Annotated in this window: 480 protein-coding genes, 9 tRNA genes, 3 pseudogenes and 3 riboswitches (2 of these 495 running past the window's edge); of the genes and pseudogenes, 215 read left to right on the forward strand and 277 right to left on the reverse strand. The window is 68.3% G+C overall.

The features are described 5' to 3' along the window. The 3 genes from C7H75_RS04005 to C7H75_RS04015 all read left to right on the forward strand — a co-directional run. On the forward strand, positions 1–13,354 hold the 3' portion of the coding sequence (locus C7H75_RS04005) for a non-ribosomal peptide synthetase (RefSeq protein ID WP_106850961.1). 3,380 nt of this gene lie to the left of the window's left edge; only the last 13,354 of its 16,734 coding nucleotides appear in the window; its start codon lies off the left edge, out of view; its stop codon occupies positions 13,352–13,354. 120 nt (positions 13,355–13,474) lie between these two features. Beyond that, the gene (locus C7H75_RS04010; protein ID WP_106850962.1) at positions 13,475–14,830 is read left to right on the forward strand and encodes a lysine N(6)-hydroxylase/L-ornithine N(5)-oxygenase family protein; all 1,356 of its coding nucleotides are present in this window, start codon (positions 13,475–13,477) and stop codon (positions 14,828–14,830) included. After that, positions 14,827–15,060 (forward strand): MbtH family protein, encoded by a 234-nt coding sequence (locus C7H75_RS04015; RefSeq protein ID WP_005515491.1) that lies wholly within the window; start codon positions 14,827–14,829, stop codon positions 15,058–15,060. Before C7H75_RS04010 ends, C7H75_RS04015 begins: the two co-directional genes overlap by 4 nt. Positions 15,061–15,074: 14 nt before the next feature. Here C7H75_RS04015 and C7H75_RS04020 read toward each other — a convergent pair whose 3' ends face one another. Further along, a complete protein-coding gene (locus C7H75_RS04020) occupies positions 15,075–16,529 on the reverse strand; it encodes a threonine/serine exporter family protein (protein ID WP_081183476.1) in 1,455 nt (484 codons plus the stop codon). Between the two features lies 1 nt (position 16,530). Then, on the reverse strand, positions 16,531–16,911 hold the full coding sequence (locus C7H75_RS04025) for a hypothetical protein (protein ID WP_005515489.1): 381 nt from the start codon (positions 16,909–16,911) through the stop codon (positions 16,531–16,533). Between the two features lie 83 nt (positions 16,912–16,994). On the opposite strand from C7H75_RS04025, the gene C7H75_RS04030 reads away from it, so the two are divergent. Beyond that, a tRNA-Thr gene (locus C7H75_RS04030) sits at positions 16,995–17,066 on the forward strand. Positions 17,067–17,136: 70 nt separating this feature from the next. Here C7H75_RS04030 and C7H75_RS04035 read toward each other — a convergent pair. The 4 genes from C7H75_RS04035 to C7H75_RS04050 all read right to left on the reverse strand — a co-directional run bounded on the left by C7H75_RS04035 (position 17,137) and on the right by C7H75_RS04050 (position 19,514). Next, positions 17,137–17,322, reverse strand: coding sequence for a hypothetical protein (locus C7H75_RS04035; protein ID WP_013414902.1), 186 nt, complete (start codon positions 17,320–17,322; stop codon positions 17,137–17,139). A 232-nt stretch (positions 17,323–17,554) separates the two neighbouring features. After that, the gene (locus C7H75_RS04040; protein ID WP_005515486.1) at positions 17,555–17,740 is read right to left on the reverse strand and encodes a hypothetical protein; all 186 of its coding nucleotides are present in this window, start codon (positions 17,738–17,740) and stop codon (positions 17,555–17,557) included. Between the two features lie 125 nt (positions 17,741–17,865). After that, the gene (locus C7H75_RS04045; RefSeq protein WP_081121564.1) at positions 17,866–18,504 is read right to left on the reverse strand and encodes a class I SAM-dependent methyltransferase; all 639 of its coding nucleotides are present in this window, start codon (positions 18,502–18,504) and stop codon (positions 17,866–17,868) included. Next, a complete protein-coding gene (locus C7H75_RS04050; protein ID WP_106850963.1) occupies positions 18,501–19,514 on the reverse strand; it encodes an NAD(P)/FAD-dependent oxidoreductase in 1,014 nt (337 codons plus the stop codon). Before C7H75_RS04050 ends, C7H75_RS04045 begins: the two co-directional genes overlap by 4 nt. A 55-nt stretch (positions 19,515–19,569) precedes the next feature. Between C7H75_RS04050 and C7H75_RS04055 the strand changes: the two genes are divergently transcribed. Next, entirely contained in the window at positions 19,570–20,160 is a 591-nt protein-coding gene (locus C7H75_RS04055; RefSeq protein WP_005515483.1) for a helix-turn-helix domain-containing protein, read from the forward strand. Between the two features lie 14 nt (positions 20,161–20,174). Here the strand turns inward: C7H75_RS04055 and C7H75_RS26285 are convergent, their stop codons facing one another. After that, positions 20,175–20,306 carry a hypothetical protein gene (locus C7H75_RS26285; protein ID WP_005515482.1) on the reverse strand — a complete coding sequence of 44 codons (132 nt, stop codon included), beginning with the start codon at positions 20,304–20,306 and terminating at the stop codon, positions 20,175–20,177. Between the two features lie 236 nt (positions 20,307–20,542). On the opposite strand from C7H75_RS26285, the gene C7H75_RS04060 reads away from it, so the two are divergent. Next, complete coding sequence (locus C7H75_RS04060; RefSeq protein ID WP_084865803.1) at positions 20,543–21,259, forward strand: dienelactone hydrolase family protein; 717 nt, start codon at positions 20,543–20,545, stop codon at positions 21,257–21,259. Here the strand turns inward: C7H75_RS04060 and C7H75_RS04065 are convergent. Beyond that, entirely contained in the window at positions 21,230–22,075 is an 846-nt protein-coding gene (locus C7H75_RS04065; RefSeq protein ID WP_106850964.1) for an ABC transporter, read from the reverse strand. The two genes, C7H75_RS04060 and C7H75_RS04065, sit on opposite strands and share 30 nt — an antisense overlap. Positions 22,076–22,178: 103 nt before the next feature. Then, positions 22,179–22,493 (reverse strand): DMT family transporter, encoded by a 315-nt coding sequence (locus C7H75_RS04070; RefSeq protein WP_005515478.1) that lies wholly within the window; start codon positions 22,491–22,493, stop codon positions 22,179–22,181. 15 nt (positions 22,494–22,508) lie between these two features. Further along, a riboswitch (guanidine-III (ykkC-III) riboswitch) is annotated at positions 22,509–22,570 on the reverse strand. A gap of 127 nt (positions 22,571–22,697) precedes the next feature. On the opposite strand from C7H75_RS04070, the gene C7H75_RS04075 reads away from it, so the two are divergent. Continuing rightward, positions 22,698–23,396: a response regulator transcription factor gene (locus C7H75_RS04075; RefSeq protein WP_022594159.1), complete on the forward strand. Its 699-nt coding sequence runs from the start codon at positions 22,698–22,700 to the stop codon at positions 23,394–23,396. Positions 23,397–23,404: 8 nt separating this feature from the next. Then, entirely contained in the window at positions 23,405–24,799 is a 1,395-nt protein-coding gene (locus tag C7H75_RS04080) for a sensor histidine kinase (RefSeq protein WP_106850965.1), read from the forward strand. A gap of 4 nt (positions 24,800–24,803) precedes the next feature. Here C7H75_RS04080 and C7H75_RS04085 read toward each other — a convergent pair whose 3' ends face one another. Next, complete coding sequence (locus C7H75_RS04085; protein WP_106851979.1) at positions 24,804–25,229, reverse strand: HIT family protein; 426 nt, start codon at positions 25,227–25,229, stop codon at positions 24,804–24,806. Between the two features lie 180 nt (positions 25,230–25,409). Here C7H75_RS04085 and C7H75_RS04090 point away from each other — a divergent pair, with 180 nt between their 5' ends. The 10 genes from C7H75_RS04090 (at position 25,410) to C7H75_RS04135 (ending at position 36,147) form a co-directional block, all read left to right on the forward strand. Further along, positions 25,410–26,072, forward strand: coding sequence for a YdcF family protein (locus C7H75_RS04090; RefSeq protein WP_005515473.1), 663 nt, complete (start codon positions 25,410–25,412; stop codon positions 26,070–26,072). A gap of 131 nt (positions 26,073–26,203) precedes the next feature. Beyond that, positions 26,204–27,442 (forward strand): bifunctional glycosyltransferase family 2/GtrA family protein, encoded by a 1,239-nt coding sequence (locus C7H75_RS04095; protein ID WP_106850966.1) that lies wholly within the window; start codon positions 26,204–26,206, stop codon positions 27,440–27,442. Next, on the forward strand, positions 27,439–29,439 hold the full coding sequence (locus C7H75_RS04100; protein WP_106850967.1) for a glycosyltransferase family 39 protein: 2,001 nt from the start codon (positions 27,439–27,441) through the stop codon (positions 29,437–29,439). Before C7H75_RS04095 ends, C7H75_RS04100 begins: the two co-directional genes overlap by 4 nt. Before the next feature lie 47 nt (positions 29,440–29,486). After that, the gene (locus C7H75_RS04105; protein ID WP_005515470.1) at positions 29,487–29,729 is read left to right on the forward strand and encodes a DUF2630 family protein; all 243 of its coding nucleotides are present in this window, start codon (positions 29,487–29,489) and stop codon (positions 29,727–29,729) included. A gap of 115 nt (positions 29,730–29,844) precedes the next feature. Then, positions 29,845–30,711: an ectoine hydroxylase gene (gene thpD / locus C7H75_RS04110; RefSeq protein WP_084956442.1), complete on the forward strand. Its 867-nt coding sequence runs from the start codon at positions 29,845–29,847 to the stop codon at positions 30,709–30,711. Positions 30,712–30,761: 50 nt separating this feature from the next. Further along, positions 30,762–32,015, forward strand: a complete 1,254-nt coding sequence (purD, locus tag C7H75_RS04115; RefSeq protein WP_005515468.1) for a phosphoribosylamine--glycine ligase — start codon at positions 30,762–30,764, stop codon at positions 32,013–32,015. Between the two features lie 123 nt (positions 32,016–32,138). Beyond that, complete coding sequence (locus C7H75_RS04120) at positions 32,139–33,317, forward strand: pyridoxal phosphate-dependent aminotransferase (RefSeq protein WP_084870339.1); 1,179 nt, start codon at positions 32,139–32,141, stop codon at positions 33,315–33,317. Between the two features lie 59 nt (positions 33,318–33,376). Continuing rightward, complete coding sequence (locus C7H75_RS04125) at positions 33,377–33,988, forward strand: TetR/AcrR family transcriptional regulator (protein ID WP_005515466.1); 612 nt, start codon at positions 33,377–33,379, stop codon at positions 33,986–33,988. A gap of 36 nt (positions 33,989–34,024) precedes the next feature. Continuing rightward, complete coding sequence (purB, locus tag C7H75_RS04130) at positions 34,025–35,446, forward strand: adenylosuccinate lyase (RefSeq protein ID WP_064077785.1); 1,422 nt, start codon at positions 34,025–34,027, stop codon at positions 35,444–35,446. Beyond that, positions 35,443–36,147 carry a dienelactone hydrolase family protein gene (locus C7H75_RS04135; protein ID WP_106850968.1) on the forward strand — a complete coding sequence of 235 codons (705 nt, stop codon included), beginning with the start codon at positions 35,443–35,445 and terminating at the stop codon, positions 36,145–36,147. Before purB ends, C7H75_RS04135 begins: the two co-directional genes overlap by 4 nt. 76 nt (positions 36,148–36,223) lie before the next feature. Here the strand turns inward: C7H75_RS04135 and C7H75_RS04140 are convergent, their stop codons facing one another. Continuing rightward, positions 36,224–36,658, reverse strand: a complete 435-nt coding sequence (locus C7H75_RS04140; RefSeq protein ID WP_005515463.1) for a MarR family winged helix-turn-helix transcriptional regulator — start codon at positions 36,656–36,658, stop codon at positions 36,224–36,226. Between the two features lie 88 nt (positions 36,659–36,746). On the opposite strand from C7H75_RS04140, the gene C7H75_RS04145 reads away from it, so the two are divergent. Continuing rightward, positions 36,747–38,696: an ABC transporter ATP-binding protein gene (locus C7H75_RS04145; protein WP_317047804.1), complete on the forward strand. Its 1,950-nt coding sequence runs from the start codon at positions 36,747–36,749 to the stop codon at positions 38,694–38,696. Here the strand turns inward: C7H75_RS04145 and C7H75_RS04150 are convergent. Both C7H75_RS04150 and C7H75_RS04155 read right to left on the reverse strand, forming a co-directional pair. Next, positions 38,616–40,214, reverse strand: a pseudogene (locus C7H75_RS04150) (FAD-dependent oxidoreductase); the annotation flags it as partial. The gene C7H75_RS04145 and the pseudogene C7H75_RS04150 sit on opposite strands and share 81 nt — an antisense overlap. Continuing rightward, positions 40,151–41,362 (reverse strand): cytochrome P450, encoded by a 1,212-nt coding sequence (locus tag C7H75_RS04155; protein WP_106850970.1) that lies wholly within the window; start codon positions 41,360–41,362, stop codon positions 40,151–40,153. The gene C7H75_RS04155 and the pseudogene C7H75_RS04150, both read right to left, overlap by 64 nt. A gap of 256 nt (positions 41,363–41,618) precedes the next feature. Between C7H75_RS04155 and C7H75_RS04160 the strand changes: the two genes are divergently transcribed. The 3 genes from C7H75_RS04160 to C7H75_RS04170 are packed head-to-tail and all read left to right on the forward strand — an operon-like array spanning position 41,619 to position 43,619. Further along, positions 41,619–42,170, forward strand: coding sequence for a TetR/AcrR family transcriptional regulator (locus C7H75_RS04160; RefSeq protein WP_022594172.1), 552 nt, complete (start codon positions 41,619–41,621; stop codon positions 42,168–42,170). Positions 42,171–42,181: 11 nt separating this feature from the next. Beyond that, positions 42,182–42,610, forward strand: a complete 429-nt coding sequence (locus tag C7H75_RS04165; RefSeq protein WP_005515459.1) for an HIT family protein — start codon at positions 42,182–42,184, stop codon at positions 42,608–42,610. Then, positions 42,603–43,619, forward strand: a complete 1,017-nt coding sequence (locus tag C7H75_RS04170; RefSeq protein WP_005515458.1) for a 1-aminocyclopropane-1-carboxylate deaminase/D-cysteine desulfhydrase — start codon at positions 42,603–42,605, stop codon at positions 43,617–43,619. The genes C7H75_RS04165 and C7H75_RS04170 overlap by 8 nt, the downstream gene beginning before the upstream one ends. A 5-nt stretch (positions 43,620–43,624) precedes the next feature. On the opposite strand, the gene C7H75_RS04175 is transcribed toward C7H75_RS04170, so the two are convergent. The 10 genes from C7H75_RS04175 to C7H75_RS04220 all read right to left on the reverse strand — a co-directional run bounded on the left by C7H75_RS04175 (position 43,625) and on the right by C7H75_RS04220 (position 51,380). Next, positions 43,625–43,816 carry a hypothetical protein gene (locus tag C7H75_RS04175; protein ID WP_005515457.1) on the reverse strand — a complete coding sequence of 64 codons (192 nt, stop codon included), beginning with the start codon at positions 43,814–43,816 and terminating at the stop codon, positions 43,625–43,627. Between the two features lie 39 nt (positions 43,817–43,855). Further along, positions 43,856–44,260, reverse strand: a complete 405-nt coding sequence (locus tag C7H75_RS04180) for a WhiB family transcriptional regulator (protein WP_307803154.1) — start codon at positions 44,258–44,260, stop codon at positions 43,856–43,858. Between the two features lie 7 nt (positions 44,261–44,267). Further along, positions 44,268–45,110, reverse strand: coding sequence for a mycofactocin-coupled SDR family oxidoreductase (locus C7H75_RS04185; RefSeq protein WP_022594177.1), 843 nt, complete (start codon positions 45,108–45,110; stop codon positions 44,268–44,270). Between the two features lie 29 nt (positions 45,111–45,139). Beyond that, the gene (locus tag C7H75_RS04190) at positions 45,140–45,466 is read right to left on the reverse strand and encodes a putative quinol monooxygenase (protein WP_005515454.1); all 327 of its coding nucleotides are present in this window, start codon (positions 45,464–45,466) and stop codon (positions 45,140–45,142) included. Between the two features lie 151 nt (positions 45,467–45,617). After that, complete coding sequence (locus C7H75_RS04195; protein ID WP_005515453.1) at positions 45,618–46,118, reverse strand: Lrp/AsnC family transcriptional regulator; 501 nt, start codon at positions 46,116–46,118, stop codon at positions 45,618–45,620. 74 nt (positions 46,119–46,192) lie between these two features. Further along, positions 46,193–47,242 (reverse strand): NAD(P)-dependent alcohol dehydrogenase, encoded by a 1,050-nt coding sequence (locus tag C7H75_RS04200; RefSeq protein ID WP_005515450.1) that lies wholly within the window; start codon positions 47,240–47,242, stop codon positions 46,193–46,195. A gap of 1 nt (position 47,243) precedes the next feature. Continuing rightward, positions 47,244–48,731, reverse strand: a complete 1,488-nt coding sequence (locus tag C7H75_RS04205; protein WP_106850972.1) for an APC family permease — start codon at positions 48,729–48,731, stop codon at positions 47,244–47,246. A gap of 141 nt (positions 48,732–48,872) precedes the next feature. Next, positions 48,873–50,057 carry an NAD(P)/FAD-dependent oxidoreductase gene (locus C7H75_RS04210; protein ID WP_106850973.1) on the reverse strand — a complete coding sequence of 395 codons (1,185 nt, stop codon included), beginning with the start codon at positions 50,055–50,057 and terminating at the stop codon, positions 48,873–48,875. A gap of 5 nt (positions 50,058–50,062) precedes the next feature. Further along, on the reverse strand, positions 50,063–50,257 hold the full coding sequence (locus C7H75_RS04215) for a ferredoxin (RefSeq protein WP_064078449.1): 195 nt from the start codon (positions 50,255–50,257) through the stop codon (positions 50,063–50,065). A gap of 22 nt (positions 50,258–50,279) precedes the next feature. Continuing rightward, the gene (locus C7H75_RS04220; protein WP_233281855.1) at positions 50,280–51,380 is read right to left on the reverse strand and encodes an aromatic ring-hydroxylating oxygenase subunit alpha; all 1,101 of its coding nucleotides are present in this window, start codon (positions 51,378–51,380) and stop codon (positions 50,280–50,282) included. Positions 51,381–51,585: 205 nt separating this feature from the next. Here C7H75_RS04220 and C7H75_RS04225 point away from each other — a divergent pair, with 205 nt between their 5' ends. The 3 genes from C7H75_RS04225 to C7H75_RS04235 all read left to right on the forward strand — a co-directional run bounded on the left by C7H75_RS04225 (position 51,586) and on the right by C7H75_RS04235 (position 53,238). Then, positions 51,586–51,951: a DMT family transporter gene (locus tag C7H75_RS04225; RefSeq protein WP_013414924.1), complete on the forward strand. Its 366-nt coding sequence runs from the start codon at positions 51,586–51,588 to the stop codon at positions 51,949–51,951. Continuing rightward, entirely contained in the window at positions 51,948–52,277 is a 330-nt protein-coding gene (locus tag C7H75_RS04230; RefSeq protein ID WP_005515444.1) for a DMT family transporter, read from the forward strand. The genes C7H75_RS04225 and C7H75_RS04230 overlap by 4 nt, the downstream gene beginning before the upstream one ends. A gap of 169 nt (positions 52,278–52,446) precedes the next feature. Next, positions 52,447–53,238: a phosphatidylethanolamine N-methyltransferase family domain-containing protein gene (locus C7H75_RS04235; RefSeq protein WP_081183418.1), complete on the forward strand. Its 792-nt coding sequence runs from the start codon at positions 52,447–52,449 to the stop codon at positions 53,236–53,238. Positions 53,239–53,277: 39 nt separating this feature from the next. Here the strand turns inward: C7H75_RS04235 and C7H75_RS04240 are convergent, their stop codons facing one another. The 7 genes from C7H75_RS04240 to C7H75_RS04270 form a co-directional block, all read right to left on the reverse strand. Beyond that, positions 53,278–53,568, reverse strand: a complete 291-nt coding sequence (locus C7H75_RS04240; RefSeq protein ID WP_081121545.1) for an Rdx family protein — start codon at positions 53,566–53,568, stop codon at positions 53,278–53,280. Beyond that, on the reverse strand, positions 53,565–54,317 hold the full coding sequence (locus tag C7H75_RS04245) for a (2Fe-2S) ferredoxin domain-containing protein (protein WP_084870347.1): 753 nt from the start codon (positions 54,315–54,317) through the stop codon (positions 53,565–53,567). Before C7H75_RS04245 ends, C7H75_RS04240 begins: the two co-directional genes overlap by 4 nt. Next, positions 54,314–55,126 (reverse strand): ABC transporter ATP-binding protein, encoded by an 813-nt coding sequence (locus C7H75_RS04250; protein WP_064059693.1) that lies wholly within the window; start codon positions 55,124–55,126, stop codon positions 54,314–54,316. The genes C7H75_RS04245 and C7H75_RS04250 overlap by 4 nt, the downstream gene beginning before the upstream one ends. Further along, positions 55,123–56,181, reverse strand: a complete 1,059-nt coding sequence (locus tag C7H75_RS04255; protein ID WP_106850975.1) for a FecCD family ABC transporter permease — start codon at positions 56,179–56,181, stop codon at positions 55,123–55,125. The genes C7H75_RS04250 and C7H75_RS04255 overlap by 4 nt, the downstream gene beginning before the upstream one ends. Beyond that, entirely contained in the window at positions 56,178–57,122 is a 945-nt protein-coding gene (locus tag C7H75_RS04260) for an ABC transporter substrate-binding protein (protein ID WP_084985574.1), read from the reverse strand. Before C7H75_RS04260 ends, C7H75_RS04255 begins: the two co-directional genes overlap by 4 nt. 73 nt (positions 57,123–57,195) lie before the next feature. Beyond that, a riboswitch (cobalamin riboswitch) is annotated at positions 57,196–57,380 on the reverse strand. Between the two features lie 96 nt (positions 57,381–57,476). Further along, positions 57,477–58,535, reverse strand: coding sequence for an ABC transporter substrate-binding protein (locus C7H75_RS04265; RefSeq protein ID WP_106850976.1), 1,059 nt, complete (start codon positions 58,533–58,535; stop codon positions 57,477–57,479). 123 nt (positions 58,536–58,658) lie between these two features. After that, positions 58,659–60,077 carry an MDR family MFS transporter gene (locus tag C7H75_RS04270; RefSeq protein ID WP_081187304.1) on the reverse strand — a complete coding sequence of 473 codons (1,419 nt, stop codon included), beginning with the start codon at positions 60,075–60,077 and terminating at the stop codon, positions 58,659–58,661. 296 nt (positions 60,078–60,373) lie between these two features. Between C7H75_RS04270 and C7H75_RS04275 the strand changes: the two genes are divergently transcribed. Then, positions 60,374–61,258: a phosphoribosylaminoimidazolesuccinocarboxamide synthase gene (locus C7H75_RS04275; RefSeq protein WP_106850977.1), complete on the forward strand. Its 885-nt coding sequence runs from the start codon at positions 60,374–60,376 to the stop codon at positions 61,256–61,258. 1 nt (position 61,259) lies between these two features. After that, complete coding sequence (locus C7H75_RS04280) at positions 61,260–63,389, forward strand: S9 family peptidase (protein WP_084865818.1); 2,130 nt, start codon at positions 61,260–61,262, stop codon at positions 63,387–63,389. Positions 63,390–63,457: 68 nt separating this feature from the next. Here C7H75_RS04280 and C7H75_RS04285 read toward each other — a convergent pair whose 3' ends face one another. From C7H75_RS04285 to C7H75_RS04300, 4 genes are read right to left on the reverse strand one after another with little or no spacing between them, the layout of a single operon-like run. Then, positions 63,458–64,108, reverse strand: coding sequence for an isochorismatase family protein (locus C7H75_RS04285; RefSeq protein ID WP_005515433.1), 651 nt, complete (start codon positions 64,106–64,108; stop codon positions 63,458–63,460). A 7-nt stretch (positions 64,109–64,115) separates the two neighbouring features. After that, a complete protein-coding gene (locus C7H75_RS04290) occupies positions 64,116–65,798 on the reverse strand; it encodes a (2,3-dihydroxybenzoyl)adenylate synthase (protein WP_106850978.1) in 1,683 nt (560 codons plus the stop codon). A gap of 50 nt (positions 65,799–65,848) precedes the next feature. Continuing rightward, positions 65,849–66,622, reverse strand: a complete 774-nt coding sequence (locus C7H75_RS04295) for a 2,3-dihydro-2,3-dihydroxybenzoate dehydrogenase (protein WP_013414935.1) — start codon at positions 66,620–66,622, stop codon at positions 65,849–65,851. Continuing rightward, positions 66,619–67,764 (reverse strand): isochorismate synthase, encoded by a 1,146-nt coding sequence (locus tag C7H75_RS04300; RefSeq protein ID WP_106850979.1) that lies wholly within the window; start codon positions 67,762–67,764, stop codon positions 66,619–66,621. The genes C7H75_RS04295 and C7H75_RS04300 overlap by 4 nt, the downstream gene beginning before the upstream one ends. Before the next feature lie 177 nt (positions 67,765–67,941). On the opposite strand from C7H75_RS04300, the gene C7H75_RS04305 reads away from it, so the two are divergent. The 6 genes from C7H75_RS04305 to C7H75_RS04330 all read left to right on the forward strand — a co-directional run bounded on the left by C7H75_RS04305 (position 67,942) and on the right by C7H75_RS04330 (position 89,454). Continuing rightward, complete coding sequence (locus C7H75_RS04305) at positions 67,942–75,684, forward strand: non-ribosomal peptide synthetase (RefSeq protein WP_106850980.1); 7,743 nt, start codon at positions 67,942–67,944, stop codon at positions 75,682–75,684. Positions 75,685–75,793: 109 nt separating this feature from the next. Beyond that, complete coding sequence (locus C7H75_RS04310) at positions 75,794–76,813, forward strand: ABC transporter substrate-binding protein (RefSeq protein WP_106850981.1); 1,020 nt, start codon at positions 75,794–75,796, stop codon at positions 76,811–76,813. Positions 76,814–76,904: 91 nt separating this feature from the next. Beyond that, positions 76,905–86,072, forward strand: a complete 9,168-nt coding sequence (locus C7H75_RS04315) for a non-ribosomal peptide synthetase (RefSeq protein WP_106850982.1) — start codon at positions 76,905–76,907, stop codon at positions 86,070–86,072. 36 nt (positions 86,073–86,108) lie between these two features. Further along, positions 86,109–86,333: a phosphopantetheine-binding protein gene (locus C7H75_RS04320; protein WP_064077803.1), complete on the forward strand. Its 225-nt coding sequence runs from the start codon at positions 86,109–86,111 to the stop codon at positions 86,331–86,333. Positions 86,334–86,340: 7 nt separating this feature from the next. Continuing rightward, positions 86,341–87,615 (forward strand): enterobactin transporter EntS, encoded by a 1,275-nt coding sequence (gene entS / locus C7H75_RS04325; protein ID WP_064077804.1) that lies wholly within the window; start codon positions 86,341–86,343, stop codon positions 87,613–87,615. Between the two features lie 15 nt (positions 87,616–87,630). Further along, positions 87,631–89,454: a siderophore-interacting protein gene (locus tag C7H75_RS04330; protein WP_106850983.1), complete on the forward strand. Its 1,824-nt coding sequence runs from the start codon at positions 87,631–87,633 to the stop codon at positions 89,452–89,454. A gap of 51 nt (positions 89,455–89,505) precedes the next feature. Here C7H75_RS04330 and C7H75_RS04335 read toward each other — a convergent pair whose 3' ends face one another. Then, entirely contained in the window at positions 89,506–90,858 is a 1,353-nt protein-coding gene (locus C7H75_RS04335; protein ID WP_005515421.1) for an MFS transporter, read from the reverse strand. A 190-nt stretch (positions 90,859–91,048) separates the two neighbouring features. Here C7H75_RS04335 and C7H75_RS04340 point away from each other — a divergent pair, with 190 nt between their 5' ends. Continuing rightward, positions 91,049–91,543: a glutathione peroxidase gene (locus C7H75_RS04340; protein WP_005515420.1), complete on the forward strand. Its 495-nt coding sequence runs from the start codon at positions 91,049–91,051 to the stop codon at positions 91,541–91,543. A 100-nt stretch (positions 91,544–91,643) separates the two neighbouring features. After that, positions 91,644–92,348 (forward strand): DUF2334 domain-containing protein, encoded by a 705-nt coding sequence (locus C7H75_RS04345; protein ID WP_022594208.1) that lies wholly within the window; start codon positions 91,644–91,646, stop codon positions 92,346–92,348. A gap of 10 nt (positions 92,349–92,358) precedes the next feature. Here the strand turns inward: C7H75_RS04345 and C7H75_RS04350 are convergent, their stop codons facing one another. Further along, positions 92,359–93,105, reverse strand: a complete 747-nt coding sequence (locus tag C7H75_RS04350) for a TetR/AcrR family transcriptional regulator (protein WP_106850984.1) — start codon at positions 93,103–93,105, stop codon at positions 92,359–92,361. An 84-nt stretch (positions 93,106–93,189) separates the two neighbouring features. On the opposite strand from C7H75_RS04350, the gene C7H75_RS04355 reads away from it, so the two are divergent. Continuing rightward, positions 93,190–93,567 (forward strand): VOC family protein, encoded by a 378-nt coding sequence (locus C7H75_RS04355; protein WP_022594211.1) that lies wholly within the window; start codon positions 93,190–93,192, stop codon positions 93,565–93,567. A 13-nt stretch (positions 93,568–93,580) separates the two neighbouring features. Here C7H75_RS04355 and C7H75_RS04360 read toward each other — a convergent pair whose 3' ends face one another. Beyond that, complete coding sequence (locus C7H75_RS04360; protein WP_013414945.1) at positions 93,581–94,228, reverse strand: MBL fold metallo-hydrolase; 648 nt, start codon at positions 94,226–94,228, stop codon at positions 93,581–93,583. 141 nt (positions 94,229–94,369) lie between these two features. Between C7H75_RS04360 and purS the strand changes: the two genes are divergently transcribed. Together purS and purQ are read left to right on the forward strand one after the other, a co-directional pair. After that, the gene (gene purS / locus C7H75_RS04365) at positions 94,370–94,606 is read left to right on the forward strand and encodes a phosphoribosylformylglycinamidine synthase subunit PurS (RefSeq protein WP_013414946.1); all 237 of its coding nucleotides are present in this window, start codon (positions 94,370–94,372) and stop codon (positions 94,604–94,606) included. Then, positions 94,603–95,280, forward strand: coding sequence for a phosphoribosylformylglycinamidine synthase subunit PurQ (gene purQ / locus C7H75_RS04370; RefSeq protein WP_005515409.1), 678 nt, complete (start codon positions 94,603–94,605; stop codon positions 95,278–95,280). The genes purS and purQ overlap by 4 nt, the downstream gene beginning before the upstream one ends. Positions 95,281–95,408: 128 nt before the next feature. On the opposite strand, the gene C7H75_RS04375 is transcribed toward purQ, so the two are convergent. Beyond that, complete coding sequence (locus C7H75_RS04375; protein WP_106850985.1) at positions 95,409–96,119, reverse strand: response regulator; 711 nt, start codon at positions 96,117–96,119, stop codon at positions 95,409–95,411. Then, positions 96,116–97,726, reverse strand: a complete 1,611-nt coding sequence (locus tag C7H75_RS04380; RefSeq protein ID WP_175280057.1) for a sensor histidine kinase — start codon at positions 97,724–97,726, stop codon at positions 96,116–96,118. Before C7H75_RS04380 ends, C7H75_RS04375 begins: the two co-directional genes overlap by 4 nt. Before the next feature lie 175 nt (positions 97,727–97,901). On the opposite strand from C7H75_RS04380, the gene C7H75_RS04385 reads away from it, so the two are divergent. The 8 genes from C7H75_RS04385 to C7H75_RS04420 all read left to right on the forward strand — a co-directional run bounded on the left by C7H75_RS04385 (position 97,902) and on the right by C7H75_RS04420 (position 107,579). Then, the gene (locus tag C7H75_RS04385; RefSeq protein WP_005515406.1) at positions 97,902–99,329 is read left to right on the forward strand and encodes a C4-dicarboxylate transporter DctA; all 1,428 of its coding nucleotides are present in this window, start codon (positions 97,902–97,904) and stop codon (positions 99,327–99,329) included. A 52-nt stretch (positions 99,330–99,381) separates the two neighbouring features. Beyond that, entirely contained in the window at positions 99,382–100,509 is a 1,128-nt protein-coding gene (locus C7H75_RS04390) for an NAD(P)H-dependent amine dehydrogenase family protein (protein WP_175274710.1), read from the forward strand. Then, positions 100,506–100,985, forward strand: a complete 480-nt coding sequence (locus C7H75_RS04395; protein WP_005515404.1) for a carboxymuconolactone decarboxylase family protein — start codon at positions 100,506–100,508, stop codon at positions 100,983–100,985. The genes C7H75_RS04390 and C7H75_RS04395 overlap by 4 nt, the downstream gene beginning before the upstream one ends. A gap of 32 nt (positions 100,986–101,017) precedes the next feature. After that, on the forward strand, positions 101,018–101,368 hold the full coding sequence (locus tag C7H75_RS04400; protein WP_005515403.1) for a VOC family protein: 351 nt from the start codon (positions 101,018–101,020) through the stop codon (positions 101,366–101,368). A gap of 53 nt (positions 101,369–101,421) precedes the next feature. Then, the gene (locus C7H75_RS04405; protein ID WP_175280013.1) at positions 101,422–102,711 is read left to right on the forward strand and encodes a M18 family aminopeptidase; all 1,290 of its coding nucleotides are present in this window, start codon (positions 101,422–101,424) and stop codon (positions 102,709–102,711) included. Between the two features lie 141 nt (positions 102,712–102,852). Beyond that, a complete protein-coding gene (gene purL / locus C7H75_RS04410) occupies positions 102,853–105,132 on the forward strand; it encodes a phosphoribosylformylglycinamidine synthase subunit PurL (RefSeq protein WP_005515401.1) in 2,280 nt (759 codons plus the stop codon). 3 nt (positions 105,133–105,135) lie between these two features. Next, positions 105,136–106,917: an alpha/beta hydrolase gene (locus C7H75_RS04415; RefSeq protein WP_084843954.1), complete on the forward strand. Its 1,782-nt coding sequence runs from the start codon at positions 105,136–105,138 to the stop codon at positions 106,915–106,917. Next, the gene (locus C7H75_RS04420) at positions 106,914–107,579 is read left to right on the forward strand and encodes a CPBP family intramembrane glutamic endopeptidase (RefSeq protein ID WP_064077809.1); all 666 of its coding nucleotides are present in this window, start codon (positions 106,914–106,916) and stop codon (positions 107,577–107,579) included. The genes C7H75_RS04415 and C7H75_RS04420 overlap by 4 nt, the downstream gene beginning before the upstream one ends. Positions 107,580–107,585: 6 nt before the next feature. Here C7H75_RS04420 and C7H75_RS04425 read toward each other — a convergent pair whose 3' ends face one another. After that, a complete protein-coding gene (locus C7H75_RS04425; RefSeq protein WP_064059733.1) occupies positions 107,586–108,032 on the reverse strand; it encodes a PPOX class F420-dependent oxidoreductase in 447 nt (148 codons plus the stop codon). Between the two features lie 55 nt (positions 108,033–108,087). Here C7H75_RS04425 and C7H75_RS04430 point away from each other — a divergent pair, with 55 nt between their 5' ends. The 3 genes from C7H75_RS04430 (at position 108,088) to purM (ending at position 111,386) form a co-directional block, all read left to right on the forward strand. After that, a complete protein-coding gene (locus tag C7H75_RS04430; protein ID WP_106850988.1) occupies positions 108,088–108,474 on the forward strand; it encodes a sterol carrier family protein in 387 nt (128 codons plus the stop codon). 108 nt (positions 108,475–108,582) lie between these two features. Next, positions 108,583–110,163: an amidophosphoribosyltransferase gene (gene purF / locus C7H75_RS04435; protein WP_005515395.1), complete on the forward strand. Its 1,581-nt coding sequence runs from the start codon at positions 108,583–108,585 to the stop codon at positions 110,161–110,163. A gap of 143 nt (positions 110,164–110,306) precedes the next feature. Next, the gene (gene purM / locus C7H75_RS04440; RefSeq protein WP_022594223.1) at positions 110,307–111,386 is read left to right on the forward strand and encodes a phosphoribosylformylglycinamidine cyclo-ligase; all 1,080 of its coding nucleotides are present in this window, start codon (positions 110,307–110,309) and stop codon (positions 111,384–111,386) included. Positions 111,387–111,583: 197 nt separating this feature from the next. Here the strand turns inward: purM and C7H75_RS04445 are convergent, their stop codons facing one another. The 4 genes from C7H75_RS04445 to ygfZ all read right to left on the reverse strand — a co-directional run bounded on the left by C7H75_RS04445 (position 111,584) and on the right by ygfZ (position 114,715). Continuing rightward, positions 111,584–111,799, reverse strand: coding sequence for a DUF3073 domain-containing protein (locus tag C7H75_RS04445; RefSeq protein ID WP_080559279.1), 216 nt, complete (start codon positions 111,797–111,799; stop codon positions 111,584–111,586). A gap of 143 nt (positions 111,800–111,942) precedes the next feature. Then, on the reverse strand, positions 111,943–112,938 hold the full coding sequence (locus C7H75_RS04450; protein ID WP_013414953.1) for an asparaginase: 996 nt from the start codon (positions 112,936–112,938) through the stop codon (positions 111,943–111,945). After that, positions 112,935–113,585: an MOSC domain-containing protein gene (locus C7H75_RS04455; protein ID WP_005515390.1), complete on the reverse strand. Its 651-nt coding sequence runs from the start codon at positions 113,583–113,585 to the stop codon at positions 112,935–112,937. The genes C7H75_RS04450 and C7H75_RS04455 overlap by 4 nt, the downstream gene beginning before the upstream one ends. Further along, complete coding sequence (ygfZ, locus tag C7H75_RS04460; RefSeq protein WP_069856250.1) at positions 113,582–114,715, reverse strand: CAF17-like 4Fe-4S cluster assembly/insertion protein YgfZ; 1,134 nt, start codon at positions 114,713–114,715, stop codon at positions 113,582–113,584. The genes C7H75_RS04455 and ygfZ overlap by 4 nt, the downstream gene beginning before the upstream one ends. Before the next feature lie 88 nt (positions 114,716–114,803). On the opposite strand from ygfZ, the gene C7H75_RS04465 reads away from it, so the two are divergent. The 6 genes from C7H75_RS04465 to C7H75_RS04490 all read left to right on the forward strand — a co-directional run bounded on the left by C7H75_RS04465 (position 114,804) and on the right by C7H75_RS04490 (position 122,820). Continuing rightward, on the forward strand, positions 114,804–115,664 hold the full coding sequence (locus C7H75_RS04465) for an aminodeoxychorismate lyase (protein WP_064077927.1): 861 nt from the start codon (positions 114,804–114,806) through the stop codon (positions 115,662–115,664). A gap of 156 nt (positions 115,665–115,820) precedes the next feature. Beyond that, on the forward strand, positions 115,821–117,338 hold the full coding sequence (locus C7H75_RS04470) for a cytochrome ubiquinol oxidase subunit I (RefSeq protein WP_081183361.1): 1,518 nt from the start codon (positions 115,821–115,823) through the stop codon (positions 117,336–117,338). A gap of 9 nt (positions 117,339–117,347) precedes the next feature. Then, positions 117,348–118,370 (forward strand): cytochrome d ubiquinol oxidase subunit II, encoded by a 1,023-nt coding sequence (gene cydB / locus C7H75_RS04475; RefSeq protein ID WP_022594227.1) that lies wholly within the window; start codon positions 117,348–117,350, stop codon positions 118,368–118,370. Next, a complete protein-coding gene (gene cydD / locus C7H75_RS04480; RefSeq protein WP_081183358.1) occupies positions 118,367–120,106 on the forward strand; it encodes a thiol reductant ABC exporter subunit CydD in 1,740 nt (579 codons plus the stop codon). The genes cydB and cydD overlap by 4 nt, the downstream gene beginning before the upstream one ends. Continuing rightward, a complete protein-coding gene (cydC, locus tag C7H75_RS04485; protein ID WP_081183356.1) occupies positions 120,096–121,823 on the forward strand; it encodes a thiol reductant ABC exporter subunit CydC in 1,728 nt (575 codons plus the stop codon). Before cydD ends, cydC begins: the two co-directional genes overlap by 11 nt. A 280-nt stretch (positions 121,824–122,103) precedes the next feature. Next, positions 122,104–122,820 (forward strand): hypothetical protein, encoded by a 717-nt coding sequence (locus tag C7H75_RS04490; RefSeq protein WP_081183354.1) that lies wholly within the window; start codon positions 122,104–122,106, stop codon positions 122,818–122,820. A 356-nt stretch (positions 122,821–123,176) separates the two neighbouring features. On the opposite strand, the gene C7H75_RS04495 is transcribed toward C7H75_RS04490, so the two are convergent. After that, complete coding sequence (locus C7H75_RS04495) at positions 123,177–123,875, reverse strand: heme-binding beta-barrel domain-containing protein (protein ID WP_013414961.1); 699 nt, start codon at positions 123,873–123,875, stop codon at positions 123,177–123,179. Between the two features lie 264 nt (positions 123,876–124,139). Between C7H75_RS04495 and C7H75_RS04500 the strand changes: the two genes are divergently transcribed. Beyond that, entirely contained in the window at positions 124,140–125,366 is a 1,227-nt protein-coding gene (locus C7H75_RS04500) for a cutinase family protein (RefSeq protein WP_081183611.1), read from the forward strand. A gap of 61 nt (positions 125,367–125,427) precedes the next feature. Here the strand turns inward: C7H75_RS04500 and C7H75_RS04505 are convergent, their stop codons facing one another. The 6 genes from C7H75_RS04505 to C7H75_RS04525 form a co-directional block, all read right to left on the reverse strand. Then, a complete protein-coding gene (locus C7H75_RS04505; protein WP_005515371.1) occupies positions 125,428–125,733 on the reverse strand; it encodes a DUF1416 domain-containing protein in 306 nt (101 codons plus the stop codon). A gap of 5 nt (positions 125,734–125,738) precedes the next feature. After that, entirely contained in the window at positions 125,739–126,572 is an 834-nt protein-coding gene (locus C7H75_RS04510) for a sulfurtransferase (protein ID WP_005515369.1), read from the reverse strand. 101 nt (positions 126,573–126,673) lie between these two features. Beyond that, a complete protein-coding gene (locus C7H75_RS04515; RefSeq protein WP_005515368.1) occupies positions 126,674–127,147 on the reverse strand; it encodes a DUF4395 domain-containing protein in 474 nt (157 codons plus the stop codon). Positions 127,148–127,292: 145 nt separating this feature from the next. Beyond that, on the reverse strand, positions 127,293–127,472 hold the full coding sequence (locus C7H75_RS26435; RefSeq protein ID WP_369008841.1) for a putative leader peptide: 180 nt from the start codon (positions 127,470–127,472) through the stop codon (positions 127,293–127,295). Then, the gene (locus C7H75_RS04520) at positions 127,402–127,875 is read right to left on the reverse strand and encodes a thioredoxin family protein (RefSeq protein WP_081121518.1); all 474 of its coding nucleotides are present in this window, start codon (positions 127,873–127,875) and stop codon (positions 127,402–127,404) included. Before C7H75_RS04520 ends, C7H75_RS26435 begins: the two co-directional genes overlap by 71 nt. Beyond that, the gene (locus tag C7H75_RS04525) at positions 127,872–128,657 is read right to left on the reverse strand and encodes an LmeA family phospholipid-binding protein (RefSeq protein ID WP_037085655.1); all 786 of its coding nucleotides are present in this window, start codon (positions 128,655–128,657) and stop codon (positions 127,872–127,874) included. Before C7H75_RS04525 ends, C7H75_RS04520 begins: the two co-directional genes overlap by 4 nt. Positions 128,658–128,798: 141 nt before the next feature. Here C7H75_RS04525 and C7H75_RS04530 point away from each other — a divergent pair, with 141 nt between their 5' ends. From C7H75_RS04530 to pstB, 6 genes are all read left to right on the forward strand, one after another. Further along, the gene (locus C7H75_RS04530; protein WP_081121517.1) at positions 128,799–129,560 is read left to right on the forward strand and encodes a winged helix-turn-helix transcriptional regulator; all 762 of its coding nucleotides are present in this window, start codon (positions 128,799–128,801) and stop codon (positions 129,558–129,560) included. After that, on the forward strand, positions 129,561–130,469 hold the full coding sequence (mshD, locus tag C7H75_RS04535; RefSeq protein WP_005515364.1) for a mycothiol synthase: 909 nt from the start codon (positions 129,561–129,563) through the stop codon (positions 130,467–130,469). A 205-nt stretch (positions 130,470–130,674) separates the two neighbouring features. Next, complete coding sequence (pstS, locus tag C7H75_RS04540; RefSeq protein WP_022594233.1) at positions 130,675–131,802, forward strand: phosphate ABC transporter substrate-binding protein PstS; 1,128 nt, start codon at positions 130,675–130,677, stop codon at positions 131,800–131,802. 58 nt (positions 131,803–131,860) lie between these two features. Further along, positions 131,861–132,910: a phosphate ABC transporter permease subunit PstC gene (gene pstC / locus C7H75_RS04545; protein WP_005515357.1), complete on the forward strand. Its 1,050-nt coding sequence runs from the start codon at positions 131,861–131,863 to the stop codon at positions 132,908–132,910. Between the two features lie 3 nt (positions 132,911–132,913). After that, on the forward strand, positions 132,914–133,819 hold the full coding sequence (gene pstA, locus C7H75_RS04550) for a phosphate ABC transporter permease PstA (RefSeq protein WP_106850989.1): 906 nt from the start codon (positions 132,914–132,916) through the stop codon (positions 133,817–133,819). A 94-nt stretch (positions 133,820–133,913) separates the two neighbouring features. Further along, positions 133,914–134,690, forward strand: a complete 777-nt coding sequence (gene pstB, locus C7H75_RS04555; RefSeq protein ID WP_005515355.1) for a phosphate ABC transporter ATP-binding protein PstB — start codon at positions 133,914–133,916, stop codon at positions 134,688–134,690. Between the two features lie 85 nt (positions 134,691–134,775). Here the strand turns inward: pstB and C7H75_RS04560 are convergent, their stop codons facing one another. From C7H75_RS04560 to C7H75_RS04595, 8 genes are all read right to left on the reverse strand, one after another. Further along, entirely contained in the window at positions 134,776–135,906 is a 1,131-nt protein-coding gene (locus C7H75_RS04560) for an NDMA-dependent alcohol dehydrogenase (protein ID WP_005515354.1), read from the reverse strand. 278 nt (positions 135,907–136,184) lie between these two features. After that, complete coding sequence (locus C7H75_RS04565) at positions 136,185–137,171, reverse strand: endonuclease/exonuclease/phosphatase family protein (RefSeq protein WP_106850990.1); 987 nt, start codon at positions 137,169–137,171, stop codon at positions 136,185–136,187. A gap of 73 nt (positions 137,172–137,244) precedes the next feature. Beyond that, positions 137,245–137,934 (reverse strand): phosphate signaling complex protein PhoU, encoded by a 690-nt coding sequence (gene phoU / locus C7H75_RS04570; RefSeq protein WP_005515352.1) that lies wholly within the window; start codon positions 137,932–137,934, stop codon positions 137,245–137,247. An 82-nt stretch (positions 137,935–138,016) separates the two neighbouring features. Further along, a complete protein-coding gene (locus C7H75_RS04575) occupies positions 138,017–139,996 on the reverse strand; it encodes an LCP family protein (RefSeq protein WP_084922367.1) in 1,980 nt (659 codons plus the stop codon). A 129-nt stretch (positions 139,997–140,125) separates the two neighbouring features. Beyond that, on the reverse strand, positions 140,126–141,067 hold the full coding sequence (locus tag C7H75_RS04580) for a DUF5996 family protein (protein ID WP_005515350.1): 942 nt from the start codon (positions 141,065–141,067) through the stop codon (positions 140,126–140,128). 77 nt (positions 141,068–141,144) lie between these two features. Further along, entirely contained in the window at positions 141,145–142,287 is a 1,143-nt protein-coding gene (gene dusB / locus C7H75_RS04585; RefSeq protein WP_005515348.1) for a tRNA dihydrouridine synthase DusB, read from the reverse strand. A 97-nt stretch (positions 142,288–142,384) separates the two neighbouring features. After that, positions 142,385–143,338 (reverse strand): acyl-ACP desaturase, encoded by a 954-nt coding sequence (locus C7H75_RS04590; RefSeq protein ID WP_084956496.1) that lies wholly within the window; start codon positions 143,336–143,338, stop codon positions 142,385–142,387. A gap of 205 nt (positions 143,339–143,543) precedes the next feature. Further along, entirely contained in the window at positions 143,544–144,461 is a 918-nt protein-coding gene (locus tag C7H75_RS04595; RefSeq protein WP_005515335.1) for a LysR family transcriptional regulator, read from the reverse strand. 95 nt (positions 144,462–144,556) lie between these two features. Here C7H75_RS04595 and C7H75_RS04600 point away from each other — a divergent pair, with 95 nt between their 5' ends. From C7H75_RS04600 to C7H75_RS04645, 12 genes are all read left to right on the forward strand, one after another. Continuing rightward, complete coding sequence (locus C7H75_RS04600) at positions 144,557–145,792, forward strand: MFS transporter (protein WP_106850991.1); 1,236 nt, start codon at positions 144,557–144,559, stop codon at positions 145,790–145,792. A gap of 75 nt (positions 145,793–145,867) precedes the next feature. Then, positions 145,868–146,260, forward strand: coding sequence for an MmcQ/YjbR family DNA-binding protein (locus C7H75_RS04605; RefSeq protein WP_022594244.1), 393 nt, complete (start codon positions 145,868–145,870; stop codon positions 146,258–146,260). Continuing rightward, positions 146,257–146,838, forward strand: coding sequence for a hypothetical protein (locus C7H75_RS04610; RefSeq protein WP_005515331.1), 582 nt, complete (start codon positions 146,257–146,259; stop codon positions 146,836–146,838). The genes C7H75_RS04605 and C7H75_RS04610 overlap by 4 nt, the downstream gene beginning before the upstream one ends. Before the next feature lie 104 nt (positions 146,839–146,942). Continuing rightward, positions 146,943–147,671, forward strand: a complete 729-nt coding sequence (locus tag C7H75_RS04615; protein ID WP_081183342.1) for an oxygen-binding di-iron domain-containing protein — start codon at positions 146,943–146,945, stop codon at positions 147,669–147,671. 392 nt (positions 147,672–148,063) lie between these two features. Then, a tRNA-Lys gene (locus C7H75_RS04620) sits at positions 148,064–148,139 on the forward strand. Between the two features lie 235 nt (positions 148,140–148,374). Then, entirely contained in the window at positions 148,375–149,208 is an 834-nt protein-coding gene (locus C7H75_RS04625) for a helix-turn-helix domain-containing protein (RefSeq protein WP_106850992.1), read from the forward strand. Beyond that, on the forward strand, positions 149,205–149,366 hold the full coding sequence (locus C7H75_RS25865; protein ID WP_175280014.1) for a hypothetical protein: 162 nt from the start codon (positions 149,205–149,207) through the stop codon (positions 149,364–149,366). The genes C7H75_RS04625 and C7H75_RS25865 overlap by 4 nt, the downstream gene beginning before the upstream one ends. Further along, the gene (locus C7H75_RS04630; protein WP_106850993.1) at positions 149,363–150,097 is read left to right on the forward strand and encodes a DUF2637 domain-containing protein; all 735 of its coding nucleotides are present in this window, start codon (positions 149,363–149,365) and stop codon (positions 150,095–150,097) included. Before C7H75_RS25865 ends, C7H75_RS04630 begins: the two co-directional genes overlap by 4 nt. A gap of 38 nt (positions 150,098–150,135) precedes the next feature. Next, positions 150,136–150,618, forward strand: coding sequence for a hypothetical protein (locus C7H75_RS04635; RefSeq protein WP_159025963.1), 483 nt, complete (start codon positions 150,136–150,138; stop codon positions 150,616–150,618). Positions 150,619–150,970: 352 nt separating this feature from the next. After that, positions 150,971–151,129, forward strand: a complete 159-nt coding sequence (locus C7H75_RS25870) for a hypothetical protein (RefSeq protein ID WP_175280015.1) — start codon at positions 150,971–150,973, stop codon at positions 151,127–151,129. Further along, entirely contained in the window at positions 151,122–151,361 is a 240-nt protein-coding gene (locus tag C7H75_RS04640) for a hypothetical protein (RefSeq protein WP_005515317.1), read from the forward strand. The genes C7H75_RS25870 and C7H75_RS04640 overlap by 8 nt, the downstream gene beginning before the upstream one ends. 50 nt (positions 151,362–151,411) lie before the next feature. Beyond that, positions 151,412–151,630 (forward strand): hypothetical protein, encoded by a 219-nt coding sequence (locus C7H75_RS04645; protein ID WP_106850995.1) that lies wholly within the window; start codon positions 151,412–151,414, stop codon positions 151,628–151,630. Positions 151,631–151,645: 15 nt separating this feature from the next. Here C7H75_RS04645 and C7H75_RS25615 read toward each other — a convergent pair whose 3' ends face one another. Beyond that, complete coding sequence (locus C7H75_RS25615) at positions 151,646–151,807, reverse strand: hypothetical protein (protein WP_159025964.1); 162 nt, start codon at positions 151,805–151,807, stop codon at positions 151,646–151,648. 388 nt (positions 151,808–152,195) lie between these two features. Between C7H75_RS25615 and C7H75_RS04650 the strand changes: the two genes are divergently transcribed. After that, positions 152,196–152,549, forward strand: a complete 354-nt coding sequence (locus C7H75_RS04650; protein ID WP_081205148.1) for a hypothetical protein — start codon at positions 152,196–152,198, stop codon at positions 152,547–152,549. 167 nt (positions 152,550–152,716) lie between these two features. On the opposite strand, the gene C7H75_RS04655 is transcribed toward C7H75_RS04650, so the two are convergent. From C7H75_RS04655 to C7H75_RS04735, 17 genes are all read right to left on the reverse strand, one after another. Continuing rightward, positions 152,717–153,565: a hypothetical protein gene (locus C7H75_RS04655; protein ID WP_084978768.1), complete on the reverse strand. Its 849-nt coding sequence runs from the start codon at positions 153,563–153,565 to the stop codon at positions 152,717–152,719. A 140-nt stretch (positions 153,566–153,705) separates the two neighbouring features. Then, the gene (locus C7H75_RS04660) at positions 153,706–154,050 is read right to left on the reverse strand and encodes a phage tail fiber protein (protein ID WP_005515310.1); all 345 of its coding nucleotides are present in this window, start codon (positions 154,048–154,050) and stop codon (positions 153,706–153,708) included. A gap of 9 nt (positions 154,051–154,059) precedes the next feature. Next, positions 154,060–154,392: an LtfC-like domain-containing protein gene (locus tag C7H75_RS04665; protein WP_106850996.1), complete on the reverse strand. Its 333-nt coding sequence runs from the start codon at positions 154,390–154,392 to the stop codon at positions 154,060–154,062. Continuing rightward, positions 154,389–154,700: a hypothetical protein gene (locus tag C7H75_RS04670; protein ID WP_159025965.1), complete on the reverse strand. Its 312-nt coding sequence runs from the start codon at positions 154,698–154,700 to the stop codon at positions 154,389–154,391. Before C7H75_RS04670 ends, C7H75_RS04665 begins: the two co-directional genes overlap by 4 nt. Next, complete coding sequence (locus C7H75_RS04675) at positions 154,697–155,560, reverse strand: hypothetical protein (protein ID WP_159025966.1); 864 nt, start codon at positions 155,558–155,560, stop codon at positions 154,697–154,699. The genes C7H75_RS04670 and C7H75_RS04675 overlap by 4 nt, the downstream gene beginning before the upstream one ends. Next, the gene (locus C7H75_RS04680; RefSeq protein WP_084978765.1) at positions 155,557–155,910 is read right to left on the reverse strand and encodes a putative phage holin; all 354 of its coding nucleotides are present in this window, start codon (positions 155,908–155,910) and stop codon (positions 155,557–155,559) included. Before C7H75_RS04680 ends, C7H75_RS04675 begins: the two co-directional genes overlap by 4 nt. Then, on the reverse strand, positions 155,907–156,092 hold the full coding sequence (locus C7H75_RS04685) for a DUF7620 family protein (RefSeq protein WP_005515303.1): 186 nt from the start codon (positions 156,090–156,092) through the stop codon (positions 155,907–155,909). The genes C7H75_RS04680 and C7H75_RS04685 overlap by 4 nt, the downstream gene beginning before the upstream one ends. Beyond that, positions 156,092–156,367 carry a hypothetical protein gene (locus C7H75_RS04690; protein ID WP_084866072.1) on the reverse strand — a complete coding sequence of 92 codons (276 nt, stop codon included), beginning with the start codon at positions 156,365–156,367 and terminating at the stop codon, positions 156,092–156,094. The genes C7H75_RS04685 and C7H75_RS04690 overlap by 1 nt, the downstream gene beginning before the upstream one ends. Positions 156,368–156,369: 2 nt before the next feature. Further along, positions 156,370–156,735 (reverse strand): hypothetical protein, encoded by a 366-nt coding sequence (locus tag C7H75_RS04695; protein ID WP_106850999.1) that lies wholly within the window; start codon positions 156,733–156,735, stop codon positions 156,370–156,372. Further along, complete coding sequence (locus tag C7H75_RS26135; protein ID WP_233281856.1) at positions 156,735–158,195, reverse strand: C39 family peptidase; 1,461 nt, start codon at positions 158,193–158,195, stop codon at positions 156,735–156,737. Before C7H75_RS26135 ends, C7H75_RS04695 begins: the two co-directional genes overlap by 1 nt. Next, entirely contained in the window at positions 158,192–158,527 is a 336-nt protein-coding gene (locus C7H75_RS04705) for a phage gene 29 protein family protein (RefSeq protein WP_106851000.1), read from the reverse strand. The genes C7H75_RS26135 and C7H75_RS04705 overlap by 4 nt, the downstream gene beginning before the upstream one ends. 1 nt (position 158,528) lies before the next feature. Further along, on the reverse strand, positions 158,529–160,199 hold the full coding sequence (locus tag C7H75_RS04710) for a Gp37-like protein (RefSeq protein WP_106851001.1): 1,671 nt from the start codon (positions 160,197–160,199) through the stop codon (positions 158,529–158,531). Beyond that, positions 160,190–161,125: a hypothetical protein gene (locus C7H75_RS04715; protein WP_106851002.1), complete on the reverse strand. Its 936-nt coding sequence runs from the start codon at positions 161,123–161,125 to the stop codon at positions 160,190–160,192. The genes C7H75_RS04710 and C7H75_RS04715 overlap by 10 nt, the downstream gene beginning before the upstream one ends. Continuing rightward, complete coding sequence (locus tag C7H75_RS04720) at positions 161,122–163,332, reverse strand: phage tail tape measure protein (RefSeq protein WP_106851003.1); 2,211 nt, start codon at positions 163,330–163,332, stop codon at positions 161,122–161,124. The genes C7H75_RS04715 and C7H75_RS04720 overlap by 4 nt, the downstream gene beginning before the upstream one ends. Next, positions 163,230–164,687, reverse strand: a complete 1,458-nt coding sequence (locus tag C7H75_RS04725; RefSeq protein WP_106851004.1) for a phage tail tape measure protein — start codon at positions 164,685–164,687, stop codon at positions 163,230–163,232. The genes C7H75_RS04720 and C7H75_RS04725 overlap by 103 nt, the downstream gene beginning before the upstream one ends. A 1-nt stretch (position 164,688) precedes the next feature. Then, complete coding sequence (locus tag C7H75_RS04730) at positions 164,689–164,892, reverse strand: hypothetical protein (protein ID WP_106851005.1); 204 nt, start codon at positions 164,890–164,892, stop codon at positions 164,689–164,691. Positions 164,893–165,560: 668 nt separating this feature from the next. Then, positions 165,561–165,854 carry a hypothetical protein gene (locus C7H75_RS04735; RefSeq protein WP_159025967.1) on the reverse strand — a complete coding sequence of 98 codons (294 nt, stop codon included), beginning with the start codon at positions 165,852–165,854 and terminating at the stop codon, positions 165,561–165,563. A 357-nt stretch (positions 165,855–166,211) separates the two neighbouring features. Here C7H75_RS04735 and C7H75_RS04740 point away from each other — a divergent pair, with 357 nt between their 5' ends. Then, entirely contained in the window at positions 166,212–166,763 is a 552-nt protein-coding gene (locus C7H75_RS04740; protein WP_106851007.1) for an SEC-C metal-binding domain-containing protein, read from the forward strand. Positions 166,764–166,774: 11 nt separating this feature from the next. On the opposite strand, the gene C7H75_RS25620 is transcribed toward C7H75_RS04740, so the two are convergent. The 45 genes and pseudogenes from C7H75_RS25620 to C7H75_RS04930 all read right to left on the reverse strand — a co-directional run bounded on the left by C7H75_RS25620 (position 166,775) and on the right by C7H75_RS04930 (position 189,618). Further along, complete coding sequence (locus C7H75_RS25620; protein ID WP_159025968.1) at positions 166,775–167,131, reverse strand: carbohydrate-binding protein; 357 nt, start codon at positions 167,129–167,131, stop codon at positions 166,775–166,777. A gap of 322 nt (positions 167,132–167,453) precedes the next feature. Beyond that, positions 167,454–168,185, reverse strand: coding sequence for a hypothetical protein (locus tag C7H75_RS04750; RefSeq protein ID WP_106851009.1), 732 nt, complete (start codon positions 168,183–168,185; stop codon positions 167,454–167,456). A 63-nt stretch (positions 168,186–168,248) separates the two neighbouring features. Next, a complete protein-coding gene (locus C7H75_RS04755) occupies positions 168,249–169,106 on the reverse strand; it encodes a hypothetical protein (RefSeq protein ID WP_106851010.1) in 858 nt (285 codons plus the stop codon). A 47-nt stretch (positions 169,107–169,153) separates the two neighbouring features. After that, positions 169,154–169,294, reverse strand: a complete 141-nt coding sequence (locus C7H75_RS25625) for a hypothetical protein (RefSeq protein ID WP_159025969.1) — start codon at positions 169,292–169,294, stop codon at positions 169,154–169,156. Between the two features lie 255 nt (positions 169,295–169,549). After that, positions 169,550–169,831 carry a hypothetical protein gene (locus tag C7H75_RS04760; protein ID WP_106851011.1) on the reverse strand — a complete coding sequence of 94 codons (282 nt, stop codon included), beginning with the start codon at positions 169,829–169,831 and terminating at the stop codon, positions 169,550–169,552. Beyond that, on the reverse strand, positions 169,831–170,154 hold the full coding sequence (locus C7H75_RS04765) for a hypothetical protein (protein ID WP_106851012.1): 324 nt from the start codon (positions 170,152–170,154) through the stop codon (positions 169,831–169,833). The genes C7H75_RS04760 and C7H75_RS04765 overlap by 1 nt, the downstream gene beginning before the upstream one ends. Beyond that, positions 170,141–170,344, reverse strand: a complete 204-nt coding sequence (locus tag C7H75_RS04770; protein ID WP_159025970.1) for a hypothetical protein — start codon at positions 170,342–170,344, stop codon at positions 170,141–170,143. Before C7H75_RS04770 ends, C7H75_RS04765 begins: the two co-directional genes overlap by 14 nt. Before the next feature lie 178 nt (positions 170,345–170,522). After that, entirely contained in the window at positions 170,523–170,705 is a 183-nt protein-coding gene (locus C7H75_RS04775; RefSeq protein WP_106851014.1) for a hypothetical protein, read from the reverse strand. A 32-nt stretch (positions 170,706–170,737) separates the two neighbouring features. Beyond that, entirely contained in the window at positions 170,738–170,884 is a 147-nt protein-coding gene (locus C7H75_RS25630; protein ID WP_159025971.1) for a hypothetical protein, read from the reverse strand. A gap of 2 nt (positions 170,885–170,886) precedes the next feature. Further along, positions 170,887–171,795, reverse strand: a complete 909-nt coding sequence (locus C7H75_RS04780) for a major capsid protein (RefSeq protein WP_106851015.1) — start codon at positions 171,793–171,795, stop codon at positions 170,887–170,889. A 15-nt stretch (positions 171,796–171,810) separates the two neighbouring features. Then, positions 171,811–172,185, reverse strand: a complete 375-nt coding sequence (locus tag C7H75_RS04785; RefSeq protein WP_084978748.1) for a capsid cement protein — start codon at positions 172,183–172,185, stop codon at positions 171,811–171,813. Between the two features lie 2 nt (positions 172,186–172,187). Then, positions 172,188–173,413: pseudogene (locus C7H75_RS26510) on the reverse strand (head maturation protease, ClpP-related). After that, positions 173,410–174,687: a phage portal protein family protein gene (locus C7H75_RS04800; protein ID WP_106851018.1), complete on the reverse strand. Its 1,278-nt coding sequence runs from the start codon at positions 174,685–174,687 to the stop codon at positions 173,410–173,412. Before C7H75_RS04800 ends, C7H75_RS26510 begins: the two are co-directional and overlap by 4 nt. Before the next feature lie 1,520 nt (positions 174,688–176,207). Beyond that, the gene (locus C7H75_RS04805) at positions 176,208–176,546 is read right to left on the reverse strand and encodes a hypothetical protein (protein ID WP_106851019.1); all 339 of its coding nucleotides are present in this window, start codon (positions 176,544–176,546) and stop codon (positions 176,208–176,210) included. A 107-nt stretch (positions 176,547–176,653) separates the two neighbouring features. After that, entirely contained in the window at positions 176,654–177,163 is a 510-nt protein-coding gene (locus tag C7H75_RS25635; protein WP_159025972.1) for a hypothetical protein, read from the reverse strand. A 743-nt stretch (positions 177,164–177,906) separates the two neighbouring features. Beyond that, positions 177,907–177,979 (reverse strand) — tRNA-Asn (locus tag C7H75_RS04815). Between the two features lie 92 nt (positions 177,980–178,071). Then, entirely contained in the window at positions 178,072–178,296 is a 225-nt protein-coding gene (locus tag C7H75_RS04820; RefSeq protein WP_016046388.1) for a helix-turn-helix domain-containing protein, read from the reverse strand. 91 nt (positions 178,297–178,387) lie between these two features. Further along, entirely contained in the window at positions 178,388–178,966 is a 579-nt protein-coding gene (locus tag C7H75_RS04825) for a hypothetical protein (protein WP_106851021.1), read from the reverse strand. Continuing rightward, on the reverse strand, positions 178,959–179,186 hold the full coding sequence (locus C7H75_RS04830) for a hypothetical protein (protein WP_106851022.1): 228 nt from the start codon (positions 179,184–179,186) through the stop codon (positions 178,959–178,961). Before C7H75_RS04830 ends, C7H75_RS04825 begins: the two co-directional genes overlap by 8 nt. Next, positions 179,183–179,431, reverse strand: a complete 249-nt coding sequence (locus tag C7H75_RS04835; protein ID WP_159025973.1) for a hypothetical protein — start codon at positions 179,429–179,431, stop codon at positions 179,183–179,185. Before C7H75_RS04835 ends, C7H75_RS04830 begins: the two co-directional genes overlap by 4 nt. Beyond that, on the reverse strand, positions 179,428–179,904 hold the full coding sequence (locus tag C7H75_RS04840) for a hypothetical protein (RefSeq protein ID WP_106851024.1): 477 nt from the start codon (positions 179,902–179,904) through the stop codon (positions 179,428–179,430). Before C7H75_RS04840 ends, C7H75_RS04835 begins: the two co-directional genes overlap by 4 nt. After that, positions 179,901–180,056: a hypothetical protein gene (locus C7H75_RS25640; protein ID WP_159025974.1), complete on the reverse strand. Its 156-nt coding sequence runs from the start codon at positions 180,054–180,056 to the stop codon at positions 179,901–179,903. The genes C7H75_RS04840 and C7H75_RS25640 overlap by 4 nt, the downstream gene beginning before the upstream one ends. 144 nt (positions 180,057–180,200) lie before the next feature. Next, the gene (locus C7H75_RS04845; protein ID WP_106851025.1) at positions 180,201–180,491 is read right to left on the reverse strand and encodes a hypothetical protein; all 291 of its coding nucleotides are present in this window, start codon (positions 180,489–180,491) and stop codon (positions 180,201–180,203) included. Next, on the reverse strand, positions 180,488–180,631 hold the full coding sequence (locus C7H75_RS25645; RefSeq protein ID WP_159025975.1) for a hypothetical protein: 144 nt from the start codon (positions 180,629–180,631) through the stop codon (positions 180,488–180,490). Before C7H75_RS25645 ends, C7H75_RS04845 begins: the two co-directional genes overlap by 4 nt. An 8-nt stretch (positions 180,632–180,639) precedes the next feature. Then, on the reverse strand, positions 180,640–181,083 hold the full coding sequence (locus C7H75_RS04850) for a hypothetical protein (RefSeq protein ID WP_106851026.1): 444 nt from the start codon (positions 181,081–181,083) through the stop codon (positions 180,640–180,642). Between the two features lie 228 nt (positions 181,084–181,311). Then, positions 181,312–181,668, reverse strand: coding sequence for a hypothetical protein (locus C7H75_RS04855; protein WP_106851027.1), 357 nt, complete (start codon positions 181,666–181,668; stop codon positions 181,312–181,314). Beyond that, positions 181,668–182,018 (reverse strand): hypothetical protein, encoded by a 351-nt coding sequence (locus tag C7H75_RS04860; protein WP_106851028.1) that lies wholly within the window; start codon positions 182,016–182,018, stop codon positions 181,668–181,670. Before C7H75_RS04860 ends, C7H75_RS04855 begins: the two co-directional genes overlap by 1 nt. A 51-nt stretch (positions 182,019–182,069) precedes the next feature. Continuing rightward, complete coding sequence (locus C7H75_RS04865) at positions 182,070–182,960, reverse strand: adenine nucleotide alpha hydrolase family protein (RefSeq protein ID WP_106851029.1); 891 nt, start codon at positions 182,958–182,960, stop codon at positions 182,070–182,072. Next, positions 182,957–183,736 (reverse strand): hypothetical protein, encoded by a 780-nt coding sequence (locus C7H75_RS04870; RefSeq protein ID WP_106851030.1) that lies wholly within the window; start codon positions 183,734–183,736, stop codon positions 182,957–182,959. The genes C7H75_RS04865 and C7H75_RS04870 overlap by 4 nt, the downstream gene beginning before the upstream one ends. Then, entirely contained in the window at positions 183,733–183,876 is a 144-nt protein-coding gene (locus tag C7H75_RS25880) for a hypothetical protein (protein WP_175280016.1), read from the reverse strand. The genes C7H75_RS04870 and C7H75_RS25880 overlap by 4 nt, the downstream gene beginning before the upstream one ends. Before the next feature lie 121 nt (positions 183,877–183,997). Further along, a complete protein-coding gene (locus C7H75_RS04875) occupies positions 183,998–184,744 on the reverse strand; it encodes a response regulator transcription factor (protein ID WP_106851031.1) in 747 nt (248 codons plus the stop codon). Beyond that, positions 184,741–185,319, reverse strand: coding sequence for a hypothetical protein (locus tag C7H75_RS04880; protein WP_175280017.1), 579 nt, complete (start codon positions 185,317–185,319; stop codon positions 184,741–184,743). The genes C7H75_RS04875 and C7H75_RS04880 overlap by 4 nt, the downstream gene beginning before the upstream one ends. 2 nt (positions 185,320–185,321) lie before the next feature. Further along, a complete protein-coding gene (locus C7H75_RS04885) occupies positions 185,322–186,149 on the reverse strand; it encodes a YqaJ viral recombinase family protein (protein WP_106851032.1) in 828 nt (275 codons plus the stop codon). Further along, positions 186,146–186,469, reverse strand: coding sequence for a glutaredoxin family protein (locus C7H75_RS04890; protein ID WP_084978734.1), 324 nt, complete (start codon positions 186,467–186,469; stop codon positions 186,146–186,148). Before C7H75_RS04890 ends, C7H75_RS04885 begins: the two co-directional genes overlap by 4 nt. Beyond that, entirely contained in the window at positions 186,466–186,648 is a 183-nt protein-coding gene (locus C7H75_RS04895) for a hypothetical protein (RefSeq protein WP_106851033.1), read from the reverse strand. Before C7H75_RS04895 ends, C7H75_RS04890 begins: the two co-directional genes overlap by 4 nt. Beyond that, a complete protein-coding gene (locus C7H75_RS25885) occupies positions 186,645–186,806 on the reverse strand; it encodes a hypothetical protein (protein ID WP_175272071.1) in 162 nt (53 codons plus the stop codon). The genes C7H75_RS04895 and C7H75_RS25885 overlap by 4 nt, the downstream gene beginning before the upstream one ends. Further along, on the reverse strand, positions 186,806–187,009 hold the full coding sequence (locus C7H75_RS04900) for a hypothetical protein (protein ID WP_106851034.1): 204 nt from the start codon (positions 187,007–187,009) through the stop codon (positions 186,806–186,808). The genes C7H75_RS25885 and C7H75_RS04900 overlap by 1 nt, the downstream gene beginning before the upstream one ends. Beyond that, the gene (locus C7H75_RS26290; protein WP_262510139.1) at positions 187,006–187,140 is read right to left on the reverse strand and encodes a hypothetical protein; all 135 of its coding nucleotides are present in this window, start codon (positions 187,138–187,140) and stop codon (positions 187,006–187,008) included. The genes C7H75_RS04900 and C7H75_RS26290 overlap by 4 nt, the downstream gene beginning before the upstream one ends. Further along, positions 187,137–187,337, reverse strand: coding sequence for a hypothetical protein (locus tag C7H75_RS04905; protein WP_106851035.1), 201 nt, complete (start codon positions 187,335–187,337; stop codon positions 187,137–187,139). Before C7H75_RS04905 ends, C7H75_RS26290 begins: the two co-directional genes overlap by 4 nt. Beyond that, on the reverse strand, positions 187,334–187,606 hold the full coding sequence (locus C7H75_RS04910; RefSeq protein ID WP_106851036.1) for a hypothetical protein: 273 nt from the start codon (positions 187,604–187,606) through the stop codon (positions 187,334–187,336). Before C7H75_RS04910 ends, C7H75_RS04905 begins: the two co-directional genes overlap by 4 nt. Continuing rightward, positions 187,603–187,728, reverse strand: a complete 126-nt coding sequence (locus tag C7H75_RS26295) for a hypothetical protein (protein ID WP_262510140.1) — start codon at positions 187,726–187,728, stop codon at positions 187,603–187,605. Before C7H75_RS26295 ends, C7H75_RS04910 begins: the two co-directional genes overlap by 4 nt. 144 nt (positions 187,729–187,872) lie before the next feature. Then, the gene (locus C7H75_RS04915) at positions 187,873–188,097 is read right to left on the reverse strand and encodes a hypothetical protein (RefSeq protein WP_106851037.1); all 225 of its coding nucleotides are present in this window, start codon (positions 188,095–188,097) and stop codon (positions 187,873–187,875) included. Positions 188,098–188,102: 5 nt separating this feature from the next. Beyond that, positions 188,103–188,876 carry a phage antirepressor gene (locus C7H75_RS04920; protein ID WP_233281859.1) on the reverse strand — a complete coding sequence of 258 codons (774 nt, stop codon included), beginning with the start codon at positions 188,874–188,876 and terminating at the stop codon, positions 188,103–188,105. Between the two features lie 305 nt (positions 188,877–189,181). Further along, complete coding sequence (locus C7H75_RS04925; protein ID WP_081205188.1) at positions 189,182–189,394, reverse strand: helix-turn-helix domain-containing protein; 213 nt, start codon at positions 189,392–189,394, stop codon at positions 189,182–189,184. Next, a complete protein-coding gene (locus C7H75_RS04930; RefSeq protein ID WP_005515235.1) occupies positions 189,391–189,618 on the reverse strand; it encodes a helix-turn-helix domain-containing protein in 228 nt (75 codons plus the stop codon). Before C7H75_RS04930 ends, C7H75_RS04925 begins: the two co-directional genes overlap by 4 nt. A 128-nt stretch (positions 189,619–189,746) precedes the next feature. On the opposite strand from C7H75_RS04930, the gene C7H75_RS04935 reads away from it, so the two are divergent. The 9 genes from C7H75_RS04935 to C7H75_RS04965 all read left to right on the forward strand — a co-directional run bounded on the left by C7H75_RS04935 (position 189,747) and on the right by C7H75_RS04965 (position 194,964). Then, positions 189,747–190,004, forward strand: a complete 258-nt coding sequence (locus C7H75_RS04935) for a helix-turn-helix domain-containing protein (RefSeq protein ID WP_005515234.1) — start codon at positions 189,747–189,749, stop codon at positions 190,002–190,004. A 161-nt stretch (positions 190,005–190,165) separates the two neighbouring features. After that, positions 190,166–191,311 carry a tyrosine-type recombinase/integrase gene (locus C7H75_RS04940; protein WP_106851039.1) on the forward strand — a complete coding sequence of 382 codons (1,146 nt, stop codon included), beginning with the start codon at positions 190,166–190,168 and terminating at the stop codon, positions 191,309–191,311. 397 nt (positions 191,312–191,708) lie between these two features. After that, on the forward strand, positions 191,709–192,542 hold the full coding sequence (locus tag C7H75_RS04945) for a helix-turn-helix domain-containing protein (protein ID WP_106850992.1): 834 nt from the start codon (positions 191,709–191,711) through the stop codon (positions 192,540–192,542). After that, complete coding sequence (locus C7H75_RS25890) at positions 192,539–192,700, forward strand: hypothetical protein (RefSeq protein ID WP_175280014.1); 162 nt, start codon at positions 192,539–192,541, stop codon at positions 192,698–192,700. Before C7H75_RS04945 ends, C7H75_RS25890 begins: the two co-directional genes overlap by 4 nt. Further along, a complete protein-coding gene (locus C7H75_RS04950; protein WP_106850993.1) occupies positions 192,697–193,431 on the forward strand; it encodes a DUF2637 domain-containing protein in 735 nt (244 codons plus the stop codon). The genes C7H75_RS25890 and C7H75_RS04950 overlap by 4 nt, the downstream gene beginning before the upstream one ends. 38 nt (positions 193,432–193,469) lie before the next feature. After that, the gene (locus tag C7H75_RS04955) at positions 193,470–193,952 is read left to right on the forward strand and encodes a hypothetical protein (RefSeq protein ID WP_159025963.1); all 483 of its coding nucleotides are present in this window, start codon (positions 193,470–193,472) and stop codon (positions 193,950–193,952) included. Between the two features lie 352 nt (positions 193,953–194,304). Continuing rightward, positions 194,305–194,463 (forward strand): hypothetical protein, encoded by a 159-nt coding sequence (locus C7H75_RS25895; RefSeq protein WP_175280015.1) that lies wholly within the window; start codon positions 194,305–194,307, stop codon positions 194,461–194,463. After that, positions 194,456–194,695, forward strand: coding sequence for a hypothetical protein (locus tag C7H75_RS04960; protein ID WP_005515317.1), 240 nt, complete (start codon positions 194,456–194,458; stop codon positions 194,693–194,695). Before C7H75_RS25895 ends, C7H75_RS04960 begins: the two co-directional genes overlap by 8 nt. A 50-nt stretch (positions 194,696–194,745) precedes the next feature. After that, on the forward strand, positions 194,746–194,964 hold the full coding sequence (locus tag C7H75_RS04965; RefSeq protein ID WP_106850995.1) for a hypothetical protein: 219 nt from the start codon (positions 194,746–194,748) through the stop codon (positions 194,962–194,964). Between the two features lie 15 nt (positions 194,965–194,979). Here the strand turns inward: C7H75_RS04965 and C7H75_RS25650 are convergent, their stop codons facing one another. After that, the gene (locus C7H75_RS25650; RefSeq protein ID WP_159025964.1) at positions 194,980–195,141 is read right to left on the reverse strand and encodes a hypothetical protein; all 162 of its coding nucleotides are present in this window, start codon (positions 195,139–195,141) and stop codon (positions 194,980–194,982) included. Positions 195,142–195,529: 388 nt separating this feature from the next. Between C7H75_RS25650 and C7H75_RS04970 the strand changes: the two genes are divergently transcribed. Further along, the gene (locus C7H75_RS04970; protein ID WP_081205148.1) at positions 195,530–195,883 is read left to right on the forward strand and encodes a hypothetical protein; all 354 of its coding nucleotides are present in this window, start codon (positions 195,530–195,532) and stop codon (positions 195,881–195,883) included. Between the two features lie 167 nt (positions 195,884–196,050). Here C7H75_RS04970 and C7H75_RS04975 read toward each other — a convergent pair whose 3' ends face one another. The 17 genes from C7H75_RS04975 to C7H75_RS05055 form a co-directional block, all read right to left on the reverse strand. Then, complete coding sequence (locus C7H75_RS04975; RefSeq protein WP_084978768.1) at positions 196,051–196,899, reverse strand: hypothetical protein; 849 nt, start codon at positions 196,897–196,899, stop codon at positions 196,051–196,053. Between the two features lie 140 nt (positions 196,900–197,039). Then, positions 197,040–197,384 (reverse strand): phage tail fiber protein, encoded by a 345-nt coding sequence (locus C7H75_RS04980; protein ID WP_005515310.1) that lies wholly within the window; start codon positions 197,382–197,384, stop codon positions 197,040–197,042. A 9-nt stretch (positions 197,385–197,393) separates the two neighbouring features. Further along, on the reverse strand, positions 197,394–197,726 hold the full coding sequence (locus C7H75_RS04985) for an LtfC-like domain-containing protein (RefSeq protein WP_106850996.1): 333 nt from the start codon (positions 197,724–197,726) through the stop codon (positions 197,394–197,396). Further along, on the reverse strand, positions 197,723–198,034 hold the full coding sequence (locus tag C7H75_RS04990) for a hypothetical protein (protein WP_159025965.1): 312 nt from the start codon (positions 198,032–198,034) through the stop codon (positions 197,723–197,725). The genes C7H75_RS04985 and C7H75_RS04990 overlap by 4 nt, the downstream gene beginning before the upstream one ends. After that, entirely contained in the window at positions 198,031–198,894 is an 864-nt protein-coding gene (locus C7H75_RS04995; protein ID WP_159025966.1) for a hypothetical protein, read from the reverse strand. Before C7H75_RS04995 ends, C7H75_RS04990 begins: the two co-directional genes overlap by 4 nt. Beyond that, positions 198,891–199,244: a putative phage holin gene (locus tag C7H75_RS05000; RefSeq protein ID WP_084978765.1), complete on the reverse strand. Its 354-nt coding sequence runs from the start codon at positions 199,242–199,244 to the stop codon at positions 198,891–198,893. The genes C7H75_RS04995 and C7H75_RS05000 overlap by 4 nt, the downstream gene beginning before the upstream one ends. After that, complete coding sequence (locus C7H75_RS05005) at positions 199,241–199,426, reverse strand: DUF7620 family protein (protein ID WP_005515303.1); 186 nt, start codon at positions 199,424–199,426, stop codon at positions 199,241–199,243. Before C7H75_RS05005 ends, C7H75_RS05000 begins: the two co-directional genes overlap by 4 nt. Next, a complete protein-coding gene (locus tag C7H75_RS05010; protein ID WP_084866072.1) occupies positions 199,426–199,701 on the reverse strand; it encodes a hypothetical protein in 276 nt (91 codons plus the stop codon). Before C7H75_RS05010 ends, C7H75_RS05005 begins: the two co-directional genes overlap by 1 nt. Positions 199,702–199,703: 2 nt before the next feature. After that, positions 199,704–200,069 carry a hypothetical protein gene (locus tag C7H75_RS05015; protein WP_106850999.1) on the reverse strand — a complete coding sequence of 122 codons (366 nt, stop codon included), beginning with the start codon at positions 200,067–200,069 and terminating at the stop codon, positions 199,704–199,706. After that, entirely contained in the window at positions 200,069–201,529 is a 1,461-nt protein-coding gene (locus C7H75_RS26155) for a C39 family peptidase (protein WP_233281856.1), read from the reverse strand. Before C7H75_RS26155 ends, C7H75_RS05015 begins: the two co-directional genes overlap by 1 nt. After that, positions 201,526–201,861, reverse strand: a complete 336-nt coding sequence (locus tag C7H75_RS05025) for a phage gene 29 protein family protein (RefSeq protein WP_106851000.1) — start codon at positions 201,859–201,861, stop codon at positions 201,526–201,528. Before C7H75_RS05025 ends, C7H75_RS26155 begins: the two co-directional genes overlap by 4 nt. A 1-nt stretch (position 201,862) precedes the next feature. After that, positions 201,863–203,533, reverse strand: a complete 1,671-nt coding sequence (locus tag C7H75_RS05030; RefSeq protein ID WP_106851001.1) for a Gp37-like protein — start codon at positions 203,531–203,533, stop codon at positions 201,863–201,865. Next, positions 203,524–204,459: a hypothetical protein gene (locus tag C7H75_RS05035; RefSeq protein ID WP_106851002.1), complete on the reverse strand. Its 936-nt coding sequence runs from the start codon at positions 204,457–204,459 to the stop codon at positions 203,524–203,526. Before C7H75_RS05035 ends, C7H75_RS05030 begins: the two co-directional genes overlap by 10 nt. Beyond that, positions 204,456–208,022 (reverse strand): phage tail tape measure protein, encoded by a 3,567-nt coding sequence (locus C7H75_RS05040; protein ID WP_106851040.1) that lies wholly within the window; start codon positions 208,020–208,022, stop codon positions 204,456–204,458. Before C7H75_RS05040 ends, C7H75_RS05035 begins: the two co-directional genes overlap by 4 nt. A gap of 1 nt (position 208,023) precedes the next feature. After that, positions 208,024–208,476, reverse strand: coding sequence for a hypothetical protein (locus tag C7H75_RS05045; protein WP_050804431.1), 453 nt, complete (start codon positions 208,474–208,476; stop codon positions 208,024–208,026). After that, positions 208,428–208,883: a hypothetical protein gene (locus C7H75_RS05050; RefSeq protein WP_106851041.1), complete on the reverse strand. Its 456-nt coding sequence runs from the start codon at positions 208,881–208,883 to the stop codon at positions 208,428–208,430. The genes C7H75_RS05045 and C7H75_RS05050 overlap by 49 nt, the downstream gene beginning before the upstream one ends. 13 nt (positions 208,884–208,896) lie before the next feature. Continuing rightward, positions 208,897–209,190, reverse strand: a complete 294-nt coding sequence (locus C7H75_RS05055; protein ID WP_159025967.1) for a hypothetical protein — start codon at positions 209,188–209,190, stop codon at positions 208,897–208,899. A gap of 358 nt (positions 209,191–209,548) precedes the next feature. Here C7H75_RS05055 and C7H75_RS05060 point away from each other — a divergent pair, with 358 nt between their 5' ends. Next, a complete protein-coding gene (locus C7H75_RS05060; RefSeq protein ID WP_106851007.1) occupies positions 209,549–210,100 on the forward strand; it encodes an SEC-C metal-binding domain-containing protein in 552 nt (183 codons plus the stop codon). Between the two features lie 11 nt (positions 210,101–210,111). On the opposite strand, the gene C7H75_RS05065 is transcribed toward C7H75_RS05060, so the two are convergent. From C7H75_RS05065 to C7H75_RS05250, 44 genes are all read right to left on the reverse strand, one after another. Then, a complete protein-coding gene (locus C7H75_RS05065) occupies positions 210,112–211,524 on the reverse strand; it encodes an SGNH/GDSL hydrolase family protein (RefSeq protein ID WP_106851042.1) in 1,413 nt (470 codons plus the stop codon). A gap of 114 nt (positions 211,525–211,638) precedes the next feature. Beyond that, entirely contained in the window at positions 211,639–212,448 is an 810-nt protein-coding gene (locus C7H75_RS05070) for a hypothetical protein (RefSeq protein WP_106851043.1), read from the reverse strand. 46 nt (positions 212,449–212,494) lie between these two features. Next, a complete protein-coding gene (locus C7H75_RS05075; RefSeq protein ID WP_106851044.1) occupies positions 212,495–212,893 on the reverse strand; it encodes a class II aldolase/adducin head domain-containing protein in 399 nt (132 codons plus the stop codon). Continuing rightward, positions 212,890–213,171, reverse strand: coding sequence for a hypothetical protein (locus C7H75_RS05080; RefSeq protein WP_106851011.1), 282 nt, complete (start codon positions 213,169–213,171; stop codon positions 212,890–212,892). The genes C7H75_RS05075 and C7H75_RS05080 overlap by 4 nt, the downstream gene beginning before the upstream one ends. Next, on the reverse strand, positions 213,171–213,500 hold the full coding sequence (locus tag C7H75_RS05085) for a hypothetical protein (protein WP_106851045.1): 330 nt from the start codon (positions 213,498–213,500) through the stop codon (positions 213,171–213,173). The genes C7H75_RS05080 and C7H75_RS05085 overlap by 1 nt, the downstream gene beginning before the upstream one ends. After that, the gene (locus tag C7H75_RS05090; protein ID WP_106851046.1) at positions 213,487–213,858 is read right to left on the reverse strand and encodes a hypothetical protein; all 372 of its coding nucleotides are present in this window, start codon (positions 213,856–213,858) and stop codon (positions 213,487–213,489) included. Before C7H75_RS05090 ends, C7H75_RS05085 begins: the two co-directional genes overlap by 14 nt. A 16-nt stretch (positions 213,859–213,874) precedes the next feature. After that, positions 213,875–214,228: a hypothetical protein gene (locus C7H75_RS25905; RefSeq protein ID WP_175280018.1), complete on the reverse strand. Its 354-nt coding sequence runs from the start codon at positions 214,226–214,228 to the stop codon at positions 213,875–213,877. Positions 214,229–214,230: 2 nt separating this feature from the next. Further along, on the reverse strand, positions 214,231–215,139 hold the full coding sequence (locus C7H75_RS05100) for a major capsid protein (protein ID WP_106851015.1): 909 nt from the start codon (positions 215,137–215,139) through the stop codon (positions 214,231–214,233). Between the two features lie 15 nt (positions 215,140–215,154). Next, on the reverse strand, positions 215,155–215,529 hold the full coding sequence (locus tag C7H75_RS05105; protein WP_084978748.1) for a capsid cement protein: 375 nt from the start codon (positions 215,527–215,529) through the stop codon (positions 215,155–215,157). Between the two features lie 2 nt (positions 215,530–215,531). Further along, complete coding sequence (locus tag C7H75_RS05110) at positions 215,532–216,758, reverse strand: head maturation protease, ClpP-related (RefSeq protein ID WP_106851047.1); 1,227 nt, start codon at positions 216,756–216,758, stop codon at positions 215,532–215,534. Then, positions 216,755–218,032: a phage portal protein family protein gene (locus C7H75_RS05115; protein WP_106851018.1), complete on the reverse strand. Its 1,278-nt coding sequence runs from the start codon at positions 218,030–218,032 to the stop codon at positions 216,755–216,757. The genes C7H75_RS05110 and C7H75_RS05115 overlap by 4 nt, the downstream gene beginning before the upstream one ends. A gap of 11 nt (positions 218,033–218,043) precedes the next feature. After that, on the reverse strand, positions 218,044–219,603 hold the full coding sequence (locus C7H75_RS05120) for a terminase large subunit domain-containing protein (protein ID WP_233281860.1): 1,560 nt from the start codon (positions 219,601–219,603) through the stop codon (positions 218,044–218,046). Beyond that, complete coding sequence (locus tag C7H75_RS05125; RefSeq protein WP_106851019.1) at positions 219,554–219,892, reverse strand: hypothetical protein; 339 nt, start codon at positions 219,890–219,892, stop codon at positions 219,554–219,556. The genes C7H75_RS05120 and C7H75_RS05125 overlap by 50 nt, the downstream gene beginning before the upstream one ends. A gap of 107 nt (positions 219,893–219,999) precedes the next feature. Then, entirely contained in the window at positions 220,000–220,509 is a 510-nt protein-coding gene (locus C7H75_RS25655) for a hypothetical protein (protein ID WP_159025972.1), read from the reverse strand. 743 nt (positions 220,510–221,252) lie between these two features. Then, positions 221,253–221,325: transfer RNA gene (locus C7H75_RS05135), tRNA-Asn, on the reverse strand. 92 nt (positions 221,326–221,417) lie between these two features. Continuing rightward, a complete protein-coding gene (locus C7H75_RS05140) occupies positions 221,418–221,642 on the reverse strand; it encodes a helix-turn-helix domain-containing protein (protein ID WP_016046388.1) in 225 nt (74 codons plus the stop codon). A 91-nt stretch (positions 221,643–221,733) separates the two neighbouring features. Continuing rightward, entirely contained in the window at positions 221,734–222,312 is a 579-nt protein-coding gene (locus C7H75_RS05145; RefSeq protein WP_106851021.1) for a hypothetical protein, read from the reverse strand. After that, complete coding sequence (locus C7H75_RS05150; RefSeq protein WP_106851022.1) at positions 222,305–222,532, reverse strand: hypothetical protein; 228 nt, start codon at positions 222,530–222,532, stop codon at positions 222,305–222,307. Before C7H75_RS05150 ends, C7H75_RS05145 begins: the two co-directional genes overlap by 8 nt. Next, a complete protein-coding gene (locus tag C7H75_RS05155) occupies positions 222,529–222,777 on the reverse strand; it encodes a hypothetical protein (protein ID WP_159025973.1) in 249 nt (82 codons plus the stop codon). The genes C7H75_RS05150 and C7H75_RS05155 overlap by 4 nt, the downstream gene beginning before the upstream one ends. Next, on the reverse strand, positions 222,774–223,250 hold the full coding sequence (locus C7H75_RS05160) for a hypothetical protein (protein WP_106851024.1): 477 nt from the start codon (positions 223,248–223,250) through the stop codon (positions 222,774–222,776). Before C7H75_RS05160 ends, C7H75_RS05155 begins: the two co-directional genes overlap by 4 nt. Next, positions 223,247–223,402, reverse strand: coding sequence for a hypothetical protein (locus C7H75_RS25660; RefSeq protein WP_159025974.1), 156 nt, complete (start codon positions 223,400–223,402; stop codon positions 223,247–223,249). The genes C7H75_RS05160 and C7H75_RS25660 overlap by 4 nt, the downstream gene beginning before the upstream one ends. Before the next feature lie 144 nt (positions 223,403–223,546). Further along, positions 223,547–223,837 (reverse strand): hypothetical protein, encoded by a 291-nt coding sequence (locus tag C7H75_RS05165; RefSeq protein ID WP_106851025.1) that lies wholly within the window; start codon positions 223,835–223,837, stop codon positions 223,547–223,549. Continuing rightward, positions 223,834–223,977 carry a hypothetical protein gene (locus C7H75_RS25665; RefSeq protein ID WP_159025975.1) on the reverse strand — a complete coding sequence of 48 codons (144 nt, stop codon included), beginning with the start codon at positions 223,975–223,977 and terminating at the stop codon, positions 223,834–223,836. The genes C7H75_RS05165 and C7H75_RS25665 overlap by 4 nt, the downstream gene beginning before the upstream one ends. 8 nt (positions 223,978–223,985) lie before the next feature. Continuing rightward, on the reverse strand, positions 223,986–224,429 hold the full coding sequence (locus C7H75_RS05170; protein ID WP_106851026.1) for a hypothetical protein: 444 nt from the start codon (positions 224,427–224,429) through the stop codon (positions 223,986–223,988). 228 nt (positions 224,430–224,657) lie between these two features. After that, entirely contained in the window at positions 224,658–225,014 is a 357-nt protein-coding gene (locus tag C7H75_RS05175) for a hypothetical protein (RefSeq protein WP_106851027.1), read from the reverse strand. Further along, complete coding sequence (locus C7H75_RS05180; RefSeq protein ID WP_106851028.1) at positions 225,014–225,364, reverse strand: hypothetical protein; 351 nt, start codon at positions 225,362–225,364, stop codon at positions 225,014–225,016. Before C7H75_RS05180 ends, C7H75_RS05175 begins: the two co-directional genes overlap by 1 nt. A gap of 51 nt (positions 225,365–225,415) precedes the next feature. Further along, positions 225,416–226,306, reverse strand: a complete 891-nt coding sequence (locus C7H75_RS05185) for an adenine nucleotide alpha hydrolase family protein (RefSeq protein ID WP_106851029.1) — start codon at positions 226,304–226,306, stop codon at positions 225,416–225,418. Further along, positions 226,303–227,082 carry a hypothetical protein gene (locus tag C7H75_RS05190; RefSeq protein ID WP_106851030.1) on the reverse strand — a complete coding sequence of 260 codons (780 nt, stop codon included), beginning with the start codon at positions 227,080–227,082 and terminating at the stop codon, positions 226,303–226,305. The genes C7H75_RS05185 and C7H75_RS05190 overlap by 4 nt, the downstream gene beginning before the upstream one ends. After that, the gene (locus C7H75_RS25910; protein ID WP_175280016.1) at positions 227,079–227,222 is read right to left on the reverse strand and encodes a hypothetical protein; all 144 of its coding nucleotides are present in this window, start codon (positions 227,220–227,222) and stop codon (positions 227,079–227,081) included. Before C7H75_RS25910 ends, C7H75_RS05190 begins: the two co-directional genes overlap by 4 nt. Positions 227,223–227,343: 121 nt before the next feature. After that, the gene (locus C7H75_RS05195; protein ID WP_106851031.1) at positions 227,344–228,090 is read right to left on the reverse strand and encodes a response regulator transcription factor; all 747 of its coding nucleotides are present in this window, start codon (positions 228,088–228,090) and stop codon (positions 227,344–227,346) included. Beyond that, positions 228,087–228,665: a hypothetical protein gene (locus C7H75_RS05200; RefSeq protein ID WP_175280017.1), complete on the reverse strand. Its 579-nt coding sequence runs from the start codon at positions 228,663–228,665 to the stop codon at positions 228,087–228,089. The genes C7H75_RS05195 and C7H75_RS05200 overlap by 4 nt, the downstream gene beginning before the upstream one ends. Positions 228,666–228,667: 2 nt before the next feature. After that, complete coding sequence (locus C7H75_RS05205) at positions 228,668–229,495, reverse strand: YqaJ viral recombinase family protein (RefSeq protein ID WP_106851032.1); 828 nt, start codon at positions 229,493–229,495, stop codon at positions 228,668–228,670. Continuing rightward, a complete protein-coding gene (locus C7H75_RS05210; RefSeq protein ID WP_084978734.1) occupies positions 229,492–229,815 on the reverse strand; it encodes a glutaredoxin family protein in 324 nt (107 codons plus the stop codon). Before C7H75_RS05210 ends, C7H75_RS05205 begins: the two co-directional genes overlap by 4 nt. Then, a complete protein-coding gene (locus C7H75_RS05215; protein ID WP_106851033.1) occupies positions 229,812–229,994 on the reverse strand; it encodes a hypothetical protein in 183 nt (60 codons plus the stop codon). Before C7H75_RS05215 ends, C7H75_RS05210 begins: the two co-directional genes overlap by 4 nt. After that, positions 229,991–230,152: a hypothetical protein gene (locus C7H75_RS25915; RefSeq protein WP_175272071.1), complete on the reverse strand. Its 162-nt coding sequence runs from the start codon at positions 230,150–230,152 to the stop codon at positions 229,991–229,993. Before C7H75_RS25915 ends, C7H75_RS05215 begins: the two co-directional genes overlap by 4 nt. Continuing rightward, on the reverse strand, positions 230,152–230,355 hold the full coding sequence (locus C7H75_RS05220) for a hypothetical protein (protein ID WP_106851034.1): 204 nt from the start codon (positions 230,353–230,355) through the stop codon (positions 230,152–230,154). Before C7H75_RS05220 ends, C7H75_RS25915 begins: the two co-directional genes overlap by 1 nt. After that, positions 230,352–230,486, reverse strand: coding sequence for a hypothetical protein (locus C7H75_RS26300; RefSeq protein ID WP_262510139.1), 135 nt, complete (start codon positions 230,484–230,486; stop codon positions 230,352–230,354). The genes C7H75_RS05220 and C7H75_RS26300 overlap by 4 nt, the downstream gene beginning before the upstream one ends. Beyond that, complete coding sequence (locus tag C7H75_RS05225; RefSeq protein ID WP_106851035.1) at positions 230,483–230,683, reverse strand: hypothetical protein; 201 nt, start codon at positions 230,681–230,683, stop codon at positions 230,483–230,485. The genes C7H75_RS26300 and C7H75_RS05225 overlap by 4 nt, the downstream gene beginning before the upstream one ends. Further along, complete coding sequence (locus C7H75_RS05230) at positions 230,680–230,952, reverse strand: hypothetical protein (protein WP_106851036.1); 273 nt, start codon at positions 230,950–230,952, stop codon at positions 230,680–230,682. The genes C7H75_RS05225 and C7H75_RS05230 overlap by 4 nt, the downstream gene beginning before the upstream one ends. Beyond that, entirely contained in the window at positions 230,949–231,074 is a 126-nt protein-coding gene (locus C7H75_RS26305) for a hypothetical protein (protein ID WP_262510140.1), read from the reverse strand. Before C7H75_RS26305 ends, C7H75_RS05230 begins: the two co-directional genes overlap by 4 nt. A gap of 144 nt (positions 231,075–231,218) precedes the next feature. Next, positions 231,219–231,443: a hypothetical protein gene (locus C7H75_RS05235; protein ID WP_106851037.1), complete on the reverse strand. Its 225-nt coding sequence runs from the start codon at positions 231,441–231,443 to the stop codon at positions 231,219–231,221. Between the two features lie 5 nt (positions 231,444–231,448). Continuing rightward, the gene (locus C7H75_RS05240; protein WP_233281859.1) at positions 231,449–232,222 is read right to left on the reverse strand and encodes a phage antirepressor; all 774 of its coding nucleotides are present in this window, start codon (positions 232,220–232,222) and stop codon (positions 231,449–231,451) included. Between the two features lie 305 nt (positions 232,223–232,527). After that, positions 232,528–232,740 (reverse strand): helix-turn-helix domain-containing protein, encoded by a 213-nt coding sequence (locus C7H75_RS05245; protein ID WP_081205188.1) that lies wholly within the window; start codon positions 232,738–232,740, stop codon positions 232,528–232,530. Beyond that, on the reverse strand, positions 232,737–232,964 hold the full coding sequence (locus C7H75_RS05250; protein WP_005515235.1) for a helix-turn-helix domain-containing protein: 228 nt from the start codon (positions 232,962–232,964) through the stop codon (positions 232,737–232,739). Before C7H75_RS05250 ends, C7H75_RS05245 begins: the two co-directional genes overlap by 4 nt. Positions 232,965–233,092: 128 nt before the next feature. Here C7H75_RS05250 and C7H75_RS05255 point away from each other — a divergent pair, with 128 nt between their 5' ends. The 6 genes from C7H75_RS05255 to C7H75_RS05275 all read left to right on the forward strand — a co-directional run bounded on the left by C7H75_RS05255 (position 233,093) and on the right by C7H75_RS05275 (position 238,268). Continuing rightward, positions 233,093–233,350: a helix-turn-helix domain-containing protein gene (locus C7H75_RS05255; RefSeq protein ID WP_005515234.1), complete on the forward strand. Its 258-nt coding sequence runs from the start codon at positions 233,093–233,095 to the stop codon at positions 233,348–233,350. A gap of 161 nt (positions 233,351–233,511) precedes the next feature. Next, positions 233,512–234,657, forward strand: a complete 1,146-nt coding sequence (locus C7H75_RS05260) for a tyrosine-type recombinase/integrase (protein WP_106851039.1) — start codon at positions 233,512–233,514, stop codon at positions 234,655–234,657. 1,353 nt (positions 234,658–236,010) lie between these two features. Beyond that, the gene (locus tag C7H75_RS05265; protein WP_084848009.1) at positions 236,011–236,499 is read left to right on the forward strand and encodes a hypothetical protein; all 489 of its coding nucleotides are present in this window, start codon (positions 236,011–236,013) and stop codon (positions 236,497–236,499) included. Positions 236,500–237,042: 543 nt separating this feature from the next. Beyond that, entirely contained in the window at positions 237,043–237,177 is a 135-nt protein-coding gene (locus C7H75_RS26310) for a hypothetical protein (protein WP_255221270.1), read from the forward strand. Positions 237,178–237,367: 190 nt separating this feature from the next. Beyond that, positions 237,368–237,682, forward strand: coding sequence for a histone-like nucleoid-structuring protein Lsr2 (locus C7H75_RS05270; protein WP_159025976.1), 315 nt, complete (start codon positions 237,368–237,370; stop codon positions 237,680–237,682). Between the two features lie 106 nt (positions 237,683–237,788). After that, positions 237,789–238,268, forward strand: coding sequence for a hypothetical protein (locus tag C7H75_RS05275; protein WP_081121496.1), 480 nt, complete (start codon positions 237,789–237,791; stop codon positions 238,266–238,268). A 121-nt stretch (positions 238,269–238,389) separates the two neighbouring features. Here C7H75_RS05275 and C7H75_RS05280 read toward each other — a convergent pair whose 3' ends face one another. After that, entirely contained in the window at positions 238,390–238,596 is a 207-nt protein-coding gene (locus C7H75_RS05280) for a tyrosine-type recombinase/integrase (protein ID WP_273545440.1), read from the reverse strand. Positions 238,597–239,126: 530 nt separating this feature from the next. Between C7H75_RS05280 and C7H75_RS25920 the strand changes: the two genes are divergently transcribed. From C7H75_RS25920 to C7H75_RS05310, 7 genes are all read left to right on the forward strand, one after another. Next, positions 239,127–239,267 (forward strand): hypothetical protein, encoded by a 141-nt coding sequence (locus C7H75_RS25920; protein ID WP_005515232.1) that lies wholly within the window; start codon positions 239,127–239,129, stop codon positions 239,265–239,267. A 409-nt stretch (positions 239,268–239,676) separates the two neighbouring features. Beyond that, positions 239,677–240,729, forward strand: a complete 1,053-nt coding sequence (locus C7H75_RS05285) for a magnesium transporter CorA family protein (RefSeq protein WP_064059715.1) — start codon at positions 239,677–239,679, stop codon at positions 240,727–240,729. A 205-nt stretch (positions 240,730–240,934) separates the two neighbouring features. Then, entirely contained in the window at positions 240,935–241,591 is a 657-nt protein-coding gene (locus C7H75_RS05290) for a TetR family transcriptional regulator (RefSeq protein WP_069856245.1), read from the forward strand. Positions 241,592–241,708: 117 nt separating this feature from the next. Further along, a tRNA-Glu gene (locus tag C7H75_RS05295) sits at positions 241,709–241,781 on the forward strand. Positions 241,782–241,830: 49 nt separating this feature from the next. Continuing rightward, positions 241,831–241,904: transfer RNA gene (locus tag C7H75_RS05300), tRNA-Asp, on the forward strand. A 54-nt stretch (positions 241,905–241,958) separates the two neighbouring features. Continuing rightward, positions 241,959–242,035 (forward strand) — tRNA-Phe (locus tag C7H75_RS05305). Between the two features lie 57 nt (positions 242,036–242,092). After that, a tRNA-Asp gene (locus C7H75_RS05310) sits at positions 242,093–242,166 on the forward strand. Positions 242,167–242,306: 140 nt separating this feature from the next. On the opposite strand, the gene C7H75_RS05315 is transcribed toward C7H75_RS05310, so the two are convergent. After that, positions 242,307–243,065 carry an IclR family transcriptional regulator gene (locus tag C7H75_RS05315; RefSeq protein ID WP_084922375.1) on the reverse strand — a complete coding sequence of 253 codons (759 nt, stop codon included), beginning with the start codon at positions 243,063–243,065 and terminating at the stop codon, positions 242,307–242,309. Positions 243,066–243,301: 236 nt separating this feature from the next. Between C7H75_RS05315 and C7H75_RS05320 the strand changes: the two genes are divergently transcribed. From C7H75_RS05320 to C7H75_RS05335, 4 genes are all read left to right on the forward strand, one after another. Further along, positions 243,302–243,904 carry a TetR family transcriptional regulator gene (locus C7H75_RS05320; protein WP_005515227.1) on the forward strand — a complete coding sequence of 201 codons (603 nt, stop codon included), beginning with the start codon at positions 243,302–243,304 and terminating at the stop codon, positions 243,902–243,904. Between the two features lie 211 nt (positions 243,905–244,115). Next, complete coding sequence (gene hsaA / locus C7H75_RS05325; RefSeq protein ID WP_013414977.1) at positions 244,116–245,291, forward strand: 3-hydroxy-9,10-secoandrosta-1,3,5(10)-triene-9,17-dione monooxygenase oxygenase subunit; 1,176 nt, start codon at positions 244,116–244,118, stop codon at positions 245,289–245,291. A 33-nt stretch (positions 245,292–245,324) separates the two neighbouring features. Then, a complete protein-coding gene (locus tag C7H75_RS05330) occupies positions 245,325–246,947 on the forward strand; it encodes an FAD-binding protein (RefSeq protein WP_106851051.1) in 1,623 nt (540 codons plus the stop codon). Positions 246,948–246,958: 11 nt separating this feature from the next. Further along, positions 246,959–247,525, forward strand: a complete 567-nt coding sequence (locus C7H75_RS05335; RefSeq protein ID WP_005515223.1) for a TetR/AcrR family transcriptional regulator — start codon at positions 246,959–246,961, stop codon at positions 247,523–247,525. A 22-nt stretch (positions 247,526–247,547) separates the two neighbouring features. On the opposite strand, the gene C7H75_RS05340 is transcribed toward C7H75_RS05335, so the two are convergent. Continuing rightward, entirely contained in the window at positions 247,548–248,324 is a 777-nt protein-coding gene (locus C7H75_RS05340; RefSeq protein ID WP_106851052.1) for an SDR family NAD(P)-dependent oxidoreductase, read from the reverse strand. A 111-nt stretch (positions 248,325–248,435) separates the two neighbouring features. Continuing rightward, positions 248,436–249,329: a pseudouridine synthase gene (locus C7H75_RS05345; RefSeq protein ID WP_005515221.1), complete on the reverse strand. Its 894-nt coding sequence runs from the start codon at positions 249,327–249,329 to the stop codon at positions 248,436–248,438. A gap of 490 nt (positions 249,330–249,819) precedes the next feature. Between C7H75_RS05345 and C7H75_RS05350 the strand changes: the two genes are divergently transcribed. The 3 genes from C7H75_RS05350 to C7H75_RS05360 are packed head-to-tail and all read left to right on the forward strand — an operon-like array spanning position 249,820 to position 252,291. After that, complete coding sequence (locus C7H75_RS05350) at positions 249,820–250,809, forward strand: alpha/beta hydrolase (protein ID WP_049799410.1); 990 nt, start codon at positions 249,820–249,822, stop codon at positions 250,807–250,809. Between the two features lie 55 nt (positions 250,810–250,864). Continuing rightward, a complete protein-coding gene (locus C7H75_RS05355; RefSeq protein WP_175272008.1) occupies positions 250,865–251,746 on the forward strand; it encodes an oxidoreductase in 882 nt (293 codons plus the stop codon). A 5-nt stretch (positions 251,747–251,751) separates the two neighbouring features. Next, positions 251,752–252,291 carry a VOC family protein gene (locus C7H75_RS05360; protein WP_005515213.1) on the forward strand — a complete coding sequence of 180 codons (540 nt, stop codon included), beginning with the start codon at positions 251,752–251,754 and terminating at the stop codon, positions 252,289–252,291. Between the two features lies 1 nt (position 252,292). On the opposite strand, the gene C7H75_RS05365 is transcribed toward C7H75_RS05360, so the two are convergent. Continuing rightward, on the reverse strand, positions 252,293–253,729 hold the full coding sequence (locus tag C7H75_RS05365) for an MFS transporter (protein ID WP_037084575.1): 1,437 nt from the start codon (positions 253,727–253,729) through the stop codon (positions 252,293–252,295). A gap of 253 nt (positions 253,730–253,982) precedes the next feature. Between C7H75_RS05365 and C7H75_RS05370 the strand changes: the two genes are divergently transcribed. Beyond that, complete coding sequence (locus C7H75_RS05370) at positions 253,983–256,415, forward strand: ATP-dependent Clp protease ATP-binding subunit (protein ID WP_106851053.1); 2,433 nt, start codon at positions 253,983–253,985, stop codon at positions 256,413–256,415. Positions 256,416–256,479: 64 nt separating this feature from the next. Here C7H75_RS05370 and C7H75_RS05375 read toward each other — a convergent pair whose 3' ends face one another. Beyond that, on the reverse strand, positions 256,480–257,061 hold the full coding sequence (locus tag C7H75_RS05375; protein ID WP_005515203.1) for a TetR/AcrR family transcriptional regulator: 582 nt from the start codon (positions 257,059–257,061) through the stop codon (positions 256,480–256,482). Between the two features lie 185 nt (positions 257,062–257,246). Here C7H75_RS05375 and C7H75_RS05380 point away from each other — a divergent pair, with 185 nt between their 5' ends. The 3 genes from C7H75_RS05380 (at position 257,247) to C7H75_RS05390 (ending at position 259,626) form a co-directional block, all read left to right on the forward strand. Then, a complete protein-coding gene (locus C7H75_RS05380) occupies positions 257,247–258,002 on the forward strand; it encodes an SDR family NAD(P)-dependent oxidoreductase (RefSeq protein WP_084954643.1) in 756 nt (251 codons plus the stop codon). A 101-nt stretch (positions 258,003–258,103) separates the two neighbouring features. Next, positions 258,104–258,376, forward strand: coding sequence for a hypothetical protein (locus C7H75_RS05385; RefSeq protein WP_106851054.1), 273 nt, complete (start codon positions 258,104–258,106; stop codon positions 258,374–258,376). Positions 258,377–258,465: 89 nt separating this feature from the next. Then, positions 258,466–259,626 (forward strand): 3-ketosteroid-9-alpha-monooxygenase, oxygenase component, encoded by a 1,161-nt coding sequence (locus tag C7H75_RS05390; protein WP_005515199.1) that lies wholly within the window; start codon positions 258,466–258,468, stop codon positions 259,624–259,626. A gap of 131 nt (positions 259,627–259,757) precedes the next feature. On the opposite strand, the gene C7H75_RS05395 is transcribed toward C7H75_RS05390, so the two are convergent. Together C7H75_RS05395 and C7H75_RS05400 are read right to left on the reverse strand one after the other, a co-directional pair. Then, on the reverse strand, positions 259,758–260,528 hold the full coding sequence (locus tag C7H75_RS05395) for an IclR family transcriptional regulator (protein WP_005515198.1): 771 nt from the start codon (positions 260,526–260,528) through the stop codon (positions 259,758–259,760). A gap of 170 nt (positions 260,529–260,698) precedes the next feature. Next, positions 260,699–261,424, reverse strand: coding sequence for an SOS response-associated peptidase (locus C7H75_RS05400; RefSeq protein WP_064078524.1), 726 nt, complete (start codon positions 261,422–261,424; stop codon positions 260,699–260,701). A 225-nt stretch (positions 261,425–261,649) separates the two neighbouring features. Here C7H75_RS05400 and C7H75_RS05405 point away from each other — a divergent pair, with 225 nt between their 5' ends. Then, entirely contained in the window at positions 261,650–262,267 is a 618-nt protein-coding gene (locus C7H75_RS05405) for a hypothetical protein (RefSeq protein WP_233281861.1), read from the forward strand. Positions 262,268–262,461: 194 nt separating this feature from the next. After that, positions 262,462–263,907, forward strand: coding sequence for an MFS transporter (locus C7H75_RS05410; protein WP_005515195.1), 1,446 nt, complete (start codon positions 262,462–262,464; stop codon positions 263,905–263,907). 169 nt (positions 263,908–264,076) lie between these two features. Here the strand turns inward: C7H75_RS05410 and C7H75_RS05415 are convergent, their stop codons facing one another. The 3 genes from C7H75_RS05415 to prpD are packed head-to-tail and all read right to left on the reverse strand — an operon-like array spanning position 264,077 to position 267,613. Next, positions 264,077–265,198 (reverse strand): bifunctional 2-methylcitrate synthase/citrate synthase, encoded by a 1,122-nt coding sequence (locus C7H75_RS05415; protein ID WP_005515194.1) that lies wholly within the window; start codon positions 265,196–265,198, stop codon positions 264,077–264,079. Next, positions 265,195–266,109 (reverse strand): methylisocitrate lyase, encoded by a 915-nt coding sequence (gene prpB / locus C7H75_RS05420; RefSeq protein ID WP_106851055.1) that lies wholly within the window; start codon positions 266,107–266,109, stop codon positions 265,195–265,197. Before prpB ends, C7H75_RS05415 begins: the two co-directional genes overlap by 4 nt. A 1-nt stretch (position 266,110) precedes the next feature. After that, a complete protein-coding gene (prpD, locus tag C7H75_RS05425; protein ID WP_106851056.1) occupies positions 266,111–267,613 on the reverse strand; it encodes a 2-methylcitrate dehydratase PrpD in 1,503 nt (500 codons plus the stop codon). 170 nt (positions 267,614–267,783) lie between these two features. Between prpD and C7H75_RS05430 the strand changes: the two genes are divergently transcribed. The 4 genes from C7H75_RS05430 (at position 267,784) to C7H75_RS05445 (ending at position 272,444) form a co-directional block, all read left to right on the forward strand. Further along, positions 267,784–269,202 (forward strand): short-chain fatty acyl-CoA regulator family protein, encoded by a 1,419-nt coding sequence (locus tag C7H75_RS05430; protein WP_106851057.1) that lies wholly within the window; start codon positions 267,784–267,786, stop codon positions 269,200–269,202. Positions 269,203–269,243: 41 nt separating this feature from the next. Then, complete coding sequence (locus C7H75_RS05435; RefSeq protein WP_233281862.1) at positions 269,244–269,969, forward strand: hypothetical protein; 726 nt, start codon at positions 269,244–269,246, stop codon at positions 269,967–269,969. Between the two features lie 119 nt (positions 269,970–270,088). Next, complete coding sequence (locus C7H75_RS05440) at positions 270,089–271,540, forward strand: MFS transporter (RefSeq protein WP_106851058.1); 1,452 nt, start codon at positions 270,089–270,091, stop codon at positions 271,538–271,540. Beyond that, positions 271,449–272,444, forward strand: coding sequence for an NAD(P)-dependent oxidoreductase (locus tag C7H75_RS05445; RefSeq protein WP_233281863.1), 996 nt, complete (start codon positions 271,449–271,451; stop codon positions 272,442–272,444). Before C7H75_RS05440 ends, C7H75_RS05445 begins: the two co-directional genes overlap by 92 nt. A gap of 43 nt (positions 272,445–272,487) precedes the next feature. Here C7H75_RS05445 and metE read toward each other — a convergent pair whose 3' ends face one another. The 4 genes from metE to C7H75_RS05465 all read right to left on the reverse strand — a co-directional run bounded on the left by metE (position 272,488) and on the right by C7H75_RS05465 (position 279,299). Beyond that, complete coding sequence (gene metE / locus C7H75_RS05450) at positions 272,488–274,749, reverse strand: 5-methyltetrahydropteroyltriglutamate--homocysteine S-methyltransferase (RefSeq protein WP_175280020.1); 2,262 nt, start codon at positions 274,747–274,749, stop codon at positions 272,488–272,490. Between the two features lie 166 nt (positions 274,750–274,915). Continuing rightward, positions 274,916–275,098: riboswitch (cobalamin riboswitch) on the reverse strand. Between the two features lie 153 nt (positions 275,099–275,251). Beyond that, positions 275,252–276,865 carry an ABC transporter substrate-binding protein gene (locus tag C7H75_RS05455; protein ID WP_106851061.1) on the reverse strand — a complete coding sequence of 538 codons (1,614 nt, stop codon included), beginning with the start codon at positions 276,863–276,865 and terminating at the stop codon, positions 275,252–275,254. Then, complete coding sequence (locus C7H75_RS05460; RefSeq protein WP_106851062.1) at positions 276,862–278,034, reverse strand: phosphotransferase family protein; 1,173 nt, start codon at positions 278,032–278,034, stop codon at positions 276,862–276,864. The genes C7H75_RS05455 and C7H75_RS05460 overlap by 4 nt, the downstream gene beginning before the upstream one ends. A gap of 29 nt (positions 278,035–278,063) precedes the next feature. Beyond that, positions 278,064–279,299 carry a cytochrome P450 gene (locus C7H75_RS05465; RefSeq protein WP_106851063.1) on the reverse strand — a complete coding sequence of 412 codons (1,236 nt, stop codon included), beginning with the start codon at positions 279,297–279,299 and terminating at the stop codon, positions 278,064–278,066. A 164-nt stretch (positions 279,300–279,463) separates the two neighbouring features. Between C7H75_RS05465 and C7H75_RS05470 the strand changes: the two genes are divergently transcribed. Continuing rightward, complete coding sequence (locus tag C7H75_RS05470) at positions 279,464–280,102, forward strand: TetR/AcrR family transcriptional regulator (protein ID WP_103143038.1); 639 nt, start codon at positions 279,464–279,466, stop codon at positions 280,100–280,102. Positions 280,103–280,129: 27 nt separating this feature from the next. Here the strand turns inward: C7H75_RS05470 and C7H75_RS05475 are convergent, their stop codons facing one another. The 3 genes from C7H75_RS05475 to C7H75_RS05485 all read right to left on the reverse strand — a co-directional run bounded on the left by C7H75_RS05475 (position 280,130) and on the right by C7H75_RS05485 (position 281,777). Beyond that, positions 280,130–280,813, reverse strand: a complete 684-nt coding sequence (locus C7H75_RS05475; protein WP_081205200.1) for a nitroreductase — start codon at positions 280,811–280,813, stop codon at positions 280,130–280,132. 121 nt (positions 280,814–280,934) lie between these two features. Beyond that, positions 280,935–281,420: an SRPBCC family protein gene (locus C7H75_RS05480; RefSeq protein WP_106851064.1), complete on the reverse strand. Its 486-nt coding sequence runs from the start codon at positions 281,418–281,420 to the stop codon at positions 280,935–280,937. Between the two features lie 3 nt (positions 281,421–281,423). Continuing rightward, positions 281,424–281,777 (reverse strand): ArsR/SmtB family transcription factor, encoded by a 354-nt coding sequence (locus tag C7H75_RS05485; RefSeq protein WP_005515172.1) that lies wholly within the window; start codon positions 281,775–281,777, stop codon positions 281,424–281,426. Between the two features lie 292 nt (positions 281,778–282,069). On the opposite strand from C7H75_RS05485, the gene C7H75_RS05490 reads away from it, so the two are divergent. Next, complete coding sequence (locus C7H75_RS05490) at positions 282,070–283,146, forward strand: 3-deoxy-7-phosphoheptulonate synthase (RefSeq protein WP_106851065.1); 1,077 nt, start codon at positions 282,070–282,072, stop codon at positions 283,144–283,146. Between the two features lie 119 nt (positions 283,147–283,265). Next, positions 283,266–283,691 carry a VOC family protein gene (locus tag C7H75_RS05495; RefSeq protein WP_005515167.1) on the forward strand — a complete coding sequence of 142 codons (426 nt, stop codon included), beginning with the start codon at positions 283,266–283,268 and terminating at the stop codon, positions 283,689–283,691. Positions 283,692–283,695: 4 nt separating this feature from the next. Here C7H75_RS05495 and C7H75_RS05500 read toward each other — a convergent pair whose 3' ends face one another. Further along, positions 283,696–284,802 carry an alpha/beta hydrolase gene (locus C7H75_RS05500; RefSeq protein WP_069856232.1) on the reverse strand — a complete coding sequence of 369 codons (1,107 nt, stop codon included), beginning with the start codon at positions 284,800–284,802 and terminating at the stop codon, positions 283,696–283,698. Positions 284,803–285,003: 201 nt separating this feature from the next. Here C7H75_RS05500 and C7H75_RS05505 point away from each other — a divergent pair, with 201 nt between their 5' ends. The 4 genes from C7H75_RS05505 to C7H75_RS05520 all read left to right on the forward strand — a co-directional run bounded on the left by C7H75_RS05505 (position 285,004) and on the right by C7H75_RS05520 (position 289,024). After that, positions 285,004–285,615 carry a TetR/AcrR family transcriptional regulator gene (locus C7H75_RS05505; protein ID WP_064057915.1) on the forward strand — a complete coding sequence of 204 codons (612 nt, stop codon included), beginning with the start codon at positions 285,004–285,006 and terminating at the stop codon, positions 285,613–285,615. A gap of 138 nt (positions 285,616–285,753) precedes the next feature. Next, the gene (locus C7H75_RS05510) at positions 285,754–286,965 is read left to right on the forward strand and encodes a PP2C family protein-serine/threonine phosphatase (RefSeq protein ID WP_106851066.1); all 1,212 of its coding nucleotides are present in this window, start codon (positions 285,754–285,756) and stop codon (positions 286,963–286,965) included. After that, on the forward strand, positions 286,962–288,584 hold the full coding sequence (locus C7H75_RS05515) for a sensor histidine kinase (protein ID WP_106851067.1): 1,623 nt from the start codon (positions 286,962–286,964) through the stop codon (positions 288,582–288,584). Before C7H75_RS05510 ends, C7H75_RS05515 begins: the two co-directional genes overlap by 4 nt. Beyond that, the gene (locus C7H75_RS05520) at positions 288,581–289,024 is read left to right on the forward strand and encodes a response regulator (RefSeq protein WP_005515162.1); all 444 of its coding nucleotides are present in this window, start codon (positions 288,581–288,583) and stop codon (positions 289,022–289,024) included. Before C7H75_RS05515 ends, C7H75_RS05520 begins: the two co-directional genes overlap by 4 nt. Before the next feature lie 33 nt (positions 289,025–289,057). On the opposite strand, the gene C7H75_RS05525 is transcribed toward C7H75_RS05520, so the two are convergent. After that, the gene (locus tag C7H75_RS05525) at positions 289,058–289,486 is read right to left on the reverse strand and encodes an ATP-binding protein (RefSeq protein WP_005515161.1); all 429 of its coding nucleotides are present in this window, start codon (positions 289,484–289,486) and stop codon (positions 289,058–289,060) included. A gap of 171 nt (positions 289,487–289,657) precedes the next feature. On the opposite strand from C7H75_RS05525, the gene C7H75_RS05530 reads away from it, so the two are divergent. After that, positions 289,658–291,337 carry a phospholipase D-like domain-containing protein gene (locus tag C7H75_RS05530; RefSeq protein ID WP_175280021.1) on the forward strand — a complete coding sequence of 560 codons (1,680 nt, stop codon included), beginning with the start codon at positions 289,658–289,660 and terminating at the stop codon, positions 291,335–291,337. 6 nt (positions 291,338–291,343) lie between these two features. Here C7H75_RS05530 and C7H75_RS05535 read toward each other — a convergent pair whose 3' ends face one another. From C7H75_RS05535 to C7H75_RS25670, 5 genes are read right to left on the reverse strand one after another with little or no spacing between them, the layout of a single operon-like run. Beyond that, a complete protein-coding gene (locus C7H75_RS05535) occupies positions 291,344–292,132 on the reverse strand; it encodes an RNA polymerase sigma factor SigF (RefSeq protein ID WP_106851068.1) in 789 nt (262 codons plus the stop codon). Positions 292,133–292,135: 3 nt separating this feature from the next. Further along, the gene (locus C7H75_RS05540; protein WP_064078513.1) at positions 292,136–292,567 is read right to left on the reverse strand and encodes an ATP-binding protein; all 432 of its coding nucleotides are present in this window, start codon (positions 292,565–292,567) and stop codon (positions 292,136–292,138) included. A gap of 6 nt (positions 292,568–292,573) precedes the next feature. Continuing rightward, positions 292,574–293,065 (reverse strand): ATP-binding protein, encoded by a 492-nt coding sequence (locus tag C7H75_RS05545; protein ID WP_005515155.1) that lies wholly within the window; start codon positions 293,063–293,065, stop codon positions 292,574–292,576. A 5-nt stretch (positions 293,066–293,070) separates the two neighbouring features. Beyond that, a complete protein-coding gene (locus C7H75_RS05550) occupies positions 293,071–293,436 on the reverse strand; it encodes an anti-sigma factor antagonist (RefSeq protein ID WP_106851069.1) in 366 nt (121 codons plus the stop codon). Positions 293,437–293,473: 37 nt separating this feature from the next. After that, positions 293,474–293,623, reverse strand: a complete 150-nt coding sequence (locus tag C7H75_RS25670) for a hypothetical protein (protein WP_005515149.1) — start codon at positions 293,621–293,623, stop codon at positions 293,474–293,476. A 241-nt stretch (positions 293,624–293,864) separates the two neighbouring features. Here C7H75_RS25670 and C7H75_RS05555 point away from each other — a divergent pair, with 241 nt between their 5' ends. Beyond that, a complete protein-coding gene (locus C7H75_RS05555) occupies positions 293,865–294,269 on the forward strand; it encodes a hypothetical protein (RefSeq protein ID WP_106851983.1) in 405 nt (134 codons plus the stop codon). An 88-nt stretch (positions 294,270–294,357) separates the two neighbouring features. Next, positions 294,358–294,681, forward strand: coding sequence for a WhiB family transcriptional regulator (locus tag C7H75_RS05560; protein WP_022594306.1), 324 nt, complete (start codon positions 294,358–294,360; stop codon positions 294,679–294,681). Here the strand turns inward: C7H75_RS05560 and C7H75_RS05565 are convergent. Then, a complete protein-coding gene (locus C7H75_RS05565) occupies positions 294,641–295,657 on the reverse strand; it encodes an AraC family transcriptional regulator (protein ID WP_005515144.1) in 1,017 nt (338 codons plus the stop codon). The two genes, C7H75_RS05560 and C7H75_RS05565, sit on opposite strands and share 41 nt — an antisense overlap. Beyond that, entirely contained in the window at positions 295,654–296,838 is a 1,185-nt protein-coding gene (locus tag C7H75_RS05570; protein WP_005515143.1) for a pyridoxal phosphate-dependent aminotransferase, read from the reverse strand. Before C7H75_RS05570 ends, C7H75_RS05565 begins: the two co-directional genes overlap by 4 nt. A gap of 128 nt (positions 296,839–296,966) precedes the next feature. Between C7H75_RS05570 and C7H75_RS05575 the strand changes: the two genes are divergently transcribed. Beyond that, entirely contained in the window at positions 296,967–297,569 is a 603-nt protein-coding gene (locus tag C7H75_RS05575) for a carboxymuconolactone decarboxylase family protein (protein ID WP_005515142.1), read from the forward strand. Here C7H75_RS05575 and C7H75_RS05580 read toward each other — a convergent pair. After that, complete coding sequence (locus C7H75_RS05580) at positions 297,496–298,467, reverse strand: sigma-70 family RNA polymerase sigma factor (protein ID WP_084961269.1); 972 nt, start codon at positions 298,465–298,467, stop codon at positions 297,496–297,498. The genes C7H75_RS05575 and C7H75_RS05580 overlap by 74 nt on opposite strands. Positions 298,468–298,596: 129 nt before the next feature. Between C7H75_RS05580 and C7H75_RS05585 the strand changes: the two genes are divergently transcribed. The 7 genes from C7H75_RS05585 (at position 298,597) to C7H75_RS05615 (ending at position 305,556) form a co-directional block, all read left to right on the forward strand. After that, on the forward strand, positions 298,597–298,761 hold the full coding sequence (locus C7H75_RS05585) for a hypothetical protein (RefSeq protein WP_013415011.1): 165 nt from the start codon (positions 298,597–298,599) through the stop codon (positions 298,759–298,761). Positions 298,762–298,832: 71 nt separating this feature from the next. Continuing rightward, positions 298,833–299,648, forward strand: a complete 816-nt coding sequence (locus tag C7H75_RS05590) for a carotenoid biosynthesis protein (RefSeq protein WP_106851984.1) — start codon at positions 298,833–298,835, stop codon at positions 299,646–299,648. Beyond that, complete coding sequence (locus tag C7H75_RS05595; RefSeq protein ID WP_394342300.1) at positions 299,645–300,913, forward strand: glycosyltransferase family 2 protein; 1,269 nt, start codon at positions 299,645–299,647, stop codon at positions 300,911–300,913. The genes C7H75_RS05590 and C7H75_RS05595 overlap by 4 nt, the downstream gene beginning before the upstream one ends. Beyond that, positions 300,910–302,529 (forward strand): phytoene desaturase family protein, encoded by a 1,620-nt coding sequence (gene crtI, locus C7H75_RS05600; protein WP_106851071.1) that lies wholly within the window; start codon positions 300,910–300,912, stop codon positions 302,527–302,529. The genes C7H75_RS05595 and crtI overlap by 4 nt, the downstream gene beginning before the upstream one ends. Beyond that, positions 302,522–303,508 carry a phytoene/squalene synthase family protein gene (locus tag C7H75_RS05605; protein WP_106851072.1) on the forward strand — a complete coding sequence of 329 codons (987 nt, stop codon included), beginning with the start codon at positions 302,522–302,524 and terminating at the stop codon, positions 303,506–303,508. The genes crtI and C7H75_RS05605 overlap by 8 nt, the downstream gene beginning before the upstream one ends. A 36-nt stretch (positions 303,509–303,544) precedes the next feature. Further along, the gene (gene idi, locus C7H75_RS05610; protein ID WP_022594314.1) at positions 303,545–304,138 is read left to right on the forward strand and encodes an isopentenyl-diphosphate Delta-isomerase; all 594 of its coding nucleotides are present in this window, start codon (positions 303,545–303,547) and stop codon (positions 304,136–304,138) included. Positions 304,139–304,299: 161 nt separating this feature from the next. Next, entirely contained in the window at positions 304,300–305,556 is a 1,257-nt protein-coding gene (locus tag C7H75_RS05615) for an MCE family protein (RefSeq protein WP_106851073.1), read from the forward strand. On the opposite strand, the gene C7H75_RS05620 is transcribed toward C7H75_RS05615, so the two are convergent. Continuing rightward, a complete protein-coding gene (locus C7H75_RS05620) occupies positions 305,557–307,098 on the reverse strand; it encodes an alpha,alpha-trehalose-phosphate synthase (UDP-forming) (RefSeq protein ID WP_064057926.1) in 1,542 nt (513 codons plus the stop codon). It lies immediately after the preceding gene. 405 nt (positions 307,099–307,503) lie between these two features. On the opposite strand from C7H75_RS05620, the gene C7H75_RS05625 reads away from it, so the two are divergent. Beyond that, positions 307,504–307,770 carry a hypothetical protein gene (locus tag C7H75_RS05625; RefSeq protein WP_231849566.1) on the forward strand — a complete coding sequence of 89 codons (267 nt, stop codon included), beginning with the start codon at positions 307,504–307,506 and terminating at the stop codon, positions 307,768–307,770. A 58-nt stretch (positions 307,771–307,828) separates the two neighbouring features. On the opposite strand, the gene C7H75_RS05630 is transcribed toward C7H75_RS05625, so the two are convergent. From C7H75_RS05630 to C7H75_RS05645, 5 genes are all read right to left on the reverse strand, one after another. Next, a complete protein-coding gene (locus C7H75_RS05630) occupies positions 307,829–308,497 on the reverse strand; it encodes a DUF3239 domain-containing protein (RefSeq protein ID WP_084847979.1) in 669 nt (222 codons plus the stop codon). 12 nt (positions 308,498–308,509) lie between these two features. Beyond that, complete coding sequence (locus C7H75_RS05635) at positions 308,510–310,168, reverse strand: DNA repair helicase XPB (RefSeq protein ID WP_013415019.1); 1,659 nt, start codon at positions 310,166–310,168, stop codon at positions 308,510–308,512. A gap of 131 nt (positions 310,169–310,299) precedes the next feature. Beyond that, complete coding sequence (locus C7H75_RS25925) at positions 310,300–310,452, reverse strand: hypothetical protein (protein ID WP_005515122.1); 153 nt, start codon at positions 310,450–310,452, stop codon at positions 310,300–310,302. Between the two features lies 1 nt (position 310,453). After that, positions 310,454–310,666 carry a hypothetical protein gene (locus tag C7H75_RS05640; RefSeq protein ID WP_005515120.1) on the reverse strand — a complete coding sequence of 71 codons (213 nt, stop codon included), beginning with the start codon at positions 310,664–310,666 and terminating at the stop codon, positions 310,454–310,456. Positions 310,667–310,905: 239 nt separating this feature from the next. Beyond that, positions 310,906–313,206: a helicase-associated domain-containing protein gene (locus C7H75_RS05645; protein ID WP_106851074.1), complete on the reverse strand. Its 2,301-nt coding sequence runs from the start codon at positions 313,204–313,206 to the stop codon at positions 310,906–310,908. Between the two features lie 60 nt (positions 313,207–313,266). Here C7H75_RS05645 and C7H75_RS05650 point away from each other — a divergent pair, with 60 nt between their 5' ends. Beyond that, positions 313,267–313,455 carry a hypothetical protein gene (locus C7H75_RS05650; RefSeq protein ID WP_031937314.1) on the forward strand — a complete coding sequence of 63 codons (189 nt, stop codon included), beginning with the start codon at positions 313,267–313,269 and terminating at the stop codon, positions 313,453–313,455. A 69-nt stretch (positions 313,456–313,524) separates the two neighbouring features. On the opposite strand, the gene C7H75_RS05655 is transcribed toward C7H75_RS05650, so the two are convergent. The 3 genes from C7H75_RS05655 to C7H75_RS05665 form a co-directional block, all read right to left on the reverse strand. Beyond that, on the reverse strand, positions 313,525–314,157 hold the full coding sequence (locus C7H75_RS05655) for a resuscitation-promoting factor Rpf1 domain-containing protein (protein ID WP_005515116.1): 633 nt from the start codon (positions 314,155–314,157) through the stop codon (positions 313,525–313,527). Positions 314,158–314,664: 507 nt separating this feature from the next. Further along, positions 314,665–315,069: a YccF domain-containing protein gene (locus C7H75_RS05660; RefSeq protein WP_013415021.1), complete on the reverse strand. Its 405-nt coding sequence runs from the start codon at positions 315,067–315,069 to the stop codon at positions 314,665–314,667. 11 nt (positions 315,070–315,080) lie between these two features. Then, positions 315,081–315,320 carry a hypothetical protein gene (locus C7H75_RS05665; protein WP_005515113.1) on the reverse strand — a complete coding sequence of 80 codons (240 nt, stop codon included), beginning with the start codon at positions 315,318–315,320 and terminating at the stop codon, positions 315,081–315,083. 115 nt (positions 315,321–315,435) lie between these two features. On the opposite strand from C7H75_RS05665, the gene C7H75_RS05670 reads away from it, so the two are divergent. Beyond that, positions 315,436–316,065: a hypothetical protein gene (locus tag C7H75_RS05670; RefSeq protein WP_064057930.1), complete on the forward strand. Its 630-nt coding sequence runs from the start codon at positions 315,436–315,438 to the stop codon at positions 316,063–316,065. 322 nt (positions 316,066–316,387) lie between these two features. Here the strand turns inward: C7H75_RS05670 and C7H75_RS05675 are convergent, their stop codons facing one another. Continuing rightward, entirely contained in the window at positions 316,388–316,981 is a 594-nt protein-coding gene (locus tag C7H75_RS05675; RefSeq protein ID WP_106851075.1) for an alternate-type signal peptide domain-containing protein, read from the reverse strand. Positions 316,982–317,802: 821 nt separating this feature from the next. Between C7H75_RS05675 and C7H75_RS05680 the strand changes: the two genes are divergently transcribed. The 6 genes from C7H75_RS05680 to C7H75_RS25930 are packed head-to-tail and all read left to right on the forward strand — an operon-like array spanning position 317,803 to position 321,897. After that, complete coding sequence (locus tag C7H75_RS05680) at positions 317,803–318,357, forward strand: alternate-type signal peptide domain-containing protein (protein WP_106851076.1); 555 nt, start codon at positions 317,803–317,805, stop codon at positions 318,355–318,357. 8 nt (positions 318,358–318,365) lie between these two features. Then, entirely contained in the window at positions 318,366–318,914 is a 549-nt protein-coding gene (locus tag C7H75_RS05685; protein ID WP_106851077.1) for a hypothetical protein, read from the forward strand. Further along, positions 318,911–319,606, forward strand: coding sequence for a signal peptidase I (locus C7H75_RS05690; protein ID WP_106851078.1), 696 nt, complete (start codon positions 318,911–318,913; stop codon positions 319,604–319,606). Before C7H75_RS05685 ends, C7H75_RS05690 begins: the two co-directional genes overlap by 4 nt. 44 nt (positions 319,607–319,650) lie before the next feature. Next, positions 319,651–320,208, forward strand: a complete 558-nt coding sequence (locus C7H75_RS05695) for a SipW-dependent-type signal peptide-containing protein (RefSeq protein ID WP_106851079.1) — start codon at positions 319,651–319,653, stop codon at positions 320,206–320,208. Positions 320,209–320,216: 8 nt separating this feature from the next. Next, entirely contained in the window at positions 320,217–320,816 is a 600-nt protein-coding gene (locus tag C7H75_RS05700) for a signal peptidase I (RefSeq protein ID WP_106851080.1), read from the forward strand. Next, positions 320,809–321,897, forward strand: a complete 1,089-nt coding sequence (locus tag C7H75_RS25930; protein ID WP_175280022.1) for a hypothetical protein — start codon at positions 320,809–320,811, stop codon at positions 321,895–321,897. Before C7H75_RS05700 ends, C7H75_RS25930 begins: the two co-directional genes overlap by 8 nt. Positions 321,898–322,048: 151 nt before the next feature. Here the strand turns inward: C7H75_RS25930 and C7H75_RS05710 are convergent, their stop codons facing one another. From C7H75_RS05710 to metA, 3 genes are all read right to left on the reverse strand, one after another. Next, complete coding sequence (locus C7H75_RS05710) at positions 322,049–323,707, reverse strand: thiamine pyrophosphate-binding protein (RefSeq protein WP_106851081.1); 1,659 nt, start codon at positions 323,705–323,707, stop codon at positions 322,049–322,051. Then, on the reverse strand, positions 323,704–324,480 hold the full coding sequence (locus tag C7H75_RS05715) for a cyclase family protein (protein WP_064057938.1): 777 nt from the start codon (positions 324,478–324,480) through the stop codon (positions 323,704–323,706). Before C7H75_RS05715 ends, C7H75_RS05710 begins: the two co-directional genes overlap by 4 nt. Positions 324,481–324,583: 103 nt before the next feature. Continuing rightward, positions 324,584–325,498 carry a homoserine O-acetyltransferase MetA gene (gene metA, locus C7H75_RS05720; protein WP_005515096.1) on the reverse strand — a complete coding sequence of 305 codons (915 nt, stop codon included), beginning with the start codon at positions 325,496–325,498 and terminating at the stop codon, positions 324,584–324,586. A 235-nt stretch (positions 325,499–325,733) separates the two neighbouring features. On the opposite strand from metA, the gene C7H75_RS26395 reads away from it, so the two are divergent. After that, complete coding sequence (locus C7H75_RS26395) at positions 325,734–326,147, forward strand: cold-shock protein (protein ID WP_022594333.1); 414 nt, start codon at positions 325,734–325,736, stop codon at positions 326,145–326,147. Positions 326,148–326,223: 76 nt separating this feature from the next. On the opposite strand, the gene C7H75_RS05730 is transcribed toward C7H75_RS26395, so the two are convergent. The 3 genes from C7H75_RS05730 to C7H75_RS05740 all read right to left on the reverse strand — a co-directional run bounded on the left by C7H75_RS05730 (position 326,224) and on the right by C7H75_RS05740 (position 329,391). Next, positions 326,224–326,733, reverse strand: a complete 510-nt coding sequence (locus C7H75_RS05730; RefSeq protein ID WP_106851082.1) for a DUF2771 family protein — start codon at positions 326,731–326,733, stop codon at positions 326,224–326,226. A 15-nt stretch (positions 326,734–326,748) separates the two neighbouring features. Then, a complete protein-coding gene (locus tag C7H75_RS05735; RefSeq protein ID WP_005515092.1) occupies positions 326,749–328,494 on the reverse strand; it encodes an MFS transporter in 1,746 nt (581 codons plus the stop codon). 87 nt (positions 328,495–328,581) lie between these two features. After that, positions 328,582–329,391 carry a glutaminyl-peptide cyclotransferase gene (locus tag C7H75_RS05740; RefSeq protein ID WP_044990536.1) on the reverse strand — a complete coding sequence of 270 codons (810 nt, stop codon included), beginning with the start codon at positions 329,389–329,391 and terminating at the stop codon, positions 328,582–328,584. 51 nt (positions 329,392–329,442) lie between these two features. Between C7H75_RS05740 and C7H75_RS05745 the strand changes: the two genes are divergently transcribed. Genes C7H75_RS05745 through C7H75_RS05755 form a run of 3 tightly spaced genes read left to right on the forward strand, consistent with a single transcriptional unit; the run spans position 329,443 to position 333,604 of the window. Continuing rightward, positions 329,443–330,300 carry a DUF3027 domain-containing protein gene (locus C7H75_RS05745; RefSeq protein WP_175271440.1) on the forward strand — a complete coding sequence of 286 codons (858 nt, stop codon included), beginning with the start codon at positions 329,443–329,445 and terminating at the stop codon, positions 330,298–330,300. Next, entirely contained in the window at positions 330,297–333,050 is a 2,754-nt protein-coding gene (locus tag C7H75_RS05750; protein ID WP_106851083.1) for a sacsin N-terminal ATP-binding-like domain-containing protein, read from the forward strand. Before C7H75_RS05745 ends, C7H75_RS05750 begins: the two co-directional genes overlap by 4 nt. Next, on the forward strand, positions 333,047–333,604 hold the full coding sequence (locus C7H75_RS05755; RefSeq protein ID WP_106851084.1) for a phosphatase PAP2 family protein: 558 nt from the start codon (positions 333,047–333,049) through the stop codon (positions 333,602–333,604). The genes C7H75_RS05750 and C7H75_RS05755 overlap by 4 nt, the downstream gene beginning before the upstream one ends. A gap of 46 nt (positions 333,605–333,650) precedes the next feature. On the opposite strand, the gene C7H75_RS05760 is transcribed toward C7H75_RS05755, so the two are convergent. Continuing rightward, positions 333,651–333,899 carry a DUF2530 domain-containing protein gene (locus tag C7H75_RS05760; protein WP_064077911.1) on the reverse strand — a complete coding sequence of 83 codons (249 nt, stop codon included), beginning with the start codon at positions 333,897–333,899 and terminating at the stop codon, positions 333,651–333,653. A gap of 81 nt (positions 333,900–333,980) precedes the next feature. Here C7H75_RS05760 and C7H75_RS05765 point away from each other — a divergent pair, with 81 nt between their 5' ends. From C7H75_RS05765 to C7H75_RS05775, 3 genes are all read left to right on the forward strand, one after another. Next, positions 333,981–335,471, forward strand: coding sequence for an NCS2 family permease (locus tag C7H75_RS05765; protein WP_005515081.1), 1,491 nt, complete (start codon positions 333,981–333,983; stop codon positions 335,469–335,471). Positions 335,472–335,506: 35 nt separating this feature from the next. Then, complete coding sequence (locus C7H75_RS05770) at positions 335,507–335,938, forward strand: Rv0880 family HTH-type transcriptional regulator (protein ID WP_175271887.1); 432 nt, start codon at positions 335,507–335,509, stop codon at positions 335,936–335,938. Positions 335,939–336,032: 94 nt separating this feature from the next. Further along, positions 336,033–337,250, forward strand: coding sequence for an MFS transporter (locus C7H75_RS05775; RefSeq protein ID WP_064077936.1), 1,218 nt, complete (start codon positions 336,033–336,035; stop codon positions 337,248–337,250). Here C7H75_RS05775 and C7H75_RS05780 read toward each other — a convergent pair. Next, entirely contained in the window at positions 337,202–337,753 is a 552-nt protein-coding gene (locus C7H75_RS05780) for a hypothetical protein (RefSeq protein ID WP_013415044.1), read from the reverse strand. The genes C7H75_RS05775 and C7H75_RS05780 overlap by 49 nt on opposite strands. Before the next feature lie 71 nt (positions 337,754–337,824). On the opposite strand from C7H75_RS05780, the gene C7H75_RS05785 reads away from it, so the two are divergent. From C7H75_RS05785 to C7H75_RS05795, 3 genes are read left to right on the forward strand one after another with little or no spacing between them, the layout of a single operon-like run. Next, positions 337,825–338,430, forward strand: coding sequence for a TetR/AcrR family transcriptional regulator (locus tag C7H75_RS05785; protein WP_084954666.1), 606 nt, complete (start codon positions 337,825–337,827; stop codon positions 338,428–338,430). Between the two features lie 34 nt (positions 338,431–338,464). After that, positions 338,465–339,271, forward strand: coding sequence for a TrmH family RNA methyltransferase (locus C7H75_RS05790; RefSeq protein WP_005515073.1), 807 nt, complete (start codon positions 338,465–338,467; stop codon positions 339,269–339,271). Next, complete coding sequence (locus C7H75_RS05795) at positions 339,268–339,540, forward strand: DUF2537 domain-containing protein (protein ID WP_069856214.1); 273 nt, start codon at positions 339,268–339,270, stop codon at positions 339,538–339,540. The genes C7H75_RS05790 and C7H75_RS05795 overlap by 4 nt, the downstream gene beginning before the upstream one ends. Positions 339,541–339,546: 6 nt before the next feature. On the opposite strand, the gene C7H75_RS05800 is transcribed toward C7H75_RS05795, so the two are convergent. The 4 genes from C7H75_RS05800 to C7H75_RS05815 all read right to left on the reverse strand — a co-directional run bounded on the left by C7H75_RS05800 (position 339,547) and on the right by C7H75_RS05815 (position 343,844). After that, on the reverse strand, positions 339,547–340,368 hold the full coding sequence (locus C7H75_RS05800; protein WP_233281864.1) for a DUF6928 family protein: 822 nt from the start codon (positions 340,366–340,368) through the stop codon (positions 339,547–339,549). Then, the gene (gene sepH / locus C7H75_RS05805; protein WP_174525756.1) at positions 340,323–341,192 is read right to left on the reverse strand and encodes a septation protein SepH; all 870 of its coding nucleotides are present in this window, start codon (positions 341,190–341,192) and stop codon (positions 340,323–340,325) included. The genes C7H75_RS05800 and sepH overlap by 46 nt, the downstream gene beginning before the upstream one ends. A gap of 349 nt (positions 341,193–341,541) precedes the next feature. Further along, positions 341,542–342,660, reverse strand: coding sequence for a phosphoserine transaminase (gene serC, locus C7H75_RS05810; protein WP_005515069.1), 1,119 nt, complete (start codon positions 342,658–342,660; stop codon positions 341,542–341,544). Between the two features lie 56 nt (positions 342,661–342,716). Next, entirely contained in the window at positions 342,717–343,844 is a 1,128-nt protein-coding gene (locus tag C7H75_RS05815; RefSeq protein ID WP_005515068.1) for a citrate synthase 2, read from the reverse strand. A 227-nt stretch (positions 343,845–344,071) separates the two neighbouring features. Between C7H75_RS05815 and pdxH the strand changes: the two genes are divergently transcribed. From pdxH to C7H75_RS26175, 6 genes and pseudogenes are all read left to right on the forward strand, one after another. Continuing rightward, positions 344,072–344,722, forward strand: coding sequence for a pyridoxamine 5'-phosphate oxidase (gene pdxH / locus C7H75_RS05820; protein ID WP_106851085.1), 651 nt, complete (start codon positions 344,072–344,074; stop codon positions 344,720–344,722). Next, a complete protein-coding gene (locus tag C7H75_RS05825; protein ID WP_013415050.1) occupies positions 344,719–345,999 on the forward strand; it encodes an MFS transporter in 1,281 nt (426 codons plus the stop codon). Before pdxH ends, C7H75_RS05825 begins: the two co-directional genes overlap by 4 nt. Further along, positions 345,992–346,912 (forward strand): carbohydrate kinase family protein, encoded by a 921-nt coding sequence (locus tag C7H75_RS05830; protein WP_106851086.1) that lies wholly within the window; start codon positions 345,992–345,994, stop codon positions 346,910–346,912. Before C7H75_RS05825 ends, C7H75_RS05830 begins: the two co-directional genes overlap by 8 nt. A 57-nt stretch (positions 346,913–346,969) precedes the next feature. Beyond that, on the forward strand, positions 346,970–348,268 hold the full coding sequence (locus tag C7H75_RS05835; protein WP_005515064.1) for a citrate synthase: 1,299 nt from the start codon (positions 346,970–346,972) through the stop codon (positions 348,266–348,268). Between the two features lie 37 nt (positions 348,269–348,305). Beyond that, positions 348,306–348,656 (forward strand): annotated as a pseudogene (locus C7H75_RS26170) (FKBP-type peptidyl-prolyl cis-trans isomerase); the annotation flags it as partial. Positions 348,657–348,665: 9 nt separating this feature from the next. Further along, the gene (locus C7H75_RS26175) at positions 348,666–349,031 is read left to right on the forward strand and encodes an FKBP-type peptidyl-prolyl cis-trans isomerase (RefSeq protein ID WP_269149624.1); all 366 of its coding nucleotides are present in this window, start codon (positions 348,666–348,668) and stop codon (positions 349,029–349,031) included. A gap of 160 nt (positions 349,032–349,191) precedes the next feature. On the opposite strand, the gene C7H75_RS05845 is transcribed toward C7H75_RS26175, so the two are convergent. The 6 genes from C7H75_RS05845 to C7H75_RS05870 all read right to left on the reverse strand — a co-directional run bounded on the left by C7H75_RS05845 (position 349,192) and on the right by C7H75_RS05870 (position 356,228). Then, positions 349,192–350,277, reverse strand: a complete 1,086-nt coding sequence (locus C7H75_RS05845) for an alpha/beta hydrolase (protein ID WP_064057949.1) — start codon at positions 350,275–350,277, stop codon at positions 349,192–349,194. Positions 350,278–350,429: 152 nt separating this feature from the next. Continuing rightward, positions 350,430–352,820: a lysylphosphatidylglycerol synthase transmembrane domain-containing protein gene (locus tag C7H75_RS05850; RefSeq protein ID WP_005515061.1), complete on the reverse strand. Its 2,391-nt coding sequence runs from the start codon at positions 352,818–352,820 to the stop codon at positions 350,430–350,432. Then, entirely contained in the window at positions 352,810–354,114 is a 1,305-nt protein-coding gene (locus C7H75_RS05855) for a sensor histidine kinase (protein ID WP_013415054.1), read from the reverse strand. The genes C7H75_RS05850 and C7H75_RS05855 overlap by 11 nt, the downstream gene beginning before the upstream one ends. Next, a complete protein-coding gene (locus C7H75_RS05860) occupies positions 354,111–354,845 on the reverse strand; it encodes a response regulator transcription factor (RefSeq protein ID WP_049799596.1) in 735 nt (244 codons plus the stop codon). Before C7H75_RS05860 ends, C7H75_RS05855 begins: the two co-directional genes overlap by 4 nt. A gap of 5 nt (positions 354,846–354,850) precedes the next feature. Further along, entirely contained in the window at positions 354,851–355,312 is a 462-nt protein-coding gene (locus C7H75_RS05865; RefSeq protein WP_069856207.1) for a MarR family winged helix-turn-helix transcriptional regulator, read from the reverse strand. Positions 355,313–355,382: 70 nt separating this feature from the next. After that, a complete protein-coding gene (locus C7H75_RS05870) occupies positions 355,383–356,228 on the reverse strand; it encodes a fumarylacetoacetate hydrolase family protein (RefSeq protein WP_064077083.1) in 846 nt (281 codons plus the stop codon). Between the two features lie 123 nt (positions 356,229–356,351). Here C7H75_RS05870 and C7H75_RS05875 point away from each other — a divergent pair, with 123 nt between their 5' ends. From C7H75_RS05875 to C7H75_RS05895, 6 genes are all read left to right on the forward strand, one after another. Continuing rightward, positions 356,352–357,014, forward strand: a complete 663-nt coding sequence (locus C7H75_RS05875) for a GntR family transcriptional regulator (RefSeq protein ID WP_022594382.1) — start codon at positions 356,352–356,354, stop codon at positions 357,012–357,014. A gap of 49 nt (positions 357,015–357,063) precedes the next feature. Next, on the forward strand, positions 357,064–357,189 hold the full coding sequence (locus C7H75_RS26315; protein ID WP_255221271.1) for a hypothetical protein: 126 nt from the start codon (positions 357,064–357,066) through the stop codon (positions 357,187–357,189). A gap of 48 nt (positions 357,190–357,237) precedes the next feature. Then, positions 357,238–358,569, forward strand: coding sequence for a cryptochrome/photolyase family protein (locus C7H75_RS05880; protein WP_064058042.1), 1,332 nt, complete (start codon positions 357,238–357,240; stop codon positions 358,567–358,569). A gap of 94 nt (positions 358,570–358,663) precedes the next feature. Then, the gene (locus C7H75_RS05885; protein WP_005515051.1) at positions 358,664–359,020 is read left to right on the forward strand and encodes a hypothetical protein; all 357 of its coding nucleotides are present in this window, start codon (positions 358,664–358,666) and stop codon (positions 359,018–359,020) included. Positions 359,021–359,058: 38 nt separating this feature from the next. Further along, positions 359,059–359,484, forward strand: coding sequence for a hypothetical protein (locus C7H75_RS05890; RefSeq protein ID WP_106851087.1), 426 nt, complete (start codon positions 359,059–359,061; stop codon positions 359,482–359,484). A gap of 96 nt (positions 359,485–359,580) precedes the next feature. Next, positions 359,581–360,780, forward strand: coding sequence for an NADH:flavin oxidoreductase (locus C7H75_RS05895; RefSeq protein ID WP_005515049.1), 1,200 nt, complete (start codon positions 359,581–359,583; stop codon positions 360,778–360,780). A gap of 12 nt (positions 360,781–360,792) precedes the next feature. Here C7H75_RS05895 and C7H75_RS05900 read toward each other — a convergent pair whose 3' ends face one another. From C7H75_RS05900 to C7H75_RS05920, 5 genes are all read right to left on the reverse strand, one after another. Beyond that, on the reverse strand, positions 360,793–361,632 hold the full coding sequence (locus C7H75_RS05900) for a hypothetical protein (RefSeq protein ID WP_069856204.1): 840 nt from the start codon (positions 361,630–361,632) through the stop codon (positions 360,793–360,795). Positions 361,633–361,868: 236 nt separating this feature from the next. Beyond that, positions 361,869–363,782, reverse strand: a complete 1,914-nt coding sequence (locus C7H75_RS05905; RefSeq protein WP_064057952.1) for a propionyl-CoA synthetase — start codon at positions 363,780–363,782, stop codon at positions 361,869–361,871. 166 nt (positions 363,783–363,948) lie between these two features. Beyond that, positions 363,949–364,710 carry a DNA alkylation repair protein gene (locus tag C7H75_RS05910; protein ID WP_106851088.1) on the reverse strand — a complete coding sequence of 254 codons (762 nt, stop codon included), beginning with the start codon at positions 364,708–364,710 and terminating at the stop codon, positions 363,949–363,951. Continuing rightward, the gene (locus tag C7H75_RS05915) at positions 364,707–365,576 is read right to left on the reverse strand and encodes a GAF and ANTAR domain-containing protein (protein ID WP_005515045.1); all 870 of its coding nucleotides are present in this window, start codon (positions 365,574–365,576) and stop codon (positions 364,707–364,709) included. The genes C7H75_RS05910 and C7H75_RS05915 overlap by 4 nt, the downstream gene beginning before the upstream one ends. 39 nt (positions 365,577–365,615) lie before the next feature. After that, complete coding sequence (locus tag C7H75_RS05920) at positions 365,616–366,176, reverse strand: RNA polymerase sigma factor (protein ID WP_013415066.1); 561 nt, start codon at positions 366,174–366,176, stop codon at positions 365,616–365,618. 338 nt (positions 366,177–366,514) lie between these two features. On the opposite strand from C7H75_RS05920, the gene C7H75_RS05925 reads away from it, so the two are divergent. Further along, positions 366,515–366,874, forward strand: a complete 360-nt coding sequence (locus C7H75_RS05925) for a hypothetical protein (protein WP_013415067.1) — start codon at positions 366,515–366,517, stop codon at positions 366,872–366,874. 24 nt (positions 366,875–366,898) lie between these two features. After that, entirely contained in the window at positions 366,899–367,579 is a 681-nt protein-coding gene (locus tag C7H75_RS05930) for a GOLPH3/VPS74 family protein (protein ID WP_081183589.1), read from the forward strand. Between the two features lie 70 nt (positions 367,580–367,649). Here C7H75_RS05930 and C7H75_RS05935 read toward each other — a convergent pair whose 3' ends face one another. Both C7H75_RS05935 and C7H75_RS05940 read right to left on the reverse strand, forming a co-directional pair. After that, the gene (locus C7H75_RS05935) at positions 367,650–368,654 is read right to left on the reverse strand and encodes an NADP-dependent oxidoreductase (RefSeq protein WP_106851089.1); all 1,005 of its coding nucleotides are present in this window, start codon (positions 368,652–368,654) and stop codon (positions 367,650–367,652) included. Positions 368,655–368,683: 29 nt separating this feature from the next. Further along, on the reverse strand, positions 368,684–369,070 hold the full coding sequence (locus C7H75_RS05940) for a DUF1304 domain-containing protein (protein ID WP_081187372.1): 387 nt from the start codon (positions 369,068–369,070) through the stop codon (positions 368,684–368,686). 78 nt (positions 369,071–369,148) lie between these two features. On the opposite strand from C7H75_RS05940, the gene C7H75_RS05945 reads away from it, so the two are divergent. Then, complete coding sequence (locus C7H75_RS05945; protein WP_022594397.1) at positions 369,149–369,760, forward strand: TetR/AcrR family transcriptional regulator; 612 nt, start codon at positions 369,149–369,151, stop codon at positions 369,758–369,760. 31 nt (positions 369,761–369,791) lie between these two features. Here the strand turns inward: C7H75_RS05945 and C7H75_RS05950 are convergent, their stop codons facing one another. From C7H75_RS05950 to C7H75_RS05970, 5 genes are all read right to left on the reverse strand, one after another. Beyond that, entirely contained in the window at positions 369,792–371,297 is a 1,506-nt protein-coding gene (locus tag C7H75_RS05950; protein ID WP_005515038.1) for a carboxyl transferase domain-containing protein, read from the reverse strand. A gap of 75 nt (positions 371,298–371,372) precedes the next feature. Next, positions 371,373–372,575, reverse strand: coding sequence for an ABC transporter permease (locus C7H75_RS05955; protein WP_022594401.1), 1,203 nt, complete (start codon positions 372,573–372,575; stop codon positions 371,373–371,375). Further along, positions 372,572–373,471, reverse strand: coding sequence for an ABC transporter ATP-binding protein (locus C7H75_RS05960; RefSeq protein ID WP_022594402.1), 900 nt, complete (start codon positions 373,469–373,471; stop codon positions 372,572–372,574). The genes C7H75_RS05955 and C7H75_RS05960 overlap by 4 nt, the downstream gene beginning before the upstream one ends. Then, complete coding sequence (locus C7H75_RS05965) at positions 373,468–374,019, reverse strand: hypothetical protein (RefSeq protein ID WP_022594403.1); 552 nt, start codon at positions 374,017–374,019, stop codon at positions 373,468–373,470. Before C7H75_RS05965 ends, C7H75_RS05960 begins: the two co-directional genes overlap by 4 nt. After that, entirely contained in the window at positions 374,012–374,302 is a 291-nt protein-coding gene (locus tag C7H75_RS05970; protein WP_005515034.1) for a helix-turn-helix transcriptional regulator, read from the reverse strand. The genes C7H75_RS05965 and C7H75_RS05970 overlap by 8 nt, the downstream gene beginning before the upstream one ends. Positions 374,303–374,403: 101 nt before the next feature. On the opposite strand from C7H75_RS05970, the gene C7H75_RS05975 reads away from it, so the two are divergent. From C7H75_RS05975 to C7H75_RS05985, 3 genes are all read left to right on the forward strand, one after another. Next, positions 374,404–374,946 carry a hypothetical protein gene (locus C7H75_RS05975; RefSeq protein WP_005515032.1) on the forward strand — a complete coding sequence of 181 codons (543 nt, stop codon included), beginning with the start codon at positions 374,404–374,406 and terminating at the stop codon, positions 374,944–374,946. Between the two features lie 117 nt (positions 374,947–375,063). Continuing rightward, positions 375,064–375,642: a copper chaperone PCu(A)C gene (locus C7H75_RS05980; protein ID WP_022594404.1), complete on the forward strand. Its 579-nt coding sequence runs from the start codon at positions 375,064–375,066 to the stop codon at positions 375,640–375,642. Further along, on the forward strand, positions 375,635–376,828 hold the full coding sequence (locus C7H75_RS05985) for a Dyp-type peroxidase (RefSeq protein ID WP_005515029.1): 1,194 nt from the start codon (positions 375,635–375,637) through the stop codon (positions 376,826–376,828). Before C7H75_RS05980 ends, C7H75_RS05985 begins: the two co-directional genes overlap by 8 nt. A gap of 68 nt (positions 376,829–376,896) precedes the next feature. Here the strand turns inward: C7H75_RS05985 and C7H75_RS05990 are convergent, their stop codons facing one another. Further along, positions 376,897–378,534: an ABC-F family ATP-binding cassette domain-containing protein gene (locus tag C7H75_RS05990; protein WP_069856197.1), complete on the reverse strand. Its 1,638-nt coding sequence runs from the start codon at positions 378,532–378,534 to the stop codon at positions 376,897–376,899. 115 nt (positions 378,535–378,649) lie between these two features. On the opposite strand from C7H75_RS05990, the gene C7H75_RS05995 reads away from it, so the two are divergent. From C7H75_RS05995 to C7H75_RS06010, 4 genes are read left to right on the forward strand one after another with little or no spacing between them, the layout of a single operon-like run. Beyond that, a complete protein-coding gene (locus C7H75_RS05995) occupies positions 378,650–379,264 on the forward strand; it encodes a TetR/AcrR family transcriptional regulator (RefSeq protein ID WP_106851090.1) in 615 nt (204 codons plus the stop codon). Then, positions 379,261–380,277, forward strand: coding sequence for a TIGR03617 family F420-dependent LLM class oxidoreductase (locus C7H75_RS06000; protein ID WP_106851091.1), 1,017 nt, complete (start codon positions 379,261–379,263; stop codon positions 380,275–380,277). The genes C7H75_RS05995 and C7H75_RS06000 overlap by 4 nt, the downstream gene beginning before the upstream one ends. Continuing rightward, complete coding sequence (locus tag C7H75_RS06005; protein WP_106851092.1) at positions 380,274–381,086, forward strand: enoyl-CoA hydratase/isomerase family protein; 813 nt, start codon at positions 380,274–380,276, stop codon at positions 381,084–381,086. Before C7H75_RS06000 ends, C7H75_RS06005 begins: the two co-directional genes overlap by 4 nt. Next, entirely contained in the window at positions 381,077–382,006 is a 930-nt protein-coding gene (locus tag C7H75_RS06010) for an SDR family NAD(P)-dependent oxidoreductase (protein ID WP_106851093.1), read from the forward strand. The genes C7H75_RS06005 and C7H75_RS06010 overlap by 10 nt, the downstream gene beginning before the upstream one ends. Before the next feature lie 52 nt (positions 382,007–382,058). On the opposite strand, the gene C7H75_RS06015 is transcribed toward C7H75_RS06010, so the two are convergent. Together C7H75_RS06015 and C7H75_RS06020 are read right to left on the reverse strand one after the other, a co-directional pair. Continuing rightward, a complete protein-coding gene (locus C7H75_RS06015) occupies positions 382,059–382,856 on the reverse strand; it encodes an SDR family NAD(P)-dependent oxidoreductase (RefSeq protein ID WP_005515021.1) in 798 nt (265 codons plus the stop codon). A gap of 73 nt (positions 382,857–382,929) precedes the next feature. Then, positions 382,930–383,727, reverse strand: a complete 798-nt coding sequence (locus C7H75_RS06020; protein ID WP_013415085.1) for an SDR family NAD(P)-dependent oxidoreductase — start codon at positions 383,725–383,727, stop codon at positions 382,930–382,932. A 243-nt stretch (positions 383,728–383,970) separates the two neighbouring features. On the opposite strand from C7H75_RS06020, the gene C7H75_RS06025 reads away from it, so the two are divergent. Then, the gene (locus C7H75_RS06025; RefSeq protein ID WP_005515019.1) at positions 383,971–385,677 is read left to right on the forward strand and encodes a 3-ketosteroid-delta-1-dehydrogenase; all 1,707 of its coding nucleotides are present in this window, start codon (positions 383,971–383,973) and stop codon (positions 385,675–385,677) included. Positions 385,678–385,728: 51 nt separating this feature from the next. Here the strand turns inward: C7H75_RS06025 and C7H75_RS06030 are convergent, their stop codons facing one another. Continuing rightward, positions 385,729–386,334, reverse strand: a complete 606-nt coding sequence (locus tag C7H75_RS06030) for a class I SAM-dependent methyltransferase (protein WP_041673931.1) — start codon at positions 386,332–386,334, stop codon at positions 385,729–385,731. Between the two features lie 137 nt (positions 386,335–386,471). Here C7H75_RS06030 and C7H75_RS06035 point away from each other — a divergent pair, with 137 nt between their 5' ends. The 3 genes from C7H75_RS06035 (at position 386,472) to C7H75_RS06045 (ending at position 389,523) form a co-directional block, all read left to right on the forward strand. Next, complete coding sequence (locus tag C7H75_RS06035; protein ID WP_106851094.1) at positions 386,472–387,308, forward strand: aldo/keto reductase; 837 nt, start codon at positions 386,472–386,474, stop codon at positions 387,306–387,308. A 110-nt stretch (positions 387,309–387,418) separates the two neighbouring features. Then, complete coding sequence (locus tag C7H75_RS06040; protein WP_022594418.1) at positions 387,419–388,027, forward strand: PadR family transcriptional regulator; 609 nt, start codon at positions 387,419–387,421, stop codon at positions 388,025–388,027. After that, the gene (locus C7H75_RS06045) at positions 388,024–389,523 is read left to right on the forward strand and encodes a DHA2 family efflux MFS transporter permease subunit (RefSeq protein WP_022594420.1); all 1,500 of its coding nucleotides are present in this window, start codon (positions 388,024–388,026) and stop codon (positions 389,521–389,523) included. The genes C7H75_RS06040 and C7H75_RS06045 overlap by 4 nt, the downstream gene beginning before the upstream one ends. 76 nt (positions 389,524–389,599) lie before the next feature. On the opposite strand, the gene zapE is transcribed toward C7H75_RS06045, so the two are convergent. After that, on the reverse strand, positions 389,600–390,622 hold the full coding sequence (gene zapE / locus C7H75_RS06050) for a cell division protein ZapE (protein WP_106851095.1): 1,023 nt from the start codon (positions 390,620–390,622) through the stop codon (positions 389,600–389,602). A gap of 40 nt (positions 390,623–390,662) precedes the next feature. On the opposite strand from zapE, the gene C7H75_RS06055 reads away from it, so the two are divergent. After that, positions 390,663–391,256 carry a TetR/AcrR family transcriptional regulator gene (locus tag C7H75_RS06055; protein ID WP_106851096.1) on the forward strand — a complete coding sequence of 198 codons (594 nt, stop codon included), beginning with the start codon at positions 390,663–390,665 and terminating at the stop codon, positions 391,254–391,256. Positions 391,257–391,344: 88 nt separating this feature from the next. On the opposite strand, the gene C7H75_RS06060 is transcribed toward C7H75_RS06055, so the two are convergent. After that, positions 391,345–392,646 (reverse strand): HNH endonuclease signature motif containing protein, encoded by a 1,302-nt coding sequence (locus C7H75_RS06060; RefSeq protein WP_106851097.1) that lies wholly within the window; start codon positions 392,644–392,646, stop codon positions 391,345–391,347. A 118-nt stretch (positions 392,647–392,764) separates the two neighbouring features. Between C7H75_RS06060 and C7H75_RS06065 the strand changes: the two genes are divergently transcribed. Continuing rightward, positions 392,765–393,202 carry a 6,7-dimethyl-8-ribityllumazine synthase gene (locus tag C7H75_RS06065; protein ID WP_022594424.1) on the forward strand — a complete coding sequence of 146 codons (438 nt, stop codon included), beginning with the start codon at positions 392,765–392,767 and terminating at the stop codon, positions 393,200–393,202. A 127-nt stretch (positions 393,203–393,329) separates the two neighbouring features. Here the strand turns inward: C7H75_RS06065 and C7H75_RS06070 are convergent, their stop codons facing one another. Continuing rightward, the gene (locus C7H75_RS06070; protein WP_064077099.1) at positions 393,330–393,809 is read right to left on the reverse strand and encodes a cupin domain-containing protein; all 480 of its coding nucleotides are present in this window, start codon (positions 393,807–393,809) and stop codon (positions 393,330–393,332) included. A gap of 68 nt (positions 393,810–393,877) precedes the next feature. Between C7H75_RS06070 and C7H75_RS06075 the strand changes: the two genes are divergently transcribed. After that, the gene (locus C7H75_RS06075; RefSeq protein ID WP_064079693.1) at positions 393,878–395,257 is read left to right on the forward strand and encodes a DUF1254 domain-containing protein; all 1,380 of its coding nucleotides are present in this window, start codon (positions 393,878–393,880) and stop codon (positions 395,255–395,257) included. A gap of 6 nt (positions 395,258–395,263) precedes the next feature. Here C7H75_RS06075 and C7H75_RS06080 read toward each other — a convergent pair whose 3' ends face one another. Further along, on the reverse strand, positions 395,264–396,334 hold the full coding sequence (locus C7H75_RS06080) for an NAD(P)-binding domain-containing protein (protein WP_106851098.1): 1,071 nt from the start codon (positions 396,332–396,334) through the stop codon (positions 395,264–395,266). 168 nt (positions 396,335–396,502) lie between these two features. Between C7H75_RS06080 and C7H75_RS06085 the strand changes: the two genes are divergently transcribed. Together C7H75_RS06085 and C7H75_RS06090 are read left to right on the forward strand one after the other, a co-directional pair. Continuing rightward, positions 396,503–397,234 (forward strand): enoyl-CoA hydratase, encoded by a 732-nt coding sequence (locus tag C7H75_RS06085; RefSeq protein ID WP_005514965.1) that lies wholly within the window; start codon positions 396,503–396,505, stop codon positions 397,232–397,234. Between the two features lie 16 nt (positions 397,235–397,250). Beyond that, positions 397,251–398,348, forward strand: coding sequence for an MBL fold metallo-hydrolase (locus C7H75_RS06090; RefSeq protein ID WP_037085556.1), 1,098 nt, complete (start codon positions 397,251–397,253; stop codon positions 398,346–398,348). A 9-nt stretch (positions 398,349–398,357) separates the two neighbouring features. On the opposite strand, the gene C7H75_RS06095 is transcribed toward C7H75_RS06090, so the two are convergent. Beyond that, positions 398,358–400,736 carry a glycoside hydrolase family 3 C-terminal domain-containing protein gene (locus C7H75_RS06095; protein WP_106851099.1) on the reverse strand — a complete coding sequence of 793 codons (2,379 nt, stop codon included), beginning with the start codon at positions 400,734–400,736 and terminating at the stop codon, positions 398,358–398,360. A gap of 79 nt (positions 400,737–400,815) precedes the next feature. On the opposite strand from C7H75_RS06095, the gene C7H75_RS06100 reads away from it, so the two are divergent. The 11 genes from C7H75_RS06100 (at position 400,816) to C7H75_RS06150 (ending at position 412,605) form a co-directional block, all read left to right on the forward strand. Further along, positions 400,816–403,281, forward strand: coding sequence for an HAD-IC family P-type ATPase (locus C7H75_RS06100; RefSeq protein WP_005514962.1), 2,466 nt, complete (start codon positions 400,816–400,818; stop codon positions 403,279–403,281). Positions 403,282–403,388: 107 nt separating this feature from the next. Further along, positions 403,389–404,039, forward strand: a complete 651-nt coding sequence (locus C7H75_RS06105; RefSeq protein WP_022594433.1) for a ScbR family autoregulator-binding transcription factor — start codon at positions 403,389–403,391, stop codon at positions 404,037–404,039. Between the two features lie 68 nt (positions 404,040–404,107). Beyond that, positions 404,108–404,794 carry a PaaI family thioesterase gene (locus C7H75_RS06110; RefSeq protein WP_022594434.1) on the forward strand — a complete coding sequence of 229 codons (687 nt, stop codon included), beginning with the start codon at positions 404,108–404,110 and terminating at the stop codon, positions 404,792–404,794. 40 nt (positions 404,795–404,834) lie between these two features. Continuing rightward, complete coding sequence (locus C7H75_RS06115; RefSeq protein WP_005514959.1) at positions 404,835–405,026, forward strand: antitoxin; 192 nt, start codon at positions 404,835–404,837, stop codon at positions 405,024–405,026. Positions 405,027–405,076: 50 nt separating this feature from the next. After that, the gene (locus C7H75_RS06120; protein WP_106851100.1) at positions 405,077–406,714 is read left to right on the forward strand and encodes a Na+/H+ antiporter; all 1,638 of its coding nucleotides are present in this window, start codon (positions 405,077–405,079) and stop codon (positions 406,712–406,714) included. 29 nt (positions 406,715–406,743) lie between these two features. After that, positions 406,744–407,937 (forward strand): lipase family protein, encoded by a 1,194-nt coding sequence (locus C7H75_RS06125; RefSeq protein ID WP_084986911.1) that lies wholly within the window; start codon positions 406,744–406,746, stop codon positions 407,935–407,937. Between the two features lie 59 nt (positions 407,938–407,996). Next, a complete protein-coding gene (locus C7H75_RS06130; RefSeq protein WP_233281913.1) occupies positions 407,997–409,142 on the forward strand; it encodes a sensor histidine kinase in 1,146 nt (381 codons plus the stop codon). A gap of 58 nt (positions 409,143–409,200) precedes the next feature. Further along, positions 409,201–409,998, forward strand: coding sequence for a LytR/AlgR family response regulator transcription factor (locus C7H75_RS06135; RefSeq protein ID WP_041673936.1), 798 nt, complete (start codon positions 409,201–409,203; stop codon positions 409,996–409,998). 65 nt (positions 409,999–410,063) lie between these two features. Next, the gene (locus C7H75_RS06140; protein ID WP_390892587.1) at positions 410,064–410,369 is read left to right on the forward strand and encodes a hypothetical protein; all 306 of its coding nucleotides are present in this window, start codon (positions 410,064–410,066) and stop codon (positions 410,367–410,369) included. Between the two features lie 10 nt (positions 410,370–410,379). Then, entirely contained in the window at positions 410,380–412,134 is a 1,755-nt protein-coding gene (locus C7H75_RS06145; protein ID WP_013415107.1) for a sodium/solute symporter, read from the forward strand. Between the two features lie 108 nt (positions 412,135–412,242). Next, entirely contained in the window at positions 412,243–412,605 is a 363-nt protein-coding gene (locus C7H75_RS06150; protein ID WP_005514949.1) for a Rieske 2Fe-2S domain-containing protein, read from the forward strand. A gap of 29 nt (positions 412,606–412,634) precedes the next feature. Here C7H75_RS06150 and C7H75_RS06155 read toward each other — a convergent pair whose 3' ends face one another. Next, positions 412,635–414,371 (reverse strand): N-acyl-D-amino-acid deacylase family protein, encoded by a 1,737-nt coding sequence (locus C7H75_RS06155; protein ID WP_106851101.1) that lies wholly within the window; start codon positions 414,369–414,371, stop codon positions 412,635–412,637. 281 nt (positions 414,372–414,652) lie between these two features. Here C7H75_RS06155 and C7H75_RS06160 point away from each other — a divergent pair, with 281 nt between their 5' ends. The 4 genes from C7H75_RS06160 (at position 414,653) to C7H75_RS06175 (ending at position 418,884) form a co-directional block, all read left to right on the forward strand. Continuing rightward, complete coding sequence (locus tag C7H75_RS06160; protein ID WP_005514947.1) at positions 414,653–415,015, forward strand: DUF485 domain-containing protein; 363 nt, start codon at positions 414,653–414,655, stop codon at positions 415,013–415,015. Continuing rightward, positions 415,012–416,655, forward strand: coding sequence for a monocarboxylic acid transporter (locus C7H75_RS06165; RefSeq protein WP_005514946.1), 1,644 nt, complete (start codon positions 415,012–415,014; stop codon positions 416,653–416,655). Before C7H75_RS06160 ends, C7H75_RS06165 begins: the two co-directional genes overlap by 4 nt. Before the next feature lie 90 nt (positions 416,656–416,745). Next, positions 416,746–417,177 (forward strand): type II toxin-antitoxin system Rv0910 family toxin, encoded by a 432-nt coding sequence (locus tag C7H75_RS06170; RefSeq protein WP_005514945.1) that lies wholly within the window; start codon positions 416,746–416,748, stop codon positions 417,175–417,177. A 69-nt stretch (positions 417,178–417,246) separates the two neighbouring features. Continuing rightward, entirely contained in the window at positions 417,247–418,884 is a 1,638-nt protein-coding gene (locus C7H75_RS06175; protein WP_005514944.1) for a VWA domain-containing protein, read from the forward strand. A gap of 42 nt (positions 418,885–418,926) precedes the next feature. Here C7H75_RS06175 and C7H75_RS06180 read toward each other — a convergent pair whose 3' ends face one another. The 5 genes from C7H75_RS06180 to C7H75_RS06200 form a co-directional block, all read right to left on the reverse strand. Further along, positions 418,927–419,574: a CoA transferase subunit B gene (locus C7H75_RS06180; protein ID WP_022594449.1), complete on the reverse strand. Its 648-nt coding sequence runs from the start codon at positions 419,572–419,574 to the stop codon at positions 418,927–418,929. Further along, positions 419,571–420,335 carry a CoA transferase subunit A gene (locus C7H75_RS06185; protein WP_106851102.1) on the reverse strand — a complete coding sequence of 255 codons (765 nt, stop codon included), beginning with the start codon at positions 420,333–420,335 and terminating at the stop codon, positions 419,571–419,573. Before C7H75_RS06185 ends, C7H75_RS06180 begins: the two co-directional genes overlap by 4 nt. A 40-nt stretch (positions 420,336–420,375) precedes the next feature. After that, the gene (locus C7H75_RS06190) at positions 420,376–421,740 is read right to left on the reverse strand and encodes an MFS transporter (protein WP_106851103.1); all 1,365 of its coding nucleotides are present in this window, start codon (positions 421,738–421,740) and stop codon (positions 420,376–420,378) included. Between the two features lie 82 nt (positions 421,741–421,822). Then, positions 421,823–422,206, reverse strand: coding sequence for a carboxymuconolactone decarboxylase family protein (locus C7H75_RS06195; protein ID WP_084865967.1), 384 nt, complete (start codon positions 422,204–422,206; stop codon positions 421,823–421,825). 177 nt (positions 422,207–422,383) lie between these two features. Further along, complete coding sequence (locus tag C7H75_RS06200) at positions 422,384–423,412, reverse strand: AraC family transcriptional regulator (RefSeq protein WP_106851104.1); 1,029 nt, start codon at positions 423,410–423,412, stop codon at positions 422,384–422,386. 291 nt (positions 423,413–423,703) lie between these two features. Here C7H75_RS06200 and C7H75_RS06205 point away from each other — a divergent pair, with 291 nt between their 5' ends. From C7H75_RS06205 to C7H75_RS06230, 6 genes are all read left to right on the forward strand, one after another. Continuing rightward, on the forward strand, positions 423,704–424,681 hold the full coding sequence (locus C7H75_RS06205; protein ID WP_022594453.1) for a quinone oxidoreductase family protein: 978 nt from the start codon (positions 423,704–423,706) through the stop codon (positions 424,679–424,681). A gap of 31 nt (positions 424,682–424,712) precedes the next feature. Beyond that, positions 424,713–425,612 carry a TauD/TfdA dioxygenase family protein gene (locus tag C7H75_RS06210; protein WP_106851105.1) on the forward strand — a complete coding sequence of 300 codons (900 nt, stop codon included), beginning with the start codon at positions 424,713–424,715 and terminating at the stop codon, positions 425,610–425,612. 43 nt (positions 425,613–425,655) lie between these two features. Beyond that, on the forward strand, positions 425,656–426,711 hold the full coding sequence (locus tag C7H75_RS06215) for a beta-keto acid cleavage family enzyme (protein ID WP_005514933.1): 1,056 nt from the start codon (positions 425,656–425,658) through the stop codon (positions 426,709–426,711). A 102-nt stretch (positions 426,712–426,813) separates the two neighbouring features. Continuing rightward, positions 426,814–427,407: an RBBP9/YdeN family alpha/beta hydrolase gene (locus C7H75_RS06220; protein ID WP_064057983.1), complete on the forward strand. Its 594-nt coding sequence runs from the start codon at positions 426,814–426,816 to the stop codon at positions 427,405–427,407. Between the two features lie 35 nt (positions 427,408–427,442). Further along, the gene (locus C7H75_RS06225) at positions 427,443–428,978 is read left to right on the forward strand and encodes a long-chain-fatty-acid--CoA ligase (RefSeq protein WP_081183203.1); all 1,536 of its coding nucleotides are present in this window, start codon (positions 427,443–427,445) and stop codon (positions 428,976–428,978) included. Between the two features lie 116 nt (positions 428,979–429,094). Then, complete coding sequence (locus C7H75_RS06230) at positions 429,095–430,561, forward strand: glycoside hydrolase family 5 protein (RefSeq protein WP_106851106.1); 1,467 nt, start codon at positions 429,095–429,097, stop codon at positions 430,559–430,561. A gap of 42 nt (positions 430,562–430,603) precedes the next feature. Here the strand turns inward: C7H75_RS06230 and C7H75_RS06235 are convergent, their stop codons facing one another. Then, the gene (locus tag C7H75_RS06235) at positions 430,604–431,227 is read right to left on the reverse strand and encodes a TetR/AcrR family transcriptional regulator (RefSeq protein WP_013415121.1); all 624 of its coding nucleotides are present in this window, start codon (positions 431,225–431,227) and stop codon (positions 430,604–430,606) included. Between the two features lie 124 nt (positions 431,228–431,351). Between C7H75_RS06235 and C7H75_RS06240 the strand changes: the two genes are divergently transcribed. Beyond that, positions 431,352–432,497, forward strand: a complete 1,146-nt coding sequence (locus C7H75_RS06240; RefSeq protein ID WP_005514927.1) for an acyl-CoA dehydrogenase family protein — start codon at positions 431,352–431,354, stop codon at positions 432,495–432,497. A 30-nt stretch (positions 432,498–432,527) separates the two neighbouring features. On the opposite strand, the gene C7H75_RS06245 is transcribed toward C7H75_RS06240, so the two are convergent. Next, on the reverse strand, positions 432,528–433,430 hold the full coding sequence (locus tag C7H75_RS06245) for an ABC transporter substrate-binding protein (protein WP_106851986.1): 903 nt from the start codon (positions 433,428–433,430) through the stop codon (positions 432,528–432,530). Between the two features lie 79 nt (positions 433,431–433,509). On the opposite strand from C7H75_RS06245, the gene C7H75_RS06250 reads away from it, so the two are divergent. After that, complete coding sequence (locus tag C7H75_RS06250; RefSeq protein ID WP_106851107.1) at positions 433,510–435,750, forward strand: ATP-dependent DNA ligase; 2,241 nt, start codon at positions 433,510–433,512, stop codon at positions 435,748–435,750. A gap of 17 nt (positions 435,751–435,767) precedes the next feature. Here the strand turns inward: C7H75_RS06250 and C7H75_RS06255 are convergent, their stop codons facing one another. Further along, entirely contained in the window at positions 435,768–436,118 is a 351-nt protein-coding gene (locus tag C7H75_RS06255; RefSeq protein ID WP_081205239.1) for a MerR family transcriptional regulator, read from the reverse strand. A 270-nt stretch (positions 436,119–436,388) separates the two neighbouring features. Between C7H75_RS06255 and C7H75_RS06260 the strand changes: the two genes are divergently transcribed. Beyond that, positions 436,389–436,775 carry a hypothetical protein gene (locus tag C7H75_RS06260; RefSeq protein ID WP_064077112.1) on the forward strand — a complete coding sequence of 129 codons (387 nt, stop codon included), beginning with the start codon at positions 436,389–436,391 and terminating at the stop codon, positions 436,773–436,775. A 7-nt stretch (positions 436,776–436,782) separates the two neighbouring features. On the opposite strand, the gene C7H75_RS06265 is transcribed toward C7H75_RS06260, so the two are convergent. Beyond that, the gene (locus C7H75_RS06265) at positions 436,783–437,160 is read right to left on the reverse strand and encodes a hypothetical protein (RefSeq protein WP_005514920.1); all 378 of its coding nucleotides are present in this window, start codon (positions 437,158–437,160) and stop codon (positions 436,783–436,785) included. Positions 437,161–437,396: 236 nt separating this feature from the next. Here C7H75_RS06265 and C7H75_RS25935 point away from each other — a divergent pair, with 236 nt between their 5' ends. The 4 genes from C7H75_RS25935 to C7H75_RS06280 all read left to right on the forward strand — a co-directional run bounded on the left by C7H75_RS25935 (position 437,397) and on the right by C7H75_RS06280 (position 440,281). Next, positions 437,397–437,546, forward strand: coding sequence for a hypothetical protein (locus tag C7H75_RS25935; protein ID WP_175280008.1), 150 nt, complete (start codon positions 437,397–437,399; stop codon positions 437,544–437,546). 90 nt (positions 437,547–437,636) lie between these two features. After that, positions 437,637–438,014, forward strand: a complete 378-nt coding sequence (locus C7H75_RS06270; protein WP_005514918.1) for a hypothetical protein — start codon at positions 437,637–437,639, stop codon at positions 438,012–438,014. Between the two features lie 76 nt (positions 438,015–438,090). Beyond that, positions 438,091–439,020: a MaoC family dehydratase gene (locus C7H75_RS06275; protein ID WP_081121399.1), complete on the forward strand. Its 930-nt coding sequence runs from the start codon at positions 438,091–438,093 to the stop codon at positions 439,018–439,020. 139 nt (positions 439,021–439,159) lie between these two features. Next, positions 439,160–440,281 (forward strand): type I restriction endonuclease, encoded by a 1,122-nt coding sequence (locus C7H75_RS06280; protein WP_064057990.1) that lies wholly within the window; start codon positions 439,160–439,162, stop codon positions 440,279–440,281. A gap of 23 nt (positions 440,282–440,304) precedes the next feature. Here C7H75_RS06280 and C7H75_RS06285 read toward each other — a convergent pair. Then, a tRNA-Arg gene (locus C7H75_RS06285) sits at positions 440,305–440,377 on the reverse strand. 328 nt (positions 440,378–440,705) lie between these two features. On the opposite strand from C7H75_RS06285, the gene C7H75_RS06290 reads away from it, so the two are divergent. Continuing rightward, complete coding sequence (locus C7H75_RS06290; RefSeq protein ID WP_013415127.1) at positions 440,706–441,539, forward strand: M23 family metallopeptidase; 834 nt, start codon at positions 440,706–440,708, stop codon at positions 441,537–441,539. A gap of 82 nt (positions 441,540–441,621) precedes the next feature. Here the strand turns inward: C7H75_RS06290 and C7H75_RS06295 are convergent, their stop codons facing one another. From C7H75_RS06295 to C7H75_RS06315, 5 genes are all read right to left on the reverse strand, one after another. Further along, positions 441,622–441,870: a hypothetical protein gene (locus tag C7H75_RS06295; protein WP_005514916.1), complete on the reverse strand. Its 249-nt coding sequence runs from the start codon at positions 441,868–441,870 to the stop codon at positions 441,622–441,624. 135 nt (positions 441,871–442,005) lie between these two features. After that, positions 442,006–442,806, reverse strand: a complete 801-nt coding sequence (locus C7H75_RS06300; RefSeq protein WP_064057993.1) for a family 1 encapsulin nanocompartment shell protein — start codon at positions 442,804–442,806, stop codon at positions 442,006–442,008. Then, entirely contained in the window at positions 442,803–443,825 is a 1,023-nt protein-coding gene (locus C7H75_RS06305) for a Dyp-type peroxidase (protein WP_081121398.1), read from the reverse strand. The genes C7H75_RS06300 and C7H75_RS06305 overlap by 4 nt, the downstream gene beginning before the upstream one ends. Before the next feature lie 90 nt (positions 443,826–443,915). Continuing rightward, positions 443,916–445,133, reverse strand: a complete 1,218-nt coding sequence (locus C7H75_RS06310) for a globin domain-containing protein (RefSeq protein ID WP_106851108.1) — start codon at positions 445,131–445,133, stop codon at positions 443,916–443,918. Positions 445,134–445,164: 31 nt separating this feature from the next. After that, entirely contained in the window at positions 445,165–445,611 is a 447-nt protein-coding gene (locus C7H75_RS06315; RefSeq protein ID WP_005514909.1) for an RrF2 family transcriptional regulator, read from the reverse strand. A gap of 252 nt (positions 445,612–445,863) precedes the next feature. Here C7H75_RS06315 and C7H75_RS06320 point away from each other — a divergent pair, with 252 nt between their 5' ends. Further along, positions 445,864–446,286, forward strand: the start of a protein-coding gene (locus C7H75_RS06320; protein ID WP_013415131.1) for a universal stress protein. It continues 504 nt past the right edge of the window; the window shows 423 of its 927 coding nt (coding positions 1–423); the start codon lies at positions 445,864–445,866; its stop codon lies off the right edge, out of view.

Below are 446,286 nucleotides of genomic sequence, written 5' to 3' on the forward strand. Positions count from 1 at the left end.
GACGATCCTCGTGACCGACGTCGACGGCGACCTCGACGTCGCGGTCGCCGCCGACCGGCAGGCCGTCGCCGACCTGCTCGATCCCGAGGCCGGAATCATGTTGCAGGCCGCGCTGTTCCGGCGTGCGGGCGAGCCGGGGCGCCTGCTGCTGGTGGGCCATCACCTCGTCGTGGATGCGGTGTCCTGGCGAATCGTCGTCGAGGACTTCGCGCGGGCCGCGACCGCGCTCCTCGCCGGCGAACCCGTCGATCTGCCGGCGGTCGGTACCTCGCTGCGCCGCTGGGCGGAATTGCAGGGCGAACGCGCTCGCGCCGGTGCGTTCGACGACGAACTGGGCCACTGGCGCGCGGCCACTGCTCCCGGCGCACTCGAGATCGGCGCGCGCCCGGTCGATCCTGCCGTCGACACGTGGGCCACCGCGGAATCGATGACCGTCGAGACGGGCGGAGACGTCGCTGCGGCATTGCTCGCCGACGTCCCGGGCGCCTACCACGCGGGCGTCGCCGACGTCCTGGTCGCCGCACTGACGCGCGCGCTGCGTCGCTGGCGCGGTGGTGCCGCGGAGGTACTGGTCGACCTCGAGGGGCACGGCCGCGAGGAGCACCTGGTCCGCACCCCCGGCACCGCGCTCGACATCTCCCGCACCGTCGGCTGGTTCACCACCGTGTACCCGGTGCGCCTGGACGTCCCGGACGGTTCGGTGCCCTCGGCGCTCAAGTCGGTCAAGGAACAGCTGCGCCGGGTCCCGAACCATGGATTCGGGTACGGCGCCCTGCGCTACCTGAGCGCGGCCGGTGCGGAGCTCGCTTCCGGCAGCGCCGCTCCGGTGCTGTTCAACTACCTCGGCCGTGTCGCCGCTGGCGCCGGCATCGACTGGCTGCCTACCGCGACCGGCGGATCAAGTGATCCTGCCATGCCGCTCGGCCACGCCCTCACTGTCGACGTGCTCGCCGCCGACACTTCCGACGGGCCCACGCTGCGCACCACGCTCACGTGGGCCGGGCGGGTGCTCTCCGCCGCCGAGGCCGACGAGTTCGCCGGGTACTGGGATGCCGCACTGCGCGATCTCGCGGCGGCCGCGCCGGACGGCGGGCACACCCCGTCCGACTTCCCGCTGGTGCCGCTGGCGCAGAGCGACATCGATCGGCTCGCCGCGACCGCGCCGACGATGTCGGACGTCCTGCCGACCACGCCGCTGCAGGACGGCATCTACTTCCACAGCGTCTACGAACGCGACGGTGCATCGCCCACCGAGCCGGACCCGTACGTCGTGCAGCAGGTGGTGGAACTGAGCGGCGAGGTCGACGCCGTCGCGCTGCACCGCGCGCTGCAGGGCGTCGTCGACCGGCACGACGTGCTGCGGGCCGCGCTGCGCCCGCTGTCCGACGGCCGGGTGGTGCAGGTGATCTCGTCCCGCGCCGACGTCCCGATGACGGTTCTGGACCTCTCGACCGATCCGGACCCGACGTCCACAGTGGACCGGATGCTGGCCGAGGACCGGCTGCGCGGCTTCGACTTCGAACGCCCGCCGCTGGTGCGCTACACCCTCGTCCGCGTGGCGCCGGCGAAGTTCTTGCTGCTGCAGTCCATCCACCACGTCGTCGCCGACGGCTGGTCCGTTCCGGTGATGCTGCGCGAACTGCTGGCGCTGTACAGCCCGGCCGGGGAACCGCTCGCGCTGCCCGCACCGGCCGCGTATCGGAACTACCTGAGCTGGTTGGCGTCCCGCGACCGTGGGGCATCCATCGACGTGTGGCAGCGGGCGCTCGCAGGGTCGGGCGAGCCGCCCGCCCTGCCCGGCGTCCCCGCCGCGGGAGAGCGCGGCGTGCGCAGCAAGATCGTCGCGCTCCCGGCGACGGAGACGAGCGAACTGAACCGGCTCGGCCGCGAGCGCGGTCTCACCGCCAGCACCCTGGTGCACGGTGCGTGGGGCCTGCTGCTCGCGCGGCTCACCGGCCGGCGCGACGTACTGTTCGGCTCCACGGTGTCGGGTCGCGGTGGCGACCTGCCCGGCATCGAATCGATGGTGGGCCTGTTCATCAACACCGTGCCGGTGCGTCTGCGACTCGATCCGGACGAGGCGACCGTGGACGTGCTCGCGCGCTGGCAGTCGGAGCAGTCGGCGCTCCTCGAACACCAGTACGTGGGGCTCGGCGAGTTGCGCCGGATCACCGGGCTGCAGGAGCTGTTCCAGACCCTCGTCGTGGTGGAGAACTACCCGATCGGCGACACCGCGATCACCGACCCGTCGGGCACCCTGTCGCTCAGCGGTATTCGGTTCGACGAGCACCCGCCGTACCCGCTGACGCTGATCGCGGTCCCGGGCGACGAGCTGCGCCTCGAGGTGAAGTACGACGCGGCGAGAGTGTCCGACGCGACCGCCGCGCAGATGGCCGACGGCATGCTCACGATCCTCGCCGGTCTTCCGGCGACGGTGGACGGGCCGGTTGCGGCGATCGAACTCGCCCGCATCCCCGAGCGCGTCGACGTCGTCGACACGGTCGACTTCCCGGCGACCACCGTGACCGCGCTGCTCGAAGACCAGGCCGCCCGCACGCCGGACGCGACCGCGGTGGTTTGCGAGGGGCGCAGTCTGTCCTACGCGCAGCTGCACGACCTCGCGAACCGGCTGGCGCACGTCCTCGTCGACCGCGGCGTCCGACCCGAGACGAAGGTGGCCGTCGCGCTGCCGCGTTCGATCGAACTGATGGTCGCGCTGCTCGCGATCGGCAAGGCGGGTGGTGCCTACGTCCCGCTCGACACCGGCTACCCGGCCGAGCGCCTGTCCTACATGCTCGAGGATTCGGACCCGGTGTGCGTGCTGACGTCCGCCGATGTCGCAGCCGCCTTGCCGGACAACGGAATCGAACGCATCCTCGTCGACGACCTGGACCTGGACGGATGCCCGGCCGATCCCGTGTCCGTCGGCCTGCACCCGCAGCATCCGCTGTACGTCATCTACACGTCCGGGTCGACGGGGCATCCGAAGGGTGTCGTCGTCCCGCACTCCGGCGTCGTGAACCGCCTGCTGTGGATGCAGGAGTTCCGGCCGATCCTGCCCACCGACCGGGTGCTGCAGAAGACGCCGTCGAGCTTCGACGTCTCGGTACCGGAGTTCTTCGGTCCGCTGCTCGCGGGTGCCACGCTGGTGCTGGCGCGGCCGGACGGACACCGCGATCCGCAGTATCTGGCGGAGTTGATCGTCGGCGAAGGGATCACGCGCGCCCACTTCGTGCCGTCGATGCTCGAACTGTTCCTCGACGAGCCGACGGCAAGCGCCTGCACGGGCCTGCGAGTGGTCGCGGCCAGCGGCGAGGCGCTGCCGTTGCCGGTCGCCCGACGCTTCGCCGATGTGCTGCCCGGTGCGGTGCTCGACAACCTCTACGGGCCCACCGAGGCCGCGGTCGAGGTCAGCTACGCCGCCGCGGTGCAGGCGCTGCCCGCGGACGCGGCGACGGTGCCGATCGGGCTGGCCGCCGCCAACACCGCGCTCTACGTGCTCGATCCGTACCTGCAGCCGGTCACCGATGGATCCGCGGGCGAGCTCTATCTCGCGGGCCCGCAGTTGGCCCGCGGCTACCTCGGCCGTCCGGGGACGAGCGCGGACCGTTTCGTCGCCGACCCGTTCGGGACGTCCGGCGCTCGCATGTACCGCACCGGCGACGTCGTGCGACGGAACGCCGACGGCGCCGTCGAATACCTGGGCCGTGCCGACGACCAGGTGAAGCTGCGTGGATTCCGGATCGAGTTGGGCGAGATCGAGTCCCGGCTCGCCGAGCACCCCGACGTGGCCCGGGCGGCCGCTGTCGTGCGGGAGGACGTGCCCGGCCACCAGCAACTCGTCGGGTACCTCGTCGCAGCCCCCGGCGTGGACGTGGACGCCGTGCGCAGCTTCGCGGGGAAGACCCTGCCGGAGTTCATGGTTCCGACCGTCCTGGTGGTCGTCGAGGCGCTACCGCTGAGCCCCAGCGGCAAACTCGATCGCCGTGCGCTGCCGGCGCCGGCCGTCCCCGCCGCCACGGCGCCGACCGAGACCACCCCCGCGGCCGGGCGCGCCCCGGCGGTCGCCTCGCTGATAGCCGAGGTGCTCGGCCGCGAGCAGGTGGGCGAGGACGACGACTTCTTCGCGCTCGGGGGCGACAGCATCCTCGCGATCCGGCTCGTCAACCTGGCTCGCCGCGAAGGCATCTCGATCACGCCCCGGCAGATCTTCGAGCAGCGGACGCCTCGTGCGCTCGCGCGGCTGATCGGTGACGTCGACGCGCCCGCGACCACCTCGGTCGCGGCACCGGTGGTCGCCGCGACCGGCGACCTGCTGCCGATGCCGGTGGTGCACCGCCTGTCGGAGTGGAGCGGCGGGACCGATCGCTTCAACCAGGCCGTGCTGCTCCACACCCCGGCCGAGATGACCACCGAGACCCTCACGGCCGCACTGCAGACCGTCCTCGACCATCACGACGGACTGCGCCAGCGGCTGACCCGGCACCTGCCGGGCGTGTGGTCGCTGCACATCGCCGAGCGCGGGTCCGTCGCGCCGTCGCTGCGCCGCGTCGACGTCGCCGGACTCGACGACGCCCGGCTGCGTGCGGTCATCGAGACCGAGTCGTCCGCCGCTGCGGACCGCCTGACCCCCGAGTCCGGCGCCATGGTCGAGGCCGTCTGGTTCGACGCGGGCGAGAACGTCCTCGGCCGGCTGCTGCTGGTCGCCCACCACCTCGTCGTCGACGGGGTGTCGTGGCGGGTGCTGCTCGAGGACCTGCCGATGGCGTGGGTCGCGGCGCAGGCCGGCGAAACCGCCGCGCTGGATCCCGTCGGTACGTCGCTGCGCGAGTACGCCGACCTGGTCACGGCGGAGGCGCAGCGGCCCGCCCGGCTGCGGGAACTCGACCACTGGGTCGAAACCATCGCTCCCGGCGGCGAACTGGTGCCGAACGCGCATGGTGATGCGACGATCGGGACGGGTGCGAGCCGGACCGTACGACTGTCCGTCGCCGAGACCGAGGCGGTGCTCACCGCCGTGCCGGCCCTCGCGCACGCCGACGTCACGGACGTCCTGGTGACCGCACTCCGGATCGCCGTCACCCGCTGGTTCACGACGCAGGGCCGAGCATCGGACCTGCTGATCGATCTCGAGCGGCACGGCCGCGAGGAACTCGCGGCGGGTGTCGACCTGTCCCGTACCGTCGGCTGGTTCACCAACATCACGCCGGTGCGCCTGCCCGGCGGTACCGACGGCGTCGACGCGCTCAAGTCCGTCAAGGAGGCGCTGCGCGCGGCTCCGGACGGCGGCATCGGCTACGGCATGCTGCGTTACGCCAACGCCCGCACCGCGGGACTGCTCGCAGCGGGATCGCCCGCGCAGGTGCTGTTCAACTACCTCGGCCGGATGCCGGCGGGCCAGTCCGGACCGTGGACAGGCGCAACGGAAACCGATTCGCTGGCAACCGATCCCGACACCGATATGGGTGGCCCCTACCGGCTGCTCGTCAACGCGCTGTGCGAGGACACCCCGGACGGACCGGTACTGCGCACGGTGTTCGGCTGGTCCGAACCGGACCTGTCCGCAGACGATGCGCACGCGATCAGCGACGGATGGGTCGCCGCACTGCGCGAACTGGTGGCGTCCGCCGCGCGGCACGACGGACGCGTCGCGCTCACCCCGTCCGACGTCCCGCTGGCACCTCTGACTCAGGCGGAACTCGACGTCGTGGTCGCGGCCGCGCCGGGCGAGATCGAGACCGTCTGGCCGCTGTCGCCGCTGCAGGAGGGCCTGTACTTCCAGGCCGGCATCTCCGACGGTGCCGACATCTACACCGCCCAGTTCTCGCTCGACTTCGACCGGCACCTGGACCTCGACCGACTGGCCGCGGCGATGCGCACACTGCAGCGTCGCAACCCGACGCTGCGGGCCGGATTCGTCAGCGCCGGACTGACCGCGCCGGTGCAGTTCGTCAGCGCCGGGCTCGACGTCCCGATCACCGAGGTCGATCTGACCGACCTCGACGAGGTCGCCCGCGAGGAGCGGGCCGCGCAGGTGATGCTCGACGATCGGCTAACTCCGTTCGACCTCACCGCCCCGCCGCTGTGGCGGGCGACGGTGCTGCGCCTCGGCGACAGCCGCGACCGGTTGGTGATCAACCGTCAGTTCCTGCTGTGGGACGGCTGGTCGAACGGCCTGGTCGTGAGCCAGTTGCTCGCGCTGTACGAGACCGGCGGTGACGACACCGGATTCGTCTCGCCGGACGGCGGATTCGACGACTACCTGTCCTGGCTGGCCGACCGCGACGGTGCCGCGGCCCGCACCGCGTGGCAGCGGACGCTCTCCGGTCTCGCCGAGCCGACGCTGCTGGCCCGGCGCACCGGTGCACCCGCCGGGTGGCCGGACCGCCGCGACGCGGTGCTCTCCCGGGACCTCGGTGAGCGGCTGCGCGCGCAGGCCGCCCGCACGGGCGTCACGTTCCACGCGATCCTCAACGGCGCGCTCGGGCTGGTCCTGGCCGGCGCGACCGGACGCAGCGACGTCGTGTTCGGCACCACCGTCGCCGGACGGCCGCCGGAGGTGCCGGGCATCGAGTCGGTGGTCGGCATGTTCCTCAACACCGTGCCCGTACGGATGTCGTTGCGGCCCAACGAGTCCGTCGCGGACCTGCTGCGCCGGACGCAGTCCGAGCGGCTCGAACTGATGCCGTACGACTACCTCGGCCTCGCCGCGATCCAGCGGACGAGCGAGCACCGCGAACTGTTCGACGTCCTGTACGTGCTGCAGAACTTCGTCGACGAGAACCAGGTCTCGGCGCTGCACTCCGCGCACGACATCAGCGGCGGCGACAGCATCGACCACACCCACTACCCGCTCACGGTCGTCGTCACGCCCGGCGCCGAGACGAAGGTGAAGTTCGAGTTCCACCCGGACAAGGTCACGGCGGCGGACGCCGAGCGGATGCTCGCGTCCTTCGTCGGACTGCTCGAGCGGTTCGCCGACGACGTCGACGTGCTCGTCGGCCGCACGAGCACCCTCACCGACGCCGACCGCGCGCTGCAGTCCTCCCGACTGGCCGAGACCGCGCATCCGCTTCCCGAGCGGACGATCGCGGACCTGTTCGCGGACACCGCGCAGCGGATCCCGGAGGCCACCGCGCTGGTGTTCGGCGACGACACCGTCAGCTATGCGGACCTCGACGCCAGGATCAACCGTCTGGCCCGAATCCTGCTCGCGCACGGCGCAGGACCCGAGCAGATCGTCGCGCTCGCGCTGCCGCGGTCGGTGGAGACCGTCGTAGCGCTGTTCGCGGTGCTGCGCACCGGGGCCGCGTACCTACCGCTCGAACTCGACCACCCCGTCGAGCGTCTGGTGGGGATGCTCGACGATGCCCGCCCGGTCACGATGCTGACGACGGCTGCCGTCGCCGAAACACTTTCGGCGGCAACCGTCGACACGATCGTCCTCGACGATCCGGCGGTCCCGCTCGACGGTGACGGCTCCGCGCTCACCGCGGCCGAGCTCGGACGATTCGCGCCCGGCACGCCCGGACGCCTCGACCACCCCGCGTACGTGATCTACACGTCCGGTTCCACCGGGCGCCCCAAGGGCGTCGTGACGCCGTACCGCGGCCTGACGAACATGCAGTTCAACCACCGCGAAGCGATCTTCGAGCCGGTGGTGCGGGCCGCGGGCGGGCGCACGCTGCGCATCGCGCACACCGTCTCGTTCGCGTTCGACATGTCGTGGGAGGAACTGCTGTGGCTCGTGGAGGGCCACGAGGTGCACATCTGCGACGAGGAACTGCGCCGCGACGCGCAGGCCCTGGTGGCGTACGGCGACGCCCACGAGATCGACGTCGTGAACGTGACGCCGACGTATGCGCGGCACCTGCTGGACGAAGGACTGCTCGACGGCGGACCCGGCCGGCACCGGCCCCCGCTGGTCCTGCTCGGCGGCGAGGCCGTCTCCGACCAGGTGTGGGACGCGTTGCGCGACACCGACGGGACCTGCGGCTACAACCTGTACGGGCCCACCGAGTACACGATCAACACGCTCGGCGGCGGCACGGCGGACAGCGTCACGCCCACTGTGGGGCAGCCGATCTGGAACACCGTCGCGCACATCCTCGACGGTTGGCTGCGTCCGGTCGCCGACGGAGTTCCCGGTGAGCTGTACATCTCCGGTGTGGGGCTCGCGCGCGGCTACCTCGACCGGTTCGGTCTCACCGCCGAGCGCTTCGTCGCGGACCCGATCGTGGGCGGCGGCGCGCGGATGTACCGGACGGGTGACCTCGTCCGGCGGGCACCGGACGGCAACATCGACTTCCTCGGCCGCACCGACGACCAGGTGAAGATCCGCGGCCACCGCGTCGAACTGGGCGAGGTGGAATCGGTTCTGGCCGCGCACGAGTCGGTGCGTCAGGCCGCGGTGATCGCGGACGCCGGACCGGGCGGGATCAAGCGCCTGGTCGCGTACGTGGTGGGCGCCGGCGCGCCCGTGAGCGCAGTTGGTAGCCAGGACCTCGCAAAGTACGCACGGGCAGTGCTGCCCGACTACATGGTGCCTGCCGCGGTCATCGCGGTCGACGAGCTGCCGATGACCGTCAACGGCAAGCTCGACGTGCGGGCGCTGCCGTCCGCCGAGTCGGTGCTCGGGCGGGGCAGCGGGGAGTCCCGGGAACCGCGCAACGCCCTCGAGGGGACGCTGTGTCGACTCTTCGCCGAGGTGCTGGAGCTGGAGGTCGATCTGGGAATCGACGACAGCTTCTTCGACCTGGGCGGGCACTCGTTGCTCGCGACCCGACTCATCAGCCGGGCTCGGGCAGTGCTCGCCGCCGAACTGACGATGCGAGACCTGTTCGAGGCGCCCACCGTCGCGGAGCTCGCCGAGCGGGTCTCCGGGCGCGACCGGTCGACCCGGCCGCTGCTGGTGGCGGGGGAGCGGCCCGAACGGCTGCCCCTGTCGCCGGCGCAGCAGCGGCTGTGGGTGATCCAGCAGATCGAGAGGGACACCGCCGGTTCCTCGAGTGCCTACAACTTCCCGATCGTCCTGCGGCTGCGCGGCGACCTCGACCCGGAGGCGTTCACCGCGGCCCTCGCCGACGTCATCGCCCGCCACGAGGTGCTGCGCACGGTGTTCGGCGAACACGACGGCGAACCGGTCCAGCTGATCCTGGGCTCGGCACGGCCCGACGTCACCGTCGTCGACGCCGCAGCCGACGAGGTGCCCGCGCTCGTGGCCGCAGCGGTGGGACGCCCGTTCGACCTCGCCACCGAGATCCCCGTGCGGGCCACGGTGATCCGGGTCGGGGAGGGCGAGCAGGTGCTGGCGCTGGTGCTGCACCACATCGCGACCGACGAGTGGTCGGACCGGCCGCTGCTGCGCGACCTCATGGTGGCGTACGCAGCCCGCGTCCAGGGCGCGGCACCCGAGTGGGCGCCGCTGCCGGTGCAGTACGCGGACTTCACGCTGTGGCAGCGAGCGCTGCTCGGCGAGCCGTCCGACGCCGACTCCCTGATCACCCGCCAGCTGGACTACTGGCACGGCGTCCTCGAGGGCGCCCCGGAGGAACTGGCGCTCCCGGTCGACCGCACCAGGCCGGCGCGCCCCAGCTTCGCCGGTGGCGCAATCGAACTCGACCTCGACGTCGCGACGACCCGTGCGCTGCGGACGCTCGCCCGCGCGCACGGCGCCAGCATGTTCATGGTTCTGCACGCCGCGTCGGCGGCGCTGCTGCAGCGGCTCGGCGCCGGCGACGACCTGCCGCTCGGCGCGCCGGTGGCCGGGCGCACCGAACAGGGTCTCGACGACCTGATCGGCTTCTTCGTCAACACCGTCGTCCTGCGCACCGACGTCTCGGGCGATCCGACGTTCGCGGAGCTGCTGGCGCGGGTGAAGGCCCTGGACCTGGCGGCCTTCTCGCACGCCGACGTGCCGTTCGAGTCCGTCGTCGAACGGTTGAACCCAGCACGCTCCCTGGCCCGGAACCCGCTGTTCCAGGTGATGGTGGGCTACCACAGCCGCACCGCCGATCCGGTGCCGTCGCCCGACCTGACGTTGGCGCCGGTGGCGATCGAGGAGCGCACCGCCAAGTTCGACCTGGTGTTCAACTGGACCGAGTTCCTGGACGAGGACCGCGTGCAGTTGCGGCTCGAATACAGCGCTGACCTGTTCGACCGGGACACCGTCGACCGCATGGCCCGCCGCCAGGTGGCGGTGCTCGGCGCCGTCGCGGCCGACCCCGCGACCCGCGTCTCGGACGTCGACGTCTTCCTGGACGGCGAGCGTGAGGCGGTCCTTCGGGAATTCAACGACACGGCACGGCCGGTCGAGGAGTTGACGCTGCCGGAGGCGTTCGACCGGTGGGTGCAGGAGACTCCGGATGCCATCGCCGTCGCGGACTCCGGCGGTGAGGCCACGTTCGCCGAACTCGACAAGCGTTCGAGGAGTATCGCGGCCGTGCTCGCGACCCGGGGTGTCGGCGCGGAAAGCGTGGTGGGGCTGGCCGTTCCGCGCTCGATCGACATGGTGGCGTCGGTGCTCGGCGTGCTGCGTCTCGGGGCGGCGTACCTGCCGCTGGACCTGACGCACCCCGCCGACCGCATCTCGTACATGCTCGAGGACTCGGGTGCCCGGATCCTGCTGTCGACGGAAGCCGAATCGAAGCGTGTGGTGGCGGACGGCCTCGATCGCCTTCTGCTCGACGACCCGCGAGTGATCGCCGCTCTGTACGGTCGTGCTGCGGACGAGTTGCCCTCCCCGCCTGCGGGTCTCGATCACGCGGCGTACGTGATCTACACATCCGGTTCGACCGGCTGGCCCAAGGGCGCGGTACTGCCGCACGAGGGCATCATGAGCCTGGTTGCTACGGCCGAGGACCGGATGAAGCTGACCACCGGGTCGGTCGTCATGCAGTTCGCGTCCGTCGGCTTCGACGTCGCCGTTTTCGAGCTGTCGATGGCGCTGTGCACAGGTTCGACGCTGGTGATCATCCCGGAGCAGGCCCGCGTGGCCGGTCCGGAACTCACCGACTTCATGCACGAGCGGAAGGTGACGCACGCGATCCTGCCGCCGTCGCTGATGGCTGCGCTGCCCCCGGGATGCACCGTGCCGGAGGGCTGCACCGTCCTGGTCGGTACCGAGACGGTGCCGCCGGACCTCATCGGCCGCTGGGCCGAGCGGCTCAACCTGCTGGCGGCGTACGGGCTCACCGAGGCCACCGTCAACAACACCCTGTGGCAGGCGCAGCCCGGTTGGACGCAAGCGGTGCCGATCGGCATCCCCGACCCCAACGAGCAGGCCTTCGTGCTCGACGACCGGCTGCGCCCGGTGCCGCCCGGCATCGCGGGTGAGCTGTACATCGCCGGGCGGGGCCTGGCCCGCGGCTATCTGGGCCGACCCGACCTCACCGCGGGCCGGTTCGTCGCGAATCCGTTCGGGCCCGGTCGGATGTACCGCACCGGCGATCGGGCGCGGTGGCGCACCGACGGGAACCTCGATTTCCTCGGCCGCGTCGACGACCAGGTCAAGATCCGCGGTTTCCGCATCGAACTCGGCGAGATCATCGCCGCGCTCGCGAGCCATCCCGCGGTGAGCCAGGCCGCGGTGGTGGCCGACCGCGACGGCGAGATCACCCGACTCGTCGGCTACGTCTCGCCCGAGTTCGAGGACGACGGGGTCACAGCCGCGGTCGTGGATCCGTCCGAGGTCCGCGCGCACGCGGCACGGACGCTGCCGGACTACATGGTGCCGACGCTGGTCGTCGCGCTTCCCGGTGCGCTGCCGCTCACTCCCAACGGCAAGCTCGACCGCAAGGCGCTGCCGGCACCGGACTGGTCGACACTCGGCGGTGACGGAGTGCCCCGCGACGAGGTGGAAACCGAACTGTGCGAGGTGGTCTCGGAGGTTCTGCACCTGCCGTCCATCGGCATCCACGACGGGTTCTTCGACCTCGGCGGTCACTCGATGGCGGCGATGAAGCTCGTCGGCAGAGTCCGGAGCATGTTCGAGGTCGACATCACGATCCGCGACGTGTTCGACGCGCCGACGGTGGCCGAGCTGGCCGAGCTCGTCCGCAGCGGGGAGCGGTCGGCGCAACCGGGAATCGCGGTCACCGGCGAGACCGGACCGGTGCCGCTCGCGCCGTCGCAGCGGCTGCACTGGCAGCGGCACCGCTCGTCGCGGTCCCGGGCGCAGTCCGATCACGCGCTGGCGCTGCAGTTGCAGGAGCCGATCGACGCCGGACATCTCGCACTCGCCCTCGACGACGTCGTGGACCGGCATGTACCGCTGCGGACGGTGTTCGCGCCGGACGGTACCGAGGTGTACACATCGGACGGGCCACGTCCGGGTGTCGATGTCATCGACGTCGGTGACGACGATCTGCATCGCCGGGTGTTCGAGATCGCGCAGCTGCGGATCGATCTCACCGAGGAGGCTCCGCTGCGGGTGCACCTGGTGTCCGACGACTCGGGCACCCAGGTGCTGTTGCTGACGATGCACTACGTGGCCGTCGACGAATGGTCGGTGGTGCCGCTGCTCGGTGACCTGCTCACCGCGTACGTGGCTCGCGCGGGCGGGGCGGAACCGGAGTGGACGCCGCTCGCGGTGGAGTACCCCGACTACGTGCGCTGGCAGATCGCCCGGCTCGGTGAGCCCGCCGATCCGGAGAGTCTGCACGCCCGTCAGCTCGACTACTGGCGGAACCGACTGGCGGACATGCCGCCCCGTCTGCACCTTCCGGCGTCGGCCGGCGTGCGCGAGGCGCGCCGTGAACTGGTCCCCATCGAGATCGACGCGGACCTGCACTCGGGCATCGACCGGATCGCCGCCCGCACCGGCACCAGCATGTTCATGGTGCTGCAGGCGGCGCTCGCGTCCGTGCTGACGAGAAGCGGTGCGGGCAAGGACATTCCGATCGGCTCGCTCGTCGCGGGTCGGTCGGAGGACGTGCTCGCGCCGATGATCGGGTGCTTCTTCAACGTCGTCGTGATGCGCACCGACACCAGTGGCGATCCGGGCTTCGACGAGTTGCTGGCGCGGATCCGGGAGTCGAACCTCGAGGCGCTCGAACATCAGGACGTGGGCTTCGCCGATGTCGCCGCGGAGATCGGGCTGCGTGCGGGCCGGCTGCCGCAGGTGCTGCTGGTGCATCATGAGCAGGCCCGGTTCGACGCGCTCGAGGGCGTGCTCGGCGGCTTCCTGCCGGTTCCGGTCGGCATGTCGACGGCGGAACTGACGCTGAGCTTCTACGAGCCGGTCGGCGACGGCCCGGTACACGCGTACTTCGAGTTCTCGACGGGGGTCCTCGACCAGGACGTCGTCGCGGGCTGGGCGCGGGAAGTGGTGGCGTTGGTGCGGTCCGCGCTGTGACGAGGCGCACGTGGCCGAGTCGGTTGGTAGAGTCCCGAAGAAGGTTAGCCTTTGCTATCTTCGGCAACGAAACACTGCGGGACCCGTTCCGGGTCGGTGCCACGAGGACGGACATGAGCGATGACTGAAAGTCAGCGGACGGCGAGCGAGAACTCGCTCGGGCCGGAGGAGACGCTCGACCTGATCGGGATCGGGTTCGGGCCGTCGAACCTCGCGCTCGCGATCGCGATCGAGGAGCACAACGCCGACTGTGCGCCGGCCGACCGGGTCCGTGCCCGCTTCTTCGAGAAGCAGCAGGCGTTCGGCTGGCATCAGGGCATGGTGCTCGACGGCGCGACCATGCAGATCGCCTTCCCCAAGGACCTGGTCACGTTCCGGAACCCCCGTAGTGGCTACACCTTCTTCTCCTACCTGCACGAGCGCGGCCGCCTCGTCGATTTCGTCAACCACCAGACCTTCTTCCCCACCCGGGTGGAGTTCCAGGACTATCTGCAGTGGGCGGCCGCAAAGGTCGACGCCGATGTCGACTACGGCACCACGGTCGCCTCGGTGGAGGGGGTCGACGAAGGCGGTGCCGTCGAGAGCTTCGAGGTCGTGCTCGCGGACGGTCGCACCGTACGTGCCCGGAATGTCGTGGTCGGTGCCGGACTGCGGGAACGCCTGCCCGAGTGGGCGACTCCGTCGTCGCGGTGCTTCCACAACCATCAGTTCCTGTTCCGCCTCGCCGAGATGCCGGAGCCGGAGCATCAGCGCTTCGCGGTGCTCGGCGCCGGCCAGAGCGCGGCCGAGGTGGTGCAGTACCTGCACGCCAAGTACCCGCGGGCCGAGGTGCACAGCGTCTTCTCGCGGTTCGGATTCAGCCCCGCCGACGACAGCCCGTACGCCAACCGCATCTTCGATCCGGGCACAGTGGACGAACTGCACGCCGCACCCGCCGCGGAACGCGCACGTCTGCTCGAACTGCACCGCAGCACCAACTATTCGTGTGTCGACATCGAACTGATCAACGAGCTGTACGCCACCGAGTACCAGGAGCGGGTGCGCGGCGAGCGGCGGCTGTTCATGCGGCGGGCGTCGGAGATCAGCGGCGTCAGCGAGAGCGACGACGGCATCGAAGTGTCGGTGTACAGCGCGCTCGACGGGCTCACCGACACGCTCATGTGTGACGCATTGGTCCTGGCTACCGGATTTGTCCCGACTCCGCTCGACTCGCTCTTCGGCGACTCGCTGCCCCACATCGGTAACGATCGTGGGGTGGGCCGCGACTACCGACTGGAGGCGGGTCCGGGCGTCCGTGGGGGGATCTACCTGCAGGGTGGTACCGAGAAGACTCACGGACTGACGGCGTCCCTGCTGTCCAATGTCGCGGTGCGCGCAGGAGAGATTCTCGATTCGATTCTCGCTCACCGAGATATCAGCGGTCACCTTGCTAGGCTGACTGCAGACAACCCGTACGCGACAAGCGAGGTTAGATGAGCACCAATCCGTTCGACGACGAAGACGGCCGCTTCTACGTGCTGGTCAACGATGAGGACCAGCACTCCCTGTGGCCTACGTTCTCCGAGGTCCCGCAGGGCTGGAGGATCGTTTTCGGTGAGGATTCGCGCCAGGCATGCGTGGAATACGTCGAGAAGAATTGGACCGACATGCGGCCGAAGAGTCTGCGTGAGGCCATGGAGCAGGACCAGAAGAACGCCGCAGAATAAGCTTTCCGGGCCGACTAACTCACTTTCGGAGTGACGGAGCCGGCCCCAGAATTGCTCATCACCACGCTGCGCCGTCCGAATCTCGGGCGGCGCAGCGTCGTGTTTCGGCGCATTCGCGGCGGGCGGCGCAGCGTCCGCGCGCCCCATTCGCCCAGGGTGACACCGGCGGCCAACGCGCAGCCGATACCGAACGCGGCCAACAGTGCCGTCAGCCCGATGATCACGTCGTTGTTCAACATCGCGTACAGGCCCCGGTACAGGGACAGGCCCGGCAACAGCGGCGTGATGCCCGCGACGGCCACGACCAGCGGCGGGGTCAGCGCGCGGCGCGCCATCAGACCACCCGCGAAACCGATCACGGTCGCGGCGATCGCCGACGAGATCACCGGTCCGATGCCCAGGCTCTGGGCGAGCACGAAGAACAGCAGACCCGCGGCACCGCCCAGCCCGGCGGCGGTGAGCGCGCGCCGCTCGGCGTAGCACGCGAGCGCGTAGAACATCGACGCCAGCGCGCCCGCGATCACCTTCAGGGGCAGCTGCGTCAGATCGGGTTGCGCCTCGTTGCTGATGACCGGAAGGTCCGCGCCCAGTGCCGAGGCGACCCGCAGCGACAACGCGACACCGGCGATGATGCCGCCGGTCATCATCACCACCTCGAAGAATCTGGCGGCCGCGGTGATGGGGGCGCCGGTGATCGCGTCCTGCACGGAGCCCACCAGCGACAACCCGGACAGCAGCACGACGACACCGGCCGCGATGATCTGGGACGGCCGGATCGTCACACCCAATTGGTCCTGGACCATGTAGAGCGCTGTCGCCGGCGCGGCCGCGATCAGGCCGCCCATCATCTGCTGGAAGAAGTACGGCAACCCGAAGCGGTTGAGCACCCGATTGACGCGGTCGATCACGACGGTGGTGAAGAACGAGACCGCGATGATCAGCGGCCCACCGCCGAGCAGCACCGCGACCGCAGCCGCCAGGCCTGCCCAGCCGAGGGTGGCGATCCACCGGTTGTAGGGGTGCGGCGCGGAGACGATCGCGTCGAGCGCGGCGTGCGCCTGCGCCGGGGTGATCGCCTCGAGCCGGATCCGGCGGGTGAGCCGGTCGGCGGCCGCGAGACGCGTGAAGTCCATCGACCGGTAGTGCACGATCCGCATCGTGCTCGCCGGCGGAATCAACGGGCCACGATGCGCCGACACGACGATCGAGTTGTACGTGACGTCCACGTCGCACTGCGCCAGTCCGTACGTCGCGGCGATGAACTTCACCTGCGTCGCGGTGTCGATCGCCGACGTGCCGGACGCCAGCAGCACCTCACCGACGCGGACCGCGAGGTCGAGAACTTCGGCGACCCGCGCGTCGTCGGTGAGATCGATCGGCTGCAGCGGGGTCGGCGCGGCGGTGACCGCGTCGGCCGTCGCCCGGCGGTCCTTGACGAGACTGCCGAGCGATGCTGCGAACCTGCGCATGTCAGACGTCGGTGACGAGATCCTTCTCGCTGAGATCGGTGGCCTCCAGTGCCTCTTCGAGAGTGTCGTGCCGGAAGACGGCAGTCACCTGGTCGTGAACCACGCGGAAAGCGGTGGCGACGGATTTGGTCACGTCCGGCTCGGACGACCAGGTGGCCTGTTCCTCGACGACGACGACGCCGTCGTGCATGAACATCCGGCCGGGAACCAGTGTAGGGGCGGCCGTCGTGGCCCACTCGCGTAGAGCGGTGAGGCCCTGCGCGGCCCCTTCCGAACCGGCCAGTTCGATGTCGTCGCTCGAGACCGCCAGCAGCGTGTCGATGTCGGACGAGTTGAGAGCGTCGTGCCACGCGAGGATCGTGGCGATCTCCGAGATACGCATGAGACAACGCTAACGAAAGCGGACGGCGGCGGCACGGTTACGCGCACCACTGTGGGCTATGGATATGATGGGCGCGCTCCACTGCCTCCTTAGCTCAGTGGTAGAGCACTCGCCTTGTAAGCGAGCGGTCGTCAGTTCAATCCTGACAGGGGGCTCCGAAAAACGAATCCCCTCGCCGTTCACCGGTGAGGGGATTTTTTCGCCGCGCAATGGCCGTACTCGCGTTCAGAGCGCGAAGCCGTCACCACTGTTCGCGGCCGCCACGGTGAACGTCGGGACCTTCTCATCGGCGTCGTGCTTCAGCAGTTGGACGCGGACGCCCGATTCGCAGCGACGCTTTCCGACGATGCGGCCGAAGCACCAGTTTCCGCTGTCGAGCGAAATCAGGGTCTTACGTCCGCGCCGCATCATGGTCGTTCTCCTCCGAAGTAAGTCGTGCCGGTGTGACTACTCCAGGTTCTCTCGCACGGGGTACGCAGACCACGTCAGAATTACCCGTTCGACTACCTGTGTTCGGCGTGGGGGCCCCGGCCCGCACCGCAGCGGACGGCGCAACAGCGTCGACCCTCCCGCCCCGAATTCGGGCGAGAGGGTCGACGTCGTGTTCCGAGACTGTTGTCAGGCAGCGAGTTTCGGCCCGACCTCAGAGGGCGAAGCCGTTGCCGCCGTTCGCGGCGGCGACGGTGAAGGTCGGCACCTTCCCGTCCGCGTCGTGCTCGAGGAGTTGGACTCGGACGCCGGATTCGCAGCGACGCTTTCCGACGATGCGGCCGAGGCACCAGTCCCCGCTGTCGAGCGAGACGAGCGTCTTGCGTCCGCGGCGCAACATGGTCTGCTCCTCGAAGTAGTGCCGATGTGACTACTCCAGGTTCTCTCTCCGAGGGGTACGCGGGCCACGTGAAAACTACCTGTTCGACTACCTGTGTTGGTCCCGGCGGCTACCTGGTGGCGGGGTCAGGCGGTGCGGCGGGCGCGGACCACGCTGTCGTGGATGGTCATCTCGTGGTCGTCGTGGGTGACGGTGCGTGAAACCGACTCGGCCGTGTCCACCGTCCACTTCTGTGGGTCGAGCAATGCCACGACCTCGTCGGGCGTGAAGAACAGCTCCGGCCGGGGCGGGCGCGGGACGCCGGACTCCAGATCCGACGGGTGATGGCCGACGATCAGCAGCGTGCCGCCGGGGGCGACCAGTTCGGCGAGGCGGGTGTAGAGGACCTCCCGCTCGCCCGACGGAAGGTGCACGTACTGCGACGTCACCAGGTCGTACCGCGTGGTGCCCGGGTCCCATTCGAGTAGGTCGGCGGCCTCCCACGTCACCCGGTCGGCGATGCCGTCGCCGGCTTCGGCAGCGTGCTCGGCGGCCCGCTCGATCGCGACGCTCGACAGGTCGATGCCGTGCACCGTCCAGCCACGGCGGGCCAGCCAGATGGCGTCGGCGCCCTCGCCGCAGCCCACGTCGAGTGCCGTGCCGGGCGTCAGTTCCGACGCCTCGTTCACGAGGTTCGCGTTGGGGTTGCCGCTCCACAGACGGTGGCTCGAGCGGTAGCGCTCGTTCCAGAACTCCTGGTCCAGTACCTCGGGCAGATCGGTCATCTCTGGGGTCCCTTCTCGTTCTGCGCGCGGCGTTCCGCCACGGCGCGTGCGGTGTCTTCGGCGATGAGGTCGTTGTTGATGGCGACGGCGGCCGTCGCGGCGCCGGCGGCGGCCGCCAGCACCTGCGCCTTGACGTCGGTGACGTTGCCGGCGACCCACAGTCCGGGCACCTTCGTCAGCCCCGACCAGTCGGACGGTACGAACCGCCCACCGCTCATCGGTTCGAGTTCGGTCTCGACGCCCAGCGAGGTCAGCGCGTCGACGCGGGCGACGAACCGCGGCGCCACCACCAGTGCTCGGCGGTCCACGACCGTGCCGTCGTCGAGGCGTACCCCCGCGAGGCGGTCGTCGTCGATCACCAGCTCGGCGACCCGGCCGGTGACGATTCGGATCCCGCGGGCCGCCAGTTGCTCGCGCTCGTCGTCGGTCGGCTGCGGGGCGGTGTGCAGGAACAGCGTCACGTCGTCGGTCCACTGTCGGAACATGAGCGCCTGGTGCACGCTCATCGGTCCCGTTCCGAGGACGCCGACCGGTTCGTCGTTGATCTCCCAGCCGTGGCAGTACGGGCAGTGCAGGACGTCGCGTCCCCACCGCTCGCGCACTCCGGGGACGTCCGGCAGTTCGTCGGTGAGGCCGGTCGTCACCAGCACGCGCCGGGCGTCGACGCTGCGGCCGTCCGCGAGTACCAGCGAGAAGCCGTCGTCGACGCGTCGGATGTCGGAGACGGCCCCGTCGGCGATCTCGCCGCCGTAGCGCCGGACCTCGTCGGCCCCGAGGCGGGTCAGGTCCGCGGGCGCGATGCCGTCCCGGGACAGGAATCCGTGGACGCCTTCGGCCGGCGCATTGCGCGGCTCGCCGGCGTCGATCACCAGCACGGACCGTCGCGAGCGCGCGAGCATCAGCGCACCCTCGAGACCCGCGGCGCCGCCACCGACCACCACGACGTCGTACCGGTTGGAAAGTTGTTCGCTCACCTTGATCCTCCCCGTCGTTCGTTCGGTGACCACCATGCCGACGGCGTCGCGAAACCCGCAACCTTTGTTGCCGAAGTGGCAAGCTGGGGTGATGGACGACGCAGACGACATGGATCGAATCCTCGACGCGGTGGGTCCGCGGCTGCGGGCGCTGCGCCAGCAGCGAGGCACGACGCTGTCCGACCTCGCGGCCGACACGGGGATCTCGGTGAGCACGCTGTCGCGGCTGGAGGCCGGCCAGCGGAAACCGAATCTGGAACTGCTGTTGCCGCTGGCGAGGGCGTACGGCGTGCCACTCGACGAACTGGTGGGGGCGCCGGAGACCGGCGACCCGCGAATTCACCTGAAACCGATCACGCGGGGCGGAAAGACGATCGTGCCGCTCACCCGCCGGCCCGGCGGCATTCAGGCGTACAAGCACGTGATCCCCGGGGCACGCGGCCCGCAGGTACCGGACCTACGGGTGCACGAGGGGTACGAGTGGCTCTACGTCCTCAACGGCAAGCTGCGACTCGTCCTCGGGGAACGTGACATCGTGATGCTGCCGGGTGAGGCGGCGGAGTTCGACACTCGCGTACCGCATTGGTTCGGGTCGGCGGACGAGGAGCCGGTCGAATTCCTGGGGTTGTTCGGCCGCCAGGGCGAACGCGCCCATATACGCGCGCGCCCGGCGCGGGACTGAACGAGGGGCCGGCCTCACTTCTCCTGGTGGGCGGCGGGGGCGTCTCCGAACATTGCCGCGATGCGCGACTTGATCTCTTCGGTGCTGATGGATCCGGTGCGGATTCCGTTCGCGGTGGTCTGGCGAGTGTTGGAGATGGTGTTCATTCGACTGCTTCCGTGCCCTTTCAGGTACTGGGGCCGTCCGGCGCCTGCGGCGCTGGATATCCGGCGGTGCCGCATCCGTCGCGGAACATCGGCGCCAACGTCAGGCTAGCCACGAAAACCCTGCCCGGGCGGTCGTCGGCGACTTGGTTACCCAACCGGAATGAACGGGCTCGAAAGGCTGTCGAATCGTTACCGATGGCGGGTGGGACAGGGACGAAAGGTCCTAGTCTTCGAGCATGTCGATGGTGAGTGTTCCGACCGGCCAGGGCCCGATCGACGCGGTCCTCGAGACACCGGACGGAACCGGCCCGTGGCCCGGCGTCGTGGTGGTCCACGATGCGCTCGGTATCGGGCGCGACATCCGCGACATCACCGCTCGGGTCGCCGCACACGGGTATCTGACGCTGACGCCGGACCTGTACACCCGTGGCGGACGCACCCGGTGCGTGGTCGGGACGTTCCGAGATCTGATCCGGCGCCGCGGCCGGGCCGTCGACGATCTGCTGTCCGCCCGCGACCTGCTGGTGGCCCGCCCCGACTGCACCGGCCGGGTGGGCGTCATCGGTTTCTGCATGGGCGGCGGATTCGCCCTCGTGCTGGCCCCGGAGGGATTCGACGCGGCGGCGCCGTTCTACGGGCCGTTGCCGCGCGACATCGAGGAGGCGCTCGGCGGGTCGTGCCCGATCGTCGGAAGCTACGGCGCACGGGACCCGATGCTGCGGGGCGCCGGCCGCAAGCTCGACTCCGCACTGACCCGCCTCGGCGTCGAACACGACGTGCAGACCTATCCCGGCGTCGGGCACAGTTTCGCCAACCGCCTCGCGACCGGCCGCTACACCGGACAACTGCTGCGCGTCACGGGGATGGGCTACGACGACGCGACCTCGCAGGACGCCTGGCGTCGGGTGTTCGGGTTCTTCGGTTCACACCTGTCCGGCGGGGCCGAGGGGTAGGTCCGGGCCCCGTCCACTCTTGAGCCAGCGGCCCGGCAGGCGTCCGGCCAGATCACCGAGCGGTCCGACGGCGGCGCTGAGCACGCCGACGGTCTCCTGCAACAAGTCGATGCTCGCACTCATCCGCTGCAGGTTCGGGGCGAGGGCGGTGAGCGTCTCGGACAGCGCGACGATCTGGTCGAGCGGACCGCCCTCCGCGATCAGACGCTCGAAGGCGCCGTCCTCGGCAAGCAGCGTGTCGAGGATGCCGTTCTCGGCCAGGGCCTTGTCGACGATGCCGTCCTTCTTGGTCAACCGTTCGACCGCGCCGTCCTCGGCGGTGAGACGCTCGAGCGGGCCGTCCTCGGCGGTGAGGCGGTCGAGCAGCCCGCCCGGCGCGAGCAGACGTTCGAGCGGGCCGTCCTGCGACAGGATCCGATCCACCGGGCCGTCCTCGGCCAACACCCGCTCCAACGGGCCGCCGGGGGCGAGCACCCGCTCGATCGCCCCGCCGGGCTCGAACAGCCGCTCGAGGGTGCCGCCGTCGGAGGTGAGGCGGTCCACGACGCCGCCGGGTGCGAGCAGCCGATCGAGCGGCCCGCCGGGCTGCAGCGCCTGTCCCAACGGTCTGTCGTCGGACGCGAGCGCGGCCACCTGCTGCACCAGTTGCAGTGGCCCATGCGAATTGGTCAGAGTCGCGGCACCGACGCTCGTGACGGTGGTGCTCGACAGTGCCAGCCGCGTCGTGGCCAGGGCCGTCTCGGCCACCCCGAGTGCCGCGTCCGTGACGGCGAGACCGGCCCGGACCGGGAACATGATCGCTGACACCAGGTTCATTCGATAACTGTAACCTGCGCCACACAGTCAAACAGGCGGCTACGCCACCCGTGCGCCTTTTCGGCTATCCCGGCTACCAAAAAGGCGCACGGGCGCGAAGCGCCTAGTGCAGAACCTTCAGCCCGATCACGCAGCCGACGATGCCGAGGATGAGTAGGATCTTGACGATCGAGGTGCTCTCGGCGCCGGTGAGCATCGCATACGCGACGGTGAGGGAGGCGCCGATGCCCACCCAGATCGCATAGGACGTGCCGGTCGGCAGGGTGCGCATCGCGTACGCCAGCCCGGCCATGCTGAGCACCAGACCCACGCCGAACACGAGCGAAGGGGTGAGGCGGCTGAAGCCTGCGGACTTGCCGAGGGCGGTCGCCCAGACGGCTTCGAGCACACCGGAAATCACGAGCACGATCCACGCCATGACGGTTCAACTCTCCCAACACCGTCTTGTCGCTGGCCGGGTACGGTGTGCTCGTCCGGGTGTCGTCCTGACTGGTACCAGGGTACCGAATTCGCCGACCGATGCCGCCGGTGGTGGCCGGTCTCACCGTGTCTCGGGGCCATTCACAGGAATCTCCCAGGGAACGTCCAGCCGGTGACCAGGTGGATCGGGGATTCTGGTGGAGTGAGTGAAACGCCGCAGGTCCGGGTGCTGATCGTCGACGACGAGCCTTCACTCGTCGAATTGCTGTCCGTGAGTCTTCGCTTCCAGGGCTTCGAGGTGGAGACGGCGACGAACGGCGCCGAGGGCCTCGACAAGGCGCGCGCCTTCCGGCCCGACGCGCTGATCCTCGACGTGATGATGCCCGGCATGGACGGGTTCGGGATGCTGCGCCGACTGCGCGCCGACGGCGTCGACGCACCCGTCCTGTTCCTCACCGCCAGGGACGCCGTGGAGGACAAGGTGACCGGGCTGACGATCGGCGCCGACGACTACGTCACGAAGCCGTTCAGCCTCGAGGAGGTGGTGACCCGGCTGCGCGTGATCCTGCGCCGCGCCGGGCACTCCGACGACAAGCAATCGGCCCGCGTCACCTTCGCCGATCTCGAGTTGGACGACGACACCCGCGAGGTGTGGAAGGCGGGGGAGCCGGTGTCGTTGTCGCCCACCGAGTTCACGCTGCTCCGCTACTTCATGGTCAACGCCGGCACCGTGCTGAGCAAGCCGCGCATCCTCGACCACGTGTGGAACTACGACTTCGGCGGAGAGGTGGGTGTCGTCGAGTCCTACGTGTCGTACCTGCGCCGCAAGATCGACACCACCGAACCGCGGCTGATCCACACGTTGCGCGGTGTCGGCTACGTGATGCGCGAACCGCGGTAGGCGGACGGATGAGTCGTCTGCGCGCATTGCCGCTGCGGGTCACCCTGGTCGTGGCGCTGCTGCTGCTGGCGGCGGCCGGGCTGCTGGCGTCCGGTGTCGCCGTGACGTCGGCGATGCAGTCCTCGCTGATCGAACGCACCGACCGGCAACTGTTCGACGCCGCGCACGGGTGGGCGAAGCCGCGTGATCCGTGGCCTCTGCCGCCGGTGTCCGCGCCGGGGCCGAGCCGGCCACCGAGTGCGTTCTATGTCCGGACCACCGAACCCGACGGCACCGTGCGGCTCGAGGTCAACGACGAGAGCACCAATGCCACACCGGAAATCAGCGACGATCCAGGTCCGGTGACGGTGGGATCGGTGGGTGGCGAGGACATCCGGTGGCGCGAGCTGACGGTGGCGACGCCTTCGGGTACGACGACCGTGGCGGTGAAGCTCACCGACATCGACGCGACCGTCGAGCGCCTGGTGGTTCTGCAGATCGGGATCGGCGCGGTGGTGCTCGTCGCGCTCGGGTTCGCCACGTACTTCGTGGTGCGGCGCAGCCTGCGTCCGCTGCGGGAGGTGGAAGAGATCGCCGCCGACATCGCGGCCGGAGATCTGCATCGCCGGGTTCCCGAGTGGGATCAGCGCACCGAGGTGGGACGTCTGTCGTCCGCGCTCAACGGGATGCTCGCGCAGATCCAGACCGCGTTCGCCGCGACCGCGGCATCGGAGGAGTCGGCGCGCCGGTCCGAGGAGCGCATGCGCCGCTTCGTCGCCGATGCCAGTCACGAACTGCGGACTCCGCTCGCCACCATCCGCGGATTCGCGGAGCTGTACCGGCAGGGAGCGGCGCCGGACCCCGAGATGGTGATGAGCCGGATCGAGGATCAAGCGCAGCGGATGGGACTACTCGTCGAGGACCTGCTGCTGCTGGCGCGTATGGATGCGCAGCGGCCGTTCGAACGGCACGCCGTGGATCTGCTCGCGGTCGCGGCGGACGCCGTGCACGATGCGCGGGCCCGCTCCCCGCAGCGGCGAATCATGTTGGAAGTACTGCCCGGTTCGGCGCCCGCCGAGGTGCTGGGCGACGACGCCCGGCTGCGGCAGGTGGTCGGCAACCTGGTGGGGAACGCCCTCGATCACACCCCGGCGGAGGCCGATGTCACGGTGCGGGTGGGCACCGACGGCGCGGACGCGGTCGTCGAGGTGGCCGACACCGGGCCCGGACTGGCGGAGGGCGACGCGGCCCGGGTGTTCGAGCGGTTCTACCGCGCCGACGCGTCGCGCACACGGACGAGCGGCGGCAGCGGACTCGGACTGTCGATCGTCGCGGCGATCGTCGCCGCACACGGCGGGACGGTCGACGTCGACAGCGCACCCGGGAACGGGGCGACCTTCCGGGTGCGTCTGCCGAGAGGGTGACAGGTCAGGCGGACACGTGCTCGCCGTGGCCCAGTTCACGCAGGGCCGACTTGATCTTGGCGGCCGCCTCGTCCATCGACTCCGGGGACGGGTTGGGGTCCGCGCCGCTGATGTCGAAGTTGCCCATGCTGTAGGCGGGGAACACGTGCATGTGCAGGTGCGGCACCTCGAGACCCGCGATCAGGAAACCCGCGCGCGGCGCGTCGAACGCCTGACGGACGGCGCGGGCCACCTTGCGGGACACCGCGGTGCACTTGTCGAACAGCTCGTCGTCGACGTCCTGCCACTGGTCCACCTCCTTGCGCGGCACGATCAGGGTGTGGCCCTGCGTAACCGGGGCAATCGTGAGGAACGCGACGACGTCCTCGTCTTCCCACACGAAGCGGCCCGGCAGGTCTCCGGCGATGATGGCGCTGAACACAGAAGGCATACCGCGAGGATAGGTGGCGGCGACGACCACCGGTACTCCGCCCACGGGGCGCGTCCGCCGAACCGCGACACGCGTCGTGACCCCGCAGTATCACGGAACGACACACGCGATCTCGTGATGCGGGTCACACTGATACGCGACTTCCACATTCGGTCGGGGGATCCGATACCGAGGAGTGCTGTGTCGCCACATTCGTTACGTCCCCGTCGCCTCATCGTTCCCGCCCTGATCGCCGCGGCGGCTGCCGCGATCGCGCTGCCCGGCCAGGCCGCCGCCGAATCGTCGCTCGACGTCGTCGACGCGCTGTCGGTCACGACCCTGGTCAACGGGGCGCTGTCCGTCGCGGGCGGGTGCCAGAGCCCGGATCGGGACCGCATCGTCGCGTGCACCCGGATGGAGACCCTGACCACGCAGGTCCCCGTGATGCTGGCCTTCAACCCGCTCACCACCAACATCGTGGTGCTCGGTGCCGGTCTGTACGCGGACGGGACGATGCGCCCACTGCTGGTGTCCCGTCTCCAGGCCGCACTCGCACTGGCGCAACGTTTTCCGTTGTCGCCGATAATCGTCACCGGCGGCGTCCCGCAGTCCGGGGTCACCGAGGCACAGGCGATGCGGCAATGGCTCGTCGCGAACGGTATCCCGGCGTTCCGGATCACCGAGGAGAACACCTCACGCTCGACCGTCGAGAACGCCGTCAACACGAACCGGATCCTCGCCGGCCGCGCCGCGAGTGGTGCGGTGGTCGTCACCAGCCCCGATCACCTACAGCGGGCGATGGTGGACTTCCGGGTCGCGGTGGCGGGACGTATCCCGATCGCGGGGGTGGTCGCACCCTTCTGATGTCCGAAAGGATTCGTATGTACGGTTTTTGGTAGCCAGTACGACATCCGGAGTGCCCGACCCGAGGGTTACCAGGAAGCTCACAGCTCCGTTGCAGCCGGACCGCAGGCGCGCTCCGCACCCTGAGGGACATGACGATCGAATCCCGGCCCTCGGCGGGTGTGCAGCCGTCCACGGTGATCACCACGGCGCCCGCGCTCGACATCGTCGTACCCGTGTACAACGAGCAGGCGGCGCTCGAAGGATGTGTGCGCCGACTTCGCGGCTATCTCGCCTCCGAAGTGCCGTACACCGCGCGGATCACCATCGCGGACAACGCCAGTAGTGATCGCACTCTGCCCATTGCGCAGGCGTTGGCGGCCGAGTTCCCCGACGTGCGGGTGCTGCATCTCGACGAGAAGGGGCGCGGGCGCGCGCTGCGAACGGCGTGGGGCCGCTCGGACGCGCGGGTTCTGGTCTACATGGACGTGGACCTGTCCACCGGCCTGGACGCGCTGATGCCGCTCGTCGCGCCGCTGTTGTCGGGGCACTCGGACGTCGCGATCGGGTCCCGGCTGGCCCGGTCGTCCCGGGTGGTGCGCGGGCCGAAGCGCGAGTTCATCTCCCGCAGTTACAACTTGATCCTGAAGGGCGCGCTGCATGCCCGGTTCTCGGACGCGCAGTGTGGATTCAAGGCTGTCCGTGCCGACGTGGCCCAGACGCTGCTACCGCTCGTCGAGGACGGCGACTGGTTCTTCGACACCGAACTACTCGTCCTGGCCGAGCGTGCCGGCCTGCGCATTCACGAGGTACCCGTCGACTGGGTCGACGACCCCGACAGCCGCGTCGACATCGCGGCGACCGCCCTCGCGGACCTGCGCGGCGTGGTGCGGGTGGGGCGCGCGCTGGTGACCGGTGCGCTGCCGCTCGCCGCGTTACGGGACAGTCTCGGCCGGCGTGAACTCGCCGCGGGGTCGGAGCCGGCGATGCTGGGCCAACTGGCGCGGTTCGCGGTCGTCGGCGTTGCCAGCACCGTGGCCTATGCCCTGCTGTATCTCGCGTTCCAGGAGTCGGTCGGGGCGCAGTGGGCCAACGCCCTCGCACTGCTCGTCACCGCGGTCGCGAACACCGCGGCCAACCGGGCCTTCACCTTCGGGGTCCGGGGGCGTCGTGGCGCTGCGCGGCACCAACTGCAGGGTCTGGTCGTGTTCGCCTTCGGACTCGCGATCACCAGTGGCTCCCTGGCCGCTCTGCACCGGCTCACGCCGGGCGCCTCCCCACACCTCGAACTCGTCGTTCTCGTCGTGGCGAATCTCGTTGCCACACTGTCCCGTTTCGTCGGACTGCGCTGGGTCTTCCGGGACGGCGCAGCGAAAGGAGTGACCCGGTGAGCGTCACGATCGATCGGCCGGTGGCGGCGCCGGAGCCGGCCGCTGCGCCGAAACGCCCCCGCGAGTACTGGGCGCTGGCTGCGCTGCTCGTCGGCACCGCCGTCGCCTACCTGTGGAACCTCGGCGCCTCCGGATGGGCCAACGCCTTCTATTCGGCGGCGGTGCAGGCGGGATCGGTGTCGTGGAAGGCGTTCTTCTTCGGCTCGTCGGACGCCGCGAACTCGATCACCGTCGACAAGCCACCCGCATCGCTGTGGGTGATGGAGTTGTCGGTGCGGGTGTTCGGGCTGAACTCGTGGAGCATCCTGGTTCCGCAGGTGCTGATCGGTGTCGCGTCGGTGGCGTTGCTGTGGGGGACTGTGCGCCGGTACTTCGGAGCCGCGGCGGGCCTGCTCGCCGGCCTGGTGCTGGCGCTGACACCGGTGGCCGTGTTGATGTTCCGGTTCGACAATCCCGATGCGCTGTTGGTGCTGCTGATGATCGCGGCGGTGTGGGCGACGTTGCGCGGCGTCGAGGACGGGCGCACCCGGTGGATGGTGCTCACCGGCGTGTTCGTCGGGTTCGGGTTCCTCACCAAGCTGTTGCAGGTGATGCTCGTCGTGCCGCCGTTGGCGCTGACATACCTGATCGCCGGGCCACCGAGGCTCGGCAAGCGGGTCCTGCAGTTGTTCGCGGCTCTCGGCGGGCTGATCGTCTCGGCCGGATGGTGGCTGCTCACCGTCGAGCTGTGGCCGGCCGATTCGCGACCGTGGATCGGCGGCTCGCAGAACAACTCGATCCTGGAACTGACATTGGGCTACAACGGCTTCGGGCGGCTGAGCGGCAACGAGCGGGGCAGCGTCGGGGGTGGCGGGCCGCGCGGCGGGTTCCCCGGTGGCGACACCGTGCCCGGCGGCGCTGCGGGCGGCGGCATGTGGGGGAGCACGGGGATCACGCGGTTGTTCGAGCCGGCGCAGGGTGGTCAGATCGCGTGGCTGCTGCCGGCGGCACTGGTCCTGCTCGTGGCCGGGATCGGGCTGTGTGGGCGGGCTCCGCGAACCGACCCCCGGCGTGCCTCGTTCGTGGTGTGGGGATCCTGGCTCGTCGTCACCGGCCTGGTGTTCAGCTTCATGGCCGGCATCTTCCACGCGTACTACACCGTCGCGCTGGCACCGGCGGTCGCGGCGCTCGTCGGCGCGGGGGCGGTGACGCTGTGGCGCGGCCGGCGCCGGTGGTGGGTTCGGATCGTCGCCTTCGCGGCGATCGCCGTCACGGCGTCGACGGCGTGGATCCTGCTGGCGCGCAGCCCTGACTTCGTCCCGTGGCTGCGGTGGGCGGTCGTGGTGGTCGGCGCCGTCGCGGCCTTCTCGATGGTGGTGCCGCGCGATCTGCGGACGCGGGGCGTCGTCGTCGTGATCGCGGCGACGCTCTTCACGGGTCTCGCCGGGCCGGCCGCATACGCGGTGAACACGATCGGCACGGCCCATACCGGATCGATCCCGTCGGCCGGGCCGCGCGTCGAGGGCGAGATGGGTCGCGGCGGTCCGGGCGGCATGCCGGGTCCGGGGGAGCAGCGGAAAGGCGTTCCGACACCCGGTGGCCGGGGGAACGGTGAGGGCGCGTTCGAGATGCCGGTAGTGCCCGGCGGATTCGGCGGCGCGGGTGGCGGCCTGCTGGACGCCGGCGAACCCGGCGACGAACTCACAGCCCTGCTGCGGGAGCGAGCGGACGACTACACCTGGGTGGCTGCGGCGATCGGTTCCAACAGCGCAGCGGGCTACCAGTTGGCGACCGAGCGCCCGGTGATGCCGATCGGTGGGTTCAACGGCAGCGACCCGTCGCCGACGCTCGAGCAGTTCCAGCAGTTCGTCGCGGACGGGCGGATCCACTACTTCCTCGCCGGGGGTATGGGCGGCCGCGGCGGCGAGGGCACGGCGGCGGCGATCTCCGAATGGGTGCAGGCCAACTTCGCGCCGACGACCGTCGACGGGGTCGTCCTCTACGACCTCACGCAGTGACCGGACAGGTTCGCCCATCCGGTTTACCCTGAGGTGGGAGGCGCAACATGACCGAACACGACATCATCGACAACATCGACGAACTGGTCCGTGAGGAACGAGAATTGCGTTCGCGGGCCGAGGGTCAGGGGCTGTCGGAAGACGACGGCGCCCGTTTGACCTTTCTGGAACAACGGCTCGACCAGTGCTGGGACCTGCTGCGGCAGCGTCGTGCGCGTGCCGAATTCGGTGAGGACGTGGAGCAGGCCGCTCCGCGTCCCGTGGACGAGGTGGAGTCCTACCGCCAGTAGTCGGTGAAAGCGGCTGCGCACCAGGAAATCCGGTGCGCCGTCGTGGTATGTGATCGATGCGGCGGGTGCTTACCGCGACAGAGTGAGAAGTGAACAGGTTGGTGGTGATTGCCATATGACATTGGTGGAAGACGTGTACACGACCCGGGTTTCGGGTCGGCCCCGAGTGATCGACCGCCCGGACCCGGTGTTCTGGGGGCGACCGGACACTCCGGAGTACGCGGATTTCGACCGACGGGGATTCCTCCAGCGGGAGGCGGTGATCGACGAGGACGACGTCGCGATCTGTCTGACGGAGATCGACCGGATCCAGCGCGACCCGGCGCTGCGCGACGACGAACGCATCGTCCGCGAGGCCGGCTCCGACGCGGTGCGCTCGATCTTCGAGATCCTCGAACTGAGCGACGCGGTGCGCCGCGTCGTCGAATCGTCCGGTGCCTACGACATCGCGCGCGAGATCCTCGGCTCGGACGTCTACATCCATCAGAGTCGGCTCAACTACAAGCCGGGGTTCCAGGGCGGCGCGTTCTACTGGCACTCGGACTTCGAGACCTGGCACGCGGAGGACGGCATGCCGCGCCCGCGAGCGGTGAGCGCGTCGATCGCCCTCACCGAGAACACGTCGTACAACGGGCCGCTGATGATCATGCCCGGCACGCAGCGGTACTTCGTGCAGTGTGCCGGAGCCACACCGGACGACTTCTACCGGGAATCGCTGGTCACCACGACGCCCGGTGTCGGCGTGCCGTCGGAGGAGGTCATCACCGACATGTGGCAGCGGCACGGGATCGAGGTGCTGACCGGGGGCGCGGGGTCGATGACGATGTTCGACTGCAACGCACTCCACGCGTCGGGCGGCAACATCTCCCCGATGCCGCGCGCGAACGTGTTCGTGGTGTTCAACAGCGTCGAGAACGTGGTGCAGGCGCCCTTCTCTGGGTCGGCGCCGCGTCCCTCGTTCCTGGCCAGGCGACCGGAGTGACGAGGTAGGGGTGGTCGAGGCGTCGAGGTTCGGCCCGTAGGCTGACACCCGTGCGCGTACTCGTGATCGGCTCCGGAGCCCGTGAACATGCCCTCCTGTTGGCCCTCGCCCGTGACCCGGGCGTCGACAAGCTGATGTGTGCCCCCGGCAACGCCGGCATCGCTCGCATCGCCGAGACCTATGCGGTCGACGTCGCGTCCGGCGACGCCGTCGTCGATCTCGCGAAGTCGCAGGCCGCCGACCTGGTCGTCATCGGCCCCGAGGTGCCGCTGGTCCTGGGTGTCGCCGACGCCGTCCGTGCCGCGGGTATCGCGTGCTTCGGCCCGTCCGCCGAGGCCGCCCGCATCGAGGGCTCCAAGGCGTTCGCCAAGGACGTCATGGCCGCCGCCGGCGTGCGCACCGCGCACGCCGAGGTCGTCGACAACCCGGCCGACCTCGATGCCGCGCTCGACCGTTTCGGCCCCAATTGGGTCGTCAAGGACGACGGACTGGCCGCCGGTAAGGGCGTCGTGGTCACCACCGATCGCAGCGCCGCCCGCGACCATGCCGCCGAGTGCCTCGAGATCGGCCACCCGGTTCTGCTCGAGTCGTTCCTCGACGGCCCCGAGGTGTCCCTGTTCTGCCTGGTCGACGGCGAGACCGTGGTCCCGCTGCTGCCCGCGCAGGACCACAAGCGCGTCGGCGACGGGGACACCGGGCCCAACACCGGCGGCATGGGCGCCTACACGCCGCTGCCGTGGCTGCCGGCCGACGCCGTCACCCAGATCGTCGACGAGGTCGTCAAGCCCGTCGCGGTCGAGATGGCCAAGCGTGGCTGCCCCTTCACCGGTCTGCTGTACGCGGGTCTGGCGATGGGCAAGAGCGGCCCCGCGGTCGTCGAGTTCAACTGCCGCTTCGGCGACCCGGAGACACAGGCCGTCCTGGCGCTGCTCGAGTCGCCGCTCGGCGAGGTGCTGAACGCCGCCGCGACCGGCACCCTCGCGTCGGTCCCGCCGCTGCAGTGGCGCGACGGCGCGGCCGTGACCGTTGTCCTGGCCGCCGAGAACTACCCGGCCACCCCGCGCACCGGGGACGTCATCACCGGATCCGACGCCGACCAGGTCCTGCACGCCGGCACCGCCGCCCGCGAGGACGGCACCGTCGTCTCGGCCGGCGGCCGGGTGCTGAGCGTCGTCGGCATCGGCGCCGACCTGACCGAGGCCCGCGAGGACGCGTACGCGCGTCTGGCCGAGGTGAAGTTGCCGGGCGGACACTTCCGCAGCGACATCGGTCTGGCCGCGGTCGAGGGCCGGATCTCCATCTGACCTGCCGCTCCACTCTTCGTGACGCCGCGCCTCCGACCGGGGGCGCGGCGTCGCCGTTTTGCAGAGCGGCGGCGGTGGGCACCGGATTCGGGCGGCACTGATCTGCGCGCTAACGTCGAAGACGTGCGCAGCGACTCCCAGCGATCGACCATCCCCGCCTTCCACGTCATGGACGTGTGGAAGGCCGCGAACGAGCGGCAGCGCACCCACGGTGACGTGCTGTCCCTCGCCGCCGGGCAGCCGTCGACGCCGGCGCCGCAGCCGGTGCTGCGCGCGGCACGGGAATCGCTGGACAACCATCTGCTCGGCTACACCGAGACGTTCGGCATCGAGCCGCTGCGGCGGGCGATCGCCGACTACCACCGCGGCCGTTCCGGCTACGACGTCCACCCCGACGAGGTCGTCGTCACCACCGGGTCGTCGGGCGCGTTCACACTGCTGTTCCTCGCCGCGTTCGACGTCGGGGACACCGTCGTCGTCGCGCGCCCGGGTTACCCCGCCTACCGGAACACGTTGACGGCCTTGGGCTGCAACGTCGTCGAGATCGACTGCGGCCCCGAGACCCGCTTCCAGCCGACCGTCGCGATGCTCGAGCAGATGGACACCCCACCCGCGGGCCTGATCGTCGCGAGCCCCGCGAATCCCACAGGCACCGTCATCGATCCGGCCGAACTGGCCGCGCTGGCCCGCTGGTGCGAGGAGCACGACACACTGCTGATCTCGGACGAGATCTACCACGGCATCGAGTTCTCGGGCGAACTCGCCGGGGGCCAGCCGACCGCGTCCGCGTGGGAGACCTCACGCGAGGCCGTGGTGATCGGATCGGTGTCGAAGTACTTCTCGATGACCGGGTGGCGGCTGGGCTGGATGCTGGTCCCCGAGCACCTGCGCCGGGCACTGCAGCGGCTCTCGTCGAACATGACCGTCTGTCCGCCCGCGATCTCGCAGTACGCGGCCGTCGCGGCGTTCACCGACGAGTCCCGCGCCGAACTGGACGGCCACGTCCAGCGGTACGCCGCCAACCGGGAACTGCTGCTCACAGGGCTGCCGAAGCTCGGTCTCACCGAGCTCGCGCCCGCCGACGGCGCGTTCTACGTGTACGCCGACATCGCGCACCTCACCGACGACTCGACGTCGTGGTGCGCGCGCCTGCTCGCCGACACCGGGCTCGCGCTCGCTCCGGGGATCGACTTCGACACCGCGCACGGCGACCACACCGTGCGGATGTCGTTCGCCGGCGCCACCGCGGAGATCCGGGATGCCCTGGTTCGTCTCGAACGGTGGTTGCCCGCGCCGCGTTAGGGGGCGTTCTTCCCCCGATTCCGCCCAGGTGGGCGGTGGCCGGCTGGCACCATGGGCGGATGACCTCTGCCGCCACACCCAAAGGTGAGCGGCGACGGCAGGCGCTCGTGACCGCGGCCGCGGACCTCCTCCTCGAGGGTGGCTTCGACGCCGTCCGGCATCGGGCCGTCGCTACGAGGGCCGGGCTTCCACTCGCCTCGACCACCTACTACTTCGGGTCGCTCGACGAGTTGATCGCCCTCGCCGTCGAACACAACGGCAACCGCGAGCTAGACGCGATGCGGGAGCGTATCGACGACGTCACCCAGCGCCGACGGGGCGTCGAAGCCACGGTGGACCTGATCGTCGACCTGCTGGTGGGGCCGGACGACGAGGGCGACGGCGCCCGCGAGCGGCTGATCGCGCGGTACGAGCGGTTCGTCGCCTCCGCCCGGCATCCCGGACTGCGCGAGGTCCAGTTGCGGCTGCGGGCCCAGCTCGACGACCTGCTCACCGAGGTGTTGCGCCGCTCGGGGCGCGAGGTCCGCGAGACCCAGCTGCGTCGGCTGGTGGCCGTCGTCGACGGCGTCGTAGTGGGTGCGCTCAGCGAGGTCGACCCGGACCCGCGGGGGATGGCGCGGGCGATGCTGTCGGACCTGATCGACGACTTCGCGCCGCCGAGCACGCGCTGACGAGGGCGTTCGGGTGCGCCATTAGACTGAGATCTCGTGAGCCGCATCCCGAATGTCCTTGCCAACCGTTACGCCAGCCCCGCCCTGAAGGAGCTGTGGTCGCCGGAGCACAAGATCGTGCTCGAGCGCCAGCTGTGGCTGGCGGTGCTGCAGGCGCAGGCCGAGCTCGGGATCGACGTTCCCCAGGAGGCCGTCGCCGACTACGAGCGCGTGCTTCACCAGGTGGATCTCGACTCGATCGCCGAGCGCGAGCGGGTCACCCGCCACGACGTGAAGGCGCGCATCGAGGAGTTCAACGCGCTCGCCGGCCACGAGCACGTCCACAAGGGCATGACGAGCCGCGACCTCACCGAGAACGTCGAGCAGCTGCAGGTGCTCCGTTCGCTCGAACACGTCTACGACCACGGGATCGCGATCGCTGCCCGCCTGGCCGAGCGTGCCGCCGAGTACACCGGCATCGTGATGGCCGGCCGCTCCCACAACGTCGCCGCGCAGGCCACCACGCTCGGCAAGCGTTTCGCGTCCGCCGCCGACGAGATGCTCGTGGGGCTCACCCGTGTGCGCGAGCTCATCGATCGCTACCCGCTGCGCGGCATCAAGGGCCCGATGGGCACCGCGCAGGACATGCTCGACCTCCTGGGCGGTGACGCCGCCAAGCTCGAGCAGCTCGAGGCCAAGGTCGCCGAGCACCTCGGCTTCGCGCACGTGTTCACCAGCGTCGGCCAGGTCTACCCGCGCTCGCTCGACCACGACGTGCTGTCGGCGCTGGTCCAGCTGGGTGCCGCGTCGTCGTCGATGGCGCACACCATCCGCCTGATGGCCGGCCACGAGCTGGTCACCGAGGGCTTCCAGCCCGGCCAGGTGGGCTCGTCGGCGATGCCGCACAAGATGAACACCCGCTCGTGCGAGCGCGTCAACGGCCTGCAGGTGGTGCTGCGCGGCTACGCGTCGATGGCGTCGGAGCTGGCCGGCGCACAGTGGAACGAGGGCGACGTGTTCTGCTCCGTCGTCCGCCGCGTTGCTCTGCCGGACGCGTTCTTCGCGATCGACGGCCAGATGGAGACGTTCCTGACGGTGCTCGCCGAGTTCGGCGCCTACCCGGCCGTCATCGAGAACGAGCTCACCCGCTACCTGCCGTTCCTCGCCACCACCAAGGTCCTCATGGCCGCGGTGCGTGCCGGTGTCGGACGCGAGACCGCGCACGAGGCCATCAAGGAGCACGCCGTCGCCGTCGCGCTCGCGATGCGCGAGGAGGGCAAGGAGCCCGACCTGCTCGATCGTCTGGCCGCCGACGACCGGCTGCCGCTCGACCGTGCCGCGCTGGACGAGGCGCTGGCCGACCGCTCCGCGTTCGTCGGTGCCGCCGGTGCACAGGTCGACTCGGTGGTCGCCGAGGTCCAGAAGCTCGTCGACGCCAACCCCGAAGCTGCCCGCTACACGCCGGGCTCGATTCTGTGACAACGGGTTCCGTCGCAGTCGGTGACCTGACCGCCTACCTCGCGCAGCCCGAGGGCGGTAGCGACACCGTCATGCTGCTGCTGCCGATGATCAACGGCATCGACGCGCAGGTGCGGGAGTACGCCGACGACGTCGCCGCATCCGGGGTCACCGCCCTGGTGTGGGATCCGTGGCACGGACCGAGTCTCGACGACACCGCCAAGGAGCGGCTGTTCGAGCTCATGGGCGAACTCGACGACGAGGCGTGCCTGGCCGAGATGGGTGCGCTGCTCGACTACGCGCGCCGCGAACTCGGCGCACGCCGGGTCGGCGTGATCGGCTGGTGCCTGGGCGGGCGGTTCGCGCTGCTGCTCGGCGCCCGCGACGCCGCTCTTGCGAATGTCGTTGCGTACCATCCGTCGATCTGGGATCCGGCCGCGGCGAATCACGACCTCGACGCGATCGCGCTGGCCCCGACGATCGCCGCCCCGGTGATGGTGTTGCACGCCGGCGCCGACACCATCCTGTCGACCGGGAGCTTCCAGGCCCTGCAGGCCGCGCTGCAGTCCCGCGAATCCGGCGCGACCATCGTGCACGCCTACCCGGGTGCCGCGCACGGCTTCAGTGCCCGGGCGCGCCACGACGATCCGGTGAACAAAGCGGCCTGGGAGATCTCCTGGCCGCAGGCGCTGGCCTTCGTGAAGGCGACGCTGGCGCAGTAGTCGGTCTCGAACGGGAATCCCCGGCACGGTCTCGGACTCCGAGCGTGCCGCGGATTCCCGTTCGGCGTTTCCGGGGTCAGCAGCGGTCGTCGGCGGTGAGCTTGTCGAGGATCCGGCTCAGCTCGACGCGGTCGTGGTCGTCGAGTCCGGCGAAGAAGTCGGCGGCCTGGGCGTCGCGGGCGGCGGACATCTCGTCCAGAAGCCGGCGACCGCTGTCGGTGAGCCGGACGCACACCGCGCGACGGTCCACGTCGTCGGCGACGCGTTCGACGAGGTCGCGCTTCTGGAGTCGATCCACCACCTCGGTGGCCGAGCGGGGTGCGATGCGCAGGGCCTTGGCGACGTCGCCGAGGCGGGGGCGGCCGCCGGCCTCGCCGTCGATCACACGCAGTGCGCGGAACTCGTGCGGGGACAGCCCCCACGGTTCGAGGGCCGAGAACCAGCGTCGGCGCAGCCCGCGCGACGTGGAGATCACGAGGTCGCGGAGTTGCTCGGCCGATACGTCCGTCATGCTGCTGAAGCCTACCTCACTTGACAGTTACCTCATGTTGAGGGAACCTCAGTAAAGGCTTGCCCCGACATCTGAGAGGGGTGGTGCAATGACAAGCCTTCCATTCGGCGGACCCGGCGGTGGTCCGATGCGAACCCGCAAGGTCGACCCCGCCGACCGCGCCCAGCTCGAGGAATCCCCGGTCAGCCTGCGCCGGATCGGTGCGCTCTTCGCGCCGTACCGGTGGCAGATCACGGTGGTTGTCGCGCTGATCGTGGCGTCGTCGGCGATCTCGCTGGCCAACCCGTTCCTCGTGCGTGAGGTGATCGACCGGGCGATCCCGGAACAGAACGTCACGCTGCTCGTGTGGGCCGTGGTCGCGATGCTGGCGATCACCGTCGCGACGGCGGTGTTCGGCGTGGTGCAGACGTGGATCTCGACGACCGTCGGGCAGCGGATCATGCACAACCTGCGGACGCGGGTGTTCACACACCTGCAGCGCCAGTCGCTCGGCTTCTTCACCCGCACCCGCGGCGGTGAGGTCCAGTCCCGGCTCACCAACGACATCGGCGGCATGCAGACCGTCGTGACGTCCACGGCGACGTCGATCGCGTCCAACGTCACGACGGTGATCGGCACCGCGATCGCGATGGCGGTACTCAGTTGGCGGCTATCATTGCTGTCGTTGATCGTGCTGCCGCCCGCGATCTGGCTCACCCGCAAGGTCGCGCTCATGCGGCGCGAGATCACCGCGCAGCGGCAGAAGGCGCTGGCGGACATGCAGACCCAGATCGAGGAGGGGCTGTCGATCAGCGGGGTGCAGCTCGGTAAGACGCTCGGTGCCGGGCCGGCGCTGTCCGAGCGTTTCTCCGAGACATCCACGCGGCTCGTCGATCTCGAGGTCCGCTCCCAGCTGTCCGGACGTTGGCGGATGGCGACGATGAGCATCATCTTCTCGGCGATCCCCGCGCTGCTGTACCTTGCGGCCGGGCTGCCGGCGACGTCGGGCGGCATGACGATCGGCACCCTGGTGGCGTTCACCGGGCTGCAGACCACGCTGTTCCGTCCGCTGATGGGCCTGCTCGATGTCGGTGTGTCCGTGACGAGTTCGCTCGCGTTGTTCAGCCGGATCTTCCAGTACCTCGATCTGCCGGTGGAGATCGACGATCCCGAACGCCCCACACCGATGCCGCGCGAGCGAGTCGACGGTGCGGTGCGGTTCGAAGACGTCGGGTTCCGTTACGAGAATGCCGACCGCGATGCGCTCGCCGACGTCACCCTCGAGGTGCCCGCCGGGTCGTCGCTCGCGCTGGTGGGCGAAACCGGCTCCGGCAAGACCACGCTGGCATCGCTGGTTGCGCGTCTGCACGACCCGACGTCGGGCCGGGTGACGATCGACGGTGTGGACCTGCGCGACATCCGGCTCGCGGAGCTGTCCGAACTGGTCGGCGTCGTCTCGCAGGAGACGTACCTGCTGCACGCGACGATCCGGGAAAACCTGCGGCACGCCCGGCCGGACGCGTCGGACGCGGAGATCGAGGATGCGGCGAAGGCCGCGCAGGTGCACGAGCTGATCTCGTCGCTGCCCGACGGCTACGACACCGTCGTCGGCGCACGCGGCCACCGGTTCTCCGGTGGCGAGAAGCAGCGCATCGCGATCGCGCGGACCCTGTTGCGGGACCCGCGGATCCTGGTGCTCGACGAGGCCACCAGCGCGCTCGACAACGAGACCGAGCGGGCCGTGCAGTCCGCGCTCGACGTCGTCAGCCGCGGCCGGACCACGATCACGATCGCGCACCGTCTCTCGACGATCCGGGACGCGGATCAGCTCGCGGTCCTCGACCACGGCCGGGTCGCCGAGCGCGGCACCCACGAGGAGTTGCGCGCGCTCGGCGGCCGCTACGCGTCGCTACTCGCCCGAGGCCGCGACGCCGGCCCGACGGCCGAAGAAGGTGCCGTCACCGAGCGAGGTGCCGCTGATGTAGCCCCACGAGTGCAGGCCCGACGTCGCGCGTCCGGCAGCGAAGAGGCCGGGGATCGCGTCGTCGTCGAGGTCTAGGACCCGGCCGTCGACGGTGGTGCGCAGGCCGCCGATGGTGAACACCTCGGCGCCGCCACCGCCGGTTCCGCCGTCGCCGTACTCCGGCGGCGCCATGCCACGCTGGACGTCGATGGCCGCGAACGGCGACTGCAGCGGACGCAGCCAGCGCGCCGACTTGCGGAAGTAGGGATCCTCGCCGTGCTCGGCGAAGCGGTTGTACTCGCCGACCGTGTTCTGCAGTGCGCCCTCGGGCATGCCGATCTCGCGCTCGAGCTCCTCGAGCGTCTCGGCGACGAAATGCGGCTGCACGCCCCAGCGTTCGTCGACCGGAACCTCCTCGTACGCCTGCTCGTCGAGGATCACCCACACCTTCAGGTTGTGTTTGAACAGTGCCGCCTGCCCGACCAGGCCGGGGTAGACGTCCTCGTTGATGAACCGCTGGCCGACACTGTTGACGATCATGCCGCGCACCATCATTCCGGGCACCAGCGAGATACCCACCTGACCGGCAGACATGTGCTTGACCGCTGCGCCGACGGCCTGCGCCATCACGATCCCGCGGCCGTCGTCGCCGCCGTCGCTGTTGACGCCCAGACCCACCAGCTGCGGCGCGTGCTGCGCGAGCATCTCCTTGTTGTCGGCGAACCCGCCGGTCGTGATGACCACGCCGCGTCGGGCACGGTAGGTGACGGTCTCGTTGAAGTGTCGGGCCACGACGCCGACGACGCGGCCGTCCTCCATGATCAGGCGCAGGGCGGTGGTGTCGGTGTGGACGCCGATTTCGGTCTTGGTGACGGCCTCGCTGAGTACCGCCATCAGAACCTTGCCGCCGAAACCGTCCGAGGTGACGCGGTGCCCACGGGGCGCCGGTTCGGCGATCTCGTAGAACGGATAGGCGTTCTCACCCATCCACATCAGGCCGTCGTCGGTGGGCGGCACCCAGGTGGGGGAGTCCCACAGCGACGGCTTGAAGGGGACGCCGTGGTCGACGAGCCACTGGTAGTGGGCGACGCTCTCGCGGCTGTAGAGTCCCACCTTCTCCTGGTCGGCGTCCGGGCCCAGGGCGGCGAGCAGGAACTTCTCCATCTCCTCGGCGGTGTCGGTGAAGCCGCACGCCTCCTGGATCGGGGTGCCGCCACCGAGGTACATCTCGCCCCCGGACAATGCCGACGACCCGCCGCCACCGCTCTGTCGCTCGAGCAGGACCACGTCGGCGCCCGCGGCGTCGGCCTCGAGTGCGGCCGACGCACCGGCGCAGCCGTAGCCGATGACGAGGACGTCGGTCTCGTGGTCGTAGGCGGTGATCTCCGCCGCGTCGATCGGGGTGACGGGTACGCGTGCGCTCATCCGGTTCTCCTGTCGTGACACTGGCATGACTGTGGTGCCGGTCACAGTAGGGTCGCAGCGCGGGACCGTGAAGGTGGTTGTCCGGTGAGCGGGAAGCTGGGGGTGCGCACTCCAATCCTTCTGGGTCAGCGGCGGTTCAGTTCCAGTGGCAGCGATCGATGGCGGCGCACCAACAGGCTCGGCACCCATTCGGCTCCGCCGTCGGCGATCGTGAACGACGTGGTGCGCTCGAGCAGCGTCGTCAGCGCGGCGAGTGCTTCCATCCGGGCCAGCGCCGATCCGACGCAGAAGTGGATACCCTTGCCGAACGCGAGGTGGCCTTTCAGGTTCGGGCGGTCCAGGCGGGCGGTGTCGGGGTCCACGAACCTCGCCGGATCGCGATTCGCGGCCCCCCACAGCAGCAGCAGGTGGCTCCCGGCGGACAGTCGGACGCCGCCGAGGGTGGTGTCCGTGACGACGTGTCGGTGATGCCCGCGGAACGGTGATTCCAGCCGGAGTGCCTCGTCGAGGAACGGGTCGATCAGTTGGGGGTCGCGCCGGAGCCGGTCCTGCAGTTCCTGATTCGTCGCGAGGATTCGGGTGGCGTTGGCGATCAGGCCTGCAGTCGACTCGCCGCCAGCGCCGACCAGTTGCACCAGGACGAGGACGGCGACGTCGTCGGTGAGATCGCCCTCGTTGCAGGCGTGGGCCAGTGCGCCCAGCAGATCTGTCTGCGGATCTCGCTTGGCGGCAGTGAATTCGGTGTGGAGGTAGCCGGTGAGTGCGGCAGCCGAAGCGACCAGCGTCGGTAGACGGCCCTCGGTGACGATCCCGCCGAGCATCTCGGTGCTGTCGTACGACCACGAAAGCAGTTGCGGGACGTCGCTCTGCGGCAGTCCGATCAGGCTCGCGACGAGGGCGAGGGGCAGTGCGTCGGCCATCTCGCGCGCCCACTCGAAGGTGTCGTCGGCGCGCAACCCGGCATCCCAGAGTTGATCGACGAAGGCCCGCACCGTGGGTCCGAGGGTGCGGATCCGCTTGGTGAGTTGCGCGAGAACGAGTTTGCGGTGCACCGCGTGCGAGGGATCGTCGGCGGTGGCGAGCACGTGGACCGCGCGACCGCCGCCGTCCATGTCGAACGTGACGGGTGGACCGTCGGCTCGCTGCACCATCACCCCGGTGAGGTTCGACGAGAAGTCCTCGGGACGTGCCAGTGCCTCGGTCACCAGTTCCCACGACGACACGAGGTGGAAGTCGGTGCCGGGGACGCGGTGGACGGGGTCGCGCTCGCGCAGCGTCGCGTACAGCGGGTAGGGGTCGTCGAGGTGTGCGGGGTCGAAGACGCCGAGCCCGTCCATACGTGTCCTGGTCACGGATGATCTCCCGTCAAGCGGTCGGAACCTGGTGTGGTGATGCCACCGTCCAGCCCGCGGCGACGCGGTGTCAAGGGGTGCCGGGAAACTGAGAGAACCCTTTTGACGTGCGCGAATGGGCTGTCTCGAGGCTGTGGCCGGTCGTCGGTGTCGCCGCAGGTGGCGGCAATTCCACGATGTAGACGAAACTGCCTCTCTGTCTCACAATGAGACCGCAAGTCATCGGTGATCGGAGGGGCGCATGGCGCGAACGGACGACTGGCTGGCCGGTGGGAACCGGCGGGAGGTTGCGGTCGCACGGATCACTGCGGCCGCGACGGACCTGTTCCTCGAACGCGGATTCGATCGGGTCGGGGTCCTGGACGTCGCCGAGCGCGCGGGATGTTCACGGGCGACGCTGTACCGGTACGTGGGCGGTAAGCCCGCGATCGTCGCAGCCGTGGTGTCCTCGGCCGCAGCGTCGGTCGCCGAGGACGTGGCGTGCGCGGTGGCTCACCTCGACGGTGCCGATCGAGTGGTCGAGGCGATCCTCACGTCCGTGGCGGCGGTGCGTGCGGACCCGGCGCTCTCGTACTGGTTCGCGCACAACCGGACCGGGGCGGCGAACGGCTACCTCGCGTCGTCCCCGGATCTGGCTCGGTTCGCGACGACGCTCACAGGTGCCGTGGCCGACGACCTGGCGGGTGAGTGGATCGTCCGGGTGGTCCTCACGCTGTTGGCGTGGCCGGGAGCCGACGGCGACACGGAACGACATATGGTGCGGCACTTCGTCGCGCCGGCGTTCGCCACATAACATCGACGAGCATGAGCCACTGCGTCTTCTGCGCCATCGTCGCCGGCAAGGCGGAATCGAGTCTCGTGTACGAGGACGAGCACACGACCGCGTTCATGGACATTCGTCCTTTCACCCCCGGCCATCTGCTGGTGGTACCGAAGACGCATGCGGCGGGCCTCGCCGAGTTGGATCCCGAGGACGGGGCGCGCTTGTTCCGTGTGGGGCAACGGATCGCAGGCGCACTGCGGGCAAGTACGGTGGGTGCGGAGGGGGTGAACTTCTTCCTCGCTGACGGAGTGGTAGCTGGTCAGGAGGTGTTCCACGTGCATCTTCACGTCGTTCCCCGGACGGCGGGTGACGGATTCGGTCTGCGCGGTCGCCCGACCGTGCCGCCGCGACCGGACCTCGACTATCTCGCGGGATCGATCCGCGGACGGCTGGGCGCTGCCGATGCCTGACGTGACGACGGCCTCTCCATACCTGCATCAGCGTTTTCCGGAACTGGCGAAATCCCTTCCGCACGTGCGGCTGGGGACGTCGCCGACACCCGTGCGCAAACTCGAGGGACTCGGCATCGGGGACCGGATCTGGCTCAAGGACGACAGCCGCTTCGGCTCCGGTGGGTGGGGCGGCAACAAGGTTCGCAAACTCGAGTGGATCATCCCCGACGTCCTGGCGCGGAAGTCGAAGCGCATCATCACCGTCGGCGGTCTCGGGACCAACTGGGGTCTCGCGACCGCGTTGTACGCCGGCCAGTTCGGGATCGAGACCGCGCTGGCGCTGATCGACCAGCCGGTCGACGACCACGTCCGTGCTCAACTCGCTCGGCTGCAGCGTTCCGGTGCCGCCCTGCACTTCACCCGCACCAAGGCCCGCACCTTCGCGGTCGCGCCGTGGCTCATGGTTCGACACATGAAAGGCGGCCGGCTGCCCTACTACCTGCCGCCGGGCGGCTCCTCGCCGATCGGCGCGCTCGGCTACGTCGAGGCCGCGCTGGAACTGGCAGCCCAGGTCGACGCCGGCGAGATCCCCGAACCGGCGCACATCGTCGCGCCCGTCGGCTCCGGCGGCACCGTCGCCGGACTGCTCCTCGGGCTACGGCTCGCCGGTCTGCGAACCGGCGTCGTCGCGGTGGTCGTCAACGACACCCTGCCGTTGGGGCAGCGTGAGATCCGGGATCTGGCGGGACGCTCCGAATCGTTACTGCGGCAACGCGGTGCCGACCTCGGCGACATCGACCTGCGTTCGGCGCCGCTGACCGTGACGCGCGAATACCTCGGCCCCGGTTACGGATACGCCACCGCGGAAGGGCGGGCCGCGCAACGTGTCGGGCACGAATTCGGCATCCCGCTCGACCCCGTCTATACCGCCAAGGCGTTCGCCGGCCTGCTCGAGATCGATGCGCACACGCGCGGTGGGGACGGCCCGATCGTCATGCTCGACACCTTCGGTCCGCGCCCGGACTGAGGTCGCTACGAAAGGCTCCGGCCGACCGGACGCGGAATCGAGGGGTGCCCGAACCTGCGCAGGCAGACCTTCCGGAGTCGCTCGTCGAACTCTCGGGGCGTGATGCCGAACGTCACGAAGATGTCCTCCCGCCGGGGGCCACCGTACGGCTGCCACCGCACTGCGAACGTGATGATGTGGTCGTCGTCGGCGTCCATGGTCTCGCTCCTCGCTCGTCACGCGTCGGAAATCGTTGATCAGTGGTTCTGCTTCTGCGTTGCAGAACGGCCGGTAGCAAAGCGAGACCGGCGCTCGGATTCGGTGAGCCCGCCCCACACTCCGTGCCGTTCCTCGTGCTCGAGCGCGTATGTTCGGCACTCGACGAGGACCGGACATCGTTCGCAGATCTTCTTCGCAGCCTGCTCCAGACGGATCCGTTCTCCCCAGGTGCGCGTCCGCTGCGGGAAGAACATGTCGGTTGCAGACGCGCGACATCGAGCCGAGGCCTGCCAGGTCGCGTCGGATATACGTCGAACTGCGGGGATGACGTCGCGATGTGCGGTCACGGCCGGAGTGAATCCTTCCTGGAGGGGAATCGGTCCGCGGGAAACTCGTGCCAGGGTGGGCGCACCACCACCATTTATCCGGTGATGCGCCCACACCCGCGCGTCAGATCGCTGCCGAACCGCCGTCCACCGGCAGATTCACTCCGGTGATGAAACGGGCCTCGTCGGACGCGAGGAAGAGGACTGCGTTCGACACATCCACCGGTTCCACCCACGGTGCGGGCAGCGCCAGCAGAGTCGACGACGCCTCGGCGAACTCGTCCGCGGTGGGGTTCTCGCGATCCGGCCGGAACAGGCGCCACACCGCGTCGTTCTGGATCATGTCGGTGTTGCAGTTGGTCGGGGAGACGACGTTGACGCGGATCGAATGCGGCGCCAGTTCCATCGTCAGCGACTTCATGAGCCCGATGACGCCGTGCTTCGACGTCACATAATGGCCGAACCGTGCGAAGCCCTTCGTCCCGGCGTCCGACGACGTGATCACGACCGTTCCGCCGCGTCCGCCCCGGATCAGGTGTGGCACAGCGGCTTTGCAGGTGTTGAACACGCCGGTGACGTTCACGTCGATGACGTCCGCCCAGTCGCCGACGCGGATGTCCTGGACGTCGTCGCCGAACTGGAAGATGCCGGCGTTCGCCGCGACGATGTCGAGCCGCCCCAACTCCTCCACTGCCGCAGTCAGTCCGGCTTCGAGGGCGTCGTAGTCGCGAACGTCGGCCTTGTAGGCCACGATTCGACGCCCCTCCTTCTCGACCAGTCGCACGGTCTCGGCGAGATCCTCGTCCGTGGCCGGTGCGTAGAAGTCCGACGTGCGTCCCACGTCGCCGCAGACGTCGACGGCGATGATGTCGGCGCCCTCCTGCGCGAGTCGAACCGCGTGACTGCGGCCCTGCCCGCGAGCGGCGCCCGTGATGAATGCAACCTTGCCGGCGACCCGACCTGTCATGCCCTGCTCCAATTCTCGTGCTGTCGTGGTCACTGCGCGATCTCCAGTTCGCCCATCCGTGACCACTCGGTTCCGGGAACCTCGGTGTTGATGATTCGGGGGGTCTCGCTCAGCGCGGGACGCATGGATTCGAGGCCGCGACGGAAATGGTCCGCGGCGACGTGCTCCGCGCCCGCCTCCGCGTCGCGGAAGGCCTCCACGAGCACGTACTCGGACGGGTCGTCGACGCTGCGTGACCACTCGTACCAGAGGTTTCCGGTCTCCGAGCGGGTGGCGTCGGTGAAGTCCTTCGTGATGGAGAGCCAGTTCTCCTGATGTTCGGGGAGGACCTTGAACTTGACGACGATGAAGATCATCGGGGTACTACCTCGTTCTGATGGTTCGATCGAATACCGGTGCGCACGAGGGTGCGGACCGGGGTGGGAGGTATGGCGAACGGAGCCGAGGTCCGTCGATGGGCCCCGACCTACCGTGGTGGGATGGTGTTGTGCGAAGAGCTGCCGGTCGTCAGGACGGCGAGTACTCGTACGAGACCTTGTGCATCTTCAGTTCCATGAAGGTCTCGAACTCGCGGACGCCGCCGATCTCCGGGATCCGCTTGTGCAGCAGATCGTTCAGGTGATCGTTGTCGCGGCAGACCAGCTGTACGTACACGTCCGCGTGCCCGATGCACGTGGACACGTAGGTTGCTTCCTCCCAGGCGGTGAACTCGGCGACCACATGATCGTGGTGGCCGGGTTCGACCCGGACGAGGAGGAAGGCGAGAACGCGGTAACCGAGTCGGAACGGGTCGGCGATGGCGACGATGTTGAGCACACCGGACTCCTGCATCCGGCCTGTCCTGATCCGCACAGTGCCTTCGGAGACACCGAGTTCGCGTGCGATCTGGCGGTAGGGCATGCGGCCGTCGCCCTGCAGCAGGCGCAGGATGCCACGGTCGATGTCGTCGAGGCCCTCGACCGAGATCTCGGATCCTCCCATGGACTCCGCACTCCCCGTGATCGTCATCTTGCGCACCGGATCAGTCTATGTGCTACGCAATCGTCATGGTCGGCGACTCGCGTCGACATGTTCCGTAATCCTCACGCGGTCGGCGCGAAGTCCGCGTCCGGAACCAGAACCGCACGTCCGCGCACCCTTCCGTGGTGCAGGTCGTCGAGCGCCTTGGCGAAATCCGAGAACGGGTACTTGACGGTGTGCAGGTGTACCCGGCCCTCGGCGGCGAGCGCCATGAGCTCCACCAGATCGTTGTAGGTGCCGACCAGGTTGCCGACGAAGTTGATCTCGGTGCTGATCACGTCGATCGTCGGGATGTCGAGGTTGCCGCCGTAGCCGATGACGTAGTACGAGCCCGCGCGGCGCAGCATCGCGACGCCCGCAGCGATCGCGGTGCCCTCGCCGACGAAGTCCAGCACCGCCTCGGCGCCCGCTCCGCCCGTCAGTTCGAGCACCCGCTCGGCCTCGGTGCCGTCGGCGACGACGGTGACGTCGGCGCCGATCTCCTCGGCCAGCTGCAGGGCGGCGGGCGACTGGTCGACGACGACGATGCGTGCCGCGGTGAGTGCCTTCAGAACCTGGATGCCGATGTGGCCGAGCCCGCCGGCGCCGATGACCGCGACGGTCTGTCCCGGGCGCAGGATCTCGGCGGCCTTGCGGGCCGCGTGGTACGCGGTCAGCCCGGCATCGGCGAGCGCCGCGACGTCGGCCGGTGCGAGCGACGGGTCGAGCTTGACCACACTGCGCGCGGACGTTCGCAGGTATTCCGCCATGCCGCCCTCGGCGTCGATGCCGGGGAAGTCGGAAGCGGTGCAGTGCACGTCGTCGCCGCTCCGGCAGGCGTGGCACAGGCCGCAGGTGGCGAGCGGGTGGAGGATGACCTTGTCGCCGACCGCGACGTTGGTGACGGCGGAGCCGATCTCGGTCACCGTGCCGGCGTTCTCGTGGCCGATCGTGTACGGGAGCCGAACGCCGCTCTTGTTCTGCCACTGGCCTTCGATGATGTGCAGATCGGTTCGGCACACACCGGCGCCCTCGACGCGGACGATGACGTCGTGCGGGCCCTGCAGGGTCGGCGCGGGCACCTCGTCGAGCGTCGGCTGCTGGTCGTATTCGTGTACGCGGACTGCCTTCATGTCAGCTCCTGGTCTCGGTGGGTAGTTCGGCGCAATCGGTCTGAACGGTTGCGCCGTCGGCCGGATCCGGATCCGGATCGGTGGGGTCGGGATGGTCGTCGCCTCGGACGCGCCATTCGATGGAGGTCTTGTCCTGGACGCGCTGCCGGTAGTACCAGAGCACGCAGGCGATCATGAGAATGCCTATGCCGGTGATGGTTTCGCTCAATCCGCCATAGCCGGTCAGGCCGGGGTTGAGGATGCCGACGCCGATCGCGAACGCGTTGATCGCGAACAGGATGCACGCGATCGGGATCCACGGCCGTGCCAGCCGGATCGGCCGGGGGATGTCGGGGCGGTCCCGGCGCAGCAGTACGAACGCGCCGACCGCGAGGGTCACGGCGGTGAGGTAACCGAGGTTGCTCGCCAGCAGGATCGCGATCGGCTCGCCGAGCACGATCAGCACGACGACGTTGATCATCATGTCAGTGGTGAGGGCCCGTCCGGGCACCCCGTATCGGTTGAGTACGCCGAGTTGCTTGATCGTCCCGCCCGAGCGGGAGATCCCGTAGAGCGATCGTCCGCCGTCGGCGGTCGCGGTCATCATGGCGATGATGAACGCGGCCATGATCGGTAGCTGGCCGAGCCACGAGTAGCTGCCCAGGATCTTGTCGAAGGCCAGGCCGATGTAGTTCACGGGGTTGGCCCCGATGGTCTCCTCGCCGAGCGCGCCGACCACGACGTAGGGAACCACGAGGTAGATGCCGAGGATCATCGCCGCCGAAGCGCGAAGCGCCCGCGACGTGTCCTTGACCGGATCCTTGTACTCGGCCGCGAAGCTGGCGCACACCTCCGTGCCGTACGTCGTCCACGCGGTGATGTAGAACCAGACGACGATGATCTTCCAGTCCAGGGGGGAACTGGCGCCGCTCCACGTGATTCGACTCATGTCGAAGTCGGCTCCGGAGGACACGAACGGCCCGACGACGAGGACCACCAGTCCGATGACGAGCAGGGCACCGGTGACCCGCGCGACGCCGGCGGCGATCTTGACGCCGAAGTAGTTGAGGGCCCACGCGGTGACGATCGCGCCGATCGCGATCAGATAGGGGAGCCCGAGTTCGTGGCCGATCGGAAGTCGTACGGCGATGTCGTTGTCGGGGAAGAACGCCTGCTCGATGAGTGTGCCGAGCACGACGCCCTCGACGGACAGGGACAGGGACCAACCCATCCAGTAGCCGAACGCTGCGATGGCGCCGAGGGGTGCGAAGTGACGCTTCCAGCCTTCGTAGGCGTAGACGGAGATGCCGCCGGATTTGTTGGGGAACATCGCGGCCATCTCCGCGAAGAGATGGCTCTGGAGGAACGCCAGGGTGCACGCGACTCCCCAGATCGCGATGGCGGTCCATCCACCGATGGCGCCGACGGTGTATCCGAGAGTGAGGAACAGGCCGATCGGCATGTTCAGAGCGAAGACCATGCCGTCACGCCAGGTGAGCGTGCGGACCATGGACTCGCTGTGGGCTGCCGCATGGGCAGGTTCGTGGCCGCTCTGTGGTGGCCGTGGTAAATCAGCTGAACTCACTGGATTTCCCTCCAGAGTTGCTGGTGCCGTGTCGGTCGGTTTCGGGGGCAGTCGCTGCCTGGGGCTTCAGGCGGTGGCGTCCTGCCATTCGGGAATGCTCCCGATTTCGGTTCGGTCTGCGATCCATTTGCGGCACTTGATCATCAGGCGGGGCTGACCGACGATGCAGGCGCCGACGAGTCTGCCGTCGCGCGAGTAGAGGGCCGCGAGATGGCCGGGCGTTCGGGAGAGGAACCGCACGGTGGCGTCACCTGTGGTGTCGCCGATGATGTCGATTCGACGCCCGAACTGGTCCGACCACACGTAGCCGACGGAATCGAGAGTCCGCTTCTCGTCCTCGATGAGATTGTGAGCCACGATCCTGGCCTGCTCCGTCGCGGATGTCCAGTGTTCGTGGCGGTGCAGGACGCCGTTGGCGTCCGCCCAGCACGCGGCGTCGCCGACGGCCCATACCCGGTGGCCGGCGCGCCCGGTCGGATCGCAGTGCACGCCGGCCGCGGAGGTGTCCAGGCCGGACCCGTCCAGCCACTCGACGTTCGGCACCGCGCCGACACCGACCAGGACGAGATCGGCGTCGATCGCCTGGCCGTCGTCGAGAACGACTCGTTCGATCCGGTCGGTTCCTTCGAGGTCCGCCACGGATCGTCCGCAGATGAGACGGACCCCGTGGTCCCGAGCAAGATCGCCGAGAATCGGCGCGACCGAGGCGCCGAGATTCCGGGAGAGGGGGATCTCGGCGACCTCGACGACCGTGACGTCGACACCCGATGCGCGCGCCGATGCCGCGACCTCGAGTCCGATGAACCCGCCACCGATGACGACCAGGTGGCGGCACGAGCGCAGCCGCTCCCGCAGGAGGTGGGCGTCGGTGAGCGTGCGCAGGGTGAAGACGCCGTCGCGGGCCTTCGGGAACGGATTCCGTGGCCGGGCGCCGGTGGCGATCACGAGGTCGTCGAACTCGATCTCGCTCAGCGTCGTCCGTAGCGATCCCCGCTGCGGGTCGAGGTGCAACGCACGCTCGCCGAGGCGGAGGTCGATCCCGTTGTCCGGGTACCAGGACTCGGGGTGGAACGCCAGGGTCTCGGCGGACTCGCCCTTCGTCAGTGCCGACTTCGACAGCGGGGGCCGGTCGTAGGGGAGGTCGGCCTCGTCGCCGACGAGGGTGATTGCGCCATCGAATCCCTTGTTGCGCAATCCTTCTGCTGTGCGGACGCCGGCGAGGGATGCGCCGGCGATCACGATGCTCGTCATTCGACTCACATCTCCAAGCTCAGCGCCGCGGCCGGACACGACCGCACGCCCTCTTCGACCTCGGCGAGCTGGTCGGGCGTGACCTCCCGGGTCAGGAGGACGACCTTCCCGTCGTCTCCGAGGTCGAACGCGTCGGGGGACGTCACCACGCAGTTCGCGTAGCCCTGGCACTTGCTCAGGTCAACCTTGATAGTGGCCATCTCGAGTCCTTCGAATGTCTGGTCAGGACGACAGTGCGGTCACCGCGGTGCGCATGAAGCTCTGCAGCGGGCTCTCGCTGTCGAGCAGGAGGCGGCCGGCGGGCACGCGGCCCGAGTTGTAGCCGATCTGCTGGATGTCGGTGGCGCGCTTGTCCTCGATGAGGGTGCGGTCCCACATGTCGAGCCATTCCTTCACGACCACCGGGTCGGCGCCGGGCTTGGCGTACATGTCCACGAAGGCCCAGCACTTCTCGGGCGAGACCGGCTGGACGCTGCCCACGAAGCCGACGTAGTCGTCGAGCGCGAAGAACGACGAGGGGAAGGTGAACGCGAACCGGAAGCCCTCCAGTCCGGCGGGGTCGACGCCCGACGGGAGCCACTTGATGGGGCCCTGGTGCCAGATCGTGTTCGCGTCCGAATCGATCGCGTAGTCGTCGGGGTTGGTGTGGTACGTCTTGCCGAAGCTGGTGTTGTGCAGTGTGGGGCAGTGGTAGCACTCGACGGCGTTCTCCGCCCAGAGCTTCCAGTTGCACTCCATGTCGTACTCGTAGCGCACCTGGAATTCGTACTCGCGCAGATCGGTGTTGATCTCGGCGGCCCGTTCCCGGATCCCGGCAGTCACCGTGGACAGTGGGGCTGCGGCGGGGTCGGGGTTGACGAACACCCACTGGTCCCAGCGCTCGACCGAGACGGGCTCGAGCGAGATGGTCGTGCAGTCGAAGTTCGGCTCACGCTGCGAGCGGGGTGCCGTCTTGAGCCGACCGTCGAGGCCGTACGTCCATCCGTGGTACGGGCACTGCAGGAGCGGCTTGTTGCCGTTCTCCTCCGCGATCGCGTGCAGGCGGTGCCGGCACACGTTGACGAATCCCCGCAGCTGCCCGTCCTTGCCGTGCGTGACGATGATCGGCACCGACCCGGCGCGGGTGACCGCGTAGTCGCCGGGCTTCGCGACCGCGGATTCGTGGCACGCGTACTGCCACGACTTCGCGAAGATCTTCTCCTGTTCGAGTCGATGAATCTCGGGTGCGTAGTAGAAGGGCGCCGGAAGGGTCTCTCCCGCGTCGAGTCGGGCGAGCATCTCGTCGGTCGACGGCAGCCCGTACTTCGTCCGAACGTCTTCCATCTGAACCATCACTGGTCACAAGTCCTTTCGCTGTTGCTCAGCCGGGCCATGTAATGCAGCTCACAACCCGTTGCGTAACAGCATGCGGTCTTGGATACGCAAAGTCAACAGATAGTGCTCTATTGGCTACGCATTGCGTTGTCCTTGCGTGACTGTTGTGCGGGATGCGTTCCTCTGTGTGCGGAACTCGATGTACTTTGTCGCCATGAAGTGGTGGCTGCTGGTGGGTGCGATCGTCTGCGAGGTCGTTGCGACGTTGTCGTTACGCGCGGCCACCGACCATCCCTCGTGGTACGCGCTGGTGGTGATGGGTTACGTCGCCTCGTTCGGGTTCCTGTCCGCCGTTCTGCGGCGCATGGCCGTCGGGGTCGCGTACGGGATCTGGGGCGCCTGCGGAATCACGATCACTGCGGTGGCTGCGGCGGTCATCTTCGGGGATGCGCTGACCGTGCTCATGGGGTTCGGGATCGTCCTCGTCATCGCGGGGGTTCTGGTGGTCGAGCTGGGTGCGCAGGCAGCCGAAGACGAGCGCGCCGCGGGTGGCGCGGAGCGTCGGGAGTCGGCGCAGTGACTTGGATCCTGCTCGTTGCGGCGATCGTCGTCGAGGTCGCAGGAACGTTGTGCCTCAAGGCTTCCGACGGTGGTCGACGCCGGTGGTGGTTGTTGCCGACGGCCGCCGCCTACGTTGCCGCGTTCGGGCTGATCGCCGTCGTCCTCGATCGCGGCATGGCGGTCGGGGTCGTGTACGGCATCTGGGTCGCGTGCGGGGTCGCGTTGACTGCGATCCTGGGTCGCGTGATCTTCCGTGACCCGCTCACGCCCCGAATGGGACTGGGCATCGCGCTCATCATCGCCGGCGTGCTCGTGATCGAACTCGGCGCGGCGTCGGCCGCGTAGTTGCCGGAACTTCTGTCTCGGTCAAGTTCCATGCAAATGGACTCTTGTCCAGAAAGGTGTCGACCACCGCGAGTCCGGCGTGGTAGAACATGTTCCAGTTTGCTACTGGTTCGTGGCGGGTGTGGCCGATTGAGGGCGCTGTACCGGCCGCGCTCGCCGAAGGAATCCCATGCACTGGTACACCGGCAACACCGTCTACGACACCGTCCTGACCTGCGCATTCGCCTTCGCGGCGTTTGTGATCGTCGGCGGTTTCTTCGCCCAGAGTTCGTACGGCCGCTTCTCGTCCACCAACCTCGGTTTCAACCTGAACCCGAAGCTGGGGTGGTGGCTCATGGAGATCCCCGCGACCGTCGTCTTCGCGGTGTTCTATCTGAGCGGCCCCAATCGGTTAGAGCCCACGTCGCTGGTGCTCGCCGCGGTGTGGCTGCTGCACTACGCGAATCGCGGCTGGTTCTTCCCGCTGTCGATCCGTCAGGTCCCGGGCAAGCGCAGCACGTTCAACGTCTCGGTGATCGCGATGGGCGTGATCGTGACGTCGATGCACGGCTACCTCAACGGCGCGTTCTTCAGTCACGACTACATGCACCAGTACGACACCGCGTGGCTCACCGATCCCCGCTTCCTGATCGGACTGGTGGTCTACCTCGCCGGTTTCGCACTACTGGTGAATTCCGAGTCGATCGTCCGCAACCTGCGCGACAAGGACAACCCCGGCGCCACCGAGTACCGCATCCCGATGGGCGGCGGCTTCCGATTCGTCTCCAGCCCCGCGTATCTCGGTGAGTTGATCGCGTGGGCGGGTTTCGCACTGCTGACGTGGTCGCTCGCGGGTGTGGTCATCTTCCTCATCACCGCCGGCAACCTGATCCCCCGCGCACTCGCCACCCACAAGTGGTACCGGGACAAGTTCGTCGAATATCCCGGCGACCGCAAGGCGTTGATTCCCGGACTGGTCTGACTCGGCTTCCCGCTCCCGCCAGGGGAGCGGGACCACCGCTCAGTCGCCCCGCGCGCGGTCCGCGTGCCCGAGATTCCGGTCCGGGACGACGGCGTCGCGCACCAGTTTCTTCAGCGTCACGATGTCGGGAAATCCTCCGTCGCGCTTGCGATCCCACACCAACGTGTCGCCGGCGGTGACCTCGAAGATCCCGCCGGTACCGGGGATCATCGCCACCTCGCCGAGTTCCGTGCCGAAGGTGTTCAGCAACTCCTGGGCCATCCACCCGGCGCGGAGTAGCCAGTTGCACTGGGTGCAGTACGTGATGGTGACGCGGGCGGGGGAGGTCATCCCTCCAGGATCGCAGATCGGCGCCGGGCGCCGTGCCACTCGGTGACCGGACGACCCGCGACGAGGTGCTCGTCGACGAGACGATCGATCCGGTCGGCGGTGAGCCCGCAGTACCAGGTGTCGTCCGGGTACACCGCGACCACCGGTGCCTGCGAACACGGGAACATGCAGCCGGTCTGGGTGACGAGGACGTCGTCGTCACCAAGCCCGCGCGCCTCGAGCGCGTGGTCCAGCGCCTCCGCGGTTTCCGGGCCGCCGCGCGCCGAACACCGCGGTCCGCGGCACACCAGCACATGTCGGGTGAAGCCGGGCACCTCGTCCCATGCCGGTGACGTGAGGGGCGCGGTGGTGGTGCGGGCCGGTGTCGTTGCTCCGCTGATCGCGGCGTCGAGCAAATCCGTGTAGTTCGCGGTGTCGGACAGCGGCGGAGCCAGACGGACGTCGGGTGCCCCTGCCCCACGTTCGCGGAGCCAGTGTCCGACGACCCGTCTGAACCACGCGTCGATCTTGCGGTCCAGCACGGTCTGCGCACTCACCACCACGATCTCGGCGGCCCCGGACGCGGCGGCCTCGTCGAGGGCGCCGGTGACCGACGTCCCCGACCCGCCGAGCACCGCGGTGCGGAAGACGGTGTCGGGATGGCGCTCCCCGAGCGCGTGCAGTGCGGCGCGGACCTGGTCGCGCGGGTCGTCGCCGCGATCGGTGGGCGCGGTGACGACCACCCAGCGACGCGGACGAATGTCGTTCATGAGGAAAGCCTTTCGATTTCGGCGCCGGTCGTGCCGCACAACACCACCATGGGGCGTCCGGTGCGTGGATGCGGCTGGACGATCGCGTCGATGCCGTAGACGTCGGCGAGCAACTGTTCGGTGAGGACACTTTCGGGGGTGCCCTCGGTGACGACGCGGCCGCGGTCCAGGACCACGAGGTGATCGCAGTACATGGCGGCGAGGTTCAGGTCGTGCATCGCGGCGACGGTGGTGAGGCCGCGCGCGCGAATCAGGTCGAGCAGTTCGAGCGACGCGGAGACGTCGAGGTGGTTGGTGGGCTCGTCGAGCAGCACCACACAGGGACGTTGCGCAAACGCCCGTGCCAGTTGGGTCTTCTGTTTCTCGCCGCCGGACAGGCTCTGCCACAGGCGGTGTCGCAGGGCGGTGATCCCGGCCATCGCCAGGCTCTCGGTGACGATGTCGGCCGTCCCGGCGGCGGCCGGCCGGGCCCACCCGCCGCGGTGCGGAATCATGCCGAGTTCGACGATCTGTTCGACGGTCAACTCCAGTTCGGTTGCCGAATGCTGCTCCACGAGGGCCACCGTGCGGGCGAACTCGCGGCGGTCGATCTCGGCTGCGGGTTCGTCGCCGACCATCACACGCCCGGAGTCGGGGCGGGTGAGGCGGGCCATCGCGGACAGCAGCGACGTCTTCCCGGAGCCGTTCGGCCCGATGAGCCCGGTGACCCGTCGGGAGGGCGCGTGGCAGCTGACGCCGTCGAGGATCGTGGTGCCGTCCACCGACCACGTCACGGCCTCGGCCCGGATCTCGGGGGAGTGGTGGCTCATGCGCGGGCCCCTCGGCGTCGCAGCAACAGGACGAACACCGGCACACCGACGACCGCAGTGACGATGCTGATTGGTAGTTCACGACCGGGCATCACCGTCCGCGCGGCGATGTCCGCCCAGACCAGCAGGACGGCCCCTGCCAGTGCGACGACGGGCAACAGCCGAGCGTGCAACGGGCCGACGAGCATTCGGGCGGCGTGCGGGACGACCAGCCCGACGAACCCGATCACGCCGGACTGCGCGACCAGCGCGGCGGTGCACAGCGACGCGATCCCGTAGAGCACCCAGCGGGAGCGTTCGACGTCGGTGCCCAGGCTCGCGGCGGCGCGCGCACCGAAGGCGAACGAGTCGAGCACCCGCGCGTGCGCGAGCAGCACGCCGGTGGTGACGACGACGACCGCGGTGATGGTGACGAGGCCCGACCAGCGGGCCCCGGCGAACGAGCCGAGGGTCCACTGCAACACGCGGTGGGCGGCGTCGCGATCCCCGAAGAACACCAGCGCGGAGGTCAGTGCCGCCGCGAACTGGCCGACCGCGATGCCGGCCAGCACGAGGCGGCCGGGCAGGAGCGCGCCGGAGGGGGAGGTGGAGATGAGGAAGACCACCAGCAGGCTCGCCAGGGCCGCGACGAAGGCCGCGACCGACACCGCGCTCATGCCGAGCACACCGACCGTGCCGACCCCGGCCGTCAGCGCGAGTACCGCGCCGAGTGAGGCTCCACCGGACATGCCGAGGAGGTAGGGGTCGGCGAGCGCGTTGCCGGTGAGCGACTGCAACACCGCGCCGCACAGCGCGAGTCCGGCGCCGACCAGCGCCGCCGCAAGGACCCGGGGCAGCCGCAGGTCCACGACGATGTGCGTGGTCAGCAGGTCGGTGCCTGCTCCGACACCGAGACGTCCGGCGATCGCCTCCACCACGGTCCCGATCGAGAGGTCGGCGGCGCCGATCGCGACGCCGGCCGCGCAGCTCACCACGAGCAGCGCGGCCAGTGCCGCCGTCCAACCGGTGGCCGTCGTCGTTCGTACCCGGGCGGGAACCCGGGCGCTCACGCTCATGCCCGGCCGCCGCCCAGCTGCTCGGCGACGAGAGTTGCCCCCTCGATCAGACGCGGGCCGGGAGTGCTCGCCGAGAACGGCACCACGACGAACGCGTCGTCGCGGACGGCCTTCAGATCCTTCAGCGACGGATCGTTGCGGAGGTAGTCCTTCTTCGCCTCGGCCGTGTCCCACGACGCGTCGGCGAGAACGATGACGTCCGGGTTCGCCGCCAGCACGGTCTCCCAGCTGCCGTCCAGCCAGGCACCGTCGGAGCCGGCGAAGATGTTGGTGCCGCCGACCGCGTCGATGATGAGCTGCGGTCCGCCGGCATTGCCGCCGATGTACGGGGTGTCGGTGCCGCTGTCGTACCAGAAGACGCTGCGGCCGTTCGCCGCTGCGGTGGTCTCGATCCCGCTCAGCGTCTGGCGCATCTGCGCGACGACGGCGTCGGCGTCGGCCTCGCGCCCGAAGAGCGTGCCGTAGTCGGTGATCTCGGTCGCGATCGAGTCCCAGGACACCGCCGGACGCGTCGACTTGTCCTTGCAGGCGAACGGCGAGACGTAGGTGGCGATGCCCAGAGTGTCGAACGACTCGTGGGTACCGACGGCCTTGTCCTCGAACGCGCTCGAATACGACGCCAGCACCAGGTCCGGCTTGGTCTCGAGGAGCGCTTCCCGGCTCGGGTAGTCATTCTCGTCCAGCGCCGGGATCTGCGCGTACGCCGCCTGCCACTGCGCGGCGATGGTGTCGTCGAGGTACGCGGTGCCGGCCATCTGTCCCTCCGCGCCGATCGCGAGCGCCGACTCGGTGGCGCCCTGGTTGAGGGTGACGGCCCGCTCCGCCGGACCGTCGAGAGTGACGGTGCGGCCGCAGTTCTGCAGGGAGATCGACGCGGTGCCGGCGTCCTCGTCGGACGACCCGCCGCAGGCGGTGAGGGTGAGGGCTGCGGCGATCGACACCGCTGCTGTGGAGATGACTCGGCGAGAGATAGGGGTACGCAAAGCGACCCGCCTTCCATGACTCGTGGAAAACGTGCAGGTATGCGTCACGGCCGGTCTCCTGGCTCGGCAGGGATGACCGCCGACTACGCCTTCCCGGATGCGTGAGCATCCAGTGGCTGGGGTCGAACCCCTAGTAGTCGACGTACCTGCCCACAGTGGCGAGTACCGCGCCGGCTTCTACCGGACTTCCCGAACACCGTGACGACATCGTGAAGAATAGACGACCGGTGCCCGGGCAATGGTCGGCCTTGTCGGTTTCGTGCTGTTCGGCGGTCGAGGGCGCGGAAGGCGGTGCGGACCCCTCCGGGGTCGTCAGCGCATTACCTGGACCTGCTCCGCGATGTCGGCGGCGAGCGCCATCGCGGTCAGTGCCAGACCGCTGTTGAGGTCGTACCGCAGCTGCCCGACATGACCGTCTCGGACCGCGCGCACCCTTTTCCACGTCGGCGACTGGGCCTCGGCGGCGTCGGGATTCTGCAACAGGACGAAATCCGCCTGCTCGAAGATGTCGAGTTGTTCGAGCGCGTAGAAGGTGATTCCCCTGTTGTCCGCAGACGCGTTCGCGGGATCGGTCAGCACGTCCAATCCGAGATCGCGCGCCACCGACACCGCGAACGTGTCGTTCTGCAGCCAGAGTTGTCCCTTGTCCGCACCCGCGATCGCGATGGTCTTCCCGTCGAGAAGCCCGGCCATCGCGGCACGCGCCTGCGCCAGTTCGGCGTTGTAGCGAGCAACCACACGGTCGGCGACATCGCGTCGATCGAGTGCCGTCAACTGCTCGGTCATCGCTCGCTTCCACGTCGATCCGGGAGTCCCCTGGTCGACGACGAGAACCGGTGCGATGTCGGTCCCCAGGAGCTCCCGCTCCCGGTAGTAGTCCCACCAACCCTGACCCACGACCAGCAGATCCGGTTCGTAGCCGAGAATCGCCTCGGCGTTCGGTTCGTTGTTGGTGCCGCCGAGACGCTCCGTCCCGGCGGGCACTCGCTGCATGAGTTGCGACCTGTCGTCCCAGTTGGTGGCGACGATCGGGTACTCGGCGAGCAGGGCGAAGTCGAGCGCGGCTCGGGCCTCGAGCACCACGACACGCTGTGGGTCACGCGGGAGCCGGTATCGCTCGTCGCCCACCGCGATCTCGACCGACGCGTCGGACGTCGCACTGTTCCCCGGTCTGGTCGAGCACGCCGACAGTGCGCCCAGGGCGCCGAGCGCGGCCGCGCCGGTGAGGAAACCGCGTCGGGTCAGGGCATCGACGAGAGTGCCGAATTCACGGTCCATGCCTCGTGTGGTGCGCGCGGACGTCGGGCGGCGGACGTCGCCGTTCCAGTTTCCGAGGCGGGCGTCGGTCTTCGTCGATTCGATCACGGGCATGGATACGGCGCTCCGTCCGATAGGTCGGTCAGGGAAGGCCCCAACCTATCGACTGCCGGTGCCGTGTGGTTTGCCTGAAAAGGCCATCGGATAACGGGATTCGGCCACGCCGTCGTAGCCCGGTCAGCCGTCGAGGGCCTTCTCGGCCCGCGGCATCAGCGCCGACGACACCGTCAGCAGCACCGCGATGCCGAGGATGCCGACGAACACGAGATGGATCGCGCCCGAGAGGGCCGTCGGGTCGGGCTCTGCGGTGTCTCCGACACGGGAGTTGACCAGCGCGCCGAACACCGCGACGCCGACGGCACTACCGATCGAGCGGGCGAACATGTTGGTGGACGTGACGACGCCGCGCTCGGACCAGTCGACGCTGGACTGCGCCGCGATGAGCGTCGGCGTCGCGATCAGGCCCATGCCGGAGCCGATGACGAAGCACGTCGCGCCTACCTGCCACACCGGGGAGCCGTCGCCGAGCAGCAGGAGCAGCGCCGACCCGGCGAGCACGAGGACGCTGCCGATCAGCGCGGTCGTCCGGAACCCGACGCGTAGATACAGCCGTCCCGCCTGCGACGCGGCGATGGGCCAGCCGATCGTGAGGACCGCGAGCGCGAAGCCTGCGACGAGGGCGCCCGTGCCGAGGACGCCCTGCACGAACGTCGGCACGTACGACGTCAGGCCCATCAGGATCGCGCCGACGGACAGCGACACCAGGCTGCTCGCGACCAGCACCCGGCGGGTGAGCATGTGCAGCGGCAGGATCGGATCGGCCACGCGTCGTTCGACGAGGACGAACGCGACGAGCAGCAGCGCGCCGGCCACGAACACGCCTATGCCGGCCGGCGACACCCACGCCCAGGCCTGGCCGCCCTCGAGAAGTCCCAGGATCATCAGCGCCGCGCCGCCCGTGAGGAGGATGGCGCCGGGGTAGTCGATGCGACTGCGGCGTGTGATCTTCTCCTCCGCGAAGTTGCGCATCAGCATCCACGCCGCGATCGCGCACAGCGGCAGGTTCACCAAGAAGATCCACCGCCACGACAGGTACTCGGAGAACACGCCGCCGAGCGTCGGGCCGAGTACCGCCGACACGCCCCACACGCTCGCGATGTAACCCTGGACCTTGGCGCGCTCCGCGACGGAATAGATGTCACCGGCGATCGTCAGACTCATCGGCTGCACCGCGCCGGCGCCCAGGCCCTGGACCGCCCGGAACACGATCAGCGCGGGCATGCTCCAGGCCACGCCGCACAGCAGCGATCCGATCGCGAACACCGCGATGCCGAACAGCATGATCGGTTTGCGTCCGAAGACGTCGGCCAACTTGCCGTAGATCGGCACCGACACGGCCTGCGCCAGCAGATAGACGGAGAAGAGCCACGGGAACTGGGTGAAGCCGCCGAGGTCCCCGACGATCGTCAGGACGGCGGTCGCGATGATCGTGCTGTCGAGCGCGACCAGTGACGTGGCGAGCATCAGCGACAGCAGGATCGGGCCGCGCTCCGACCGTAGTCCCACCGATGCCCTCGAGGCGGTCTCGGTCGCCATCACTCTCCCGCCGATCGATAGTCAAGTCCGAAACAAGGCTAACGATCTCCGGCCGGTTCCTATTCCCGTCCGTTTCCACCCGCCCGCTTACCCCGGCGCCCCCACCTACCCCGGCGCCCCCCGCCCTCGCGTTTTGCGCACTTATCGCGCATTCGGGGACCGAATTCGTGCGATAAGTGCGCAAAACGCGGGAAGGGGGAGGGGAGTTGATCATGAGAAGCGGGGTTCTGCGGACAGATCGGGGCAGACGCGTGTGGCGAGATGCGCCGATCCGGGCGACCGATAGGGTTGGGGACGTGCGTCCTTCACTCGAGTCCTACACCCACCTGGCCGGCGGCAAGGTCCGCGATCTGTACACGATCGACGACGAGCACCTGCTGCTGGTCGCCAGTGACCGGATCTCGGCCTACGACCACGTGCTGAGCACGCCCATCCCGGACAAGGGCCGCGTGCTCACCGCAATGAGTGTCTTCTTCTTTGAGAAGCTCGGCGGCACCAACCACCTCGCCGGAGACCCGCTCGACGAGCGCATCCCCGAAGAGGTGCTCGGCCGCGCGCTGGTCGTGCGCAAGCTGAACATGCTCCCGGTCGAGTGCGTCGCCCGCGGCTACCTCAGCGGGTCGGGTCTGGCGGACTACAACAGCACCGGCGCGGTGTGCGGCGTCGCGCTGCCCGAGGGCCTGGTCGAGGCCAGTCAGCTTCCCGAGCCGATCTTCACGCCGGCCAGCAAGGCCGAACTGGGCGACCACGACGAGAACATCGACTTCGCGACCGTCGTCGACAAGGTGGGCCAGGACCTCGCGGTCAAGCTGCGCGACGACACCCTCGACATCTACTTCCGGGCCGCCAGCTTCGCGCGGGACCGGGGGATCATCCTCGCCGATACCAAATTCGAATTCGGTCTCGACGCCGAAGGCAACCTGGTGCTCGCCGACGAGGTGCTGACGCCCGACTCGTCGCGCTACTGGCCGGCCGACGGCTACGAGCCCGGCAAGGTGCAGCCCAGCTTCGACAAGCAGTTCGTACGGAACTGGCTCACCGGCCCGGAGTCCGGCTGGGACCGCGCGTCCGACACGCCGCCCCCGCCGCTGCCGCAGGACATCGTCGACGCGACCCGCGCGCGCTACATCGAGGCGTACGAGCGCATCTCGGGCCTGTCGTTCGAGGACTGGGTGGGCTGAGATGACTGTGCCCTCTACGCCGACTACGCCCCCGGTCGCCAAGCGGGTTCCGTTCGAACGGACGCATCACGGGGACACCTTCGTCGATCATTACGAATGGCTCCGCGCCAAAGAGGATCCGGAGGTCATCGCGTACCTCGAGGCCGAGAACGCGTACACCGCGCAGCAACTCGAGCATTTGGAGCCCTTGCGGGAGAAGGTGTTCCAGGAGATCAAGTCGCGCACGCAGGAGACCGACATGTCGGTCCCGACGCGACTCGGTGACTGGTGGTACTACGCGCGCACCATCGAGGGCAAGCAGTACGGCGTCAACTGCCGGTGCCCCATCGCCGGGCCGGACGACTGGACACCGCCGGAGCTGTCCACCGACACGGCGATCGAGGGCGAGCAGGTGCTCCTCGACGGCAACGCCGAGGCCGAGGGACACGACTTCTTCTCGGTGGGCGCGTTCTCGCTCAGTCACGACGGCACGCTGCTCGCGTACTCGGTGGACGTGATCGGCGACGAGCGGTACACGCTGCGGTTCAAGAACCTCGAGACCGGCGAGCTGCTGCCCGACGAGATCCCGAACACCGCGCCGGGTGCGACGTGGGCGATCGACCATCGGCACATCTTCTACCTGACGGTCGACGAGTCGTGGCGGCCGGACACGGTGTGGCGGCACAAGCTGGGCACCGGGCAGGCCGAGGACGTCCAGGTCTTCCACGAGCCGGACGACCGCTACTGGGTGGCGGTCGGCTCGACGCGCAGCGAGAAGTACCTGATGATCTGGCTCGGCTCCAAGGTCACCACCGAGGGCTGGATCCTCGAGTCGGCTGACCCCGAGGGCGAGTTCCGGGTGATCCTGCCGCGCCGCGAGGGCGTCGAGTACTCGGCCGAGCACGCAGTGATCGCCGGCGAGGACCGCTTCCTGATCCTCCACAACGACGTGGTCGACGGCGAGAAGGCCGAGAACTTCGTGCTCGCGCAGGCGCCCGTCACGGATCCGGCGGCGATGGAAATCCTTGTCCCGCATCGCCATGACGTTCGGCTCGAGGACATCGACACGTTCTCCGACCATCTCGTGCTCAGCTACCGGCGCGACGTGCTGACCCGGCTGGCGATCTGGCCGCTCACCCCCGAGGGGTACGGCGAGCTCACCGAGATGGAGTTCGACGAGGAACTGTTCTCGGTCGGCCTCGGCTCCAACCCGGAGTGGGAGCAGCCGACACTGCGGATCGGTTACACGTCGTTCATCACGCCCTCTCGGGTGTACGACTACCGGCTCGCGACCGGCGAACTGCTGCTGCGCAAGTCGCAGCCGGTGCTCGGCGGCTTCGATCCGGCGGAATACGAGCAGCACCGCGAGTGGGCGGTCGCCGACGACGGCACCCGCATCCCGCTCTCGATCGTGCGGCGCAAGGGGATCGGCGGCGACCCGGCCCCGACGCTGCTGTACGGGTACGGCTCGTACGAGGCCAGCATGGACCCGGCGTTCTCGGTGGCGCGGCTCTCGCTGCTCGACCGCGGCATGGTCTTCGTCGTCGCCCACGTCCGCGGCGGCGGCGAGATGGGGCGGCACTGGTACGAGAACGGCAAGACGCTCACCAAGAAGAACACCTTCACCGATTTCGTCGCGTGCGCAAGGCATCTCATCGCCGAGGGGCGGACGACACCGGGGCAGTTGGTGGCCGACGGCGGCAGTGCGGGCGGTCTGCTGATGGGCGCGGTCGCGAACCTGGCCCCCGAACTGTTCGCGGGCATCCTCGCGAATGTGCCGTTCGTCGATCCGCTCACGTCGATCCTCGACCCGGATCTGCCGCTGACGGTGATCGAGTGGGACGAGTGGGGCAACCCGCTCGAGGACCCGCAGGTGTACGAGTACATGCGCTCCTACAGCCCGTACGAGAACGTCGAGGCCAAGGACTACCCGGCTATCCTCGCGATCACCAGCATCAACGACACTCGCGTGCTCTACGTCGAACCCGCGAAGTGGGTTGCGGCGCTGCGCGCGACGAAGACGGGCGACTCACCGCTGCTGCTCAAGACCGAGATGAGCGCCGGGCACGGCGGTGTCAGCGGCCGGTACGAGAAGTGGAAGGAAGTCGCGTTCGAGTACGCGTGGGTGCTCGACACGGCCGGCGCCGTCTGAGCCGGTCGGCTGCTCGCCCACCGGCTCGTCGGCGGCCTTCGCGATCGGTGCCCTTGCGGTATGGGCGATCAGCCGGCGAGAACCCCCGCCGTCGCCATCCCGGACAGCACGTGCGCGGTCGGGGTCACCACGGCGCAGCGCGCCGCGGCGTAGTCGAGAGCCTGTCGATGCTCGGCCTCCGAGAAGTCGGCCAGTCCGTCCGCGACGAGGAACATCTCGACGTCCTGCATGAAGCCGTCGAGCGCGGTGGTGAGGCAGCCGATGTGGGCATACACGCCGGTCACGATCAGTTGGTCCCGGCCGAGGTCCGACAGCCGCTGCCGCAGATCGGTTCTGGCGAACGCGCTGTAGCGCCACTTGGTGAGCAGGACGTCGTCCGGCTCCGGCGCGAGGTCGGCGATGATCGCGGTCTCGGCGGGGTCGGAGGACAGGCCCGGGCCCCAGAAATCGGTGAGCAACGCCCGGTGCTCGGGATCCTGGTCGCCGGGCTGCGCGGTGTACATGATCGGGACACCCGCGACCCGGCAGGCGGTGCGGATCGCGTCGACGTTCGCGATCATGGTGCGGATCGGGTCGGCAGTGCGGTCGAATGCGCGGATGAAGTACTCCTGCGCGTCGTGGACCAGCAGCACCGCGCGGGCCGGGTCGATGCGCCACGACGCGCGATTGTCGGGCAGCTGGGTGGGCATCGGGTAGGAGACGGAGCGGGGAAGGGACATCTGATGCCTAACTGTCGGTAGCGGTTTCGGTGACGAACGTGGATTCGAGGGCGCGTCGCAGCTCGGTGCGGCTGACCTTCCCGACTCCGGTGACGGGGAACTCGTCGACGAACCGGAAGCCGTCGGGGATCTTGTAGGCGGCCAGTCCGCGTTCGCGGAGGAACACGCGCAGTTCGACGGCGCGCGGCGGGGTGCCCTCGCCGACCACGAAGGCGAACGTGCGCTCGCCCAGGTAGGCGTCGGGCTTGGAGACGACGGCGACATCGCGCACGGCGGGGTGCGCGAGCAGGTGGTTCTCCACCTCCTCGGCCGCCACCTTCTCACCGCCCCGGTTGATCTGGTCCTTCGCACGGCCCTCGACGACGATGTGCCCGGTCTCGGTGAGGCGCACCCGGTCACCGGTGCGGTAGAACCCGTCCTCCGTGAACGACGCCCGATTGTGCTCCGGCGCAGCGTAGTAGCCGCGGATCGTGTACGGGCCGCGGGTGAGGAGGTGCCCGACCACCCCGACCGCGACCGGCCTGTCGTGGTCGTCCACCACGAGCACCTCGTCGTCCGGGCTGATCGGCCGGCCCTGCGTGGTGACCACGACGTCGTCGGGATCGTCATGGCGCGTGTAGTTCACCAGGCCTTCGGCCATCCCGAACACCTGCTGCAGCCGGCACCCGAGTTCGTCGCGGACGCGGCGAGCCGCTTCGGCGCCGAACTTGGCGCCGCCCACCTGCAGCAGTTCGAGACTCGACAGGTCGTGCTTCGCGCGGGCCGGCGACGACATCCAGGTCAACGCGAGGGGCGGGACGAGCGACGCGATCGTGATCCGCTCGCGCTCGATCAGTTCGAACGACGTCGACGGCGTCGGGTCCGGGGCCATCACCACGCGCCCGCCCGCGTGGAGCACCCCGAGGATGCCGGGCGAGCTCATCGGGAAGTTGTGTGCGGCAGGCAGGCTCACGAGCATCCGGGTGTCGGGGTCGAGGCCGCAGATCTCGGCGGACGCGCGCACCGAGTACAGGTAGTCGGTGTGTGTGCGGGGGATGAGCTTGGAACGCCCGGTGGTTCCGCCCGACAGTTGCAGGAACGCGACGTCGTCCGGTGCGGGTTCGGCGCGGTCACCCGGGTCCGGTGTGGCGGTCCGCAGCTCGGAGAGCGGGACGAAGCCGGGGTCGTCTCCGGCCTCGCCGACGACGATCACCAGCGGCGGACGCTCGGATCCGGCGACGATCTCCCGCGCCAGCGTCCGGTAGTCGAACCCGGCGTGCCGGTCCGCGATCACGTACGCGGCTGCGTCGGTGAACTCGCAGAAGTAGCCCACCTCGGCGCGGCGATGCGCGGGCAGCGCGAACACCGGCAGGGCCCCGATCGTGAAGACCGCGAACAGCATCTCGACGTACTCGGGCATGTTCGGCAACTGCAGCACGACCCGGTCGCCGGCCCGCACCCCCAGTCGCAGCAGACCCGCGGCGAGGACGTCGGCGTTGTCGCTCAGCTGACGGTACGTGAGGGTGCGCACGGCGTCGCCCTCACCCGCGCCGGTGACGGCGACGCGGTCCCCGAACTGCTCGGCACGGGCGGGCAGGAAGCGGGCGAAGGTCTCGTCGGTCCAGTATCCGGCGTCCCGGTAGCGCTGCGCGAACTCGGCGGGATACGGCGTGGCGGGGACCAGTGGACTGCGCCGTAGGGCGGTGCTCACGGCGTGCTCCTTTCGGGTGATGGGCGAACGCGGCAGGGCGGCAACGGGTGTCAGGCCCGCAGCGTCGCGCCGCCGTCGACGTAGAGTGCCTGCATCGTGATGTGCCGGGCGCGCTCGGACAGGAGGAACTCGACCGAGTCGGCGATATCCTCGGCGGCGGCGATGCGCCCCAGCGGGATTCCCACCTTGAAATCCGCGAGACTGCCCTCGATCGCACCGCGGGCACCGGTGTCGTCGGCAGGGTCGGGCCAGAGGGAGCGCTGCATGTCGGTGTCGGTGGAGCCGGGCGCGACGACGTTGACCCGGATGCCGTGGTGCGCCAACTCGAGTCCGGTGACCCGCGCGATCATGGTCGCGGCGGCCTTCGACGCGCCGTACGCGCCCATTCCGGTTCGCGGTACTCCCGCCGCGTTCGATCCCACCACGACGATCGCCCCGGCCCCGCGTGCCCGCATCGCTCTGCCGACGGACCGGACCACGTTGAGGAGTCCGGTGACGTTGACGTCGAACACGCGCTGCCACGAGTCGGGTTCGCTGTCGAGCACCGAGCCGGTCTCGAGTACTCCGGCGACGTGCGCGAGCCCGGTCAGTGGTCCGTGGAGGGATTCGATCGTGGCGACGGCGGCGGCCACCGCGTCGCCGTCGCGGATGTCGACGGCGTGGGCGGCCACGCACGCCACGCCGACCAGTTCCCCGGTCCGCTCGAGGGACTCGGCGTCGCGGTCGAGCACCGCCACGCGCCATCCGCGTTGTGCGAGGGTGGCGGCGGTGGTGCGGCCGATGCCCCGTCCGGCGCCGGTCACCAGACACAGAGGTGCGGTCATGCGGTCACTCCGAGGGCGTCGAGAATGGTGGTGAACTTGGTTGCGGTCTCGGCCAACTCGTCTTCCGGGACGGAGTCGGCGACGATGCCTCCGCCGGCGTACGCGGTGATCCCCGTACCGTCGGCGTCGATGCGGGCGCAGCGGATCGTGACCATCCACTCACCGTCGCCGCGCTCGTCGCACCACCCGACCGCGCCGGCGTAGAAGCCGCGGTCGCCTTCGAGTGCGCTGATCGTCTCGTATGCGTCGCGGGTGGGCGTACCGCAGATCGCGGGGGTGGGATGAACTGCGAGGGCCAGGTCCAGCGCCGTCATCGACGTGTCGGCGAGCATCCCCCGGATCGGCGTCCCGAGATGCCACAACTGCGGAGTGTGGGTGAGTGTCGGGCGCTCCGGGACGTCGAGTTCGGTGCACAGGGGCGCGAGCCTGTCGCGGATGGCGTCGACGACGTAGCGGTGCTCGTCGAGGTTCTTCGCGGACTCACCGAGGGTCCGCCCCGATTCCCAGTCGGCCAGCGGGTCGTCGAGTCGTCGTGCCGATCCCGCCAGCGGATGGCAGCTGATCGCCCGTCCCTCCTTGCGGATCAGCACCTCGGGGCTGGATCCGACCAGCCACTGCCCGGCGCTGGCGGATCCGGCGGCGGAGAGGTCGACGCAGTAGCCGTTGCCGGCGGGATCGGCCGCGACCAGGTTCCGGAGCAGAGCCTCGGGGTCGAGGCGATCGTGCGTGCGCAGGCGCAACATCCGAGCGAGGACGACCTTTCGGAGCGGATCGGCGTCGTCCCGCAGCCGGTGCAGTGCCGTCCGGACGCGGGCGAGGTGCTCGTCCTCGGCGGGGAGGCGTTGCTCCACCTCGCAGTGGGGCAGGTCGCCGGTGGCGACGCTGCGCCACGGCTTGTCGCTCCGCCACAGCAGACCGGGCTCCACGAACGCGGCGGGGGTGTCGGGATCGAACGGCAGGGCGCCGGTCAGAGCGGTGACGTCGCCGGCGCGCAACGCGTCGGCGGCCTCGACGGCATCGTCGAAGTGACGAAGGACACCCTCGGCACGGATGCTTCCCTGGGGCCGGGACAGTACGAACGGGTTCACGGCGACGGGTCCGGCACGGTGTGGGGTGATCGCTGCGACGACCGGTGCAGGCATGAGCGCTCACCTTTCGATGGCGGTGACGTGGGACGAATCGGCGGAGATGCGCCGACCGGAACGACGATATACGGTTAGCCTAACCTTTGGTACTCTTCGATCTTGATCCGGTCGCCGACATGGCGGCGTGAAGCGTTGCGGCGCAACCGGATTCGCCTACGGAACAGGAGATGGTCAGTGTCCTCGATCGGCCCGTCGACCTCGGTATTTCCACTGACCCGAGCTCAGGCCGGCGTGTGGTTCGCGCAGCAGCTGGACCCGGACAACCCGATCTTCAACACCGCCGAATGTATCGAACTTCGTGGCGACGTGAGCATTCCGGCGCTCGTCGGTGCGGTGCGCGACGCTGTCGGTGAGGCCGAAGTGCTCACTGCTGCAGTCGAGGTCGCGTCGGACGGCTCGGCGTATCTGCGTCCCGGCGCGCACTCGTTCGACGCCGTGCCGGTGCACGACCTTCGCGACCACGACGATCCGGAGGCGGCGGCCCGGGACCTGATGGAGGCCTGTCATCGCACGGTCGTCGACCCGCGTGCCGAATCCTGTGTGCGCGCTGCCGTTCTTCAACTGGACGATCGTATAGTTCTGCTGTACTTGGGTATTCACCACCTCGTGATCGACGCGTACGGCTTCGGTCTGCTCATGCGGCGGATCGCGGAGATCTACACCGCGGACGTGCGGGGGGAAGAGCGTCCGGCCTGCAAGTTCACGTCGCTCGCACCCGTCGTCGCCGAAGAGGCCGCCTACCGGGAGTCGCCCCGGTTCGAGGCCGATCGTGTGTTCTGGACCGACTACCTCGACGACGCATCGGAGGCCGTCACGCTCGCCGGGGGCGGAGCCGGAATCGCGCGTGCGTCACGCGGAATGCGGCTCACCCTCAGCGCCGAACAGCAGCGGGGCCTGTCCGCGGTCGGCAGGGCGGCCCGCGCCAGTTGGGGCGACGTCCTCACCGCGGCGGTCGCGATCTACCTGCGCGGGGCGAGCGGACGTGGTGACATCGTCGTCGGGTTCCCCGTGATGAACCGTCTGGGTAGTGCGGCGTTGGCAGTGCCGATGTCCGCGGTCAACGTCGTTCCGCTGCGGCTGGAGCCGGCCCCGTCGACGACCGTCGTCGACCTCGTCGGGCAGGTGCGCAACGCCGTCGCCCGGTGCCGGGATCACTATCGCTACCGCGGCGAGGACATCCAGAACGACCTGCGCCTGCCGTCCGGATCCCGCGGCGTCGTGGGGCCGTCGGTGAACGTCAAACCGTTCGGTGACCGGCTGCGTTTCGGCGACCTGTACGCGGCGGTGCACTCGATCGCCCGTGGTCCGCTCCAGGACCTCATGGTGACCGCCCGCCCCCTCGATCACGTCGGTGGGCTCGAGGTGTGGGTCGACGTCGACGCCGAGCGCTACACCGCCGACGAGCTGGCCACGCACACCGGTCGTCTGGCCCACCTGCTGGATTCGCTCGCGGCGCTGGAGGATCCCGGCGCGACCGCGCTCGCCGGGGTGTCGATCCTCAGCTCCGACGAACGGCGGACGCTGCTCGCGCGTGCCGCGGGCAAAGCCCTGACCGTCCCCACCGGTCTCACCCTGCCGGACCTCCTCCAGGCCCAGGTGGAGCGTGATCCGGACGCGCCCGCAGCGAGCGACGGAACGGCGTCCCTGACCTTCGGTGAGCTCGCGTCACGGGCGCGCCGGCTCGCCCGAAACCTGCTCGCCGGCGGACTCGGGCCGCACCGGCGGGTCGCGGTGGCGCTCCCGCGTGGCGTCGACACGCTGGTCGCGCTGTTCGCGGTCCTCGAGGCCGGCGGCACGTGCGTGCCGGTCGATCCCGATCACCCGGCGGACCGGATCGGCCATGTGCTCGACGAGACCGGGCCCGGGTGCGTCGTCACGAACGGTGCTGTGGCGCAGCGCCTGCGCGAGGTGACGGGCACGAGCCGTGTCGTCGACATCACGGTCCTCGACCTCTCGGTCGGCGAGGACCATCCGGTGTGCGCCGCCGAGCGTGGCCACCGGATGCACGACCTCGACATCGCCTACGTGATCCACACGTCGGGTTCGACCGGACGACCCAAGGGCGTCGAGGTGCCACACCGCGGCGCGGTCAACCTCTTCCACAGCCATCGGGATCGGGTGTTCTCCCGCGCGTGTGCCGTCGCCGGGCGGGATCGCCTGCGGGTGGGGCACGCGTGGTCGTTCGCGTTCGACGCGTCGTGGGGGCCGCACCTGTGGATGCTCGCGGGGCATGAACTGCGGCTGGTGGACGAGGAAACCCAGCGCGATCCGGAGCGGCTCGCAGCGCAGGCCCGGGCCGAGGGGTGGCACTTCGTGGAGCTGTCGCCGTCGCAGCTCGAGCACATCGTCGACGCCGACCTGCTGCCCGCCGACATCGTCCCCACCCTGGGGTTCGGCGGCGACGCGGTGAGCGAGAACCTGTGGCGACGCCTGCGGGAGCGGGGTGGCACCGCGTTCAACTTCTACGGCCCCACCGAGGGCACGGTCGACGTCGTGGTCGCCGAGATCGTCGACGCCACCGAACCGGTGATCGGGGTCCCGGTGGCGAACCTGGCTGCCTACGTGCTCGATTCGGGGCTCGAGCCGGTGCCGGACGGCGTTCCCGGCGAGCTGTACGTGGCGGGCCCGGGTGTCGTGCGCGGCTACCTCGGTGCGGCGGCGGTGACGGCGGCACGTTTCGTCGCGAATCCGTTCTGCGCCGATCCCGCCGGCGACGACGCGCGTCTGTACCGGACCGGGGACATCGTGCATCGCCGGCCGGACGGACAGATCGTCTACCGCGGACGCACGGACGACCAGATCAAGATCCGGGGTTTCCGGGTGGAACTCGGCGAGGTGGAGTCCGCGCTGCTGCGCCTGCCCGGCGCCACCCGGGCCGTCGCGACGACGCGCCCCGACGCCACCGGATCGGTGCGACTGGTCGGGTACGTCGTGGGCGCGGCCGGCGACCCGATCGGCGCTCGTGAGCTGCTCGCGAACTGGTTGCCGGCGTACATGGTGCCGTCGGCATTCGTGTTCCTCGACGCGCTACCGCTGACGTCGAACGGCAAGGTCGACCGGAAGCGTCTGCCGGAACCCGACTTCGGTGCGGTGGTGTCGACGCGTGAGCCGTCGACCGAGCTGCAGCGGGTGCTGTGCGCACTCGTCGCCGACGTGCTCGGCCTCGACGCCGTCGGCGTGGACGACGACTTCTTCCTGCTCGGTGGTCACTCGTTGGCCGCCGCGAAGCTGATCGCGCGGGTGCGCGACGCCGTGGGCGTCGAACTCGCCATCCGCGCCGTGTTCGACAATCCGACCGTGCTCGGGCTGGCCGAGCAGTGCGAGGTCGCGACGGGGGCCGGGCGCCGGCCTCCCGTGCTCGCGGTGGACCGCGGCCCGGTCTCGCCGCTGTCCGCCGCCCAGCAGCGGCTGTGGTTCCAGTTCCGGCTCGAGGGACCGAGTTCCACGTACAACATTCCCGTGGCGCTGCGCCTGCGCGGTGTGCCCGATCCCGCGGCACTGTCGGTGGCAACCGACGCGTTGCTGCGCCGGCACGAGGTGTTGCGCACCCTGCTCGAGGACGTCGACGGCATCGGTATGCAGCGGGTGTGCCCGGTGCCGGACACGGTGCCGTTCGAGGTGGAACACGTCGCCCCGCACGAGCTGGACGCGGTTCTGGCGGCCGCGGCACGTCACCCGTTCGACCTCGATCACGAGTTCCCGATCCGGCTGCGCTTGTTCGTGACCGGCACGGAGTCGGTGCTGTTGGTGCTGACGCACCACATCGCGAGCGACGAACTGTCGACGCCCGTACTGATGCGCGACCTGGGCTCGGCGTACCGCGCTGCGGTCGCGGGGGAGAACCTCTCGCTCACCGACCTGCCGGTGCAGTACGCGGACTACGCACTGTGGCAGCGTGATCTGCTCGGCGAAGGTGACGATCCCGCTGCGCTCACGGCGGTTCAGCAGGGGTTCTGGCGCGCCCGGCTGGCGGGTGCCCCGGAGGAGATCGCGCTGCCCGCGGACCGCCGCCGTCCGGCGGTCCCGACGTTCGCCGGGGGAGTCGTCGAACGCGCCGTGAGCGCCGGGATCACCGACGACCTGCGTGCGTCCGCGCGGGCGGCGGGAGCATCGATGTTCATGCTCTCGCACACCGCCCTGGCCGTCGCGCTGGCGGGCAGCGGGGCCGGACACGACATCGTGGTCGGCACTCCCACGGCGGGCCGGCCAGCCGCCGAACTCGACCAGCTCGTCGGCTTCTTCGTCAACCTCGTGGTGCTGCGCACGGATCTCTCGGGAGATCCGACGTTGACCGAACTGGTCGGCCGGGTGCGCTCCGACGACCTCGAAGCCTATGCCCATCAGGATCTTCCGTTCGACCGGCTGGTGGAGGCCGTCAACCCGGAGCGCTCCGTGTCCCGGCACCCGCTGTTCCAAGTCCTGGTCCAGCACCGGATGCCGCCCGTCGTCGACGAGTTCGCGGAGTTCGCCCCGAGCGTCGTCACGCTCGACACCGGTGCCGCGATGTTCGATCTCACCGTCGACGTCGTCGAAGTGCCCGGCGACGGCCTGCGGGTGCGGATCGAGTACGCGCAGGCTCTCTTCGACGCGGCCACCGCCGAGGCGCTGGTGGACCGGGTGGTGCGCGCCCTCACCGCGTTGGCCCGCACCCCGCAGTTACGACTGTCGGCGGTGGATCTGCTGTCGGCCGACGAGCGCGTCCGCCTGACCCGCGGTGCGCTCACTCCGGCAGTGATCGCCGACGTCCCGACCGCGGCCGCTGCGTTCGACCGGCAGGTGGCACGCACACCGAACGCTCCCGCCCTGGTCGACGCCCGCACCGAACTGACCTTCGCGGAGCTGAGCGTGCGGGTCAATCGTCTCGCGCGGCACCTGATCGCGCACGGGGTCGGACCGGAAACGGTGGTGGGACTGCAGCTTCCCCGCGGTACCGACATCGTGATCGCCGCCCTCGCGGTGTGGCAGGCCGGTGGCGCGTACCTGCCGATCGACCCGGCCTACCCGGCCGACCGGATCGCGCACATGCTCGCCGACGCCGCCCCGGTCCTGGTGCTCGACGAGTACGCGATCGCCGCGGTCGACCCCACCTTGCCGTCCGGTCCGCTGGCGGTGGGCGAGCGGACCGGCACTCCGTGCGCGGACAACGCCGCGTACGTCATCTACACCTCCGGATCGACGGGTGTCCCGAAGGGTGTCGTCGTACCGCACCGTGGCGTCGTCAATCTGCTGGCGACACAGCGCCGACGGACGTTCGGACCGGCGGACGACCGTCGGCGGCGGGTCCTGCTCACGTATGCGCTGGCATTCGACTCGGCAATCGACCCGCTGCTGTCGATGCTGTCCGGGCACACGCTGCACGTGCTCGGCGCGGACCTCGCCGCGGATGCGGCCGGCATCGTCGAGTACGTGCGTCGCCACCACATCGACGCCGTCGACTGCGTGCCGCTGTTGATGGCGGAGTTGCTGCGCGAGGGCCTGCTCGATGCCACCGCCGCGCATCGCCCCGGCCTGCTCGCGGTCGGCGGCGAGGCGGTCCCCGCCGAGCTGTGGTCCGCACTCGCCGGCGCCGACGGCATCCACGCCACCAACATGTACGGCCCCACCGAGTGCACCGTCGATGCCACGATCGGCGACATCACGGGATCGGCCGCGCACATCGGTTCCCCGGTCGACGGGGCGAGGGCGTACGTGCTCGACGCGAGGATGCGCCTGGTTCCCCGCGGGGTCCCCGGCGAGTTGTATGTCGGAGGGCCCGGCGTCACGCGCGGCTACCTGAACCGTCCCGGCCTCACCGCGGAACGCTTCGTCGCCGACCTGTACGGCGGCTCCGGTGAACGGCTCTACCGCACGGGCGATCTGGTTCGCTGGACGTCACGCGAGGGAGCCTGGGTACTCGAGTACCTGGGCCGCACCGACGACCAGGTGAAGATCCGCGGGTTCCGCATCGAACTCGGCGAGGTCGAGTCGGTACTCGACGCGCACCCGGCGGTGACGGCCGCAACCGTGGTCGCCCGCGAGGACGATCCGGGACGCCGCCGATTGGTCGGATACGCCGCCGTGAGGGCGGCCACCGACGGAGAAGCGCTTCGCGAGCACCTGGCGGCGCGACTGCCCGCGCACATGGTGCCCGCCGCGATCGTCCTGTTGGACGCGCTGCCGGTCACACCGAACGGCAAGGTGGACCGCCGGGCGCTGCCCGCGCCGGACTTCGCGGCGTCGGGCTCCGCGCAGGACGCCGGCAGCGACCTCGAACGCCGCCTGTGTGCAGTGGTCACCGACGTGCTGGGGGTCGACGACGTCGGCCCGGGTGACGACTTCTTCTCGCTCGGTGGTGATTCCATCGTCTCGATCCAGCTCGTCTCCCGTGCCCGTGCGGCCGGGATCCGGTTCACCGCGCGTGACGTGTTCGAGCACCGCACCGTGGCGGGCCTGGCGGCGGTGGCCGAAACGGATGCCGAGGTGGCGCCGGTCGACCCGTCCGCCGCGCTCGGGTTCGTGCCCGCGACCCCGATCGTCCACGACCTGCTGGACCGGGGCGGCCCGTACCGCCGGTTCGCACAGTCCCGCCTGTTGCGGGCGCCGGACGGACTGACGCTCGCGACGCTCACGCGCGGGGTGCAGGCGCTGCTCGCCACCCACGACGCCCTGCGCGCGTCCTTCGACGACCGGGACCGGGTGTTCGACGTCCCGCCGCCCGGAACCGTGCCTGCCGAGGGCGTGCTGACCTGCGTCGACATTCGAGGCGCGGGTACCGACGCGCGGCGGGAGGCGGTGCGGCGCGCGACCGATGACGCGTACGGACGGCTCGATCCGGCTGCCGGAGCAATGTTCCGGGCCGTGCTGCTCGATGCCGGCGAGACGGAGTCGCTCGTACTGTTGGTGATCCACCACCTCGTCGTCGACGGTGTCTCGTGGCGGATCCTCGTCCCGGACCTCGCGGACGCGTGTGCGGGAAAGTCGCCGGCGGCGCCCGGTACACCGCTGCGAACGTGGGCACGTGGCCTCGTCGGAACCGCGGCACTGCGCCGGGACGAGCTCGCGCTGTGGCAGGCGGCGACCGTGTCGGATCGCGAGACGATCGGACGCCGCGCCGTCGACCCGTTGCGCGACAGGATGTCCGGCACCGAGACCCTGGAGGTCTCGGCACCGGTGGAGGTCACCGAGGCACTGCTGACCGCCGTGCCGGACCGGTTCAACGCGCGGGTCGACGACGTGCTGCTCACCGCGCTGGCTCTGGCCGTCGCCCGAATCCGGGGTCCGGGTGCGCTGTCGATCGACCTCGAGGGCCACGGGCGGGAGGAACAGGCGGTGCCGGGCGTGGACCTGTCCCGCACCGTCGGCTGGTTCACGACGCTGTATCCGGTGCGGCTCGACGTGGCGGGGGTGGATCTCGTGGACGCATTCGGTGGCGGCGGGGCTGCCGGTGACGCGCTCAAATCCGTCAAGGAACAGATGCGTCGGGTCCCGGACAACGGGATCGGTTACGGCGTGCTCCGCCACCTCGATCCGGTCGCCGGACCTGCGCTGGTCGCCGGGCCGGCCCCGGAGATCGGCTTCAACTACCTCGGTAGGTTCACTCTGGGTGAGGGCGCAGGTGGGGCGTGGACGAGCGCACCCGGATCCGGCACCCTCGGTGGCGCGGCGGACGGGGACATGCCCGTCAGTCACGCGATCGAGATCGGCGCGGTCACAGAGGATTCCGTTGACGGGCCCATACTGCGGGCCACGTGGGGATACAGCCCGGACGTGGTCGACGCCGCGACCGTCCGGAGTCTGGCGACGGCCTGGGTCGACGCCCTGCGGGCGCTGTCCGGGCATGCCGCGAGCGGTCACGCGGGTGGGCTGACGCCGAGCGACCTGACGCTTACAGACCTCGACCAGGCCGAGATCGACGAGTTCGAGTTGGAGTTCCTGTAGAGCCGCTCAGTGGGCACCCTCTTGGAACGGCCATCAGGTTCGGTTAGCCTAACCAATCGACTCGAGCGACCGCTCGGAATGTGACGAAGGAACCAGGGGAGACACTGAGATGCAGGTGAAGATGGGCTGGGCCCGCCGCGCCGCCGTGATCGGCGCCGCTGCGCTGCTGAGCGCGGGACTCGTGGCGTGCGGCAGCGACGACGACAAGGGCTCGGATGCCGAGACCACCGCCGCCGCCACGACCCGCACGTTCCAGGCCCAGAACGGTGCAATCGAGATTCCCGGCGATCCGCAGAGCATCGTCGCCTGCGGTTACGCCGTCCTGCCGCTGATCCAGTCGGGTGCCAACCTCTCCGGCATCTGTGAGTGGGGTCGTGAGGACGACAACATGGACGCCGACACCAGGAAGGCCTACGACGCCCTGCCGAAGGTCGGCCCCGACGGCGCGATCAGCGAGCTGAACTACGAGGCGGTCACCGCTGCCGACCCGGATCTGATCATTCTGGGTGTCCCCTCCCGCGCGCAGTCCCAGGTCGACATGGGCAAGCTGCAGGCACTCGCACCCGTCGTGTTCCTCGGTCCCACGACGCCGGCCGACTGGCGCACGCTCGGCGAGCAGTTCGCGGACGCAGCGAACGTATCCGACTTCTACGGTGCCTTCATCGAGCAGTACGACGAACGGGCCCAGGAGATCTCGAAGAAGTACCAGGACAAGCTCGGTGGGCTGAAGTTTGCCGGTGTGTGCAGCGTGTGCTTCCCCGATCCGGGCGAGTTCGTCCGCGAGTACAAGTCCTCCTACGTGACGAACCTGTTCGACGACCTGGGTCTGCAGTTCCCCGGCCGGCCGGACAACCCGGAGGACGGCCACGCCGAGTACGTCGCCTTCGAGCGGATCTCCGACAAGCTCGGTGACGCCGACGTCATCGTCTACGGCGTCGAACTCGACGGTTCCGTGACTCCCGAGATGCAGGAACTGATGGCGTCGCCGCTGTGGCAGAACCTGCCCGCGGTGAAGGCAGGCAACCTCGTTCCCGTCAAGCACGCGCAGGCTGCCACCCACCAGACCGCCCTGCTCGCGCTCGACTCGATCGACGAGGGCCTCGGCGCACTGCCCGCCGCGAAGCAGTAGTCCCACCTGCGGCTCGAACACGGCCCCCGACAACATATTCGGGGGCCGTGCTCGTACCCGCACCCGTTTCGACCGGAAGTAGATCCCCTGCATGTCCAAGCTCGAAGACGTCGTCCCGCTGTCACCGCTGCAGCAGGGGCTGCACTACCTCAGTACTGTCGCGGCGCCGTCCGAGACCGAACGCGACGAGCCGCAGGTGGATCCGGACGCCTACACCGTGCAGTCGGTGTTGCGCCTCACCGGTGACGTCGACGCCCGACGCCTGCACGCCTCGGCGCAGGCGCTGCTGGACCGGCACGCGGCACTGCGTACGTGTTTCCGTCCGCGTAAGGACGGGCGGGTCGCGGGTCTGGTAGTCAAGGACATCGAGGTGCCCTGGCGCAGAGTCGATCTGAGCTCGACGGCCGACCCGGAGGCGGCCCTCGCCGATCTCCTGGACACGGACCTGCACACCTGGTTCGACCTCACCGACCCTCCACTGGTCCGCTGGACCCTGATCCGACTCGCCGCAGACGACGTGCGCCTGCTGCTCACCGCGCACCACACGGTCGTCGACGGCTGGTCCACACCCATCCTGGTGCGTGAACTGCTCGAGATCTACGCGGCCGGCGGCAGCGCGGCGGCGCTGCCGGCCGTCCGGCCCTACCGCGACTATCTCGCGTGGCTGGGACGGCAGGACCACGATGCGGCGCGCGAACTCTGGCGGCAAACGCTGGACGGCCTCGACGGACCGACGCTCGTCGCCCCGCCGGGTTCCACTCGCGACGCGCAGGGCACCGCCGCGATCGACGTCGAGATTCCCGCGGATCTGACGGAACTGTTGACGGGTCGGGCGCGCGACACCGGTGTCACCCTCAACACCGTCCTGCAGACCGGGTGGGCGCTGCTGCTCGCCGGTCTGGTCGGCCGCCACGACATCGTCTTCGGCGCGACGGTGTCCGGTCGCCCGGCGGACCTTCCGGGTGTGGAATCGATGGTGGGCCTGTTCATTAACACCGTCCCGGTCCGGGTGCGGCTCGACCCCGCGGCGACCGTCGCCGAAACGCTCCGACGTGTCCAGACGGAGCAGGCCCGGACTCTCGACCACCAGTACCTGGGACTGGCCGAGGTGCAACGCGAAACCGGTCTGGGTGAACTGTTCGACACGCTCACGATCTTCGAGTCGTATCCCGTCGATCGCGATGCGCTCGACCGCGCCCAGCGTGCCGGCGGGGTCGGGATCGCGGGCGTCGACGCGGTGGACGCCACCAACTACCCGCTGGTGCTCACCGCGGGCGTCGCCGATCGACTGATCGTCCGACTCGACTACCGTCCTTCCCTTTTCGCCGCGGCCGATATCGCGACTCTGGGGCGGCGCCTGGTCACGATCCTGAGCGCGCTCGCCAGCGGGCCGCAGACGAGGGTCGCGGCGCTCGCGGCGCTGTTGCCGTCGGAGACGCGGGCCCTCGGGACGTGGTCGACGACTCCGGCAGCCGAGCCGTCCGGCATCGTCACCGACCTCCTCTCGCATCGGGATCCCGCAGTGCCCGCCGTGATCTGCGACGGCGAGCAGCGCACCTTCGGCGAACTGGTCTCGAACTCGGCACAACTGGCACGGCTGCTCATCGGCTCCGGTGTCGGCCCCGACGTCCGGGTGGGTCTGGCTCTGCCTCGGTCGGCGGCGATGGTGGAGGCCGTCACCGCGGTCCTCTCCGCCGGGGGAGCCTACCTGCCGCTCGACCCTTCCTATCCGGCGGATCGACTCGCGCACATGGTCGCCGACTCCCGGCCGGCCGTCGTGCTGACGACGGCGGCCGTCGCGGCGTCGCTCGGTGGTGTCTTCACGCAGTCCCGGATCGTGATCCTCGACGATCCGCAGGTTCGTGACGCGGTGTCGCGACAGTCCAACCGACCCGTCACCGACAGCGATCGGATCGCGCCGCTGCGCCCGGCCAACGCCGCCTACGTCATCTACACGTCCGGGTCGACGGGCCTGCCCAAGGGCGTGGTCGTCACACATTCCAACCTCTCGGATCTGCATGCCGCGCAGCGCGAGACGATGATGCCGGTCGTGGCGGAGCGCCCGCGCCGAGTGCTGCTGACCTACCCGTTCGCGTTCGACTCCGCCGTCGCGTCCCTCACGTGGCTGTTCGACGGCCACACCGTGCACCTGCTCCCCGACGACCGGCGTACCGATGCCGACTACATCGTCGACTACGTGCGGACCCGTCGCATCGACCACGTCGACTGCGTACCGGCCCTGATGAACCAGCTGCTCGACGCCGGACTGCTCGACACGGCCGCGCACGTGCCCGCGCAGCTCACCGTGGGCGGTGAGGCCGTGTCGCAGACGCTGTGGCGCAGGCTCGGGTCCGCGTCCGAGCGCGGCGTCACGGCGTTCAACTGCTACGGCCCCACCGAATGCACCGTCGACGCCACCGCATCCCGGATCTCCGGTGAGGCCGTCGTGATCGGTGGGCCCACCCCGGGCACGCGCGTGTACGTCCTCGATCGCTGGCTACGTCCCACGCCGCCCGGCGTCGACGGCGAGTTGTACGTGGCCGGTGGCGGCGTCGCCCGCGGTTACCACGATCGGCCCGCGCTCACCGGATCCCGTTTCGTCGCCGATCCGTTCGGAGCGGCCGGTGAGCGGATGTACCGCACCGGCGACGTCGTCCGGTGGACCCCCGACGGGGTCCTGGAATTCGCGGGCCGCGCCGACGATCAGGTCAAGATCCGCGGGTACCGTGTCGAACTCGGCGAGATCGAGTCCGTGCTGGCCGCTGCGTCGGGTGCCGGGGAAGCTGTCGTCGCGGCGCACACCGACGACCGTGGTGTGACGCGACTGGTCGGTTACGTGATCGCAGACGTCGACCCCGGCGCGGTGCGTGCGACGATGAGCGGGCGCCTGCCCGACTACATGGTTCCCACGGCGATCGTGCCACTGCGCACCTTCCCCCTGACCGCGAACGGGAAGGTGGACCGGAAGGCTCTGCCGGAACCCGATTTCGGTGCGCTCGTCGGCTCGGGTGAACCGCGCACCGAGACCGAGGCGATGCTGGCGGCCGTGGTCGCCGAGGTTCTCGGTCTCGACCGGGTGGGTGTCGACGACGACTTCTTCACGCTCGGCGGCGACTCGATCGTCTCGATCCAACTCGTCACCCGGGCCCGCGCGGCCGACGTCCGGATCACCGCGCGACAGGTCTTCGAGCTGCGGACCGTCGCGGCTCTCGCTGCGGCGCACGACACTCCGGCCGACACCCTCGGCGACTCGCGCGTCACCGCCGCGGCCACCGGAGACGTGCCGGCGACCCCGATCGTCCGAGACACCGTCGCGCACGGCGTGCCACTCGACCGCTTCGCCCAGTCGCGTCTGCTGATCGCGCCAGACGCGCTCTCCGAGCCCGCTCTGCGCTCGGCGGTGGCCGCGCTGCTCACCACGCATCACATGCTGCGTTCGGTGTTCGCGGTGGTGGACGGACACCCGCAATGGGAAGTGCCGGAGCAGATCCCGGAGACCTCTGCGCTGGTGCGGCGGGTCGCGGTCGCGGGGAGTTCGTGGCCGGAGGTGTTCGCTGCCGAACGCGAGAGGGCGTATCGAGCCTTGCGTCCCGATGCGGGCGTGATGGTGCAGGTGGTGTGGTTCGACTTCGGACCGGGCCGTGCCGGGCGGGTGTTCATCGCCGTCCACCACCTGGCGGTGGACGGGGTGTCGTGGCGGATCCTGGTACCCGACCTGGCCACCGGCGTCGAGCAGGCTCTACGCGGGGAGACCATCGCCCTCGCGGACGCCGGAACGTCGTTCCGGGACTGGGCGGTCGGGCTCACGGAAGCCGTCGAGTCGGACCGGATCCGCGGTGCGCTGCCGTTGTGGCGGGAGATCTCCACAGCGAGCGAGCCGGCGCTCGGGGTGCGGGCGCTCGATCCCTCGCGTGACACGGTCGCGTCGGCTCGATCGATCGAGGTGCGGGTACCGCCGGCACTGACCCGGAGCGTGCTGACCACCGCGCCGGCCGCCTATCGGGCAGGGGTCGCCGACGTGCTGCTCACGGCACTCGGTCTGGCCGTCGTCGGAGAACGCGGGGGCGACCGTGTCCGGGTGCATCTCGAGGGCCACGGCCGCGAGGAGCACGTGGTCGCGGGCGCCGATCTCTCGCGGACCGTCGGTTGGTTCACGTCCCTGTACCCGGCGGTCCTCGACCTCACCGGCGTCGATGTCGCCGGCGCCTTGTCCGGGACCGAGGCCGCCGGCATCGCGCTGGCGCAGGTCAAGGACGGCCTGCGACGAATCCCGGACAGCGGCATCGGTTTCGGGATGCTGCGCCGCCTCGGCGAGACCGCCGGCCGATTGGACGGCTGTCGGGCCCCCGATGTCATGTTCAACTACCTCGGACGACTGACGCTGGGGGAGGAGTCCGGACGCGCCTGGACGGGTGCGCCCGAATCCGGTGCCCTCGGCGGTGCGGTGCATCCGGCGACCCCGCTCGAACACGTACTGGACGTCAACGCCGTCACCGAGGACGGCGCCGACGGTCCCGAACTGGTCTGTGAGTTCACGGCGGCTGACGGGATCCTCGACGGCGCCGCCGTCTCGCGGATCGCCGCCCGCTGGATCGATGCGCTGCGCGCCCTCTCCGAACACACGTCGGCGCTCCCCACCGCGACGCGCACCGTCGCCGACCTCACATACCGCGGACTGGAGTATCCGGAACTGCGTTCCCTGGCAGATCGACTCGGCCCCGTGGAGGACGTCGTGCCGCTGACTCCGCTGCAGCGTGGGCTGTTCTTCCTGGCCGAACTCGACGCCGACAGCGACGTCTACGCCATGCAGACCGTGCTGGACCTTCGTGGTGACCTCGACCGCGACGCGCTTCGTCGCAGCGCCGACGCCCTGCTCGCCCGGCACGCGACACTGCGCACCGGATTCCGTGCCTCGGCCGCCGGCGAACCGATCGGTGTCGTGCTCGAGGCCCCCGAATTGGTCTGGGCCGAGGTCGATCTCACCGACCTGCCGGAGGTGCAGGCGGGCGAACGCAGTGCCGCCGTCGTCGCCCGGGACCGGGTCACCCGCTTCGACGTCGGTGCGGCGCCGCTGTTGCGGTTCACTCTGATCCGGCTGGCACCGCGGTTGCACCGCCTCGTGTTCGCGGCGCATCACCTGCTGCTCGACGGCTGGTCGTCGCCGCTGGTGATGCGAGAGTTGTTCACGCTGTACGGCGCGGGTGCCGACGTCGCGGTACTGCCGCCCGTTCAACCGTTCACCGACTACCTGGCCTGGCTGTCGGAGCAGGACACCGACGCGGCGCTGCAACGGTGGAACGACGTGCTCGACGGCGTCACCGAACCGACGCTGGTGGCGCCCGCCGGATCGTCGCTGCGGGCGGATCTGCCCGGCGAGCACTCGATCGCGGTACCCGACGGCCTGGCCGCGGCCCTGCAGCGCCGCAGCCGCGACCTCGGAGTCACCGTCAATACCGTCGTTCAGGCTGCCTGGGGACTGCTCCTCGGTCACCGACTCGACCGCGACGACGTCGTCTTCGGTGCCGTCGTGTCCGGTCGTGTCCCACACGTGGCCGGGATCGAGACGATGATCGGCCTGTTCATCAACACCGTGCCGGTGCGGACGACCCTGCGTCCCGGCGAGCGCACCGACGAATTCCTGCGGCGCGCGCAGGACCTGCAGAATCGCACTCTCGACGACCAGTACGTGGGTCTCGCCGACATCCAGCGTCGCGTCGGGATCGGTGAACTGTTCGACACCCTTCTGGTGTTCGAGAGCTACCCGATCGACACCGAGGCACTGGCCCGCGCGCAACGATCCGGCGGCCTCGAGGTGAGCGACGTCCGTGGCCACGACGCCACCAACTTTCCGCTCGTCCTGGTCGCTGCGCTCGACGAGGAACTGACTCTCACCCTCGAGTACCAGCAGTCGCTGTTCGACGGCACCGATGTCGAGGTGCTCGGGCAACGGCTGGTCCGGGTGCTCGAGCAGCTCGCGGCGCCGGACACGTCCACCGTCGCCCGCGTCGATCCACTGTCGGACGTCGAACGGGGGTTGTCGGTCGGGGACCGGGCGGCCACCGTGCCCGCACCCGCGACGGGCTGCAGCACGGTCGCGGAGTTGCTCGCCGCTCGCGTGGCGGCCTCCCCGGGCACCACCGCAATTGTGTTCGGGGACAGCCGTCTGACGTTCGGCGAACTGGGTGCGGCGTCGGCTCGACTCGCCCGCCTGCTGATCGCGTCCGGTGTGGGACCCGACACCGTCGTCGGACTCGCGCTGCCCCGTTCGGAGCGGATGGTGGTGGCGATCTTCGCGGTGATCGCGGCGGGTGGCGCCTACGTCCCCATGGACCCGTCGTATCCGGCGGACCGGCTGGCGCACATGGTGGCCGATGCGACACCGACCGTCGTGGTCACCGACGGCACGGTCCGTGCCGCACTGGACGCGGTCCTGCGCGGCACTGCGGTGACGGTACTCGACGATCCGGAAGTCGAAGCGGCACTGGCTGTCCTGCCGGACGCCCGGGTCTCCGATGCGGACCGGCTCGCCCCGTTGCGGCCAGACCACTGCGTGTACGTCATCTACACGTCCGGCTCGACGGGCCGACCGAAAGGCGTGGCCGTCACCCATGCGAACCTGCTGAACCTCTTCGAGAGCCACCGAGCCGACCTCTACCGGCCGACGGTCGAGGCCACCGGACGCGAGTGCGTCGGTGTGGGCCACGCCTGGTCGTTCAGCTTCGACGCGTCGTGGCAGCCCACCCTGTGGCTGCTCGACGGCCACACCGTCCACGTGTTCGACGAGGACACCATGCGGGACCCGGAGGCGATGACCGACTACGTCGTCGACCGCGGGCTCGACTTCCTCGAGGTGACCCCGTCGTTCCTCGACCGGATGCTCGCCGCCGGACTGTTCGACCGCGAGCACCGGCCCGCTACGGTCGGTTTCGGCGGAGAGGGCGTCAATCCGGCGTCGTGGCAGCGACTTCGGGAACTGACCGACGGTCGCGCGTTCAATCTCTACGGTCCCACCGAGTGCACCGTCGATGCCCTCGTCGGGCAGGTCACCGACGCAGACGAGCCGTGCCTGGGCCGTGCCGTGCACGGCGGCCGCGCGTACGTCCTCGACCGATGGCTGCGGCCCGTCCCCGCGGGCGGCACCGGTGAGCTGTATCTCGCCGGCTCAGGCGTCGCACGCGGCTACCTCGGCCGACCCGATCTCACCGGGGCGCGGTTCGTCGCCGATCCGTTCGGTGCCGCGGGGGAGCGGATGTACCGGACCGGTGACACGGTGCGGCGGGGCGCCGGGACCCTCGAGTTCCTCGGGCGCGGCGACGACCAGGTGAAGATCCGCGGGTTCCGGGTGGAACTGGGGGAGGTGGAGGCGGCCCTCGCAGCGGTTCACGGGGTGCGCGACGCGGTCGTCGTGGCGCACACCGACACCCGGGGTGTGGTCCGCCTCGTCGGCTACGTCACGCCGGACGGGCACGTCGATCCCGCGGCGGCACGCGCCGTCGCCGCAGAACGCCTGCCCGACTACATGGTTCCCGCCGTGGTGCTCGTGCTCGCGGAGTTCCCGGTCACCGCGAACGGCAAGATCGACCGCAAGTCGCTGCCGGAACCGGATTTCGGTGCGCTGGTCGGATCGGGTGAGCCGCACACCGACACCGAGGCGATGCTGGCGGCGGTGGTTGCCGATGTGCTGGGCCTGGACCGGGTCGGTATCGACGACGACTTCTTCGCGCTCGGCGGCGACTCGATCGTGTCCATCCAGTTGGTGACCCGGTGCCGGGCGGCCCGACTGGCCGTGACCGCGCGGCAGGTGTTCGAATTGCGCACGGTGGCAGCGCTGGCCGCCGCGTGCGAGCAGACGCCGGATCCCGGGAGGAACGAGGCAGCGGCGGCCCTCGCGGCGATCGCCGCGACGGGCGAGGTGGTGCCGACGCCGATCGTGTGGGAGGCGGTGCACTGGGGCACCGACCTCGGCCGGTTCTCGCAGGCGCGGCTGCTGGTGGCACCCGACGGGCTGACGGTCGAGGTGCTCGAAGCTGCAGTCGCCGGGCTGCTCACGACGCACCCCATGCTGCGTTCACGCTTCGCCGTGGTGGACGGCGTGCCGGAGTGGTCGGTGCCCGAGCGGCTGCCGGACGCCTCGCAGGTGGTGCGCCGGGTCGACGTCTCCGGCTGCTCCGACCGCGAGTGGGGCGACGTCTTCGCCGCCGAACGCGAGTACACGTACGCGGCGTTGCGTCCTGCGGACGGGATCATGGCGCAGGTGGTGTGGTTCGACTTCGGCCCCGGGCGGCAAGACCGCGTGTTCGTGGCCGTCAATCACCTGGTGGTGGACGGCGTCTCGTGGCGGATCCTGGTCCCGGACCTCGCGACCGCTGTCGCACAGGCGCACAACGGTGAACCCGTCGCGCTGACGGACGCCGGCACGTCGTTCCGGGCCTGGACGCGAGGACTGGTCGACGCGGCTCGCAGCGAGCGGATCGCCGCGACGGCAACCTACTGGCAGCGCGTCGTCGACGCCCGTGAACCGGCGCTCGGCGCCCGGCCGCTCGATCCGGCGCTCGACACGGTCTCCACTCTCCGGTCCGTCAAGCGAGTGCTGCCGACGGAGGTCACCACGCACACACTCGGCGGTGGTGCCGTCGACGAGACCCTGCTCACGGCACTGGCACTCGCGGTGGCGAAGGTCCGTGGCGGCGACACCGTGCGGGTGGAACTCGAGGGCCACGGGCGTGAGGAACAGGTGGTTCCCGGTGCGAACGTCGACCGCACGGTGGGCTGGTTCACGTCCATGTATCCGGTCGCCTTCGACCTCGGCGGCGTCGCCGTCGACGAGGTACTCGCGGGCGACGTCCCCGCGGACGAGGCCTCCGCGCGGGTGCGTGCTGCGCTGCGCGCGGTGCCGGACAACGGGATCGGTTTCGGCATTTTGCGCAGGCTGACCGGTGAGGATCCGTTCACCGGCTACACGCGCCCGCAGATCGTCTTCAACTACCTCGGTCGGATGACGTTGGGGGAGCAGAACGGCGGACCCTGGTCGGGTGCACCCGAGGGCGTCGCGTTGGGCGGCTCGGTGGACTCGGCGACACCGCTCGACCACATCCTGCAGGTGGACGCCGTGGTCGAGGACACCGCGGACGGACCGATCCTGGACTGCCAGTTCGCGGCGTCCGCGGTGCTGGACGACGCCACCCTCGACGCGATCGCGTCCGCCTGGGAGCAGGCGATGTCGGCGCTTCTCGGCGTCGCGACGCACGCCGTGCCCTGATCCGACGAGACCTCAGCAAACAAAGGGAGATAGAACATGTCACTCGACCGCGACACGATCCTCGCCGACACGGCGCAGATCCTGGAGGTGGACGTCGCCGAGATCGATCCGTCGGTGAGCCTGGTGGACCAGGGCCTCGACTCGGTGCGGCTGATGGCGCTCGTCGAACGCTGGCGAGACAGCGGCGCCGACGTCGACTTCGTCTCGCTCGCATTCGAACCCGATCTCGAGCAGTGGTTCACACTGCTCGCGCCGCGGTGACCCGCCCGTGGCACTCCTCGGGAAGCTGACTCTCGACCTCGACCCGCTGCGCACCAGTCGGGAGTTCCGCTACATCTTCACCGCGCGGGTCGTGTCGCTGTTCGGGCTCGGCTTCCTCATCGTCGCCGTGCCGCTGCAGGTGTACGAGATCACCGCGTCCACCGCCCACGTCGCGGCGGTGTCGACGGTGCTGGGGCTCACGACGTTCGGTGCGACGTTCGCGGGCGGCATCCTCGCCGACCGGTACGACCGGCGCCGCGTCATCGCTCTCGCGCGCGGCTGCGCGGGTGTCGCCTTCGCAGTGCTCGCGATCAATGCGTTCCTACCGGACCCTAGGCTCTGGGTGGTGTATCTCGCCGCGATCGTCGACGGGATCTGCGGTGGTATCTCGGCGACCGTGCTGATGTCCGTCACCCCGACCCTGCTGCCTCGCAACAAGATGGCCGCGGCCGGAGCGCTGATGGCGCTCACCGGCGACCTGGGGGCGATGATCGGGCCGGCGCTCGGTGGTGTCGTGATCGCTTCCGGTGGTGTCGGGCTGGCGTTCGCGCTCGCCGCGGCCACGACGGCGGTCACCACGTTCTGCATCACCCGCCTGCCGGCATTGCCGCCGCCGCGCTCGGCCGGGGAATCCCCGCTACGGGCCGTCGCGAGCGGATTCCGCTATGCGGCGGGTCATCGCGTCATCGGTGGTGTGCTCGTGTGCGGGTTCGTCACGATGCTGCTCGCCGGGTGGTCGGTCCTGATTCCCGAGTACGCCGCCGAGGTCCTGGGAGTCGGAGCCTCGGTGACGGGTCTGCTCTACGCCGCACCGGCCGTCGGTGCCGTGCTCGGCGCACTCACCAGTGGGTGGACCGGGACCGTGCGCTGGTCCGGCCGCGCGGTGTTCGTGGGCATGCTGCTCTCCGCCGCGGGCCTCGTCGGGGCCGGGACGACCGGAGCTGTCGTCGTGACCGTGGCGGGTCTGGCTGCGCACGGATTCGGCGAGGCGGTCGCCGACATCCTGCGCTACGCGATCGTGCAGAAGCACACCGCCGAGGAGTACGGCGCCCGCATCGCGGGCGTGTGGTCGGCGCAGGTCACCGCCGGGGCGTCGGTGGGCGCGGTCGCGGCCGGTGTGGTGGCCGCGCTGGTTCCGATCGATGCCGCGCTCGCCGTGTACGGTGCCACCGGTCTGGTCGCGACGGCAGTGCTCGCCGTGACGCTGAAGCGGTTGCGCCGCTTCGACGAACACGCCCAGCCCCTTTCGGATGCCGCGCACGTCGAGCAGCCGACGTCATGAGAAAGGAGTTCTACGATGGCAGCGACCGTTCGTGAGGTCGAGGTGTTTCCGATCTGCATCCGCGAGGTGGAGGTACTTCGCGTCGAGGACGTGACACCGGGAATGCGCCGGGTGATCGTGGGCGGTTCGGCGATGGACAGTCACGTTCGTGACGGTGTCCGACTGCCCGCGGTGTGCACCAACGGTTTCGACGACGACGTCAAGCTGCTCCCGGTCGATCCGCAGACCGGTGCACTGCCGTTCGACACCCCGCGGAACACCGACACCGGTGCGGTCGACTGGCCGGCCGGATCGTTCCAGTACAGCCGGACCTACACGGTGCGCAGCTACGACGCCGACACCCGGGAGATGGCGATCGACTTCGCCGAGCACGAGGGAGGTTTGGCCTCGGACTGGGCGTACCGCGTCCGCCCGGGCGAGACGATCCTCATGGCCGGCCCCAAGCACTCGGCGAGCCTGCCGCGGGAGGCCGAGTGGATGCTCGTCGCCGGCGACCAGACTGCGCTGCCCGCCATCGCCCGCTGCCTCGAGATGCTTCCCGCGGACATGCCCGCGACGGTGGTGATCGAGGTGGCCGAGCCTTCGCACCGTCAGGAACTGAAGTCCGAGGCGCCGGTCGAGATCACGTGGTTGTTCCGGTCCGAGAACGGCGGAAAGTCGCGGCTGGTCGAGACCGTCCAGGCGGCGCGGTGGCGTCCGGGTCAGCCGTACCTGTGGGTCGCGGGCGAGGCGCTGACGATCAAACCGCTGCGGCGGTGGGCGAAGCAGGACAGGGCGATCCCCAAGCAGTTCGTCGAGATCACGGGGTACTGGCGGCAGCGTGAGGTTCCCCGGACCGAAGGGACGTCCGGTGAAGGCGAGGCGACGCCGGACGCCTACAGCGAGCTTCACGAGATGTCGGAACTGTTGCCGCCGTTCGTGATCAGAACGGCGGTCACCGTCGGGGTGTTCGCCGCGATCGAGGCCGGAGCGGCGACCCCGGCGCGTATCGCGGCGGTGTGCGAGACCCACCCGGATGCCACCGCGAAACTGCTGCGCCATCTGGTGGCGATGAACCTCCTGACGGTCGACGGTGACCGGTTCGGCCTCACCGAGATGGGCGAGATCCTCGCCGACCCGGACACCTTCGCCAGCCAGGCGTTGCACTTCGGGAAGATTCACACCCGGCTCGACATGGCGTTCCTGGGATTGCTCGAGGCCGTGCGGACCGGTGCGCCCGCCCCCGGGCACGGATTCGCCGACAAGGCACGGGAGCCCGGCTTCGTCGAGGACTTCCACGAGGAGGCGGCGGCGGGCGCGGTCTACCGGGCGCCGGCGCTGCCCGACGCCGTCGACCTCGACGGCGTACGCACGGTCGCGATCTACGGAGAGGGCGCCGGCGTCTATGCCGACACCCTCGCCCGCGTGCGGCCCGACCTCGACATCGCGCTCGTCGGACTGCCCGCGGCGAACGACCGGAACATCGCGGACGTGGCGCAGTCCCGGCGTGCTCGGATCCGGCGCGTCGACCGGAGCGAGTTCACGCCGCTCGACGACGTCGTCGACCTGGTCGTGGCGGTGGACGTCGTCGACGCTCACCCCGATCCGGACGCGCGGATGCTGATCGGCGTGCTGGGCGCCTCGGGCCGCCGCGTGGTGCTCGTGACGGATCTACTGGATCCCTCGACGGACGACGACCACGAGACCGAGAGCGATCTGCTGCGGTTGTGCCTGTACGGGTCCGGCCGACGCACCGAGGCCGAGATCCGGGCTCTGGTAGTCGATGCGGGCTGTGGGACAACGCGATTCGGGTCGATCGGCTGGGGGTCGACCGTCGTCGAGTTCGCCGGCGTGCAGTGACGGAGGGGCGGTGCCACCCGATCCGGTGTGGCACCGCCCCCCGCTGTGTGGTCAGGCGTTCGCGACGAGATCCTGGTCGGTGCCGACCGCCACCGCGCGCTTCTTGGCGAGCGTCTCCTTCGACAGGTAGACGGCGAGCGCGGATAGCGCGGTGAGCGCGACGAAGTACCACGCGATGTTGCTGGTGCCACCGTCGTTGCCGAGGCCGAACAGCCAGTTGCACATCAGTGGGGCGGTGCCGGCGCCGAGGACCGAGCCCATCTGGAAGGTGAGCGAGACGCCCGTGTAGCGGTCGGCGGTGTCGAACTTCTCGGCGAGGAACGCGCCGATCGGGCCGTACATCGACGCCTGGATGATCGGGTTGCCCACCAGGAAGCCGATCGCGACGAGCCAGTAGCTGCCCGAGTTGAACAGCGCGAACATCGGGAACACCAGCACGATCGAGACGGCCGCACCCGCCAGCATCACCTTGCGGCGGCCGTGGCGGTCGGACAGCCACGCGAAGAACGGAATGGCGAAGATGTGCACGAAGCTCGAGAAGGTGAGCATGTACAGCGCGTCCTGACGCGGCATCGTGCCCTGCGCGGCGATGTGCGGCACCATCCACACCGCCAGCATCGCCTGCATGAACAGCGGTCCGGCCGACGCGAGGATGCCGTACACGGTGGATGCGGGGTACTTCCTGAGGACGCGCAGGATCGGCGTGCCGGTGTGGACCTCGCCCGCGGCACGGGCCTTCGCGAAGTCGGGGGACTCGGTGACGCGGTAACGCATGAACAGGCCGACGATCACGAGCGTCGCCGACAGCAGGAACGGCACACGCCAGCCCCAACTGAAGAAGGCGTCGTCGGGCAGACCCGAGAAGAGAGCGAGCACCAGCGTCGCGAGGACGGAACCGGTGGGACCGCCCGCGACCGCAATCGACGCCGCGAAGCCGCGCTTGCCCGCGCCCACGTGCTCGGCCGCCATCAGCGTCGCACCCGCCCACTCGCCGCCGACCGCGAGACCCTGGACGACGCGGAGCGCGACCAGAATCAGCGGCGCGGCCACGCCGATCGAGGCGTAGGTCGGCATGAGACCGATCGCGACGGACACGAGACCCATCATCAGCAGCGTGATGACGAGAATGTTCTTGCGGCCGAACTTGTCGCCGAAGTGTCCGAACAGGACGCCGCCGACGGGCCGTGAGATGTAGCCGGCCAGCAGGATGACGAACGAGAGCGTGGATCCCAGAACGGGATCCATCGTGTCCGGGAAGAACAGCTTCGGAAACACCAGGCCGGCCGCTGCTCCGTAGAGAAGGAAGTCGTAGTACTCGACCGTCGATCCCAGGAAGCTGGAGATCAGGGCACGGCGCGAGTCCTTCGGAGCCGGCTCCGTATACGTCGTGTCTCGAGGTTGCATTGCGCTCCTTCAGCAGGCGACCACGTCGGTCGACGGCTGAAAGCGTCGATTGCGGTGTGCGTCACATCAACGAGGCGTTCCGCACAACGGCACGGCCCCGTTTGCCACCTGCCGGAACGGACACTTACGACATTCGGCAGGCGCGGGTACGGTTCCCTCTCCGGCGTCCGGATTTCGCTAGGTTGGGGCCATGACGACTCCGTTGCAGAACCTCGAAATCAACACCCTCGGCGGCGTGCCGACCAGCCTCGGCGAATACGGCGGGCGCGCACTGCTCGTGGTCAACGTGGCCTCCAAGTGCGGGCTCACCCCGCAGTACACGGCCCTCGAAAAGCTGGCGTCGGAGTACGCCGAGCGCGGCCTCACGGTCATCGGCATCCCGTGCAACCAGTTCATGGGCCAGGAACCGGGCACCCCCGAAGAGATCCAGACCTTCTGCTCCACCACGTACGGCGTCACCTTCCCCCTGATGGAGAAGGTCGACGTCAACGGCGAGAACCGGCACCCGATCTATGCCGAGCTGACCGAGACCGCGGACGCCGACGGCGAGGCCGGCGACATCCAGTGGAACTTCGAGAAGTTCCTCATCGCGCCCGACGGCACCGTCGTCAACCGGTTCCGTCCGCGCACCGAACCCGACGCCCCCGAGGTGATCGCGGCGATCGAGGCCGTGCTGCCCCGATAGGCGGCTGCGCCACCCGTGCGCCTTTTCGGTAGCCAGAACTACCAGAAAGGCGCACGGGCGCGTAAGCGCCCGTTCACCTACGGGTGCCACCCTCGAAGACATGACCGGACAGGTGATCGTGTCGGTGTCGGGGATCAGGGACGAGACGGTGCAGGTGGTCGCCGACTTCGCGGCCGAGATGGACCGCAGATCGGTTCCGCTGTCGCTGCTCGTGGCGCCGCGACTGAAGGACAAGTACCGGTTGGTCTCGGACGCCGTCACGCAGGACTGGCTGCGCGGTCGACGCGACCGCGGTGACGCCATCGTGTTGCACGGCTACGACCAGGCCGCGACCAAGCGTCGGCGCGCCGAGTTCGCGGTGCTACCCGAGCACGAGGCGCGCCTGCGCCTGCTCGCCGCCGACCGGGTGCTCGAGGAGGTCGGTCTGCGCACCCGACTGTTCGCGCCGCCGCGCTGGGTCGCCTCCCCGGGCGCCGTCGCGGTGCTGCCGAACGTCGGCTTCCGGTTGCTGGCCGGCATGACGAGTGTCCGCGACCTCGCGCACGACACCGGGGTGCGCAGTCACGTCATCGGGGTGGGCGACGGCTTCCGCGCCGAGCCGTGGCGGTGCCGGGCGATGGTGCTCGGCGCCTCCCGCGGCGCCCGACGTGGGCGCCTGGTGCGCCTGGCGGTCTCCGCGAAACAACTCGGCAGGCCAGGGCCGCGGCAGGCCGTGCTCGACGCCGTGGACCTCGCGCTGCACCACGGTGCCGTCCCCGGCGTCTACCGGTGGCCACTGGTCGAAGGGGTGCGCGGGGCGGCGTGAGACGTCGGCGCTACTCGTCCGACGACCCGTCCCGCGCGGCGTGGACGAGAGGTTCGAGGGCGTCCAGCACGCGCTCCAGCCCGAACTCCCAAGCGAACTCGGGGCTGTACGCCGAGTTCATCGCCTGACCGGCGGCCTCGCCGACGCGTTGCGCGAGCGGGAAATCGTCGCCCAGATACCCGGCCAACCGTTCGCCGGCGGTCGCCCAGAGTTCCGCCATGTCGGCGGCGCGGGGGTCGGGGCGCCGTGCTCGCGCGGACGCGCGCACGAAGTCGGTGACGAACGTCAGTGCGGCGTCCCGTTCCAGGTCGGTGATCCCCGTTCCGTCGAACGCGTGCAGTTCGTGGTCGTACTTGGCGATCGTTCCGGGGCCGAACGCCGTCCGTTCGTCGGTCACGTCCAGTAGCCACCAGTGCTGCGTGCACAGCGTCATCTCCGTCTCGGCGACCTGCCGGACGCGCTCCCGCCACTCGTCGCTGGTGTACGCCGCGCGCGGGCGGGTCCCGTGTACCGCGTCGACCATCAGGACCAGCAGATCGTCGCGGGATCCGACGTGCGTGTACAGCGCCATCGCGGAGATGCCGAGGTCGGCGGCGAGGCGCCGCACCGTGACGGCCTCGAGTCCCTCGGCGTCGGCGATCGCGACAGCGGCCTCCACGGCCTGACCGGTGCTCACTTTCGCTCGCGGCCCGCGAGTCCCGCCGCGTGGCGCGTCGGGGTGATCGCGCCACAGCAGATCGATCAGGTCGCGGGCCACCGGCCACCTCCGTGGGTGGGAACAAACGAACACCTGCCATACGTTATACGGTGCATAAGGTTTCTCTCGATCATGGAGGTGTGCATGAAGATCACCGGCACTGCGCTGTCCCTGAACGTCGCCGATCCCGCCGCGTCGGCTGATTTCGCCGAGACCCACTTCGGTTTCACCGAGGCCATGGCGAGCGACGGCTTCGTGTCGCTCGAGCATCCGAGTGCGGGAATGAACGTGATCTTTCTGCGCACCGGCCTGGAGACGTTCAAGCCGGCCGCCGTCGCCGGTCCCGCCGGGCAGGGCCTGCTGATCGTGTTCGTCGTCGAGGACATCGATCGCGAGTTCGCGCGCATCGCGGCCGCGGGGGCCACCGTCGTCACCACACCGGAGACCGAGCCGTGGGGCGAGCGCTACTGCCAGTTCGTCGACCCCAACGGGATCGTCTGGCAACTGGTGCAGTGGGTGTGAACCGGACGTCGGGTCAGGACACCTCGACGCTCGACTCCTCCGGCAGCACACGGAACTCCGTTCCGCCCGGGCCCATCTCGGTGAGCCGGCCGTAGTAGATGCCGCGAGCCTCCTGCGCCACCACCCCCTGGTGGATCGGGACCGCCACGCGCGGGTGCACGGCACGCAGGTAGTCGACGGACTCGGAGATCTTCAGCCACGGTGCTGCGGCCGGGACCGCGAGCACGTCGACCTTCTGCTCCGGCACGAACAACGAGTCGCCCGGATGCATCAGCTTGGCCGGGTTCTCGGCGTCGCCCAGCAGGTACGCGGTGTTGTCGATCAGCGGGATCTCCGGGTGGATCACCGCGTGCGTGCCGCCGGTGCCGGTCACCTGCACCTCGCCGACGTTGAACACGTCGCCCGGGTACACCGCCGTCCACGCGTCGCCGAGCAGCGCCGTCGTCTGCGGATCCGCGTACAACCCGGCGCCGGGGTTCGCGTCGACCAGCGCGGGCAGGCGCGCGGGATCGGCATGATCGGGATGCTGGTGCGTGATCAGGATGGCGTCGAGACCCGTGATGCCCTCGAACCCGTGGGAGAAGTTCCCCGGATCGAACAGGATCTTTGCGCCGTCGAGTTCCACCAGGACACAGGAATGGCCGAAGTGCGTCAGTCGCATGAGACGAGTATGCGGGATCACACCCGACGGTGGGGGTGGCGTCCGACGTCACTCGGTGCGGGAGCGGGCCGGGCTGCCCGGTAAACTCCTGGATGCCCGGTGCGATCCCGGGCGGAAACCAGCCATAGCGAGGAGCAGCACGTGGCCCGTGTCGTTGTCGATGTCATGCCCAAGGCCGAAATTCTCGACCCGCAGGGGCAGGCCATTGTCGGGGCGCTGTCCCGACTCGGTCATGCCGGCGTGTCGGATGTTCGCCAGGGTAAGCGATTCGAACTCGAGGTCGACGACACCGTCAGCGACGACGAGCTCGCCACCATCGCCGAGTCGCTGCTGGCGAACACGGTGATCGAGGACTGGAAGGTCACCCGAGTCCAGTGAGTGCACGCATCGGAGTCATCACGTTCCCGGGCACGCTCGACGACGTCGACGCGTCCCGCGCGGTTCGTCTCGCCGGCGGCGAGGCCGTCAGCCTGTGGCACGGCGACGCCGACCTGAAGGGTGTGGACGCGGTCATCGTGCCCGGTGGCTTCTCCTACGGCGACTACCTGCGATGCGGCGCCATCGCCCGCTTCGCGCCGGTCATGGGCGAGGTGGTGAAGGCCGCCGCGGGTGGCATGCCGGTCCTCGGCATCTGCAACGGCTTCCAGGTCCTGTGCGAGGCCGGGCTGCTGCCGGGCGCCCTGACCCGCAACGCCGGCCTGCACTTCGTGTGCCGCGACCAGTGGCTGAAGGTCGAGTCCAACTCGACGGCATGGTCGTCGCGCTACGAGGCGGGCGCCGAGATCCTGGTCCCGCTCAAGTCCGGCGAGGGCCGCTACCAGGCGTCCGAGCAGGTGCTCGACGAGCTCGAGGGTGAGGGCCGCGTGGTGTTCCGCTACGCCGGTGACAACCCCAACGGCTCGCAGCGCGGCATCGCCGGCATCGCGTCGGCCAACGGCCGCGTCGTCGGCCTCATGCCGCACCCCGAGCACGCCACCGAGGCTCTCACCGGCCCGAGCGACGACGGACTCGGCATGTTCTACTCCGTCCTGGAGAGCGTCCTGACGGCCTGACCGGCACGACGTCCGGCCCCGAGCCCTACCTGCGGTCGCCGCAGCCCACTCGATACCGAGCGGCTGCGGCGACCGTGTCGTTTCCGGGGCCCGTCCCGGGCTCCTCCGGGGCTCGCCCTGGGCTCGCGCTACCGGATCGGACCGGAAGACGCCGCCCAGGTGTACCGCACCTGGGGACGCCCGGCGCGACCGTACTCGGTCTCTCGTGTGAGCACGCCGTCGTCGGCGAAGCGCTCGAGATAGCGCCATGCCGTGACCCGGGAGACCCCGACGACGGCGGCGACCTCCGCCGCCGTCAACGCCCGACCGGCGTCGCGCACGCACGCACTGATCAGGTCCGCGGTGTGCGGGGCGACACCCTTCGGGGCGCCGGCGCGCGCATCGGTGGTGCGCAGGACGGCCATGGCGCGATCGATGTCGCGCTGACTCACCGCCGTCCCACCATCGGGGAGGGCGGCGCGGAACTGTCGGTAGTGCTCGAGCTTCTCGCGGAGCGCCGCGAACGTGAACGGCTTGAGCAGGTACAGCACCACACCGCGCGCCACCGCGGTCCGCACGACGTCGAGATCGCGGGCGGAGGTGACGGCGATGATGCCGGGGCTGGGGCGCACACCGCCGAGCGTGACCGCCAGATCGAGACCGCTCGCGTCGGGCAGACCGATGTCGAGCAGGACGAGGTCCACCGGCTCCCCGGCGGCCGCGGCGTCGGCCACGGCCCGCATCGCGTCCTTCGCGGTGTGTGCCACCGCGTGCACCGAGAAGCCCTCGGCCCGTTCGACATACGAACGGTGCGCCTCGGCGATCAGCACCTCGTCCTCGACGATCAGCACCCGGATCATCGATCCTCGACCTCCCCGGAATCGTGACGTCGCGCCCGGCGCGGCAGCGGGACCTCGACCACCAGCATGCCCGCGAGCGAGGGCTCGGTGTGCAGACGGCCACCGTGTCGCGTGACGATCTGCGCGACCAGCGCCAGCCCCAGACCGCGCTGTCGGGCCGGTCGTCCGTCCACCGATTTGGTGGAGTACCCGCGTGTCGTCGCCTGGGCGAGGGCGTCGGGATCCATACCCGGGCCGCTGTCGGCCACCCGGATCACCAGCATCGAATCCTCTTCCGTCACCGTCACTTCCACCCAGGGGCGGGCGTCGCCCTCCGATCGAGCGGCGTCGATCGCGTTGTCCACCAGATTGCCGACCACCGTGACGAGTTCGAGTGGTCCGAGCGCCGTCGCCGGTCCCAGCGCGGTGTCCTCGGTGACGGTCAGTTCGACACCCTGCTGCGCCGCCTCGGTCACCTTGCCGAGCAGCAGCGCGGCCAGCGCGGGTTCGTGTACGGCCGCGGTGAGCCGGTCGATGAGGTGCTGTGAGGTGGTGAGTTCGGCGGTCGTGAACGCGACGGCCTCGTCGGTGCGGCCCAGCTCGACCATCGTGACGATCGTGTGCAGGCGGTTCGCGTACTCGTGCGCCTGTGCGCGCAGCGACTCCGCGACGCTGCGCGCGGAATCGAGTTCGCCCAGGACACTTTGCAACTCGGTGTGGTCGCGCAGTGTCACCACGGTCCCGATCCGTCGACCCTCCCACAGGACGGGAGCCCGGCCCACCACCAGCAGCCGGTCGGCGGTCACGTGCACCTCGTCCTGTTCGCCGTCGGCGTCGGGGCCGATGCGCCGCAGCGTCTCGGGCAGCTGGTCCGGCGTGATCGGACCGTCGGGCAGCCACAGCAGGCGTCGCGCCTCGTCGTTCACGACGTCCACGCGGACCCGCCCGTCGCGATCGCGACCGAACACGATCAGGCCCTCGCCGATCGACCGGAGCACCGCGTCGTGGTGCTCGTACAGTCGGCGCAACTGGTCGGGGTCGAGTCCGAGGGTCTGCCGGCGCAGGCGACGGCTCACCAGAGCGGCGCCGACGGCCGCGATCACCACCGCGATCGCGGCGATCCCCAACATCGAGGGCACCCCCTGTGCGAACTGCTCACCGACGCGCTCACGCGTGACACCCACCGACACCAGACCCACCACTTGCCCGTCCGACTCCACCGGAGCGACCGCGCGGATCGACGGCCCGAGCGAACCGGTGTACGTCTCGGTGAACGTCTCGCCGGCCAGGGCCTGCTCGATGTGGCCCTCGAAGCGCTGCCCGATCAGCGTCGGGTCCGGGTGCGTGAAACGCGTGCGGTCGGGGGCCATGACGACGATGAAGTCCGTCCCGGTCGCCTCCCGGATGCGTTCGACCTCGGGCTGGAGCGCTGAGGTCGGGTCGGGGCCACGCAGCGCGGCGATCGTCGCGTCGGACAGTGCGAGGGTCTCTGCGACGTGTGTCACCTCGCGGCGGGTGGCGCCGTCGGAGTCCCGCCGTTCGTCGATGATCGCGAACGCCGATCCGGCCGCGATGACCAGCGCCAACACCACCAGCTGCAGGAGGAGTAGCTGACGCGCGACGCTCATCGGTCGGCGGGAGGTGCCGAGGGGCACGTGAATCCTCTCGTGAAACTAATGAACACAAACTTCTCCGCGGCCTCGTCGGGTACCAGCATTCACAAGCGAGTCGGCGTGACCCCGATCACTCGAAGATCAACCGAGTCGACTCGTCGCGCAATCCATCCGACCAAGAGGACACCGCATGAGCACGAGTGCAGCAGGGACGCCGGGGCCGGCGCAACCCGTCGAGAGCAAGAAGACGCGTGACCGTACGCACTGGCTCTACGTCGGCGTCGTGGTCGCCGTCGTCGCCGGTGTACTCGTCGGCTGGCTCGCGCCGGACGCGGGCAAGTCGCTCGGCGTGCTCGGCACGATGTTCGTGGACCTGATCAAGATGATGATCAGCCCGGTGATCTTCTGCACCATCGTGCTCGGCATCGGCTCGGTGCGCGCGGCCGCGAGCGTCGGCAAGGTCGGTGGCCTCGCCCTCGCGTACTTCATCGGCATGTCCACCGTCGCGCTCGGTATCGGCCTGGTCGTCGGCAACCTGCTCAACCCGGGCAGCGGGCTCGACATCACGCCGGACACCGCGAGCACCGGGGCCGCGCTCGCCGAGAAGGCACACGCGGCGGGCGGCACGATGGACTTCGTCGCGTCGATCATCCCGACGTCGCTGCTGTCGTCGCTCACCGCGGGCAGCGTGCTGCAGACCCTGTTCGTCGCGCTGCTCGTCGGCTTCGGACTGCAGGCGATGGGCAAGCAGGGCGAGCCCGTGCTCCGCGGCATCGGCTACGTGCAGAAGCTCGTCTTCAAGGTGCTGTCGATGATCCTGTGGCTGGCGCCGATCGGTGCCTTCGGCGCGATCGCCAACGTCGTCGGGCAGACCGGACTCGGGGCCGTCGTCCAGCTCGGTGCGCTCATGCTCGGCTTCTACCTGACGTGCCTGATCTTCGTGTTCGGCGTCCTGGGCAGCATCCTGCGGGCTTTCGCCGGGATCTCGATCTTCAAGTTGGTGCGCTACCTCGCCCGCGAGTACCTGCTGATCTTCGCGACCTCGTCGTCGGAGTCCGCGTTGCCCCGGCTCATCGCGAAGATGGAGCACGTCGGCGTCGAGCGCACCACCGTGGGCGTCGTGGTGCCCACCGGGTACTCGTTCAACCTCGACGGCACCGCGATCTACCTGACGATGGCGTCGATCTTCATCGCCGACGCCATGGGACAACCGCTGGCCCTGCCCGAACAGCTGTCGCTGCTGGTGTTCATGATCATCGCGTCGAAGGGTGCGGCAGGCGTCAGCGGCGCCGGACTGGCCACCCTCGCGGGCGGTCTGCAGAGCCATCGACCCGAACTCCTCGACGGCGTCGGCCTCATCGTCGGTATCGACCGCTTCATGTCGGAGGCCCGTGCCGTCACCAACTTCTCGGGCAACGCCGTCGCCACCCTGCTCGTCGGCACCTGGACCAAGTCCGTCGACACCGAGCGGGTCCGGGCCGTCCTCGACGGTGAGATTCCGTTCGACGAATCGACCATGGTGGACGACCACGACCCGCAGTCGCCGGCGGACGAGGCGCCGGCCCGGCCGACCGTCGTGCCCACCACGGCCGCCGATCGCGAACTGGCCAGCGCCTGACGTATGCCCGAACCGGTCACACGGCGTACCGACCTTCGCTAGCGTGCCGCGCATGATCACCACCGCCGTCTGGGGCACCGGCAACGTCGGACGCGCGGCGATCCGCGCCGTGCACGCCAATCCCCGCCTGCAGTTGTCCGCGGTCGTCGTGCACGACCCCGCCAAGGTGGGCCGCGACGCCGGCGACCTCGGGGACGTCGGCGTCGACACGGGCGTGTCGGCCACCGACGACGTCGAGGCGGTCCTCGCGTCCCGGCCCGACGCGGTCGTGTACGCGGCGTCCGGCGACATCCGCCCCGACGACGCGCTCGCCGACATCGTCCGCATCCTGCGCACGGGCGCGGTGGTGGTGACGCCGTCGGTGTACGCGCTGTACGACCACCGCAGCGCGCCGCCCGAGGTGCGGCAACCGGTGCTCGACGCGATCGGCGCGGCGGGCGGGTCGCTGTTCGTCTCCGGGGTCGATCCGGGCTGGGGCAACGACGTCCTGCCGCTGTTGCTCAGCGGTCTGGGGTCCGTCGTGGACGTGCTCCGCTGCCAGGAGATCTTCGACTACTCCACGTACGACCAGCCCGACTCGGTGCGCTATCTCGTCGGGATGGGCCAGCCGATGGACTACGAACCGCCGATGATCGCGCCGTCGGTGCCGACCATGGTGTGGGGTGGGCAGATCCGGCTGATGGCGCGGGCGCTCGGTGTCGATCTCGACGAGATCCGCGAGACCGTGCAGCGGCGGCCCCTCGAGTCCGACGTCACCACCGCGACGATGGGCGTTTTCGCGGCCGGCACCCAGGGCGCGCTGCGCTTCGAGGTGCAGGGCGTCGTCGGAGGAGTGCCGCGGATCGTCGTCGAGCACGTCACCAGGATCCACCCCTCGTGCGCGACCGACTGGCCGATGCCGCCCGACGGTGGCGCCGGAGCGCACCGGGTGATCGTCGAGGGCCGGCCGCGGATCGAGGTCTCCGTGGAGGCCACCGACGAGGGCGGTAGCCGGGCCGCGGGCGGCAACGCGACGGCTGTCGGACGCCTCGTGGGCGCGATCGACTGGCTCGTCGAAGCCGAACCGGGACTGTACGACGCCCTCGACGTGCCGCTACGGCCTACGCCCGCACTGGGATTTTCGGCGACAGGACCCGCCGCGGCGGGCACACTGGGGGCAACCGGAAGGATCGAGCAATGAGAATCGACATTCCCGAGGGCAAGGACCCCGTCGGCTACGTGTGGGGCGAACTGGTGCCCGAGATCGGCATCCCCGCGTCCAAACTGTCGCTGGCGGTCTACGCGAAATCCACACTGGGACTGCGCGAATTCGAGGCCGCGCGGCTGCGTATCGCCCAGATCAACGGCTGCATCGTGTGCATGGACTGGCGCACGGACCGCGACGGCGAGAAGGTCGAGGACGGATTCTTCGAGGCCGTCGAGAACTGGCGCACCACAGATGCGTTCGACGACCGGACCCGCCTGGCCGCCGAGTACGCGCAGCGGTACGCGCTCGATCACCACAACCTCGACGACGAGTTCTGGGCGCGGATGACCGAGCACTACAGCCAGCGCGAGATCGTTGAGCTGAGCATGTGCATCGGGTCGTGGATCGCGTCCGGGCGCCTCAACCACGTCCTCGGCCTCGACACGGTGTGCGCGCTGCCGGAACTCTGACGCTTGTCGGACCCACGCGCTAGCGTCCGGTCATGGCACTCACACTCGGCATGATCACGATCGACTCCACCGACCCCGGACCGCTCGCGAAGTGGTGGGCGGACCTCACCGGCGGCACGATCGAGCAGGAGAACGACGGCTGGTTCTACATGGTCGGAATCCCCGGCTGGAACCAGAAATTGGGCTTCCAGAAGGTGGACGACCCCACCCCCGGCAAGAACCGCCAGCACATGGACCTCGGTTCGGGCGATCTCGACGCCGAGGTCGAGCGGGTCCTCGCGGCCGGCGCCACCGAGGTGCACCGCGAGAACATGGACGGCTTCCGCTGGGTCACGTTCGCCGACCCCCAGGGCAACCAGTTCTGCGTCTCGGGAGCCCACTGAGTCGTCTCGGGAGCTCACTGAGTCCGGAACGCGGTACTGCCATGATGGTCGGTATGCCATCGATGACACAGGCAGACGCCCAGGGATTGTGTTCGTTCGTCGACGCTTCGCCGTCGCCGTTCCACGTGTGTGCAACGGTGGCGTCGGAGCTGTCCGCGAACGGCTTCACCGAGTTGCAGGAGACGGACGCGTGGCCGTCGGCGCCCGGCCGGTACTACCTGGTCCGCGGCGGTTCCCTCATCGCGTGGAGCACCGAGGGCGTGTCGGCCGGCCCGGCGTCGCCGTTCCGCATCGTCGGCGGGCACACCGACAGCCCGAACCTGCGGGTCAAGCAGCACCCCGACCTCGTCTCGGCGGGCTGGCTGCTGGTCGGCCTCGAGCCGTACGGCGGTGCGTGGCTCAACTCGTGGCTCGACCGCGACCTCGGCATTTCGGGGCGACTCAGTGTCCGCGCCGGTGACGCCGTGCAGGAGGTGCTGGTCCGTGTGGACCGGCCCATCCTGCGGGTGCCGCAGCTGGCGATTCACCTGTCCGAGGAACGCAAGGGTGTGCAGCTGGATCCGCAGCGTCACCTCAACGCGGTGTGGGGCACCGGCAGCGAGCCGCGCTCGTTCATCGGGTTCCTCGCCGACGAAGCCGGGGTGGCCGCCGACGCGGTCCTCGGCTGGGAGCTGATGACCCACGACCTGGCGCCGTCGACGGTGGTGGGCGAGGACGCGTCGCTGGTGAGTGCGCCGCGCCTCGACAATCAGGGCACCTGCTACGCCGGGACGCAGGCATTGCTCGCCGCCGTCGCCGAGCCCGGCGACTCCACGCCGGTCCTCGCGCTCTTCGACCACGAGGAGGTCGGCAGCATGTCCGACCGGGGTGCGTTCTCGGACCTGCTGAACTCGGTGCTCGAGCGCATCGTGCTGCTGCGCGGCGGCGGACGCGAGGACTTCCTGCGCGCGATGTCCGGGTCGGTGTGTGCGTCGGGCGACATGGCGCACGCGACGCACCCGAACTACCCGGATCGGCACGAGCCCGCACACCGGATCGCGATCAACGGCGGGCCGGTGCTCAAGGTCAACCAGAGCCTGCGTTACGCGTCGGATGCGGCCGGCGCAGCCGAATTCGCGCTGGCCTGCGATCGTGCCGGGGTGCCGCTGCAGCGGTACGTGCATCGTGCGGACCTGCCGTGCGGGTCCACCATCGGTCCCATCACCGCGTCGCGGACCGGTCTGTCGACCGTGGACGTCGGGGCGCCGCAGCTTGCGATGCACTCTGCCCGGGAGTTGATGGGTGCCCGGGACGTCGGGATGTACGCCGACGCCCTCGCGGCTTTCCTGACGCCGGTGCGCTAGCTCTGCCGGTCCGGTCGGGGCGGCGTGCGCGACGGTGCGCGGTGGGTGCGCAGCGCGTCGGCGCCCCCGGCTAGACTTTGCCCTGGCAGCCCGCCGCCCGGCCTGCCCATTCGATCCCAGAGGGAAGGGACCACACGCCCCGTGTCTCCGCAGGTAGATACCGTCACCAACGCTTCCGCGACTCCCGACGTCGCTCAGCCGTTCAAGGAGCTGGGCCTCAAGGACGACGAGTACGCCCGCATCAAGGAGATTCTCGGCCGCCGTCCCACCGACGCCGAGCTCGCGATGTACTCGGTGATGTGGAGCGAGCACTGCTCGTACAAGTCCTCGAAGGTCCATCTCAAGTACTTCGGTGAGACCACGACCGACGAGATGCGCGCGTCGATGCTCGCGGGGATCGGCGAGAACGCCGGCGTCGTCGACATCGGGGACGGCTGGGCGGTCACGTTCAAGGTCGAGTCGCACAACCACCCGTCGTACATCGAGCCCTACCAGGGCGCGGCGACCGGCGTCGGCGGCATCGTCCGCGACATCATGGCGATGGGCGCGCGTCCGATCGCGGTCATGGACCAGCTGCGCTTCGGTGCCGCGGACCACGCCGACACCCGCCGCGTCGTCGACGGCGTCGTGCGCGGCATCGGCGGCTACGGCAACTCCCTCGGCCTGCCCAACGTCGGCGGCGAGACCGTGTTCGACTCCTCGTACCAGGGCAACCCGCTCGTGAACGCGCTGTGCGCGGGCGCGATGCGCGTCGAGGACCTGCACCTGGCATTCGCGTCCGGCGCCGGTAACAAGATCATCCTGTTCGGTGCACGCACCGGCCTCGACGGCATCGGCGGCGTCTCCGTCCTCGCGTCCGAGACGTTCGACGACAGCGCCGGCGGCCGCCCCAAGAAGCTGCCCGCCGTCCAGGTCGGCGACCCGTTCACCGAGAAGGTGCTCATCGAGTGCTGCCTCGACCTGTACCGCGAGAAGCTGGTCGTCGGCATCCAGGACCTCGGTGGTGCCGGCCTGTCCTGCGCGACGTCCGAGCTGGCGGCGGCCGGCGACGGCGGCATGCACATCGACCTCGACCTGGTCCCGACGCGTGCCACCGGCATGACCCCCGCCGAGGTGCTCTCCAGCGAGTCGCAGGAGCGCATGTGCGCGGTCGTCGCCCCCGAGAACGTCGACGCGTTCATGGAGGTCTGCAAGAAGTGGGACGTCCTGGCCACCGTGATCGGTGAGGTCACCGACGGCGAGCATCTCGTCATCGACTGGCACGGCGAGACCGTCGTCGACGCCCCGGCCAACACCATCGCCCACGAGGGCCCGGTGTACGAGCGCCCGGTCGCGCGCCCCGACACGCAGGACGCGCTGATCGCCGACACCACTGCGAACCTGAAGCGCCCCGAGACGGCGGACGAGCTGAAGGCCACGCTGCTGAAGATGATCTCCTCGCCGGCGCTGTGCAGCCGCAAGTGGATCACCGAGCAGTACGACCGTTACGTGCGCGGCAACACCGTGCTCGCGGAGAACGCCGACGGCGGCGTCGTCCGCATCGACGAGGAGACCGGACGCGGCATCGCGCTCGCCACCGACGCATCGGGCCGTTACACGATGCTCGACCCCTACGCCGGTGCGCAGCTCGCGCTGGCCGAGGCGTACCGCAACGTCGCCGTCACCGGCGCGACCCCGAAGGCCGTCTCCAACTGCCTCAACTTCGGTTCGCCGGAGGATCCGGGTGTCATGTGGCAGTTCCAGCAGGCCGTGCGCGGCCTGGCGGACGGTTGCGCGCAGCTCGGTATCCCGGTCACGGGCGGCAACGTCAGTTTCTACAACCAGACGGGTTCGACCGCGATCCTGCCGACGCCGGTCGTCGCCGTCCTCGGTGTGATCGACGACGTGCACCGTCGTATCCCGACCGGCCTGGGCCTCGAGCCCGGTGAGACGTTGATCCTGTTGGGGGAGACCCGTGACGAGTTCGACGGCTCCATCTGGGCGCAGGTCGAGCACGGTCACCTCGGCGGTGTCCCGCCGAAGGTCGACCTCGAGCGTGAGCGCCTGCTGGCGGACATCCTGCTCGCGGGGTCGCGGGACGGCCTGATCTCGGCCGCACACGACCTGTCCGAGGGTGGTCTCGCACAGGCCGTCGTCGAGGCCGCGCTGGCCGGCGAGACCGGCTGCCGGATCCTGCTGCCCGAGGGCGAGGACCCGTTCGTGACGCTGTTCTCCGAGTCGGCCGGTCGCGTGCTGGTCGCGGTGCCGCGCACCGAGGAAACTCGCTTTACCGGTATGTGCACGGCCCGTAACCTCCCGTGGGTGCGTATCGGTGTGGTCGACGAGGGTTCCGATTCCGTCGAGGTCCAGGGTCAGTTCTCGGTGACCATGGCCGAGCTGCGCGAGGCACACGAGGCGACGCTTCCGGCACTGTTCGGGTGATGCGTGACGGACTCGGGGATCGAACGGGAGGCGGTCGCTGAGCTGCGGGAGGACCCGCAGCCCTCGACCCCTGCCGTCCCCGGGTTCGACCAGCGCCACCCGTTCGTCCTCTGGGCGTGGGGCCTGCTGAAGCTCGATTTCACCGGCATCGCCTTCGCGTCGCTCTTCTTCTGCTGGTCGTTGACGCCGTCGCTGCTGCCGCGCGACTGGCTCTATCAGGGGCTGATCGGCGGCATCAACGCCGCCTTCGGCTACGCGGTCGGCACCGCGATCGGCTGGCTCGTGTACGAGTTCGGGCTCGCGCGCCGGCCGTGGTGGCCGCTTCCGGACCGGTACATGCGCGCCATCAAGGTGCTGGTACCCGTGGTGTCGGCGCTCGCCGCGATCACGATGCTCATCTATTCGGCCGGCTGGCAACGGGAACTGTCGGCGCTGATGAACGCCGAGGGCACCACCACCACCGGCTACATCCGCACCGGGGGACTGAGTCTGCTGGTGGCGGCGGCACTCATCTCACTGTGGCGCGTGCTGCGCGACCTCGTCCGCTGGGTCGCCCGCCAGCTCAACAAGTGGCTGAAGATCCCGCGGCCCGCCGCATCGGCGGCCGGGTTCGCCGTCGTCCTGGTGCTCGTGTTCATGTTGGTCGACGGCATCCTGCTGCGGGTCGGATACGGCGTCGTCAACTCGATCTTCAGTCTGCAGAACAACGAGACGCGGCCCGGCGCGGTGCAGCCGATCCTGCCCGAGAAGTCGGGAAGTCCGGCGTCGGCCGCGCCGTGGGACACCCTCGGGTTCGAGGGCCGCAACTTCGTCTCCGGCGGTATCGACGCCGACGCACTCACCGCCGCCAACGGCGCACCCGCCAAGGAGCCGATCCGGGTGTACGCGGGTCTAGAGACCGCCGACGACACGGCCGCCCGCATGGACGTCGTGCTGGACGAGCTCGAGCGGACCAAGGCCTTCGAACGCAAGACGCTCGTCATCATCCCGACCACCGGAACCGGCTGGGTCAACCCCACCGCCGCGCAGGCGATCGAACTCGTCGAGAACGGCGACAGCGCTCTCGTCGCGGCCCAGTACTCGTACATGCCGAGCTGGATCTCGTTCGTCGCCGACCGCGGCCGGGCCGCCGTCGCCGGCAACGCGCTGATCCGGGCGGTGCACGACCGGTGGCTCACCAAACCGGAGGCCACCCGCCCCAAGTTGTACGTGTACGGCGAGAGCCTCGGCACCCAGGCCGGCGAGGGCGCGTTCGACGGCCTCGCCGACATCCGGGAGACCGTCGACGGTGTGCTGTGGGTGGGCCCGCCCAACGCGAACCCGCTGTGGAGCGCGCTCACCGAGCGCCGCGACCCCGGCACACCCGAGGTGCAGCCGGTGTACGCCGACGGGCTCGTCGTACGGTTCGCCGACGACGCCGACGCGATCCCCGGCAGCCCCGGACCGTGGCTCGAGCCGCGAGTGCTCTACATCCAGCACCCGTCGGATCCGGTGGTGTGGTGGTCGCCGGACCTGGCCTTCTCACGACCCGACTGGCTTTCGGAGCCACCCGGTTTCGACCGGTTGCCGTCGATGAAGTGGTTCCCGTTCGTCACGTTCTGGCAGGTGAGTGCGGACCTCGCGAACGCGGCCGGCGTCCCGGACGGGCACGGCCACAACTACGGCACCGTCATCCTCGACGGCTGGGTCGCGGTCACGTCCCCGGACGGCTGGACGCCGGCCGACACCGAACGGGTGCGTGGCGTGCTCGAGTCGTTGCGTGGCCACGACGGGCCCGAGAAGTGAGACGCGCGGCGGCGCTCGGGTTCGGCACGGCGCTCGTCGCCTGGAACAACGGTGTGTTGCCTGCGCTGCGGCTGTCGTCGCGGCACCGGGCGATCGCGGGCACGGTGGTGGCCGCGGGCGCGACAGCGGCCGGGTCCGCCTGCGGTCTGCGCCGGGACGAACTGGGGTTGGGCAACATCCGGGCCGGGTTGCGCTGGGGGAGTGCGGCTGCCGCCCTCCCCGTGGTGGGCTACGCGGTCGCGCTGGCGGTGCCGTCGCTGCACGACCGTTTCGCCGTTCCCGACGACGTGCGGGACGACTTCGCCGAATGGGTGTCGGCGCACATCCCGTTCGGCACCGTCGCGACGGAGGAGTTGCTGTTCCGCGGACTGCTCACGGCGGTCACCGAACGGGCGTTCCCGCCGGCGGGGGCGACCGCGATCCGCGCGGTCACGTTCGGGCTGTGGCACGTACATCCTGCGCACGTCGCGGACGACTCGGTGCCGGGCACCGTCGCGTTCACCGCGGCGGCGTCCCTCGTGTTCGACTGGCTGCGCGCCCGCAGCGGCAGCCTGCTCGCGCCCGCGCTGCTGCACCTGGCCGTCAATGCCGGCGGCGCGCTGCTGCTGCGCCGCATCCAGGTGACCACCGGGGCCCGCGAGGTGCCGCTGCCGCCGGTGTGACGGGTGTCAGGGCAACTGCGCCATGCCGTACACGCGGTCGGTGCGGACACGCAGCACCTGCCGGCGCTCGTCGACCATGGCGCGCCGGAACTCCTCCCAGTCCTCGTGCTCGCGCCCCGTGGCCGTCCGGTAGACGTCGACGAGTTCGTCGGTCGCGGCGTCGTGCGGATCGGCGGCCACCGCGGACAGGTCCGCATCGCCCTCGACGACGGCGTAACTCCAGAAGTCGGGTGCACTCACGTGCAGTGACACCCGGGGATCGCGCGCCGCGTTGCGAGTCTTCGCGCGATCGGCGGTGACCGAGACCCGGGCGATGCGGGTGTCCGGATCCCACGCGTACAGGACGTTGGACAGCTGCGGACGGCCGTCGTGCTTGACGGTCGCGAGGACGGCCTTGTTCTGTGACGCAACGAGTTCGAGAAGCGGGCGTTGCGTGTCGACGTCGGTGCTCATGGCTCGTGCAACCGCGGTGTCGGCGGGGTTGTTCCGGCCGGTAGATTCGGTGCCCATGCCAGCCCGTCGTGCCGTCGATCCCGCCGAACTCCGCAGCGCGTTGCTCGCCGTCGGCCCGTGGCTGCGCGGTGAGTCCCCGGACGAGCCCGCCCGCGCCGAGCTCGCCGCCGCGGTCCGCCTCAGCGCCCGGACCCTGGAACAGATCGCACCCGGATCGAGCGTCGAGGTGCGGGTGCCGCCGTTCGTCGCGGTGCAGTGCGTCGAGGGGCCGCGGCACACCCGCGGCACACCGCCGAACGTCGTCGAGACGGACCCGCGGACCTGGCTGTCGCTCGCCACCGGACTGCTCGGATTCGACGACGCGGTCGCGAACGGATCGCTCGGTGCGTCCGGCAGGCGGGCAGGGGAGATCGCGCACTGGTTGCCACTGCTCCGTCTGTGACTCGAGTCTCATCGGCGTGATCCTGTGCACCGATCGTCGATCTCGCGCCGAGCGGTAGTTAGAATGGGGCACGCCCCCCGCACCGAATCCCCTTAGGGAGCGCTTGCCGTGACTCGTGCCGAACTGTCGGTCAACAGTCGGAATCTTCTCGCTACGACCGCACCAGACGAGGACGAGAACGAACCTCGCGAAGAGTGCGGCGTCTTCGGTGTCTGGGCGCCGGGCGAGGACGTTGCCAAGCTGACGTACTACGGGCTCTACGCCCTCCAGCACCGCGGCCAGGAGGCCGCCGGTATCGCCGTCGCCGACGGCTCGCAGGTGCTGGTGTTCAAGGACCTCGGTCTGGTCAGCCAGGTGTTCGACGAGCAGACCCTGGGCGCCATGCCGGGGCACGTCGCCGTCGGCCACTGCCGTTACTCGACGACCGGCTCGACCACGTGGGAGAACGCGCAGCCGATCTTCCGCACCACCGCCGCCGGCACCGGTGTCGCGCTCGGCCACAACGGCAACCTCGTCAACACGGCCGAACTCGCGCAGCGCGCGCGGGAGGCCGGTCTTGTCGACGAGAAGCGTCCGGGTGCCGCGACGTCGGACTCGGACATCGTGGGTGCGCTGCTCGCGCACGCCGCGGCCGACAGCACGATCGAGCAGGCCGCGATGAAGCTGCTGCCGACGCTGCGCGGTGCGTTCTGCCTGACGTTCATGGACGAGCACACGCTGTACGCGGCACGCGATCCGCACGGCATCCGTCCGCTGTGCCTCGGGCGCCTCGACCGCGGCTGGGTGGTCGCGAGCGAGACCGCCGCACTCGACATCGTCGGCGCGTCGTTCGTGCGCGAGATCGAGCCCGGTGAGCTGCTCGCGATCGACGCCGACGGCGTCCGGTCCTCGCGCTTCGCGAACCCCGAGCCCAAGGGCTGCGTGTTCGAGTACGTCTACCTGGCCCGCCCCGACAGCGTGATCTCCGGCCGTTCGGTGCACTCGACGCGCGTCGAGATCGGTCGCCGCCTCGCCAAGGAGCACCCCGCCGAGGGCGACCTGGTGATCCCGGTGCCGGAGTCCGGCACCCCCGCCGCGGTCGGTTACGCGCAGGGCTCGGGCATTCCGTACGGCCAGGGTCTGATGAAGAACGCCTACGTGGGCCGCACCTTCATCCAGCCGTCGCAGACCATCCGTCAGCTCGGCATCCGGCTCAAGCTCAACCCGCTCAAGGAAGTCATCCGAGGTAAGCGCCTGGTCGTCGTCGACGACTCGATCGTCCGCGGCAACACCCAGCGCGCGCTGATCCGGATGCTCCGCGAGGCCGGTGCACTCGAGATCCACGTCCGCATCGCGTCGCCGCCGGTCAAGTGGCCGTGCTTCTACGGCATCGACTTCGCGTCGCCCGCTGAACTCATCGCGAACGGTGCCGAGGGCAGCGGCGTCAACGCCACCTTCGACGAGATGCTCGAGGGTGTGCGCCGGTCGATCGGCGCCGATTCGCTCGGCTACATCTCGATCGACGGCATGGTCGCGGCTACCGAGCAGCCCCGGTCGCGTCTGTGCGCTGCGTGCTTCGACGGCACCTACCCGATCGCGCTGCCGGAAGGCGGCATCGGCAAGAACGTCCTCGAGGGGATGTTGGAGTCGGCTGCGGGCGCCTCGTTCAGTCACGACAACGACAATGCGGACGCGCTGTCTCGCCCCTAGTTCGCAGGACGCTGCCGGAGTGCGCATCGCACTCCGGTAACGTTAGGGCGCAATCGAGGTGATTGCGCCTGTACACGTATGCCCGACGACGGCTGGCGCCGAAGTCGGGCATTCACCGAGATCAAGGCTGGAGCCAGAAACCGATGACCGAGGACAGTACCCGCACGCAGGGCGCTTCGTACGCCGCCGCCGGAGTGGACATCGAGGCGGGCGACCGGGCAGTCGAGCTGTTCGCCCCGCTGGCGAAGAAGGCCAGCCGCCCCGAGGTGATGGGTGGCCTCGGCGGGTTCGCCGGCCTGTTCTCGCTCAAGGGCGACTACAAGGAGCCGCTGCTCGCAGCGTCCACCGACGGTGTCGGCACCAAGTTGGCCGTCGCGCAGGCGATGGACAAGCACGACACGGTCGGCCTCGACCTCGTCGCGATGGTGGTCGACGACCTCGTCGTGTGCGGTGCCGAGCCGCTGTTCCTGCAGGACTACATCGCTGTCGGGCGCGTCGTGCCCGAGCGGGTGGCGGAGATCGTCGGCGGCATCGCCGAGGGCTGCATCCAGGCCGGCTGCGCGCTGCTCGGTGGCGAGACGGCGGAGCACCCCGGCGTGATGGCCGACGGTGACTACGACATCTCCGCGACCGGCGTCGGCGTCGTCGAGGCCGATCAGGTCCTCGGTCCCGACCGGGTCCGTCCGGGCGACGTCGTCATCGGAATGGGCGCGTCGGGCCTGCACTCCAACGGCTACTCGCTGGCCCGCAAGGTGCTGCTCGAGATCGACCGGATGTCGCTGACCGGCCACGTCGACGAGTTCGGCCGCACCCTGGGCGAGGAGCTCCTCGAGCCCACCAAGATCTATGCCAAGGACTGCCTGGCCCTCGCGGCCGAGACGGATGTGCGCACCTTCTGCCACGTCACCGGCGGCGGTCTCGCGAACAACCTGGCGCGCGTCATGCCGAAGGGTCTCGTCGCCGAGCTGGACCGCGGCACCTGGAGCCCGGCCCCTATCTTCACGATGATCGCGCAGCGCGGCCGTGTCGAGCGCGCCGAGATGGAGCAGACGTTCAACATGGGCGTCGGCATGGTCGCGATCGTCGCGCCCGAGGACGTCGACCGCGCGATGGCGGTGCTCACCGCACGCCACATCGACTGCTGGACACTCGGCACCGTCAAGAAGGCATCGGACGGCGACGCCGCGCGTGCGCTGCTGCTGGGCGATCACCCGCGTTTCTGACGCATCTCTACACCCCGTACGTCCCCGGCGCCTCGAAGGAGGAGCCGGGGACGTCGTGTTCTCGGTGTCGTTCCGGACGGCCGGTGCCGTCGGCGTCGTTCCGGAGCGCTACGGCCACCGCCGGATACCACGAAATGAGGGGGAGCCGGGCGGCTCCCCCTCATTGCGAGGTGTGTCAGGCGACGTCAGTACGACAGTCAACGACGCCAGTCGTCGTAGTCGTCCTCGTCCCAGCGCGAGCGAGAATCCTCGTCGGCGCGCTTGTCCGCGATCACTCCGCCATTGCGGGGTGAGCCAGATGCTCCGCCGTTCGAGAGCTCTCGTTGCAAGCTGTCGAAATCCGTGGACGGCGAGCTGTATTTGAGCTCCCGTGCAACCTTGGTCTGCTTTGCCTTAGCCCGGCCGCGGCCCATGGCTGACCCCCTCGCGCTTTCGCGGGGCGGCCTGGGGAATTTGGCGGCCCCGCGTTGAGTGTTGATGTTTTCCTGACCCACACTCTAGCGTGCAAAACTCGCTTCCGCCTCCACGTATGGTCCCCAGCGGTGTCTGATTAGTCTCACCGGGCCTGTGAGCTGCCGCTATGTCCGATTTGTGCAGGCTGGAACACGCCGGGAACGGCGCGGATCGTGCCGACCCGGGCGCTTCCACCCAGCACCGGCTGCGAGGCCAGCGCGGCGTGGTCCTCGGACCAGTTCACCCCGAGTCGGTGCAGCAGCGCGGCGGTCAGCGGCAGGCGGGCCCGCTCGTGCCCGTCGTCGATCTTGAAGGCGAAGGCGGTTCCGTCCTCGAGTGCGCCGGCGTGGACGCCGTCCGCTCCGGCCTTGCACAGCAGTCCGGGGACGGCGGGCATCAGTCGTGCGTCGTCGCGTCCGGTCCCCGAGATCACGTGCGGGTGCGCGCGGATCGCGTCGGCGACCGCACGTTCGGGAGTTCCGGGGTCGGCGGTGACGAGACGACCGAACGCGCGCGCGAGGTTCGTGAGGGAGACCGGGATGATCGGCAGACCGCAGCCGTCGATGCCGAGTTCGGTTTCCGGTTCGCCGGTGAGATCCGCGATCGTTTCGATGACGACCTGTTGCAGCGGGTGCGTCGGATCGAGGTAGGAGTCGAGCGGCCAGTCGTTCGCGACGCACGCCGCGAGCATCGCCGCGTGCTTGCCGGAGCAGTTCATGTAGACGGCCCGGCGCGGGGCGCCGGCCGCGAGGACCTCGGCCCGGGCCTGCTCGTTCCCCGGCAGGTCCGGCGGGCACAGCAACCGGCTCTCCTCGAGCCCGGTGTGCTCGAGGAGGCGCTCCACCAGTTCGACGTGCGCGGCCTCGCCCTCGTGCGACGCCGAGGCGATCGCCAGTTCCTCGGTCGAACGCGGCACGAAGCCGGCGCGCAGCAGGGCGACCGCTTGCATGGGCTTGTTCGACGAGCGCGGGTAGATCGGGGTGTGCACCTCGCCGAGTTCCACGCTCGTCGTGCCGTCGGGGGCCAGCACGACGAGCGACCCGCGGTGTACGCATTCGCGGAACCCGGATCGGACGACTTCCACCAGTTCGACGCTCACGACGGCACCTGTTCCTCGAGACGGTTCAAGAACTTGCGGATGCGGGTGGCCGCCCCGTCCGCGAGATCTCCGGGGGCGGCCAGGAGTGCGCGCAGCCGGGCCGGGTCGGCGCCGGTGAACACGTCGCGGACGGTCACCCCGTGCTCCGGGACCGACACGATCTGCACCGGGTCGCCGGCCTGCAGCCGGCCCGGCGTGAGCACCCGCAGATAGGCGCCGACGTCGGCACGTCCGGTGAAGCGCTTGACCCACTGCGGCTCCCCGGTCCAGTGCGCGAAGGTCCCGCACGGCACGCGGGGTTCGGTGACCTCGAGCTCGGTGGTCCCGATACGCCAGCGGGTGCCGATCACCGCGTCGGTCGTCGCCACGCCGGTAACCCGCAGGTTCTCCCCGAACCAGCCGGCCGGCAGTTCCCGACCCAGTTCGTCGCTCCACCGCCCGGCTTCCTCCGCGGAGTACGCGTAGACGGCCTTGTCGCGGCCTCCGTGGAACTTGGTGTCGCACACGTGGTCGCCGGTCAGCCCGCCGGTCTCGACGCGTACCGGGCCGATCACCGGTCGCTTGTCGATGGCTGTGCGCGGCGAGCGCCGGCTGGGTGCGTCCAGCTCGGCGAACACGACGCACACCGCCTCTACCCGGCCGGTCACCCGCGCCCGCGTAGCCGATCCACGGCGGCGCGGCCGGCCTGGACCTCGTCGTGCTGCGGGACCGAGTCCGCGTCGATGGCGGCGGCACACGGGCCCGCGTCGAGCGCGGTGTCGACCGGCACCGATCGCTTCACGAGGGCGAGCGCGATCGGCCCGTCCTCGAAGTGGTCGACGACGGTGCCGACCCGGCCCACGGCGCGACCGGCGGCGGTGAGGGTCTCGCCCACCTCGGGGCGGCCTTCGGCCGAGCCGTCGAGGTGCAGCATCACCAGGTGGCGCGGCGGCTTGCCGAGGTTGTGGACCCGCGCAACGGTCTCCTGGCCGCGGTAGCAGCCCTTCTCGAGATGCACGGCGCCGTGCTCGGCGGGGCCCCCGATCCAGCCGACCTCGTGGGGGATGGTGCGGTCGTCGGTGTCGAGTCCGATCCTGGGCCGGTGCGCGGCGACCCGCAGTGCCTCGAACGCCCACGTCCCGGCCGGGCGGGCGCCGGCGTCGACGAGCCGGGACCACCATGAAGCCAGATCGGCGCGCGGGACGAGCAGATCGAACGCGTCGTCGGTGGGCCAGGGCATGCGCCGGACGAATCCGCCTCCGGCGAGCGGCACGGCCTCGTACACGCCGGGCAGCGCGGCCACCCCGAGGGCTGCGGTGAACGCGGGCGACGCCGCGACATCGGGGCCGAGCAGGCTCAGCACGGCCAGTTCGTTGCCGTCCCGGGGTTCGGCCTTCGACCAGAACACCATCTTCTGCAGGAAGCCGAGCAGGTCGGCCCCGCGGCCCGCCTCGGTGTCGATCCACGTGACGCCGTCGATGTCGGTCATCACGAAGTGGTGCTCGACGCGGCCGTTGAGGTCCAGGCTCAGGTTCTCGGCGCTCGTCCCATCCGGCAGGGACGCCACGTGCTGGCTCGAGATGGTGTGCAGCCACGTGAGTCGTTCCTCACCGGAGATCGCGATGACGAACCGGTGGGAGCGGTCCACGACGGCGGCCGCCCGAACCGCGGCGCGCTGTTCGGCGAACGGATCGCCGTAGTGCCAGGCGACACCGGCGTCGGGTGATCCGTCGAGCGGCGGCACGGCACCGGGGGAGGAGAGGAGCGGACTGGGTGCGGCGAGCGGAGTGTCGGACACGGACCCATTCTAGAAGCGACGGGGGATGGGGCAGGGCTGGGCGGGTGTGGAACTGCTGGTGGTGACCGGTTCTGGCTATGGTGGGCGCATGGCTGAGCAGGTTCTGGTGACGCTCGACGGGCAGGTGCGGGACGCCGCGGCGCCCTTGCTCCACGTGGACGACCTGGCGGTGATCCGCGGCGACGGGGTCTTCGAGACGCTGCTCGTGCGGGACGGCCGGGCCCGCAAGCCGGCCCTGCATCTCGACCGACTGGAGGCGTCGGCGCGGGCGCTGGACCTGCCCTGGCCGGGGCGCGGCCTGTGGACCCGGGCCGTCGAGGCTGCGGCCCGCGAATGGGGCGGTGACCGCGAGGGCTGGATGCGCCTGGTGCTCAGCCGCGGGCGGGAAGCGGGTGGACCGCCGACGGCCTTCGTAACGGTCGGCGCGGTGGCGGAACGGGTACTGCGGGCGCGGCAGGACGGGGTGTCGGCGCTGACCCTGCCGCGGGGCTATTCGGTGGATCTGTCCGCGTCGGCCCCGTGGCAACTGTTGGGCGCGAAGACGTTGTCGTACGCGACGAACATGGCGGCCCTGCGGCACGCACAGGCGCAGGGTGCCGACGAGGTCGTCTTCACCAGCAGTGAGGGCCGCGTTCTCGAGGGTCCGCGGTCGACCGTCGTGATCGCCCGCGGTAAGACTTTGATCACTCCGCCGCCGGAGCAGGGCATCCTCCCGGGCACCACTCAGAAGGCGCTCTTCGAGGTCGCTCCGGACAAGGGGTACTCGTGTGAGTACGCCCCACTGTTCCCCTCCGATCTCATTGCAGCAGAGGGTGTTTGGCTCGTCTCGAGCGTCACGCTCGCGGCGCGTGTGCACACCCTGGACGGGCTCACGCTGCAGTCCTCACCGGCCGCCGAGGACGTGGCCTCCCTGGTCGAGTTGGCGGTGGAGACGATCGGTTCGGACTGACGCGGACTAGGTTTGTGCCGACGGGTCTACTACATTCCGTAGTAACAAATAGCTGCGGTGAGCTTCACGCCGCAGTAGCTTTGTGAACAGGGATCGAGCGGACGCCCACGTCTCGACCCCGAAGCCTGTCCTAGGGGCCGAGTTTTCGGAGTAGCCATGGATGTCTTGGATGTCTCGCGGTGGCAGTTCGGAATCACCACCGTCTACCACTTCATCTTCGTTCCGCTCACGATCGGACTGGCACCGCTGGTCGCGATCATGCAGACGATGTGGGTGATCACGAAGAAGGATCACTGGTATCGCCTGACCAAGTTCTTCGGCAAGTTCTTCCTGATCAACTTCGCCCTCGGCGTTGCGACCGGCATCGTCCAGGAGTTCCAGTTCGGCATGAACTGGAGCGAGTACTCGCGGTTCGTCGGCGACGTCTTCGGCGCACCACTGGCCCTGGAGGGGCTCGTCGCCTTCTTCCTCGAGTCGACCTTCCTCGGGCTGTGGATCTTCGGTTGGGGCCGGCTGCCGAAGCTGGTGCATCTCGCAACCATCTGGCTCGCGGCCATCGGCGTCAATGCGTCGGCCTTCTTCATCATCGTCGCCAACTCGTTCATGCAGCACCCGGTAGGCGCGCGGTTCAATCCGGACACCGGGCGCGCCGAACTCGAGAGCATCTGGACGTTGCTGGGCAACAACACTGCGTGGGCAGCGTTTCCGCACGCCGTCGCCGGAGCCTTCCTGACCGCCTCCACCTTCGTCGTCGGCATCGCCGGTTGGTGGATGGTGCGCAACATGCGCAAGGCCAAGACCGCCGCTCCGGAGGAGCGCGAGGTGTTGGAGAACGATGCGCGTGGAATGTTCCGACCCGCCGCCCGGATGGGCATGCTCGTGATGATCATCGCGGGTATCGCCGTGATCTACACCGGTGATGTCCAGGGCAAGCTCATGTTCCAGCAACAACCCATGAAGATGGCGTCCGCGGAGTCGTTGTGCCACACCGAAACCGATCCGGACTTCTCGATCCTCACCGTGGGCACCCACAACAACTGCGACAGCGTCACCCACGTCCTCAAGGTGCCGTACGTGCTGCCGTGGCTCGCGGAGGGCAAGATCAGCGGCGTCACGCTGCAGGGTGTGGAAGACCTGCAGGCCCAGTACGAGGAGCAGTTCGGCCCCGGTAACTACCGGCCCAACCTCTTCGTCACGTACTGGTCGTTCCGCGCGATGATCGGCCTCGCCGCCGGCTCGGCCGCGCTGGCGCTGGCCGGGCTCTGGGTGACCCGCAAGGGCAGGGTCCCGGACCAGAACTGGTTCAAGTGGTTGTCGCTCATCGCGATCCCGACGCCGTTCCTCGCGAACAGTGCGGGCTGGATCTTCACCGAGATGGGCCGTCAGCCGTGGGTGGTGCACCCCAACCCGACCGGTGTCGACCTGATCAGGCTCACCGTCGACCAGGGTGTCTCCGACCATCCGACAGCGCTGGTCGTGACCTCGCTCGTCGTCTTCACCGTTCTGTACGGCGCGCTCGGCGTGGTGTGGTTCTACCTCATCCGCCGGTACGCGATCGCGGGTCCGTCGCCGCACGACATGCATCCGCCGGGTGAGGGCCCCAAACCGAAGACCGGCGGCCCGGGCGAACCGGGCGAACCGGAATCCGACGAACAACTTTCGTTCGCCTACTAGGAGACCGACATGGGACTGCAGGAATTCTGGTTCATTCTCATCGCGGTGCTCTTCGTCGGGTACTTCGTGCTCGAGGGATTCGACTACGGCGTCGGGATGCTGCTGCCGGTGCTCGGCAAGACCGAGATCCGCAGACGGGTCGTCATCAACACCATCGGCCCGGTGTGGGACGGCAACGAGGTGTGGTTGATCGTCGGAGGCGGTGCGTTGTTCGCGGCGTTCCCGGACTGGTACGCGACATTGTTCTCGGGCTTCTATCTACCACTGCTGTTGATTCTCGTCGCCCTGATCCTGCGGATCTGCGCCATCGAATGGCGCGGCAAGATCGACGACGACAAGTGGCGCTGGCGGGCGGATCTCGGGATCATGATCGGCTCGTGGGTGCCGGCGGTGCTGTGGGGCGTGGCGTTCGCGAACATCGTTCGCGGCGTTGCGATCAACGCGGACAAGAAGGTCACGTCGGGCTTCTTCGATCTCCTCAATCCCTATGCGCTGCTCGGCGGTATCACCACCGGCCTGGTCTTCGCCCTCCACGGTGCGGTGTTCATCGCGCTCAAGACCGCGGACGACGTCCGGATCGATGCCGCGGAACTGGCGAAGAAGCTGGCCATCCCGGCGGTACCGGTCGCGGGTGGGTTCGTGCTGTGGACCCAGTTGGCCTACGGCAAGGGCTGGACGTGGATCCTGGTCGCGCTCGCCGCGGTGGCGGTGCTCGCGGTCGTCTTCTTCACCCGCTTGGAACGCGAGGGGTGGGCGTTCGTGTTCACCACGCTCGCGATCATCGGCGCGGTCGTGCTGCTGTTCGCGTCGCTGTACCCGAACGTGATGCCGTCCACGATCAGTGAGGCGTACAACCTCACGATCGAGAACGCATCGTCGAGTCCGTACACCCTGAAGGTGATGAGTTGGGCCGCAGTGATTCTGGTGCCCGTCGTGCTCGTCTACCAGGGCTGGACGTACTGGGTGTTCAGCAAGCGGATCTCGACGAAGCACATCCCGCCGTCGATCGGCCTGCCCACGAAGATCGGATGACTATCGAGTCCGATCGCCCCGCCCGCGCGCAACGCCGGGCGGGGCGCGGGGATCGTCGGCGGTCGGGTCCGGTCGATCCGCGGCTGTGGAAGTACTCGGCGTCGGCGCGCGGCTACCTGATCCTCACGGTCGTGCTGTCCGCGGTGAACGTCGCGATGGTGATCGTCTCCGCGGTGCTGATCGGCACGATCCTGGCCGGCGTCATCACGTCCGACAGGCGCAGCATCGCGGACTGGCGAACGGACCTGCTGTGGCTGGCCGCGGCGGTCGTGGTGCGGGTGTCGGCGGCGTGGTTGCACGCCCGCTACGCCCACCGCGCCGCGAACCGCGTCGTCGCCGAACTCGAGGTCGAGGTACTCGAATCAGCGACCAGGATGTCGCCACGGGATCTCGACCCACGGCGCGACGAGATCGCCACGGTCCTCACCCGCGGTATCCGCGGCCTGGCACCGTATCTCACCGGTTACCTGCCGGCGTTGATCCTGGCGGCGACACTCACGCCGGCGACGTTCGTCGTGATCGCTCTGCAGGACCTCACGGCGGCGATGATCGTGGTGATCACGCTGCCGCTCATCCCGGTGTTCATGATCCTCATCGGTCTGCTCACCAAGGGGAAGTCGGAGGCGAACCTCGGCGCGATGACCCGGCTCTCCGGTCAGCTGATGGATCTGCTGGCGGGCCTGCCGACACTGCGCGCCCTAGGCCGCGAACACGGTCCGGCCGCGCGGGTGCGGGAACTCGGCGATGCGCACCGCAAGACGACGATGTCGTCGCTGCGGGTCGCGTTCCTGTCGTCGATGGTGCTCGAGATGCTCGCGACGCTGTCGGTGGCGCTGATCGCGGTGAGCATCGGCCTGCGCCTGGTCTTCGGCAACATGGAGCTCGAACCGGGCATCGTGGCGCTCATCCTCGCCCCCGAGGTGTATCTGCCCCTGCGCATGGTGGGCATGCAGTTCCATGCGGCCGAGGACGGTCTCGCCGCCGCCGACAAGGCCTTCGCGGTGATCGACGAGGCCCCCGCTCGTCGGGAGGCGGGAACCGGTTCCGAGGTACCCGCGGACAACTCGGTCGAGCTGGTCGGCGTCAGCGTGCACTCGCGGTCCGGGCTCGCACCGCACCGGCTGGACGTCTCGTGCAGGCCCGGACAGGTGACGGTGCTGACCGGTGCCAACGGCTCCGGGAAATCCACGGCGCTGCAGGTGATCCTGGGTCTCGCCGAGCCTGCCGAGGGCGCGGTGCGGGTAGGCGGCGTCGACGTCGCCCACCTGGACCGGACCCGGTGGTGGGACCGGATCGCATGGCTCCCACAGCATCCGGTGCTGGTGCCGGGCACTCTCGGCGAGAACCTCGCGCTGGTCGGACCGGTGGATCCCGGTTCCGACGCGCTTCACCGCGCCTGTCGAGCAACCAGATTCGACGCGGTTCTCGCCGAGCTCCCATGCGGGTGGGACACCGTCGTCGGGGTCGGTGGCACCGGCCTCTCGCTCGGCCAGCGGCAGCGCCTCGCGCTGACCAGGCTACTGGTGTCGCCGCGCCCGGTGCTGTTGCTCGACGAGCCCACCGCGCACCTCGACGACGACACCGAACGCACCGTGCTGACTTCCCTGCGCGATCTCGCCGGGGAGGGCCGCACCGTCGTGGTGGTCGGCCACCGGCCGACCGTGCTCGCGGCGGGCGACCGGGTGGTCCGGGTGGAGGCGCAGCAGGAAGTCGGGGCGCAGCAACATGAATCGTGATCTGGTGCGGGCGATCCGCCTGCTCGACCTCGAACCGCGCCGGGTCCTGGCCGCAATCGCCGCCGGCGTCGCAACGCTCGGTAGCGCACTCGCGCTGGCGGCGCTGTCGGCGTGGTTGATCACCAGGGCATGGCAGATGCCGCCGGTCCTGGACCTCACCGTCGCGGTGGTCGCGGTGCGAGCGCTGGGCATCTCCCGGGGCCTCTTCCGCTACCTCGAGCGCCTCGCGACGCACGACGCCGCGCTGCGTGGCACGACGTCGGCGCGGACCATGATCTACCGGCGTCTCGCCGACGGCGACCCCGCGGCAGCAGCGGGGCTGCGCCGCGGCGACCTGCTGGCTCGTACCGGCGCCGACGTCGACGCGCTCGGCGACGTGGTCATCCGGGCGCTGGTACCGATCGCGGTCGCCGTCGTCATGTCCTTGTCCGCGGTGATTCTGTTGGGGCTGATCTCTCCGGCCGGGGCGCTCGTTCTCGCCGTCGCCCTCGCGGTGTCCGGGATTCTGGCGCCGTGGCTGTCGGCGCGCGCGGCGCGTCTCGCGGAATCCGAGAGTGCCGCGGCGACGGCACTGTTCAGCGAGACTGCCGTCACCGCGTTGGACCATGCGGCCGAACTGCGCGTGGCCGGACGCCTCGACGACGTAGTCGCGCGAGCGGAGGCTGCCGACGACGAGGCGGTCCGCGCCGCGGACCGGGCGGCGAAACCGGCCGCGTTCGCTGCCGCCGCCACGCCCCTCGCGATCGGCGCGAGCGTGCTCGGCTCCCTGCTCATCGGCATCACGCTGTACGGGACGGACGGGGGCGCGCCGGGCGCGATGACTCCGATGTCGTTGGCGATTCTCGTGCTGGTTCCGCTCGCGGCTTTCGAGGCGACCGGTGCGCTTCCGGCCGCCGCCGTCGCTCTGACCCGTGCCCGGATCGCGTCCACCCGGATTCTCGAGCTGCTCGACCGGGCGGGCGAGGCCCGGCCCGGCGGCAACCGCACGCCGCCCGATCCGGCCGACGTGCGCGCCCGGGACCTGCGTTGCGGCTGGCCCGACGGCGACAAGGTGACCGCACCGCTCGACCTCGATCTGCCGCCGGGCGCACGCATCGCAGTGGTCGGGGGCAGCGGCGCGGGCAAGACCACACTGTTGATGACGGTGGCGGGACTGCTGCCGCCGGTCAGCGGAACCGTGACCGTCGACGATGTCCCGCTCGCCGACTTCCGGCCGGACGATCTGCGGCGCGAGATCGGGTTCTTCGCCGAGGACGCGCACCTGTTCGACACGTCGGTGCTCGAGAACCTGAGGGTTGCCCGGGGTGATCTGACCGAGGACGACGCTCTCTCGGCGCTGCGAACCGTCGGACTGGGGGAGTGGGTCACGCGCCTGCCGCGGGGGGTGCACACGTCGCTGGGTGGTGGTGCGCGCGCCATCTCGGGTGGCCAGCGCCGCCGCTTGCTGTTGGCGCGGGCACTCGTCTCGCCGGCTCGGGTACTGCTGCTCGACGAGCCGACCGAGCACCTCGACGCGTCCGACGGCGCGCAGATCCTGCGCGAGCTGCTCGACCGCAACGGCTCGCTGGTCGACGCCACACGGACTCTGATGCTCGTCACGCACCAGTTGCCCGCCGATGCACGTCCGGATCGGATCGTCACCGTGGGTGAGGCGCCCGCCGACGCGGGCGACGGTGTCAGTCCGGGTGAACCGATGGGTGCCTCGCAGCGGCCCTGACCACGGGCGATGTGAACTGCACCGCGCGGCCGTCTGTGTTGCAACACGTTCTAGTGATCTCGTGATCGTTCGCGCGTTCCGTCGCGTTACGAGCGGCGATTCGTCGAAAAGTGCCCCCGACCTCGGTGCTAGTTTTCTGGACGTACGTCCGAATTACTAGCTACTATGTGATCGACTTCACGACGAAATAGGCAACTCGGCGGAGTTGTGCACTCGATACTGAAACGCGTTCTACCATCCCCCTCAGGCCGGCCCCCCAACCCACTGAACGGAGCTGTTCATGTCACGTCGCTCGCTACGACACGCCGTCGCCGCCACCGCCTCGATGGCGATCCTCGCCGCCGGCGTCACCGTCGGACTCGGAGCCACCACGGCGCAGGCCGCTCCGGCGTGTGCCACCAAGCAGTCGGTCACCGACGATTGGCCCGGTTCCGTCTGGACCCCCTACACCATCAGCAAGGAGATCGTCGGTGACGGCACCGCCGCTCCCGGGCACACCGTCACCTACCTCACGAAGGTGTCCGGCTCGGGTGCGCTCGTCGGCGAGATTCGTGACTTCCACCCCGCCGGCTTCGAGTTGGTGAAGGCCCGGGTGAACGTGAAGTGGGTGATCGGGGGGCAGCAGTGGGAGGACGTCACCGGCACCGCCGTCGTCGGCAACAACTCCGTCAAGGCCACGGGCGCCGGGTGGACCACGGCGGGCGGCGGAGTCGTCGCCTTGGAAACCACGTACAAGATCCCGGACAACGCCGTGGTCGGTAGCAAGCTGGACAGCGGTGCCGGCACCAACATCCTGCTCGCGGGCGGAGACTGGAACATCAATCCGATGGGCGTCTGTGTCACGGTCCGTCAGCCGAACCCGGTGGAGGCCGGTTCGGGCAGCCTCGAGGACCTGGGCATCGGTGGTCAGGTCTTCGGATCGCTGACCGACCCGCAGGGTTCGATCTCCAACGTGGTCGGCGGAATCCTGGGCAACGTGCTCGGCAACATGAGCTAGTTCCCGTCCCACCCGAACCACACGCGAGCCCCGTCCCGGCACTGTCCGGGGCGGGGCTCGTTCGCTGCGTGAAACACGTCACCGGATAATCCGTTGCCGAGCGCTTCCGTCGAGCGTAGCTTCGGGTCTACACGAGGAAGGAGGTGGTCTGAAGTTGAATGACAAACGGACACGTGAGGTGGCTGTCCGCTAGCCACGATGCTTTTCGGGTTCACTGACCGCAGCGCGGCTGGCGAATCCCAGACAGCTACCCGACCCCCGAGCCCTCCGGCCACGTCCAGGCCGGAACTCCACGAACGACGAAACCCCCGGGCTTCGTCACGTGGACGGGCCCGGGGGTCGCTGTCGTTCGGGGGTCAGCCGATGTAGCGCTGGAGTCGTGCCGAAAAGCGAGGGGCGAGAGGCCCGTCGGCGACGACGCGCTCTTCGACGTACGCCAGATCGCCGCCCTCGACGATGCCGTACAGACGCTTGGCGCCGCCGATGAGTTCGCCGGACTCGCTACGGATCACGACGTCGGTGGCGAGTTCCCACGAAGACTGCGTGAGGGCCTGGCCGTAGAACAGTTCGACGACACCCGACGAGTGCGTGAGGAGGAGCTCGACAACTTCCTCCTTGGTGCTACCGGGGATACCGTCGCCGGCGACGCGCCAGTAGCCGCTCTCGCGCTGATCGGGGCCGACATAGGCGCCGTCCGCGTCCAGACGCCACGTGCGGGACTCCCAGACCAGGTAGTTGCCACCGTCGTGCGACACGACGATCTGCTGGCCGAACGGGTAGTCGTCGCCGCTCTCCGCATCGTGACCCTCGCCCTCGCCGCGCCACACGCCGACGAGCGGCAGGAGCGCGAGCATTCCCGGGTTGAGGTCCGGCCCGAGCCGCAGATTCGCGGTGTCCTCGGGCAGGGGGAGATCGGGCAGTGTCGGGATGTTGCGACCCGCCGTTTCCTTCGCACGCTCTTCTGCAGCCGCGACCGCCCGGTCGCCGCTGCCACGAACTACGTGCGACTCGGTGTCGTCAGGCTGCGAACCGCCTGCGCCGGGATCCTGATTCACGGCTTGTCGGTGACCAGCCGGTACACGACGTACAGCGAGAACCAGGTGATCAGGATGGCGGCAAGTACCAGGAGAACCTCGAAGAAGATGACCACGGGCTCATCTTAGACCGCGCCCCCGCGGCGTTCGAAATCGGACGGGACCGTGCCGCCGGGTGAATCGATCCGGCCGAATCGAGCTCGACGCCCGTTATGCGGGAGTACGGTGCTCCCGGATCGCCAACGGAACAAGATCAGCACTGGGTGCGAACGTTCGGAGGTGTCGATGGGACGCAGGGTTGAGCGGATGGTCGGAACGGCTCTCGGTGGGCTGGTCGCCGCCGCGACCCTGTTCGCGTCCGGTGGTGTCGCGGCGGCGGAAGGGTCGTCGGCGCCGGGGTCGGCCGGGGCGCCCGTCGTCGACCCGAACAACGGCGGTGCGGGGTGCCCCGACCTTCTGGTGGTCGCGGCGTCGGGCGCCGGTGATTCCACCGTGGACCGTGACCCGTTCGCCGACATGAACCAGCTGCCCGGGGCCAACTGGCTGAACCGGATCACCGTGTCGCTCGGCCAGGCGAACCGGGATCAGCCGGGCACGGTGGGGTGGATGTACGTGCCCTATCCGTCGACCTACGGCGTGGGACTGCTGGCGGACGTGCCGACCTACCAGGACTCGGTGGCCGCCGGCGTGGCATCGGCGAACCGGATACTCGACGAGAAGAAGGCGCAGTGCGGCGCCGCGACCCGGTTCGTCCTGCTCGGCTACAGCGTCGGCGCCGAGATCACCGAACGGGTCGCCCGGGACATCGGCCACCGGGACGCGTCGGCAGCCGTGACCGCCGACGACATCGCAGGCGTCGCGCTCGTCGGAGACCCCTACCGCCCGGCCGGGACGCCGTCGCTCGGCGAGCCCGGACCGGCCGGCGGGGGCTTCATGGCGTCCGAGCCGGCCGATTACGGCGCGCTCGCCGGCCGGATCCTCTACGACTGCCGCCCGATGGACATCGCGTGTGACGCCCCGCCGGACATCGCGCTGCTCGAACTCGCGCTCGGTGTGCTCGGACAGGTGCGGTTCACGATCGTGAACCCGGTGCAGACGTTCGCCGACTTCGGTCGCGTGGCATCCGACATGTCGGCGCGCGCGATCGCCCATATCGTCACCCGCGAGGACTGGTTCACCTCCGACGAGTCGCTGCTCGACGTGCTGCGAACCGTCGCCGACCAGACCTACCGTGACGATGCGGCGATGGCGGCAGCGACACCGGAACGCATTGCGGCACTGGATGCCTGGGCGCGTGGACCGGGGGCCGACGTGGTCCGGGCCAAGCTCGGCGCCGAAGGAGCCGGATTCCTCGAGGACAACCGCGGCATCGTCGATCTCATCGTCAAGCCGTACCTGTTCCTCGGACCGCTCCAGCACGTCCTCTACTGGCTTCCCGGCCCCGCACCACTCCTCGGCGACAGTGAACGAGTTGCCGAGTGGATCGACGGACTGCCACGCGGTGGCGCCTAGGCGACGAAAGGGGCGCCACTCCGAGTGGAGTGGCGCCCCTTCGTGTCTGGTGTCGAACGACCTACTTCGCGACCGTCACGTCGACGGCGTAGACGCCGGCGCTGTCCGGGGTGATCGTCACGTCGCCGTTGCCGGTGCTCGACAGGGCGCGGACCTTCCAGGTGCCGGGTGCGGCGAAGAAGCGGAAGTCGCCGGTCGCGGACGCGACGACCTCGGCGGTGAACTCGTCGGTGCCGTCGAGCAGGCGGACGAACGCGCCACCCACCGGCTGGCCGTCAGCGGCCAGCACGCGGCCGGTGATGACGGTTTCCTTCTCGACGTTCACGCCCGCGGGCAGGGTCTGGGTCTGAACAGGTGCTCCGCACATTTTCCTTATGCTCCCAACTCGATCGGTGCGCCGACCAGCGAGCCGTACTCGACCCAGCTGCCGTCGTAGTTCTTCACGTTCTGCTTACCGAGGATCTCCTGCAGCACGAACCAGGTGTGGCTCGAGCGCTCGCCGATACGGCAGTAGGCGATGGTGTCCTTGGTCTCGTCGAATCCCTTGTCCGCGTACAGCTTCTCGAGGTCGGCGTCCGACTTGAAGGTGCCGTCCTCGTTGGCGGTGGTGCTCCACGGGATGTTGATGGCGCCGGGGACGTGGCCACGCTGCTGAGCCTGTTCCTGCGGCAGGTGCGCCGGCGCGAGGATCTTGCCCGAGTACTCGTCGGGGGAGCGGACGTCCACCAGGTTCGCGGAACCGATCGCGGCGATCACGTCGTCGCGGAAGGCGCGGATCGAGGTGTCGGGCGCTGCGGCCTTGTACTCGGTGGCCGGGCGGGTGACGGTCTCCTTCGACAGCGGACGGCCGTCGAGCTCCCACTTCTTGCGGCCGCCGTCGATCAGCTTGACGTCCTGGTGGCCGTACAGCTTGAAGTACCAGTACGCGTAGGCCGCGAACCAGTTGTTGTTGCCGCCGTAGAGGACCACGGTGTCGTCGTTCGCGACGCCCTTGGCGGACAGCAGTGCGGAGAACTGCTCCTGGTTCAGGAAGTCGCGGCGGACGCCGTCCTGCAGGTCCTTGCGCCAGTCGAGCTTGATCGCGCCCTCGATGTGGCTGGCGTCGTATGCGGCGGTGTCCTCGTCGACCTCGATGAAGACGGTCTTGGGAGCATCGAGGTTCTGCTCTGCCCAGTCTGCCGAGACCAGGACGTCGGAGCGAGCCATGAAGTGTCCTTTCGATGATGGAGCGCGGGTGTGAATGCGTGGAGCGAGGCGGGCGGGACCGGTGCGAGCACGGTCCCGCACGGGGGAGACGGGGTCGGTGGTCAGGCTGCGCTGGGTGTGCCGCCGCGCAGACGCGCGACCAGCGGATAGATCTGGCAGCCGAGGCAGATGCCGAAGGCGGCGTTGAGCAGGGCGGCGAACAGGGCGAACCCGGTCGCGATGCCGCCGACGATGCCCGCGCCGAGCAGGAAGGCAACCGCGCCGACGGCGGCGAAGGTCAGCCCGACGCCCTGCGCGAACCGCAGTGGGGCGACGGGCTCGCGCTCGACCGTCGGGCTCAGCCGCGGCGCGACGAACGCGGCGAAGAGTTGGCCGTACGGGCTGCGGCGCGGTCCGGCGACAGCGCCGATCGCGAACACCACGGCCTGCGCGGTGAGCAGCAGGCCGGCGGCGAGAGTGGAGACGGTCGAGAGCAACAGCACGAGGACGAGGACGCCGGTCGTGACCCACGCGGCGAAGCGCGGACCGCGGACGTCGACCTGCTGGGCCGGGTGCGTGGACGTGGGAGTTGCCATTGTGGGGTGCTCCTGCGGACTACCGATTGTTGACGTGCCGACGTGGAGATGCGGCAGGGACCGGACTCGGGGGGATTCACCGATCACGGACGGGGGTCGCAGCGAGAGACGCTGGGCGAAGAGAAGAAGACAGCCGTCTGCGTGATCAGCAGCAGGGACAGCAACAACCACCGAGGCGGCACAGATCGACTGCGCGGCGACGGGTGAGCATCAGCTCATGGTTGGCGTACACGTGGTGCAGCGTACCCGGTTTTTCAGGAATTGGGGCGCCCGGTTTCGAGCAGGGGTGCGAGTGCGGTCTCGAGGTCCGGTGCGGACGGCACACCCGAGATGCGGAACCGCTCGGTGAGCGCGCCGTCGAGGATGAACGTCGTGGGCAGCGACAGGACGCCGAGAGTTTTTGCCAGAGCGGGATGTTCGTCGATGTCGACCTCCGCCTCGGTGGCGGCCGGAGTGCCGTCGGGGTCCGCCTCGAATCGGGCGAGGACCTGTCCGACCACGCGGCGGACCGCAGCACACGGGCCGCACCAGTCGGCCGAGAAGTGCAGCACGATCGGGCCTCCGGTCGCGGTGACACCGGCGGCCGCGAGCTGCGTCGCCCGCTCGTCGTCGACGGCTGCGGTGGCGGCCGGGGCCGTGGCGCGCACCTTGCCGGCGCGGGACTGCAGTATCAGCCCGACGGCCACGGTCGCGGCGATCGCCACGACGAGGATGATCAGCGCGGTCACAGCTGCGCCTGCAGTTCGTCGAGGTTGATGACGAGGTTCTCGCCGGTGCCCTCGACGACGATCTGCGAACCCTGCGCGTACACCTCGGTGGGCATGATGCCGAACGGCAGCGACTGCGGGTCGATCGTCTTGGTGAAGCGGTCGAGCACCTGCTGGCGCAACGGGGCCGGCACCGTGAACTCGGCCTCGCCCTCGGGGCCGAAGTTGAAGTCGGTGGCCACGATCATCAGCTGCTCGCCCCGCAGGACCAGGTCGGCCTGCACACTCACCGTGGTCTGCAGCGGCCCGACCGGAACCGTGCCGGTGAGGACGATGCCGCCGTCGTCGGTGGTCGAACCCGATCCGCCGGAACCACCGGTGCCGTCGGACTTGCTCGCCGGCGGAGCGGAAACCTGCAGGTCCGGGATGCCGAGGAACTTGCCGAGGTCGGTGGCGTCGATCTTCATCCGGCCGTCGAGGTAATCCACCGGGACGGTCTGCACCGAGCCGTCGAGCAGCGCGGACGCCGGGACGACCACTCCCTTGAGGGACGCCTCGATCGTGACCTCTCCGATCATGTCGGCCTCGACCTGCTGCGCCCGGATCTCGACGTTGTCGTACTTTCCGTTCCACGCCTGGGTGAGGAAGGGGAAGCCGTGGATGGTCACCTCGGGGTCCGCGTTGAGCGAGCCGCCCTCCCGCAGCGCGCGCGAAACCCGGAACTCGGAGTAGGCGGCAGCGCCGAAATCGACGACGACGGCGAGTCCGACGAGGCACACCAGGCCGATGATGAGTTTGCGCACCTCACCATTCTTACCGAGTCCGTCGGGCACCGGTGCGACGGTCCTGCCTGACCTCGCGCTAATCTGTCCCCGAAACATGAACGTCGGTCCACTCGGTGTCGGCCCCTGCGTCGGCACTCGCGACGCAGAGAGGGAGGTTGAGTGGAGCTGCTGCTTCTGACCTCCGACCCCAATCCCGATACGGTGCTGCCCTCGTTGGCATTGCTGTCCCATTCCGTGCGCCCCGCTCCGACAGAGGTTTCGTCGCTGCTCGAGGCCGGCGCCGCGGATGTGGCACTCGTCGACGCCCGTAGCGACCTGGCCGCAGCCCGCGGCCTGTGCCGACTACTCGGCAGCACAGGATCGGCGATTCCGGTCGTGGCCGTACTCACCGAGGGCGGCCTTGTCGCGGTGAACTCCGACTGGGGGCTCGACGACATCCTGTTGCCGTCGACCGGGCCCGCGGAACTCGACGCGCGACTGCGGTTGCTGGTCGGCCGCAACGGCGGGGTGGCCAGTCCCGAGGCCACCGGCAAGATCACGCTCGGAGAGCTCGTGATCGACGAGGGGACGTACACCGCGCGACTGCGGGGACGTCCCCTCGATTTGACTTACAAGGAGTTCGAGCTCCTGAAGTACCTCGCACAGCACGCCGGCCGGGTCTTCACCCGCGCCCAGTTGCTGCAGGAGGTGTGGGGTTACGACTTCTTCGGTGGGACTCGAACCGTCGACGTCCACGTGCGACGACTACGCGCCAAGCTCGGCTCCGAGTACGAGTCGCTGATCGGCACCGTCCGCAACGTCGGTTACAAGGCGGTCCGCCCGGCGCGGAACGCCGGCCGGGGCGGACCCGTCGGCGATACGGGCGAGGCGGAGGACACCGACGACACGGATCTCACCCCTACCAACGGATCGGCGTACTAGATGACCGTGCAGCAGCTCGACTGGATCGATTCACCGCCGGTCGAGGCGGTTCGGGCGATGATTGCCCGTGCCACCGTGGCCGACGGCACCGCGCCGATCTCGGAGCAGGCGGTGCATGCGCTGGCGGCCGACGGTCCGTCCCGACACCTGGTCTGCACGGTGGAAAACCGTCCAGTGGGCTACGCGCACCTCGAGCCCGGCCACGGGGACCATCCCGCCATGGCGGAGGTCGTGGTCGACCCGGCCGAGCGCGGGGCCGGTGTCGGTGGCCGACTGGTGGCCGCGGTGCTCGAGGCGGGCGGACCCGGCACCCGGGTGTGGGCGCACGGCAACCTGCCTGCCGCGGTCGCGGTCGCGCGGCGGCTCGGTCTCACCGGCGCCCGGGAACTGCTGCAGCTGCGTCGCTCGCTCGCAACCCCGGACCTGCCCGACGTCGTGGTGCCGGACGGCGTCACGCTGCGGACCTACCGTGGACCCGAGGACGACGCGGAGTTGCTGCGCGTCAACGCGGCCGCCTTCGCGTGGCACCCCGAGCAGGGGACGTGGACGCAGCGCGAGATCGACGAGCGTCGCGCCGAGCCGTGGTTCGATCCCGCGGGGCTGTTCCTGGCCTTCCCGTCGGAAGGGGACCCGAATCGTCTCCTGGGCTTCCACTGGACCAAGGTGCACGCGCCCGAGAACGGCGACCCCGCGCTGGGGGAGGTGTACGTGGTCGGCATCGACCCCGACGCGCAGGGCCGGGGCCTGGGCCGAGTGCTCACGCTCGCCGGCCTGCACCATCTGCGTGACCGTGGGCTGGGCACCGTGCTGCTGTACGTCGAGGGTGACAACACCGCCGCGCTGCACACGTACGAGCGCCTCGGATTCGAGCGGTTCCACGTGGACGTCGCTTACGCCGCACAGCCCTGACCTGGCCGTTCGGACGGTGTGACCCACGTCTCGGTCGAATTCTCGCGGGTGTTCATCTTCCGTTCACCGAACCGGGTCCCGTTGGCTACCGGGCGCCCCTACCTTTCTGGCCTGGGTGACAGAACGTCGCCCGGTGCGGGCTTGCGTCCCGCACCTACCGTGCCGCCCGACCGTGGGCGTGACGCTAGACCAGCGGAGGACCAGGGTGAATCTCGACCGCAAGGGCGCACTGCTCGGAGTGGTAGCTGTGGGTGCCGTGACGGCGATGTCGCTGACCGCGTGCGGCAGCGACAACAACGCCGCGTCGTCGACCGTCGACACGTCGGCGTCCACGGCCCTGTGCGACGGCAAGGACAAGCTCTCCGGCGCCGGATCGTCTGCGCAGAAGAACGCGATGGACGAGTTCACCTCGACCTACATCGCGGCCTGCCAGCAGAAGGGCAAGAGCGTCAACGTCGCGTACAACCCCAGCGGCTCCGGTGACGGCCGCACGCAGTTCATCGCCAACCAGATCGACTTCGCCGGCTCCGACTCGGCGATCAAGGGTGAGCAGGCCGAGCAGGCCAAGCAGCGTTGCCAGGGCAACGACGCCTGGAATCTGCCGCTCGTGTTCGGTCCGGTCGCGATCGCCTACAACCTCGACGGCGTCGACGGACTCGTCCTGAACGGCGAGACCATCGCCAAGATCTTCAACGGCGGCATCACCAACTGGAACGACCCGGCCATCGCCGCGCTGAACTCCGGCGTGAAGCTCCCCGACGAGAAGATCAGCCCCATCGTGCGCTCGGATTCCTCCGGCACCAGCGACAACTTCCAGCAGTACCTCGAGGCCTCGTCGAAGGGTGCCTGGACGCAGGGTGCCGGTTCCGACTTCAAGGGTGGCGTCGGTGAGGGCGCGAAGGGCTCGGCGGGCGTCGCTCAGGCCGTCGCGTCGGCTCCCGGCTCGATCACGTATGTCGAGAAGTCGTTCGCCGATCAGCAGAAGCTCCCGGCCGCGCAGATCGACACCGGTTCCGGCCCGGTGGAACTGACGCAGGAGACCGCGTCGAAGGCCATCGCGAACGCGTCGTTCAAGGGCTCGGGCACCGGTGACCTCACGCTCGACCTGAAGTCGATCTACGGCACCCAGGAAGCCGGCGCCTACCCGCTGGTTCTCGCCACCTACGAGATCGTCTGCTCCAAGGGCTACGACGAGGCCACGGGCAACGCGGTGAAGTCGTTCCTCACCAGCGCCGCGAACGAGGGACAGCAGACGCTGGCCGACCAGGGTTACGTGCCGCTGCCGGAGTCGTTCCGCGCCAAGATCAACGAGTCGATCTCCGCGATCGCCTGATCGGAACGATCGTCCGACGGACCGCCCATCTATATTCAGACGGAGAATGTGAGCGCAGATGACTGACGCGAGCACAAGGTCGACACCACGCGCCTCCGACCCCGCGGACGGCGGGGCCGGGGTGGGCGGTCCGCACGGTAACCCGGAGGCCCCGATCACTACCCCACAGGCCACGAAGAACAAGACGGTCACCCGTCCCGGCGACCGGATCTTCGGATCACTCGCATCGGGATCGGCGGTCTTCATCACGCTGCTGGTAGCTGCGGTCGGCATCTTCCTGATCTGGCGTGCAGTCCCCGCGTTGCAGCGCAACGAGGTCAACTTCCTCACCAGCCGGGTGTGGGACACCGACAACATCAACGCGATGGCGTTCGGCGTCCTGGACCTGTTGCTGGTCACGGTGATGGTGTCGGTGTTCGCGCTGGTGCTGGCGATGCCGGTGGCGCTCGGTATCGCGATCTTCCTCACCGAGTACGCGCCGAAGAAGCTGTCCCGGCCGCTCGCGTACGTGATCGACCTGCTCGCCGCGGTGCCGTCGATCGTCTACGGCCTGTGGGGGCTGCTGGTGTTCGCTCCGGCCATCGCACCGCTCGCGGTGTGGCTCAACGAGCATCTCGGATGGATTCCCATCTTCGCCGACGGCAGCGGCTCCATCCGCGGTGGCGGCACAATCTTCACGGCCGGCATCGTGCTCGCGGTGATGATCCTGCCGGTGATCACCGCGGTGACCCGCGAGGTGTTCGCCCAGACACCCAAGGCGCACGTCGAGGCCGCGCTCGCGCTCGGCGCCACCCGTTGGGAAGTGGTGCGCACCACGGTCATTCCGTTCGGCAAGTCCGGCTACATCAGCGGCTCGATGCTCGGTCTGGGCCGCGCGCTGGGCGAGACCATGGCGCTGTACATGATCCTGCGCACCACGTCGCAGGCGTTCAGTGGATCGCTCTTCGACAGCGGTTCGACGATCGCATCGAAGATCGCCCTCGGCTACGCCGAGTTCAACAACAACATCCAGGCGGGTGCCTACATCGCCGCCGGCCTGGTCCTGTTCGTGCTCACCTTCGTGGTCAACGCGGCAGCGCGTGCCGCGATCGCCGGAAAGCGGGACTGACCGATGACCAGCGTCCTCGACAAGCCGATCAAGGCGCCCGCCTTCCAAGGTGTCGGATTCCGCCGCCGCTCCACCGATCTCACCGCCACGGTGCTGGTGACCCTGTCCGTCCTCATCGCGCTCGTGCCGCTCGTGTGGGTGCTGTGGACGGTGGTGGTCAAGGGCATCAGTGCCATCATGTCGCAGACGTGGTTCACCCATTCGCTGAGCGGACTGTCGGCCTCGGCCGAGGGCGGCGGCATCTACCACGCCCTCATCGGGACGCTGATGCAGGGACTCGTCTGCGCCGCGCTGTCCGTCCCGCTCGGTTTGTTCGTCGCGGTCTATCTCGTGGAGTACGCGGGTAATTCGCGGCTCGGCAAGCTCACCACGTTCATGGTCGACATCCTCTCCGGTGTCCCGTCGATCGTCGCGGCCCTGTTCATCTACGCGCTGTGGATCGCGACGTTCGGCTTCCCCAAGTCGGCGTTCGCGGTGTCGCTCGCACTGGTGCTGCTGATGGTTCCGGTCGTGGTCCGCAGCACCGAGGAGATGCTGCGGATCGTGCCGGACGACCTGCGTGAGGCGTCGTACGCGCTGGGCGTGCCCAAGTGGAAGACCATCGCCTGCATCGTCGTTCCGACCGCCCTGCCCGGCATCATCACCGGCGTCATGCTGGCCCTGGCCCGCGTCCTCGGTGAGACCGCGCCGCTGCTGATCCTGGTGGGCTACGCGCCGTTCATCAACTTCAACCTGTTCGGTGGAGAGATGGGGACGCTGCCGGGCGTGATGGTCGCGGAGATGAACAACCCCACCGACGCCGGCTCCAACCGGATCTGGGGTGCGGCCCTGACCTTGATCCTCCTCATCGCGGTCCTCAACATCATCGCGAAGGTGATCGGCCACTTCACCACGGTGCGCAACAAGTGAGCACCGAACAAGCGGCGATCGGCGCAATCGCCGCAACCCCAGAACCTCGTAAGCACATACTCGAGCTGACGCTCGCACCAGTAGGGAGCCGATAATGGCCAAGCGTCTGGATCTCAAGGACGTCAACATCTACTACGGCAAGTTCCACGCCGTCGCCGATGTCGGGCTGTCGGTGCCCCCGCGCAGCGTCACCGCGTTCATCGGGCCGTCGGGCTGTGGCAAGTCGACGGTGCTGCGTTCACTCAACCGCATGCACGAGGTCACCCCGGGCGCCCGCGTCGAGGGCTCCGTGCTGCTCGACGGCGAGGACATCTACGGCTCGTCGGTCGACCCGGTCGGCGTCCGCAAGACCATCGGCATGGTGTTCCAGCGGCCCAACCCGTTCCCCACGATGTCGATCCGCGACAACGTGGTCGCCGGGCTCAAGCTGCAGGGCATGCGCGACAAGAAGAAGCTCGACGAGATCGCCGAGCAGTCGCTGCGCGGCGCGAACCTGTGGAACGAGGTCAAGGACCGCCTCGACAAGCCGGGCGGCGGTCTCTCGGGTGGTCAGCAGCAGCGTCTGTGCATCGCTCGCGCGATCGCGGTCTCGCCGGACGTTCTGCTGATGGACGAGCCGTGCTCGGCGCTGGATCCGATCTCGACGCTCGCGATCGAGGATCTCATCACCGAACTGAAGAAGGACTTCACGATCGTCATCGTCACGCACAACATGCAGCAGGCTGCGCGCGTGAGCGACCAGACGGCGTTCTTCAACCTCGAGGCCACCGGCAAGCCGGGCCGGCTCATCGAGATCGACGACACCGAGAAGATCTTCTCCAATCCCACCCAGAAGGCGACCGAGGACTACATCTCGGGCCGTTTCGGCTGATCTACTTCCACGACGAGGCCCGGTGCGTATCGACGCACCGGGCCTCGTCGTGTCCCGCTCGTACGGTCGTTCGCGTCAGGTCGGTTCAGCTCCGATCGGCGTCCGTGTACCGGATCACGCCGCGAATGTTCCTGCCCTCCAGCATGTCCTGGTAGCCGTCGTTGATCTCTTCGAGCCGGTAGGTCTTGGTGATGAGATCGTCGAGGTTCAGCTTGCCGGAGTGGTACATCGACAGCAGTGACGGGATGTCCTTGCGAGGGTTGGCCCCGCCGAAGATCGTGCCGCACAGCTGCTTCTGCAGCATCGACAGCTGGAACAGGCTGAGTCGGGTATCCATGTCGGTGACCGAGGCCAGGCCGATGACGACGCACCTTCCGCCCTTGGCGGTCAGGATCATCGCCGGCTCGATGTCCTCGCCGTGCACCACGCCCATCGCCAGCATCACCTTGTCGGCCATGCGGCCCCAGGTGATCTCCATGACCGGCTCGATGGCTTCCGCCATGGAGGCGAACGTGTGGGTGGCGCCGAAGCGCTTGGCCTGGTCCCGATGGAACTCGACCGGGTCGATCGCGATGATCCGCTCGGCGCCGGCCGCTGCCGCGGCCTGAACCGCATTGATGCCGATGCCGCCGACGCCGGCGACGATCACGGTTTCACCCGGGCGGACGTCCGCGATGTTGACGGCCGATCCCCATCCGGTGGTGACACCGCAGCCGACGAGCGCCGCCGCCTCCAGCGAGATGTACGGCTCGATCTTCACCACCGAGAACTGGTTCACGGTCACGTACGGCGAGAACGTGCCCAGCAGGCACATCGGGATGACGTCCTTCCCTCGCGCCTGCACGCGGTGGGTGCCGTCGGAGATGGCCTGCCCGGTGAGCAGATACATGCCGAGGTCGCAGAGATTCTGGTGGCCGGTGGAACATTGGGCGCACTGGCCGCAGGCGGGGATGAAGGAGAGCACCACGTGATCGCCCTCCGCCAGCCCCTTGACGCCCGGGCCCACCTTGCTGATCACGCCCGCACCCTCGTGCCCGCCGAGCGCGGGGAAGCTCGGCAGCGCGATGTCGCCGGTGACGAGGTGGTGGTCCGAGTGGCACAGGCCCGACGCGGCCAGTTCCACCTGGACCTCGCCCTCGCGGGGATCGCCGAGGTCGATCTCCTCGACCGACCACGGTTCGTCGAGCCCCCACAGAATTGCGCCCTTGGTCTTCATGTTGCGGATTCCCCTCTACGAGACGACGTTGCGATGACGAACTTCGAAGTGAGTGCTGCACATGGATCTGCGGTCGAGTGGTGGACCGACCCCGCTCGGAATGCTCACACAATGGCACTCGCTGGACGGCGTGTCAACGAAATCCGTGACGCCCGCGGCGGTAGACATGTCGGTACCGGAATGTCGTGCACGCGGGTGCGTCAGACGTTTGACCGGCGTCCGTTCGTTCTGTCGATTGCTTTGGCGGGGAGGGGATCTGGCCGGACGGGAAACGGAACTTACGAGCCGTCGGTGCGCAGCCGGACGTCGACGAGCAGGCCGTGATGGTCGGATCCGGCGATGTCGATGCGTTCCAGATCCGTCGCAACGGCACCCTTGGTGATGACGCGGTCGATCCCGGTGACGGCCGGATACCAGCGCGCCGCCGGCATCGTCGGAACCAGCCCGGCGCCCAACTGATCGGCCGCGTCGGCGTAACCGTCGGTGAGCAGCGCGCGGTACTGCGGCTGGGTGTAGCTCGCGTTGAAGTCACCGCTGACGACGACGTTGTCGCGCCCGGCGAACGAGCGCATCTCGTCGTGGATGCCGCGCAGTTCGGCCGCCCACAGTTGCGCCGGGAACAGATACGCGGGTGCGGGGTGAACCGCCAACAGCGTCAGCGGTTCCCGCAGCCCGACGTCGATGTCCGCGGTGAGGTTCACCGAGAAGAAGTCGGGCAGGTTGTGGGTGTTCGACAGCGGGAATCGGCTGTAGACCCCGCCGCCCTGACCGCCCGGACCGTACGACACCACGAATCGGTGGGGCAGTACGTCGTCGAGTCCCGCTCGTTCCAGCGCCTCGATCGACTCGTCGGTCAGCTCCTGCACGGTCAGGATGTCGACGTCCCGGTCGCGGACCGTCCGCACGAGTGCATCCGGATCGGCCTGGCCCACCTTGACGTTTGCCTGCATGACGCGAACGGTGGGGCCGGTGGCAGACGCGGGGGACACGCCGTCTGCTCCGGGGATGAACAGCGGTGCGAGCAGCCAGGTCCCCAGAGCGCACACGGCGAGGCAGGCGGCGGACGCACGCCATCGTCGGCCCACGGTGGCGACGATCGCGCCGAACAACGTCAGCAGCAGCAGGGACGGCGTCCGGCCCGCCAGCAGGACGACGAACCGGTTCTCCACCGGGACGGTCGACGCGAGCAGACCCACCGTCCCGTACGCGGCGCACAACACTCCGACGATGCCGGTCGATCGCTCGAGGTGTGGAGGCAGGCGCACGTGTCGATCATGCCCTGTCCGACGCGAAGCGCCCGCTGGGAAGGAATCCCGACGGGCGCTCGGTGTCCGTTCGCTACAGCTCCGGATAGGTGGTGAGGTCGTCGGACTCGTTGCTGGGCTCGACGGGCATCTTGCCGGTGACGAGGAAGATCACCCGGCGCGCGACCTCGACGGTGTGGTCGGCGAAGCGCTCGTAGAAGCGGCCGAGGAGGGTCACGTCGACGGCGGCGGCGACACCGTGCTTCCATTCACGGTCCATGAGCACGCTGAACAGGTGGCGGTGGAGGTCGTCCATCGCGTCGTCCTCTTCGTGCATCTTCGCGGCACGTTCGGGGTCGCGGGTCTCGAGGACCTCCTTGGCGCCCGCGCCGAGCGCGACGGCGATGCGGCCCATCTCGGCGAAGTACCCGTTGACCTCCTCGGGGAGGACGTGGTTGGGGTGCCGACGGCGGGTGATCTTGGCGACGTGCAGCGCGAGAGCACCCATGCGGTCGATGTCCGAGACGATCTGGATGCCGCTGACCACCGACCGGAGATCCCCGGCGACCGGGGCCTGCAGCGCGAGCAGCGCGAAAGCCCGCTCCTCGGCGATGACGCTCAGCTCGGTGATCTTCTCGTGCTCGCCGATGACCTGCTCAGCGAGCCCGAGGTCCGCCTGCAGGAGTGCCTGGGTTGCCTTCTCCATGGCCGCTCCGGCCAAGCCCGCCATCTCGCCGAGGGTGTCGGCGAGCTCGGTCATCTGTTCGTTGTAAGCGACGCGCATGAGGTCACAGCCTACGGCGTGCCGGAAACCAAGTCACCACGGTCGGGTGAACGGCGGGTGAATGACCGGGACAGTTCCGGGCTCAGGCGCAGGGGTTGTCGGTGGCGTTCGTGACGGCCAGGTCGGCGGGCAGTTCGGCGTCCTCCTCGACGGAGATGCGCGTGGGACCGGAGTCGACGGGCGTGCCGGGTGCGGCCGGTGCGGTGAGCGTGCCGTCGAACTCGGTGCCGAGCACCACCTCGACGATGCTGCCCAGCCCCGACGTCGACTCGAGCACGGCGCCCGGTATCGCCGACGCGAGAGTCGCGGCCTCGGCCTCGAGGCCGGGGGCGAAGCGCACGATCGTCTGGCGGCTGGTCGAGCTGTAGTTGCCGACGCTGTAGATGCCGAAGCCGTAGGCGGCGAGCCGATCGGCCGTGCCGGCGGCCAGGCCGGAGACCCCGGAGCCGTTGGAGACCTGCACCGACAGCTCCTCGGGGGCCGACGCGAGTTCGGTGATGTCCGGTGCGGGCGCCGGCGTGGTCTCCTTCTTGTCGCCGGACGTGCGCTCCTCACCGGGCAGCGGCTGGTCGTCGATGATGGCCTGGAAGATCGCCTTGATGTCGTCGAGTCGCGGGATCTCGTTGCCCCAGTCGTTGGTGCCGGCGGTGGGGACGGTGATGAAGGTGACCGCTCCGGCATCGACGTTGCGCAGTGACTGCCCGAGCGTCAGCAGCGACCGGGTGTCGACGCCCTCGACGAACGTGGCACGGGTGAAGGCGTTGATGAAGCCGTTGAGTTTGCCCGGATCGAACAGCACCTTGCTCGACATCGCCTCGCGCAGCAGCGCCGACAGGAACAGCTGCTGCCGCTTGATCCGGCCGTAGTCGCCGTTGCCCTCGGCCTCCACGTGGCGGGCACGGACGTAGTCGAGGGCCTTGCGACCGTCCAGCGTCTGGTTGCCGGCAACGGGCAGGACGTTGCCGAGTTCGCCGTCGATCAACGGCTGCGGGATGCACACGTTCACGCCGCCGACCGTGTCGACCATGCTCTCGAAGCCCGCGAAGTCCATGCCGACGAAGTGCTTGATCTGTAGTCCGGACATCTTCTGGATGACCTTCACGAGGCACTTCGGTCCGCCGAGCGCGTAGGTCGCGTTGAGCTTGTCGCCGTCCGCGGCCGGGTACGTCTCGTCGGTGTAGGTGCCGGTGTCGTTGTCCCAGGCCTGGCACACCGGACGCTCGACGTCCAGGTCGCGGGGGAACGAGACCGCGACGACGCGGCTGCGGTCGGCCGGCACATGGACCAGCATCACGGTGTCGGAGCGGGCGCCCTCGGCGTCCTCGACGGTGCCGGCGCCGATCGCGCCGGACGCGCCGGCACGGGTGTCGGTACCGACGATCAGGTAGTTCTCGTCGCCCATCTGACCGCCGGGGTCGACGATGTCCGCGGAGTCGGTGTCGAGTGCGGCGATCTGCGAGAAGCGGCCCTCGGCGGAGCGGAGGTAACCCCACACCGTTCCGGTCGCGAGCAACGCCATGACGGCGACGAAGGCGACCATCGACCGCCCGACAACGAGCGCCTTGCGGCGCTTACGGGTCTTGTTCTCGGCGAGGCGGGAGCGGTTGGGGGTGCCGACCGCTTGCGGGGACGCCGTCGTGACGGCCTGCTCGACCCAGTTGGGTTCCTCCGGTTCCGGCGCGTGGCCGGACCAGGAGTCGGCGGGTGGCGCGTCGGTGACGGCGGGAATGATCTCGGTGGCTTCGGCATCGAAGCCGGGAGGGGACTGCGCCTCCGGTTCGGCGATCCCGGGCGCCTCGTCGATCTCGTCGACGTCCTCGGCCTCGTCCGGCCGCGCTCGGCGGCCCCCCGAGGCGACGGGGGCGGTGCGCCCCATCTTCTGCATGAGTTCGGCGACGGACAGCTGCTCGCTGGGGTCGTCGTCCAGGGCCCGGCGACCGGACTCGCCGTCGCGGCGGCGGCGGTGACCGGTCGCTTCGCGATAGTCGGGGTCGGCGATGGGGCGTTCCCAGGGGGCCCGGCCTTCCGGCGCGGCGTGACCGGGATTGTGCTCGTCACCCACCTGTTCGCCCTGACCTCTCCGCCTCCAAAAAAGATACCGTCGCTCGACGACGTCGCAATGATACTGATCGACGCCCTCCGGGGCATCAGTGCGCGGTGGGGAAGTTCGGCATCGCCGGTATCGGAAAGATCAGTGGCGGCTGTCCCAGCGGTGCGGATCGCACTCGAGTGCGGCCCGGTCCCACCCGCCCCGATCGGCGGCCGCGGCGTAGGTGGTCTGCAGAAATTGCTGCAGCGTGGCGTCGGGGTCCGCAGCGGTGCGGACAGTCTCGTAAGGCAGCAGGAACTGGCGGAAATCCGGGCTGTAGAACGCCTGCCCGGGCGCTACCGGGTAGTCCGCGAAGCCGTCCGGCTCGGGATACGCGTACGCGTAGAACGCGCCCTCCTCGCCGCCGCCCGGCCAGAAACCACAGCTCGACAGCTCCCGCGAGTACCCCTCGACCATCACCCAGTCGCCGCAGTTGGGGGCGCCACCCGGATGCGGGGGAGCGGCCCGTCCGGAGAACCGGGTGCACGCCAAGTCGAACGAACCCCAGAAGAAGTGCACCGGGCTGACCTTGCCGATGAAGTACGACCGGAACATGTGCAGGCCGCGATCGGCCTGGATGAGCTGCTTCCAGAACAGGCTCACGGCAGCGGGGTCGTACGAGTCGTGGACCGTGTCCTCCGCGAACGGGACGGCGTCGGGCACCTCGTTGGGCGTCGGCTGGATGTGCGTCTCGATGCCCAGCTCGTCGAGGATCCGTAGGACGCGCGCGTAGAAATCTGCCACCGGCATCGGTTCGAGCGGAAACTCGCGATGCGCGCCGCTGCTGTCGCGGATCGCCAGCCGGTGGCCGGACAGGTCGAACTCGATCTCGAACACACGGGTGCGGTACGGGATCGCCGACGTCGTCAGTCCCCGCGCACTCACGTACAGCGGCACCTGCCACCAGTGATTGACCAGCGGAGTGTGCGCCATGCGGACCTTCCCGACGATCTGCGTCCACATGTGCAGGGTGTCGCGGGTGGGCTGCCAGTCGTCGACCCGCAGTGCGGGCCAGGGGTCCGAAACTGCTGGGGAAGCGGCCACGACGTCTACCTCCGGAAGAATCCTCGAGGAACTGCAGGCTTCTTCGGAGTGTAGGCGCGGGCTACCCGCGGCCGGGGCTATCCGCCGGAATGCATGACGTCGGCGCCGGCGGGGACGAGCGTGTCCTCCGGGTCGTCGAGCCAGCCGTCGGGGAGGGCGACGGTGCCGGGCGAGCCCTGTCGACCACGCGGGCCCTCGGCGTCCTTGGGGAACGGCACCGTCGGATCGAGCTGGCCGAGGAACCCCTCGAGTTCGGCCAGGGACGACACCCGGGCCATGCCGTTCCGCAGCTCGGAGCCGGCCGGGAAGCCTCGCATGTACCAGGCGATGTGCTTGCGCATCTCGCGCATGCCCTTGTCCTCGCCGTGATGATCGGCGAGCAGTCGCCCGTGCCGCATCATGATCGCGGCGACCTCGCCGAGGTTCGGCGGGACCGGCATCTCGGTGCCGTTGAGGGCAGCGCTCAGCTCGGCGAACAGCCACGGTCGGCCGAGGCATCCGCGTCCGACCACGACCCCGTCGCAACCGGTTTCGGACATCATCTTCTCGGCGTCCTCGGCGGCGAAGATGTCGCCGTTACCGAGCACCGGGACGTCGGTGACGTGCTCCTTGAGCCGTGCGATCTCGGACCAGTCGGCCTGGCCGGAGTAGCGCTGGGCGGCGGTTCGGCCGTGCAGCGCGACGGCAGCGGCCCCCTCCGCGGCGGCGATCCGGCCGGCGTCGAGGTGGGTGTGGTGTTCGGCGTCGATGCCGACCCGCATCTTCACGGTGACGGGGATGTCGGTGCCCTCGGTCGCCTTCACCGCGGCTGCGACGATCTGTCCGAAAAGGCGGCGCTTGTAGGGCAGGGCCGAGCCGCCGCCCTTGCGGGTGACCTTGGGGACCGGGCAGCCGAAGTTCATGTCGATGTGGTCGGCGAGGTTCTCGTCGACGATCATCTTCGCCGCCTGGTACGTGATCTCCGGGTCCACCGTGTACAGCTGCAGCGACCGCGGCGTCTCGGTGGGGCCGAACGTGGTCATGTGCATCGTCACCGGGTGACGTTCGACGAGCGCGCGGGCGGTCACCATCTCGCACACGTACAGACCCGACGTGCTGCCGGCGCGTTCGAGTTCGAGTTCGCGGCACAGTGTGCGGAACGCGACGTTCGTGATGCCCGCCATGGGGGCGAGAACGACGGGGCTGCCCAGCTCGAGCGAACCGATGCGAAGGGGTGACATGAAGACCTCGGGATAATTCTTCGGGAGAAAAGACTGTGCCCGGCACCGAATCCGGTACCGGGCACAGGATAGCTGCAACGGAGCAGGTGGCGACCTGTCAGGAGGCCTTCTCCGCACGCGCGGCGTCCCGCGCGAGCGCGCGGTCGCGCATCTCCTCGAACTTGGTGGCCTGCTTCTCGAGACCCTCGAGGAAGGTGGCGAGTTCCTCGCGGGTGTCCTCGCCGCGTGCGGTGAAGTCGGTGCGTTCGAAGACGTTCCACTTCCGGAGCACCGGCATCACGACCTCTTCGAGATGCTGACGCAGGTCGTAGATGCCGTGCTTGGCCATCAGCACGCCGTTGCGGCGGAAGTTCGGCATACCCGCGCCGGGCATCTGGAAGTTCTTGATGACATCGGTCACGGCGCGCAGGGTCTGGTCCGGCGCCACGTCCATACCGGCACCACAGATATTGCGGTAGAAGATCATGTGCAGGTTCTCGTCCGCGGCGATGCGCTGGAGCATCTTGTCGGCGATCGGGTCCTGGCAGGCCTTGCCGGTGTTGCGGTGCGAGACGCGCGTCGCCAGTTCCTGGAACGTGACGTAGGCGACCGAGGTCAGCAGACCCGAGTGCGGGCCACCGGGGGCCGTGTAGCCGTTGGTCATGTGGACCATGCGGGCGTTCTCGAGTTCCACGGGGTCGACGCCGCGCGTGACGACGAGGTAGTCGCGCATCACGATGCCGTGCCGGTTCTCCTCGGCGGTCCAACGGCCGACCCACGTACCCCACGCGCCGTCCTGCGAGAAGTTCTCCGCGATTTCCCGGTGGTACGACGGCAGGTTGTCCTCGGTCAGCAGGTTGGTGATCATCGCGGCCTTCGCGACCTCGTCCAGACGGGACTGTTCGGGATCCCAGTCCTCGCCGCCCATCGCCGCGAAGTTCCGACCCTCGTCCCACGGGACGTAATCGTGCGGATGCCAATCCTTTGCCATGGAGAGATGTCGATTGACGTTCTCTTCGGCGACCGGCTGCAGCTCCTGTAGCAGCTCGAGCTGAGTGAGGTCTCTCGACATCGGTATCTGCCTCCGTGAAAGTTGTTGACGCTGAATGCCTGTGGCGCTGTACTTCAGGATCGTGCTGACAACCTACGGTACCGTAGGTTTGGCGGTGGGAATGGGTTCGGAACATACCGATCGGTGTCTCCCGGACGCCCCCACGCCGGTTGCGGTGCACGTTCCCACCCGCCGTGCAGATGCACCGTCACCCGTGTGGCGAACGTTACACGTCGGTGACCTGGCTGGGACCCGATTTCGGCGGTTCCTCCCGCTGTGAGTCCGCTGTGAAACGCAGGAATCGGTCCGCTACGGGCGGCAGCGGACGGCTTTCGGCCCGGATCATGCCGATCTCGCGCCCGGCGCCGCGCAGCGGGACGAGGGTGACGCCGTCAGGCCACGAGCGGGGCTCCTGCCACGGCATCACCGCGACACCGAGCGACGCCGACACCAAGCCTCCGATCGTCGCGAGTTCGCTCGACTCGAACACGACCTCCGGCACGACGCCGGCCTCGGCGCACAGGTCGTCGAAGATGCGGCGCATCCCGTAGTCCTGGTGCATCCCGATGAACTGCTCGTCCGCCGCGGCCCCGAGGTCGAGGTCGGCGCGGGAGCTCAGCGGATGTCCGGACGGCACGGCCAGGGCGAGGCGCTGGTATGTCACCGGGGTCCAGTGCACCTGGGACGTGCGCGGTCGGGGGGAGACGAAGGCGAGGTCGTCGCGTCCCTCGACCACCCGGTCGACGAGCGTTCGAGCGGCGTCCTGATACAGCGTGAACGCCACGCGCGGGTGCGCCTCGCGGTAGGCGCGGAGCAGGTCCGGGACGAGCCAGGTGCCGAACGAATGCAGGAAGCCCAGCCGGACGGTGCCTCGATCCGGGCTGTCGAACGCGTCGATCTCGCGCTGGGCCGCGGCGAGTTCCGTGGCCGCCCGGCGGGCGTGCTCGAGCAGCACCCGGCCCCGGTCGTTGAGTTCGAGGCGTCGGCCGTGCCGGTCGAACAGCTCGGCACCGATGTCCCGCTCGAGCCGGGCCAGGCGGCGCGACAGCGTCGGCTGGGAGATGCGCAGCATGTCCGACGCGGCCGTCACCTGCTCGGTCTCGGCCAGCGCGATGAACCAGCGCAGACCCTCGATCAATTCCACCCGATCAGCTTATGCACAAGACGTATCAACAACTGTTGACAGATGCATTTCCTTCTCGTCGGGTGTCTCGCGAGGATGGTTCGTGGAGGAAACGCATGGATCACACGCTCACGAGCGAGACGCCGGCGGAGGCGACGACGCGCGACGTCCGGCCGACTCGGGGTACCCGCGAGTACCGGGCCGTCACCGTCGCGCTGTTCGCGGCCGGACTGACCACCTTCGTCTCGATGTACTCGGCGCAGGCGCTGTTGCCGGCGCTGACCGACGAGTTCGCGGTGCCGCCCGCAGTGGCCGCGCTCGCGGTGTCGGTCACGACCGGGATGGTCGCGCTCGCGATCATCCCGGCGAGTGCGCTGTCCGAACGGTTCGGGCGCACACGGGTGATGGTGGCGTCGGCGGCGGTGTCGAGCGTGCTCGGCGTGCTCCTGCCGTTCAGTCCGACAATCGAGGTGCTGCTGATCGGACGTGCGCTGCAGGGTGTCGCGCTGGCCGGCATCCCCGCGGTCGCTATGGCCTACCTGGCGGAGGAAATCCATACCCGTGACCTCGGCGCGGCGATGGGCCGCTACGTCGCCGGAACCACGATCGGCGGGCTGGTCGGCCGCCTGGTGCCGTCGACGGTGCTCGACGTCGCGTCGTGGCGCTGGGCGATGGAGGTCGCCTCGCTCCTGGCGCTCGCACTGGCCGTCGTGATGACCCGCAAACTCCCGCCGTCGCGCCACTTCCGCCCGCAGCGGGTGAGCCCGCGGATCGTGTTGTCGAATCTAAGCGGGCACCTGCGCAATCCGGCGCTGGCGCTGCTGTTCGTGCTGGGGTTCCTGCTGATGGGCGGTTTCGTCTCCGTCTACAACTTTCTCGGGTTCCGACTGCTCGACGCCCCGTTCTTGCTGCCGGAGGCGCTCGTCGGCCTGGTGTTCCTGCTGTATCTGTCGGGGACGTACACGTCGGCCGCGGCAGGTGCGGCCGCGGACCGGTTCGGTCGGGGCACGGTCCTGCTCGGCGCGGTGCTCGCGATGGTGACCGGGCTGGTGGTGACACTGTGGGCCGTGCTCCCGCTCGTCCTGGCCGGCATGTTGCTCTTCACCGGTGGGTTCTTCGCAGCCCATTCGGTGGCCAGCGGGTGGGTGGGTCTTCTCGCGACCGAGCACCGCGCCGAGGCGTCGTCGATGTACCTGTTCGCGTACTACCTGGGTTCGAGCGTCGCCGGTGCCGCGGCGGGGATCGCCTACGCGCACGGTGGCTGGCCGGCGACGGTGGGCTTCGTCGGGGTGCTGTTGGCGATCGCCGCGGTGGCGGCGTCAGCGATGTTCCGGCGGGCGCGGCGAGGCTGACGCGGCGACCGCCCCCCGCGACACCGTCTCGTCGAAAAGCTTGCGGCCCGGCACGCGGGGGCACAGAATCGCGCCATGGTCGCGAACATGACTCGGCTGCAGCGGATCGTCGACGAGCTGCCCGAGGCGGTGCGGGTCGACATCGAGGAGTGGGGCGGGCATCCCACGTTCCGCGTCCGCGGCAAGAATTTCGTGTTCAGCGACCCGGACGCGTCGAGCTTGTCACTCAAATTGCCCCGCGACGAAGCGGCGGCGGTTGTCGCCACCGAGGCGGGTGCGGGGCCCGCCGGGTACGGGCTCGGCCGGCACGGCTGGATTTCGCTGACCGTGCCGCCATCCGGCCGGGACGACTGGTGGGACCAGTTACGGGAGTGGGTGCGCACGTCCTACACCCTGATCGCACCCAAGACCTTGGCGCGCGTCGTCCTCGCCGAGGACTCCGCGCAGACGACAGGAGGCACATCGTGAGCGACACTTCCACGACCTCGCCCGCGAAGTCCGGCCTGCCGGCCTGGGCGCGCAAAGCGATCTGGGCTGCCGTGATCGCGGTGGCGTTGATCGCTCTCTATTTCATCCTGGCCGCGTTCCTGCCCCGCTGGTGGTCGCAGAGTGTGGGTTCGCTGTCGTCGGGTAGCTTCTCCCGCGGCATCATGTGGGGCCTGCTGTACGGGGTGGTGTGCACCGCAGTTCCGTTGCTGCTGTTCTACTTCGCGTGGCGATCCCGTCACCGCACGCACGCTCGGATCTGGGTGATCTCACTTCTCGTGCTCGGCATCGTCGTCGCGATCCCGAACCTCCTCACGCTGTCGGTCGTGCTCGGCAACAGCAGCGCCGCCCATGCGGGCGAGCGCACGCTCGACGTCGACGCGCCCGGCTTCCGTGGCGCGTCGCTGTGGGGCGCGATCATCGGCGCCCTACTGTTCGCCGCGGCGGTGTTCCTGGATGTCCGGTACCGCAAGCGCGGCAACGAGCTGACGAAGCTGCGTGGTGACCTTCACCAGCGTGAGCCGCAGTCACCGGGAGAGTCGCCCGGCCCCGAGATGTGATCCGACCCGTCCCGCGGGTCCCGCGGACCTTGCGTCGGGCTCGTCGTCGGCGAAGGCTGGGACAGGGGCCGCGAGCCGGGGGAGGACTTCCTGCGAGGCCGGACATGGACACCGAGGTCACCGAGATCGCCGCCGACATCTTCCGGCTCTCGACGTTCGTCGACGAGGCGGACCTGCCGATGAACCAGTTCCTGATCCGCGGCGACGAGCCGCTCCTGTTCCACACCGGGATGCCGATGCTCTACCCCGTCGTCTCCGCCGCCGTGTCGAAGCTGTTGCCGTTGGACACGTTGCGCTGGATCACGTTCGGCCACGTCGAGGCCGACGAGAGCGGGTCCATGAACCGCTGGCTGGCCGCCGCTCCACGAGCTCAGGTGGCGCACGGAGCGATGGGCTGCTTCGTGCAGATCGGATATCTCGCCGACCGTCCGCCGCGGCCGCTCGACGACGGGGAGGTCATCGACGTCGGCGGCCGGCGGGTACGTCGCATCGAGACTCCACACGTTCCCCACGGTTGGGACGCCGGACTGATGTTCGAGGAGACGACCTCCACGCTGCTGTGTGGTGACTTCTTCACCGCATTCGGCAGGTCGATGTCCGAGACAGACCACGACATCGTCGAGCCGGCGCTGGACGCGGAGGACCGCGGACACGCGACGGCGCTGACGCCGGCGCTGGGTGCGACGCTACGCGGGCTCGCAGAGCTGGAGCCGGCAGTGCTCGGGCTGATGCACGGCCCCGCCTATCGTGGCGCTTGCTCGGTGGCGTTGCGTGAACTCGCGGCCGCCTACGACGACCGGCTGGATGCCGAACTCCAACGGGTCCGCGGCTGAACCGAGTCGAAACCGAGTCGAAAAGTAGGTCCTTGGTCCCCGATCCGTGGGCCGTTGCGCCCGTTCTCGGCTCCGGAGCTTCCGGCACGTGCCGCAGTGTGGTGATCTGGTGATGCCTCCCCGCGCGGGGGCCGGCCGTCGGCTACGGGTGCTGTCGACAGTCCGCTGAACGCCCCGTCTGTCTGGAGGCGGGGCGTTCACAGTCTTCTTCCTTTCGAGGGGCCTTCGTCGAATCCTCGGGGGAGGGTGGCCGTCGGCGCCGGTGGAGCACACTCTCCTGCACCGAGCGCCGACGGCCGAGTGCCGCTGGGCTGCCCGAACGCGGCAGGTGAGATGTCGTGTCGGGGCGCAGTTTCCTCCGGCCGGTCGATCCCACTAGACTCTGCCCGCACGCCCCTATAGCTCAGTTGGTAGAGCTACGGACTTTTAATCCGCAGGTCGTAGGTTCGAGCCCTACTGGGGGCACCACCCCTCACCAGGCGATAAGCCGGGTGGGGGGTTCTGCATTTTCGGAACGTGCCACCCGCGTGCCAAACTCACCGCCTTTATCGCTCGTGGTCAGCGATGTGACTCGCCCGCAGAGTTGTCCATCTGGACAAACGAAATCGCGCTGTGCCAAGATCGCTGCACAACAACAAAATGAGACCCCGGCGAGCGCGCCAACGCTCCCGGGGCATGGTCCGACTTGCTAAGGAGTCGAACAGTGTCCGAGCATACCCATGCCTTGGGTGGGATTCGGCGAGGCCCGCGCCGCGCTGACCACTTCACCATCCTCTCGAATGCCGTCCTCAACGACAGCCGCTTGAGCTTCCGCGCTCGCGGTGTCCTGATGTGGCTCCTCTCCAAGCCCGCCGACTGGCGGACCCGCTCCGAATCCATCGCTGGCCAGTCTCCGACCGAGGGCCGCGACGCCATCCGGACCGCCATGCGCGAGCTTGAGTCGCTCGGCTACCTCGTCCGCCAGAAGGTTCAGGACGACCGCGGCCGCTGGCACACACTGCAGACGATCTTCGAGGAACCCGTCGATACGTCTGCCGGTCCGGGGCCTGAGAAAGCGACCCACGGTCAGTCCGACAGCGGCGAGCCCGTCGCTACCCAAAGGACTGAGTCACGAAGGACTGAGACCAACCACCCCACCGCCTCGACGTCGCCGATGCAGCGCGCGCCACGGCGCACGGGGGTGGTGGTGTCCGCTCACGCTGAAGGTCGGTTCGACGCCATCGCGGCCGCCTGCCGCGACAAGGGCCTGGCCGCCCGCTGGGATGCGCTGAAGGCCGCCGACGTCGACGACATCACGCGGCTGCTCGAGACCCACGGTGTGCCCGCACTCGTCACCGCTGCAGTGTCGGCGCACCAGCCTCACAACCCGACCCGGTACGCGCAGGGCTGGATCGGCGCCTGGTCCGCGCTCCCACTCCCGCGTCGTATCCAAGCTCCGCGGCCCTCGTGCGGCGAGTGCGTCGAAGGATGGATCGAAGACCCTGCCGACGGCCGCCCGATCCGTCGCTGCACCTGCCGGACTGCGGTCGCCGCATGAGCCACCTGCAGACCGCAGTCGCCTACCGCGAGCGCTACCCACGCACCTCACCCGAATACGCCGCCGTCGACGGACTCATCGACGTACTGATCGAGCACTGCATGTTCGACTACGCCACCGCCCACGAGCTCGGCTACCGGAACGGAATCCAGCGATGACCCGCCACCTACCCGCCGCAGCGACGTACGCGATCGCTGTCCTCGCGTTCGCGCTGTCGTACTCGAACCTCGCCGCGCTGGCTGGCCGCGCCGGATACGGGCCCGTCATGGCGCACGTGTGGCCGCTCGTCGTCGACGGGCTCGCCGTCGTCGCGACCGCCGCGGTGATGCGCCTGCCCGCGTCCCGCGTCTACGCCTGGTCGCTACTCGCGGCCGCGACCGCCGTGTCGATCGTCGCGGGCGCCGCAGCACACCTCCTGCCCGCGGGGCCGCTGCCCGGGTGGGCGGGCGCGGCCGTCGCAGTCGTCCCGCCGCTATGCCTGCTCGTCGCGCCGCACCTCGCAGTGCAGCTTCGTCGCAACGCAGCCGATACGTCGACGGCGGACGTCCTCGTCGTCGAGGCCGTGACACACCGCGACGTAGCGACGCCCGTCAAGTCTGCGACTGTTGCGGCACCCGTGACACCTGCGCGCGACAACGGCGCTGACCAGGATCGACGCAACGCGACGCAGCCCGACGCGCTGTTCGACGTGCCAGCGCCGGACGATGCGCCGGCGCCGATGACCCGCGACGAGATGAAAGCCGAAGCGCTCCACTTGCTCGCGACAACCAACATGTCGCAGCGCGCCGTCGCCGCACGCCTCGGCACCTCCGAAGCGTCAGTGCGACGGTGGCGCAAGGAAGGCGACGCAGCCGACGCGACACCAGCCCTTGCCGCGGTCGGCGGGTGACGCAACCGACCGGTTGGTGCGCTGGCATGATCCGACGCATGAAGAAGAAGATGATGATGATCGTTGTTGCGGCCTCTGCATCGGTGCTCGGGCTCGGGGCGTGCTCGAGTACCGATGCCGATGCGACGGCCTCGTGCCCGGCCTCGAGGCCGATCGACAACCCGGACTTCGCCGCTGCTGTGCAGGCGGTGCAGCTTCCTGATGGCGCGACCGTCACCGCGGGCCGGTACACGCCAATCGGGAGCGACACCGGCATGTTCGGTGCTGCGATCGACATCTGCGACCCATCGGTCACCTCGGCCGACGATCTGCGGGAGACCGCGACGGCATACGCGAAGGCATTGAAGGCGTCCCCGATCGCTGGGCAGATCGACGCTGTCTGGGTGTCGAGCTACCAGGTTGACGGCGAGACTGTCGTGAACGAAGTGAAGCTGAAGGACCCGGACTTCCAGATGCGCCTGTGGAACGGGATGCCGTCAGCAGAAGCTGAGCAGAAGAACTGGGATGTGCTGGCCGGCTGATCAGCAGACCGTAACGCCCCGAGTGATTCTCGGGGCGTTCGTCATTTCTGGACCTGCCCGGACTTTGCACTCCAAAAGTGTTGCACGTTGATTATCGACAGTGTATAGTCATAGTTACAACAGCAGAGAGGAGGTGAGCGGATGACCGAAAGCCGAATGGCACTGGTCGTGGGGATTCTGACCCTGATCACGAACATCGTGATGGTGATTCAGAACCGCAAGGCCAAGCCCAAGAGGCGAGGCAGGCACCGCAAACGGTGACCCTCAGGTGGGGATCGGAACGCAGCGCACGCGCTCCGATCCCCACCGGAAAGGGTCTCACGAAATCACCCCACGGAGAAGGAGAGGGATCATGCTTGACGTCATGCGACGCAACTACGACATCGTCGGCACAGCCGCCACCGGCGGCGCGCTGTGGGCGCTCCACGCGCCTTGGCCGTTGTGGGCCGTCTGGGGCGGGATCATCGTGTTCATCACCCAGGACCGAATCCGGGCCGCGCGCCATGCCTGAGCGTCCCGCGGTCTACATGTCGCGCGTCGAGTTCGCCGAACGGATCGGAGTCCAGCCCGGCGCGCTGAGCCGGTACAAACTGCCGCCGCCCGACGTTGTCGTCGGGCCGCTCAACGACGACGGCACCATCCCGCGCGGCACCGTGCGCGGATGGTTGCCCGCGACGATCGACGAATGGAACGCGAACCGCCCGGGGCGTGGCGCTCGAACCGACTTGAAAGGCGACGGATGAGACGGCAAACCGCATCAATCGTTCTCTGGTCGCTTGTCGTACTGGGCGTCATGGGGGCAATCGGCTGCATCAACAACACCACCTACATGGCCGCCGCGTTGTGGGCGATCATCGGGCTCGCGGCCGCCGGCGGTTTGGCCCGCCGGCGAATCCGCGCGGTCCAGGCCGAGCGTGATCGTGTCGCCGCAATCGCAGCCCGCGCCGACAACCAGAACAGCGCCTACCTCGGCGGCGACCCATCGGGCGTATACGGCGAGTTCCGCCCGTAGGCGGGGCGCCGGCTTCTACTCGGGGATGAGGTCGTCGGGCTTCATCGGGAAGGGGTAGGCGCCGGGTGCGTCGCCTACCGGTTCGATGGTGAGGCGCCCGTAGTCGTCGGGACCCTCGGTGATAGTGAAAACCGTTGCGCCGCCGGGACGAATACGGACGCGGTCGCCGACCTGCATGATGCTGCTACCTCTCGAAGAACTCGACTGGACCCTATCGCTCACGCTTCCGCCGCCAACGGTCGCCGTAGTCTCGCCGCCCCCAGTGGGGTGGGCGGTAGATGACGGCGCCGCATTGGCGGCAGTCGTAGGTGCGATGGCCGCCGCGTTCCGTGCAGCTGCAGGCGAACCATCCGACGAGCACGCGACCAGGCCCGAGCGGGTGCCCGTTCGGGCACTGCTTGGGTGCACGTTCGTAGCTCGGCACCCACCCATTTTCGCACACACGTTCGATTCTGGTGTTACGCTCCATGCGGTTGCCGAGCGAGGGAAGCGCACGGCAACCCCACCGGGCGCCCCATCCGTCCCCCCTTTTGGAAGGGGCGCCCGGCCACACATTCGGGAGGCCATGATGGAAGCGTTCGGAGCGCACGACTTCGTGAACAACTACCCGTTCAGCGAGCTGCTGCCGCTCGGCTGGCGAGTCGAGCACGTCGATTCGCCCAAGGATCGCGGCAACGGCGAGGGCATCATTCGAGTCGCGCGCTTCGTCGATGGATTCGGCCGCTACATGGTGTTCGATGTGAACGCGGCCGGCGGTATGAGTCTGCACGCGACCTACATGCCGAACGACTCGTTCACGGTGGTAGCGAACTACGCAGCTGCTGCACTGCGGCTGGCGGCATCGTCACCCTTCGCCTCGGCCGAGGAGTTGTGCGCGCTTCCCGGCGTCGAGTTCGGACACCGCTTCGTCGAGGTGTAGCTCACGGCGGTTCCTGCCCTTGCTCCCGATAGTGCTGGTCCATCTCCAGCTGCCAGAGCGCCAGATCCCACGCCGCCGTCTCATCCATACCGGGTTCGACGCGGAAGGTCTGCGGTCGGTTCCCGAAACGACGAAAGGCCCCCACCCTCGGAAGGGTGGGGGCTTCGTCATGGCTCGGCGATGTTGATGAAGGTGTCGGCCCCGGGCATCACGTAGCGCTGCGACGAGAGGCTCGTCGAGGTCAGGATCCACACTGAGAGGACGTCGCCTGGATTGACCGCGACGGCGTTGAGGGTGCGGGTCAGGACGGTTGTCGAGCCAGGGAACTCGACGTTGTCACCGAGGGCGACATCGTTCAGAGTCACGCGCACCGACCGCGACAGGGTCGAGGTGCTGATGATCCGCAACGAGACGGAGACGTCGACCGTGCCGCTGCCTGTGACGACGAGACCGTTCGTCCCGGCCTGTCCGAGCGAACCGTCCGCGAGCTCCCATCCGGTGACCCGCGTCCATGTGTTCTGCGGGTAGGGGAAGTTCGGACTCAACTTCACGACCCGGCTCGGGAACGCGTGCTGCACAACCGTGGTCACAGACGCCGCGCCGTCCATCGACGCCGCGGCGGTCGCAGACGTTACCGGGACGCTGACCGCTGACGCGTTGCCGTTCATCGACGCTGGCGCTGTCGCGAACCCTGCGATCGATACGGAGGCGGCTGCGTCCATGCTGACGACCACTTCGGCGACGCTGATTCCAGCGATCTCCCCGACAGTGTCCGCGAAACCGTCCATCGTGGCCCCGGCTGTACCGCTGTAGACCGGAGTAATCGCCGCGGAAGCGACGGCATCGATCGTGATGGCCGCATCGATGTTGCGGAACACGAACGCTGTGCCGTCCATCGACGCCGGCGCGGAGACGCTCACGGCGGGGACGAACGTCGCTGACGACGTGCCGTCCATCGACACCAGGGCGGTTCGCCACGGGAGCACCTGAGACACCGCGGACGCGACGCCATCCATCGACGCGGCAGCATCTCGGAGTGGAATCGGCGGTGGAGGAAACGCGACAACTGCACCGTCAGCGGACGGGAAGTCGGTCGCCGCAGTGTCCGGGCCCGGTAGCCGGGTGAACCCCGTGTCCGGGGCCGGAAACTGCACGGCTAGGTCCAGGCGACGTAGTTGGCGTTGTACGAAGGTGTCACCTTGATCTGGCCCGCCGGGGTCACGGTCGCGTCGACGGTATCGATGATGTCCAACAGGGTGGTGCCATTCCATCGGCACATGTGCGTGACGGTGCCCATGAAGTTGAACGTCATCTGCGAGCCCGTCACCACACCGCCAGACGCGGACCCGAACGTGGTGGACTGGCGCGCGTACCCGTTGCCGGACGCTTCGTTCGCGGTCCCTGCCGCGCCGGGATTGCCGGTGTGCAGGCTGTAAGTGGCGCCGAGCGACGCCCAGTGATTCGCGAGCGCGTTCGCGGTCGCAGCGACAGTGTTGGCCATTGGGGCTCCTTAGAAGTCCTGTGTTTCAAAGTAGTTGGTGCGGATGGACCAGCCGCCCATCCAGACGTAGTCGTCGGTGGTTCCGGTGGCCTCGTTCGGGTAGCGCACCAGGATCTCGAACGCGGTGCCGTGTGGAATGACGGCCGCCGAGCACTCGGCGGCTTCCTTCCGCCACCGCACGGTCGCGCCCTCGATCTCGCCGGGCCACGTGACGCCGTTCGCCCACACGATCTCGATGACCGTGTTGGGTGGAATGCCTCCAGCCCGGTTGGTGCGCTCGAAGATCCAGTCGCCGTTGGTGAGTTCGATCGTCTCGTCGATCGGTGTCCAGCCAAGCGTCATGGCGCCTCCGGTTCATGGGTAGTCGGCGCGTACCCGAAGGCCGCGTCGAGAAGCGGATTGAGCTGCTCGTCTACCGCGCGCTGAAGATCTCCACTCCACTGCTCGACCCAGGCTGGTGAAGGGCCAGTCATCAGCAGTACCCAGCCGTCGGGCACTGCGCTTGCATCGTCGGATCGATCGACGCGAGTCTCGCCGGTTGCGGTGTTGAGCAGCCACAGATGCTTGGCGATCGGTTGCACTGCAGTGAGGGAGACGAACTCGTCGAGCTCGTCGGGAGTGACGTGCAGACGTCCGTCGATGCTCATCATGATGAAGCCCCCACTGCCGCCCACATGATCTTGCTGTTGTCGTAGTTCATCGAGTTCATTCCGATCGTCATCGGTAGCGCGTCGACGTTGTTGATGTAGGCGTGCCGCGCCAACGGCACCGTGCCCGCCTGCTCGGAGATCCCGGTCTGGAAGACGCACCCGATACCGCGGGGGCGCTGCGCGAGACCAGGGGCGATCTGCAGTGTCGCGACGGCGAGGAGTTGGTCGTTTGCGGCCGACTGAGTCATGTTCGTACTCAGGTGGTATCGCATGCGCTGACCGGTGAGGACGTTCAGCAGGTTCCCTGAGTTCCACAGCAGCTGCATTCGGTTGTTCGGTTTGTCGTAGACGTAGATTCCGACGTACCAAGCGTCGATATCGAAGATGCCGGTGTCGGCGCCGGTGATGATGCGGACCACTTCGAGTGGCGTCGGGGTGTCCCGGCCACCGCGTACGAACGCGAGATCGAGAGTCCTTTTCGCCTGCGAGAACGCTGGAATCTCCGACAGTGCGTACGCGTTCCCATCGAAGTACCGAACGCGATTCATCATCGAGTCCGGAAAGGAGACGAGGTCATAGCCCCCGGTGGACGACCAGATTGGTGTGGTCGTCCCGGTGCCGACGAAGTCCTCGAGATCGGCGATCTGCTCGCCCTGCGTCTCGATGAGCTGGTTGTGTGCGCGGACCTGGTTTCCGAGAAGGTTGAAGTCCGAACCGAACAGCTTCACACCGTTGTACCGATCATTCACCTGGCCGTAGAGCGAGGCTTTCCACTGCGCCTCGGTCCTCTTCGCGTGCGCGGCCAGCCCGCCGCCGCCGGATACGCCACCAGACGGCACGCCACCATTGGGCGCTGTCATCGATTCACCTCCTTGTGCTGGATCCGCCACACGACGAGCAGCCGGTGAAGGAGGGTGAGGACCAGCGCGAGCACGACGATCGCCCTCACCTCGGCGCGGCCCGGATAGTCCCCGAAGATCCAGACCGAGGCGAGTTGCGCACCGATCAGCCCGAGAGCGACGGACGTCGCCATGACCGACCTGCCGGCCTGGGTTGCGCGCCAAGGTGACCGGGTGCCGTAGACGATCGCGAAGGTCCAGGCGAGCACCGTCATCGAGACGAGCAGGATCCGGGCTTCCGTCTCTGGCGGGTAGACGGCAATGACCGCGGCACCCAGCAGTGCGGCGACGGTGAGTGCCACCTTGATCATGCGTGTCTCCTCTTGCCCATTGCGATCTCGATGGATTCGCCGAAGTGGTTGCGGCGGCGAGATTCTTCGATTCGCGTCATCACCGCGTCGACGCGCTTCTCGCGCGTGCATTCATCCACGAGTGCGGCCTCGACCCGCTCGAGCTGCTCGCGCTCGTGCTTGATCCTGCGCAGCCACCGCATCAGCGCTCACCGCCAGACCTATCCGGATCGGTCACGGACTGGATCTTGGCGAGCGTCTCGGCAGAGGTTTCCGCACTCGGCAGCAGCCGGTCGATCTGCCCATCCCGCTTGGACAGGAGCTCCTCGAGCTTATCGATGCGCTGCTGCTGCAGGCCGACGATGGTCTTGTGTACCGGTCTCGGGATAAGGGCACCAACCAGGATGAGCAGGACTGCCAGTGTCAGCAGTCCTGTCAGTCCCAGGTCGGTGACCGCGATCCCCGCGATCTGCTCCACCGTCACCGCCTGATGAACGGGTCGACGTACTGCTCTCGAAGTTCGACGGCAGCCTTCTGCAGCTGCGCCTCCGCGGTCTCGATGGCCGGCTGCGCACGCGTCGCGTAGGCGTCGAGTGCGTTTGTGATCACCTGCACCCCGTCGGCGGAGATCGTCGCGGGCTTCGGAGAGAGGTTGCGTCGCGCGAGTTCGCCGCCACCGAGGAGCGCCAGGCCGCCGATACCGGCGATGATCCGGTCGAGGCTGCTGGTGATCTGGTCGCTGGTGGCCTGGTCGACGATCCCTGTCGCGACCAGGACGACGAGGGCGGCTCCGAGCACGACCTGCGCGACGTACACCCACTTGCGGGTGTTCGGGCTGTTCAGCATTACTTGCCCTCCAGGAGTTGGTCGAGCTTCTTCTCGATGCGGACCTGTCGGGCCGCGATGGTCTGCACCAGCGCGACCAGCGACCGGCCGACGTCGTCGGGCACGTCCGCATACTCGGGGCGGATGTCGTAGCCGTCCCACACGGTTTCGTTCCACACGTCCGCCCACATCGCGTACGGCCACGCGTTTTCCGGGTCGCGGGTGGACTCGTTGACGTTCTGCGGCCGGTTGATCTTGCGGAGCAGTCCCGGGTGCGGGCGCAGCTGGAGCGCGCCCTCCTCGACGACGTTTGTCATGGTTCCTCCAGCGGGGAGTAGTGCGGCGCCCATGTCGAGGCACCGCTGATAGCGGGTGGATCGGTCGGCGATGCCGTTCAGTCCGCCGTTGATGGCACGGGTGGCGTCCTGGAGGTTGCGGGCGTCGGCGAGCGCGTTGAGCTGAGGACGGGCTGCCGTCCAGTACCAGACCGCGCCGACGAAGCCGTGGCGGTCGGACGCGAGCTCGTCCGGGTTGTCGACGAAGAATGTCGGCGACGGGACCATGCCGCGCTCGTGCGCCCACCGGGACAGCGCGGTGTAGTTGTCGCGGCCGGTGACCTGGATCGGTCCACGGCCGCGGTACTTGAACCCTTCGCCTGGCCCGTTCCCCATGCGCCCGTCGTAGGTGCGCTGGTCCGACGTCGGACCCCACAACTCCGACATGTACTTCAGCCCGACCGATTCGTGGCCGAGCTGCGCACACCACATCGCCGCCCGCTCGACCGTCGTGCACCCGGCCTCTCGCATCGCCTCGGTGAACGCCGGCAGTAGCGCGGCGTACCGCTCACGCGAGACCGTGCCGCCCATCGCCTGCGCGAGCGCGTCGACGTCCATCCCGCTCGGCGCCGGCGGAGGCGCCGACGCCGGCGGAGGTTCGACGTCGGCGAACGCGTAGCCCTTCGGCGGGATCAGTGTCGCGAGCTGATCGAAGCCGAGCCAGTAGCCGAACGGGCTGAAGCCCGAGTCGGCGATCCACACCGAGCGCTGCTCGTCGTCGTAGCCCATCACCGTCATGTAGTGGTAGACCGTGCCACCCGAGTAGGCGGGTGAGATCGTCGACGGAGCGACGGCACGCGGGTAGTTCGACGGCGGGGCAACGATGTTCACGATCACACCCCACCCGGCGTCGATCGACCGCACGATGTCGCGCCACAACCGGGCACACTGCTCGGCGGTCGGCGGATCATTCGGCATCTGCACTGACGTGTACCGGGCATCAGGCACCCGGGCGTCGAGTACCCGCTCGATCTGCCCGATGAAGTCGGTGCCGTTCCATGTCGTGCCCATCTCGCGCGCGAGAACCGCCTCGTCGACGTGGATCCCGCGCGAGTTGAGGACCACCTGCGCCGACGCGGGCCCGCACCAGTAGCCGGTCTCCTGCCGGACGATGCTGCGGTCATAGGGCAACTGCTTCGCAGTCACAGCTCCTCCTGTCTTGGCAGCAGGCCACGGTCGCGCAGCTTCGCCTCGTACTCCGCCTGCTGTCGCGCCGCGAGACGCGCGTACAGGTCCTGCACTGGCTCGGGTTCGTCCTCGGGGTTGTCGTACACCCATCGGCCATACTCGAGGTGCTTGATCGGTTCTGCGCTCGGTCGGGCTCCGAGTTCCCACAGCTGTTTCGAGATCTGCCGGTAGTAGTCCGGGCCCATGATCATCGACGCGCCGTTCACGCCGGGCAGGCCGACGAACATCCACAGAAACGCTTCTTCCGGGTTGTTCGGGTCGCAGTTCTCCCTAGTGGGTAGATCTTCCATTTCAGAACACTCCCAACGTCTTTCCGATTTCCTTCAGGTTTGCGACGCGCGCGGCCATCTCGACGAGCGGATCCTCGTCCTGTTTCGGCCCGACTGCGACGGACCAGTTGCCACGAGTGCCGCGGGGACGCTCGTAGTCGATCTGCGACACCCGGTTGACGATGACCCGATCGGACAGCTCCGCGCCGAGGTCGGTGATGATGCGGTCACCGACCCAGAAGTCGCCGGTGCCAGGCCAGCCGATGACGTACGGCTCGGCGGCCTTGATCGACATCGACGCGGATGTGTACGCCCGTGTCTCCCACATCGCCTGCCGGATCACCATGAGCGACGACAGGGTGTAGGCCTTGCCGGGCGACTCGATCGTCTTCTCCCAGTAGTGGGAATCGCCCTGCTCGGCGATGCGCTGCGGAAGTTTGACCGAGATCCAGGCGGCGACCGTGTCCTCGTAGAAGGGCCGCAGCAGGGTGTCGATGGATCCGCCGATGGACCCGATGAACAGTGCATTGCCGACGATGTCACCGATCGCCTGGATGCCGGCGCTGATCGTCTCGTTCACGCCAGGCATCGAGTGGCCGCCGGTGTTCATGATGACGCCCCTCGACGTCGCGTCGGTGAACACGGTTTCGACTGAGCCCGGCGAGTCCGATGGGTAGTAGACGTGGGGCCACGCTTTGTTCGTTCCACGGCCGGGCACGAACAGGTCGGACGTCGGACCGCCGGTCAGCAGCGATTCCGTCGTGTCGAGGAAGTCCGCGGTGAACTCCTGAATCGTGCGGAACAGTCCATCGAAGATGGTGCCGCCGTGTGACGTTCCGGTCATAGCTCCGGACTTGTCGACGATGTCGACAACGAGCGCGCCATCCTTGATGTCCGCGCCGAGCCACGGGTCCGGATCACCCGTACGCCACCGCCGGCAGACGACCGTCAGTTCCGAGTCGGCGAGGATCGGCGCCGCGACATCGTGCCAGGTGCCCCACCGGGACGCGAACACGCACCAGGGCGTGCCGGCCGCCATGTCCTGGAAGAACGTCGTCGGGTTGACGACGATGTCCCAGTTGGACATGTCCAGGCCGTCGAGCCACGTCGACGGGTTCATCGGATCGTCGGGGATCTGCCAGATCGACGAGTTCAGCCGCCACAGGTTCACGAACAGCGCGGTCTTCAGCGCCCAGATCGCGGGCCCCGCGAGGATGAACATGCGCGGGAACTGGAAGATGGCCGGCAGGAACGGGTTCGGCCAGCAGTCGATCCACTTCAGATTCTCGTAGTCATGCAGGAAGGTGAGGCGCACGTACCGCCGGCCGTCCGTGCCGCGCTCAACCTTCGGCGGCTCGGCGCGGCCGGACCAGCGGGCACCGGCGATCTCGATGTCGATGTGGATGTTGGCGCCCTCGCCACGCGCCCGCCGGCCGTCCTTGTCGATGACCCAGGCGGCCACGTAGTGGTCGACGTCGAGGAGGAACGAGGCCTGCCCGGTGTTGTTCTCGATCTCCGAGAACTTCAGATCCTGGACGTCGAAGAGCAGGTACCGGATCACCTGGTTGCCGTCGGCCAGCTTGATCAGCGGGTCCGCATTGCGGATCTCCCAGTCCTCACGCTCAGCGTCGAGCGTGGCCTGCCAGATCGCCTCGCACTGCTCCTCGAGCGAGGCGTTCAGATCTACTGCCATTCCAACCCCCACGCCCTGGACCAGAGTCGGTCCATGTGCAGCTCGGCCCGGGCACCAGTAGCGACGGGAGCACCGACCACGGAGATCGGCAGCTCCTGCCGCGGTGTGTACGGCGGGATGACATGTCGGAGCCAATTGCCCTGCATGCGGGCCTCGTACGGTGTTCCGGTCGCCGAACGGGCGTGCTGCTTCGACCGGTCCATCTGGATCGTCACGCCGCCGTCAGCGGCGGTGATCTGCGGCAGCGTCACTGTTCGCGTCGGCATCGCCCCGCCAGGTGTGCGGTGATTCGGCTTCCCCGACCACGTCGGGTCGGGGAGGGTCCAGGTCCCGCGCGTCAGTTCCCATCGCTGCAGTAGCGGCCGGTCAGTTGGGTTCCACACCTCGATCGTTCCGGTGCCCGATGCGCCCGTTGACTCGAAGAACGTCATGTCCGGGCGTGATCGCCACATCGGCTGGTACGCGCGGAGCTGGTACGCGACGATGAACATTTCATCGTTGAGTGGGTCGACGGTCAGGTCGACGTTGGGGGCCTCGTTCAGCCACACCTCGATCGTTCGGACACCCGAGAGCCGGGTGACGACCTTGATCCGGGTGGGTCGGAAATCGGGATTCCAACGGTCCGGCTCATGGCAGAACGCTTTCCGCAGCCGCGATTCCAGATGTCCGCCAGCGATCAGGCCGCGGGCTTCGTCCTCGAAGGCATAGAACCGGAGGACGATGTCGCGGACTTCGTAGTCGACACCGCGTAGCGTGCCGCCGACCTGCATCGGCGTCGAGTCGTCGATGACCTTGACCGGGGCGTCGAGGATGCCATCGATCCCCTCTTCGGAGATGATGACACCCTCGGTGCCCGCGTACCGGCCCGCTACCGGCCACACCGACTCGTCGCATCCGAGGATCGTGATGCCGACGACGTCTCTCACTTAGGCCACCTCCCGAGGTGCTGCTTGGAATTGAGCCGCTGGTTCTGTGCCTGGCGGCGGTAGTACTCGTCCTCGTCTCGGAACGTGGCGTTGGTGATGTACGTGTTGCCGCCGCGCGCCGGTGCTCCGGCGCCGACGAGCTCATCGACCTTCGCGATGTTCGCCTCGGCGATGTCCCAGTGCTCCGGCTTGAGGATCGGCTCGGGTGTGCTCAATGCGTTGAAGGCGAACGAGTTCGGCATCAGCCAGCCGCCGGTGTCGAACAGGCCCGTACCCTTCATGAACGCATTCAGGTCCGCGATCCACGGGATGATGTTCGGGTCGCCATCGACACCGTTCTCGCCAGTCGTCGGCGCAGCTGTTGCCGCGCCCGCGGTGGCGTCGGGTGTGATCGTGTACCGGTCCGCGAGGTCCAGCCACTCACCGGCGCCGAGCATCTCGACTGCAGCGTCAGCCCAGATCCCGCCGATGTCCGAGCCCATCTGCTTGATGCGCTCGCGACCCGAGAACGCCTGCTGCGGCTGTGCGACGCCAGCGGCGGCCGGGTCGGGGAGTGCTGTGCCGAGCGCCGCACCTGCGCCGCTGTCGGTGGGGAACCCGGTCAGCGGGTCGAGCTGCTGCACGTTCGGCTGGATCAGCTGCGCCACAACCATCGGCAGGTGCGCGTGATCGGTGAACATCGGGTCGTTGGCGCCGGCGGCCGGTCCGCCGTACTGGCCGTTGCCGCGACCGCCGCCCATTTCGAAGTTCACGTTGTTCGGCAGCGTGGCCGCGGTGTGGCCGCCGTATGGTCCGCCGTTGAACCAGCCGACGTTGAGCGATCCCGACGGGCCCAGGCCCGGCTTGAACCCGCGAGCGAGGAGCTCGGCGCCTTCGGTCATCGTCGCGAACCGCGACCCGAATGGGTCCCGGCCCGTCGCGTAGTTCGCCAGCGCGGAGACAGCACCAGAGCAGTCGCCCCAGTTCACTCCTCCCCACACGTACGGCTTGCCCTCGACGCCCTTCGCGAAGTTGACCAGCTGATCCGGCGACACCACGGCGCCACCCTCAGCGAACCGCGGCAGCCGTGAGATCACCTCGCGAAGCGCGAGGACCGAGCTGACGACCGGGTGGTCCTCTTCGATCCCGAACGCGTCACGCAGATTCCCGGTGTAGTCGCCGTCCGCGATCAGTGACCGAGCGCCGAGCGCGCCGGCAACGAGCGGTGAGTCCTCCTCGATCCCGAACGGGTTCGATCGGAACTCACCGCGGGTGAGGCCGTGCAGGAACTCTGCGGACGGCGTCCATCCCGCGTTGATCGCCTGCAGCAGTGGCAGGTTCTCGGCGGTCGCCTGCGCGTTTACGACGAACTCCCGAGTCGACACCAGCGCGGTCGGTATCCCGTACGCGTCGACGCCGAGGATCGAGTCTGAAGTCGGAGTGCCCGGACCCCACAGCATCCCGTCCTTGCGTCGGCCAGCGAGACCACCTGTCGCGAGGAGCGGCAGATCAGGCAGGCCCAGGGTGAATCCGTCCCACTTGATCGGGCCGACCTCGAAGCCGGGGATGCGGAACTCGATCGCGTTCCAGGCCTGGATGATCCAGTTGATCGCGCCCTTGAACGCGTTCTTGATGCCGTCCCACATCCCGGACGCGGCTGAGCCGATTCGTCCCGGGAGCCCGGTGACGAATCCGACGACGTCGTTCCAGCGGGCGACGATCCAGTCCTTGACCTCGCCGACCTTGTTACCGACGGCGCCGAAGGCGTCCATGAGCCCGTTGAATCCGGCCTGCAGGACGCCCCACACCCAGTCCCACGCCGCCTTGATCGCGTTCCAGACGGTGTCCCAGATGGTCTGGAACCACGTTGTCTTGGTGGCGATGAGCACGACTGCGGCGACGAGTCCGGCGATCGCGGCGACGATGAGGCCGATGGGGTTCAGCATCATCGTGCCGTTGAGGATCATCTGGGCGACGTTCCATGCGACGGTCGCGATCTGGATGATCTTCACGGTCGCCGCGTAGCCGGCGAGTGCGCCGAAGAACGGTGCCGCCACCATCGCAAGGGTTGTCAGGGTGTCGGCGTTGTTCATCACCCAGGTCGCCATGTCGGCGAGCGCATCGGTCAGGCCGCCGGTGATGGTGTTCTTGAACTGCTCGAGCGCGTACCCGGGACCCGAGTTAAGGGTCTCGCCCATCTGCTCCGACGACCCAGCGAACCCGGCCATCTGATCTTCGGCACCGGTAAGTGATTCGAGGAACAGGGGATCTGGTCGACAGACATGTCCTCGAGCGGTGCGCCGAAAAGGGCGATGGCCGCGTTCGCGCGGTCTGCGGGCATCTCGATCTCGAGCAGCCCCTTCGCGGTGTCCTGCAGTGCGATCTGGGCGTCGCGCCCACCCATCGCGATCATGTTCGCCATGTCTTCGGCGTCGAGGCCGATCGACTTGAACACGTCCGTCGACGACTTCGACATATCGGATCCACGGATGCTGAATTCCTTCAGCGCGTCACCGGTCTTGTCGAGCGCGAACTTGCCTTTGCCGGCGGCCGAGACGAGGAGGTTGAACGCCTCGTCGCCATCGAATCCGAGCGCACGGAAGTTCGTTCCGTACTCCTGCAGAATCTCTGGCAGCTCACCCTGCATGGCCTCAGGGACCCGCTGGAAGGCGGTGGTCATGAGATCGAACGCTTCGGTTGAGTCCTTCGCGAGTCCGTTCGTGACGAGCAGCGAAGCCGTGTTGACGGACTCGGCGACGTCGGTGCCGAATACCTTCGAGAAGTTCAGTGCAGACTCGGCGATTTGGTCGACCGACTTCTCGCCCTCGGAGCCCGCGACTACGAAAGACGATGCGACGACGGAGACGGCGTCGGCTGCTTCTTCCATCGAGGACGCGATGGCGTCCCTGTAGAGGCCGCCGGCCATGTCGCCGTACTCCTCGGCGAGGCCGCCGGTGGCGCCGAGCTTCGCGGCGAGGCGGCTCTCGACGTTCATGTTGTCGAGGGCCTGCATTCCGAGATCGATCGCACCGCCGATACCTGCGGCGGCGATCGCGAAGTTCTTCAGCGAATCGATGCCGCTGTCGACGCCGGAGCCCATGTCGTCGACCGAGTTCGAGAAGTTCAGCAGCTTCCTGCTCGACTGGTCGGCTTCGTCACCGGCCTCCTGCGTGGCCCGGGTAACGCGCTCCTGCGCGTTCTCGAGCTGCTTCAGCGCGGCCTCGCTCGCGCCGACGGTCTGGTTGTGCTTCTCGCGTGCCTGTCGAACCCGCTCCTCCGCGGCGGCGAGCTGGGACGTCTTCGCGTTGCCCTTGTCGCGGAGCTCCTGCAGCTTGAGCTCTTCGATGTTCAGCTTCGCGGCCGCCGTCATCTCGGACTGCCGCGCCTGCTCGATCTTCCGCGACGCTGTCTTGACCGCGGCCTCCGCCTGCTTCAACCCGTCGGCGATGCCGGCGCCGAGCTGCTGCCCGGCCTGCTGGCCGGCCTGCTGCATCTGTGGCCCCAGCTGCTGGGACACGTCCCGGCCGATGCCCGGCACCACCGGAACGATCTGGACCGAGCACCAACCGATAGAGGTCGTCACTCTAATTGCCTCCGTTCAGCTTTCGTTGCCGCTCGGCGAACCGGGCCTGACCGCGCGCGATCCGCTCGTCGGAGAGCTGCGTGCTCTTCTTCGCCGCGGCGGGACGGCTCGGGTGATCGACGAACTTCGCGCCCCGCGCCTTGCCGGCGTTCGCGCGCTGCGCCCACAGGTCAGCGATGAGGTGGTCCTCGATCGACCACGGCATCCGGCCGCCGTTGGCGTCCTTGGCGAGCGCCGATTCGCGGGGGAGTCCCAGGCGTAGACGGACCCACAGCTGCCGCAGCGTGAGCAGCGGCAGGCCGTGGTCGTCTCGCCGCCACAGGTCGCGGATGTCGCGGTGATAGAACAGGTCGAGGTCGACCTCGACGAGGTCTGTCTTCGTGGCGATCAGCTGCAGGAGGCCGATCAGTTTCCCGAGTCGCCGACCCGACTTCCTGGCCGATCAGATCCCACAGCGTCTTGATGGCGTCGATCGGCTTCATGCCTTCCGCCTGCGCGGCGAGACAGAACCGGGCGAACCCTGTGCGGCCGAGGACCTGCACGGTCATCGCGGGCAGGTTGCCGACAGCTTGGGCTTGGAAGAACGCCCAGTCGTCCTGCAGTGCGCCGCGGCGAACGCGGAACTCCTCACCGAACACGGTGATCTGGAGTTCGACGTCTTCGACTTCGGACTGCTGTGCGGGCTTCTTCGGGAGCCGGTCCTGCGGCGCCGGCACGTGCGCGGGGATCGTGGCGCCGGGGCGGCCGCGGTTCTCGCGCTGCCGCTTCTTCCGTCCACTGTTGCTGTTCGTGCGGGGACGCTCGCGAGGGGCGGGATCGTGATCGAAGTCGTCGAAGTCGTCGAAGTCGTTGTCAGGCATGAGTGTGCAGCTCCTACTTGGTGGTGTCCCGCCAGACGGCGGGTGCGATGGCGGCGACGATGCGGTCGGCTGCCGTGGTGGTGAGTCCTGCCTCGGTGAGCAGGGTGTGTGTGGATGCGAGCGTGGCCGCGAAATCGGGACCCGCGTCGTCGTCCTCGTTGTCATCGAGGGTTGCGGCGACCTGGATTGCGCGCATCGTTTTCGCGCGGTCGCGGGTCCTCATGCGGCCGCCGCGTTCGGGGTGCGTCGGCACGCCGAGCATGTGGCCGGCGGCTGTGACGTCGTCCGGGTGTGGGAGGTCAGGCACGGCGGGTCCTGTTCGTGTGCAGCAGAGATGGGACCGGCCGCCCGCGGGCTGCACACACGGACGGCCGGAGACTGTGGAGAGAGCGTCAGTAGTGAGCGACTACGGGCGGGGGTCCGACACGGTCGCCGACCGACGTCACGGGCATTCCGGTCGCGTCTGTTCCGCCGGATCTGCGAAGGTATGCGCAGGGCCCCTTTCCAAGGCGAGGTGCCCCTTCTGTGTCCATAGCAAGTGCAGGATTGGGGTAACTCGTTGGGGAACGTCGATAGGCCACATATCACTTTTGAGACTGAGCCGACACCAAATCTCGGTCGGATCGACCTACGCTGCGCCCGCTGCGGTCAGCACAATCCCGGGATGCGCTCCGTCGGGATACCTGAAGGAGCGATGGTTGGTGGATTGAAGTGGACCTGTCCGCGTTGCCAGTACCAAAATCAGGTCGACGGCACGTACGAGGCGGCAGTCGTCGACGGGCGAATACAAGCCATTCTTCACGACATGACGCCCGCCGAACTGCTCGCACTTCGCGAATCGGTCGCGATGGCTCTGCAGGCGCCCGGATCTTCTGTCAACGAGATGGCCAGCGCGATTGAAAAGCATTCCGGCTGGCTGGCAACTCTCGTCCGATCGAAGGAGAACCGCGCTGAGGTCTACGCGATCCTCAGCGTCCTCCTTGCCGTCATCTCCATTCTCTTGTCAGTGCATCAGTCCGGATCTGCCCCGACTCCGCCACAGATCCATCAAACGATCTACGACGTTCAGGTTGGGCAGTATCACGACTTGCCCATCCCGCGCCGAGGCCCGTGTTTCTGCGGCAGCGAGAAGCGGTACAAAAACTGCCACGGCAAGGCGCCCAGTCAAGCCGAGATTCAACGCTCCATGAAGGCGGTTCGGGGTGAATCTCGCTAGAGGTGAAGCGGCTAGGCGGCAAGAAGTGACCGCAATCCACGCAGGATGTACGTCGCGAACACCGCCTGCCCCGCCTCGGTGGGGTGGGATCCATCGGACGACAGCAGCGCGTCACGGTTGCCGTCTCCGGCCATCGCGCCCGCCCTACCGGTCCCCGTGAACCACGACAGTGAATCCCAATCCGACTGAGCGAATGTTGCCGGTGCGGAAGCGATTGCCATGCGGGCGCGATAGACGCCACCCTGATAGGTAACTCGCGTGCCCGCGCTGTATGCCGCGCCGGTTGCGTAGGCGGCCATGCCATCCACAGCGCCGACGGGATCGATGAACCCGAGAACGTTCGGGGCCGCGTCAGCCGCGGCCTTCACGGCACGCAGAACCTTGGCACGCGTCGCATCAAGAGACTGGGTGTGGTCCCGAGGCATCGCGCCAACCGCCACAATCGGCACACCCGGCAGCGCTGCGGCTAGCTTGGAGTACAGGGACGTGGCCGCCGCCGTGAGGTCAGTCTCCGATGCTGCGGAGTCATTGCCAGAACTTCTACGATGATCAGATCCGGCTTCCATCCGGCCACTGCCGCGATGCGTGCCGGATTGTCGTACGGCGTAGAGATCGTGTAGCCGGATCCCGAGATCGCACTCTGCAGCACCTCGGTGTCGGTGAGCTGCGCGAACCGCCACGGCCACGCGGTCAGTTGGTCGTAGCTGCCCGCATACCCCCACGAGAACGACGCGCCGATACAGGCGATGCGTGCACGCTTTGCGGGGGTCGGGATGGCGGCCGACCCTGTGGGAACGCGAAGGTGAAGAATCCCATTTTGCGGGCGAGGACCTTGATTCGTCGCATCCGCGTACTGGTGAACTCGAGCTTCATGTAGCAGGTACCAACGCCCGTGGTGGGTGTCTGCGGTTCAGTGGTGACTGGGCGGTCGTCGACGAAGATGTGAACACGGGCGGAGGCGGCAAGCTGCTGAAAGGTGGCCTCGAAGACGGGGCCGTACCAGTCGATCTCAAATCCGTAGGCGCCATCTTCCGAACTACCTCCAGCCGAGGAGTTGATGAAGTACGCGCCCTCGGGCTTCGGGACCCATCCGAGCATCCGCATCACGCCGGAGTCGTGGGTGTATTTGATCGCCGGCGTGACCGCTACGGCCGTCCCGAACGTCACAGTAGGAACGTCTGTGGTGACTGGTCCAGTAGATCGAGGCTGGTCGAGGACGGACAGGAGCGAAGCGAGGCGCGCAGGGGCATAAGTGGCGCTAGCTTCCTCTTTCGTGACGAGGTCGCTTATATCGCCAAGTGCGTCGATAGCTTCGTGCGCCCGGGCGACACCGTCCTCGATGTGCTCGATCGCCTCCGGCGTGACCGGTGTCCGCGGATCTGGCCTTCCGAACCACTTCTCGCGGAACTTGCTGTAACCCATGATTTCTCCAAACGAGTAGCGCGGGAAGGGAAGCCTTCACCAGCCCCACGCCCTCCCGCAGACCTATCCGGGGAGGGCGGTGTTGCCCGGCAGGAAGCCGGGCAACAGGGGGCCTAAGGGACCGGGGTGACGCGACCTGACCGGTCGGCGTGAGCGAGGCAGTCGGCGAGGACAGTACGCCACCATCCGGAAGCTCGACCGTCCAAGGCCGCCGTTCGGACCGGTCACCGTGATGGTCCCGGCACCAGGCGGGAGGATCGACTCGATCGCACCCTTCACCGCGGTGCTCGCAGCGTTGTACGAGACGCCGACGACCGTCTGATCGTTGAGCCGCAGCGCGAAGGACCCAGCGGTCGTGCCGGACGGCACCGTCACCACGTAGGAAGCCGGGCCAGCCGTGGCCTCGTCGACCTTGCGGAGCACACGCCCCTCCGCGTCACCGAACAGATCCGCGGTGATCGGGAACGTGCGGACACCGGACTCCGACTTAGTCCAAGCACCGGTCGTCAACAGTGCAGGCCGCGTGGTGACCTCGATCTCCTCGACGTCGTCCTCGCGGGTGATGATCAGCAGATGCGCCTTGAAACCCTTCGGCAGCGACACATAGCCGTCGTGCTTGCCGTACGCGATGCGCTTGGTGACCGTGTTCTGCTCGAGAGCATTGAACGACAGCTCCATCGTGCCCTTGCTGGTCTTGCCCTTGAACCGGGGATGACCCCAGCCGTCGTAGAACGTCTTCTCCAGACCGGGCGTGTACGTGACACCCTCCGTGCCAAGCAGACCCGCATCGAGCCACTCAGGGCCCGGAACCTCGCCGGGCGCCGGAATGACGTCCTCGACCGAGCCCGTGTAGTTCCAGTCGAGGAGGTAGACCTCACCCTCATCGAACACCGACGCGTTGTCGGGATTGATCACAGCCATGACAAATAGCCCCTCTCTCCGGGGTAGGTTGCCCGCCGCGCGGGCGGTCAGAACGATTGAGTTCGTGCGCGACTGCGCACCGTGAATCCCGCGATGAATCCGCGGGTGTCGGGATCCCGGTCGACGAGGATGCCCGTGCCGGGCCGGATACCGACACCCGGAACCCGCAGCGCGAGGAGCCATCCCATGCACCGCGCCGCGAGCGCGCGCGAGCCTGCGTTCGGCCCGCCGCGTACACCGTGATGCGGATCTGCTCGCGGTGTAGACCGGCCACTCGTCCACCGAACCGGGATCGGATTCGACGACAACAGCGGGCGCCGACGACGGCTCCCACCCGTCCGGGAGGTTCTGGCCGGCCGAAGCGCCCGACGGATCGCCGGCGAGCCGCGCGACGAGGAACTCCTTCACCGGCGCAACATGATCGGCCGGCACGCGGAGAACCTTCACTTCGCCTTCACCTCCAAACCGACCATGCCAGCGGCCCGGGTGAGCGTCCCGCGCTTGAGCTGCATCCGCTTACCGCCGGGGTGCTTGATCGCCACCGACGCGACGTGCCGGTCCGAGACGAACGTGTCGACCTCGACCGGCACGTCGTCCGGCAGCGACTTGCGTGCGTTGTCGGCGACCCGCGCCGCGAGGTCGTCGACGACTGCGGCGACCGCCGGCGACTTCAGCAGCGCCTCGACACCGGCGTGATCGAGCTGGAAGCCCTTCGGTGCCGCCATCAGCCCGTGCCCCTCGACGCGGTGAACACCGGCCCCGACAGGTCCGGATCGTCGTCGATCCACTCGTCCGCGAAACCATCGATGCGCCAGACCTTGCCGCGCACCACGACCTCGTTGCTCGCCCGGATTTCGTGCGGCCCGGCCCGGGCGCGCCGGATCCGCCGCACGTTGCCGTTGCGCGTCGTCGTGGCGGCCTCGTCGCTGCCGAGTGGTTCGATCACGCAGCCCTCGATGTCGAACGGTACGCCCGACCCGGGCACCGGATCGTTGTCGCCGTCGAGCACAACACCCGGGCGGACGGTGACCTTCTCACCATCGCTCACAGAACCCTCCGTCCCCGAACGTCGCGACCGGCAACGCTGACTGTGAGATGCCGAGCTGGTCCTTCATCCAGTCCAGCCACACGAGCGCAGCGTCCGGGTTCGAGAGCGTGCCCGACTTCGACCGCGGGCCCAGCGCACGGGAGAACGACACATAGCCTTCGTGCTCGCCCGCGATGAGTGCGTTCTTCACGACCGCGATCGTCACGATCTTGGCGTCGGGATCGTCGTCGGCGATGTCCGGGCGCTTCCGCCGGATCCACCGCTCGGCGGCCTCGAGGAGGAGTCCAGCCCAGCTGGACTCCTCCTGCTTGAGGGGACGCCAGTTCTCCGTCAGCTCTGTGGGTGTGGGCGAATGGCATGACGCCCCCTCACATGTCAGTCGTCGGCAGCGTCGACCTGGCGATGACCGCGTCCTTGTCGGTCAGGCCGTCGACGTTCACGCCGACCGCCTGCGCGTACGCGATCCACTTCTCGATGGTGGCCCGTGGCGCGCGGGCGACGCGGGGCGTCCGCCGCAGGATCGGCCGGCACAGGAGCAGGGTCGTCGCCAACCGGCTCCGACTGAGGAGCGGTCGACTCCGGCTCAGGCCTGGTCGAACACGCCTGCCGCGGTGCCGCGCTCGATCTCGGCGTCGGTGAGGTCGACGGTGTCACCGAAGTAGCCGCGGCGCCGCTTACCTTCGTCGGTGTGGTACTCCCACACCGCGACCCGAATCTTCTTCAGCGCCATGCTCAGCCCGCCAGTCCGGTGAGCTTCTTGATCGAGTACGGGTTGGTGACGCCCATGATCGGCTGGACGTAGGACTGGACCCAGTTCTTGCGGGTCTTCTCCTCGCGCCAGGTCTCGGTGGTCAGGCCCTGCTCGTAGTCGAGGAATCCGACCTGGCCGCGCGCGACCGCGTAGGCGGTGCCGGCGGCGACGCGGTTCGACGGAAACAGCTCGAGCCCGGCGTCCTTGAGGATCTCATCGAGATCGGGGCCGTACGCGATGCGCAGGTTCGCCTTCTCCTGCGGGTTCACGATCCACAGGTCGTAGACGACGCCGAGCTCCTCGCGGTCCGCGGCGAGCTGAACGTTCGCGAAGTCCGCGAACGGGCGAGCGTTGTTCGGGGTGGGCGACGTACCGGTGAGGGTGACGTTCGACCAGTCGTGACCCGGGACGACGCCCGCGCCGCCGAGCGCGGTGATCGCGGCGTCAAGGGTCGCGACCGCGCGCTGGTTGACCTTGCGGACGATCGTGTTGGCGAGCTGGGTGACCTGGTTGTCGAAGTGCGCGACGTCGTTGCGCGTCTTCGCCTGGTCGGTGATCCAGAACTTGCCGCCCCAGTCCTCGGCCTTCGCGACGTTGGGGTCGCGGCGCTCGGAGCCGACGATCGTGTACTCGGCGCCAGCCGCGCGCTCTTCGACGTCGCGGTCGGTGTAGAGGTCGTTCGAGACGACCTTGTCGTAGATCACGGCGCCGGACGCGACGCTCGCGCCGGACGACGCGAAGATCTTGTCGACGATGAACTTCTGCAGCGTCAGGTCCGCGATCCGCTTGGTGATGCGGCCCGGCTGCTTGAGCGCGGTGTCGACGGTCAGCTTGCCGCCGGAGATGGTCGGCGCGCCCAGCGGGTACGCCACAGGTGCGGGAGAGGTCATAGTGGTGACCGCCTTTCAGTAGAGGCTGATCTCGGCGTCGGTGCCCGACGCTGCAGCGGTGACGGCGTAACCCACGGCTACGCCCGAGGCCTTCTTGACGGCCTGGCCGTTGGCGCCGACCTCGACCTCCTCGAACGCGGCGATCGCGCCGCCGGCGGTGACGAAGGTGACGCGGTCCTTGCCGCGCTTGACGTCGACCAGCTCGCCGACTGCGGCGTCGCGGCCGGAGACCCCGCACACGCGGCCCGCGGCGTCGGCATGCGCGACGGCGATGTTGCCGCCGCTACGGTTGCCGGAGATTTTGAGGAAGCGCTTGCCGGTGACTGCGGTCGATGCGCGGCCGGAGATGTCCGTGCCGGGCTCGTACACGCCGATGTTTTCGTTCGCCATGATCAGGCTCCCTTCGAGTCAGTGCTGAACCAGCCGAGATCCTGCGCCGCGTTCTCGGTGCCGACTCCGTGGCCGAGCTCCTCGACCGGCACCAGTCCGGGCGCGAGGGACGCGAGAGTCGCCGCAGCACCCTCAGGGTCTGCGGTGAGCGCGGCGAGCCAATGGTCCTTGCGGGCCGACGCGATGCGGCCGTCCTTGATGGCAGCGGATACCAGCGCCTGGCGGGCATCGGTCTCCTGCTGCGCACGGGCCTGCGCGCCGCGCTGTGCGTCCCGCCGCAGACCCTCGAGAGTCGCAGCGTCGACGGCGACGACACCGGCCGGCAGCTTCGCCGACGTGCCCGGTTCTGCCTCCGGATCGGCCTCGGGTGCGGTCAGCTTCTCGAGCACCGCATCGAACACTTCCTGATCCTCGGTGTCCTCGGGGAGGCCCAGAGCCTCACGGAGTTCGCCGACCTGCTCGTCCGTGAATGCCACGTCCGAACCTCCTTCTTCGGTGGAGTTGGCCGCTCCCGCGGATGCGGGCGCGGAGTTGCTCGCCTGCGCGGCGAGTGGCTTGGGCGCCGGTGCCGCGTGGCGCCCGGCGTAGTTGAAGATCGACAGATCGAACGACGCGGAAGTGTCGTCCTTGTCGCTGTCCTTCTTCTTCGCCTCGACACGATCGGCGAGCCCGGCGGCGACCGCCTCGTCGGCGGAGTACCAGACTTCGTCGCGCATCACGTCGCGCCACTCCTCGGTGGTCGCGTCGGTGCGGTCGGCGTAGATCGAGGCGATGTTGTCGCTGACTCGGTCGAGTTCGTCCGCGTACTTGCGGACCTCGGCGGCGTTGCCGCCGCAGTACCCCACGCGTCGTGGATCATCATCTCGGCGTTGCGGCACATGACGATCTCGTCGCCGGCCATTGCGATGAAGCTGGCCGCCGACGCTGCGATGCCGTCGACGTAGACGGTGATGCGGGCCTTGTGGTTCCGCAGCGCGTTGAGGATCGCGATGCCCTCGAAGACGTCACCGCCCGGACTGTTGAGTCGGACGGTGATATCGGTGGCCTCGACCGCGGAGAGGTCCTTCGCGAATGACTTCGCGCTGACACCTCCCCACCAGCTCGAGCCGATCTCGTCGTAGATGAGGACCTCTGCGGGCGTATCCGTGGTGTCGGCGTTGCGGATCGTGTACCACTCGCGCTGCTGCCCGCCTTGTGCTGCGGGCGCGCGCCGATGTGTGCGGTTCACGCGGGATCTCCTTCAGTGGGTGCGCTCTCCGCGCTGGTCTGTCCGCCGCCCGGAATGCCGAGCGACTGGCGGACGGTGATCTTGACGACGTCGTCCGGGTCGAGCAGGCCCGCGTTGACGAGCAGCGCGAGCGCGCCGGCAGTGGCGTCCTGCCGAGATCCGATCTCGTCGAACACGATCCGAGGTGCGGGCTCGTCCTCGCCCCAGTTCACGTCGACCAGGTCCTCCACGATGTGTGCGGTGGAGGTGTCGGCGATCGCTTCACCGAGTGTCTGCACCGATTGCACGAACGTGTCTGCTTGCACCGATGCCAACGCGTACGAACCGCCTCGGTCGAGATTCAGGAAGTGCGCCAGGCCCGCGAGTGCGATCTGCTTGTCCTGGTAGTCGATTGCCTGCTGGATGTCGGGCAGGTTGCCCTGCACGCCGAGGAGCTGCAGAGTCTGCCCGTTCGCGAGACCGACACCCGAGTTCATGCCGCCCCGGAATCTCGAGGCGATCTCGTGCATGCGCGCGACCTCGTCCTGGTCGTCAGGCTTCGCTGCTGTGCCGACCGGGACGCCCATGCCGTTGCGGCGGGCGGCGGCGGCCTGGATTCTCATGAACTCGTCCTTGAGGATCCAGTGCTTGTACGCGGGCCGCAGAATCGATTCGCCCTGCCACTGGCCGGCTTCCGGTTCGTGGACGTACGCCACGAGCCGGTTGACCGGGATCGTGAACCCGTCCGGCAACATCGACGCCACCGTGAGTGGTCCGGACGGTGGCGACTGCGTGATCGATTCGAGCCCGCCGTCGAGCGCGACGCTGATCCTCGAGATCGTCTTCTGTGGCCGCGGCGCCAGCTTCCGCAGGTGCGTTCGATCGTTGTCGTCGATCCAGTACACCTGCTCGAAGTAGCTGTGCCCGTATCGGATCATGAGCAGCGCCTGCTGCAGGTGACTGTTCCACGAGAACCGACCTCGGGTGCGTGCTGTCGGCGCCGCATCAGTTCCGACGATCGGTAGCCCGAGCTCGCGGGCGATGAACTCGACGACCTCGTCACGCGCGCCGTTCGGATCGATCCGCCACGCCGTCCGCCGGATCGGCAAGCTGATTGCTCGAAGGAGCGACGACACACGGCCGTCTTCCTTGCCCATCCGGCTGTAGACGTGGACGGACTCCGGCCATTGCAGTTCCGGGACCTTCTCGTCGATATCCCACTGCTGCCACTCGGTTCGGTCCCCGTTGACGTACCCTAGTTCCGTCACCGGTCGGGCAGCCTTCACTTCGGCCACAGGCCACCTCCTCAGAACGCGACAGAGAGCGCGTCGAACTCGTCGTCGTGGTTGATCGCGCGGGACTCGGGGAGACCGTGTCTGTGACAGGGGTTGCCGACGCGCCGGTTGCACGGGACTCGAATGTCACGAGCGCCCACCGCGCGACCACCACCGCGAGCAGAGGTGCGACAGCCGGATCGCCGGCCGCGTCGACGACCCAGTCGCCGCGCGGAAGCAGCCGCTTCCCGGCCGCCTCGAGTGCGACGTCCAGAGCACGCTGGCCGGTGTGGCTGATCAGGCCGTCGTCGGCGTCGTCGACGAACCCGCTTCCCATCAGTGCGGCCTGGCTCGTCGACGACTTGATCAGCTCGATGCCGGCTTTCTTCAGCAGCGGCTCGATCACCGCCGCCGGTGAGCGGGCATCGGTCGCGATGGCGCACGGCTCGAGCGCATCGTCCAGGCGAACAATCAGATCGACGATGTCTGGGTTCGCTGCGATCCGCAGGTACCCGACCTCGACGTGGATCCGGTCGTCGTCCGTGCGCTGCGCTGCAGCGACCACCCACTGCGCGCCGACGCGGGCGATACCGATCGCGCGCGTGCCGACGAGCTCCGGATAGTCGACGAGGCCGTGCCACTGGCCTTCCTTGACGATCTGCCACGTCAGCGACGCCGCATCGACTTCCTTTGGCCAGTCACCCCGACCGAGAATCTCGACGTCGAAGCTCTTGCGCCCGGCCTGTGTCGCGAAGCCGCGCATCAGCTTCCGGATCTTCTTCGCAGTCTGGATCACGCCGTACGACGGGTTCGCGTACCGCCACGTCTCCTCGTCTTCGCGATCCATGTCGTCAGGGGCCATGTATTCGGCGTAGTAGAGCTCGGCATCGCCAGCGAGTCCGCGGTCGCGGATTTTCGACAACACCAGCCCGTTCGAGTGCTCGTCCTGGTTCACCGCCGACGACGTGTAGATCGTCTGCGGATCGTCCGCCGCGAGCTGCGCAGGGCCGAGTGCGGACATCTCGCTGTCGGTGAGGTTGTACGCCTCGTCGTAGATGACGAGGTCGAGTTTCGTCAGACCGCGCCCGGCATCCGCAGAGCGTGTGGTGAACACGACCTTGTTGCCGTTCTTCATCTCGATGACGCCGCGCCCCTGCGAGCACGTGTGCTTCAGCACTCGCTCCCGCAACGACTTACGTGGCTCGATCAGGGCCCACGTGCGCAGGTAGATGTCCTCGGCCGTCGTCCACCGCTGCGCAGTGAAGATGATCGTCTCGCCGAGCTTGAACAGTCCGTAGAGGATCCTCAGCGTGAGGATCAGGCTCTTGCCGTTCTGGCGGGGGCAGATGATGCACGCGTCCGGGTGCGTCCACGTCCCATCCGCGCTGCGAGTCAGCAGTGCGTGCAGAGTGTCCCGCTGCCACGGCATCGGCTTCGAACCGATCCGACGTGACAGCTCGGATGCCTTCTCGCCGAGCGTCGTGTCACCTTCGAACACCGACAGCGCATGCGGGGTCTGCCGACCCGTCAGCGTCGGCCAATCAGAGTCCAGCGAGGTCGTCGCCCTCACCGCTGTCGGAGTCGCCGTCACTCGCGCGCCTCCTCTCGATCTCCGCCAGCATCTGGCGGAACACCGTCGCGAGCTGCCGCGCCTCCTGCGCAGCCGAGTCGACGCGAATCTCGAGCACCTCGGTGTCACCGCGTGACGGAATGAGTCGAAGCCACAACTCCTCGTCACCGATCAGAATCTGGTGGAGGCAGTCGAGTCGATCCTTCATCCGAGCGGCCTCGACGATCAGCGCGGTCACCTCGAACGGGTCGTCGTCCTGGGTCAGCTCATCGAGCAGTTGCCGGCCGCCGTCGGCGAGGTCTTCGCGCACGTCACACCGCCTTCGCACGTGAGTTTCGACCGCCCCTGTAAAAAAGCGAGACTGGCGGCCGAGGAGTCCACATCCCCCTCCCCCTCGATAATTTCGGGGGAGGGGGGTCAGGCGTCGAGGAGTGGGGTACGGCCTCGCGTGGTGCGGCGGACGGTGTCATGGGAGGACCAGAAGCCTGCGGCGACGAGCGCTTCGTGACGGGCTTGTGCCGCCCGGAGTGTGTTGCAGCGTCTGCAGGCGGGCACGAGGTTGGGGTGGCGGTTGTCGTCCCCAATGCCGTTGAGGTGGTCGACCTGCAGTGCATCGTGAGCCGTCCTGTTGGCTTCCCATCTGACCTGGGTGCCGCACCAGTGGCAGTCGTGGATACCTGGTCCGATCTTGTCGTGGAGTGCGACGCGGTGTTCGTAGGCCATGCCTCGCTTGCCTGCTAGTGGATGCCCGGGTGTGTACACGGTGCGGTATCTGCGGCCGTGACTGGCGGTGGCTTGCGATGCGGTGGCGACTCGTTCGGTGGATCCGTGCCGGTACCAGCGGTGGTAATGCATCTTGCACCAGTCGGCCGAATATGAGCGCGCTTCCTTGGTGCAGCCGTCCACCGTGCAGGTAGGCTTCGGCATGTCGACTCCTGTTCAGTCGGCAAAGCCCCGGGAGGAGTGGAGTCCTCACCGGGGCTGTCTGCTTAGGGGTGGGTCTGGCTAGGGCCAGGGGATGAGGCGGATGCCGAGTTGGTCGTCGGCCTCGCGAGCGGTGGCGATGTCTATGCCGGTGACAGCTGGACGCAGGTGGTCGTTCGCGCCGTCTTGTCGGCTGGCATTGCACCGTTTATGGAGAAGGCGGTCAGCCACAGTGCCGCCATGAGAACGTGCCTGCGAGTGGTCGGCTTCGAGGGGGTGTCCGTCCCAGTTCTTGGTTGGATCGCGGAACATCGGGTGCGAGCACCACCAGCACGGCGATCCGTCGACGTGGTTGCGGAGCAGCCGTTCTCGTTGCTGGCGGTGGGCGTAGCCGAGACCGCGGGCGGCTGCGGACTTTTGAGTCGTCACGGTCCCTCGCGTCCAGGTCTGTGCCTTGCTTTGTGTCGGGTCTAGGTCTAGGGCTTGACAGGTTCCGCCCACCCGGTGAGCTCGCCAGCTGGGTACCGGGTGGGCGGAAGTGTGTGCGCCCGCCCCCAAGGGAAGTGGGGGCGGGCGCGGTTCCCCTGGGCGCCGATGGCTGCACCGAGGGGCCGGGACTGCCACGTGGTGGCTTGCCGCGCGCTCGGGTGGGCTGCTGCGGCTGTTGGTGTCCCGGAGGTTGATAGCCCGCATCTTGTACCGCGGCGGCGTGTGGCCGATGCGAGCAGGGGATGCGGGTGTTGGTGCTGGCCTGGAAGGACTCGAACCTTCAACCGACGCCTTAACAGGGCGCTGCTCTGCCTCTTGAGCTACAGACCAATGGGCCGCCGCTCGACCGCTGGATTCCGGGTCCAGTTGACGCGGCGGGTATTCAGTTGTCGGCTACGGCGCCGTGTTGGCGGTCCGTATGTCTATGCGGCACGTCGGGCTTTCTCGCGTGTGGCGCGTTCGGCTTTCGCGACGTCGATGAGCTTGTAGAGCTTCCGTCCGCGGGGGTCGATGCCGGCTGCGGTGAGTGTGCCGCGGTCTGCCCATGTGCGGATGGTGGATGCGCTGACGCCGCAGAGGGTGGCGGCTTCGGTGGTGTTGATGAGGGAGTCGATGCCTTCGGGTACGAGGACCGCGGTTCCTGCCATGTGTTTCCTCCTGGACAGCAGAAAGCCCCTCGCCGGTGGTGTCTTGGCTCGGGGCTTCTGCGGATACACGTCTGTCAGTGCGTCTAGTGTCTCACGAGACGTTAACGGGCGCAACTTGTTCGATGATCGAGTCGAGTGCGGAGCGGATGAGCTGTGGGTAGTCGGTGTCTCGGATGGTGTGTCCGCAGGCTTCACAGAGTATGAAGTCGGCTTGTCCGGACATGGCTGCGGTGCGGGTGAGTGTGCGGAGCCCGCAGGTGATGCATGGGGTGGGTAGTACGTAGCGGGGTCGGGTGTGGCCGAGGGTGGTTCGGATTTTGTTGTGGAGTTCGCGGATTTCGTCGGCTGCGTCTTGGCCTGCGTAGTCGAGGAGGGCTGCGGTGCGGGGGTTGAGGTAGTGCCAGGCGGCTTTGACGCGTGCGGTTTCGGATGTGGCGGCGGTTGGTGGGGTTTCGTCTAGGTGTTCGGCGAGGGCGTCGTGCCATCCGTGGAGTGTGTGGGCGATGAGGGCTGCTGTGTCGGAGGCCCATTCGGCGGGGTGTCCGTATTCGCGGGTGGGTGCGGCGCGGCCGGCGGTTGTTCGTCGGGCGGGCATGGGGAATGTGGTGGCGAGTGTGAGCCAGTCGAGGGTGAGCCAGTACAGGTGGAGTTGGAGTCGGTGTTCAGTCACCGTTGTCCTCTCGTGTGCGATGGAACCCGAGCCGCGAGGTGAGGGTGCGGATGCGGTCCTGGACGGCGCGCATGTCGTGTTCTGCGAGGTACAGCGCGGCTTCCCATGTGGATGCGTGTCCGACGAGCCTCTTTCCGCAGTCGGTACGCCAGGACTGGTGGGCGTGTTTGTGGATCCGGTAGCGGCCGTCGTCGACGTCGTAGGGGCCAAGCGTCTTCACAGCTTCTCCATATCGTCATGGCCGAAGGCGCTAATGAGTGCGACGGTTTCGACGTTGTCGCGTCCGTTGTCCTCGCGAACGTAGATCCAGCCCTGGTGTCGCTCGACCTGACCCCGGAACGTGTAGGCGTAGATCTCTGCGAAGTCGAATCGCTCGTTGTCGTCGGTCACGATCACGGTGGACGGTGGAAGCGTCGAGAGTTTGGTAATGAGTTCTCCGACGGTCATGGCTGGCCCCGTGGTCATGTTCGGCTCCTCTCTGAGATCTGCGCGGCGAGCGATCGGCATTCGGCGATGAGCTGGTCGACGGTCCACTGTCGCGACAGGCTCGGGCATTTCTCGGCCATCTCGCGTTCGAAGCGGTTGTATTCGGCGCCGCCGGCCGAGACGTGCATTCCGACGCGGCTGCGGAGTTCGTCGAGGTCCCACCAGTCGCCTCCATGTGTGGTGTCGAACCCGATCCATCCGCCTTCGCATATGCCGAATCCCCATGTGATGCCGCCGTGCACGTCGAGCTCGTCGACGTTGATTGCGGCGCCGTCGGGGATGCGTGCGTATCCGTTGAGGGCGCAGCCGAGCGGTGAGCTGTAGATGCACCAGGGGATGCCGTGGGCGAGGCCCTTGTAGAGGCGGTCGCGGGCAGGGAACGGCCAGTCGGATGGCAGGACGTCGGGCAGCCCGAGGATGCGGCGCATTTCGTCGTACGGGATCTCGGTCATCGGTTCTTCCTTCTGCCGTTGATGTGTCCGATGGTCATGAGGGCGGCTGCGGTGGTGGCGAGGATTGCGATTCCGGCGAGGTGGTGGCCGGTGGCGATGAGTGCCCATCCGGAGACTTGTATGAGGGTGAGGCCGGTGATGGCGTGGATCATGGTCGGTCCCTTCGTGGGTGGTGGCGGTCGCAGTACCAAATCCAGGCGCCGCGGTATGCGATGGCGTCGCTGGTGGGTTGGCCGCAGTCGTTGCAGTAGTGGCGTTCGGTCATGGCCGACCGGGCATCCGGAGTACTCGCTGTTTCATGCCGCCTCCCACGGGCCGACGAGGCGGTGGACGATCCCGGTTTCCGTGCTGCGGGCGGTTAATCCCTTGGCCCACTCCAGGGCCTCGGCGGCGGTGCTGAAGACGTTGGGATAGGCGATGCTGCCGCGTCGGACGGCGTACTCCCACCTTTCGGTCCTGACAGGCCCGTGGTAGCCGGCAGCCAGGATCGCGTCGGCGACTTCGCAGGGTGAGCAGATCCGGCCTTCTCGGTGTGCGTACTCGGCGACTTCATCGATCAGGTTGGCCAGTTCATCTCGCGTGCTCACAGAGTCTCCTTCGGGGCGGCCACGGCGGCCGGATTCTCTTCGCAGACAATCCAGCCGTTGCGAGCGTGCGCCCAGTGGTGCTCTGCGACAGGGTGTGGCATCTCGTAGATCGGCTTCCCGCAGTGCTTGCAGTCGTTCATTGGGCCTCCTAGATCTCGGTCGTGGTATCGGTGACGACGGGCTGTGCGGGATGCTGGCGTTCGTCCGCGGCTTCCGGCACCTCCCATGTCACTTCGAGCCACATAGCGGCTCCTGCGCCCTTCTGGGGCTCGTCGAGGCGGGGCATGTGCTTGGTCATCAACTCGGGGATGTCGTCGGTGACGAGGCCGTAGTCGACGAGTCCGTCGCAGAGGGCTTTGAGGACCGGCATGAGGTTGTCGGTGTCGCGTCGTCGTCGGTCGCGGGGCCGGTATACGAGTGCGACGGTGACGTGGTCGAGGCCGGTGGGGAGGCGGTTGCGGCAGGCCAAGATGCCAGCCTCGGCGCGGATTCGCTTGGTGAGTTTCGCTTTCTGCGCCCAATGCATTCGGTCGTTCATCGACATAGGTGGCCTCGTCCACGGAAGTTCGAGGACCGCGGTGATGATGCTCATGCGGGCACCCCCACCCTGTGGATAACGGTGTGGAGTGGAGTTCGGGGCGTGTGTGCGGCCGCGAGATCGTTCTCAGGTCGGCCCGGATGTGTGTCGAATCCGCCTGCCCCCCTGCGCGCGTTGCTTACGGAAGAACATGCATCAGGGGTGAGTAGTTCTTCGTTAGTACCGTCCGTCCGTCCGTGGATCTGCTCCAGCCTCTGCTTGCGAGCACATGCTTGAGCATTGCTACCGCGCATTGCTCGCCTCCTCTCCAGACGCGGCCGCTGCCAGGAGATCTGCCACCTCCATGCCGGCCGGAATCACGTAGCATTCCTTCCATCCACCGCCTGCATTTCCGAGGTATTTCGCGGCGTCCGCGGCAGATGAAAAGGCCCGCTCACATAGCCTCAGGAGCGCTCCATGCGCCCATGATTCGAAGTCGAATGCGTCGGTAACTGACTCGAATTCGATGAGATCCACGACCTCGGCACCCCTCAGGACGAATGGGCGCCACCTCTGCCGGTCGCTGTATCCGACCTTCACGATCCGGTCCGCAGCCCACGCGACGACGTAGATCGTCGGGGCGGTCTTCTTGTAGCCCATCAGGCCCCCTTCTCATTGGCCCAGCGCTTCTGTGCGGCTTTGCGGGCCTTGTCGCTTCGGGCCTTCGCTTCGTCGTCACTCACCTGGTATTCGTCCCAGCCGTTGATGCTCCAGCCGCCTTCTGCGAGGTGCCAGAGCCCGACCTCGACGAGCTTCTTCGCATCGTTCGGCAGACCGCCGATGACTCTCAGTGCGGCGCGAGGGATGAATCCGTCGAGGCCATGTTTGCCGGTGTAGGTCATCCCTGAGAGGTGCACCACGATCGCGCGGTGCTGCTTCTCATCGGCGAGGTAGAGCATCTTCGGGTGGTCGAATGTAGTTGTGTCCAGCCGAATCCAGGGCAGACCCATCGCTGCGTCCTCCTTCCTCTTCGTCGTCTTCTGTTGGGCACCAGCGCCCACTCATGGGGCGGTCGCCTCTGCCGCTTCGCCCGAGCGACACCCATACGGCGAGCAACCATCTGGGTCGCCGTACTCGCTGATTTCGTCGTCGATCGTCATCTGGGCGTCGGCCCATTCCCGTGACGTCACGCGCCCGATCGGCGCGATCGACAACGGCACACGTGACCGATGTAGGAAGGCCTCGCCGTCGAGCGGCTTCGCCGACGCACCACCCTTGCGGATGCGTTCGTCGAAATCGCAAGCGTCCGCCCACTGCTCGGGGTGCTGGTCGCGCATGATCCGCCACTGCTGGTTGCCGTGGAATGGGCAGCCGATGCACGCGCTCTTGGCGGTGTGGCCCCAGCCCGAGGCCTTGAGCCAGCGTTCACACGCCTTCCGATCCATGCCCAGCTCGAGGAGCGGGTAGCGGGGCCGCTCGTACTGCACATCGAGACGGTCGCGGACACGGTGCACCTCGTCCGTGGAGAATCCGATCCACTGCTCGGCGTACACGCCGCGGGGCACGCGGATCGGGTGCGGGTATCCGAGGAGCTCGCGAACCTGCTTCTTGATCGGCTTGAGCTTGTACTCGCTGGTGCACTGCCGGCGGCCCATGCCGTCGCTGCCGTCTGCGTTCCGAGTGAAGTACGGCACCGATACGAATCGACGATCCGGATCGAGGAAGTCGGACCGCAGGTTCCCGGACGTCACCCGGTGCAGCGGGATGCCGGCGCGGTCGAACTCGGCTTGCAGTCGGTCGACCTGCTCGTAGACAGCGGGTGGCTCCCAGCCGGTGTCGGCGAAGATGGCTGCGTTGAGGCCAGGCAGCGTGCCGTCACAGGCCATGAGCGCGAGGACAGTCGACTGCACACCGGCGCCGAGGGACAACACTCGAATCGCTGGTTCGCTCATGCCTTGTCTCCGTCCACACGCACAAACGGAGCCCAGCGTTCGACCGCCCAGTCCGGGTGGGTGTTTGCGAACTCGACGCCCGGACGCCATTCGGTGATCCGCTGGCCGTCCCGATTCACGAACACCGGGCTCTTATCGCCGTACCGGGTCGATCCCTGGTAGCGCACACCGTCCGGCACGTCCTGCCATGTCGGCCAGGGCTTCCCCGGTGTGCCATCCGGCCCACTGTCCGGGTGGTCGCTGGGATCGTCGCAGTCGCCCGTGTCGGCGAAGCAGCCATGCTCGTGCGGTGATGCATCGCAGTCGCCGGCGCCCGTGCACCGCCCGCTGTCCGGGACGGGCACAGCAGGCGGGGTGTCGTACGGGTTGAGCGGCGGATCGTTCGGAATGCCTCCGGGCAAACTCTGATTCCCGGCGAAATCGAATCCCTCCTCGAACCCCTCGTCCCACGCCTGTGCCGCGCCCGTCCCGCCTTCGGGGAGTAGACGCCCATCAGCCGCGAGGAACGCGAGGATGAACTTGACGTACTGAATTCGCCGCTCTTGCTCACTCGTCGACAGGTCGTGCCACTGGTTGTATCCGCCGAACTCTTCCTGGACGAGTCGCTTCGCAAGCTGGAGAACCTCAACCTCGCGGGCTGCCTCGGCCTCCCAGGCCTTCACTGCATCGCGAACGATGAACAGTGCGGAGAGGCTGCCATCCGGGCCGATGTGCCCTGACTGCTCGAGCGCGTCGAGTACGCGGTGTGCCAGCTCGGGTGTGATCGTGGCGTTCATGCCTCACTCCTTGGGGTTGCAGTGGTCCCGCCGTCGGCACACTCGGCGAGGTGGGTGCCGCGGTGCACGAGCTTCGGTGCCACGCGCCGGCGGGGCATCACGTAGACGGGCAGATGGCAGTGCTCACAGGTGTCGGTCATCGGATCCCCCTGACTATTCGGTCGGCGACCGCGACGACATCGCCTGCGGCCAAGACGATTGCGGCAGCGACGCCGGTCGCCGTCAGAGCGACGGCGAGGACAGCATCGGAAAGTCGGCGAGTCATGCGGCACTCCGATCACGTTGGATCTGGCGTTCGGACACTCCGAGCTGGTCGGCGATCGCGCCGGCGGACAGGCCCTGGGCGGTCAGATCGGCGACCTGCTCGACGCGGTCCGCGCGTGCACCGCTGCGATCGGCGGTGGTGCGGGCGGACCGGGGTGGTGTCACCCGCGGGTCGTCGATGTCGTAGCCCTCCCACTCGAACGGGTTCAACCAGCCCTTGCGGGCCGCAGACGCGCGCGCAATCTTCGACGGGCCAGGAGTCGCCGACAGTGCTTCGTAGACGTCACGGATCCGGGCCCACGTCCGGTAGTCGATGCGCGTGCGGCGTTGCATGGCGGTGAGCGCGGTCGCCTCCATGCCGATCCGGTCGCCGATGTCTCGCGCGCTCCAGCCGAGGGCCTGCAAGGCGCGAGTGCGTCGCAATGCGCCGATCGTGAGGACGGTCCGCTGATTCGGGTGCGGCAGTGGCTGCACCCGTGTCAGCCGCTCAGCCACCCACACCCGCGTCTGCTGATGGACGCCGTCACGGATGAACCGGACGGTGGTGTCGGGCACCCCGGCCTGCCAGGCGATCATCCGCGGGTTCATGCCGAAGCCGAGGAGTTCGAGGACGTGCGCCCGAACCGGGCCGGCGTCGACGAGGGTGTCGACGCCGGCCGCCGCCATCTTGCGTTTGCGGGCGATCGAGTGCTTCGTGCTCGGCGCCCAAGCGATCTGCGATCGAGGGTGTGCGCGGGTGCTCACTGTGGTTCCTTCAGGTCTGCGAGGCGGCCGTCGATGACGGCGCGCACGGTGGTGCAGTCTTCGTCGGCGAGGGCTGCGGCCTGCTTCCACAACTTCCGGAGGGCATCGACGTCGGGGGCCTCTTCGACGGCGGCAAGGAGCGAGCTCGCGTCGGCTTTCACCGCAGGCTTCGAATCCGTCTGCGACGCTGCGGGCATCGGCTCCACGATGTACGGCGCACGCTTCCCACGGGTCACGGTGAGCGCCAACTGGAGGCGCTTGTCGATGTGGGAGAGGTGGCTGACGCGGATCCCGCCGACGTCCTGGCCGCCGAACCTGACAGCGGGGTCGCGGAACAGGGTCATCCGCCGGCCCGCGTAGCCCGACGCGTCCGCGCCCCACGCGGCAACCAAGATGCGCCGCACCGTCTTGCTAGGCCGGAACGGCCGGCCGGGGAACTCCACGAGATGGACGTTCACCGGCTGCTCAGCTGAGCCTTTCGTGACCTTCTCGACCGTGACGGTGCGAGGGCCGCTGAGAAGGTCTTCCGCATTGAGCTGGTCAGACCTCGGTGCAATCGATTCTGTGAGATCCATCGTCAGACCACCATTTCCATCTCGATGATTCGTTCCGTGAGGGGGAATCCGACGACCGACTCCGCATAGAGGCGGATCATCTCGGCGGCATTCGCTTCGAACGCGTGAACCGCGGCCGTGATCGCGTCGAACCACCGCTGATCCGGGTACACGCGCTTCACCCACAGGTGCATGCCGCCGGAATAGCTGATGTAGTCGATCCACTTCCGACCGGACACCAGCAGCCCGCACTGCAGTTGCGCCATGTTCTCGGCCGGCGGGTGACCAGATATGACGGTCTCGACCTGCTTCTTCTGTCGACGGGACTTGATCTCGATCAGTCCGTCGTCACCGACCAGGCCGTCGGGCGAGTAGCCGATCCGGACGCCGTTGTCGTCGCGGATCATCATCCCGATCTCCCGCACGGGCGCGAAGTGCTCGCTGTAGATGTCGCGGGCCCGGGGTTCGTCCTCGATTCCGCGGAGCATGTCGTCGCTGACATACGTCGGGTCGGTCCAGTTGGTGATGCGTTCCGCGACGAGATTCGCTGTGACACTGCGGGCTGTGTCGTTCCTGGCGGTCTCGAACACGATGCTCGAGCTGCCTCGACGTGCGGCCTCGGCGCGCTCGGGGTGCAGCGTCTTGATCGTGGCGCCGGCCTTCATCTTGCTGCGGCACGGATCGTTCGCGGGTGCGTCGCAGGCGGGGCAGGCGTAGTCGATCGCCGACAGCGACCGAGTGGTGATCAGGTTGCCGACGACCGACGCTGTGACGATCCCTCGGCGCTGGGCGTGCCACTCGTCCGTCCCTTGCAGTAGGTCTGGGAGTTCGATCAGCTTCGGGCCGGTCATGCTGTCTCCTCGAGGTAGTCGGCGGCCAGCTCGTCGCGGGACGTGAGATCCGGTGCGAATGTGTGGATCCGGCCGAGGGTGTTGAGCCGGTCGGGGCTGTAGCCGGTCCAATGCATGTCGCCGGCCGTGACGACAGGGAGGGCCTTGTAGCCGAGTGCAGCGACTGCCGCGGCCGCGTCCGGGTCAGTGGTGACGTCCCGATACGTGTGCGGGGTGCCCTGCTTGTCGAGGTGCCGGACGGTGAGCTTGCAGCCCTGGCAGCCCGGTTTGCCGTAGACGGTGACCGCGACAGGCTGGTTCGGGAAATCGGTAACAGTCATTCGTCGTCCTTGGGGTCGTCCATCATCTCGCCGATCTGGTGCCACTGATCGCGAGTGAGCTGGAAACCGAGCTGCACCTCGTCCTGCTCGATCAGCAGGAGGACAGCGCGCTGGTTCGTAGGGAATTTGAGGGTGGGGCGGGCCACCAAACTGGTGTGCCCGTCGCGGATTTCGATCACGGTCGGCTCCTGTAGTGCGCGATGAAGAAGGCGGTTTCGAACCGGTCGTCGTGCGTGAACTCGGTCCGGTAGGTGGGCAGCCCGTCCCGTCGGGCCCGCGCGTACTCGTGCGAGCCGACCTGCTGCCACGGGCTGAACCCGGCTGGTGTCGGTGGCATCACTGCCTCCCGACGATCGCGTTGGCAAGCTGGTGGTACGGGTCCGCTTCCCACTCGGCTTGAAGGTCTTCGATGCGCCGGCGCTCGGCAGCGAGTCGCTTCTCGCGGACGGTGCGGTGGTCCGGGCCGGAACACACCGGGGTGCACGGGGCTTCACGCCACATCAGATGTCGGTGGCAGTACCACCAAGACGGGGGGATCATCGGCCCTCCAGTTGGTCAGCGATCCGGTTGTCGCGGGCCCGGTCCCATGCGTCAGCCGGGTCGGCGAGCGGATCGAACAACTTCGGCGCGTTGGGGTCGTCGTAGCGGATGCGCTCGATCGGATCGGTCATGGCGCACCCCAGCCGATTGCGGCGAACATCGCGACCACACCGATCACGCAGCACCAGACGAGGAGCGTCGTCCACGCGTGACGCCGGCAGTCACACCGAAACTCGTCGGCCGTGTCGAGGATCCGGTCGTCGTCGTCGTCGTGCTGCTGCGCTGCAATGTGATCCGGCCAGAAGTTGCTGTGGTCGGTGTCGGTCATGCGCCACCGCCGTCAGGGGCAACGCCCCAGCGCGCCGGGATCTCATCGAGCCAGGCCTGGAGCCGGGCGACGACGGCGCGCGCCTGCTCCTCGTTGAGATGCACATGACCGGGTGAAGTTGTCTCACCCGACTCGACTGCCAGCCATACGTGCGGACCGCTTGCCGCCGAGGACTCGTAGACGTCGACGGTGTGCCCGTACGTGGTCGCGACGGGGGTTCCGTACCGATGGAATCCGCGTGGAGTAGTCGTGATCTCGATGTCGCTCATGCCATCACCTCGGCGAGGAGGAACGCCTGGAACACCGAGACGGGGATGCCGTCGCGGTGGCAGCCGCGGCCGGTCGGCGGATAGTCGACGCCCATACGGGCGTACAGCTCTTGGATCGTCATGAACCCTCCACAGGGTGTAGTCATCTGCGCAGCAACCCATCCAGGGGTTTCGCGTCGAAAGAAGTGGGGCCGGTGGTGGCAGGCGGGTGCGGCCATCTGGACCGCGAACAGGAACCCCAGTCGGGGCCCGCCACCACCGGTGGACTAGGTGGTCGCCGCGATGATGTCGGCGGCCAGGGCGCGCGCCTCGGCGTGGGACAGAATCAGCAGCGCCGGCAGTGCACCAACCGGAGCACCGAGGATTGCGATAGCCTCCGGGCTGATCGGAAGCACCTGCGGACCAGACGGCTCGGGTGGCCGCGCACACGCACGGTCCGCGGCGAGAATCTCTTCCGCAGCTCGCAGTCGCCGGGCGGCAGTCTCATCCATGCAACTCATGCCGCCTCCTCGTTCCAGCGGGCCAGATTCCGGGCGACAGCCTCGGCGCCGGCCGGGGTCAGCAGCAGCGTCTGCTGCACCTCGCCGTTCACACGCGGCGCCTTGTGCAGCGGCCGCAGCCGGAAGTACGACTTCTTCTCAGCGAACGCCCGGTACTGGTGGATCGTCTCCTTGCGGCCCTTCGAGTTCGACCAGCGGCTACCGGTGACCCGGTAGATCCAGCGGTGCTCGATGAGGGTTTCGCGGAGCGCGGCTTCGCCGATCTGCAGCTGGTTCGCGAGAGTACGGAACTGGATCAGGTCTTCGTCGGCGACGAACTCGTTGACGTACGCGGCCTTCGGTGCGAGCTCCGCGATCGTCGCGTCCTTCGCTGCGAGGACCTGCTTGGCTTCGACGAGCGCGCGAGCCATCAGCTCGGGGCCGGTGAGTGCCGGCGTCCCGTAGGCGCCGGTGCGGCGGATGGTCGGCAGCACCTCTGCGGTGATCCACCGCCGGAAGCGCGCGGCCTCCGGCTTGTCCGAGCGGATCACGACCTCGTACATGCCGGGCTCCGACACGAGGATCATCTGCTGCGGACCACCCGAGGTCTGAAGGGTGTGAGTCTGACTCACCCCCTCCGCCAGGCGATCTCGGACGCGGGAGGGTGTGCCGAGTCCGAGGACTCGACACAGATCGGTCAGGACGAACCAGGGTTCGCCGTCGATGTCGAGCACACGTACGCGCTCGTTCTCGTACTGGAAGGGGACGAGTTGTGCAGTAGCATCTGACACGTCTACCTCCTTCTGGGTGTTTGGTTGGACATCGGCCGCCGGCAGCTGGTACCTGCTGGCGGCCTTCTCGTTTCATCCGCCCCACGAACGAGGGGGCGGGAATGGCCTGGTGGCATCGGTCGTCAGAGTTGTCTCCGCCGCATGGAATACGACGGGTTCGGCACCTTGAAACCAGAGGCAGGTGTATGAGCTGACGCGCTCACCAGGCGAAACATCACGCTATGAAGGTGTGAAAGGGCGACCCACGTGGGAGCGTGGGGTGAAGATGTGATGCGGGAGCGGCCTAGATCAGGCCAGGGGAGTGTCTACGCTGTGCGCAGACGTCGACGCTTGCGCGCCTTAGGGTTTCGCATGTACTCGTCGATATCGTCGCGATGAATGCGCCAGGAGCCGTTTCGTCCGGCGGCCTGGAATCCGACGAGCTGTTCGGTGTGGAGAAGGTGCAGGACGGTCTGCGGGTGGCGGCGCATGTACTCGCCTGCCTCCTTGACCGTCATCCACGGGCTGCCGCTGGTCATTTCGAACCCACGTCCCGTTCCGGCAGGAACTCGCTGACTTCTCGATTGAGCGCGTTGGCGATGAGGGCGAGTTGGTCGACGTCGAAAGGTCGAGTGGCCTTGAGTCGGTGTCCTAGAGTGGTCCTTGGGATCCCGGTCTTGACCGCGACCGAGTGGAGGTTCTCCCCGGCCTGATCGATAGCGGCTTGGACTGCTTCCGCTATCCGGGTGCTGAGCTTGTCCATACGGACAACTCTATTGCCCAAACGGGCAAATTGCAAGGGTAAATCACAAGCGTATCGTTTGCCCGAACGGGACGTAGGTTCGCCCAAAGGGATTGCCCTTGTGTCCATATGGACATATGTTGTAACGCATGGACACGGATACGACCCGCGATGCCATTCGTAACGCCATCGGCAATGAGATACGCGCCGCACGTGCGCGCCGGGGTATTACACAGAACGAGCTGGCGGACCAGTCCGGAATCTCGCACACAACGATCGTTCGTCTCGAGTCGGGGAAGAGGACTGTCGACGTCGTTCAGCTATTCGCGATCTGTAAGGTCCTGGACGTCGACCCCGGCGTGCTGCTCGACGCAGCCCAGTCGGCGCAGGGCGCCGAGGAGAGCTGACGCGCGGACGCGGAGCGTGTTCGCCTCGGTGACGACTTCGTCAATGTCCGGTACTGCCATGTAGATCCTCCCCGTTCGAACAAGTATTCGAATGATAAAGGGAAACCAGACCAACCGCCAGCATCTAGCAAACGACGCGCCGTAGTAGACAGGGGGACGACGTGGCATCGGTGAGACAACTCCCATCCGGCAAGTGGCAGGCGCGCTACGTCGACAGCGCCGGCCGTCACCGATCCGCCGGCAGCTGGCCCAACCAGAAGATGGCACTCGGCAAGGCGCAGGCCGCCGAGGACTCCGAGCGCATCGAGCCCACGAGTGCCGAGGCGGCCCGGATGACATGGGGCGAGTGGAAGCCGCACTGGGAAGCCGGCAGGCGAGTCGCAGCTGGCACCGCAGGACGCGATCGTGGCCGACTCGCAAAGCATGTGGACCCGAAGTGGGGCGACGTCAAGCTGAACAAGATCACGGGGCACGGAATCCAGGTGTGGCTCCGCGAACTCGAGGACGCAGGACTGTCCGCATCATCGGTTCAGAAGTGCTTCCACCTGCTCTCGTCATCGCTCCGCGCTGCCGAGTTCGCGCGCATGATCCCGTCGAACCCGGCCAAGGGGGTGAAGCTCCCGAAGGGCGGCAAGAACGTCGATCGATACCTCACTCGCGATGAAGTCGCTGACCTGGCCGGGGTACTCGACGACGCCGATCGGCTCGTTGTCGAGCTGCTCGTCGGAACGGGGCTGCGTCTCGGGGAGGCTCTCGGATTGCACTGGGAATCCGTCGACCTGTCGCGCCGAACGATTCACGTCGCGCGGTCATGGGATCCGGTCGGCGGATCCATGAAGCCCCCGAAGTCGTGGCAGCAACGGACGGTCCCGATATCCCGCTCCCTCGCGGAGTTGCTCGAGAAGGAGCTGCGCGGTCGAGGTCCCGGATCGCCGCCGGACGTCGAGTACCACCGAGAGGTGCGCGCGCGGTCCGGGCTGGTGCTGCCGGCCCGCCGCGGCCACGGGCCGCTGGGGGAGAAGCATCTACGGTCACGATGGAACGACGCGTTCGCACTCGCTAGTGTCGTCCGCACGAAGCGTGGCCAGGAGCCCATCGCCCCCGCACGTATCCACGATCTCAGGCACACCTACGCCTCATGGCTGGTGCAGGACGGCGTCTCGATCTACGAACTGAAGAACCTTCTGGGGCACGAGTCCGTGAAGACGACGGAGCGCTACGCGCACCTGGCGCCCACGCAGTGGGATGCGGTTCGGGCGGCACTCGGTGACCCGCCCGCCGGCCGTGCCAAGAAACGTGCCAACTAGGGGCACATTCAGACACTCGCAGAGACTGCAGTGAGGGCGAGGAAGTTGGCGAGAGTTTGCTGGTAGAGGTGCGATTTACGCACGCTCACTCACTCTGACTCGGATACCGAGATCGCTCTTTTAATCCGCAGGTCGTAGGTTCGAGCCCTACTGGGGGCACCACCCCTCACCAGGCGATAAGCCGGGTGGGGGGTTCTGCATTTTCGGAACGTGCCACCCGCGTGCCAAACTCACCGCCTTTATCGCTCGTGGTCAGCGATGTGACTCGCCCGCAGAGTTGTCCATCTGGACAAACGAAATCGCGCTGTGCCAAGATCGCTGCACAACAACAAAATGAGACCCCGGCGAGCGCGCCAACGCTCCCGGGGCATGGTCCGACTTGCTAAGGAGTCGAACAGTGTCCGAGCATACCCATGCCTTGGGTGGGATTCGGCGAGGCCCGCGCCGCGCTGACCACTTCACCATCCTCTCGAATGCCGTCCTCAACGACAGCCGCTTGAGCTTCCGCGCTCGCGGTGTCCTGATGTGGCTCCTCTCCAAGCCCGCCGACTGGCGGACCCGCTCCGAATCCATCGCTGGCCAGTCTCCGACCGAGGGCCGCGACGCCATCCGGACCGCCATGCGCGAGCTTGAGTCGCTCGGCTACCTCGTCCGCCAGAAGGTTCAGGACGACCGCGGCCGCTGGCACACACTGCAGACGATCTTCGAGGAACCCGTCGATACGTCTGCCGGTCCGGGGCCTGAGAAAGCGACCCACGGTCAGTCCGACAGCGGCGAGCCCGTCGCTACCCAAAGGACTGAGTCACGAAGGACTGAGACCAACCACCCCACCGCCTCGACGTCGCCGATGCAGCGCGCGCCACGGCGCACGGGGGTGGTGGTGTCCGCTCACGCTGAAGGTCGGTTCGACGCCATCGCGGCCGCCTGCCGCGACAAGGGCCTGGCCGCCCGCTGGGATGCGCTGAAGGCCGCCGACGTCGACGACATCACGCGGCTGCTCGAGACCCACGGTGTGCCCGCACTCGTCACCGCTGCAGTGTCGGCGCACCAGCCTCACAACCCGACCCGGTACGCGCAGGGCTGGATCGGCGCCTGGTCCGCGCTCCCACTCCCGCGTCGTATCCAAGCTCCGCGGCCCTCGTGCGGCGAGTGCGTCGAAGGATGGATCGAAGACCCTGCCGACGGCCGCCCGATCCGTCGCTGCACCTGCCGGACTGCGGTCGCCGCATGAGCCACCTGCAGACCGCAGTCGCCTACCGCGAGCGCTACCCACGCACCTCACCCGAATACGCCGCCGTCGACGGACTCATCGACGTACTGATCGAGCACTGCATGTTCGACTACGCCACCGCCCACGAGCTCGGCTACCGGAACGGAATCCAGCGATGACCCGCCACCTACCCGCCGCAGCGACGTACGCGATCGCTGTCCTCGCGTTCGCGCTGTCGTACTCGAACCTCGCCGCGCTGGCTGGCCGCGCCGGATACGGGCCCGTCATGGCGCACGTGTGGCCGCTCGTCGTCGACGGGCTCGCCGTCGTCGCGACCGCCGCGGTGATGCGCCTGCCCGCGTCCCGCGTCTACGCCTGGTCGCTACTCGCGGCCGCGACCGCCGTGTCGATCGTCGCGGGCGCCGCAGCACACCTCCTGCCCGCGGGGCCGCTGCCCGGGTGGGCGGGCGCGGCCGTCGCAGTCGTCCCGCCGCTATGCCTGCTCGTCGCGCCGCACCTCGCAGTGCAGCTTCGTCGCAACGCAGCCGATACGTCGACGGCGGACGTCCTCGTCGTCGAGGCCGTGACACACCGCGACGTAGCGACGCCCGTCAAGTCTGCGACTGTTGCGGCACCCGTGACACCTGCGCGCGACAACGGCGCTGACCAGGATCGACGCAACGCGACGCAGCCCGACGCGCTGTTCGACGTGCCAGCGCCGGACGATGCGCCGGCGCCGATGACCCGCGACGAGATGAAAGCCGAAGCGCTCCACTTGCTCGCGACAACCAACATGTCGCAGCGCGCCGTCGCCGCACGCCTCGGCACCTCCGAAGCGTCAGTGCGACGGTGGCGCAAGGAAGGCGACGCAGCCGACGCGACACCAGCCCTTGCCGCGGTCGGCGGGTGACGCAACCGACCGGTTGGTGCGCTGGCATGATCCGACGCATGAAGAAGAAGATGATGATGATCGTTGTTGCGGCCTCTGCATCGGTGCTCGGGCTCGGGGCGTGCTCGAGTACCGATGCCGATGCGACGGCCTCGTGCCCGGCCTCGAGGCCGATCGACAACCCGGACTTCGCCGCTGCTGTGCAGGCGGTGCAGCTTCCTGATGGCGCGACCGTCACCGCGGGCCGGTACACGCCAATCGGGAGCGACACCGGCATGTTCGGTGCTGCGATCGACATCTGCGACCCATCGGTCACCTCGGCCGACGATCTGCGGGAGACCGCGACGGCATACGCGAAGGCATTGAAGGCGTCCCCGATCGCTGGGCAGATCGACGCTGTCTGGGTGTCGAGCTACCAGGTTGACGGCGAGACTGTCGTGAACGAAGTGAAGCTGAAGGACCCGGACTTCCAGATGCGCCTGTGGAACGGGATGCCGTCAGCAGAAGCTGAGCAGAAGAACTGGGATGTGCTGGCCGGCTGATCAGCAGACCGTAACGCCCCGAGTGATTCTCGGGGCGTTCGTCATTTCTGGACCTGCCCGGACTTTGCACTCCAAAAGTGTTGCACGTTGATTATCGACAGTGTATAGTCATAGTTACAACAGCAGAGAGGAGGTGAGCGGATGACCGAAAGCCGAATGGCACTGGTCGTGGGGATTCTGACCCTGATCACGAACATCGTGATGGTGATTCAGAACCGCAAGGCCAAGCCCAAGAGGCGAGGCAGGCACCGCAAACGGTGACCCTCAGGTGGGGATCGGAACGCAGCGCACGCGCTCCGATCCCCACCGGAAAGGGTCTCACGAAATCACCCCACGGAGAAGGAGAGGGATCATGCTTGACGTCATGCGACGCAACTACGACATCGTCGGCACAGCCGCCACCGGCGGCGCGCTGTGGGCGCTCCACGCGCCTTGGCCGTTGTGGGCCGTCTGGGGCGGGATCATCGTGTTCATCACCCAGGACCGAATCCGGGCCGCGCGCCATGCCTGAGCGTCCCGCGGTCTACATGTCGCGCGTCGAGTTCGCCGAACGGATCGGAGTCCAGCCCGGCGCGCTGAGCCGGTACAAACTGCCGCCGCCCGACGTTGTCGTCGGGCCGCTCAACGACGACGGCACCATCCCGCGCGGCACCGTGCGCGGATGGTTGCCCGCGACGATCGACGAATGGAACGCGAACCGCCCGGGGCGTGGCGCTCGAACCGACTTGAAAGGCGACGGATGAGACGGCAAACCGCATCAATCGTTCTCTGGTCGCTTGTCGTACTGGGCGTCATGGGGGCAATCGGCTGCATCAACAACACCACCTACATGGCCGCCGCGTTGTGGGCGATCATCGGGCTCGCGGCCGCCGGCGGTTTGGCCCGCCGGCGAATCCGCGCGGTCCAGGCCGAGCGTGATCGTGTCGCCGCAATCGCAGCCCGCGCCGACAACCAGAACAGCGCCTACCTCGGCGGCGACCCATCGGGCGTATACGGCGAGTTCCGCCCGTAGGCGGGGCGCCGGCTTCTACTCGGGGATGAGGTCGTCGGGCTTCATCGGGAAGGGGTAGGCGCCGGGTGCGTCGCCTACCGGTTCGATGGTGAGGCGCCCGTAGTCGTCGGGACCCTCGGTGATAGTGAAAACCGTTGCGCCGCCGGGACGAATACGGACGCGGTCGCCGACCTGCATGATGCTGCTACCTCTCGAAGAACTCGACTGGACCCTATCGCTCACGCTTCCGCCGCCAACGGTCGCCGTAGTCTCGCCGCCCCCAGTGGGGTGGGCGGTAGATGACGGCGCCGCATTGGCGGCAGTCGTAGGTGCGATGGCCGCCGCGTTCCGTGCAGCTGCAGGCGAACCATCCGACGAGCACGCGACCAGGCCCGAGCGGGTGCCCGTTCGGGCACTGCTTGGGTGCACGTTCGTAGCTCGGCACCCACCCATTTTCGCACACACGTTCGATTCTGGTGTTACGCTCCATGCGGTTGCCGAGCGAGGGAAGCGCACGGCAACCCCACCGGGCGCCCCATCCGTCCCCCCTTTTGGAAGGGGCGCCCGGCCACACATTCGGGAGGCCATGATGGAAGCGTTCGGAGCGCACGACTTCGTGAACAACTACCCGTTCAGCGAGCTGCTGCCGCTCGGCTGGCGAGTCGAGCACGTCGATTCGCCCAAGGATCGCGGCAACGGCGAGGGCATCATTCGAGTCGCGCGCTTCGTCGATGGATTCGGCCGCTACATGGTGTTCGATGTGAACGCGGCCGGCGGTATGAGTCTGCACGCGACCTACATGCCGAACGACTCGTTCACGGTGGTAGCGAACTACGCAGCTGCTGCACTGCGGCTGGCGGCATCGTCACCCTTCGCCTCGGCCGAGGAGTTGTGCGCGCTTCCCGGCGTCGAGTTCGGACACCGCTTCGTCGAGGTGTAGCTCACGGCGGTTCCTGCCCTTGCTCCCGATAGTGCTGGTCCATCTCCAGCTGCCAGAGCGCCAGATCCCACGCCGCCGTCTCATCCATACCGGGTTCGACGCGGAAGGTCTGCGGTCGGTTCCCGAAACGACGAAAGGCCCCCACCCTCGGAAGGGTGGGGGCTTCGTCATGGCTCGGCGATGTTGATGAAGGTGTCGGCCCCGGGCATCACGTAGCGCTGCGACGAGAGGCTCGTCGAGGTCAGGATCCACACTGAGAGGACGTCGCCTGGATTGACCGCGACGGCGTTGAGGGTGCGGGTCAGGACGGTTGTCGAGCCAGGGAACTCGACGTTGTCACCGAGGGCGACATCGTTCAGAGTCACGCGCACCGACCGCGACAGGGTCGAGGTGCTGATGATCCGCAACGAGACGGAGACGTCGACCGTGCCGCTGCCTGTGACGACGAGACCGTTCGTCCCGGCCTGTCCGAGCGAACCGTCCGCGAGCTCCCATCCGGTGACCCGCGTCCATGTGTTCTGCGGGTAGGGGAAGTTCGGACTCAACTTCACGACCCGGCTCGGGAACGCGTGCTGCACAACCGTGGTCACAGACGCCGCGCCGTCCATCGACGCCGCGGCGGTCGCAGACGTTACCGGGACGCTGACCGCTGACGCGTTGCCGTTCATCGACGCTGGCGCTGTCGCGAACCCTGCGATCGATACGGAGGCGGCTGCGTCCATGCTGACGACCACTTCGGCGACGCTGATTCCAGCGATCTCCCCGACAGTGTCCGCGAAACCGTCCATCGTGGCCCCGGCTGTACCGCTGTAGACCGGAGTAATCGCCGCGGAAGCGACGGCATCGATCGTGATGGCCGCATCGATGTTGCGGAACACGAACGCTGTGCCGTCCATCGACGCCGGCGCGGAGACGCTCACGGCGGGGACGAACGTCGCTGACGACGTGCCGTCCATCGACACCAGGGCGGTTCGCCACGGGAGCACCTGAGACACCGCGGACGCGACGCCATCCATCGACGCGGCAGCATCTCGGAGTGGAATCGGCGGTGGAGGAAACGCGACAACTGCACCGTCAGCGGACGGGAAGTCGGTCGCCGCAGTGTCCGGGCCCGGTAGCCGGGTGAACCCCGTGTCCGGGGCCGGAAACTGCACGGCTAGGTCCAGGCGACGTAGTTGGCGTTGTACGAAGGTGTCACCTTGATCTGGCCCGCCGGGGTCACGGTCGCGTCGACGGTATCGATGATGTCCAACAGGGTGGTGCCATTCCATCGGCACATGTGCGTGACGGTGCCCATGAAGTTGAACGTCATCTGCGAGCCCGTCACCACACCGCCAGACGCGGACCCGAACGTGGTGGACTGGCGCGCGTACCCGTTGCCGGACGCTTCGTTCGCGGTCCCTGCCGCGCCGGGATTGCCGGTGTGCAGGCTGTAAGTGGCGCCGAGCGACGCCCAGTGATTCGCGAGCGCGTTCGCGGTCGCAGCGACAGTGTTGGCCATTGGGGCTCCTTAGAAGTCCTGTGTTTCAAAGTAGTTGGTGCGGATGGACCAGCCGCCCATCCAGACGTAGTCGTCGGTGGTTCCGGTGGCCTCGTTCGGGTAGCGCACCAGGATCTCGAACGCGGTGCCGTGTGGAATGACGGCCGCCGAGCACTCGGCGGCTTCCTTCCGCCACCGCACGGTCGCGCCCTCGATCTCGCCGGGCCACGTGACGCCGTTCGCCCACACGATCTCGATGACCGTGTTGGGTGGAATGCCTCCAGCCCGGTTGGTGCGCTCGAAGATCCAGTCGCCGTTGGTGAGTTCGATCGTCTCGTCGATCGGTGTCCAGCCAAGCGTCATGGCGCCTCCGGTTCATGGGTAGTCGGCGCGTACCCGAAGGCCGCGTCGAGAAGCGGATTGAGCTGCTCGTCTACCGCGCGCTGAAGATCTCCACTCCACTGCTCGACCCAGGCTGGTGAAGGGCCAGTCATCAGCAGTACCCAGCCGTCGGGCACTGCGCTTGCATCGTCGGATCGATCGACGCGAGTCTCGCCGGTTGCGGTGTTGAGCAGCCACAGATGCTTGGCGATCGGTTGCACTGCAGTGAGGGAGACGAACTCGTCGAGCTCGTCGGGAGTGACGTGCAGACGTCCGTCGATGCTCATCATGATGAAGCCCCCACTGCCGCCCACATGATCTTGCTGTTGTCGTAGTTCATCGAGTTCATTCCGATCGTCATCGGTAGCGCGTCGACGTTGTTGATGTAGGCGTGCCGCGCCAACGGCACCGTGCCCGCCTGCTCGGAGATCCCGGTCTGGAAGACGCACCCGATACCGCGGGGGCGCTGCGCGAGACCAGGGGCGATCTGCAGTGTCGCGACGGCGAGGAGTTGGTCGTTTGCGGCCGACTGAGTCATGTTCGTACTCAGGTGGTATCGCATGCGCTGACCGGTGAGGACGTTCAGCAGGTTCCCTGAGTTCCACAGCAGCTGCATTCGGTTGTTCGGTTTGTCGTAGACGTAGATTCCGACGTACCAAGCGTCGATATCGAAGATGCCGGTGTCGGCGCCGGTGATGATGCGGACCACTTCGAGTGGCGTCGGGGTGTCCCGGCCACCGCGTACGAACGCGAGATCGAGAGTCCTTTTCGCCTGCGAGAACGCTGGAATCTCCGACAGTGCGTACGCGTTCCCATCGAAGTACCGAACGCGATTCATCATCGAGTCCGGAAAGGAGACGAGGTCATAGCCCCCGGTGGACGACCAGATTGGTGTGGTCGTCCCGGTGCCGACGAAGTCCTCGAGATCGGCGATCTGCTCGCCCTGCGTCTCGATGAGCTGGTTGTGTGCGCGGACCTGGTTTCCGAGAAGGTTGAAGTCCGAACCGAACAGCTTCACACCGTTGTACCGATCATTCACCTGGCCGTAGAGCGAGGCTTTCCACTGCGCCTCGGTCCTCTTCGCGTGCGCGGCCAGCCCGCCGCCGCCGGATACGCCACCAGACGGCACGCCACCATTGGGCGCTGTCATCGATTCACCTCCTTGTGCTGGATCCGCCACACGACGAGCAGCCGGTGAAGGAGGGTGAGGACCAGCGCGAGCACGACGATCGCCCTCACCTCGGCGCGGCCCGGATAGTCCCCGAAGATCCAGACCGAGGCGAGTTGCGCACCGATCAGCCCGAGAGCGACGGACGTCGCCATGACCGACCTGCCGGCCTGGGTTGCGCGCCAAGGTGACCGGGTGCCGTAGACGATCGCGAAGGTCCAGGCGAGCACCGTCATCGAGACGAGCAGGATCCGGGCTTCCGTCTCTGGCGGGTAGACGGCAATGACCGCGGCACCCAGCAGTGCGGCGACGGTGAGTGCCACCTTGATCATGCGTGTCTCCTCTTGCCCATTGCGATCTCGATGGATTCGCCGAAGTGGTTGCGGCGGCGAGATTCTTCGATTCGCGTCATCACCGCGTCGACGCGCTTCTCGCGCGTGCATTCATCCACGAGTGCGGCCTCGACCCGCTCGAGCTGCTCGCGCTCGTGCTTGATCCTGCGCAGCCACCGCATCAGCGCTCACCGCCAGACCTATCCGGATCGGTCACGGACTGGATCTTGGCGAGCGTCTCGGCAGAGGTTTCCGCACTCGGCAGCAGCCGGTCGATCTGCCCATCCCGCTTGGACAGGAGCTCCTCGAGCTTATCGATGCGCTGCTGCTGCAGGCCGACGATGGTCTTGTGTACCGGTCTCGGGATAAGGGCACCAACCAGGATGAGCAGGACTGCCAGTGTCAGCAGTCCTGTCAGTCCCAGGTCGGTGACCGCGATCCCCGCGATCTGCTCCACCGTCACCGCCTGATGAACGGGTCGACGTACTGCTCTCGAAGTTCGACGGCAGCCTTCTGCAGCTGCGCCTCCGCGGTCTCGATGGCCGGCTGCGCACGCGTCGCGTAGGCGTCGAGTGCGTTTGTGATCACCTGCACCCCGTCGGCGGAGATCGTCGCGGGCTTCGGAGAGAGGTTGCGTCGCGCGAGTTCGCCGCCACCGAGGAGCGCCAGGCCGCCGATACCGGCGATGATCCGGTCGAGGCTGCTGGTGATCTGGTCGCTGGTGGCCTGGTCGACGATCCCTGTCGCGACCAGGACGACGAGGGCGGCTCCGAGCACGACCTGCGCGACGTACACCCACTTGCGGGTGTTCGGGCTGTTCAGCATTACTTGCCCTCCAGGAGTTGGTCGAGCTTCTTCTCGATGCGGACCTGTCGGGCCGCGATGGTCTGCACCAGCGCGACCAGCGACCGGCCGACGTCGTCGGGCACGTCCGCATACTCGGGGCGGATGTCGTAGCCGTCCCACACGGTTTCGTTCCACACGTCCGCCCACATCGCGTACGGCCACGCGTTTTCCGGGTCGCGGGTGGACTCGTTGACGTTCTGCGGCCGGTTGATCTTGCGGAGCAGTCCCGGGTGCGGGCGCAGCTGGAGCGCGCCCTCCTCGACGACGTTTGTCATGGTTCCTCCAGCGGGGAGTAGTGCGGCGCCCATGTCGAGGCACCGCTGATAGCGGGTGGATCGGTCGGCGATGCCGTTCAGTCCGCCGTTGATGGCACGGGTGGCGTCCTGGAGGTTGCGGGCGTCGGCGAGCGCGTTGAGCTGAGGACGGGCTGCCGTCCAGTACCAGACCGCGCCGACGAAGCCGTGGCGGTCGGACGCGAGCTCGTCCGGGTTGTCGACGAAGAATGTCGGCGACGGGACCATGCCGCGCTCGTGCGCCCACCGGGACAGCGCGGTGTAGTTGTCGCGGCCGGTGACCTGGATCGGTCCACGGCCGCGGTACTTGAACCCTTCGCCTGGCCCGTTCCCCATGCGCCCGTCGTAGGTGCGCTGGTCCGACGTCGGACCCCACAACTCCGACATGTACTTCAGCCCGACCGATTCGTGGCCGAGCTGCGCACACCACATCGCCGCCCGCTCGACCGTCGTGCACCCGGCCTCTCGCATCGCCTCGGTGAACGCCGGCAGTAGCGCGGCGTACCGCTCACGCGAGACCGTGCCGCCCATCGCCTGCGCGAGCGCGTCGACGTCCATCCCGCTCGGCGCCGGCGGAGGCGCCGACGCCGGCGGAGGTTCGACGTCGGCGAACGCGTAGCCCTTCGGCGGGATCAGTGTCGCGAGCTGATCGAAGCCGAGCCAGTAGCCGAACGGGCTGAAGCCCGAGTCGGCGATCCACACCGAGCGCTGCTCGTCGTCGTAGCCCATCACCGTCATGTAGTGGTAGACCGTGCCACCCGAGTAGGCGGGTGAGATCGTCGACGGAGCGACGGCACGCGGGTAGTTCGACGGCGGGGCAACGATGTTCACGATCACACCCCACCCGGCGTCGATCGACCGCACGATGTCGCGCCACAACCGGGCACACTGCTCGGCGGTCGGCGGATCATTCGGCATCTGCACTGACGTGTACCGGGCATCAGGCACCCGGGCGTCGAGTACCCGCTCGATCTGCCCGATGAAGTCGGTGCCGTTCCATGTCGTGCCCATCTCGCGCGCGAGAACCGCCTCGTCGACGTGGATCCCGCGCGAGTTGAGGACCACCTGCGCCGACGCGGGCCCGCACCAGTAGCCGGTCTCCTGCCGGACGATGCTGCGGTCATAGGGCAACTGCTTCGCAGTCACAGCTCCTCCTGTCTTGGCAGCAGGCCACGGTCGCGCAGCTTCGCCTCGTACTCCGCCTGCTGTCGCGCCGCGAGACGCGCGTACAGGTCCTGCACTGGCTCGGGTTCGTCCTCGGGGTTGTCGTACACCCATCGGCCATACTCGAGGTGCTTGATCGGTTCTGCGCTCGGTCGGGCTCCGAGTTCCCACAGCTGTTTCGAGATCTGCCGGTAGTAGTCCGGGCCCATGATCATCGACGCGCCGTTCACGCCGGGCAGGCCGACGAACATCCACAGAAACGCTTCTTCCGGGTTGTTCGGGTCGCAGTTCTCCCTAGTGGGTAGATCTTCCATTTCAGAACACTCCCAACGTCTTTCCGATTTCCTTCAGGTTTGCGACGCGCGCGGCCATCTCGACGAGCGGATCCTCGTCCTGTTTCGGCCCGACTGCGACGGACCAGTTGCCACGAGTGCCGCGGGGACGCTCGTAGTCGATCTGCGACACCCGGTTGACGATGACCCGATCGGACAGCTCCGCGCCGAGGTCGGTGATGATGCGGTCACCGACCCAGAAGTCGCCGGTGCCAGGCCAGCCGATGACGTACGGCTCGGCGGCCTTGATCGACATCGACGCGGATGTGTACGCCCGTGTCTCCCACATCGCCTGCCGGATCACCATGAGCGACGACAGGGTGTAGGCCTTGCCGGGCGACTCGATCGTCTTCTCCCAGTAGTGGGAATCGCCCTGCTCGGCGATGCGCTGCGGAAGTTTGACCGAGATCCAGGCGGCGACCGTGTCCTCGTAGAAGGGCCGCAGCAGGGTGTCGATGGATCCGCCGATGGACCCGATGAACAGTGCATTGCCGACGATGTCACCGATCGCCTGGATGCCGGCGCTGATCGTCTCGTTCACGCCAGGCATCGAGTGGCCGCCGGTGTTCATGATGACGCCCCTCGACGTCGCGTCGGTGAACACGGTTTCGACTGAGCCCGGCGAGTCCGATGGGTAGTAGACGTGGGGCCACGCTTTGTTCGTTCCACGGCCGGGCACGAACAGGTCGGACGTCGGACCGCCGGTCAGCAGCGATTCCGTCGTGTCGAGGAAGTCCGCGGTGAACTCCTGAATCGTGCGGAACAGTCCATCGAAGATGGTGCCGCCGTGTGACGTTCCGGTCATAGCTCCGGACTTGTCGACGATGTCGACAACGAGCGCGCCATCCTTGATGTCCGCGCCGAGCCACGGGTCCGGATCACCCGTACGCCACCGCCGGCAGACGACCGTCAGTTCCGAGTCGGCGAGGATCGGCGCCGCGACATCGTGCCAGGTGCCCCACCGGGACGCGAACACGCACCAGGGCGTGCCGGCCGCCATGTCCTGGAAGAACGTCGTCGGGTTGACGACGATGTCCCAGTTGGACATGTCCAGGCCGTCGAGCCACGTCGACGGGTTCATCGGATCGTCGGGGATCTGCCAGATCGACGAGTTCAGCCGCCACAGGTTCACGAACAGCGCGGTCTTCAGCGCCCAGATCGCGGGCCCCGCGAGGATGAACATGCGCGGGAACTGGAAGATGGCCGGCAGGAACGGGTTCGGCCAGCAGTCGATCCACTTCAGATTCTCGTAGTCATGCAGGAAGGTGAGGCGCACGTACCGCCGGCCGTCCGTGCCGCGCTCAACCTTCGGCGGCTCGGCGCGGCCGGACCAGCGGGCACCGGCGATCTCGATGTCGATGTGGATGTTGGCGCCCTCGCCACGCGCCCGCCGGCCGTCCTTGTCGATGACCCAGGCGGCCACGTAGTGGTCGACGTCGAGGAGGAACGAGGCCTGCCCGGTGTTGTTCTCGATCTCCGAGAACTTCAGATCCTGGACGTCGAAGAGCAGGTACCGGATCACCTGGTTGCCGTCGGCCAGCTTGATCAGCGGGTCCGCATTGCGGATCTCCCAGTCCTCACGCTCAGCGTCGAGCGTGGCCTGCCAGATCGCCTCGCACTGCTCCTCGAGCGAGGCGTTCAGATCTACTGCCATTCCAACCCCCACGCCCTGGACCAGAGTCGGTCCATGTGCAGCTCGGCCCGGGCACCAGTAGCGACGGGAGCACCGACCACGGAGATCGGCAGCTCCTGCCGCGGTGTGTACGGCGGGATGACATGTCGGAGCCAATTGCCCTGCATGCGGGCCTCGTACGGTGTTCCGGTCGCCGAACGGGCGTGCTGCTTCGACCGGTCCATCTGGATCGTCACGCCGCCGTCAGCGGCGGTGATCTGCGGCAGCGTCACTGTTCGCGTCGGCATCGCCCCGCCAGGTGTGCGGTGATTCGGCTTCCCCGACCACGTCGGGTCGGGGAGGGTCCAGGTCCCGCGCGTCAGTTCCCATCGCTGCAGTAGCGGCCGGTCAGTTGGGTTCCACACCTCGATCGTTCCGGTGCCCGATGCGCCCGTTGACTCGAAGAACGTCATGTCCGGGCGTGATCGCCACATCGGCTGGTACGCGCGGAGCTGGTACGCGACGATGAACATTTCATCGTTGAGTGGGTCGACGGTCAGGTCGACGTTGGGGGCCTCGTTCAGCCACACCTCGATCGTTCGGACACCCGAGAGCCGGGTGACGACCTTGATCCGGGTGGGTCGGAAATCGGGATTCCAACGGTCCGGCTCATGGCAGAACGCTTTCCGCAGCCGCGATTCCAGATGTCCGCCAGCGATCAGGCCGCGGGCTTCGTCCTCGAAGGCATAGAACCGGAGGACGATGTCGCGGACTTCGTAGTCGACACCGCGTAGCGTGCCGCCGACCTGCATCGGCGTCGAGTCGTCGATGACCTTGACCGGGGCGTCGAGGATGCCATCGATCCCCTCTTCGGAGATGATGACACCCTCGGTGCCCGCGTACCGGCCCGCTACCGGCCACACCGACTCGTCGCATCCGAGGATCGTGATGCCGACGACGTCTCTCACTTAGGCCACCTCCCGAGGTGCTGCTTGGAATTGAGCCGCTGGTTCTGTGCCTGGCGGCGGTAGTACTCGTCCTCGTCTCGGAACGTGGCGTTGGTGATGTACGTGTTGCCGCCGCGCGCCGGTGCTCCGGCGCCGACGAGCTCATCGACCTTCGCGATGTTCGCCTCGGCGATGTCCCAGTGCTCCGGCTTGAGGATCGGCTCGGGTGTGCTCAATGCGTTGAAGGCGAACGAGTTCGGCATCAGCCAGCCGCCGGTGTCGAACAGGCCCGTACCCTTCATGAACGCATTCAGGTCCGCGATCCACGGGATGATGTTCGGGTCGCCATCGACACCGTTCTCGCCAGTCGTCGGCGCAGCTGTTGCCGCGCCCGCGGTGGCGTCGGGTGTGATCGTGTACCGGTCCGCGAGGTCCAGCCACTCACCGGCGCCGAGCATCTCGACTGCAGCGTCAGCCCAGATCCCGCCGATGTCCGAGCCCATCTGCTTGATGCGCTCGCGACCCGAGAACGCCTGCTGCGGCTGTGCGACGCCAGCGGCGGCCGGGTCGGGGAGTGCTGTGCCGAGCGCCGCACCTGCGCCGCTGTCGGTGGGGAACCCGGTCAGCGGGTCGAGCTGCTGCACGTTCGGCTGGATCAGCTGCGCCACAACCATCGGCAGGTGCGCGTGATCGGTGAACATCGGGTCGTTGGCGCCGGCGGCCGGTCCGCCGTACTGGCCGTTGCCGCGACCGCCGCCCATTTCGAAGTTCACGTTGTTCGGCAGCGTGGCCGCGGTGTGGCCGCCGTATGGTCCGCCGTTGAACCAGCCGACGTTGAGCGATCCCGACGGGCCCAGGCCCGGCTTGAACCCGCGAGCGAGGAGCTCGGCGCCTTCGGTCATCGTCGCGAACCGCGACCCGAATGGGTCCCGGCCCGTCGCGTAGTTCGCCAGCGCGGAGACAGCACCAGAGCAGTCGCCCCAGTTCACTCCTCCCCACACGTACGGCTTGCCCTCGACGCCCTTCGCGAAGTTGACCAGCTGATCCGGCGACACCACGGCGCCACCCTCAGCGAACCGCGGCAGCCGTGAGATCACCTCGCGAAGCGCGAGGACCGAGCTGACGACCGGGTGGTCCTCTTCGATCCCGAACGCGTCACGCAGATTCCCGGTGTAGTCGCCGTCCGCGATCAGTGACCGAGCGCCGAGCGCGCCGGCAACGAGCGGTGAGTCCTCCTCGATCCCGAACGGGTTCGATCGGAACTCACCGCGGGTGAGGCCGTGCAGGAACTCTGCGGACGGCGTCCATCCCGCGTTGATCGCCTGCAGCAGTGGCAGGTTCTCGGCGGTCGCCTGCGCGTTTACGACGAACTCCCGAGTCGACACCAGCGCGGTCGGTATCCCGTACGCGTCGACGCCGAGGATCGAGTCTGAAGTCGGAGTGCCCGGACCCCACAGCATCCCGTCCTTGCGTCGGCCAGCGAGACCACCTGTCGCGAGGAGCGGCAGATCAGGCAGGCCCAGGGTGAATCCGTCCCACTTGATCGGGCCGACCTCGAAGCCGGGGATGCGGAACTCGATCGCGTTCCAGGCCTGGATGATCCAGTTGATCGCGCCCTTGAACGCGTTCTTGATGCCGTCCCACATCCCGGACGCGGCTGAGCCGATTCGTCCCGGGAGCCCGGTGACGAATCCGACGACGTCGTTCCAGCGGGCGACGATCCAGTCCTTGACCTCGCCGACCTTGTTACCGACGGCGCCGAAGGCGTCCATGAGCCCGTTGAATCCGGCCTGCAGGACGCCCCACACCCAGTCCCACGCCGCCTTGATCGCGTTCCAGACGGTGTCCCAGATGGTCTGGAACCACGTTGTCTTGGTGGCGATGAGCACGACTGCGGCGACGAGTCCGGCGATCGCGGCGACGATGAGGCCGATGGGGTTCAGCATCATCGTGCCGTTGAGGATCATCTGGGCGACGTTCCATGCGACGGTCGCGATCTGGATGATCTTCACGGTCGCCGCGTAGCCGGCGAGTGCGCCGAAGAACGGTGCCGCCACCATCGCAAGGGTTGTCAGGGTGTCGGCGTTGTTCATCACCCAGGTCGCCATGTCGGCGAGCGCATCGGTCAGGCCGCCGGTGATGGTGTTCTTGAACTGCTCGAGCGCGTACCCGGGACCCGAGTTAAGGGTCTCGCCCATCTGCTCCGACGACCCAGCGAACCCGGCCATCTGATCTTCGGCACCGGTAAGTGATTCGAGGAACAGGGGGATCTGGTCGACAGACATGTCCTCGAGCGGTGCGCCGAAAAGGGCGATGGCCGCGTTCGCGCGGTCTGCGGGCATCTCGATCTCGAGCAGCCCCTTCGCGGTGTCCTGCAGTGCGATCTGGGCGTCGCGCCCACCCATCGCGATCATGTTCGCCATGTCTTCGGCGTCGAGGCCGATCGACTTGAACACGTCCGTCGACGACTTCGACATATCGGATCCACGGATGCTGAATTCCTTCAGCGCGTCACCGGTCTTGTCGAGCGCGAACTTGCCTTTGCCGGCGGCCGAGACGAGGAGGTTGAACGCCTCGTCGCCATCGAATCCGAGCGCACGGAAGTTCGTTCCGTACTCCTGCAGAATCTCTGGCAGCTCACCCTGCATGGCCTCAGGGACCCGCTGGAAGGCGGTGGTCATGAGATCGAACGCTTCGGTTGAGTCCTTCGCGAGTCCGTTCGTGACGAGCAGCGAAGCCGTGTTGACGGACTCGGCGACGTCGGTGCCGAATACCTTCGAGAAGTTCAGTGCAGACTCGGCGATTTGGTCGACCGACTTCTCGCCCTCGGAGCCCGCGACTACGAAAGACGATGCGACGACGGAGACGGCGTCGGCTGCTTCTTCCATCGAGGACGCGATGGCGTCCCTGTAGAGGCCGCCGGCCATGTCGCCGTACTCCTCGGCGAGGCCGCCGGTGGCGCCGAGCTTCGCGGCGAGGCGGCTCTCGACGTTCATGTTGTCGAGGGCCTGCATTCCGAGATCGATCGCACCGCCGATACCTGCGGCGGCGATCGCGAAGTTCTTCAGCGAATCGATGCCGCTGTCGACGCCGGAGCCCATGTCGTCGACCGAGTTCGAGAAGTTCAGCAGCTTCCTGCTCGACTGGTCGGCTTCGTCACCGGCCTCCTGCGTGGCCCGGGTAACGCGCTCCTGCGCGTTCTCGAGCTGCTTCAGCGCGGCCTCGCTCGCGCCGACGGTCTGGTTGTGCTTCTCGCGTGCCTGTCGAACCCGCTCCTCCGCGGCGGCGAGCTGGGACGTCTTCGCGTTGCCCTTGTCGCGGAGCTCCTGCAGCTTGAGCTCTTCGATGTTCAGCTTCGCGGCCGCCGTCATCTCGGACTGCCGCGCCTGCTCGATCTTCCGCGACGCTGTCTTGACCGCGGCCTCCGCCTGCTTCAACCCGTCGGCGATGCCGGCGCCGAGCTGCTGCCCGGCCTGCTGGCCGGCCTGCTGCATCTGTGGCCCCAGCTGCTGGGACACGTCCCGGCCGATGCCCGGCACCACCGGAACGATCTGGACCGAGCACCAACCGATAGAGGTCGTCACTCTAATTGCCTCCGTTCAGCTTTCGTTGCCGCTCGGCGAACCGGGCCTGACCGCGCGCGATCCGCTCGTCGGAGAGCTGCGTGCTCTTCTTCGCCGCGGCGGGACGGCTCGGGTGATCGACGAACTTCGCGCCCCGCGCCTTGCCGGCGTTCGCGCGCTGCGCCCACAGGTCAGCGATGAGGTGGTCCTCGATCGACCACGGCATCCGGCCGCCGTTGGCGTCCTTGGCGAGCGCCGATTCGCGGGGGAGTCCCAGGCGTAGACGGACCCACAGCTGCCGCAGCGTGAGCAGCGGCAGGCCGTGGTCGTCTCGCCGCCACAGGTCGCGGATGTCGCGGTGATAGAACAGGTCGAGGTCGACCTCGACGAGGTCTGTCTTCGTGGCGATCAGCTGCAGGAGGCCGATCAGTTTCCCGAGTCGCCGACCCCGACTTCCTGGCCGATCAGATCCCACAGCGTCTTGATGGCGTCGATCGGCTTCATGCCTTCCGCCTGCGCGGCGAGACAGAACCGGGCGAACCCTGTGCGGCCGAGGACCTGCACGGTCATCGCGGGCAGGTTGCCGACAGCTTGGGCTTGGAAGAACGCCCAGTCGTCCTGCAGTGCGCCGCGGCGAACGCGGAACTCCTCACCGAACACGGTGATCTGGAGTTCGACGTCTTCGACTTCGGACTGCTGTGCGGGCTTCTTCGGGAGCCGGTCCTGCGGCGCCGGCACGTGCGCGGGGATCGTGGCGCCGGGGCGGCCGCGGTTCTCGCGCTGCCGCTTCTTCCGTCCACTGTTGCTGTTCGTGCGGGGACGCTCGCGAGGGGCGGGATCGTGATCGAAGTCGTCGAAGTCGTCGAAGTCGTTGTCAGGCATGAGTGTGCAGCTCCTACTTGGTGGTGTCCCGCCAGACGGCGGGTGCGATGGCGGCGACGATGCGGTCGGCTGCCGTGGTGGTGAGTCCTGCCTCGGTGAGCAGGGTGTGTGTGGATGCGAGCGTGGCCGCGAAATCGGGACCCGCGTCGTCGTCCTCGTTGTCATCGAGGGTTGCGGCGACCTGGATTGCGCGCATCGTTTTCGCGCGGTCGCGGGTCCTCATGCGGCCGCCGCGTTCGGGGTGCGTCGGCACGCCGAGCATGTGGCCGGCGGCTGTGACGTCGTCCGGGTGTGGGAGGTCAGGCACGGCGGGTCCTGTTCGTGTGCAGCAGAGATGGGACCGGCCGCCCGCGGGCTGCACACCACGGACGGCCGGAGACTGTGGAGAGAGCGTCAGTAGTGAGCGACTACGGGCGGGGGTCCGACACGGTCGCCGACCGACGTCACGGGCATTCCGGTCGCGTCTGTTCCGCCGGATCTGCGAAGGTATGCGCAGGGCCCCTTTCCAAGGCGAGGTGCCCCTTCTGTGTCCATAGCAAGTGCAGGATTGGGGTAACTCGTTGGGGAACGTCGATAGGCCACATATCACTTTTGAGACTGAGCCGACACCAAATCTCGGTCGGATCGACCTACGCTGCGCCCGCTGCGGTCAGCACAATCCCGGGATGCGCTCCGTCGGGATACCTGAAGGAGCGATGGTTGGTGGATTGAAGTGGACCTGTCCGCGTTGCCAGTACCAAAATCAGGTCGACGGCACGTACGAGGCGGCAGTCGTCGACGGGCGAATACAAGCCATTCTTCACGACATGACGCCCGCCGAACTGCTCGCACTTCGCGAATCGGTCGCGATGGCTCTGCAGGCGCCCGGATCTTCTGTCAACGAGATGGCCAGCGCGATTGAAAAGCATTCCGGCTGGCTGGCAACTCTCGTCCGATCGAAGGAGAACCGCGCTGAGGTCTACGCGATCCTCAGCGTCCTCCTTGCCGTCATCTCCATTCTCTTGTCAGTGCATCAGTCCGGATCTGCCCCGACTCCGCCACAGATCCATCAAACGATCTACGACGTTCAGGTTGGGCAGTATCACGACTTGCCCATCCCGCGCCGAGGCCCGTGTTTCTGCGGCAGCGAGAAGCGGTACAAAAACTGCCACGGCAAGGCGCCCAGTCAAGCCGAGATTCAACGCTCCATGAAGGCGGTTCGGGGTGAATCTCGCTAGAGGTGAAGCGGCTAGGCGGCAAGAAGTGACCGCAATCCACGCAGGATGTACGTCGCGAACACCGCCTGCCCCGCCTCGGTGGGGTGGGATCCATCGGACGACAGCAGCGCGTCACGGTTGCCGTCTCCGGCCATCGCGCCCGCCCTACCGGTCCCCGTGAACCACGACAGTGAATCCCAATCCGACTGAGCGAATGTTGCCGGTGCGGAAGCGATTGCCATGCGGGCGCGATAGACGCCACCCTGATAGGTAACTCGCGTGCCCGCGCTGTATGCCGCGCCGGTTGCGTAGGCGGCCATGCCATCCACAGCGCCGACGGGATCGATGAACCCGAGAACGTTCGGGGCCGCGTCAGCCGCGGCCTTCACGGCACGCAGAACCTTGGCACGCGTCGCATCAAGAGACTGGGTGTGGTCCCGAGGCATCGCGCCAACCGCCACAATCGGCACACCCGGCAGCGCTGCGGCTAGCTTGGAGTACAGGGACGTGGCCGCCGCCGTGAGGTCAGTCTCCGATGCTGCGGAGTCATTGCCAGAACCTTCTACGATGATCAGATCCGGCTTCCATCCGGCCACTGCCGCGATGCGTGCCGGATTGTCGTACGGCGTAGAGATCGTGTAGCCGGATCCCGAGATCGCACTCTGCAGCACCTCGGTGTCGGTGAGCTGCGCGAACCGCCACGGCCACGCGGTCAGTTGGTCGTAGCTGCCCGCATACCCCCACGAGAACGACGCGCCGATACAGGCGATGCGTGCACGCTTTGCGGGGGTCGGGATGGCGGCCGACCCTGTGGGAACGCGAAGGTTGAAGAATCCCATTTTGCGGGCGAGGACCTTGATTCGTCGCATCCGCGTACTGGTGAACTCGAGCTTCATGTAGCAGGTACCAACGCCCGTGGTGGGTGTCTGCGGTTCAGTGGTGACTGGGCGGTCGTCGACGAAGATGTGAACACGGGCGGAGGCGGCAAGCTGCTGAAAGGTGGCCTCGAAGACGGGGCCGTACCAGTCGATCTCAAATCCGTAGGCGCCATCTTCCGAACTACCTCCAGCCGAGGAGTTGATGAAGTACGCGCCCTCGGGCTTCGGGACCCATCCGAGCATCCGCATCACGCCGGAGTCGTGGGTGTATTTGATCGCCGGCGTGACCGCTACGGCCGTCCCGAACGTCACAGTAGGAACGTCTGTGGTGACTGGTCCAGTAGATCGAGGCTGGTCGAGGACGGACAGGAGCGAAGCGAGGCGCGCAGGGGCATAAGTGGCGCTAGCTTCCTCTTTCGTGACGAGGTCGCTTATATCGCCAAGTGCGTCGATAGCTTCGTGCGCCCGGGCGACACCGTCCTCGATGTGCTCGATCGCCTCCGGCGTGACCGGTGTCCGCGGATCTGGCCTTCCGAACCACTTCTCGCGGAACTTGCTGTAACCCATGATTTCTCCAAACGAGTAGCGCGGGAAGGGAAGCCTTCACCAGCCCCACGCCCTCCCCGCAGACCTATCCGGGGAGGGCGGTGTTGCCCGGCAGGAAGCCGGGCAACAGGGGGCCTAAGGGACCGGGGTGACCGCGACCTGACCGGTCGGCGTGAGCGAGGCAGTCGGCGAGGACAGTACGCCACCATCCGGAAGCTCGACCGTCCAAGGCCCGCCGTTCGGACCGGTCACCGTGATGGTCCCGGCACCAGGCGGGAGGATCGACTCGATCGCACCCTTCACCGCGGTGCTCGCAGCGTTGTACGAGACGCCGACGACCGTCTGATCGTTGAGCCGCAGCGCGAAGGACCCAGCGGTCGTGCCGGACGGCACCGTCACCACGTAGGAAGCCGGGCCAGCCGTGGCCTCGTCGACCTTGCGGAGCACACGCCCCTCCGCGTCACCGAACAGATCCGCGGTGATCGGGAACGTGCGGACACCGGACTCCGACTTAGTCCAAGCACCGGTCGTCAACAGTGCAGGCCGCGTGGTGACCTCGATCTCCTCGACGTCGTCCTCGCGGGTGATGATCAGCAGATGCGCCTTGAAACCCTTCGGCAGCGACACATAGCCGTCGTGCTTGCCGTACGCGATGCGCTTGGTGACCGTGTTCTGCTCGAGAGCATTGAACGACAGCTCCATCGTGCCCTTGCTGGTCTTGCCCTTGAACCGGGGATGACCCCAGCCGTCGTAGAACGTCTTCTCCAGACCGGGCGTGTACGTGACACCCTCCGTGCCAAGCAGACCCGCATCGAGCCACTCAGGGCCCGGAACCTCGCCGGGCGCCGGAATGACGTCCTCGACCGAGCCCGTGTAGTTCCAGTCGAGGAGGTAGACCTCACCCTCATCGAACACCGACGCGTTGTCGGGATTGATCACAGCCATGACAAATAGCCCCTCTCTCCGGGGTAGGTTGCCGCCGCGCGGGCGGTCAGAACGATTGAGTTCGTGCGCGACTGCGCACCGTGAATCCCGCGATGAATCCGCGGGTGTCGGGATCCCGGTCGACGAGGATGCCCGTGCCGGGCCGGATACCGACACCCGGAACCCGCAGCGCGAGGAGCCATCCCATGCACCGCGCCGCGAGCGCGCGAGCCTGCGTTCGGCCCGCCGCGTACACCGTGATGCGGATCTGCTCGCCGGTGTAGACCGGCCACTCGTCCACCGAACCGGGATCGGATTCGACGACAACAGCGGGCGCCGACGACGGCTCCCACCCGTCCGGGAGGTTCTGGCCGGCCGAAGCGCCCGACGGATCGCCGGCGAGCCGCGCGACGAGGAACTCCTTCACCGGCGCAACATGATCGGCCGGCACGCGGAGAACCTTCACTTCGCCTTCACCTCCAAACCGACCATGCCAGCGGCCCGGGTGAGCGTCCCGCGCTTGAGCTGCATCCGCTTACCGCCGGGGTGCTTGATCGCCACCGACGCGACGTGCCGGTCCGAGACGAACGTGTCGACCTCGACCGGCACGTCGTCCGGCAGCGACTTGCGTGCGTTGTCGGCGACCCGCGCCGCGAGGTCGTCGACGACTGCGGCGACCGCCGGCGACTTCAGCAGCGCCTCGACACCGGCGTGATCGAGCTGGAAGCCCTTCGGTGCCGCCATCAGCCCGTGCCCCTCGACGCGGTGAACACCGGCCCCGACAGGTCCGGATCGTCGTCGATCCACTCGTCCGCGAAACCATCGATGCGCCAGACCTTGCCGCGCACCACGACCTCGTTGCTCGCCCGGATTTCGTGCGGCACCGGCCCGGGCGCGTACACCCGGATCCGCCGCACGTTGCCGTTGCGCGTCGTCGTGGCGGCCTCGTCGCTGCCGAGTGGTTCGATCACGCAGCCCTCGATGTCGAACGGTACGCCCGACCCGGGCACCGGATCGTTGTCGCCGTCGAGCACAACACCCGGGCGGACGGTGACCTTCTCACCATCGCTCACAGAACCCTCCGTCCCCGAACGTCGCGACCGGCAACGCTGACTGTGAGATGCCGAGCTGGTCCTTCATCCAGTCCAGCCACACGAGCGCAGCGTCCGGGTTCGAGAGCGTGCCCGACTTCGACCGCGGGCCCAGCGCACGGGAGAACGACACATAGCCTTCGTGCTCGCCCGCGATGAGTGCGTTCTTCACGACCGCGATCGTCACGATCTTGGCGTCGGGATCGTCGTCGGCGATGTCCGGGCGCTTCCGCCGGATCCACCGCTCGGCGGCCTCGAGGAGGAGTCCAGCCCAGCTGGACTCCTCCTGCTTGAGGGGACGCCAGTTCTCCGTCAGCTCTGTGGGTGTGGCGAATGGCATGACGCCCCCTCACATGTCAGTCGTCGGCAGCGTCGACCTTGGCGATGACCGCGTCCTTGTCGGTCAGGCCGTCGACGTTCACGCCGACCGCCTGCGCGTACGCGATCCACTTCTCGATGGTGGCCGTGGCGCGCGGGCGACGCGGGGCGTCCGCCGCAGGATCGGCCGGCACAGGAGCAGGGTCGTCGCCAACCGGCTCCGACTGAGGAGCGGTCGACTCCGGCTCAGGCTGGTCGAACACGCCTGCCGCGGTGCCGCGCTCGATCTCGGCGTCGGTGAGGTCGACGGTGTCACCGAAGTAGCCGCGGCGCCGCTTACCTTCGTCGGTGTGGTACTCCCACACCGCGACCCGAATCTTCTTCAGCGCCATGCTCAGCCCGCCAGTCCGGTGAGCTTCTTGATCGAGTACGGGTTGGTGACGCCCATGATCGGCTGGACGTAGGACTGGACCCAGTTCTTGCGGGTCTTCTCCTCGCGCCAGGTCTCGGTGGTCAGGCCCTGCTCGTAGTCGAGGAATCCGACCTGGCCGCGCGCGACCGCGTAGGCGGTGCCGGCGGCGACGCGGTTCGACGGAAACAGCTCGAGCCCGGCGTCCTTGAGGATCTCATCGAGATCGGGGCCGTACGCGATGCGCAGGTTCGCCTTCTCCTGCGGGTTCACGATCCACAGGTCGTAGACGACGCCGAGCTCCTCGCGGTCCGCGGCGAGCTGAACGTTCGCGAAGTCCGCGAACGGGCGAGCGTTGTTCGGGGTGGGCGACGTACCGGTGAGGGTGACGTTCGACCAGTCGTGACCCGGGACGACGCCCGCGCCGCCGAGCGCGGTGATCGCGGCGTCAAGGGTCGCGACCGCGCGCTGGTTGACCTTGCGGACGATCGTGTTGGCGAGCTGGGTGACCTGGTTGTCGAAGTGCGCGACGTCGTTGCGCGTCTTCGCCTGGTCGGTGATCCAGAACTTGCCGCCCCAGTCCTCGGCCTTCGCGACGTTGGGGTCGCGGCGCTCGGAGCCGACGATCGTGTACTCGGCGCCAGCCGCGCGCTCTTCGACGTCGCGGTCGGTGTAGAGGTCGTTCGAGACGACCTTGTCGTAGATCACGGCGCCGGACGCGACGCTCGCGCCGGACGACGCGAAGATCTTGTCGACGATGAACTTCTGCAGCGTCAGGTCCGCGATCCGCTTGGTGATGCGGCCCGGCTGCTTGAGCGCGGTGTCGACGGTCAGCTTGCCGCCGGAGATGGTCGGCGCGCCCAGCGGGTACGCCACAGGTGCGGGAGAGGTCATAGTGGTGACCGCCTTTCAGTAGAGGCTGATCTCGGCGTCGGTGCCCGACGCTGCAGCGGTGACGGCGTAACCCACGGCTACGCCCGAGGCCTTCTTGACGGCCTGGCCGTTGGCGCCGACCTCGACCTCCTCGAACGCGGCGATCGCGCCGCCGGCGGTGACGAAGGTGACGCGGTCCTTGCCGCGCTTGACGTCGACCAGCTCGCCGACTGCGGCGTCGCGGCCGGAGACCCCGCACACGCGGCCCGCGGCGTCGGCATGCGCGACGGCGATGTTGCCGCCGCTACGGTTGCCGGAGATTTTGAGGAAGCGCTTGCCGGTGACTGCGGTCGATGCGCGGCCGGAGATGTCCGTGCCGGGCTCGTACACGCCGATGTTTTCGTTCGCCATGATCAGGCTCCCTTCGAGTCAGTGCTGAACCAGCCGAGATCCTGCGCCGCGTTCTCGGTGCCGACTCCGTGGCCGAGCTCCTCGACCGGCACCAGTCCGGGCGCGAGGGACGCGAGAGTCGCCGCAGCACCCTCAGGGTCTGCGGTGAGCGCGGCGAGCCAATGGTCCTTGCGGGCCGACGCGATGCGGCCGTCCTTGATGGCAGCGGATACCAGCGCCTGGCGGGCATCGGTCTCCTGCTGCGCACGGGCCTGCGCGCCGCGCTGTGCGTCCCGCCGCAGACCCTCGAGAGTCGCAGCGTCGACGGCGACGACACCGGCCGGCAGCTTCGCCGACGTGCCCGGTTCTGCCTCCGGATCGGCCTCGGGTGCGGTCAGCTTCTCGAGCACCGCATCGAACACTTCCTGATCCTCGGTGTCCTCGGGGAGGCCCAGAGCCTCACGGAGTTCGCCGACCTGCTCGTCCGTGAATGCCACGTCCGAACCTCCTTCTTCGGTGGAGTTGGCCGCTCCCGCGGATGCGGGCGCGGAGTTGCTCGCCTGCGCGGCGAGTGGCTTGGGCGCCGGTGCCGCGTGGCGCCCGGCGTAGTTGAAGATCGACAGATCGAACGACGCGGAAGTGTCGTCCTTGTCGCTGTCCTTCTTCTTCGCCTCGACACGATCGGCGAGCCCGGCGGCGACCGCCTCGTCGGCGGAGTACCAGACTTCGTCGCGCATCACGTCGCGCCACTCCTCGGTGGTCGCGTCGGTGCGGTCGGCGTAGATCGAGGCGATGTTGTCGCTGACTCGGTCGAGTTCGTCCGCGTACTTGCGGACCTCGGCGGCGTTGCCGCCGCAGTACCCCCACGCGTCGTGGATCATCATCTCGGCGTTGCGGCACATGACGATCTCGTCGCCGGCCATTGCGATGAAGCTGGCCGCCGACGCTGCGATGCCGTCGACGTAGACGGTGATGCGGGCCTTGTGGTTCCGCAGCGCGTTGAGGATCGCGATGCCCTCGAAGACGTCACCGCCCGGACTGTTGAGTCGGACGGTGATATCGGTGGCCTCGACCGCGGAGAGGTCCTTCGCGAATGACTTCGCGCTGACACCTCCCCACCAGCTCGAGCCGATCTCGTCGTAGATGAGGACCTCTGCGGGCGTATCCGTGGTGTCGGCGTTGCGGATCGTGTACCACTCGCGCTGCTGCCCGCCTTGTGCTGCGGGCGCGCGCCGATGTGTGCGGTTCACGCGGGATCTCCTTCAGTGGGTGCGCTCTCCGCGCTGGTCTGTCCGCCGCCCGGAATGCCGAGCGACTGGCGGACGGTGATCTTGACGACGTCGTCCGGGTCGAGCAGGCCCGCGTTGACGAGCAGCGCGAGCGCGCCGGCAGTGGCGTCCTGCCGAGATCCGATCTCGTCGAACACGATCCGAGGTGCGGGCTCGTCCTCGCCCCAGTTCACGTCGACCAGGTCCTCCACGATGTGTGCGGTGGAGGTGTCGGCGATCGCTTCACCGAGTGTCTGCACCGATTGCACGAACGTGTCTGCTTGCACCGATGCCAACGCGTACGAACCGCCTCGGTCGAGATTCAGGAAGTGCGCCAGGCCCGCGAGTGCGATCTGCTTGTCCTGGTAGTCGATTGCCTGCTGGATGTCGGGCAGGTTGCCCTGCACGCCGAGGAGCTGCAGAGTCTGCCCGTTCGCGAGACCGACACCCGAGTTCATGCCGCCCCGGAATCTCGAGGCGATCTCGTGCATGCGCGCGACCTCGTCCTGGTCGTCAGGCTTCGCTGCTGTGCCGACCGGGACGCCCATGCCGTTGCGGCGGGCGGCGGCGGCCTGGATTCTCATGAACTCGTCCTTGAGGATCCAGTGCTTGTACGCGGGCCGCAGAATCGATTCGCCCTGCCACTGGCCGGCTTCCGGTTCGTGGACGTACGCCACGAGCCGGTTGACCGGGATCGTGAACCCGTCCGGCAACATCGACGCCACCGTGAGTGGTCCGGACGGTGGCGACTGCGTGATCGATTCGAGCCCGCCGTCGAGCGCGACGCTGATCCTCGAGATCGTCTTCTGTGGCCGCGGCGCCAGCTTCCGCAGGTGCGTTCGATCGTTGTCGTCGATCCAGTACACCTGCTCGAAGTAGCTGTGCCCGTATCGGATCATGAGCAGCGCCTGCTGCAGGTGACTGTTCCACGAGAACCGACCTCGGGTGCGTGCTGTCGGCGCCGCATCAGTTCCGACGATCGGTAGCCCGAGCTCGCGGGCGATGAACTCGACGACCTCGTCACGCGCGCCGTTCGGATCGATCCGCCACGCCGTCCGCCGGATCGGCAAGCTGATTGCTCGAAGGAGCGACGACACACGGCCGTCTTCCTTGCCCATCCGGCTGTAGACGTGGACGGACTCCGGCCATTGCAGTTCCGGGACCTTCTCGTCGATATCCCACTGCTGCCACTCGGTTCGGTCCCCGTTGACGTACCCTAGTTCCGTCACCGGTCGGGCAGCCTTCACTTCGGCCACAGGCCACCTCCTCAGAACGCGACAGAGAGCGCGTCGAACTCGTCGTCGTGGTTGATCGCGCGGGACTCGGGGGAGACCGTGTCTGTGACAGGGGTTGCCGACGCGCCGGTTGCACGGGACTCGAATGTCACGAGCGCCCACCGCGCGACCACCACCGCGAGCAGAGGTGCGACAGCCGGATCGCCGGCCGCGTCGACGACCCAGTCGCCGCGCGGAAGCAGCCGCTTCCCGGCCGCCTCGAGTGCGACGTCCAGAGCACGCTGGCCGGTGTGGCTGATCAGGCCGTCGTCGGCGTCGTCGACGAACCCGCTTCCCATCAGTGCGGCCTGGCTCGTCGACGACTTGATCAGCTCGATGCCGGCTTTCTTCAGCAGCGGCTCGATCACCGCCGCCGGTGAGCGGGCATCGGTCGCGATGGCGCACGGCTCGAGCGCATCGTCCAGGCGAACAATCAGATCGACGATGTCTGGGTTCGCTGCGATCCGCAGGTACCCGACCTCGACGTGGATCCGGTCGTCGTCCGTGCGCTGCGCTGCAGCGACCACCCACTGCGCGCCGACGCGGGCGATACCGATCGCGCGCGTGCCGACGAGCTCCGGATAGTCGACGAGGCCGTGCCACTGGCCTTCCTTGACGATCTGCCACGTCAGCGACGCCGCATCGACTTCCTTTGGCCAGTCACCCCGACCGAGAATCTCGACGTCGAAGCTCTTGCGCCCGGCCTGTGTCGCGAAGCCGCGCATCAGCTTCCGGATCTTCTTCGCAGTCTGGATCACGCCGTACGACGGGTTCGCGTACCGCCACGTCTCCTCGTCTTCGCGATCCATGTCGTCAGGGGCCATGTATTCGGCGTAGTAGAGCTCGGCATCGCCAGCGAGTCCGCGGTCGCGGATTTTCGACAACACCAGCCCGTTCGAGTGCTCGTCCTGGTTCACCGCCGACGACGTGTAGATCGTCTGCGGATCGTCCGCCGCGAGCTGCGCAGGGCCGAGTGCGGACATCTCGCTGTCGGTGAGGTTGTACGCCTCGTCGTAGATGACGAGGTCGAGTTTCGTCAGACCGCGCCCGGCATCCGCAGAGCGTGTGGTGAACACGACCTTGTTGCCGTTCTTCATCTCGATGACGCCGCGCCCCTGCGAGCACGTGTGCTTCAGCACTCGCTCCCGCAACGACTTACGTGGCTCGATCAGGGCCCACGTGCGCAGGTAGATGTCCTCGGCCGTCGTCCACCGCTGCGCAGTGAAGATGATCGTCTCGCCGAGCTTGAACAGTCCGTAGAGGATCCTCAGCGTGAGGATCAGGCTCTTGCCGTTCTGGCGGGGGCAGATGATGCACGCGTCCGGGTGCGTCCACGTCCCATCCGCGCTGCGAGTCAGCAGTGCGTGCAGAGTGTCCCGCTGCCACGGCATCGGCTTCGAACCGATCCGACGTGACAGCTCGGATGCCTTCTCGCCGAGCGTCGTGTCACCTTCGAACACCGACAGCGCATGCGGGGTCTGCCGACCCGTCAGCGTCGGCCAATCAGAGTCCAGCGAGGTCGTCGCCCTCACCGCTGTCGGAGTCGCCGTCACTCGCGCGCCTCCTCTCGATCTCCGCCAGCATCTGGCGGAACACCGTCGCGAGCTGCCGCGCCTCCTGCGCAGCCGAGTCGACGCGAATCTCGAGCACCTCGGTGTCACCGCGTGACGGAATGAGTCGAAGCCACAACTCCTCGTCACCGATCAGAATCTGGTGGAGGCAGTCGAGTCGATCCTTCATCCGAGCGGCCTCGACGATCAGCGCGGTCACCTCGAACGGGTCGTCGTCCTGGGTCAGCTCATCGAGCAGTTGCCGGCCGCCGTCGGCGAGGTCTTCGCGCACGTCACACCGCCTTCGCACGTGAGTTTCGACCGCCCCTGTAAAAAAGCGAGACTGGCGGCCGAGGAGTCCACATCCCCCTCCCCCTCGATAATTTCGGGGGAGGGGGGTCAGGCGTCGAGGAGTGGGGTACGGCCTCGCGTGGTGCGGCGGACGGTGTCATGGGAGGACCAGAAGCCTGCGGCGACGAGCGCTTCGTGACGGGCTTGTGCCGCCCGGAGTGTGTTGCAGCGTCTGCAGGCGGGCACGAGGTTGGGGTGGCGGTTGTCGTCCCCAATGCCGTTGAGGTGGTCGACCTGCAGTGCATCGTGAGCCGTCCTGTTGGCTTCCCATCTGACCTGGGTGCCGCACCAGTGGCAGTCGTGGATACCTGGTCCGATCTTGTCGTGGAGTGCGACGCGGTGTTCGTAGGCCATGCCTCGCTTGCCTGCTAGTGGATGCCCGGGTGTGTACACGGTGCGGTATCTGCGGCCGTGACTGGCGGTGGCTTGCGATGCGGTGGCGACTCGTTCGGTGGATCCGTGCCGGTACCAGCGGTGGTAATGCATCTTGCACCAGTCGGCCGAATATGAGCGCGCTTCCTTGGTGCAGCCGTCCACCGTGCAGGTAGGCTTCGGCATGTCGACTCCTGTTCAGTCGGCAAAGCCCCGGGAGGAGTGGAGTCCTCACCGGGGCTGTCTGCTTAGGGGTGGGTCTGGCTAGGGCCAGGGGATGAGGCGGATGCCGAGTTGGTCGTCGGCCTCGCGAGCGGTGGCGATGTCTATGCCGGTGACAGCTGGACGCAGGTGGTCGTTCGCGCCGTCTTGTCGGCTGGCATTGCACCGTTTATGGAGAAGGCGGTCAGCCACAGTGCCGCCATGAGAACGTGCCTGCGAGTGGTCGGCTTCGAGGGGGTGTCCGTCCCAGTTCTTGGTTGGATCGCGGAACATCGGGTGCGAGCACCACCAGCACGGCGATCCGTCGACGTGGTTGCGGAGCAGCCGTTCTCGTTGCTGGCGGTGGGCGTAGCCGAGACCGCGGGCGGCTGCGGACTTTTGAGTCGTCACGGTCCCTCGCGTCCAGGTCTGTGCCTTGCTTTGTGTCGGGTCTAGGTCTAGGGCTTGACAGGTTCCGCCCACCCGGTGAGCTCGCCAGCTGGGTACCGGGTGGGCGGAAGTGTGTGCGCCCGCCCCCAAGGGAAGTGGGGGCGGGCGCGGTTCCCCTGGGCGCCGATGGCTGCACCGAGGGGCCGGGACTGCCACGTGGTGGCTTGCCGCGCGCTCGGGTGGGCTGCTGCGGCTGTTGGTGTCCCGGAGGTTGATAGCCCGCATCTTGTACCGCGGCGGCGTGTGGCCGATGCGAGCAGGGGATGCGGGTGTTGGTGCTGGCCTGGAAGGACTCGAACCTTCAACCGACGCCTTAACAGGGCGCTGCTCTGCCTCTTGAGCTACAGACCAATGGGCCGCCGCTCGACCGCTGGATTCCGGGTCCAGTTGACGCGGCGGGTATTCAGTTGTCGGCTACGGCGCCGTGTTGGCGGTCCGTATGTCTATGCGGCACGTCGGGCTTTCTCGCGTGTGGCGCGTTCGGCTTTCGCGACGTCGATGAGCTTGTAGAGCTTCCGTCCGCGGGGGTCGATGCCGGCTGCGGTGAGTGTGCCGCGGTCTGCCCATGTGCGGATGGTGGATGCGCTGACGCCGCAGAGGGTGGCGGCTTCGGTGGTGTTGATGAGGGAGTCGATGCCTTCGGGTACGAGGACCGCGGTTCCTGCCATGTGTTTCCTCCTGGACAGCAGAAAGCCCCTCGCCGGTGGTGTCTTGGCTCGGGGCTTCTGCGGATACACGTCTGTCAGTGCGTCTAGTGTCTCACGAGACGTTAACGGGCGCAACTTGTTCGATGATCGAGTCGAGTGCGGAGCGGATGAGCTGTGGGTAGTCGGTGTCTCGGATGGTGTGTCCGCAGGCTTCACAGAGTATGAAGTCGGCTTGTCCGGACATGGCTGCGGTGCGGGTGAGTGTGCGGAGCCCGCAGGTGATGCATGGGGTGGGTAGTACGTAGCGGGGTCGGGTGTGGCCGAGGGTGGTTCGGATTTTGTTGTGGAGTTCGCGGATTTCGTCGGCTGCGTCTTGGCCTGCGTAGTCGAGGAGGGCTGCGGTGCGGGGGTTGAGGTAGTGCCAGGCGGCTTTGACGCGTGCGGTTTCGGATGTGGCGGCGGTTGGTGGGGTTTCGTCTAGGTGTTCGGCGAGGGCGTCGTGCCATCCGTGGAGTGTGTGGGCGATGAGGGCTGCTGTGTCGGAGGCCCATTCGGCGGGGTGTCCGTATTCGCGGGTGGGTGCGGCGCGGCCGGCGGTTGTTCGTCGGGCGGGCATGGGGAATGTGGTGGCGAGTGTGAGCCAGTCGAGGGTGAGCCAGTACAGGTGGAGTTGGAGTCGGTGTTCAGTCACCGTTGTCCTCTCGTGTGCGATGGAACCCGAGCCGCGAGGTGAGGGTGCGGATGCGGTCCTGGACGGCGCGCATGTCGTGTTCTGCGAGGTACAGCGCGGCTTCCCATGTGGATGCGTGTCCGACGAGCCTCTTTCCGCAGTCGGTACGCCAGGACTGGTGGGCGTGTTTGTGGATCCGGTAGCGGCCGTCGTCGACGTCGTAGGGGCCAAGCGTCTTCACAGCTTCTCCATATCGTCATGGCCGAAGGCGCTAATGAGTGCGACGGTTTCGACGTTGTCGCGTCCGTTGTCCTCGCGAACGTAGATCCAGCCCTGGTGTCGCTCGACCTGACCCCGGAACGTGTAGGCGTAGATCTCTGCGAAGTCGAATCGCTCGTTGTCGTCGGTCACGATCACGGTGGACGGTGGAAGCGTCGAGAGTTTGGTAATGAGTTCTCCGACGGTCATGGCTGGCCCCGTGGTCATGTTCGGCTCCTCTCTGAGATCTGCGCGGCGAGCGATCGGCATTCGGCGATGAGCTGGTCGACGGTCCACTGTCGCGACAGGCTCGGGCATTTCTCGGCCATCTCGCGTTCGAAGCGGTTGTATTCGGCGCCGCCGGCCGAGACGTGCATTCCGACGCGGCTGCGGAGTTCGTCGAGGTCCCACCAGTCGCCTCCATGTGTGGTGTCGAACCCGATCCATCCGCCTTCGCATATGCCGAATCCCCATGTGATGCCGCCGTGCACGTCGAGCTCGTCGACGTTGATTGCGGCGCCGTCGGGGATGCGTGCGTATCCGTTGAGGGCGCAGCCGAGCGGTGAGCTGTAGATGCACCAGGGGATGCCGTGGGCGAGGCCCTTGTAGAGGCGGTCGCGGGCAGGGAACGGCCAGTCGGATGGCAGGACGTCGGGCAGCCCGAGGATGCGGCGCATTTCGTCGTACGGGATCTCGGTCATCGGTTCTTCCTTCTGCCGTTGATGTGTCCGATGGTCATGAGGGCGGCTGCGGTGGTGGCGAGGATTGCGATTCCGGCGAGGTGGTGGCCGGTGGCGATGAGTGCCCATCCGGAGACTTGTATGAGGGTGAGGCCGGTGATGGCGTGGATCATGGTCGGTCCCTTCGTGGGTGGTGGCGGTCGCAGTACCAAATCCAGGCGCCGCGGTATGCGATGGCGTCGCTGGTGGGTTGGCCGCAGTCGTTGCAGTAGTGGCGTTCGGTCATGGCCGACCGGGCATCCGGAGTACTCGCTGTTTCATGCCGCCTCCCACGGGCCGACGAGGCGGTGGACGATCCCGGTTTCCGTGCTGCGGGCGGTTAATCCCTTGGCCCACTCCAGGGCCTCGGCGGCGGTGCTGAAGACGTTGGGATAGGCGATGCTGCCGCGTCGGACGGCGTACTCCCACCTTTCGGTCCTGACAGGCCCGTGGTAGCCGGCAGCCAGGATCGCGTCGGCGACTTCGCAGGGTGAGCAGATCCGGCCTTCTCGGTGTGCGTACTCGGCGACTTCATCGATCAGGTTGGCCAGTTCATCTCGCGTGCTCACAGAGTCTCCTTCGGGGCGGCCACGGCGGCCGGATTCTCTTCGCAGACAATCCAGCCGTTGCGAGCGTGCGCCCAGTGGTGCTCTGCGACAGGGTGTGGCATCTCGTAGATCGGCTTCCCGCAGTGCTTGCAGTCGTTCATTGGGCCTCCTAGATCTCGGTCGTGGTATCGGTGACGACGGGCTGTGCGGGATGCTGGCGTTCGTCCGCGGCTTCCGGCACCTCCCATGTCACTTCGAGCCACATAGCGGCTCCTGCGCCCTTCTGGGGCTCGTCGAGGCGGGGCATGTGCTTGGTCATCAACTCGGGGATGTCGTCGGTGACGAGGCCGTAGTCGACGAGTCCGTCGCAGAGGGCTTTGAGGACCGGCATGAGGTTGTCGGTGTCGCGTCGTCGTCGGTCGCGGGGCCGGTATACGAGTGCGACGGTGACGTGGTCGAGGCCGGTGGGGAGGCGGTTGCGGCAGGCCAAGATGCCAGCCTCGGCGCGGATTCGCTTGGTGAGTTTCGCTTTCTGCGCCCAATGCATTCGGTCGTTCATCGACATAGGTGGCCTCGTCCACGGAAGTTCGAGGACCGCGGTGATGATGCTCATGCGGGCACCCCCACCCTGTGGATAACGGTGTGGAGTGGAGTTCGGGGCGTGTGTGCGGCCGCGAGATCGTTCTCAGGTCGGCCCGGATGTGTGTCGAATCCGCCTGCCCCCCTGCGCGCGTTGCTTACGGAAGAACATGCATCAGGGGTGAGTAGTTCTTCGTTAGTACCGTCCGTCCGTCCGTGGATCTGCTCCAGCCTCTGCTTGCGAGCACATGCTTGAGCATTGCTACCGCGCATTGCTCGCCTCCTCTCCAGACGCGGCCGCTGCCAGGAGATCTGCCACCTCCATGCCGGCCGGAATCACGTAGCATTCCTTCCATCCACCGCCTGCATTTCCGAGGTATTTCGCGGCGTCCGCGGCAGATGAAAAGGCCCGCTCACATAGCCTCAGGAGCGCTCCATGCGCCCATGATTCGAAGTCGAATGCGTCGGTAACTGACTCGAATTCGATGAGATCCACGACCTCGGCACCCCTCAGGACGAATGGGCGCCACCTCTGCCGGTCGCTGTATCCGACCTTCACGATCCGGTCCGCAGCCCACGCGACGACGTAGATCGTCGGGGCGGTCTTCTTGTAGCCCATCAGGCCCCCTTCTCATTGGCCCAGCGCTTCTGTGCGGCTTTGCGGGCCTTGTCGCTTCGGGCCTTCGCTTCGTCGTCACTCACCTGGTATTCGTCCCAGCCGTTGATGCTCCAGCCGCCTTCTGCGAGGTGCCAGAGCCCGACCTCGACGAGCTTCTTCGCATCGTTCGGCAGACCGCCGATGACTCTCAGTGCGGCGCGAGGGATGAATCCGTCGAGGCCATGTTTGCCGGTGTAGGTCATCCCTGAGAGGTGCACCACGATCGCGCGGTGCTGCTTCTCATCGGCGAGGTAGAGCATCTTCGGGTGGTCGAATGTAGTTGTGTCCAGCCGAATCCAGGGCAGACCCATCGCTGCGTCCTCCTTCCTCTTCGTCGTCTTCTGTTGGGCACCAGCGCCCACTCATGGGGCGGTCGCCTCTGCCGCTTCGCCCGAGCGACACCCATACGGCGAGCAACCATCTGGGTCGCCGTACTCGCTGATTTCGTCGTCGATCGTCATCTGGGCGTCGGCCCATTCCCGTGACGTCACGCGCCCGATCGGCGCGATCGACAACGGCACACGTGACCGATGTAGGAAGGCCTCGCCGTCGAGCGGCTTCGCCGACGCACCACCCTTGCGGATGCGTTCGTCGAAATCGCAAGCGTCCGCCCACTGCTCGGGGTGCTGGTCGCGCATGATCCGCCACTGCTGGTTGCCGTGGAATGGGCAGCCGATGCACGCGCTCTTGGCGGTGTGGCCCCAGCCCGAGGCCTTGAGCCAGCGTTCACACGCCTTCCGATCCATGCCCAGCTCGAGGAGCGGGTAGCGGGGCCGCTCGTACTGCACATCGAGACGGTCGCGGACACGGTGCACCTCGTCCGTGGAGAATCCGATCCACTGCTCGGCGTACACGCCGCGGGGCACGCGGATCGGGTGCGGGTATCCGAGGAGCTCGCGAACCTGCTTCTTGATCGGCTTGAGCTTGTACTCGCTGGTGCACTGCCGGCGGCCCATGCCGTCGCTGCCGTCTGCGTTCCGAGTGAAGTACGGCACCGATACGAATCGACGATCCGGATCGAGGAAGTCGGACCGCAGGTTCCCGGACGTCACCCGGTGCAGCGGGATGCCGGCGCGGTCGAACTCGGCTTGCAGTCGGTCGACCTGCTCGTAGACAGCGGGTGGCTCCCAGCCGGTGTCGGCGAAGATGGCTGCGTTGAGGCCAGGCAGCGTGCCGTCACAGGCCATGAGCGCGAGGACAGTCGACTGCACACCGGCGCCGAGGGACAACACTCGAATCGCTGGTTCGCTCATGCCTTGTCTCCGTCCACACGCACAAACGGAGCCCAGCGTTCGACCGCCCAGTCCGGGTGGGTGTTTGCGAACTCGACGCCCGGACGCCATTCGGTGATCCGCTGGCCGTCCCGATTCACGAACACCGGGCTCTTATCGCCGTACCGGGTCGATCCCTGGTAGCGCACACCGTCCGGCACGTCCTGCCATGTCGGCCAGGGCTTCCCCGGTGTGCCATCCGGCCCACTGTCCGGGTGGTCGCTGGGATCGTCGCAGTCGCCCGTGTCGGCGAAGCAGCCATGCTCGTGCGGTGATGCATCGCAGTCGCCGGCGCCCGTGCACCGCCCGCTGTCCGGGACGGGCACAGCAGGCGGGGTGTCGTACGGGTTGAGCGGCGGATCGTTCGGAATGCCTCCGGGCAAACTCTGATTCCCGGCGAAATCGAATCCCTCCTCGAACCCCTCGTCCCACGCCTGTGCCGCGCCCGTCCCGCCTTCGGGGAGTAGACGCCCATCAGCCGCGAGGAACGCGAGGATGAACTTGACGTACTGAATTCGCCGCTCTTGCTCACTCGTCGACAGGTCGTGCCACTGGTTGTATCCGCCGAACTCTTCCTGGACGAGTCGCTTCGCAAGCTGGAGAACCTCAACCTCGCGGGCTGCCTCGGCCTCCCAGGCCTTCACTGCATCGCGAACGATGAACAGTGCGGAGAGGCTGCCATCCGGGCCGATGTGCCCTGACTGCTCGAGCGCGTCGAGTACGCGGTGTGCCAGCTCGGGTGTGATCGTGGCGTTCATGCCTCACTCCTTGGGGTTGCAGTGGTCCCGCCGTCGGCACACTCGGCGAGGTGGGTGCCGCGGTGCACGAGCTTCGGTGCCACGCGCCGGCGGGGCATCACGTAGACGGGCAGATGGCAGTGCTCACAGGTGTCGGTCATCGGATCCCCCTGACTATTCGGTCGGCGACCGCGACGACATCGCCTGCGGCCAAGACGATTGCGGCAGCGACGCCGGTCGCCGTCAGAGCGACGGCGAGGACAGCATCGGAAAGTCGGCGAGTCATGCGGCACTCCGATCACGTTGGATCTGGCGTTCGGACACTCCGAGCTGGTCGGCGATCGCGCCGGCGGACAGGCCCTGGGCGGTCAGATCGGCGACCTGCTCGACGCGGTCCGCGCGTGCACCGCTGCGATCGGCGGTGGTGCGGGCGGACCGGGGTGGTGTCACCCGCGGGTCGTCGATGTCGTAGCCCTCCCACTCGAACGGGTTCAACCAGCCCTTGCGGGCCGCAGACGCGCGCGCAATCTTCGACGGGCCAGGAGTCGCCGACAGTGCTTCGTAGACGTCACGGATCCGGGCCCACGTCCGGTAGTCGATGCGCGTGCGGCGTTGCATGGCGGTGAGCGCGGTCGCCTCCATGCCGATCCGGTCGCCGATGTCTCGCGCGCTCCAGCCGAGGGCCTGCAAGGCGCGAGTGCGTCGCAATGCGCCGATCGTGAGGACGGTCCGCTGATTCGGGTGCGGCAGTGGCTGCACCCGTGTCAGCCGCTCAGCCACCCACACCCGCGTCTGCTGATGGACGCCGTCACGGATGAACCGGACGGTGGTGTCGGGCACCCCGGCCTGCCAGGCGATCATCCGCGGGTTCATGCCGAAGCCGAGGAGTTCGAGGACGTGCGCCCGAACCGGGCCGGCGTCGACGAGGGTGTCGACGCCGGCCGCCGCCATCTTGCGTTTGCGGGCGATCGAGTGCTTCGTGCTCGGCGCCCAAGCGATCTGCGATCGAGGGTGTGCGCGGGTGCTCACTGTGGTTCCTTCAGGTCTGCGAGGCGGCCGTCGATGACGGCGCGCACGGTGGTGCAGTCTTCGTCGGCGAGGGCTGCGGCCTGCTTCCACAACTTCCGGAGGGCATCGACGTCGGGGGCCTCTTCGACGGCGGCAAGGAGCGAGCTCGCGTCGGCTTTCACCGCAGGCTTCGAATCCGTCTGCGACGCTGCGGGCATCGGCTCCACGATGTACGGCGCACGCTTCCCACGGGTCACGGTGAGCGCCAACTGGAGGCGCTTGTCGATGTGGGAGAGGTGGCTGACGCGGATCCCGCCGACGTCCTGGCCGCCGAACCTGACAGCGGGGTCGCGGAACAGGGTCATCCGCCGGCCCGCGTAGCCCGACGCGTCCGCGCCCCACGCGGCAACCAAGATGCGCCGCACCGTCTTGCTAGGCCGGAACGGCCGGCCGGGGAACTCCACGAGATGGACGTTCACCGGCTGCTCAGCTGAGCCTTTCGTGACCTTCTCGACCGTGACGGTGCGAGGGCCGCTGAGAAGGTCTTCCGCATTGAGCTGGTCAGACCTCGGTGCAATCGATTCTGTGAGATCCATCGTCAGACCACCATTTCCATCTCGATGATTCGTTCCGTGAGGGGGAATCCGACGACCGACTCCGCATAGAGGCGGATCATCTCGGCGGCATTCGCTTCGAACGCGTGAACCGCGGCCGTGATCGCGTCGAACCACCGCTGATCCGGGTACACGCGCTTCACCCACAGGTGCATGCCGCCGGAATAGCTGATGTAGTCGATCCACTTCCGACCGGACACCAGCAGCCCGCACTGCAGTTGCGCCATGTTCTCGGCCGGCGGGTGACCAGATATGACGGTCTCGACCTGCTTCTTCTGTCGACGGGACTTGATCTCGATCAGTCCGTCGTCACCGACCAGGCCGTCGGGCGAGTAGCCGATCCGGACGCCGTTGTCGTCGCGGATCATCATCCCGATCTCCCGCACGGGCGCGAAGTGCTCGCTGTAGATGTCGCGGGCCCGGGGTTCGTCCTCGATTCCGCGGAGCATGTCGTCGCTGACATACGTCGGGTCGGTCCAGTTGGTGATGCGTTCCGCGACGAGATTCGCTGTGACACTGCGGGCTGTGTCGTTCCTGGCGGTCTCGAACACGATGCTCGAGCTGCCTCGACGTGCGGCCTCGGCGCGCTCGGGGTGCAGCGTCTTGATCGTGGCGCCGGCCTTCATCTTGCTGCGGCACGGATCGTTCGCGGGTGCGTCGCAGGCGGGGCAGGCGTAGTCGATCGCCGACAGCGACCGAGTGGTGATCAGGTTGCCGACGACCGACGCTGTGACGATCCCTCGGCGCTGGGCGTGCCACTCGTCCGTCCCTTGCAGTAGGTCTGGGAGTTCGATCAGCTTCGGGCCGGTCATGCTGTCTCCTCGAGGTAGTCGGCGGCCAGCTCGTCGCGGGACGTGAGATCCGGTGCGAATGTGTGGATCCGGCCGAGGGTGTTGAGCCGGTCGGGGCTGTAGCCGGTCCAATGCATGTCGCCGGCCGTGACGACAGGGAGGGCCTTGTAGCCGAGTGCAGCGACTGCCGCGGCCGCGTCCGGGTCAGTGGTGACGTCCCGATACGTGTGCGGGGTGCCCTGCTTGTCGAGGTGCCGGACGGTGAGCTTGCAGCCCTGGCAGCCCGGTTTGCCGTAGACGGTGACCGCGACAGGCTGGTTCGGGAAATCGGTAACAGTCATTCGTCGTCCTTGGGGTCGTCCATCATCTCGCCGATCTGGTGCCACTGATCGCGAGTGAGCTGGAAACCGAGCTGCACCTCGTCCTGCTCGATCAGCAGGAGGACAGCGCGCTGGTTCGTAGGGAATTTGAGGGTGGGGCGGGCCACCAAACTGGTGTGCCCGTCGCGGATTTCGATCACGGTCGGCTCCTGTAGTGCGCGATGAAGAAGGCGGTTTCGAACCGGTCGTCGTGCGTGAACTCGGTCCGGTAGGTGGGCAGCCCGTCCCGTCGGGCCCGCGCGTACTCGTGCGAGCCGACCTGCTGCCACGGGCTGAACCCGGCTGGTGTCGGTGGCATCACTGCCTCCCGACGATCGCGTTGGCAAGCTGGTGGTACGGGTCCGCTTCCCACTCGGCTTGAAGGTCTTCGATGCGCCGGCGCTCGGCAGCGAGTCGCTTCTCGCGGACGGTGCGGTGGTCCGGGCCGGAACACACCGGGGTGCACGGGGCTTCACGCCACATCAGATGTCGGTGGCAGTACCACCAAGACGGGGGGATCATCGGCCCTCCAGTTGGTCAGCGATCCGGTTGTCGCGGGCCCGGTCCCATGCGTCAGCCGGGTCGGCGAGCGGATCGAACAACTTCGGCGCGTTGGGGTCGTCGTAGCGGATGCGCTCGATCGGATCGGTCATGGCGCACCCCAGCCGATTGCGGCGAACATCGCGACCACACCGATCACGCAGCACCAGACGAGGAGCGTCGTCCACGCGTGACGCCGGCAGTCACACCGAAACTCGTCGGCCGTGTCGAGGATCCGGTCGTCGTCGTCGTCGTGCTGCTGCGCTGCAATGTGATCCGGCCAGAAGTTGCTGTGGTCGGTGTCGGTCATGCGCCACCGCCGTCAGGGGCAACGCCCCAGCGCGCCGGGATCTCATCGAGCCAGGCCTGGAGCCGGGCGACGACGGCGCGCGCCTGCTCCTCGTTGAGATGCACATGACCGGGTGAAGTTGTCTCACCCGACTCGACTGCCAGCCATACGTGCGGACCGCTTGCCGCCGAGGACTCGTAGACGTCGACGGTGTGCCCGTACGTGGTCGCGACGGGGGTTCCGTACCGATGGAATCCGCGTGGAGTAGTCGTGATCTCGATGTCGCTCATGCCATCACCTCGGCGAGGAGGAACGCCTGGAACACCGAGACGGGGATGCCGTCGCGGTGGCAGCCGCGGCCGGTCGGCGGATAGTCGACGCCCATACGGGCGTACAGCTCTTGGATCGTCATGAACCCTCCACAGGGTGTAGTCATCTGCGCAGCAACCCATCCAGGGGTTTCGCGTCGAAAGAAGTGGGGCCGGTGGTGGCAGGCGGGTGCGGCCATCTGGACCGCGAACAGGAACCCCAGTCGGGGCCCGCCACCACCGGTGGACTAGGTGGTCGCCGCGATGATGTCGGCGGCCAGGGCGCGCGCCTCGGCGTGGGACAGAATCAGCAGCGCCGGCAGTGCACCAACCGGAGCACCGAGGATTGCGATAGCCTCCGGGCTGATCGGAAGCACCTGCGGACCAGACGGCTCGGGTGGCCGCGCACACGCACGGTCCGCGGCGAGAATCTCTTCCGCAGCTCGCAGTCGCCGGGCGGCAGTCTCATCCATGCAACTCATGCCGCCTCCTCGTTCCAGCGGGCCAGATTCCGGGCGACAGCCTCGGCGCCGGCCGGGGTCAGCAGCAGCGTCTGCTGCACCTCGCCGTTCACACGCGGCGCCTTGTGCAGCGGCCGCAGCCGGAAGTACGACTTCTTCTCAGCGAACGCCCGGTACTGGTGGATCGTCTCCTTGCGGCCCTTCGAGTTCGACCAGCGGCTACCGGTGACCCGGTAGATCCAGCGGTGCTCGATGAGGGTTTCGCGGAGCGCGGCTTCGCCGATCTGCAGCTGGTTCGCGAGAGTACGGAACTGGATCAGGTCTTCGTCGGCGACGAACTCGTTGACGTACGCGGCCTTCGGTGCGAGCTCCGCGATCGTCGCGTCCTTCGCTGCGAGGACCTGCTTGGCTTCGACGAGCGCGCGAGCCATCAGCTCGGGGCCGGTGAGTGCCGGCGTCCCGTAGGCGCCGGTGCGGCGGATGGTCGGCAGCACCTCTGCGGTGATCCACCGCCGGAAGCGCGCGGCCTCCGGCTTGTCCGAGCGGATCACGACCTCGTACATGCCGGGCTCCGACACGAGGATCATCTGCTGCGGACCACCCGAGGTCTGAAGGGTGTGAGTCTGACTCACCCCCTCCGCCAGGCGATCTCGGACGCGGGAGGGTGTGCCGAGTCCGAGGACTCGACACAGATCGGTCAGGACGAACCAGGGTTCGCCGTCGATGTCGAGCACACGTACGCGCTCGTTCTCGTACTGGAAGGGGACGAGTTGTGCAGTAGCATCTGACACGTCTACCTCCTTCTGGGTGTTTGGTTGGACATCGGCCGCCGGCAGCTGGTACCTGCTGGCGGCCTTCTCGTTTCATCCGCCCCACGAACGAGGGGGCGGGAATGGCCTGGTGGCATCGGTCGTCAGAGTTGTCTCCGCCGCATGGAATACGACGGGTTCGGCACCTTGAAACCAGAGGCAGGTGTATGAGCTGACGCGCTCACCAGGCGAAACATCACGCTATGAAGGTGTGAAAGGGCGACCCACGTGGGAGCGTGGGGTGAAGATGTGATGCGGGAGCGGCCTAGATCAGGCCAGGGGAGTGTCTACGCTGTGCGCAGACGTCGACGCTTGCGCGCCTTAGGGTTTCGCATGTACTCGTCGATATCGTCGCGATGAATGCGCCAGGAGCCGTTTCGTCCGGCGGCCTGGAATCCGACGAGCTGTTCGGTGTGGAGAAGGTGCAGGACGGTCTGCGGGTGGCGGCGCATGTACTCGCCTGCCTCCTTGACCGTCATCCACGGGCTGCCGCTGGTCATTTCGAACCCACGTCCCGTTCCGGCAGGAACTCGCTGACTTCTCGATTGAGCGCGTTGGCGATGAGGGCGAGTTGGTCGACGTCGAAAGGTCGAGTGGCCTTGAGTCGGTGTCCTAGAGTGGTCCTTGGGATCCCGGTCTTGACCGCGACCGAGTGGAGGTTCTCCCCGGCCTGATCGATAGCGGCTTGGACTGCTTCCGCTATCCGGGTGCTGAGCTTGTCCATACGGACAACTCTATTGCCCAAACGGGCAAATTGCAAGGGTAAATCACAAGCGTATCGTTTGCCCGAACGGGACGTAGGTTCGCCCAAAGGGATTGCCCTTGTGTCCATATGGACATATGTTGTAACGCATGGACACGGATACGACCCGCGATGCCATTCGTAACGCCATCGGCAATGAGATACGCGCCGCACGTGCGCGCCGGGGTATTACACAGAACGAGCTGGCGGACCAGTCCGGAATCTCGCACACAACGATCGTTCGTCTCGAGTCGGGGAAGAGGACTGTCGACGTCGTTCAGCTATTCGCGATCTGTAAGGTCCTGGACGTCGACCCCGGCGTGCTGCTCGACGCAGCCCAGTCGGCGCAGGGCGCCGAGGAGAGCTGACGCGCGGACGCGGAGCGTGTTCGCCTCGGTGACGACTTCGTCAATGTCCGGTACTGCCATGTAGATCCTCCCCGTTCGAACAAGTATTCGAATGATAAAGGGAAACCAGACCAACCGCCAGCATCTAGCAAACGACGCGCCGTAGTAGACAGGGGGACGACGTGGCATCGGTGAGACAACTCCCATCCGGCAAGTGGCAGGCGCGCTACGTCGACAGCGCCGGCCGTCACCGATCCGCCGGCAGCTGGCCCAACCAGAAGATGGCACTCGGCAAGGCGCAGGCCGCCGAGGACTCCGAGCGCATCGAGCCCACGAGTGCCGAGGCGGCCCGGATGACATGGGGCGAGTGGAAGCCGCACTGGGAAGCCGGCAGGCGAGTCGCAGCTGGCACCGCAGGACGCGATCGTGGCCGACTCGCAAAGCATGTGGACCCGAAGTGGGGCGACGTCAAGCTGAACAAGATCACGGGGCACGGAATCCAGGTGTGGCTCCGCGAACTCGAGGACGCAGGACTGTCCGCATCATCGGTTCAGAAGTGCTTCCACCTGCTCTCGTCATCGCTCCGCGCTGCCGAGTTCGCGCGCATGATCCCGTCGAACCCGGCCAAGGGGGTGAAGCTCCCGAAGGGCGGCAAGAACGTCGATCGATACCTCACTCGCGATGAAGTCGCTGACCTGGCCGGGGTACTCGACGACGCCGATCGGCTCGTTGTCGAGCTGCTCGTCGGAACGGGGCTGCGTCTCGGGGAGGCTCTCGGATTGCACTGGGAATCCGTCGACCTGTCGCGCCGAACGATTCACGTCGCGCGGTCATGGGATCCGGTCGGCGGATCCATGAAGCCCCCGAAGTCGTGGCAGCAACGGACGGTCCCGATATCCCGCTCCCTCGCGGAGTTGCTCGAGAAGGAGCTGCGCGGTCGAGGTCCCGGATCGCCGCCGGACGTCGAGTACCACCGAGAGGTGCGCGCGCGGTCCGGGCTGGTGCTGCCGGCCCGCCGCGGCCACGGGCCGCTGGGGGAGAAGCATCTACGGTCACGATGGAACGACGCGTTCGCACTCGCTAGTGTCGTCCGCACGAAGCGTGGCCAGGAGCCCATCGCCCCCGCACGTATCCACGATCTCAGGCACACCTACGCCTCATGGCTGGTGCAGGACGGCGTCTCGATCTACGAACTGAAGAACCTTCTGGGGCACGAGTCCGTGAAGACGACGGAGCGCTACGCGCACCTGGCGCCCACGCAGTGGGATGCGGTTCGGGCGGCACTCGGTGACCCGCCCGCCGGCCGTGCCAAGAAACGTGCCAACTAGGGGCACATTCAGACACTCGCAGAGACTGCAGTGAGGGCGAGGAAGTTGGCGAGAGTTTGCTGGTAGAGGTGCGATTTACGCACGCTCACTCACTCTGACTCGGATACCGAGATCGCTCTTTTAATCCGCAGGTCGTAGGTTCGAGCCCTACTGGGGGCACCGCTCGACCCCCGTCTGGCCCCTTGGGTCCGGCGGGGGTTTCTTGTATGCCGAGGATCATCCGGCCGGGATGCGGGTGAGAAGTTCGACACGCTTCGCGATGGCAACAACGTCCCGTGGCTTCGTCCGGTCCGTCTCCCTCCCTGGACGAAATCCTCGTCGACCACGCCGAAAGCTGGCTCGTTGTCGATGGTGCAGAGTTTTCGTTCTTGATCGCCGAGGAGGTGACGGAGGGCTCACGTCAACATTCTCTCGGTAGCGGTCACTCTGTTGCCTCGGGCGGTCATGGTGGTAGGCGATCCACAGTCTGCTCGAGTCGATCGCCATCAGGGGTGGCCGAAGTGACGGCGTCACCCTGCTCCATGAGCGGACGCTTCGCCGTCCAATCGCGGCTTCCAGACCTACCGCCGACTGCGACGCCCTGCAGTCTCATTTCGACATCCCGGGCCGGGCCTGTCTCGTTCACGAATGCGAGCACGAATGCGAGCAACTGCCCGCGTCCGCGATAGACGCTCCAGGTCATGACATCTGCTTCGGTTGGTGAATCTGGCGATCACACCGTAGGAGACGAGGGTGACTCGGCGGCGGATATCACTACCGCGTCGACTACTGCTGGTGGTGTGCGACGAGCGGACTCCCTGTTCGACGACGATGAGTCCGCGTTCGATGCCATCCGGCGGGTTCACACGACGGTACTGAGCGTCGGTCACTGCGTAGGCTGCAGAGGGTCACCGGCAACGTGCGGTAGGAGGACTTCGCCAGGATCGTCGAGCCGTCGAGCGCGCCATCGCATCGACTCGAAACAGCAGCCACGACATCAACCAAGGGTGCAGCTCTCCGAGTCCTCGTATCGCGACTCGCTCCATTCTTCATCTTTGCACTGCAGTACAAAAGTAAAGAATCGAGTGCGCTGCGGTTTTCCCGCTTCCGAAAGTTCGCATTCGTGCAGGTGGTCTTGAGTGTTTCGACTGAGACTCCGTGCGGCTGCCTGTCGAGCGTTTGATAGCACGAGCGCACTTAACTCGACCCTGTATGAATTCGGAAAACCTACTGCCCGGTAGATTTACGAATTTGCCACAAGTTTCATTTCTCGTGATCTAGCGTGATCCGCATCACGATGCTGTATCGGGCCCGGCAGCGATGTGATGCAACAGCTTTCTCCACGAGGGCCATCAACCCGAACGAAGGGCGAGCATGCAGGTGAAGACAAAGCTGTCGGCCGCAGGTGCGATCGCGGGTGCAGCAGCAATGGCGTTCCTCGGCACTGGCGTTGCCAATGCCGCCCCCGCGTTGAACGCGGTTCCCACGGCGAACTACCAGATGTGTGGCACCGTCTACACGGGCGGTTCCTGGGTGGCCAACGCGGCACCGCCGAGCGCGGCGACCGGCGTCTCCGGAGCGACGGTCAAGGGCACGCTGTACAACTCGGGCGGCACCAAGGTCACCGACTACAGCACCACCACCGACGCCAACGGCCGCTACTGCATCCAGGGCACCTCAGCTCTCGTCTCCACTGTGACCAGCGGCGGTTACGTCAAGCTCGAGACGCCGGGTAGCGGCACCACGCCGGCGAACCAGTGGGAAACCGCCGGAATCTACGAGTCCGACTTCTTCGACCACCTGTACACGTCCATCGTCCCGTTCATCACGCAGTCGGCAGACCAGTTCCACATCGTCCGCTAGACACACCCCGGCGTCACCACCTGGTGGTGGCAGATCCTTGTCGAACCGGCGGGCCCGTCGCACACGTTGCGGACCCGCCGATTCGACGGAGAATCGTCCACCCGCAAGATCAAGAGAATGGTTACCGCATGTCCGTTGATTTCTTCACTGCCCTGCGAACATTCGTCACAGGACTCGCCCCGATTCTCGGAGGCTCCCTGGACGGACTGAACGCGATGTCCATGGACTCGTCCTCGACCGGAACGGAGTAATACGTTGCTTTCCATCGCCGAAGCCACCGCCTCGCTGGGGCAGACCGTCACCCAGATGATTCCGACGCTGTACTCGGCCTTGATCGGTCGAGCCGTGTCGCTGTCTCTGGGCGTGAACGTGTGAGTGCAGAAATCAACAGAAGGGTGAACGTGTGATGTCGCTGCAAGACTTCTTCATGGACCTGCTCATCGTCGGAGCCGGGTCCTGGTTCGGGAACGACACCCCCACTGGTGTCGGGTCCAGCCAGCTTTTATTCAATTTCCTCAAGGATTTGTCGTAAGGAGACACTGAATGTCCAGCGATTACTTCGACGGCTTCTTGGATATGCTGCTCGGACTCGGCAACGTCACCATGGTCGGTTTGCTCACCGCGTCTATGGAAGGTGCCGGTTGGTCGAGCCTGAACTCAGCTAGCGGCGGAGCCTGACCGGCGCCACCGAGGAACGAGGCCCCACGCCCGATGACGAGTTGTCCCCCGCATGCGGTGACGACTTCGAGTCGGCCGGACCGGGCGGCGACGGCACACTGACGGACCCGATGTTGGGGCCGACACGGTATCCGTGTCGGCCCCAACAGCATTCAGCAACAGGGGGGTAGCTGCGGTGTGCAGAATCTTGGTGGAAACGATCGACGATCTCGATGGACGGAAGATCGAAGCTGGGGGAGAAACGATCGAGTTCTCCGTGGACGGGGAGGCCTACTCCATCGACTTACGGGACGAGAACGCGAAAGAGCTGCGTGATGTTCTCGCCGGCTACATCCGCCGTGCCCGCCGCGTCGGCGGCCACAAGCGGTGGGCAACGGAGCTGGTGCCCGAAAGCGGTGTGCCCGTCGTACGCCGATGGGCGCACGAGAAGGGCTACCCACTGCCCCGAAAATCGCGCCTCCCCCGGACCGTTCTCGAGCACTACGCAGTCGCACATTCCGACTGACAGCATGCGGTCCCACGTGTTCCACCTCGTACCGTCGAGCACGTATCTTCCAGGTAGCCGACGACGATTGCGACACAGTGACGTCGAACGCGTCATCCGTCGGTTGGTGGACAACGCCTCCGTCGAACAACGCCGGAACCTGGCGGTTCATGCAGTTCGCTGCCTGACACAATTGGACGGCCTGACCGACGCGGCCGAGACCGAACTTCTTCCCGCCGCCAGCCGCGCACTCTGTCTGGCCTGCGCTGACCCAGTACGCGTCGAGATCGACACTCTCGGCGATTGGATCGCCGCATGGGAAACAGCGCACATCCACCGAGACGAGGAGACCGCCGACGTCCTCCTCGCTGCAATGTGCGGACTAACGTGCTGGTACCGCTTTCGAAAGAGCGGGGCCAGCGAGCCAATCGCGGCGATGGCGCTCACGTTGCTCGAAGTCGCCGGGCTCGACGTCTCATCCGCAGCGTTCGACAATCGCCCCCTCGCTGACCCCCACCTGATTGACCAGTTCGGCAGAATCAGCGCGCTGCTCACCCGTGATGAGAAGTCGTATACCGTGGCGCGCGTTCAAGCAGGTCAGGGCTGACGGAACACAAAGGAACCCCAAACGGCGCGATGATCACACCGATTCCGGGTGATCGGGCGCGGGAGCAGGTCCTCGGTGGGGCATCAGGCGGGAGCAGGTCCTCGGTGGGGCATCAGTAGGACTACGCGATTGCCCTCCACGGATCCAGTGCCTCGACCGCAGTCCTCCGCCGGCCGTCGGGAACCTTCGTGTAGATCTGCGTCGTCGACAGCGACGCGTGGCGCAGCAGTTCCTGGACGACGCGGAGGTCGGCTCCGTCGTCGAGGAGCGTCGTGCCGTACCAGTGCCGTAGGCCGTGGGCTGTGCGTTGAATCCCGGCTCGCCGCATCGCCTTCCCTATGATTTGGCTGACCGACTTCGAATTGGATGTGTTCGCCGGGGCGGGTCGCATTCGCTGGGAACCACCACCCGCGCGCCGGCATCGTTAGGGACGTTGGCGGCTATCCCGAGGAATCGGGTGCTTCCCGCCGGCGTTCCTGCCGCTCCGGTCGGAGGGGTGGTCGTGGTTCGAGCCCTACTGGGGGCACGTGCAGGCGGTTCACTCCGCCGCCGTTCAGCGGCCCGTTTAACTTCGGAGCGGGCCGCTGACGCGTTTCCTCCAGTGTGGGGCTCGCTCGACTCCCCGCCGCGAGCCGCCGTCGCACCCCTTCGTGCTCGTGGCGAGGAGGGGATCCGGACGTATATCCGCAATGGTGAGAAAGTCCATTTTGCAGGTATTGTTGAAACAGTTGATTCCTGAGTTCGCGAGTGGCGGTTGGTGCATTTATCGATCCGTTATTGAAGAACACAACGGCAGGTCTGTTCCACTGTTACTGTGACGTCGTCATCATTCACGGAATTCCAATTCAGGAGGCTCGAATGGGCAGCATCTTCGACCTGATCTTCAATCTGTTCAATGGAAATGCCTTCAGTTCCGACGTGACGTTCGGGTCTGCGAACAGTGGCAGCAACATCAGCGGCAGCACCTTCGGTGGCAGCACGGCGACTCCGCCGGTGTAGGGGGAACTCTTCCAGCGCAATGCGATTCCGCAGTCTGGACGGATCGAAACGTGCTGACCGCCGAGGGGCGGAAACGATCCGTGCGAACCTGCTCGAGTGGGTTTCGCACGGATCGTTCGCATGAGTTGCCACCCGTTCACAGGCCTGCGGCGCAACGGGAAATCGGGCACGGAAAATGCGAGCGGGCCGCCCGCACATGTGGTCGGGCCACCCGATCACGATTCGGAACCGAAGACGCTCCCCGGCGCGAGCGAGAGGGTAAACAGTTTCCATTCAATTTTTCTCGTGAAGGTTCGTTCGCCCGGAATGAACCGTGGGGCACTGAACAAACGTGTGAACGGTATCCGGAGAGAACGTTCGGTGATGAGGGGGCGCGCGCTCGACGTCGACGTGGGCGAGGATCGAAGGTGTGGACGAGACGACGGACGAGGCGGCGCGCGAGATCGCGGGAGTGACGCAGGATCTGCAGGTGACCTGCAAGCACCGAAGCCGGGTGTATCGGGGCGGCGTACTGATCGCGTCCGACATACCGCTGGAGGAGGTTGCGGTCCACCGTGCCGACTCGGACACCGTGATTTGGGTGGATCTCTCGGCGCCGACCCTGGCGGATCTGGTTGCGCTGGCGCCGTTGGTCGGCGGCGAGATCGAACTGCATCCCCTCGCTCTCGAGAACGCCGCGTCGGGTAGTCAGCGACCCCGCCTGGTGCGCTATCGCGATCACAGTCTGTTGCATGCCCGCGCGCTCCGTGTCGATCCGGATTCCGGCGAACTGGGCTCGACGCGGGTCGCGGCGTTCATCCTCGCCCGCGCGCTGATCACGATCCGCTCCGACGACGGGTTTCCCGTGGACCCCCTGCTCGACGCCTGGGACGACTTGGGTTCGCTCAGTGAGCACGGCGTCGGATTCCTCGTCCACGCGCTGCTCGACCAGTTGGTCGACGGCTACTTCGACGCGTTGGACGACGTCGACGAACGGATCCAGGCAGTCGAGGACGAGTTGCTGGACGGGTCGGAGTCCGTCAGGTCGATCCAGCTGCAGAGCTTCTCGCTGCGCAAGGACGTGGTGGCGATGTCGCGGGTCGTGTTGCCGATGAACCAGGCGCTGAGTGCGTTGTTGCGCGCCGGCGTACATGCGTCGTCTGCCGAGATCGTGCCGTACTACCAGGACGTCTACGACCACGCGCTGCGGGCGACGGAGCGGATCGACGGGTTGCGGGACACGATCGAGTCGATTCTCTCGACGAGTCTGGCGATGCAGGGCAACGCGCTGAACGAGATCATGAAGAAGCTCACCGCGTGGGCGGCGATCATCGCGATTCCCACCGGGGTGACCGGCTACTTCGGCCAGAACATTCCGTTTCCCGGCTACTCCGAGCCGCTGGGCTTCTGGCTCAGCACGGTGCTCCTGCTGGGTTTGGCCACCGGACTGTGGGCGAGCTTCAAACGCCGGGGATGGCTGTAGTTGAAGGCTCGGGTGCGCACCCCCTGCGGCACACCCGAGCCGGAAAAAGGATACCACTTGGTGTGTTTATGGACGAAGAGCGCAAACCGCCTGTTCAGGGTTTACGGTTTCGGCCCCACCGACAAGCGGACTAGTCTGGTTTTCGGGCGGGTGGCAGCTCGTCGGCAGGCCGGCGAGCGTTACGGCTTTCGGAGGCGAGTAGCGCATGGCACGTCAACAGGAACGTGCGCGGCGGACCCGCGCTGCGATCGTGGAAGCGGCTGCAGTCGAGTTCGGGAAGCGCGGTTACGCGGCAGCTTCGGTCAACGCGATCCTGGAAGGATCCAACGCGACCAAGGGTGCGATGTACTTCCACTTCGAATCGAAGGAGGAGCTCGGGCGCGCGGTTCTCGCTGCCGCGCTCGAGAAATTCAAGGAGACCACCGATCGGTGGACGTCCCGCACCGACCTCGATCCATTCGAGATCCTGCACGGGCTCATCGACCAGGTGGCGCAGATGTTCCTGACGGACCCCATCGTGCGGGCCGAGTTCCGATTGATCATCGAGCCGGAGTTCTATGCGGACGTGCAGAACGGTGGCGCACGGGTGTGGGGGTCCTCGGCTCGCGACCTGATCGCACGGGCGCAGCGTGAGGGGTTGGTCCGGGACGGGGTCGACACCGACAAGTTCACCCGCGTGCTCGCGGCCAGCCTCGCCGGGCAGCGCTACATGTCGGATCTGACCTCGAGCGAGGTGGACCTGCGTGCCCGCTTCGAGGAATCGCTCGAGGTGGTGCTGGCGGGGATGGCGTCGGACGAGTGGCTCGCGAACTGGCGGGCCAACGGGTGGCCGGCCGAGGTCCCCGTGTCCACGGAGGCGTGACAACCTGGCGTTTGCGCGGTTTGATCAGGCGATTTGTGGATTGCGAAATCGGTGCCCTAAGCTATCCAAGCTCCCAACGGAACGCCGTTGGAGGTACTGGTCGGAGCAATCCGGCGGGCCCCCTTCGTCTAGCGGCCTAGGACGCCGCCCTTTCAAGGCGGTAGCGCGGGTTCGAATCCCGTAGGGGGTACGCTTCACCCATCAGCTGGGGAAGTACAGTTGAATAGCAGTAACAGCAAGGCCCTGTGGCGCAGTTGGTTAGCGCGCCGCCCTGTCACGGCGGAGGTCGCGGGTTCGAGTCCCGTCAGGGTCGCTTGTTCCATCGGAAACGATGGAGCGCGATAGGCATTCGGTTCGGGTGCCGTACGGCCAGGTAGCTCAGTTGGTACGAGCGTCCGCCTGAAAAGCGGAAGGTCGCCGGTTCGATCCCGGCTCTGGCCACCACGTGAGGTCCTCGGACTTCGGTGAAAATGCAGTACCGCTCCGCGAGGAGCACAGCAAGGCCCTGTGGCGCAGTTGGTTAGCGCGCCGCCCTGTCACGGCGGAGGTCGCGGGTTCGAGTCCCGTCAGGGTCGCTTTCTGAATTGGCGACAATCCAGTGTTGTCGACAATGCAGTGCGATCCAGTCCCTGGTCACCTTCGGGTGCCAGGGACTTCGTGCTTTCCGGGCCCGTCTCGTCCCCGACGGAGGTCCCCGGGTGAACGGGTCTGCCCGTCAGTCTTCCGCGATCCGCTCGGCCACCCGTCGGACCGTCGCCGCGAGCAGCGGAATCGCACCCTGCAGTTGATTCTGATGGACCCGCCCGCGCAGTGAGATGCAGCTGAGCTGAACATGATCGGATTCGCCGGTGAGCAGGGCGGCGCTCACCGACGACACCCCTTGCGCGTCGGTCTCCCACGTGCGGCCGTAGCGGGTGCGGATGACGCCGATGCGTCCGTGTAGTTCGCGAAGAGGCTCCGTCGAGAGGATGTCGCCGTACAGCACGTCGACGTGTTCCGGGGGCAACAGGGACAACATTGCCCTGCCCTCGCTGGTGAGGTCGGCCCGGCTGCGCCCGCCGACCCGCGTGGCGATCGTGTCGGCGCAGCGGCCGCCGAGTTTGTCCAGCCACACGACGTCGCGGCCGTCGAGAACCGACAGGTGCGTGATCATACGGGTGTGAAGGTGCAACTGATGCAGATGCGGGGCGGCTGCAGCGCGCAGTTCGTCGCGCTCGTTGCTGCGTCCCAGGGCGATCGCCCGCCACCCCAGGCGGTAACCCGTCCGGTTGTGCCTCAGCCAGTTCAACTGTGTCAACTGGTCGAGGATGCGGTGGGTGGTCGATCGCGGGATGCTCGTGAGCTGGACGAGATCCTCCGCGGTGAGCCGGGTGCCGGCGCCGTCGAACTGGTCGAGGATCAGCGTGATCCGCTCGGCCATCGTCGGGGGGACGTCCGCGACCGCGGCCCTCACTTCGTCGTCGATGACGGTCACGGCTCCTCCAATCCCCGGCGCGATCGCCTACCGGTCCATTCGTTATACCCACCGCGGGGCTGTGCAACAAGCCGAGCGGGGCGATTGACCCCCACCGTGGAGCGCTACCCGTGAGTACGGGGTGGCTCCGAAAGATATTTCCATGGTACGTCTTTCACGAGAAGTGAGAACGATGTTTCAAATACTTCCGATGGCTGCGTTATCGTGGCGCGGTGCGAGGTGACTGTGGCGCTCCGATGTCGACGGAGGGGATGACGGCGCGCCAGCGGGGGCGGCGGGCGGCCCTCACCGAGGCGGTGATCGACCTCCTGCAGGAGACGGAGCCCGACCGGATCCAGATGCGGGAGGTGTCCGAGCGGTCCGGCGTCGCGCTGGGGACGCTGTATCGCTATTTCCCCACGAAGGAACACCTGATGGCGGCCTCGATGGAGGCCTGGAACGACAGGCTGTCCCGCAAGCTCGAGGTCGAACGCGCCCGGGCGGTCGCCTCCGGCGAGTCCGACGATCGCAGTGTGTGTGAACGGGTGCTCGCGCTGTACCGCCGCCAGTTGAGGGCATTTCAGAGGGGCCCGAACTTTGCTCGGCTCGACCTGGAGTTGACGGCGTCGTCCGACCCCTACGTCCGGCAGTCGATGCAGCGGCGCGCGCACGTGAACCACGCCGCGACATTCGCCCTCATGGACGGGGTTCCCGACCATGTGTCCCGGGTTGCGATCCTGGCCGTCGACGGGACGATGCTCGCGGCGCTGTCCTTCTGGACGGCGGGCCGCATCAGCTACGCGCAGGCCGTGCGAAACGTCGAGGACGTAATTCGTCTGGTGCTCGCCGACTACGCCTGACGCTCGCTCGGCGATCCCACCGCCTCCAGAACTGGAACAGATTCCAGTTTCGGCGCCCGGCCCTTTCGGCGTCCTGGCCTCCGTGTTTACCGTAGATCGTCGACAAACTCTGCACCCTGTTCTACCCTCACCCCGATGGAGGTGATCGCCCGAGTGTTCGGTCGGTTCGGATGCGGCCGTGGAGGGTGCCCTCGGCGCGGACAGGGGTGCGATGGGTGATCGGCAGGTCGTCGACGTCTTCGACGACATCAGAGACCTGTTGCCGATGCTGCGCGACCGCGCCGGCCAGGTCGAGCGGGACCGGCAGATCTCCACGGAAGTGATCGCCAGGCTCACCGAGATCGGCTATTTCCGTCTGCTCCAGCCCCACGCGTTCGGCGGATTCGAGGCGGATCCCCGCGACTACTACGCCGCGGTGCGATCTCTCGCCGGCGCGTGCGGATCGACGGGGTGGGTGGCGTCGGTCGTCGGCGTGCATCCCTGGCAGTTGGCGCTGTTCGACGTGCGGGCCCAGCGAGACGTGTGGGGAGCGAATCCGGACACACTGATGTCGTCGGCATACGCGCCGATGGGGCGGGCGATCGCGTCCGACGGCGGATTCTTCTTCTCGGGCCGGTGGAGTTACTCGTCCGGATCGGCCCACGCCGACTGGGTGCTCGTCGGCGGTCTGGTCGTCGACGACGCCGGCGACCCCATCGATTTCCGTACCTTTCTGATCCCGGCCCGGGACTATCGCATCGACGACGTCTGGCACACCGTGGGATTGCGCGGCACCGGCAGCAACGACCTCGTGGTCGAGGACGTCTTCGTTCCGGACTACCGGACGTTGAGTTTCACGTCCACGGTGCAGTGCGCCGGTCCCGGTCAGGCGGTCAACACGGCGCCGCTCTACCGCCTGCCGTTCTCCGCGGTCTTCTCGACGACGATCACTGCGCCGATCGTCGGGATGGCCGACGGAGCCTACTCCGCGTTCACCGCGTACCAGACCGGCCGAACCGCTGCGGTGAGTCCGTTGCGGTTCACGGACGATCAGTTCATGCAGGCCGCGCTGGCCGAGTCGGCGCGCGACATCGAACTGGCTTGGATGCAGTTGGAGCGCAACTTCTCCGAGATGCTGGACTTCGCGCACGCCGACGTCCGCATTCCGGTGTCGTTGCGGGTCAAGGCCCGCCGCGACCAGGTGAGTGCGTCGAGCATGGCCGTCGGCGCGATCGATCGTCTTTTCGACCACGCCGGTGGGGGTGCCCTGCGTACCGATGCCCCGATCCAGCGTTTCTGGCGCGATGCCCATGCAGGACGGGCTCACGTGATCAACGACCCGTACCAGCCGCTGGTGTTGTTCGGGCGCAACGAACTAGGCCGGGACATCCACGACGCGTGGGTGTGATCCCCGGGTCGCAGAATCAGTGGGAGGCGAAACATGCAGTCGTACGGTGGATCCGAGAAGTGGGACGGCGAGGCGGACGTCGTGGTGGTCGGCTTCGGCGCGGCCGGTGCCAGTGCCGCCATCGAGGCCGCCGACCTGGGTGCCGATGTGTTGGTGGTGGAGAGGTTCCAGGGCGGTGGGGCGACCGCGATCAGCGGCGGCATCTACTACGCGGGCGGTGGAACTGCGCAGCAGAAGGAGGCCGGCTTCGACGACACCCCGTCGGCGATGTTCGACTACCTGAAGCTCGAGACGGCAGGCGTGGTCTCCGACGATCTGCTCGAAGACTTCTGTGAGCGCAGTGTCGAGAACCTGCAGTGGCTCGAGCGCCTGGGGGTGCCGTTCGAGGGCAGCATGGCGCCACGGAAGACGTCATATCCCACCAACGAGTACTACCTGTACTACTCGGGCAACGAACTGGCGCCGCCGTACAAGGACGCGGCGACCCCGGCCCCGCGCGGTCACCGGACCAAGGGCAAGGGCACGTCGGGCAAGGTGTTCTTCTCGGCGATGGCGAAGTCGGCCCGCAAGCGCCGGGGTATCGACGTCCGCTGCCAGACCACGGTGACGTCGCTGATCACCGACGACGCCGGGACGGTGATCGGCGTCGAGTGCCGCGAGGTGGATCCGCGGGCTCGGGGGCGCCGCGTCCTGCACCGCATGCTCGGGTCGCTCAACCGCAAGTGGAACCTCTACTACCGCCCGGTCGGTCGCCTGATGGACGGCCCCATCCGTCGGATCGAGGACGGGCACTCGGTGGTGCGCCGGTACCGGGCGCGCAAGGGTGTCATCCTCGCCGCCGGGGGATTCGTCTTCGATCGGGAGATGCTCGGCGAGTACGCGCCGCGCTATCTCGGTGGGACCGGGCTGGGCACGATCGGCGACGACGGCAGCGGTATCCGGCTGGGGCAGTCCGCCGGCGGTGCCACCGACCGCATGGAACGGGTGTCGGCGTGGCGCTTCTTCAATCCGCCGATCGCGATGACCGAGGGCGTGCTCGTCAACAAGGAGGGCGAGCGCATCTGCAACGAACTGTTCTACGGCGCGAAGATCGGCGAGCACATCGCCGAGCAGACCGATGTCGCCGCGTATCTCGTCGTCGACTCGCGCGTCCTCGCCGACGCGAAACGTCAGGTCCCCGAACAGACGCTGTGGTTCCAGCGTCTGCAGACGACGTACCTGTACACCGTGGGCCACAAGAAGGGTGCGACTGCCGAGGAGCTCGCCCGCCGTACCGGCATCGATCCGGCGGGCTTGGCGCGGACGCTCGAGCGGTACAACGCGGACCGTCGGGCCGGGGTGCCCGATGCGATGGGCAAGGATCCCGCTCACGTCACGCCACTGGTCGACGGCCCGTTCTACGCGTTCGACTGCTCGATCCGGGTGCAGGCCGGGTTCCCGTGCCCGGTGCTCACGCTCGGTGGCCTGACGGTCGACGAGTGGACCGGGGCGGTGACCGGGGTGGACGGCGCTCCGATCCCCGGTCTGTACGCGGCCGGACGCACCGCGGTCGGGGTGTGCTCGCAGTCCTACGTCAGCGGCCTGTCCATCGCCGACTGCGTGTACTCGGGGCGCCGGGCGGGGGCCGTCGTGGCACGAGGTGGGCGGCTCGCGTAGCCTCCGGACATGTGTCTGGCGATTTCGAATCGACCCGTCGTCGGCTGACGACCAAGCAGGCCGAGACGGTGTCTCGGCTGACTCGCTGCGCCGTGGAGGTGTTACGCGAGAACGGGTTCGCCGGATTGACCGTTCGTTTGGTGGCGAAGCAGGCCGGGGTGGCGCCGGCCACGGCCTACACCTACTTCTCCTCGAAGGAACACCTGGTCGCGGAGGTGTTCTGGCGCCGGCTGGCGGCGATGCCGGCCGACGAGCCGGTCTCCGACGACCGGACCACCCGCATCGTCGAGGTGCTGCGCAGCGTCGCACTGCTGGTCTCCGACGAGCCCGAACTCGCGGCCGCCGTCACGACCGCGCTGCTGGGCCGTGACCCCGACGTCGTGCACCTGCGGGCGCGCATCGGACTCGAGATCCGTAAGCGACTGCTCCACGCGATGGGCGACGAACCCGACGACGACCTCCTCGAGGCGCTCGAAATGCTGTACGCGGGCGCGTTGCTGCGGGCCGGGATGGGGTACGACTCGTACGGGCACATCGCCGACAGGCTCGAGATCTCGGCGCGGTTGCTGCTGCCGTGATCCCGAGCCGGTCGGGGACGGCTCAGACGGTGTAGCCGCCGTCGACGTTGAGCTTCTGGCCCGTCACGAAACCGGCCTTGGGGCTCGCGAGGAAACAGACGGCTTCGGCGATGTCGACCGCGGTCCCGAACTTCTGCAGTGGGATCCGGCTCATCGTGACGTCGAGTGCCCGCTGGTCCAGGCTCTGGGAGCTGATGAGCCGTTCGGCCATGCCGTCGGTGAGCATGCCCGGGCCGACCGCGTTGAAGCGGACGCCGAAGCGCCCCTCCTCGGCGGCGAAGCCGCGCACCAGCGCCTCGACGGCGCCCTTGGTTCCCGCCGACAGCCCGTCCCGAACGGGGTAGCGGTCGGTGGCGGCGGTGGTGACGGCGACAACCGAGCCCGACGCCTCGCGCAGCGCCGGCAGGCAGGCCTGCACGACGGTGAAGAACGCGGTCGCCTCGTCGGTGAGATGCGCAGCGTACGTGGACGGCTCGACCTTCGACAGGTGCACCATCGGCACGTGCGGACCGGCCGCATGGACCAGGATCGACAGGTCGCCGAAGTCTGCGGTGATCGCGGCGACGAGGTCGCCCAGCTGCCGGACGTCGGTGAGGTCGACCGAGTGCGCTGCGGCACGGACGCCGAGTTCCTCGACCTCGGTGACCAACTTGGCGGCGGCGTCGGCGTTGGATCGGTAGGTCAGGACGACGTTGTGTCCCTCGGCTGCGAGTCGGCGGACGATCGCGGCGCCGATCCCGCCGGTGCCGCCCGTGACGAGGGCGGTGGTCGTCGTCGAACTCGAGGATGTGGTGCTCACTGGTGTGCTCCCTGCTGGCGTCGTTCCTTGCGAGATGTCAGGCAACCTAGCACTTGCTTGGTTTCGAGTGGTCTGATTCGCCCGGGCAATGGGAAATCCCGGACCGGAACGTCAAACGGTGAGCGTGCGCCGGCTCTCGAAGCGGCGGCGGACGCCGGTGTAGGGATCGTCGAACTCGAGACTGCGTGCGAGCAGGCGCAACGGGTCGGAATAGTCGTCGGAGGCCACGTCGTAGAAGCGCGGATAGAAGTTGTCGCCGATGATCGGGACGCCGAGCGAGCACATGTGCAGGCGCAACTGATGGGTCTTGCCGGTGCGTGGCAGCAGCCGGTAGTGGCCCACGCCGTCGCGGACGTCGAGCAGTTCGATGCGACTCTCCGCATTCGGCTCGCCGTCCACCTCGCGCGCCTGTAGTACGCCGCGCTCCTTGATGATTCGGCTCCGTACCGTGACCGGCAGGTGCAGGGACGGATCGTGCCGTGCGAGCGCCTCGTACACCTTTGTCGCCCGGCGTTCGTCGAAGAGTGACTGGTACGCGCGCCGTGCCTCGCGGCGCACCGTGAACAGCAGCACCCCGGCGGTGATCCGGTCCAGTCGGTGCGCGGGTGTCAGTTCGGGTAGATCGAGTTCGCGGCGCAACCGGACCAGGGCCGACTCGACTACGTACGCGCCGCGCGGGGTGCTCGCGAGGAAGTGCGGCTTGTCGACCACGAGCAGGTCCTGGTCACGGTGCAGGACGTCCACCTCGAACGGGACGCGCTTCTCGGCCGGTGGGTCGCGGTAGAGGTAGAGGAACGCGCGGGGCCGGTACGCGGTGACGGCGTCGATCGGCGTGCCGTGCTCGTCGACCACCTCACCCGCATCCACCTTCTCCTGCAACCTCTTCGCGTCGCCGGGAAACCGCGACAGTAGGTACCCGAGCGCGGTGGGCCACGCGCCGTCGTCGGGTAGGCGCAGTCGGGTGGGATTCAGTCCGTCGCGGACGGGCAGGGGAGCGGCGGGCACGTGTCGACGGTACCGGCCCCGGCTCGCGACGGGTCGTGTGCAGGGCGTTGACGTGCGCACCTTCTTACCTTACCCTTCGGTAAGTTGCGGCGTCCGCCACTCTTGAGGGGTGGGTGGTGGCGCTGCCCTTCTCTTCGACGCGTCGCCGGGCTGCGCTGCCGGCGTCCTTGGTCAACAACCCGCGCGGTCCGTTTCGCGGGGCGAGGCGGCCACCCACGACGCGCGTGGCCGCGCTTCTTCGTCGTGGTGCGCGGGCCGCCGACCGGGCGGGGTCGCCATTTCTGCTGATCGCGGCGCATATCGTGGTTCCGGAAATCGACTACCACGAAATCTGTGAACCATCCGAAACTCTCAGAGAACTCTCAAGAATTGTCCGAGAGAGAGTTTTGCCACATTTCGTTCTGCTAACGACTGCTCGTGTGCAGCTGATCAACAGAGGGTTGTGTTCGTTGTTCGTCGAGGTCGACGGCAGGTGGCAGGAAGCGGTTCGATGTACTACTCCGGAAATTGGGCGACGGCATGGCGACATCGACTGATGGCGGTTCTCGTCGCGTTGATCACGTGTGCGGGCTGCGTGTTGGCGGCTGCGCCCGGGGCTTCCGCGGGGACCGCTCGCCAGGTAGCGCGAGGTGGCTATCAGGAGCTGTGGGTCCCTTCGTCGATGGGGGACATCAAGGTTCAGGTCCAGTGGGCCGCGCGCGGCGGTAGCGCCTCGCTGTATCTACTCGACGGCATGCGGGCACGCAACGACCGCAACGCGTGGAGCTTCGAGACCAATGCGATGGAGCAGTTCGCGCTGGACAACGTCACTCTCGTCATGCCTGTGGGCGGCGAAGCCAGCTTCTATTCGGACTGGTACAACCCCAGCAATTTCAATGCTCAGCCGATCACCTACAAATGGGAGACGTTTCTTACTCGCGAACTGCCCGACTATCTGGCCAATTTCGGTGTGGACCGCACGAATACCGGAGTCGTCGGATTGTCGATGGGGGGAACGGCCGCAATGACGCTCGCCGCCTACCATCGTGACCAGTTCCGATTCGCCGGCTCGCTGTCGGGCTATCTGAATACGACGGCGCCGGGCATGCGCGAGGCGATTCGGATTGCGATGTACGACGCGGGCCGCTACAACGCCGACTCGATGTGGGGCTTCCCGTGGGATCCGGCGTGGATGCGCAACGATCCGTTCGTCTCGGCGCCGCAACTGCAGGGCCTGTCGATGTACGTGTCCGCCGGCAACGGGATACCGGGCGTGTACGACCGACCCACCGACCTGGTCGGCTACTGGAACACGACGATGGCGATGGGCCTCGAGTTCCTGTCCATGGTCACCACGCGGGCATTCGAGTTTCGTCTGCACACCCTGGGCATTCCCGCGAACTTTCAGTTCCGCGGCACCGGTACCCATGCGTGGCCGTACTGGTCGGGCGAGCTGTGGCAGGCGCGACCACAGATCCTGAACGCGTTGAACGCGTGGTGAAGACGTCTTGCGCGCATCGACACTTCCGCCGACCAGGTTTCCGTAGTCTGTGGCCATGACCACATGGGATGCAGGGGACATCGTCGATCAGAGCGGCCGGACGTTCGTCGTGACGGGTGCTAACAGTGGGCTGGGGGCCGAGGCGGCGAAGGCGCTCGTGAAGGCCGGCGCGCACGTGATCCTGGCCTGCCGCAACGTCGACAAGGGCAAGGCCGTCGCGGCGCCGTTGGGGGAGCGGGCGCAGGTGCGCCGCCTCGACCTCGCCGACCTGGCGTCCGTGCGGGAGTTCGCGGACTCGGTCGATGCGGTCGACGTGCTCGTCAACAACGCGGGCGTGATGGCGGTGCCGCTCGGTCGCACGGCCGACGGGTTCGAGATGCAGTTCGGCACCAACCATCTGGGGCATTTCGCGCTCACCGGCCTGCTGCTGGGCAAGGTCACCGATCGTGTCGTGACGATGTCGAGCACCATGCACAAGATCGGCAGTATCGACCTCGACGACCTGAACTGGGAACGCCGAACGTACCGGCGCTGGCCGGCCTACGGGCAGTCCAAGCTCGCGAACCTGCTGTTCACATACGAGTTGCAGCGCAAGCTGTCCGCGTCGGGTTCTCAGGTACGCGCGTTGGCGTCGCATCCCGGTTACGCCGCGACGAACCTGCAATCGCACACCGAGTCGATCTCCAGCAGGGTCATGGCGCTGGCCAATCCGTTCATCGCGCAGTCGGCGAAGATGGGCGCGCTGCCGATGCTGTACGCCGCGACCGTGCCCGACGCGATCGGCGGCAGCTACCTCGGTCCGTCGTCGATGTTCGAGACGCGGGGCTACCCGAAAGTGGTTTCGTCGAACCGGAAGTCGCACGACCGGAGCGTTGCGCGACAATTGTGGTCGGCGTCGGAGCAACTCACCGGCGTCACCTACGACTTCGGAGGCTGACCGCGTTGGCGATCGAGCGACTCAACCACGCCGTCCTGTTCGTGTCGGACCTGCAGCGCAGCCTGGCCTTCTACCAGGATGTGCTCGGGTTCAAGGCACTGCCGGGCGGGTTCCCCGGTGCGGCGTTCCTGCAGGCGCCGGACTCGGCGAACGACCACGACCTGGGCCTGTTCCAGAGCCCCGCCCCGGTGAGCCGCGTGACGCCGGGCAACGTCGGGCTGTACCACCTGGCCTGGGAGGTCGACACGCTCGCCGCCCTGGCGCAGATGCGTGAGCGTCTGCTCGCGGCGGGCGCGCTGACGGGGGCCAGCAACCACTGCTCCACCAAGGCGTTGTACGCGGCCGACCCGGACGGCATCGAGTTCGAGGTGTGCTGGCTGGTGCCGGACGCGCTCGCGATCGACGAACTCGTGCCCGCGCAGCCGCCGACGCGTCCGCTCGACATCGATGCCGAGATCGCCCGCTACGGCGCTGATACCCGCGGGGGTCCGCGCACCGATCGGCACCTCTGGGAGCGGGTGTTCGCGGCCCGCGCCCGCGGCTGAACTAGCCGGCGATCGCGTCCACGTCGCGCCGGACCGCGGTCTTCGGGCGCCCGCGCACCGGGGTGGCGCGCCACGCGGTCCATACGCCGACGAATGCAAGTGCGGCGAAGCCGAACAGCAGCAGTTGCGCCGAACGCATCTCGGACTGTCCTCCGAGGTTCACCAGCACGCCCGCCAGCGCGGTACCGAACGCGTTGGCGATCAGCTGCACGGTGTTGATCGCGGCGGACGCGCGGGCGCCCTCGACCGGTTCGGCCACGGCGTTCATGGCCCCGACCGCCAGATGCGGCCATGCGATGCCGATGCCCGCGCCGGCGACGATCAGCCCGGTCGCCCAGAGCGCGACGCGGCCGCTCCCGGCCTGTTCGGCGAGGACCACTGCCATGATCGCGAGGCCGGCCGCGACCAGGAGCGGGCCGCACCGCACGATGCGGCGGACCGCGTTCGGAGCCGCCGCCGACGCGCTCGGGATCTCGCCGACCGTCCAGCCGAGTGCCAGTGCGGCACCGAGAAATCCGGCGACGAGGGGCGCCAACCCGGCCAGCTGCTGCCCGAACAGCGGGACGAACGTCTCGACCGTCGATGCCATCGCGAGGACCCCGATGGTCAGGTACACCCATTTCAGGGACGACCCGGAGAACGTCGACGGCGGCAACACCCCGTGCGGGCTGCGCCGGTCGGCAGCGACGAACCACACGACCAGGCCCACCGCGCCGGCGACGGCGGCGGCCGCGATCGCCGCGTGGGAGAGGAGCCCGGCGACGCTCACCAGCAGCGTCGCGGCGGTGAGCAGCGCCAGCGGGACGACCGGCACGGGGGCGACGACGCGGTCGTCCGCACGGGTGTGCGGCGGCAGGACTACCGGAACGAGGGCAGCGACTGCCGCGGTGCACACGATCAGCGCACCGAACGCCCACCGCCACGCGCCGAACTGGGCGAACGCCCCGCCGACGGCAGGGCCCACCAGGGTGCCGACACCCCACATGGTGGAGACCAGTGCGCTGGCGCGGGTCCACAGATGCCGGGGCAGCGCGGAGTTGATCACCGCGTATCCGAGGCCGGCGAGCAGGCCGCCACCGAAACCCTGCACGGCGCGTCCGGCCAGGAGCAGTTCCATGGTCGGGCTCAGCGCGCACACCCCGGTTCCGAACGCGAAGAGGGCGAGGCCGATCAGATAGGCGCCGCGCGGGCCGCGGGCGGCGAGCGTCCGGCTGACGATCATCGACGAGAGCACCGACGCGATGAGGAACACGGTCGACGTCCAGGCGTAATAGCGACGTCCGCCGATGTCGTCGATCGCAGTGGGCAGCAGACTGCTCGTGAGATAGACGTTGATCGCATACAGCGCCACTCCGCCGGCCAGCACGGCGGCGACCCCGAGATGTCGCCCGCTCAGAAGCTGACGCCAGGTGCCGGAGCCGTCGGTTCGGGTTGTCATGGACCCGAAGGTAGAAGCTCGAGCGCACTCGAGGTCAAGGAGATGGATGCGCCCGAGGAGCACTGTGTCCGTTGTCACAACCGCGGACCTTCGCCGCCTCGGGTCGTGCGAACACCCAGGTCGCGGGCTTGTCGACGGCTCTCGGCGCGGGTCGGCGTCCCCGCCGCGCCGACGATCCTGGACGGTCGGGAATTGAATCTCGCGGAGGCATGTTCCATGAGTCAGTAAGACTCAACTTTGGAGGAGGCTGCGAATGCCGGCATTCTTCGGGCCCGAGGGGCCCGGGCGCATCGATATCACCCGTCTCATGAGCAGCGACACGCAGCAGCTCATGGCCGAGGCTGCGCAGTTCGCGGCCCGACGCGGTGACACGGGCCTGGACGCACTGCACATCCTGCACGTGGCCGCGGTCAAGGACCCGGTGCGCGACATGGTCAAGCGAGTGGGTGGGGACCCGGAGGCGATCTCGAAGGACGCGGAGGCGCACCTGCCCCGTGGTCGCGAAGCCGTCTCGATCTCTCCGACGGTCACGGCCGCCGGACGTCGGACGCTGCTCGACGCACACCAGATCGCGCGCGCACTCGGATCGACCTACATCGATCCTGAACACATCTTCCTGTCGCTGGTCTCCAACGGGGACTCGACGACCGGGCGCATCCTCGCGTCCGCCGGTGTCACGCCGGAGTCGATGCAGTCCGCGGTGAACGCGAGTGCTGCGGAGCCGCAGCAGGAGTCGGCCACCCCGACGCTCGACAAGTACGGCACCGACCTGACCGAGCGGGCCCGCTCCGGCGGCGTCGACCCGGTCATCGGACGTAGCGACGAGATCGAGCAGGCCATCGAGATCCTGGCGCGCCGGACCAAGAACAACCCGGTTCTGGTCGGTGAGGCCGGCGTCGGCAAGACCGCCGTCGTCGAGGGTCTGGCGCAGCGCATCGTCGACGGAGACGTCCCGGAGGTGCTGGCCGACAAGAAGATCGTCCAGCTGGACCTGGCCGGCATGCTGTCCGGAACCCGCTACCGCGGCGACTTCGAGGAGCGGCTGACCAAGGCGGTCGACGAGATCGTCGCGCAGGACGGCCGGCTGATCGTGTTCATCGACGAGCTGCACACCATCGTGGGTGCGGGCGCCGGCGGCGAGGGTGCCATGGATGCCGGAAACATCCTCAAGCCGAAGCTGGCTCGCGGCGATCTGCGCATCGTGGGTGCAACCACGCTCGACGAGTACCGCAAGCACATCGAGAAGGATCCCGCGCTCGAGCGGCGGTTCCAGCCGGTGACCGTGAACGAGCCCAGCCAGGACGACGCCAAGGCGATCCTGAGCGGGCTGCGCGAGCGGTACGAGGAGCATCACCGCGTCAGCTACACCGACGAGGCGATCTCCGCTGCCGTCGAACTGTCGTCGCGGTACATCGCCGACCGGTACCTGCCGGACAAGGCGATCGACCTGCTCGACCAGGCCGGCGCGCGGAAGCGCCTGCAGCTCGGCGCATCCAATCCGGATGCCAAGGCGCTGCAGCAGCGGATCGCGCGACTGGAGAAGGCCAAGGAAGATGCGGTGAGCGCCGAGAACTACGAGCGCGCGTCGCAGCTGCGCGACGAGATCGCGGGAGCCGAGAAGCGACTCTCCGAGACTCGCGCAGGTGAGCCCGTCGTGGTGGGGACGCCGTCGGTGACTGCCGAGGACATCGCGGAGATCGTCGCGCGGTCCACGGGAATCCCGGCCAGCCAGATGACACAGAAGGACAAGGAGCGTCTGCGGCGACTGGAGGACGAACTGCATCAGCGGGTCGTCGGCCAGGAGGATGCGGTGAAGGCGATCGCACGAGCGGTGCGACGCAGCCGGACCGGCATGGGTGATCCCCGTCGTCCGGTCGGTAGCTTCCTGTTCCTCGGTCCGACGGGCGTCGGCAAGACGGAACTGGCGAAGGCGTTGGCGCAGTCGCTGTTCGGTGACGAGAGCAAGATGCTGCGGCTCGACATGAGCGAGTTCGGCGAGCGGCACACCGCGAGCCGACTGGTCGGGGCGCCTCCGGGTTACGTCGGCTACGGCGAGGCCGGTCAGCTCACCGAGCAGGTGCGACGTCACCCGTACTCGGTGATCCTGCTCGACGAGATCGAGAAGGCTCACCCGGATGTGTTCAACGTGCTGCTCCAGGTGCTCGACGACGGACGGCTCACCGACGGCCAGGGCCGCACGGTGGACTTCAAGAACACCGTCCTGATCATGACGAGCAACCTCGGCTCGGACATCATCTCGAGCAAGGGCGGGGCGCTGGGCTTCACCACCGGTGACGCCGCGGCGACCGAGAAGCCCCTGCGCGATCGGGTGATGGGCCGCCTGCGGGAGTCGTTCCGGCCGGAGTTCCTCAACCGGATCGACGAGATCGTGATCTTCCGCAAGCTCGAGGCCGAGCAGCTGCACCGGATCACCGATCTGCTGCTGGGCGAGAGCCGGGATCGCCTGCGGGCTCAGGACATCGACATCGAGTTCACTCCCGATGCGGTGGACTGGATCGCCGAGCACGGGCACCAGCCTGAGTTCGGGGCACGGCCGCTGCGCCGGACCATCGCCCGTGAGGTCGACGACCGCATCGCCGATCTGCTGCTCGACGACGTCCTCGACGCCGGTGGGCGGATCACGGTCAAGGTCACCGACGACGAACTGGATCTCGTGGTCAGCTGACGCCGAGACGACGACAAGGGCGGGACAGGTGAAAACCTGTCCCGCCCTTCGTCGTGTGCTGCCCTCAGCGCACGCGGAGTCCGTCGATGTAGATCGACGTGATCTCGCGGGCGAAGTCGGCATTGGACTTCTGCGGCGACGCGCGGAACCACCGACTGGTGAGCCACACCGAGTCCCGCATCAGTTGGTAGAAGGTCGCGGCATCGACATCCGAGCGGAGTTCGCCGTCCGCCTGGGCCTCGGTGATGCACTGCATCCATAAACCTGCCGCGAAGTCGCCCTTGTCGTCCAAGCTGGCCTCGAGCATCTTGTCTCGCATGTAGTCCGTCTCGACCTGCCAGATCGCTGTGGCGTGGCGATGACGTTCGGCGGCGTCGATCGCCACAAGGACGAGGGCCTCGAGGCGTTCGATCGGGGGAAGGTTCTCGGCGATCACCTGGGAGCAGCGTTCGTAGAGTTCGTCGACGTACACCCGGATGATCTCGGTGACGATGGCTTCCTTCGACGGGAAGTAGTGGTAGAGCGTGCCCGAGTAGACGCCGCAGGCGTCCGCTATCTCCCGCACCGTCGTGGCGGAGATGCCCTTGGTCGCGAAGATCTCGCCGGAACGGTCGAGTATCTGGCGCCGACGTTCCTGCGGATCCATCGCGGTTGTTCCCCCTGTACCTGGGTCGATCGGTTGCCGGTCGAGGCGCCTCATGCTACCTGCGACCGCACCGCCCCCGACCAACCTGGCCAGGCAATCCTACATTGATTGATCGCTTGCTCAATCTCGTGTCTTGGATCACAATGGTCGGCAGTTGTGGCCGAGATCGGAAGTGGGAGCAGTTGATGGGTGTACTCGAGGGCGACGTCGCGTTGGTGACGGGGGCCGGTCAGGGGATCGGACGTGGAATCGCCCTGGCGCTGGCCGCCGAGGGCGCGCGCGTCGCGGTCGTCGGGCGCACGCTGTCGAAGGTCGTCGACACCGCCGACGAGATCGTCCGTCGCGGCGGTGACGCCGTCGCACTGCAGTGTGACGTGACGGACGCGGAACGCATCGACGCCGTGGTCGCGGATGTGGTCGACCGATACGGCGGCCTGTCGATCCTGGTGAACAACGCGCAGACCCCGGCTCACGGCATGCTCCTGGATGTCAGCGAAGACGACTACCACGGCAGCATGAACTCGGGTCCGCTGGCGACGCTGCGGCTGATGCGCGCGTGCCACCCGCATCTGAAGGGTCGCGGTTCGATCGTCAACCTCGGCTCCGCCGCGGGGCTGAAATGGGATCCGACCGGTACCGGTGCCTACGCGGCCGCGAAGGAAGCGGTGCGGGTGCTCACGCGCACCGCCGCGTGCGAGTGGGGCACCGACGGGATCCGAGTCAACGCGGTGCTCCCGCTGGCGTCGACCCCGTTGATGGACGAGTGGGCAGAGCTGAATCCGGAGGCTTACGGGGAGTATCTGCGGAGCGTGCCGCTCGGTCGTCTGGGTGACGCCGAGTCGGACATCGGGCCGGCCGTGGTGTTCCTGTGCAGCCCGGCCGCCCGCTACATAACGGGGCATTCGCTGCCGGTCGACGGAGGGCAGGCTTTCCTGAGGTAGTGGAGCACCGAATTCTTTACCGCTCAACGGAAATCGACAGCAAAGAGCAAGCCCACTGCTCGTACGGTGGACCAATACAGTTCCAACGGAAGGATCGCGCAATGCAGCCGGTCGAATGCGGAGCGTGCGGCAACCGCGTACTCGTCGAGAAGTACAGCTCGACGCACACCAGCACCCAGTGGCTCGAGGATGCGGAGACGGCGTGCGCCGAGTTCCGTGACGCCGCGGCGGACGGAACGCACAGCATGTACGTGCGCACGTGCGGTGCGTTGACCGAGAGCATCGACGAGGCGGTCGCCGAGGGGCGTCTGGGCGAGTCGTACCGGACCGTGCCGGTCTCGGGGTCCACGGCGGAAGTCCGTCCGTACTCGTAAAGCGCCGGAACCAGATTCTCTGCGGTTCCGTATTTTTCGACGCTGCTCGCACATGGGCGGGAAGCGTTCACTTCTTCGAAGGAGGCAAGATGACCGAGATTTCCGACGACGTCGAGGTCCGGGAGATCGTGGCGGGCAGCAATCCCGACCGCTTCGCTCGCGGCTGGCACTGCATCGGCCGCGCGCAGGACTTCCGTGACGGAAAGCCGCACCAGGTCAAGATCTTCGGCACCGACCTGGTGGTGTTCGAGGACAGCAAGGGCGAGCTGCAGGTGCTCGACGCGTTCTGCCGTCACATGGGTGGCAACCTCGCGATGGGCGAGATCAAGGGTGACACCATCGCCTGCCCGTTCCACGACTGGCGCTGGAACGGCAAGGGCAAGTGCACCGACATCCCCTACGCGCGTCGTGTTCCTCCGGTCGCCAAGACCAAGGCGTGGGTCAAGCTCGAGCGCAACGGTCTCTTCTTCGTCTACAACGACCCGGAGGGCAACCCGCCGCCGGCCGAAGTCACGATCCCGCAGATCGAGGGCTACGACGAGGGTGGCTGGAGCGACTGGAGCTGGAACACCTACGTCGTCGAGGGTTCGCACTGCCGCGAGATCGTCGACAACGTGGTGGACATGGCGCACTTCTTCTACGTGCACTTCCAGATCCCGACCTACTTCAAGAACGTCTTCGAGGGCCACGTCGCGACCCAGGTGATGCGGTCGGGTGGGCGTGACGACATCCAGACCGGTGTCCAGCTCGGGATGGCCGAGGCGGAAACCATCTCGGACGCTTCGTACTTCGGCCCGTCCTTCATGCTCGACACCGTCTACACGGTTGCCGGCGACATCAAGGTCGAGACGAAGCTGGCGAACTGCCACTACCCGATCACGAACAACTCGTTCATCCTGCAGTGGGGCACCATCGTCAAGCGGACCGAGGGGTTGTCGGACGAGGACGCCAAGGCGATGGCGGAGCAGTTCACCGAGGGCGTCGAGCACCAGTTCAAGCAGGACATCGCGATCTGGAACCACAAGAGCCGGATCGAGAACCCGCTGCTGACCGAGGAAGACGGCCCGGTCTACCAGTTGCGTCGCTGGTACCAGCAGTTCTACGTGGACGTCGCAGACGTCACGGAGGACATGACCAAGCGCTTCGAGTTCGAGGTCGACACGACCCGCGCTCAGCAGAACTGGCGTGACGTCGTCGCGGACAACGTGGCGAACGGCGTCAAGCCCGTCGAGCTGGTTGCCGACGTCTAGTCCGCCGACGGCACCGACTGTGCCCCTGCCGATCATCGGGCAGGGGCACAGTTGTTTTCGCGGGTGCGGGCAACGACGAAGGGGTGGTTCCGCCGACCGGCGGAACCACCCCTCCGTCGTGTGGGGGAGTGTCAGGCAGGGATGGGGCGCAGGGTGCGGCTGCTCGTCATGTGCCGCCACGTCGCGAGCGCGGCCATGCGGACCGGTGCCACCAGGGCCGAGCTGTTCATGCTCTTGGTGGGGCCGCACACCGAGACCGCGCCGACGGTGTTCTTGCCGTCGCCGATCGCCGCTGCCACGCAGGAGACGCCGACGGTGGTCTCGTCCCGATCGTGCGCGATGCTCTGCTCACGGATTCGTGCGAGCTCCACGCGCAGTCGCGCCGCATCGCCGATGGAGTTCGGTGTGGGGCCTACCACCGGATGCGGCATGACCGACTCGGCATCGATCCGCGAGCTCGCGAGCAGCGCCTTGCCGATCGCGGTGCGGTGGGCGGGCTGGCGCCCACCGACGCGCGACGGGACCGACAGCGTGAAACGGCCGCCGATCTTCTCGAGGTACAGCACGTCGGGGCCGTCGAGCACCGCGAGGTGGACGACGAGTCCGGTGGCGTTGTGCAGTTCGTGCATCACCGGCAGGGCCGCCTGGTGCACACGATCGTGGTGCTGCGCGAGGGAGCCGAGCTCGAGCATCTTCATGCCGAGTTCGTAGGCGTGCCCGTGTCGGCGGATCCAGCCGATCCGAACCAGTTGCAGCAGCATGCGGTGCGTCGACGACCGGGGAAACCCGGTGCGCCGCGAGAGCTCCGACAGGGTCAACCGCTCGGCTTCCCGGAATGCGTCCAGCAGGACTGCGACACGGTCGATGACTGCGATGGGGGAGCTTGCGTCTGTCGTCGTCATGACGTTCTGAACCTCCAGGGTGCTCGCATTCCAGTCTGATTGAGCAAGCGTTCAATCAAGTGGTGCGAACTGTATCAGCGTGAGCCGCGTCGCTCCAGCCGCCCCGTCGATTCGTTTCGGTGATGCACCGGATCCCGATGCCATGAGGCCCGGAGCGGTCCGGCGCCGCTCTACTTCTCGTCCTCGCCGACCGGGTTCAGCAACTCCGGACGGTCGTTCTCGACGTTGTTGACCGCCGTGCTCACTTGGTAGGGCTGCAGATGCGGTTCGGGGATGGAGTTCACCATCGCCTGCACTTCGTCGCGGTCGGTGATCGAGGGGTCGAGCCAGTGCTCCCAGAACGACGCGGGCAGGATGACAGGGGAGCGGTCATGGATGTGTCCGGTCGCGTCCGTCGCCTGTGTGGTGAGCACGGTGGTGGTCCACAGCCAGCGGTCCGGATCGTCCTCGGCCTTGGACGGGTCCGGCCACAGCTCGTAGAGGCCGGCCATCGCGAGGACCGGGTCGTCGCCGTGGAGGAAGTACGGAATCTTCTTTCCTTCGGCGTCTTTCATCCATTCGAAGTATCCGTCCGCCGGGATGATGCAGCGGCGCTTCGCGGCGGCCGATCGGAAGCTGGGCTTCTCGGTGATCGTCTCCGAGCGGGCGTTGATCAACCGGGAGCCGATCTTCGGGTCCTTCGACCACGCCGGTACCAGACCCCACTTGGCGGTCCTGAGCTGCCGCTCGGCGCCTGCTCGCGGCTCCCTGCGGGGCGCGCGTTCGAGCACGACGCGAACCTGTCGGGTGGGGGCGACGTTGTACGACGGCGGCACTTCGGGGCCCACCGACTCGGCCACATCGAACAGCGAGCGCAGTTCCTTGTCGGTCGTGGTCGAGGCATACCGTCCACACACGCGCGCGTCTCCCGTCGTCGCAGGTACCTCGCGAACGATATCCGCACCACGGACACTTGCGCGGCAGAGCGCGCTGCCGGCCCGGAAAGGCCCGGATGCGTGCGGTCGCCCCTCGGACGGCATGCGTCCGGGCTGCGCTCCCGTGGGCTCCCCCCCGGAGCGCCGATTCGTACACTCGATCGACTGCGGGCAACAAGGTCGGAATCGTGGATGAAAGGAACGGCGATGAGATCCCACGGATGCGGCGAGAGTGGAGTACCCGACGGTGCCGACGCGGCGCCGGACATTCCCGTGCCGCTGCTTCGGGATTACCGCCACATCGGCGGAATCGAGTCCATCGAGGTCGACGGCACACGGTACTTCTTCGGTTACGACTACAGCGAGGATCTGGTCCTGTCCCCGCTCATCAGCGACAGCGGACTCATGTCGGTGTTCGCGGAGACCCACATGGAACAGCGAGACGGTCTCCACGATCGTGAGTACTGGCAGGGTCTGGTCGACGGATCCGCCGGGTCCTCCGAATTGGCGGAGCCCGAGTCGTGCACCTTCGAGTCCGCGCGACTGCGGTCGATCGTCACCTCGCTCGAGCGCGTCGCGGAATCCGGGACACCGATGCCCGACTTCAGCTTTCCGTACCACCTGAGATTCCTTCTGTCGTCCGCCGGGCAGTGGAAGGAGCAATTCACCGCGGCGGGGGAGGGCATCAGGGCGATCAAGGGAACGGAGGATCCCGACGACGGGTCCACGCGTGAGCAGATCGCACGCGACATCCTCCGCGAGATCGCGAATGCGATGGAGGTAGCCGGGGGCAACTGGGCGGAGGTGTTCGACGCCCTTGCCTGAGCGGGGCCCGGTGCTCCGCGAAAGTGACGAAGCGGCAATCGGATTGGTCGAAGACGGCGCGTCGGCGGCGGGGGTGCGTCCGTCGATCCATGCCACCTTCCCGTTCATCGGGAAGCGATGAAGGTGAGTCCCGTCTCACCTCCTAATGTGCGTCCGGTCACTGTTGGACCCCAGACCGGAATGTGTAGGTAGAAATGGCAGTCTCCGTCTCTCAGGGCGACGCAGCCCCCGTGCGGGGCCCCGGCGATGCCGGCGGCTCGACCGGGTACTGGATCCGTGTCCTGCTGATCCTCGTTCTGCTCACCGAGCAGGCGGCGCTTGCCTTCGCCCTCTTCACTCCCGCGCTCCCGAAGATCGCTGCGGAGTACAAGACCACGCAGGTGGTCTGGGTGATGACGGCGCTGGTTCTGGCGGCGGCCATCGCGTCGCCGATTCTCGGGAAGCTCGCCGACGTCTACGGCAAGAAGCGCATTCTCGTGGTCACCGCCGCGATCGCGAGCCTCGGTGCGCTCATCTCGGCGGTTGCGCCGACGTTCCCGATCCTGCTGGTCGGCCGCTTCCTGTCCGGTGTCGGCTTCGCCTTCACCGCGCTCGGTTACTCGCTGATCCGCGACGTGTTCCCGGCTCGCCTGCAGGCCATGTCGATCTCCATAGCGAACACCGGCGTCGGTGTCGTCACCGTCGTCGCGCCACTGATCTCGGGCTACATGCTCGACCACTCCGGTGTCTCGTCGGTGTTCTGGTTCTCCTTCGGGCTGTGCGCCGTGGGCGGACTGCTGACGCTGTTCTTCGTCCCCGAAACTCCGGTGCGTGCCAAGGTTTCCGTCGACTGGCTCGGCGCCTTCCTGCTCACCGTCGCGCTGTTCACCGTCATGCTCGCGCTGTCCCTGGGCGCCGGTTGGGGCTGGCTGAGCGGAAAGACCGTCGGCACGCTCGCCGTCACCGTCGTCTTCGCGGTCGCCTGGGTCGTCTGGGAGCGCCGCGTGCCCGAACCGCTCATCAGCATCGACGTGCTCGCCAGCCGCAAGGTCGGCATCACGCTGCTCGCCGGCGGCATCGCCTACGGCGCGACGACGCTCACCGCGACGCTCATTCCGATGCTGCTGCAGACCCCGAAGGAAGCGGCCGACTACGGCTTCGGACTCACGGTCACCGACATGGCGCTGTGGATGCTGCCCGGCGGTTGCCTGATCGTCCTCGGTGGCGTCTTCGTCGGCGCGACGGCGAAGCGCATCGGCTTCCGTCAGCACCTCGTTCTCGGCGCCGTCCTCATCGCGCTGGGTGCCACCTGGCTGGCGACGACGCCGGACCAGGCATGGCAGGTCGTGTGCGCGTACGGTCTCATCGGCTTCGGTTCGATGATCTACGCCGCGATCCCGAACCTGGTGATGATGGCGCTGCCCGAGGACCAGCGCGCGATCGGCGCCAACTTCACCGGTCTGTCGCAGTCGATGTTCGGCGGCATGCTGTCCTCGGTGGGCTTCGCGCTGTTGGCGCAGCACGTCATGACGGTCGGCCCCGCCGGCCCCGTCTACAGCTCGGACGGGTTCTTCGTGGCCTTCATGGTCGCCGCCGGCGCCGCACTGCTCGGCGCGGTCCTGGCCTTCGGCATCACCGTCGGACGACGCGGCGAGGGCTAGTCTCGCAACACTTTCGACGCCTCGGGGCCTGCACCGTCTTCCGGTGCGGGCCCCGAGGTATTTGCCTCACGTCCTCCGCGGCGTCGCGTCACACAGTACTTCTCGGGAACACACACTTTGTCGTAGTCGAACCGCGGTGTGATCCCGGCAGAACCTGTGTGCCACCGGCTCAGGCCACCACCGAGCGCTGCGGCACGCCGGTGTACTCGCTGAGCGGTCGGATCAGGGCGTTGGACTCGCCCTGTTCGATGATGTGCGCGGTCCACCCGGTGATGCGACTCATCACGAAGATGGGCGTGAAGATCTCGATGTCGAAGCCCATCAGGTAGTACGCGGGCCCGGTAGGAAAGTCGAGGTTGGGCTTGATGCCCGTGGCCTCGTTCATGGTGCGCTCGAGGATCTCGTACATCCGGACCCACTTCTCGCCACCGGTCTTCGCGGCGACGTCGAAGAAGGCCTGGCGCATCGTCGGGACGCGCGAGTCGCCGTTCTTGTAGACGCGGTGCCCGAAGCCCATCACCTTTTCCTTCCGGGCCAGCTTGTCCTTCATCCAGGACTCGGCGCGCTCGGGTTCGCCGATCTCGAGCATGTCGTGCATGACCGCCTCGTTGGCGCCGCCGTGCAGCGGTCCCTTGAGCGTTCCGATCGCGGCGGTGACGGCGCTGTAGATGTCGGACAGCGTCGAGGTCACCACGCGGGCGGCGAAGGTGGAGGCGTTGAAGCTGTGCTCCGCGTACAGGATCAGCGACACCTCGAAGGCCCTGACGATCTCCGGATCGGGGATCTCGCCGAAGCACATGTTCAGGAAGTTCTCGGCGAAGCCGAGGTGGCTGTGCGGCGCGATCGGGTCGAGACCGTGGCGCCGGCGATGATCGGCGGCGATGATCGTCGGCAGCACCGCCATCATGCGAAGAGCCTTCTCGCGGTTGGCCTTCGGAGAGCTGTCTGCCTCCTCCGGGTCTTCCGCGCCGAGGAAGCTGATCGCGGTGCGCACCACGTCCATCGGGTGACAGTTGTCCGGCATCTTCGCCACCAGCGAGAGCAGCGACCGGTCCGCACGGCGGCTGGCCCGCTCGCGCTGGCAGAAGAGTTCGAGCTGGGCGTCCGAGGGCAGCTCACCGTTCCACAGGAGGTACGCGACCTGTTCGAAGGTGCAGTTCGCCGCCAAGTCCTGGACCGCGTAGCCGCGGTAGGTCAGCGAGTTGGTCTCGGGGACGACCTTCGAGATCGCGGTGGTGTCGACGACGACGCCGGCCAGGCCTTTGTAGATCGTCGGGACTGCATTCGTCATTGGTTCCCTCCGAGCGTGAAGTTGAAGACTCCGGAATCGAATTCGTTGTAGCGCTCGTACTCGAGCAGTTCGTACAACCGCGACCGGGTCTGCATCTGATCGAGCTGCCCCTCCTGCGTGCCGGTCGCGTGGATCTCGCGTAGGCCCCGCTCGATGGCGCCCATCGCCAGCCGCAGCGTGGTGACCGGGTAGATCACCGCGTTGTAGCCGATGTCCTCGAGCGTCTGCGCGGGGATCAATCGGGACTTGCCGAACTCGGTCATGTTCGCGAGCAGCGGGATATCCACCGCGGCGCGGAACTTCGCGAAGTCCGCCTCGGTGTGCAGGGCCTCGGTGAAGATCAGGTCGGCGCCGGCGTCCGCGTAGGCCTTGGCTCGCTCGATCGCGGCATCAATGCCGTCGATACCGGCGGCGTCGGTACGGGCGCAGATCACGAAGTTCGGGTCCCGCCGAGCCGTGACGGCGGCGCGCAGGCGGCGGACCATCTCGTCGGTGGGCACGATCGCCTTGCCGTCGAGGTGGCCACACCGCTTGGGGTTGACCTGGTCCTCGAGGTGCAGGCCGGCGATACCGGCGTCCTCGGCGGCAAGGACGGTGCGCGCCGCCGACATCGGCTCACCGAATCCGGTGTCGGCGTCGATGAGCACCGGCAGATCGGTGATCCCGGCGATCTGCTTGCTGTGGGAGACGACTTCGGTGAGCGTGGTCAGCCCGATGTCGGGGAGACCGAGCCCGGCGGAGAAAGCGCCGCCGGAGACGTACACGCCCTCGAAACCGATCTCCTGGATCAGCTTGGCGGTCAACGGGTTGATCGCACCGGGCAGGCGCTGGATCTTGCCCGACGACAGGCCCCAGCGGAAAGCGATGCGCTTGTCGGCCGCGGAGGTGGAAGCGGCGATGAGACCGGTCACGTCAGAACAGTCCCTTCGGCGACTCGGGGGAGCGGGCGAGAACGGCGTCCGAGACGGTGAACGTGAGCTGGTTCAGCTCGCCGGCCTTCAGATCGGGGGTGCGCTGCGCGGCGTCGAGGAAGCGGTCCTGCTCGGCCGGATCGACGACGCCCTCGGCGAGGGTGCGGAACTTCGCGATGTACTGGTCGCGCGAGAAGGGCCGGGCACCGAGCGGGTGCGCGTCGGCGATCGCGAGCTCGTCGACGATCACCTCGCCGCTCTTCAACGTGACCTCGGCGCGGGCGCCGAAGGCCTTCTCGTCCGGGTCGGTCGAGTGGTAGCGGCGGGTCCACTCCGGATCCTCGGCGGTGGAGATCTTCTTCCACAGCTCGATCGTGTCGGGGCGCTGCGCGCGCTCGGGTGCGTACGAGCGTTCGTGGTGCCACGTGCCGTCCTGCAGCGCGACCGCGAAGATGTACATCACCGAATGGTCGAGGGTCTCACGGCTGGCGAACGGATCGAACTTCTGCGGATCGTTCGAGCCGGTGCCGATCACGACGTGGGTGTGGTGGCTGGTGTGCAGCACGATCGACGCGATCTGGTCCAGGTCGCCGATGCGCTCGCGCATCCGGCGGGCCAGGTCGATGGGAGCCTGGCTCTGGTACTCCGCGGAGTGCTCCTTGGTGTAGGTGTCGAGGATCGCGCGCTTCGCCTCGCCCGGGCCGGGCAGCGGCACAGCGTATTCCGCGTTCGGGCCACCGAGCAGCCAGGCGATGACACCGTCCTCGCCCTCCCAGATCGGGGACGGGGCACCCTCACCGCGCATCGCCCGGTCGACGGCCTCCACGGCCATCTTCCCGGCGAACGCCGGCGCGTAGGCTTTCCAGCTCGAGATCTCGCCCTTGCGGGACTGACGGGTCGCCGTGGTGGTGTGCAGCGCCTGGCCGATCGCCTGGTAGACCGTCTCGGTGTCGAGGCCGAGCAGCGTGCCGATGCCGGCGGCGGCGGACGGGCCGAGGTGCGCGACGTGGTCGATCTTGTGCTCGTGCAGGCAGATCGACCGCACCAGGTCCACCTGGATCTCGTAGCCGGTGGCCAGACCGCGGATCAGGTCGGTGCCGCCGCGGCCGGTGTGCTGTGCGACCGCGAGGACCGACGGGATGTTGTCGCCCGGATGCGAGTACTCCGCGGCCAGGAACGTGTCGTGGAAGTCGAGCTCACGCACCGCGACACCGTTCGCCCACGCCGCCCACTCGGGCGAGAAGGTGCCACCGACACCGAAGACCGTCGAACCGGGGGCGTACGGGTGCGCCAGCGCCTGGGCCCGGGCGTTCGCGACGGGACGACGGGTCACGGACGCGGCGGCGACGGCCGCGTTGTCGATGATCCGGTTGACGATCATCTCGGTGGTGTCGGCCGGCACCTCGACCGGGTCGGTTGCGACCTCGGCGATCTTCCACGCGAGGTGTTCGTGCTTGGGGAAGTTCTCCGCGGAGAGGCGGGTACGAACGGGATGTGTCTTCAAAGCTGTGTCCTCCGATGTGGCCGGTGCTGCTGTTTCGCAGCGTATGCAGGCCGGGTTCGGCGGTAAAGAGCCTGAATATGCGTACTTTTGTGGTGTGGATCGACCGAGTTTGCGAATGGTGCGAATGGTGTCGGCTGTGCTTGAGTGGGGGTGAGTGGAAGGACGCGAGGGTGCAGAAGATCTACGGCGGTCCGCGCTTGCGCCGGCTGCGTGAGGAGCGTGGTCTGACACAGCTCGCGCTCGCGCGCATCCTGGATCTGTCGGCGAGTTACGTCAATCAGCTCGAGAACGACCAGCGGCCGTTGACGGTGCCTGTGCTGCTCAAGCTCAATACGACGTTCGACCTCGATGTCCACTTCTTCGCCGCGGAGTCCGACGCGCGCCTGGCCGCCGACCTGCAGGACGTGTTGACGACTCTCGGCACTCCGGCGCCGTCCGCGTCCACCATCGAGGAGTTCGTCGCCCGCATGCCGGAGATCGGGCACGCGCTCGTCGGTGTCCACCGTAGGCTGCAGGCCGCAACCGAGCAGCTCGAGCAGTTCAGCGCTCATCTGGCGACGCCCACGGCTGCGGGCGACGGGGCGCCGATGCCGTTCGAAGAGGTGCGAGACTTCTTCTACGACAGGCACAATCACATCGCGCAGCTCGACGACGCCGCCGAGCAGCTGTTCGTCGAAGGCGGACTTCGGATCGGATCGTTGGACACACAGCTGACGGCACTGCTCGAATCCGAACATGACATCGTCGTCCGCCTGCGCACCGATCCGCCGGACCGGCCCGGGCCGAAACGCATCTACGACGCGACCAATCGCATCCTGACGCTGTCGCGGCACCTCTCGCCGGGGCAGCGTGCGTTCCAGATCGCCACTCAGCTGGCGTTTCTCACGCAGTCGGCGGTGATCGAGCGACAGCTCGAGGCGGCGACCGGCCTGAGTGAGAATGCCCGGGAACTGGCGAAGATCGGCCTGGCGAACTACTTCGCGGGGGCGCTGCTGCTGCCGTACACCCAGTTCCTCGACGCCGCCGAGCACCTGCACTACGACATCGAGATGCTCGCGCTGCAGTTCGAGGTGGGCTTCGAGACCGTCTGCCACCGGCTCTCGACGCTGCAGCGCCCCAATCGGCGCGGGGTGCCGTTCTTCTTCGTCCGTACCGACCGAGCCGGGAACATCTCGAAGCGGCAGTCCGCCACGGCATTCCACTTCTCCCGCGTAGGCGGTAGCTGTCCGTTGTGGGTGGTCCACGACGCGTTCGGCACCCCGGGGCGCATCGTCACCCAGGTGGCGCAGATGCCGGACGGCCGAACGTACCTGTGGATCGCCCGCACCACCGACGACGGCGCCCGCCCGTACGGGACGCCGGACCGTAGCTTCGCCGTCGGCCTCGGCTGCGACATAACCCATGCAGACCGTCTCGTCTACTCGCGCGGCCTCCGCCTCGACGAGCAGGTGTCGCCGGTTCCGATCGGGGCCGGGTGCAAGATCTGCGAGCGGACGAACTGCGCGCAGCGCGCATTTCCGCAGATCGGCCGCCCGGTGCGCGTGGACGTCGACTTCAGCAGTCGGCTGCCGTATCCGCCGGCGTCGTGAAACCGGCGGCATGCGGATCCGTCGTGTGACACGGTTGGGGAGTGAGCACGGATCCCGGATCCGGTCCCGAAGCCGATCTGGTCCAGGTCGGATCGGTCGAAGTGGACCCGGCCGACCTGGACGGGCCGGGGTCGTCGTTGTGGGATCTTCTCGGTGACAGTCGCGTCGAGATGAGGTCCCCGGACGCCGTGTTAGACCTCCCGCGTCGGGGGTGGCGCCCGCTCTTCCCGCGCGGCGCAGACGCCACGGAAGCTCGCGAGGTCTTCGCCGCTCCACACGGGGAGGTGTCGGATGCGTGGGCGCTGGTGTTCGTCGGCGACGCAGACGGGGTCCGGACGGTTGGCGCGCACCCCGGTCCGCACCGGGTGCACCGCTGCCGCGCTGCCCGCCGTGTCGGTCTGGAACTGCGCTGGGCGGGTGAGCACACCTGCAGGGCCGGGGCGCTGCCCGGCGTGACGATCGAGTTGGTGAACACCGCGGACACGACGTGGGTCAACGAAGCGGGGGACCGCACGACCGTCCACGGCTGGATTCTCGACGAGAACGGCCAGCGGATCGTGCCGGGATTGTTCTTGTTCTCGGATGCGCCGAGACTGCCCGACATTGCGCCAGGTGATCGAATGTATCTGCGGGTCAACATTGTTACCCGCGATGTCGAAGATCTCCCTCCGGGACGCTACGCGCTCGTGGCCGAGATCCGTGACCTGGCGCTGACGTCGCCTCTCGGCGCATTGGTCCTTTACGTCTCACCTCCCGAGACCGCATAGGCGGTCCTTCCTCCCCGGTCGTCCCGGCCGGCGGTTCCGATCGAATCATAGACATACGGTACCCCCCTAGGGTATCAACGAAGATGTCGATCGATCCGAATACGTTTGGAGGAGGGAACATGTCCAACCACAGTTCGCCGCCGGCATCTCGTCGCTGGCTGGGCCTTGCTGTCATCGCGGCTGCCCAGTTCATGGTCATCATGGACACCTCGATCATCGGCGTCGCGCTGCCGCAGATGCAGGACGACCTGGGATTTTCCCAGGAGAACCTGTCGTGGGTGTTCAACGCTTACGTCGTTGCGTTCGGGGGACTGTTGCTTCTCGGCGGCAAGCTGTCGGACCTCTTCGGTGCGCGCCGGGTCTTCACCGCCGGCTGGGTGACGCTGGTCGCCGGTTCGGCCGCGGCAGGGATGGCGTCCGATGTCGGCGTCGAACTCGCCGGGCGCGCGGTGCAGGGCGCCGGTGCGGCGCTGATCGCTCCGTCTGCCCTGACGATGTTGATGATGCTCTTCGGTGGTAACCCGCGCGAACTGACCAAGGCGTTCGCGCTCTACGGCGCCGCGGCGCCTGCGGGTGGGACCGCCGGCGTGTTCTTCGGAGGCCTGATCACCGAATATGCCAGCTGGCCCTGGGTTTTCTACATCAACATCCCGATCGCTCTGATCATTCTGGCCGTCACCCCTGCTCTCATGCCGCCCGGAGGGCTCCTCGCGCGCAGTCGGATCGACGTGCTCGGCGCCGTCAGCGTCACCGCGGGCCTGGCGGCCCTCGTCTACGGGATCGTCCAGGCGCCGGAGGTCGGGTGGGGTTCGGCCCGCACCTGGCTCGTTCTCGCAGGTGCCGCTGCGCTGCTCGTCGGATTCGTCGCGTTGCAGGCGACCCGTCGCGAACCGCTGATCCGTCTCGGCATCTTCCGGGCTCCCAACCTCGGCGCTGCCAATCTGGCCCAACTGCTCCTCGGTGCCGCCTGGATCCCGATGTGGTTCTTCCTCAACCTGTACCTGCAGCAGGTCCTCGGCTACACCGCGTTCCCCAGCGGCGCGGCCCTGGTGCCCATGACGGTACTGATCATGATCGGCATGGTCGTGCTCGCACCTCGGGCAATCGGCCGATTCGGGCCGAAGAACATGACGGTTGCCGGATTGCTGCTCCTCGCGGCCGGCATGGTCTGGCTGTCCTTCGTGCGTCCCGACGGTTCGTTCGTCACCGACGTGCTTCCCGCGTCCTTGGTTGCGGCGCTCGGCATGTCGCTCGCCTTCATCCCGACTCTCGGCACCGCGATCTCCGCGGCGCGGCCAGAGGAGGGCGGGCTCGCTTCCGGCATCGTCAACACGAGCTACCAGGTGGGCTCGGCCATCGGTCTCGCCGCCATGACCGCCATCGCGGCTGCCTACGGCGCCGACCGGATCGGTGACCCGGTAGCCCTGACCGACGGGTTCTCGGCGGCCTTCCTGGGCGCCGCGGTCGTTGCGCTGATCGGTGCCGTTGCCACAGCGCTGCTTTTCCGGAGCGCGGCGGCGGAGTCGGTTCCGAGCGACCCCGACGGCGTTACAGTGGAGCGAACCGTGTGACCGCGGTCCCGACCACGAGGAGCCTGACGTGGACATCGGATTTCTGGGTATGGGCACGATGGGCAGGCCGATGGCGCGCAATCTCGCCCGGGCCGGCTACGACGTGACGGTGTGGAATCGAAGTCCGGGCAAGGCCGCCGACGTCGTCGACTACGGGGCGTCCGAGGCGCCCGATCTTGCCGATGTGCTTCACAAGTCCGTCGTGTTCAGTTCACTGGCCGACGACGGCGCCTTCACCGAGTCGGTGTTGTCGGCGCCGTCGTTGCAGGCCGCGAAACCGGGTTCCGTGCATGTCAATCTGGCCACGGTCAGCCCGGGAAAGTCCGGTGAGGCGGAAGCGGCCCTGAGTGAACGGGGAATCTTCTACGTGGCGGCGCCGGTGTTCGGGCGTGCCGAGGTGGCCGAGGCGGGACAGCTGACCGTACTAGCGGCGGGGGATCCGGGTGCAATCGACGTGGTGGCGCCGATGCTCGACGTCATCGGGCGACGCACGTGGCGGATCGGCGAGGATCCCGCGCAGGCCAATGTGGTCAAGATTCTGGGAAACTATCTGATCGCCAACGCGATTCAGGCAATGGCGGAGGCCACGACGGTCGCCGAGAAGGTCGGCGGTTCGCCCGAACTGCTGATGGAGATCATGAACGACAGCCTGTTCCCCGGTGGCGTCTACCAGGGATACGGCGCGATGATCGCACAGCGCCGCTACGAACCCGCGGGTTTCAGACTGCCGTTGGGACTCGAGGACGTCCGCCTGGCGCTCGCCCAGGCGCACGCCGTGAACGTCGGCCTGCCCTTCGGCAGCGTACTCGAGGATCTGTTCCTCGACGCGCTCGCCCACGGGCAGGCCGACCAGGACTGGTCCGCCGTCACCGAGGCCACCCGGCGGCGGGCCGGGTTACCCTAGTGGTCCCCGGTCCCGCCTCCGCTGTCGCGGCGGACCCGATCGCCTAGAGTTCCGCGCGCACCATGTGTGCGGCGTCGACGAGGTTGCGCAGTGATGCCTCGACCTCGACCGAGCCTCGTGTCTTGAGGCCGCAGTCGGGGTTGACCCAGAGTCGTTCCGACGGAACGACCTTCAGTGCGGCGCGCAGAGATGCGGCGATCTCGTCGACGGGCGGCACCCGCGGCGAGTGGATGTCGTACACGCCGGGTCCGACGCCCAGGTCGAAGCCGACCGCGTCCAGGTCGTCGAGCACTTCCATGTGTGAGCGGGCCGCCTCGATCGACGTGACGTCGGCGTCCAAGCCGGCGATCGCCCCGATCACGGCACCGAACTCGGAGTAGCACAGGTGGGTATGGATCGCGGTGGCGTCGGCGATGCCCGACGTCGACAGCCGGAATGCTCCCACGGCCCAGTCCAGGTAGTGCTGTTGCTCTGCCGCCCGCAGCGGCAACAATTCACGCAGCGCGGGCTCGTCGACCTGGATGATCCGGGCGCCGGCCCTTTCCAGGTCGATCGTCTCGTCGCGGATCGCGAGGGCGATCTGATCGGCGGACTCGGCGAGCGGCTGGTCGTCGCGCACGAACGACCACGCCAGGATCGTGACCGGGCCGGTGAGCATGCCCTTGACGGGTCTGTCGGTGAGTGACTGGGCGTACGTGAACCATTCGACGGTCATCGGCTCCGGTCGGCGCACGTCGCCGAACAGGATCGGTGGGCGGACGCAGCGGCTGCCGTACGACTGCACCCAGCCGTTCGCGGTGGCGAAGAAGCCGTCGAGCTGCTCGGCGAAGTACTGCACCATGTCGTTGCGTTCGGGTTCGCCGTGTACCAAGACATCCAGCCCCAACTCGTCCTGCAGTGCAATCACGTCGGCGACCTCGGCCCGCATGCGGCGGACGTACTCGGCCTGATCGATCTCGCCCTTGCGCAGCGCGGCGCGTGCCACGCGAATCGCGGTGGTCTGCGGGTACGAACCGATAGTGGTGGTCGGCAACGGCGGCAGCGGCAGCCGACTCGCCTGCACGGTGCGCCGCTCCGCCGCCGGGATCCGCGTGCGGTCGGCGTCGGTCAGGTCGGCGAGGCGCTCGCGGATCGCGTCGTCGTGCAGTCGCGGATCGGCGACCCGGGTGGCGGCCGCCGCACGTGCCTCGGACAGTTCGGTGGCGATCGCCCCGCGTCCCGAGCGCAGCCCGGCCGCGAGGGTGGCGACCTCACCGATCTTCTCGGAACCGAACGCCAGCCACGACCGCAGCGCCCGGTCGAGACCGTCCTCGCCGCTGAGGGTGTAGGGGACGTGCAGCAGCGAGCACGACGTCGACACGGCCACCGAACCCGCACGCTCACGCAGCATTTCGAGGGTGTCGAGTGAGGCGTCCAGTCCGTTGCGCCAGATGTTGCGGCCGTCGACGACGCCGGCGACAAGGTGCTTGCGTTCGAGTCCCTCCGCCGCGATCACAGACTCGGAGGACCCTGCGACCAGGTCGACGGCGATGCCCTCGATACCCGTCGACGTCAGTACCGGCAGTGCCGCGCCGAGGTCACCGAAATACGACGCGACGAGGATCGCGGGACGATGGTCGAGCGCGGCGAGGCGGTCGTACACCGAGCGGGTCGCGGCCAGCTCGGCGTCGGTCCGGTCGGCCACGAGCGCCGGCTCGTCGATCTGAACCCACTCGACGCCCGCGTCCGCGAGACGGTGCAGCAGATCCGCGTACAGGGGCACGATCTCGTCCAGGCGCTCGAGCGCGGAGCCGTCGTCGAACTTCGACAGCAGCAGGAAGGTGATCGGTCCGATCACGACCGGGCGTGCCGGGATGCCGAGGTCCCGGGCCTCGGCGACCTCGCCGAGTATCTTGCCCGGATTCAGCACGAACCTGGTCGCGGCGGTGATCTCGGGGACCAGGTAGTGGTAGTTGGTGTCGAACCACTTCGTCATCTCGAGCGGCGGCACGGTGTCGGTCCCGCGCGCGGCCGCGAAGTAGCGGTCCAGTTCGTCGTCGATCCTCTCGACCCGCTCGGGCAGCGCGCCCAACATGACAGCGGTGTCGAGCATCTGGTCGTAGTACGAGAAAGTGCCCACCGGGACGGAGTCGATCCCGGCGGAGACGAGTTCGGTCCAGGTCTGTCGGCGCAGATCCTTGCCGACCGCCGCGAGTGCGGCGGCGTCGAGGTTCCCGGCCCAGTAGGCCTCGACGGCCCTCTTGAGCTCGCGGCGGGGTCCGATGCGCGGGGAGCCCAGCACGGTTGCGGTGAAAGCGAATGTCACGTCGTTCTCCAGTTGCTCACAGCGTGGATGGTCACCGCCGGCAGACGAGAACGTAAGCGAGCCCTGTGTGTACCCGCCAGCGGGCAGCACGAAGTGCCGAGCATCGCCCATCTCGCCTTCTCCACGAGGCGGTGGACCGTCGGGCACGGCGTGCCCGACACAGTCGGCAGGTCTTCGGACTCGTGGGCGCTCGGCCGGGAATCGACCCGGCGAAACCTACTGGCCGTCGCTTCCCGGACCTGTCGGTCCAGTGCTCATGACGGCGGTCGTTCCCACTCACCGCTGCGGGACAGTCCCGGATTTCCACCGGGTTCCCTCTCACATCCGCCGGTCTCACGACCACGGATGCTTCGACGCCGGCGGCGGTCTTCGGGGCTCCTCACGACCGCACCCGGCGAACCAGCTGCACCGTCCAGCATAGGCCCCGGGGAAAGGCCGATCGGGCGGACCCGTGGTGGCGTCCGCCCGATCGAGTATCGAGTAGCGGTGTCTGGGTCCGGTGCTACGACGCCGAATCCGGAGTGAGCCAGGCATTTCCGAACAGCAGGACGCCGTCGGCACTGGGCGTGATGCCGTGCGCGTTCTTGCTCCAAGGGATGAAGTACTTGCCCGCGCCGAGGACCATCATCGGGTTCGTCTCGTTCACCAGGGTCTGGATGTCCTCGAGGACCCGGCGGCGGTCGTCGTCGTTCGGTGCGGACTGCAGCTTGCCGAGGAGGGCGTCCATCTCGGGGTTCTGATACCCGAGGACGTTGGACGTCGACGCGCTCGCCAGATTGCCGTACATGCGCATGAACGGCGATTCGTCGAGGACATTGAACGCCGACTCGCCCAGATCGAAATCGTGCTTGGCATACATCATCTTGACGAGGTCGTTGATGCCGCTGTTGTAGACGATGTCGACGGTGAACCCGACGGCCTGCAGCATCGACTGGATCGCGAGTGCCCGGCGTTGAGCGCCCGGTTCGTTGAGGCCCGCATAGGTGAGCTTGCCGTCGTAGCCGTCGGCCTTGGCCTCGGCCAGGACCTTCCTCGCGGTGTCCGGGTCGAAGGTGGAGCCGGACACGTTTCCGTGCCACTGCGACCAGGACTGGAACATGTCGGTGCCCGGCATACCGAAGCCACCTTCACCGCGCTCGTTGAACGTTTCCGGGTTCAGTGCCTTGACGATCGCCTCGCGCACCCGCGGATCCGACGCCGCGCGTCCCTCGCGCTGGTTCAGTACCTGCACGCCACCCATGCTGGCGGTGTAGACGTAGCCGACGTCCCCGGCCTCGAGTGCGTTGTGCACGGTGTCCGCGGCACGCAGGTACGCGGCCTGGATGCCGCCGCTGTGCAACGCGTCGAGCTTGGCCTGCTCGCCGACGATGGCCGGGAACCGCAGCTTGTCCAGGTTCGGCCTGCCGTCCCAGTAGCCCGGATTCGCGGCGAGTACCAGTTCGTTCTGGGATGCGAACTTCTCGACCGTGAACGGGCCCGCTCCGATGGGAGTGAAGGTGCCGTTGGCCGTCGACGAGGGCGCCACGATCATGCCCGGTCCGGTGGTGAACATGATCGGGAACTCGTTCCACGGCTGCTTCAGCGTGAACACGACCGTCGACGGGTCGGGCGACTCCACCTTGTCGACCGTCACCTTCCACACCTGCGTGTGGGTGCCCTTCTTCTCGAGGTAGTGATCGATGCTCCACTGCACCGCCGCTGCGTCGAGCGTGGTGCCGTCGCTGAACTTCACGCCGTCCCGCAGCTTCAACGTCCAGACGGTGTTGTCCCCGTTGGGTGTCAGCGACTGCGCCAACTGCGGCTGATACTCCTTGGTGGCCGTGTCGTAGCGCATGAGGACGTCGTAGATTGCCGCCATCTCGGTGCCGCCGGTCGCCCCGCCGTCCTGCCGATCGGCCGGATCCAGGCTGCTCACCGCGTTGTACGTCGCGTACGACAGCATTCCGCCGGAAACGGCGTCGCCGCCGTCGGGCTGCTCGCCCACCAGGCCCGTCGTGACGTCGGTGGCGTCGGTGGCGGAGGTCGAGCTCTGGCCCGCGCATCCGGCCGCCAGCACCGTCGCCGCGGCCAACGCTGTGAACACCCGACCGAACCGGGCAAGTGACGATCGTGTCATTCGATCCTTCTTCCGTTCCGAGACTGTGTGATTGGGAAAGCGGGCTCGCCGTCGATCATCCGGCGGAGCAGGTGGTGGTGCAGGACGTACTCGTCGGGGTCCGACGGCGCCGCACTGTCGCCGAAGTGGATGGAGCGACGCTTGATGCGGGACATGATGATGCCGTGGCGGACGGCGGCGTAGACGAGGTAGAAGTCGAGGTCGCGCAGTTCGACGCCGGTCGTCTCCTCGTACAGGGCGACCACCTCCTCGCGTCGGAGCAGATGGGGAAGGCCCGGTCGATCGAACTGTTCCGCCATGTCCTGGAACATCCGGTGGAAGAAGACGAACCAACCGACGTCCACCTCACGGGGAGCGAGGGTTGCGAGCTCCCAATCGAGTACGGCCACAGGCGCGAAGTCCCGATACATGATGTTGCCGATACGGGAGTCTCCCCAACACAGCACCGGTTCCGACGGAGCGCTCGGCCAGTGTTCCTCGAGCCAGTCGAACCCCTCCTCCAGCAGCGGAATCCGCACCCCGTCCTCGCGGTGCGTCCACTCGTAGTAGGTGCGCTCGTTGTCGACGTGCCTGCGCAGGGCGTCGTCGTCGGCGCCGGCGCCGAGCTCCGGCAACAGCGACCCCGGATCGGGAATCGAGTGGATGGCCGCCAACACCTCCACCGAACCGCGTTGCAGGACATCGCACTGCTCCGACCTGGCCTCGTGCAGCCAGCCACCGAACACGTAGGGGGGATTGTCGACCGGGACCACACCCTCGACCCGGTCCATCACGACGAACGGTTGCCCCAGGACGTCGGACGACGGCTCGACCCACCGCACCCGGGGCACCGGCACCGCGCTGTGAGCGGCGACGGCGCGCATGACGGCAGCCTGCCGTTCGAGGTCGTACTCGGGAAACACGGGAAGCGCGGTGGATTCGGGGGCCAGCCGGGCGACGAGGTCTGCGTGGTGGCGCGTTCCGTGCTCGTCCCAGTCGACGGTGAAGAGCACCGAGATGCTCGACATCCCGGACGCGGACGGCATCTGCAGAGCGGAGACATGAGCGGTGGGGCTCCCGATCCGGTCTCGCACCCAGCGTTCGAGACTTCCGCGGAGCGCCGCGACATCGGTCGAGGTCGTCGTGACGTCCGTGTTCACTCCCCTCGGGACAGCGGAACTGGTGGTCATCGCCTTCCTCCTGTCGTTCCGGGCGGCCGTCAGTGCGCGACCGGGCAGGTGCCGTAGTCGACGGGCAGCGCCTTGATGCTGTTGAGCCATGCCGACCGCATACGAGTGGGTGGTCCGAGGATCGTGATGTCGGGCAGGTGATCGGCGATCGCGGCGAACATCAGTTCCACTTCGAGTCGCGCGAGATTGGCGCCGAGGCAGTAGTGCGCCCCGGTACCCCCGAAGGCCAGATGGGGGTTGGGGGACCGCGTGATGTCGAAGCGGCGGGGCTCGTCGAAGACGGTCTCGTCGTAGTTCGCGGACGCGTACAGCATCACCACGCGATCGCCCTTCCGCACCGTCCGGCCGCCGAGTTCGGTGTCGCAGGTCGCGGTCCGTTGGAACGACAGGACCGGGCTCGCCCAGCGGATGATCTCGTCGACCGCGGTCGACGGGCGTTCGCGCTTGTACAGCTCCCACTGCTCGGGGTTGTCGAGGAACGCCATCAGCCCGTGCGTGATCGAGTTCCGGGTGGTCTCACTGCCGGCCACCACGAGCAGGATGACGAAGTACGCGAACTCCTCCGGGGTGAGCGCGCCGTCGTCGACCTGGGCCTGGACCAACTTCGTGACGATGTCGCCGGCCGGATTCTCGCGGCGTTCGGTGGCCAGTGCGTATGCGTACCCCGCGATTTCGCCGACCGCGACCAGCGGATCGCCGTGCGCGTCGGGGTCGTCTCGGCCGGTCATTTGGTTGGACCAGTCGAAGAGCTTGCGGCGGTCCTCCTGTGGCACACCGAGGAGATCGGCAATCGCCTGCAGGGGCAGCTCGCACGCGGCCTCCTCGACGAAGTTGCCGCGTCCCAGGCCGGCTGCGGTTCGTGCGATGTCCTGCGCCCGCGCGGCCAGCGCCGAGCGCAGTCCGCTGACGGCCCGTGGGGTGAAACCCCTGGTGACGATGCGACGAAGTGCCGAGTGCTCGGGCTCGTCCTTGTTGAGCATGGTGGCCCGCTGGGCTTCGATCTGTTCGCGGGGCGCGTCGTCCGCGTTTCGCACCATGACGGTGTTCTCCCACGACGAGAACACGTCGTTGCGCCGGGAAACGTCCTGGACGAGTTCGTGTGTCGACACCACCCAGAATCCTTCGTCGTCGTAGCCCGCGGCCCCACGACGCTGCGGGTTCCACCAGATGGGGTCGGTGCGGCGCAGTTCCGCGAAGAGGTCGTGGGGGATTCCGTTCTCGAACGTCGAAGCGTCGGTGACGTCGATTCCTTCGGGTACAGCCATGGAAATTCCCTCCGCGCATAGGGATTCGGGAGTCCTGACATCGGACAGTGTCCAGCTCGACCCGGGTCGTCCGAGGGCACCGGGCCGTGGAGAAGGAAACAGTTAACGAGGGCCGTTAACAGTGATGCGGAACACATTAATCATGTTTGTTAGGCTGTCAAGCCATGGCTCCGAATCTTCCCGCGAGGGAGCGATTGCTGCGGGCGGGTGAGTATCTGTTCGCGCGTGAAGGAATTGCGCGAGTACGCATCCGCGATCTCAACGCGATGGCCGAGGTGCGGAACGACTCGGCGGTGCACTACTACTTCGGATCCCGCGAAGGATTGCTCGAGGCCATCGTGCTGCGGCACATGGTCGATGTCAGCGGGCGTATGGACGAGCTCGTCGAACGGTTGTGTGTCGGCCGCGAACCTTCGCCGGAGGCGCTGCGCGATGCCATCGCCGCAATGACGATTCCGCTCGCGGAGAAGCTTCTCGACGAACGAGGGCGTGACTTCGTGCAGATCATGGCCGAGGTGTACGAGCGGCGTGGCGGTCTCGCCGACGCCCAGTATTCCCCGGCGAGTGCGATCGCGAAGGATGTGGTCCGCCGGTCCATGACGGGCATGAGCGAAGCGCTCCGCGAGGAGCGGATCCGGCTGACGACCAATTTCATCGTCTCGGCGCTGGCGTCGCGGGCACGGGCGTTCGACGGCGGGAGCGAGCTCCCGCTCGATCACGACACCTTCGTCATCAATCTCATCGAGATGGGCACGCTGGGCAGCCTCGCGGAGCTTCCGGACCGCGCCCTGAGCTCCTTCTAGAGTCGGCCGTTCGACGCCGCGGGCGCCTCAGGACACCCAGGTGGCCACGGACGCGATGTCGGCGCGGGTGGTGCGGAAGCCGTTCGCTGGGTGGGATTCGTCGGCGTAGCCGAACGAGATGGCGCACACGACCTTCCGGTCCTCGGGCAGGTCGAGGAAGCTGCGGAGGTAGGGCGCGCTTCCGGCCAGCGCGGCCTGCGGAATGCTTGCCACACCGAGGCTCTGGGCGGCGAGCAGGAAGGTGTTCACGTACAGGCCGCAGTCGACTGCACCGTAGACGCCGAGCGCGGCGTCCGTGGTGACGATCGCGACGTGCGGTGCGCCGAACAGGTCGAAGTTCTTCATGGTCTGCTGCGCCGACGCCTGCCGGTCTCCGGGCGCGATGCCGACGCTCGCGTACAACTGCATCGCGCATTCCTTGCGGCGCTGCTGGTACGCGCCGCGGTACTCGGCGGGGAACGGGAAGTCCGATTCCTGGGGGTTGGATCGCACATACTCGCCCAGCCCCTTCCGGAACCGTTCGGTGCCCTCACCCTCGGTGATCGCGACCTGCCAGGGCTGGGTGTTGCACCACGACGGAGTGCGCTGCGCCAGCTCGAGGATCTGCTCGATCGTCGCCCGCGGAACGGGGTCCGGACGGAACGCGCGGCAACTGCTGCGGGTCGCGAGCAGGGTCTGAAGATCGGCGCTCGAGCTGGGCGATGCGGTCACGGGGGCACTCCTGACGACGGCGGACGGGCGTGAGCGGCGCCCGTCGCGCGGGTGTCGCGCGTCACACGATATGGAATTGATTTTAGTTTCGCCAGAGGTGGCCCCGCCCGGCCGGGTGTCGTCAGGCCGTCAGAACGCCGTCGATCTGGTTGATCGCCGACGTCGCACCCTCGACGACGCCCATGTCCAACACCTTCTGCAGGCCCTCTGCGGACTCGAATGTGCTCGTGTACGTCGCCCGCGTGCCCCGGTCGTGTGCAGTGAACGTGTAGACGTTCTGCGACACGGGCAGTTCGGGATTCGGATTGAAGTCCTCGTTGGCGAAGCCGTCGGCGAACGAGAAACTGTGCGGTTCGTCCACCGCCGCGATCTCCCAGTAGCCCGCGTACTTCTCACCTTCCGGACCGGTCATGAAGTACGTGACCCGTCCGCCCGGTACGAGTTCGTGGTCCACCACCGTCGCGGGGCAGGCCGGCGGCCCCCACACCTTCTCCAGTTGGCGCGGGTCGGCATAGATCTGCCAGATCCGTTCCACCGGAGCCGCGAACTGTGCGGTGATCGTCAGGGTGCGGTTCGCGAGATCGTGCGTGACATCGGTGACAGGCATTGCTCAGTCCTCCTTGGTCGAGTCGAGTGCGATGAGCTCGTCGATACGTGCGATGCGCCCGCGCCAGACGTCCTCCAGCTCGGTGAGCATGGAGGCCACCGAGCGCACCGCGGCCACGTCGCCACTGGCCAACTGCTCGCGCCCGCGACGCCGTTTGGTGAGCAGGCCGGCGTTCTGCAGCACGGAAACGTGCTTCTGCACGGCGGCGAAGCTCATGTCGTACTTCTCGGCGAGCGCGGAAACCGAGTGCTCTCCGGCCAGGACACGGCGCAGGATGTCGCGCCGGGTGCGGTCGGCGAGCGCGTGGAACAGGGCGTCCGCCCGGTCCTCGTCATCTCCGCTCACACCGGCAAACATACAACCGATCGGTTGTATGTCAAGGGTTCGGTGCGTGGGAGGGGCTTCCGACCGGGTGCCCGCTAGGTGTGATCGTGGTCTCGTTCACGGGGGCGCTGCTGCATGTCCGGGCGGCCCGCGCTACTGTGGTCGACGTGTCAGCGACCTATTTCTGGTTTAGCAGGCCGGCCCCGGGTGGGTCGGTCGGCGTAACCACGCGCTGACAATCTTCCACCCCAGAGCCGGATGACAGACCGGCTCACTGGATTCTTCAGTCTTCGAGGGTCGGCCTGAGAACAGGAAACCGAACCCCATGACTGCTATCGCAAACGACCAGCGTCTCGACGAACAGCGCACCGTCAGTGTCAGCCCGCTGGTGGCGCCGTCCGTCGTGCGCGCCGAGCACACTCCCGACGAGGTGGCCGCGGCCACCGTGCGTTCGGGGCGTGCCGACACCGTCAACATCCTCAACGGCGACGACGACCGTCTGGTCGTCGTGGTCGGACCGTGCTCGGTGCACGATCCCGAGGCGGCAATGGACTACGCACGCCGTCTGGCCGCGAAGGCCGAGGAGTTGCGCGACGACCTGCAGATCGTCATGCGCGTCTACTTCGAGAAGCCGCGCACCACGCTGGGCTGGAAGGGCCTGCTCAACGACCCGCACCTCGACGGCACCTTCGACATCAACACCGGCCTGCGGATGGGGCGCAAGCTGCTGCTGGACATCTCCCGGCTCGGTCTGCCGGTCGGCTGCGAATTCCTCGACCCGATCATCCCGCAGTACATCGCCGACCTGGTCACCTACGGCGCGATCGGTGCCCGCACCGCCGCCAGCCAGGTGCACCGCCAGCTGTGCAGCGCGCTGTCGATGCCGGTGGGTATCAAGAACTCCACCGAGGGCGACGTCCAGGTTGCGGTCGACGGCACCCGCGCCGCGGCCGCGAGCCACGTCTTCCCGGGCACCGATCTCGAGGGGCAGGCCGCGCTGATCCACACCGTCGGGAACCCGGACTGCCACGTGATCCTGCGTGGCGGCACCGACGGGCCGAACTACGACGCCGAGACCGTCGCGGACACCCTTGCGCGCCTTGCGAAGTCGGGTCTTCCGGAGCGGGTCGTGATCGACGCGAGTCACGGCAACAGCCGCAAGGACCACAACAAGCAGGTCGACGTCGCCGCCGACGTCGCCGAGCGGATCGAGGCCGGTGAGAAGGGGATCGTGGGCATCATGCTCGAGAGCTTCATCGAGGCGGGCCGCCAGGACCTGACGCTGGGCAGGTCCGACGAACTGACCTACGGCCAGTCGATCACCGACGCCTGCATCGACTGGGACGCCACGGCCTCGACGCTCGACCGTCTCGCCGCCGCGGTCGCCACTCGCCGCGGCTGAGGCCGGTCGTCGGCCGCACGGGGGCGTGTTCTCCATCGGTGAGGGCACGCCCCGTCGGCAGCTGATCGGCGAAGCGTCTTCCGCACAGACTTGTCGGTGGTCCGCAGTAGCGTCGCGACATGGGATACGAAATTCAGATCACCGTAGACGCGAAGGATCCTCACCTGCAGGCGAAGTGGTGGGCGCAGACCTTGGGCTGGGAGGTGGAGCCCAGCGACGAGCAGTTCATCCGGGGACTCGTCGAGGCGGGACATGCGCAGGAGTCGGACACCACGGTGTTCGAGGGGGTCCTCGTCTGGAAGGAGGGGGCGGCCATCCGGGACCCCGAGCACCCGCAGCGGCCCAGGGTGCTGTTCCAATTGGTGCCCGAGGGCAAAGCGGTCAAGAACCGGATGCATTTCGACGTGCGAGTGGGGGACCGCCGCGAGGAGGTGGCCGCCGAACTGGTCGCCGCCGGCGCCACGATCCTGCATCGCGGCCGGCAGGGCCCGAGCATCTGGATCACGATGACCGACCCCGAGGGCAACGAGTTCTGCGTGGGCTGAGCGGTCACTCCGCCAGTTCGACTGCCCCGAGTCCGGGATCGGACGCACGCCGCGGCGCGAAGGAGAGTCCCACGCGCAGTGCACCGGCGGCCTCGCGGAGTGCATCCACCCCGGCTCGCCCGTAGCCGGTGAGGTTCACGAACGCGTGTACCAGGTCGTCGTGGACGCGCAACGTGGTCGGGACGCCCGCGGCACGCAAGCGCTCGGCGTATTCGATGCCCTCGTCGCGCAGTACGTCGAATCCTGAGATCGCGACGTACGCCGCGGGCAGTCCGGTGAGGTCCGCAGTGAGGATCGGCGATGCCTGCGGGTCGCTGCGATCTTCCGTCTTCGGCACGTAATGGTTCGTGTACCAATCCATCTGGGCCTCCGTGAGGAAGAAGCCGTCGCTGAACAGTTGGTACGAGCGGCGTTTCGCGGTCATGTCGAGCCACGGGAAGAACAGCATCTGGAACGCGGGACGCCGGTCGTCGTTCCGGGTGACCTGCGAGACGACCGCGGCGAGGTTGCCGCCGGCACTGTCGCCGGCGACAGCCACCCGGTCGGGATCGATGCCGAGCGTCGATGCGTTCTCGACCGCGTAACGGAAGGCGGACACGGCGTCGTCCACCGCCGCGGGGAAGGCGTGCTCAGGTGCCAGGCGATAGTCCACGGCCAGCACGGCCACCTCGGCGTTCCGGGCGAGGAACCGGCACAGCGAGTCGTGGCTGTCGAGGCTGCCGAGGACGAAACCGCCGCCGTGGAAGTAGACCAGCAGCGGCGCGGAGGTCGGCAGACCAGCGGGGCGGAACATCCGTGCCGGGACGGGGCCCGCCGGTCCGGGGATCGCCAGCGACTCGACCGATGCCATCGGAATCGGCCGACCGCTGACCAGGCGTGCCTCCATGTCGATCTGCGCGCGCGACTTCTCGATCGGGAGCTCTTCGAAGTCGGAGTCCGGAAGCAGCGCCAGCATGCGCAGCATCAACTGGATCTCGGGATTCAGCTCCTGCCCGTCGAGGCGGACCGGTCGGCCGCCGAGGGCGCGTTGCAGCGGCGTGGGGAGTGCTCCGGCGACCGTGGCCACGGTCCGGACCGCCGATTCGAGCATCGATTCGAGCGTCGTTCTCATCGGTCTTTCGTCCTCTCGCCGCGGGCCGCACGTCGTGCTGCCGAATCGTCCCCGAAGTCTGTCAACCGACCGGCTTGGAAACAAGGGTGAAATCGGACATCGCTCGGCTCCGCGAATTCACTGCGCTCAACCCTGGCCACCGGACCAACTGCCCACTACGCTGCCGGGAACACTGGGTGCGAGGGTTCGGGAAAGGTTGCGATGCCTTACGTTTCGGCGGAACAACGGCGCAGGGACTTGATCGACGCGGCCATTCGCGTCAGCTCCGAGGTGGGGCTCGCCGCCGCGAGTACCCGCGCGATCTGCACCGAGGCCGGGGTGCAGCAGAGCGTGTTCCACTACTGCTTCAGTTCCAAGGAAGAGCTGTTGCGCGAACTCACTCGCGAGGTCGTCGCGACGATGCTCGAGAACGCGGTCGCCAGCCTGACGCCCGGTGCCGATGCCGAGCAGTCGATCTTCAAGGGGCTCATGACCCTGTGGGAAACCGTTCGTGTCCAACCCCGGAAGCAATTGGTGTTCTACGAGCTGACCGTCGGGGCGCTGCGCGCCCCCGAACGCAGCGACGTGGCCGAGTGGCAGTACCGCGAGTACTTCGCATCGACCGGCCGCTTCCTCGCCCGGCTGGCCGAGACCGCCGGGATCGAATGGACCGTTCCCATCCCCGTGCTCAGCCGCATGGTGACCACGGCCATCGACGGGCTGATCCTCGGCTGGCTCGCCGACGGGCGCACCGACGAGGTGGAGGCGTCGCTCGCGGCCTTCGCGAAGGTGTTCGCCGGCCTCGCCGTCGTCACACCGGTGGTGGCCGCGTAACGAACGACACCGGTGCGGGTCCTCACAGCGGCGCGGCCCGTGGTCCAAGCGTCCGTTAGGGTAGTCGTCGGCAGATCGTCTGCCCCGACGTGAGGAGCAGGTCATGGCCTTGTCGACTGTTTCGCTGGCCAATCCGGCGTGACCGACGACGACACTGTTCCCAGCGGTGCGAAAATAGCAGGCGACAGCAAGCTGTCGATCCTGCTGATCGAGGACGACCCCGGCGATGCCCTCCTGGTCGAGGAGATGGCGATCGACTCGGCCTTCGACTACGACCTGGTCTGGACCAAGTCGCTGGGACAGGCCCAGGAGGTACTCGAAACCGGTAGGCCGGACTGCATCCTGCTGGACCTGCATCTGCCGGATGCGCAGGGACTCGACGCGCTCGCCGCTGTTCAGCGCAGCGCGAACGGTGCGCCCGTAGTGGTGATGACCGGTCTCGCCGAGGACGGAACGGGGCTCGCGGCCGTGGCGGCCGGCGCGCAGGACTACCTGGTCAAGGGTCGGGTCGACGGCGACCTGCTGACGCGCTCGGTCCGGTACGCCGTCGAGCGCAAGCGTGCCGAGAACAATGCGGCTGCCCTGCAAGCGAGTGAACAGCGATCCCGCGAGAACGCCCGGCTCGAGCGCGGCCTGCTGCCGGTTCCCCTGCTGCGCAGCGACCACGTCGAGGTGGTTGCGCGTTACCGGGCGGGACGCGAGCACGGCCTGCTCGGCGGCGACTTCTACGACGTGGTGGAGGCCGGCGACGGGACGGTGCACGTCCTCATCGGCGACATCTGCGGGCACGGTCCGGACGAGGCCGCCCTCGGCGTGAGCCTGCGAATCGCGTGGCGGACGCTGGTGGTCGGTGGTGTTCCCACCGACGCCGCGATGCGGACGCTCGAGGAGATCCTGATCGCGGAGCGGCCCCGGCGCCACATCTTCGCGACGATGACGTGCGTCGTGCTCGCACCGGATCGGTCCACGATGCGCGTCATTCGCGCGGGCCATCCCGGCATGATGCTGCGCACCGGCTCCGGGGTGCACTGGCTCGAGGTTCCCGGTGGGCCCGCATTGGGTCTGCGCCGGGTGCCGGGGCAATGGACGGCCCACGAGCTGCCGATCGAGGATCGGTCCGCGATGGTGCTCTTCACCGACGGCTTGTTCGAGAGCCGCACCGGTACGACGGAGCGGCTCGGCGAGGAGCGTCTGCTCGAGTACGCGCGTACGCGCGTAGATGCGTCGGCGGACGACTTCGTCGACGCGCTGATCGGCCACGCGGAGAGCCTTGCGGCCGACTTCGGCGGCCTGACCGACGACATCGCAGTCGTCCATGTTCGGATGACGAAGGAAGGTGCCCGTCGATGAGTACGCAATTGCGGCGAACCGCCGGTAAGGGCCTCACGGTCCAGGCATGGTTCAACGTGATCCTGGCCGCCCTGGTGGTTCTGATCTGTGGCGGGGCGGTCGCTGCTGCCGTGTCGCTGAACTGGACCCAGACGGCCACCGACAATCTGATCAACCGGCTCGCGCCGGCGGAAGCTGCGGCCTCGCAGCTCGGGGCGTCGTTCCTGAATCAGGAGACGGGGGTTCGCGGGTACGCGCTCAGCGGTGACACGGCAGCCCTCGAGCCGTACACCGCGGGAGAGCAGCTGCAGACCGACGCGATGGCCGAGCTGCGCGGTCTGGTCAGTTCCACATCCGAACTGGTCGCCGATCTCGACGCGATCGAGCAGGACGCTGCGAACTGGCAGACCGTTTTCGTCGAGCCCATCCTCGCCACCACACCGACCACGGGTGGCCGCCCTCTCGACCCGGGCGTGTACGAGCGCGGCAAGCTCGCCTTCGACCAGCTGCGCGCCGGTCTCGGCGAGTTGGACCAGCACTTGGCCGAGGCCGGCGCCGACGCCCGGGCGACCCTCGCGCACGCGCGGGAGATCCGGGCCGCGGTGTTCGTGTCGCTGTTCGTGATTCTGTTGGCCGCGTCGGCGGCGTTCGCGGTGCTGATCCGCAAGGCGATCACCAGCCCGCTGCGGCGACTGTCGGAGTCGTCGCGTCGCGTGGCACTGGGCAACTTCGGGCAGCAGGTCGACGCGGGTAGCGGTCCGGCGGACATCCGGGCGCTCGCCGAGGACATCGAGGGGATGCGGCAGCGGATCGTCGCCGAACTCGAGCTCGTGCGAGACCGTCAGGCCCGGCTCGAGGTGCAGACCGCCAAGCTGGACGCGCAGACGGTGGAGTTGCGGCGCTCCAACGCCGAACTCGAGCAGTTCGCCTACGTCACATCGCACGACCTGCAGGAACCGCTCCGGAAGGTGGCCTCGTTCTGCCAGCTCCTCGAGAAGCGCTACGGGGACGTCGTCGACGAGCGGGGCCGCCAGTACATCGACTTCGCGGTGGACGGTGCCAAGCGCATGCAGGTGCTGATCAACGACCTGCTCACCTTCTCCCGCGTCGGTCGGGTCAACGACGGCTTCGGACCGGTGTCCCTCGACCACGCGCTCGACAAGGCGTTGGCGAACCTCTCCGCGGCCGTCGACGAGTCGGGTGCGACGATCGAGCGACCGCAGCGGCTGCCCGAGATCGACGGCGATGCAACGCTGCTGACGATGTTGTGGCAGAACCTGATCGGTAACGCGATCAAGTTCACCCGGCCCGAGAGCACACCCGAGGTATCCATCAGCGTGCAGCGCCGTCCCGACGACATGTGGCTGGTGAGCGTGCAGGACCGCGGGATCGGGATCGCGGAGGAGTTCGAGGAGAAGATCTTCGTCATCTTCCAGCGCCTGCACGGCCGCGACGAGTACACCGGTACAGGTATCGGACTCGCGTTGTGCAAGAAGATCGTCGAGTACCACGGCGGTCAGATCTGGCTCGACACAACCTCTTCCGACGGGGCGCGGTTCAACTTCACCCTGCCCGTCATCAGCGAAGCAGACAACGGCGCCGATGTCGGCGTCCACACCGGACAAGGAGCCCTCACATGAGTTCTGCAGGCAAGGCGATCGACGTCCTTCTCGTCGAGGACGATCCCGGCGACGAACTGATGACGCGGGAAGCGTTCGAGTTCAACAAGGTCGGCAACAACCTGCACGTCGTCCGGGACGGCGAACAGGCGCTGGACTTCCTCTACAAGCGCGGGGAGTACCCGGACGCTGTTCGGCCGGACCTGATCCTGCTCGACCTCAACCTGCCCAAGTACGACGGACGCCAGGTGCTCGAGAAGATCAAATCGGACCAGGACCTGGCCGACATCCCGGTGGTGATCCTGACGACGTCGGGCGCCGAGGAGGACATAGTGCGCAGCTACAAGCTGCACGCGAACGCGTACGTCACCAAGCCGGTGGATCTCGACCAGTTCATCGCTGCCGTCCGGCAGATCGACGACTTCTGGGTGCAGGTGGTCCGTCTCCCCGGCCGGCACTGAATCCGCCGTTCGGCGACATCCGGAGCCGCGCCGTCACGCGGCGACGCGAGGGCTCCACTGCAACCGGACGCGCGTCCCGTCGTGGCCACGGTGCACCTCCGCGTGGTCGCTGCACGCCTTCATCAGCTGCAGGCCGCGCCCCCGCTTGGCGTGCGGCTGCGTCCCGGTGTCCTTCCACGTTCCGTGGTCGGTGATCGTGACGGTGACGACCCCGTCGTGCCCGCGAGTGGCATGCAGATCGAATGTTCCTGCGCCGCCGGGCGGATAGGCGTGCTCGACGCTGTTCGCCATCGCCTCGTAGCCGGCCAGGACCGCGTCCTGGGCCTGGACTGCGGGCAGGCCCAGGCCGTGCATGTACGACGTCAGGCTGGCGCGGGCCGGCGCCAGCTCGGTCGGGATCGCACGAATGCCCGTCAATGACAGGGCGTCGTCGGTCGGGCGCTGCCGCAGCTGCCGTGACATGGCTTCTCTCCCCGGCTCGGTACGGTGACACGGTTCCCCGATCTGGTACCCCGAGTACGGGGGTCCTATACCTGGGACTTCCGACCGGGATCTCGCTCCGACCGTCCGGTGCCGGACAGCGCCCCACGGTTCTGGAATGATCCCGGAGTGCTCCCGAGGAGGATTCGAGCGTTGGTCGTAACCCTGTGGCGTCGCTGCCGTGTGCTCGCTGGGCGGGTCTCCTCGGCGTTCGGGCGGTCCAGCCTCGCGCTGACGGGCCGCCGGGAGCGGTTCGATCCGGCGCACCCGTGGTTCCTCAGCGCCGACGAGCGAGGAAACGGCGACACCCGGATCCCGGCGTGGACGGACGGCAACGAGGTCACGCCCCTGATCCACGGCAGCGCGTACTTCGAGGCCCTGGCCGAGGCTCTGGCCCGCGCCGGATCGAACGACCTCGTGCTGTTCACGGATTGGCGCGGTGATGCCGATCAACAGCTCGTCGACGGCACTACCGTGGCCGACGCCTTCGCCGGCGCCGCCCGTCGCGGCGCGACGGTCAAGGGCATGATGTGGCGCTCTCACATCGAGACACTCGGGTTCCCGGGGCGCCGCAACCGCAAGCTCGCGGAGACGCTCGAGGCCGCCGGCGGTGAGGTGATCCTCGACCAGCGGGTACCCGCACTCGGCAGTCACCATCAGAAGTTCGTCGTGGTCCGGTATGCCGACCCGCACATCCCCGACGTCGCGTTCGTCGGGGGAATCGATCTCGCCCGCGCCCGCCGCGACGACGCCGATCACTTCGGTGACCCGCTCAGCCGGCCGTTCCCGCCCGAGTACGGCGAGACCCCGGCGTGGCACGACGCCCAGTTGCAGATTCGCGGGCCGGCGGTCCGTGACGTCGAGGACGTGTTCCGGGAGCGGTGGGAGGATCCCGCTGCGCTGTCCCGGCTTCCGTGGCACGCGTTGCCGGACATCCTGCGGGGCCTGACTCGATCGCCGTCCGAATTGCCGACGCCCGCAGCGCCTCCCGAGCCGTGCGGGTCGTGTTCGGTGCAGTTGCTGCGCACCTACCCGCGGCGCAGACCGGCCTACCCCTTTGCCCGAGAGGGCGAACGCAGCGCGGCCAAGGCATACGCGAAGGTTCTGCACCGCGCCCGGACCCTGGTGTACGTCGAGGACCAGTACCTGTGGTCGGTGGACGTCGCGCGGGTGTTCGCCGAGGCGCTGCGCCGCGAGCCGGAGCTGAGGCTGGTGGCGGTCGTTCCGAAGCATCTCGACGACGACAGTCCCATCACGATCCCGTCTGCGCTGCTCGGGCACTCGTCGGCGCTCGAAACCATCCGCGCCGCCGGTGGCGACCGGGTGCTGGTGCTCGACCTCGAGAACGATCGCGGCATTCCCGTGTACGTGCACTCCAAGGTGTGTGTTGTCGACGACACGTGGGCGGCCGTCGGGAGCGACAACTTCAATCGTCGGTCCTGGACCCATGATTCGGAGCTGACTGCCGCCGTCGTGGACGCCGAGCGTGATGTTCGTGCGCCCGTCGACCCGGCCGGTCTGGGCGACGGGGCGCGCCGTTTCGCGCGCGACCTCCGGCTCGAGCTGGCCCGGGAACACCTGGGCCGGCGCGAGGGCGACGACGTCGACCTGATCGACCCGGCGCGCTTCTTCGACGTCGTCAGAGCCAGTGTCGACGCGCTGGACCGCTGGCACGAGGCGCCGTCGGCGGGGACCAGACCTGCGGGACGGCTGCGCCGACACCACATCGACGTGCCGCCACGGTGGCAGCAGCGCGCCGCCGCTCTCGTCTACCGCCTCGTCGTCGACCCCGACGGCCGGCCCCTCCGGATGCGGCTGAAGCGCGCCTACTGAGCGGCGTCACTCGTCCAGGTTGGTGCGAATCCTGGCGAGGATCTTCGACAGCAGGCGGGAGATCTGGACTTGCGAGACGCCGATCTCGCGGGCGATCTCGGTCTGCGTCCTCTCCTCGAAGAAGCGCATCACGACGATGCGCTTCTCCCGCGGCTCGAGTTGATCGATGAGGGGCTGCAGGGCGAGGTGGAGTTCGGTCTGCTCGAGATCCACGTCGTCGGTCGCGAGGGTATCGGCGAGAGTGGCGCTCTCGCCGTCGCGCCCGACCGGGCTGTCGAGCGAATGTGTCTGGTACGCACCGGCCGCGGCGATCGCCTCCATGACCGAGTCCGGATCGGTGCCGAGTTCGGCGGCCAGTTCGTGTGCGGTGGGTGAGCGCCCGAGGCGCTGCGACAGTGCCTCGGTGGCCTTGCCGACGTCGAGTGTCAGATCCTTGAGGCGACGGGGGACCCGGGCCGCCCACGCGTGGTCGCGAAAGTAGCGACGCACCTCGCCCATGATGGTGGGGACGGCGTATGCGGCGAAGCTGCTTCCCTGGGCGGGGTCGAAGCGGTCGACGGCGTTGATCAGGCCGACACACGCCACCTGGTAGAGGTCGTCCATCTCCTCGCCGCGGCTGGAGAAGCGTCGAGCGATGTTGCGGGCCAGTGGAAGTGACTGCGCGACGATCCGGTCGCGCAGCGCGGTGCCACGCTCGTCACCGGGGTCGCAGTTCGCCAGCTCGGCGAACAGTTCGGCCACCCCGTCGAGGTCGTCCGAGGACTGTGACGACGGGGAGTCGGCGTGGGCAACCACCCGTCACACCAGCTTTCGGGTGCAGATCGTCACCGTCGATTCGGTCGCGCCGCCGGAGGCGCCGGGCTGCTGGTCGATCGCGATCGAGTCGGCCAGGGCGCTCAGGATGCGCCACTCGAGGCTGCCCTGTTCGGGGTACCACTCGCCGACCGTGAAGGCGGTCAGCGCGATGGTGAAGGTGTCGTCGACCGTGGTGTACCGACAGCTCACCTCGGTGTCCGGGGCGGCGGACGAGATCAGCAGGGTGCAGATCTGGTCGACGGCCAGCTTGAGATCGGCCGCCTGATCGAGGGTGCAGTTGTTGCGCATCGCCACCAGCTCGGTCAGCATCCGCAGGATGGTGAGCTGGTCGTGCCGGGCGGCGACGGTGACCGTCACGGCGGGGGTGGTGCCGGACGGGCTGAGGGAGACCTCGGAAGTGGCGTCGGCCTGCATCGTGTTCTATCCACCCTGTTCGTCGTAGGGCGTGGCGCTGCTGGGCGCGCCGCGCCACTGGAGAAGTACTCGTGTCCCGGTGTCCCCGCACGCGACCTCGGATCGGTCGGCGCACGCGCGAACCAGTTGCAGCCCGCGGCCCCGACGCGAAGCGGGGTCGGGCCCCGCGCTGTTCCAGACGCCACGATCGGTGATCGTCACCGTCAGGGTCCCGGCCCGGTCACAGGTCGCCGACACGTCGAAGGTGCCGGCGGCCCCGCTGGGGTACGCGTGCTCGACGATGTTCGCCATCGCCTCGTAGCAGGCCAACAGCACGTCCTGCGCCCGGTCGTCGGGGAACCCCGCCCGCCTCAGGAACTCGGCGAGCGCCCGGCGAGCCGGTGCGAGGACCGTGGGCTCGGCCCGCAGTTCGATCAGCGAGAAGCCGCCGTCGCCACGCGTGGCGTCGACGCCCGATTGCTGCGCCACCGACGCCGAGGTAACCGTTCTGTCAGCCACGAGGATCACACCGTCGACAGAGCCGCTTCGACGGACGGGTGCACCTCGAGCACCTCGGTCAGTCCGGTCAGCTCGAGGGGGCGGACAGTGGCGGGGCCGTGGGCGGCCACGATGAACCGATTGCCGGCGGGGATGTCGTCGCTGCAGCGGACCAGCACGGCGAGGCCGGCCGACGCGAGGAACGCGACCTCGGAGAGGTCGGCGATCAGTACGCCGTCCTTCAGCCGGGACGCGGCACGGTCGAGTGCTTCCTCGAACATCTGCGCGGTGAGGACGTCGATCTCGCCGCGGGCGCGTAGGACGACCACGCCCTCGATCACGTCGACGTCGAGGGACAGGGCGGAATCGGCGGCAGATCCGGACATTTCCATGGGCGCAAATATACGTTCGGTGCTCACCCGGCCGGCCCTACGCCCGCGCCGCCGACAGAACGGACACCGGTGTCGGGTAGGCCGTGGCTGCCAGGTCGGCACGCGCGCCGAAGTACGGCACGCCGCACCACGAGTAGACGCTCTTGACGCAGGCGACGCGAACGGCGGTCCTCGAGAACAACGACATGAGGGCAACTCCCGGTGAGAGATTTACGAACGATCTCCCCGTCTGTACCCACCTCTCAGGTGCCCTATACCCCCGATCTCGAAAAGGCCGGCGGAGCGGTGCGGACGCCCGTTTCGGGCGGTTCCGGTGACGTGTGTGACATCGGAGGTATAGCCGCCGTTCTCCCGGGGTAACAGCGTGGAGTGCGTTGCCGGAGGGCGGCGCGGAGAACTCGGAGAACTCGTCGGGAAAGGACCTCGGCATGGGATGGCTGGACACGCCTGATCTTTGCTACACCGATGCCGTCACGGTGCTGGCGGCGGCGACTCATCGTCCCGTCCGGGTGGTTCTGCACCGCGGCCGCCGCGTGGTCCGGGTCGACTTCGAGTTCGGACGGTTCCTCCTCGCGCAGAACCACGACACCGGTACCACCACCGATCCCGACGCGTGCGGGGACTGGACGGTCACCGTCTACGACGAGCAGGAACCGTCGGCGGGCGTGCTGGCCGAGGCCACCGACGAATGGCTGGCGGACGCGTTCGATCGCGTCTACGACGTCGCCCGCGCGGTGCCCGGCCGGCAGCTCGCGGCGAGCGCCGCCGATGCGGCCACGGTGGCCGCCCCCTCCGTGACCGTCCCCTCGGCCGGCGCCGTCGCTCTCTGCTGACCTTTCGCGATGAGTTTTCGTCCCGAAACCGGTCTGTACCGATGGCACGGGAATTGCCCGGCCGCGGGGAGACGAGGAGACCATCGGGATGCAGGGCAGTGCGATTTCCATCGACGAACGGACGACGCCGTGCCGCACCGGCGATCCTGATCTGTGGTTCTCGCCGGCCCCCGACGATCTCGAGCAGGCCAAACGGCAGTGCGGGGGATGCCCGATCCGGTCCCGGTGCCTCGCCGGTGCGCTCGAGCGGGCCGAGCCGTGGGGAGTTTGGGGCGGTGAGATCCTGCACCGCGGCGTCGTCGTCGCCCGCAAGCGCTCACGCGGCCGGCCCCGCGCCCACGTGGCGGCGGGAGGGTGTGCCGGCGGAACGCTCAGCGGTAGGCCCCGGGCGTCGCGCCCGTCCACCGTTTGAATGCGCGCCGGAACGCGCTCGCCTCGGAGAAGCCGAGCCGGGCGGACAGCTCGTCCACCGGCTCGCCGCGGCGGAGTGCGGCGACCGCGGCGTCGCGCAGCACCTCCTCGCGCAGCGCGTTGAGCGACGTGCCTTCCTGGCGCAGCAGCCTGCGCAGGTGCGGCACGCTGATCGAGAGCATCTCGGCGATCTCGTCGGCAGTGCACGTGCGTCCGCGCGCCCCCATCTCGAGTACCCGGCGCACCTGAGCGGAGGCGGTGCTGTCGTAGTCGCGTTCGGAGAGAAGCAGGTTCGGAGATTCGCGCAGGTACTCGGCGAGCGTGTCCTCGTCCTGGATGATCGGTGCGCGCAGGATCGCGTTGTCGAACTCGAGCGTCGCCACGGCCGCCCCGAACGTGACCGGGACCCCGAAGATTGCGTCGTAGTGCTTGGCGAACCGGGCCTCGGGCTCCGGATAGGGGATGAGCACCGCCCGCAGTCGCACACGGCGACCCACCAGCCAGGCCGCGAAGCGGTGCAGGAGGATCAGTTCGAAATCGGTGACCAGCCGGAACGCTTCGTCGACGAATTCGGGGGAGTACGCGTCGTCGCGGACGTCGACCCGCACCTCGAGTCGCGTGGAGCGTTCACTCCGGACAAGCGTGATCGGTGGCACCGGCAGCGCGCGGGTGACATCGGCCATCCGCTCGAGCGCGCTGCCCAGATCCGGGCGGTGGATCAACGACAGACAGATCAGCCGGAACGTGCCGCGCGGGACCGGAGACGCGCCGATGCCGAACAGTTCGTCGTCGGTGAGCTGCCACGCGGCCTGCGTGAACGCCGTGACCTGCTCCGGGGTGAGCCGCGAGCGGGGATCGTCGAGCGACGCGACGTCGATGCCCGACGCCTCCAGCGTCGACGCCAGGTCCGCACCTGCCGTCTCCGCCAGTCGCAGGGCGCGTTTGAGGAAGTCCGCGGGAACGGTCGCCAGGCTCACCCGGACACCTCTGCCCGGCGGAGCCGGGACGCCGCCTCGGTCAGGACCTCGTCACGCTTGCAGAACGCGAACCGAACCAGGTGACTCCACTGCTCGGGGTGGTCGGTGAACACACTCACGGGCACCGCCGCGACGCCCACCTCGCGGGGTAGTCGGCGGCAGAACTCGATTCCGTCCCGGGTGCCGAACGCGGAGATGTCGGCCAGCAGGAAGTACGTGCCACCGCCCGAACAGACGTCGAACCCGGCGTCCCGCAGGGCCGCCGCGAGCAGATCTCGCTTGCCCTGCAACTCGTTTCGCATCTGCCGCACCCATGCCTGCTCGTGTTCGAGCGCGTGCGCCACGGCGGGCTGGAACGGGCCGCCGGCCACGAACGACATGAACTGCTTCGCCGCGCGAACCGCGTCGATCAGTTCGGCAGGGCCGCAGGCCCATCCGGTCTTCCAGCCGGTGACGTTGAACGTCTTGGCCGCGCTCGACACCGTGACCGTGCGCTCGTACATGCCGGGCAGCGCAGCGAGCGGCGTGTGGGTGAGGCCATCGAACACCAGGTGCTCGTACACCTCGTCGCTGAGCACCAGCAGATCGTGCTCGCACGCCAGCTCGGCAACCGCGAGCAGCTCGGCCTCGGTGAACACCGTGCCGGTGGGGTTGTGAGGGGAGTTGACCACGAGCATCTTGGTGTTCGGGGTGATCGCGGCCCGCAGACCGTCGAGGTCGAGCACGAACCGCCCGCCGTCCCGGGCGAGCGGAACCGACCGCCGGACCGCCCCGGCCAGCGCGACGGCGGCGGCGTACGAGTCGTAGTACGGCTCGATCAGCACCACCTCCTCGCCGGGCTCGACCAGCCCGAGGATCGCGGCGCTGATCGCCTCCGTGGCGCCGACGGTCACCAGGACTTCCGAGTTGGGGTCGAGCGAGATGCCGTAGCGCAGGGCGCGGTCGGTCACGATGGCCTGCCGCAGCACCGGCATACCCGGACCGGGCGGGTACTGGTTGAGGCCGTCGGCGATCGCCTGTCGCGCGACCTCGAGCATCGACGCCGGACCGTCGGTGTCGGGGAAGCCCTGACCCAGGTTGATCGCATCGTGCTCGGTGGCCAGCGCCGTCATCTCGGCGAAGATCGTGGACGCGAACGGCTGCAGTCGCGAGACGGTGCGGGAACGGGGCGCTGCGGGCATTTGTCCAGCGTAGCGGCGTCGCCGTCGACGAACGAACCCGGCCGTGTCACGTTCGCGGGGGCTGTCTCGTCCAAGGGGTGAACGGGCGCAACCGGTGCCCGGCGCAGACCCGGAGACAGGAGAACGTCATGGCTCGCATTCACGCGGTGACCCCGCAGGAGGCCAATCCGTTGGTGAAGGCCGCGTACTGGTACGCCGGTCGGCGGTTCGGCGAGGTACCCGAACCGTTCGCGGTCCTGGCCAATCATCGCAAGCTCTTCACGGTGTCGGCGAGGCACGAGATGGGCGCACAGAAAGCATCGACCGTGCTGCCGCCGAACGTGCGCGACATCGCCGTCTACCGCGTCGCCTGGACGGTCGGATGCTCGTGGTGCGTCGACTTCGGCACCATGCTCCAGCGACTGCAGGGCCTCGACGTGGACCGCCTGCAACACATCGGCGAATACGACACCTCGCCGCTCTACAGCGACGACGAACGCGCCGCGATCGCCTACGCCGACGCGATGACGGAGACGCCGACGGCCGCGACCGACGAGCAGGTGGCCGATCTGGAGCGACGGTTCGGCCGCGACGGCGTCGTCGAACTGACCTACCAGATCGGACTCGAGAACATGCGGGCGCGGATGAACTCGGCCCTCGGCATCCACGACCAGGGATTCAACTCGGGCGACGCGTGCCGGGTGCCGTGGGCGGCGGAGGGGTCCGGGGCGCAGGAGGAGCGGAAAGCCTGATCCCACGGTGCTTCTCGGGGTTCGCGATGTCGTAGGCGGCCCACACCAGGCCGTCGCGGACGGTGAACCCCGTCACCCGCCCCGGGAAACCGGGGTGGGTGTCGTCGCCGGGAGAGCCGTGGCTGACGAAGCCGAGTTGACCGTTGACCAGGGCCGGCATCGCCGCACCCAGGAAGGCCTCGAGGCCGTACTTGTGCGCGAGCCCCAGGAAGAAGCGGGCGGTGCGATCGGCGCCGGTGATGATGTTGACGGCGGTACGGGTGGTGCCGTTGGCGTCGCCGATCGTGATGGCGTCGGGGTGCAGCGCGTCGAGGACGGCGTCGAGGTCGCCGGCCGCCATCGCGATCATCAGGCGGGTGACGGCCGCGGTGTGCTCGTCGTCCGGTACCGGCGGTGGGGCGTCGGCAACGGCACGTCGGGCCCGGGACGCGAGCTGTCGGGCCGACGCGACGCTCACCGACAACACATCCGCGATCTCCCCGAACGGCACCCCGAACCCGTCGTGCAGCACGAACGCCACCCTCTGGTCCGGGGTGAGTGCATCGAGCACGATCAGCGCGGCCAGCCGGTTGTCCTCCTGGCGGACGACGGCCTCCAGCGGATCGGGCATGGCCGACGGTGTCAGGTCCGTGACGATCGGCTCGGGTAGCCATTGCCCGACGTACTGCTCGCGGCGGACGGCCGCCGAGCGCAGGCGATCGAGGCACAGGCGGCCGACGACGGTGGTGAGCCAGGCCCGGAGGTCGTCGATCCGGTCGGCGTCCGATTTCGCGAGGCGTAGCCACGCCTCCTGCACAGCGTCCTCGGCGTCGGTGACGCTTCCGGTGAGGCGATATGCCGCGGACAGCAGGTGTCCGCGATGGGATTCGAACGAGTCCGCGAGAGTCGGAGCGCTCATGCCGCGATCCTACGATCTCCTCCGCACAATTCGTTCCCATCCATCGGTGTCGGTGCTCCGAATGACTTCCCGGAAGGTGAGGGCTGCGTCTCCACGGACGGGCCGGACAGTCGAGGGAAGGGTTGCGACATGGCGTTGACGGAAGCTTCTGCGCATGCCGGTGAGGATTCGGCTCCGCCTCCCGGCGGGTTCCTCCAACTCTTCATGGAAGCCAACCGGCTCGCGGGTCGCGCGGTGAGCGGTTCGGTGCCGGACCGTGGTGTCGACATCGCAGGTGATCGGCGGCCGGAGTGACGTCGACCGGGCCGGTCCTGGCGCCGACGGACGCCCGCCCCCTCGGGGTCACGGCGCCGCGGGCGGGGGCGATGGTGCTGCTGTGGGCACTGGTCGGGGGCGCACTGCTCGCCCAGATCACGTATGCCCTGGTGACCGGGGAAGCCCGCGACACGATCACCGTTGCGGTCGTCACGCTGTCGGCGGCGGCGGTCCTGGTGCACGCCGGCCTGTCCCGGGGCGCGGTGTGGGCGTCGGCACTGCTCGTCACGACCGCGGGCGTGGGTCTGGCCGCGGAGATCGTCGGCACCGCGACCGGCTTCCCGTTCGGCAGCTACTTCTACGCCGTCGACCGGCTCGGGATGGATGTCGACGGCGTCCCGGTCGTGGTTCCGTTCGCCTGGACGGCCGGCTTCTACCCGATCTGGTGCGCGGTGACCTACGTGCTCGAACGCTCCCGGGTGCCCGCCGGGCGGCTGTGGCTCCAGCGGATCGTGCTCACCGCCGTCGGGATGGTCGGGTGGGATCTGTACCTCGACACCCAGATGGTGACGGACGGACAGTGGACGTGGACGTCCGACGCTCCCGGTCTGCCGGGCATTGCGTCGATTCCGGTCACCAACTACCTCGGATGGTTCGGTACCGCTCTGCTGATGGCGGTCGTCGTGGAGATCGTGGACAGGCGCACTCGCGCCCGCCGGCCCGCCGGCCCGCGGATGCCGGACACCGCGCCGCTGGTGCTGTTCGTGTGGACGTGGCTCGGCTCGGCGTTCGCGCACGCGGCCCTGCTGGACGGCGCCGAGCTGCGGTACTCGGCGGTCTACGGGTTCTGCATGATGGGGGCGGTCGGCGTCCCGCTGCTGTGGACGCTGACCTGGCGACGCGCACCGCTCCGGGTGACGGCATGACTGCCGTCACCCGTCGGCTGATCGTGAGCGGGGCGGCGCTGGCGGTGGCGTCGGCGGCGCTGTCGGTCGGCAACGCGCTGTCGATGCCGCGGCTGCGACGACGCGGGGCTGCGGCGGCGAAAAATGATCGGGTCGTGGTCTGCGTACCGGCGCGCGACGAGGAGACGAGACTGCCGCTACTGATCGGCGACCTTCGCGCCCAGAGCTGGCCGGGGGAGCTGCGGGTGATCGTCCTCGACGACGGTTCCCGGGACGGGACGCGGGAAGCAGCACTGGACGCCGCTCGCGGTGACTCGCGGATCGCGGTGCATTCGAACACCGCCGCGCCGCCGCCCGGGTGGACCGGAAAGGCGGCGGCCTGCCGCCGCCTCGCCGAGCTGGCGCAGGCCGATTCTCCCGCCGCCGACGTCATCGTCTTCGTCGACGCCGATGTGCGGCTGGCACCGGACGCGGTGTGGGCGGCGGTGACGGCACTGCGGAGCAGCGGAGCCGCGCTGGTGTGCCCGTGGCCCGAACAGCGGACCGGGGGCTTCGCCGAGTGGCTGATCCAGCCGTTGCTGAGCTTCTCGTGGATGTCGACCGTCATGGTCGCCGCGGCGAACCGTTCGCTGCGGCCGTCACTGGCCGTGGCGTGCGGTCAGCTCCTCGTGTTCGACGCCGACGCCTACCGGCGGATCGGTGGACACGAGTCCGTCGCGTCCAGCGCCACCGAGGATCTCGACATCGCGAGGACTCTGCGGCGGGCCGGTGAGCGCACCGTCGTCGTGTCCGGCGCCGGATTCGTCGAATGCCGGATGTACCGCAACTGGACCGAACTACGGGCGGGCTACACGCGATGGTTGTGGTCGTCGTTCGGCGGGCGGCCAGGGGCCGCAGGTGTTCTCACCTTCGCCGCGGTGGCGTACCTGCTGCCGCCCGCCGCGGCTGTCCTGGGATCCGGACGCATACGGCGTGCGGGCACCGTCGGCTACCTCGCCGGCGTGGCCGGACGCGTGGGCGCGGCGATGTCCGAGAGCGCGGTCGCCGATCGTGGTCGCGTGCGGGCTGTCGATCTGCTGCGGATGATCGCGAGCGCCGCTCTGCACCCGCCGGCCACCGCGGTCTTCGCCGGACTGGTCGTGGATTCCCACATCCGCCGGGCACGAAATACCCTCTCCTGGAAGGGCAGAGCACTGCCCTCCCCGACCGGCGAACCGTCCGCACACCGAGCGCGGAAACGAGAGAAGCGAGGAACCCTGATGTCGATCCTGGACGGTGCCGCATGAGGGCGGTCGAGGGACGGACCGAGTCGGTCGTCGTGGTGGGAGCGGGGCTCGCCGGGCTGTCCGCGGCACTGCACCTCGCGGGGGCAGGCAAGCGCGTCACCGTTCTCGAGCGCGAGAGTTCGGTCGGCGGCCGGGTCGGCACGTACGAGGTGCGGGACGATTCCGGGCACCGGCTGTACGACATCGACAACGGCGCGAGTGTGCTGACCATGCCCGAACTCATCGCCGACGCCCTCGCGGCCGTCGGTGAGTCGTTCGAGTCCACGTCGCCGCCGGTCACGCTCACCAAACTCGCGCCGAGCTATCACGCCCGGTTCGCCGACGGCACCTCGCTGAACGTCTTCTCCGATCCGGCGGCGATGTCCGCGGAGGTCGAACGAGTCTGCGGTGCAGGCGAAGCCGCAGGCTATCGCCGACTGCGGCGGTGGCTGGCGTCGATCTTCGACACCGAGTTCGACCGGTACATCGACTCGAACTTCGATTCGCCGCTCGACCTGGTGTCGTCGCGGGGAGCGCTGATCGACACCGCGAAACTCGTTCGCCTGGGCGGGTTCGGTCGCCTCGGACCGCGGGTCGGCTCGTTCGTCCGGGACGACCGACTGCGCCGCATCTTCACCTTCCAGGCGCTGTACGCCGGCATGTCGCCCGCGAAGGCCCTGGGCGTGTACGGCGCCATCGCGCACATGGACACCTCGCTCGGGGTCTACTTCCCGGAAGGGGGCATGTGCACCATCGCGCGGGCGATGGCCGATGCCCTCACCCGCCACGGTGGGGTGGTGCACACCGGCGCCGAGGTCTGCGCGGTGGACGTCGACGGTGGCCGGGCCACCGGCGTCCGGACGGCCGACGGCCGTCACTTCGAGTGTGACGCATTGGTTCTCACAGCGGACCTCCCCGTGGTGGACCGGCTGCTCGACGGCGCGGGCGTCGCCACGCGCGGGCGCAGACGCGGCTACGCGGTGGCGTCGCCGTCGGCCGTCGTCTTCCACGGCACGGTCCCCACCGAGGTGACGCGGACGTGGCCGACTCGTGCGCACCACACCATCGACTTCGGTGCGCAGTGGTCGGAGACGTTCGCCCGGATCACCGCCCCGCGTGGCCGAGGACGGTTGATGTACGACCCGTCACTGTTGATCACGCGCCCGGCCGTCACCGATCCCGGTCTGCACGTCGTCCGGGACGGCGTGCACAGCGAGCCGGTGTCGATCCTCGCGCCGTGCCCCAACCTCGACAGCGCCGATCTGGACTGGGGCCGGCTGGGGACGTCGTACATGCGTGAGCTCCAGGACGACCTGGAAGGGCGGGGCTATCGAGATCTGCGGCAGGCCATGGTCGTCGACCATCTCGACACCCCGCAGACCTGGCTCGACAAGGGCATGCTGGCCGGAAGCCCGTTCTCCTCGGCGCACGTATTCCGGCAGACCGGCCCGTTCCGCCGCAAGAACATGGTGTCCGGGATCGGGAACGTCGTGCTGGCCGGGTCGGGGACGACGCCCGGGGTCGGGGTGCCGACCGTCCTCGTCTCGGGGCGCCTCGCCGCCGAACGGATCACCGGGGCGCCCACGGCCGCAGCTCGGCACACGGAAACGTCTCGGGTGGAGGTCCGGCATGGGTGAACTCGACGGTATCGATCCGAGCCTGCACGCGGCCTACCGCCTGTGTCGCACCCTGAACGCGCGGCACGGCAAGACGTACTTCCTGGCGACGAGACTGCTCCCGACGTCGCGGAGGGCGGGTGTGCACGCGCTGTACGGCTTCGCGCGCATGGTCGACGACGTCGTCGACGTCGGCGCCGACAGCGGTATCGCCCCGACGGACCGGGCGGCGGCCGCGGCGCTGGACGAGCTCGAGGCGCGGGTCCGCACGGTGCTGGCCGGTGGGGTGTCGGGACACGCCGAGACGGACCTGGTCCTGAGGGCGCTGGCGGACACCACTGCGCGCTACGGCATTCCACACGAGTACCACTACGCGTTCCTGCATTCGATGCGGATGGACATCCCGGGAACCGCCGCGTTCCGGTCGCGATACCGCACGATGGCCGAGCTGTCCGAGTACATGTACGGCTCGGCAGCCGTGATCGGGTTGCAGATGCTGCCCATCCTGGGCACGTCGGTTCCGATCGACGACGCCGTCGGCCCTGCCCGCGCGCTGGGAGAAGCGTTCCAGCTGACGAACTTCATCCGCGACATGGGCGAGGACCTGGACCGGGACCGGATCTATCTGCCGACCGACGAGCTCGCGGCGTTCGGCGTCGACGAGGAACTCCTTCGCCGCTGTCGATCGACCGGCCGGACCGATCCCCGGCTCGGCCGAGCGCTCGCCCATCTCGTCGCCCACACCCGGTCGGTGTACCGGGCCGCCGAACCGGGGCTCGACATGCTCGATCCCGCGGCGCGGCCGGCGATCCGCACCGCATTCGTCCTCTACGCCGACATCCTGCGCGAAGTGGAGGACGGTGGATACCGCGTGCTCTGCGAGCGAGCGGTCGTCTCCCGGCGTCGCCGACTGGCTGTCGCGGTGCCGCAGTTGCTGATTGCGGGCCGGACGTCCGCGCGGTTGCGCCGGACGGCGCGGACGCGAGCGCGTGCGGCCTGACCCCCGACGGCCCCGACCCGACGAAGAAGGAATCACATGGAACATGTCGTGCTGCTGGACGAGGCGGGCCGCGCCGTCGGCACCGAGCCGAAAGCGACCGTCCACACCACCGCGACGCCGCTGCATCTGGCGTTCTCGTCCTACGTCTTCGACCGCCACGGGCGGCTGCTGATGACTCGCCGTGCCCTCGACAAGGCTACGTGGCCGGGAGTGTGGACCAACACGTGCTGCGGGCACCCAGCCCTGGGCGAGCCACTGCGCGAGGCGGTTCGGCGACGGTTGCATCACGAGCTCGGGATCGATTCGTCCGAGGTCGATCTGGTTCTGCCGGACTTCCGCTATCGCGCGGTGATGGACAGCGGTGTGGTGGAGAACGAGATCTGCCCGGTATTCCGGGTGCGCTACGACGGGCCGCCGCCCGTTCCGCGGCGGGGGGAGGTGGACGACGTCGACTGGGTGGCCTGGTCGACGTTCTCCGCGGAGGTCGACGCCGGCGCTCGCGCCGTGTCGCCGTGGTGTCGCGAGCAGGTGCAGCAGCTGCGCCGACTCGGCCCGGATCCCGCCGCCTGGACCGCCGCGCCGCTGACAGCCCTGCCGCCCGCCGCCCGGCACGGGGTGGACGCCCCGTAGCGGCCGGTTGCGAGCCGGACAATTGTCCACTTTGTAACTCCGGTCACATGAATGTGACCCCGAGTAACGGATAGCGGTAGCCTGTTGCCTGCGTAACAGTGGGGCGGTTCTGGTGATCTCGCCGACATTCTCTTCGGGGTGAGCATGGAGGGCCGGCGGCGATGAACATGGTGTCCAGGCTGGCGCGAGGCCAGATCGCGGCGTTCCTGATCCTGGCCGTCGTGAGCATCGTCTTCGTAGGCGGCAAGTACGCGCGTCTCGACAACCTCCTCGGCTTCGGCCAGTACTCCGTGTTCGTCGACCTGCCGACCTCCGGCGGCATCTTCTCCAACGCCGAGGTCACCTACCGCGGCGTCCCGGTCGGACGGGTGGGGGACCTGCAGCTCACCGCCGACGGCGTCCGCGTGGAACTGCGCCTCGACGACGGCGGCCCGCAGGTTCCGGCGTCCGCGGCGGCGGTCGTGGCCAACCGGTCGGCGATCGGCGAGCAGTACGTGGACCTGCAGCCCACCGGCAGCGACGGCCCGTACCTCGCCGAGGGATCCGTGATCGATCGGAAGGACACCACCGTCCCGACACCGGTCGAGGATCTGGTGGCCTCGGTCGACGCGTTCGCCCGATCCGTGCCCGCCGACCGGCTGCACACGGTCGCCACCGAACTCGGCAAGGCGTTCGACGGCCAGGGCGACAACCTGCAGGCCGTCGTCGACTCGCTGAACGCCTTCACCCGGGAGGCGTCGGATGCGCTGCCGCAGACGCTCGACCTGATCGGCGACGGCCGCACCGTACTCGACACCCAGGCGGGCCAGGCGTCGTCGATCCGCTCGTTCAGCGCCGACCTCGACGCACTCGCCGCCCAGCTGCGCTCGAGCGATCCGGACGTACGCAAGCTGATCGGCACGGGCACCGCCACCAGCGACCAGGTGGGTGCGTTGGTCCGCGAGAGCGGCGCCGACCTCACCGAGGTGCTCTCGAACACGCAGCAGGTCACCTCGCTCGCCCCGGGGCGCGAGCCCTATCTGCGCTCGATGCTGCAGTTGCTGCCCGCCCTGCCGGTGGCCGCACGTGCCGTCGCGCCGGGCGACGGCACCATCCACTTCGGGATCATCCTCGAGACGAACAATCCGCCCGCGTGCACGGTCGGCTACGAGAGCACCCACGAGATCCTGGCGGATATGAAGCGGCGCGACCCCGAGTTCGACGACACCCGCGACGACTTCCCGTTCGCCTCCGACGTCCGGTGCCTCGCGCCGCAAGGCAGTGTCACGGGCGTGCGCAGCGCCGAACGGGCGGCGCTGGCCGACCCGACCGTCGCGCAGCCGTGGGACGACAAGCCGAAGGTGGCTTCGGATGCGTTGAACCTCAACCCGATCGCGACGCAGCTCGCGACCGTGATGGGATTGGTGCCGCCGCGGTGACTACCGCCCCGTGGCGGCGATCGGCGACTCGCCGGGCGAGAACGGGCCGGTCGTCGGCATCTGCCAGTCCAGGGAGAACTCCTCCACCTCGGTGTTGGCGCGGCCGGCCAAGGCCAGGTGGTCGAGGAACGTTCGCGCCCAGTGGTGCACGTCGTGGGTCATCACCTGGGCGTGGAGCGCGGCCATCCGGGTGCTGCGCTGCTCCGGCGACTGCGCGAGGGCCGCGACGATGGTGTCCTTGACGAAGTCGAGATCGTGCGGGTTCACCAGGTATGCCTGGTCCAATTCGGAAGCGGCGCCGGTGAACTCGCTCAGGACGAGAGCTCCGGTGTGGTCGGGACGGCACGCCACGTACTCCTTGGCGACGAGGTTCATGCCGTCGCGCAGCGGCGTGACGAGCATGGCGTCCGCGGCCACGTAGAGCGCGATCAACTCGTCCCGCGGCACCGGCTGGTACAGGTAGTGGACGGGCGCGCGCCCGAGGCGACCGTGGTCACCGTTGATCCGACCGACCTGCGTCTCGATCGACGTCCGCATGAGCGCATACTGCTCCACCTGCTCCCGGCTCGGGGTGGCGAGCTGCACCATCACGGTCCGGCTCGGGTCGAGCCGGCCCTCGTCGTACAGCTCGCCCAGTGCGTCGAGTCTCAGGTCGATGCCCTTGGTGTAGTCCAGCCGATCGACACCCAGCAGGATCTGCTCGGGGTTGCCGAGGTCCTCCCGGATCTCGCGGGCGCGCCGGCGCACCGACTCGCTGCGCGCGCGTTCGACCATGTCGGCCGAATCGATGGAGATCGGGAAGGCTCCCACCCGGACGATGCGCCCGTCGAAGCGGACCTCGCCGCGTCCGTCGGCGACCGGCCGCGTCTCGAGCTCGAGCAACCGGCGCGCCAGCACCACGAAGTTCTCGGCTCCGCCGGGGAGGTGGAAGCCGACCAGGTCGGCGCCGAGCATCCCCTCGAGGACGCTGCGCCGCCACGGCAGCTGGGCGAACAACTCGACGGGCGGGAAAGGGATGTGCAGGAAGAACCCGATCGTGACGTCCGGGCGCAGCTCCCGGAGTAGCCGGGGAACGAGCTGCAGCTGGTAGTCGTGGACCCACACCGTCGCACCGGGTGCGGCTGCGGCGGCGGCCGCATGCGCGTAGCGCAGATTGACGTCCCGGTAGGTGGCCCACCACTCGCGGTCGAACGTGGGTTTGACGACGACGTCGTGGTAGAGCGGCCACAGGGTGCTGTTCGAGAAGCCTTCGTAGAAGCCCTCGATGTCGTCCTCGCCGAGGCGGACCGGGTGCACCCGCAACCCCTCGTGAGTGAACGGAGCGACGTCACGGTCGGCGACGCCGGGCCAGCCCACCCAGCAGCCGTTCCTGCTGCGCAGAACCGGCTCCAGCGCGGTGACCAGCCCGCCGGGCGAGCGCCGCCACGCGGTGGAGCCGTCGGGCCGCTCCTCGAGATCGACGGGCAGGCGATTGGCGACCACGACGAAGTCGGACTGTTCGTCGGGGCGGGCGGTTGTGTCGTCGGCAAGTTCCAATGGCATCGAGCGGCTCCCGTGGGTACGCGTCCCGCCGGGGGCGGGGATCGCTCGGAGCACGGAACCGCGCCGCCCGACGAGACGACAAATCTATAGCTGTCGGAATAGATTTGTTGTATCAGTGTTGTGCGTGCGCGGCAACCGATCGGGCGTCCGACACACACATGCCGGCGATCGGGGGGAAGGGGCGCGGCGGGGCGGCAAAGCCCCTGCGCGGCTTCCTCGTTGCGCGGCCGAGTGACGGCGAATCGTCCGGAATCGCTGCACCACAGTTCAATTGACGTTCATCCGGAAAACGTTCAGCGTTCGAAGGGAATCGGCGCCCGGACGGCCGGACGCGGCGGTCGATGTCGATCGTTCTGCCGACACGGCTGCGAAATCTGCCGAAGTGCGCGAGACTGAGGTGACCTCATGAAGGAGGTCACCTCTATGGAACTCCGAGCCAACGGATCTGTTTCCCGGCCGATGACCGGCGCTGTCCGGCCGAACATCTTGCACGACTTGGAAATCGGTAGATCAACGTCCGTCGAGACGGCGCTGTGGTGGGTCGCCCTGCTGATCGTGGTGGCGGCGGTGCCGGCGGTCGCGACGGTTGTACTGATGGGGTCTGTGACCCTCGCGCTCACGATCGCGCTCGTTGCGGTCGGTGGCGTCGGCCTCGCGGCCCTGATGATCTGAGGCCCCGGCCCCGGGAAACGGGGCCGGGGCTAATCCCATCGCTGTAATTCGCTGCGCGTCAGCGCAGTTCGTCGGGGAGATCCGCCGGATCGAGCAGCACGAACTGCCCGCTCGAGCCCCGAACCTTCTCCGACCTCGCGATGTTCTTGTTCAGCAGCTTCCACTCGACGTCGTCGATCGCGGCCGACGCCTTGGTGAGGACCTTGCTGTCGCGGGTGCCCCACGAGACCGGCATGAAGCTCACCATCTGCCACGTCTCACCGGAGGAACGCGATCCACGGTCGCCGAGCACCGACACCGACGGCAGCTTCGCGCCCACCGCGTAGCTCTTGCCGGGCAGCGTGCGGACGGTCCGGGCGGCGAGCGCGTAGTGCGCCTTCGTCGCGCCGGGCTTGGCGATGTCGACCAGCGACAGCAGCGTGTACCCGCGCGGATGCACCTCCGACACGATCGCCGGTACCAGGTCACCCTTCGCGTAGAGATCCTCGATGCTGCCCACCTTCCGAGGCGTCCACACCACCATGAAGAGTGAGGTCAGTGCGCAGATCGCGAGAACCACGCCGAGGATGTACGACCACGGGTGTGCCAGGACGAACATCCATGCCGCGCCGGCGCCGAGCAGGACCGCCATCAGCGCGGCCGACCACTGCAGCCGTCGCAGATCGCCGAGGGTCTCGTTGACGGCCTTGGCATGAAGTTTGTCGACCGGGAACTCGAAGCGTCGCACGGGTGAGGGGTCCTATCCGATGGCCGGGCCGAGCAGGTCGTCGGCGTCCGTGATCCGGTACGCGTAGCCCTGCTCGGCGAGGAAGCGTTGACGGTGGGCGGCGTACTCGGCGTCGAGCGTGTCCCGAGCGACCACCGAGTAGAAGTGTGCCTGACCGCCGTCGTGCTTGGGACGCAGGAGTCGGCCCAGCCGCTGCGCCTCCTCCTGCCGGGAGCCGAAGGTGCCCGACACCTGCACGGCCACCGACGCCTCCGGCAGGTCGATCGAGAAGTTCGCGACCTTGCTCACCACCAGCGTCTGGATCTCACCGGCCCGGAAGCGGTCGAACAGCGCCTCGCGTTCCTTGTTTCGCGTGGAACCCTGGATGACGGGGGCGTCCAGTTCCGCGCCGAGTTCCTCGAGCTGGTCCAGGTAGGCGCCGATCACCAGCGTCGGCGCGCCCGGGTGCCTGTCCAGGATGGACTTCACCACCGCGTGCTTGGTCCGGGCGGTGGAGCACAGCTTGTAGCGCTCCTCCGGCTCGGCCGTCGCATACGCCATCCGCTCCGCGTCGGTGAGCGTCACCCGCACCTCGACGCAGTCGGCGGGCGCGATCCAGCCCTGCGCCTCGATGTCCTTCCATGGGGCGTCGTAGCGCTTCGGCCCGATCAGCGAGAACACGTCGCCCTCGCGACCGTCCTCGCGGACCAGCGTCGCGGTGAGACCGAGACGGCGGCGGGACTGCAGATCCGCGGTCATCCGGAACACCGGCGCGGGCAGCAGGTGCACCTCGTCGTAGATCACCAGGCCCCAGTCGCGGGAATCGAACAGCTCGAGGTGCTTGTACTCGCCCTTCGACTTGCGGGTGATCACCTGATAGGTGGCGATGGTGACGGGGCGGATCTCCTTCTTCTCACCCGAGTACTCGCCGATCTCCTCCTCGGTGAGCGAGGTGCGGGCGATCAGCTCGCGCTTCCACTGCCGGCCTGCGACGGTGTTGGTGACCAGGATCAACGTCGTCGCCTTCGCCTTGGCCATCGCGGCGGCGCCCACCATGGTCTTGCCGGCGCCACAGGGCAGCACCACGACGCCGGAGCCGCCGGCCCAGAACGAGTCGGCCGCCATCTCCTGGTAGTCGCGCAACTGCCAGTGGCCCTCCTCGAACGCGAGGTCGATGGGGTGGGCCTCGCCGTCGACGTACCCGGCGAGGTCCTCGGCCGGCCAGCCGATCTTGAGCAGCATCTGCTTGAGGTGCCCGCGCTCGCTGGGATGCACGATCACGGTGTCGTCGTCGATCTTCGCGCCCAGCATCGGGGCGATCTTCTTGTGCCGCATCACCTCGGTGAGCACCGCACGGTCCAGGCTCACCAGCGTGAGACCGTGCACCGGGCTCTTCACCAACTGCAACCGGCCGTAGCGGGCCATGGTGTCGACGATGTCGACCAGCAGCGGCTGCGGCACCGCGAACCGGGAGAAGTTGACGAGCGCGTCGACGACCTGCTCGGCGTCGTGCCCGGCGGCGCGCGCATTCCACAGCGCGAGCGGGGTGATCCGATACGTGTGCACGTGTTCGGGGGCGCGTTCGAGCTCGGCGAACGGTGCGATCGCCTGCCGTGCCTCGTCGGCGCGCTCGTGATCGACCTCGAGCAACAGGGTCTTGTCGGACTGGACGATCAGCGGGCCGTCGGTCACGTGCGCCTCCTAGCAGCGGAACGGTAACCAGACCATTGTCCAGACGTCGGCGACGTCCCGCCACGTAGGCCTCCGGCCCGTGCGCCTTTTCGGTAGTGAGGGCTACCGAAAAGGCGCACAGGCCGAAGGCCTCAGAGGGATTTCCTCGTTTCCATCACCTGCACCAGCGCCTCGGAAATTCCGGCGCGGTAGCCGGCGTCGCGTTCGGAGCGGACTTCGGTGGCGTCGAGCTCGTTTTCCAGTCGCGTCTGAATTCTGTCCAGGGCGAGCAGGGTCCGCTTCACGTCAGGATCCTCTTTTTTCGGCGTCGTTGAATTTGTGAAAACCGGAATTGTGTGCGCGTTCGTCGAGGACGAACAATTTCGCCGACGCGATCGCGGACCGGAAGCCCGGCGGGCGGGGCTGCCCGGGGGCGTCGTCGCCCAGCAGCAGGTCCAGTTTCCGATGCAGGTGGTCCAGGACATCCGGCGCGTCGGGCGCCGGGGCCTCGCGGGTCATGGCGCGGTCCGTCAGTGGCGCTTCCGCTTTTTGATCAACTCACCGGCATCAGCGGCACGCTCCCGCTTTTCCGCACGCTTTTCCTTGATGGACTGTGCAGACTTTTTCAGACTCTTACCGGGTTTTCGGTCGGCCATTGTCGCTCCTGAATTCGAAGTGGCAATCACTTGACCGAGACCATAGCCCATTTCCAGAAAAAAGCCAGTCGTGCAGTTCGCGAGGCCTTCGGGCCCGGATTCTCAGTCGGCGAACGCGACGGACGTGATCCGGTGCAGTGTGAACCGGCGCACCTCGCCGGACGCCTGATCGAGCGCGTCCAACTGCCCGCCGCCGACGCTCACCGGCTGCACGATGCGGTGCGACGCGACGCCCTGCGCGTCGACGTAGCCGATGGTGACCGACCGCCGCACCTGCGCAGCGGTCTGCAGCAGGGTCATGGTCGCGGCAGTGGACGCCCGGCTGCCGTCGCTGCGCAGCCCCGTCCCCGACGACGCGGCGGCCTTGTCGCCGGAGCGCAGCGACCGCACCAGCGCCGCCAGTTGGTCGTCGTTGGGCACCGCGGGGACCCGTGAGCGCGCGGCCCGGGCGGCGGGCACCCGGGCCCCACGCGGGCGCAAATCGACGATCGCGCCGCTCGAGTCCTCGCCGGCCGGAGCGAACCCGGCGCGGCGCAGTTCCGCGAGGACCTCCTTGAGCGGCGCCTGCGAGATGACGACGGTGGGGGCGAGCGCGCGCAGCGCCAGGTGTTCGGCGACGGGGGAGGACAGCACCTCGGCGAGCAGCGCCGGATCCTCACAGCGGACGAACGACGCCGCGACCCCGGCACGCAGCCGCCCGTGGCGACGGGCGACGTCGTCGATCAGGTAGGTCAGTGACTGCGGGACGGGGGTCTTGGAGCGGGTCGCGAACAGGGCCTGCAGTTCGGACGCGGTGAGCCCGGCGTCGAGCGCGCGCCGGATGCTGGCCTCGCTGATCCGGTACATGGACGCGGCGCCGGCCGATTCGATGTCGGCGACGAGGGTGATCTGCTCGAGCAGCTCCGGGATCAGCGGGCCGGGGGCGACGACGGTGAGGTCGGCCTGCACCAGCACGTAGTCGATCGGCTGGGGCAGGGCCGCTTCCATCTCCGCCTCGGGGTCGCCGCCGTGGAGCAGCGCCTTCCCAGGAGAGCTGAGCGCGCCGTGCGCGACCAGCCCGAGGGTGCGGGCCTCGGCGAGCGTGCGCTCGACGACGTGCGGGCCCAGCCGGCCCGCCCAGCGGGGGCGCCGCCACGCGAGCAGGCGGGCGGCCTCGGTCGCCGAGACCTCCTTGCCACCGGTTTCGGCGAGCAGTTCGAGCAGCAGCCGACGCTCGTGCGCGGCGCCCGGCGCGCGCACCTCCTCCGACAACGCCGAGATCGGCTTGTCGGTGGCGTCGCGGCTGCCGATGATCCACGGCCGCCGCGGCAGTGCCAGCCACGCACCGGCCACGGTGGCCCAGCGGCGGGCGGTGCCGGAGGTGAGCCAGCCGTCGACGGCGACGGTGGGTGCCCAGTAGTCGTCGACGTCGGTGAGCGGCGCCGGATCGGGGATGCCGCGGGCGATCAGCCCGGCCGCGGCGAGCAGTTCGAGCAACAGGCCGACGCGGGCCTCGTCGACACCGGTGGCCTTGGACAGTCGTCGTACCTCGCGCACACCCACACCGCCGGCCTTGAGCGCGGGGGCGGGGGCGTCGCCGAGCGCGGCGACGATGTCCTCGCAGTGCCGGACGAGCTCGAGGGCCTCGCCGGCAGCGGCGGCGTTGACGTCGGCGGGCTTCTGCTTGCGGCCGGACAGCGGCGGTGGTGTGGGGGAGGACGGATCGAACACGGCCTCACCGCGCAGCACCTGGCCCACCCGGGCCGGCAGCTCCACGGTTTCGGCGTCGATCCAGCGCAGCAGCCCCCGGGAGAGCAGCCGCTGCACGGGCCGGTCCGGGGAGGTGCCGGGCGCGGCGTCGCGGGTGCGTCCGATCGGCGACGACCGGGCCAGGGTGGTCAGCAACTCGCGTTCGTTCGGTTCGCTCGCGTCGAGCGCGGCGCGGATCTCGTCCTCGCTCAGGTCGTCGGGTTCGGCGTTGATCCGGCCCACCCGCCACGGGATGGTTTCCACCGCGGAGCGGACGATGCGCAGGTGCTCGTCGTCGCCCCACACCAGCGCGAGGGCGCGCAGCCGGGCCAGCGCCCGATCCAGTGTGCGCTGCGGTACCCGGCCGGCCAGCGCCTCGTCGACGTGCCGCCGGGCCACCGGCATCTGGTCGGCCTGCTCCAGCGCGAGGAGTTCGAGGACCGTGAACTCGAGGGAGTCGAGCAGATCGGCGGCCCGCACCACCGACGCGCGCTGCTCGGCCCGGGCGGCGAGAATCGCGGAGGTGGCCGGTGGGGGCACGGCGAGGTCGGGACGCAGCCGCAGCAGCTCGGTGAGCGCGGCGTCCTTGCGGTCGGCCAACCAGCTGGTCAGGGTCGGTGTCGGTGCGGTCGACGCGGTTTCGGCGGCGCCCTCGGTGCCTGGCGTGGGGGTCATCGCCTATGAGATTAGTGACCTGGGCTGTACCGCGCTTCGCACTCCTGTCAAAATGGGCGCGTGGCTAACAATTCGAAGAAGCGCTATGTCGATCCAGGGTGGCCGGAAACTGCGGATGGAGATCACGCGGTGACCGAGTTGTCTTCCAGTCGTGCCGGCAATCTCTCGCCGTTCGGCGAGGAGACGGAGTTCCCCCTTCCGGTGGATTCTCTGCCCTACGTGCACCCGCACACCGTGATCAACCGCTGACGCACACACAACCGAACGGGCCCCTCACCGATGGTGAGGGGCCCGTTCGCTGTTCCGGGTGGGGCGATCTCAGCTCTGCGACTGGTTCGCGATACCGGCGATGTTCTGCATGGCCACCTGGTTGAAGTCGAACGACTTGGCGGCGTCGTAGGCGTTGAGCACGTCCTGGTGGATGACGATGCCGTTGTTCGCGGCGGCGTCGAGGAGCGCGTCGATGCCGGCGAAGGCGGCCTGCACGGCCGAGGGAGCGGCCGGGGCCGCGGGGGTGGTGGCGACGGGAGCCGGGGTGACCGGGGCCGGCGCGGGGGTGGCCGGGACGCTGCGCTGCGACGGCGCGCTGCTCAGACCGAGCTTGGAGGAGCAGGACGGCCAGGCGCCCCAGCCTTGCGACGCGAGCACCCGCTCGGCGACGACGATCTGCTGCTCACGGGTGGCCTTGTCCGCGGTGGCGGCGAACTGGCCGCCGCCGTGGCCGGTCCACGTGCTGGGCGAGAACTGCAGTCCGCCCTGGTAGCCGTTGCCGGTGTTGATGCCCCAGTTGCCGCTGGCCTCGCACTGCGCCAGGCGATCCCAGTCGGAATCGGGCGCCGCGTTGGCGGTGCCGGCGAAGGCGACGCCGCCCACGCCCATGATGGCGCCGGTGACGGCGACCTTGGCGACGGTGCGGCCGGTGGTGGTCGGCTTGCGATGGCGTCCGCTCATGTCGGTCGTTTCCTCTCCGCACGCGCCTGCGAGGTCAGCTGTCGGGTTCGGACTGAGAGGTCGCCCGGCCTCGCCGCTCTTGGATGGAGCGGGTCTGGCTTCACCCCCAGGGAGATCGCTCTCCCGATGCCTGCGGGGTCGTCCCTCGTTCGGGACTTGCTTCCCCGGAGGACCTTGGGTCCCCCGTCCCCGTCCATGGATGGTTCGTGGGTACTTCCGGGCCCACTGGACGGGGTTTGGCGCGGCGGGCCCGGGGTGGCCGAGGTTGCGGCCGAAAACGACGGTACGAGAATTCGCCGCTCAATGTCACCGGTTGATAACGCGGCGCGTCTTGTGTTGTTCGCGTGCGGGATTCGATTGAGACGGCTTATCCCCAGCTAGTCGCGCCGAGCGCCGGACGGTCACGGACCGACACCGCCCCGTTATCGCCGCGTAATGTGAGCGAGATCACAGGTATACCGCAGGCTCGTCTCAGAATTCGGAACGGGCCGGGAGGGTGGTGCGGCGTCAGGCGGGCGCCCACTGGGCCTGATCGCGGGACCCGACGTCGACGATCTCCTTGCCGAGCGGCATCAGCGAGATCGGGATCATCTTGAGGTTCGCGATCGCCAGCGGGATGCCGATGATCGTGATGGCCATCGCCAATGCGGTCGCGATGTGTCCGATCGCGAGCCAGATGCCCGCCAGGATCAGCCAGATCACGTTGCCGATGAGTGAGCCGACACCCGCCGTCGGCTTGTCGACGACGGTCTTGCCGAACGGCCACAGCGCGTAGAGGCCGATCCGGAACGAGGCGATGCCGAACGGGATCGTGATGATGAGGATGCACATGACGAGGCCGGCCAGGAAGTAGCCCAGCGCCAGCCACAGGCCGCCGAAGATCAGCCAGATGATGTTCAGCAGGATCCTCATGATCGTTCCTTTCAGCGGCTCCGGCGGCCGGAGCGGAGGGCGTAGGCGACGGCGAGTACGAAGCCGAGCGGGCACGCCAGGGTCAGGAAGTAGAGAACCAGACCCGGGTCGCCCTCGGAGAGCGAGTGGACGAAGAAGATGGCGACGATGGCCGCGATGCCGATCAGGAAGCTGACGACTGCCGCATAGAACAGTCCCTTGCCGGACTCGGTGGGGGCGCCGGCGTCGTTGCGGTTCGATTCTTTCGTCACAACACAACGGTAGGCCACCGGTCGTCGCGTGGTGTATCGCAGTTCGTCTCGCGTGATCCATCCAATATCGCCGAATTGGACGCTTGGCCAGGTTTGCTGCCCTAGGCTCCGCGAAATGACCGCAATCACCCGTGTGTCCGGAGGCCTCTCGGTGCCGGGCAAGATCCTGGGCGCCGTGCTGCTCGCCCTCTTCCTGTCGGCCCTCGCCGTGATCGTCGTGCCGTCCGTCGCGCGCGCCGACGAGCCCGCGGCGGTCGAGTACTCGTCCGACGGCGGGACCACGTGGGGTGGCACCGAGAAGATCTCGTGGAACAACGGACTGCTGGTGCCCGGCGAGGAGCTGAAGACCAGCTTCAAGGTGCGCAACGCCTCCGGTGTGGCGGGCTGGGCCGGCTTCGCGGTGGGCGAGTACGAGGTGTCGCCCGACATGATCGCCAGCGTGCGTGTGGACGTCGACGGCACGGCCGGCACGCCGGTGACGCTGACCGACGGTGGCGCCGTTGCGCCGTTGACGGAGATCGGCCGGGTGCACCTCGCGCCTGGCGCGGTCGCGTCCATCGATCTGGTGAGCGGTATGCCGGCCGACGCCGGCAACCAGGCGCAGAACGGCACCGTCAATCCCCGCTGGTCCGTCGGCTTCACCCCGGGTGAGCTGCCCGACCCGGGCTGCGTCCCGAGCGGTTCCCTGGGCTCGCTGTCCTGCCTCTTCGCCGGCGCGGGTAGCTCGGGCAGCCTCGCGTCCTGATTTCGTTCTACCGACCCTGAACGGGCGGTTGTTCGGCACGGCCCTCGGCCGATAGCTGGCAACCGCCCGTTCGTCATTTCGGTTGGGGCGCATGAACGGCGAGGCCTGTTCGGCATCTCGGTAGGGCTGATATGACGCAGCGCCGGTTCGTCGGGGGTGAACCGGCGCGGCGCTGCGTGGCGTGCGGCAAGGACGCGCACGCGGCCAATTCCTGCGCAACGTTGTTCACCCGACTCCGGTGCCGGATCGGCAGGGCGCAGGAATGAGAATCGAGGCCACCGGCTGGGAGGGGGTCCGCCGGTGGCCTCGAGTCTGTGCGGAACTAGGAGATGACCTGCTCGAGGCGCACGCGGAAGTCCGAGAAGTTGGCCGAGTCTGCCTGTCCGACAACGCCGGACGTCTGTGGATCGAACGTGAACTTGGCTGCCACGTCGACGATCGCATTGTTCTGGGAGGGGGTGACGACGATGCCCGTGGGGCCACCAGGGACGACGTTGCCGCCGATGCTGGCGGTCACCTGGGGCTGCAGCTTGCCCGTGAGCTGTCCGTTGCCGGTGAAGGTGATGTTGTCGGCGGTGAGGCGAGCCTTCAGATCGGTCCCGGTGAGGTTGATCCGGTAGCTGCCCCTGTAGGTGAGAACGTCACCGGGGACGATGCGGAACGACGAGATGTCGATCGGGCCGTTCTGGTCGCTCCACGTGGGTGCGGTGACCTCAGTGATCGAGAGCGAGCCCGATCCGTTGCCGCCGCCACCGATGGTCGTCGGGGGAGCCGTCGTGGTGGGTGCGGACGGCGTGGTGGTGGTTGCGCCGCCGGCACTTCCGCTGCCGAGGCTGCCAGTCGGATCGCACGCGGAGGTCAACAGCGCGGCGCTGATCGCAACGCCGGCAATGAGGGCCTTCTTGTATGTCTGCATCGGTTCTCTCGGTTCAGGCGCTCGATGTTGATTCGATTGGATCTGTTCGGTTCTCGCTGAGCTTTGCCCGCTGATTGACGCACGCCCCCCTGGCATCGATCAACATTGCGGCTCGCGCCACAGCGCGATCGTGGCCGGTTGCTGTCGATGATGTGCTACACGGTGTCGTCGGTGGTGCACGCTGCGGTCGCTTCGGTGGAGCGTCAAACCGAGCGCTGTCTGAACCCTCCGGTTCTTGCGGAGCTATTTCTAGCATCCGAGCGTCCTATCTGTAACGAGAATTGGTCAATTGTCCATATTCGGATGGACCCCCAGACTGGTAGAGGGTTGCCGGGGCCGGGGTGGGGCGAATCCGTCTCGGCGCGTGGTTGTTCAGCCTCACCGGCACGATCGGCCTCGAACTATGGGACGGGCGTTGCTCGGTTCGGCGCCGGGTGGACGGCGGGTGGATGTAGGTCATGTGGCCAAGGCGACGACCGTCCGGTTGAAGAATTAACGGTGATTTGGTCAATCCTTGGACAGGGGTGCAGTCGGTGCCATATCTTCCTTCCTGAACGGACGTCCGACTCGTCGGTTGGTGTCGGGGTGCCGTGGAAATGCGGGGTCCACCAGTTCTGCTCGCAGTGTTCTCTCCGACCTGGCTCGGTCGGATGAGTGTGGGGGTGGGTGCCGAAGTTCGACACTCGGTTACGGCAGGGGGTGTGCCTCTGCGTGCCAAATCGGCTGTGAGAAAACAACAGCCCGTTACGAACTGCTGCTCTGCGGCAGCGCGACAACCTGACACGCGGCGGGGCGGTGTCTCGACAGAAAGAACGTACGACATGAACAAGAAGACCAAGGGCGCAATCGCGGCCGGTGCTGCCGCCGTGCTCCTTGCTGGTGGTGCGGGCACGATGGCGGCGTGGAACTCGAGCGCCTCGCTTCCCAGCGCAACGATCACGGCGGGTGAACTGAAGGTCACTGAGAAGGCCGGTACCCCCGGGACGTGGACATGGGCGACGGCTGGTGCCAACAGCGGCACGACGTTCAACCCCGCAACCGACAAGCTCGCTCCCGGTGACTCGGTGTCCTACACCGGCACCTACACCCTGAGCATCGTCGGAAAGAACCTGAAGGCTACGGGCGCAGTGAATGCCGCGGGTCTTACGGGCGATCTTGCCGGTGACCTCACCATCACCACTGCGGCGACTAAGGGCGGATCGGCGCTCAACCTCGCTGACTTGTCCGCGTCGGATTCGGGTGATGCGGTGGTGACCACCACGATCACGTTCAAGGGCACTGCCGACAACACCACGATGAACAAGGGGGCCAGCCTGGCCGGCGCGACCGTCACGCTCCAGCAGACCGCCCCGGCTGCGTACACCCCCGCACCGTAAGAGAGTCGATGAAGTCCCAATACAAGTGGGGGCTCGCGGCGGCGTCGGTCCTGGTTCTGGGGTTCGCCTCGGTCCAGCAGACCGGCGCCGCCTGGCGGTCGTCCGAGACAGCCCCGAGTGCCAATCTCACCGCCGGCAGACTGGATATCTCGGCCGGCCAGATCAATGACAAGGCGTTCGACCTGTCCGACTTCAAGCTGGAGGAGAAGCAGCCTGGCGAGAGCGTCTCGAAGCCTCTCCAGGTGTTCAACACCGGCAACGTGCAGATGGGCTACAAGTTGCAGTCCGTGGTTGTCACCCCGTCGCCGGGGAAGGCTGCGCCTCCGATCGACCTGAAGATTGTCAAGGTTGTCTCGGCATCTGAATGCGGTTCGGGAACGCTCACGGGTGCAACTCTTTACGAAACTGGGCCGATGGGCGCTGCCACGACAGCGCAGCGGCAGGTGGCACCCGGTCAGTCCGAGGTGCTCTGCCTGCGGGCCACGCTGGGTTCGACCGCGGACAACGGCCAGAGCGCCACCGCCAAGTTCACGTTCGGAGCAGTAGTAGACCGATGACTTCCGTCGAAGCAGCCGATCCCACTTCGGGCGGCGCCCACCATGCTCCCGAGAAGGTGACGTCCGGAGAGTCGGACGCGACCTCGGCGTGGTGGTGGATGCGCAACATCGTCTCGTGGGTGTTGCTGCTGGCGGTGGGGGCCGTGCTGCTGGCAATGGTGGTGGTACCGAGACTGTCGGGGGCAACCCCCTACACGGTGCTCACCGGCTCGATGGAGCCCGGCCTGCCGCCAGGCACGCTGGTAGTCGTAAAGCCGACGCCGGCAACGGACTTGAGCGCCGGCGATGTCATCACCTTCCAGCCGTACTCCGGGAACCCCGCGGTGGTCACCCATCGCATTGATGGGATCTTCTACGACGCTGAGAGCCAGATGCGGATCTACACCAAAGGCGACGCCAACAATGTCGCCGACGATTGGGTGCTTGTGCCCGAACAGGTTCGCGGCCGCGTCTGGTACTCGGCGCCGCAACTGGGCCGAGTGAACTCGCTTTTGAGTGGTCAGTCCCGCTCGGTGCTCGTCACGATGGTCGGGGTGGCGCTGGCGGGCTATGCGGTCTGGATGTTCGGCAGCGCGTTCCGTGAGCGGAATAATCGCTCCACGGTCAACTGCGACAGCAACAACGGCAACGGAAGCCCCGCGGCGGACGGTCTCGTAAACCCTGGCCCGCCACCAACCACAGAAACGAAATAGGGCAGCGCAATGTCTCGACAGCAGGACGAACAGAGGGGACGCGGATGAGTCTGCGGATGGGGAAGTCCGCGTGGACTCGCACGCGCGCCGTGCTGTCCCTGGGCATGGTTTTCGGCCTCGGAGCGGTAGGCACACTGGCGGCATGGTCGGACAGCGCGACCGCGACGACCGGTGTGTTCAGCACGTCATCGATTCAGATGAAGGTCGACGGCCAGCGGCCCACGGCGACGTTCGCCAAGCTCAAGAAGAACAGCATGATTCCGGGCAACAGTGTGGCGGGAGACATCAGAGTTCAGAACACCGGCACGGTGGACTACAAGTGGGCCGTGTCTGCGTCTGGGACTGGATCGGCGGCGCTGCTCGGCAAGCTTGCGGTGAGCCTGCACGAGACCGGTGCCAACAACGGGACCAACTGCACCGGAAACATGATCGGCACCGCGCAGACAGTTTCGGGCAACCCAACCCTCGCCTCGGGGCGCGCGCGGGCTTCGGGGACGGAGGAGACAGTGTGCATTCAGGTCACGGTTGATTCGAGCGCCGGAGTGAGCGAGCGATTCAAGATCGCTGACCTTGGCTTCCGCTTCACCGCCGAAGGTCAGTGACGAGTCCGATGACAGTAATTGATGAATCGGATACGTCGGAACGCAGCAGAGGCAAAGAGATCGCGCTCAATGTTGCCGCGACCGCCGGTCTGATCTGCATCATCGCCACCCTTGCCTCGGTGCTGTTCGGCATCAAGCCCCTGGTATTCCGCTCGGGCTCGATGTCCCCGCAGATCTCCACCGGCGCGCTTGCGCTGGCCAAGACCGTCCCCGCAACGGAGTTGGCCGTCGGCGATGTGATCAGCGTGAACAACGACCAGGGTGTGCGGATCACCCACCGGGTGTACGCCCTCGAGCCGACTGGCGGGGAAGCGGTTGTCGCCACCCTCAAGGGCGACGACAACAACGCGCCCGACAGTCTGCCTTACACGATCACCGAAGCCGACCGCGTGTTCTTCCACGTCGGCGGCCTCGGCTATGTCGTCGCCTGGCTGTCCAGCCCACTCGCCATCTTTCTCGGCGGCGGTTTGGTAGGCGCAGTGCTCGTCATCGCATTCGGAAAGTCCAAAGACCGACGCTTGGCCTTCTCCGGTGCCGGCACTACGAACGACGCACCCGTCGACCCTAACGACACCCGCGGGGACCTTCAGGAGGCTCACAATGTTTGACCTGCGACGTTCTCGCACCCGCAAACTGTCGGTTCGGCCGATGATCGCTGTCGCCGGCATCGCTGCAGCGACCTTCGGCCTGGCTCAAGCTACGGGCACGATGGCCAATCCGACCGATGCAGTCACAACGACCGGGTCTCAGGTGGCGACAGGCAACTTCTATCCGACGCCGCTGACCACGAGCATTGGCTGCGATACGACAGGTTCTGTCACGAGTCAACGAGGCAACCCGTATTGGAGTGCGGTTCCAGGGGCTACTGGTTACAAGGTAGAACTGATGAATAGGAGCAACAATACGGTCAAAACTACCAAGACCTTCGGTGCAAACGAACTCAAGTGGTCGGGCATTTCGGATAGTGATCGTACTGGTCTTTACATCCGGGTTTACACAATCAATGGCCCCGCGACGTCATCCGGCTATGCGACCGGCGCAGGCATGTCGTTCAAAGACTGGGTGAGCGGCAGAACCGCGTGTGAGGGATCGTATGGTGCCGCTGTGGCGAACAAGTCCTGGGAGAACACCACCACTTGGGACCCGTCCACGCCAGCTCCTGTCGGTAATTCCCAAGCAAGTGGGGGCGGTGAATTCCAGGCCCAGCGGATGGCTCCGCAGATGGACGTGACCGAGGAGGCCAAGGTCGGCGAGACCACGACGACCGAGGCGCCCACTTCGACCACCGAGGCTCCCACGACCACGACCGAAGCTCCGACCAGCACTTCGCCGCCGTCGACCACGACCACCCCGCCGGCCACGACTGCGCCGGAGACCACTCCGACCACGACCGAGTCCGCAACGGCGCCGACAACGGCGCAGACGACGACGGGGTCCACGCCGACGACCACGACCACGACCACGACCACGGCCTCCCGTCTGGCGGCCGGCCAGATCGATTTGGGTGACGGGCTGTCGGCGAAGCTCGTCGACGACAAAGTCGTCGTCCTCGACGACGGGGCGGAGCAATGTAGCGCAAGCGTTGCCGGTGCCGCGAAAATCGCGGACCGAGGCGATGGGAAACTTGCGGTCACCGATAGCGACGGCAAGGTCCACGACGTCGACACCGCCAACTGCGCGATCAGCTGACCAAGCCTTTTCGGGCGGATTCCCGGGCACCTCACGGTCACGGAATCCGCCCGAATCTGTTGCGGCTGATGTGGAAATCGAGCATGTCAGCCGATACCGCTTGTCTCGCTGTTGCGCATTCTTCAGCCGAGACCAAAAGGAATCGTCGGGGTCAATGCCCCTTGAACGCCTCGGCCAGCCACCACGCCCCGCCGTCGGAACTGACCTTCGCATCGATCAGCAGCGGCCGATTCCGCGGCCCCGCGACCCAGGTGCGCACGGCGTCGAGATCGGCGACCGACCGTACCGTGACGGCCTCGGCTCCGTAGCCCCGGGCCACGGCCGCAATGTCGGTGTCCGGGAACGTGACTGCCGAATGATCGGTGCCGGGCGCGTCGAAGTGGTGCACCTCCGCGCCGTATGCGCTGTCGTTGTAGACCACCAAGACCATCGGCAGTCCCAGCCGCACTACCGTCTCCAGTTCGGAGATCCCCATGAGGAACCCGCCGTCGCCCAGCGCGGCGACCGGGATCCGATCCGGTTGCGCCAGCGCCGTTCCGATCGCCGTCGCCAGACCCAGCCCGATCGACTGGAAGGCCTGCGTGAAGTTGAAGCCGAACTCGTCCGGCACCCGCAGGTACGCACTGGGGTAGCCCATGAAGTTGCCGGAGTCCACCGACACCGTGCGCTCGCGCGGCAGGATCGCGTCCAGCTCCCGGGAGAGCAGGCGCGGGTCGATCGCCGTCTCCGTCGACAGATCGTCGAAAGCAACGTCGTTCCAACGGCCGTGCGCCGCAATACGCTCCCGCAGCTCGTCGCTGTGGTAGCCGGCCCGCGCCGGACCGACAGCCGCGACCGCTGCGGCGGCGGCGGTCTCACGGCAGTCGCCCAGCACTCCCAGATCGATCGGCCGGTTCGCGCCCAGCGCCGCGTCCTCGACGTCCACCTGTACGACGGTGGCGTCGGCGCCGATCAGCGATCCGTGCCGCATCGTCCACATGTTCAGCGCACAACCCCAGCCCACGATCAGGTCGGCACCGGCGATCAGCTCCGCCGTGAGCGGGCACGAGAAGCCGCCGGAGATCCCGAGCGAGAACGGGTTTCCCTCGAACAAACCGTTGGCCACCGCCGACGTCGCGACCAGCGCGCCGGTGCGCTCGGCCAGCGCCGCGATCTGTGGTCCGGCGTCTCGGGCGCCACGCCCGGCCACGAACACCGGCCGCTGCGCCTGCTCGAGCAGCGCCACCAGCGACGCCAGCGCGCCCGCGTCCGGGTGTACCCGCTGGATCGGCGGCAACAGAGGCACCGCCCACGACTGCGGGGCGGCCTGCTCCTGCACGTCCAACGGCAGACTCAACACCACGGTCCGCCGCTCGCGGACCGCGGTGCGGTAGGCGCGGACGGTGTCGGCCACCGCCGACGCCGCCGAATGCACCCGTTCGGCCACCGCACCGACGCTGCGCGCCAACGCATCCTGGTCGATCCGAAAGTTCGATCGCACGGCAGCACCGGCAGTGTCGGCGGTGAGCACGATCAGCGGGGTGCGGCTCTTCGCGGCCTCACCGATCCCGGTGACGGCGTTGGTGAGCCCGCAGCCCTGATGAGTGGTGACCACCGCCGGCAGCGCCGACAGCCGCGAGTAGGCGTCGGCCATCGTGGCGGCGCCGCCCTCGTGCCGGGCCGCGACGAACGGCACGCCCGCCGCGATCAGCGCGTTGGTGACCGCGAAGTTGCCGCTGCCCACCACCCCGAACGCGTGCCCCACCCCGAGCTCGGCGAGGGTGGCGCCCACCAACTGCGCGACAGTGAAACCGGCGGCGGTGGAACTCATGCCCGTTCGACCAGCGCGAACACTCGGGCGGGGCTGCCGGTGCCGCCGACGATCGGCAGCGGCGAGGCCACCAGCACCGCGCCGAGTGTCGGCAGCTTGTCGACGCCCCGCAGCTGCGTCAGGCCGTACTTGTCGTTGCCGAGCAGGTAGTAGTGCGCCGGGAACATCGGCTCGAAGCCGGCCGCGATGCCCGCGTCGATGCCGACCGTCTCGACGCCGAGACCGGTGATGGGGCTCTGCTCGGCGAGCCATTTCGCGGCGGCCGCCGAGACGCCGGGCGTGTGCGGGCCGTCGGCGTCGGCGTTCGCGAAGCGCACCGGGTCGCTGCCGCGCTCGCCCCACCCGGTGCGCAGGATCAGCCACGCGCCGTCGGGCAGCGGACCGTTCTCGGCCTCCCACGCCTCGAGGTGCTCCACCTCGAGCACGAAATCCGGATTCTGCTCCACCTCGGCGGTGACGTCGACGACAGCGACCGGGCCGATCAGCCGCTCCGGCGGGATCTGGTCGACGCTGGCGCCGTCACGGCCGGTGATCCAGTGCGTCGGCGCGTCCAGGTGCGTGCCGGTGTGCTCGCCGGTGTGGAGGTTGTTCCACGCCCACGCCGGCCCGTCGTCGTCGAAGTTGCTGACCGTCTCCAGACGTGCCGGAATGGTGTTCGCGAACGGCTCCGGCAGATGCAGGACGGGCGTCTCCGAGCTCAGCGGCGCGGTGAGGTCGAGCACCTCGATGCTCTTGGAACCGATCTTGGTGAGCAGGTCGTCGAGCGTCGTCACGGCGTGGTCCTCACTGTCGTCGAAAGTCCGTGCGCACCAGTATCGGGCACGCAGCGAACGGACCGACCACCTGGTCGCCGAACTACGGGACGGACTCAGCCGGTCAGACGTCGCCGGGAAGGAACGGGGTCTCCTGGTAGACGCAGTAGTTGAGCCAGTTGGAGTACAGCAGGTGCCCGTGACCGCGCCAGCGGTTGAGCGGGCTCGCGGTGGGATCGTCGCCGGGGAAGTAGTGCGCGGGCGCCGCGATCGGCAGACCTTGCGCGCTGTCGCGGCGATATTCGCGTGCCAAGGTGTCCGCGTCGTACTCGGGGTGCCCGGTCACGAAGACCTGGCGGCCGTCCGGGGTGGCGGCCAGGTAGACCCCGGCCTCGTCGCTCACCGCCAACACGTCGACCTCGCCGGTGGCCTCGATGTCGGCGGCGTGGACGTCGGTGTGCCGTGAGTGCGGGGCCAGGAACTCGTCGTCGAACCCGGTGACGATCGGAGATTGCACCCCGGTGAGCCGGTGGGGAAACACACCGGAGATCTTCTGTGGGACTTCGTGTTTGCCGACGCCGTAGTAGTGGTACAGGGCCGCCTGCGCACCCCAGCAGACGTGCAGGGTCGACTGCACGGCGCCGCGGGCCCAGTCGAGGATCTTGGTCATCTCCGGCCAGTAGTCGACGTCCTCGAAGTCGAGCTTCTCGATCGGCGCCCCGGTGACGATGAGCCCGTCGAAGTGCATGTGGGCCACGTCGTCGAAAGTCGAGTAGAACGATTCGAGATGCTCGGCAGAGGTGGTACGGGAGACATGGCTGGCCATGTGCAGCAGAGTGATCTCGATCTGCAGCGGGTTGTTGCTGAGCAGCCGTAGAAGCTGCGTCTCGGTGGAGACCTTCAGCGGCATCAGATTCAAAATCGCGATCCGCATGGGGCGAATGTCCTGATGTCCGGCGCGCTCGTCGGACATGACAAAGATTCGCTCCGCCTCCAGGATGGCCCTGGCGGGAAGGTCGCGCGGCACGTTGACAGGCATCGCCCAGCAGCATAGTCGGCGGCCGGTTCGAGGCAGGGGCCGGCGCTTCCGACACCCACATGCCGGACCGTCGCCCACGCGTCCTGCGGCCCGAAACGCGGATGCCTGTGACCGGGCGGGGCGGGTACACTCGGGCATTCACGCGTCCCGCAATCCGAGTGGGGCGCGTTGTTTTGCATAGATACACGCGCGCGCTCAACGGGGAGTGCGGCTGGCAGATGAGCAGGTGAACACGGTGCCTACCGGCAAGGTGAAGTGGTACGACGTCGAGAAGGGTTTCGGCTTCCTGTCCCAGGAAGAAGGGGAGGACGTCTACGTCCGCGCTTCCGCGCTGCCCGGCGACGTCGACGGCCTCAAGGCCGGTCAGCGCGTCGAATTCGACATGGCCGCCGGACGCCGCGGTCCGCAGGCGCTCAAGGTCCAGCTGCTCGAGCCGGCCCCGACGCTGCGCCAGAACGGTGGGGCGCGCAAGGACGCCGTGGCGCGCAAGCACTCGCCCGACGAACTGCACGGCATGGTCGAGGACATGATCACGCTGCTCGAGGCCAAGATCCAGCCGGACCTGCGCAAGGGTAAGTACCCGGACCGCAAGACCGCGCAGCGGATCTCCGAGGTGGTGCGCGCCGTCGCACGCGAGCTCGACAGCTGAGTCGTCCACGCGACGCGAAACGGGCGCCCTCCGGTGATCATCACCGGAGGGCGCCCGTTTCGGTCGGGGCCTCGAATCAGGAGGCGGGGGCGACCACACCGCCGCCGGCCAGCGGCATCGTCTGCAGCGCCCACACCGGGGCCAGGCCGCCCTGGGCCGGGAGCTGGATGATGGCGCTGATCAGCTGCTCGCCGGGGGCGCCGGGCACGGTCACGGCCCAGGCGTCGCCGGGCTTGTAGTCGCGGTAGCCCTCGTAGATCTCACCGGTCTTCGGGTTGCCGATCTGCACGTTCAGACGCCAGTCGGAATCGGCGATCTCCTTGGGCAGCGACAGCTGCAGCGGGTAACCCTCGGGCACGTGCAGCTCGACGATTTCGAGGCCCTCGCACTGCAGCGACGGGTCGCAGAACCCGGGCACGACGGTGGCGGTCTCCTGCTTGGAGTACGCCGTGATGGTCGGCAGCTTCTCCTCCGACTGCCCGACGAGGTAGGCCACAACTCCGGCCAGACCGGCAGCCGCGACGATCACCACCGCGGCGATCAGCGCAAGAATCTTCTTCGTCCGGTCCTGCATCATCAAGTCCATTTCTCGTTCGGTGTATCAGTCGGCACGAGGGCTGTGGCCGACGGTGGTCTCCTGGTCGACGTGCTCGGGGCGCTTGCCGCCGAGGCCGGGTAGCAGCGAGCCACCGCGATACGTCAGCACGGTCTGTACCAGCCCGATCGTAAGCACCACCGACACGACGGTGAAACCGATCCACAGTTCGGTGGGCAGCAGGACGCCCATCGCGCCGCCGACGACCCAGCTGAGCTGGAGCACGGTCTCGGACCGGCCGAACCCGGACGCGATGGACTCCTCGGGCAGGTCCTGCTGCAGCGACGCATCGAGCGACACCTTCGCGAGCGCGCTGGCCGCGGACGCCACCAGCGCGGCGAGCGCCGCGGTGAGCAGGTTCCCGGTGATCGCGGCGAGGATCGCGACGACGGTGACGGCGATGGTGCACCGCACCACCATCATCGCGGGACGGCCCAGTTCGAGGCGGGCGCCTGCGGCGTTGCCGGCGAAGTTGCCGATGCCCGCCGCGGCACCGACCAGACCCAGCATCGCGGCCTGCATGACCGCGGCGTGGTCGGTGTTGGCCTTGGCGACGAACGCGATGTAGAGCGTGAGGAAGCCGGTGAGCACCCGGATGGTGCCGTTGCCCCACAGCCCGGTGACGACGGTGCGGCCCAGGGGCTGACGGCGTTTGTCGGGGGCGACGCCCGCGACGGCGGCCGCGTCGATCCGTTCGGTGGGGGAGTCGTCCCCGTGGAATGCGAGCTTGGCCGGCACCTCGCCCTCGGTGACCTCCACCCACGCAGGGATCCGCATGCTCAGGTACGCACCGAACGCGGTGATCAGGACGGTCAACCACAGCGCACCCGTGGAACCGGTGAGGAACGCGAGGGCGCCGGCGAGGGCGCCTGCACCGATCGTGCCGCCGATCAAGCCGAACACCGTCAGTCGCGAATTGACCCGCACCAGGTCTATCTCCGGTGGCAGCACGCGTGGCGTCACCGCGCTCTTGAGTACCGCGAAGGACTTGCTGAGCACCATCATGCCCAGCGCACACGGGTACAGCGCCCAGCTGTCGAAGTTGAAGACCAGCACGATCGCCAGCAGCGTGCGCAGCGCGAACGACGACGCCAGCGCGATCCGCCGCCCCCGCTGCAGACGGTCCAGCGCCGGCCCGATGAGCGGCGCGATCACCGCGAACGGCGCGATCGTGATCAGCAGGTACAGCGCGACCTTGGTCTTGTCCTCGCCGGTCGCGGCAGAGAAGAAGAGGGTGTTCGCGAGCGCGACGGCGACCGTCGCGTCGGTCGCGAAGTTCGCCATCACCGCGTACGTGAGCGCGGTCAGCCCCGACTTGTCGGCGCCGTCCGCGGTGGCCGCCCGCCGGAACGTGGCGATGCCCTTGTTGGTGAGTTCACGGCCACGCATCGCGGCGACCCGGGTCACCGTCAGCTTGCGCGGCATGGGGCGCGGCTTGGGGGCGTCGGCCTCGGCGGATTCGGGAGGCTCGGGGGATTCGGGGCGGGCCCCGTTCGCCGCATCATCCGCGGGGACGTCCATCCGGCGGGTCTCTTCGGCCGGCGGGGACGCGAAACGCTCGGTGGGTTGCTCGATGCGCTCGGTGCGTGCCGACCGGTCCACCGGATGCAGGGGTGGCAGCGGTGCCCTACGCCCGCTGACCCGCTGCGACGGCGGATAGTTCTCGAAACCGGGGTGACGTCGCGCCGAAGGATCCTGCGGGTGGGGCCCACGCCGAGGGGCGTCGTGGGGGTCGCGGGGTCCGGTCACCACTCAATTCTGTCCTAGTCCCCGGACAATGCACGACACGGGCGGTCCGTTCCTGCTCGCTCGGACGTGTCGGCGCCCGGCGCGACGCGCTCAGGCGACGAACCGGACCTCGAACATGCGCGGCCACAGCTTCCCCGTCACCAGGAACCGGTCGGTGCCGGGGATCTGAGCGATGCCGTTGAGCACGTCGATGCTGCCCCGCTCGTCCGCCGGCAGCGCGTCCTTCAACGCCGCCGCGTCGATCCGGCCCGTCACGACACCCGTCGCCGGATCGATCCGCACGATCGTGTCGGTGGTCCACACGTTCGCGTACACCGAACCGTCGCTCGCGCACTCGAGCTCGTTGAGCTTGTCGACGGGCCGGCCGTCGAGCGTGACGTCGACCGTCCCCGTCTCCGCGAACGTCTCGGGATCGCGGAAGGTGAGCGCGTCGGAACCGTCGCTCATCACCAGCCGGTCGGGCTGCGTGCACAACCCCCAGCCCTCGCCCTCGTAGTCGACGGTGCGGCGCTGCGCGAGGGTGTCGCGGTCGCGTTCGATCGCGACCCCGTCCTTCCACGTGATCTGCCACACCGTGTCGCCGACGACGGTGATCCCCTCGCCGAACATCGGCCGAGACAGGTCGGCGCGGGCCTGCTCGACGCCGGTGTCGAGCGCGGTCGCCCGCACCCACGACTGCCCCACCCGTCCGGTGCTCTCGAACAGCGTGCCGTCGGAGATCTCCAGGCCCTGCGTGAACGCGGACGGATCATGGGGAAGTTCGCGGACGATCTCCGGGTGCATCCGTTCGGCGATCGTCGCGCCCGCCGGCGGGGTGCCGCCCGAGCAGCCGGTGAGCAGAGCGACGGCCGCCACGGACACCGCGACCGCGGCCCGGACGGGGGTGCTACGCAGATTCACCCGCCCAGCATGGCAGCCCGCACGAGCGCAGACGGGACCGAGTGCGGCAAGATGGACACCGTGAGTGTTACGTCGTCTCCCGAGAGCGCCGTCGTGCGCCCCGTCCTCGCCGATGCCGTCGAGCTTGCTCGCACGGCGCTGGTCGACCTCGGAGAGGGAGGAGTGGGCAGATACCTCGGCGTGACCGCCGAGGACGACTGCGCCGCCACTCACCGCTTCGACACCGAGCTTCCCGGCTACCGGGGCTGGCAGTGGGCCGTCGTCGTGGCCGCCGTGCCGGGCTCCGATCACGTCACCGTCAGCGAGCTCGCGCTGCTGCCCGGGCCGGACGCGCTCGTCGCGCCCGAGTGGCTGCCGTGGGATCAGCGCGTCCGCCCCGGCGATCTCTCGCCCGGCGACCTCCTCGCGCCGCGGGAGAACGATCCGCGGCTGGTGCCCGGTTACGTCGCCACCGGCGACCCCGAGATCGACGACGTCGCGTTCGAGGTGGGCCTGGGTCGCAAGCAGGTCATGAGCCGCGAGGGCCGCCTGGACTGCGCCGCCCGCTGGCACGACGGCGACTACGGTCCCGATTCCGAGATGGCCAAGGCCGCGCCGTCGACGTGCGACCTGTGCGGTTTCTATCTGCCGCTGGCCGGTTCGCTGCACGCCGCGTTCGGCGTGTGCGGCAACGAGATGGCCGCCGACGGGCACATCGTGCACGCGGCGCACGGCTGCGGTGCGCACTCCGACACCACGCTCCCCACCGGTGCGGGCACCCCGCGCTACGACGCCTACGACGACGGCGCGATCGAGGCGGTGCAGATCGAGCGTGCCGAGCCGGCCGCCGAAACCGCCGCGGTCGAAGCGGCTCCCGAGCCGTCCCAGGCTCCCGAGGACGCTTCCCCGGACACCACCTCGGCCGATTGACCGACCCCTTCGGCACCGACGCGCTGCGCGACGGCACGATCCTCGCGTGGCGCAACTCCCCGACGCGGCTGCGTGAGGACGCGGCCGCGGAGGCCGACCTCGTCCGGGCCGGGTACCGCGACCGGCTGCTGACCGAACTGGCACAGAACGCGGCCGACGCCGCCGCCCGGGCCGGCGTCCCCGGGACGCTGCGCGTCGAACTGCACGGCGACGTGCTGCGGATCGCCAACACCGGCGCCCCCCTCGACATCGAGGGTGTGCAGGCTCTCGCCGCACTGCGCGCATCCGGGAAGTCCACCGGGGTAGGACGATTCGGCGTCGGCTTCACCGCCGTCCGCTCGGTGAGCGACGAGATCGAACTGCGCTCCACCAGCGGATCGCTGCAGTTCTCGGCCGCCCGCACCCGGGCGCAGATCGCCGACTCCTCCCTGCAGGCGCCGGCGTCCGGCGTCCCGGTGCTGCGTCTGGTGTGGGCCACCGACGAGCCGCCCGCCGCCGGGTTCGACTCCGAGGTAGTGCTGCACCTGCGCCCCGACATCGACGGCGCCGCGCTGCTGGGCGGGTTCGCCGACGAGGCCGTCGACCTGCTGCTGGAACTGCCCGCGCTCGAGACGATCACGATCGGCGACCGCACGCTGCGCCGCACCGCCCGCGACCTCGACGGCGGGCTCACCGAGATCACCGTCGGCGAGAACACGTGGTGGCAGTACGTCACCGACACCGCGCGCTGGCTGGTTCCGGTGGTCGACGGCCGCGTCCGCCCCGTCGCCGAGGACGTGCTGCGCGCGCCCACCCGGTCCGACGAGGAACTGTCGCTGCCCGCGTTGCTGATCGCCGACGTCCCGATGCAACCCGACCGCCGACGCCTGCTGCCCGGTGCGCCGCTCGCTCGTGTCGCGCTCGGTTACGCGCGGTTCGTCGCCGCCCTGCCCGGCGACCAGCGGCTCGACCTGGTGCCGCTGCCTGGGTTCGCGCGCAGCGAGACCGACGCCGCGCTGCGGGAGGCGGTGCTCGCCGACCTGCGGACCCAACCGTGGCTACCGCCCGCCGAGACCGGCTCCGACGTACCGGATCTCGTTCCGGCGCGGGCGAGTGTGCTGTCCGGGCTCACCAGGGAACTGGCCGATGCGCTCGCCGAGGTCGTGCCCGGCCTGGTGGATCCGGAGCTGTCCGGCCCACGCCACGCCGCCGCGCTGGCAGCCGTCGACGTGCACCGCTTCGGGCTGGCCCGCGTCGCGGAACTCCTCGGCGGACACAGCCGCGAGCCGTCGTGGTGGCACGCCGTCTACGCCGCGCTCGAACCGCTGGTGGTGGACGCACTGGCGGTGGAAGAGCTTGCCGCCGTTCCGGTTCCGCTCGCGGACGGCCGCACCGTCACCGGTCCGCGCACCGTCGTCACCGGCACCGATCTGGGGCACGCGCTCGACGATGCGGCGTCGGCGCTGGACTGGGTGCGCCTGGTGCACCCGGACGCCGCGCACCCGTTGCTGAACCGGTTGGGCGCGCAGCGGGCCACCGCCGGTGACCTGCTGTCGGATCCCGCACTGCACGCGCGGATCGAGGACCTCGACTACGACGACCCCGGTGCCGCAACCGAACTGGCGTCGGCCGTGCTCGCGCTCGTGACGCTCACCGCGCGCGAGTCGCGGCCGACCTGGCTGGGTGAACTCCCGCTGCCCGACGCCGACGGCGAACTCGTGCCCGCCGACCAGTTGCTGCTCCCCGGTGCACCGTTGGCCGACGTGCTGGACGCCGACTCGCCCTTCGGGACCGTCGACGCCGCCCTCGTGGACCGGTTCGGTGCGGAGGCGCTGCGCGCAGTGGGCGTCGGCTGGGGTTTCACGGTGCTGCGCGCCGACCTGCCCACCGGCCCCGAACACGACCTCGACGACGAGGACGCCTGGTGGGACACCCTCGCCGACGACCCCGAGACGCTGATCGCGGTCCGCGACCTCGACCTGGTCGACCCCGACCGCTGGGCGCAGGCGCTGACCCTGCTCGCCGCCGAGCCCGACACGGCGTCCGCGCTCGGCGACCGGACCGGCTACACCGCGTGGTGGCTGCGCACCCACGCCGAGATCGACGGCCGCCCGCTGGGGCTGCTCCGCGCCGCCGACGACGACACCTTCGCCGGCCTGCTCGACGTCCTCGACCACCCCGACGCCCCGGCGCTCGCGGCGGCGCTCGCCCCGCGGACCGTCGACGACAACGCGCTCGCCGCCGTGCTGCTGGACCGTCTCGCCGACCCCGCGCGCACGCCCAGCCCCGACGTCGTGGTCCGTGCCCACCGGCTGCTCGCCGACGCCGCCCGGCGCGGGGTCCTCGACCTCGACGACCTGGACCTGCCCGCGCAGGTGCGCAGCCTGACCGGCGCCGTCGTCGACCCCGACGTCGCGCTGGTGCTCGACCGCGCCCACCTCGCGGCCGTCGTGCCGCCGGAGCGTCTGGTGCTCGGCGCGCTCGACACCGCCGCCGCCCTCGCGGATCTGCTGGACCTGCCGCTCGCGTCGGCCGCCGTCGAGGCGCACGTCGTCGGCGACGGGGAGGTGAGCACGTGGGACCGCGAGCCCGGCGCGGTGCTCGCGTGCGCGGCCCTGGGCCTGCCACTGCCGTCCGGTGACGTCGTCGTGCACGACGATCTGGTGGTGCGTCTCGGCGGCGCACTCGACGGCGACGTCGCGGTGCCGATCTGGATCGACGACGACGGCCGTGCGCACTTGCGGCGCCGGCCGGTGGGGGAGCAGCGATGACGGACATGGATCAGTCGGTGCTGAACTGGATGCTCGACATCCGCACCCCCGGCCTGACCGACGTGGTCACCGTGATCACCCACAGCGGCGGCACCGTCGCCGCGTTCGTGATCTCGACGATCGTCACGGTCGCGCTGCTGCTCCGCCGGTACACCGTGGAGGCAGTGACGGTCGCGGGCGCAATGCTGTCCGGGTGGGCCGCGATGAGCCTGCTCAAACTCTTCTTCGGGCGCCAGCGGCCGCCGGTGCCCGAGCGGCTGGTCGTGCTCGACAGCTATTCGTTCCCGTCGGGGCACGCGATGATGTCGGCGATCCTCGCGTGCGTGCTCGGCGCCGTCGTCGTGCGTCTCGTCGCACCCGGGATCCGGCGGATCGCGCTGCTCGTGCTGCTGGGTTGCTACACGATCGCCGTCGGACTCTCCCGCGTCTACCTGGCCGCGCACTGGCTCACCGACGTGCTGGCAGGGTGGGCCTTCGGTATCGCGTGGGCGGTGCTGTGGATCTGGGCGATCAGCCGTCGCAGCCGCCACCGGACACGCGCGAATACCCTGTGAAATCAGTCACCGGGCGGATGGGTTGCGCCCCGGCGTGCGCTGTCGGTCAGACCAGCCCCTGCTGCGCGCCACGTCGGCCGCGCCGCGCCGCGCCGCGCTGAACCAGGAACAGTCCGAATCCGAGGAGGCCCAGGGCGATTCCGGCGTAACAGACCGGAAGCGCTGTGTTCCAACGGTCCCCGGACGCGAGGACCACGACGGTCGCCACGATCCACGCGAGGGTTCCCACCGCCAGCACCGGGCGCGGGTCGGAGAGGCGCTCCACGAGCGTCGGCGTGCTATGGATTTCGGTCACACGATTAAGTTACCCGCGCGTCGGTGCCCTAATCTGCCAGGTGCGAAACCCCACTTCCCGGCGATTGGACCGAAACACGACATGGCGGTTACCGACAAGACCACCGAGCCCTCGCGGCCGTCGGCACCCTCGCGGTTGCTCGACACCTATTTCAAGATCTCCGAGCGGGGCTCGACCATCAGCACCGAGGTCCGCGGCGGCCTGGTCACGTTCGTGGCCATGGCCTACATCGTGGTCCTCAACCCGCTGATCCTCGGTAGCTTCTCGGCGGACGACGCCGTCGCCAAGACCGACGTACTCGGCAACATCCTCCCGGTCAGCCAGGTCGCCGCCGTCACCGCGCTCGTCGCGGGCCTGATGAGCATCGCGTTCGGCATCATCGCCAACTATCCGTTCGGTATCGCCGCGGGTCTCGGCATCAACAGCTTGCTCGCCGTGACGATCGCCCCGCAGGTGACGTGGCCCGAGGCGATGGGTCTGGTCGTCATCGACGGCATCATCATCGTCGCGCTCGCCGCCACCGGCTTCCGTACCGCCGTGTTCAACGCCATCCCGCGCGAGCTCAAGGCCGCGATCGCCGCCGGAATCGGCATGTTCATCGCGTTCATCGGCCTCGTCGACGCCGGTTTCGTCCGACGCATCCCCGACGCCGCGGGCACCACGGTCCCCGTCGGCCTCGGCATCAACGGCTCCATCTCGGCATGGCCGACCGCCGTGTTCGTCTTCGGCGTGCTGCTCATGGGCATCCTCGTCGTGCGCAAGGTCCGCGGCGGTCTGCTGATCGGCATCGTCGTCACCACCGTGCTCGCCGCGATCCTCGAGGCCGTCTTCGACATCGGCGCCTCCAAGGGCGTCGACCCCAAGGGCTGGAACCTCAGCGTCCCCGCGATGCCCGACGTGTTCGCGCAGCTGCCCGATCTCAGCCTGGTCGGTGACGTCAGCCTGTTCGGTGCGTTCACTCGTATCGGTGTCATCGCCGCCAGCCTGCTCGTCTTCACGCTGGTGCTCGCCAACTTCTTCGACGCCATGGGCACCATGACCGGTCTCGGCAAGGAAGCGAAGCTGGCCGACGAGGACGGCAACCTGCCCGGCATCGGCAAGGCCCTGATCGTCGAGGGTGCCGGCGCCGTCGTGGGCGGCGGCGCGTCCGCGTCGTCCAACACGGTGTTCGTCGAGTCGGCCTCGGGCATCGCCGAGGGCGCTCGCACCGGCCTCGCCAACGTCGTCACCGGCACGCTGTTCCTCGCCGCGATGTTCCTGACCCCGCTGTACTCGGTGGTCCCGATCGAGGCGGCCGCACCGGCTCTGGTCGTGGTGGGCGCGTTGATGATCGGCCAGCTGCGCGAGATCGACTTCAGCAAGTTCGCCATCGCCCTGCCGGCCTTCCTGACCGTCGTGACGATGCCGTTCACCTACTCGATCGCCAACGGCATCGGCATCGGCTTCATCTCCTACGTGGTCCTCGCGGCCGCGGGTGGCAACGCGAAGAAGATCCATCCGCTGCTGTGGATCGTCGCCGCGCTGTTCGTCGCATACTTCGCGGTCGGCCCCATCACTGACGCCGTTACGTGATTGGCGGGGCGCGAGTTCCCGTATTGTTCGAAGTTGTGACAACGGATACTCGCGCCCTTGCCAGCGACCTCTCCCTAGCGGTGGTCCGCCTCACCCGCCACCTGCGGGGACGGCGCGCGGACGCACAGGTGACGCTGACGCAGCTGTCCGCGCTCGTCACGCTCAGCGCCGAGGGACCCATGACCCCGGGCGCACTCGCCCAGCGCGAGAAGGTCCAGCCGCCGTCGATGACGCGGGTCATCGCCTCCCTCGCGGACGTCGGACTGGTCGACCGCGCACCGCATCCCACCGACGGTCGGCAGATCATCGTGTCGCTCTCCGACGCCGGCCACGCCCTCATCGAGGGGGAGACCCAGGCCCGTGAGGCGTGGATGACGGAGAAGCTGTCGGGCCTCGACGACACCCAGCTCGCCACGCTGCGCGACGCCGTCACGATCATCAGTTCCCTGGTCTCCGAGAACGACTGACCCTTCCATCCGAAACCGGTCAGCGGGATGTAATCCCCGCTGACCGGTTTCGCGTGTGCAAGATCACGGGGTGTCAACCGATCTCGCGCCGTCGATGTTCGCCGCGCTGCGCTCCCGCAACTACCGGTACTGGACGGCCGGTCAGATCGTGTCCCTCGTCGGCACGTGGATGCAGCGGATCGCGCAGGACTGGTTGGTCCTGACCCTCTCCGGCGGAGACGGTTTCGCGGTCGGCGTCGTGATGGCTCTGCAGTTCGGGCCGACGCTGTTCCTGTCGATGTACGGCGGGCTGCTTGCCGACCGGTACGACAAGCGGCGCATTCTGATGGTCTCGCTGGTCGCGATGGCGTCGTTCGGGTTGATTCTCGGACTGCTCGACGTCGGTGGTGTGGTGCAGCTGTGGCACGTGTACGTGCTGGCGTTCGCGCTCGGCTGCGTCACGGCTCTCGAAACGCCCGTGCGCCAGTCGTTCACGATCGAGATGGTCGGACCGGACCGATTGGCCAACGCAATCGCGTTGAACTCCATGATGTTCAACGCCGCCCGCATCGTCGGACCCGCCGTGGCCGGTGTGCTCATCACGCTGATCGGCACCGGCCCGGTGTTCCTCGTCAACTCCGTGTCCTTCGTCGCGGTGTTCGCCTCGCTGCTGTGGATGCGGGTGGACGAGCTCACCCGGTCCGCGCCGGCGCCGCGGACCAAGGGGCAGGTGCGGGAAGGCTTCCGGTACGCGCGCGGCAGGCCCGACCTCACCGTCGTCCTGCTCACCGTGTTCGTGGTCTCCACGTTCGGGCTGAACTTCTCGCTCACCCTGGCCGTCCTGGCCCGCAACACCTTCGGCAAGGACGCCGACGCGTTCGGTCTGCTGTCGACGATGCTCGCGATCGGCATGCTCGGCGGCGCCACCCTCGCCGCGCGGCGGGCGACGGCCCCCACCGTCGGCTGGTGTCTCGGCGCGGCTGTCGGGTTCGGCGTCCTCGAGACCGCCATCGGACTCGTCCCGTCGTATGTGGCGGTCATCGTGCTGCTCGTGCCCACCGGCGCCCTCGTCCTCACGTTCTCGACGGCCGCGATGAGCATCCTGCAGATGTCGGTGCCGTCCGAGATGCGCGGCCGGGTGATGGGCATGTACATGCTCGCCTTCCTCGGCGGCACCCCGCTGGGCAGCCCGCTCCTGGGCTGGCTGGCCGACGCCGTCGACCCCCGCGCCCCGCTCGTGATCGGCGGCGCCGTCTCCCTCGTCGCAGCCCTGGCCGCCGCGGGCTACGTGCGTCGTTCGGCAACCTTGGGGCGTGCGGGGAACAGCGTGTAGCTGAGCGCGATCACGCCCCAGACACCGAGGACGACCGTGAGCGTGCGGATCCAGTCGGACAGGGCTGCGGTGCGGTCCGGTTCGCCGACCATCGCGATCGCGGCGAGCAGCAGGCCGCACGCGATACCCCAGGCCACCACGGCCTTTCCGAACTCGCGCCACTCGCGGATCGCCCGTGCCCTCCCGTGCCGGGCGGGCTTCTCGGGGGCGGGTCCTCCGGCGAAGCGGTGGGCGAAACGACCATCCGCCCAGCGGATGATGCTGTGGCCGAAGGCGACCGAGAAGCCGATGTACGTCGCCGCCAGACCGTGGCTCCACGACGCCTCGGCCCCGCCACGCAGATCGATCGTGGTGGCGACCAACAGCACGACGTCGACGAGCGGTGCGCCCACCAGCAGTACCGCGCCGAGCGTGGGGCGGCGCAGGAGGTAGCGCGCCGTCAGGCCGGCGCCGAGGAACACCCAGAAGAGGATCTCGCACGCGACGATCAGTTGCACGATCATGTCCGCCCCATTTCTAGTACGACTGTGTTAGTCGCGGTAGAAACTATCACGACTGTGTTAGTTTTGGCGACGTGGTGAAGCGAACCAGTACCGAGGCCCGCCGCGAGGAGATCGCCGACGCGGTCCTGCAGGTGATCCGGCGCGACGGCATCGGCGCCGCCAGCGTGCGCACCGTCGCCGACGAGGCCGGGCTGTCCACCGGGTCGCTGCGGCACTTCTTCGGCACCCAGTCCGAACTGTTGCTGTTCGCGATGGAACTGGTCACCAGGCGGGTCCACGAGCGCATCGCGGCGATCGAATTCACCGGCGACCTGCGCGCCGACGCCCGACGGCTGGCCGAGCAATTCGTCCCGCTCGACGCCGACCGGCGCGGCGAGATGGACGTCTGGCAGGCCTTCGTGGTGGCCGCGCGCACGGATCCAGCCCTCGCCGCGGTGCGCGACCGCACCGACCGGGAGATGTACGAGGGTTTCCTCCGCCTCGTCGGCGCGCTGCACGACGCCGGCCTGCTCGCGCCGGACGCGTCGATGGAAGTGGAGGCGGCGCGGTTGCACGCCCTGGTCGACGGCCTCGCCGCCCACGGCGTCAACCACCCCCGCCGCATGGACGCCGAGCGGCTCCACGCCGTCCTCGACGCCCACTTCGCGGCCCTGCTCGTGGATGGGGACACCGTGTAGCCGAACGCCGAGTCCGGTACGGCACGATGGACCCGTGGTTCACGTCATCGACATCGCCGACCCCGCCGATCCCCGGTTGGGCGACTACCGCGATCTGAATTCGTCGGATCGTCGCCCCGACCTGCCCGGAGGCAAGGGCCTGGTGATCGCCGAGGGCGTGCTGGTGGTGCAGCGGATGCTCGCGTCGCGCTTCACCCCGAACAGCCTGCTCGGCGTCGACCGACGTCTCACCGAACTGTCCGCGGACCTCGAGGGCGTGGACGTGCCGTTCTACCGAACCACCGCCGACGTGATGGCGCAGGTCGTGGGCTTCCACCTCAACCGCGGTGTCCTCGCGGCCGCGCACCGCCCGCCCGCCCTCGACGTCGAGGACGTCCTGCGCGACGCCCGCACCGTCGCGGTGCTCGAGGGCGTCAACGACCACGAGAACATCGGCTCGATGTTCCGCAACGCCGCCGGTCTCGGCGTCGATGCCATCCTGTTCGGTGCTGCGGTGGCGGACCCGCTGTACCGGCGGGCGGTGCGCGTGTCGATGGGGCACGCGCTACGGGTTCCGTTCGCACAGATCCCGGAATGGCCGCGCGGACTGAACATTCTGCGCGACAGAGGTTTCCAGCTGATCTCACTCACTCCGAATCCGTCGGCGCCGACGCTCGCGGAGGCGATGACGGGCGAGAGGGTGGCATTGCTGCTCGGTGCGGAGGGTCCGGGATTGACCGAAGACGCGATGCGTGTCACCGACGTGCGTGCCCGCATCCCGATGTCGGCGGGCACCGATTCGCTCAACGTGGCGACCGCGGCTGCGATGGCGTTCTACGAGCGAATCCGGACCGGATCGTGACCGCGTCCGCCGATCCGACCCCGTGGGCGACGGGCCTGCTGGTCAGCACGTTCGCCGCGGTGGTGACGCTGGTCGCGGTCGTGGCGTTCGGCGTCACACTCGCGCACATCCACCCGCTGCTCACGGTGGGGTTCAACCTCGTCGCCGTCGGCGGCGCCGCACCCACCGTGTGGCGGTGGCGGAACCTGCCGGTGTGGCGGTGGGTGGTCTACGGTGTGGCGGCCGGGGTCGTATCCGGTTGGATCGCATTGCTTTTCGGGGCCCTCTAGGCCGCGTCAGCGCTCCCGTCGGAACAGTCGCGCGAACAACGATCGCCGCTGCGGCCGGGCCGCCTGCTCGGGCCGGGCCTGCTCGGCGCGCAGTTGCTCGGCGCGGGCCTGCTCGGCGCGCAGCCTCTCCTGTGCGCGTCGCACCGACTCCGGCACCTGACCCGTCGGGTGAACGGCGAAGCGGCACACCGTGATCGATGACAGGTCCAGGTCGTCCCCGAGCCATGCGGCCGGTGCAGACTCGGCGAACGCGCCGGGATCGAACGGCAGCGTCTGCGGGTCCGGCAGGACGTCCATCACCGGCGGCGCCGGGTGCTCGCCCGCCCAGTACGGCCGCTCCCACACCTGGGGCAGACCGAGATCCTCGATGATGTGCACCGGCGTCGCGCTGAACGACCGCTTGAGTTCGCCGTCCTCCCAGTGCGCGAACGCACCCCATGAACCGGCGGCCGTGTGGACGGTCGACGAACTCAGGTAGGTGTGGGTGGCCCCCGTCGGGCGGATCCAGTGCTCGACGAGCGTCGACGGCGTCGGCGGCAGCGCCTCCCCCGTGCGAACCACGGCGACGCCCGGGTAGCGGCCGACGACCACCTCGCCGGGTTCGGGTTTCACGGCGTCGGACAGCGGCTCGTCACCGAGATACGTGACGTCGAGACCGGGATGCAGCGTCGCGGCGAGGGCCCGGGCGGACTCCCGGTCCGGTATCGCGCCGCGCAGGACCCCGGCGGGCTCGGTGGCGTCGACGTACCAGATCGTCGAGGAGGTGACCCCCAGCACCGGCGTCAGCCGCGCCCGTTGCTCCGCACGCCCAGCAGCACGTCGTCCCACGACGGCAGGGCGGGCTTGCCGCGCTTGTCCTTCCCCGGCGTCTGCTGCGGCGCGACCTTGGGCTGATCGTGTTCGATCTCGCCTGTGACCTCCGACGCGGGGGCGTGGGACTCGTTGTCCGCCAACACGATCGGAGAATCCTGGGCCTTGTCGGACGGCTCGGTGCTCTCGTGTTCGTGATCCTGCTCGAAATCGGCCGGACCGTAGATCGGGTTGGTGGGTACCGGAGCGAGACCGCGCCGACCGAAATCGGGGTCGACGAGCTGGGCGGCCGTGTCGTCGAGCGCGGTGATGGTGCCGCCGTGCGCGTCCGGCTGGTAACGCCAGTGTGCGGTGTTGGTGGTGCGGCCGGCCTGCCACTGCAGCTGGGCCACCCAGAATCCGTCCTCGTCCTTCCAGGCGTCCCACGTGATGGCGCTGTTCTCGTGGCCGCGCGCCTTGAACGCCAGCGTCACGATCTCCGAAAGGGTGTGCACGGCCGGGCCGTCCGGACGTACCGGATGACCGGCCTGCGCCATCTCCGCGGCCCGGGCGCGCTCGAGCAGCACGGGGTACGCGAAGCGTTCCACCTTGGCGTGCGGGATGCCGGCCTGTTCGGCGACCTGTTCGACGGAGGCGCCGGCACGGATGCGGGCCTGGATTTCGCGGGGGCGGAGCTGACTGTCCATTTCGATCTCAATCTGGCCGAGTCGAGCGATGTCCCCGCGGGAGGCCGCGCGGAGTTTGTCATCGGCTGGGAGCCGGAACTTTTCGCCGGTGTCTGGATCAGAACACACCACGTGCGCGCCGCCAGGTTCGAGACCTATTACTCGCAGCTCCCGCACGTTCGTCCTCCTCATCGCGCCGACTCGCGATCACGTCATGATCGACTGTAATTCATCCGTGACCCACGCGCAGGAAAGACACGCGCGCCGTATATCACCCTCCCCGCGCGTTTTGCGCACTTATCGCTACCCCGGGGATGTGATGCGCGCGACAAGTGCGCAAAGCGCGAGAGGAGGGGTGGTCCGGGGTGCGACAAGTGCGCAAAACGCGAGGTGGGGGAGGGGGAGGGGCGCGGAGGGGCCGGAGCAGGAGACGTAGGGACGCAGAGAGGGCGGGCACGCGCACGCGTGCCCGCCCTCGCTACGGAGAACCGGGAAGCCCGGGGCCACCCCTGCGGCCCGGCGGAAATCAGCCGAGCTGCGAGACGACCCAGTCGATGCTCTTGGTGAGCTGCGAGATGTCCTCGGGGTCGATCGCCGGGAACATGCCGATGCGCAGCTGGTTGCGGCCCAGCTTGCGGTACGGCTCGGTGTCGACGATGCCGTTGGCGCGCAGGATCTTCGCGACCGCGGCCGCGTCGACCGAGTCGGCGAAGTCGATGGTGCCGACGACCTGCGAGCGGTAGGCCGGATCGGCGACGAACGGCGTCGCGTACTCCGAAGCCTCGGCCCACGAGTACAGGCGCTCCGACGAATCCTTGGTGCGCGCCGTGGTCCAGTCCAGGCCGCCGTTCGAGTTCATCCACGCGATCTGGTTCTCGAACATCAGCAGCGTCGCGAGCGCAGGGGTGTTGTACGTCTGGTCCTTGGTGGAGTTGTCGACCGCGATCGGCAGCGACAGGAAGTCCGGAGTCCAGCGACCCGAGTCCTTGATCTCGGCCACGCGCTCGAGCGCGGCCGGGCTCATCAGCGCGATCCACAGGCCACCGTCCGCGGCGAAGCACTTCTGCGGCGCGAAGTAGTAGACGTCGGCGTCGGCGGCGTTGACCGGCAGACCACCGGCGCCCGAGGTGGCGTCGATCGCGATGAGCGCGTTCTCCGAACCCGCCGGGCGGGACACCGGCACGGCGACACCCGTCGAGGTCTCGTTGTGCGCCCAGCCGATGAGGTCGACCGAACCGTCGGCGACGATCTCCGGCGCGGTGCCCGGATCGCTCGACACGACGATGGGGTCGCCGATGAACGGGTTGTTCTTCGCCACCGACGCGAACTTGGACGAGAACTCGCCGTACGTGAAGTGCTGCGAGCGCTCCCGGATCAGACCGAAGGCCGCCGCATCCCAGAACGCGGTGGAGCCGCCGTTGCCGAGGACGACCTCGTAGCCCTCGGGCAGCGAGAACAGGTCACGCAGGCCCGAGCGCACGCGGCCGACGACGTCCTTGACGGGCTTCTGCCGGTGGCTGGTGCCGAACACCGAGGCGCCGACGTCGACCAGGGACTGCAGCTGCTCGGGGCGAACCTTCGAGGGTCCGCAACCGAAACGGCCGTCGACGGGCTTGAGGTCGGCGGGGATGATCGGTGTGCTCATCGGTGCGAGTTGTCCTTATCGATTGTGCTCGGATGTGGTTGGACGTCCAGCTGTTTCTAGCTGTGCGAAATCTGGTCCCAGCCCGCGACCGAGTCGGGGGTGCGGGGCTCGGGGCCGGTGTAGATGGCGGCGGGGCGGACCAGCTTGCCCAGACGCTTCTGCTCCATGATGTGCGCGCACCAGCCGGCGGTACGGCCGCACGTGAACATGGCGGGCATCATGTGCGCGGGAACCTCGGCGAAGTCGAGGATCACCGCCGCCCAGAACTCGACGTTCGTCTCGATCGCGCGATCGGGGCGACGCTCCCGCAGCTCGGCGAGCGCGGCCTGCTCGAGTGCCGCGGCCACCTCGAAGCGGGGTGCGTTCAGACGCTTGGCGGTCTCACGCAGCACCCGGGCGCGCGGGTCCTCGGCCCGGTACACCCGGTGGCCGAAGCCCATCAGCTTCTCCTTGCGATCGAGGATCCCCTTGACCAGGGCGCGGGCGTCGCCGGTGCGCTCGGTCTCCTCGATCATCGGCAGCACGCGAGCGGGGGCGCCGCCGTGCAGCGGGCCGGACATCGCGCCGATCGCCCCGGACAGCGATGCCGCCACGTCGGCGCCGGTGGAGGCGATGACGCGCGCGGTGAAAGTGGAGGCGTTCATGCCGTGCTCGGCGGCCGACACCCAGTACGCGTCGATGGCCTCGATGTGCGCCGGATCCGGGTCGCCCTTCCACCGCGTCATGAAACGCGCGGTGACGGTGGGGCATTCGTCGATGAGCTTCTGCGGCACGGCCGGCTGGTAGATGCCGCGCGCGGACTGCGCGACGTACGAGAGCGCCATCACCGAGGCCCGCGCGAGATTCTCGCGGGCGGTCTCGTCGTCGATGTCGAGCAGCGGCTGGTAGCCCCAGATCGGGGCGAGCATCGCGAGGCCGGCCTGCACGTCGACGCGGACGTCGCCGGTGTGGATCGGCAGAGGGAACGGCTCCGCCGGGGGCAGACCCCGGCCGAACTCGCCGTCGACCAGCAGCGCCCACACGTTGCCGAACGTGACGCGGCGGCCGACGAGATCCTCGATGTCGACACCGCGGTAGCGCAGCGCGCCGCCGTCCTTGTCGGGCTCGGCGATGTCGGTGGTGAACGCGACGACGCCTTCGAGGCCGCTGACGAAATCCTCGGGTACTACAGCGCTGGGTGCCATTGCTCCTGGACTCTCCTCATCCGAGTGCCGCCCGTGCGAGCTGCACTGCCTGCCTCAGCCTTCGACTACTGCAACATGGGGGTTCGAGATACTCCGTCGGGCCTGGTGCTAACCAAACTCTAGCCGGTGTCACCGGTCACCTGGCCAGCGCCTACCCAGGGGTAGCGTCAACGGCTGTGTCGTCAGATTCCCGCCGCCGGGGTTCCCGGAATTCCGATCTCTCCACGATGAGGGTCAGCTACGGCGAAATCGGGCCGCAGCGGCCCGTCGTCGAACCCGATCTCGAGCCGTCCTGGCTCGACGACGGATGGGTCGCGTTGGCGCGCCGGTGGGTCGAGGAGGCAGTCGAGGCGGGACTGCCGGAACCGAACGCGATGGTGCTCGGCACCGTCGACGCCGACGGGCACCCGTGCACTCGGACGGTGCTGTGCAAGGGGTTCGACGAGGACGGTGTGCAGTTCTTCACCAACTACGACTCCGACAAGGGCCGTCAGCTGGCCGCGACGCCGTACGCGTCGGTGACGTTCGCGTGGATTCCGCTCGCACACCAGCTCACCGTCCGCGGTCCCGTGGTGAAAACCAGCGAGAGCACGACGTCCGAGTACTGGAACAGCCGTCCGCGCGGCTCCCGGTTGGGGGCGTGGGCGTCGGACCAGTCCCGCCCGATCGATACCCGCGCTGACCTCGAGAGCCGACTCGTGGACGCCGGCAGGCGTTTCGGCGTCGACGGTGACATCCCGGTGCCCGCGCACTGGGGTGGGTTCCGGATCCGCCCCGAGTCGGTCGAGTTCTGGCAGGGCCGACCCAACCGCATGCACAACCGCATCCGCACCCGTCTGGTCGACGGCGCCTGGACCGTCGAGCGTCTGCAGCCGTGAGGGGACTGCTCGCCGACGTCACTCCGCTCCGCAATCCCGACTACCGGCGGTTGTGGACGAGCGGCATCGTCACCGTCATCGGCGGACAGCTCACCGTCGTGGCCGTGCCGCTGCAGATCTTCGCGATCACCCAGAACTCGGCCTACGTCGGTCTCGCCGGCATCTTCGGGCTGGTGCCGCTGGTCGTGTTCGGCCTGTGGGGCGGAGCCCTCGCCGACGTCATGGATCGCCGCAAACTGATCGTCATCACCACGCTCGGTCTGATCGGCACGTCGGTGTTGCTGTGGCTGCAGGCCGCCGCGAACGTGAACAACGTGTGGTTACTGCTGTGTCTGTTCTCGTTGCAGCAGGTGTTCTTCGCGGTGAACTCGCCGACCCGCAGCGCGATCATTCCGCGACTGCTGCCCCTGAAGGATCTGCCGGCGGCGAACTCCCTCAACATGACGGTGATGCAGTTCGGTGCCATCGCCGGTCCGCTGCTCGCCGGCGTCCTCATACCGGTGGCCGGATTGTCGACGGTGTATCTGCTGGACTCGATCGCGCTGCTCGCGACGCTGTGGGCGGTGATCAAACTGCCGGCGCTGCCGCCGACCGGTCCGGCGCGCCGCGCCGGACTGCGCGTGGTGGGAGAGGGCTTCACGTATCTCGCCACCCAGAAGGTGCTGCTGGCGTCGTTCGTCGTCGACATCGTCGCGATGGTCTTCGGGATGCCCCGGGCACTGTTCCCGGAGATCGCTCACGAGTCGTTCGGGGATCCACTCGACGGCGGCGTCGCGCTGGGGCTGTTGTTCGCCGCGATGTCGGCGGGTGCCGTGCTGGGTGGCGTCTTCTCCGGGTGGCTGCCCCGGATCCGCTTCCAGGGCCGGGCCGTCGTGATCTGCATCGTCCTGTGGGGTCTGGCGATGGTCGGGTTCGGTGTGGTCATCGGGATCGCGGGCCCGGACAGCCCGGCCTTCCTACTGTGGCTGGCACTCGCGTTCCTCGCGTTCGGCGGTGCCGTCGACATGGTCTCCGCGGCACTGCGCAGCACGATGCTCCAGCAGGTGGCCACCGACGACATGCGCGGACGCCTGCAGGGTGTCTTCACCGTCGTCGTGGCCGGCGGGCCGCGGATCGGCGACGTCCTGCACGGCGCCGCGGCGTTCGCGTTCGGCACCGCTGTCGCGTCGGCCGGCGGCGGAATCCTGGTGGTGGTCGGCGTCGTCGCCTCGATCCTGGCCTTCCCGGCGTTCATGCGGTACCGCGTGGGCCGGACGGGACGACCCGAACATGTCTGATCCGCGAATCGTGGTGTGCGGCGAGGCGCTCGTCGACCTCGTCCCGACCGGCGGCGAGTCCTTCGACGCGCGCCTGGGCGGTGGGCCGTTCAATGTGGCCGTCGCGCTCGGACGTCTCGGTAGCCGGACGGCGTTCTGTTCGCGGGTCTCGACCGACGCGTTCGGCGACCGGGTGCTCGCGGCGCTCACCGCGTCGGACGTCGACACCCGAACCGTCCAGCGCGGGCCCGAGCCCACCACGCTCGCGGTCGCGGGCATCGGGTCCGACGGCGGCGCCCGCTACACCTTCTATGCCGACGGCACCGCCGACCGGCTCGTCACCGATCCCGGCCACCTCCCGGACACGGTGGTCGCGGCGTCGTTCGGGACGCTCTCGCTGGTGCTCGAACCGGGCGCCGGCGTCTACGCGGACCTGCTCCGCCGCTGCCACGACGAGGGACGGCTCACGGTCCTCGACCCCAACATCCGCCCGGCCGTCTTTCCCGACGACTACCGCCGCCGTTTCGGCGACCTGCTTCCGTGGGTCGATGTAGTGAAGGTCTCCGACGACGACGTCCAGTGGTTGGGACACGGAGTGGACGGCACCACACCGGAGCAGTGGCTCGATCGCGGAGTGTCCGCCGTCGTCACGACGCACGGGGCGGACGGACTGAGCGTGCGGACGCGGTCCCTGACGGTGCGCGTGCCGGGACGGCCGGTGGCCGTCGTCGACACGATCGGTGCAGGTGACACGGTTCAGGCGGCGCTCCTGCACCGGCTCGACCGGCGGGAACTCCTCGGTCGGAATTCGGTATCGCGGCTCGACGGGGGACAATGGCGTGACGCCCTGGAATTCGCGGCGCGCGCGGCGGCGATCACCGTTTCGCGGCCCGGGGCGGACCCTCCGTGGGCAGTGGAGCTCGCGGGCGGCTAGTTTCTACTTGAATGTTACGAAGTTACTCACTGGTCTGAGTTTGAGAGGGATCCTTCCGTGCCCGCTGAGAATGACAACAAACCCACACTCAGCTACCCCGGTGGCGAGCACACGATGTCCATCGCCAAGGCGACTGAAGGCAACGACGGCATCGAGCTGGGCAAGCTCCTTGCCGACACGGGTTACACGACGCTCGACCCGGGCTTCGTGAACACCGCGTCCACCAGTTCCGCAATCACCTACATCGACGGCGACAAGGGCATCCTGCGCTACCGCGGGTACCCGATCGAGGAGCTCGCACAGCGCTCCACGTTCATCGAGGTCAGCTACCTGCTGATCTACGGCGAGCTGCCCACCGAAAACCAGCTCGAGGTGTTCACCGACAAGATCCGTCGCCACACCCTCCTGCACGAGGACCTCAAGCGGTTCTTCGACGGCTTCCCGCGCAACGCGCACCCGATGCCCGTGCTGTCGAGCGCCGTCAACGCGCTGTCCGCGTACTACCAGGACGCCCTGGATCCGGACGATCCGGAGCAGGTCGAGCTGTCCACGATCCGCCTTCTCGCGAAGCTGCCCACGATCGCGGCGTACGCGTACAAGAAGTCGGTCGGTCAGCCGTTCCTCTACCCGGACAACTCGCTGAGCCTGGTCGAGAACTTCCTCCGCATGACGTTCGGCTTCCCCGCCGAGCCGTACGAGGTGGACCCCGAGGTCGCCAAGGCCCTCGACATGCTGCTGATCCTGCACGCCGACCACGAGCAGAACTGCTCGACGTCGACGGTCCGCATGGTCGGCTCGTCGGACGCGAACCTGTTCACGTCGGTCTCCGCCGGCATCAACGCGCTGTGGGGCCCGCTGCACGGCGGCGCCAACCAGGCCGTGCTAGAGATGCTCGACGACATCACCGCGAACGGTGGCGACGTCAAGGAGTTCGTCCGCAAGGTCAAGAACAAGGAAGACGGCGTGAAGCTCATGGGCTTCGGTCACCGCGTCTACCGCAACTACGACCCGCGCGCCGCACTCGTCAAGCAGACCGCGCACTCGGTGCTCGGCAAGCTCGGCGGCGACGACAAGATGCTCGAGATCGCCATGGCGCTCGAGGAGACCGCGCTCACCGACGAGTACTTCATCGAGCGCAAGCTGTACCCGAACGTGGACTTCTACACGGGCCTGATCTATCGCGCGATGGGCTTCCCGACGCGCATGTTCACGGTCCTGTTCGCGCTCGGCCGCCTGCCCGGCTGGATCGCGCACTGGCGTGAGATGCACGAGGATCCGGCCACCAAGATCGGCCGTCCGCGTCAGATCTACACCGGCTACACGCAGCGCGGCTACGTGGACCTGTCCGCACGCTGATCTGTTTCTGCCCGACTACTACTGATCGGACACCATCATGAGCACCAAGCCCGAGATCGAGTTCCAGGAAGGCCCCGCGCCCACCGAACTCGTCATCAAGGACATCGTCGTCGGTGACGGCCCCGAGGCCACCCCCGGCGCGAAGGTCGAGGTCCACTATGTCGGCGTCGAGTTCGACTCCGGCGAGGAGTTCGACTCCTCGTGGGGCCGCGGCGAGTCCATCACCTTCCCGCTCCAGGGCCTCATCGCAGGCTGGCAGGAAGGCATCCCGGGCATGAAGGTGGGCGGCCGGCGTCAGCTGACCATCCCGCCGGAGCTTGCGTACGGTCCGGCAGGCAGCGGTCACCAGCTGTCCGGCAAGACCCTCGTGTTCGTCATCGACCTGCTCGACGTCGTCGTGCCGCCGAAGCCGCCGGTCATCGAGCCCGCCGAGGGCCCGGCGCCGGCCGAGCTGGTGATCGAGGACATCACGATCGGCGACGGCGCGGAGGCTCAGCCGGGCGGTGTCGTGGACGTGCACTACCACGGTGTCGAGTACGACTCCAACGAGGTGTTCGACTCGTCGTTCCTGCGTGGCGAGTCGGTCGCCTTCCCTCTCAACCGGTTGATCCCGGGCTGGCAGGAAGGCATCCCCGGCATGAAGGTCGGCGGCCGCCGCAAGCTCACGGTTCCTCCGGAGCTCGCATACGGTCCCGCCGGTGGCGGCCATCAGCTGTCGGGCAAGACGCTGGTGTTCGTCATCGACCTGCTGGGCACCCAGTAGTCCTGTAGAGCAACAGAACTCGGGCCCCACACCGTTCACCGGTGCGGGGCCCGAGTCGTCTCCGCAGTCCGGTCAGGAGCGCCGCACCGGCGACGAGAAAGGCGCCCCGACCGAAGTCGGGGCGCCCTCTGCTCGGTGTGGTGCGACTACTGCCGAACGACTACCGGGGAGTGCCCATGGCGTCGGCCAGCATCGGCCACGAGTTGTTCAGGTCGTCACGCCAGTAGCCCCACGAGTGGGTGCCGGCCGGCTTGAAGTCGAAGTGCGCCTGGTCGCCCATGCCGTTGAAGTTGACGGCGTCGAACAGACGGTGGGTGCACTCGTTGGTGGCCGCCTCGATGATGCCGCCGACGATGATCTGGTTGGCCAGCGTCGAGACGTTACCGTTGATGCCCTGGCTTTCGAGGGTGTCGTGCGGGCCCGGCAGGCCGGACGCGTTGGCGACGTACAGCTTCGGGCCGCCCTTGAGCTTGCCGATGTTGTAGATCGGGTCGTGGGCCTGCCAGTCGGGGCTGCCGACCGGGCCCCACATGTTCTCGACCTCGGCGCTGCCGCGGGCCGCGATGACGATCTGGATGTAGGTCTGGCCCATCGGAGTCACGGTGTCCGCGCAACCGCTGTAGGCGCCGACCGCCTTGTACAGCTGCGGATCCTTGAGCGCGAGGTTGAACACCGAGGTGCCCGACGTCGAGATGCCGGCAAGGCTGTTGACCTTGGTGGTGCCGAGCGCGGAGTCGATGACCGGCGGCAGTTCCTGCGTCAGGAACGTCTCCCACTTGTTGACACCGTGCAGGGCGTCGTCGGCCTTCTGCCAGTCGGTGTAGTAGGTGAACGCGCCCTGCATCGGGGTGACCACGTTGACCTGCTTGCCCTGGAAGAAGGTGCCGATGTCGGCCTGCTTCTGCCACGACGCCGAGTCCTCGCCGCCGCCTGCGCCGTTGAGCAGGTACAGCGTGGGGGCGGCCTTGGAGGTGTCGGCCGGGCGGATGACGTCGAGCGGGATGTCGCGGTTCATCGACTCGGAGCGGACCACCAGGCGGAGCTTGTTGGAGCCGGTCGACGTGGCCGACACGAGCTTGGTGCCACCGTTCGCGCGGGCCGAAGCCTGGACGTTGGCGGCGTCGGTCGCGCCGGGCGTCGAGGCGGAGGCGACCCCGGCTCCGACGAAGACGGGCAGTGCGGCGACCGCCGCAGTCGTGGCGCCGATCAGTGCTTTGAGCCGGCGGGACTTCTGGGTTACGCGCATGCTTTCTCCGCTTCGGTGGTCGGCCGGGAGCAAGGATCAGCTCCGCGGTTCTGAACAGGTGTATATCACTTTCGCTATCGGGACTACGTCTCGATTTGCTACTGGTTGCCGCAAAATTCTTCCGGCGTTCCAGAATTATCGGTCACAAACCGTCAGACCATGTCGTTTTTCTGCAACCAGCGCAATGTCGGCCAGCCGCAGAACACCGGCAGCCAGCAGGTCAGGACGCGGTACAGCAGCACTGACGGTACCGCGATGCCCACGGGCAGCCCGAAGGCGGTCAGGCCACCGATGAGGGCGGCCTCCACCGCGCCCACACCGCCGGGGGTGGGCGCGGCCGACGCCAGGGTGCCGCCGATCATCGTGACGATCGTGACCGTGACGAACGTGGTGCCGCCGCCGAACGCCTCGACGCTGGCCCACAATGCCAGTGCTGCCCCGAGGGTGGTGCCCGCGCTGCCGAGGACGATCAGCATGAAGCGGCCCGGATTGCGGGCCAGCTGCGTCAGGGATCCGAGCACCTCCGTCAGCTGTGGCCGGACCTCGTTGCGCAGCCAGCGCCGCGCCTTGGGGATGAACGTGAAGGTGCCGATCGCACCCAACGCGATGCCCGCGATGAGGTAGAGCGTCGTGCCCTTGGGGACGAAGTGCGACAGATCGGCGTCCCGCCCGGCGGCGACGCTGAAGAAGATCAGCAGCGCCACGTGGGTGACCACCTGCACGGTCTGTTGCAGGGCCACCGCGGCCGTCGCCCGGACGGTGCCGAGGCCGCCCTTCTGCAGGAACCGCACGCTCAACGCGAGGCCACCGACGCCGGCCGGGGTGGTGGTGGCGGCGAACGTGTTGGCGATCTGCATGATCAGCAGGTGCCGGTAGCGCACCAGCTCGGAGGCGCACGCCCACAGGGCGGCCGCGGCGCCGACGTAGGTGAGGGCCGAGACGACCAGTCCGGCCAGTGCCCACCACCAGTTCGCGGTCTTCAGTTCCGTGAGGAACGTCGGTACCTGGCTGATGAACGGGTAGGCCACGTAGACCAGGCCGATCAGCAGCACCAGCTGGATGATCTGGTTCCGGGTGAAGCGGGTGACCTGTTCTGGGGCGATCTTCTCGATGTCGGTCTGGTTGCTCACCTCGTCCCGGATCGCGCCGAGCAGCGCGGACGAGTCGGGCGCCTGCTTGCGCAGCCGTGACGGCATCGCGGACTTCGTGAGCCGGCCCGACGCGGCGAGGATCCGGTCGCGGCCGCGCGCGGCGAGCGCGGCACGGACGGCCGGCTCCACCCCGAACAGCGTCGCGGTCGTCAGGAGCAGTTGCGCGGTGTCGGACTGTATCTGTGCCTCCGACGACCCCAGTTCGGCGTACGTGAAGCCGTCGAACATGGCCTGGCCGTCGTCGATCCGGATCTCGGACGCGCGCAGGTCGCCGTGCGTGATCTGGCGGGCGTGCAGTTCGCCGAGCGAGGCCCACAGCATCTCGAGCAGGGTGTCGCGAGGGTGGGGGTTGTCGGTCCGGAGCGTCGCGACCGGGGCGCCGTGGGAGAGCGGCCGGGCATAGAGCTGCCACCCGCGGTCGAGGGCGGTGACGGCCATCGGCTTCGACGCCGCGAGTCCCAGATCGGCCACGGCGATCCCCATGAGTGCCCGGTGCTCGACGGCCCGCGCCAGCGACGCGTGCGCGGGGGCGCTCTCGCTGCTGCGCAGCGTCAGCCACTTCGACACCTGCCGGATCGCTCCGCTGCTGCGCTGGTTCTGCCCGTACAGTTCGACGATCATCTCGGGTTCGCCGTCGCGGGACGCGCCGAGGATCAGCGGCCCGCTGCCGGCGGTGGTGATGACGCGGAACGCGGTCACCCGGTGTCCCAGACGCTGCAGCGCCTCGACCGCCGACTCGAGCGGGACCTCCAGCGCGGGGGTGCCCACGACGAGCACGATGATCGCGCCGACGAGGTAGCCCACGGCCAGGCCGAGCATCGAGCGGGCCGGGACGATCGAGCTGACGATCAGATGGATCGGTGCGAACAACAGCAGCAGCGCCCACCACACGCGCCGCCAGCGTTTGGGCAGCCACGGCCCCGAGACGGTCAGGACGGCGGCGAGCATGGCGATCCAGCGGGGGTCGTCGAGGAACTGCGACAGGAAGGTGTTGAGCCGGTCCGAGACGTCGAGGTGCCAGCGCGGGGCCGCCAGCCCGGACCCGGTGAACGAGAGCGCCACTCCCGCGATGAGTCCCGCGGCCGCGTAGCCGGCGAGCAGCTTCCAGCGGCGGCCCACGATCAGCTGGATCAGGATCGCGAACGGCAGCGCCAGGATCGCGACGCCGTACAGCAGGTAGACCGTGTCGGACACCCCCGGCGAGAGGATGCCGACGATGTCGGACACCGACGTCTCGAGGGCGTCCCACTCGCTGCGAGTGATCACCGAGCCGGCGATCACGGCGCCGAGCAGGACCAGCGCGAAGACGACCCGCAGGATGTCGCTGGTGCGTCGGATCAGTGGCGGCAGCAGGCTGCCGCTGACCGGGATTTCGCGTCCGTCAACTTTCAAGGGTCACCACCAGTCGCGCGCCGCCGAGGGGGCTGTCCGCGAGGTGTGCCGTGCCGCCGTGCAGACCGGCCTGCTGCGCCACGAGCGCCAGCCCGAGCCCCGAGCCGCCCTTGGCGGCGCTGCTGCCGCGCCGGAAGCGCTCGAACACCTCGACCCTCTCCTCGTGCGGGATGCCGGTGCCGTCGTCGTCGACGGTGACCGTGACGGTGCCGTCGTCGTTGCGGTGCGCACCGATCGACACGTGCCGTGCGCCGCCGTGCCGGACGGCGTTGCTGATCGCGTTGTCGATCGACAGCCGCAGTCCCACCGGCAGGCCACGCACGACCAGCCCGGGTGGCGCGTCGACGGTGACCGTGAGATCCGGACGCAGACGCTGCGCGTCCTCGGCGGCGAGGTCGCACAGTTCCGTCAGGTCGAGGTCGACGTGGTCCTTCTCGCTGGACAGCTCGCCCGACGCGAGCCGTTCCAGCGCGGTGAGCGTGGCCTCGAGCCGGCCCTGTGTCCGCGCGAGGTCGGCGAGGATCTCGGCGCGCTGTTCGTCGGACAGGTCGAGGGTGGTGAGTACCTCGAGGTCGGTGCGCATGGCGGTGAGCGGGGTCCGTAGTTCGTGCGCGGATGCGGCCGCGAAGTCGCGGGCGGTGTCGAGCGCGGCCGCGGTGCGTTCCTGCGCGTCGGAGACGTCCTGCAGCATGGCGCCGGCCGCGGCGGCGAGCTCGTCGGCCTCGCGGACCCCGGACGCCGCGGTGGCGAGGTCGCGGTCGCGGCGGCCGACGCGCTGGGTGAGTTCGACCAGCGGGCGGACGGCGCGGCCACCGAAGAGCCAGCCGAGCCCGGTGGCGGCGACGATCGCGCCCACACCCACCAGTGCGACCTGCTGCTGCTGGTCGGTGGTGGGATCCTTCGCTTCGGCGAGCGGGACCGCCACCGTCAGGAGGGTCGTGGAGTCGGGACCCAGCGGGGCGGTGAAGGTGCGGAACGGGGTCCCGGCGACGTCGACGGTGTGCGATCCGGGATCGAGCTCGGGCAGCCGGCTGGACGTGCTCGAAACGACCTTCTCGCCCGCCCGGATCGTCACCGCGAACGCCCCGCCGTCACCGAGGACGTTCAGGAACGGGGCTGCGGCACCGGCATTGACGACGAGCACCCGCGACGCGGTCTCGAGCCGCCGATCGAGCTGCTGCAGATTGTTGCGGGCGATCGCGAGGGCCAGGTACACGCCGACCGCGGCGACGACGATCGTCGCGCCCAGTGCGGTGGCGGCGGCGACGCGTGCCCGCAGCGACTGCGGTCTCATGTCGGTTCCCGTAACACGAAGCCCACGCCGCGCACGGTGTGCACGAGCCGTGGGGTGCCGTCGATCTCGAACTTGCGGCGCAGGTAGCCGACGAACACGTCCACCACGTTGGTGTCGGCGACGAAGTCGTAGCCCCACACCAGATCGAGCAGTCGTTCGCGGCTCAGCACCACCCCGGCGTTGCGGGCCAGCACCTCCGTGAGCTCGAATTCCCTCTTGGTGAGGGTGATCTCGGTGTCGCCGAGCCAGACACGGCGGCCCGCGAGATCCACTGACAGCGGGCCGACGACGATCGGGGGATCGGTGTCCGTCGCCGCGACGGCGACCGAGCGGCGGCGCAGCATCGCGCGGATCCGGGCGACCAGTTCGGCGAGCACGAACGGTTTGACGAGATAGTCGTCCGCGCCGGACTCGAGCCCGGCGATGCGATCGTCGACCGAACTGCGGGCACTGAGCACGCAGATCGGGACCTCGTTGCCCGCCCTGCGCAGCGCGGTGACCACGCCGGTCCCGTCGAGGACAGGCATGTTCATGTCGAGCACGACGGCGTCGGGCGCCGCCTCCGCGACCACCTTCAACGCGACCGCCCCGTCCGACGCGGTGAGGACCGTGAAGCCGGACAGGCGGAGCCCACGCTCGAGCGAGGCGAGCACGTCCGGGTCGTCGTCCACGACCAGTACGGTGGCGGTCACCTGAGCATTGTGCCCGCCGACTGCGGCATTTCCCCTCATCTTCGTCACTCCTCCGGCCGGGGGCGGACGCGGTCGGCGCGTGCGATGACGGTGTCGGCGACCCGGACGAAGGCGTCGAGATCGTGCGGATCGACGCCGTCGAACAGCTGCTGCGCGGTACTGGCCCGCAGGTGCCGGACCCGGTCGGCGTCGTGGTGGCCGCGCTCGGTGAGCGCGACGATGTGGGCGCGCCGATCGGTGGGATGCGGATCCCGGCGCAGGTGTCCGGACTTCTCGAGCGCATCGACCAGCGCGGTGACCTGGCGGGTGCTGCACCGCAGCGCCTTCGCGAGGTCGCGCTGCGTCATCGGCGGATTCTCGAGGACGCACAGCAGCGCACGGGTCCGCGCAGTGGTCAGTCCGACATCGCGGGTGCCCGACTGCAGCGACGCCGACAGGTTCTCCACGAGGACGTACGCGCGGCCGAGCGCGTCGCGGGCGTCGTGGTGGTCGGAGTTGTCGGACACGGCGGTGATGCTAGTTCATTGTGAATGCTGTTCACTAAGTCGCGGTCCCGCCGAGGTTCCGGTGAATCGCCTACTTCGCTCCGGCCACGCAGCGCTGGACCAGCGATCCGATGCCCTCGATGCTGCTGGTCACGACGTTGCCGGGAACCAGGAACCGCTGCGGGCTGCGGCCGACCCCGACGCCGGCCGGGGTGCCGGTGAAGATCAGGTCGCCCGGGCGCAACGTGCACACCGCCGACAGGTGGGCGATCAGGTCGGCGACGGGGAACATCATCTGTCCGGTGCGGCCGGACTGCACCGTCTCGCCGTCGATCTCGCACGCGATCGTGAGGTCGTCCCGGTCGGCGAACTCGTCGGGCGTCACCAGCCACGGCCCGGTCGCGCCGAAGCCGGGAAACGACTTGGCCAGCGAGAACTGCGGCGCCGGCCCGGCCATCTGCGACGTCCGCTCCGAGAAGTCCTGTCCGACGGTCAGTCCCGCGACGTACGACCATGCGTCGGCGGCTGGGACGTCGGTGGCCTCCCGGCCGATGACCGCCACCAGCTCCACTTCCCAGTCGACGGTGTCGGTGGGCAGCACCAGGTCGGTCTCGGGGCCGGTGAGGCAGCTCGCGAACTTGGTGAACGTCGGCGGTGCGTCGGGTGCGTCCAGTCCGGTCTCGGCCGCGTGGTCGCGGTAGTTGAGGCCGATCGCGAACACCTGGCTGGGCGCGGGAGACGGGGCGCCGAGTTCGCGGCGATCGAACGGTTCCCCGTCCGTGCCGGTGAGTGTCCGCGCCCACTCGGCGAAGGCCGGCCAGTCCGCGTAGACCGCCGCTGGGTCGGGGCCGAAGCGGCCGGAGCTCGCGGTGTGGACGTCGAGGGCTCGGTCGCCGTCGATCAGGACGGTGCGTCCGGAGAGATTGGCCACGCGCATGACGGCGTTCCTGTCTGTCGGTGAGTGCTGGCGGAAGTGGGGCCCAGTAGACCCGAGAAATATCGGAAAAGCAAAATAATTTCGAAACTTGACTCGCGATTCGGAACAGCCTGTACTGACGGCATGGCCAGAGCGACCGCGACCCGCGCCGACGAGATCCACGCGCGGCTGCGTGCCGACATCCTCGGTGGCGTCCTCGCGCCGGGGGAGAAGCTCGCCTTCGGGCAGCTGCAGGCCCGCTACGACGTCAGCACCGGGGTGCTGCGCGAGGTACTGCCGAGGCTGGTCGAGCAGGGGCTCGCGGTGTCGGAGGCGCAACTGGGGTTCCGTGTCGTCCCGGTGTCGGTGCCGGACCTGCTGGAACTGACCGACACTCGCGTGTTCGTCGAGACCGAGGCGCTGCGCCGGTCGATCGCGCACGGCGACGTCGAATGGGAGTCTGCGGTGCTCGCGGCGCGGCACCGGCTGTCGCGGACGGCGTCGCTGGACACCTTTGGTCGAGTCTCGGAGGCGTGGCTCGCGGCGCACAGCGGCTTTCACGGTGCGCTGTTGCAGGCGTGTCCCAACACCCGGCTCGTGCACATCGCCGAATCGCTGCGCGACGTCTCGGAGGTGTACCGCTGCTGGAGCGTGCGCAGCCCCGAATCCGCGGCCCGGGACGTCGAGGCGGAGCACGACCGCATCGCCACGGCGGCCGTTGATCGGGACGCGGACCGCGCGGTGGACGAGCTGCGGCGGCACATCGAACTGACGACCGACCTGTTGATTGCCGGTGCCGGAGCATGATCGAACTGGGGGAACTCGAGAGCGCCGTGATGGGGACTGGGCGAATCGGGTGTCCGACGCCGGTGTGCTGCTGGTGCTGGTGGTGCTTCTCTTCGTAGGAGTTGCCGGACGAATGCTGCGCCGGCGCCGCACCGCGTCGCGTGAAGCGGTGCCGGGCGGTGCAGACGACGCCTGAACTACCGTGGTCGTGTGTGCCGGGCACACGACCGATCAGGAGGACGCCGTGACGCAATCGCTCGTCTGGTTCCGCCGCGACCTGCGGGTGGGCGACCTGCCGACGCTGAGCGCCGCCGGGGAGCGGGCACTGGGGCTGTTCGTGCTCGACGACCGGTTGCTCGGCCCGTCGGGCGGTCCGCGACGGGACTTCCTGTACCGCAGCTTGTCCGCGCTCGACGAGCAGTTGGACGGACGACTGCTGGTGGTGCGAGGTGATCCGGTCGAGGTGGTGCCTTTGGTCGCGAAAGCGATTGGCGCGCAGGAAGTGCACGTGAGTGCCGACTACGGTCCGTACGGGCGCGAGCGCGACGCGGCCGTCGCGGAGCACGTGGACCTGGTGACGACCGGTTCTCCGTACGCGGTCGCGCCCGGCCGGGTGACGAAGGACGACGGCAGCCCCTACAAGGTGTTCACGCCGTGGTTCAAGCGCTGGCTCGACCACGGCTGGCGCGCGCCGGCGAGTACGGGTGCGGACACACTCGACTGGATCGACCCGGACGACGTCGATGTCTCGAAGGCGCGCAACGCAATTCCGGCCCCCGAGGCTCCGGGCCCGGCGGCGGGGGAGGCGGCGGCGCTGGAACGCTGGAGCGCCTTCTGTGACGACGACCTGATCCGGTACGACGCCGAGCGTGACCGCCCGGACCTCGACACCACCAGTCGAATGTCGGTGTACCTCAAGTTCGGGAACATCCATCCGCGCACGATGCTCGCCGACCTGGCCCGCAAGCGCAGCCACGGCGCCGAACAGTATCGTCGGCAGGTGGCGTGGCGAGACTTCTACGCCGACATCCTGTTCCAGCGTCCCGACAGTGCGCGCCGCAACTACGACGCCAAGTTCGACGCCATGCGTCACGACACCGGCCGCGACGCCGACGCGATGTTCGCGGCGTGGTGCGAGGGGCGCACCGGCTTTCCGATCGTCGACGCCGGGATGCGGCAGCTGGTGTCCGAGGGGTGGATGCACAACCGCGTGCGGATGATCGTCGCGTCGTTCCTCGTGAAGGACCTGCACCTGCCGTGGTGGCGCGGTGCGCGGTTCTTCATGCAGCATCTGGTCGACGGCGATCTGGCGTCGAACCAGCACGGCTGGCAGTGGACCGCCGGGTCGGGTACCGACGCCTCGCCGTACTTCCGGGTGTTCAACCCGACCGGGCAGGGTGAGAAGTTCGACCCCACGGGAGATTACGTGCGGCGTTGGGTGCCGGAACTGCGCGGGGTGCGCGGCAAGGCGGTGCACATCCTGAAAGACGCTCGGCCGGAGGCGTACCCGGACCCGATTGTCGACCACGCCGAGGAGCGGCGCGAGGCGCTGGCCCGGTACGGCGCGCTGGGCTGACAGGCCGCGGACAACCCTCGCTTTCGCGGCGATCGGTTTCGGGGCGCGCCCGTCCGGGTAGGCGCCTCGTGATCGGACGATACGAGGGAGGCTCATGACGCGCGACGTGGAGAAGCGGTGGTCGGACCCGCAGACATTTCGCCGGGCGGCGCTGTACGACGGCGCGACGATCGTGCTCGCGTTGATCGCGATGGTCGTCACGATCGTGGTGGGGTCGGGGGCCGGTGACTGCGCCCCCGACGAGGGCCGACTGTGTACCGACACCGCGCGCATCGTGGTGGTCGTGGTGCCGTCGGCTCTGCTGTTGCTCGGTGGGATCGGAGCGTTCGTGCAGGCCTATCGTGTGTGGCGCCGCGCCGGGACATGGCCGATCTGGCAGGCGGCGGGATGGTTCCTGTTCGTCCTGATGCTCGTGTATCTGGGCATCGCGGTGCGAAGCGTGGCCGGCTGAGCGGGTTTCGGAACCTCGCTGTCGGGGAATCCGAAGGCATGACCAGAGTGGCGTTCGGGGGGATCGCGATTGCGATCGGGACCCTCGTGTTCGCCGGGGCCTGCGGTGACGTCCACGACCACCCGGTCGACACGGGTCCCCGGGGACCGGCTGCGACCACCGATGTGATGCCGTCGGACACGGACCACCACGATCACACCCGGCCCACACTCGGGACCTACGACCCCGCGCAGGGGGCCGCTTTCGTCGCGACCTTCCGGGCCCGGTACCCCGAGTTGGCCGTCGACCGCAATGATGCCGAAATCGCCGGGATCGCCACGCAGTCGTGCGACGATCTCGGCAGGCGCGTCGACCCGGACGCGGTGAGCTCGCGGATCGTCGATCGGGCCGAGCAAGAGGGCCGGATGCCGACGGGAGAGCAGTCCCGCGAGATCTACGGCCTCGTGGAGACGGTCTGCCGTTGAGCACCGGTCCGAAACGTCCCACCCAGTGGACACCCCCACTTTCGAGACCGCTGGCATCGGTATAGCCTCGGGCCGCTCCCGACGGAAGGATTCGCGGTGTCCCAGATCACTGCCCCCGACGTGTTCGCGCCGGCCAAGCTCGGCCCGATCACGCTGCGCAATCGGATCATCAAGTCCGCGACGTTCGAGGGGCGCACCCCGCAGGCGCTGGTCACGAACGAGCTCATCGAGTTCCACCGCCGGCCCGCGGCGGGTGGTGTAGGCATGACCACGGTCGCGTACTGCGCCGTGCAACCCGAGGGGCGCACCGAACGCGGTCAGCTGTGGATGCGACCCGAGGTGGTGCCGGGCCTTCGCGAGCTCACCGACGCGATCCATGCCGAGGGTGCGGCGGCGTCGGCGCAGATCGGGCACGCCGGTCCCGTCGCGAACGAGAAGTCGAACGGGCTGCCGGCGCTGGCGCCGTCGACGTCGTTCAGCCCGCTGAGCATGAAGAGGATCCACGCCGCGACCTCCGCCGACATCGCGCGGATCACGCAGGCGCACGCCGACGCCGCGAGATTCGCGATCGAGGGCGGCTTCGACGCCGTGGAGATCCACTTCGGCCACAACTACTTCGCCAGTTCGTTCCTCAGCCCCAAGCTGAACAAGCGCAAGGACAACTACGGCGGATCGCTCGAGAATCGAGCGCGGATCGTGCGTGAGACGGCCCGCGCCGTCCGCGAGGCCGTCGGCGACCGCATCGCTGTGCTCGCCAAACTCAACATGGACGACGGTGTGCCCGGCGGGTTCTGGGTGGACGAGGCGATCCAGGTGGCGCAGTGGCTCGAGGCTGACGGCAGCCTCGATGCACTCGAGTTGACCATGGGCAGTTCGCTGCTCAACCCGATGTACCTGTTCAAGGGCGACGCCCCGGTCCGCGACTTCGCCAACGCGATGCCGCAGCCGGTCAAGCTCGGCGTGCAGTTGGTGGGCAAGGCGTTCATCAAGACCTACCCCTACGAGCCGCTGTTCATGCTCGAGGAGGCCCGGCAGATCCGCGCTGCCGTGAAGATGCCGCTGGTGCTGCTCGGCGGCGTCACCGACAAGGCAGGCATGGACACGGCGATGGACGAGGGGTTCGAGTTCGTCGCGATGGCCCGCGCGCTGCTGCGCGAACCCGACCTGATCAACCGGATCCAGGCCGAGTCCCGCACCAAGTCGCTGTGCATCCACTGCAACAAGTGCATGCCGACGATCTTCTCGGGCGCCCGCTGCGTCCTGGTCGACCGGGGGCCGGTGCGCATCGGAGGCTGACGCGGACGCGTCCTAGATGCAGTCCCACGCGAATTCGATCGCCTCGCGGACGTCGTCGGCCCAGTCCGCCCAGACCTGCTCGGCGGTGAGGGCGCCGGCGACGCTGCAGAGGGAATCGGTTGCGGCGCGGACGATGTCGAGTACGAGGTGGAACTGGTAGCCGCCGACGGTTGCGAGATGTGCGTAGTCGGTGTGGTGTGGCGAACCGTGCAGCGAAGTCGTGTCGAGCGGTCCGCCGTCCCGGCTGGTCGCGGCGCCCAGCGTGGCGAGTTCGATCACCCGGGCGATCGCCCGCGGCGGCTCTCCCGGTGCGAGGGGGGCGGGCGCGGTCACCACGTTCGTCGCCGATTCGAACGGCGCGGGCAGGCCGAGGTCGACGCCGTCGGTCGCGGCCGCAGCGGTGAATCGCGCGCGGGCGTGTGCCGACGTGGCGGCCAGCTGCCGGGCGACGTCGTCGCCGGCGGCCGATGCGAGGGCTGCGAGGACCCGGAGGCGGTCCGCCGTCGATCCGAGGAGCGTCCAGGCGGTGCTCATGCGCCCCGATTCGATGAGCGTGGCCGCGTCCAGCAGGGTGGACAGAATCTCCTCGTACTGCGCGATGGCGGCGATCAGGCGCAGGCCGGGGCTGTCGGACCAGTGGGGGTCGCTCGCCGCGTCCCGGCGCTCGGCCGCTCGCGTGGCGTCCAGGTCGGGGGCCAGACAGGCCTGCACGGTGACGACGACCTCACGCATGAGGGCGGCCTGGTTCGAGAGTTCGAGTCCCTCCGGATCGTCCAGGAAATGGCTGCGCGTGCAGTTCGCGACGAGATCGCGCAGAAGAGCGTGGACGGATGGCGTGGCGACTACGGACAATTCTCCCCCTCGGGCGAGTGCGAATTGATGGTGTCGAATCCGATGATCGCTTGGATCCTGTTCGTAAACATACCGTGATCGAACCGTGATGGTCAACCTCTATGTGGTCCTGACCTGCTCTTTTGGATATTTAGGCCAAATTGTCGTTTGGTACTAATTGGTGCTGAATATCCGATTTATCCGAAAAGAAAGGCCCCGCCCCGCAGTGGGGAGGGGCCTTTCGGCAGGGCGCCACGCTATCCGCGCAGCAGTTTCTCGAGTGCGTCGATGACGGACGGGTCCTCGATGGTCGACGGCACGGTGTACTCGTCGTTGTCCGCGATCTGCCGCATCGTCTTGCGCAGGATCTTGCCCGATCGCGTCTTCGGAAGGGCCTGCACGACGGTGACGTCGCGGAACGTGGCGACCGCGCCGATCTGTTCCCGGACCATCGCGATAAGTTCCTTGCGCAGAACGTCGTCCTCGATCTCCGCGCCGGCCTTGAGGACCACGTAGCCGCTAGGGCGCTGGCCCTTGAGTTCGTCGTGGATGCCGATCACCGCGCACTCGGCGACCGCGGGATGCGACGCGACGACCGCCTCCATGCTGCCGGTCGAAAGGCGGTGTCCGGCAACGTTGATGACGTCGTCGCTGCGTCCGAGTACGAACACGTAGCCGTCCTCGTCGATGTAGCCGGAGTCGCCGGTGAGGTAGTAGCCGTCGAACGTCGACAGATACGACTTCGTGTAGCGATCCTCGTCGCGCCACAGCCCCGCCAGGGTGCCGGGCGGCAGCGGCAGCGCGATCACGATGTTGCCCTCCGTGCCCGCCCCGACCGGAGAACCCTCGCCGTCGACGATGCCGACGCGGTAACCGGGCACGGGGACGGTGGGGGAGCCGGCCTTGATCGGCATCGGTTCCAGCCCACGCAGATTCGCACAGATCGCCCAGCCCGTCTCGGTCTGCCACCAGTGGTCGATCACCGGGACGCCGAGCTTCTCGGTGGCCCACACGTAGGTGTCGGGATCGAGGCGCTCGCCGGCGGCGAACAGCGTCGTCATCGACGAGATGTCGTACTTGGCGAGTTCGGCGGCCTCCGGGTCTGCCTTGCGGATCGCGCGGATCGCGGTGGGTGCGGTGAACAACGCGGAGACGTTGTGCTCCTGGATCACTCGCCAGAACGCACCGGCGTCGGGGGTGCCCACCGGCTTGCCCTCGTACATCACGGTGGTCGCGCCCGCCAGCAACGGCGCGTACACGATGTAGGAGTGGCCGACGACCCAGCCGACGTCCGACGCGGTCCACATGACCTGGCCGGGGCCGAGGTCGTAGATGTCGCGCATCGACCAGGTCAACGCCACGGCGTGGCCACCGTTGTCGCGGACCACACCCTTCGGCTTCCCGGTGGTGCCCGACGTGTAGAGGATGTACAGGGGGTCGGTCGCGGCCACCGAGACGGGGGCGGCGTCCTTCGCGTCGGCGGCCAGCTCGTCCCAGTCGAACCACGCGGCGCCCCGGTCGCGGAAGTCGCCTGCGGACCCGGGCACGGCCTCGCGGTTCTTCACGATCACGGTGTGCGGCGGGTGCGCCGACATGTCCAGCGCCTGGTCGACCATCGGCAGGTACTCGATGGTGCGGCCCGGCTCGAGGCCCCCGGACGCGGTGACCAGGACGACGGGCTGTGCGTCGTCGATGCGGGTCGCGAGCTCCTTGGCGGCGAAGCCGCCGAACACCACCGAGTGCACGGCACCGATCCGGGCGCACGCGAGCATCGCGATCGCGGCCTCGGGGATCATCGGCATGTAGATCACGACGCGGTCGCCGGCCACGACGCCCTGCTCGGACAGCACGCCCGCGAATCGGGCCACCTCCGCGAGCAGCTCGGCGTACGTGTACGTCCGCTGCGCCGGGACCATCGCCGAGTCCCAGATCAGTGCCGCCTGATCACCGCGGCCGTCGCGCACGTGCCGGTCGAGCGCGTTGAAGCACGTGTTGAGCGTGGCGTCCGGGAACCAGCGGTACATCGGGGCGTTCGAGTCGTCCAGGGCGCGTGTCGGCGCCGTGTCCCACTCGACGGCCTCGGCGGCCGCGAGCCAGTAGCCGTCGGGGTCCTCCACGCTCCGACGGAAGGCCTCGGCGTAGGCGCCGGATGCGTGCTCGGCGGTGCTCATCGATTCGTGTCCTCTCGGGTCCTGACACTGCGTCGGGGACGCACGCGTGAGTGTGCAGCTGTGATGCACACAACACCCTATTGGACGGCCGGGAGATCGCCCGCGCAGCGGACCGTCCGCCGCGCGTCCGTGCGGTGGATGGTGCCCGACGGTCGATGAACGGCGGCTATTTGCTCCGGGCGTGGTTACCGCGGAGTAGCCGGTAGTGCGCGCGGGTGTCCGGGTCGAGGTGTTCGGTGGCGTAACCGAGCGCGGTGGCGCCCATCTGCGGGGCGTGCCGGTCGAGGAAACCGAGCAGCAGCGCCCGGTCCACCCGTTTGCCGACCTCGCGCAGCATCCAACCGGTCGCCTTCTGCGTGAGGTCGCGCCGGTCGCTCAGGACCTGCGCCGCCAGATCGAGCGTCGTGGACGCGTCGCCGCGCCGGATGAAGCCGAACGTCGTGACCAGCGCGACCCGGCGCCGCCACAGGTCGTCGTCGGCGCCGAGCTCGAACACGACGTCCCGGGGCCGGTCGTACAGCCAGTCGCCGAGGATGGGGTGGGCCGACTGGTCCACCAGGTCCCAGTTGTTCACCCGCCCCCGCAGGACGGTCGCGAGGTAGTGGTCGGCAATGCGCTCACGGGCGCCGTCGTCGCGACCCCGTGGCCGGCTGACCGCGGCGAACTGTTCGACGAGGATCAGCAAGCCGGCGAGCCGGTGTTCGTGGACGGGGCTGTCGAGCAGCGCGTCGACACCGTCGGCCGACAACGACGTGAACCGCTTGGCCACGGCACGGTTCGCGGGCACCCGGACACCGATGAAGACGTCGCCCTCGCCGTACTCGCCCGGACCCGTCTTGAAGAACCGGGCGAGCTGTCGGGCGTCGTCGGGGTCGGCGACGTCCGCCAGCGCGGCGATCACCGCGTCCGCGGCGCCTGTCCGCGTCACGAGGCGGTCTCGTCGACGGCGAAGTCCTCTGGCGCGCTGAGTTGTTCGACGAGATTCAGGGCGACGTCACGCAAGCGTGTGTTGGTCGTCTGCGACTGCTTGCGCAGCAATTGGAAGGCCTGGTGCGCGTCGATCCGGTGGAGGGCCATCAGCATGCCCTTCGCCTGCTCGATCGGTGCCCGGGTCTCCAGCGCGCGTTGCAGCGCGTCAGCGGCGTCGCGCGCGGACTTGAAGCGCGCGAACTCGCCGATCGCCCGGGACACGGTGCCGGTGAGCAGTTCGAGGACGTCGGCGTCCACCTCGTCGAAGGCCGACGGTCCACGGCCGTAGAGGTTGAGCGCGCCCAGCGTGTGGTCGTCGACGAACAGGGGAGCGGCCAGAAAGCTGCGAATCCCCTCCGCCCGAGCTGATTCCGTGAACGCCGGCCAACGATCGGTCGCCTCGTCGAGGTCCACCAGGACCGTCTCTCGGGTCCGCGACGCCTGCAGGCACGGCCCTTCGCCGGCGGCGTACTGCTCGTGATCCACCCGCAGGGTGCGCCCGTCGGTGTAGGCGGCGGTGTAGGTGCGTCCACCGAAGTCGACCGTCACACCGGTGCAATCGGCGTTGTCGATCACCTGGTGCGCAACCTCCGTCACCCGCTGCAGGACGTTCGCCAGATCGTCCTCGTCGGTGATGCTCTCGCCGAGCGACACGAGCAGGGATGCGAGTGCGGTGGGGGACAGGTCGGACTGTTCCGCGACAGCGACGACGTCGGCGGCACTCGGCCGCGTGCCCGCCTTCGTTCCGTCCGTCTTCGTGCTGTTCGTTCTGTTCCTCGTGTCGTCCGGTGTTCGCCCGTCCGTCAGTGGGTCAATGTGCACCATGGTGTAGGCCTCCTTCTGTGCGCCGCCCGTGCCACGGAATCATCGCCACTCCTCCAGCAGAACGGCCAGCGTCGCCGCCGCGCGCCGATGTTGACCGCGGGCCGCGTCCGGGCTCAAGCCCAGCACCTTGCCGATCTCAGGAAACGTCATCGATTCCACTTCTCTCATCACCCATGATGCTCGCTGTCGCAGCGGGAGTTGCCGCAATGCGCCGTCGAGGGCGTTGAGGAACGCGTTGCTCGACACCACCGTCGCCGGTTCGTGCCTGCGCTGATCGGGGATCGTGTGGAGGATTTCGTCGTCGACGACGTGGGGTCGACGCCGGCGGTGCAGGTCGAGGACCTTGCGGGTGCAGATCGCGAACAGCCAGGTCCGGATCGACGCGTCGCCGCGGAACGAGGACAGCTGATTCCAGGCGGCGATGAAGGTCTCCTGGACGATGTCCTCGGCGGCGTCGTCGTCCGGCGCGAGCGGCCGGCAGTATCTGCGCAGCTCGAGGCCGTAGCGCTCGACGAATCCGGCGAAGGTTCCGTCGGGGTGGCCGTCCTGGCCCAAGACATGGTCGGGCGCCGTCGGCCCGTCCATGGCCTGTTCGGTCACTGAATACACTCCTCCCGTCGAAGCCGTCGCGGGAGTGAGGCACGCCGACTTTACCCCGATCGGACGCACCGACCGTCAAACCGCAGGCAGCGCCACCCGCCGCCGGAAATGTGTGGCAGATCACAGTCGGCCGGTGTTCGGTTCGGTCGTTTCGGAACGTCTAACGGAGTGGGAGAGCAGGTACACCGCGTAGGTTGTCCGTGAGAAGGTGAGAGCGTTGGGAAAAGTCCGATAAGCGCGCGAATCGATCAGTTGCGCAGCATCGTTCGAGGGGTCGGTGTCGCGCGTGCGGATGACCTGGGCTTCGCTCTGCCGAGGCGGCGACGGGCGGTCCCGCCATGCCGCTGACTCGTGAGCACACCGAACGGTACGCGGATGCCCTCGTGGCGATGGCCACGGCGACGCAGCGTCCTGCCAACATCGTCAACCTGGGCGGCACGTACGCCATCCGCGTCGAGTTCGAGCTGGGCCGGTACCTGCTCGCCACCAACGCCGGCGGGGATCTCGCCACGACGGCCGACGGCGGTCCCGGAACGTGGACGGTGAGGTTCTTCGGCAGTGCCGACGTGCTGCTCGCCTCCGCGGACCGGGAGTGGCTCGTCGACGCGTTCGACGCCGTGGTCGGCGAACTCCGGGCGTCGAAGTGGTGGCGAGAGGACGGCACCACCTACGGCGAGTTCGCGCCGTCGACCTGCTGACGTCCGTTCCGTACGGTGAAGGCCATGACGTCGCTCATTGCCGAGGATCTGCTGCTGCTCCTACTCGACGACGAGTCGGGCGACCCGCTCGTCGACGGCACCCGGCTGCCTCGGGTGCTGGCCGGAGCGGTGCTGCTCGAGCTGGCGCTCGACGGGTACGTGACGCCCGCGGACCAGGGTGAGGACGTCAAGCGAGGCCGGCTCGCGGTTCGGCGGGCGGAGGCACCCGCCGACCCGATCCTCGCGCGCGCTCTCGGCGTAGTCGCGGACGCCCGGCGTCCGATGAAACCGGAAGCGGCGATCGAGAAGCTCGACTCCGAGGTTCGGGCCGCGGTGTTCGAGCGGGTGATCGACCGCGGGTGGGTTCGCGAGAGCCGACGCAAGGTACTCGGCATCTTCCCGTCCAAGGTCTGGCCGCCCGTCGACGAGAGCCACGAGCGAGGGGTGCGTCACGAACTGTCCGGGGTGGTGGTCGAGGGCCTCGATCCGACGCCTCGTGCCGCGGCACTGATCTCCCTGCTGTCCGCGGTGGACGCTGCAGCGAAGGTGTTTCCGGACACCGACCGCAAGATGATCCGCAAGCGCGCCAAGGAGATCGCCGACGGCGAATGGGCGGGCGCGGCGGTCCGCAAGGCAGTCGACGCGATCAACAGCGCCGTCTTCGTGGCGGTCATGGTGCCGGCGATGGCTGCCGGATCGTCCTGAGGGTCCCCGGCCGAATGTCACATGCGTTCACTCGAACCGAACGCATGTGACATTCGGTCGAAGGGGGAGTTCAGATCCGCACCAGCATCTTCCCGATGTTGCCGCCGCGCATCAGCTGGAGGAAGGCGTCGACCGCGTTGTCGATGCCGTCGACGATCGTCTCGTCGAACACGACGTCGCCCGACGCCAACCAGGGCCCCATCTTGGCGGCGAACTCGGGGAAGAAGTGGGTGTAGTTGCCGAGTGTGAATCCCTGCAGCGTCAGCCCGCGGGTGATGATGTTCGCCATGTTGTCGGGACCCGGCGTGCGCTCGGTCGCGTTGTAGTCGGCGATGGCGCCGCACAACGCTGCCCGGCCACCGTCCCTCATCACGTCAAGCGCGGCCTCGAGATGGTCTCCGCCGACGTTGTCGAAGTAGACGTCGATGCCGTCTCCGGCGATCTCCCGCAACTGCTTCCGTACCGGTTCCCGCTTGTAGTCGAACGCCACGCTGTAGCCGTAGCGCTCGGTGAGCAACTCCACCTTCTCGGCCGACCCCGCCGAGCCGATGATCCGGGCGGCCCCCTCCAACCGGGCGATCTGTCCGGCGGCGGTGCCGACGGCGCCCGCGGCACCGGAGATGAACACGGACTCGCCCGGCTTCAGGTGCGCGATGTGCATCAGTCCGACGTAGGCGGTGAGCCCCGTGAGGCCGAGGATGCCGAGGTACGCGGACACCGGTACGCCCGGAATCTCCTCCACCACACGGAAGCCCGAAGCGTCACCCTGCGCCACGTCGCGCCAGCCGAGATCGTGCACGACGACGGCACCGACGGGGTGGGAGGGGGAGGTGGACTCGACGATTCGGCCCACCGCGCCGCCGGTCATGGTCTCGTTCAGCGCGAACGGAGGCACGTAGGACTTCACGTCGTTCATCCGGCCGCGCATGTACGGGTCGACGGAGAGGAACTCGTTGGCCACCCGCACCTGGTTGGATGCGAGGTCCGGCAGCTCCACGGTCGTAGTCCGGAAGTTGTCGAGCGTGGGCCACCCGACCGGGCGGGCGATGAGCTGGATCTGCGTGCTGGTCGACATGGGATCGGTCCCTTCGTGGGTGTGCGGGGTCAGAGAATCAGTCCGAGTGCGAGGAGGACGACGGCGACGAGGGGGAGCGTCCCCTGAGCGATCGCGGCACGGGCCTTGTCCGGCGACGAGAGCAGCAGGACCAGTGCTGCGAGCAGCATCGATCCGGTGCCGGCGAACACGAGCGCCGAACCCACTGCGGTCGCGCCGATCAGGACTGCGACGATGCCGGCGGCCGTGACGATCGCCAGGAAAAGGTTGTAGAAGCCCTGGTTGAACGCGAGTTCCCGGGTTGCGGCGGCCTCCTCGGCGCTGGTGCCGAACGTCGCGCGGGTGCGCGGGGCGGTCCAGCGCAGCGACTCGAGGAAGAAGATGTAGACATGCAGCGCGCCGGCGAGTGCGGCGAAGATCAGACCCGCGACGACCATGGTCACTCTCCTTATTTTGAACTGATCGTTTCAATATATACTGCAATGGTCGTTCCACAACGGGAAGTGAGGGTCGTCATGCCGCGGGTGCAGGAGTTCGACACCGACACCGTCGTCGCTCGGGCGCGGGACCTCTTCTGGGACAAGGGGTTCGAGGCCACCTCGGTTCCGGACCTCGAACGCGTGACAGGGTTGAACCGGTCGAGCCTGTACAACGCGTTCGGTAGCAAACGGGGTCTCTTCGATGCCGCCGTGCAGGACTACCTGGACCGCGTGGTCCGCCCGCGACTGCGGATCCTGACCCACGAGCCCACCGTGCCCGACGCGGCCTCCCGGTACTACCGCGGTGTCGTGGAGGCCATCGAGTCCCTGCCGGACGACTACCCCGGGCGCGGGTGCCTGCTTCTCAACAGCGCGGCCGGATTCGCTGCGCACGACGACGCCCAGCGGGCGGTGGTCGACGCCTACCGATCGGAGCTGGCGGCGGCGCTGGCGCACGCGCTGCGCGCCCTCGACCCCGAGGCCTCCGCCGACCGGATCGTCCATCGCACCCGTCTCCTGACGTCGCTGTCGATCAGTGCGCTGCTGCTGTCCCGGGTCAATCGGGACGAGGCCGCGGCGCTCGCGCGAACCGCGCTGGAGCAGTTGGCGGAGTGGTCCGCCGCCCGGAATCAGCGAACCACCGCGTAGTCACGCCCCGGTAACGGGGGCGACCCGTCGTTCAGTCCGCGGGCAGTCCCAGCGTGCGGTAGCGCCCGAGTCGAGCGGACATCCGATCGTCGCCGGGGACCCCGCGCAGGGAGACGAGTTCGCGGGCGATCGCGGCGCCGACGCGCCGGGAGAACTCGACCGGCTCGATCGCCGCGTCGGGCCTTTCGGGAATGACGGCGTCGACGACACCGTCGCGTAGCAGGTCGAGCGACCGGATGCCCTGCGCCGCCGCCATTGCGGGTGCGTGGGTGACGTCGCGGTGCACGATGGCACTCGCCCCCTCCGGTGGAAGCGGTGCGAGCCAGCCGTTCTGCGCGGCGAGGACGCGGTCGGCGGGCAGTAGCGCGAGAGCGCCGCCGCCGGTGCCCTGACCGAGCAGCACCGACACGGTGGGCGTGCGCAGGGTGACGAGATCGGAGATGCAGCGCGCGATCTCGGGGGCCAGGCCCCGCTCCTCGGCCTCCTTGGACAGAGCCGCGCCGAGGGTGTCGATCACGAGCACCAGCGGTAGCCGCAGTTCGGCCGCCATCCGCATACCGCGGCGGGCCTCCCGCAGCGCTGCCGGCCCCATCGTGTTGAGCGCCGACTGGCCCGCGCGATCCTGACCGAACAGCACGCACGGCTGACCGTGGAACCGGGCCAGCGACAGCAGCACGGTCGAGTCCACCTCGCCCTGGCCGGTGCCGCTGAGGGGCACCCGGGTGGACGACGCGTGCCGGACGAGCTCGCGCACACCCGGACGGTCGTCGCGCCGCGACGTGATGACCGACTGCCACGCCGGGACGTCCGGGATGTCCTGGGAGTCAGCCGGTTCGGGAATCGTGTGGTCGTCACCCGGCGAGTCGACGAGCACGTGCAGGGCGCGGTCGACGAGGTCACGCAGTTGGGTCGTCGACGCCACTCCGTCGATCACACCGTTGCGGTACAGGTTCTCCGACGTCTGCACGCCCTCCGGGAACTTCTCGCCGTAGAGGGCCTCGTACACGCGCGGGCCGAGGAAGCCGACGAGCGCGCCGGGTTCGGCGATGGTGACGTGACCGAGCGACCCCCACGATGCGAACACCCCACCGGTGGTGGGATTGCGCAGGTACACCAGGTACGGCAGGTGAGCGGACTTGTGGGCGGCGATCGCGGCCGCGATCTTCACCATCTGCACGAAGGCGACCGTGCCCTCCTGCATGCGGGTGCCGCCGGAGGTGGGCGACGCGAGCAGCGGGAGACCCTCGGTGGTGGCGCGCTCGATCGCGGTGACGATCCGTTCCGCTGCGGCCACGCCGATGGAGCCGGCGAGGAACGAGAACTCGCACGCGATCACGGCCACGCGGCGCCCGCCGAGCAGTGCGGTCCCGGTGAGCACGGACTCGTCGGCGCCCGACTTCTCGGCTGCCGCATCGAGTTCGGCCCGGTACTTCGGGTCGGGATCGATCTCGAGCGGTGCGGTGTCCCACGATTCGAAGCTGTCGGCGTCGAATACCTGGCCGATCAGTTCGCGAGCCGAAACCTTGTTCGCGGGCACGGGCCTTCCTCCACTTCTCTACGGAACGGCCGCCGTCGTCCGGAGACGACGGCGGCCGGCACAGCTCCAGCCTAGTTACCGCGCGAGTGCCTCGCGCCACGAGACCGTCTTGCCCATCCGCAGGATCGAGCGCTGGTAGATGCGGGCGGCGATCGCGGACATCGCGACGGTGACGATCAGCATGAGCACGACCGTGGCGGCGATCTGGGTGGCGCTCGCGACACCGGCCGCGATGCGCAGCGGCATGAGGATCGCCGAGAACGGCGGAATCCAACTGAGCACGTTGGACAGTGTGCCTTCCGGGTTCTGCACGGCGCTGAACGCGGCGAAGAACATCGCCATGATCAGGATGGTCAACGGCATCGCGGTGGAGTTGACGTCCTCCTGACGCGAGACCATCGAACCTGTTGCGGCATAGAGCACCGCGAAGAACGCGAAGCCGAGAACGAACCAGCCCAGCGTGCCGAGCAGCGTGCCCCAGGCGGTGCCGCCGAGGGTGAGGACCCCGGTCGCGACGCCCGCGCCGACACCCACGACGCCGTACACCGTCAACTGTGCGAGACCGACGGCGCCGATGCCGATCACCTTGCCCCACAGCAACTGCAGCGGACGCAGGGTCGACAGCAGCAGTTCGACGACGCGGGACGACTTCTCCTCGACCACGCCCATCGCGACGTACATGCCGAACGCGAGGATCTGCATGTACAACAGGACCACCACCGCCGTGGACAGCGCGATGCGCTGTCCACGTTCGGGATCCGGAGGATCGATGGCGTCGACGGTGACGACTGCCGACGCGGTGTTCTCGGCCAGTTGCGCGGCGTCGACGCCCTGGGCGGCCAGCGCGGCGCTCTGGGCCTGGGCGGCCACCGCACCGTCGAGCACGACGCGCAGCGAGGAGTCGATCTCGGACTTCGTGATCGCGGTGACCGCGCCCCCGCTGCCCGGCACGACGGCGACGTCGAGGTCACCGTCCTCGACCTGCGTGCGGGCGGTCTGCTCGTCGCCGATCTCGGTCACCTCGACGGGGTTGCCGGCCGCGTCGCCGGTCGCGACCAGTGCCGCACTGAGCGACTGGTCGCCGACGAGCCCCACCTTCGAGCGGGACTCGTCGTCCTTGCCGGAGAAGATCGATGCGGCGACGATGCCGCCGATGATCGCGATCAGGACGATCACGTTGCTGACCAGGAAGCTCTTCTTCTGCACCTGGGTCAGGAATTCGCGCCGGGCCACCAGTGCGATGGCGCGGCTCGGGTTCAGTCCGCTGCGTTCGCTCACGCGGACACCACCTCTCGGAACAGTTCGGTCAGGGACGGCTTGCGGACCGCGAACTCGTGGACGGGTCCGGTCTTCAGAGCGGCATGCAGGACGGCCTGGTCGTCGGCCCCCGCACCGAGTGCCAACACCGTGCGGCCGTCGGCGTGGCTGACGATCGTCACCCCGAACAGGTGGTCGGCCCACCCGGACGGTGCGGCGGGTGCGTGGACGTCGAGGAGCACGTCGCCGCTGCCACGGAGTTCGTCGACGGTGCCGATCGAGTTCATCCGCCCCTTCGCGATGATCCCGACCCGGTCGCACAGCCGCTGCACCAGGTCGAGCTGATGGCTCGAGAAGATCACGGGCACACCCGAGTTCGCCTTCTCCACCAGAACGTCGCTCATGACGTCGACGGCCACCGGATCCAGGCCCGAGAACGGCTCGTCGAGGATCAGGACGGCAGGGTCGTGGACCAGCGCGGCGGCGAGCTGCACGCGCTGCTGGTTACCCAGACTGAGCGCATCGACGGCGTCGTTCACGCGCGCGGCGATGCCGAGACGCTCGGTCCACCGGCTCGCGGCGTCGGCCGCCTCGGCCCGCGAAAGACCATGCAGCTCGGCCAGGTACGTGAGCTGACGACCCACCTTCATCTTCGGATAGAGGCCGCGCTCCTCGGGCATGTAGCCGATCGAGCGGCGGACCTCGAGGTCCACGGGCTTGCCACCGAGACGCACCTCGCCGCGGTCGGCGGCGAGCACACCGAGAGCGATCCGCATCGCGGTGGTCTTGCCGGCCCCGTTGCTGCCGACGAAGCCGAAGATTTCGCCGGGACGGACGTCGAAACTCAGGCTCTCGAGCGCGACGACGTCGCCGTAGCGTTTGGCTATTCCGTCGAAGGTGAGGGTCTGGCCGGTCATGTGGTCTCCTCGTGGTCGTCGGGTTCGGGGTCGGGGCGCGTCCACGCCAGGATCATCGCCGGCGAACACGCGCCGGCTATCAGCGTGGTGAGGACGAAGAGTCCGGCGGAGTAGGTGAGATTGGATCGGTCGATGTCGAGGTCCAGTGAGCCGGCGACGATCAGGAACATCGCCGGGACGAAGGTCAGGACCTGGGTGACCGTGAGGCCGATCGAGCGGGCGCTGTCGCGCTGCTGGACCTCCCATTCGTCGAGCGCATGGCGAGGCGCATCGCCCTGGCGTCCCGAGACGATCTGCAGCGTCGTCCAGACCGCCATGAAGGCGAGGCAGGCGGGCAGCCACAACAGCGGGCCGACGCGCATGTTCGTCAGGCAGACCGCGCCGACGGCGAGCATGCATCCCAGAATCACCGCCAGGGTGACGACGAGGATGCGCCGTCTCGCCCGGGTTCGCCAACCCGGTAGCCAGTGCTTGAACTGGTCCTCGTTCTTCAGGAACCGCCGGGTGCGGAAATCCTGGTACCGCTCGAGCAAGCCGGGGTCAGCCATGGTCGTCGCCTCCTCGTGATCGGTCGGCTCGGTACAACTCGGCGCTGATCGGCCCGAACTCGGTTCGGGAGAAGACCGCCTCCACGGGGAGATCGAAGACCGTGCAGATCCGCAGCGCGAGATCGAGGCTGGGGTAGTGGTCACCCCGCTCGAGTGCGCCGACCGTCTGCGGGTTGACCTCGATCAGCTCGGCGAGCTGCGCGCGGGTCATCTTGCGTTCGGCGCGCAGCACGGCGATGCGATTGAAGATGGGGAGACTCGCCCCACGTCGCACCGGACTCATGCAACACATCGTTGGGAAAACCTAACGATGTGTCAAATCGAGACAACGGTCCGCAGGCTCCGATCTCCGGTGGGTACGACTGCCTGTAGTAACCTCTGGGCATGCGGATCGGCCCAGGTGAGGAGCTCGCACGCCAGGTGCGTGGCCTCGCTGTCGCTGCATCCGTCGTCACGCTCGCGATCGGCGCGCACGGACTGGCCGGAGGCGGCGCACCGCAGGGGTCGACGTTCCTTCTGCTCGGCGGTGTCGCCGCGGTCCTGGCTGCCGCGGTGATCGCGGTTCCCGCGCTCGCCACCCGACGTCGGTGGCTCGTTCCCGTCCTCGCGACCGGCCAGGTGCTCTCGCACTCCGCGCTCTCCCTCGGTGATGCGCACGGCGCGATGCACTCGGGTTCGCATTCGACGACGCCGATGCTGCTCGCCCACTCGGTCGCAGTCGTCGCGTGCGCCGTACTCATCGCGGGCGCCGAACTCGTCGGTCCCCGCGCCGCCGCCGCGCTGCGCCGGATCCTGCCCAGCATCGTCGCGGTCCTCCCGGTCCGTCTGGAACCGGCGTTGCCGCACGTCGTCGACGACATCCGCCCAGCGCGCTCGCTCGTGGCGGTAGGGCCCATCGCGCGCCGCGGCCCACCCGTCCGGGCCTGACCTCTCTCACTCACCGCGTCCCCGGCCTTCTCTCCGGCGACGCGCGTCCCCTCACACCCTGCGGGTTGCGCGCCCGTCATTGGTTGCTGCGCGCCCGCATTCGAAAGGCACACGTACATGAAGGCATTCACCCGCGCCCGCACCCTTGCGATCGGCGTGACCGCGGCAACGGCACTCGTCCTCACCGGCTGCAGCAACTCCGAGGAATCCGGTTCGACGACCGACACCTCGGCGATCTCGTTCGAGGATTCCTGGGTCAAGGCGGCCGACTCCGGCATGACTGCGATGTTCGGAACGATCGTCAACGACTCGGATTCCGACGTCACCCTGACGTCCGTCACCACCGGCGTCTCGCCCCGGGTCGAACTGCACGAGATGGCTCCCGACGGCACCGGTGCGATGAAGATGCGCGAGAAGGACGGCGGGGTGGTTGTCCAGGCGAACAGCTCGTACGAGTTGGCGCCGGGCGGTGACCACATCATGCTGTTCGATCTGCCCGCGCCGGTCCGGGCCGGCAGCGACGTCCCGTTCACGTTTACGTTCGCCGACGGCGCGACGGCACAGTTCACCGCGCAGGTCCGCGACTTCACCGGCGCCCGAGAGGACTACGGCGACGGTGCATCGCACGGCGAGACGTCGGGCGGGATGGACGGCGCGATGCAGGACCACGGCCAGGGCGAGGCGCACGGTGGCTGACCTCAGCCGTCGTCAACTGTTCGGGGTCGGTGCCGCCGCTGCCGTCGGCGGCGTCGGCCTCGGTCTGGGCGCCGGCACCGTCGCCGCGCGTCCCGCGAAGGCCGACGTCGTCGCGGAGACCGTCCCGTTCCACGGGGAACACCAGGCCGGGATCGAGACCACGCCACAGGCTCATGCCACGTTCGTGGGCCTTGACCTGCGTCCCGGCACCGACCGGGCCGCGCTCGTGCGGCTGATGCGGGTGTGGACCGACGACGCCGCGCGCCTCACCGAGGGGCGCGGCGCCCTCGCCGACACCGAACCGGACCTCGCGACAGCACCGGCGCGGCTCACCGTCACGGTCGGTTTCGGACCGGGCGCGTTCCGTGCCGCGGCGGTCGAGGACAAGCGGCCGTCCTGGTGCAAGCCGTTGCCACCGTTCGAGATCGACAAGCTCGAGGACCGCTGGAACGGCGGTGACCTCCTGTTGCACGTCGGCTCGGACGACCCTGTCACCGTGGCGCACGCATTGCGGGTGCTGCTCAAGGCCGCGCGGGGCACCGCGACGGTGCGCTGGGTCCAGCGCGGTTTCCGTCGGGCCCGGGGCAGCGAACCCGAGGGCACCACGATGCGGAACCTCATGGGGCAGGTCGACGGCACCGTCAACCCGGCGTCCGGCAGCGACGACTTCGCGCAAGTGGTGTGGAACGACGGCGCCGAGCAGCCGTGGTTCGCGGGTGGGACGTCGGTGGTGATCCGGCGGATCCACCTCGACCTGGACGGGTGGGACGAACTCGACCGGCCCGGACGGGACGAGGTGATGGGCCGGCGGATGTCCGACGGCGCGCCGTTGACCGGTGAATCCGAGCACGACGCACCGGATTTCGACGCCACCGGCCGCGGCGGTTTGAAGATCATCCCCGAGTTCTCGCACATCGCGCGAGCCCGCCCGATGGCGCCGCGGGAGCGTTTCCACCGTCGGGCGTACAACTACGACGAGGCCCCAGACGGCATCGGAGTGTCCGACTCGGGGCTGATCTTCGTCGCCTACCAGGCCGACGTCGACGCCCAGTACCTGCCGGTCCAGCAGCGGCTGGCGGAGGCCGACATGTTCAACCAGTGGTCGACGCCGATCGGCTCGGCGGTGTTCGCGATCCTCCCGGGGTGCCGGAAGGGCGAGTACCTGGGGCAGGGTCTGCTCGCCTAGGCGACTTCGTCGCCCGTGCGCCTTTTTGGTGGTTCCAGCTACCGAAAAGGCGCACGGGCGCGAAGCGCCTACTCCTCCGTCAGCCCGCCACCGTCCATGTGCCAGCGCCGGGTGTGCCGCATGGTGCCCAGCATCCGACGGTCGTGGGTGACCAACAGCAGCGTGCCGGTGAACGATTCCATCGCCTGCTCGAGCTGCTCGATCGCGGGCAGGTCGAGGTGGTTGGTGGGCTCGTCGAGGACCAGCAGATTGACCCCACGGGCCTGCAGCAGCGCCAGCGCCGCGCGGGTGCGTTCGCCCGGCGACAGCGACGCCGCGGACCGCAGCACATGGTGACCCTTGAGTCCGAACTTCGCCAACAGCGTGCGGACGTCCGCCTCGGGCCAGTCGGGGACCTGTGTGCCGAATGCGTCGGCCAGCGGCTCGTCGCCTTCGAAAAGTCCACGCGCCTGGTCGATCTCGCCCACCGCGACACCCGATCCGAGGGTTGCGGTGCCCTCGTCGGGTGGCAGCTTCCCGAGCAGGACCTTCAACAGCGTCGACTTGCCGGACCCGTTCGGGCCGGTCACGAGAATTCGGTCACCCCAGTCGATCTGTGCGGTGACGGGACCGAACGTGAACGCGTCGCGGCGGACCACGGCACCGCTGAGCGTGGCCACGACCGCACCGCTGCGCGGCGCCGCGGCGATCTCCATCCGCAACTCCCACTCCTTGCGGGGCTCCTCGACCACCTCGAGCCGCTCGATCCGGCGCTGCGTCTGCCGCGCCTTCGCGGCCTGCTTCTCGGTGGACTCGGCGCGTGCCTTGCGGCCCATCTTGTCCGCGTCGCCGCCCTTGGCCTTGCGGCGCGCATTGCGGACGCCGTGCTCGAGCCAGTTGCGCTGCATCTGTGCGCGGTCCTCGAGTGCCGACAGGTTCCCTGCGTACTCGTCGTAGGCCTCGCGCGCGTGCCGCCTGGCCACCTCGCGTTCGGCGAGGTACGACTCGTACCCGCCGTCGTACACCGCGATCTGCTGCTGCGCGAGATCGAGTTCGACGATGCCGGTGACGGTGCGCGCCAGGAACTCCCGATCGTGACTGACCACCACCAGCGCCGTCCGGGTCTCGGCGACGAACTGTTCGAGCTGCTCGAGTCCGGGCAGATCGAGATCGTTGGTCGGCTCGTCGAGCAGCAGGACGTCGTAGCGCGAGAGCAGCAACGACGCCAGGCCCGCCCGTGCGGCCTGTCCACCGGAGAGGTCCGTCATGTGGGCGTCGCCCGTGACGTCGAGACCCAGATCGGCGAGGACCTTCTCGGCACGCTCGGCGAGATCCGCGCCGCCGAGGGCGAGCCACTTGTCGAGGGCGGGGGAGTAGAGGTCCTCCCCGCCGTCCGCGAGCGACTCGGCCGCGGCGTTCATCGCGGTTTCGGCGGCGGTGACGCCGGTTCGTCGGCCGAGGAACTCGAGTACCGTCTCGCCCTCGATCCGGTCGGGTTCCTGCGCGAGGTAGCCGACGGTCGCATCGGGCGGGCTGAGCGTGACGGTGCCCTCGATGTCCGCGTTCCCGACCCCTGCGAGCGTCGTGAGCAGCGTCGACTTCCCGGCGCCGTTCGCGCCGACCAGGCCGATCACGTCGCCGGGCGCGACGGTCAGGTCGAGATCGGAGAAGAGCGTGCGCTCGCCCCGGGATGCGGAGAGGCCGGAGATACGCAGTGTTGCAGTCACGGGTCGATTGTCCCAGGTGGGCATCCGCCCGTGCGATGAGGTTGCGGGCGCCAGAGCTCACGGGATATTGCGAATCGGGCCCGCGGAAAAACGTAACGTATTAACGTGAAACGTAATGGAGACCTCGCCCCGCATCGGTCGACCCCGTGACCCCGGAAAGGATCACGCGGTCCTCGTCGCCGCGCGGCGACTGCTCCGCGAGGTCGGTTATCAGCAGACCACGATCTCGGCGATCGCACGCCGGTCCAACGTGAGCGCCCCGGCGATCTACCGCCGCTGGCCCACGCGGGAGGCGCTCCTCGAGGACGCGGTTCACGGACCGGGCGCGCACAGGCTGCCCGAGGCCACGGACGATCTCCGTGCGGACCTGGCTACATGGGTGCGAGTCTTTCTGTCCCGGTCGGCGAGTCCCGCTGCCCGCGCGGGCGTGCCCGGGCTGCTGGCCGACATTCGCACAGATGCGGATCGTGCGAGGTTGCTCTCGCTGCAGGATCCCGTGCGGGCTGCCTTCACCGCTCGACTCGAGCTCGCAGCGGACCGAGGGGAGATCCCGGGACCGGTGGACGCGGCCACCTTGTTCGAGATCCTCACCGGCACCACGTCGATTCGAGGGCTCACTCAGGGAGGAGCGGGCGCCGACGCGTTCGTGGCCGCCCTCGCCGGCGCGCTCCACGTGCTGGCCGCGCACGGTGACGAACTGGCTGTAGAGGTGAAGGAGAGCGAGTCGTGAAGATCGACGTCCAACTCGACGGACGCCCGGAGAAGGCGGCAGCCCGCGCGCGGGAGCTCGCCGAACTCGGCGTCGACGGTCTGTTCACGTTCGAGGGTCCGCACGACGTGTTCCTCCCGCTGGTATCCGCCGCAGGGGCGGTCGACGTCGATCTCATGACGAACGTCGCGATCGCGTTGCCGCGCAGTCCGATGCACCTCGCGCACACCGCGTACGACCTGCAGACGCTCAGCCGCGGCCGCTTCCGCCTCGGGCTGGGCTCGCAGATCCGGCCGCACATCGAGAAGCGGTACGGTGCCGAGTGGTCGCGCCCGGCCGCCCGGATGCGGGAGATCGTCCTCGCGGTGAAGGCGATCTTCGATGCGTGGGAGGGAAATTCGCGCCTGCGGTTCGAGGGGGAGTTCACCACCCACACGCTGATGCCGCCCACGTTCGACCCCGGACCCAACCCGTACGGTCCGCCCCCGATCTGTCTCGGCGCGCTCGGACCGGTGATGACGCGCACCGCCGCCGAGGTTGCAGACGGGTTGCTCGTCATGCCGTTCAACAGCGTTCGGCACTACCGCGAGCGCACGCTGCCGGCGATCGAGGAGGGGCTCGACCGCGCCGGACGCCACGCCGCGGATCTCGCGATCTACCCGCAGGTGATCGTGGGAACGGGACGCACCCCGGACGAACTGGCCGCGGCGTCGCGCGGCGTGCGGAGCCTGCTCGCCTTCTACGGATCCACGCCCGCCTACCGCCCCGTCCTCGACGTCGAGGGCTGGGGGGACCTGCAACCCGAGCTCAACGCCCTATCCAAGGTCGGCGAGTACGCCGCGATGGCGGAGCTGATCGACGACAAGATGCTCACGACCCTCGCGGTGCACGGCACGCCCGAGGAATGCGCCGCCGAGATCGTCGAGCGGTTCGGTGCCTACAGCGACCGCGTGTGCTGCTACTTCCCGGGCTACCCGATTCGGGACGGGCACATCGCCGATCTCGTCGCGGCGGTGCGGGAGCTGACGCCGTGAACGACGTGCTGATCGAGATCGACGGCGGCGTCGCGGTTCTCACGCTCAATCGGCCGGAGGCGCGCAACGCGTTCACCGGTGACATGGGTCGCCGCCTCGGTGACCTGTACGGCGAACTCGACGCCGACGATGCGGTCCGCGCGGTCGTCCTCACCGGCACCCCGCCGGCATTCTGCGCGGGTGCCGATCTCACTCCGCAGGGCGAGACGTTCGCCTCCCCGACCGACAGCGGCTTCTCCGCGTCCCCGGTGAACCCGGCCGCGTTCGAGATCCGCAAACCGGTGATCGCGGCCGTCAACGGGCACGCGATCGGGATCGGCCTGACTCTCGCGATGCAGGCCGACATCCGCATCGTCGCCGACGACGCGAAGTATGCGATCCCGCAGGTGCGGCGCGGTGTCGTGCCCGACATGATGTCGCACTGGACGGTCGCGCGCGTCGCCGGCTTGGCGGTGGCCGCGGACGTCCTGCTCACCGGGCGCACCTTCGACGGCCTCGAGGCGGTCCGGCTGGGGCTCGCGAGCCGGTCGCTGCCCGCCGACCAGGTTCTGCCCGCCGCGCTCGCCACGGCGCGGGACATCGCCACCAATGTCGCACCGATGTCTGCGGCGCTGAGCAAGCGACTGCTGTGGGACAGCGCACGAAAGGGTTTCGCGCCCCGCGAGGTGGCCGGATACGAGACCGAACTGCACCACCGGGTCATGGGCACCGCGGACGCGGCGGAGGGCGTGCGCGCCTTCCTCGACCGCCGCGACCCCGACTGGACGGCGCGGGTATCCGCCGATTGGAAGGAATTGCCTTGGAAGTGAACGTTTTCGGACCCGACACCACCACCGATGACGTGCTCGTCGGCGTCGACCTGACCGGCCGCACCGCTCTGGTCACCGGGGTGACGAGCGGTCTCGGCGGGGAAACCGCAAGAGCGCTGGCTGCCGCCGGCGCGACGGTGATCCTCGCGGCCCGCAACGGTGACGCCGCCGCGATCGTGGCCGACGGCATCGGTGAGGCCGTGCCCGGCGCCGAACTGCTAGTCACGGCAATCGATCTGGCCGACCTGTCGAGCGTTCGCGGCGCCGCCGAGAGCCTGGGCGGGCAGCCGATCGACCTGCTGATCAACAACGCCGGTGTGATGTACACGCCGTTCGAGCGCACCGCCGACGGGTTCGAGCTGCAATTCGGCACGAACCACCTGGGTCATTTCCTGCTCACCACGCTGCTGCGGCCGAACCTGATCGCTGCGGCAGGCGGGGCCGGGACCCCGTCCAGGGTGGTCACCGTGTCGTCGGACGCGCACCGCGCGCATGCCGTCGATCTCGCCGATCCGAACTTCCGGGACCGGGAGTACGACAAGTTCGTCGCGTATGCGCAGTCCAAGGCGGCCAACGTCCTCATGACGATCGAGCTGCAGAAGCGGTACGCGGACAGTGGGATCCAGGCATTCGCAGTGCATCCCGGCGTGTGCGCGACCGGCCTGTCGCGGTACATGTCCCGCGACGACTTCGCCGAGATGAAGGCGATGAGCGCCGGGAATCCGGGCCTGCTGGAGAATCTCAAGTCCATCCCCGCCGCGGCAGCGACATCGGTGTGGGCGGCGACCGCCACGGAACTGGACTCCGCGGGCGGTGCGTACCTCGCCGACTGCGCGGTCGGCAGGGCGTCCCGGCATGCCGTGGATCCGTCGACCGCAGAGGAGCTGTGGGAACTGTCGGAGCAACTCGTCGGCCGCTGAACGCGAATCCGGGGCCGGTCGCAGGTGCGCGGCCGACCCCGGAAGGGTTGAGCTACACAGTTTCCGGCGGGAGCATCTGCAGTGCCTCGTCGTGCGCGTCGAGCAGGATCCGGACGCGATCGCCGCCGCTGCGACGCTCGGCCTTCTCCTCGTTGCCCTTGGTGACGAACACCGGGCCGTTCCCGATGTTCGCTATCGCTTGCGCCGCCACGTCCGCCGGTTCGGAGACATGGAGGCCGTCGATGTCCATGTTCAGCCCGGCCCGGTCCATCGCCGGGGTGCGGGTGACACCGAGGACCATTTCGAGAACGTCGACGTCGTATTCGCGCATCTCGAGCCACAGGCCCTCGGCGAAGGTGCGGCAGAACGACTTCACGCCGGCGTAGATGCTGATCCGGACCGACCCCGACATGCCCTGCATCGACCCCATCAGCATCAGGCCACCGCGGCGACGTTCCTTCATCGGCGCGCCGAAGTGCTGGATCAACTTCAGCTGGGTGGTGATGTTGAGGTCGATGACCTTCTGGAACCGATCCAGGTCGCCCGTGACGAACTCGTGGCCGTAGGTGTTGGCGCCAGCGTTGTAGACGAGCAGGCCCACCTCGAGGTCGTCGGTGACGGTGCGGATCTTGTCGAGCACGTCCGCCTCGGTCAGATCGACGGACAGTGTGCGCACCTCGACGCCGTTCGCGCGGACCCGCTCCGCCGTCGCCTCGAGCGGCCCCGGTTTGCGGGCCAGCAGAACCAGATTCAGGCCCGCCTCGGCGAGTTGGACGGCGAGTTCCGCGCCCACACCCTCGGAGCCGCCGGCGATGACGGCCCACGGCCCGTACTTGGCAATGTCGATCATGATTCGATCCCCTCGTCGTTCGAATCTGCGCAGGCGCAGGCGCAGGCGCAGGTGTTTCTCGTGCCGCGGTCTGCTACTTGCTGGCCGGCGGCAGCATCGCCTTCGACGCGGCCTGCGCGGCCAGCAGCAGTTCGGCACGGTTGCCGCCGCTGCGCTTCTCGACGGCCGACTCGTTGCCCTTGGCGACCACCACGGGTCCGTTGCCGAGGTTGGCGAGTGCCTGCGCCGCGACGTCCGCGGGTTCGGAGACGTTCAGGCCGGGGATGTCCATGTTCAGTCCGGCGCGGGCCATCGCCGGGGTGCGGGTAACACCGAGGACCATTTCGAGGACGTCGACGTCGTATTCGCGCATCTCGAGCCACAGGCCCTCGGCGAAGGTACGGCAGAACGACTTCACGCCCGCGTAGATGCTGATCTGGGAGGCGCCGAGGAAACCGGCCATCGAGCCGACCAGCAGCAGGCCGCCTCGGCGACGATCCTTCATCGGTGCGCCGAAGTGCTGGATCAGCTTGAGCTGACCGGTGATGTTGAGGTCGATCACCTGCTGGAAGCGGTCGAGGTCGCCGGTGACGAACTCGTGGCCGTACGTGTTGGCGCCCGCGTTGTAGACGAGCAGGCCCACCTCGAGACCGTCGGTGACGCTGCGGATCTTGTCGAGCATGTCGGCAGCGGTGAGATCGACCGACAGCGTCCGGACCTCGACGCCCTTCGCGCGGGCCTTCTCGGCAGCCACCTCGAGCGGCTCCGGCTTGCGGGCCAGGAGCACGAGGTTCAGGCCGGCCTCGGCGAGTTGGACGGCGAACTCCTCGCCGACGCCCTCGGAGCCGCCGGCGATGACGGCCCACGGCCCGTACTTGGCTGCGTCGATCATGTATCGGTCCCTTCGTTTCCGCGCTCCCGACGGTCGGGAACGGCCTGGCTGATCGGTCGACCGCTCAGTCCAGATGTCCCCGATTATGGTGTGACGTGGATCGCAGTACGCCCCGGATTCCACTGGCCGGGACCCCCATTTCCGGCGGGCCTGGAGTGCGAAACTCCCAGCGAATGGGATTGCGGCTTTATGTCCGCGCCGGACCTACCTAGCGTGCTCCCACAACCAGGCGAAGGAGTTTTCATGGCCACCAGTCCTGCCGCGGTCACACCCACCGCGCGCGACATCACCGTCGACCTGCTGGTCGTCGGCGCCGGCACCGGAATGGCCGCAGCACTTGCGGCGAAGGAGCTGGGACTGTCCACCCTCATCGTCGAGAAGACGAAGTACGTGGGCGGATCGACGGCACGTTCGGGCGGCGCCTTCTGGCTGCCCGACAACCCGATCCTCCGTGAGGCGAACGCCGGTGACTCCCACGAGCGGGCGCAGACCTACGTCAGCGCCGTCGTCGGCGGCACCGCACCCGCCGAACGCGGCAAGGCGTTCGTCGACAACTCGGCCGCCACCGTCGAACTGCTGCAGCGCACGACGCCGATGAAGTTCTTCTGGGCCGAGGGCTACTCGGACTACCACCCCGAACTGCCTGGCGGATCGGCGATCGGCCGCACCTGTGAATGCCGTCCGTTCGACGCCTCGATCCTCGGACCGGAGCGGCCGCGTCTGCGTCCGGGCCTGATGGAGGCCCCGATGCCGATGCCCACCACGGGCGCCGACTACAAGTGGATGAACCTCATGGCGCGCGTGCCCCAGAAGGGCATCCCGCGCGTCGTCAAGCGTCTCGCCCAGGGCGTCGGCGGCCTCGCGCTGCGTCGCGAGTACATGGCCGGCGGCCAGGCGCTCGCCGCGGGTCTGTTCGCGGGTGTGGTCCGCGCCGGGATCCCGGTCTGGACCGAGACGTCGCTGGTGCGCTTGGTCACCGAGGGCGATCGGGTCACCGGCGCCGTCGTCACGCAGGGCGACCGTGAGGTCACCGTGACCGCGCGTCGCGGTGTGGTGCTCGCGGCCGGTGGTTTCGACCACGACATGGCGATGCGGCACAAGTACCAGTCGGAGAGCCTCGGCGAGCACGAGAGCCTCGGTGCGGAGGGCAACACCGGCGACGCGATCCGGATCGCCCAGGAAGTCGGCGCCACGACCGACCTGATGGACCAGTCGTGGTGGTTCCCCGCCGTGGCAGCGCTGCCGGGTCGTCCGCCGACGGTGATGCTCGCCGAGCGTTCGCTGCCCGGCTCGTTCATCGTCGACCACACCGGTCGTCGGTTCATCAACGAGTCCATCGACTACATGTCCTACGGCCAGAAGGTTCTCGAGCGCGAGCGCGCCGGCGACCCGATCGAGTCGCAGTGGATCGTGTTCGACCAGAAGTACCGCAACAGCTACATCTTCGCGGCCGGGCTGTTCCCGCGTCAGCCGCTGCCGGAGTCCTGGTACAAGGCGGGCATCGCCCACCAGGCGTCCACCCCGGCCGAGCTGGCCCGCAAGGCCGGCCTGCCCGAGGATGCGTTCACGGAGACGTTCCGCAAGTTCAACGAGGACGCGGCGACGGGCACCGACAGCGAGTTCCAGCGCGGCCAGAGCGCCTACGACCGCTACTACGGCGACCCCACCCAGCAGCCGAACCCGAACCTGCGGCCGCTGACCGGCGGATCGCTGTACGCGGTGAAGATGACGCTCAGCGACCTCGGCACCTGCGGTGGTGTCCAGGCCGACGAGCGGGCGCGCGTGGTGCGCGAGGACGGCAGCCCGGTCGAGGGTCTGTACGCGATCGGCAACACCGCGGCCAACGCGTTCGGTCACACCTACCCGGGCGCCGGCGCGACGATCGGCCAGGGTCTGGTGTTCGGCTACATCGCCGCGCACGACGCTGCGGAACGGACCGTCGACGCCTGACGGATCGACTCGGAGCGGCCCACCACATCGACGATGTGGTGGTCCGCTCCGTCAGTTGCGGACCAGGCGGTAGAACCGTGGTTCGGCCCGTGCGAGGAGACCGGGCGCGCTACCGGTGTCCATGGCGTCGTCACCGACGACCTCCCACCCGGCCAGCGCCTGCTCGACGTCGCGCCGGGACGAACCTCGGGGCAGTGGTCCGCGCCGCCCGGGCGAGAACGCGAACATCAGCAACCGGGCGCCCGGTGCCGTCACCGCGGTGAGGCCCCGGCCGTAGGCGACGCGGCATTCGTCGGTGAGGCCGTGGAAGCAACCGACATCGAGGGCGAAGGTGTAGTGGTCGTCGACGTAGGCGGGCAGATGCGTGACGTCGCCGAGTACGAACCTCACGTCCGCGCCGGCCACGGGCAGCTTCGCGCGGGCCCGTTCGATCGCGAGCGGCACGGAGTCGACGGCGGTCACCGACCACCCCCGCTTCGCCAGCTCGATCGAGTGGTCACCGGTTCCGCAACCGAGGTCGAGAGCCCGGGCCGCCGCCTCGCCGGGGACGGCGACGGCGTCGAGCAGGTGGTTCAACTGCTCCGCGAAGATCGCCCGGCCGGCCTTCTCCCACGGGGTGAAGCCCGCCCGATACGCCAACCGGTACCCGAGGTTCATCGGCCGTCCCTTTCCGGAGATCCGACCACCTGGAACGAACGTAGGCCCGCAGTCGAGCACCACGCAACGGGCGCCGCCGGGGTCCACGTTCTGGGACGGCGGGAACATGTCGGGGCGTCGCCGCGGTTGCCCTGGAGATGACCTCCATCAGTTCCGTACCGGCCGTCGAACTGAACGACGGCAACACGATTCCGCAACTTGGCTTCGGGGTGTTCCAGGTGTCGGACGACCAGGCGTACGACGCGGTCGGTGAGGCGCTACGCGTCGGCTACCGCAGCATCGACACCGCCCGCATCTACGAGAACGAGACCGGGACCGGCCGCGCGTTGGCTGATTCCGGTGTCGCCCGCGAGGACCTGTTCGTCACCACCAAGCTGTGGAACTCCGATCAGGGCTACGACTCGACTCTGCGGGCGTTCGACGACAGCCTCGCCCGACTCGGCCTCGACTACCTCGACCTCTATCTCATCCACTGGCCGGTGCCCGCGCAGGACCGCTACGTCGACACGTTCAAGGCCTTCCAGCAGTTGAAGGCGGACGGTCGGATCCGGTCGATCGGTGTCTCGAACTTCACCGCCGAGAACCTCGAACGCCTGGTCGAGGCGGTGGGGGAGACCCCGGTGCTCAACCAGATCGAGCTGCATCCGGACTTCGCGCAGGCGCACTTGCGTTCCGTGCACGCCGACATGGGCATCGTCACCGAGGCGTGGAGTCCGCTCGGGCAGGGCACCACGCTCACGAACCCGACGATCCGCGAGATCGCCGACGCGCACGGGCGCACGCCCGCGCAGGTGATCCTGCGCTGGCACATCCAGCTGGGGAACGTGGTGATTCCCAAGTCGGTGACGCCCGAGCGGATCGCGAGCAACTTCGACGTCTTCGACTTCGAACTGACGGCCGACGACATGTTCGCGATCGCCTCGCTGGATTCCCCGGACGGCCGCCTCGGGCCCGACCCGGTGGAGTTCGGCTGACCTTCCGGGTTCCGGTGGTACTCGTCACAGGCGGCGAACGTGATTGCCCGCACTCCACTCCCGGCCGTATATTCCACGTGGAATATACGGCGTGGAAGTGGGGGTGAGGAATGTTGCCGCGCTCCGTCACACCGTTGGGCGTCTCGGTGCTCGCGCTGCTGTTCGAGCGGCCGATGCACCCCTACGAGATGTTTCAGCTGTTGACCACCCGCCGCAAGGATCGCGTGGTCAAGGTGCGTCCGGGGTCGCTGTACCACACGGTCGAGCGCCTCGAGCGGGACGGACTGGTGCTCGCGTCGGGTACCGACCGGCAGGGCAACCGGCCGGAACGGACGATCTACGAGATCACGTCCGCGGGACGCGCCGCGATGCGGCAGTGGGTCTCCGACACCGTCGCCGCTCCCACTCCCGAGTACCCGCGGTTCACCCTCGGCCTCGCCGAACTGCACAACCTGGAATCCGTCGAAGCGCTCGCGTTGCTGGAGCAGCGCATAGCAGCGCTCGCCGGCGAACTCTCCGCCCTCGACGACCTGGCGGAGTTCGCCCGCGAGGTGCCGGAATTGTTCACCATCCCGTTCTCCTACACCCGGGCGATGGCACAGGCCGAAGTGGACTGGCTGCGCGCCTTCGTCGACCGCGTCCGCAGTGGCGAGATTCCCTGGGTCACCGAAGAACACCTCGAATCCACACGGCTCGCACATCAGAAGGGCAACGCATGAAAACCGAAGTACGGCCCTGGCCGGCCCTGTGGGCCCTGTGCCTGGGCTTCTTCATGATCCTCGTCGACAGCACCATCGTCGCCGTCGCCAACCCGGTCATCACCGCGGAACTGAACGCCGACGTCAACGCGGTCATCTGGGTCACGAGCGCCTACCTGCTCGCGTACGCGGTGCCGTTGCTCGTCACCGGACGTCTCGGCGACCGGTTCGGCCCCAAGAACATGTACCTGATCGGTCTGGTCGTGTTCACGCTCGCATCGCTGTGGTGTGGTCTGTCCGGTGGCGTCGAGATGCTCATCGTCGCGCGCGTCTTCCAGGGCCTCGGCGCGGCCATGATGACCCCGCAGACGATGGCCGTCATCACCCGGATCTTCCCGCCCGACAAGCGCGGAACCGCCATGGGCCTGTGGGGCTCGGTGGCCGGTGTCGCGACGCTGGTGGGGCCGATCCTCGGCGGTGTGCTGCTGGACAACCTCGGCTGGCAGTGGATCTTCTTCGTCAACGTGCCCGTCGGCGTGGTCGGCTTCCTGCTCGCGTGGCGCCTGGTCCCGTCGCTGCCGACGAACAACCACAAGTTCGACATGATCGGAGTCGCGCTCAGCGCGATCGGCCTGTTCTGCATCGTCTTCGGGCTGCAGGAAGGCAACTCGTACGACTGGGATGCGCGCGCGTGGGGCCTGATCGCCGGCGGCCTCGTCGTGATGGGTGTGTTCGTGTGGTGGCAGAAGGTCAACCGCAACGAGCCGCTGGTACCGCTGGGCCTGTTCAAGGACCGCAACTTCTCCGTCGCCAACGTCGGTATCGCCGCGATGGGCTTCTCCATCACCGGTGTGATGCTGCCGTTCATGTTCTACGCGCAGAGTGTGACGGGACTGTCGCCGACGCGTTCGGCACTGTTGATGGCGCCGATGGCGATCGTCACCGGCATCCTCGCGCCGTTCGTCGGACGCCTCGTCGACAAGGCGCACCCGCGGATGATCGCCGGCCCCGGTTTCCTCGTGTTCGCCCTCGCGACCGCATGGCTGGCCACGAGGCTCACCCCGACCACCCCGGTATGGCAGATCCTGTTGCCGATGGCGATCATCGGTGCGTCCAACGCATTCATCTGGGCACCGCTGGCCGCCACCGCGACGCGGAACCTGCCGCCCATGCACGTCGGTGCCGGCTCGGGCGTCTACAACACCACCCGTCAGGTCGGCGCCGTCCTCGGTAGCGCCGCGATGGGCGCGCTCATGACGTCGCGGATCACCGCCGAACTGTCGACGCTCGGCGTCGGCGGAGGTGCGAAGGTCGGCGAGGGCTCGCACGTGGGTCAGCTTCCGGAGATGGTGCGTGAGCCGTTCTCCACCGCGATGTCCCAGTCGGCGATGCTGCCGGCGGCAGCGCTTCTGGTCGGTTTCGTCGCGGTGATGTTCTTCGTCAATCCGCGCAAGGGTCCGACCGAGCAGGCCGTGCCGGCGGGTGTCGACGGGGAGTCGGTGAGTACCGGCCACTGACGAGGGCTCCGTTCTCACGGAAGGCGCAGCCGACCACTGGTCGGCTGCGCCTTCCGGGTTTCGAGTCTCGTTTCGCTCAGGCGGTACCGACTCGTTGCAGCTGCCCGAGTCTGCTCATGATTCGGTCGATGTCGACCGGACGGCGTCCCTCGGCCACGAGTGCTTCGATGGGTAGGTCGGCCACGAACGTGGTTTCGACGTCCCGGTCGTACAGGACGTCGATCAGGTTCGCGAACCGTTGCGCCGCTTCGCGACCCGCATGCGCCAGATCGGGAATGCCACTGACGACCCATCGGTCGAACTCCGCGGCAAGCTTCAGGTAGTCCGCCGGCGCGGTGGTGCGCTCGCACAGGTCCTCGAAGTCGAACCACAGGCAGTGAGCCTCCGCGCGCAGTGCGACCAGCGGATGTCCGCACGGAACCAGCGTGGACCGTTCGTCCGGTGCCGGGGGCTCGAGCCCCAGCGCGGCCAGTGGGTCGGTGGCGCCGCGCACCACCCATCGGCCCGACGCGAAGCCGGAGAGGTGATCCGACGTGGCTCGATAGTCCCGCGGCCCATCGACGGCGACAACGTCCAGCGACTGCTCGATCAACTCGATCGTCGGCACGAAGATGTCGTGGAACAGGGGATTCGGCAGTAGGCGGGGCGGGGGATAGTTCGAGGTCACGACGAGGGCGATGTTCCGGGCGAAGAGGGCAGGGAGCAGACGTTCGACGAACTTCGCGTCGGCGACGTCGTGGACGTGGAACTCGTCGAAGCACAGGACATGGACGCCATCGAGGATGGTGTCGAGCGCCGCATCCAGATCGTTCCGGTGTCGACGAATCTCGGCATGCAGTTCACGGAAGAACTCGTGGAAGTGCACACGTCTCTTGCAGGTGGTGGGCAACGCCGCGAAATAAGTTGCCATGAGCCAACTCTTGCCTCGGCCGACCGGACCCCACAGGTAGACGCCGCGGCCGGCCGTTTCGCACAGTCGAGAGATTGCCTGCCGCTGGGCGGAGTCGATCGTGTAGCCCTGCCGGTACGCCGCGTCGTCGAATGCTTCGACGGGTACCCGCAGTGTCGTCGAGCGGGACGAGCGTCTCGGCCATCGCATGCCTGGACTCTATCATCGTAGAGTCTGGCAATATCGAGACATGAGTCACCGTCCGTCGCGGCGCGAATCGATTTGCGAGGCCGCTCTCGATCTCGCCGCAGAGGGCGGCAACCACGCCGTCACCCATCAGGCGATCGACCGACGTCTGAGCCTGGCGAAAGGGTCGACGTCGTACTACTTCCGGACGCGCGACGCGCTGGTGGGTGCCGCGGTTCGACGCCTGACCGAGCGGTCGCGGGCTGCGTTCGCCGAGGCGTACGGCGCGGGCGTCGGCGGCGTCTCGGTCGAGGGCGCCGCTGATCTCATGGCCGACCAGATCGTGTTGCTGCTGACCGGTCGGCGGCGGGATGTGCTGGCGCGTTACGCCTTGGCTGTCGATGCCGCCGATGACGAGGAGCTTCGCCCCGCGCTGGCGGGCTGCCTCTTCTCGGTGAAGAAGGCGACCGGGTTGCTGGAGGCGCTCGGTGCAAGCGATCCGGACTCGGCGGCGCACGACCTGATCAGCTTGCTGGAGGGGTTGGTGTTCGACTCCGTGTACGGGTCTCGGTCGGTGCTCGCCGGCGGATCGACGCCGAGCACCCAACGCTTTCGGGTGACGATCCGCTTGTGGCTGGCGGCGCTCGCCGAGTCGTGACCTGCGGGGGTCGCGGCGCGCCTCCGTCGCGGGCCTGACCGGCCCGCTTTGGCCGGCACCCCTTCCCGAGGGGGTGTCGGCCGCAGCGTCATGCGGCGTGTGGTCCCGCCCGGTTGTGGGCGGGGATGGGTTTCTTGTAGGGGTCAACGGTGGATGGTGGTGTGAACCACGGCTTTCTGTCCGGGCCTATGTGGACTTCCCAGTGGCTGTGGTGCAGCAAGGTGTGGTGGTAGCGGCAGAGTAGGACGAGGTTGTCGAGGTCGGTGGGTCCGCCGTCCGCCCAGTGCTTGATGTGGTGGCCTTCGCAGTGTGCGGGTGGTGCGCCGCAGCCGGGGAAGGCGCAGCCGTGGTCGCGGGCGATCAACGCCCGGCGTTGTTTCTTCGACACGGTCCTGCTCGTCCGGCCCAGATTCAGGGGGACGCCGTCGTCCATGACGATGGGTGTGAGGTGGCAGTCGCACGCGAGCCTGCGGGCGGTCGCGATGGACAGTGGCCCGGTGTGGGGTAGGTGTGCGATGTCGTTGTCGCCGAACAGGTCCGACCCGCCGTCTGGATTCACCCACTCGTGAGCCGACTGGCTGCGGGCGAGGTCGGCGGCGTTCACATGGAGTGACAGGTGGGGCCGCTCGCCGCCCTCGATCGGGGCGTCGCCGGAGTCGAGGTAGCGGCGCAGGATCTCGGAGAACGCGTCCGCTCGCTGCCGTGCCGGGGTGCGTTTTTCGGCGGGGTCCTCGACCGGCTTCCCGGGTTTGGTCAACGCGGACAGTGCGGTCAACAGCATCTCGCCGGTGACGGCGTCGAGGTCACCTTTGACCGCGACGCGTCCGTTCAGTGTTTTCGAGGCGTGGAATTCGTTGCGTTCGGTGTCTTCGCTGGGTGGGAGTTCGTCGGATTCGAAGATCCGCTCGAGCCGGGAGATGCAGGTGCGGACGGTCGTGGTGGTCGCGGCGGGACCGGATGCGGCGTCCAGCAACACTTTCCGGCACGCATCCAACGCTTCCACGGGCATGCCGCGCGGCGGGGTTTCGCAGAACTTCCCGATCAACGCCGCATGCTCGGCCGATACATCTCCGGCGTTGAAGGCGTCGGCGATCTCGGGCTGCCGGCTCAGCATTCGGCCCAACGCGAGGATCCGTGCTGCGGCCGGTACCTCCAACAGTGAGTTCGCGGCCAACCACTGCTTGACGCTACGAAATCCGAGGGTGTCGAACGAGACCGCACGCGCATCGACTTCGGCGGCCATCGCTACCCGCAACGCTTGGAGCCGTTCGATCTCACGGCAAACGTCGGCCATGCCCTGCAGTAGAACCGCTTCGGCGAGCGATCCCACGTCGCCAGGCCGCAGCGAAGCGACTGCGATGCCCGAATTGTTGAGTCCCCCCGGATTCATGACACGAGCCTAGTTCGAACTGATGTTCGAGTCAAGGGTGCAGCGCTTTCGGGCCTTCCGTCCGCTCGAATCGCCCGCCGAGGCTGACCACGGGACCCGAGAGCCTAGGATCGCGGGTATGAACATCGCGTTTGTCCAGTCCACTTGGCATCGGTCCATCGTCGACCGCGCACGTGACGCTTTCGTGGCGCGGTGGAGCGAGTTGGGGCACGACCCGGCCGGGATCGAGTTCTTCGAGACGCCCGGGGCGTTCGAGATCCCCCTGCATGCCCAGCGACTCGCGCGCACCGGGCGCTTCGCTGCGGTGGTTGCGGCCGGTCTGGTGGTCGACGGTGGTATCTACCGTCACGAGTTCGTCGCATCCGCGGTGATCGACGGTCTCATGCGTGTCCAGCTCGACACCGACGTGCCGGTGTTTTCCGCGGTGCTCACTCCGCATCACTTCCACGAGCATCTCGATCACGACGCGTTCTTCACCGCGCACTTCGACAAGAAGGGCCAGGAGGTCGCGAACGCCTGCTCGGCGACTCTTGCCGGGCTCGCCGCGATCGGATAGCCGGAGACGACGCTGCCGGCGGGTTCGGCCCGCAGCTCGGCGGCCGGCTCGTCGCCAGGATAGTCGTCGAGCCCCCCACAGGAGATCGAGCGACGTCCTCCTGTGGCGGGGCGGTGTTCCGACACCCTCAGAACTGCGCCGGCGACGGCATCGGATACTCCTGGCCTTCGACGCGGAAGTCTGCGAAGTCGAAGCCGGGGACCACGATGCAGCTGACGAGACCGGCCTCGTCCTCCATCGGCCGCGCTCGCTGCCACGCGCAGGGCGGCACGATCACCTGCGGCGTCTGGCCGGCCGAAATATCCGGTCCAACTACGTGTGTCGTGATCGCGTCCGGGTTGTCGCCGTCGCCGCCGATCTCGAGCAGTATCGGGCTGCCGCGGTGGTACAACCAGATCTCCGTGCCGCGCACCGTGTGCCACGCGGACTGCTGCCCGGGTTCGAGCAGGAACAGGATCGCGGTCCCCGCCGAGCGTGCCCCACCGAACATGTTCGGCAGCGCCACGCCGGGTAACTCGATGTCGCTCCGCCAGGTTTCGCAATACCAGCCGCCCTCGGGGTGAGGGGCGAGATCGAGGGCGGATGCCCACTCGGGAAGATCGGTCACCAGACCATGATGAACCGAATCTTTCCGTATCGCGAGCGCGGGTCCGGTCGTGATGGTGAAATGGCCGCATGACCCACCCGAGTGGAGATTCGGCAGTAGGTTCGGATTCGGCAGTCACTGTCGAATCGGCCGTGAGCGCGTTCGTTTACGGATTCGCTCCGGTCTTCAATCTGTCTCAGGTGGAACGTTTCGTGACCACCGGAGTCGGGGCGAATTCTGCGGCGCCGTTCAATTCGTTCAGTCACGCCGACGGGCTCGCGGGACCGGACGACACGTTCGTCTCGATCAACAACGACACCATCTACTCGATGGCACAACTCGATCTGAGCGTCGGTCCGCTGATCCTCGACGTGCCCGACACTGCGGATGCGTACTTCGTGCTGCAGTTCGTGGACGCGTGGACCAACAACTTCGCTTACATCGGGAAGCGGGCAACCGGAACGAAAGCTGGTCGCTACGTTCTGGTTCCACCGGGATGGCCGGGCGAGTTGCCGTCCGATGCGACGGCGGTGCACTGCTCGACGCGCATCGTGTCCATCGTCGGCAGGTGGGCGTGCGACGGACCCGACGACATCGACCGGGTGCGGGACCTGCAGGACCGGATCGCGCTGACGCCCTTGGTGACCAAGGATCCGGAGGGTCTACCGGAGCCCGATCCGGCGGTGCCCGAGGAACTCGCGTTCTGGGAGAGGCTGCGGCTCTATCTGCAGGCGTTCCCTCCGGCACCCCGGGACATCGCACTGCAGCAGGCCTTCGCGCCGCTCGGCTTGCTCGAATCGGGATCGTCACCGTACGTGAATCCCGATCCGGCGCTGGCGAAGATTCTCGTCGAGGGCGCCGCGCAGGGGCGGGCGCGGATCGAACAGGCGCTGAAGTCCGGTTCGGACGCGACCGTCGTCAACGGCTGGCATCAGGCGTTCCACATCTTCGACTACAACGACGACTTCTTCGAAATCGGCACTCTCGACAGTCCGGAATGGCGCATCGAGGATCGACGGAAGGCGATCGGCGTCCGTGCGGCCGCGGCGATGGGCGGGTTGTGGGGTAATCACGGCTACGAGGCCGCGTACAGCCAGATCTACACCGATGCGACGGGCGCGCAGCTCACCGGGGAGCACACCTACGCGATCACGTTCGCGTCGCCACCACCGGTGGAGGCGTTCTGGTCGATCACGATGTACAGCATGCCGCACTTCTATCTGGTGTCGAACCCGATCGAGCGGTACTCGATCGGCGACCGCACGCCGGGGCTCGTGTACGACGACAACGGCTCGCTGACACTGACGTTGAGCGCTACCGAGCCGGCCGATCCGGTGGCGCGGGCCAACTGGTTGCCGACACCGGCCGGGCCCTTCCGGCCGCTGCTGCGGATGTACATCCCGAACAAGGCGGTGTTGGACGGCAGCTACGAGATGCCGCCGATCGTGAAGGTCGACGGCCAGGGCTGATCCGCGTCACTGCTTCAGGAACTGGGTCAACTCCCGTGCCGCGGCGCGGCCGGCGCGGTTGGCGCCGATCGTCGACGCCGACGGGCCGTACCCCACGAGGTGCACGCGTGCGTCGCCGGCGACCTGCGTCGCCAGGCGACCGGTCATCGTGATGCCTCCGCCGGGACCGCGTAGCCGCAGCGGCGCGAGATGGTCGAGCGACGACCGAAAACCCGTGCACCACAGGATGACGTCGGCGCGTCGTTCGGTGCCGTCGGCCCAGCGGACGCCGGTTTCGGTGATCTCGGAGAACCTCGGGAGCCGGTGCAGGACTCCGCGTTCGCGCGCGGCCCGGATGGCGGGCGTGACCGGCAGCCCGGTGACCGAGACGACCGAGCCCGGCGGCAGACCGCGTCGAACTCGATCCTCGACGAGGGCGACGGCCGCGCGTCCGATCTCGGGCGTGAACGGCTCCTCCCGGAACCGGGGCTCGCGACGCGTCACCCATGTAGTGGTCGTGACGCACGAGATCTCGTCGAGCAGTTGCACCGCCGAGATGCCGCCGCCGACCACGATCACGTGCCGGCCCTCGAACTCCTGGGCGCCGCGATAGTCGCGGGTGTGCAGTTGACGTCCCTCGAATCGTTCGGCGCCGGGCACCGAGGGGACGAACGGCCGCTCCCAGGTTCCGGTGGCGTTGACGAGCCCGCGGGTCAGATACGTCCCGTCCGGCGTCTCCACCGCGAGCCGCTCGCCGCGATCGCACACCACCGGCACGTGTACCGGGCGGTGGACCGGCAACTCGAATCGTTTCTCGTAGAGCCCGTAGTAGTGGGGGACTGCGTCGGCGGCCCGTACGGAGTCGACATCGGGACCGAGCGTCTCGGCGAAGGGCATCCCGGGGAGGTCGTGGACACCGTTGACGGTCTGCAGGGTGAGCGACGGCCAGCGGAACTGCCACGCCCCGCCCGGACCGGGCGCATGGTCGAGCACCACGAACTGATTCTCCGGCTCGAGTCCCGATCGGCGCAGGTGGTACGCGGCGGACAGCCCTGCTTGCCCGGCCCCGATGACCACGACGTCGAGCTCGGTGTCCATGCTGCTCCGATCTGTATAGCCTGAATCTGCCGCAACGCTGCCGAGGTACCGGTTGTTCCCCGAACTCGGCGTGTCTGTGGATGTTGCGTTACAGGTACTGTTCGGATCGCATCCGCCGGGGCCGTCAGCAGGGACGGGGCCCGCACCCGAGAAAGCGAGTGGACCCACATGATCGGGACCAGCCGTGACGGCCACGTAGTCACGCTCGAGCTGCAGCGTCCGGAGCGGCGCAACGCCCTCAGCGCTGCATTGTGCATCGAACTGCGGGAAGCTCTCGAGAAGGCCGTCGCGGACGAGGCGCGCGCGATCGTGCTGACCGGGCAGGGCACCGCGTTCTGTGCGGGAGCGGACCTGTCCGGCGACGTCTACGCGGAGGGCTTCACCGACCACCTGCTCGGCATGCTGCACACGATCGACTCGATCCCCGTTCCGGTCATCGCGGCCGTCAACGGGCCCGCGATCGGCGCCGGCACCCAGTTGGCGCTCGCTGCCGACTTGCGGGTCGTGAGCCCCGAGGCGCGGTTCGGGGTCCCCGCGGCGAAACTCGGCATCACCGTCGACAAGTGGACGGTGCGGCGTCTGGTGTCCCTCGTCGGCGGCGGCCCGGCCCGGACCATGCTGCTCGGCGCCGAGACCATCTCGGCGGAAGAGGCTTTCGCGCGCGGGCTGGCCAACAAGTTCGGTGACCTCGTGACCGCGCAGGAATGGGCGCGCACGATCTCGGAGCTCGCTCCGCTGTCGCTGCGCCACCTCAAGCTCGTCTTCAACGACGACGGAACCCGCGAGCCGCAGACCGAGGAACAACTCGCCGCGCTGTACGCAGCATGGGGCAGCGAAGACGCGCAGGAGGCGCGAGCCGCGCGAATCGAGAAGCGCGTCCCCGAATTCCGGGGGCGATAGGGAAGTGGGGCGGACGATGATCGGCAGGGGAGTGCTGGTTGCGGCGGCCGCCGCGGGGGCCGGCTGGGTGGCCCGCGCCGCGTGGGGGACGCTCCCCGCGCTCGGCGCCTCACGGGCGGCGATCGAGCCGTACGCAGAGTCCTCACCGCGGTACCGCGACAGCCGTTTTCACAACTCCGACCCCAGTTCGTCGCTACCGGCCGGCTCCCAGTCCGGCCTCGCCAAGGCGTTCCTCACGCGCGGCGACGTCGGGCGGCCACGCCGGGCGATCCCGCTCGCAACACCACTGGCGCCGGCCGAGGCCGGGGAGTTGGCCGTCACCTGGTTCGGTCACTCGAGCGTGCTGCTCGAGATCGACGGACGCCGCGTGCTCGCCGATCCCGTATGGAGCGAACGGGTCTCACCGTCCGCGGTCGTCGGTCCGGCCCGGATGCATCCGGTTCCGATGGCGCTGGCCGATCTGCCGCCGATCGACGCCGTCGTCATCTCGCACGACCACTACGACCACCTCGACCAGGCGACCGTCACCGGGCTCGCACGCACGCAGGACACGGTCTTCGTGGTGCCGATCGGGGTGGGGGCCCACCTGCGCCGGTGGAACGTCCCGAGCGACCGCATCGTCGAACTCGACTGGGACGAGTCGGCCGAGGTGAACGGGCTGGTGCTGACGTGCACGGAGGCTCGGCACTTCTCGGGCCGTGGGTTGGCCCGCGACACGACGCTGTGGTCGTCGTGGGTGATCGCCGGACCGCGACACCGGGTGTTCTTCGGGGGCGACTCCGGGTACACGCCGCGTTTCGCCGATCTCGGCCGGGCGTACGGGCCGTTCGACGTCACGCTGTTGCCGGTGGGTGCCTACGACGAGCGCTGGCCCGACATCCACATGAACCCCGAGGAGGCGGTGCGAACGCACCTGGATGTGGCCGGGGCGCTGCTCATCCCCATCCATTGGGCCACGTTCAACCTCGCGTTCCATCCGTGGGGGGAGCCGATCACCCGCCTGGTCGACGCGGCGACCGCCGCGGAGGTGGCGATGGCGATCCCGATGGTGGGTCAGCGGGTCGACGCGTTGCGCCCACCCGAGCAGAAGCCGTGGTGGGAGGCGCTGGGCTGAGCGGCGCACTCACTTCCGTCGCAGCGCCGCCACCAGGGCCCACCCGCCGCGGACGGTGTGCCCGTTGCAGATGTCGACGAACGCCTGCGCCGCCGCGGGAGTGACTCCACCCTGCGTGAGCATCGGCAGCATCCGCGGCGGCAACTCCTGCAACGATCGCTCGATCAGCCGCGACAGCGGATCGTCCTCGTCGAGCGCGGGCGCCGTCGCCGCGACCTTGCGCCGCATCGCTCGTGTCAGCAGCGCGGCGGCCGGGTGCCGGATGTCCGCGAGAGTGGTGTCGACGCTGTAATGGCGTGGTGCGTCGACAACGTTGTCGGGCAGTGGTTCTCCGTACAGCTCCGCGAAGGCAGCGCGTTCGAAGACCGGTGAACCGTGGTAGGCGAGTGGCCCGGCGTCGAAACCGGACCGGTCCGACGTGAGGGTCACCGTCGCCGACTGCCGGATGTCGCGTGACGATGCTCCGACCCGGATCTCGAAGTCTCCCGATTCGATCGACCAGTCGTCGATCGTGGTGTCCCAGAACGAGAACGCTCGACGGTCCACGTGAAGCGTGACGCGTCGGGATTCCCCGGGCGCCAGGAACACCTTCGCGAAGGATGCCAGTTCCTGGTCGGGCCGGAACACCGTGGATTCGACATCCCGCACGTAGACCTGCACGACCTCGCTGCCGGGACGGTCGCCGGTGTTGGTGACGCGCACCGAGACGTCGAGGCGCTGCTCGGTGTCTTCGGAGGTGCTGTCGAACACGTCGGCGACTTCGAGTTCGGTCCACGCGAACGTCGTGTAGCTCAGCCCGTGCCCGAACGGGTACCGGACGTCGAGTTCGGCGGCGTCGTAGTAGCGGTAGCCGACGTAGATGCTCTCGCGGTACTCCACCACCGACGGCCCGGCGGGCCACACGTGCACCGGGTTGTCCGACGTGTGCAGCGGGAACGTCTCCGCGAGCCGCCCGCCCGGCTCGGCGTCGCCGGTGAGAATCCGGGCGATCGCGCTGCCCGCGGCCTGCCCGCCCAGATAGCACTCGACGATCGCGGCCACGTCGTCGTGCCACGGCATCGTCACCGGCGCCCCGTTGGCGAGCACCACCACCACCCGCGGGCACACCTCGGCGACCGCGGCGATCAGCGCGTCGTGGCCCTCCGGCAGCTTCAGGTCCGCACGGTCGACACCCTCGGTCTCGTAACTGTCGGGCAGCCCCGCGAACACCACCGTGACGTCGGCGTCCCGCGCGACAGCTCGCGCCTCGTCGAGCAGCGCCGCGTCGGTCCGTCCCGACGCACGCCGGTAGCCCGGGGCGTAGGTGAGCCGTTCGGCGCCGAGATGTTCGACGAGATCGGTCCACGCATCGTCGAGACGGTGCGGGGTGATGCCGGAACTGCCCGCGCCCTGGTATCGCGGCTGCTTCGCGAACTCGCCGACGATCGCGACCTGCGCCGCGGCCAACGGCAGGACGCCGTCGTTCCGCAGCAGCACGGTGCCCGCCTCGGCCGCGCGCCGCGCGAGCGCGTGGTGTGCGGCCTCGTCGTACCCGGGAGCGGCGGTCCGGGCGGCCTCCGTCCGTTCGATCAGGCGCGTCACGGCCTCGGCGGCGCGGGCCACGGCGGCCGGATCCAGTTCCCCGGCGCCCACCGTCGCGAGCACGTCGTCGTCGCCGAGCCCACCGTAGCCGGGCATCTCGAGGTCGAGGCCCGCCGCCAGGCAGCGCGAGCGCCGAGTGACCGCGCCCCAGTCGGAGACCACCAGTCCGTCGAACCCCCACTGCTCGCGCAGGACCTCGGTGAGCAACCAGCGGTTCTCGGCGCAATGGGTGCCGCCGACCCGGTTGTACGCGGCCATGACGGTGGCGGGACGGGCGTCGACCACGGCGTGCTCGAAGCCGGCGAGGTAGATCTCCCGCAGCGCGCGGGCGTCGACGACGGCGTCGACGCTGTAGCGCCGGAACTCCTGGTTGTTGACCGCGAAGTGCTTGAGCGACGCCCCGACGCCGGTGGACTGGACGCCGCGGATCCAGGCCGCCGCCATACGGGACGACAGGAAGGGATCCTCCGAGAAGTACTCGAAGTTCCGCCCGCACAGCGCGCTGCGCTTGATGTTGGCTCCCGGCCCCAGCAGCACGCTCACGCCCTCGGTGCGCGCCTCGGTGCCGAGCGCGACGCCCACCTCCTCGAGCAGTTCGACGTCCCACGTGGCCGCGAGCGCGGACGCGGTGGGGAAGCACGTCGCGGGCACGGACTCCGGGGAGTAACCGGCTCCGGTCGCCGCCTGTTTCCGGACGCCGTGCGGGCCGTCCGTGAGCATGATCGCCGGCAATCCCGGGACCGGCGGAGTGTGCGTGTGCCAGAAATCGGCGCCGGACGTGAGTGACACCTGCTCGCGCATCGTCATGGGCCCAGCATGCCCCCGAACGCGGCAGGACCGCGGACCTTCCGTCGTGTCGCCGGGCAGTTGGAATAGCCTTCGTGTCATGGCAACGGACGATCCGGCCGACGGCGGCGCAGTCGGCACCCTGGACACCGATCCCCGGCACATCGAGAACGGCCTCACCGCCGACGAGGTGGCGCAGCGGGTCGCGAACGGGCAGACCAACGATGTTCCGGACCGGGCCAGCCGCTCGGTCAAGGACATCGTCCGGGGAAACGTGTTCACCCGGATCAATGCGATTCTCGGTGTTCTGCTGATCATCGTGCTGTCGACCGGGTCGATCATCGACGGAATGTTCGGTCTGCTGATCATCGCCAACAGCGGGATCGGCATCATCCAGGAGATCCGGGCCAAACGAACACTCGACCAGCTGGCGATCGTCAGTCAGGCCAAACCGGTGGTCCGCCGCGACGGTACGGCCGCGCCCGTCGCACCGAAGGACGTGGTGCTCGACGACATCATCGAACTCGGTCCGGGCGACCAGATCGTCGTGGACGGGGTGGTGGTGGAGGCGTCGGCGCTCGAGGTCGACGAGTCGCTGCTCACCGGCGAGGCCGACGCCGTACACAAGCCGATCGGTGCGCAGGTGCTGTCCGGCAGCTACGTCGTCGCCGGCAGCGGCGCGTACCGGGCGACCAAGGTGGGGCGCGAGGCGTATGCCGCCAAGCTCGCCGAGGAGGCCAGCAAGTTCACGCTGGTGCACTCCGAACTGCGCTCCGGCATCGACAAGATCCTCAAGTTCATCACCTACCTGATGATCCCGGCGGGTCTGCTGATCATCTACAACCAGCTGTTCTCGAGCGGCCAGGCGCTCGGCCCGGCCCTCAACGGCATGGTGGCCGCGCTGGTGCCGATGGTCCCCGAGGGTCTGGTGCTGATGACCTCGATCGCGTTCGCCGTCGGCGTGGTCCGCCTCGGTCAGCGCAAGTGCCTCGTGCAGGAACTGCCTGCCATCGAAGGCCTGGCCCGCGTCGATGTCGTGTGCGCCGACAAGACCGGCACCCTCACCGAGAACGGCATGAAGCTCGCGGAGCTGCGCACCGCCAAGCCCGACGACGCGCAGGCCGCTCGCGCGCTCGCCGCGATGGCCGCCGACGACCCGCGTCCCAACGCGAGCATGCTCGCGATCCGTGAGGCCCTGTCCGACGATCCCGGGTGGGAGCCCACCGCGGTGGCGCCGTTCTCGTCCGCCAAGAAGTGGAGCGGCCAGTCGTACGGCAACAACGGCAACTGGTTGCTCGGCGCCCCCGACGTCCTGCTCGATCCGGACAGCGACATGGCCCGGCAGGCCGAGGAGGTGGGCGCCCAGGGGCTGCGGGTGCTGCTGCTCGGCAGCAGTGACCGCCCCGTCGATGCGCCCGACGCCCCCGGCGCCGTGACGCCGCGCGCGCTGGTGATCCTCGATCAGAAGGTCCGCCCCGACGCCCGCGAGACCCTCGAGTACTTCGCGAGCCAGAAGGTGGACGTCAAGGTCATCTCCGGCGACAACGCGGTCTCGGTGGGCGCCGTCGCGACGTCGCTCGGGCTGCCCGGCGGCGACAACGCGATCGATGCCCGCAAGCTGCCGGAGGATCCCGAGGAGCTGGCCGACACCCTCGACGAGGCCACCACGTTCGGCCGGGTGCGCCCGGACCAGAAGCGGGCGATGGTGGGGGCGCTGCAGTCTCGCGGACACACCGTCGCGATGACCGGCGACGGCGTCAACGACGTGCTGGCGCTCAAGGACGCCGACATCGGGGTCGCGATGGGATCGGGTAGCCCCGCGACGCGTGCGGTGGCGCAGATCGTGCTGCTGGACAACAAGTTCGCAACGCTGCCGTACGTCGTCGGCGAGGGCCGCCGGGTTATCGGCAACATCGAGCGCGTCTCGAACCTTTTCCTGACCAAGACCGTGTACTCGGTGCTGCTGGCATTCCTCATCGGCGTGTCCGGCGTGGTGGCGCAGATCTTCGACTTCGATCCGCTGCCGTACCCGTTCCTGCCGCGGCACGTGACGATCGCCGCGTGGTTCACGATCGGCATCCCGGCGTTCATCCTGTCGCTCGCCCCGAACAACGAGCGGGCCCGGACCGGGTTCGTGTCGCGCGTCATGCGGTTGGCGATTCCGTCCGGCGTCATCATCGGCATCGCGACGTACGTGTCGTACCTGCTCGCGTACGCGGGTCCGGATGCGACCGAGCAGCAGGTGGAGCAGGCCGGCACGACCGCGCTCATCACGCTCATCATGATCGCGTTGTGGGTGCTCGCGGTGGTCGCCCGTCCCTACACGTGGTGGAAGATCGTGCTGATCGTGGGCTCGGTCCTCGGGTACGTCGTCCTCTTCGGATTCTCCTTCACCCGCGAGTTCTTCAAGCTCGATCCGTCGAACGTGGCCGCGACGACCGGGGCCCTGCTGATCGGTCTGGTCGGTGTCGTGCTGGTGGAGATCGCGTGGTGGGTGACCGGCCGTATCCACGGGGAACACCGGCGACTGTTCGCCTCCAGCGACGATCTGCCCGGGGTGCACTGACCGCCCACGCCCCGCGGGGTGGGCAGGTGCATGGACACGTGTCGAGTGGTACGGTCCCGAGCGACCGATCACCCGTCGGCTCCCCGGGGACTCTGTGGAGGTAGGCAGTGGCACGACAGGCGCGTGCCGTCGCGACCCGACAGCTCATCGTGCTCCGGGCATCGGAGGTCTTCGACCGCGTCGGCTACTACGGCGCGCGGGTCGAGGAGATCGTGGAGAGCGCCCGAATCACCAAGGGTGCGCTCTACTTCCACTTCGGATCCAAGGACGGCCTGGCCCGGCACATCATCCGTGAGCAGCACCGCCTTGCCGAACGTTCGATCGAGGCCATCGCGGCCACCGATGCGTCGGCGCTCGAGCAGATGGTGATGCTGTGCCACGAGATGGCGCGCCAGACGAGTAACCCCCTCGTACGTGCCGGGATCCGCCTCACCGTGGAACTCGGTGTGACCGATGCTCTCGGTGACGCACCGACGGACCCGTTCCAGCCGTGGACGGACTGGGCGACGCGTCTGGCGGCGCGGGCCGTCGAGCAGGGCGACATCAGCGACCGGGTGGCCCCCGCGGTCCTCGGACGCCACCTCATCGGTGCGATCACCGGGGCCCAGTTGGTATCGCGGGTGCGCACCTGGTTCTCCGATCTCGACGGGCGCGTCGACGAGATGTGGCAGGTGCTGCTCCCGAGCATCGTTCCCGCCGGCCGCCACGACCGGATCCCGTCGGCCAGCTCCGCACGCTGGTGCGCCGAGATGGTGTGACGCAGCCCTCGGTATTGTCCACGTCACGTGCATGATGCACATCGATTGCATGCGGGAATGAGGCGTTGGTGACGGAATCGGTCGACAGCAAGCAGGGTCTGTACGTCTTCGAGGACCTGACGGACGAGGAGATCGCGCGGGAGGCGGAGTTCTACGGCGACCTCACCGGGAGCGTCCGGGACCTGGTCGAACTCGCGCTGTCGACCGAGTCCGACGACGACGACATCCGGCAGGCGCGGGAACACCTCGAGGCCGCGAAGGCGCTGCTGTCCAAAAGGACCCGCCCGCAGCCGTACGGGGTCCGGTGGAACGCGGCGGGCAACCGGCGGGCATGGGGGAACGCCGTGGTCGGGCTGCGCAACGCGGTGGCGCCGCCGCTGCGGATCCAGCGGGAACCGGACGGGCGCGTGTGGGCGGACGTCGAACTGGGGATGCAGTACGAGGGGCCGGCCGGGCTCACGCACGGCGGCATCTCGGCGCTGCTGCTCGACCAGGTGCTCGGCGAGGCCGCCGAGCACGGCGGCGCGCCCGGTATGACCGGCACACTGACACTCCGCTACCGCAAGCCCACCCCGCTCGGGAAGCTGCACCTCGAGGCGTGCGTGGACCGCATCGAGGGGGTCAAGACGTTCGTCACCGGACACCTGGCCGGTCCCGACGGTGTCTGCGTCGAGGCGGAGGGCGTCTTCATCCTGCCGCGGTGGGCGCGGGCTGCCGACGGTTCGAGTGCGCTGCCCGTCCCCGGCCCGGCCTGACGCACCGGTCTCCCCGCGTGATTTGGGGGAGAATGTGTCCATGGGATTCATGGATTCAGTCAAGGGCCTGGTCAACAAGGGTCAGGAACTCGCCGCCGAGCACTCCGACAAGGTGCAGGGCGTCATCGACAAGGCTGCGGACCTCGCCGACGACAAGACCGGCGGCAAGTACAGCGACAAGATCGACAAGGCGGCCGAGGCTGCCAAGAAGGTCGTGCCGCCGAAGGAGTAGCCGTGTGAGTCGGCTGCCCGTCTCGGTGTAGTCGGCTGCACAATCGACGGGTGCATCTGACACTCGTACTGCTCGTCATGATCGTCGCCATCGCGGTGACGAGCCTGGCGAAGCGGCGGGACCTGCAGGTTCCGCTCGTGCTCGTCGCGTTCGGGTCGGCGGCGTCCTTCATTCCGGGGATGCCGCGGCTCGAACTCGATCCCGAGATCATCCTCGGTGTCGTGTTGCCGCCACTGCTGTACTCGGCGGCGCTCGATTTCTCGATGGCCAGCCTGCGCCGCAACTTCGCCTCGATCCTCCGTTTCGGCGTCGGGCTGGTGCTGGTGACGGCGTTCGCCGTCGGGTTCTTCGCGAACTGGCTGGTGCCCGAGTTCACGCTCGGTGCCGCGCTCGTCCTCGGCGCGGTGGTCTCCCCGACGGATGCCGTCAGCGCGGTCAGTGTGGGCCGAAAACTCGGGTTGCCCAAACGCGTCCTGGCGATCCTCACCGGTGAGGGACTGCTCAACGACGCGACCGCGCTCACCCTGTTCACGGTGAGCGTCGCCGCCGTCGCGGGCACCCGGGTCGTCGTCGAGCAGCCGGTGCTGTTCTTCCTGTACGAGGTGGCCGGCGGCGTGGGCGTCGGTGTCGTGATGGCCACGGTCGTGCGCTGGGTGCGGGCCCGCATGTACGACTCGCCACTCGAAACCGTTCTGGGACTGGTGCTGCCGTTCGCCGCATACCTCGCGGCGGAGTCGCTCGACACCTCGGGCGTGCTCGCGGTCGTCGTCGCCGGATTCGTGATGGGCCATCACGCGACCAACGTCTCGATTCCCACCCGGCTACAGGAACGGTCGCTGTGGACGACCCTCGACCTGCTGCTCGAGATGTTCGTGTTCGCGTACATGGGACTGCAGTTGAAGTTCGTGATCGAGGACGTCGCGGACGAGGGACTGCCGGTCCACCACATCTTCGCCTACGGATTCGCGGTGTTGGCGGTCGTGATCCTGGTCCGGCCGATCTGGGTGTTCCTCAACTGGGGTCCGACGCACCTGCGGTTCGCCCCGCGTCGCACCGGGTCCACCGGGCCGACCCTGAACTGGCGTCAGAAACTGGTGGTGTCGTGGGCGGGCATGCGCGGAGTCGTCACCCTCGCCGCGGCGGGCGGTATCCCGGTGCTCACCGCGGCCGGTGATCCGTTCCCCGGACGCGGCGTCATCCAGGCGATCGCGTTCGTGGTCGCGGTCGGCACGCTGCTGATCCAGGGCGCCACCATCCCGTTCATGATCCGCCGACTCGACGTCGCCGATCCCGCCGAACTCGAGCGGGCCCACCAGCAGACGCTGCTCGCCCGCCGGATCGCCGCGGACGCCGCGGACCGGGCGCTCGCCGAGGTGGCGGCCGACCCGCCCGCCGGCGCCGACCCGGAGCAGTTCGTGCGCGCGCTCGACCGGGTGCGGATGTCGGTCCGCGCGCAGGCTCAGGTGGAGGAGGCAGAGGGCGACGACGACGGCAACGACATCACGTTGAAGCAGGCGGGGGCGCTGTTCGACTCGGTGCGGCGCCGGGTCCTGCAGACCCAGCGCACGGCGCTGATCGCCGCCCGTGACGAGGGTGTGCTCGACGACGAGGTGCTGCGCGCCGAACTGGAGTCCCGCGACATCGAGGAAGCGGCCGCCGAACAGCGGGTGCGGCGTCGTCGTGGCTGAGTCGGGGTCGTGACGGGCACAATCGATCCGTGACTCGAACCGGTGCGTTGCTCGCGGTGCTGCTGTGCGCGGCCGCGTTGGTGGGCTGCTCCGCCACGGCCGACGACCGGACGCCGCGGACAACTGCTACGCAGACCTCGCAATCCGTGGCGGCGCCCGACCCCGCCGAGCGCGGCCTGGTCACCGCCGCCGAACCCTTCACCGGCGAAGGGTTGTCGGGGCAGAAGATCCTGTACCGGTCGACGTCCGGCATCGACGGGCGCGGCACCGAGGTGTCGGGCACGGTGTTCGTGCCGCCCGGCCGGGCGCCCGCGGGCGGGTGGCCGGTCGTCACCGTCGGCCACCCCACCACCGGACTGCTCGACGACTGTGCGCCGTCGCGGCACGGCAACCTGCTGGGTTCGGCCGGGCTGGTGCGTGACCTGCTGGCCCGCGGCTACGTCGTCGCGGTCACCGACTACGAGGGCCTCGGCACCGACGGCCCGCACCCCTACCTCGAACCGATCACCGCGGGCTACAACCTGATCGACGCGGTCCGTGCCGCGCGCACCCTCGTGCCCGATGCGTCGACCCGCTGGGCGGCGATCGGGGTGTCGCAGGGCGGCCAGGCGGCGTGGGCGGCCGCCGAACGCGCCGGTCGGTACGGCGACGGCCTCGAGTTCGTCGGAGCCGCCAGCCTGTCGCCGCCCGCAGACCTCAGCCCCATCGTGTCGGACGGCCCACCGAATCTCGATGTTCCGCAACAGATCTTCCTGCCCATGCTGCTCGACGGTCTCGCGGTCTCGCATCCCGACCTGGATGCCAGTGCCTACATCCGCGGCCCGCTCGCCGACAACCGTGACGTGATCCGGTCGTGCACGGGTGCCCTCGCGTCGCGCAAGCTGTCGGTCGCGTTGAATCTCACGCCGGCGGACACGTTGCCGCGCAGCGACGAAGACGTCGCGCGGATGCGCGAGTGGCTCACCGCGGACGCTCTGCCGCAGCAGCCGGCGTCCGGTCCGCTGCTCGTGGTGGTCGCCGGGCGGGACAACCTGATCCGCCCCGACTGGACCACCGCGGCCGTGGGCCGTGCGTGCGGGCAGGGTGACGTCGTCGAACTGCGTTATCGCCCCGACGACGTGCACGCCGACGCGAAGGCACTGCCCGGTGCCGTGGAGTGGATCTCGGACCGGTTCGCCGGGGTCCCCGCGAGCTCCACGTGCGTGGGGCAGGCGCCACGGTGAGCCCGCTCGTCTGGACCGCGATCGTCGTCGCGGTCGCGGTGTCGCTGACCTATGTCGCGATGCGGACGCGCCGCGTGCTCACCACGCCCGCCGAACGCGCCGTGCACGACACACTGCACACCGCGTCGCTGGCCGCACGTCCGCTGCGCCGCGGCCTCGACGAGACGTCGGCGCGGGAGGCGGCGCCGCATCTGCGGGTGCTGACCGGGGCACAGTCGCTCGCGATCCTGGGACCGGACGGCGGTCTGCTGGCGTGGACGGGACCGCACGAGGGGCTGTCGGCGCAGGTGACGGCCGTGGCCGGACGCGCGATCGACGACGGCCGGCGCGTCCTGGTCGGCCACGGTGATCTCGAGCGCGGCACCGGCGACCACGACGTACGAGCCCTCGTCGCGCAACCGCTGCTGATCGAGGGGACCGGCGTCGTGGGTGCGCTCGCCGTCGTCACCACCACCGAACCGGGGCCGGCGATGCTGGGCGCGCTCACCGAGGTCGCCCGGTACGCGTGCGGTCAGCTCGAGCTGGCCGAGCTCGACTCGTCCCGTGCGCGGCTCGACCGCGCCGAGGTACGGGCGTTGCGGGCGCAGATCAGCCCGCACTTCATCTACAACGCGCTCGGCACGATCGCGTCGTTCGTGCGCACCGACCCGGAACGGGCGCGGGAACTGGTCCTCGAGTTCGCCGACTTCACCCGCTACTCGTTCCGGTCCGCCGGCGAGTACACCGTGCTGGCGGACGAGTTGCGCAACATCGACCGCTATCTGACGCTCGAGCGGGCCCGCTTCGGGGACAACTTGCAGGTGCGGCTCCAGGTGGCGCCCGAGGTGCTCAGCGTCGTGCTGCCCTTCCTCGCGCTGCAGCCGCTGGTCGAGAACGCGGTCCGGCACGGGCTGTCCGGCAAGTCGGCCGGCGGCACCGTCTCGATCGTGGCGTCCGACGCCGGGCCGGACTGCGTCATCAGCGTCGAGGACGACGGCGTGGGCATGGACCCGGAACTGCTCCGGTCGGGGGAACTCGACGCGGTCGCGTCCGGGACCGGCGGGCCGAGCGCATCGGAGGCCGCGCACGTGGGCCTGGCGAACGTCGACGACCGGCTCCGCGCCGCATTCGGCAACGACTACGGATTGGTGGTGGAAACGGCCCCCGGCGCCGGGACCAAGGTCAGCATGCGGGTCCCCAAGTTCCGTCCCGGCATCCGGGCCTGACGGGCCGTCGGCCTGTCCGGTCCGGAGGGTCCCCGCGACATGGCACGATGGATCCGTTGTGAACGAGATCTCTGACCGGCCCTTTGACGGCCTCCTGACCGTGCTGGCAGTCGACGACGAGCGACCTGCCCTCGACGAGCTGGCTTTTCTGCTCCGTGCCCGCGACGAGATCGGGGAGATCCTCACCGCGGGAGACGCCACCACCGCGCTGCGCATCCTGCGGGACGGCGGCATCGATGCGGTCTTCCTCGACATCAACATGCCCGGGCTCGACGGTCTGGAGCTGGCGGGGATCCTCACTCAGTTCGCGAACCCGCCGTCGGTGGTGTTCGTGACCGCGCACGAGGACCGGGCCGTCGCGGCGTTCGACCTCGGTGCCGTCGACTATCTGCTCAAGCCGCTGCGCGAGGAGCGGCTCGCGGAGTCGGTGCGCCGGATCGTCGAGCGTCGACGCCGAGCGAAGGACGACGCCGACGACGACTCGTCGGCCGACGAGGTGATCCCCGTCGAACTCGGCGGTGTGACGACACTGGTGCCGCGGTCGACGGTCAAGTGGGTGGAGGCCGACGGCGACTACGCGCGCCTGCACACCGGCACCGGATCGCACCTCGTACGCATCCCCATCTCGTCGCTCGAGAGTCGCTGGGCCGATGCCGGGTTCCTGCGGGTACACCGCTCGTACCTCGTGTCGCTCGCCGAGGTGACCGGCATCCGCAGCGTCGGCTCCGGGCTCGTGGTGTGCCTGCGTCCGCAGGGCACCGCGCCGTCGGTGGAGTTGCCGGTGAGTCGTCGGCACACCCGGGAACTGAAGGACAAACTCATCCGCGGTCCGCGTCAGAACTGGACGTCGAGGTGACGTCGCCGGGTGCCGTTCCGCCCGCCCGCGAACGGGTGGTGCTCGCCAAGCGGCGCGGCGCCCGGATGGTGCGCACCCGCGTGGAAGTGCAGGAGCAGACGGAGATCGGCGACGCGATGATCCGCGGGCTCGTCCGGGCCCAGCTGAGCCTCGCCGCGCGGGTCGCGGCGGCAGTCGGGTTGCTGTTCGCGGTGGTGCCCGTCCTGCTGCTCGTGTTCCCCGACGTCGCCGACGTCGTGGTCTTCGGGGTCCGTCTGCCGTGGCTGCTCGCGGTGAGCGTCCCGCTGCCGATTCTGTTGGGGGCGGGCTGGTTCTACATCCGCGCGGCAGAGCGCAACGAACAGGACTTCGCCGACCTGGTCGACGACTGAGGCGGCGCCGATGACCGGACAGCCCATTCCCCTCCTGACGGTGTTCGCGCTCGTCGCCGCGGCCGTCGCGACCGTCGGCATCGGGATCTACGGGGTGCGTCTGGCGCGCACCACCTCCGACTTCCTGGTGGCGTCGCGCAGTGTCGGGCCGCGGTGGAACGCGGCGGCGATCTCGGGTGAGTACCTCTCGGCCGCCTCGTTTCTCGGTGTCGCCGGCCTCATCGCGAAGTACGGTGCGGACGCGCTGTGGTATCCGATCGGGTTCACCGCCGGTTACCTCGGGCTGCTGCTGTTCGTCGCGGCGCCCCTGCGCCGCTCCGGCGCGTACACCGTCCCCGATTTCGCGGAATTCCGGCTCGGTTCCGTGCGGGTACGCCGTGTCGCGATGATCGTGGTGGCGCTGGTGTGCGGGCTGTACATGGTGCCGCAGCTCCAGGGCGCGGGTCTGACGCTGAACATCTTGCTGGGCGTGCCCGGCTGGGTGGGCATCGTCGTGGTCGGGATCATCGTGATCGGCAACGTCGTGGGCGGCGGCATGCGGTCGATCACGTTCGTCCAGGGGTTCCAGTACTGGCTCAAGCTGACGGCCGTCGCCGTTCCCGCGCTGGTGCTGGCCGGGCACTTCTTCGCCGACCAGCAGTCGGTGGGAGCACCCGCCCCGCCCACCGTCGCGACGCAGACGTCGGTGGACGTCACCACCGACGTCGTGGTGCAGGTCGCCGTCGCGACCGACGTGACGGTGCACGGACGACTCGACGACCGAGCGGTGTCGGGCGACGTCCGACTCGGCGCGGGCCGGCACGAACTGGGGAAGGGAACGACGCTGGTGCTGCCCGCGGGATCACCGGTCCCGGTGGTGGCCGGCGCTCCCGCCGACGGCGCCGGGTGGGCCGATCCGGGTGGCGGTTTCGGCGGTCCGCACCCGATGTTCCAGGTGTACTCGCTGATGCTCGCGACGTTCCTCGGCGCGATGGGTCTGCCGCACGTCCTCGTGCGCTTCTACACCAACCCGGACGGGCGCGCGGCCCGCCTGACGTCACTGGTCGTGATCGCTCTGGTGGGCGTGTTCTACCTGTTCCCGGTCCTGCTCGGGGTGTTCGCGCGACTGTACGTCCCGCAGTTGCTCATCACGGGCACGTCGGACGCGGCCGTCCTGCTGCTCCCGGTCTCGGTGTTCTCCGGGTGGGGCGGCCAACTGCTCGCCGCGCTGGTCGCGGCCGGCGCCATCGCGGCGTTCCTGTCCACGTCGTCGGGGCTGTTGGTGAGCATCGCCGGTGTCCTCAGCACCGACGTGCTGCGCGGTCGGGTCCGGGACTTCCGGGTCGCCGCGGTCCTCGCCGGAGCGGTACCGCTGATCCTGGCGCTCGGGGCCGCGTCGCTCGACCTGTCCCGGTCTGTCGGGTTGGTGTTCGCGGTCGCGGCCTCGACGTTGTGCCCTCTGCTGGTCCTCGGGATCTGGTGGCGCGGACTCACTGCCGCAGGAGCGACGGCCGGTCTCGTCGTCGGGCTGGTGACCGGCGGGGGAGCGGCCCTGCTCGCGGTGCTCGGCGTCCCCTCCGAGAACCTCTGGAACGGTTGGCCGTCCGTGCTCATCGGCTACCCGGCCGCGGTCAGCGTCCCGCTGTCGTTCGCGGCGATGGTGTCGGTCAGCCTCGCCACCCGGCGGCAGATCCCTCGCGACGTGGGCCGGATCTTCACCCGCATGCACGCGCCGGAACGACTGGGCATGGGCCGCGACCGCGAGGACGACCTGCGATCGACGTGATCCGGGTTCCGGTAGGTGGGTCCGGCGATTGACGCCCGTCGCCGGTATCGGCGAACGTGACGGGTCTGCGTGTGCTGCCCGCGCTCACGCCCGGAAGAAGGAGACCCCGTGTCGGATTGGCACTGCCTCGGAACCGCCGACGACTACCGCGACGGAAAGCCCCACGCCGTCCGGGCATTCGACACCGATCTCGTCGTCTACTCCGACCGGGCGGGCGGCATCAACGTCCTCGATTCCCGCTGCCCCCACATGGGCGCCGATCTCAGCAAGGGCCGGGTCGTGGGGGACACCATCGACTGCCCCGCCCACCGGTGGCGCTGGAACGGCAAGGGCAAGTGCGTCGGCGGGTCACCCAAGCTGCTGCCGATCCGCTCCTGGACGACCGAGGAGCGGGACGGGCTGCTGTATCTCGAGCGGTCCGACGCCGCGCCCACCGGTCGCCCGGTCCGGGCCGCGAACGCGTGGTGGTGAACCCGCGGCCCGCGACGTGAGGGCAGCTCTCAGCGTGAGCCGCGGATCAGGGCGCCGGGGCGGGCCCCGGTGTCGACGCCGTCGCGGAGCACCACCCGACCGGAGACGATCGTCGCGCGGTAGCCGTCGGCGCCCTGCAGCAGGCGCCGGGCGCCGCCCGGCAGGTCGTGCACCATCGTCGGCGACTGCAGCTGCAGCCGTTCGAAATCGATCACGTTGAGATCGGCCTTCTTGCCCTCGGCGATCACGCCGCGATCGCCGAGTCCGTAGATCGTCGCGGTGTCGAGGGTCATCTTCCGGACCGCGGTCGCCAGCGGGATCAGGTCGCCGCGACTGCGGTCGCGCGCCCAGTGCGTCAGCATGAACGTGGTGTTCGACGCGTCGCAGATGGCTCCCACGTGCGCGCCGCCGTCGCCGAGGCCGATCGCAGTCGCGGGATGCATCAGCATCTCCCGGGTCGGGTCGAGCGTGAAGTCCGAGTACCCCAGCAGCGGCCGGAAGAACAACGCGCGGCCCCCGTCGGTGAGCATGAGGTCGTAGGCGTACGCGAACGGATCCCGCCCGGCGCGCTCGGCCTCGCGGGCGAGGCTGGTGTCGGGATCGGGTTCGTACCGCGGCGGGTGGCCGAGATCGAACGTCCGGTCGAGTCTGCTCAGGTACGGCATCCGATTGTCGGGCGAATCGGGTTCGTCGAGGATCGCGCGCCGGGTCGCCGGGTCACGCAGCGCGGCCACCAGGGCGTCGAGGTCGCCGTCGGCGCGCGCGGCGGCCGCGAGGTACGTCGGCCGGGTGTGGAAGGCGTTGAACGTCTGCAAGCCGGTCAGCAGGCCCAGCGGGCGCGCCGGGACCTGCGGGCGCAGGGGAATTCCGGCCTCGTACGCGGCGGCAGCGGCGTCGAGCAGTCGCTTCCAGTCGTTCGGCACGTTGTCGTGCTGCATCAGGCCGAAACACACTGTCCGCCCGGTGAGTTCGGCCAACCGCAGCATCCAGTCGAGTTCGCGGTCGGGGGCCGCCAGGTCCTCGCCCATGATGCCGGCCGGTGCCAGTTCGAACACCCCGGTTCCGGCGGCGGCCAGCGCCTGCCCGACGCCGAACAGTTCGTCCTCGGCAGCGAAGGTTCCCGGTACCGGTTCCCCGTCGATCGCCCGGTGCACGATGGTGCGTGACGTCGAGAAGCCGAGGGCCCCGGCCTCGACGCCCTCACGGACCAGCTTGGCCATCAGCGCGATGTCCTCGGCCGACGCCGCCTCGTTGCGGGCACCGCGCTCGCCCATCACGTACGCCCGCACGGCTCCGTGCGGCACGTGCGTGCCCACGTCGATGGCCAGCGGCAGCCGGTCGAGCGCGTCGAGGTACTGCGGGAAGGACTGCCAGCCCCAGCGGATCCCGGCGGACAGCGCGGCACCGGGAATGTCCTCGACGCCTTCCATGAGGCCGATCAGCCATTCGCGGTCGGCGTCGGCCACCGGAGCGAATCCCACGCCGCAGTTGCCCATCACCGCGGTGGTGACACCGTGCCAGCAGCTGGGCGTGAGCATCGGGTCCCACGTGACCTGGCCGTCGTAGTGGGTGTGGATGTCGACGAACCCCGGGGTGACGAGCAGTCCGGTCGCGTCGATCACCTCGTCGGCGTCCGCATCGGCGAGTTCGCCTCCCGGGGTGACGGCCACGATCGAGCCGTCCCGGACCCCGACGTCGGCGACGAAGGGTTCACCGCCGGTCCCGTCCACCACTGTCCCGTTGGAGATCACGAGAGAGAAACCCATATCCACTCCTCGCTGAGAGTCGACCGGCACGTCATGCGTCTCGATGACAGGCGTCAGACTAACTGGACACGGTGTCAGTGAGTGTGGAAATCGGGTCGTTCGTTCGCTCGGTCGCAGGGTTCGGGAGCCGACCGTTCGTCGTGTGGCGGCTACCGTTCGGCGCACGCGTCGACAGCTCGGCGTGTGACTGGCACCACACCCTTCTCCTGTGATCTGGCTCTCACTAGCGTCGCTTCGCACACCCCGCGACGCCCGTCGCCCGCCATCGGAGGAGCCCGATCATGACCACCACCGACCTCGGCTCGGGAGCGCCGCCGCAGCGGCCCACGCCCGACGCGCAGGCGTTCCTCGACATGCAGGCGAGCCCGGAGTTCCAGGAACTCCGGCACCGGCTGCGGCGCTTCGTCTTTCCGATGACCGCGTTCTTCCTCACGTGGTACGCCGGCTACGTCCTGCTCGCGACGTACGCGCCGGACTTCATGGCCACCAAGGTGTTCGGCAACGTCAACCTCGGAATCGTGCTCGGTCTCGGCCAGTTCGTGACGACGTTCGTCATCACCGCCCTGTACGTGAAGTTCGCGAACCGTGAACTCGATCCGCGGTCGTCGGCGATCCGCGAGGAACTGGAAGGACCGGCCCGGTGATCACCACGCTCGCACAGTCCGCTCCGGCAACGGATGTCGGCAATCCGCTGTTCAACATCGCGATCTTCGTCGCGTTCGTCGTCGGCACCATGACCCTGGTGATCCGGGCCAGCAAATCGACGAAGAAGGCGTCGGACTTCTACACCGGCGGCGGCCAGTTCTCCGGCCCGCAGAACGGTTTCGCCATCGCCGGTGACTACCTGTCGGCGGCGTCGTTCCTCGGTATCGCCGGCGCCATCGCGGTGTACGGATACGACGGGTTCCTGTACTCGATCGGGTTCCTCGTCGCGTGGCTCGTCGCGCTGCTGTTGGTGGCCGAACTGCTTCGCAACACAGGACGATTCACGATGGCCGACGTTCTGAGCTTCCGGCTGAAGCAGCGTCCGGTGCGGATGGCGGCGGCATTGTCGACGCTGGTCGTCTCGCTGTTCTACCTGCTCGCGCAGATGGCCGGTGCGGGCGGCCTGGTCGCGCTGTTGCTGAACATCAAGGACTTCGCGGGACAGGCGATCGTCGTCGCGGTCGTCGGTGTGCTGATGATCGTCTACGTGCTGATCGGCGGCATGAAGGGCACCACGTACGTGCAGATGGTCAAGGCCGTCCTGCTCATCGCGGGCGCCGGCATCATGTTCGTCCTGGTGCTGTTCGCGGTGAAGGGCAACTTCTCGCAGCTGCTGGCCGACGCGCAGAACATGGTCAACGGCTCCGCCAACGAGGCCGTCGCCGGGCGCGACGTGCTCGCACCGGGCGCCAAGTACGGGATCAGCGACATGTCGCGGCTGGACTTCGTCTCGCTCGGTATCGCCCTGGTCCTCGGCACCGCGGGCCTGCCGCACGTGCTCATGCGCTTCTACACGGTGCCCACCGCCAAGGAGGCCCGCCGCTCGGTGACGTGGGCGATCGGATTGATCGGCGCGTTCTACCTGTTCACGCTCGTCCTCGGTTACGGCGCCGCGAAGATGGTCGGCCCCGATACGATCCTGGCCGCTCCCGGCAAGGAGAACTCGGCGGCGCCGCTGCTGGCGTTCGAACTGGGCGGCACGATCTTCCTGGGCATCATCTCGGCGGTCGCGTTCGCGACGATCCTCGCGGTCGTCGCCGGCTTGGCGATCACCGCGTCGGCGTCGTTCGCCCACGACATCTACGCCAGCGTCATCAAGCGCGGCAAGGCGTCGGAGGAGGAGCAGGTCCGGGTCTCGCGGATCACCGTGGTCGTCATCGGCATCGTTGCGATCGTCCTCGGCATCCTCGCGATGGGACAGAACATCGCGTTCCTCGTCGCGCTCGCGTTCGCCGTCGCCGCGTCGGCGAACCTGCCGACGCTGCTGTACTCGCTGTTCTGGAAGAAGTTCAACACCACCGGCGCGCTGTTCAGCATCTACGGCGGCCTGATCAGCTGCCTGGTGCTCATCGTCTTCTCGCCGGCCGTCTCCGGCGCCAAGACGTCGATGTTCCCGAACGTCGACTTCGCCTGGTTCCCGCTGGCCAACCCCGGCATCGTGTCGATCCCGCTGGCGTTCGCGCTCGGCATCGTCGGTACCTGGGTGGGACGGAACAAGCTCGAAGATCCGTTCAAGCAGGCCGAGATGGAGGTCCGCTCCCTCACCGGTGTCGGCGTCGAGAAGGCCGTGGCCCACTAGCGGCCGTCCGGGCTTCCCGGGGCGCCCCGTGACGCAGCCGCGTCACGGGGCGCACTGTCGTCTACGTCACCTTTTGGTTACGATCCGACAATGGCCAAGCTGAAGGTGTCCGTCGACGTGCCGATGAGCCCCGAGGACGCGTGGGACCGGGCGTCGGACCTCACCGAGTTCGAGCAGTGGCTCAGCATCCACGAGGGCTGGCGTAGCGATCTGCCCGCGGAATTGAGCACCGGCACCGTCGTCAGTTCGGTCGTCACGGTCAAAGGCCTGCGAAATCGCGTGACGTGGACGCTCAAGCAGTACAACCCGCCGCGGAGCCTGGTCCTGAAGGGCGACGGCAAGGGTGGCGTGAAGCTCGGCCTCGTCCTCAGCGTCGAACCGTCCACGGTGGGCGCCGTCGTCGCGCTCGACATCGACCTCGGCGGCGCACCCCTGTTCGGACCCATCGGGTCGGGCGTGGCCAAGGCGCTGCGCGGCGACATCGAGGGCTCGCTGCAGAAGTTCGTCACTCTCTACGCCTGATTCGGCGGAACCCGCACAACGCGACCGGCGGCCCGGCCGGAACGCGATCCCTACGGAGGTCTCGAAGACATGGCCGGTCGTCACAGCGCGCCGCGCGCGAAATCCACCGCGGCGGCGTCGCCGTCGGTGAAGTACGGGGCGATCGGCCTCGCTGCGGTGGTCGTCGTGGGTGTGGGGGCGTACTTCGCGGTGGACGCCGTCGCCGGCGGCGGATGCGATTCGGTCACCGAGTTCGTGGTGGCCGCCGACCCGTCGATCTCGCCGGTGCTCACCGAGGTGACTTCGGCGACATCGGCGGAGGACCTCGGCTGCCGCAGCTTCCGGATCGAGGCCGCGTCCGGCATGGAACCGCTCGGGTCGCCCGGTCAACAGTCGGGGCCGGACCTGTGGATTCCGGATTCGACGCAGTGGGTCGCGAAGGCGAGCAGCGGAACCGGCACACTCTTCGACGTCGCGGCCCCGTCGATCGCCACGACGCCGGTCGTCATCGCGGCGCGCGAGGGCGACATGCCGTTCTTCGCAACTTGGCTGAGCGCTCTGCAGCTGCAGGGTCTGCGGATCGGCGACCCGCTCACCAGCACCGTCTCGGGTGCCCCCATCGTCGGTGCGCTGTCCGAGTCCGCCGCCGGCACCGTCCCGGGCGACGCGGTGCCCGGAGCGCTGGTTCCGCTCGCCCAGGCGCAGGCCGCCAACATGCATCAGACCGACCCGGCCGCGCGGCTCGCGGCGGTGGCATCGGACGGCGGGATCGCCATCGCCACCGAGCAGCAGGTGGCGGGACAGAACGCGGGCGACTCGGCGGTGCGCCTCGAGGCGACCACTCCGAACTCGGGTGCGGTGTTCCTCGACTATCCGGTCGTTGCCACCGCGCCGGGGTCCGAGCACGACGACGCCCGCAGTGCGGGCGTCGCGCTGGCCGAGGTGATGGGATCCGACGCGGGCCGGGCCGCGTTGGCGCAGCGCGGGTTCCGCGCCCCGGACCGGGCTCCGCTCGACGCCGGCCGCGGCGTGGGGGATGTCGCGGTGCTGACCGTGGAGGATCCGACGGAGACGGCTCAGGTTCTCCGACGGTATGCGGTGCTGGCGTTGCCGTCCCGCGCGCTCGTGGTGGAGGACGTCTCGGGTTCGATGGCCGAGCAGGCCGGCCCGGAGACTCGGATCGCGCTGACGGTCCAGGCCAGCGAGACGGGCGCCCGACTGTTCCCCGACAACGCGCAACTGGGTCTGTGGGCGTTCTCGATCGGGTTGGGTGGGGGCTCGCAGGACTACAAGGAACTCGCCCCGATCCGCCGCCTCGACGAGACGGTCGACGGGGTCAGCCACCGGCAGCGCCTGACCGATGCCGTCCGCACGCTGCCCTCGCTCGTCAAGGGCGGCACCGGACTGTACGACACGACGCTCGCCGCCTTCCGGAAGGTCAAGGAGGGCTACGATCCGGCCGCGATCAACAGCGTCATCCTGCTCACCGACGGCGCCAACGAGGACCCGTCGACGATCTCGCTCGACGAACTGCTCGCCACGTTGAAGCGGGAGCAGGACCCGGCACGCCCGGTCATCATCGTCACCATCGGCATCACCGAGGATGCCGATGCGGCTGTGCTGCAGAAGATCTCGGCCGCCACGGGCGGAACCAGTCACGTCGCGCGCACGCCTGCGGAGATTCCCGGCGTGTTCGTGGACGCGATGCGTAGCCGCGCCACCAGCTGACGGCAGGGTGGGCTGCATCCGTGTGCAGCCCACCCCCGCGCGTCAGAGCAGGACGGCGTCGGTCGCCGCGCGGACCGCGTCCTCGGTCACTCCCGGAGCGCATTCCCGAAGGACCAGACCGGTGTCGGTTACGTCGATCACTGCGAGATCGGTGATGATGCGGTCGACCACCGCGCGCCCGGTGAGGGGGAGGGTGCAGCGTTCGACGATCTTCGACGCCCCGGCCTTGTCGGTGTGCTCCATGAGCACGATCACCTTGCGGGCGCCGTGCACCAGGTCCATCGCGCCGCCCATGCCCTTGACCATCTTGCCCGGCACCATCCAGTTCGCGAGGTCGCCGGTGGCGGACACCTGCATCCCGCCCAGCACCGCCGTGTCGATGTGGCCGCCGCGGATCATCCCGAAACTGGTGGCGGAGTCGAAGAACGACGCACCGGCGTCGACGGTCACGGTCTCCTTGCCGGCGTTGATCAGATCCGGGTCCACCTCGGCCTCGGTCGGGTACGCACCAGTGCCGAGGATGCCGTTCTCGCTGTGCAGCGTCACCTCGACGCCGCCCGGCAGATGGTTCGGAATCAGCGTGGGCAGGCCGATTCCCAGGTTGACGTACTCGCCCGACGCCAGTTCCAACGCGGCCCGCGCGGCCATCTGCTCGCGCGTCCAGCCGACGGTCTCCACCACCGCGGTCATCGGGTGCCCTCCTTCGCGGCCGAGACGGTCCGCTTCTCGATCTTCTTGTCCTGCTGTCCGATATGGACGATCCGGTCGACGAAGATTCCCGGCAGATGCACCTGCTCCGGATCGAGTTCGCCGGCCTCGACGATCACCTCGGCCTGGGCGATGCACACTCGGCCGGCCATCGCGGCCAGCGGGTTGAAGTTCATCGCGGCCTTGTTGAAGACCAGGTTGCCGGCGGTGTCCGCGACCATCGCGTGCACCAGCGAGAAGTCGGCGGTGATCGACTCCTCCAGCACGTAGTCGCGACCACCGAACGCGCGCACCTCCTTGGGCGGGGACGCGAGGGCCACCGAGCCGTCGGGCGCGTAGCGCCACGGCAGGCCGCCCTCGGAGATGAGGGTGCCGACGCCCGACGGTGTGAAGAAGGCCGGTATCCCCGCCCCGCCGGCGCGCAACTTCTCGGCGAGTGTGCCCTGCGGGGTCAGCACCACCTCGAGTTCCCCCGACAGGTATTGGCGCGCGAACTCCCGGTTCTCCCCGACGTACGACGCCGTGACACGTCGAATCCTGCCTGTCTCGAGGAGGATCCCCAGACCGTGCCCGTCGGTTCCGCAGTTGTTGGAGAACACCTCGAACGCGGTTTCCGCGCCGGCCGCGAGGGCAGCGATCAGGACGTCCGGAATGCCGCACAGCCCGAACCCTCCGACGGCCAGGGTGGCCCCGGACGGGATGTCGGCGACCGCCGCGGCGGCCGATGGGTGAATCTTGGTCATGAGAACCTTTCCGTCTCTGTGTGTCTCGGCGATCGTCGGGTCAGGCGGACGCTGTGCTCTGCGCTACGAGCTTGCGCAGTCCCGCGGGGTAGACGCGCTTGCCTACGAGCAGTGCAACGATGGCGGCGATGTAGAAGAGGGGCGCGAGCTGCAGCGACTCGAGAAGGCCGAGTCGATCGGCAAGAATGCCGATGACGAAGGGGCCCAACGCCAAACCGAGAACATTGTTGGCGATGGTGAGTGTACCCAGTGCCGACGAGCGGACGGATTCGTGGGTGAGGCCGGCGACCATGGCGGCCGTGGGACCCGAGCATCCGGCGGAGAAGAAGGCGCCGATGCCGAGGAGGATCAGCTGAGGTGCCCCGGTACCCAGCCGGAGCCCGATGCCGAGCGTGAGGAGCGCGATCGTGCAGAAGATGACGGCCGTCGTCCACTTCCGCGCGGGATCGGTGCGGCTCACGCGGTCGGTGATCATGCCGCACACCACCATTCCCGTGCCGACCAACAGGACGAACAGCGCGGCTACCGCACCGGCCTTGTCCGGTGCCATCCCGTAATACCGGTTGAAGAAGCTGGGGGTCCACGACAGCAGCACGGCTGCGGTGAACATCTGGAAGCCACCCGCGAGGTAGGCGCACCACACGGCGCGGTTCGTGAACAGGGTGGACACGGGCACGCGCACGACGCGTGCGGTCGGGTCGGGGGAACCGGACGGAGTGACGGGTTCGTCGTGCACGGCGTACCTCGCGAGGCGCGACTCGGTGACCACCGCGCGGAACAGCGCGGCGAGGATGAGCCCCAGTACGGCCATCGCTGTGAACGACCATCGCCAGCCGACATTCACGGCGATCACGCCACCGAGCGAGACGCCGACGACGGAACCGAAGGAGCCACCGGCCATGAAGGCGCCGCTGAGCGACGAGTGCAACCGTGGGGAGAACACGCTCAGGACCACCGCGATGCCCACGCTGCCGTACGCGGCTTCGCCGACGCCCACGAAGAACCGCGCGGCCAACATCTGTTCGTAGTTGGATGCGATCGCACAGCACAGCGTTGCCAGGCTCCACATCACGGCCATGACGACCAGGCTGCGGACCCGACCCCACCTGTCGGCGAGCACGGAGAGCGGGAACGTCAGCAGGCCGACCATCAACGCGACGATGCTGGTCAACGATGCCAACTGGGAATCGGACAGTGCCCATTCGGCTTTCAGCATCGGGAAGACTGCGCTGAGGACCTGGCGGGACATGTAGTCCGACAGCAGCAGTGCGAACGCCAGGCCGGCGACGATCCAGGGATAGCTTCGGGATCGGGTGCGGCGGGGCGCGGAGGTGGCCGTCCCACCGGGTGCGTCGGATTCGACGGTTCCGGCCGGCTGTTCGATGGACGTGGGGGGCAGTCCCATGGTGGCTCCTGGAGGCGGATGGGCTGGTAGGGGGCGCGGCGATCGAGGACTCGCGGATCGATGTCGCCGCGGTGGCGGTGGTCTAGGGGCGCGCTTCCATCGCGGCCAGTTCCTCCGCGAGAATCGGCACGCCGAGGTTGCAGGCGTGGATCCCCAGGACGCTGACCATCTGGAGCACGGTGAGAATCTGCTCGCGGGTGACGCCGAGTTCGAGGGCCGCGCGGATGTGCCTGCGCACGCCCGGTGCGTACATGTGCGTGGCCGCGGCGTCGATGGCGATACTGAGCAACTCGACGAACTCCGGCGGGAACACCCCGCGTCGGATCGGTGTCGCGTTCATCGCCATGAACTGTTCGGTCCATTCGGGATCCCACCGGGAAAGTGTGTCCCACAGGGGGTTCCAGCTTCCCTCTTGCTGCATGCGACTGATCGTCGGGGTGGATGTCGGCTCGGGGTTCGTGGTCATGGCAGCGCTCGTTTCACCGAAGTCGAGGGTGGATGTGGTGCGCGCTACAGCGCGCCGCAAAAGGTGGCGCACATCACGTTATCTCGTCTCGGCCGGCATTAATTACCCCACTGGGACGTCATTCTGTGCATCTCGGGACATCGTGGACGACCGGGCACCCGTCCCGGGCGTCCGGGGTCAGGAGCCGCTGTGGGCGGCATCGTTCGCCGCGGCCTGTTTGCGCCAGTCCCGGGGGCTGGCGCCGAACTGCTGATGGAACCAGCGCGAGAAGCTGCTCGGGGTCGAGAATGCGAGCATCTCGGAAATTTCCGTGAAGGAGTACCGGCTCCCGCGCACCATTCGATTCGCCAGTTCGGCCCGGGTGTCGTCCAGCACCGTGGTGAAGGTCTGTCCCGACTTCGCGAGATGGCGATGGACCGTACGCCGGTCGACGCCGAGGCTTCGGGCGACCTGGTCGATGGAGCATCGGCCGGTCGGGAGCAGCAGCTCGATCAGTTCGCGCACTCGCCCCTCCACGGTGGGTTCCGCGGGCTCCGACAGGGTGTCGAGGAACTGCTTGGCATACGTTCGCAGCCCGGGGTCGGACAGGCGATTCGGCTCGTTCAGATCTCCTGTGTAGGTGACGATTCCGCTGAAGTCGCTGCCGAACGTGGGCGGGGTGCCGAACATTCTCCGGTGGGTGGAGTCGTCCGCGGGCCGGCCGTGCTCGAAGCACACGGAGACCGGGTGCCACCGCACTCCGAGCAGGTTACGGAGCAGTTGGTGCACCACTGTGACCGCGAGTTCGACCGATTGCCGAACCGGCACCGGCTCGCCGGGTTCGATGCTGACCTGGATCGCGGACAGCCCGTCCCTCTCGCTCATGCGGATGTGCAGGGCCTCGTTGTACATGTGCTGGTACCGGATCAGCATGCGCAGTGCGCTGCGGGCGTCCGGCTCCTCGCGGATGCTCACGCTGAGCGGCCCGAGCGTGGACAGTCGCCGGTGCTCGGCGAGCTTGAGTGCGAAGTCGGGGCGCCCCGCTGCGGCCGACGACAGTTCGAGTAGTCGTGCCACGGAGGCTGCCGGGATCCACCGGTCCTGTAGGTCGAGGCTCGACGGATCGAGTCCGACGGTCCGCAGCAACTGAACCGGGTCGATGCCCAGCATGCGGCTGACCTCGACATATCCGGTGAGCGCCGCATATCGCGCGAGGGGCTTGGCCACCCGTATCACCCTCCTCGGGATGGTCGTGCTGTCCCGCAAGGGTAAGTGTGTGCCCGGTCGCAGTCGAGTCCGGGTGTGCTGTGCGCAATATTGCCCCCGTCACACCTATGTCCCGAAAGGGAAAGAAATATGTCCCGGCAGGGTATGTGCGAGGGGGGCCGGCTCGATAGTGTCGTGTCAGTTGAGTCACACCGGCGCCGCGGCTCGAAAAGGCCTGCCGCTCGGGGTGTTCCGCCCTGCGGCTCGAATGAGCCGGCCGCTGGGCGTCGATTCGCGATCAAGGAGAAGTCAATGGCCAAAGCGATCCGCTTTCACGAGACCGGTGGACCGGAAGTCCTGAAGTGGGAGTCGGTGGACGTCGGCGACCCCGGCCCCGGCGAGGTGCGGGTCCGGCACGAGGCAGTCGGGCTGAACTTCGCCGACACGTACTTCCGCACCGGGCTGTACCCGGCCCCGCTGCCGGCGGGAATGGGCGTCGAGGCCGCGGGCGTCGTCGAGGCGGTCGGCCCCGGGGTGGAGGGCTTCGCGGCGGGGGACCGGGTCACCTATACCGGCAGCCCACTGGGCGCGTACAGCACCGAGCGCGTCCTGCCCGCCGAGCACCTGATCGCGCTGCCGGACGGGATCGCGTTCGAGACCGCGGCCGCGATGACGATGCGCGGGCTCACCACGTCGTACCTGCTGCGTCGGATCGCTCCGTCGCTGAAGGCGGGCGACACGGTCCTGCTGCACGCGGCCGCCGGCGGCGTGGGTCTGATCTTCTGCCAGTGGGCGAAACTGCTGGGCATCAACGTCATCGGAACCGTGTCGAGCGACGAGAAGGCTGCGGTCGCGCGCGCGCACGGATGCGGCGAGGTCATCGTCTACAAGCGGGAGAACGTTGCCGAACGGGTCCGCGAGCTCACCGACGGTGCGGGGGTGCCGGTCGTGTACGACAGTATCGGGCAGACCACCTACCAGTCGTCGATCGACTCGCTGGCGCGCCGGGGTCTGCTGGTGGCCTTCGGTACGGCGTCGGGCCCGATCCCGCCGATCGACGCGATGGAACTCGCGGTCAAGGGCTCACTGTTCGTGACCCGGCCGGCGCTCGCCGACTACATCGCCGACCCCGCCGAGCGAGCCGAGCTCGCCGGCGAGCTGTTCGGCCACGTTGCGGCCGGCCGCATCCAGATCGAGATCAACCAGCACTACGCACTCGAGGAAGCCGAACAGGCCCACCGAGACCTGGAGTCGGGCATCAGCATCGGCTCGTCGGTCTTCTCGTTCTGAACCGTCTTCCGAGCATGAACAGGAGAGAGCGATGACCATTGTCGAAAGCCGCGTTCGCGGTCGCGGGGCGACCGTCGCGAACCTGGACGCACGACCTTTGACCTGCAGCATCGGCGCGGAGGTTGACGGCGTCGATCTCGGGGAGGTGTCCCGCGACGACGCCCTGTTCGCCGAACTGAAATCGCGTCTGCTCGAGCACAAGGTGCTCTTCTTTCGTGACCAGGACATGAGCAGGGCCGAGCACGTGGCGCTCGCGCAGCGGTTCGGCGCGCTCGAGGATCACCCCGTCGTCGGAAGCGATCCCGAGCATCCCGGCCTGGTCCGGATCTACAAGGACCTCGACAGCGCCCCGGAAGCGTTCGAGAACGCCTACCACTGTGATGCGACGTGGCGCGTGAATCCGCCCATGGGGTGTGTACTGCGCTGCGTGGAGGGTCCGGCGGTCGGCGGCGACACGATCTGGGTGAACATGGCGCTCGCATACGCGCGTCTGCCGGAACGGGTCAAGGAACGGATCGAGGGTCTTCGGGCGCGGCACAGCATCGAGGCGTCGTTCGGCGCCCGGCTGCCGATCGAGCAGCGGCTCGAACTGAAGGAGCGCTTCCCGGATGCGGAGCACCCGGTGGTCCGCATCCATCCGGAGACGGGGGAGAAGATCCTGTTCGTCAACAGCTTCACGACGCATCTGACGAACTTCCACACCGCCGAGAACGTCCGGAGCGGAATCGATTACGCGCCGGGCGCCGGAGATCTGCTGCGGTACCTGCAGACTCAGGCCACGATCCCGGAATATCAGGTGCGTTGGCGGTGGACGAAGAACAGCGTCGCGATCTGGGACAACCGCTCGACGCAGCACTACGCGGTCCAGGACTACTGGCCGGCAGTTCGAAAGATGGAGCGCGCCGGGATCGTCGGCGACCGCCCCTTCTGAGTCTTCCTTCAGCCCTTCAGCTATTCAGAAACGGAGTTACGCAATGCATTTCCACGACGATGCGCTCTTCCCCGAGAACCAGGACAAGCTGGTCATCACCGTCGCGCCGTACGGTCCGGAATGGGCGGTGGAGGACTTCCCCGAGGACCTGCCGCTCACGATGGACGAGCACGTCCAGCAGGCGGTGGATTGCTACGAGGCCGGCGCGACCGTGCTGCACATCCACGTCCGTGAGGAGGACGGGAAGGGCTCGAAGCGGCTCTCCAAGTTCAACGAGCTCCTCGGGCGTCTGCGGGAGGCTGTGCCGGACATGATCCTCCAGGTCGGCGGTTCGATCTCCTTCGCGCCGGAAGGTGACGGCGCCGACGCGAAGTGGCTTCCGGACAACGTCCGCCACATGCTCGCCGAGCTGGATCCGAAGCCGGACCAGGTCACGATCGCCATCAACACCAGCCAGATGAACATCATGGAGTTGATGACGCCGGGCGACATCAAGGGCACCTCTCTGGAGAACGCCGAGCTGGCCCACACCTACCGAGAGATGACCGTCCCCGCCGGTCCCGAGTGGGTCGAGGAGCACCTGCGCCGGTTGCAGGCCGCCGGTATCCAGCCGCACTTCCAGCTCTCCTCGATCCCGCAGCTCGAGACCGTCGAACGGCTGATCCGTCGCGGCGTCTACACCGGCCCGTTGAATCTGACCTGGGTGGCGATCGGTGGCGGCTTCGACGGCCCCAACCCGTACAACATGATGCAGTTCATCGATCGCGTCCCGGACGGCGCCTGCCTGACCCTCGAGACGCTCATGCGTTCGGTTCTGCCGGTCAACGCGATGGCGATCGCGATGGGCCTGCACCCGCGGTGCGGCAACGAGGACAACCTGTGGGCGCCGAGCGGCGAGGTCAAGATCACCTCGGCCGAGCAGGTGCGTCAGCTGGTCCGGGTGGCGAAGGAGCTCGGCCGCGAGGTCGCCACCGGCAAGGAAGCGCGCGACATCTACAAGATCGGCACCACCTACAAGGACGCCGACGAGACCCTCGCCAAGCTCGGCTACGCGCCGAACCGTGTTCGCGGTCAGGTCGGCTTCACCCGGCACGCCTGACCCGCTGTCACCCGTCTGCGACAGCGTGTTCCGGTCGAGCGGGGACACCTACAGGTGTCCCCGCTCGGTCCGTCCACCTCGACATCTCTCGAAGGAAATGCCATGAGCAGCAGCGCATCCCCGACCGTCGTGATAGTTCCCGGTTTGCGTGACCACGTCGACGACCACTGGCAGACCCTGCTGGCCGCCGGCCTGGACAGGGTCCGCACCGTTCCGCCGCTCGAGCACGACAGACTCAGCCTCGACGCACGGGTGGCCGCACTCGACGACGTCCTGACCGGCATCGACGGCCCCGTCGTGCTGGTTGCGCACAGCGCCGGGGTGATGATCGCCGTGCACTGGGCGTCTCGGCACGACCGCCCGGTCGCGGGCGCGCTCCTGGCCACCCCGCCGGATTTCTCTACGCCGCTGCCCGCCGGCTATCCGACGCTGCCCGACCTCGACGCCAACGGCTGGAACCCGGTCCCGCGCAGCCCGTTGCCGTTCCCGAGCATCGTCGCCGCGAGCCGCAACGATCCGCTCGCCGAGTTCACGGCCGTCGTCGATCTGGCGCACGCGTGGGGCAGTCGGCTCGTCGATCTCGGTGAGGTGGGGCACCTCAATCCAGCCTCCGGCTACGGCGAATGGCCGCGCGCATCCGAACTTCTGGACGAACTCCTCACCACGATCGGCGCCGCACCCGCGCCGAGCCACTGACCGTCACGATCGCCGCCCGAGAGAAGAACGCCTCGATGCTCAATCTGTCCATGTTTCTGGAAGACTCGGCCCGCAAGTACCCGCAGCGCGACGCACTGGTGCTGGGGGATTCCCGGTTCACCTACGCCGAGACCGACGGCCTGGCGAACCAGATAGCGAATCTCCTCGTCGCGTCCGGGATCGAGCCCGGCGACCGGGTCGCGATCTCGTGTCCGAATGTGCCGTGGTTCCCGATCGTCTACTACGGGATCCTCAAGGCAGGTGCGGTCGTCGTGCCGCTCAACGTCCTGCTGAAAGGTCGTGAGATCACCTACCACCTGCAGGACTGCGGGGCGGCGGCGTACTTCTGCTTCGAGGGTGGGCCGGAGTTGCCGATCGGGGAGTACGGACGGGAGGGCTTCCGGTCCGCCGAGGGGTGCCACACCATGTTCGTCATCGACGGCAGCAGCGGCGACGGTGTCACCTCTCTGTCGGATGTGCTTCCCGCACAGCCGAACACGTTCGAGGCGGCGGCCTGCGGGGCGACGGACACCGCGGTGATCCTCTACACGAGCGGCACCACCGGTCAGCCCAAGGGTGCCGAGCTCACCCACTCGAACATGGTGCTGAACGCGATCGCCGCGAACCGTTTGTTCGACAGCACGCCGAGCGCGCCGGACACCCATCTGCTCACCCTGCCGCTGTTCCATTCCTTCGGACAGACGATCAACATGAACGCCGGGTTCTCGGTGGGCGCGACGCTGGTGCTGCTGCCGCGGTTCGAGGCGGGGGCCGCACTCGAGATCATGGAACGCGAGTCGATCACGATGTTCGCGGGTGTACCGACGATGTACTGGTCCCTGCTCGGTGCGGTCGACGACTCGGTGGACGTCGAGCGGATCGCCGGAAAGCTCCGCAAGGCGATTTCCGGCGGCGCCGCCCTGCCGGTCGAGATCCTCGAACGGTTCGCGTCGCGGTTCGGGGTGCAGATCCTGGAGGGTTACGGGCTGTCCGAGACGTCGCCGGTCGCACTGTTCAGCGATCCGGAGCAGGCGCCGCGTCCGGGCTCGATCGGCGTCCCGCTGTGGGGCGTGCAAGTCCGTCTGGTCGATCGGGACTGGAACACCGTCGAGGGCGCGGACGTCGTGGGCGAGATCGCGATCCGCGGTCACAACGTCATGAAGGGGTACCTCGGCCGGCCCGACGCGACCGCGGAGGCGATGCGGGACGGGTGGTTCCGCACGGGTGACCTCGCGCGCCGGGACTCGGACGGCTTCTACTACATCGTCGACCGCGCCAAGGACATGATCGTGCGCGGCGGATTCAACGTGTACCCGCGTGAGGTCGAGGAAGTCCTCATGACGCACGACGCCGTGTCGCTGGCCGCCGTCGTCGGTGTCCCGCACGAGCGGCACGGCGAGGAAGTGCGCGCCTACGTGATTCCCGCCGCCGGAACCGAGGTCTCGGCCGCAGATCTCGTCGCGTGGTCGAAGGAGAGGATGGCGAGCTACAAGTATCCGCGTGAAGTGCACTTCGTGGAGCAACTGCCGATGACCGCCACGGGGAAGATCCTCAAGCGCGAACTGGTGTGACCCGAGGACGGCCCGAGACGTGCTCGGCGAGCGGAACTTCGATGGTTTCGCCCCTTTCGGTCCTGGTGCCGACCTAAGCTTCCGTCCACTTGGACGGTTGTACAGGAAGGCTCCTCGTGCGCGCACTGTTGATGGTCGCCCTCGCGGCTCTGACTCTCCAGGCCGCGCCGGCCGTGTCGGCGGCTCCGGTCCCGTCTGCCTCGGACGGCTGGACGCTTCCGCGGCTGACCGTCGAGGACGGCGCCATCAAGGACGTCGACGGGCGGACGGTCCTGCTGCGCGGCGCGAACGTCAACGGGCTCAACGACTACGCCTCCAACGGAGCCGGACTGCAGACGGTCGCGCCGCTGGACCGGACGGACTTCGAAGCCATGGCGGCGCTCGGATTCGACGTGGTGCGGTTGAACATCGCGTGGTCGGCGCTCGAACCGACCCCCGGCGCCTTCGACGCCGCCTACGTCGCCCGGATCCGCGAGGCCGTGCAGGACGCGAAGGACAACGGCATCTACACGGTCCTCGACATGCACCAGGACGCGTGGGGTCCCTACGTGGGAACGCCCGAGGGACAGGACTGCCCGCCACTCCTGCAGCGCGGGATCGGGTGGGACGGGGCACCCGAATGGGCGACGCTCACCGGCGGGTGGACGACGTGCAACATCGGCGGTCAGCGGGAAGCGTCGCCGGCGGTCGCCAGGGCGTTCCAGGCGTTCTACGACGACGAACAGGGTGTGCAGGGCCACCTGGTGCAGACCTGGGCGCGCCTGGCCGCAGAGTTCAGGAACGAGCCCGCGGTGGTGGGCTACGACCTGCTCAACGAACCGAACCCCGGGCTTCGGGACCCGTTCGCGGCGGCCGATCAGATCGGACGCTTCTATCAGCGGGCGATCGCGGCCATCCGGCAGGCCGAGACGGGCGGCTTCCCGCACCTGGTGATCTTCGAGCCCAGCGCGCTGTGGTCGGCGTTCGGATTCGACGCGCTGCCGCCGCGGCACTATCTTGCCGATCCGCTGGTCGTGTTCTCGCCGCACCTCTACAGCCAGTCGATCAACGTCAGCAGTGAATTTCCTTCGATCGAGGACGGATTCAGGATCGCCGCGGCGGCGGCCGACTGGTACGGCGCGCCGCTGTGGACCGGCGAGTGGGGCTGGTTCGGTGATCCGGACGAGCAGGCGGGTCAGGTTCGCCGGTTCGTCGATGCGATGAACACGCACCGGATCGGGGGCGCGTGGTGGTCATGGACCCAGGCGTGTGGTGACCCGCACGCGGTGAAGGACGGCAATACTGCCGAGCCGCAGGGCAACCTCAATCGCATCGACTGCCCGTCGGGGGAGGAGCAGGGGCTGGTCGAGGGGTTCGCGGAGCAACTCGCCCGCGCGTACCCGCGGGCGGCGCCGGGCCTGACCGAGGTGGCGACGGAAGGCTTCCGCGGCGACGGCAGCGGACGCATCGAGGCCTGGTACCCCGGCGCCGAGCGGCCGCAGCTGGACACGGTGAACGTGGCCGACGTCGCGCTCACCCGCGTCGACGGCGGCTGGCGCCTGATCGGTGAGGCCGCCGGAGAGTACTCGGTCACCACGCTCTGAGCGATCGCTTAGGGACTTGGGGCGCGGAAGAACGAGCCGGGCTCAGCCGACCGCCCCGACCATCCGCTCTGCCATCGCCGCCAGCGATGCGCCGACCGCGTCCGGGGTGTCGAGTTCGCGAGACGGGTACCAGCGGGCGGTGTCGATGCACAGCGACAGCACGGCGAGCGTCGTGGTGTCGACGTCGGCCACCGCGAAGTCGCCGACGCGCGACCCGTCCGCGACGATCGAGCGCACGGTGTTCACGATGTCGCGCCGCAGCCGCACCACCTGCACGTGACTGTCGGGGTCGAGATGGGACAACTCGTACTGCACCACCCGGGCGGTCGTGGTGTTCTCGGCGTGCCAGTGGGCGAACGCGTACACCGCTGCCCGCAGGCGTTTCGTGGGCGAACCGGGAGGTGTGGCGGCGGCGGTGAGCCGGGCGAGGGCGGAGACGTGTCCCTCGATGCTCAGTCGCGCGAGGACGTCCTGCTTGGACCGGAAGTGGATGTACATGGCGGCGGGGCTCATGCCGGCTCCTGCTGCGATCTCCCGCGTGCTCGTGCCGTGGTAGCCCTTCGCGGCGAAGGCGTCGCGGGCGGCGTCGAGCAGTCGCTGCTCGGCCTCGGCGGCCGGCCGCTCCGTCTCGGGCGCGCCCGATCGGGTTCCTGTTCGCGATGTCATCTGGTTCCGACCTCCGCCGCTCCGTCGACCCGGTGTCGACGTCTTCCGCGTTGACTTTCGCACACCTCCACCGCAGACTAAGCGAACGCTTAGAAGTTAGTGCTCAGTCGGAAAGGGCTGCGAAGTGAAGAGATCAGTTTTCACGGCCGATCACGAGGAGTTCCGTTCGGCCGTCCGCGATTTTCTGGCCCGCGACGTGGTGCCCAACGTGGACGAGTACGCCGAGAACAAACTCATCGCGCGTGAGGTCTGGCACGAGGCCGGCAAGCAGGGCATCCTCGGGCTCGAGATCCCCGAGGCGTACGGCGGCGGCGAGGCCGGCGACTACCGGTTCAACGCCGTCGCCACCGAGGAACTGGCCGCGGTCAACATGGCGCTGGCGTCGAGCTTCGGCATCCACTTCGACATCGTGACCCCGTACGTCGTCGACCTGGCGTCGGAGGAGCAGAAGCAGCAGTGGCTGCCGCGCATGGCCGCCGGTGAGGCCGTCGCTGCGATCGGCATGACCGAGCCGTCTGCCGGCTCGGATCTGGCGAACCTCAAGACGTCCGCGGTCCGCGACGGTTCCGACTGGATTCTGAGCGGCTCCAAGACGTTCATCACCAACGGCTACACCGCCGACGTCGTGGTGGTGGCGGCTCGCACCGATCCGACCCAGAGGTCGAAGGGCATCAGCCTGTTCCTCGTCGACACGTCGCTGCCCGGATTCGAGCGGGGACGCAAGCTCGACAAGGTGGGCCAGCCGGAGGCGGACACCGCGGAACTGTTCTTCGACGAGATCCGGCTGCCCGCCGACGCGATGCTCGGCGAGCCCGGCACCGGGTTCGTCTCGATGATGGAGCGGCTGCCGCAGGAACGGATCGGCGCCGCAGTCACCAACGTCGCGCACGCCAAGCAGATCCTGCTCGAGACCATCGAGTACGCGAAGGAGCGCAAGGCCTTCGGGAACTCGATCGGGTCGTTCCAGCACAACAAGTTCCTGCTGGCCGAGCTGGTGACGAAGATCGAGGTGGCCCAGGCGTACATCGACGCCGCGGTGGCCGAACACTCCGATTCGGGTCTGAGCGCCGTCGACGCGGCCAAGGCCAAGTGGTGGTCGGCGCAGGTGCAGAACGAGGTCCTCGACCACTGCGTGCAGTTGCACGGTGGTTACGGCTTCATGCGCGAGTACCGCGTCGCGCGGGCCTGGATGGACGCCCGGGTCACGAAGATCTGGGCCGGATCCAACGAGATCATGAAGGAGATCATCGGTCGCGATCTCGAGCTGTGAACCGATCGGCGGCGCCGGCCGCGGGAGCTGCTACTGCAGCACCCGCGCGCCGGCGCTGTCGGTGAGCCACCGCGCGATCAGAGCGTCCAGGGTCCCGTCGTCGTACAGGCCGTCGAGTGCGGCGGACACGCACCCGGTCAGAGGACTGTCCTTCTCGAGCACCACGCCGTAGAACTCGGTGACATCGTTGGGGCGGGGGAACTGCCCGACGATGACGCTTCCCGGAATCTGTTCCTCCGTGATGTGGAAGCCGGTGGGCAGGTCCACGACGATCGCATCGACCTCGCCGGCCAGCAGCGCTGCTTTCGCCGTATCGGTGCTGTCGAATGCCATCGGCGTCCTTCCCGGACGGATGGTGCCCTCGATCGCGGCCAGGCTCGTCGAATTCCGCTGCGCGCCCAGTCGAAGCTCCGTCAGGTCGGCGAGCGATCGCGATCGTGCTGCGGAATTCGTGGACAGCGCCACCACCGACTGCGCCACCGGGTAGTACGGCGCCGAGAAATCGACGCTGTCCCGCCGGTCGGCGACGATCGTGAACTGGTTGATGTCGAAGTCGAAGTTCTTGGGCCCGGGCGCCAGGGCGTCGTCGAAGGCGACCCGGCTGAACCGCACCTGGTCGGGGGCGTACCCCAGGCGTTCGGACACTGCTCGGGCCACCGCCCCCTCGTAGCCCAGCCCGTTGGCCGGGTCGTTGTCGATGACCCACGGTGCGTGGGCGGGGTCGTCGGTCGCGATCGTGAGAACGTCCGGCGCCCAGGTGAGCCCGCCGCCGGGACCGCACGCGACCGACCGCGACGCGGCGTCCGCGGATGCTGCCGACGTGTCGGCCGCGTCGGCGGGATCGGCGATGGTGCATGCGGTCGCGGGAACGACGGCGAGGCAGATCGAGGCCAGGACCGCAGAGCGTCGTCGGGGGGTCAACACCGCAGTCATCTTGCCTTCGCGCCCGGAATGCGACAAGAACAGGTGCGTGCGGGCGCACAATGTGCGTATCTGTGACGGGAGGTGACCGATGCCGACGCGCACCATCGACGGACGACGGGTGGCGGTGAGCCGCCTCGACAAGGTGCTCTATCCGGCCACCGCGAACGGCCCCGCAGTGACCAAGGGCGAGGTGATCGACTACTACGAGGCCATCGCACCGGCGATGCTGCCGCACGTCGTGGATCGTCCGGTGACCCGCAAGCGCTGGCCGAACGGGGTCGACGAGCCGTCGTTCTTCGAGAAGAACCTCGCTGCGTCCGCACCGGACTGGCTCACGCGTCACGCGGTCCATCACAAGGACCGGGCGGTGCGGTACCCGGTGATCGATTCCGCTGCGGCCCTGGTGTGGATCGGCCAGCAGGCGGCGCTCGAGGTCCACGTTCCGCAGTGGCGCTTCGTCGACGGCGAGCCGGGGCCTGCGACGCGGCTGGTGTTCGATCTCGATCCCGGTGACGGTGTGGGGCTCGCGGAGTGCGCGCGGGTGGCCGCCGCGGTGCGGGACCTGGTGGCGAGCCTGGGCTGGACGGCGTACCCGGTCACCAGTGGCAGCAAAGGGATTCACGTGTACGTGCCGTTGGACCGGACCCTTGCGCCGGGCGGAGCGTCCACTGTCGCGCGGAAGGTCGCGACCAGCTTGGAACAGTTGCACCCCGATTTGGTGACGGCGACGATGGCGAAATCGGTGCGGGCGGGCCGCATCTTCGTGGACTGGAGCCAGAACAACGCGGCGAAGACCACCATTGCGCCGTACTCGTTGCGCGGCCGGGCGGCACCCACCGTGGCGGCGCCGCGGACCTGGGACGAACTCGAGGATCCCGGCCTGCGGCATCTGCGGTTCGACGAGGTCCTCGACCGGTTCCGGCGGGACGGCGACCTCATCGCCGACCTCGATCCGCGGATGGATGCCCTCACCGAGTACCGCCGCAAGCGCGACGCCGACCGTACGCCCGAACCGATCCCGCAGACCGCGGCCGAAGGCGGCGAGGGCAATTCGTTCGTGATCCAGGAGCACCACGCCCGACGCCTGCACTACGACTTCCGTCTCGAACGTGACGGAGTGATGGTGTCGTGGGCGGTACCCCGCGGGCTGCCGACGTCGTCGAAGGAGAACCGTCTGGCCGTTCACACCGAGGACCACCCGCTCGAGTACGCGAGCTTCGCGGGATCGATTCCCAAGGGCGAGTACGGCGGCGGCACCGTGAGCATCTGGGACGCGGGGACGTACGAGCCGGAGAAATGGCGCGACGACGAGGTGATCGTGCGACTGTCCGGGCAGCGGGCCCAGGGGCGATACGCGCTCATCCGCACCGAGGGCGACCAGTGGCTGATGCACCTGATGAAGGATGACGGTGGTGCAACCGATCTGCCCCGCGGGCTCGCCCCGATGCTCGCCACCGCCGGCACGCTCGACGGGCTCGAACCCGAGCAGTGGGCGTTCGAGGGAAAGTGGGACGGCATCCGACTGATCGTCGAATTCGACGGCACGACGGTGCGGTTGCGAGGGCGGGCGGGAAACGATGTGACCGAACGCTATCCGGCGTTGCAGGCGCTCGCGGCGGCTCTCGACGGGCATCGAGTGGTGCTCGACGGCGAGGTGGTGAGCCTGGACTCGCACGGCAACACCAGTTTTCCCGCGCTGCAGGCCGGCGGCGTCCCCCAGTTCCGGGCCTTCGACATCCTGTACCTCGACGGGGTCTCGCTGCTCCGCAAGCGCTACGACGATCGCCGACGGATCCTCGACGCGCTGGCCGCGGCCACCGTCGGACTCGACGTGCCACCGCAGTTGACGGGCAGCGTCGCGGACGTGCGCGCGCAGAGCAAGGACCTCGAGGGCGTCGTCGCGAAGCGTCGCGACTCGATCTACCTGCCGGGTCGCCGCGGGACGGCGTGGATCAAGACGAAGAACTGGCTCACGCAGGAAGTGGTGATCGGGGGATGGCGGCGGGGCCGCGGTGCCCGCGAGGCAGGCATCGGGTCGCTACTGCTGGGTGTTCCCGACAAGGCCGGGCTGCGGTACGTCGGACGGGTCGGGACCGGGTTCAGCGAACGGGAGCGCGAACGGCTGATCGAGTTGCTCGGACCCCTCGAACGCGAATCGAGCCCCTTCGTCGGCGAGGTACCCGATGTCGACCGGGATACCGTGTGGGTGACGCCGAGCGTCGTCGGTGAGGTGCGGTACCGAGAACGCACCGACGCCGGGCGCCTGCGGCACCCGGCGTGGCGCGGGCTGCGGGACGACAAGTCTCCCGACGACGTTCGCATCGAATAGGAACCGTCGCCCTGCGATCAGCCCAGACGCCGGTCCGACGAGGAGTGGGTGAGTTCCGCGATCTCCGCGCGCAGTGCCGACTGCTGGTCCTCGAGGGCGAGTATCTCGCGGATGCCGGTGAGATTGACGCCGAGCTCGACGAGTTCGGTGATGCGGCGCAGCCGCTCGAGGTCCTCGTGGCTGTAGCGTCGGGTGCCGCCGCCGGTGCGGTCCGGGGCGAGCAGTCCGCGGCGCTCGTACAGGCGCAGGGTTTGGGGGCCGACTCCGGACAGTTCGGCGGTGACCGAGATGCCGTACACCCCCCGGTCGACGGGGGCGGCGGCGGAGCCGTGGGAGCGGGTGGGTCGCTCGTGGGTGTGACTGTGCATCGAATCCTCCGCTTCGTACAGTGCTGCGAATCGTGCGTGGGACGCCGATCGCAGCGATCGGGCATGCGGATCCTGGGGTCGAAAAGTGTTTCTCGTCTACACAGATAACCTCCTCTGGTCGGGTGAACCACGGCCCGGGGCTTGCCGAAATCGTGGTCGGTGCCGTTACGATCGATCGGGCGAAACGTGCGGGGTGGGTTCGCAACCACCCCGGTGCGCCGGCTGCCACCGTGGGTTACGGGGGCCACTTCAAGTCAGAGATGAGGGCGCATGCCCCGCACGCAGGAACACACCGACCGGTATACCGATGCTCTGATCGCGCTCGCAGCCGCCACGCACCGTCCCGCCAACATCGTCAACCTCCATGACCGTTACGCGATCCGCGTCGATTTCGAGTTCAATCGCTACGTCCTGGCGACCAACTCGGAAGACGGCCTGACCAGCGACGTCGACGCCATCGAGGCCTGGCACGTCGCGTTCTTCCAGCTGTCCGACGGCGCTGCCGACGAACTGCTCGCAGAGGCCGAGGACGAATGGCTGGCCGATGCCTTCGACCAGGCGCTCGACTGCCTGCGCCGCTCGGCGAACTGGATCGACTCCGACGCCAAGTTCGGGGAACTGGCGAAGTTGCCGGTCGGCGTCGCGAGCGAAGCCTGAGCCACCGCTAGGCTGCGCCCTCGACCACCGTGACGGGGCGATCGAGTGCCACCTCGACGGGGGACCACGCGCCCTCGAGCTCGAGGCGCTCCACCGCGCGGCCGTAGGCGACGATCAGGTCGCGGTCGGTTTCCTCCGCGATCGGATGCGCACCGGCCGGCGAGTTCTGCAGGACCTGGACCGTCCAGAGGTCGAGGTCGCTGCGGACGTCCGCCAGGCCCAGCTCGCTGTTCGTGGCCAGCAGGATGCGCCCGGATCCGGCGTCGGCGCGGATCGCGTAGCCGAGTGCGGTCTTCACTACCGAGGCCGGCAGGTGGGTGAACGCGGCGAAGCCGATCAGGGCGTCGGTGTAGAGGTCCGTGAAGTACTCGTGCTTGCGTGCCATGTCGCTCGTCTCTCTCTCGGGCCACCGAACGCTGTCGGCGGTGCGCAGGTCTCGGGCGGTTGCCGGCGGACCCTTCGGGTGTGAACTGGAGTTCGTCAGTTTCCTATCTGGTGCCGCGCACCTTGTCTCAATCAATTCGCTCAGTAAATCTATACCATAGGGCATAGATTAATGTTGTTCACGTCGGCCGGTCCGGTCGACGACGTCGTGAGATTCGGTGGTGCGAGATGGAGACGGTGGCGAGTTCGGCAGTGTCGAGTACGAAGGAAGAGGTGCAGGCGGATTCGCTGCTCGATCACCCCACGTCGGGGCTCATGATCCTCGCGGGCCTCGTCGGTGGGCTCGTCGTGTTCGGGACGTCGGTCCTGGGGGTGATGGTGCCGTGAAGGAAGCTCGAGGAGCGGCCGGATGCCGCCGCCCGGTAGGTTTTCGCTGAGCGGGCATGCGCACTACGCGCGGTGGGACGGAGGCGGGCGATGACGGATCGTGTCGGGGCGGGCCGGCAATGGTACGACCGCGCGGGACGTCCGATCTCCGCGGACGAGGCCGAGCGACTCCTCGGACGCCCCGGCTACGACAGGGTCGGGTCCACCACGATTCTCGACATGGCGGACCTGGACTGGATCCGCGACGTCTCGACGGTGTGGATCGGTCTCGATTTCAACGGCGAGAACGATTCCGGGCCTCCGCTGATCTTCGAGGCTGCGGTCTTCGACCGGGACCACGAGACGCTCGAACACCGTTGGTATGCAACGGAAGAAGAGGCGATGACGGCGCACGAGGACTTCGTCACCGCGGCGTGCGGCGAGGCGATCGACCCGGTGGTACTGCAGACCGCTGATCCGGCGCCCTGACCGGTTGCGGAGCATTCATGCGTAAGGCAGATCGTCCCTCCCTCTGAACCCTCTGAACCTTCTGAAAGCAGGTGGCATGTTCGGGTTTGTCGTGCACGGTTCGCACCTCATGCAGTTCGCGCGTGCGGTCGGCGATTTCGATCCCGCCTTCGAGGACGTCGGGCGTCTGGCGGCCACCGGCCCGGGCGCGCTCGTCGCACCGCCGACGTTCCTGATGGCTGCCGACCACTTCGATCCCTCCTACGTGCGCCGCCCGCGGCCGGGAACCTCGTGGCTCGGGTCGCGACCGCGTGACAGCGCGCAGCAGTCCGGATTCCACATGGAGCAACACTTCACGTTCCGTCGCCCCGTCCGTGCCGGTGACGTCCTGACCGCCGCATCGCGGCCCGGCGCCACCTGGGAGAAGAGCGGACGCCGCGCCGGGACGATGACGTTCGGCGAGACCCTCACCGACTACCGCGATTGCGATGGTGAACTCGTCGCGACCGCGCGCTGGGTCTCCGCCATGGTCGAGCGCAAACCGGACGCGCCGTCCCCCGCCGCAGCGGCCGATCGCTCGTCCTCCCGACCAGCACCGGTTGTCGAACATGGCTCGGCCGCACAGGATCTCACGGTCGGAAGCGCATGGACCGTCGTGCTGGTCGAGGATCTGACGCGGGCGCAGATCGTCATGTACGCGGGTGCGTCCGGCGACTTCCATCCGCTGCACAGCGACGACGTGTACGCGCGCGATCGCGGGCACCCGGGTGTCTTCGCGCACGGCATGCTGACGATGGGCATGTCCGGCCGGGCCGTCACCGACCGTTTCGGTCACGCGAGCGTCCGGTCGTTCGGTGGCCGGATCGTCTCGCAGGTCTGGCCCGGGGACACTCTCACCGCGCGCGTCGAGATCACCGCCGTCCGGGCGGGCGACGACGGCGGGACCGTCGCCGATATCGCACTCACCACCACGAATCAGCAGGGGGTGGCGGTCTTCAGCGGTGCCGCGGAGGTGCTGGTGGACTAGGCGTCGAGGGATGGATAGGACGCTCGTGTCCGCATAGTTTCGTGCGAATTGGTGCTTTCACCAATTTGGCGCTTTTGTCCCTCCGCTGTGCTCTACTTCCTGCTCGAGGCCACTATCTCGTGAACCAGGGGGTTGGAGAATGACATTTGCCGAAGCGATCAGCACACTCGCGGGCAAGGTTCGTGACAGGAAGTCGGAGATCGTCACCGAGGAAGCGACCAAGAACGCGCTCATCATGCCGTTCATCTCAACGGTCCTCGGCTATGACGTCTTCGACCCGTCAGAAGTGGTCCCCGAGTTCGTTGCGGATGTGGGCGTCAAGAAGGGGGAGAAGATCGACTACGCCATCGTGAAGAACGGCGAGGTGCAGATCCTCATCGAGTGCAAGAAGGTTGGGGAGCCGCTCAGCTTGCAGCATGCCTCCCAACTGTTTCGGTACTTTGCGGTTACCTCCGCTCGCATCGCGATCTTGACGAACGGTCAGGTGTACCAGATCTACACAGACGGTGACGCTCCGAACCGGATGGATGAGAAGCCTTTTCTTGTGTTCGACCTCCTCGACATCGATCGTTCGTTGATCTCCGAGGTTCAGAAGCTGTCGAAGGAATCCTTCGACCTCGAATCGGTGATCAGTGCAGCGGAGGAACTGAAGTACATCGGCTTGGTCAAGCGAGCACTCGCGAACGAGATCAAGGAACCGACGGACGATTGGATCAGGTACTTCGTCGCGAGGGTTTACGACGGTAAGGCGACGCAGCGAGTTGTCGATCAGTTCCGTGGACTCGTCTCCAAGGCGACAAGCCAGTACGTTTCGGACCAAGTCAACGAGCGCCTGAAGAGTGCACTGGGTGAAGGAGTCGGGCGCGATGAAATTGCGACTTCGAATGTCGAAGTCGTAGATATCATCGCTCGCGACGACGTTCTGGCACCGGAGGTGCCAGATCCGGAGATCGTGACAACCGATGAGGAACTCGAGGGGTTCAACATCGTGCGTGCCATCGCGGTCGCCGACGTTGCGCCCCATCGGGTCGTCTATCGCGATTCGAAGAGCTATTGCGCCGTGCTCCTCGACGACAACAACCGCAAGCCGATTCTTCGATTGCACTTGAACGGAAAATCGGTGAAGTTCGTGACGACCTTCGAAGACGGCAGCAAGGTGGGCATCCGTCACGACATCGAGACTGTCGTCGACATCTACAAGTTCGCGGAACAGATCCGCTCCACCGTCCGAGGGTACGTCGAGGTCGCCGCTGCTGACTGAGTTTACGGACAGATCAAGTGAAGTGCCCTCGGCAGGATTCGAACCTGCGACACCGGCTTTAGGAGAGCCGTGCTCTATCCCCTGAGCTACGAGGGCGGGGGCGGGGCGAACGGGAGTCGCGCTGTTCCGCAGTTAGGGAGTGTAGCGGCCGGAGGGCGTCCGAGATGAATCGGTCGGACGGGGTCGTGCGAGGGGGTGGGGTTGCCGGTGCGGCTGATCCGCCGCGCCGCGCCGACACGCCCGGTGGCCGCCCCGCGACCGCGCGTCGATCGGGCGCGCTCCCAGCACTGATGCGGCAACTCGAAAATAAAGATCAGGTAACGCTGGCGGGGACGTATATGGATTTGTTACCTTGGCCCGGCAGCAAGATCGAGTGCACTCCGGAGTGTGCGGCCGAAGAAACCGATTGACGAGGTAATTGACTGTGGGACGCCATCACCGGACGTCAGCAGACGCTGTTCTCATCGAGCTCGACCCGACGCTCCGGCGCGGCCGCCACCGTGAGGAGACCTCCGGTCCCGGCGCAGGCTTGAAGGCCGCCACGGTTGCCGCGGCGACGGGCGCGATCATCACCGCGGGTGCCCAGCTCGGCGCCGGCAGTGCCGCCGCCGCCCCGGCTCCCGCGCCACTCCAGGTCCCCGCCGGACTGCTGCCTGCGGGCGTCGAACTTCCGCAGTTCCAGCTCCCCGAGTTGCCCGCAGCTCCGGCGCTGCCGACCGCACAGGAACTGATCCAGCAGGCCAAGACGATCGAGATCCCGGCTGAACTCCCGCAGGTGCAGGACGTCGTCGACAACCTCACGGCCGCCGCCGAGGCCGCCTTCGGTTCGGTGGGCACGCCCAACGCGCGCGCCGTGAAGCCGGTGTCCGGCACGCTCACCTCCGACTTCGGACCGCGCTGGGGCAGCCATCACGGCGGCCTCGACATCGCGGCACCGATCGGTACCCCGGTGTACGCGGCGGCGGACGGCGTGGTCGTCGACGCCGGTCCCGCGTCCGGCTTCGGCCTGTGGGTGCGCGTCAAGCACGACGACGGCACCACCACGGTCTACGGTCACGTCAACGACTACCAGGTGAACGTCGGTCAGCACGTCGTCGCCGGCCAGCAGATCGCCACCGTCGGCAACCGCGGTCAGTCCACCGGCCCGCACCTGCACTTCGAGGTGTGGAGCCCGGGCGGCGCCAAGATCGACCCGTCCTCGTGGCTCGAGGAGCGCGGTGTCGCGGTCACGTGGCGAGGTGCCTCGGCCACCATGTGAGCCGATCCCGAAACGACGCAAAGTCCCCGCCCGGATGGGCGGGGACTTTGTCGTTCGAGTGGTGCGCCGAGAGCCGCGGAGCTCAGGCGGCCGGCGCGGCGGACGTACGGGCCGCGTAGGACAGGCCGCACACCGCCATGACCTGACCGAGGCTCAGCGATCCCGCATTGCCGTGCGCGCGGGAGAAGCGGCCGTCCGGACGCACCCACAACCGGACCGTCGTCACACCGTCCGCGCAAGCGAGGACGTACTCGTCGCAACCGTCGGGGCCGACCGACGTCTCGCACACGACGCCCTGCGTATGGGCGAGTTCGATCAGGTCCTCGATCACGAAAGCTGCTCCTCGTACCCCCGGGTCGACCGGGTCCTCCGTCGCCGTCCAGGCAACAGGGATTAGGTTAGCCTTCGCTCCTGTAGGCCTGTCAACCCTGCGTTCGGTCGGTGTGAGCAACCACTCCGGGTGCGGTCAGCGCGCCGCGAGCGCGACCGACGCCTCGCCGGTGTACGTGAGGAACGTCAGCGACTCCTGGAAGTACAGCTCGACGGTCTCCGCGTCGTGCGACAGGTAGCCGATCGACAGGTCCTGCCCGATCTGCAGGTCGAAGTCGCCGCCGCGCGTGGTCAGCACGAACGCCCCGTCGATCGCCGGTGCCCAGATGATGTCGCCGTCGATGAGGCGTCGGATGTGCTCGCGAATCGGGTAGCCGTGGTCCGACGTCTCGCTCACCTGCGTGTACGCCTCGGCGCTCAGCAGCACCGAGTAGGGGCCGTCGACGCCGGCCAGGCGCAGTTCGGACAGCGCCTGGCTGATGACCTCGGGTACGTCTCGGACGTCCTCGGGCAGCTGCAGCGGCGGGTTCGACGAGCTCGCCCGGATCCCCTCGATGCCGGCCGCGGCGTAGCCCTCGAAGATCGCCCGATCCTCGGCGAACGCGATCTTCTTCGCGGCATCTTTGACCGCATCCCAGTCCGCGTCCTGCGCGCCACGTTCGACGTTGTCGATCTCCTCGCGCGAGAGCTTGAACGGGACGCGCAACTCGACCAGTGGAGCCACTCGGCGCTGGCGGGCCATCACACCGGAGGCGGGGGCCTCGATCATGGTGGTGCGTCCCAGCCCGACCGCGGAGAAGTCGGTGCCGTGCGGGCCGGAGACGTCGACGACGGTACGTCCCGCGATGTGCCGCTTGAAGGTTCGGGTCGCCTCCTCCTCGATCGACGCCCAGGCGGCGTCGGTGATGGGGGCGAGACCGCGGTAGAGGTTGTTCATCGGTTGGAACTCCTTCTCAGACTGCCAATTCCGAGTGATCCGTCAGCGGCGGGAGACGGGCTCGTGCCTTCGGTGTCGGCGTTCCGGATGGCCGGCGCCGGCGGGAGATCGTCGAAGAACTCGACGGTGGGGGAGAAGAACAGGCCGCCGGTGACGGCCATGGAGAAGTCGAGGATGCGGTCGGTGTTGCCTTCGGGCTTGCCGATGAACATGTTCCGCAGCATCTCCTCGGTGACCGACGGCGTTGCCGCGTACCCGATGAAGTACGTGCCGAACTCGCCGTCACCGAGGCTGCCGAACGGCATGTTGACGCGCAGGATCTGCCGCTCGTCGCCGTCCTCGTCGGTGATGGTGTTCAGCGCGACATGAGAGTTCGAGGGCTTGACGTCGTCGGCGAACTCGATGTCGTCCAGCTTGGTGCGGCCGATGACGCGTTCCTGCTCCTCGGTGGAGATCGCGTTCCACGAGTCCATGTCGTGCAGGTACTTCTGCACGATGACGTAGCTGCCGCCGGTGAAGTCGGGGTCCTCGTCGCCCACGAGGGCGGCCTCGGCAGCCTCGACGCCTTCCGGGTTCTCGGTCCCGTCGACGAACCCCAGCAGGTCGCGCTGCTCGAAGTAGCGGAAGCCGTGCGTCTCGTCGACGACGGTCGCGGCGCCGCGCAGCCGTCCGACGATCTTCGACGCCAACTCGAAGCACAGGTCCATCGACACCGCACGAAGGTGGAACAGCAGATCGCCCGGTGTCGCGGGGGCGCGGTGCCGGCCGCCGTCGAGTTCGACGAACTCGTGCAGCTCCGCGGGTCGCGGGCCGTCGAACAGGCGGTCCCACGCGGACGAACCGATGGAGGCGACACACACCAATCCGGAGTCGGGTACCCGGAATCCGACGGCCTTGCGCAGGCCGTCGACGTCCGAGAGCACGTCGCGGACGGTGTCCTCACCACCCTCGTCGATGGTGAGCACGAGGAAGATCGCCGCTGGTGTCAGCGGCGTCAGGATCAACTGAGATCGGGCCACGCCTTACGTTAGAACACTCCGGGCGACTCCGTCGCCCGTGCGCCTTTTCGGTAGCTGTAGCTACCAAAAAGGCGCACGGGCGCGAAGCGCCTACACCCCCGCCCAGGTATCCGGGCCGAAGACCTCGTAGTGGATGTTCGACTCGGGCACGTCGCGGGCGAGGAGCGACTCCTTCATCGCCAACATGAACGGCAGCGGGCCGCAGAGGAAGGCGCGGGTGCCGGGCTCGAGCGTGACGTCGGTCAGATCCGCACGGCCCAGCCGGATTCCGTCGAACGCCTCGCGCGCCCCCAGATCCTCGTACCAGCGGTGCACCACGCCCGACGGCAGCTTCTCGACCAGTTCGGTGAGCTCGGCGCGGTGCGCGTGCTGCGCGACGGATCGGTCGGCGTGCAGCACGGACACGCTGCGCTGGTCCTCGGTGGACGCGAGGTGCTCGAGCATGCCGATCATCGGGGTGCAGCCGATGCCGGCCGAGACCAACAGCAGTGGCGCGTCGTCGTCGGGTAGGACCAGATCGCCGAAGGGCAGCGACACGGCCAGCTCGTCCCCTTCGAAGACGTTGTCGTACAGGAAGTTCGATACCTCACCGGCGGGTGCAGGGGTGCCGTCGGCCAGCGTCCCGCCCGCGATGCGCTTGACGGTGATCCGCCACTGTTCGTCGGTGGGGTCGCAGGCGAGGCTGTACTGCCGGATCTGCCGCGCCCCGTCCGGCAGATGGACGGCGACCGAGATGTACTGGCCGGGGGCGAACGTGGGGAGTGGAGTGTTCTCTGCCGAGGCGAGCGTGAAGGAGACGGTGTCCGCCGACTGGTGCTCGCGGCGCGTCACCCGCACTGCGCGCCACACGTCACCGGCTGCGACACCGGCCTTCTCGTACAGCCCGGCCTCCATCGCGATCAGCGTGTTCGCCATCAGCCAGTAGACCTCGTCCCACGCCGACGCGACCTCGGGCGTGACGGCCTCGCCGAGGATCTCGACGATCGCCTCGAACAGGTGCTTGTGCACGATCCAGTACTGGTCCGCGGTGATCCCGAGCGAGGCATGCTTGTGCGCGATGCGCGACAGGATCGCGTCCACCCGCTCGGGGTCGGGGTCGAGTTGCAGCGTCGCGAACGCGGCGACGGCGCCCGCAAGTGCCTTCTGCTGCTCACCCTGGCGCTGGTTGCCCCGGTTGAACAGGTCCCGCTCGAGCTCCGGGTGGGCGTCGAACATCTTGCGGTAGAACAGCGTCGTGATGTCGCCGATCGCCGCGCCCACGACGGGCAGGGTCGCGCGGACGGTTTCCTTCGAGGCCTCCGAGAGCATCGGATTCTCCTTGTCGGTCGGGTTTCTACGGTTAGGTCACTGCCGGTGAGTCGGGTACCGGCAGCACGGTTGTGGGGGTGGGGGCGGCGAGGTCTCGGACGGTCATCGCGTCGAGTGCGGTGTAGAACGCGTCCTGGGCGACGCGCAGGGACGACCTGAGCCGGCAGCCCCGACGCAACGGGCACGGCTTGTCGCCCTCGCAGGTCACCACCTCGCCGTCGCCCTCGAGCTGACGGGTCAACCAGCCCACCGACGCGGTGCGACCGAGATCGGTGATCGCCAGCCCACCGCCGCGCCCACGGCGTGTCGTCACGACGCCGAGTTCGCTCAGTCGCGCAACCACTTTGGTCGCGTGCGTGTACGAGACGGCGAGCTGCTCGGCGACCGCGCGGGTGCTGGGACCGCCCGACCCGGCCGGGTCGGTGGCCAGGCGCATGACGATCCGCAGGCCCAGATCGGTGAACTGCGTCAGCTGCATGTCTCGACCGTAGAAAATTGGTATCTGCGATTCCAATTAGATGTGACGCGGGTCGCGGTGCCGGAGACGAAGTCCCGACCTTGGGCCTGGGCGGACGGGACTTTGGTCCCGAACCACTCGGGACCGTGGCATCCCCACGCAAACAGGCCCGAGTGACTAACGTCGGAGGTGGCACCTCGATCGGTTCGGTCCGGGGCAGGATCGACCACGAATGCCACACCGATTCGTCGCAAACGGAAGAGGGTGAGCGGGATGACCGCAGAGGGCATGCAGCAGGGCGTCGAGGAACCGTCGGTCGCCAGGGACGAGAACTCGGTGATCGTCGGCGTCGACGGATCGGACGCCGCCCAGGCGGCCGTCGTCTGGGCCGCGCGGATGTGCGCGGAGCGCAACCTCACCCTGCGAATCATCCACGCCCTCAACTTCTCGCCGTACACATACGGGGCGCCCTACCTCGATGTCGCCGGGATCTACGACTGGATGGAGGACGAGGGCAAGGAGATCCTCGCCCGCGCCGCCGCGGCCGCCCGCGAAGTCTCCGCCGACCTGACGCTGTCCACCGAGATCTCCACGATGGGCGGCGCCCGCTGGCTCGTCTCGTTGTCGGAGGATTCGCGCGCGCTCGTCCTCGGCGCGTCCGGCAGCGGTGCGGCGGGCGGCATCGGTTCGACGGCG

This window comes from Rhodococcus (subgen. Prescottella) equi (assembly GCF_003013675.1).
Classification (GTDB): domain Bacteria; phylum Actinomycetota; class Actinomycetes; order Mycobacteriales; family Mycobacteriaceae; genus Prescottella; species Prescottella equi.

What these genes read in the sequence shown, in the direction of transcription:
- C7H75_RS05695 (WP_106851079.1), top strand. Translation starts at nt 319,651, where the DNA reads ATGAGTCTGCGGATGGGGAAGTCCGCGTGGACTCGCACGCGCGCCGTG.
- C7H75_RS04995 (WP_159025966.1), bottom strand. Translation starts at nt 198,894, where the DNA reads ATGACAGCGCCCAATGGTGGCGTGCCGTCTGGTGGCGTATCCGGCGGC.
- C7H75_RS04025 (WP_005515489.1), bottom strand. Translation starts at nt 16,911, where the DNA reads ATGCGTATCTCGGAGATCGCCACGATCCTCGCGTGGCACGACGCTCTC.
- C7H75_RS05690 (WP_106851078.1), top strand. Translation starts at nt 318,911, where the DNA reads ATGACTTCCGTCGAAGCAGCCGATCCCACTTCGGGCGGCGCCCACCAT.
- pstC (WP_005515357.1), top strand. Translation starts at nt 131,861, where the DNA reads ATGACTGACGCGAGCACAAGGTCGACACCACGCGCCTCCGACCCCGCG.
- C7H75_RS04400 (WP_005515403.1), top strand. Translation starts at nt 101,018, where the DNA reads ATGGCACTCACACTCGGCATGATCACGATCGACTCCACCGACCCCGGA.
- C7H75_RS04335 (WP_005515421.1), bottom strand. Translation starts at nt 90,858, where the DNA reads ATGCAACCTCGAGACACGACGTATACGGAGCCGGCTCCGAAGGACTCG.
- C7H75_RS06185 (WP_106851102.1), bottom strand. Translation starts at nt 420,335, where the DNA reads ATGACCAAGATTCACCCATCGGCCGCCGCGGCGGTCGCCGACATCCCG.
- C7H75_RS05605 (WP_106851072.1), top strand. Translation starts at nt 302,522, where the DNA reads ATGGGTGAACTCGACGGTATCGATCCGAGCCTGCACGCGGCCTACCGC.
- C7H75_RS05975 (WP_005515032.1), top strand. Translation starts at nt 374,404, where the DNA reads ATGCGGATCGGCCCAGGTGAGGAGCTCGCACGCCAGGTGCGTGGCCTC.
- crtI (WP_106851071.1), top strand. Translation starts at nt 300,910, where the DNA reads ATGAGGGCGGTCGAGGGACGGACCGAGTCGGTCGTCGTGGTGGGAGCG.
- C7H75_RS04045 (WP_081121564.1), bottom strand. Translation starts at nt 18,504, where the DNA reads ATGACCGATCTGCCCGAGGTACTGGACCAGGAGTTCTGGAACGAGCGC.
- C7H75_RS05500 (WP_069856232.1), bottom strand. Translation starts at nt 284,802, where the DNA reads ATGAGAACGACGCTCGAATCGATGCTCGAATCGGCGGTCCGGACCGTG.
- C7H75_RS04900 (WP_106851034.1), bottom strand. Translation starts at nt 187,009, where the DNA reads ATGATCCCCCCGTCTTGGTGGTACTGCCACCGACATCTGATGTGGCGT.
- C7H75_RS04835 (WP_159025973.1), bottom strand. Translation starts at nt 179,431, where the DNA reads ATGACCACGGGGCCAGCCATGACCGTCGGAGAACTCATTACCAAACTC.
- C7H75_RS05205 (WP_106851032.1), bottom strand. Translation starts at nt 229,495, where the DNA reads ATGACCGGCCCGAAGCTGATCGAACTCCCAGACCTACTGCAAGGGACG.
- C7H75_RS26310 (WP_255221270.1), top strand. Translation starts at nt 237,043, where the DNA reads ATGTCCAGCGATTACTTCGACGGCTTCTTGGATATGCTGCTCGGACTC.
- C7H75_RS25650 (WP_159025964.1), bottom strand. Translation starts at nt 195,141, where the DNA reads ATGCAGGTCGGCGACCGCGTCCGTATTCGTCCCGGCGGCGCAACGGTT.
- C7H75_RS04655 (WP_084978768.1), bottom strand. Translation starts at nt 153,565, where the DNA reads ATGGATGGCGTCGCGTCCGCGGTGTCTCAGGTGCTCCCGTGGCGAACC.
- C7H75_RS05365 (WP_037084575.1), bottom strand. Translation starts at nt 253,729, where the DNA reads ATGACAACCCGAACCGACGGCTCCGGCACCTGGCGTCAGCTTCTGAGC.
- C7H75_RS04245 (WP_084870347.1), bottom strand. Translation starts at nt 54,317, where the DNA reads ATGAACGACATTCGTCCGCGTCGCTGGGTGGTCGTCACCGCGCCCACC.
- C7H75_RS06130 (WP_233281913.1), top strand. Translation starts at nt 407,997, where the DNA reads ATGCGGACGCGCCGCGTGCTCACCACGCCCGCCGAACGCGCCGTGCAC.
- C7H75_RS04590 (WP_084956496.1), bottom strand. Translation starts at nt 143,338, where the DNA reads ATGTCGAGAGACCTCACTCAGCTCGAGCTGCTACAGGAGCTGCAGCCG.
- C7H75_RS25615 (WP_159025964.1), bottom strand. Translation starts at nt 151,807, where the DNA reads ATGCAGGTCGGCGACCGCGTCCGTATTCGTCCCGGCGGCGCAACGGTT.
- C7H75_RS04740 (WP_106851007.1), top strand. Translation starts at nt 166,212, where the DNA reads ATGCGCTCCGTCGGGATACCTGAAGGAGCGATGGTTGGTGGATTGAAG.
- C7H75_RS04340 (WP_005515420.1), top strand. Translation starts at nt 91,049, where the DNA reads ATGACGACTCCGTTGCAGAACCTCGAAATCAACACCCTCGGCGGCGTG.
- C7H75_RS05980 (WP_022594404.1), top strand. Translation starts at nt 375,064, where the DNA reads ATGAAGGCATTCACCCGCGCCCGCACCCTTGCGATCGGCGTGACCGCG.
- hsaA (WP_013414977.1), top strand. Translation starts at nt 244,116, where the DNA reads ATGGGTGATCGGCAGGTCGTCGACGTCTTCGACGACATCAGAGACCTG.
- C7H75_RS05000 (WP_084978765.1), bottom strand. Translation starts at nt 199,244, where the DNA reads ATGATCAAGGTGGCACTCACCGTCGCCGCACTGCTGGGTGCCGCGGTC.
- C7H75_RS05670 (WP_064057930.1), top strand. Translation starts at nt 315,436, where the DNA reads ATGACCGCAATCACCCGTGTGTCCGGAGGCCTCTCGGTGCCGGGCAAG.
- C7H75_RS04225 (WP_013414924.1), top strand. Translation starts at nt 51,586, where the DNA reads ATGAAGTGGTGGCTGCTGGTGGGTGCGATCGTCTGCGAGGTCGTTGCG.
- C7H75_RS04210 (WP_106850973.1), bottom strand. Translation starts at nt 50,057, where the DNA reads ATGACGAGCATCGTGATCGCCGGCGCATCCCTCGCCGGCGTCCGCACA.
- C7H75_RS04200 (WP_005515450.1), bottom strand. Translation starts at nt 47,242, where the DNA reads ATGAAGGCAGTCCGCGTACACGAATACGACCAGCAGCCGACGCTCGAC.
- C7H75_RS05960 (WP_022594402.1), bottom strand. Translation starts at nt 373,471, where the DNA reads ATGACCGGCCAGACCCTCACCTTCGACGGAATAGCCAAACGCTACGGC.
- C7H75_RS04205 (WP_106850972.1), bottom strand. Translation starts at nt 48,731, where the DNA reads ATGGTCCGCACGCTCACCTGGCGTGACGGCATGGTCTTCGCTCTGAAC.
- C7H75_RS05995 (WP_106851090.1), top strand. Translation starts at nt 378,650, where the DNA reads ATGGAGACCTCGCCCCGCATCGGTCGACCCCGTGACCCCGGAAAGGAT.
- C7H75_RS06075 (WP_064079693.1), top strand. Translation starts at nt 393,878, where the DNA reads ATGACCCACCCGAGTGGAGATTCGGCAGTAGGTTCGGATTCGGCAGTC.
- C7H75_RS04760 (WP_106851011.1), bottom strand. Translation starts at nt 169,831, where the DNA reads ATGGCGGCACCGAAGGGCTTCCAGCTCGATCACGCCGGTGTCGAGGCG.
- C7H75_RS04865 (WP_106851029.1), bottom strand. Translation starts at nt 182,960, where the DNA reads ATGAGCGAACCAGCGATTCGAGTGTTGTCCCTCGGCGCCGGTGTGCAG.
- cydB (WP_022594227.1), top strand. Translation starts at nt 117,348, where the DNA reads ATGGGACTGCAGGAATTCTGGTTCATTCTCATCGCGGTGCTCTTCGTC.
- C7H75_RS05885 (WP_005515051.1), top strand. Translation starts at nt 358,664, where the DNA reads ATGACGCGCGACGTGGAGAAGCGGTGGTCGGACCCGCAGACATTTCGC.
- C7H75_RS05170 (WP_106851026.1), bottom strand. Translation starts at nt 224,429, where the DNA reads ATGAGCATCATCACCGCGGTCCTCGAACTTCCGTGGACGAGGCCACCT.
- C7H75_RS05375 (WP_005515203.1), bottom strand. Translation starts at nt 257,061, where the DNA reads ATGGATCCGCAGGAACGTCGGCGCCAGATACTCGACCGTTCCGGCGAG.
- C7H75_RS06190 (WP_106851103.1), bottom strand. Translation starts at nt 421,740, where the DNA reads ATGGGACTGCCCCCCACGTCCATCGAACAGCCGGCCGGAACCGTCGAA.
- C7H75_RS04055 (WP_005515483.1), top strand. Translation starts at nt 19,570, where the DNA reads ATGGACGACGCAGACGACATGGATCGAATCCTCGACGCGGTGGGTCCG.
- C7H75_RS05645 (WP_106851074.1), bottom strand. Translation starts at nt 313,206, where the DNA reads ATGACCCCCACGCCAGGCACCGAGGGCGCCGCCGAAACCGCGTCGACC.
- C7H75_RS04015 (WP_005515491.1), top strand. Translation starts at nt 14,827, where the DNA reads ATGAGCACCAATCCGTTCGACGACGAAGACGGCCGCTTCTACGTGCTG.
- C7H75_RS05250 (WP_005515235.1), bottom strand. Translation starts at nt 232,964, where the DNA reads ATGGACAAGCTCAGCACCCGGATAGCGGAAGCAGTCCAAGCCGCTATC.
- C7H75_RS05570 (WP_005515143.1), bottom strand. Translation starts at nt 296,838, where the DNA reads ATGCCCGCAGCGCCCCGTTCCCGCACCGTCTCGCGACTGCAGCCGTTC.
- C7H75_RS05105 (WP_084978748.1), bottom strand. Translation starts at nt 215,529, where the DNA reads ATGGCGAACGAAAACATCGGCGTGTACGAGCCCGGCACGGACATCTCC.
- C7H75_RS05155 (WP_159025973.1), bottom strand. Translation starts at nt 222,777, where the DNA reads ATGACCACGGGGCCAGCCATGACCGTCGGAGAACTCATTACCAAACTC.
- C7H75_RS04255 (WP_106850975.1), bottom strand. Translation starts at nt 56,181, where the DNA reads ATGAGCGTGAGCGCCCGGGTTCCCGCCCGGGTACGAACGACGACGGCC.
- C7H75_RS06145 (WP_013415107.1), top strand. Translation starts at nt 410,380, where the DNA reads ATGACCGGACAGCCCATTCCCCTCCTGACGGTGTTCGCGCTCGTCGCC.
- metA (WP_005515096.1), bottom strand. Translation starts at nt 325,498, where the DNA reads ATGCCTGTCAACGTGCCGCGCGACCTTCCCGCCAGGGCCATCCTGGAG.
- C7H75_RS06255 (WP_081205239.1), bottom strand. Translation starts at nt 436,118, where the DNA reads ATGCACAGTCACACCCACGAGCGACCCACCCGCTCCCACGGCTCCGCC.
- C7H75_RS04980 (WP_005515310.1), bottom strand. Translation starts at nt 197,384, where the DNA reads ATGGCCAACACTGTCGCTGCGACCGCGAACGCGCTCGCGAATCACTGG.
- C7H75_RS05625 (WP_231849566.1), top strand. Translation starts at nt 307,504, where the DNA reads ATGAAGGAGGTCACCTCTATGGAACTCCGAGCCAACGGATCTGTTTCC.
- C7H75_RS25870 (WP_175280015.1), top strand. Translation starts at nt 150,971, where the DNA reads ATGCTTGACGTCATGCGACGCAACTACGACATCGTCGGCACAGCCGCC.
- C7H75_RS05870 (WP_064077083.1), bottom strand. Translation starts at nt 356,228, where the DNA reads ATGCGCGTGGCCAATCTCTCCGGACGCACCGTCCTGATCGACGGCGAC.
- C7H75_RS05685 (WP_106851077.1), top strand. Translation starts at nt 318,366, where the DNA reads ATGAAGTCCCAATACAAGTGGGGGCTCGCGGCGGCGTCGGTCCTGGTT.
- C7H75_RS06020 (WP_013415085.1), bottom strand. Translation starts at nt 383,727, where the DNA reads ATGATCGACGCAGCCAAGTACGGGCCGTGGGCCGTCATCGCCGGCGGC.
- C7H75_RS04175 (WP_005515457.1), bottom strand. Translation starts at nt 43,816, where the DNA reads ATGGACGCCGACGACGACCACATCATCACGTTCGCAGTGCGGTGGCAG.
- C7H75_RS26290 (WP_262510139.1), bottom strand. Translation starts at nt 187,140, where the DNA reads ATGACCGATCCGATCGAGCGCATCCGCTACGACGACCCCAACGCGCCG.
- C7H75_RS06015 (WP_005515021.1), bottom strand. Translation starts at nt 382,856, where the DNA reads ATGATCGACATTGCCAAGTACGGGCCGTGGGCCGTCATCGCCGGCGGC.
- C7H75_RS05505 (WP_064057915.1), top strand. Translation starts at nt 285,004, where the DNA reads ATGCCTTACGTTTCGGCGGAACAACGGCGCAGGGACTTGATCGACGCG.
- C7H75_RS05780 (WP_013415044.1), bottom strand. Translation starts at nt 337,753, where the DNA reads ATGATCGTGCAACTGATCGTCGCGTGCGAGATCCTCTTCTGGGTGTTC.
- C7H75_RS04430 (WP_106850988.1), top strand. Translation starts at nt 108,088, where the DNA reads ATGCCAGCCCGTCGTGCCGTCGATCCCGCCGAACTCCGCAGCGCGTTG.
- C7H75_RS06245 (WP_106851986.1), bottom strand. Translation starts at nt 433,430, where the DNA reads ATGACTGCGGTGTTGACCCCCCGACGACGCTCTGCGGTCCTGGCCTCG.
- C7H75_RS26300 (WP_262510139.1), bottom strand. Translation starts at nt 230,486, where the DNA reads ATGACCGATCCGATCGAGCGCATCCGCTACGACGACCCCAACGCGCCG.
- C7H75_RS06280 (WP_064057990.1), top strand. Translation starts at nt 439,160, where the DNA reads ATGACATTTGCCGAAGCGATCAGCACACTCGCGGGCAAGGTTCGTGAC.
- C7H75_RS05590 (WP_106851984.1), top strand. Translation starts at nt 298,833, where the DNA reads ATGGTGCTGCTGTGGGCACTGGTCGGGGGCGCACTGCTCGCCCAGATC.
- C7H75_RS04355 (WP_022594211.1), top strand. Translation starts at nt 93,190, where the DNA reads ATGAAGATCACCGGCACTGCGCTGTCCCTGAACGTCGCCGATCCCGCC.
- C7H75_RS04145 (WP_317047804.1), top strand. Translation starts at nt 36,747, where the DNA reads ATGACAAGCCTTCCATTCGGCGGACCCGGCGGTGGTCCGATGCGAACC.
- C7H75_RS04560 (WP_005515354.1), bottom strand. Translation starts at nt 135,906, where the DNA reads ATGAAGACCAAGGGCGCAATTCTGTGGGGGCTCGACGAACCGTGGTCG.
- C7H75_RS05460 (WP_106851062.1), bottom strand. Translation starts at nt 278,034, where the DNA reads ATGACCACCAGTTCCGCTGTCCCGAGGGGAGTGAACACGGACGTCACG.
- C7H75_RS04965 (WP_106850995.1), top strand. Translation starts at nt 194,746, where the DNA reads ATGGGGGCAATCGGCTGCATCAACAACACCACCTACATGGCCGCCGCG.
- C7H75_RS05090 (WP_106851046.1), bottom strand. Translation starts at nt 213,858, where the DNA reads ATGCCATTCGCCACACCCACAGAGCTGACGGAGAACTGGCGTCCCCTC.
- C7H75_RS05190 (WP_106851030.1), bottom strand. Translation starts at nt 227,082, where the DNA reads ATGAACGCCACGATCACACCCGAGCTGGCACACCGCGTACTCGACGCG.
- C7H75_RS25890 (WP_175280014.1), top strand. Translation starts at nt 192,539, where the DNA reads ATGAGCCACCTGCAGACCGCAGTCGCCTACCGCGAGCGCTACCCACGC.
- C7H75_RS05965 (WP_022594403.1), bottom strand. Translation starts at nt 374,019, where the DNA reads ATGGCTGACCCCGGCTTGCTCGAGCGGTACCAGGATTTCCGCACCCGG.
- C7H75_RS04080 (WP_106850965.1), top strand. Translation starts at nt 23,405, where the DNA reads ATGAGTCGTCTGCGCGCATTGCCGCTGCGGGTCACCCTGGTCGTGGCG.
- C7H75_RS04955 (WP_159025963.1), top strand. Translation starts at nt 193,470, where the DNA reads ATGAAGAAGAAGATGATGATGATCGTTGTTGCGGCCTCTGCATCGGTG.
- C7H75_RS05060 (WP_106851007.1), top strand. Translation starts at nt 209,549, where the DNA reads ATGCGCTCCGTCGGGATACCTGAAGGAGCGATGGTTGGTGGATTGAAG.
- C7H75_RS04515 (WP_005515368.1), bottom strand. Translation starts at nt 127,147, where the DNA reads ATGGCAACTCCCACGTCCACGCACCCGGCCCAGCAGGTCGACGTCCGC.
- C7H75_RS04470 (WP_081183361.1), top strand. Translation starts at nt 115,821, where the DNA reads ATGGATGTCTTGGATGTCTCGCGGTGGCAGTTCGGAATCACCACCGTC.
- C7H75_RS05320 (WP_005515227.1), top strand. Translation starts at nt 243,302, where the DNA reads ATGTCGACGGAGGGGATGACGGCGCGCCAGCGGGGGCGGCGGGCGGCC.
- C7H75_RS04215 (WP_064078449.1), bottom strand. Translation starts at nt 50,257, where the DNA reads ATGGCCACTATCAAGGTTGACCTGAGCAAGTGCCAGGGCTACGCGAAC.
- C7H75_RS04705 (WP_106851000.1), bottom strand. Translation starts at nt 158,527, where the DNA reads ATGGAAGATCTACCCACTAGGGAGAACTGCGACCCGAACAACCCGGAA.
- C7H75_RS06180 (WP_022594449.1), bottom strand. Translation starts at nt 419,574, where the DNA reads ATGACCGCGGTGGTGGAGACCGTCGGCTGGACGCGCGAGCAGATGGCC.
- cydD (WP_081183358.1), top strand. Translation starts at nt 118,367, where the DNA reads ATGACTATCGAGTCCGATCGCCCCGCCCGCGCGCAACGCCGGGCGGGG.
- C7H75_RS05640 (WP_005515120.1), bottom strand. Translation starts at nt 310,666, where the DNA reads ATGACCCGCGAGGCCCCGGCGCCCGACGCGCCGGATGTCCTGGACCAC.
- C7H75_RS05745 (WP_175271440.1), top strand. Translation starts at nt 329,443, where the DNA reads ATGGACACCGTGAGTGTTACGTCGTCTCCCGAGAGCGCCGTCGTGCGC.
- cydC (WP_081183356.1), top strand. Translation starts at nt 120,096, where the DNA reads ATGAATCGTGATCTGGTGCGGGCGATCCGCCTGCTCGACCTCGAACCG.
- C7H75_RS25865 (WP_175280014.1), top strand. Translation starts at nt 149,205, where the DNA reads ATGAGCCACCTGCAGACCGCAGTCGCCTACCGCGAGCGCTACCCACGC.
- C7H75_RS04685 (WP_005515303.1), bottom strand. Translation starts at nt 156,092, where the DNA reads ATGCGGTGGCTGCGCAGGATCAAGCACGAGCGCGAGCAGCTCGAGCGG.
- C7H75_RS04010 (WP_106850962.1), top strand. Translation starts at nt 13,475, where the DNA reads ATGACTGAAAGTCAGCGGACGGCGAGCGAGAACTCGCTCGGGCCGGAG.
- C7H75_RS06310 (WP_106851108.1), bottom strand. Translation starts at nt 445,133, where the DNA reads ATGCTCTCGGAGGCCTCGAAGGAAACCGTCCGCGCGACCCTGCCCGTC.
- C7H75_RS05390 (WP_005515199.1), top strand. Translation starts at nt 258,466, where the DNA reads ATGACCGAGATTTCCGACGACGTCGAGGTCCGGGAGATCGTGGCGGGC.
- C7H75_RS04780 (WP_106851015.1), bottom strand. Translation starts at nt 171,795, where the DNA reads ATGACCTCTCCCGCACCTGTGGCGTACCCGCTGGGCGCGCCGACCATC.
- C7H75_RS06195 (WP_084865967.1), bottom strand. Translation starts at nt 422,206, where the DNA reads ATGACCACGAACCCCGAGCCGACATCCACCCCGACGATCAGTCGCATG.
- C7H75_RS05970 (WP_005515034.1), bottom strand. Translation starts at nt 374,302, where the DNA reads ATGAGTCCGGTGCGACGTGGGGCGAGTCTCCCCATCTTCAATCGCATC.
- purM (WP_022594223.1), top strand. Translation starts at nt 110,307, where the DNA reads ATGACCGAGGACAGTACCCGCACGCAGGGCGCTTCGTACGCCGCCGCC.
- C7H75_RS06275 (WP_081121399.1), top strand. Translation starts at nt 438,091, where the DNA reads ATGTTCGGGTTTGTCGTGCACGGTTCGCACCTCATGCAGTTCGCGCGT.
- C7H75_RS04285 (WP_005515433.1), bottom strand. Translation starts at nt 64,108, where the DNA reads ATGTCCCTTCCCCGCTCCGTCTCCTACCCGATGCCCACCCAGCTGCCC.
- C7H75_RS04730 (WP_106851005.1), bottom strand. Translation starts at nt 164,892, where the DNA reads ATGCCGTGGTCGATCGAGGACCACCTCATCGCTGACCTGTGGGCGCAG.
- C7H75_RS05050 (WP_106851041.1), bottom strand. Translation starts at nt 208,883, where the DNA reads ATGCCTGACAACGACTTCGACGACTTCGACGACTTCGATCACGATCCC.
- C7H75_RS05550 (WP_106851069.1), bottom strand. Translation starts at nt 293,436, where the DNA reads ATGGAAATGTCCGGATCTGCCGCCGATTCCGCCCTGTCCCTCGACGTC.
- C7H75_RS05370 (WP_106851053.1), top strand. Translation starts at nt 253,983, where the DNA reads ATGCCGGCATTCTTCGGGCCCGAGGGGCCCGGGCGCATCGATATCACC.
- C7H75_RS05580 (WP_084961269.1), bottom strand. Translation starts at nt 298,467, where the DNA reads ATGAGCGCTCCGACTCTCGCGGACTCGTTCGAATCCCATCGCGGACAC.
- C7H75_RS06300 (WP_064057993.1), bottom strand. Translation starts at nt 442,806, where the DNA reads ATGAACAACCTCTACCGCGGTCTCGCCCCCATCACCGACGCCGCCTGG.
- C7H75_RS04320 (WP_064077803.1), top strand. Translation starts at nt 86,109, where the DNA reads ATGTCACTCGACCGCGACACGATCCTCGCCGACACGGCGCAGATCCTG.
- C7H75_RS25645 (WP_159025975.1), bottom strand. Translation starts at nt 180,631, where the DNA reads ATGAACGACTGCAAGCACTGCGGGAAGCCGATCTACGAGATGCCACAC.
- C7H75_RS25640 (WP_159025974.1), bottom strand. Translation starts at nt 180,056, where the DNA reads ATGATCCACGCCATCACCGGCCTCACCCTCATACAAGTCTCCGGATGG.
- C7H75_RS05595 (WP_394342300.1), top strand. Translation starts at nt 299,645, where the DNA reads ATGACTGCCGTCACCCGTCGGCTGATCGTGAGCGGGGCGGCGCTGGCG.
- C7H75_RS04785 (WP_084978748.1), bottom strand. Translation starts at nt 172,185, where the DNA reads ATGGCGAACGAAAACATCGGCGTGTACGAGCCCGGCACGGACATCTCC.
- C7H75_RS05490 (WP_106851065.1), top strand. Translation starts at nt 282,070, where the DNA reads ATGACTGCTATCGCAAACGACCAGCGTCTCGACGAACAGCGCACCGTC.
- C7H75_RS05925 (WP_013415067.1), top strand. Translation starts at nt 366,515, where the DNA reads ATGCCGCTGACTCGTGAGCACACCGAACGGTACGCGGATGCCCTCGTG.
- C7H75_RS05755 (WP_106851084.1), top strand. Translation starts at nt 333,047, where the DNA reads ATGACGGACATGGATCAGTCGGTGCTGAACTGGATGCTCGACATCCGC.
- C7H75_RS06040 (WP_022594418.1), top strand. Translation starts at nt 387,419, where the DNA reads ATGTTGCCGCGCTCCGTCACACCGTTGGGCGTCTCGGTGCTCGCGCTG.
- C7H75_RS05350 (WP_049799410.1), top strand. Translation starts at nt 249,820, where the DNA reads ATGTACTACTCCGGAAATTGGGCGACGGCATGGCGACATCGACTGATG.
- C7H75_RS04985 (WP_106850996.1), bottom strand. Translation starts at nt 197,726, where the DNA reads ATGACGCTTGGCTGGACACCGATCGACGAGACGATCGAACTCACCAAC.
- C7H75_RS04665 (WP_106850996.1), bottom strand. Translation starts at nt 154,392, where the DNA reads ATGACGCTTGGCTGGACACCGATCGACGAGACGATCGAACTCACCAAC.
- C7H75_RS04250 (WP_064059693.1), bottom strand. Translation starts at nt 55,126, where the DNA reads ATGAGCCACCACTCCCCCGAGATCCGGGCCGAGGCCGTGACGTGGTCG.
- C7H75_RS04235 (WP_081183418.1), top strand. Translation starts at nt 52,447, where the DNA reads ATGCACTGGTACACCGGCAACACCGTCTACGACACCGTCCTGACCTGC.
- C7H75_RS06265 (WP_005514920.1), bottom strand. Translation starts at nt 437,160, where the DNA reads ATGGCACGCAAGCACGAGTACTTCACGGACCTCTACACCGACGCCCTG.
- C7H75_RS04330 (WP_106850983.1), top strand. Translation starts at nt 87,631, where the DNA reads ATGGCAGCGACCGTTCGTGAGGTCGAGGTGTTTCCGATCTGCATCCGC.
- C7H75_RS06260 (WP_064077112.1), top strand. Translation starts at nt 436,389, where the DNA reads ATGCCCCGCACGCAGGAACACACCGACCGGTATACCGATGCTCTGATC.
- C7H75_RS05080 (WP_106851011.1), bottom strand. Translation starts at nt 213,171, where the DNA reads ATGGCGGCACCGAAGGGCTTCCAGCTCGATCACGCCGGTGTCGAGGCG.
- C7H75_RS05290 (WP_069856245.1), top strand. Translation starts at nt 240,935, where the DNA reads ATGGCACGTCAACAGGAACGTGCGCGGCGGACCCGCGCTGCGATCGTG.
- C7H75_RS26295 (WP_262510140.1), bottom strand. Translation starts at nt 187,728, where the DNA reads ATGACGATCCAAGAGCTGTACGCCCGTATGGGCGTCGACTATCCGCCG.
- C7H75_RS04220 (WP_233281855.1), bottom strand. Translation starts at nt 51,380, where the DNA reads ATGGAAGACGTTCGGACGAAGTACGGGCTGCCGTCGACCGACGAGATG.
- C7H75_RS06160 (WP_005514947.1), top strand. Translation starts at nt 414,653, where the DNA reads ATGACCACCACCGACCTCGGCTCGGGAGCGCCGCCGCAGCGGCCCACG.
- C7H75_RS04390 (WP_175274710.1), top strand. Translation starts at nt 99,382, where the DNA reads ATGATCACCACCGCCGTCTGGGGCACCGGCAACGTCGGACGCGCGGCG.
- C7H75_RS05710 (WP_106851081.1), bottom strand. Translation starts at nt 323,707, where the DNA reads ATGAGTTCCACCGCCGCCGGTTTCACTGTCGCGCAGTTGGTGGGCGCC.
- C7H75_RS05280 (WP_273545440.1), bottom strand. Translation starts at nt 238,596, where the DNA reads ATGCGGCGAGCCGGGATTCAACGCACAGCCCACGGCCTACGGCACTGG.
- C7H75_RS04490 (WP_081183354.1), top strand. Translation starts at nt 122,104, where the DNA reads ATGTCACGTCGCTCGCTACGACACGCCGTCGCCGCCACCGCCTCGATG.
- C7H75_RS04240 (WP_081121545.1), bottom strand. Translation starts at nt 53,568, where the DNA reads ATGACCTCCCCCGCCCGCGTCACCATCACGTACTGCACCCAGTGCAAC.
- C7H75_RS06250 (WP_106851107.1), top strand. Translation starts at nt 433,510, where the DNA reads ATGCCGACGCGCACCATCGACGGACGACGGGTGGCGGTGAGCCGCCTC.
- C7H75_RS04975 (WP_084978768.1), bottom strand. Translation starts at nt 196,899, where the DNA reads ATGGATGGCGTCGCGTCCGCGGTGTCTCAGGTGCTCCCGTGGCGAACC.
- C7H75_RS04950 (WP_106850993.1), top strand. Translation starts at nt 192,697, where the DNA reads ATGACCCGCCACCTACCCGCCGCAGCGACGTACGCGATCGCTGTCCTC.
- C7H75_RS05730 (WP_106851082.1), bottom strand. Translation starts at nt 326,733, where the DNA reads ATGGACTTGATGATGCAGGACCGGACGAAGAAGATTCTTGCGCTGATC.
- C7H75_RS05455 (WP_106851061.1), bottom strand. Translation starts at nt 276,865, where the DNA reads ATGACACGATCGTCACTTGCCCGGTTCGGTCGGGTGTTCACAGCGTTG.
- C7H75_RS25885 (WP_175272071.1), bottom strand. Translation starts at nt 186,806, where the DNA reads ATGCCACCGACACCAGCCGGGTTCAGCCCGTGGCAGCAGGTCGGCTCG.
- C7H75_RS04890 (WP_084978734.1), bottom strand. Translation starts at nt 186,469, where the DNA reads ATGACTGTTACCGATTTCCCGAACCAGCCTGTCGCGGTCACCGTCTAC.
- C7H75_RS04185 (WP_022594177.1), bottom strand. Translation starts at nt 45,110, where the DNA reads ATGACAGGTCGGGTCGCCGGCAAGGTTGCATTCATCACGGGCGCCGCT.
- C7H75_RS05185 (WP_106851029.1), bottom strand. Translation starts at nt 226,306, where the DNA reads ATGAGCGAACCAGCGATTCGAGTGTTGTCCCTCGGCGCCGGTGTGCAG.
- C7H75_RS26285 (WP_005515482.1), bottom strand. Translation starts at nt 20,306, where the DNA reads ATGAACACCATCTCCAACACTCGCCAGACCACCGCGAACGGAATCCGC.
- C7H75_RS05700 (WP_106851080.1), top strand. Translation starts at nt 320,217, where the DNA reads ATGACAGTAATTGATGAATCGGATACGTCGGAACGCAGCAGAGGCAAA.
- C7H75_RS05915 (WP_005515045.1), bottom strand. Translation starts at nt 365,576, where the DNA reads ATGGTGCACATTGACCCACTGACGGACGGGCGAACACCGGACGACACG.
- C7H75_RS06205 (WP_022594453.1), top strand. Translation starts at nt 423,704, where the DNA reads ATGGCCAAAGCGATCCGCTTTCACGAGACCGGTGGACCGGAAGTCCTG.
- C7H75_RS05775 (WP_064077936.1), top strand. Translation starts at nt 336,033, where the DNA reads ATGTTCGCCGCGCTGCGCTCCCGCAACTACCGGTACTGGACGGCCGGT.
- C7H75_RS05485 (WP_005515172.1), bottom strand. Translation starts at nt 281,777, where the DNA reads ATGTTTGCCGGTGTGAGCGGAGATGACGAGGACCGGGCGGACGCCCTG.
- C7H75_RS06045 (WP_022594420.1), top strand. Translation starts at nt 388,024, where the DNA reads ATGAAAACCGAAGTACGGCCCTGGCCGGCCCTGTGGGCCCTGTGCCTG.
- C7H75_RS05230 (WP_106851036.1), bottom strand. Translation starts at nt 230,952, where the DNA reads ATGAGCGACATCGAGATCACGACTACTCCACGCGGATTCCATCGGTAC.
- C7H75_RS04645 (WP_106850995.1), top strand. Translation starts at nt 151,412, where the DNA reads ATGGGGGCAATCGGCTGCATCAACAACACCACCTACATGGCCGCCGCG.
- C7H75_RS04190 (WP_005515454.1), bottom strand. Translation starts at nt 45,466, where the DNA reads ATGATCTTCATCGTCGTCAAGTTCAAGGTCCTCCCCGAACATCAGGAG.
- C7H75_RS05830 (WP_106851086.1), top strand. Translation starts at nt 345,992, where the DNA reads ATGTCTGATCCGCGAATCGTGGTGTGCGGCGAGGCGCTCGTCGACCTC.
- C7H75_RS05495 (WP_005515167.1), top strand. Translation starts at nt 283,266, where the DNA reads ATGGGATACGAAATTCAGATCACCGTAGACGCGAAGGATCCTCACCTG.
- C7H75_RS04710 (WP_106851001.1), bottom strand. Translation starts at nt 160,199, where the DNA reads ATGGCAGTAGATCTGAACGCCTCGCTCGAGGAGCAGTGCGAGGCGATC.
- pstB (WP_005515355.1), top strand. Translation starts at nt 133,914, where the DNA reads ATGGCCAAGCGTCTGGATCTCAAGGACGTCAACATCTACTACGGCAAG.
- C7H75_RS04605 (WP_022594244.1), top strand. Translation starts at nt 145,868, where the DNA reads ATGGTCGCGAACATGACTCGGCTGCAGCGGATCGTCGACGAGCTGCCC.
- C7H75_RS04360 (WP_013414945.1), bottom strand. Translation starts at nt 94,228, where the DNA reads ATGCGACTGACGCACTTCGGCCATTCCTGTGTCCTGGTGGAACTCGAC.
- C7H75_RS05385 (WP_106851054.1), top strand. Translation starts at nt 258,104, where the DNA reads ATGCAGCCGGTCGAATGCGGAGCGTGCGGCAACCGCGTACTCGTCGAG.
- C7H75_RS25905 (WP_175280018.1), bottom strand. Translation starts at nt 214,228, where the DNA reads ATGGCGCTGAAGAAGATTCGGGTCGCGGTGTGGGAGTACCACACCGAC.
- C7H75_RS05225 (WP_106851035.1), bottom strand. Translation starts at nt 230,683, where the DNA reads ATGACCGACACCGACCACAGCAACTTCTGGCCGGATCACATTGCAGCG.
- C7H75_RS05265 (WP_084848009.1), top strand. Translation starts at nt 236,011, where the DNA reads ATGCAGGTGAAGACAAAGCTGTCGGCCGCAGGTGCGATCGCGGGTGCA.
- C7H75_RS05160 (WP_106851024.1), bottom strand. Translation starts at nt 223,250, where the DNA reads ATGACCGAGATCCCGTACGACGAAATGCGCCGCATCCTCGGGCTGCCC.
- mshD (WP_005515364.1), top strand. Translation starts at nt 129,561, where the DNA reads ATGACCGTGCAGCAGCTCGACTGGATCGATTCACCGCCGGTCGAGGCG.
- C7H75_RS25880 (WP_175280016.1), bottom strand. Translation starts at nt 183,876, where the DNA reads ATGACCGACACCTGTGAGCACTGCCATCTGCCCGTCTACGTGATGCCC.
- C7H75_RS04105 (WP_005515470.1), top strand. Translation starts at nt 29,487, where the DNA reads ATGACCGAACACGACATCATCGACAACATCGACGAACTGGTCCGTGAG.
- C7H75_RS04295 (WP_013414935.1), bottom strand. Translation starts at nt 66,622, where the DNA reads ATGACCGCACCTCTGTGTCTGGTGACCGGCGCCGGACGGGGCATCGGC.
- C7H75_RS04930 (WP_005515235.1), bottom strand. Translation starts at nt 189,618, where the DNA reads ATGGACAAGCTCAGCACCCGGATAGCGGAAGCAGTCCAAGCCGCTATC.
- C7H75_RS04960 (WP_005515317.1), top strand. Translation starts at nt 194,456, where the DNA reads ATGCCTGAGCGTCCCGCGGTCTACATGTCGCGCGTCGAGTTCGCCGAA.
- C7H75_RS06155 (WP_106851101.1), bottom strand. Translation starts at nt 414,371, where the DNA reads ATGGGTTTCTCTCTCGTGATCTCCAACGGGACAGTGGTGGACGGGACC.
- C7H75_RS04915 (WP_106851037.1), bottom strand. Translation starts at nt 188,097, where the DNA reads ATGGATGAGACTGCCGCCCGGCGACTGCGAGCTGCGGAAGAGATTCTC.
- C7H75_RS05815 (WP_005515068.1), bottom strand. Translation starts at nt 343,844, where the DNA reads ATGGCACCCAGCGCTGTAGTACCCGAGGATTTCGTCAGCGGCCTCGAA.
- dusB (WP_005515348.1), bottom strand. Translation starts at nt 142,287, where the DNA reads ATGTCACCCCTTCGCATCGGTTCGCTCGAGCTGGGCAGCCCCGTCGTT.
- C7H75_RS05620 (WP_064057926.1), bottom strand. Translation starts at nt 307,098, where the DNA reads ATGCCATTGGAACTTGCCGACGACACAACCGCCCGCCCCGACGAACAG.
- C7H75_RS06095 (WP_106851099.1), bottom strand. Translation starts at nt 400,736, where the DNA reads ATGACGATGCGCGAGCAGGTGTCACTCACGTCCGGCGCCGATTTCTGG.
- C7H75_RS05540 (WP_064078513.1), bottom strand. Translation starts at nt 292,567, where the DNA reads ATGCAGGCCGACGCCACTTCCGAGGTCTCCCTCAGCCCGTCCGGCACC.
- C7H75_RS25910 (WP_175280016.1), bottom strand. Translation starts at nt 227,222, where the DNA reads ATGACCGACACCTGTGAGCACTGCCATCTGCCCGTCTACGTGATGCCC.
- C7H75_RS04910 (WP_106851036.1), bottom strand. Translation starts at nt 187,606, where the DNA reads ATGAGCGACATCGAGATCACGACTACTCCACGCGGATTCCATCGGTAC.
- C7H75_RS05845 (WP_064057949.1), bottom strand. Translation starts at nt 350,277, where the DNA reads ATGCGCGTAACCCAGAAGTCCCGCCGGCTCAAAGCACTGATCGGCGCC.
- C7H75_RS04040 (WP_005515486.1), bottom strand. Translation starts at nt 17,740, where the DNA reads ATGTTGCGCCGCGGACGCAAGACGCTCGTCTCGCTCGACAGCGGGGAC.
- C7H75_RS04640 (WP_005515317.1), top strand. Translation starts at nt 151,122, where the DNA reads ATGCCTGAGCGTCCCGCGGTCTACATGTCGCGCGTCGAGTTCGCCGAA.
- C7H75_RS04270 (WP_081187304.1), bottom strand. Translation starts at nt 60,077, where the DNA reads ATGGCGACCGAGACCGCCTCGAGGGCATCGGTGGGACTACGGTCGGAG.
- C7H75_RS05030 (WP_106851001.1), bottom strand. Translation starts at nt 203,533, where the DNA reads ATGGCAGTAGATCTGAACGCCTCGCTCGAGGAGCAGTGCGAGGCGATC.
- C7H75_RS05905 (WP_064057952.1), bottom strand. Translation starts at nt 363,782, where the DNA reads ATGAGCACCGCCGAGCACGCATCCGGCGCCTACGCCGAGGCCTTCCGT.
- C7H75_RS04050 (WP_106850963.1), bottom strand. Translation starts at nt 19,514, where the DNA reads ATGGTGGTCACCGAACGAACGACGGGGAGGATCAAGGTGAGCGAACAA.
- C7H75_RS05675 (WP_106851075.1), bottom strand. Translation starts at nt 316,981, where the DNA reads ATGCAGACATACAAGAAGGCCCTCATTGCCGGCGTTGCGATCAGCGCC.
- C7H75_RS04280 (WP_084865818.1), top strand. Translation starts at nt 61,260, where the DNA reads ATGACTGTGCCCTCTACGCCGACTACGCCCCCGGTCGCCAAGCGGGTT.
- C7H75_RS25630 (WP_159025971.1), bottom strand. Translation starts at nt 170,884, where the DNA reads ATGGCGCTGAAGAAGATTCGGGTCGCGGTGTGGGAGTACCACACCGAC.
- C7H75_RS06220 (WP_064057983.1), top strand. Translation starts at nt 426,814, where the DNA reads ATGAGCAGCAGCGCATCCCCGACCGTCGTGATAGTTCCCGGTTTGCGT.
- C7H75_RS05515 (WP_106851067.1), top strand. Translation starts at nt 286,962, where the DNA reads ATGAGTACGCAATTGCGGCGAACCGCCGGTAAGGGCCTCACGGTCCAG.
- C7H75_RS06140 (WP_390892587.1), top strand. Translation starts at nt 410,064, where the DNA reads ATGGTGCGCACCCGCGTGGAAGTGCAGGAGCAGACGGAGATCGGCGAC.
- C7H75_RS05070 (WP_106851043.1), bottom strand. Translation starts at nt 212,448, where the DNA reads ATGGCTGTGATCAATCCCGACAACGCGTCGGTGTTCGATGAGGGTGAG.
- C7H75_RS04600 (WP_106850991.1), top strand. Translation starts at nt 144,557, where the DNA reads ATGGATCACACGCTCACGAGCGAGACGCCGGCGGAGGCGACGACGCGC.
- C7H75_RS25670 (WP_005515149.1), bottom strand. Translation starts at nt 293,623, where the DNA reads ATGTCGTTGTTCTCGAGGACCGCCGTTCGCGTCGCCTGCGTCAAGAGC.
- C7H75_RS04195 (WP_005515453.1), bottom strand. Translation starts at nt 46,118, where the DNA reads ATGACGATCACGGGGAGTGCGGAGTCCATGGGAGGATCCGAGATCTCG.
- C7H75_RS04385 (WP_005515406.1), top strand. Translation starts at nt 97,902, where the DNA reads ATGAGCACGAGTGCAGCAGGGACGCCGGGGCCGGCGCAACCCGTCGAG.
- C7H75_RS04085 (WP_106851979.1), bottom strand. Translation starts at nt 25,229, where the DNA reads ATGCCTTCTGTGTTCAGCGCCATCATCGCCGGAGACCTGCCGGGCCGC.
- C7H75_RS06090 (WP_037085556.1), top strand. Translation starts at nt 397,251, where the DNA reads ATGATCGGCAGGGGAGTGCTGGTTGCGGCGGCCGCCGCGGGGGCCGGC.
- C7H75_RS25665 (WP_159025975.1), bottom strand. Translation starts at nt 223,977, where the DNA reads ATGAACGACTGCAAGCACTGCGGGAAGCCGATCTACGAGATGCCACAC.
- C7H75_RS05245 (WP_081205188.1), bottom strand. Translation starts at nt 232,740, where the DNA reads ATGACCAGCGGCAGCCCGTGGATGACGGTCAAGGAGGCAGGCGAGTAC.
- C7H75_RS04060 (WP_084865803.1), top strand. Translation starts at nt 20,543, where the DNA reads ATGTCGATGGTGAGTGTTCCGACCGGCCAGGGCCCGATCGACGCGGTC.
- C7H75_RS06060 (WP_106851097.1), bottom strand. Translation starts at nt 392,646, where the DNA reads ATGAATCCGGGGGGACTCAACAATTCGGGCATCGCAGTCGCTTCGCTG.
- C7H75_RS06080 (WP_106851098.1), bottom strand. Translation starts at nt 396,334, where the DNA reads ATGGACACCGAGCTCGACGTCGTGGTCATCGGGGCCGGGCAAGCAGGG.
- C7H75_RS25660 (WP_159025974.1), bottom strand. Translation starts at nt 223,402, where the DNA reads ATGATCCACGCCATCACCGGCCTCACCCTCATACAAGTCTCCGGATGG.
- C7H75_RS06115 (WP_005514959.1), top strand. Translation starts at nt 404,835, where the DNA reads ATGGGATTCATGGATTCAGTCAAGGGCCTGGTCAACAAGGGTCAGGAA.
- C7H75_RS05405 (WP_233281861.1), top strand. Translation starts at nt 261,650, where the DNA reads ATGAGATCCCACGGATGCGGCGAGAGTGGAGTACCCGACGGTGCCGAC.
- C7H75_RS04750 (WP_106851009.1), bottom strand. Translation starts at nt 168,185, where the DNA reads ATGGGTTACAGCAAGTTCCGCGAGAAGTGGTTCGGAAGGCCAGATCCG.
- C7H75_RS04660 (WP_005515310.1), bottom strand. Translation starts at nt 154,050, where the DNA reads ATGGCCAACACTGTCGCTGCGACCGCGAACGCGCTCGCGAATCACTGG.
- C7H75_RS04615 (WP_081183342.1), top strand. Translation starts at nt 146,943, where the DNA reads ATGGACACCGAGGTCACCGAGATCGCCGCCGACATCTTCCGGCTCTCG.
- C7H75_RS05660 (WP_013415021.1), bottom strand. Translation starts at nt 315,069, where the DNA reads ATGAGGATCCTGCTGAACATCATCTGGCTGATCTTCGGCGGCCTGTGG.
- C7H75_RS05520 (WP_005515162.1), top strand. Translation starts at nt 288,581, where the DNA reads ATGAGTTCTGCAGGCAAGGCGATCGACGTCCTTCTCGTCGAGGACGAT.
- C7H75_RS05655 (WP_005515116.1), bottom strand. Translation starts at nt 314,157, where the DNA reads ATGAGCGGACGCCATCGCAAGCCGACCACCACCGGCCGCACCGTCGCC.
- C7H75_RS06085 (WP_005514965.1), top strand. Translation starts at nt 396,503, where the DNA reads ATGATCGGGACCAGCCGTGACGGCCACGTAGTCACGCTCGAGCTGCAG.
- C7H75_RS05470 (WP_103143038.1), top strand. Translation starts at nt 279,464, where the DNA reads ATGGCTCCGAATCTTCCCGCGAGGGAGCGATTGCTGCGGGCGGGTGAG.
- C7H75_RS04095 (WP_106850966.1), top strand. Translation starts at nt 26,204, where the DNA reads ATGACGATCGAATCCCGGCCCTCGGCGGGTGTGCAGCCGTCCACGGTG.
- C7H75_RS04445 (WP_080559279.1), bottom strand. Translation starts at nt 111,799, where the DNA reads ATGGGCCGCGGCCGGGCTAAGGCAAAGCAGACCAAGGTTGCACGGGAG.
- C7H75_RS05440 (WP_106851058.1), top strand. Translation starts at nt 270,089, where the DNA reads ATGTCCAACCACAGTTCGCCGCCGGCATCTCGTCGCTGGCTGGGCCTT.
- C7H75_RS04345 (WP_022594208.1), top strand. Translation starts at nt 91,644, where the DNA reads ATGACCGGACAGGTGATCGTGTCGGTGTCGGGGATCAGGGACGAGACG.
- C7H75_RS05395 (WP_005515198.1), bottom strand. Translation starts at nt 260,528, where the DNA reads ATGACGACGACAGACGCAAGCTCCCCCATCGCAGTCATCGACCGTGTC.
- C7H75_RS04125 (WP_005515466.1), top strand. Translation starts at nt 33,377, where the DNA reads ATGACCTCTGCCGCCACACCCAAAGGTGAGCGGCGACGGCAGGCGCTC.
- C7H75_RS05100 (WP_106851015.1), bottom strand. Translation starts at nt 215,139, where the DNA reads ATGACCTCTCCCGCACCTGTGGCGTACCCGCTGGGCGCGCCGACCATC.
- C7H75_RS04905 (WP_106851035.1), bottom strand. Translation starts at nt 187,337, where the DNA reads ATGACCGACACCGACCACAGCAACTTCTGGCCGGATCACATTGCAGCG.
- C7H75_RS05410 (WP_005515195.1), top strand. Translation starts at nt 262,462, where the DNA reads ATGGCAGTCTCCGTCTCTCAGGGCGACGCAGCCCCCGTGCGGGGCCCC.
- C7H75_RS04395 (WP_005515404.1), top strand. Translation starts at nt 100,506, where the DNA reads ATGAGAATCGACATTCCCGAGGGCAAGGACCCCGTCGGCTACGTGTGG.
- idi (WP_022594314.1), top strand. Translation starts at nt 303,545, where the DNA reads ATGGAACATGTCGTGCTGCTGGACGAGGCGGGCCGCGCCGTCGGCACC.
- C7H75_RS06225 (WP_081183203.1), top strand. Translation starts at nt 427,443, where the DNA reads ATGCTCAATCTGTCCATGTTTCTGGAAGACTCGGCCCGCAAGTACCCG.
- C7H75_RS25655 (WP_159025972.1), bottom strand. Translation starts at nt 220,509, where the DNA reads ATGCCGAAGCCTACCTGCACGGTGGACGGCTGCACCAAGGAAGCGCGC.
- C7H75_RS04315 (WP_106850982.1), top strand. Translation starts at nt 76,905, where the DNA reads ATGTCCAAGCTCGAAGACGTCGTCCCGCTGTCACCGCTGCAGCAGGGG.
- C7H75_RS05765 (WP_005515081.1), top strand. Translation starts at nt 333,981, where the DNA reads ATGGCGGTTACCGACAAGACCACCGAGCCCTCGCGGCCGTCGGCACCC.
- C7H75_RS04310 (WP_106850981.1), top strand. Translation starts at nt 75,794, where the DNA reads ATGCAGGTGAAGATGGGCTGGGCCCGCCGCGCCGCCGTGATCGGCGCC.
- C7H75_RS04675 (WP_159025966.1), bottom strand. Translation starts at nt 155,560, where the DNA reads ATGACAGCGCCCAATGGTGGCGTGCCGTCTGGTGGCGTATCCGGCGGC.
- C7H75_RS06055 (WP_106851096.1), top strand. Translation starts at nt 390,663, where the DNA reads ATGAGTCACCGTCCGTCGCGGCGCGAATCGATTTGCGAGGCCGCTCTC.
- C7H75_RS05255 (WP_005515234.1), top strand. Translation starts at nt 233,093, where the DNA reads ATGGACACGGATACGACCCGCGATGCCATTCGTAACGCCATCGGCAAT.
- phoU (WP_005515352.1), bottom strand. Translation starts at nt 137,934, where the DNA reads ATGCGCGTCGCTTACAACGAACAGATGACCGAGCTCGCCGACACCCTC.
- C7H75_RS06175 (WP_005514944.1), top strand. Translation starts at nt 417,247, where the DNA reads ATGGCCGGTCGTCACAGCGCGCCGCGCGCGAAATCCACCGCGGCGGCG.
- thpD (WP_084956442.1), top strand. Translation starts at nt 29,845, where the DNA reads ATGACATTGGTGGAAGACGTGTACACGACCCGGGTTTCGGGTCGGCCC.
- C7H75_RS04840 (WP_106851024.1), bottom strand. Translation starts at nt 179,904, where the DNA reads ATGACCGAGATCCCGTACGACGAAATGCGCCGCATCCTCGGGCTGCCC.
- C7H75_RS04265 (WP_106850976.1), bottom strand. Translation starts at nt 58,535, where the DNA reads ATGCCCGTGATCGAATCGACGAAGACCGACGCCCGCCTCGGAAACTGG.
- C7H75_RS06315 (WP_005514909.1), bottom strand. Translation starts at nt 445,611, where the DNA reads ATGCAGCTGACGCAGTTCACCGATCTGGGCCTGCGGATCGTCATGCGC.
- C7H75_RS05480 (WP_106851064.1), bottom strand. Translation starts at nt 281,420, where the DNA reads ATGCCTGTCACCGATGTCACGCACGATCTCGCGAACCGCACCCTGACG.
- C7H75_RS05380 (WP_084954643.1), top strand. Translation starts at nt 257,247, where the DNA reads ATGGGTGTACTCGAGGGCGACGTCGCGTTGGTGACGGGGGCCGGTCAG.
- C7H75_RS05025 (WP_106851000.1), bottom strand. Translation starts at nt 201,861, where the DNA reads ATGGAAGATCTACCCACTAGGGAGAACTGCGACCCGAACAACCCGGAA.
- C7H75_RS05465 (WP_106851063.1), bottom strand. Translation starts at nt 279,299, where the DNA reads ATGGCTGTACCCGAAGGAATCGACGTCACCGACGCTTCGACGTTCGAG.
- C7H75_RS04720 (WP_106851003.1), bottom strand. Translation starts at nt 163,332, where the DNA reads ATGGCCGGGTTCGCTGGGTCGTCGGAGCAGATGGGCGAGACCCTTAAC.
- zapE (WP_106851095.1), bottom strand. Translation starts at nt 390,622, where the DNA reads ATGCGATGGCCGAGACGCTCGTCCCGCTCGACGACACTGCGGGTACCC.
- C7H75_RS04035 (WP_013414902.1), bottom strand. Translation starts at nt 17,322, where the DNA reads ATGATGCGGCGCGGACGTAAGACCCTGATTTCGCTCGACAGCGGAAAC.
- C7H75_RS05065 (WP_106851042.1), bottom strand. Translation starts at nt 211,524, where the DNA reads ATGGGTTACAGCAAGTTCCGCGAGAAGTGGTTCGGAAGGCCAGATCCG.
- C7H75_RS04070 (WP_005515478.1), bottom strand. Translation starts at nt 22,493, where the DNA reads ATGGCGTGGATCGTGCTCGTGATTTCCGGTGTGCTCGAAGCCGTCTGG.
- C7H75_RS26305 (WP_262510140.1), bottom strand. Translation starts at nt 231,074, where the DNA reads ATGACGATCCAAGAGCTGTACGCCCGTATGGGCGTCGACTATCCGCCG.
- C7H75_RS05875 (WP_022594382.1), top strand. Translation starts at nt 356,352, where the DNA reads ATGGCCAGAGCGACCGCGACCCGCGCCGACGAGATCCACGCGCGGCTG.
- C7H75_RS06215 (WP_005514933.1), top strand. Translation starts at nt 425,656, where the DNA reads ATGCATTTCCACGACGATGCGCTCTTCCCCGAGAACCAGGACAAGCTG.
- C7H75_RS05235 (WP_106851037.1), bottom strand. Translation starts at nt 231,443, where the DNA reads ATGGATGAGACTGCCGCCCGGCGACTGCGAGCTGCGGAAGAGATTCTC.
- C7H75_RS04510 (WP_005515369.1), bottom strand. Translation starts at nt 126,572, where the DNA reads ATGGCTCGCTCCGACGTCCTGGTCTCGGCAGACTGGGCAGAGCAGAAC.
- C7H75_RS06270 (WP_005514918.1), top strand. Translation starts at nt 437,637, where the DNA reads ATGACGGATCGTGTCGGGGCGGGCCGGCAATGGTACGACCGCGCGGGA.
- C7H75_RS25920 (WP_005515232.1), top strand. Translation starts at nt 239,127, where the DNA reads ATGGGCAGCATCTTCGACCTGATCTTCAATCTGTTCAATGGAAATGCC.
- C7H75_RS05525 (WP_005515161.1), bottom strand. Translation starts at nt 289,486, where the DNA reads ATGTCACGGCAGCTGCGGCAGCGCCCGACCGACGACGCCCTGTCATTG.
- C7H75_RS05945 (WP_022594397.1), top strand. Translation starts at nt 369,149, where the DNA reads ATGCCGCGGGTGCAGGAGTTCGACACCGACACCGTCGTCGCTCGGGCG.
- C7H75_RS05180 (WP_106851028.1), bottom strand. Translation starts at nt 225,364, where the DNA reads ATGGGTCTGCCCTGGATTCGGCTGGACACAACTACATTCGACCACCCG.
- C7H75_RS05680 (WP_106851076.1), top strand. Translation starts at nt 317,803, where the DNA reads ATGAACAAGAAGACCAAGGGCGCAATCGCGGCCGGTGCTGCCGCCGTG.
- C7H75_RS04925 (WP_081205188.1), bottom strand. Translation starts at nt 189,394, where the DNA reads ATGACCAGCGGCAGCCCGTGGATGACGGTCAAGGAGGCAGGCGAGTAC.
- C7H75_RS04855 (WP_106851027.1), bottom strand. Translation starts at nt 181,668, where the DNA reads ATGGGCTACAAGAAGACCGCCCCGACGATCTACGTCGTCGCGTGGGCT.
- C7H75_RS05560 (WP_022594306.1), top strand. Translation starts at nt 294,358, where the DNA reads ATGCAGGGCAGTGCGATTTCCATCGACGAACGGACGACGCCGTGCCGC.
- C7H75_RS04860 (WP_106851028.1), bottom strand. Translation starts at nt 182,018, where the DNA reads ATGGGTCTGCCCTGGATTCGGCTGGACACAACTACATTCGACCACCCG.
- serC (WP_005515069.1), bottom strand. Translation starts at nt 342,660, where the DNA reads ATGAGCACACCGATCATCCCCGCCGACCTCAAGCCCGTCGACGGCCGT.
- C7H75_RS06210 (WP_106851105.1), top strand. Translation starts at nt 424,713, where the DNA reads ATGACCATTGTCGAAAGCCGCGTTCGCGGTCGCGGGGCGACCGTCGCG.
- C7H75_RS04155 (WP_106850970.1), bottom strand. Translation starts at nt 41,362, where the DNA reads ATGGACGGGCTCGGCGTCTTCGACCCCGCACACCTCGACGACCCCTAC.
- C7H75_RS05615 (WP_106851073.1), top strand. Translation starts at nt 304,300, where the DNA reads ATGAACATGGTGTCCAGGCTGGCGCGAGGCCAGATCGCGGCGTTCCTG.
- C7H75_RS04425 (WP_064059733.1), bottom strand. Translation starts at nt 108,032, where the DNA reads ATGAGCACCGACGTCGACACGCAACGCCCGCTTCTCGAACTCGTTGCG.
- C7H75_RS06025 (WP_005515019.1), top strand. Translation starts at nt 383,971, where the DNA reads ATGGCCACCAGTCCTGCCGCGGTCACACCCACCGCGCGCGACATCACC.
- C7H75_RS06235 (WP_013415121.1), bottom strand. Translation starts at nt 431,227, where the DNA reads ATGACATCGCGAACAGGAACCCGATCGGGCGCGCCCGAGACGGAGCGG.
- C7H75_RS05890 (WP_106851087.1), top strand. Translation starts at nt 359,059, where the DNA reads ATGACCAGAGTGGCGTTCGGGGGGATCGCGATTGCGATCGGGACCCTC.
- C7H75_RS05575 (WP_005515142.1), top strand. Translation starts at nt 296,967, where the DNA reads ATGGCTCGCATTCACGCGGTGACCCCGCAGGAGGCCAATCCGTTGGTG.
- C7H75_RS04650 (WP_081205148.1), top strand. Translation starts at nt 152,196, where the DNA reads ATGATGGAAGCGTTCGGAGCGCACGACTTCGTGAACAACTACCCGTTC.
- C7H75_RS25635 (WP_159025972.1), bottom strand. Translation starts at nt 177,163, where the DNA reads ATGCCGAAGCCTACCTGCACGGTGGACGGCTGCACCAAGGAAGCGCGC.
- pdxH (WP_106851085.1), top strand. Translation starts at nt 344,072, where the DNA reads ATGAGGGTCAGCTACGGCGAAATCGGGCCGCAGCGGCCCGTCGTCGAA.
- C7H75_RS25625 (WP_159025969.1), bottom strand. Translation starts at nt 169,294, where the DNA reads ATGGGATGGCTCCTCGCGCTGCGGGTTCCGGGTGTCGGTATCCGGCCC.
- C7H75_RS04375 (WP_106850985.1), bottom strand. Translation starts at nt 96,119, where the DNA reads ATGATCCGGGTGCTGATCGTCGAGGACGAGGTGCTGATCGCCGAGGCG.
- C7H75_RS05930 (WP_081183589.1), top strand. Translation starts at nt 366,899, where the DNA reads ATGACGTCGCTCATTGCCGAGGATCTGCTGCTGCTCCTACTCGACGAC.
- C7H75_RS05935 (WP_106851089.1), bottom strand. Translation starts at nt 368,654, where the DNA reads ATGTCGACCAGCACGCAGATCCAGCTCATCGCCCGCCCGGTCGGGTGG.
- C7H75_RS04885 (WP_106851032.1), bottom strand. Translation starts at nt 186,149, where the DNA reads ATGACCGGCCCGAAGCTGATCGAACTCCCAGACCTACTGCAAGGGACG.
- C7H75_RS25915 (WP_175272071.1), bottom strand. Translation starts at nt 230,152, where the DNA reads ATGCCACCGACACCAGCCGGGTTCAGCCCGTGGCAGCAGGTCGGCTCG.
- C7H75_RS06170 (WP_005514945.1), top strand. Translation starts at nt 416,746, where the DNA reads ATGGCCAAGCTGAAGGTGTCCGTCGACGTGCCGATGAGCCCCGAGGAC.
- C7H75_RS05210 (WP_084978734.1), bottom strand. Translation starts at nt 229,815, where the DNA reads ATGACTGTTACCGATTTCCCGAACCAGCCTGTCGCGGTCACCGTCTAC.
- C7H75_RS04160 (WP_022594172.1), top strand. Translation starts at nt 41,619, where the DNA reads ATGGCGCGAACGGACGACTGGCTGGCCGGTGGGAACCGGCGGGAGGTT.
- C7H75_RS25895 (WP_175280015.1), top strand. Translation starts at nt 194,305, where the DNA reads ATGCTTGACGTCATGCGACGCAACTACGACATCGTCGGCACAGCCGCC.
- C7H75_RS04500 (WP_081183611.1), top strand. Translation starts at nt 124,140, where the DNA reads ATGGGACGCAGGGTTGAGCGGATGGTCGGAACGGCTCTCGGTGGGCTG.
- C7H75_RS04300 (WP_106850979.1), bottom strand. Translation starts at nt 67,764, where the DNA reads ATGCCTGCACCGGTCGTCGCAGCGATCACCCCACACCGTGCCGGACCC.
- C7H75_RS25930 (WP_175280022.1), top strand. Translation starts at nt 320,809, where the DNA reads ATGTTTGACCTGCGACGTTCTCGCACCCGCAAACTGTCGGTTCGGCCG.
- C7H75_RS04140 (WP_005515463.1), bottom strand. Translation starts at nt 36,658, where the DNA reads ATGACGGACGTATCGGCCGAGCAACTCCGCGACCTCGTGATCTCCACG.
- C7H75_RS04465 (WP_064077927.1), top strand. Translation starts at nt 114,804, where the DNA reads ATGGCTGAGCAGGTTCTGGTGACGCTCGACGGGCAGGTGCGGGACGCC.
- C7H75_RS06035 (WP_106851094.1), top strand. Translation starts at nt 386,472, where the DNA reads ATGACCTCCATCAGTTCCGTACCGGCCGTCGAACTGAACGACGGCAAC.
- C7H75_RS04820 (WP_016046388.1), bottom strand. Translation starts at nt 178,296, where the DNA reads ATGGCAGGAACCGCGGTCCTCGTACCCGAAGGCATCGACTCCCTCATC.
- C7H75_RS04880 (WP_175280017.1), bottom strand. Translation starts at nt 185,319, where the DNA reads ATGGATCTCACAGAATCGATTGCACCGAGGTCTGACCAGCTCAATGCG.
- C7H75_RS05200 (WP_175280017.1), bottom strand. Translation starts at nt 228,665, where the DNA reads ATGGATCTCACAGAATCGATTGCACCGAGGTCTGACCAGCTCAATGCG.
- C7H75_RS06030 (WP_041673931.1), bottom strand. Translation starts at nt 386,334, where the DNA reads ATGAACCTCGGGTACCGGTTGGCGTATCGGGCGGGCTTCACCCCGTGG.
- C7H75_RS04680 (WP_084978765.1), bottom strand. Translation starts at nt 155,910, where the DNA reads ATGATCAAGGTGGCACTCACCGTCGCCGCACTGCTGGGTGCCGCGGTC.
- C7H75_RS04755 (WP_106851010.1), bottom strand. Translation starts at nt 169,106, where the DNA reads ATGGCTGTGATCAATCCCGACAACGCGTCGGTGTTCGATGAGGGTGAG.
- C7H75_RS04020 (WP_081183476.1), bottom strand. Translation starts at nt 16,529, where the DNA reads ATGCGCAGGTTCGCAGCATCGCTCGGCAGTCTCGTCAAGGACCGCCGG.
- C7H75_RS04380 (WP_175280057.1), bottom strand. Translation starts at nt 97,726, where the DNA reads ATGAGCGTCGCGCGTCAGCTACTCCTCCTGCAGCTGGTGGTGTTGGCG.
- C7H75_RS04165 (WP_005515459.1), top strand. Translation starts at nt 42,182, where the DNA reads ATGAGCCACTGCGTCTTCTGCGCCATCGTCGCCGGCAAGGCGGAATCG.
- C7H75_RS04630 (WP_106850993.1), top strand. Translation starts at nt 149,363, where the DNA reads ATGACCCGCCACCTACCCGCCGCAGCGACGTACGCGATCGCTGTCCTC.
- C7H75_RS05940 (WP_081187372.1), bottom strand. Translation starts at nt 369,070, where the DNA reads ATGGTCGTCGCGGGTCTGATCTTCGCCGCACTCGCCGGCGCGCTGCAT.
- C7H75_RS05585 (WP_013415011.1), top strand. Translation starts at nt 298,597, where the DNA reads ATGGCGTTGACGGAAGCTTCTGCGCATGCCGGTGAGGATTCGGCTCCG.
- C7H75_RS04970 (WP_081205148.1), top strand. Translation starts at nt 195,530, where the DNA reads ATGATGGAAGCGTTCGGAGCGCACGACTTCGTGAACAACTACCCGTTC.
- C7H75_RS06100 (WP_005514962.1), top strand. Translation starts at nt 400,816, where the DNA reads ATGGCAACGGACGATCCGGCCGACGGCGGCGCAGTCGGCACCCTGGAC.
- C7H75_RS04170 (WP_005515458.1), top strand. Translation starts at nt 42,603, where the DNA reads ATGCCTGACGTGACGACGGCCTCTCCATACCTGCATCAGCGTTTTCCG.
- C7H75_RS04670 (WP_159025965.1), bottom strand. Translation starts at nt 154,700, where the DNA reads ATGATGAGCATCGACGGACGTCTGCACGTCACTCCCGACGAGCTCGAC.
- C7H75_RS05555 (WP_106851983.1), top strand. Translation starts at nt 293,865, where the DNA reads ATGGGATGGCTGGACACGCCTGATCTTTGCTACACCGATGCCGTCACG.
- C7H75_RS05140 (WP_016046388.1), bottom strand. Translation starts at nt 221,642, where the DNA reads ATGGCAGGAACCGCGGTCCTCGTACCCGAAGGCATCGACTCCCTCATC.
- C7H75_RS05175 (WP_106851027.1), bottom strand. Translation starts at nt 225,014, where the DNA reads ATGGGCTACAAGAAGACCGCCCCGACGATCTACGTCGTCGCGTGGGCT.
- C7H75_RS06065 (WP_022594424.1), top strand. Translation starts at nt 392,765, where the DNA reads ATGAACATCGCGTTTGTCCAGTCCACTTGGCATCGGTCCATCGTCGAC.
- C7H75_RS05415 (WP_005515194.1), bottom strand. Translation starts at nt 265,198, where the DNA reads ATGACGAATGCAGTCCCGACGATCTACAAAGGCCTGGCCGGCGTCGTC.
- C7H75_RS05855 (WP_013415054.1), bottom strand. Translation starts at nt 354,114, where the DNA reads ATGAGACCGCAGTCGCTGCGGGCACGCGTCGCCGCCGCCACCGCACTG.
- C7H75_RS05355 (WP_175272008.1), top strand. Translation starts at nt 250,865, where the DNA reads ATGACCACATGGGATGCAGGGGACATCGTCGATCAGAGCGGCCGGACG.
- C7H75_RS04065 (WP_106850964.1), bottom strand. Translation starts at nt 22,075, where the DNA reads ATGAACCTGGTGTCAGCGATCATGTTCCCGGTCCGGGCCGGTCTCGCC.
- C7H75_RS04935 (WP_005515234.1), top strand. Translation starts at nt 189,747, where the DNA reads ATGGACACGGATACGACCCGCGATGCCATTCGTAACGCCATCGGCAAT.
- C7H75_RS04850 (WP_106851026.1), bottom strand. Translation starts at nt 181,083, where the DNA reads ATGAGCATCATCACCGCGGTCCTCGAACTTCCGTGGACGAGGCCACCT.
- C7H75_RS05005 (WP_005515303.1), bottom strand. Translation starts at nt 199,426, where the DNA reads ATGCGGTGGCTGCGCAGGATCAAGCACGAGCGCGAGCAGCTCGAGCGG.
- C7H75_RS05220 (WP_106851034.1), bottom strand. Translation starts at nt 230,355, where the DNA reads ATGATCCCCCCGTCTTGGTGGTACTGCCACCGACATCTGATGTGGCGT.
- C7H75_RS04695 (WP_106850999.1), bottom strand. Translation starts at nt 156,735, where the DNA reads ATGCTGAACAGCCCGAACACCCGCAAGTGGGTGTACGTCGCGCAGGTC.
- C7H75_RS04405 (WP_175280013.1), top strand. Translation starts at nt 101,422, where the DNA reads ATGCCATCGATGACACAGGCAGACGCCCAGGGATTGTGTTCGTTCGTC.
- C7H75_RS04990 (WP_159025965.1), bottom strand. Translation starts at nt 198,034, where the DNA reads ATGATGAGCATCGACGGACGTCTGCACGTCACTCCCGACGAGCTCGAC.
- C7H75_RS04505 (WP_005515371.1), bottom strand. Translation starts at nt 125,733, where the DNA reads ATGTGCGGAGCACCTGTTCAGACCCAGACCCTGCCCGCGGGCGTGAAC.
- C7H75_RS05015 (WP_106850999.1), bottom strand. Translation starts at nt 200,069, where the DNA reads ATGCTGAACAGCCCGAACACCCGCAAGTGGGTGTACGTCGCGCAGGTC.
- C7H75_RS04635 (WP_159025963.1), top strand. Translation starts at nt 150,136, where the DNA reads ATGAAGAAGAAGATGATGATGATCGTTGTTGCGGCCTCTGCATCGGTG.
- pstA (WP_106850989.1), top strand. Translation starts at nt 132,914, where the DNA reads ATGACCAGCGTCCTCGACAAGCCGATCAAGGCGCCCGCCTTCCAAGGT.
- C7H75_RS05860 (WP_049799596.1), bottom strand. Translation starts at nt 354,845, where the DNA reads ATGAGGGGAAATGCCGCAGTCGGCGGGCACAATGCTCAGGTGACCGCC.
- C7H75_RS05330 (WP_106851051.1), top strand. Translation starts at nt 245,325, where the DNA reads ATGCAGTCGTACGGTGGATCCGAGAAGTGGGACGGCGAGGCGGACGTC.
- C7H75_RS04870 (WP_106851030.1), bottom strand. Translation starts at nt 183,736, where the DNA reads ATGAACGCCACGATCACACCCGAGCTGGCACACCGCGTACTCGACGCG.